A 461,373-nucleotide genomic window follows, 5' to 3' on the forward strand; every position below is an offset into this window, starting at 1 on the left:
GAATATTCTCTTAGTGAATACGGCAGAACCTTGATTCCTGTAGCGGAAGTGATGTGTGCCTGGGGAGAAAATCATAATAAACGGAAATATGAAGAGTCAGCATCATAAAGCTGGTTCAATGAACTTGTACACAAATTCAATCCATCAAAAGCTGCCAAAGCATTCCGGGCAGTTTTTTTATTTCTCTCTTTCTTCCCATCATCCTTTATCCTCTGTAATGCTTACTTATAAGTAAGTACCCTACTTTAAAGTGGGTTCTTAACATCATTTGGAAGCGATGCTAAGCTTGTATTAACCAAATATTAGGGGCTATTAAAGAGGAGGAAAAACAATGAAAATTATTGTTTTCGGAGCTACGGGGAATACAGGGAGAAGAGTGCTGGTGCAGGGAATAAATAGAGGACATGAAATGACCGCTTTCGTGCGAAATGCCGAGAAGCTTTATGATCAACTTGGCAAGCACTCCTCAAAACAAGTGAGAGTAATTGAGGACGATATTATGGACCCGATCAGCGTCAGTGAGGCACTCGCGCATCAAGACGCCGCTATTATTGCAGCCGGTCATGCGGGCCAGGGAGAAGAGTTTGTTCGTATCGTCGATAACATTATAAGCCAGTGTGAATCACAGCTTAATTTCTCAGGGCGGGTATGGATGATGGGGGGCGCCGGTCTCTTGAATATTCCGCATACGGAGCTGATCGGCAACAATTTACCCGGCTTCCCTCCCGAGTACAAAAATCATAACCGGAACTTCGAAAGGCTGCAAAGATCTGAACTCGATTGGTCCGTGATGTGTCCGGGAACCATGATCGATTCAATAGAGCATCCTGGTCCAGTTAATCTACATGTAACAACGGAAATCCTTCCCGTTCCGGTTCCTGAGGTAATCAAGGAATATTCCGAGGCAGAAATAGCCGGCTACCTGTTCAGCCGATTTCAGGAGTTAAATGTTGTTTATGATGATGTCGCAAAGTGTATGTTGGACCACATTGATCTCGGAGGACCATTTAAAAGAAAAAGGGTCGGTCTAGCCTATCAAAATAATATTCCGGTGCGCTAAGGAGAATGGGGATCATGGGTTTGTTTAGTGTACTGCTCGTTTTGCATATATCGGCTTCGATCGCTATCATTGGACCCGCATTTCTGATGCCTTTTATTCGAAGATCCGCTAGAACTGTCGGCCAGATGCAATTTACATTAGGTATAACGACCAAACTTGCGATCCTGCCTAAAATTGGCGGAGTTGTCCTTGGTATAACCGGGGTTGGGCTTATGATCATCACCAAGATGGGGTTATCCCAAATGTGGTTAAATGTATCAATTCTTTTATCGCTGCTTATGGTCGTCATCATCGACGGCTGGATCGCGCCGCGTATGAAAAAGATCGTTAAGATTATATCTGAAACTCAAGATAAGGGCCGTGAAATACCCACCGAGTTCGGACTGGTGCTAAAAAAGATTATACCTGTCGAGACAGCAGCACAGCTGCTGATGATTGCCATATTATTGCTTATGGTCATCAAGCCATTTTAATGATGCCGAAGTTATTCAAGATCATTCCGCCTATAGAGCCCGTGCCCAGCACGGGCTATTGGTTTTGGTTTTGTCATGTTCATAAGATGGGCAAGCTGATGAGAACGGCTTGGAATAAAATTGACGTGCCACTGAATTGAAGTTAAAGCCGCTAATGTATTTTAAGGAGGTAATGTTGCTATGGCAGATGTAAGTTCTATGATTGCTATCACTGGAATCGGCACCGCGTTGCCGCCTTATCGGATGGACCAGGCTGATACGGCACGACGGATCGTTGACGCGCTGAGTAATAACCCGGATTCAGGCCGTTGGGCCAGAAGAATATTCAAGCAGTGCGGTGTTGAAAGCCGATATACATGCGAGCCTGATCTTTTTCTGGAAGCATCGGTATGCCGTTATTTGCCCCAAGAAGATTCTTCGATGGTACCGTCGACAGCAGAACGGATGGCAGTTTATAAACGGGAATCTGTCCCTCTCGCTACAACTGCCGCGAGAGCGGCCTTAGCGGATGCAAAGATGGATCCAGTGCAGATCACACATCTGATCACGGTTAGCTGTACCGGGCAATTTCTTCCGGGTATCGATGCGGCCTTGATTCGAGAGCTAGGGCTGGTGCCTTCGGTCTTGCGAATTCCACTAACTTTCATCGGATGCGCAGCCGGGATGAAGGCGATATGTTTGTCAAAGCAACTGGTGTCCGGAGATCCGAAGGCGAACGTACTGATTGTGTGCGTGGAACTATGCACCTTACATATTCAGCCTTCCGGGGATCGGGAAGCTTTGTTCGGCGCTTCTTTCTTCGGCGATGGAGCTTCGGCTTGCGTAATCGGCGCGTCCTCTTCGCAGCATCAGCATGTTTACCAACTGGGTGATGAGCGTTCAGTGCTGCTTCCTGAAAGCGCCGATGAAATGATTTGGGAGATCGGGAATGATGGGTTCGACCTATATCTGTCCCCGAATATTCCGAGATTGATTGGCAATCATGTTCCAGCCGAAGTAGCTCATCTCGGTGGGGACGAGCCACCCGAATTATGGGCGATTCATCCGGGAGGCAAAGGCATTATTGAAGCGTTGCAATCGAATTATGGTCTAAGGGATGAACAGGTTGCGCCTAGTCTCGGTGTCCTGCGAGAGATTGGAAATGTGTCGTCCGCAACGATTTTATTTGTATTGAAGAAGATGAGGGAACAGCTGCAGGAACAAGGTACCGAGCGTGCATCCGGTCTTGCGTTAGCCTTCGGACCAGGTTTGACGGCGGAGATGATCAAAATTACTTACGTTGCTTCCAGCGTGGCATCCAAGCACAGTACGGAGAATACGGAATATGTTTCCTAAGCTGCATCAGCGGGCATCGGCGGCTGAACTCATGGACGATTTCACAAGCGGAGGGGAGGAGCTTCGTGAGGCATTACGCGAACTTCGCCGTTTAAATAGGCTGTTCGCGGCCAGCGCGCCAACACTATATGGAGTAAAACAACTGTGGCGGGATGCGGGCAAACCGAAGCAGCTGTCCATTACAGACGTCGGTGCCGGCTCCGGTGATGTGAATCGGCGCGTTCTACAATGGGCATCGAAGCAAGGCGTTACGGTGATGGTTACACTGGTCGATATGACGGAAGAAGCCTGCGCAGAAGCGCGTCAATTGTATATGGATGAGCCTCGCGTTCAGGTCGTTCGCGGCAATTTGTTTACACTCCCCGAGGCGAGAACGGATATCGTGACTGGCACACAGCTTTTGCATCATTTTTCGGAGGAAGAACTGCCTCGTGCTGTTGCAAGCATGCTGCGGGCGGCTCGGCTTGGTGTTGTCGTAAATGATATCCATCGGCACTGGATCGCCTGGACGGCGGTATGGCTTGCGACCCGGGTTATCTCATCGAACAAGTATATTTTAAACGACGGACCTTTGTCCGTGGCGAAAGGCTTCCGCTCTCAGGATTGGAAACGTCTTAAGCAAACGATGGGAATCAACCAGATGTTGTATTCCTGGCGGCCGTTGTTTCGTTATGCCGTCGTAATCGGTAAGCCTGATTCATTCTTAAGCGGACGGGACTGATCGAAATGAAGCATTCTGTAGATGTCGTCGTTCTCGGGGGAGGTATCTCGGGAAGCTGTATCGCTAAGGCGCTCGCGGATAAACAGTGGGAGACGGCCTTGATTGACCGGCGAAATTTTCCGCGTCATAAGGTGTGCGGGGAATTCCTCTCGCCAGAAGCACAGAGCACGCTGAACGCTCTAGGATTAACCGAGCCGCTCGAATCTTTATATCCGACGCGGATTGAACGGGCACAGCTCACCTTCGAGCAGGGCCGTGAAATTGAGCTTCCGATCCCTGGCGCTGCCTGGGGGCTTAGCCGATACAGAATGGATGAGGCGTTGCATTCAGCCGCGTTGCAGGCTGGAGCACAGCTGCACCTATCAACCACGGTTACTGGAGTTGAACAGCATGGAGAAGGTTATATCGTCCGAACGAAACGGGGATCGGATACGAACCTGTTCCATGCCAGAGCTGTCATTACAGCTTGGGGAACGAATTCTCGGGTTGCGAATCCAGGACATCGTCCCGATGCAGCCGCTTCGAGCCAGCAAGCTTACATTGGCGTTAAAACTCATTATACCGGTATAAGGATGGGGCCGGTGATTGAAATGTACTTCTTCCAAGGTGGTTATTTAGGGTTATGTCCGGTTGAGGATGGCCGTGTGAATGCTGCGGCGCTGTTGAACCGAAGTGAATTTGTGAAGACGGGCAAATCGGTGATGTCAATTCTGGAAACAGCGATTCAGCGCAACCGGAGACTCGCCGAGCGGCTTGCGCCAGCAGTTCCTGTCCCTGATTCGCAAGCTGCCATTGCTCCCGTCTATCTCCAGCATAAACCATCGCCATGGAACGGGCTTCCCCGAATAGGCGATGCTGCCGCGACGATCGCTCCGCTGTGCGGTGACGGCATGTCGATGGCGCTGCACTCGGCTGCATTATGCGCTCCGCTCGCCGACAGTTATTTGCGGGGAAGCATTTCACTTCTGGAATGGGAACAACGATATACGGAAGTGATCCAGCAGGAGTTCGCCAGTCCATTAAGATGGGGCAGCCTGCTGCAATGGCTTGTGAGCAAGCCTGTCGTTCATCAGCTTGTGCCAAGCGCGGCCCGATTGGCGCCACTGCTGGAGAATGGTTTATTCCGAGCGACAAGATTGAAGCCGATGGAACCGCTGGAATGAAGAAAAATATAACATCAAGTTTTCGGAGTTGTCAGGCTGTCGAGATTTTCTCGACAGCTTTCCTTTCTTATATCACGGGCTCACGAAAAAGGTATTAAACGATTTAAACCATTGTCGGCCTTTCATCATGGTCTGCATGTCAGCTATGATTTATATAATCAGATCATGTTCATGCTAACGGCACATGCAGGTTTCACATTGATAAATGGATCGGGGGAATTCTTTATTAACGATATAAAAGCCGAAACTCTAACACAGGTATTAAGCAAAATGCTTAATACAGAAATAGCTCACGCTGATTTCCAGACTAAACAGTTACATGGTGGAACAGTGGGTGATGTACAACTTGTATCAGGCAATGCAAAAACCGCTGACGGCGGGACATTGCCCTATAAAATCGTAGTAAAAACGCAAAAGAAGTGGGAACGTTACGGCGATCCCCAATCTTGGCGCAGGGAATATGATTTTTATAAATCCAATTTCGGTGCTCTGTTCTCCGAATCGTTCCGTTGGCCTGAATGTTATCATGCTGAAATGAGCGAAGAAGAAAACGAAACCCAGATTTGGATGGAATATATCGAGGGCATATCGGGCTTAGACTTGACTGGCGATATGTATGAACATGCAGCCGAGGGATTAGGACGGTTCCAAGGTCAGTTATATGCCGAACAGCCTGCTTTTTTGCAGAACATGACCAACCTGAGCAAAGTGGATTATATGAAGAACTTCTATTTTCATTATCGGTCATGGAATAGAGTGTACGATTATATACGCTCCGACGATTGTGAAATTCCGAAACACATATGTAATATGCTCATCGAGATTGATGCAAGCGCAGACGAAATAATCAATCGTATAGAAAAACTGCCCATCGTACTGTGCCATAGAGATTTTTGGGTAACGAACCTAATCTATTCGGACGGTAAAATTGCGCTCATCGATTGGGATACTACAGGGTGGGGCTATCTAGGCGAAGATATGGCAAGTCTTATCGCGGACGAAGCGGATATTGAACACATGGTTGAATACTACCATAGATGTATCCCGGCGTATTACAAGGGCTTTTCGGAATATGCGGATATTTCACACATAGCGGATAACTGCATTTATGAGATGATTTTACTTATGTTCGGATACAGGCTTGTAGAGTGGTATATGGACGCAGCATCGGGAAACAAACTGCAAGAAACAAATGATGAAAGAACACTTCACCTTCTTACCTTGCAGAAAATCTTTGAGATGCGGAATGAACAATGATTGATACTTAATAAGAACATGTAGCAGCGGCAGCCTGGTGGCTGTCGTTGTTTTTGTATGATTTTATTGACTGTAATATTACACCGGTGTAATATATCGATATAGGATAATTATGGAAGGATACTTTTATGGACATTACTAATGTTGAATTTATGCTTTTACAGATTATCTGTGAGCGGAAGGAGGCTTCCGGTTATGAAATCAATCAGTTAATCAAAGAACGGGGTTACAGGGAATGGGTAGATATGGGTACTACTTCTATCTATGTCGGTCTAAAAAAATTAAGCAACAAGCAACTTGTTAATTCCTATTTAGATACAACCAAACAAGGAAAAGGGCCCATGCCAAAGAAATTTGAAGTAACAAATCATGGTGTGGCATTACTTAAACAAATTACCTTGGAGTACTTATCTACTTCACGTGAAAGAGATAATAAATTCGATTTAGCTCTTGCAGCCATTCCGTTCTTGACCACTAATGAACTTGTGACAGCACTTCAAAAGAGAAATGATTTCCTTACTCATGTTGCTAGCAACATTAATGAAAAGTTTGAATCACAAGGCGGATTAAGACTACCTTTGCACGTTCAAGCATTATTCAGACATCCTCTTTTACTAATAAAACATGAAATTGAGTTTATGGAAGTCTTAATCAAGGATTTATTAGAAAAAAATGATGATAGGAGAATGGATGAATGATCATAAACAATTTTTCTCCTTTTTCTGGTGAACACTGTGAAACCACAGCTACCGGAACCTTGCTAAAAAGATTAGGAATTGAACTGTCTGAGGCGATGTTATTTGGAATTGGCGGTGGGTTGGGCTTTATCTATTGGGACATGAAGAATATGGACTTTCCGTTTATCGGGGGAAGGATTAAGCCTGATCTGCTGACCCGTAATATTGTCAACCGCTTAAATCTTCGGATGGAAGTAAAAGAGACTTCATCCCCTAAAAAGGCATGGGAAAATGTTAAGGAGAACGTAGACCAAGGAAATATAGTTGGATTAAAGCTTGACTGCTACCACTTGGATTATTTCACGAACAAGGTACATTTTGCCGGGCATTATGTGGCCATGTATGGATATGACGATCATTATGCTTATTTAGTTGACACAAGACAACAGGGCGGAATGGAAGGTTTGGTAAAAACAAGTCTTGAGAATTTGGCATTAGCTAGAAATGAAAAAGGCCAAATGTCGTCAAAAAATCTATCTTATACTATCCGGAAAATAGAGGAAGTACCTGATTTAAGAAATGTGATTATAAAAGCGATCAATGAGAACGCTAATGATTATATTAACCCGCCTATCAAAAATTTGGGCTATAAAGGTATTAAGAAAACAAGTGTTGAGATTAATAAGTGGTTTGAGAGAAGTAAAAACATCGAAGATGATTTAGTACTAACAGCTACTTTAATGGAACGCGGAGGAACCGGGGGTTCTCTCTTTAGAAATATGTACAGAGACTTCTTAAAGGAGTGTTTGATTATAATTGATTATGCTCCACTACAAAATGCATATGATCTCTTTTCCGAGATTGCACCGATGTGGGGGGAGGTATCAGAACTAATCAGGAAAGCTGGGGAAAGACAAGAAATACGATGCTTAAATCAGGCATCAGATCTTCTTATGGAATTATCAAGTATGGAATATGAGGCGATGAAACAACTATCAAGAATCAGTTGAAGTAGCTATTCCACTGCGTGTATTTTGCAAAAAAATAATAACTGGGATATTACTGAAATAGCAGCCGGTAACGGTTGCTTTTTCTTTTTTGCGAGCATGATTAAGCTTGTAACTTCGCATGTTAGTCATGTCACATAACATTCACAATAAATTTAATATCTATGAAAAATATCACTCGAATGAGCTATATCATACCGTATTGGTTTGATTTATTCTTTTTGTGGAGAGAATTATTAAAAATACTCTACTGGAAAGGAGGATAACTATCCATTTCACTAACCTAAAATATACATTTATAAGAAAGAGCCCATTCATTTGCATTGCTTTTGCAGCTATATTAATTAATCTATCTTGGGATTTAACAGAAGTAGATGCTGATGAAGGATCTATTCCTTCACTTCAGGAAATTGTCGACAGGGCGAAGCCTGGGGAACGCATTGTGTTATCGGATGCGGAATTTTCCGGACCAATCTTGATTAATAAGAAATTAACTATTCAGGCCTTGGAGGGTGTTTCGCTAATCAACGAATCTCTTGAACCTGCAATAACCATACAAGCTGAAGGGGTAACCGTTCAGGGAATCCGAGTCTTACAAAAGCAATCAGGCGAAGAATCCAAAGCCGTTTCTGTTCAAGCAAATGGAGTCGTTTTAAGAAATTTAAAGATCACAACACGCGGATATGGAATTCTTTTACGCGATTCCGTCGATGGCGTATTGGAAGATAACTTGATCTCTTGGGATAGTAGTCAAGGACCTTCCACCTTAGGAGAGAAGGGAAATGGAATTGACCTTTTCAACTCAAGTGATACCCGAATCGAAAACAATAGGATCGTGAATATGCGGGACGGAATTTATCTGGATAACAGCAAGGATTTGAACATCTTTAAAAACAAAATATTGGGATCACGTTATGGCATTCATTGCATGTATAATGATGGAACAAAAATTATCGGAAATATCGGCGAATACAATGTCACCGGAGCAATGATTATGGGTGTACGCGATGTAGTAGTTTCGGACAACTCCTTCGTCAAGCAAAGGAACAATGTAAATTCGCAAGGCATTCTGCTTTATGACGTTCAAAGATCTATCGTTGAAAAGAATGATATTGAAGGGAACCGTGTCGGAATCTATCTTGAACGTTCCAGTCAAAACGAACTGAGAAACAACTCCATTTACAGAAATTTTGTAGGTATCCAATTTGTAAACGCAGAGAACAACTTCATTCATGACAATGATTTTGTTGCCAATGTTATTGAGGCGGAAGCAATGGATAGCGAATCAAATCAAATTGAGCAAAACTTTTGGGATACTGCCCAGGTTCTCGATATGAACAATGATGGGAATAGCGATATCCAATATTCAATCAACCCGTTCTACCGCAAGTTAATTTCTGAAACTCCGGCCTTTCAACTTTTTTTTCAATCGCCTGGAATCAGTTTCTTAAGCGGAATGTATGAGCAAGATAATCAGCATAGCTGGACCACGGACAGTTCGCCGAGACTGAAACTGAATCAACCCGGACTGACATCGAACTCTACCGTTGAGGACAAACCGCTTCCAGATAAAGTTTTCTTGATGATAGTTTCTTCAATGCTGTTGTTGATATCCATATTAACCATACTCTATTCAAGGGGGCAAAAAAAATGAAAAAGGGAATCTTTGCTTTGAGTTTAGTTTTAGTCTTAATTGCCATCACCGGCTGTGGAAAGAAAACGTATCAACCTCAAGCTATCAATGAGGATGTCGATGTATGCGTAATATGTAACATGCAGGTCAAGGATGATGCTTTTGCAACCCAAATCGTAACGAAGGAAGGCAAGAGCCTCAAGTTTGACGATATCGGATGCATGAATGAATGGAAATCGAAAAATGGCACCAGTGAAATCGGAATGGCGTATGTCCGTGACTACAATGATAAAGAATGGATCGAATACGGCAAAGCAGCTTATGTCTATGACGCCTCCATTCGTACGCCTATGGCATATGGGCTTATAAGTTTTAAAGACCAAAAATCCGCGGAACAATTTATTCAGGAGCAGGGTGTGGGCCAATTGCTGAGCTCGGAGGAACTCGCTAACCATACATGGGAACAAAGTAATAACATGATGGACATGCATAGCGACGGAGAAGGCCATGATCATTCCCACACCCATGATGAAAATATGAGTGAAGACAAATCGGGACATTGATCATTATGTCGGATATGCTGCAAGTTGCAAAGAAAGAAATAAAAATTGGATTTAGAAATCCTTGGGCATATTCATTTTTAATATTGTTCTCCGTGTTCAGCCTGAGTTTATTATTAGTCAATTCTCAAAATGAGATCAGCGGATATTCCGGTGTTACAGGTTCGATGTTAAGTTTAACCTTATATTTACTTCCCTTAATGTCACTATTTCTGGGATCCTTCTCATTAACCGCCGAAAAAGAAGAGGGAAGCTGGCAGTTGCTATCTACCTATCCACTGGGGACAATCTCCTTTATGTTGGGCAAGTACATCGGTTTGTCCGCCGTATTGTTGACTATCATTTCCTTTGGTTATGGATTAATGGGATTAATTACCGCACTGATTGGTAAAATGTTCGATATTAATACATATTTGCTCTTTTTATCATTTTCATGCGGACTGGTTCTACTATTCTTAACGATCGCGCTATGGATCGGCTCTTTGGCAAAAAATCGTTGGCAAGCATTGACGATATCCGTCATGATCTGGTTCTTTACGGTCATTGCTTGGCCGACGATATTAATCGCTGTCCTGGGGCTGCTTCCATACTTATGGATCAAACCGCTTCTCATTATATTCACGTTCTTGAATCCGGCGGAATTCGTAAGACTGTTTGTTGTGATCAAGCTTGGGGGCGGCGCTGTTCTTGGACCTGAATATTACAAATGGGTAAGCTGGATTCACAGTTCTAACGGCAGTTTTTCATTTTTCGTTCTCTTCTTAATCTGGTTGCTTTTTAGCTTAACATGTGTTTGCTGGATCTGGGAAAGGAGGAGGCCCCGTGCCTGAACCCTTTGTTATCGCATCAAATATTAATAAAACAATTAAAAGTCAAAAGATTGTTCAGGATATTTCCTTTGAGCTTGAAAAAGGTAGTATTGTTGGATTATGCGGCGGTAATGGGGCGGGAAAAAGCACCGTTCTGCGCATGGTTGCTGGGATTCTTCAGCCCACCTCCGGAAATATCGTCGTTAGCGGGTTACAATGGAAGAACGACAGAAAGAAGTTCGCTGAACAAATTGGATATATGCCCGATGATTTTCAGTTTCCGCAAGGAATGACGGCCCAAGAGATTTTGTCCTTCTGGGCCTCATTACGTGAAATGCCTGAACAAAGAGTGCATGAAGTATTAAGCCTTGTTGGTTTGGCTGATAAAAAGAACAAACTCGTCAGCACTTTTTCCAAAGGGATGCGGCAGCGCGTCCTCTTTGCACAAGCCATTCTGTCCAAGCCCGCATTGCTGATCATGGACGAGCCGACCAATGGTCTTGACCCTTATTGGATGAAGGAATTTGTGAACCTTGTGAAAGTCGTTAAAACGGAAGGGCAGACGGTTTTCTTTTCCACCCACCAACTGGATATTGCCGAAGAACTGGCGGACTATGTCATCTTTTTGAATGAAGGACAAAACTGCGGTGAGGGTTCAGTAGAGGAGTACAGTCAGTTGTTTGGTGAATTTCCTTTACATAAAGCATTTCAGTATAGTATGGAGCTCACCACAAAGAAAGAGAAAGTAAAAGATGAAAATGAAGATTAATTTTCGATTTGGATTGACCTTTTTCATCGGCCTATTTGCATTATTAGCAGTTATTTGGGTTGTTGTATCCACAAGTCAAAAGAATGAGGACAAAGCATCAACCGAACGTCTGAGTATCGGAGCGACCGCACCTGATTTTCAAGCTACAAATACACTTGGAGAAAAGGTCACACTCTCAGATTTTCGCGGAAAGTCCGTTGTGATCAATTTTTGGGCGTCCTGGTGTGGACCCTGCGTGAACGAAATGCCGCTCATTAATCGTGTATTCCAAGATAGCGATTCCGATGTCGTAACCTTGTTTGTAAATGTTGGGGAATCCAAAGGAACCGTGAATGAGTTTTTGACCCAGCATCAATTCGATTTCCCTGTCATTATTGACGTTACCGGTAAAATATCAGGAATGTACGCAGTTACAGGCTTGCCGGTTACTTATATCCTTGAAAAGGAAGGTAACATCGCGCACTCGATTATTGGTGAAATAAGCAGCGAAAATCAACTGTATAATTATCTTGAAACCGCAAAAGAGGATTAAATTTAATTTAATCCTCTTTTCCTTGAGATTACGATATGCTTTGATATAAATATAAATATAGATTAGATGTTTGAGGAGTGTTCGGGCGTGACTTATAAACAAATCAAGTGGATGATTTTATTCGTACCGACTTTGATAGTAGGATTATGGGAATATGTCCGACACCAATTTCTAATGCCGTACATTTCCATGGATTTGGGGAACTGGCTTACGCCAATTTTAGTATACCTTGTTAGTGTGACTCTTCTCAACCAATTGTTCTCTCAACTGGAAAAGATTCAACAAGAACTTCAGGCTGAGCGGGCACAAAAGGCAGCGCTCCAGGCGCGTGAACAGCTGGCCAAAGAGCTTCACGACGGAATAGCCCAGTCGCTTTTTTTACTATCCGTTAAGGTTGATCAACTTGAATTTACAACAGATCGAAATAAGCATGAAGACGCAGTCTATGCAGTTCGAAAGACTGTTCATGAAGTGAACAGATATGTAAGACAAGCCATAGCGAACCTTAAATATTCGACCAATACCAATAGTGAAGTTGTTCTGAAGGAAACTTTAGAAGATAAAGTCAAGCAAATTGCTGATGAAGTACTTATTCCAATCGAATTAGATTGGAACATTAAAGAGAATGTTATGACTCCGAAGGAAAAAATTGAAATATTAGCCTGTATTCGTGAAGCTGTTGTAAATATCCAGAAGCACGCTCGTGCATCGAAGGGCTGGATTGTTGCACAAGGAGATGAAGCGGGGTGGGTAGTAACCATTAAAGATAATGGAGATGGATTTCGAGAAGAAATTATAGATTCAAAAGAAAGTTACGGTTTGAACATTATGAAGGATCGTGCAGAAGATATGAAATGGCAGCTTCGAATTTTTAATCATCATGCGTTGACAACACTTGAGATACAAAAAGGAGGAGGGGAGGATTGAAGACACGAGTATTAGTCGTTGATGACCATGCCCATGCAAGGGAAGCGATATGTGAAATCATTGCTACGGACGACAGGTATGAAATTGTAGGCGTTGTCGCAAGCGGCCAAGAAGCTATAGATTTCACGGAACAATGGATGCCTGATTTGATATTAATGGATATTCAAATGCCTGACATGGATGGGTTGGAAACAACGCAGCGCATCAAGCTGCGTTTTCCTTACGTGAAAATTGTCATGATCACCGTTTCGGATGACATGTTTCATCTTTTGGAAGCTTTAAAACGAGGAGCGCAAGGTTATCTGCTCAAAAATCTGGCACCCTCAACCTGGATCAAGTACTTAAACTCCATCGTGAATGAAGAAACTCCTTTAAGCCGGGAGCTTGCTTTTGAAATTTTAAAGGATGTATCACTTGCTAATAATAAAGAAGTTGATGAATCTTTGACGTTTAGAGAACAAGAAATATTAAGTAATGTTGCGGATGGCCTGACCAATAAAGAAATTGCAGAAAAACTGGTGATTTCGGAGCATACCGTCAAAAATCACTTGAAGAACATACTTCAAAAGCTGCAACTTCAAAATAGAGTCCAGTTAACACGCTATGCGTTTGAACAGGGGCTCCTCTCCCGTAGAGATAAAAAGGAATAGTTAGACTTCTTATCAGGAAGCCGCAGGAAAATGCGGCTTCCTATTTCCTAATCCGGATAGCTTTCGCTATTTATAACGTCCATATTGCTTCCCGTAAGACAGAATTTTTTTATAAATGCTCTTATCTTTTAATGCTTTAAGCGGGTATATTTGCGGCCGAGTGTTCACTTCCAGAATCCAGGCTTTACCTTTGGAGTCAATTGCCACATCCAGACCGAGTTCTTTGAATCCTTTATAATTTCGATCAAAATTTTTGCCAACGGCAACGCCAAGTCTTTTGAGATCCGACTCGAGCTGTGGAGTGAAGGCGGAACTGAATTTGGCACCATTCATTGTATTGTGGAATGTTCCGATAGTACCGCCTTGATTATAATTGGTGGCTACCTTTTTCGGATTGCCGATTTTGGTGAAGAGGGCGGTGCTAGCCCAAGTTCCTTGTTTGGTTTTCTGAACCATAACCCGGACATCGAATGGCTTTCCGTTACTTTTGGCTAAGCGAATTCCTTTTTGCAAAAGATAAGGTCTGGTCCCCGCAAAGCGGTTCAGATCACGATACAACTGCGTTGTAGTTGAGTACGATCTTTTAGTTGTGTTCAACTGGGTTTGGTAGCCACCGGCGGTTTTACTGATACGAATAATGTTATTTCCGCCCGATCCATTTGTAGGTTTAAAGAAGACGGTGGTGTAGTCGGCAAGCATGCTGGAAAGATTTTTTTTGTTAAAGGGTAAGGTGATGGGGATATACTTATTAATATAGCTATCTTTAAGCAACCATTGGGTTTTCGTCCACTTACTCTTGATCGTGCTGCTTTTGTATTTCATTATGAAGAGTATCACCTCTTGTTTTTGATTAGCATATGCCGAAAAATCGAACGAGTCACCCTGATGGCATTGAACCAGTATATAAGCCTACGACCATTTTTATATAAAAAGTAGAAATTATTATTAGGAACTTTTCCGGAAAAGTTCTTGATTTTCTGAAAAGAATGATTTATCATTGACCCATCAACCATTGACGGGTCAATGAGTCGAAGGAGGTTAATATCATCTCTACGTGTCATACGGATGATCTGCTTTACTTGCTTATGCATTTAAACAAGCATATTGCGACCCGGTTTGAAAGATGTGCTGGAGTTAGTCCCAACCGGCTCGAACTCCTTTGCAAGCTGACGGGTGGCCAAATTAGCCAGTCGGACCTGCAGAAAGCCGTGTCTATCGATCCAGCTGCAGTGACCCGCCATGTTCAGCAATTGGAAGCGGAAGGGATTCTTCTGCGGACTAGGTCGGAGAGCGACAATCGGATTACGTTAGTTCAGCTGACCGAGGAAGGCAGGAGTAAGGTAGTGAAGTTTAAAGAGGAGAAAGAGCGGTTTCTGGAGGAATTACAGGCAGACCTCACGGAATCGGAACGACTTGGATTAATTCAAGGTCTGCAGAAGCTGAACAGCCAGATTCAACAAATGAAATAAACCTTAAAACCAATTAACTATAGAGATTAGGAGAGAATAACATGACTGCAACTACTCTAAGCAATGATTTTAAAGAAATTATTTCTACCCGGCACTCTGTGCGCGTATACGATCCATCGGTTAAAATTAGCCGCGAGGAAATGACCGAAATGTTGGAAGAAGCGACTTTGGCCCCGTCGTCCGTTAATCTTCAACCATGGAGATTCCTTGTCATTGATAGCCCGGAAGGTAAATCAACGCTTGAAGAGCTTGCGCCAGGCAACAAAAACCAAGTTACAACCTCATCTGCAGTCATTGCTGTGTTCGGCGATATGAACGCATTTGACAATGCTGACTATATTATGAGTACTGATGTGGAAAAGGGCTTTATGCCACAAGAGATTAAAGAACAAATCATGGCTAACTATACTGATCTTTTCGGCCGTATCCCGGCCCAGGCTTTTCGCGAAATGATTCTTATTGACGGCGGCCTGGTTTCCATGCAGCTTATGCTTTCCGCTCGTGCCCACGGATATGATACAAACCCGATTGGCGGATATGACAAATCCCGTATTGCTGAAGCCTTTGGTATGGAAAAGGACCGCTATGTACCGGTTATGCTCATCTCCGTAGGTAAAGCGGTTAAAGAGCCGCGCAAAACCAGTCGTCTTCCTATTGACCGAATTGCACAGTGGAAGTGAGGCTTTGACTAACATGATTATTATTCATGCGGAAATGAAAGTTAATCGCGAAGTAGAGGCGGAATTTCTGAAGTCCGTACAAGAACTTATTGAAGCATCCCGCGCGGAAGCAGGGAATGTATCGTATAAGCTTCTGAAGGATACGGATCAGGATGATACCTATCTCATGATCGAACAGTGGAAAGACCAAGAAGCAGTAGCGGCTCACAATGCAAGCAGCCATTTTCAGGCGTTCGTTGCTCAAGCAGCAAAATTCCTGACAGCTCCGTTACAGGCTCAAGCTTTTGCAGGTCAGCCCATCAGTAAATAATACAAGGTCAAAAGGGATAGCTGAATAAAATAAGGGAGGCAGCCGGCAACGGTTGCCTTTTTTTATGCCAGTGTTGCGCGAGATCAATGACAATGATATGCTGGAATTTTGAAAATTCGAAAGACTATGTATTAGAAACTAATTGAACCTTAGGAGCAAGAAAGCAGAGGTAGTTAAACACGTGGAATCTTACCCATTTACTTATGATCCCGGAACACCATTTATTCAGCAAGCTGCGGACTGGGTTGCGGACGTATTTTACGAGCTGTTGCCGGAAGCGGGCTTTGAAGTTCGGGATGAGCAGATCTATATGGCGTTTCAATTGGAAAAAGCATTCGCCGACAAAAAGACGATTTTCGCCGAAGCGGGGGTAGGCACAGGGAAAACGCTGGCGTATCTTCTGTATGCGGTATGTTACGCACGATACACGCGAAAGCCCGCGATCATTGCCTGTGCGGACGAGTCTTTGATTGAGCAGTTGGTCAAACCGGAGGGCGATATCGCGAAGCTGGCCAGACACCTGGATTTGAACATCGATGCACGTCTGGGTAAATCGCCGGATCAATATCTGTGTCTTAAGAAACTGGATCAGGCGAGAATTCATGCCAAGGCGGATGTAAATTGGGAAGAAATCGCGGCAAGCCTGCCCGGTTTTGTCTATTCCTCTGCACCAATGCAGGCATTTCATGCTTACGGAGACCGGAGAAATTATCCGCAGTTAAACGACGAACAGTGGAATACGATCAATTGGGATTCCTTCCAGGACTGCTTCACCTGCGACCGCCGTCACCGCTGCGGACAGACATTGTCTCGGGATCATTACCGGCGGGCTGCCGATGTCATCATCTGCTCGCATGATTATTATTTGGAGCATGTGTGGACCTATGATGGCCGCAAACGGGAGGGACAGCTGCCGCTCTTGCCGGAGCATTCCACCGTTGTGTTCGATGAGGGGCATCTGTTGGAATCGGCGGCCATGAAGGCGTTCGGCTATAAAATGAAGCATGCGACCTTTGAAGAATTAATTACGCGCCTCCTGCAAAATGAAATCCGCGAATCCCTGGCCGTGCTAATTGATGATTCAATCGTGCAGAGCGAAGTTATGTTTCATGCGTTCGAGCGATACAATCAATCCGTTGCGGGATCGGACCGCAGAGAAATCGTCTTGAACGAAACGCTGCTCAGCGAAGTGCGACGGTTCCGTGACTTGCTTTCGGCGATAGAAGAGGAGCTTGTCTTTGAAGGTGAGCTGTATACGCTGGACCATTATCAGCTTCGTATCGTCGAGGAACATATGGAAATGATGCAAAAAGCGCTCCTTCTGTTTGAGCAATCGGAATCAACGGTGATCTGTTGGGTGGAGGACAGCCCGGAAGGGCTTATGCTCTCTGTCATGCCGGGTACGGTTAAAGAGCTGTTGAAAACGCAGGTTTTTCATCTTAAAATGCCGGTCATTTTTTCCTCGGCGACTATGTCGGTGGACAGCTCTTTCCGATATATGGCGGACAGTCTTGGCGTTGAGAGCTTCCTGTCCTTTTCAGTGGATTCACCTTATGCCTATCAGGAGCAAATGGAGGTTCTAGCACCGACATGGCCTCTTTCAGAAGGCTTCGATGGGAAGATGAAGGAGGCGGTACGGCTTCTTCAGCAAACTGGTGGCAGAGCACTCATTCTTTTCCGGACCCGAGAAGAGCTTCGTTTGTTCAAGGAACACGTGAAGGCCGAACCGATGCTGGGCGGGATATCGTTCTATTATGAAGGCGACGGAGAAATCAGCCATCTGATCTCGGCATTCCAGCAGGAGGAAGAAAGCGTCTTGTGCGCGGTCAGCCTATGGGAGGGTCTTGATGTTCCGGGGCCGTCGCTCATGAATGTGATTATCTGGTCGCTGCCATTCCCGCCGCATGACCCAGTATTTAACGCCCGGCGAAAAGCTGTTGCCGACCCCTTTAATGAGGTGGACATGCCATACATGCTGTTGCGGCTTCGCCAAGGCATCGGCCGTCTGATTCGTTCGCGGGACGACTCCGGTATCGTCGTACTACTGGGCGAAGAATTGCGGACCCATTCTGAGGTAACGGACAAAGTGAAATCCGTTCTTCCCAAGGGCGCTGAGCTGAAGTCATGATCCATGCAACACGGATGGGCGGTAATTGAGCGTACAACGATAGATGTGATTAGCAGAATACAAAATCATTGGTTCCATAAAGGTTCATGGCATTAAACGTCATGAGCCTTTTTCTTTTAGTGCAATCCGTCTGCGGTCAAAAACGAGTATTCAATCTGGAACTGCATCGTTTCCGTTTACCCATTTCGGCTCACGCGAAAGCCCTGATCGGGACCAAAGCCGTTTGCTTCAAACTTGCCCCGAAATGATATCTCGCTGCTTCCGATGTCGCCGATCCAACCACCGCCTTTAACACTTCGGAAGGAACCGGTGTCATTATCCAAATTCTCTCCGTACCAGCTCCAACACCACTCCCTGACATTGCCTGACATATCGTAAAGTCCTAATTCATTGGGTTTCTTGAGCCCGACGGATTTTGTCTGGTTATGGTTGTTTTCTATGACGGGCCAATTCCAATCTCCCTTCAGGTATTTATCACCGGTATTTCTCCAGAACCATGTCACATCATCCGCCTTATTGCTTCCGCTGTAAGTGTAACTTTTGCTTCTTTGGCCTCCGGCTGCGGCATATTCCCATTCCGCTTCCGTCGGCAAGCGGTATCCATCAGCTTCCGCATTGATCGTTACGGTCCATTTTATATTATCGTTCTCACTCATATTATTCGGGTCTTTAGTACTCTTATCTATATTGTAATAAGGTTTTAAACCTTCTTTTATGCTCCTCGCATTACAGTACTCCACAACGTCATACCAACTTACCATTTCTACCGGCAAATCATCGCCGATGAATTGGGATGGATTGCTTCCCATGACCTCAACCCATTCTTTTTGGGTCACCTCGTATTTTCCGATATAAAAATTCGATAAACTGATGCTTTTTCCATAGAAGTTAGACTTAGTGTTTTTGAAGGTTCCGCCCTCGACGAATACTAGGGAATTGTTCTTATCCTGTTTTTCCTGGGAACAAGCGGTGGCAACAAGCGTTATAGCGATCAGCAGTAAAAAGAGTAGCTTTCTCATCGACAGATCTCCTTTAAAATGATGGGAACAGCAATATTCCGGTAGTAAGAAGGGGAGGGGCTTTTGAAATGAATGGAGGCCGTTGGCCGTGAGACCGAACGGCCCCAGCAAAATCAAAGATTAACCCGTTACCACACCGTTACGTTTGAACTCCCGCTGCTCTGATATCCCTCAGTCGCCAACACTTGGTAAGACCAACTGCTTCCCAAATTCATTCCTTTACTCTTCCAGGCGTTCACATGGTTGCTGAAAGTGATGGCGACGTTACTTCCGGTCGCTCTTTTCGATTGTCTTACACTCCAGAACTGTTGGAAGGTTTGCGTGCCGTCAATAGAAGGAGCGTTGTACCGCATCGTGGTATATATGTCATAGGTGCCTCCATCGCTAGTCACGGTGCCTTTATACGTTCCGGTAGGTCTATAGGTGCCCCAGCTATCGACAACGTAGTATTCGATGAGCGAGTTTCTCGTCCACCCATAGAGTGTTAAATACGCATTGCCTGACGGTGCCCAGACACCGGCATTGTAGTTAATGGTTCTGGTTGGAGATCCAGTAGCCCAACCTTTGCCGACAACAAAATTCCCGGTATTTTGCCATGAAACACTGTAATTGCCGCCGGACCCGTTGACCGCATTTACCGTCCCGCCGCCGTCGGTCCAATTTTGCCAATAGGTGTTCGCACTTGCGGTTATTGCAAACATACTGAAACTCATTGCAACCGTTAATACTAGCGTCAAGACTTTCCTATTAAACTTGATCATGTCATTACCTCCTGAATTTTTTTGTCCCTACTTTTTACCTACCTTTTACCTACCTGATCCTTCTTGGCATGTGTTTTCATGAGGCCCAAACTAATTCTGTGAAACTATGATTCTATCTTTCCTTTTACCTCCTTTCATAGAAAATTATAGAATGAAAACGCATACATTTTAACTTCTCAAATTAAAGGTTTTACCTTCTAAATTTTACATAAATACACATTTATGAACTTGAAATTCGCTTTCAAGTCTGGAAGCGATATGGGAAGAGGAGAGGCTTGTTACAGCCTTGAAATAGTCGTTTGAGGAACCGACCTGGGCTTATGTGCATATACTTCCAACAAATAAATGTTGGGAGGTATTAAACTTGTATCCATTTCCTTATGGTTGGGGAAGATACTATTATATGAGGTCCGAATTCGTTCCAATCTGGAACACCGGATTTCCGCAAGCATTACAAATGATCAAGGAAGCGGTACAGGGGGAGCGTAACGATGAATTGTTTTATGATGAATTGATCAATTTGGCTCCTACCAAAGAACAAGTGGCTATTATCGAAAGCATTCGTAACGATGAGCGCGGCCATAATAAAATGTTCAGGGAGATGTACCGGGCTCTCACAGGACAAGAAATTACAGGCATTAGCAATGAGCAATATGTGAAAGTCCAATCTTATGAGGAAGGGTTACAGCGCGCTTTGATGGGTGAGTTGGGCGCAGTGGAGAGATACCGGAACATTTGGTTTGGTTTACCAGTTGGCATTTATAAGGACACGGTATACGGAATCATATTGGATGAGCTTAAGCACGCTGCCAAATACAATTGTTTGATTACATTGAATCTCAAGTAGCTGATGAAGTTTCCTTCAATAACAAGCTCATTTTTTAAATTGTAACAAAAGACCTGCAATCAAATGCAGGTCTTTTTCAACGCCACCTGTTTTTAAATTTCTCTTTAGTGAAATTAAAGTTGGTATTTTTTGCTATGGGGTCTTAGATTGACAATAGTTTTTTATCTTTGTATTATACCCATAGGGGTATACGTATTATATAATTTAAATTCTTTACGAAAGACATCATCATTTAAAAGGAGGTTCTTTATATTGCCGGAAATTACAGCCGATATGACACTTGATTGTAAAGGACTTGCCTGTCCCATGCCGATTGTAAAAACCAAAAAAGCAATCGATCAGCTTGATGCCGGTCAAGTCATAGAAGTACAAGCTACCGATCAAGGTTCAATTGCAGATATTCAAGGTTGGGCCAAAAATACAGGCCATCATTATCTCGGTACTATTGAAGAATGTGAGGTGCTAAAGCATTACATTCGCAAAGCCAACCCCAATGAAGTGAATGAAGAAAAGAAATACCCCTTAATCATTTCAAGTGATGAGCTGCAAAAAAAGTTGAGCGAAAACGAAAAGGTTACCGTAATTGATGTACGGGAAACGGCTGAATTTGCATTCAACCGAATTGCAGGTGCCGTATCTATTCCTTTAGGTGAGCTAGAGCACCGGATAAGCGAGCTTAACCCGGACGATGAAATTGTTGTTGTCTGCCGCACAGGAAACCGCAGCGATATGGCATGCCAATTGCTTGCCGGAAAAGGCTTTAAGCATGTGAAGAATTTGGAATCAGGCATGTCGGGTTGGAATGGGTCCACGATAAAATACGATTCACAAAATTAAATTTCAATAATATGGAGGTCATTTATATGAATACAAAGGTAGCAATTATAGCAAGTAACGGTGGTTTGTTTGATGCTTATAAAGTTTTTAATATCGCGACAGCTTCGGCGGCAACGGATGCTGAAGTAGCCATTTTCTTCACATTTGAAGGTTTGAATTTGATCCATAAGGAGGCGCACCATCAATTACCATTGCCGGCAGGTGCCGAACATTTGGCGGAAGGCTTTCAGAAAGCGAATATACCGACAATACCCCAGCTAGTAGAAATGGCTCAGGAGATGGGAGTAAAGATCATTGCTTGTCAAATGACGATGGATGTCATGAATCTGAAGAAAGAGGATTTTATTGAAGGAATCGAGGTCGGCGGAGCCGTCACTTTCCTGGATTTTGCAAAGGATGCAAACGTCAGCCTGACATTTTAACTAAAGGAGGAACCATCTTGAATACAGATGCCAATCGTATGAATATGATGACGGCCAAGGAACTGACGCGGATCATTTTGGCGAAAGAAGAGATTTTTATTCTGGATGTTCGCAACGAAAATGACTATAACGACTGGAAAATCGAAGGTGAGAGTGTCGAGATAATCAACATTCCATATTTTGATCTCCTGGACGGCGTGGACGAAGCTCTTGATAAACTACCTGATGGGAAAAAGCTGCTCGTTGTCTGTGCAAAAGAAGGCTCTTCCAAATTTGTTGCTGAACAAATTGTTGATGCCGGCCGAACCGATGTGCATTATCTGGAAGGCGGAATGAAGGCATGGAGCGAATATTTGGAACCTGTCAAGATTGGCGACTTAAAAGACGGGGGCTCCTTGTATCAGTTCGTCCGAATCGGTAAAGGTTGCTTGTCATACATGGTCCTATCCAAAGGGGAAGCCGCGGTTATTGATACGCTTCGGATGACGGATGTTTTCGAGCAGTTTGCCAAGGAGCAGGGGGTACAAATAAAACATACCCTGGATACTCATTTGCATGCCGACCACATCTCCGGCGGAAGGAAACTGGCGGAACAATCCGGCGCAACTTATTGGCTTCCGCCAAAAGATGCGACTGAAGTGACATTCGATTATGAAAAGCTCGAAGAAGGCCAAGGCATCACGATAGGGTCTACGACACTCCGAATCCAACCGATTTACTCGCCTGGGCATACGATCGGAAGCACCTCTTTTATTATAGATGATCAATATCTGCTAACCGGGGATATCCTTTTCATTGAGTCGATCGGACGTCCTGATTTGGCCGGTAAGGCGGAGGATTGGGTGGGAGATTTGCGAAATACGCTCTATAACCGGTATAAAGAGCTTTCACAGGATTTGATTGTCTTGCCGGCCCACTTCGGTAAAGTGACTGAGTTAGGTAAAGGAGGCCGGGTCATGGCCAAGCTATCCGATTTGTTCCTTCATAATCCCGGATTGAATATTCAGCAAGAGAAGGACTTTCGGAGCGCTGTCACCGAGAACTTGCCGCCCCAGCCGAATGCTTATCAAGAAATACGTCAAACGAATATGGGAAAAATAACGCCTAGCGAAGAGGAGCAGCGGGAGATGGAGATCGGTCCTAATCGCTGCGCCGTGCACGACAAATGACAGGAGGAACCGAATTACTATGAAAACAGACATTTTAGTAGATACAAAAGGAATGGCCTGCCCGATGCCTATTGTGAAAGCAAAAAAAGCGCTGGACGGACTCCTTCCAGGTCAAGTGATGGAAGTTCATTCGACAGATAAAGGCTCCGTTAATGATTTTCAAGCATGGGTGAAGCAAACGAAGCATGAACTCTTAAAACATGAGGAAGAAAATAATGTATTTAAGTTCTTTGTAAAAAAAGTTTAGAAATCCAATAAAGCGAGCTGAGCTGAACTGAAAGGAGGAGGAGGATGGAAACCCTGCTAATGATCACGATGATCGCGCTTGGTTTTGTCGGTTCATTCTTTTCCGGATTGCTTGGAATTGGAGGAGCCATCATTAATTTTCCTCTGCTTCTTTATGTACCACCTATGCTGGGCGCCGCTCAATTTAGCGCACACGAAGTTTCGTCAATCAGCATGATTCAGGTTTTTTTCGCATCGCTTGCAGGAGTACTGGCATTCCGAAAAAAGAGCAAAACAGAGACGTCTTTGTCTTTAGTTAATAAAAGACTCGTACTTTATATGGGAGCCGGTATCCTGACAGGCAGCCTGATTGGTGGGTTTGTGTCGGGTATGCTGGATGGGGACCTTATTAACTTGATATATGGGGTTTTGGCGATAATTGCAGTAATCCTGATGCTCATACCGGGTAAAGGAACAGATGAAATAAGGGAAAACCTTCAGTTCAACACTTTTATTGCGGTCATATCAGCATTTCTCGTAGGAATTGTATCCGGGATCGTCGGCGCAGGGGGAGCTTTTATTCTAATACCGATTATGCTGACAGTCCTCCATATTCCAACACGTACAACAATTGCTTCATCGCTTGCTATTGTATTTATTTCTGCTGCCGGCGGTGTAATAGGCAAAATTTCCGGGGGAGCCATCCCCATTTGGCCGACGATTTTTACCGTCATCGGGAGTTTGATCGGGGCTCCATTAGGATCTAAAGTCAGCACGAAAATGAATGTGGATTTCCTAAGATACGGTCTGGTTGTCCTTATTGCCCTGACAGCTATCAAGGTCTGGTCATCTATCCTGTTTATCTGACTAAGTGTAAAATTCATCTATTTACTCTATACTATCCCTAGACAGGTATTGCGAAAATGGGGAGATGGTATCAATGGAATATAATTATCCGGATGAAATCAAAACACGTTTACGGAGAATAGAGGGACAAGTTCGAGGGGCACTTAGATTGATGGATGAAGGTAAGCCCTGCAAGGAGGTAGTTGCCCAGCTCTCTGCCATCAGGAACGCCTCCGACAGAGCGCTTGCTCAAATCGTGGCGGATAATCTCCAGCAATGTATTTTGGCTGATCAGGCAAACGGAAATCCTGATCCAGCTAAACTAGTCAAAGAAGCCGTGGAACTGCTTGTTAAAAGCAGATAATTTATAGCATTAATATATAAGATGAGCAGGAGGATGGATATAGCATGACTATCAAGGAAACAACACCAGAAGAAGTGGCAGGTCGCCTCAACAAGGGTGAGGCATTGAACCTTCTCGATGTTCGTGAACAGGACGAATGGAATGAAGGTCATGTTGCCGGAGCCAAACATATCCCCTTAGGACAACTGGATATGAGACTGGACGAGCTGGATCCTGATCATGAATTTATCGTGATTTGCCGAAGCGGAAATCGCAGCGGAATGGCATGCGAGCTATTAAGTAAAAAAGGACTTAAAGTCGTCAATATGACTGGAGGACTCCTTGCCTGGACTGACAAATTGGTTCGGGATTAGAGGTGAAGGAAGAATGAATTATCTACTTTATTCAGTACTATTGATATTTGTAATTTGGATGCTCTATAAACAGTTTGCTCCAGTGAAAGGTTTGCGAACCCTGACTGCGGAACAGTTTCAAAGTGAATCAAAGGGGAGTAAGGTGATCGACGTTCGGGAGTCTCATGAATATAAGCGGGGTCATATCAAAGGCGCGGTCAATATCCCACTTAGTCAGCTACAGCACCGTATGAGCGAAATTCCCAAAGATCGGGCGGTTTTGGTCTACTGTCAGAGCGGCATGCGAAGCAAACAGGCCGCAAAGGTTCTTGGACGCCATGGTTATTCCAATGTCGCGGATTTACGAGGCGGAATTATGTCATGGAAGGGTTCGATTCAAAGATAAGCACTTATAAGCATTATTCTATCCAAATTAAAACCAATGAGTTCAAGCTCATTGGTTTTTTTATTGTATAAAGCTGAGGTTGGCTCAAATTAAAATAATCTTAGAGGCAAACCATTTTTTAAGTTGTATGTGGTACTCTGTCTATTAGAGAACCCGATTTAGAGAGAGGGATGTTACTTGAAAAGAAGCGTGTTATATATTGAAGATAATGAGAAGATAGGCAGCCTGCTAAAAGAAGAATTGGAGCAGCGAGGGTTTTCAGTACAATGGCTGCTTTCCGGTGAAGGTGCCGAAAAAGAAGTAAATCGTCATGAAGTCGTTATTTTGGATATCATGTTACCTGGATTAGACGGTTTTACGGTGGGAAAACGTTTAAAAAAGGCGGCTCCCGCTGTTCCTATCTTGCTGTTATCTGCTCGAACATCGATCGATGATAAGGTAGACGGATTACAATTTGCTGATGACTATGTAACGAAGCCCTTCCATACGGATGAATTGGTTGCAAGATTAGAAGTATTAATCCGTAGAAAAGGTGGTACACATTCCGAACGAATTTCATTAGGAAATCAGATTGAAGTAGATCCGGAAGGTCAAATGATATTTGACAAAGAGACAGGAGAAGAAATTATATTGACGGGGAAACAGCATCAAATACTAATGTATTTCCTGCGCCACCCGAATCAAGTTTTAACAAAAGAACAAATCTATGAAGCCATTTGGGAAGAAGTATACATAACCGGTGATAAGACATTAATGGTGCACATCCACCGGCTGCGTCAAAAGCTGGAACGTCATCCCGATTCCCCAGAGATCATTGAAACGTTGAAGGGAATAGGCTATCGGGTGAAAATATGAAGCAAAACAGATCCTTATTTCGCCGTTTCCTAAAAGTACATTTTCTATTTATCTTTCTTCCTCCTATTCTGCTTATTTTCATCAGTGCATTTTTTGGGGTTTCTGATATCCATGAAAATAATGTAAATACGTTACATTTGTTTTACGTTACTGTTCTATTGTTTGTTTTTATTATTGTTGCATTTGTGGCCTTATCTTGGCTGTTTTTCTTGAAACTTCAAAAGCGTCTCGCCAGTTTGCAGGAAGTCATGTCATCTTCAGCAATAACTAACTCCTTTCCTAAACCCATATCTGTTCAAGCGGATCGCATGGATGAGTTAGACCAGTTAGGGAGCTCCTTTAATTGGATGATTCAGCAGTTGGAGGGAAGCCGCAAGCAAGCATATGAAGAGGAATTACTGAGACATCGACTCATTGCAAATTTATCTCACGACCTGCGAACGCCGCTTACTATTATGAGAGGGCATGTCACCAGACTAAACAAAGAACCCATAAGTTTAGAAGGTCAACACTCATTAACAGAGATCAACCATACGATCACAAGGGTCGGAGACCTAATGGATGATCTACTTTCCTATACCTTGCTTACATCAGGGAAACATCCTTTTGAGCCCGTTTCAACAGACATTGGACGTTTAGTAAGGGCAGCTGTTGCTGCGTGGTATCCCGTATTTGAAGAACATGGAATTCAGCTTGATGTGGATTTACCGGCTGACGAAACTTTTTATTGGGAAGCAGATCCGAAATGGATGACAAGGGTTCTGGATAATTTGTTTCAGAATATTGTTCGCCATGCAGCAGAGGGGAAATACGCACACATTGCGGTGGATGTAAAAAGAGAACTGATTATTGTTGCGGACAGAGGTCCCGGTTTGGATAAATCTTCACATGGGAGTGGAGCGGGGATTGGTTTATCAACTTGTGATTATATGTTAAATAAAATGAATCTGAAGGCTGACTTTACATCCAATGAAGATGGCACAAACGTAGCTATCGGCAGAGCTTAACCTAAAGGTAAACCAGAAGTAAACGACAGGATAGCTGTAATGTAACTTTGCATCTCTATAATTGGAACCATAACAGAAAGGAAGTGTTATGGTTGCTTGAAATTAATAACTTGGTCAAACATCGCGGAACTCAAGAAATCTTATCGGGCATCAGCTTTAAGGCTAGAGCTGGTAGAGTAACTGGTTTTTTAGGTCCGAATGGGGCAGGTAAAAGCTCTACACTTCGCATCCTGCTTGGATTGGATCGCGCCACCTCAGGGAGTGCACTCATTAATGGCAAGCCATTCGCAGAATTACATAATCCTCTAGCTACCGTAGGCGCCGCACTTGATGGATCAGGAGCACATCGTAAGCGGACAGGACGAGCTCATTTACGATGGATTGCTCGTGCCGCAGGTTTGCCTAACTCACGTGTCGAGGAAGTTTTGGAAATCGTAGGTCTTACTGATGCAGCGGGTCAAAGAGTAGGGAAGTATTCCCTGGGTATGGGGAAGAGACTTGGAATGGCGGCTGCGCTTCTGGGTGATCCCCAAATACTGGTTTTAGATGAACCCGTAAATGGACTCGACCCGGAAGGAATTCGATTTATTCGGACATTTTTACGTGAACGTGCCGAATCCGGGAATACGGTGTTACTATCCAGTCATCTAATGGGAGAGCTTGCGGAGACGGTTGATGACGTGGTGATTATTAAGCATGGGAAAATCGTTGCCGACGGAACCCTGGAACAAGTAATAGGTAACCATTCTTCGCTGGAGGAAGCCTTTTTTGCCCTGACATCTGAGAAAGCGGGTGACACGGTATGAGGGCGTTCAACGCGGAACTATCTAAATTGTTCTCTCTGCCGGGCATTTGGCTTGCCTATCTTATTGGAGCAATTGCCCCGGCGGCTATATCTGCCTTGGAAAGTATGGCACAAAAAGAAGAGATCCTTGCTGGAGTCAGCACACGGCTATCGGAAGTTGGATATATCGGATTAGCTCTTGGTGTGCAAGGTGTCATTATTCTCGGAGTGCTTGCCGTCAGCAGTGAGTATTTGACAGAGAGCAGTGAATCAGGTGGAGGACAACAGATTACAACAAGCTTAACGGTTGTTTCATCAAGGTTTCATTTATTGCTGGCCAAAGCTTGCGCTGTGACCGTGACCAGCATACTGCTTAGTGTTGTTGCTATTATGACCACTATTTCAGCCACTCATTTCGTTCTTGGTGAGTACACCCCTGCATTTGAAGTGTCCAAACTGATCGGTGCAGTTTGTTACTGGACATTTACCGCACTTTTGGCATTTGGGATTACTGTTCTGACTAGGAACGGCATTATTCCACTTGCTGTGCTGATCATAAATACCTCCGTTGTATCATTCAGTTTCCTGCTTTCTAAGGTTACGAAGTTGGCGTTATACTTACCGGATCGGGTTGGTATTGAAATGTTTATGTTTACTAGCGACAGGTTTCTCACCCCCTTCACAGGCGGTTTAGTCATGTTTGCCTGGGTATTTGTCCTTTTCATTGTTGCAGCTATTGTATTTCATAGGAGGGACGTTGCGGCATGAGGGTTCCTTCAAGTAAAAAGATAACTCTAATTCTTGGTGCTGAACTAGGCAAATTAATTACACTACCTTTGACGTGGCTCACGCTTATAGGCACTTTCATTCTCAATTTATTTTTAGCCGCAGCATTTACTTCGGTTGGTCTGCAAGAGACAGCAGGGACGCAAAGTATATTGAATATAGGTCTTGCTTCTATGGGATATCTTCAAGCAGGATTTATTATTCTGGGAATCTTAGCTGCTTGTTCGGAGTATACCGGCGGACAGATTCGAACAACTTTAACTACCGTACCTTGGCGTGGGCTGCAATTATCCTTGAAGCATTTAGCCTTGGCAATCGTAACCATTCCCGCTGCGTTTATAATCGCTGCATCCGGTGTGTTTTATACTTTTATAAGAATGAGAGACACAGCAACAGGGCTTGAAATAGACACCATGTTAGCAGCAATAGCAGGTGCGACAGGCTATCTAACCTTAACCACACTTCTCAGTGCAGCTATGGGAGCTTTAATCAGACGAACTACACCTGCTTTAGTGATATTGCTTGGTTATTATTTTGTGGTCAGTCCTTTGACGAGAGACCTTCTGCCTGGGTTGAAAAGGTATCTTCCGGATACGGCAGGATCTTATATGTATATGCCGCTTTCACCTGATGAAATAAATGCCTTTTCGGCGTTGCAAGGTACAGGTATTTTAATGTTATGGACCCTGCTCTTTATTATAGTAGCTATTATATTTTACCGGAGGCGAGATGCCTGAAGAGCCGCGAACAACGCGGTTCTTTTTGTTTTATTTGCTGATTTGAGAAATGATGCCTGCTTAGGATATGATTAGAAATGACTCATCACTCTGCCGATCAGCGAAAGAGGAGAGGTACATATGGATAAACAGTCTTATGCAAGATTCTTGTTTCAATCGATGGATGAAGAGATAGATTCAGACGAATCGGATATTGAAGAGGCTCAATTTTACGGGTATTTCCAAATGTATATGCCGGACGGAAAAGGGGTGGAAAAGACCTTCGTTCCTCTTCAAGTAGATGGAGATGAGTATTTTCAGAGAATTATACGTATTTATGAAATGTTGGACCCTGAGGATTTTAGCGGGGACGCAGTTCCTGGTTATTTTCACGGTAAAGCCGGTGATGTGCCGAGCGATATTCTAATGAATTATGGCAGGCAGTTTATTCAAGGCTTGAAGGATTTATTGGCTGAAACTTCTGAAAAGAATGACACGGCAGATGCAGCGGCTTACCTGACAGGAATCGAAGAGGTTAGAATTCTGCCTCATGGATCCATCGAAGATATCCGGCAACAATACGATCCGGAAATCTATGAAACGATATCTGATATCATCAGCGAGCATAGGGATTATAATGAACCGATCGAAATATTGGACGAGGCGTATTACTCGATTGCCTGCGATTACTGGATTTCCTATTATCTCCAATGGCATCGCTATGGGCTCAAAGCAGATCCGTTCGCACCGTATTTTGAGTTGTATCGATTAGGATACTCAGCGGTCTTTGCGGAAAACAAACTATATATTGGTTCTTAAAAGGAGAGTGTAAGAATTGTTAAGTGAAAATCATCTGAATAAACTCGAGCGGGTCGTTCAGGAATACCAGTTCGAACATGCCATGGAATATTTTAAAGAATCTATACGCCAAGGTATTCGCTTATCCAAGAAAGAGATCGAAAGTTATAACGAAACTTGCCTTTCCCGTATAGGAGGCGATCCGGATTTGCCTGCTGACGTAGAATGGCCGGTGAATTCTGAAGGTACTCATATGACGTTCTTGGCTCAGCTTCGTTTAAATGAATTGGTACCTCATGTTGTATCAACACTATTGCCAGCAAAAGGCATGCTGTACTTTTTCGTAGGGGTGGATGAACCCGCCTATGGAATCGAGCACAAGGTAATCTATTTGCCGGAAGAGAAGCTTCAGGAAGCTAAACGTTACCATTCACCAGAAGAGACAGCTCTTGAGGGTGAGTTTACCGGTTATCGGGTAAGTGCCAGGTCCACAATGGAACCACCCAATTATGGTTATGTAGATTATGACATTATAGAAGACGATGAGCATGACTATGAACTATATGAGGAGCTATGCTTCGAATTGAATGATGAGAATTCAAGCGATCTGGCCATGATGTTCGGTTATCCCTCAACCCAGCACGGAGATTGCGAATACGAAGCGGCACTTCATCTGTTGACCGGCCAAAAGTATAACTATTCCATGGAATCTGCGTTAAAGACGATCACGGATCATTTCAAAGGAGATTCCGATCGAGCGAAGCAGGAAGTGCAGGATACGTTGTTATTGCTAGCGCTAGATTCCGATCAGGACGTGGGATTCTGCTGGTGGGACGCTGGAGAATTGCAGTTTTTTATTCGAAAAGAGGATCTCCTCGCAGGCAACTTTGCAAACACGTATTGCTCCCTATATTCGAGTTAAGGGGTCACCAGGAATTCATCAATGAGAAAGGAGTAATAAATGTCAATCTTACTAAAAGCATCATTTGTATATTGTGGTATTGAGGATGAGACTATACTAATTGGATTTGCAGATGATGAATTTGAAACCAAAGAATATGTTTTATTTCAAAAATCTTTATATATAGAGGACAACCCCCTCCTAAATAAAATTCATATTACGCTTAATAGTGAAAATAGATCCCAGTACGGGGGGATATTAAGGATCGTACTTCGTCGAAAATTAATTTCTATCTTTTTATCGGAAGAGACCGCAAGATCACTTGGTGTAAATGATTCAATAGACATTGAATATGATATCGATGAAAAAGGGTATAACTCCTTAATAAGTCATTTTAATAGGTTAAATGCCGATCAAGAGATTGAAATTGAGGTAAATTATGATCTACAAATTTAACGAAGTGCTGAATGACCTTATCAATTATTTCATTGTCGGGGATATTTTGCGGCTGGAAAGCTGGAAACAAGCCCATAGTCTTTCAGATGATTTAGCAATGGAGTTTACAACAAACGAGAGCGGCGATCAGGTTGTGCTTGATGGTATTATCCTTCCCATGGTAGGGATTGAGAACTATCCATATACCATTATATTTAATCTTTCCGGGGATACCCCGGAATTGTTGAAAACAGACAGTCGTTTGCAATTCAGACGTGACGGCTATTCGCTTCAAGTTGAAAACAACATCCTCATGCTGTTTACTTGGCGAATATTAGAACAATTCACGAACGAACGAGTCCAAGCTTTACTTCACCATTACCGCCAAAACAATAAGCCAATGATTGAAATTGAAAACGGCTGGTACAGCATAGAGATATTAGGCGGGGAAACTTTGCAGGATTCCTATTATGAACCCACATTTGAGTTTGTTTTGCGAAAGACAGAAAGTAAGGGGTCAGCTGAATTTGATATCCATTCAGATTTTAGGATTGAAAGTTCCACCTACTAAAGCAGAATTTTCTCATCGGATTGGAGTGACTGTTTTGAAATATTTAAAAGATATCCAGGAGCCTGGAATGGGAACCTGGTATTTTGAAATTGATGACAACGGTGTAGCATACAGACAGATGGTTTATCAGGATGACGATAGCTGTATCACATCGAATCGAAGACATGATCACTATCATTTCATGCTGGCAGAACATCCACTAGATGCGCAGGAACCCTTTTACAAGGAAATAAGCCAGGCGGAATTCGAGGAACTATGGCACGAGCAGCTTCAGCTCGGTATGGAAGACTGGCATCGAACCCAAAGTCTGTTTCCGGTTGGAACTCGGGTGGAAGGGTGTATAGAAGCCTTTTTTCCACAAGGTACCTTGATTAACTTACTGGAACCTAGGGCTGTCGGTATAACGGACACATCCGCTCTGAAATCTGTAACCCCTGCTGAGTTGATGTATCCACGCTCTCGTGTGATCGCCGAAGTTTCCGGATACGATGAAGTAAATCAGTGGGTACTTCTTACCCGTGCTGAAGTTATGGGAAGTTGAAGGAGGGATTGGAATGGACAATAAGTTACTGGACCGCATCAAGGGCGGGATGTATGGTGTCGCTGTAGGAGACGCTCTTGGCGGAACAACCGAGTTTATGAACGAACGGGAGATTAAGGCCCAGTATGGCTATTTGACGGAAATCATCGGCGGCGGGGTATGGAACCTGGAACCGGGAGAAGTAACCGATGATACGATGATGACGCTTTGCGTAGCCGACGGGATCCTCGAAAATCCGGAGGACCTTCGGGAAGCGATCGGGCATTATTTTATGGAATGGTACCAATCCCGGCCTAAAGATATCGGAAACATCATTCGCCATGTTTTTGAAAAATATCAAGGAGACTGGTTTGAAGCCGCTTTTATTGCTCACATGGACATGGGACAAAGCGGCGGGAATGGTTCGCTCATGCGATGCCTGCCGGTGGCGCTGGCTTATGAGGAGCTGGCTGACGTTGAACGAGTGACGACCATGCAGTCCAGAATGACGCATTATGATCCCAGATGTGTCGGAGTCTGCGTCATGTACAACCGAATCGCTCACCGTCTACTGCAAGGGGAGGATTTAAGAACGTCAATAAAGGCAGAGGTTGCAAGAAGTGAATACGAAGAACATTTAGAAGCGCTGCCGGATTGTCCGCCAAGCGGTTTCATCGTACATACTTTTCGATGGGTGCTGCATATTTTGCTTCATACAACCAGTTTCGAAGAAGTCGTACAGAAAGCGGCTAATTTAGGGGGAGACTCTGATACGATCGGTGCCATTGCCGGCGGGTTGGCAGGTATTTATTATGGCTACGAAGGAATTCCAGATCGATATGCTAATGCGATTCTCATTAAAGACAGACTTGACCAAACGATTTCGCAATTATATGAAATGAGAACTTCATTTGGGGGAGTATCATGAATATATCCACAATTCAAAAAAAGTTAGAAGATTTGAGTGAAATTCAATACGAAGTTCATATTGGTAGCTCCAATGTAGTCAATTATCTCAAAATTATGGTACTTAAGTTTATTGGGGAGTATGGATTTGGTTCAGCAGGTAATTCAGACGCAATCTATATGAGAGCCATGGGTGAAGCAGTTTTAGAAGCTTGGAATCCAGGCGGACTAATCATAGATTTAAGTGAATTGTCCTACGAGTGGGGAGATCGACTGGAAGATGTATTTTATATTGGCAGCTACAAGTACAGGGATAAACCATTTCCTATTGCATTAATTGTTGGGGATAAATCTGAGGAAGCGGTTAGAACCCTAATTGTAGGGATTAATAGCAATAAAGCTTTAAATGAAATTGGTTGGGTATTTAGGGACCTTTCGAGTGCTTGGGAATACGTAGAATCAAAATTAAAAGAGTATGATTTACAGAAACTGTTATAAAAAAAGTGGTGGGGGATTTATGATCCAAGATCCAATCTCAGAGCTGATCCATTTACTTCAATTACAACTAGATGAACCAGAAACCTCCTCTACAAGGGTTCAAATCAAATCTTTAACTGGAATGAGTGGTTTTTTGGATGCAGTCGGTCTTGTTTGCGATCACTGTGGAGATGTATTGTTTAGATCGTATTATGATGAAATCGAAATCCTCAGATGTAGTTGTTCAGGAGGGTACAGATCGGACTGCAAAAATTGTAATGATAAACCTTCGAAACTTATTAAAGAAATCTCCCCGTATGAATACTTTCTGAATCATAACGATATCCGAGGATTGACGGTTTAAACCTAATGGTTCAATAAGATAAAGAGAAGTTTAAGTCGTCAAGATAAAGGAAGTGGCATCAGCACAATGACAAATCGAAACCTGTTGATTAAATTCAATAGATTCTCCATTAATGAAGTTTTGGCGGAATGGGAAAAAGCCGATAAATCAAAAGAGGTAATAGTATTGGAATCCGCAACTTCGGATTGGTCTATAGAAGTGGACGGGATCCAAAATATTTCACACCAAGCATTTGAAACTTTTTTTTCTAAACTGGTCGAATTTGATAATGAGGTGCAGCTTTTTTGTAAAGAAGCTTATGAAAAAAGTAATTACGGAATAGAAAATTATATGGTGACCCTCGAATGGATTTCAATTCATGAAAACTCTATCACAATGGGGTATTGGGGAGAACATGTAAACGTGGAATTAAGAGCCGTTATAAAATACGAAAATGGTATGTGGAAGCAGAAAGAGATCTATTATCAGTAGCGCACTATGAAGTTCTGTTCGGATTTTGGCCAAGAGGTTTACGAGTCCCGCCATGCCTGACTACAAATAAATACTCTTTGCTTCCTCGTTGAAATAATCAGTTATCTTTTTATACTTGGTTATGTCGATACGACGTTGCCGTAGAATCTTCTGAATAAAGATGGCATCGGTAAAAATGGTATTGATGATTTTTTCGCAAAAGGACGGAGTATGGTTGAAGTAATCCACCAGCTCATTAAGTTCATCAAAGTTAAAGAAAAGGATATAGGTGACATAATTCTGTAACAGCATTCTAAAGCAATGATCTTGATAAGGGCTAGGTCGCTTAACAGATAAACAATCCTCCATTATGTTAAAAACCTCTGATTTATTTTCCAGATTCTTATATATCAGTTGATCAACGTTGTTGATGAGCTGTAATACATCCTCCAAACCTTCTTCCGGCGGCATGGCCAGCTTGGATTTTCCCTCGATAGTTCTTAGCAGCTCCATCGTTAAACTTTTGCACAAAACGATTTCCCGAGGTGAAATGCCGATCTGATCCTTATACTTGTCGAAATGGTCTCGGTAGTAATCATGAAATTCAGATAAATAGTGTTCCACCCTGATCCCAGTGCTCGTATGAATTAAGCCCTGCTCACGAAATGAAAAGGAGTAGAGGGTTTCCTCATTAACCGGATGCGTATCTTTTATAGATGGCTTTCATGCAGGGAAATTTGTTGAGCATATACAGAAACAGCTATATAATTGCTAAATTTACGGATGTAGTAACTCGTGGATAAACTGAAGATTGCAATATAAGAAACGGTGGAGAGACGTATGGGGAACTTCATCGTTAGTTATGAAGTATATTCATGCCGGCAATGGACAAAGCTTTAGGTTAAGTTTCCTATATGGGAGGTCAGCGCTTCATGAAATTCGAACTTGGACGTGCTTACTGAATGAACGATTAATGGAATCCGGAAAGTCAGCGGAATGTCTGGCAAAAGACTTACTAATAAAACCGGAACGAGTTTACGACTTTATTGAAAACAAAAGAGTGATGCCGCTCAAAATGGCCATATCGATTGCCGATTCCATTGGTTGTGAAATTCGTGACCTTTATGAGCTAATTCCGAACGATAACGATGACTCAATTGAAATAGGCGCGAATTGTATAAAATAATGAGGTTATATTATAATACAATTATATAAGCATATAATTACTTAATTGGAGGTGACCAGATGGATACATTGGACACTATGGCAGAGACATTTAAACTTCTTAGCGATAAAACAAGACTTACCATTCTTTCGTTACTAAAAGAGAGAGAATTATGCGTCTGTAATATTGTAGATATGCTGCAAATGTCTCAACCAAGTATAAGTCAGCACCTTCGTAAAATGAAAGCTGGGGGACTGGTGAGTGAAAGTCGAAGAGGTAAGTGGACTTACTATGCCTTAACAATCGATGATAAGCCATTTGTAAATGAAATTCTTAGTCACATACCATCCCAATCTTCTAAAATTGAATGGCTTGATAATCAGGAATCAGTTTGCGATTAATGTTGCTTTATACGCATTAAATTGGTCCAAAATTTAATTACTCGTCTAAGATCCCCGTCGTTTTTCGAACGGGGCTTATATGTCGTTAAGGATGCAATGATGAATCGTTGATGAAAATTACATAAACATATAATTATTTAATTATATAATAATGTATGTATAATTTAATTATAATGCAACAATGATACTGAATGATGGGGAGCGTAGCGAAATGAGTCAAGGATCAACAAAAAGGTTATCCTTTCTGGATCGTTATTTGACTTTTTGGATTTTTGGAGCCATGGGTGTTGGCCTGATACTGGGTACTTTAATTCCTAATTTCTCCGAAGTTTTATCTAAAATGCAGGTCGGAACAACCTCAATCCCAATAGCCATCGGACTAATCGTAATGATGTATCCACCTCTAGCTAAAGTAAAGTACGAAAAACTAGGGCGAGTTTTCAAGGATTGGAAAGTTCTTTTGCTGTCCCTAGTCCAAAACTGGATTATTGGACCGATTTTAATGTTTTTGTTAGCCATTCTTTTTTTGAGTGATATGCCTGAATATATGATCGGATTGATCATGATCGGTCTTGCGAGATGTATTGCAATGGTACTGGTATGGAGTGACTTAGCAAAAGGGGATCCTGAATATACTGCAGGTCTTGTCGCTTTTAATTCCATCTTTCAAATTTTGTTTTACTCTGTATTTACTTATGTTTTTATTACCGTCCTACCTGGGTGGTTCGGTGTTCAAGGCGCTGAAGTGGATATATCCATGGGGCAAATAGCCGAAAGTGTTTTGATTTATCTGGGTATTCCTTTTCTTGCCGGATTGTTGTCGCGAATTATAGGTATCAAAGTCAAGGGAAAAGAGTGGTATGAGAAGGTGTTCATTCCAAAAATCAGCCCATTAGCCTTAATTGCATTGTTATTTACTATCGTCTTAATGTTTTCACTTAAAGCTGATCTGATTATTACCTTGCCACTTGATGTCGTTAGAATAGCAATTCCCATGGTCATATATTTTGTCGTGATGTTTTTGTTGTCATTCTTGATATCAAAAAAATCAGGTACATCTTATCCGGTAGCTTCGTCTCTGTCATTTACCGCAGCTAGTAATAACTTTGAACTAGCAATTGCAGTTGCGATTGGCGTGTTTGGATTGGAATCAGGTGTAGCATTTGCCGCGGTTATTGGGCCCTTAGTTGAAGTTCCAGTCTTAATCGCACTGGTTAATGTTTCGCTACGTATCAAAAGAAAATATTTTGATTCTTCATTATCAGGAGAATAAAGGAGACTAGATGACAATGGAAAAAAAGACGATTTATTTCTTATGCACAGGAAACTCATGCCGCAGCCAAATGGCCGAAGGATGGGCAAAAAAACACTTAGGAGACAACTGGAATATCTATAGCGCTGGCATTGAAGCCCATGGGCTGAATCCGAATGCCGTCAAAGCTATGAATGAAGTAGGGATAGATATTTCCCAACAAACATCCGATATAATCGACCACCAAATACTAAACAGTGCAGATTTAGTAGTTACCTTGTGTGGGGATGCGGCAGATAAATGTCCAATTTCTCCTCCAACCGTGCGTCGTGAACATTGGGGATTTGATGATCCGGCAAAAGCACAAGGAACGGATACTGAAAAATGGGCTGTATTTCAAAATGTCCGGGATCAAATTGGAGAACGCATCAAAAAGTTTGCCGAAACTGGTGAGTAAGCATTTGCTAAGCCGAGAATCATTCTTCTCGGCTTAGTTATCAGCCAGAGAAAGTACAGTGGCAAAAAAATGGAGTGAGTAACAACCAAAAGGTTTATTTTCATTGTTCCGGAGGACGCAACCGTACCAGAACTTCGCTCTTAAATTGCAATAAAACCTGAAATGCGAGGGGCACTAAGAACAATTTATCCAAAAAGTCCTTAGATTCATTATCTTTTAACTAATAGAGCTCCCTACTTCGGGAGGCTCTTTCTGATCCATCAAAAAAAATTGATGATTGACGTTGTTTTTCAAATCCGTTACAATTTACCCATCAAATAAAATTGATTTGTATAAGAAGGTGAAATCATTGAACCAATCAACAATTGATGATGCAATACTTAGTAAATATGAGCAAAAATTTAAGGCTCTTTCCGATAAGAATCGGTTAAAAATAATCCATGAATTAAATAATAAGGGGAAGGTTTGCGTTTGTGAATTGACTGACCTTCTTGATTTGCCTCAATCCAAGCTTTCGTATCATTTGAAAATGCTATTAGATGCAGAGTTGATTCTAATGGAACGAATCGGTAAGTGGAATTACTATGAATTAAACAATAATGAAATTCGAGATTTAATTTCTGGAAAGCTCTGTTGTGTATTTATCCAACAATAAATATTCTGTTTTTTTAACTTATACATCAAAATATTTTGATGTGATGAGATGTTTTTATGAATAAGGAGATGCAAATTAAAGGAATGCTAAATTTAACGGAAGGCCCCATTACGCCTGTACTGATGAAATTATCCCTTCCCATCATTGCTACCAATTTTATATCAACAACTTATGGACTTGTAGATATGATCTGGGTCGGAAAATTGGGAAGTGGCCCGGTAGCAGCGGTAGGAACCGCTAATTTTTATGTGAACTTAGCTGTAGCAATATCTACGATGATAACGATCGGAACAGGGGTAAAAGTCGCGCATAGTATTGGCGAGAAGCAGTCTGATCGGGCCAAAACATATATTAAAAACGGATTTCTAATATCAGCATTAGTCGGGATCGTTTATATGTTGTTTATTATCATGACTAAAGCTAAGCTTATTGGCTATTTTGAGTTGGCGGATGCTGAAATAGAGAGGATGGCCACTAAGTTTTTAGTAATTTCGATGATTGGGAATCTATTCAATTTGTTTAATCTGCTATTTAGTACAGTCATGAACTCACTCGGAGACAGTAAAAGACCATTTCGAATTTTTACTGTCGGGTTTCTAATAAACATGATACTTGATCCATTATTCATCTTTGGTTTTGGATCGTTCGATGGACTAGGTGTTAGTGGAGCTGCACTGGCCACGGTATTAGCAAATATGACTGTAACTTTGCTTTTTATTTATAAAACAAAAAACAATGAATTTTTCTCAAGATATACAAAGGTTGATAAGGCAAGTATGAAAGAGGTATTGAAGTTGGGATTACCTGTTTCAATACAGAGAGTTACTTTTACCGTTATTTCCATTATCATAGCTAAAATAATTGTAAACTGGGGCCCTGATGCCATAGCAGTTCAAAGGGTGGGAATTCAAATCGAATCTATATCTTATATGACGATCGGAGGACTCCAAGGGGCTGTAGCAGCCTTCTTTGGCCAAAATTTTGGAGCGCGACAGATAACACGAATAAAAGATGGTTATCACATCTCTTTTTTACTAACAACTGTCTTTGGCATGTTAATTTCACTCATGTTTATCATATTCCCGAAAGAATTTTTCTCAATATTCTTAGATGATCCATCCAGTCTTAAGTTGGGTGCTGATTACATGAAGATCATTGGATACTCCCAAGTCTTTATGTGTATGGAATTAATGACTGTAGGAGCGTTTAACGGAGTAGGAAAAACCTATGTACCTCCAATTTTTAGTATTATATTGACCGGGCTTCGCATCCCTCTAGCCATCGTTTTGTCAGGACCCTTCGGGTTGAATGGGGTTTGGCTATCTATTGCAATAACAAGCATCCTTAAAGGAATTATCCTCGTGGGGTGGTTTAAAGGATATCTAAGTAAAATGTCTTCAAAATTACTTAATCAAGCTGTTTAAAATGAGTGAAAGAAGGGTCCGGAGATGGCTTCATTAAATCAGGAATTTATGAACTTGATCATCGAGCAACATTTGAATAGTGATATTCTTAAAGGTCAATTTGGGTTAGAAAAGGAGAACGTAAGAGTTGACCAAGACGGCAACCTTGCCTTAACCCCTCACCCTGCGGTGTTTGGCGACAAAAACGAAAATCCTTACATCAAAACCGACTTTTCTGAAAGCCAAGTTGAACTGATTACTCCGCCATTTAATACTATAGAAGAAGCGTTCTCTTTCCTTGAAGCGCTACAAGATATTGTTACTCAGGAATTGACGGATGAATATTTATGGCCCAGCAGCAATCCGCCGGCATTGCCTTGCGAAGAAGAAATTCCTATCGCTCATATGAACGATCCGTTCGAAGACCAATACCGAATCGAGTTAGCTAAAAAATATGGCCGAAAAAGACAATTGCTCAGCGGGATTCATTTCAATTTTTCGTTTGATGATGGATTTCTACGAAAGTTATATGAAGTATCCAAAAGCCATGATGAATTCAAGACGTTCAAAGATCAATTATATCTAAAAGTAGCGAGAAATACGTTGAAATACCGCTGGCTGCTCATTTTTCTAACAGGCGCTAGCCCGGTATTCAGTAAGTCTTACATTGAACAATGCGTATCCTTAAGCGATCATTTAGATACCGAGAGCCGTTTTTTTCCTAATATGAATTCACTTCGAAACAGTGTGTGCGGATATCGGAACGAAAAACCGTACTATGTTTCATTTAACTCCATTCATGAATATATTCAGGATCTGCAATATTTGGTTCAATCCAAGGATCTGCTGAGTGCGAAAGAGTATTATAGTCCCGTTCGAATCAAGTCGGCAAAAGGGGATAATCAACTGCAAAGCCTTCTTGAAAACGGAATTGATTATCTTGAACTTCGCATGTTCGATCTAAATCCACTTTATAAAAATGGGATAAGTCTTCAATCCATGAAATTCATTCACTTATTCCTGATATATATGTTGCTTAAAGAAGATGAGCCGTTTAACAAGGAAGAACAACTCCAGGCGAATCTCAATGTGGATACCCTTATGATCCAGGGGATTTACGGTAAATGGTGCGGGAGCGATTCTTCAGCAACAATGCAGGAAAAGGCGCTGGAACTCCTTAATAACATGCAAGAAATGATGAAGACGATATTTCCGGAAAGTCAGCAACAAATCGATTTGATCGAGGATCAAAGAAAAGTTATATTCAATCCTGATCTTGGTTTTGCGTCTATCTTGAAATCTGAAATCAATGGGTCAAATTTCTTGCAATATCATCTAACTAAAGCTAAGGAATATGCAAAACAAAGCATAGAAACAGGATATAAGTTTGCCGGATTTGAAGACTTGGAACTGTCAACACAGTTATTATTAAAAGCAGCGGTCAAACGTGGAATCCGTTTTGAGATCATGGATCGCGATGAAAACTTCATCCTTCTGCAAAAAGAAGACCATAAGGAGTACGTTAAGCAAGCAACCAAGACTTCGTTAGACTCGTACAGTACAGTACTGATTATGGAAAATAAAATTGTTACTAAACAAGTTTTGAGGGGGCAAGGGATTCAAGTACCTGAAGGTACTTCATACCGAAATATTGACGATGCAATTCATGATTATGAAATGTACCGAGAGAAACAAATTGTAATAAAACCAAAGTCGACAAACTTCGGACTTGGCATCACGATTTTCACTAACCAGTTCACTAAGGAAGATTTCGAGCAAGCATTTAAAATAGCGTTTGAACATGATCGAACCGTACTGCTTGAAGAATTCGTGACGGGGAAGGAGTATCGATTCCTGGTCATGGGTAATGAAGTCGTCGGTATTCTACATCGGGTACCTGCTAACATCATTGGTGACGGAATCCATACAATCGAGCAGTTAATCCATGATAAGAACAAAGATCCGTTAAGAGGGAAGGGATATAAAACTCCACTTGAAAAGATTCAGTTAGGCGAAGCCGAGAAGATGTTTTTAAAAAATCAATCCAAGAGTCTTATCGATGTTCCTGACAAAGGAGAGACCGTGTATTTAAGAGAAAACTCCAATATTAGTACCGGTGGGGACAGCATTGATTTTACGGACGAAATCGATGCAAGTTATAAGCGGATCGCAGTTCTCGCCGCCAAGGCTTCCGGTGCTACATTTTGTGGCGTAGACATGATGATAAAAGATATTAACGTTGAAGCAACGGATCAGAATTACAGCATCATCGAGATTAATTTTAATCCGGCCATTCACATTCATTGTTACCCACATCAAGGTGTTAATCGAAAAGCGGATGATAAAATACTCGATTTGCTTTTCGGAAATAGATCGTAAGTTATGCCACCGACATTAAATCGGTGGCTATTTTATTTATATTGTTAAATTTTAAGATAATAGATTTAGGTGGATTTAATACAAGACGAGATTGAGGGATAATCATGAGCGAAGAAAACACGACAGGATGGGATGCAATTGAAGAAGCGGTAACAAAACTATACGGGGAACAGAAACCGAAGCATTATATTAACTCACTTCCTTATTTTCTTGGAGGTCAAGATCCCTTAGCTGGTCTAAGTGCTTATAAAGCGGAAAAGCCTCTACCGCACTGGCATATTGTAACCTTTGGTTTCTCCGAGCTCTATGAGAAGGAATCGAAAGATCTTAACTTTAGCGGTTATGGATTTGAACTTACTTTTCGCGTTGTCCGCGGTAAGGACGAGGAGGAGCCTCCGGCATGGGCGATAAACCTGCTTCAAAATATGGCGCGATATGTATTTAACAGCGGTAATATATTTTCTGCAGGTGATTTTTTTGATGCAAATGGACCTATATGTTTGGGAGCCTTGAAGCCGCAGAAGAAGAACTTCCGGGTTATATTACGGATTTATCCCGTAATTCTGTTCTCCAAGTTCCAGCTGTTTAGGAAAGTGTTCAAGTAGGAATAGATCGTGATGGATCGGGCACCGGATTTTTATTTGTGGATCAATTGGCATGGGAATCGGGGAAGAGTGGTATCTTCAGTAAGAAGCCGTCTGTACTCACATTAGGAGCGAAGCAAGCCGGTACGATTGGAAAGCTGCTGCACGGCCGTTTGCTTAAAGGTAAAGATTTGATTCTTATGAGCAGAGAGTTATGCATAACCTTAGTGACCGCTTCATCGACCGGTTTTGAAATAGACGAGAACAAGATCACTGTGAAACTTGATGAAACGGTTGTCAACGAGCTGATACACAAACTTCAGTCGAAAGAAGGAGAACTTACTTTGTCTTCTAATAAAAGTATAATTCTACGAGTCCTCAAAACATACATCAAGGATCAAGATGGAAATGTGGTATCTACAATCGGATAAAAAAACGATCGATATGATTAACAATTCTAAAAATAACAAGGAAAAAAAGCCCACTTTGAAAGTGAGCCTTTTTCCTTGTTAGTCTTGGACTTGATTCGCAATACTATATTGTCACTGACGAATCTGTTAGTTCGAAATACCATTCTAGAAAAGAGTTAAAGCTTTTCCATTGCGAATTCAATTTTCCGGCAAAAAAATCTTCTAACTGCTGACCCAATCCTAAGCCTAACACTTCGTCTGTGTACTTATTATAGAAAAAGCCGAACTCCCCTTCAAAATTATCCAAAGGAATATATTCTTCAGGTAATTTTAAAACCGCGTGAGTTCGCTCCATGCCTAACCTATAATCTGAAGAGTTGACCATAAACCAACAAATCTGATAGATTTCACGTCGTCTATGAATGAAAGTCGGCCCGTCCTCTGCATGCAAATAGAATGCAGCAAAATCTGATTCCAAATCGATGCCTAACTTTATTAAAGCATTTTTATACTCTTCTAATATGTCTTCAAACCACCAGTTTTTGCTTTTACAGTAATTGACTACTTTTTCTGATAGCATCTCGACGGCTCCTCCGATATAAAAATAATATGACACCTAGGGGAAGGATTTTATTACAGAGAATAATAGACAACTTGTCTTCATTTATCTTAATTGGAAAAGAGGTTTAAAATCAATGAACAATAGCTTTGTTATTTGGGGGACAGTGTTATTAATCCTGAGTTTGTTTCTCCATCCACTATTGGCGATTGTGGGGCTGGATGAAAGTTTGTTCGGATTGCATTTGCAAGGTGAAACTTTGTTTTCACTGAGTCCATTCTTAGTGCGGATTATTCTGGCAGTAATTGGGATTATCATGCTGATCATCGGCGGTATGCAAGTTGCAAAGCAGAAGAATAAATAGTTGAAAAATATTAGCCGTCGAATGGGATATGGACAGTTAAGTGAATTCGCATCGGACGTCGAAGCTTATCGAATTATTACTACGGATGATCGTAAAATATTTCATCCCGAACGTACTGATGAAGTCTACCTGAGCAAATTAACCTTTGATCAGGTATTTAACCATCCAACTGTTATTGGAGACAGATAAGAAACGTGCAATAAAAAGCAGTGCACACGATATCGAGCATATGAGCTATACCAGCGGGGACGGATCTTTTTGTCACCATGGATAAAAAGTTAATGGACCGTTGAATGTTAATTTATCAAATACTCGGTATTAGCACTGACGTTATGGACTGGGACCAATATAAGAATTACTTAGATTCCTTGGTTCGTAATAAAAGTCCTGAACATTATTAATAGATGTTATTCCAATAAAAAATCTGTAGGATTTGTCCGGTAAAAATATGAATCTCTTTACTTAGACAATGATCGAGGCGTATAATCCGTTAAGACATCGAAGTGAGAAGAGGGAATGTGATTATGAATAACGGATTGATCAATGCTATTATCGCGTATATCATGTGGGGGATTCTCCCGCTTTATTGGAAGTTGTTTAACGATGTGCCAGCAGGCGAGATTCTGTCGCATCGGGTTGTCTGGTCGTTCGTCTTTATGGGGATTCTCGTCGCAATCCAGCGACGCTGGGGTGACATGAAGCGGATTGCGTCTAGCCGCTCGCTCCTGCTGTCGCTCACCGCCAGCGGACTGCTGATCGCTGCCAATTGGCTCATCTTCATTTGGGCTGTCAACAACGACCATGTCGTCGAGACAAGTCTCGGCTATTATTTGAACCCGTTACTGAACGTGCTGCTTGCGGTTGTCTTCCTTCGTGAGAAGCCAAACCGTGGCCAATGGCTCGCGATTGCCATCGCCGGCGCCGCGGTGCTCATCATCGCCATCGACTACGGAAGATTCCCGTGGATCTCGATCTCACTAGCCGCAACGTTTGGCTTGTACGGCCTCGCGAAGAAGAAAATCGGACAAGACGCTTCTGTAGGCTTGCTGTCGGAGACGGCTGTAGTCCTGCCAATTGCACTCGGCTACTGGATCTACTTGGCCGCCGCGGGAAGGACGACGGCATGGACGCTACCTGCGTCCACATTCATTGAACTGCTTCTATCAGGCGTAGTAACAGCGCTGCCGCTGCTTTTCTTCGCGCGAGCGGCAGCCCGGATGTCTCTGTCCACGCTCGGCTTCGTACAATACATCGGGCCGACGATCATGCTGTTACTGAGCGTTTTCGTGTTCAAGGAATCGGTCTCGCCGGTTCTTCTCATCGGCTTTGCACTTATCTGGACAGCGCTTGTCGTATACGCCGCGGCATCGGTTCGCGCCACGAAACTCGCGAAGGCGAGCTGAGGGTAAGCAAGAGGTAAGCAAGTTCGTCAGTATCGACATATCAGCCATTTCCGCCCACTGGGGAGGAGGTGGCTGTTTTCTTTTTGAGGTCAAACTAACTAAATGGCTAACTTGAAAATACGTTCTGATGGAATATGGGTTGCATTATTGGAAAAGATAACATACAATATCAACATGTTAGTGATTGATCAATCACTAACTGATTGTAGAGACTACCTCACCTTGAATAAGGTCAAACGATTCCCTTTGATCCTTGTTGTGGACCATTCATTTTTTTCACTGACTCAGGTTTACTGATGTTATCCGTTAAGAACGCATCAATGGAGAAAAGTGTTTTAACCATAAATTAAGGTTGAGGCTCACTACAGATTATCATTATCAATAATTGTGATTGATCAATCAATAACCAATTTACTAAGCTTGCAAATTGAAAGGAGACATCCCTATGAACCATTTGATTGTGTATGCCCATCCGAGAAAAGAAAGCTTTAACCATGCCATTCTAGAGACCACAGTCCGTAGCCTTCAGGAAAAAGGGCATGAAGTGGTCGTGCGCGATTTGTACGCGATGGAGTTTCAAGCCGTCATCAGTAGCAGTGAAATTTTGGGTGGAATCGGCGAGGACATTGAACAGGAGCAAGAATATTTGAAGTGGGCGGACGTCATCACTTTCATCTATCCAATATGGTGGACCGGATTACCTGCTATCGTCAAAGGCTATATTGAGCGTGTCTTTACTTACGGATTTGCCTACCGTTACGTGAATGGGGAGCAGAAGGGATTGCTGAAGGGCAAAAAAGTCGCCATTATTAACACGCAAGGGAAATCGCATGACCAGTATGCAGCCATTGGCATGGATAAGGCGCTACTATTAACTTCCGATAAAGGCATCTTTGAATATTGCGGCTTAGAAGTTTTGCACCATATATTTTTCGAGTCTGTACCGAGCTCGGACGAGATGACACGAACGGCTTGGTTGAAGCAGCTCGAGGAGTTAATAGGTAAAGCGTAAGTAATAGTATTATTGACTGACGCTAGTTTCACCAATTGTGCACGTTGAATTGATTCTTCGTCCTTAGTATAATAGTCTTTTATTGACCAATTCACCTTCGACAGGGAGGAACATAAAATGGGAAAATCCGAAACTACAGCGGTCAATCGAAAAGCGGATATTGTTTCCGCAGCGATCGAAGTATTCTCGGAATTAGGCTATTACCGGGCGACGACAGCACAGGTGGCGAAAAGGGCGAACATCTCCCAGCCTTATGTGTTCCGATTCTTCGCGACAAAGGAGCAGCTACTGTTGACAGCGATTGAGGTGTCCTGGACTCGGGTCATTGAATCGTTCCGTAAAATAGTGGAGACGGCGCCTTCCGAAACGCTTGAGCAGCTATTAATCCAAGAGTACGAGGGCATTCAGATGAAACACCAAAATGAGATGTTTTTGCAGTTACAAGCGCAGTGCATTCGGGAGGAAGCCATTCAAGAGGCGATGCGTGAAGGGTTTAAACAAGTACGAGAGATGGTCCTTAAGGCTTTTTACAACGCCGGCATAGCAAACCCCGAAGAGCGCACCATGCTGTTCCTTGCCCGTGGAATGCTGTGCAATGTCGCAGTGGCTATCGAAATGCCGGAATTGATGAAACGTTGAGGCAGAAATTAGTTTTAGATGATTAATAATTCCTAGTTAGTGATTGATCGATTAATTCTAGGTATACGGATTATGGTAAAGAACTGGTTCAATTATATTCGGCAGCAATATACCCTAGGAGCTGTTGTTATTTGAGTTATTGATAGAATATTGCGCATATCTATATATTTAACTTAATTATTAATTACCAAATGCGATGAAGAGGACAAGTAGATCCGGAAACGCCGTTCAGAGAACTGCCGGTTGGTGCGAGGCAGCGGATATCCGAATCAAAAAATCACCTCAGAGCTGGCCCCCGAATTATAGTAGATGGGCCCGGGATTCTACCGTTACAAAGAAGCATCGTTGTTGGACGATGGCTAAGAGGGCGTTTATTATAAACGTCAATCAGGGTGGTAACGCGGAGCAGCTCCGTCCCTTAATGGGATGGGGCTTTTTTGCGTCTTCATAAATGTAATATTTAATTGGGGGGTTATCGAATGAGAAAATTGATCTTTGGGTAGGAATTAGTGCAGTTCAACAGGCTTGGTTAAATTTCAGAAGTAAACTCTAGAGAATGAAAGGGTGATATTGCAATGCAATTCAAGTTGTATTCGAATGTGCATGAATTTTACAATGATACCTACGATGTGCTGATGCGTCATGAAGCACAAAATTTGATTCCTCTTGGCAATATCATAATTGGGCATGAAGGAAAAGACAAAACAGACTGGCGTGACCCTGTAAATTGGCTTATGGCAACTATTTCGGATGCAAACGGCATACAACTTACCGCCATAATGACACCGCCACACAACATTACGCTTTATGCAACAGACAACATAATTAACCCGGAAGCTATAAACTGTCTGATAGATCGGATGAAGGACCGTGAAATTCCAGGTGTGATAACGGAAAAAACCTTGGCAGAGTATTTTGCCAAAGATTATACCTTGCGTAAGGGAATAACCTTTAAAACAACCATGAGCCAACGTATATATGAACTTACGGCAGTAAACCCGCACATTCCAAAGGTTGGTATCGTTCGATTGCTGGATGAAAAGGATATTCACTTTTTCCCATACTGGGCTGAAGCATTTTATGCAGCGGGGAGTTATGGCAAAACAGAAATGTCCATCCCGCAACATGCAGACCCATACCTCTACCGAATAGCATCGAAAAAACTCTATATTTTAGAGGACAACGGGATACCCGTTTCTATGGCAGGATATACAAGGGAAATGCAGACGGCTATTGGCGTTGCGTTTGTATATACTCCTCCATATGAGCGCAGGAAGGGTTACGCTACTTCAATTGTGGCGCAAATAAGCCAACTTGCATTGGATAGAGGATTTACTAAGTGCGTCTTATATACGGACTTAGCAAATCCCACATCAAATAGCATCTATCAAAAGATAGGCTATATGCCGATTTGCGATTCGCTCCAGCTAAAATTTGAATAGTAGAATGATGCGGACAGAATGCACATTGACTCATTTCGGTACAATTTGACATGCTGTCATAACCGTACGTAGCCATGCATATATATCCCCGTGAATGTAGGTATGGGAGGCGGATCAATGGACGGTAACAAAGCTAACAATCAGGCAAACGGTCGAAGCTGGCAGGGAGGCAATGCTCAATCACAATGGAATGCAAAGCAGTCGCCGGAACACCATTCGCAGACGGTAGGGGAACGGGGACCGATTCTGGAACAGGACAGCATGCTGCATGAAACGCTTGAAACCTTTGTCCACGAAAAGATTTTAGAGCGTCCGGTCCACGTGAAGGGGTTTGGTGCCTTGGGTTATTTTGAAACCCTTCACTCGATGGCCAATTATACGAACCTGTGCTTTTTGCAGCAGCCGGGACAAAGGGTACCTGTTACAGTTCGTTTCTCATTTGCGGTCAGTAACAAAGGGACACCAGATACATCCCGTAATGTGCGTGGTTTCTCGACGAAATTTTATACCGAGCATGGCGTCTTTGATCTGCTCTGTAATCATATCCCTGTGTTCCTCGTACGAGACCCGATCCGGTTCCCTGAGTCAATTCATGCTTTTCTACCATCACCGGTCAACAATCTCATCGATCCGAATCGATTTTGGGGTTTCATTGCTACAGCACCAGAGGCAACCCATTTCGTTGTACGTCTATATTCGGACGAAGGGACGCTCAAAAGTTTCCGCCATATGCCAGGACACAGTGTTAACACCTATGTTTGGAAAAATGCACAGAACGCCCGTTTCTACGTCAAATATCACTGGATTCCGTTGGCTGGGGAGCAATATATCGATGCGCAAGAAGCGGCTCGCTTGGCCTGCGAGAACCCGGATTATTCGGGTAAAGATCTGTATGACACGATTGCTAAAGGCACACCCGTCCAATACGGGCTATATGTGCAGTTGATGAACCCACAGGATGAGGCAACGCTGTCGTTCGATCCGCTGGATGACACGAAAGTGTGGGATGTGCGTCAATACCCGCTGCTGCCAGTTGGTCGACTCGTATTGGATAAGAACCCCACTAATTATCAGGAGCAGGTCGAGAAGCTGGCATTCTCCCCGTCAAATCTTCTGGATGGTGCCGAGCTGTCCGATGATAAAATGCTGCAAGGCCGCAGTAATATTTATTGGGATTCACAGCGGCATCGCCTTGGATCGGATTTCCGCAAAATTCCGATTAACCATCAAGCAAACTGGTCACCGACTGATCAGGTAACGAGCGGGGCAGGGCGCTATGTTGCCGGCCGGCTCGTTCGATCCGAAATACCGAAGGCCGATAATTTCACGCAAGCGGGACAATTCTACCAATCACTCACACAGGTTCAGCAGGATCATCTTGTTCAGAACCTCGCCGGTGATTTATCGGCGGCTTCTCCAGAGATACAGAGGGTTGTGTTAGGCTATTTATACCAGGCTGATGCAACATTAGCCGAAAGGGTAGCACTTCAGATCGCCGCATCGAACAAGGGATGATTCACGAAATCACATGAAGTAGAAGGAGAAGGAGGTCAACCAATCAAAATAGATGATAACTGTTACGCCTCCGCAATTCATTGTGGGACAAGAACATTATCCCCATCATAGTCGCTAATTTAGCGGCTTTTTTGTTACGGCTTTAGCCAGTTGAGCTCGCGAAGCGTGCGAAACAAAAAACCACCCGCTATGCGGGTGGAGGGATCGAAGGTTTGACCACCAAGACCATTCCGATAAAATTGAGATGTTCAGGCTCAACAATGAAAGGAATGGTCTTAAATGGCAAACAAGAGCTATAGTCTAGCTCACACGAAGTGGATGTGCAAATACCACATTGTGTTCACCCCGAAGTATAGACGGAAAGAGATCTATAATCAAGTAAGGAAAGACTTAATCGAAATTTTCAAACGTTTATGTAAATACAAGGGGGTAGAAATAATAGAAGGCCACATGATGCCAGATCATGTACATATGTTAGTAGCGATACCCCCAAAAATCTCAGTATCTTCATTTATGGGATATCTGAAGGGAAAAAGCTCGCTGATGATATTTGAGAAGCATGCCAGCTTGAAGTATAAATATGGAAACCGGAAATTTTGGGCAGAGGGATACTACGTCAGCACAGTAGGCTTGAATGAGGCCACTGTCGCTAAATATATACGTGAGCAAGAAGCACATGACCAAGCAATGGATAAACTGAGTGTGAAAGAGTATGAGGATCCATTCAGCAGAAACAGTAACAAGAAGAAGTAAACCAGTTTAACTGGTAAGTGAAAGTGACAAAAACACTGAGCCTGAACAATTTTATTGTCAGGCTAGCGTCTTTAGGCGCAGTTTGGCAACAGGGGGTTATACCCCAAGAGCAAACCACCCGTTGGACGGGTGGTTATGATTTTTTTCTGGCAGGAATTTTACGAGCGATGATGAAATAGAGAAGCGTATAGGAGTGATTTCAGATGTTGAAAATATTGCAGCAACAATACGATTTGATCAGATCCGCTAGACAAAACTTGTTTGCGTTCTTGGAAGAACTGCCCCCCCACATATTAAATCAGGAGGCTCCCGTTTTCGGGCGTGGAACGATTATTCGAACCTATGCTCATGTTGTTGACAGTTATACGTTCTGGTTAGGATCTTTTGCGTTTCACAAGATAAACGAACATAGGGATACTCCTGTACATGAGGTTGAACGCGCCGATGTTAAATTCATCCGTGAACGATTTACGGAAGTGGATGAAATCGTGGAACGGTTCTTAAACGAATATAGCGATCGTTGGTCTGAACCGGTCGAGCAAGACGAGAGCTGGCAAGGTTACCCGAAGGCACCGACTCCATTGCTACTTTTAACTCATGTGGAGACTCACGAATTTCATCACAAAGGTCAAATCGTCTCGATGGCGAGAAGTCTGGGTTTCCCGCCTCCTGCCGATGATCGATTAGGCGGGATCTTTACCTGAATTTCCAAAAATCATGAGGAAGTGAAGCGATGATTACTCTAGGGTCCATGAGTATTAACGTCATAACATTGTTTGTAGAGAATTTACACGCCGCGAAGTCTTTTTACCATGAGATCTTCGGTCTTTCCGCCGCTTATGAGGATGAGAACTCTGCTGTGTTTGACTTCGCAAACATGAGTATTAACTTGCTTGAAGTTACTGCTGCGCGGGGTCTTATAGCTCCTGAAGAGGTCGCAAATCAAAAGGATGGGTCGCGGTTTCAATTCACCATTCGGATAGACGACGTGGATGCTGTCTGCGCCGAGCTTAATTCGCGCGGTATTACTCTACTCAACGGTCCAATGAACCGGCCATGGGGAGTGCGGACTGCAAGCTTCGTCGATCCGGGCGGGCATATTTGGGAGATTGCGCAACAATTAACATAAGATAAGATGAGCAGCCGGTCAGATTGATCATATGCCCTTCATATGATAACGGGCCGGATAGGAGGAAGGTAAGAACCTTGTCGGGGGACAAGAACATAGTTTCATTGAAAGTCGCTATTTTAGCGGCTTTTTTATTACGGCTTTAGCCAGTTGAGCTCGCGAAGCGTGCGAAACAAAAAACCACCCGCTATGCGGGTGGAGGGATCGAAGGTTTGACCACCAAGACCATTCCGATAAAATTGAGATGTTCAGGCTCAACAATGAAAGGAATGGTCTTAAATGGCAAACAAGAGCTATAGTCTAGCTCACACGAAGTGGATGTGCAAATACCACATTGTGTTCACCCCGAAGTATAGACGGAAAGAGATCTATAATCAAGTAAGGAAAGACTTAATCGAAATTTTCAAACGTTTATGTAAATACAAGGGGGTAGAAATAATAGAAGGCCACATGATGCCAGATCATGTACATATGTTAGTAGCGATACCCCCAAAAATCTCAGTATCTTCATTTATGGGATATCTGAAGGGAAAAAGCTCGCTGATGATATTTGAGAAGCATGCCAGCTTGAAGTATAAATATGGAAACCGGAAATTTTGGGCAGAGGGATACTACGTCAGCACAGTAGGCTTGAATGAGGCCACTGTCGCTAAATATATACGTGAGCAAGAAGCACATGACCAAGCAATGGATAAACTGAGTGTGAAAGAGTATGAGGATCCATTCAGCAGAAACAGTAACAAGAAGAAGTAAACCAGTTTAACTGGTAAGTGAAAGTGACAAAAACACTGAGCCTGAACAATTTTATTGTCAGGCTAGCGTCTTTAGGCGCAGTTTGGCAACAGGGGGTTATACCCCAAGAGCAAACCACCCGTTGGACGGGTGGTTATGATTTTAACGTCAATCGGTTCTTGTCCCGAGTGAAGGACAAGAACCGATTGACGTAGTGGACAAGAACATGAACCGATTACCTTGTATCAGCAGAAAATGCTAAACAGAAAAGGTAACGAATCTATTTTCTGCCGGGGTATGATGAATATTTGCTCGGTTACAAAGACAGGAGTGCGGAATTAGAGAAAAAGTTTGCTCCATTCATCGTACTACCTAGAAATAATGGCGTTTTTAAGCCTATGCTCATCGGTCAACGGTCAGATCGAAGGGAAGTCGAGTAGGCCATTCTAAGAGAGGAACGAATTGAAAAATAAGAGGTTCAAGGCTTAAACCGTCTTGGTAGGGTGGAGGAGTAGGCTTTTTTTGTGGAAATATGAACCATTTTATCTGGTGAATCGTAATACATCATAGTTTCTAAAATAGGGAGGTTTTTGCATGAAAAAAAGGTTGGTCTGGATTCTTAGTGCTGCTGTTGCACTAACACCGGTTGTCCCGACAGCGGCACTGGCATCTAATGAGACTGTTGCAACCTCAACTTCTGGTCAGACACAGGCGGCAAGTGCCTCTGAGAAAGCGGCATTGCTGACCGAGCAGTATGGTACGACCAGCGTACAGTATGCCCTGATCGACAACGGCAAGATTACAGTGTCAGGACAGACGGGATTAAACGACCAAGAAGGGAAAATCCCTTTGACCTCGGAAACCATGTATGGGATAGGATCAACGAGTAAAATGTTTACGACGGTTGCGGTCATGAAATTGGTGGATGAAGGGAAAATCAATCTGGATACCCCGGTTGCAAAGTACTTAACTGATTTCACAATGGCAGATGAACGCTATAAGCAAATTACGCCGCGTATGCTGCTGAATCATTCTTCCGGACTTCAAGGGTCAAGCCTGGGTAATGCATTTCTGTTCAATGACAATGACACCTACGCTCATGATAATCTGCTGGAGCAATTGTCTACACAAAGTTTGAAAGCCGATCCGGGGGCATACTCGGTTTACTGTAACGATGGATTTACTTTGGCCGAGATTCTTGTAGAGAGAGTCAGTGGGATGAAATTTACCGCATTCCTTCAAAAACATATCATTGGACCGCTGGATATGGAACATACGAAGACTACTCAAGACGAATTGGAAGCAAGCGATTTTCCTGGACTTTATTATCCAACCTATCAAAAGCAGCTTCCAAATGAAACCGTTAATGTGATTGGAACAGGCGGGATCTACTCCACAGCAGAGGATTTGGTACAATTTGCGCAAATCTTTATGAGACAAGGAGAAGATATTCTCTCGGACAGCGCGGTACTGGCGATGGAGCAAGAGGAATTCAAGAAGGGAATCTGGCCAGAAGAAGCGGATAATATAATTGACTACGGACTCGGTTGGGATAGTGTTAGATTATTTCCTTTCAGTGATTATAAAATAAAGGGCCTCAGCAAGGGCGGAGACACAATTCTTTATCATGCTTCACTCGTGGTGCTCCCTGAGCAGAACATGGCTGCTGCTGTTTTGTCATCAGGCGGAAGCAGTTCGACAAACGAACTTCTGGCACACGAGCTTCTTCTTCAGGCCTTGAAAGAGAAGGGCGCAATCAAAGACATTAAACCGGAGAAATCATTCGTTACTCCAGTTAAGGCTGACATGCCGGACGATATTACAAAGTACTCAGGCTATTATGGCTCAACCGGCCAACAGATTAAAATTGCTATACAGGATGGAGAGCTAACATTATCGGTGCCGCTTGTCCCAGGGTATCCAGAGCAGAAATTTGTATATACTTCGGAGGGGTCCTTTGTTAACCAAGAGGGAACTTCAAAGGTTAGTATCGTAAGCGATCATGGACGCACCTACCTGTGGAGTAGAGAATATGCAACCGTTCCGGGGTTAGGGCAACTGGCAATATCACAGTACGTAGTCGAGAAGCTGGAGAGTCAGCCTCTATCTAAAGAGACGGAAGATATATGGGCAAAGAGAGAAGGCAAAGCCTATTACGCTGTGAACGAGAAGTATAGCTCACTAGTTTACATGATAAATCCAACCCTCAAGATTTCCCGTAACAAAGAATTGCCGGATTATTTGGGGGATAAGAAAATTACTGGACCGAATACTGCAGTGAGTCAACATCAAGTCCCTGGAACGGGAAGCCGGGATAGTGCTGAGTATCGTTTTTATACTCAAGAAGGTATCGAATACTTTGAATCGGCTGGAAGTTTGTATATAAGTGAAGATAATGTAGTGCCTCTCTATAAAGGAAAACAATCTAAGGTTACTGTGCAAACAGATGGATACTCGAAATGGTATAGTATACCTCAAGAAATAGCTGGTAAGAAGATGATCGTATCGATGCCAGAACAAGGATCCTATGCGGTGTATGACAAAAATGGAACATGCGTGAATTACACCGTAATCAGCGGAAATAATGAAGTTGTTCTCCCAGAAAACGGAACACTCGTATTTGCAGGCAATGTCGGATCAACATTTAACATTTCGTTGGAATAATAGTTAGAATTCATCGCATTGAACGTTACAAAGTTTTTTAACAAGCACACCGTTAATTTGAGCTTACTCAAAGCTAACCGGTGTGCTTGTTATTTTCACGCGCTTAATACGATTTATGAAGTTGAGTAAGCTATTTATTAATCAAAAAGTATTTTGTCGATGTCGGGGTACAAGAACATAGTCCCAAGAGAACCCGCACTAGCGCGGTCTTTTTGTTTTAAGAACCAAGTTCTTTTTCTTTTTTGATGTACTTCTCTAATGAAATAAATAATAAGAAAGAGGATTCCATATGATGAATCATTTAGTTAAAAATTAAAATAAACAGTTCCCTTCACACCCATTTTTTCTTATGATGGAAACAGAGAAAATCTGCTAAAACTGGTTCGCTTCTACGTATGATGTTTAGAAGGTTACAAGTTCACTTTTGCATGGATAGGACTATATATTTAGGAGGTTTCAGCATGGTGGAAGCACAAGAACGTCGGCATCTAGTCTTGATTGGTAACGGGATGGCCGGGATCAACACGGTGGAACAGATATTAAAACTGGCACCCGGCGCTTACAGGATCACCGTTTTTGGGAGCGAGCCTTATCCCAACTACAATCGTATTCAATTATCGTATGTGCTAGAGAAGAGTAAAGCGGTAGAAGACATCATTTTAAACGACAGGGAATGGTACCTTGAGAACGGAATAGAGCTGTATACGGGAACGACTGTAACGCATATTGATACGGAGCAAAAAACCGTGAAGGCAGACAACGGTATGGAAGTTCCGTATGACACACTGATCATTGCAACCGGCTCCAACCCGTTTATCCTTCCGGTTCCGGGAGCAGATAAAGAAGGAATTGTAGGTTTCAGGGACATTGCGGACTGCGAGAATATGCTGCGTGCGGCTGATCAGTACAAGAAGGCTGCCGTAATTGGCGGAGGCTTACTTGGACTAGAGGCAGCTAAGGGGCTGCTTAAACTGGGAATGGATGTGACAGTGGTCCATCTGTTTGAGGAGATCATGGAGCGTCAGCTGGACCATACCGCCTCGCTGATGCTTCAGGCAGAGCTGGAAAGCCAAGGCTTGAAATTCGCAACAGGCAAGCAGACCGAGGAGTTTCTGGGGGACAAGCGAGTCAGCGGCATTCGTTTCTCCGACGGAACGACATTGGATGCGGAATTCGTAGTCATGGCGGTAGGAATTCGCCCGAATATTGCGTTAGCTAAGGAAAGCGGTATAGCTGTTAATAAGGGTATTCTCGTGAATGATTATATGCGTACTTCGGTACCGGATGTATATGCAGTCGGGGAATGTAACGAGCATCGGGGCATTACATATGGGCTCGTAGCTCCGCTGTTTGAGCAGGGGGCTGTGCTTGCGAAGCATCTGTGCGGAGTGGATACGAAGCCGTATGAAGGATCTGTGGTATCTACTCAGCTCAAAATATCTGGTGTAGACGTGTTCTCCGCTGGTGAGTTTATGGATGCAGAAGGGCTGTCCATTGTGCGGATGCATGATGACTGGCGACGTATTTACAAAAAAGTGCTGCTCCGCGGCGGACGGATCGTCGGCGGTGTTCTGGTCGGTGACGGGAAGGAATCATCCAGACTGCAGCAGTGGATTCGAACGGGCACGGTTATGACGGAAGCCATCCATGATGCGATTGTGGGACAAGCCTCGGTGGAGACCGGGAACACGGCCGCTGAGCTGGCGGACGAAGAAATCGTCTGCGGATGTAATGGTGTGACGAAGAAACACATTGTCGATGCCATTAACGAAAAAGGATTAACCACAGTGGAAGAGATCAAGGTAGCGACAAGCGCATCGCGTTCTTGTGGAGGCTGCCGGCCTGTTGTAGAGCAGATTCTGCAATATGTGCTCGGAGACAAATATGATTCAGCAGCAGCGAAACAGGAAGCAATCTGTTCCTGTACCACATTGAGCAAAGATGAAGTCGTGACGGCGATTAAAGAAAAGGGGCTGATCACCTCTAAAGAAGTAAGGTATGCGCTGGAATGGGATAACCCGGAGGGCTGCTCCAAATGTCGTCCGGCGCTGAATTACTATTTGGGTATGATCTGGCCGACTGAGCATGTGGACGAGAAGGATTCACGTTTTGTAAATGAACGTATGCATGCGAACATCCAGAAGGACGGAACATTTGGCGTTGTGCCGCGGATGTACGGCGGGGTAACCACTCCGGAGGATCTCAGACTGATTGCTGATATAGCGGTAAAATACAATGTCAAGCTGGTTAAGGTAACCGGTGGTCAGCGGCTTGACTTGCTTGGGGTCAAAAAGGAGGACCTGCCGAAGATCTGGAAGGACCTTGGCATGCCGTCCGGTTATGCGTATGCGAAGGCGCTGCGCACGGTCAAGACCTGCGTGGGATCACAATTCTGCCGTTTTGGCACGAAAGATTCGATGGGAATGGGAATATTACTCGAGAAGAAGTTCGAGCGGTTAGATATGCCAGCCAAGTTCAAGCTTGCCGTAAACGGCTGTCCGCGTAACTGCGCGGAGTCATCAACCAAGGATATTGGGATCGTCGGCAATGAGGGGGCTTGGGAAATTTACGTTGGCGGTAATGGCGGGATTAAAGCCCGACTTGCTGAACTGCTGTGCAAGGTGCGAACAGATGAAGAACTGCTGGAGATTGTCTCCGCGTTCATGCAGTACTATCGGGAAACAGGCAAATATCTGGAGCGGACCTCGGATTGGATCGAACGGGTGGGACTAGAGTCCGTCACAGAAGCTGTAGTCCATGATCTGGATAACCGCCGGGCTTTGGCTGAGCGAATGGAGGTCGCCCTGGCTCAGGTGAAGGAACCTTGGAGTGAAATCCTGAACAATTCAAATTTGCGAGAACGGATGTTTGATGAAATCACTGTCTCCACGAACCAGGACTGAAATAGGAAGGGGCTGCAAGATGAAACCAATATTGAACAGCAATGAATATACGTATTACCTAGTTGGCCATGTGGATGATTTCCCGGAGAGACTGGGAAGAGTTGTTCGCTTGGGTAAGGAAGTGATTGCGGTATTCAAAACAACGGACGGACAAATCTATGCGCTTGAGAATAAAAGCCCTGGGCCGCGCGGAGGCACAATTGCGGAAGGAATGATATCCGGAGAGGTCCTGTTCGACCCGATCTGTGACTGGAAAATTTCGTTGACGGATGGTCAAGTGCTTGATCCCGATACGGGACAGGTTCGGGCCTATCCGGTTCAAGTTCTTGGGAACGAGGTACGGATTGGATTACTTACGAAAGAGGGAGGGCTGTTCCATGAGTAAAGACCTTCAGAACAAAAAAATTGTCATTGCCGGGTCGCAAAAAACAGAAGAAATGGCTGAAATTATTGAACGAAGAGGTGGAATCCCCCTTATCCGTTCACTTCAGGGGCTAACGGATTGTGATCCGATTGAAGTGGAAGAGGATGTAAAGCGTTTTATCCGGCAGGGGGCAGACTGGTTTATTTTCACGACAGGCATTGGATTTGAAGCCATGATTCAGGCTGCGGAGAGGCTTAACGCCGTAACTGAATTCGAAGAGAGATTGAAAGAAACTAAGATAGCCTGCCGCGGTTATAAAACAAACGCCTTTTTAAAGAAATCCGGTATTCATCCGGTTGTCTGTGATGATGATGGAACGGTTGCCAGTATGATCGAAAAGCTTGAGGTGTTTGATTTTACCGATCAAAAGGTGTGGATTCAGCTTCATGGCGAGTTGTCGTCGCAGTTATATCAGTTTATCCAAAGCAAAGGCAGCATGGATGTTCAAGCCGTACTGCCTTATCGATATCATGCTCCTGAGCAGGAGACGCTTGCATCGCTTATGAATGAACTGATTCAGCGAGAAGTGGATGCCGTTTGTTTTACGACAAGAGTTCAAGTCGGATATTTATTTGATTATGCGAGAGAACATGGACGTGAGGAAGAGGTGAAATCCGTCTTTGAACAGGATGTGCTGGCTGCCGCTGTCGGCAAAGTAACGGCTGAGGCGCTTCGAGATAGAGGGATCAGCCGGATTATCGTGCCGGAGATAGAACGAATGGGTGCTTTAATTGTGGAGATCTCGCATTATTATGAAGCTCAGCAAAGTGGAGTAAAGGCAGATTAAAAGCGGAGAACATAATATCTGGAGTTAAGGTTGTAATATAAGGGCTGTCACACTCGGGGTGTTAGCGAGTGGTGACAGTCTTTGCTTTTTTTCTATAAGCTTGCTGAAGCAAAAGCCCCCTCCGTTATTTGATGAAAGGGGCCAGTTCAATTAACATTCAACAAATTTGTTTCAAAAAGCGCGGTCACTGCTTCGAGGGATTACTAGACGCTGAAGGCCCTTTTTTTGTTCTTTCCGACAGCCTCATAATCGATTCAATGTCTAAGTCGGTTAACTGATCTAGGAAATGTTTGCGTATGGCCATAGAGACAATGGGCCGGGCATCATCTAATGCTGACTTTCCTATTGGGGTGATAATGACTTGAACACCTCGATCTGCGTCTAATGGCTTCCTCATTACAAGGCTTCGTTTTTCCATACGCGTCAGATGATGTGACAATCGGCTCTTATCCCAGTCCATAGATTCGGCCAGCTCTTGTTGGCGAAGGCAGCCGTTCCCCAAAAGGTCTAACCGATCCAATACCCCATAATCACCCTCGGATAGTCCGGTGCGCTCGGACATCTCTTTAATTACTCGGCCGAAGATGCTATGAAAGGATCCTTTCCACTTATACCATAATTGAATTTCTTCATCGTTCAGTTTGCTCTTATCCATGGGAATATAATAACACGGTTGACGTGACAACTTCAACATGTTATCATCACTAAAGGTTGACACGTCAACCTGTGTTTAAATTGAGAAGACCAAGAAAGGAATATCTATTATGAAAATGCACGTAAGTACGTCTACTCCAGTCCTCTCAGTAAAGCCGATAGTGCTGTCAGCCCCGGGCCGCGGAGAGGATTTGCAAGTGCGGGTATCAGTGCCAGCGACGGGTAGTCAATTGCCTATTATTATTTTCTCGCATGGATTTGGTTGGTCGATGGACAGCTACGGTCCGTTAGTCGATTACTGGGCTGCTCATGGCTTCGTGGTCATTCAACCCACCCATCTCGACTCGAGGACACTGAACCTTCCTCCTGACGATCCCCGTACACCACTGATCTGGCGTTTTCGCGTCCAAGACCTGAAGCACATCCTTGACCAACTTGATCTTATTGAAGCATCCGTTCCAGGCCTCAGCGGACGTCTCGACCGCAGCCGCATCGCCGCAGCCGGACACTCCTGGGGAGGCCAAACGGTGAGCATGCTGCTTGGCGCTCGAGTCCTCGATGCTAATGGCGAACCGGGTGAGGACATGTCCGATTCGCGGATCAAGGCGGGCATATTGCTTTCCACGACTGGCCTTGGTGGAGCTGACTTGAGTCCGTTCGCGGCAGAGCACTTCCCATTTATGAACCCGAGCTTTTCCGATATGAGGACGCCGACTCTCGTGGTCGCGGGAGATCATGATCAATCTCACCTGTCCACTCGGGGGCCGGACTGGTTCACAGATCCCTACTTCCTGAGCCCGGGCAGAAAGAGCCTGCTCATCCTCTTCGGGGCAGAGCATATACTTGGCGGAATCTCCGGATACAACGTCGCTGAGACGACGGACGAGAACCCCGAACGAGTTGCTTTGCTCCAGCAGCTCACGTGGTCTTACCTTCGCGATGCGCTCAATCTCGACGATTCAAGCTGGTTAGCAGCCCGGAAGGATCTGGAGGAGAGGGCCAATACATTAGGTCGCATCGAATCTAAGTAAGAACCTAAAAGGCGTGATCAAAGCGAATCAAAAAGAAAGGGCCATTCCTCAAAAGAATGGCCCTAAAGGTGTGTCGGTGGATAAGAACATAGTCCCAAAAGAACCCGCACCTAGTGCGTTCACATTGTTATGTGAAAATTGATAAGATGAGAGGTTAATCACGGTTGCTAGGTATTAAAAAGGCGAAATATTGGACTTAAAACAGCTGCTGAGGACAAGAACATTACCTTGGTTAATGTCAGCCAGGATTATGTGTCGAACGGAATGACATATGTACCAGAGAATTTTTTGGAAGACATACTGAACGAAATGGAAAAAGCGAGTTTGGAACAGTTGCACCAAGCCAAGTCTAAATTAAAGTCTGCGGGGATTAACCCGGAAACTGTTCACCTTAAGGGAGATCCTGGATATGAAATATTGAATTATGCAAGGGAAACCGAGCAGCAGCAACTTATTATTATCGGAAGCCGTGGGCTAAGGGGCGTAAAAGGAATGATGCTTGGAAGTGTCAGCCACAAGGTTATTTCTTTCGCTACTACATATGTACAAAATACGGGTTTTGTGAATAAGTATAATAAAAACAAGACAGGAACAAGGTTTCCGCAGATTTTCGGTCTTGTTCCCAGTCCATTATTTATCCATATTGTTTACGGCTTTCTGCATCTCTTCATCTGTTAAATGCGTGTAGATCATTGTCGTTTGGATTGATGAATGCCCTAACTGATTTTTAAGTCGCGGGACATCGTTGTTTTCCTGGTGGTAACGTGTAGCGAAAGAATGCCTCAATGAGTGAACCGTTAGTGCTGGTTTACCGTATGCTTTAGCGTATTTTTCGATCAGCTTTTGAATCGATCTCGGTGTTAATCGCCGGTTTTTGCCTTTGCGTCCGATCGGTGCTGCCATAAATAAGTAAGTTTCTGATTTTTCCGGTTTATATCGGTCACTGCGGATCTGAACGTAATTCTCCAGGTCCGTTTTTGCTTGTTCGCTAAAATATACATATTGTTCCTTATTACCTTTACGGATGACCCGTACTAAACCTTTGTTCATATCCAAATCCTCGATATTGATGCCGGCAACTTCCGATAAACGCAATCCGGAGCCCAGGATCAACGATACGATTGCTGTATCGCGTTCGCGGTTAAACTCATGGAATTGATACAAACGCTTGTTTTCCTGATTTTGAACACCGAAATCATACGCTATAAACTGCCGGAACAGTTCAAAATCATCGGCCCGAAGGATTTTACCTTCAATTCGATTGGCGATCGTTTCCTGGCTTTCTTTTATTGCGTTAAATTCGATTTTGGCCATCACATTTCGTTCGAGATATGGTTTCAGATCTGAGGTTTCGGCTTTGTTTTGCAAATAATCGAATAACGACTTCAAAGCGGACAATTTCCGGTTGATTGTCAATTTCGTGTTGCCTAATTGATACTCCAGGAACGTCAAGAAACTTTCGATTTCCCGCACAGTCAGTTTCTCCAGAATCGACAATTCGATTTCTTTACGTGTAGGAGCTGCAAACTTCTCGGACACCAGCCAATCAAAAAATATAATGTAGTCGTGGCAATAATTCAACAATGTAGTATGTGATAATCTGCGTTTGCGCGTATCTATGTATTCGGTGACGTACCACGGCAGTTCCATTAATTTCTCATCGATTCGGCTCATATAATGCGATCTCGTGATTTTATCCATTTCAGCATTCACCTCATGTTTCTAGATTAATCCATTGTTATTATTTCGTCAAATTATTATTTTACGTAATTATAAGAATCAACTCCAAAACTGACCAGCCGCTTCCCCTGTTTACAATTGTACAAAAAAGAAGCCGCTAATCAGCGGCCTCTTAAATGTGAATCACGAATTCATGTATACGGCTTTGCCCGTCTTCGACGATTCGTAAATGGCCTCCAGAATTTCGGAGACGACGCAGGCTTGCTCAGGTGTGACTACTGGTTCCAGATCATTATCCACGGCTTCAATCCAGCTTTTCATTTCTAAATCCGCATCGTTCTCGGCTTTCCCTTCATAAAAGGCAACACCGCCGGCTCCAAGCTCTGCCTCTTTGGTGTATAGAAGTCCAAACTCCTCGCCGTTGATGCGCAGCCCGTTCTTCATGTCGGCTCCGGCTTTAGAGCCGCTCAAAGTGCATTTTGCCTCATGCACATCCAGTGTGTTCAGAGCCCAGCTCGATTCAAGCATGACGGTAGCCCCATTTTCCATGATGATCATGCCGAAAGCGGAATCCTCAACCGTAAACTTCGCCGGGTCCCAAGGCCCCCAGGCATTAGCTGCATTCTCCGTTTGTGAAAGCTCGTGATATTTCGTTCCCAGAACTACTTTCGGCTTGTAGTTGTTCATCATCCACAGCGTTAAATCGAGGGCATGTGTACCGATGTCGATGAGCGGACCTCCACCTTGCTTCTCCTCATCCAGGAACACGCCCCAGGTCGGTACGGCTCTTCTGCGTATGGCATGGGCCTTTGCAAAATAAATATGGCCGAGATCCCCGGATTCGCAAATCTTTTTCAAATGCAGGCTGTCCGGACGGAACCGGTTGTTATAGCCGATCGTCAGCTTTTTGCCCGTACGTTTGGCGGCTTCAACCATTCTGCGCGCATCGGCGGCCGTCTTGGCCATCGGCTTCTCGCACATGACATGCTTATCGGCCTCCAGGGCGGCAATTGTAATTTCCGCATGCATATCATTCGGGGTCAACACATGGACGATATCGAGTGATTCGTCCTTCAGCAGTTCACGATAATCGGAGTAGACCTGTGCACCTTCACAGCCGTACTCGGCTGCAGCTATCTCCGCGCGCTCCGGGACGATGTCGCAGAATGCGACAAGCTCCACGTTACCGAGTTTCTTTAAGCTTGGTAAGTGCTTCCCATTAGCGATTCCGCCGCAGCCGATAATTCCGATTCGATACATCTTGCTCATAGATGATTCCTCCTAAATTATGATTCATCGCTCCAGCGATTTGGTCTTTCTATACTCTGTCGGGGTCATGCCGATTCGTCGGCGAAACACAGCGTGCAGATAAGTGGCGTTCGCAAAGCCTTCCGACAGGGCGATTTGCTCGATGGACAGATCACTCTCTTCCAGCCGGCTGCAGACCGCATTCAACCGGATCTCCTCCAACAATTTGCTGAAGGGCTTGTTCGCATCCATCTGCTGGAACGTTCGCTGCAGCTGTCTGGCGCTGATATTCAGCTTTTCCGCCACATTTTCCAAGGTCAAGTTTGCCGAAGAATTGGCTTCCATGTACTGAACCGCATATTGGTAACGGTATGTCATCATGTTCCGGATGGGCGCTTCGGCGGTGATAACGCCGGCATCGTAAGCCCTTACCGCCTTCATCAGAATACTGAGCACCAGTTGCTTTATCGAAGTGTAATATCCTGAGTACTTGTCATCGCACACCTGATAAGCTTCCAAGAAGCACGCCATCGCGCCATGCAAGTCTTCCTTCGGCTGAAGCGGCAATCGGCATAGCTTCCCGATGCATTCCTCCGCTTCCGCCGCTTCCCACGGATCGCATTCCGTCCGCTCCCAAGGGATGATGTCGACATGCAGGCACAACTCATCCATGGCTTCTTCCGAAGATGCAGCCTGATAGTGCATCACGCCAGGGCCGGTCAGATAGAACATCCCCTCCGACAGTGCATAGGTCTGATCTTCAAGGATGACAAGCCCCTTCCCCCTCGGGATGAAATGGAACTCAAATTCGGAATGATTGTGAAAATCGATGATTCGTCCCGGCTCAAACGAAGTTAAATGAAACCGCAGCACTTTAATCTTGTAGTGGCCCCAGACGATCTGGATATCTAGCCGCTCCAACAAATCCTGCTTCTCAAACATCACTTCATACGGAAACGGCGGCTTCACCCTAGGACCGGTCATGGATGTAGAGCGCTTCCTTCCAAGGAAATCACGCGTCCTTCGCGGGCCGAAATATTAGCGGCTTCCATCAGACGGGTCAATTCCACCGCGATTTGCAAATTCGTACGGGCTGTCGTGCCGTTCTGGATATGGCCCACCCATTGATCGAAAGCGCTTTCCCGATGGCTTCGCAGCGGCCATTCACCCCAGCCTATTCCTCCACTCTCATCCTTGTTGGACTTCAGTAGAAGCTTCTCCTCCGGAGTTCCGAACAGCAGCGTGCCTTCCGTGCCGTGAATCTCGATCGTAAAAGGTGAATGACTGTTCACGAAGCCGGCTTCTACGACGCCAATTGCTCCTGAACCGGTAAACAACGTCACGACAGCGTTATCCTCCACTTCCTTGCCGGTCACATAGCCAAAGTTGGCACTGACACCGGTAACCTTCTCGCCGAGGAACAAGCTTGTTAAATACATCGGATGGCAGCCAAGATCAATCATCGCTCCGCCGCCGCACTGTTCTTTATTGTAAAAATGCTCAGGCAGCCATCCCGCCAGCGCCCCGTTATGGGACAAACGCACTCTTGCGTATGTCACTTGGCCGAGCAGCCCTTTTTCCAAAATATCCTCAATCGCAAGCGTAGATCCCGCATTCAGCCTTGGGAGCGACACAGTAAGAGTAACCCCGTTCTCCTCCACGGCAGTCATGATTTCTTGAACCTCATCCGCCGTCGGCGCGATTACCTTTTCCGTGAAAATATGCTTACCCGCTTGCGCAGCTTTTAATATCACTTCTTTATGCCGGTTTGTTGGCGCATCCACGATCACAGCGTCCAGATTGGCCTGAGACAGCATGTCGTCGAGCGATTCGTAAAAAGGAACGCCCAGCTTCCCCGCCGCCGCTTCTCCCCGCACACGATCTTCATCCCACACAGCCGCCATTTCGGTATCCGGGTGCTCCAGTGCCTGTTCGGTATATTCCCAAGCATGAACATGCCAGAAGCTGATTTTGCCGATTCTTATACTCATTTCATTGCCTCCTTCATCTGTATAAAATTCTGACATCTGTTGATTAAAGTAACACATTCATAGCGATTAATATAGTGAATTTATGCGACAACTATCTATATAAAATTACGACATTCAAAGAACACATGAGTCATAACTTTTTCCACCACAATTCATCGGGCATCACTCATTTTAGAGTCAATTTTACCCACATAAAAGCCTCCTTTCCGGCTAACGGATAGGAGGCACATACAAACAAAAAGATGTACTACTATACTAAAAGCATTCGCACTAATGATTCTTAAACTAAACCTTTCTTACCGTACTCGGTTAAAAACTCAACAGTTACATATTCCATCAGCGTATCCTCCTTATTTATCATGTTGATCTTCTACTGTGCCCCCACTACAGGATGTGGGACATAAGGCTCTTCCAGAAATGCGATTTCGTCAGGGCTTAATTTCACCGTTAGAGCTCCAATAGCATCTTCAAGCTGTTCGACTTTAGTAGCCCCGATAATCGGAGCTGCAACCGTTTCCTTCTGTAACAGCCATGCGAGTGCGATATGAATACGCGGAACATTACGTTCTTTTGCTATGGATGCCACTCGTTCAACGATTACTCTATCCACATCTGCAGTCGCCTCATATTTGGATTTCTGTATTTGGTCGGTTTCTGATCTAAGCGTGGCTTCAGACCAATCACGGATCAGCCTTCCTGAGGCAAGAGGACTATAAGGAGTCACTGCAATTTTCTGATCTTTGCAAAGCGGCATCATTTCTCTTTCCTCTTCACGGTAGATGAGATTAAGATGATTTTGCATGGAAACAAATCGTGTCCAGCCATTTTTCTCAGCTACATGCAATGCCTTTTGAAATTGCCAAGCATACATGGCGGATGCACCGATATATCTGGCTTTTCCGGCCTTCACAACATCGTGCAAGGCTTCCATTGTTTCTTCAATAGGTGTGCTATAATCCCATCTGTGGATGATGTAAAGGTCCACATAATCGGTCCCCAGTCTTTTTAAGCTCTTATCGATTTCGCTCATAATGGATTTTCTGGATAGACCGGCACCATTAGGGCCATCATGCATGCGCCCCCAGACTTTCGTAGCCAGAACAATTTCATCCCTGTTCGCATATTCCTTTAAAGCTCTTCCGGTAATCTCTTCACTGGTACCGCCTGCGTAGACATTCGCTGTATCAAAAAAGTTGATGCCGAGCTCAAGAGCCCTTTTAATAATCGTGCGGCTTCGAGCCTCATCAAGTACCCATTGATGACCTCCCGGCAACACCTCTCCAAAGCTCATGCAGCCAAGGCAAATTCTGGAGACATCCATCCCCGTGTTTCCAAATTTGATATACTCCATTCATCAAACCTCCATTTTCACGAAAATATGAAGCATAGGATTAACGAACATTATAAATTCTTTATGACTTTTGCCGGAACGCCGGCAACAACACTATTATCAGGAACATTCTTATTGACGACAGCCCCTGCCGCAACGACGGAATTGTCTCCGATCGTTACTCCAGGGAAATTGTAGCGTTCGACCCAATCCAGACATTTTGCCCGATGGTAACTGGAGACGGGAAAGTTGTACTCCTAGTTTCTAAATCTAAACCGTGATTAAGCGTAGCAATCGTGACATTCATACCGATCAGCGAACCGTCTCCTATGACAATTCCGCCGCGATCCTAGAAGGAACACCCGGTATTCAGAAACACGTTTTTTCCAATTGTGATATTTTTGCCGAAATCGGTATAGAACGGCGGGAAACACATAAAAGACGGATCGACTTGACGACCTGTCAACTCACCAAAAATCGTTACTATTTCTTCGTGTGAATGGAAAGATGTGTTCAGAGCCATCGTGATCTTTTGAGCTTCAAAACTACACTGAACCAATAGTCGATGCAATTCTTTTTCTTCGCCCGAAATAGGATTTCCTTCTCTACAGTAATTAATAAAATCTATCATCTCCAAGAAAGATCATCCTTTCAAAATCACATCGTGCTGATATCAATCACGAATCTATATTTAACATCGGATGCTAAAACGCGTTTATAGGCTTCGTCAATCCGGTCGGCGGATATCACTTCAATCATAGGGACAATATCGTATTCTGCACAAAAATCAAGCATTTCTTGGGTCTCGCGAATGCCGCCGATCATGGAACCAGCAAATGAACGACGATGTCCGATCAGATTGATCGCATACAGTGACAATGGTTCAGCAGGAGCCCCTACGTTTACAAGTGTACCGTCAAGCGCTAGCAGCCCTAAGTAAGCATCCATATTAATCTTTGCACTTACCGTATTTATTATTAGATCAAAGTTTCCGGCCAATTTCTCGAAAGTTTCCTGTTCGCTAGTGGCATAGTAGTGGTCTGCTCCTAGTTTTAGACCGTCTTCCTTTTTCTTCAAGGTCTGAGACAGAACGGTGACCTCTGCCCCCATTGCATATGCAATTTGGACTGCCATATGGCCAAGTCCGCCCATGCCGACAACAGCTACTTTTTTGCCCGGACCGGCTCCCCAGTGATGAAGCGGAGAATAAGTCGTAATCCCTGCGCAAAGTAACGGAGCCGCCGCGTCGAGACCCATAGAATCCGGAATTCTGACTACAAAATCCTCTGTTACGACAATATGGGTAGAGTATCCGCCTTGTGTAGGTTCGCCATATTTATCAACACCCGCGTAAGTTGGAATATTTCCTTTGAGGCAGTACTGTTCTTCCCCTTTTAGGCAATTCGCACACTCGCCGCATGAATCGACCATACAGCCAACCCCTACTCGATCACCGATCTTGTATTTTGTAACCTGAGGTCCGACTGCTGTAACAATTCCCGCAATCTCATGTCCAGGAACAAGAGGATAATTCACTGGCCCCCATTCGCCATGGGCGGTGTGGATATCTGAATGGCAAATACCCGCATATTTAATTTCGATCAGAACATCCTGCGAATCCAGATCCCGCCGTTTAATCTCAGCTGCTCGGAACGATTGATCCGGACCGTCAACAGCACGTGCTTTAGCAATTATCATAATAGAAACCTCCTAGAATAAATGTTGTATCAAAAATGTACTAGAACTCTCTTGCAGAACTATGTTAATCCTTATAGTTAACTCTAAGTCAAGTGCTTGATTTAAATTTAGATTTGACGCTGTACATCCTACAGTGATAAATTTTCATAGTATAGAGTTTGCTCTAAGACTAATACCAGGAGATACCACGATGAAAACATATTCGATCAGCGAAGTTGCAAAAGAATTGGATCTAACGACATTTACCTTACGTTACTATGATAAGGAAGGACTAATCCCCTTTGTAGAACGGACCTCCAGTGGAATACGGTTGTTTAAACAATCCGATATCGAAGCTTTGAAAATTATTGAATGTTTAAAATCCACAGGGATGCCGATCAAGGAAATAAAAAACTTTATTGATTGGTGTTCGGAGGGAGACGCCAGCTTACAACAAAGATATGAAATGTTCCTGGAAAGGAAAGCAGTCGTAGAAGCACAGATAGCTGATCTAAGAAAAACAATGGAAATAATCGATCATAAATGCTTTTACTACAAGACGGCCCTGGAAGCCGGCACGGAGAATATCCATAAAGACATTAACATTGGAAACACCCTTACTCACGAATAGAAAACCACCTGTAGTTCATATTGTTCGATATGAATTACAGGTGGTTTTGTTTTTTGTTTTATTTGTACTCGTTCTGCAACATCTATTTTAAATAATGCCCCAGAAGAGCTGTAACTGGTATTCCATTAATCCGCATTCCATCAAGTTGACAGTTTTGGATATCAACATCACTCAAATTGCAGTTTTCAAACTTAGCTGTACTAAGATCACTGTTGCGGAAAATGACCGGCTCTACATTTACCCAACCTTCGGTACCCGGCTCCCCGTCAAGATGGCTTTTTACAGCATCAGGCCGGCGGATATGTTCGAAGATCGTACCGCCCAACTGAGTTTCGTTGATGTGTACGTTAGAGAAGTAAATATGCTCCCAATTCGAGCCCACAAAATTCACATGCCTTAACCGGGCATTTCTCATATCGATCCCGTGGAGAACGGCATCCTGGAAGCTTACCATTCTGACATTCTCTCCCCGCAGATCCTGGAGTACATGTCCGCCTTTTTCATCGACGACCGTTTTATCGGTCAGGCGTTTATCCGCCACCCGCTTACGAACCGGGAAATGCATCTCGAACACCGAGTTTCCATTATCCGCTCCAAGGTAGCGTTGATCATAACACTCAAATTCAAAATCATGAACAGCATCATATTCCGTCTGCTGCGGAAACCAGTGGCCATGGAAGTAATCCCATACCTGGCCAAGCCCATCGCTTGTTCCACGATAAGTGATCACCACACAGTCATGATCGGGGATAGAAAGTTCCGTCATGCCATCCGGGATAGGGATATTAGAATCATCCCCCACTTCCACTGCTGCAACGTAGCTGAAATCTTGACGTGGTCCAAAAGGAGGTTCATATAGGTATAATCCAACAGTGCCAAGCGGCCGTATGGTATTACCATCCGTAATCTCCCCGATCCGCGGCATGAATTCCCCCCACATTTTCGGAATCGCCTGCTCCGGAATCGTCTGTTTACGATCAACGAACATTTCTACTCCGATAATTTTGCGGGTTCTCCCCTGTCGAATCTCCACATTGATGACTCCGGGATAGCGATCCGAAGCAAGAAACTTTGAATCCTCCTTAATCGGCGCGTAAATATCGTAATCAAAGTAGTTGATCTCGTCCGCCGGAATTTCGAAGGGATTTATCGGCTGAAGCCGGTTCATCTCATACCCGAAGGAACCTTCCTGCAAATCCCTCTCGTAAGGCCCTTGCTCAAACCATTTGAACAGATACCCGTAAGCTTGTTCCATGCGGGTCCGGTCTCCATCAACCCTCAGACGGGCAAAGCGTTTGGCGGGAATGGTGATCTGCTCAAGCTCATCCGGCAACCCGTCAAAATGCTCTAAGGCCATGCCAACCCATAACGTGGTTACTTCCGAGGACCATTGCCATTCCGGAATAAAGACGTATCCATGCTCCCGGTCGGTTACTGCGGGGTGATGCTCCAGCAATGAATCTACCTTCTTCCAGGCTTCGCGAACTTGATGGCCGTCCCTCGGAATACGCAGCACGGCCGCTTTCATTTCCGGCCTCTCTATGATTTCAACGTTCATTTCTCCATCTTCGAGCGCTTCCGGGAAATCATCGGCATGCTCACGAGATCCGTCGATCCCGCCGAAAGCCAAATGATACCCGTCCGGATCTTCGATTACGAATTCTTTCCATGGTCCTCCGTCTGCATAGACGACAGGCTCCATAGCGATAATGGCCCCTTTGGATTTGAATTCTTGGTAAAGGCTGTCCAAACCTGCCCAGTTTTCAACATAGGCGGAGACATCGATGCCTATAGACGAACCCGGCTCCGGCGGGTTTGGAAATATCCGAGAAGGATCCGGAGCTTGATGAAGCTTGAGCGCAAGGCCGGTCAAGCCGTCTCGCTGTGCCCACCAGTCTGTCACTTCAAAGCCGAGTACATCCCGGTAATAGGCTCTTGAGCGTTCCAAATCCGATACGGATAACACGCTCAATGAACTGCTGATTTGCTTAGGCATCTTGTCCGATTCTCCTCTTTAATTCATTTGAGCAACCACAATTCGATTACCATCGGGATCGATCAGGGAAAATTCACGCAGATCGGGGAAGTAGTTAGGCTCCCCTGCGAGTTGAAACCCATGATTTCGCACAAACTCAAGCGCGCCTTCGAAATCTTCCGTTTCAAAAAAGAATAGCTCCGTGAACGAGTCCTGGTTTAAATGGCGGTGTTGGTCCAGTAAAAGAGCGGCTCCGGAAGTAACCGGCACCGAGTAAATATTCTGTGATGCAGCCGCTTCATCCAACGGCACCCCGAGCAGGTCGGTATACCACTTCGCTGCTTCCGGCATATTTTTTACATCGACAAAAACTCCGCCGATCCTCGGAATGATTGGACTTTGTGCCGCAAACTCCGGACTGTCTTCTTGAACCGCAGTCCAGCAGGCCATATGACAATTGCCTTCAGGATCCCGGAAATTGAAGTACGCCATCGTTCCATGTCTTTCCGGTTCGAAACAGGTCTCCCCACTGTCCTGGATATAACGGTACGCTTGATCAATATCCCGAGCCGGGAACATCATCCGTGGCTTCATTCCCTCATTCCAGTCCGGGTTTTGGTGGTTGGCTGCATTAGAATCAAGAATTAAGTGCGTGCCTTGAAAATCGAACCAATATACAGGTCCTCCGTTCAAACGCTCTTCCTTGATTGGCAGTCCAAGTAAACTGCTGTACCACTCCGCTGATTTACGCAAATCCGTGACATGAACAAATACGCTGGCAACCCGGTTTTCAAGCGGAATCGACGAGGTCGTCGGGAATACGCTTTCATGATTAGACAAAGGAATTTCCTCCATTCGAATAAATGATGTGTTCCAATTCATAAATGAAATGATTTTAATATATTGAATTTGACACTTTCCATGAAATTCCTTCAACGGGTAGGAGTTCTACTATAAAAAAACAACGCGACCCCTTAAACGGCCGCGTTGTATCTATATCTACAATTAGAACACTTTTGTCGTCCAGGACTCACAGTTCCAAGTCTCCGTCACGACATCACGATAGAATTCCGGTTCGTGGGAGATGAGCAGAATGCTTCCCTTGTATGCTTTGAGCGCACGCTTCAGTTCGTCCTTGGCGTCAACATCTAAGTGGTTGGTGGGCTCGTCGAGTACGAGTAAATTGGATTCACGGTTGATGAGCTTGCAAAGACGTACCTTTGCCTTCTCGCCCCCGCTTAATACCGCAACTTTACTCTCGATATGCTTCGTAGTCAATCCGCATTTGGCAAGCGCCGCCCGTACCTCGAATTGCGTAAAGGATGGGAACTCGGTCCAAATTTCTTCGATGCAAGTATTGTAATTCGCTTCTTTCATTTCCTGCTCGAAATACCCAATCTCCAGGTTCTCACCCAGACGAACAGAGCCTTCCAAAGGCTGGATTTGACCCAAAATGCTGCGCAAGAGCGTTGTCTTACCGATTCCGTTTGCGCCGACGAGCGCGATCTTCTGACCGCGTTCCATACGGAGGCTCAGCGGGCGGGACAACGGCGAATCGTAACCGATGACCAAATCCGTCGTTTCGAAGATCATCTTCCCGGATGTTCTGCCGTCCTTGAAATTGAACTGCGGCTTCGGCTTTTCCTTGGCCAGTTCAATGACATCCATCTTATCGAGCTTCTTCTGTCTGGACATCGCCATGTTACGGGTAGCCACACTCGCCTTATTCCGGGCCACGAAGTCCTTCAGATCCGCGATTTCCTGCTGTTGACGTTTATAAGCGGATTCCAATTGCTGCTTCTTCGCTTCGTAAACCTGCTGGAAATAGTCGTAGTCGCCTACATAACGGTTCAGTTCCTGATTTTCCATGTGATAGATCAGGTTGATTACACTATTGAGGAACGGAATATCATGCGAGATCAGAATGAAGGCATTCTCGTATTCCTGCAAATACCGTTTTAACCATTCGATATGCTGCTCGTCCAAATAGTTGGTGGGCTCATCGAGGAGCAGAATATCCGGCTTCTCAAGCAGCAGCTTCGCTAGCAGTACCTTCGTCCGCTGCCCGCCGCTCAAATCGTTTACGTCCTTGTCGAGTCCGATATCCGTCAAACCCAAACCGCGTGCAGTTTCATCCACCTTGGAATCGATCAAATAGAAGTCTTGGTTCGTCAGCGTATCCTGGATCGTTCCAACATCCTCAAGCAGCTGCTCCAGTTCTTCCGGTGTTACATCGCCCATTTTGCCGTACATGTCGTTCATTTCCTGTTCCATATCGAACAAGTATTGGAAGGCGCCGCGCAGGACATCCCGAATCGTCATTCCTTTGCTAAGCACCGCATGCTGATCCAAGTAACCGACACGGGTACGTCTGGCCCATTCGACTTTTCCTTCATCCGGCTGAAGCTTGCCGGTAATGATGTTCATGAAGGTGGATTTCCCTTCCCCATTGGCACCGATCAGACCGATATGCTCCCCCTTAAGGAGACGGAAAGATACATCGTTAAAAATCGCACGGTCCCCAAAACCGTGGCTAAGTTTTTCTACATTTAATATACTCATGAATTTAACACCTTTTCTGTTTAGATATACTCGTCATATTATATATGTAATCCGCGGCATACAACAAGTCCTCAGCGACAGGAAATGTATAAAGGTTCAACAAAAATAGAAGCTCCCGTCCCTATGACCGGAGCTTTTACCTCTATCCCAAAGCCACATCGAGAATCATCATTAAAATAAAACCGAACATCAAGCTCATGGATGCCAGATCTTTATTGCCCTTTTCCTGTGAGCTTGGAATTACTTCTTCAACTACGACGAAGATCATGGCCCCAGCTGCAAAGCTTAACGCGTAAGGCAATAAAGGTTCGACAAAAGCAACGGCAAATGCCCCAATGACCGCGGCGATCGGTTCAACCATACCTGAGAATTGTCCGTAGAAAAAGCTCTTTCTGCGCGACATTCCTTCGCCTCTCAGAGGCATGGACACGGCAACTCCCTCAGGAAAGTTCTGGATACCGATTCCCAGCGCCAAAGTCACGGCTCCGATGAGCGCCCCTTCGGTCCCGCCGTTAGCAAGGGCGCCAAAGGCAATCCCTACAGCCAAGCCCTCCGGAATATTATGAAGCGTGATGGCAAGCACCAGCAAGGTGCTTCGCTTTCTTTTATTCGGAAGTAAACCTTCCGCTTTGCCGATCGACGTATTCGGATGAAGGTGAGGTAATATTTTATCGATTCCCCAGATAAACACGCCGCCTAACAAAAATCCAAATGCTGCCGGAAACCAGGTACCGATGGCATTGTTCCCCGACATCTCAATGGCGGGAGCCAATAAGGACCAGTAACTGGCGGCAATCATGACCCCGCCGGCGAAACCCAACATGCTATCCAACAGTCGCTGGTTTAAGGTTTTTGTGGCAAACACGAGAGCGGCACCTAGCGCTGTCATTCCCCATGTAAACAAAGTTGCCAGTAAAGCTTGTAAGATCGGATTAAGATTCTGAAAAAAATCTAGCAATTGAACAACTCCTTTTGCCGAAAAGATGACGTAAGAAAAAATTGTTTCCCCCAGTAAACATCTTAGCTTATTCTGCAGAACCGTCAATTACTTAATTTACTTTTTTATGCGCCCACTTTACCATATTCGCTTTAGTATTGAGCTGTGCCTAGTAATTTTAAACTCCACAAATTGCCACAGTGCCAAATGTTGTGGGTTGCTCTCTCTCCTTTTCCAACATAAAATCAGTCAGGAAAGGAAGTGATTCGCAAATGAAAATTTTCCGTACGTTCATCATACTTATTATTGCAACATTTACAATAGGATTGTTCGGCGGCTCCACGCAAGCGGCAGCTCCGGGTAAATTAAATGTGGGCAGTAACGGCGGCGATGTATGGGATCTGCAATACAGGCTTAAAGCGCTTGGTTTATTTAACCTGGAGCTTACCGGTTATTACGGAACCTCCACCAAAAGCTCCGTACAAAATTTTCAGAAGACTTATGGACTGCAAGTTGACGGGGTAAGCGGTCCCCAAACCTGGCAGGCCTTAAAAAAATACTCACTGAATCAGAGTGAAATGGATATTCTGGCAAAAGTGATCTATAGCGAGGCGCGTGGAGAGTCTTACAAAGGACAGGTAGCTGTCGGTGCCGTCGTCTTGAATCGGCTCCAATCCGATCAATTCCCGGACACGATTAAGGATGTTGTTTTTCAGCCTCGTGCGTTCACGGCCGTGGATGACGGACAATACTATTTGACACCCGACAGAACGGCCTATCTGGCAGCACAGGATGCTGTACGAGGATGGGACCCGACGTATGGATCGCTATATTATTTTAATCCGGAAACCGCAACGAGCGAATGGATTTGGTCTCGTCCACAGAAGATCAAGATAGGCAATCATATATTTGCAGGCTAACATACAAAGACAGGACCGCTCACATGGCGATCCTGTCTTTATCTATATCTTTATCTTTGGTTTTATAACGATTCTTTAATGACCCGTTTATAGAACAGGACCGACAATAGTGCGAAGATCGAATACAAAGCCGTATACAGCAGCATTACCAAAATCATGGGCATCCATAATTCCGTACCGAAGAAGAACCATCCCGATTTTACTGCAAAATAACTGTGACTTAGCCCGACGATCAACGGAATACCGAAATTGAACAATTGCTTGAACTGAATTCCGCGTAGTAAATTCCCTTGTGTAAACCCGAGCTTCCGCAAGATCGTATAATTCGGCCGTTCCTCTTCCCCTTCATCCATTTGTTTGAAATACAGGATACAGCCCGAGGTGATCAGGAAGGTCAAGCCCAGAAAGGCAACGATAAACATGATCAAGCCCATATTGCTCTTCTGATTCATAACGAGCTGCGGCTGCGACAAATAGCCGGGTTTGTCCGCGAATCCCATCTCCGTGTAAAGCTCGTTGGCCTGTTGAAGCTTCGAGGAATCAACGATATCGATCCCAAGATACATCCGGCTTTCTCTCTGCAACTCCGGATTGAAATCTTTGGCGAGCCGCTCATAGACCGTCTGGTCCACGATGGCCGCCGACAAGCTGCCCGAATAATACCAGGACACTACACCTTCTTTATCCGTACCGATCAGATTTAGCTTCACCGAGTCGGTCTGTCCCAGGAGCTCGATTTCGCCTTTATCGCGTAGACCCATAAATTGAGTAAGGGCATCATTGGTGCCGGCAAACAGTGCCTCTCCCGGACTGACGTCCACTCCCTCAACGGTAGCATCGCTGACGATGGCCAGGGTCATGATGTTGTTGTCTTTTTTGCCTATATCGGAACTGATAATTTTAGAGGCGTCCATATCCACCATCGTGACTTCCCGCCGGGTTTCCTTGAACTCGATATTGTTCTTCTGAAGCGCCTCGGTAAATTTCGCGGCATCGTCTTCATACAGGACGGAAAAGTGGTTCGGCACACTTTGCTCGGCTGACTTTTCCGCCGAATAGTAAGAAATATAGCTTAAGGACAACAATCCGATTGCCAGCGCCGAAACGGTTGTGATAATCGTTAGCAGCAAGGCGTTCGATTTCATGCGAAACATAATCGATGAGAGCGACAGCACCTCGCCCAGGGATAGATAACCGCCCTTGCTTTTGCGGATCACATTGAAAATAAAGCTGACAGAGCCTTTGTAGAACAAGTATGTCCCGATAATGACGGAACCCAGAATCAGGATCATCGCCATAAACAGCTCGGTCATTTCCAAGAAATCCCCACTGAACAGCTTCGTTGATACGTAATACCCGTACAGAATAAGACCGATTCCGAGTATACCCAAAATGATTTCGATCAGGGGCTTTCTCCGGACGTTATTCTCGGTAGTTGATACGACGCGGAATAAGGACAGAATACTCTGTCTCTTAATGAACGTGAAGTTCATAATCATAATAAGCAAGTAAATGGCCGCAAACACAATCACGGTTTGAATCAAAGCTTGAGTTGAAAAATTCAGGGAAGCTTGGGCTTCCACATCGATCACCTTGAACAGAACCATCAACAGCAGTCGCGAACAGGAGAATCCGATGAAGATCCCGATCAGCATCGAGCCGAAGTATAAGATCAGGTTTTCACTGCTCAGAATTCTGAATATTTTCCCTTTTGTTAATCCAATTAATTGAAACAGACCGATTTCTTTACTGCGTCGCTTAATAAAAATTGTGTTGGCATATAGAAGAAAAATAGCTACGATCGCTACGAGCAGGACGGATGCGGTACCAATGCCCGCGGCCCCCTTCACGGTATCTTTCATCTCATCCAATGCCGGATCATATTGCAGGGTCACGAAGGCGAAATACAGAGCCACGCTAAAAATAAGCGCAAATACATACAGATAATAGTTTTTGATATTCTTCTTCAAATTACGGTAAATCAGGTAGTTGATATTCATCCCTGAACACCGCCCAATACGCCTTGAGTCTTGATAATGTCGTTAAAGAACGATTGTCTGGATTCTTCGCCCTTATTTAACTGGGTATAGATTTGACCGTCTTTAATAAAAACGACTCTGCTGCAATAACTCGCAGCACCCGGATCGTGCGTAACCATAACGATGGTCGATGAAATTTTCTGATTCAGATCGCTTAACTTGTTGAGCAGGTCTGAAGCGGATTTGGAGTCCAGTGCCCCTGTCGGCTCATCCGCAAAAATAATGCTCGGATCATGAATAAACGCACGGGCCGCCGAGGTCCGCTGTTTCTGTCCGCCGGATATTTCGTTCGGATATTTATCTTTTAGGTCAAAGATGCCGAGCTCGGCGGCCACCATTTGAAACTTTTGATCGGCTTCTTTTTTGGACACTTTCTTGATCGATAGCGGCAGCAGTACGTTTTCTTTAACCGTCAGCGTATCGAGCAGATTGTATTCTTGGAAAATAAAGCCCAAATGGTGCTTCCGGAATTCGGCCAATTCTCTTTCCTTTAGCCCCGTAAATTCCTTGCCTTCAATTTTGATGCTGCCGTTACTGACCTTGTCGATGGAAGACAACACGTTCAGAAGCGTCGTTTTCCCGGAGCCCGAAGCGCCCATGATGCTGACGAACTCCCCTTTTTCCACCTGAAGATCGATTCCCTTAAGTACTTCCTGTTTATTGAACTTGTTGCCATAGCTTTTATGAATTTTGCTAGCTTCCAAAATCGCCACTTTAATCACTCCTAAACTTATCTTTACCTCATGCATTTATCATAATGCCTAAGGCGGAACCTTTTCCCTCGATTCCCCGAACAAAGCACAAAAGCATGTGACATTGTTGTCACATGCCTGTCAGGCTCAGAAATTCATTCTTTTTCGGAAAATACAACGTGAAGACCGTGCCCTCACCCGGCTTGGATACAACATCGATGCGGATCAGCAAGGAATCGGCGGCCTTTTGTGCCAGATACAGCCCCATTCCGGTAGCTGCGCTGTCCTTGTGTAAGGTCGTCGAAGTAAAGCCTTTATCAAAAATACGGGGTAAATCCTTCGGGTCAATCCCTCGCCCGAAATCTTGAATCCGAAGATGCACTTGTCCGTCCTTAACCCTGCTTTCGATTACAATATCCGAAGCATCACTGTATTTAACAGCATTCGTCAGCAGCTGCCGGATAATAAAACCCAACCATTTCACATCCGTGAGCACCTCCGCAGCGGGTAGGGAGACGTCGAAGCCGATGTTTTTTTGCAGACACCATGATTTCAGAGATTTGATCTCGGTATAAATGATCGGTTCGAGAGCCGTCTGCTCAATAAACAAATCATTCTTGATAAAAGATATCCGTTTCTGGTGCAGTTGCTGGTCCAGCAGCAAATGAATCCGCAGCCACTCGTACATCATCTGCGATTTCAGAGTCTCGTTATCCAGCCGTTCGATCATTAACCTCAGCGTGGTCAGCGGGGTTTTAACTTCATGAATCCAGGACAGAAGGTCATCCTTCTCTTGTTCCAATTCGATCATATAGAGCGAGGCTTCCTTCTTATACCGTTCCGTCTGCCGGGTGAGCACCTCCGTAGTTATTGTCTCGAACGGACTCTCCGGATCTGCGACGGAGGCTAGATCATACATGTCGTCCCAGGATTCCAGGCTGGCGTAAAACCGGGTTTCCCGTGGATACCTGATCACCAGGAATGCTATGAAAATTAGGAATGACAAAAAGACAATGTATAGAATCGGCATAAAAGGTATGGTGGCATCGATAGCGGCGACAAACAGAATGAGCAGCTGCAGGCACAGAAACAGCAGGATCCAGCTCAGTCGTTCCCTCAAATACTTCCCAATCACAGAGGAGCCGCCTCCTCCGTTGCCATATACCCCTGGCCAACCTTCGTTTCGATATAGGGATCCAATCCAAGGTTCTCCAGCTTTTTGCGGAGACGGTTGACGTTCACGGTCAGGGTGTTATCGCTGACAAAATGCTCGTTGTCCCATAAACTCTTGATCAGGTCTTCCCGGCTTACGATCTGGTTTTTCCGCTCGATGAGCAGTTTGAGGATGAACATCTCATTTTTGGTCAGTTCCACGGATCCCGCGCTACTCGTAATCGTATTCTTCACATATTCCACAGTCGCCCCGCGCCAGGTTCGCAGCTCGACGCGCTCCGTGTTGTAGTTATAAACCCGGCGGAGAGTCGCCTGAATTTTCGCGATCAGCACTTCAAAGTGAAACGGCTTCTGGATAAAATCATCCGCACCCAGCTGCATGGACATCACCATATCTGTCGGATGATCCCGGGACGACAGGAAAATAATCGGTACATTGGAATGCGAACGGATCATTCGGCACCAGTGAAAGCCGTCAAATTTGGGCAGTTGAATATCGATAATGACCAGATCCGGCCGCAATTCCGTAAATTCCTCGGTAACTTTACTGAAGTCCTGGACTCCATGCACGTCGTAGGACCACTGCGAGAGCCGTTCTTTTACCTCATGAAACAAGGTGATATCGTCTTCAATGAGCATGATTTTAAACAAGGCGGTCACCACACTTTATGAATTCATATGTACAATCTAAGATTATAGCATAATTAGGGGATATGCCATTAAAGCCAAAGGATGAGTTTCAAGAACTCGGGTAACAATATCGGATGAATCGAAACTTAGGAGAGATGATATGGGAATTTTAAGTGGCAATCCAAAAAATGAACCCATGCATTATGGAGAGATCTTTAGTGTATGGGAAGCTTCCATGATGGCCAAGGGAATGGTTTCCTGTTACCAGGCCCCGTTGTTGAAGCGGGGGCGTTTATTTATACTTCATTTCGCAATCCGAAATTTAGCCTCGATTATTCCCCACCTTAACGGTCTCCGTCCTTAATTTTTTTCCGTATCCCTTTCACGCTAGACAATGTAGTTCCTCCTGGCAACGAAATAAAGTGGCTTTTGGAAATACCGATCCGCTGCGATGTATATATGCCCGTGTGCCCGGAAAACAGGTAGCTTACGATACTGGCTATAAATAAGTAAATAGCTGCTTCAGAGCCAAAAAGTTCAATCCCCATCAAAAAGCAGGCAATAGGCGTGTTGGTCGCACCGCTAAATACCGCGATAAAACCCAGTCCCGCCAGAAAGGGAGCATATAAATGAAGGAACCCGGAGAGCGCGTTCCCGAGCGTAGCTCCGATCGCAAATAAAGGCGTAACCTCGCCTCCTTGGAATCCGGCGCCCAGCGTCAGAGACGTAAAGATCAGCTTAAATAAAAATGCGAACGGGGACACGTTTTCCGTAAAGGAGCTTTGGATTAACGGAATTCCCAACCCAAGGTAGTCACGACTCCCGATCATATATACAAGTCCAATGATGATAAATCCCCCGACAGCACTTTTTAGCATGGGATTCTTAAATAGCCGGGTGTACCATTTCTTCAAAAAATGAGTTAATTCACTAAACAAAATACTCGTTAGTCCGAACAGGATAGATGCAAACACAACCTTGAGCACTACGAGCCAATCCAAGGCGGGAACCTCTCCGATGGAATAGTGAAGATGCGAGACGCCCCAGAAGGAGGAGGTAACGAGATTGCCGACAAAGCTCGCTACGAATGCGGGGATGAGCGCCTCGTGGCTGATCAGGCCGATAGCCAGCACTTCCAGACCAAACACCGTGCCGGCCAAAGGCGTCCCGAATATCGATCCGAATCCGCCGCTGATTCCGCAGATCAACAGGATTTTACGGTCGACAGGTCCGACGCGCAGGAGTTTCCCGAACCATTCGGCCAAACTTCCGCCCATTTGCACCGCCGTTCCTTCCCGCCCGGCGGAGCCGCCGAACAAATGGGTGACCAACGTGCCAAACAGGACCAGCGGCGCCATCCGAAGCGGTATCGTCTCCTGTCCGTCGTTAATCTGCTCCAGAATGAGATTGTTCCCCTTGGAACTGTTTTTACCGAACTTCCAATACAGATAACTGACCAATGCTCCGCCTGCAGGCAAGAGAAATAAGAGCCATGAATGTTCTAAACGAAGATTAGTTACGGCATCCAGGCTTTTTAAGAATAACGCGGAAGCCGTACCGGTAAGAATCCCTACCCCGCTCCCTAGAATAATCCACTTGAGCAGCGTACCGGCCAGTGCCAGCAGAGTCCACTTTTCGGACCATTTGGCCCAGGCTTGTCTAAATTCGTTCATCTCTTTCTCTCTTCCTCTCCGATCGTAATGGAACAAAAAAACAGACTCCTACCAGGGAAGTGTTGCAAATTCTCTGGTAGGAGTCATCAGCTTCTCAGCGGTTATGGCGAACTCCATCGCCTATAAAGGATATATGCATTTTAATATAACGGGAAATATCAGTCAACTTCATTTCGTACTATTCCCGGTTAATTAAGTATTGACTCTTTAGCAGGGAAAATATTACGGCATCCACGAATTGATCCTTTTCATAGAAGCATTGTTTTAAATAGCCCTCTTCATGAAAGCCTGTTTTTTCAAGCAGATACCGGGACCGGATATTGTCCGGGTCGATGAAGGCTTCAATCCGGTTAAGACCGAGATCTTCGAACCCGAAGCGCAAAATTTCTTGAAGCACCTCGGTCATGACACCTTGGCGCCAATAAGAAGGATTCAGCTCGTAACCGATCTCTGCTTTATAATGCTCCTTGGCCCAATTGTGATATCCGCAAGTCCCGATTACCTTGTTGTCGGGCTTGACCGTGATGGCCCAACGGAATCCCTTGTTTTCCAAGTATCGGCTGTTCCAGGATTGGATCAGGTCCTCCGCCTGACGTAACTCCACAAAACTGTTCAAATCATAGTACTTGGTTACTTCATCATTAGAGAAATAATGAAACAAATCGCCGGCATCCGCGGAGGTCAGCTTACGTAATATGAATCTTTCCGTCTCCAATTGAGGGAACAGTTGCATGGCGTTCGGTCCTTTCGTACTGAAATAGTACTCTATATTATAGGCGAAAGGCCGAAGCAGTGAAAGGGTTTTCTAGTAACTTACGATTCGGACACGACGGTAAAGCGCTGATTGAGATGACGGGGATGCTCGATTTCGTCTACAACAGCTACTGCAAAGTCCTCGTAACTGACATAGCTCTCCCCTTTGGAATTGATCAGCAATTGGTCTGTTCCGGTCTGATAGGATCCCGTACGTTTACCAAGCGCGAAGTTTGCCGAAGGGCTCAGGAACGTCCAGTTTACTCCTTCGGTTCCAAGCAGTATGTCCAGATTCTTGCCTTGATTTGAAGCCGTCGGCAGAAATAGGGCGGGGAAATCCGGCGTATCCATGACCCGAACCGTCTTTGCCTCGTCCACATACAAACTTCCCGCACCGCCAACTACGATCAATCGGGTAGCCTTCGCCCCCTTCAAGGCTTCAATGAGGACATTGCCGGCATCGACATGCAGCTGCTCCTGGCCGAAAGGAGCGGCAAACGCGTTCACTACTACATCAAACTGCTGCAAGTCCTCTGCCTTCAAATCGAAAATATCCTTTTCCACGACGGAAACATGCTTGTTATCCAGTTTGGAGGCATTCCGCACAATGGCGGTCACTTCATGACCCCGTTGTAATGCTTCCTCCACTATTCTGCTTCCTGCTTTACCTGTTGCTCCAATGACTGCGATATTTGCCATGATTTATTCTCCCTTCTCATTCTTAGTTACTGTAATTTTCATCCCGATTCCGAAGGGATCACTCAATGAGATGTCATTCCCGTCGGCTTGACGCTCAAATGCCGTCCCTTCAGCGGTGAGCCGCTGCTCAATCTCAAGCAAGGCGTCCCGGTCAGGTACATTTATCGTAAAATAACGCAGACCGACGGCATCTTCAGGGGTAGGAGGAGCACCGGCGCCGGCCCACAGGTTCAAGCCGATATGATGGTGATAGCCTCCTGCGGATATGAACAGCGCGGCGCTGCCGTATCGGGCGATCACGTCGAAACCGAGCACATCGCAATAAAAATGCTTGGCGGCTTGCAAATCCCCGACATGAAAATGCACATGTCCGATTTTGGTTTCCGGCGGCAATCCGTTCCACTCCGCACCTTCAGAAACGGCCAACAGCCCGTCGATATCTACCGGATCGGTGGTCATCAAAATTTCGCCTTGCTCATTTTTTTGCCAAGTATCCCGTGGACGGTCCGCATACACCTCGATGCCGTTGCCGTCGGGATCGTTCAAGTAGAGAGCTTCGCTGACCAAATGATCGCCTTGACCCAGCGGGATCTTGTGGTAGGCCATATTGCGCAGTGCAGCTCCAAGACTAATACGATCGGGAACCAGAATGGCAAAATGGTATAGGCCCGACACGGAGCGCTCCGGCATCCGGCGGAATTGATTGTTTTCCTCCAGGATAAGTAACGGAGTATGTCCATCAGCGGTAAGCTCGGCGACAGCGCCGTCCTTCTTCAATAGACGGAAGCCGATGACTTCCTCATAGAAGCGGAGCGAAATCTCCATATTCGTAATTTTCAAGCGCACGGCGCCAATTACAGTTTCCGGATGAATAGATGTGGGCACGACCTCATCCTCCTTAGTTTCATAAAATTATAATCAAACAGAATATTTTATTTTGAATCGCGTTTGTGTAACTTAAGTGGTTACAGCACGTCGATGTAACTAGTATAGTTACAGTTAAGAATCCTGTCAACCATGAGCAGCTTCCGCCTATATAAAAAAATGCCCCTAAAAGGGGCATTTTAAATCAATCATTTTGATTATTCACATTTGGTTTCCGTCTCCTGAATCGAATTTACGATATCCTGAAGCGTTACCCGCTCTAAAGTTAATTCCAATGCCGCCTGGGCCGAAGAGAAAATCGGTTCGATCGAGGATTGAATATTACGGCCGACCGGACATTTCGGATTTGGCTTATCATGAATAGAAAATAACGCGTCCTCTTCCACAACTTGAACTGCGCGATATATATCCAGCAGAGTAATTTCCGATACCGGCCGGAGCAGCTTCGTTCCGGCAACACCGGAGCGGACCTTCACCATCCCCGCCTTATTCAGCATGCCCATAATCCGGCGGATGACCACCGGGTTTGTATTTACGCTGTCAGCGATATACTCTGAGGTATTGACGCCATCCTTGTTCAGTTCAAGCAGGGACAAGACATGAATGGCAACGGAAAAACGCGAACTGATCGTCATGGCTATCCCTCCCTTATCTCACTGTAACAATAATAGTTACACAAAGGGGGAAATGTCAACGTCAATTGCCACAGCATCGCTGCCGAACGTCTCTTAACGTTCGAACAAATTACCGAGGCCTCCAAGCAGGCTGCCTTCGTCTTTGCCTCCGACACGCGCTGCGGAAAGAACACGGTCAGCCAAACGGCTGAACGGAAGCGATTGTACCCATACCTTGCCGGGTCCGCGCAGCGTTGCGAAGAACAGGCCTTCTCCTCCGAACAATGCGGATTTCACGCCTTTGACCATTTCGATGTTGTAATCGACCGAAGCGGTCATAGCCACTAGACAGCCGGTATCCAGGCGAAGCACTTCGCCCGGCGCAAGATCGCGTTCGATGACCAGACCGCCGGAATGCACGAATGCAAGACCGTCGCCCTCAATTTTTTGCATAATGAATCCTTCCCCGCCAAAAAATCCGGTTCCAAGCCGGCGCTGGAACTCGATACCGACCGACACGCCTTTGGCTGCGCAAAGGAAGGAGTCCTTCTGGCAAATAATTTTACCGCCGAGCATTTGCAGGTCCAGCGGAATGATTTTCCCGGGATAAGGAGAAGCGAACGTCACGCTTTGCCGCCCATATCCGGCATTCGTGAATACCGTCATAAACAGCCCTTCACCTGTAATCAGGCGTTTGCCGGCCCCCATCAATTTGCCCATTAAGCCGCCGCCTTGATTGCTTCCGTCGCCAAAGATCGTCTCCATCCGGATATCCGGATCCATCATCATGAAGCTCCCGGCTTCCGCTACGACGCTCTCCCCTTGATCAAGCGCGACCTCCACGCACTGCATTTCCTCGCCGATAATCCGATAATCGATTTCATGAGCATTCATTCAGTTCCGCCTCCAATAATAATTAATCATATTAATTTATGTAAAATAATTGTGCTTATAACCGCTCCAGCATGTAAAGCATATGTTCTAACATTTGAGGCAGATCGGGAATGACCTCTTCCCCGAATCTTCTATGAAATTGTACCGTTATTTCGTTCAGCGGGGGTGCGTTGCTGTCGCCGTAAACGGAAGTGATCTTTTGGATCTGGTGAACATGGCTTCCCCATATCTCGGTGGTGAGTCTTTCGATGGCGGGACACTCGCTGTCCGGATCCTTCAGGTGCTTGTAAAAGACAGGTTGCATCTGGCAGCCGAGCGTCACTGAATCCAGCTCCATAATTTCTCCGGCCAAATCTTCCGTGTCCGCCCATAGCCGGAGTTCCGCCCAAGTCTCCGGTTTCCCCGGCAAACAGAACTGAATGGCGTAATAACGGGACATGGCCGACAACTCGACCCGGTCGCTTCGTCCAATGATCTGAAGCTGCCCATGCAGGTCCGAATCATAGACAGCGCCTTCAAGAACGACTTTTAAATTATCAAATACCGTTGGATCGAACAAGCCGATACTCCCTCCTTACCGTTTTCAGCATGGAATGACTGATTGCCTGAGTTCACTTCACTTTATTATACACGGTTCGGGAGCAGGAGAAAAATGGGATTGACCCTCACACTAGTGTCAGGGTTTATAATGGCATTACAATACCGAATCAGCAACTGAAGGCAGGTGAAGCCCATTTATGAAAATCGGCGAATTATCCAAGGCAACCGGAGCAAGCATCCGCTCGCTGCGATACTACGAGCAGCAAGGTTTGATTGCTTCACGGCGAATGGATAACGGATACCGGGACTATAGCGGATTATCGGTCGATACGGTCAAGACCATACAGTTTTATCTGCAGCTCGGGTTGACGACCGAACAGATTTCAGGCTTCCTGAACTGTGTCATGGCCAGCAAGGAAGCGTTTTGCGAACAAATCATGCCCGTCTACCGCACCAAACTCAAAGAAATTGAAGAACAAATTGCTCTGTTGTCGTCGATAAAGTCAAACCTGGAAGAACGGATTACCTATCTTTTGGAGGAAAATCCGAAATTGAAGGAGGAAATGAATCATGAGCGTTAAAAGAGTGTCCACACCTGCCGAGTTCAGTCAAGAGCTGCTGCCTCAAGGTATTACTTTGGTAGATTTCGATGCCCCTTGGTGCCCGCCTTGCAAAGTGCTCGGCCCGCTTTTGGATCAACTGCATGAAGATTATAAGGGAGCCCTCAACCTGGTCAAAGTAAACTGCGATGAATCGCCGGAACTGGCTTCGACTTATGGGATCATGTCACTGCCGACCGTCATTATGTTCCATAACGGTGAGCCCGTAGAGAAGCTGGTAGGATTAAGACCTAGAGAAGCATATGACAGAATGATCGAAAAATATCACATTAATGCCTAAATGATTAAAGCAAACAACGGGCTGTCCCTAATGGGCCGCCCGTTGTTCTATATTCGAAGGTTAAGCTAAGGCTTTAAAACAACCTTGATACAGTTTTCTTCCTTGTCATTGAATATTTTATAACCATGTTCCCCCTGATCCAGCGGCAAACGGTGCGTTATGATATCGGTCGGATCAAACCGGCCGGACCGGATTTGTTCATACAGCTCGGGAATCAAATGAATCACCGGCGCTTGTCCGGTTCTAATGTTGATATTCCGTTCGAACAGATCGCCGAAAGGAAACAGGTTGTATTTCAAGCCGTATACGCCCGTCACCTGAATGGTCCCCCCTTTGCGGACCACCTTGGTTGCCAGATTGAATGCGCTGAGCGAACCGCCTTGAAGTCGCCGTTGATTACGCTCCAATAAGCCGTTGGAACGATGTCGGACAGGAATAGCAGCTTCTCGTCATCCATTTCGGCATTCTCGGGAATGACGAAAGGAACAAAGTTTCCAAAAGGTACGCGCATTAATTCCGCCTGGCCGCCGGCATAATCCCCATAACGGGACGAATACCCGAAATATCCGCCGGTATCCCGGTTCTCATTCGCATTGTCGCATTGACTCTCAAGTTGATTTTTGCAGAAAAATCATTCCCCGCAAGCTACGTTGAAAGGAATAATGACCCGATCTCCTTTCTTCACGCGTGTCACTTCAGGACCTACGTCCTCTACAATTCCCATCGGCTCATGGCCGATTACGTAATCATCGTACATGCCGAGAATTTCCCCGTTATAAATATGCAGGTCAGAACCGCAAATGGCGGTCGAGGAGACTCGAACAACAATATCGTCTTTCTTTTGAAGCCTGGCATCCTCCACTTCTTTCACGCGAATGCTCTTCTTGCCTTGATAGGTTACCGCTTTCATGAACTCGCTCCCTTCTTGATTCGCGTTCATTGTAAGCACCTAAACCATATTGAAACGACCTAAGTACAAGAAAGAAATAAAAAAGGCCCCCGCGATCATATCGCAGGCAGCCTTTAAGTTATTTCAATGGGTTTAGCCTCATCCAATCTATCACTTACTCGTAGGTCGGCATTCCTTTTACTTGCTTTGCCAGTTCAATGTAGGGCCCGTCAGCCAGATTGTTAAAAGCCAAATGTGTGGCTCTTAAGCTTAGAAGCTGTTCCCCGGGACGTACCCCGAATTCCTCCCATGTCTGCAAAGGCAAACGGATGTAATGATCACTGGCCAGATAGGTCCAGCAGAACACCCGCTCTTTGAAGGTAAGCGTTTCCCCTGCTGGGATCGAAAAGCTTTGCAGCTGAGGCAAGCTTGCGAACACCTTCGCCAAAGGAGAATTGTCGATCAGTTCCTTGCAAACGACGCTGAATCCCTTCGCGGTATTGCGCCCTGACATGAGAATGACGTTCGAATTCGTTTGGATGTGATACTCCTGCAGGGCTTGATCCGGCAGGTAAAAGGATCCATCAGGAAGTATTTTGCTCCATGCGTAAAAATACTTCCCGTTTTTGGCGGTTACTGCCATTTCTTATCATCCCCCGAGAATTTTTACTAACCAATTTATTAGGTTAATCATCACTCAAGGAGTGGAATTGGTGATATGATATTCGTCACCATTCCATCAGAAATGGAAATATTTTGGATTATGTGTTTAAATCCTATGTGTTTAAATCCTCGGTCTTTTGGGACAAATAAATCTGATATATCTTTACGACTATAATTTTAAGCATCATATATACGGGAATCGCTAAGATCATGCCTAAAATTCCGCCGAAATCACCGGCGATCAAGAGCAGAACAATCGTCGTCAACGGGTGGATGTTGATCGTCTTTCCGTAAATATAAGGAGAAATCAGGTTTCCTTCAATCTGTTGTGCGATAAACACGATAATGATGACCCACAGGACCATGGACGGAGATACCGTAAACGCGACGATTACGCAAGGAATGGCTCCGAGCAGAGATCCGAAATACGGGATAAAGTTGAACAATGCTCCGACAATCGCCAATAGCAAAGGATACGGCAGACCGATCAGCCAAAAACCGAGGAAACTCATGACGGCCAGCACCACGGCGCTGATCATTCTTCCGGCGATGAAGCCCTTCAGCATCGTGTCGATATCATGGATCGTAATTTCCCCTTCACGGCGGAAGTTCTTCGGTACCATGCGTACCAGAGACGGAGTTACCCGATGATCTTCCTTCAACATATAGTACAACATGATCGGAACCGTACCGACGACGATGAAGAAATCATTCAGGAAGTTGAACACATGCGAGATGTAACCGGTAGCACTTTCAATTCCCGCGTTCACGTATTCCGTAATTTTATCCATCAGCTGCGTATCTTTATTGTCAAACATTGAAAAATAACGATTGTTGCGAATTTCGTTCATCTGACTTTGCAAACCGTCGATAAGCTGCGGCACGTTGTTGATGAATTCCGTGATCTGCTTCTGCAGCGGAGGCCACACGACCATCAGAAATATAGTGACAACTCCGGCAAACAGCAAATAAATAAACAGGATGGATAGGATCCGGTTCATTTTTTTACTTTCAAGAAACTGGACGATCGGCCTCAGCAAATAATATAAGAAGCCCGAAATCGTCAAAGGCACAATCAAAATCTGGACGAGCGTGGAGATCGGGTTAAAAATAAAATGAACCTTGTGAACCAAATAGATGATGGTCAGGACCATAATGGCTCCAAGGCATCTTCTGTAGAATGGTTTTTCCATCAATAGCGATCCCCCCTTTATTTAAATATAGGTCTGCCTTACTCTGCGAGCGTGTTCCGGGCAGCGTCCAACAGTTCGTCAAATCCGTCATCGTCCTGCTCGATCCATTCGTCGACAGCCATAAATTCCGCCTCAATCCCGGATTCCCGGGCATAATTCAGGCTGTAGTCCCATTCCTTGCCTTTTTTGCTGAAAAACGTGATTTCATAGGCGGCTTTATGTCCCTCCACTTCAAATATTGTTTTACCCAAAAAAGCTCCCTCATCATCTTTATGCATGTCCGCTTGCAAAATGTTCAACTTCATATCAGCCATAACTCCTTTTCCTGTAATTTCTCTTTAAATGTCGATCTAATTTAAGGTTTCTACTATAATGGTTGTTATTGAGGAAAGATGTAGCCAACCTTTATTGAAATATCGTACCATGTTTTACGTCAATAGCAAGATCATGTATGAGGTGAATAATCATTGTCAAAGCATCGCAGTAAAACCAGCAAGAAGAGGAAATCCAATCCGCTTACTCCGGCAAAAACACTATCATTTGGCTTCGGCATCATCATTATTCTGGGTACATTTCTGTTGTCCCTTGGCCCGGCGTCAGCCGACGGGCGCCCGATGAAATTGATCGACGCCTTCTTCATGGCAACATCGGCTACCTGTGTGACCGGGCTTGCCGTCGTTGATACGGGCACCCATTTTTCCCTCTTCGGTGAAATCGTAATTCTGACATTGACCCAGCTCGGAGGGCTCGGCTTCATGACCTTCGGCACACTGATCGCGCTGGCGTTCAACCGCCGAATTTCACTGCGGGAGAAGCTGGTGCTCCAGGAGGCGATGAACTATAACTCCATGGAAGGGCTAGTTACCCTGATCCGCCGGGTCATTACATACGCCGTTGTGATCGAAGGAACGGGCGCACTCCTGCTGGCCGCCAGATGGATGCTGGACATGCCTTGGCACAAGGCGTTGTATTACGGCATTTTCCACAGTATATCGATCTTTAATAACGCGGGCTTTGATTTATTCGGACCCCTTCACGGGGAATTCAGCGGTCTCTCCGAGTACTCCAACGACCCTTTCGTCAACGTCGTCTTAATGATTCTGATCGTTCTGGGCGGCATCGGGTTTATCGTGATATCAGATCTGCTTCACTATTCCCGTACCCGGAAGCTGTCCCTGCATTCTAAAGTCGTCCTTAGCATGTCCGCGTTCCTGATTATTGGCGGAGCTCTGATGATGTTCATCCTGGAGATGGGAAATCCAGCTACGCTGAAGCCGTTAGGCTGGGGGAATCAAATCATGACCTCCTTCTTCCATTCGATCAGTTCCAGATCAGGCGGCGTGAGTACGCTTAGTATGGCGGATATGCAGCATTCCACCCAGTTTATGTTCATCCTGCTCATGTTCATTGGAGCGGCTCCCGGCTCTACTGGCGGGGGAATCAAAGTTACGGTGTTCGCCGTTCTTCTCGGTGCGATGTATTCCATGCTCCGCGGCCGGGAAGATATCGTCTTGTTCCGCAGACGTCTTTCCAAGGGAGCGATTATGCGTGCGATCACCCAAACCTGGCTCGCCTTGTTTCTTGTCATCTTCGTGGCCATGGTGCTGTCTGCCATTGAGGACAGGGAATTCCTCCCTCTGCTGTTCGAAACCACCTCGGCGTTTGCAACGGCAGGGTTCAGTCTTGACCTGACTCCGCGGCTGACGGACACGAGCAAAGGCGTGCTTTGTCTGGTCATGTTCCTGGGCCGGGTCGGCCCGGTTACATTGGCGTATGCCCTGGCACCGAAATCGGAGAAAGAGCTATTCAAGTATCCGGAAGGAAAAATAACCATCGGTTAATTGGATAGTCTAAAAAAATCGTAGTATGATATATCAATAACCATTTTTTAGATTACGGAGGTAGGACAATGTCTGATTTTCAAGAAAAGCTACAGAAATATGCTGAGTTGGCTGTTAAAGTAGGTGCCAATGTTCAGCCCGGTCAAAACCTGATCGTAGTCGCCACAGTAGATTCGGTGGAACTTGTACGTTTGATCGTTAAGCAAGCCTATGAAGCCGGAGCAAGATTTGTAAAAGTCAACTGGAGCGACGACACCGTCACCCGGTTGCGTTATGAGCATGCGGCGGATGAATCCTTCCTGGATGATCCAAAATGGTACGCCGGAGAGATGCTCGAATATGTAGAAGGCGGCGCGGCTGTTCTTCACGTCATTTCCTCGGACCCCGACTTGCTGACCGGTATTGATCCGCAGCGGATCACCAATCATCAGAAAACTTACGGCAAAGCCATGAGCAAATATCGCGAGCTCCAAATGTCGGATAAGTTCAGCTGGTCTATCGTTGCCGTTCCGTCGAAAACTTGGGCGGCCAAAGTGTTCCCGGATCTTCCGGAAGCCGAACAGGTGAATGCTCTGTGGGAGGCGATTTTCCGTACCGTACGCATCGATCAGCCTGATCCGATCGGCGCATGGCGCGATCATATTGCAAATCTGAATGAGAAATCCGAATACCTGAATTCCAAAAAGTATAAGAAGCTTCACTATCTTGCACCAGGAACCGATTTGACGATCGAACTGCCCGAAGGGCATATCTGGGTCGCTGCAGAGAGTATCAATGCCCAAGGCAACACATTCCTGGCGAACCTCCCGACCGAAGAAGTGTTTACGGCACCGCTGAAAACCGGTGTCAACGGTACCGTATCTAGCACGAAGCCGCTTAGCTATAATGGAAACATCATCGATAAGTTCAAACTTACGTTTGAAAACGGCCGTATCATTGACTTCTCTGCAGAGGTGGGAGAATCCACGCTCAAACAGCTCGTTGAGCTGGACGAAGGCTCGCATTATTTGGGCGAGGTCGCCCTCGTGCCGCACGGTTCGCCGATTTCGCAATCCGGCATCTTGTTCTATAACACTTTGTTCGACGAGAATGCATCCAACCATCTGGCGATCGGCAATGCTTACGCCTTTAACCTGGAAGGCGGAAAGTCTATGACTCGCGAAGAATTGAACAAGCATGGATTGAATGCCAGCTTTGCGCATGAGGACTTTATGGTCGGTTCCGCGGAAATGGACATTTTCGGGGTAACGGGCGACGGCAAAGAAGAGCAAATTTTCAAAAAAGGAAACTGGGCGTTTTAATAAGCTCTCACTTTATTTATTCACGAATAAGAGCACCCCGCCGAAGATCGGCGAGGTGCTCTTTTGTTCTGATGCAGCATTTAGTTGTGCTTATGAAGATAAATCCAATAAGCCAACCAGGAGCAGAGCTATAATTAAAATAGAACCGCCATAAATGAGCGTCAGTTTAATCAGATTCTTTTTCGTCCGCTTGTCATAGTCGGGATTGCCTGTTCGATTCTCCTTGGAATTTCCGATAATTAGCGTACCTGCCGCGGCAATAGCCACAAGCGCTACAATAACGATATACAGCCACATTCCTGCTTCTCCCCCTTCATTTCATTTCTTCCCTGCTGTTATTCCTTTTCCGGCAATCCCAGCGGATTTGAATTTACCCGCTTGATCAATACGGCAGCCGTGCTGAATATCACCAGCGCCCCAATAAACCCTGCGAGAAGCCAAGACGAAGCGCCTGCTCCTCCCAGGTCCATGCTCTTCCCCATCAACAGCGGGAGTACCGCGCCCCCGATGCCGCCGGATGCGATCAGCAGACTCGGTGTCGTTTCCTCCGAACCCGGCAGCATCTTGTTAGCGAACACCAAAGCGATGGAGAACAATCCGGACATAAACAATCCAAGCAGCAGAATCAAAGCGATCAGACCGGTTAATCCCCCGACGAGCGCAAAGCACGAAATCAGAAAGAAACTGATCAAACTCCCGCTAATGACATATCTGCTGTAGGATATTTTTTCCGCAATGATTCCCGCGAACAGTCTGCCTACCGTCATGGCGATCCAGAACAAAGTGACGCTGAGCGCGGCCGTCGCTTTATCCGTCCCTACCTTCTCAATCAGCATCGATGGAAGGAAATTGACGAAGCTCATCTCTGTCCCCACATAGAGGAAGAAGAACAGGATGAAGACAAGGAGCATCAACCCTCGGCTGCCTTGATATTGGCGAAGCAGGCTTCCTTTTTCTTTGCGTCTCTCTTCCCTGGCATTTAATACGGCGTTCAATTCTTTGAAATTCCCTTTCCCCCACGCCAGCAGCATCACGAAAGCAAGTGTGCTGACCAACAGAAAGGAATACCGCCACATTTCCGCCCGGATGAGCCACCCGGCTACAAGCGGCATCAGAAGCGCTCCAACCCCGAAAAAGACTTCAAGCCGGCTCATCGCCACTGCCGTCCCCTCCGTAACGGCTACCAGAATAAGTGTTCCGATGACGGCCTCAATCATTCCGAAGCCGAAGCCGGCAACCGCGCCGACCGCGTACATCCATTCCCACGGCGGGAGCAGAGTGTATACCAGTTCGGCAACGAATAACATGCCTGTGGCAATCAGCAGCCCGTTTCGCTTTCCGAATTTTCCAATGAGCAAGGGAGAAAGAAGCACTCCGATCAAAAAGCCGGTAAACTGTGCAAAAATCAGGGTCCCCCCTGCGCTGTAATCCTTGCCGTAATGCTCAAGCAGATTAGGCATAATCGATCCTACGACCACATGAGCCAGTCCGATCAATAAATAGGCCCAGCAACCGAACCACATCAACCTCTTCATTAAAACTCCTCTCATGATGCCAAGACCGCGTCTTTCATTCAAGCATCCTTACTTGAAGTAATTACAGTTTTAAGTATTAACTCCATTGTAAGATAAAGTCGACATTGCGTCACCCTACTTCATTCCGGGGTAAAGCATACATAGGCGATTGAAAGAACTTGGCCTATTTTCAGAAGGAGGGAAAGTTCATGAGCCATCTGACAAACGAACAGCTGACGAAATTAAAGGAATCTCTTCAACAGGAGAAGAGCGATCTCGAGAGACATTTTAGTGCGGACGGCAATGCCCAAGGTCAGGAAGAGTCGCTGCGGGTTTCGACGGGAGAATTGTCTGCTTACGACAACCATCCTGCCGATGTCGGGACGGAAACATTTGAACGAAGCCGCGACATGGCGGTTGATGATAACTTGGAAAGACGACTTGAGGAAATAAATTCGGCATTGGACCGGATCGAGGATTCCAGCTATGGACAATGCGCCGTATGCGGCCGGGACATCCCTTACGAGCGTCTGGAGGCGGTTCCCTATACGGCTTATTGCGTGGAACATACGCCGGAACGGAACGTATCCGACTACCGGCCTGTAGAAGAAGATGTCATCACTCCGCCCCCTAAGGGAGCCGGGGAAAACAGGCAGCGGGATGCCGGGAATTTTGATGACGCGGAGGCCTGGCATACTTTGGAAAAGTACGGAAATTCCGATTCCCCCGCTATGGCCGCTAAACGTAACCCAACCGATTACGATTCCTTAACGGTTGAAGACGACTGATCATTTATATAAGCCTTTCCTGCACTAATAATAGAACGTTAAATATCAAGGGTGTTCTCCTTCGGGGGGACTCCCTTATTTCACGTTATCATGGAAAATCATTCCTTTCGCGTCCGGCTTATAGTAAAATCGAGATATTGGCTTTTTAGATTCATGCGCCTTAACGGCAAGAGAGGGGAGAACCATGCCGGAACGGTTAGAATGGCTGCTCGGAGCCGACTATCATCACCTGTCTGAGACCATTCAGGAAGATGTCTACTATGCATTTTACGATCTTGTTTATGGGGCGATTTTTTACCTGGTAAAGGATCATCAGGCTGCCGAGGATATAATTCAAGAGGCATTTATTAAAGTTGTCACGAAAAAACCTGAATTTGAAAGTGTCAGCGGAATGAAATCATGGATGAAAACCGTAGCACGCAACACGACGATTAATTATTTTAGAAAAAATAAAAAATTTCGTAACCACTTGGACGTGGAACGTGTTTATATGGATATAGAGCCTATTGGTCCTATGGTCCCATCCGTAGAGCAGACGGTTGAAATCAAGATGATGGAGGAAGCCATCCTCTCTCATCTGAGTAAGTTGAAGCCGGAATACCGCCAATTGATGGAATTGCGTTGGAAGCAAGGCTTAAGTTATAAGGAGATTGCAGAGCGGCTGGATCTTTGCGAGAATATCGTCAGACAGCGTCTATTCCGAACCCGGGAAGGGATCAAGAAAATGCTATACAGAGAGTGGGGTGGCGACTATCAAAAACGAGAAAATGGAACATCAAAAGTATCCCGATGAGTTTGAAGCCCTATTTAATGATGCATTTGATAACGCCATTGAGTCACTTCCCTCTTATTCCGAATCCGATCGCCGCAAATCCTGGGAACAAGTTCAGAAGAAGCTTAACCGGAAACGGACCCGTTTAAATAGACGCCGTAAAGCTCAGTTGTTCGGTATTGTAGCTGCATCCATGCTTTTGGGGGCCGCTTTGTTTAGTCCTCCGTTAGTAACGAAGGCCATCTCCCCTATTTTTCAGGAGCTCAAAAATCTGGGCAGCGGGATGTCGCAAATGGTGTTCGGCAATGGACAGCCGCAAGCGGATCCATCAATGGCCAAGACACCTCCTCCGCCTGAAGATTTCACTGAGGATGAACTCAGAGAAATGAGCAAAGAGGTACACCTTGTCGATGCGGGGACTTATGAAACGGTAAAAATGGACATGGAGGACGCCCGCGATACACTCGCCTTCTCTCTTCCCCGGATTACCAACATTCCGGAAAGATTTACTTTGGAATCACTCGAGGTGGTCATTCCGTCCGGAACGCCGGAAGACCCGAATACCTTCGGAAAGAGCGCTCACCTGCTCTACCGAACCGAAGACGGCCAAATACTCAGATTGACGTTCGATCTGTTGATGAATAACGAAATCCTGTCAACGATGAGTAAGGAAAATACCGAAGAGGTTGAACTGAATAATGGAAATATAGCGTTTATCAGCAGCGGAGACATGAGCGAAATCAATATGATGCTCGGGAATGTATATTTTAATGTGATCGGCAATGTGGACAGGGATGAAATTCTTGCGATCGCTAACGGGTTGAACCAATAAGTAATCATTGGATGTAAAAAAGGCGGGTAGTCCTTCAAAGGGCTGCCCGCCTTGCATGTTTCTTTTATGTTTATGCGCCGGCTTCCTCGATCGGAATAAACTGCTGTTTCAGCAGCTTGACGCGTGAAATTCTCTTGTTGTCGGTCTCCTCCACCACATATAAATAGCCATCGTATTCCACGGTTTGCCCGACTTGCGGCGGAAGAATTTCAATTCGGGAATACAGCCACCCGCCGATCGTGTCGTAATCGTCGGAATCCAGTTCAAAACCGAACCGGTCGTTGATGGATTCGATCAGCATCAGCCCGTCGATGGAATAGGCATTCTCATCCAGCTGCTCGATGCCCGGTCGCTCCTCATCGAATTCATCCTGGATTTCGCCAACGATCTCTTCGACGATGTCTTCCAGAGTGACCATGCCGGAAGTGCCTCCGTATTCATCGATCAAGATGGCGATCTGGGTTTTCCCCCGCTGCATCCGCTTCATCAAATCGCTGATCTGGATCGATTCGGGCACAGCCATGATGGGCCGTAATAGATCTAGGTAATCCGAGGTATTCGAACGGATTAAATCTTTAATATGAATGAATCCAATAATATGATCCTTATCGTTACTGCATACAGGATACCTCGTCCTGGTGCCTTCCAAAGCGATCGTCAGATTTTCGTCCAATGAATTCTGAGTATAAAGGCAGATCATTTCCGTCCTTGGGATCATAATCTCCCTCGCCGTTGTGTCGGCGAACTCAAAAATATTGTCAACGAGCGACATTTCCGTACTATCGATAAGGCCGCTTTCTGTGCTCTCCTTCATCATCACACGGATTTCTTCCTCGGTATGCAGGGAATCCTGCTCGGACACCGGAGCAATGCCGAACAATCTCAGCAGTCCGGACGACAGTCGATTTAGCGTCCATATGAAGGGGAACATCAGCTTATAGAACATTCTCATCGGCCTTGCCGACAAGAGAGTAATTTGCTCCGCTTTGCGTACGGCAATCGTTTTGGGCGCGAGTTCGCCGAGTACGATATGCAATACGGCAATCAGCAAGAAGGAAACAAACAATGATACAATATGCACCGGTTTATCGCCAAACCCCGCAAACACGAATAACGGATTCAGGAGCCGGGCTACGACCGGTTCGCCAAGCCATCCCAGGCCAAGAGAACAAAGTGTGATTCCAACCTGACAAGCGGATAAGTAACCGTCAAGGTGATTCAGCAAGCTCCTCACGATAACAGCATTTTTTCGTCCTTCTTCGACTAAGGCATCGATTCGGCCGCTTCTGATTTTTACGATTGCAAATTCAGCAGATACGAAAAATCCGTTCAGCAGGACCAGTAACAGCATCAGTCCTATAGAAAAAAGACTCGGTAAAGGGTCAGTCAATACGTTTCCTATTCGCCGCAATCAGTGCGGTGAATAGGTGCACCTCCTTCGCGGTTTGAAATGATATTGATGTCTGATTTCGAAATATATCGTCAACTTCCCAATGGATTCATCTCCTTGTCAGATCATTAATTTAGCCTCTAAACAACCTCAACAAATGAAACAACTTTGGTGAGTGTATTACTATTAATTATATAATTATACACTACACAGTCAAACCCCGGCGTATGCCAAGGAAACAGGCTGGGTTACGCACTTTTTTTGATTTGACGCGAAATAGGGCCTCCAGTATGAAGGCCCCATCATATTACAAATTATCTCCGGTTTGTCGGCGGGTTCCCGATCGTGCCCGGGTATTGATACACCAGCGGCTGATCGAACGTAGCAAAGTCCAGATTGACCATCAGCAGAATGGTGCGCACGCCTGTATTAGGATCACTGATGATGATATGGTCACGGCCGGCCGCCTCAAGTACGCCCTTGAAGATTTTGGCGTTCCACTCGGAATTGTTCTCGTATGTCATGTAGAAAGTGCCTACTTTGCCCAGGTTCAAACGAAGTATGTTCTCGATAAACGACTGTTCACTCGACGGGAACTGTACCGGCACCACGGTTCCGGATGGTGTCATCGGACTGCCACTCGGAACTTGAGGCGGTTGGCCGCCCATAGTTCCTGTTCCCGATGGATAAGTCCCGGATGGAGTTCCTCCTCCGATATGGTATGTGACCGGCCGATAAGGTTGATTAAACATGGAAATAATTCCTCCTCAAAATGATCTTACTTATGTTCTTTGAATATCCTAAAGGGCGGAGCGTCGCTGTTTCCTCAATACACGGCCGGGCAATCTTCCCCGCTCGGGGCAAAGAAGCAGTGCGCCTTGAATCGTCCGGTGTTAGTCTGATCATACCAGGTGTCCGGGCAATCCCCAGCAGGTCTGAAGAACCAAAGAGCATTGGATGCAGGCCATATCTTCTCGCCGTTGATTACGCGCTGGGCGAGTCGAATATCGCGTTCCCGGGCCTTTTGATAAAAGTAACCCTTCTGCGTTGCTTCAAAGCCGCCCGGCGATTGGAACACCATGTCGTTCATGTTTCTTATGTTCTTGAAATCCAGACAACCTCCGAGAATCCGGTTGACCCCGACGTTGCCGACCATCAGCATGCCTTGCTCGCCTTCTCCCTCGGCTTCCGCCCGCATAAGCCGTGCAAGAAGTTTGACATCCTCGGAATTAGTTCTAATAACTGCCAAATTCCGTTCCCCCCTTTCCTCTCTTCTCAACGCTATATCCTATGTGCTAATGCCTATCTTGGTGCAAACACCCAACAAATTGACCAGGCTGTCAAGGAAGAAATCGCATTACAGCTATGAAGGCGGTTGCAATTTTGAATATTTAGTGACCGTTTCTATGGACGCGCTTACATGAATAGCATATACTGATAAGGAATAAGGATTTTCCTTTTAGGAGGTTCTCCCATGAAAATCGCAATCATTGGCGGCGGTTTGGCCGGCTTGACGGCTGCCGCATATCTTTCCGACAGCCCGGACACCGAAGGCACGGTGTTTGAACGCAGTCCGCAGTTGGGCGGGCGCGCATTTACTTATGAGAAATCCGGTTTTACGCTCAATTATGGAGCACATGCGGTTTACGGCATCGACAGACATACCTTGCAGCATATGGAGGAAGAGCTTGAGCTTAAATTCCAGAGCAAGCAAGTGGATAAACGGAAGGTCGTATATGCCAAGCATGGTAATTTGACACCCGCTCCGCTAGATTTCGTGAATATTATGAAGACCGATGTGCTGACCACGATGGAAAAAGTAAGATTCGTAGCGGAAATTGCCGCAGTAATCGGAAACATTCACCAACTGAAGCACTACCGGACACTCGGAGAATATTTGGATAAATCCAATGCCTCCTCCGATGTCAAGGAATTATGGGAGCATCTGGTGAGCTCGAACTTCTTTATTACGCCGGATGACGCTCGCAAGGTGTCAGGGGAAGTGATTGCCGATTACTATCACAATCTGTTTCTCTCCAGTAAACCGGTCAACTATATTCTCGGCAGTTGGGCGACGATTACGGAACAGCTGGTTCAAAAGATCAATGACAATGAGAAATGGGATATTGCGGTTAAAGAACCGGTTGAATCGATTGTAATGGAGAATGGGAAGTTTATTTTGAAGACCAAAACCCGGGAAGCCCTGGAGTATGATCAGGTTATATTTGCAATGCCTGTCCAACAGGTATACAAATTGCTGGAATCCTCCCCTTGGGCCGGGGCTCTGGAACCGTTTAAGGACAATTCATGCACGGAGGTCCTCGTCTATGACGTAGGCTTCTCCAAAGTAGTTGCCCGTCCATTCCACTATATCAGCGATATGGACAACAAAGTATTTATAAGCGACGTGTCGGCTACCGACTATACGGTCGTTCCAGTAGGCGGACAGCTTCTGCAAGGGATCGCCTATTTGAATGACGATTTCCAGGATGAGGATCAGAAGAAAGAATATCTGGAAAGTAAAACTCAGCAAATGGAAGCGTTATTCGATACTTATTATCCGGATTGGCGGGAACATACGGCTGTAAAACGCGTTTCTAAGAAAGCCATGGTGTCGAGTGTCAAGAACATCCACACCAACAAGCTGCTCCCAAGCAAACTGCCGGGCGTTCCGTTCCTCTTCTGCGGGGACGGCTGCGAAGGCAAAGGCGAGCTCGCTGAACGGGCTTTCTCCAGCGGGCGTGCCGCTGCTCAAATGATGCTGTCCGATAAAGTTAAGACTAAGGCACTGACGCATTGATCTAGCATTCATCATCTTTCAAACAAAAAGAGCTGTCCGATGGACAGCTCTTTATTATTTTATGGGAAGCCCGTTAATAATGGCGATACTCCTGAAGCGAGGCCCGATATGTTTTGCTTAGGCGTTCAAAGCCCAGGTAACGGCTGCCTTGAAACGTAAGCTTCCCCTCATCCCCTTCCGAGCATTGGCCATACTCTTGCCCGCTCACACCAAATTCCATCCGGTCCCCGCTCTCGACTTCAAAGGTAATGTAATACTTGCTGTCCGAACGGTTTACGGAGATATCCGTATCATGCCTGTGGGAGACCTCGGTCCGTTTACCGACGATGACAGACGAAACACTAAGCACCGGTTGCCGGTTATTGGTCCAATGCCGTTTGATGCCGCCTGCTGCCGTTAAAGCAATGATCCCGAGAATAACAGCAACAAAAACCGGGAAAGCCGTATTCATCACCCCGAACATTTCCATCCAAGATTGCACGCTTCTCCCTCCTTAACAAGCATCGGTCTATTACGATAGCCTGACTGCCTCCCCTTCTCTCCTATGTATATGCCGTCCAAATCAAAACTTGTTATTCCGGCCCCTGTGAAAATATGCCACCCTTGTCCCTATATTTTGGACATTCCTCTATATGCATGAAAAAACAAATAACCTTCGGTTCCTGGGCAGAACCGAAGGTTATTTAGATGATGAGGAAGCTATTGTATCAGGCATAATAGAATTGAAGCAATTCGCGGGTTTCATGAACACCCTCTGTTTCCATCTCGTTAAGTCCTTGCTCCGCCCAGCAAGCTTGGCAAGCTTCCTCGGTCATGCACAGATGAGCGTCGTCGCAAGTGTAGCAAAGTTGGAGGAAATTGCGGGTTAAATTCTCAGCGTTCATAGTTTTCATTTTGGCTCACTCCTAATGGTTTGTTTTTGATTTGTTTGGCTTGAATGTGTTTCCTTCTTACAAGTTAAATATATCACAAAGTTTAATTAGTGCACGTGATAAATTTCACAAATTAATGAACATCGTATTTTCCCCTCTTTGTCGTCGGGCACCAAAATAAAAAAAAGCCCGTCAGCACGCCTCTTAGAGTACGTGCCAACTGGCTCCGCCGTCTTGGGTTTGCAAGAGCAGCGATCGTTTTTTGTCGCTTTTTTCTACGAGTAACCAGCCCACCTTAGGAGAGAAGAACTGAATCTTTACCACTTCGGGATAATCGGCTAGCACTTCCTTCAATTTTACGTTCTCGGGAAACAATGTCCAGCTCTTTCCTTGATCCACGGTATGATACAAGGTTGCGTTTTGAATCGCCCACCCTTCCATAGGATTGAGGAAAGTCATCGATAGGTGAGCGTCGTTCCCGTCTCTCCAAGGCAAGCCAAATGGCGAAAGCAACCAACTCTTACCGGAATCCGAGGAAAAGTAACCGTTATATTTGACCGCCTCTTCCCGTTCGCAACCAATGGAGATCCAACCGGCAGAGCCGCTTCCGTTAAAAAAACTCGGAGCCCCTACTGAGAAACGACTGCAGGTACTAAATTTATCTTTTTCAAAAAAACCGTTATCTTTTGTCCACTGACTTCCGCCGTTTGTTGTTACATATAAAGCGGGCAGCCCGGCTTCGATCATCGTGATATATCCGTTAGTTTTATTTGTAAAAATCATTCCGACCGGATTTCCAAGCTTAGGCAGTGTATGATCGATGGATGACGTATCCGTCGGAAGAATTGGCGTGCTCATTATTTTGGTCCAAGTGGCCCCGCCGTTAGTGGTTGAATACAGCGCTTTGGCTTCACTGCTGTCCGGACCGTTACCGACCGTCAGAATCCAGCCGCGGTCCTGATCCAGGAAGTAGATGGAAGCCACATCATCCGCTTCGGGCAGTGAGGCCATCTTCCAGGTTAAGCCACCGTCACCTGTCCGCAGAATGATCGCTTCCCCGGAACCGAGCGAATCCCGGACGATCCAACCATGCTCCGCATCGACAAAAAACAAGTCGGTGCCGTATTCCGGATTATTCGGAAACTGGACCGATGCGGACGGCGATATATTAGTCCACGTTTTGCCGCTATCCTGAGTAACATATAACCGAAGCTCACTGCGGGTTGAACCCCAGGCCAGCCCTTTTGAGGCGCCTAGCAGCCGGAAATCGGTGAGCCGGGTTTGAATCTGATATTTCTTTCCTTCTTCAGCCGCTGGAAGAGAAGCGGATGAGTTGTTCACCGATGACTCCGGATTGATAACGGTCAGTGTCTGTCCTTCTTCAATCATCTCTTCCTCTTGCTGAGCAGGCTTATTGTTCGCCGGCAGGTGCCCCGAAGAGCAAGCAGTCAGCAGCAAACCCGCCATGACGGCGCATCCTGCCGCTTTGTACCACCATCTCACCAAGGAACCACCTCTCTTTCAAGAATCTCGCAGATTATTTTAATTATACCATAGGAAGAATCGTAGATTACAAACGCTGGTCCTTCGCAAAGTTCACAGAGAAGTGCTGGTCCGGCTTGTAGACCGCGAAGGAATACCCCTTCTTCTGCAAATAACTTATGATTTCTGGCAGAGCCTGTACCGTTTGCGATTTCTCATGCATCAGAATAACTTCGGTATCCCGGTGAACCTGTCTCTTAACCTCTTTGATGATACGATCGGGCTTTCCTGTATAGCTCCAATCTTTGGAATCGACAGTCCAGTCCCACATTTTAAATTTGGCAGCCGCAATGTCGTCTCGGAATTTCTCTCCGATTTCCGGCTTGCTTCCGTAAGGCGCCCGGATCAGCCACGGTGTGGTCCCTGTGATCTTTTTGATGAGAGCCTGTTCCTGCTTGAACTCCTTGATAAATTTCGCCGAGTTACCGCTTTGATATAACTTCTTCTTATCATGGGTCATACTGTGCAAGCCGACATAATTGCCATTTTCGGCCGCGTTTTTAACAGCTTTCTCATTCCCGTCCAATTGTCTTCCGATCATAAAAAAGGTGGCATGGATTCCATTTTGATTCAATATATCAACGATTTGATTCGTATATTTGCTTGGCCCATCGTCAAAGGTGAGATAAATGACTTTTTGGGCTGTAGCTTTATCGGTTTTTACTGCCGGTTTGTCTGGTTTCTCTTCCCCTTTTGACTCGGTCGTTTTGCTTGGGGGCAAGCTCTGGTCGTTCTTCTCTATAGTGGCAGGAGGTTCCTTATCGTTCGGAATGGAGTTTTCTGATGCTTCGGGAACGCTTGAGCTTTCCCCTTCAGAAGCTGGGTCTTGTATAGTATCAACACCTTCGCCGCTTACTTGTCCCTCTTTAATAGTCGGACTCTCGGCAGAGCCTGCATATTTAGGCGTCACTACGGCCGCTGAGCCATAGCCGGCACTTTTACCCTGAATAACTGTCGTCGCCGCAAAAGCCGATAAGACTAATGAGGCGGAGGACAGTACCAATGCAGCGATAACCATGGATTTCATTTTACGGGTTGACTTCTTCTCCTGGTTGCGTCTGGATTGCTGCAATTTTTGTTCCTCTTCAATTCGGCTTATGTAAGACATTAAATTTCACTTATCCTCTCTCTATTAATACTACTAGAATAATATAAAAGAGAGTCCGGCGTCCTTACAGAATGGTTACATCTGAGGTTACAAAGTACTCATAATCCACTTTAGTTTACATAATAACTATTATGGATCATATTTTCTTGATAGTCTCTCACAAGTTTTATGAAAAAAATGATTATTTCATGTTTTACTTTAAATTTTGAGTGTTTCATGTACAATGTAGGGAGTAATAAGTACATATCTGCTAACACTACTAGCGGAGCTTTGATCTTTATGCCTAGGGATCCCCTAAAATTGGTTATGGGATCTACACTATACATCGCTTAGGCAGGAAAAACTAACTTTTAAGGAGATGAACTAATGAAAACTCAATTGCGTTCCAGTAGAGTCGTTATTATCGGGACCGGGGCCGTAGGCGCAACAACTGCCTATACATTATTGCTTCGGGAACGCGTATCCGAGCTCGTATTGATTGACGCCAACAAAGACAAGGCGCTTGGTGAAGCCCTGGATATGAACCACGGCCTTCCGTTTACAGGCGGTGTGAAGCTCTGGGCGGGTGACTATAGCGATTGCGCCGACGCCGATGTGATCGTCATTGCTGCCGGTGCCTCCCAACGTCCGGGTGAAACCAGAATTGATCTGCTTAAAAGAAATGCAGGCATTTTCGAAACCATCATCCAGAACATCGTAAAATATAATGATCACGCCATCATTTTGGTAGCGACGAATCCGGTCGATATTTTATCTTATGTAACTTTGAAAAAGAGCGGCTTCCCTTCGAACCGAGTCATCGGATCCGGCACACTGCTCGACAGCGCTCGTTTCCGGTATCTGATCGGGCAAAACAAAAAAATCAACCCGCGCAGTATCCATGCGCATATTATCGGCGAGCATGGCGACTCGGAACTTCCGCTTTGGAGTCTTGCGAATGTCGCTGGTATCGATCTTGAATTCTCCGATCAGGACCGTGAGAATATTTTCAACAGCACAAAAAATGCCGCTTACGAAATCATCAACGCCAAAGGAGCTACTTTCTATGCGATTGCTCTGGCGTTGGACCGGATTATCACATCCATCCTGCAGGATGAAGGATCGGTTCTTAACGTTTCCACCCTGCTGGAGAACTACAACGGCGTTTCCGATGTGTATCTCGGAGTACCAAGCATCGTTGACCGTAGCGGTGTTCGTGAAGTGCTTGATCTCAAACTTAGCGATCAGGAACTGGTCCAGTTCCAAAATTCGGCGAACAAGCTGAAATCGGAAATTGCCAAACTGGAGCTTTAAGCAAATTGGAGACGCCCCTAATGCTAGGGGCGTCTTTTTTTAAAGTAACTAGCTTAGACAAACGACATGATTAATAGATTACGATATTCCCGTCCCTTTCACGTTCTTGACGGCCTACCAGACGGTTAATTGCTTCAATGTAAGCTTTGGCGCTGGCCTCGATAATATCGGTGCTCACGCCTCTTCCCGATACCGTAACCTCACCCTGTCTCAGCACAACATGCACTTCTCCCTGGGCGTCTGTTCCCTGCGTAACGGAATGAATCGAGTACTCTTCCAGTTCCGCCTGGATACCAATAACTTTGGATAACGCTTGGTACACTGCGTCAACCGATCCGTTGCCTACAGACGCTTCATCGGCAATAGTACCGTCCTGCCTAATGATGCGTACCGAAGCGGTAGGTATCGATCTGTTCCCGTAGGAAACCTGTATGCTGTCCAGGACAAAGAATTTCGGTCCCTCCGTCATATTATCATCCAGCAGTGCACGGATATCTTCGGAGAGAACGTTTTTCTTCCGGTCAGCCAGCTCTTTAAACTTGGCAAAAGCGATGTTAAGCTGCTCTTCATCCAACGAATAGCCGAGATCGATGAGCTTTTCCTTGAAGGCATGGCGGCCCGAATGCTTGCCCAGCACAAGCTTGCTGGAGCTGGCGCCAATCGTCTCCGGGGTAATGATCTCGTACGTACTGCGGTTCTTGAGCATTCCGTCCTGGTGAATTCCCGATTCATGCGCAAATGCGTTAGCGCCGACTATGGCCTTGTTCCCCGGCACGCTCATGCCGGTCATTTTGCTGACCATCCGGCTGGTTTGATAGATCTCTCCGAGATTTAAGGTCGTTTTCGCTCCGTAATAGTCGCTTCTTGTTTCTAGTGCCAGAGCCACCTCCTCGAGACAGGTATTACCTGCACGCTCACCTATGCCGTTGATCGTTCCCTCGAACTGGTCCACTCCATTCGCGATGGCTGCCAACGTATTAGCCGTAGCCATGCCGAGATCATCGTGACAGTGAGTGCTGAGCTGAATTTTCTCGATGCCCGGTACATTCGCTTTAATCGTTTTGAACATTTCCCCGAATTGCTCCGGTGTCGCAAATCCGACCGTATCCGGTAAATTTACTACCGTCGCCCCGGCTCGGATCGCCATCGCCGTCATTTCGCACAAAAAGTCGACTTCAGTCCGGCTGGCATCCTCAGCGGAAAATTCGACCTTGTCAAAAAACTTCCGGCCGTACCGGATCGCGGCTTCTGCAGTTTCCATCACTTTTGCTTTGTCCATGCGCAGCTTGTATTCGCGATGAATCGGCGAGGTAGCCAGCACCAGATGCAGGCAAGGATCTTGAGCATCCTTCAGCGCCTCGACCGCCGCATCGATATCTTTCGTATGACAGCGGGCCAAGCTGAGCAAGGTTGCATTCTTAACTTGCTTCGCCACCTCCCGGATGCTTTGCAAATCTCCGGGCGAAGTTGCGGCAAAGCCGGCTTCGATCCGGTCGACGCCAAGCCGCTCCAGTTGAAGGGCGATCGCCACCTTTTCCTCGATGGTCAAACTGACGCCTGGTGATTGTTCTCCATCCCGCAAAGTCGTGTCAAACACATAAATTTTCCGCATACTTAATCCCACCTTCTCTGAAATATTGAAAAAACCTCTTCCGCCCTGCTGCAGCCAATTCAACTGCAACAGGGGCGAAAGAGGTTACTTTCACGGTACCACCCTGATTTTACCGCCAACATATCGGCGGCCTTAACGAAAATCGCGCGAAAAAAGCACGGTTTCCAGTACGATAACGGGTACGACCCGGCGTTCCTTAGTCATGCAACTGTAGCACGATTCGGGAATGCAGCTCCAAGGCGAGTCGGCAACGGGATTAAGACGGCGATTTCAGCTGGTACGCCGCTCTCTGGACATAAGGGCCCGTTTGGCCTGCTCCTTTTCATTGCTTGCAATATAAAAAATAAAATCATAAGAAAACTAAAAACCCCTTTCATCCCGCACGCCAAACGGCGTACTTTAGGGACGAAAGGGGTTATCTTCCGTGGTACCACCCATGTTCACCATATCATTTGAATCTGAATATGGCCTCATTGTCAAAAGGACTTGGTCCATTTGACGCGCACGATAACGGATGCGATTCCGGCGGTCCTTATTCCTACGTTCAGAAATCGGGACAACGGCTCCAAGGCGAGTCGGCACTCGGGATTAAGACGGCGATTTCAGCTGATACGCCGCTCTCTGGACATAAGGGCCCGGTATGGCCTGCTCCTCTTCACTGCCTGTAACGTTAATAAAAACTTGGTGTTATTATATGCCGGTTTTTTTACAATAGTCAACACCGAGTAGAGAAATGCTGCTGAAAATTTATATAAAGACCGTAGAATAGGAGTTTATTTTAATAATTCATGTGATTAATGGATAATAGTTAATAGTATTAATTATAGATGATTAATGTGATTAAAGAAATGCCGTTTCGTCTAATCCCTCTTAACTCGTTCACGCTTCTAACGAGCATACCCCGGGTGTTACAAGGAGCTACTGATTTTATTGATCGCATTTCGAGTGCTCGAGTAGCTCTCCGATTCTAACGAGCGCACCATAACAATCACAAGCAGCTTTCTGCTAATAACAAACTCCCACAAAGTACTCCGAACTGTTCCCTGCTTTTATTAAATCCATTTCATGTGCATAAAAATAGCTCCTATTTCTATCGAGCCTTCTCCAGTTGCTGCGAGTTGGTTCCTGCTTAAGTTACTAATCAAAAGTACAACGACGAGTGTCTCCTGCTTATAACGAGTTATAACGAGCCTTCTGGTGAACAAACGAGCACCCCTTCAAGTGCTAACGGACATATCGGCCCTTATTCGACCAATATTTCGCTATTTTTTATTTTAACGGACACCGAGGACCTTAAATGGCGGATTTGCTGAGTGATAGGTCTGTTTTTAGAGAAATAACGTCCTGTATGTCCGTTAGATTGTTACCAAGGCTGTTTTGCTCTAAATAACGGCTGTAGTGTCCGTTAGAATTCTCGAACCACTCTCGACCCTTACACTACATTCTTCACGCTCCTCCATCCCATCACACTATTCATCCGCAAAAGTACCACACGAGCACCTCTAAAGTTCTAACGGACACAGCGACCCTTAATCAACCAACATTCCGCTTTTTTTAAAACTTAACGGACACCATGGACCTTAATCGGCCGATTTGTCGAGTGATAGGCCTGTTTTGGGAGAAATAACGGCCTGTATGTCCGTTAGATTGTTAAATATGCTGTTTTGATCCCAATAACGGCTGTAGTGTCCGTTAAAACTCTCGCCCAACACACAACACACTACGCGCTACTCTCTCCTATCACACCATAAGCCGCCACCTAGCCTGCCACAGCATAAGTTTCGCATGGATTAACATATAACATGTCGGTCACCTAAGCGCCTTAACTCTATTGCCGTTCAACTCTGTTTACTAAGAACTTTGCAAAGATACACATCGTTTCCTTCAGCTGTAAATTACGTTAACAAGGAAAAGAACCCAAAGCGCTGGCTGAGGGTTCTCCCTAATTAAGTTCACATAACATTTATTACGGTACAGGACTATTATTATTTCCTTCTACCTTACATCTATCTTAATGCCCACTCCCTGCCTGATCGACATGCTTCACATGATGCTGGTTGGCCATAATGAGGACCACAGACAATAGTACAAAACCCGCGCCGACTACAAAAGGAATATGCGGGTTAAACCATTCCGCCAGCTTCCCTGCCAGAAAAGGAGCGATCGCACCGCCAAGGAAACGCAAGAAGCTATAAGCAGCCGAAGCCGTGGAGCGTTCTACAGGTGAAGCGTTCATTACCGCCGCGGTGATCAGGGTATTGTTATTTCCAAGCAACGCGCCGGCAAATACTACCGCTGCAATGACAACCCATTGTTCATTTGTCCAAATGCCCATAACCAACAGCGTCAACGCAAACAGAAAGAGCATTACGCTCATAGACTTAACGGTTCCGAAACGCTGCTGCAGTCTTGGAGCCATAAACACGGAGGTAAACGCCAGAAGGACGCCCCAACCCAGGAATACAAAGCCAAGACCGTGTTCATCTAGTCCCATAACGAAAGGTGCGTAAGCCATTAGAGTAAAGAATCCAAAGTTATAGAGACAGGCAGTTAATCCGAAGATAACGAGCGAACGGTGTTTAAGTGCACGGAACGGATCCAGTACGGAGGTTTTCGGCCGGTCTTTACGGGATACGTTAGACTTAGGCATCAAGGTAAACAGCCCGATAAAGGCAATGACCATGAGTGAAGCCACTCCGAGGAACGGTCCTCTCCATGTGATCGCGCCCAGCCATCCGCCGAGCAGCGGACCGACAGAAATACCAAGGCCAACCGCAGCTTCATACAATATCACGGCTTGTGTGGTACCGCTATTGGACAAGGACACGATGGCAGACAATGCGGTAGCTACGAATAAAGCATTCCCGAATCCCCAGCCGCCTCGTAGTCCGATGATTGTCCAAATATTATCCGATAGTCCGCCTAGAGCCGAGAAAATCGCGATAACGATAATGCCGAGCAACAGCGTCCATTTCATCCCTAATCTTGATGATATTGTACCAGTAACCAACATGGCTACCGCCATAACTGCATTGTAGCTTGTAAACAATAAAGAGACTTGGCTCTGGGTTGCATTCAGGTTTTCAGCGATGGCCGGCAAAATCGGATCCACAAGTCCAAGCCCCATGAATGCGATAATTCCGGCAAAAAAAACGGCCCAAACGGCCCGTGGCTGCTTAAAAAAGCCGCCTTCCTCCAGTTTGGCCGATCCATCGGTTGAATCGGTGTTTACGACATGATTAGACATTCATGATCTCTCCCCTTAATCTGTATATAGAATAGATTCACATTTTACTTTCAATATAACTAGTTGTATGATGAAAGTACATTATTGTATTATACAACTATAAGTAAATATGTCAACATACTAACCATTTAAATAAAGTGAGGTTAAAACCATGGACGAACAAGCCTTGGATGTTATTGAAGTTGAATTGGCGATCCTTTATCGCCGTATTTCAAACCGTAAACACGGTAATTTGGACCGCTCAGCCTATTTGCTGCTTCATCAAATAAGTGTTTATGGTGCCGCCGGGGTGAAGGCTTTAGCGGATGAATTTCATCTGGACGTCTCTACGGTCAGCCGGCAGGCTGCCGCTTTGGAGCAAAAAGGTTATGTCTTCCGCACTCCAGATCCAACTGACCGGAGAGCTTATTCTTTGCAAATTACGGAGCTTGGAAAACGGGAATTAATCGAATCCAAAAAGGCTCGTACCGAAAGAATCGGCCGCCTGATCCGCGATTGGACGGAAGAAGAGCAGCAAATCTTCGGGGAATTGTTGACCCGATTAAACCGGACCTTTGACTAACCTTCTTTTTTCGAGATTAGATTGTTTATAGATATGTGAAAAGTAGGAAATTTGTCGAAAGTAGCTAAGTATATTTTGGTATTTCTATTGTGAATTTTTCATATGTTGTTGTTTTCGAATTAATTAATCTCAATTTGACAACGTGGTTCCGGTCCTCTATTATTCGAGTTGCTGGGCATCAGAATTCTTCGAATTTATCCTTTTTTCGCTGGAAACATAAGATTTGAATGCGGAGTTGCCCGTCGTTTATTTTGCGGAGGTATGCAAATGAATATTCAAAAAACGATCGATCGAAAAAAGTTAGACGAGCGCGTCGTATTTATGCCCTGGTTCGTACAGCAATTCATCGATTATAAGCTGCCGGACCTTTCCCCCTCCACCCTGTTGGAATATATCCGGGATTATGAGCAGTTCTTTAATTGGTTGCGTGCTGAAGGGCTTTCTGAAGCCGAGAGTAACTCGCAAATCACCCTTAAAGACCTGGAAGTACTACATATGGAGAGCATTGTCGGTTACCGTCTGCATTTAACGACCCGTACGGAGGGGACGAATGCCAGGATTACGGTTTCCCGAAAAATGTCCTCGCTTCGCTCTCTGTTTCATTATTTAAGCCAAATTGCCGAGGATGAGGATTTTTATCCGCTGCTTAAACGCAATATTATGGCCAAGGTAGAAATCAAGCGGGTTCATAAGCCGAAGGATACGGCAGCCAAGCTCAAAGGAAAAATATTAGAAGAGGATGAAATTCTGGAGTTTGTATCTTACATTGCCGAAGGCTACGGACAGGACATTCAAGATAATAAGCAAGCGTTGTTTTCTTATGAACAGAATCGCGAACGGGATGCCTGCATTGCCAGCCTGATCCTCAATTCGGGGTTGCGGGTATCGGAAGTCGTCAATCTTAATGTGGATGACCTCGATCTGGCGAATAAGCTCCTCTATGTGTTCCGAAAAGGGAATAACGACGAAACATTCAAGACTCCCGTTTATTTTCGGGAACAATCGAAGGACGATTTGAGCCATTATCTGGCCTTGCGGCAAAGCCGCTACCGGACGCCCAAGCGGGAAAAGGGCTTATTCGTTACGATCCCAAACGGGCAAAAAGAAGGTAAACGAATGACGAAACGGGCGATTCAGGCGATGATTATCAAATACGCCAAACGATTCGGCAAGCCTTACCTGACAGTGCATAAACTGCGCCATTCATTTGCTACGGACTACTATTTGCAAAATGATATTTACAAAACGAAAGAGCAGCTCGGTCATGCTTCTACCGAGACGACCGAAGTTTATGCCCATCTTACCGACAAGACGATGTCCCAGGCGATTGAGCGCCGGAGTGAAGCGGCGGACACCGGATCATAAACAAAGATCCATTATATTAACACAAATAAAGGTGATTTAGCGGAGTCCGACTCCAGCTAACCACCTTTTTTACGTTTATTGCGCTTTGACATGCTTTAGGATGAAATCCGCAATTTGCTCCACCTCATCAGCAGAAAAACGAGGTACCTCTACTCCCTCCGGCAATAGCGGATCCGATCCCAAGTTGGACTCGCTCTCTCTCAACGCCTCAATCCCTGCGTCCCGGCGGCAAATCAAGGCGACAATTCCGCTCAATTGTGTAATTAGTTCCACATCTTCCGGTTGATGAAGCATAACAAGCTTTGGATAATCTTCTTGTTTGAAGCCCTCCACGAGGATTAAGTCATAGGTGCGAAACCGTTCGACCAATTCTGCAAGCGGAGTCTCGCGCTCCTCTACGACAGCCGTTCTCCAAGGCGAGGTGATGGCCGTCGCCGTCGCACCTGCTTTGCGGAGCTTATAGGTGTCTGTCGCCTCCACGTCGCCTTCAAAGCCATGGACATCATGCTTGATGACAACCGTTTGCAGACCCATTCCCTTGAATATATTCACTAATCCGGCAATCAGCGTCGTTTTCCCGCTGTTTTTGTAGCCGCAAATCTGTATTACTTGCTTCATCGCGCCCCCGGAAGCTGCAACACGGACACCATTTCCCCGGCCGCAACCCCACGGCTTGACGGAGGGATGACTATCAGGACATCACTATCCTTGATCGTAATCATGACGCTGGACTCATCGAGAGCAGCCGGAAAAGCCACAAACCGCCCCTCCTTCAGCTCCAGTCGTCCCCGAACGAAACGGGTGAAATTGTTGACTTTAACGTATTCCCGGCCCAATTCGGCCTGAATTTCCTTCAAAAACGGATCCCTTATTCCGAGCATGGTTCCGATCGCCGGCCGCACAAATAATTCAAATCCAACGAAGCAGGCACCCGGATTTCCGGAGAGCGCGAACAGCAGTTTACCGTTCTTCACCGCAGCGGTCGTAACGCTGCCCGGTCTCATCGTGATCTTATTAAACAGCATCTCCACGTCGTCTCCTGCGACCAGATCGGCCATAATATCGAAATCGCCGACAGAAACGCCTCCGGTAGTCACCACTAAATCATAAAGCTCAAATGCATCCTGCACTTTTTGCCGGGCTGTCCCCAAATCATCCGCAATCGCTTCGAGAATGAACGGCTCTCCTCCGGCATCGCGAATTTGACTGGCCAGCATGTACGTATTGCTGTTGCGGATTCGGCCGTCCTGTAGCGGCTCCTCCACACCAAGGAGCTCCGAGCCGGTTGAGAAAATAGCGACGGATGGCCGTTTAAAGACCGGAACGTTATAAATACCGAACGTCGCAAGCACTGATATTTCCCCGGCGGAAAGGCGACGCCCCTGTTCCAAAATGAGCTCGCCTTCTTGCAGCTCCAAGCCGACCGGTGTAACGTTGCTGCCCGGTTTAATTTCTCTTTTGAGCTGAATATACGCTCTGCCCTGGCTCTCGCTGGATTCGGTCATTTCGAACATAACTACCGCATCGGCTTCATCAGGCACCTTCGCGCCCGTCATAATCCGGGAGACCGTTCCCGGAACAAGAGCTACCGAAGGCAAGCTTCCGCAAGGTATCTCGTCCACGACTTCCAGAAAAACCGGCGTTTCGGCGGAGCAGCCGAGCGTATCGCTGCTGATTACAGCAAAACCGTCCATTCCGGACCGGCGAAAATGCGGGTATGGATGCGGGGCCAGGACGTCCTCGGCAAGAATGCGCCCTTGCGCTTCAGGCAGGGGTACTCGCTCCGTCTCTGAGCGGCGTACATAAGATAAAATTCTCGTTTGCCCTTCCTTGACCGAGATCGCTTTTCTTTTGAATTTTTCTTCTTTTCCGTCCGAAAAGGATGTATTCACCTGGATTCCTCCGTTCTAGCTTGCTCTAACCATTGTTCCAAGAGAGCCCCCGTGATTTCCGAAATCCGGTTTATTTCCTCTCTGTTTAAATCATCGTAATGAATGCCCATCACCACGGTAACCGTACGATTAAGCACCTCTGCAGCCCGTTTGGCCATACCCGCTGTCAAAACATGCTCCTTGTGCCCCGGAACAGCGGTTGTCTGAACCTGGATTCCCTCGCCCTCGGCATAAGCGGTGGAAGCCGCGCCGATATGAGCTTCTCCCCCTGTTATCATCAATAATAAATCCCGCCCGGCGGGAATTGCCTGCAGATTGATATCGTCAAAGCTGTGCATTCGCGAGACCTCCTTAGCATTACCTTCTATCTATTCTAAAGGATGCCGCGAATTTCGTCCAAGCTGTTTACCTTTTGCTCCGTCATAAATTGCTCAAGGCCTTCGATAAGCTCCTTGCCTGCTCTCAAATTTATAAAGTTAAACGTGCCCACTTGAATCACGGCGGCTCCGGCCATAATAAATTCAACGATGTCTTCCGCACTCGATATTCCGCCCATGCCCATGATAGGAATGCTGACCGCGCGGCTGACTTGATGTACCATCCGGAGAGCGATCGGTTTGATCGCCGGGCCCGATAAGCCTGCATACAGGTTGTCAAATACGCTTCGGCGGTTGCGGATATCGATTTTCATGGCCGAGAACGTATTGACCAGCGATATACCATCCGCTCCCTCCGTTTCGCACATCACTGCCATTCCGACGATATCCTCGGCATTCGGGGAAAGTTTGACGACAAGCGGCAGCGAAGTAACCGCACGGATTTCCCGTACAACCTCCCTGGCCGTCTCTGTCTTGATTCCGTAAGCCATTCCTCCGGCCTTGACATTCGGACAGGAAATATTCAGTTCGATCATATCGATGGCCGAACGTCCTTCTCTTCGTCTTGCAGCTTCATCCTGCTCGATCATCAGTGCGCCATCAACATAATCCTGAAGCGTATTACCGCCCAAATTGACAATTCGCGCGGTATCCAAGTCTTCCCATCGTGGGCACTCCTCGCGCAAAAACATGGGGATTCCCGGGTTTTCAAGTCCCACACTGTTCAACAGCCCTGACGCAGTTTCATAAACGCGTATGCCTGAGTTTCCTTCCTTGGGATGAAGGGTCAACCCTTTTCCGGAAATGCCTCCTAAGAGGTTCAAATCATAATAATTGCCATACTCCTTACCGAATCCGAACGTTCCCGAGGCCATTACGACCGGGTTTTTAAAGTGAACTCCAGCAATATTGCAGGACATGTCCATCATGCAAACACCACCTCTTCCGCACGAAACACAGGTCCGTCCGCGCAGGCCTTTTTTCGTCCATCGCGGCACTGGACACTGCATACGAGACAGGCCCCGATCCCGCACGCCATCCGATTCTCAAGCGACACATAAACCTCCGCCTTTGTTCCGGAATCAGCCTGCTTCCGTTGCACGGCTTCCAGCATCTTGTGCGGGCCGCAGGCAATGATCGTGTCATAAGCATTAAAATCTATCTCATCCAAAATAATTCCGCCCACGTTCACTACCACTTGCCCCGTGGTTCCGGCCCGGAATTCATCTACCATGTAAGCCTCTCTGCTGAAGCCTAAATATACGTCTGCATCAGGAATTTGCCCTAAGGCATAATAAAATGGAGCAATACCGATACCTCCACCAACAAACGCCGTCTTCCCTGAAGGTCTCGAAAAACCGTTACCCAGCGGGCCCTCCAAGGAGATAGAATCCCCTTTTCTCAACTTTGAGAACATTTCCGTTCCTTCTCCGGCCACTAAATATAGAAATTCCACGTATTCCGCGGTTACGTTAAAAATGCTTAGCGGTCTGGAAAGCAGAGGATAGTGATCCCATGCCCGCAGCATGTAAAATTGACCCATTGTTCCGGCGAATTGTCCCGCCACGGCGAGTCGATAAACGCCTTCTGCTACCTGCTCATTAGCCAATACTTCCGACAAAATTCTCTCTCCTTCCCGAATAACGCCACTTTGTTTGCTGCTCCTTGCTTCATATTAAGATGCAATTTTTCAGCTATCCGAGTCTGTGATAAACCTCACATTTGCATAATACACATAATTAGCCAGTTTCCTGGGCATACCAATTTATAATACGGTTTCCGGGTAAAAGGAGAGGATTTGCTATGTCTAGATCGACCAAACGGCGGATGATCTCCGCTGGAATCTGCGCCGTCATGACGGCTTTGTTTTGCTGTATCCTCTGCTTATTCCCCGACTCCTCCAATGCGTTTACTACGAAAGGCCCCTTAACAGAGGATACTGATTCATTGGATACCGCACCTGCTTCCGCAAAGCCCTTAAATCTGGGAGAGCTTCGGCGAAAATATTCCGAAACCTTTAAATTCCGCGGTCCAGAAGTGAAACAGATCGCCCTGACTTTTGACGATGTGCCCGATCCGCGGTTTACGCCCCAGGTATTGGCTGCACTTCGCAAAGAAGGAGTCAAAGCGACTTTTTTCGTCGTCGGGCACCGGGCGAAGAAGCATCCGGAGCTGCTGAGGGCCATTCACCGGGACGGCCACATCATCGGCAACCATTCCTTTAGCCATGCTTTGTTCAAAAACCGCTCGCGAAGTCAGTTTCAAAACGAAATTTTGCGAACCGAGAATATTATCGCTAATCTCGTTGGTTATCGGCCCAAGTTGATACGCCCGCCATATGGAGAAATTAACGAGGAACAAGTTAAGTGGGCCAAGAAAAGCGGTTATATTATCGTGAACTGGAATGTCGATTCGCTGGATTGGAAAGGACTCGATTCGGAGAAGGTGAAACAGAACGTCCTCAAGGCCGCAGGCCCGGGTTCTATTGTATTGCAGCATGCCGGAGGGGGAACGGGGTCGGATTTATCCGGAACGATTCAGGCGCTGCCTGAGATCATTCAGACGTTGAAAGCAAAAGGCTATCACTTTGTGACTCTTCCCGAGCTTCTGCAAACGAAGAAGTACAAATAACGGAGAGTAGGAATTAAAAAAGCAGCTCCCTTGGGAGCTGCCGCATTCAATTATTTATCTAAAATATACAATTTAACGTCCTGAAATCCGAACTCATTAACGGTTTGCGGGCTGCCCGGAATGAATATATCAATGCGGTTCCCTTTGATCGCGCTGCCCTGATCGGTTGCGGTCGCAACGAAGGCGTTTTTCGGCAGATTGGAATGGCTATGTCCCGTAACAAGCACTTTAGTGCCCATAGGAATTACTTTCGGGTCAACGGCGATCGTCCCCAACTGCAACGGTTTGCCGAAGTAATCAACGGCTCCCCACTTTCCGTTCTCGCTCGCTGCGGAAGAATATGCCGTAGCCTTAACCTCCACGGTTTTGGAGTAAGAGAAATTCTTGCCCCAAGCCTCTACGGTCTTATCCGCACTTGAGACTTTTACGGCTGATAACGGCTGAGGAATTATGTTTTCCTTTGCGCTTGCAGAAGCTGTTGACATAAGGGCTTTGGATCCTTCTCCAGGGATAACGATATCCAGGCCGCCGTAAATATTCGATGCTTTGATGGATGGATTCGCTGTAATCAGCTTGTTCATATCCACGCCGTATTGTTTAGCCAGAAGGTAAAAGGTGTCTCCTTCCTTCGCTTTATGTATCGAATCCGCATGGACAGGTACCGACTGCAAAGCTCCTGCCAATCCGACTGCAATAATTGTCGCCTTAACGGCGCGTGCTAATTTAGTATGCTTATTCATGATGTCCTCCTTCTACTATCGCCTGCGGAGTTAGTTGTCGGGTTAGGGAAAAAAGGATAGGCCCCTGCGCATTTACTTCGCTTCACCCCAAGATAGCCATGTTCTCGTCATTGGACGGGTACAGCTAATCGGAAAATCGTCCCCCGCACCTGCGCTGGCAGGTTTTGGCCTAATCAATATATCACAATTTTGTAACCAATAGGGCAAGCAAATGTTTCCATGATGCGTTAAGCAGCAGCCAATCAGACTATTTTCACCGATGATGTGATTACAATTCTGTAAAAGCGATCGAACTCAAAAAAAACCGCCGGAGCGTTCTCCGGCGGTTCATTCATGTTATAGAGTTAAGTTACAGCACTTTACTGAGAAAATCCTTGGTCCGCTGATTCTTCGGCGAACCGAAGACCTCCTGCGGAGTCCCTTGCTCCATAATGACACCCTGATCCATAAACAGAATCCGGTCCCCAACTTCGCGGGCAAAGCCCATTTCATGCGTGACGATGACCATCGTCATCCCCTTGTCGGCTAGGTTCTTCATCACGTCCAGCACCTCTCCGACCATCTCCGGATCAAGCGCGGAGGTCGGCTCATCGAACAGCATCACATGCGGCTCCATAGCGAGCGCGCGAGCAATCGCGATCCGCTGCTTCTGTCCGCCCGACAGCTGGGAAGGATAAGCGTCCCGCTTGTCTTCCAGTCCGACCGTGCGCAGCAGGTCCATGGCCAAAGCTTCCGCTTTGTTCTTTTCGATTTTTTTTACACGGATGGGAGCCATAGTGATATTATCGATCACATTTTTATGCGGAAACAAATTAAACTGTTGGAATACCATTCCCATTTTTTCGCGGGTTTTGTTGATATTGTGGCGTTTTCCGGTAATGGATTCCCCTTCGAAAGTGATCTCGCCCTCGGTTGGTTCCTCCAGCAGATTCAAACAGCGGAGAAAGGTACTCTTCCCCGAGCCGCTGGGGCCGATCACAACGACGACCTCTCCTTTGGCGATTTCCAGGTCGATCCCCTTCAAAATGTGAAGCTGGCCGAACTTTTTATGCAAATTTTTAACGGTGATCACTGGCTTTCAACTTCCTTTCGAACAGACCCAAAATACGGGACAGTGTGAATGTCAGAATAAAGTACATAACCGCTACAATCAGATACGGCGTCATGCCGTCGTAAGTGATCGTGACCACAGCACCGGACTGGAACATCAGCTCCGTAATACCGATAAAGGATACGATCGAAGATTCCTTAATAATCGTAATAAACTCATTCCCGATTGCGGGCAGCACCGACTTGATCGCCTGCGGAATAATGATAAAACGCAAGGACATCCAGCGATTCATGCCTAGGGACCGAGCTGCTTCTCCTTGCCCCCGGTCTACGCCCTGGATCCCGGCACGGAATATTTCCGCAAGGTAGGCCGAGCTGTTGATCGAAAGCGTGATCGCTCCGGATTCAATCGGGGAGAAGTTGACATTGAACGCCGTCGAAAAACCGTAATGAATTATTAAGAGCTGGACCAACATCGGCGTTCCCCGTAAAAATTCAACCCAAGCATGGCCGATAAACCGGACAATTCTCCACGGGGCCATCCGCAAGAGCGTAACAAGCAGGCCCAAAATAAAACCGCAAAGAACCCCCAGAGCCGCCAGTAGCAGCGTATACTGCAGACCGGTCAAAAAATAGCTGCGGTACTCCCAAAACATTGTAAAAAGCTCCATGTCCCAATCATTCCTCCTATTTTACCTCAAAAGCCTTGACAAAAAAACAGAAAATAGCGAATAGGCTCCGCTATTTTCTGCAAATCGGTCACCGGTTATTTTTCAGCAAGTGCGCTTGCTTCGGTAACGAACTTATCGATCGAACCGTCTCCGATCAGACGATCCAATGTGGCGTTGACCTGGTCAAGCATTTCCTTGTTGCCTTTCTTCACGCCGACGACATAGCCTTCGTCCTCGGTTACCGGTTTGGCGTCCGTAATGCTGATGCCTTCTACGTTCTTGACGAAAGATTCGGCCACAGGGCCTTCGATAATCGCCACATCAACGCGTCCCGATTTCAGTTGCATGATGATATCGTTTATTTTTCCAAGAGAAGTCAGCTTGGCGCCTGTGATCGTCTTGGCAATGTCTTCTTGAATGGAGCCCTTCTGTACGCCGATCTTCAGACCTTCCAATGATTCCATTGTGTTGTATTTATCTTTGTCCTTGGTCGCGGATACGACCGACTGCTCCGCTTTATAATAAATTTGGGACAAGTCGACTTGCTTCGCGCGTTCCGGTTTCGGGCTGAGACCCGAAATGACGAGGTCCACACGGCCGCTGTCCAATTCATTCAGCAGGGAGTCGAAAAGCATATCCTTGAATTCCACTTCGGCTCCAAGATCCTTCGAGATTTCCTTGGCGATCTCAACATCGAAACCGACGATTTCATTGTCACCATTCTCATTTTTGATTTTAAATTCGTAAGGCGGGAAATCCGCGCTCAATCCTACGATCAGCTTTTTGGAAGCCGTACCGGTATTGGCCGATCCTTGACTTTCATTAGCCGGAGTGTTTCCGCCCGCATTGTTTTTATTTTGTCCGCAAGCGGCAAGCACGCTTGTTACCATAATTAACGCTACAATTAAGATACCCCATTTTCTCATCTGTCTCTCTCCCGTCGGTATTTTTTTATTAACCACCATTCGATTTACTGGGCTAATTATAAATCAACCTGTATATATATGCAAAGCTATTTTTATCATTTTCATCATTTTTTCATACTTCACGGATAATAATCATAAAAATGTTAAATTTTATAAAACCATGGTCAATTCAATATGTAGACCAACCGTATTCAATCAAAAGATTTTAATATAAAATTTTACATTTAATTTGAATTTTATTCATACTCTTTTATGAATGCCCTCCTATCAAATATGCAGCACAGTGAATGACGAAATGTATTTTTATTAAATTTTGTAATAAATATTAATTAACGCACTCTTCTTCAAAAAGAAACATACATGGGTTAAGTGGGGGAATAATGGTTCATAAAGGGTCTCATTTGGTTATTAATTAGCTGAAAAACCTGCTCGGTTTTTAAGTTGATTTTCATGCTACGTAAGGAGGTGGCCCCTGTGCTGCTAGAAGCGCTATATCATGTACCCAGGGATAAATGGGCCTATGCTTACGACACAAGTACGATACATTTGCGCGTTCGAACCAAACGGGACGACGTGGAAAATGTATTTGCGATGACCGGCGATAAGTATGATTGGGATGGAACGTACCAGGAAATCCCGATGGAAAAAGCTGCCCATGACCGGATGTTCGATTATTGGGAAGTGGCCGTGAAGCCCCGGTTCAAACGTTTGTCTTATGCCTTTAAACTGACTGCGGGAACAGAAACCGTGTATATGCTGGATACGGGCATTCAGCATGAAGGCCCGACTCCGCCCGGCGAATTGTATGAATTCCCGTATATCCATGAAATCGATGTATTTAAGGTTCCGGAATGGGCGAAAAAGGCCGTGTTTTATCAAATTATGCCCGAACGGTTTGCAAACGGCGATCCCGGCAACGACCCGGAGAATACCCAGCCTTGGGGCGGACAGCCCGGTACGGACAACTTTTTCGGCGGGGATCTAAAAGGCGTGCTGGATCATCTGGACGACCTGACCGATCTCGGCATCAATGCGATCTATTTCACGCCGCTCTTTGTATCCCCCTCCAACCATAAGTACGATACCGTAGATTACAAAAAGGTCGATCCCCATTTCGGTGACAACGAGACGCTTAAACAGGTCGTGGAAGCATGCCATAACCGTGGCATTCGCGTTGTGCTCGACGCCGTGTTCAATCACTGCGGCGAACAATTTCCTCCCTTCCAGGATGTGCTTAAGAACGGCGCGGATTCCAAGTATGCCGACTGGTTCCACATCAACGAGTTTCCGGCTCAGATCCATAATGGAATTCCTACGTACGATACCTTCGGTTTTTTCGGAAACATGCCCAAATTCAACACCGCAAATCCGGAAGTTAAGGAATACTTGCTTGGCGTAGCTGAGTATTGGATTCGCGAAATCAAGCTCGATGGCTGGCGGCTGGACGTGGCCAACGAAGTCGACCACCATTTCTGGCGCGACTTCCGCAAGGTGGTCAAGGAGGCCAATCCGGATGCCTATATTATCGGCGAGGTATGGAGTGATTCCCTGAACTGGCTGCTTGGAGACCAGTTTGACTCCGTCATGAACTACCCCTTTGCTGACAAAGTGCTGGAGTTCTTCAACGGCGGGATGGACGGCTACAATTTCTCCAATGAGATGGGCTCCTTAATTATGCGGTATCCGCAGCAGACGAATGAAGTGGTATTCAATATGCTGTGCAGCCATGATACCCCCCGCCTGTTGACTCGGGTCGGTACGGATAAGCGGAAACTCAAGCTGTGTGTTGTTTTCCTGTTTACCTATATCGGCACACCGTGCATTTTTTACGGGGATGAGGTGGGGATTACCGGGAACGGCGATCCGGACTGCCGGAAGTGTATGGAATGGGATCCAAAGAAGCAGGACCGCGAGCTGTACGATTTTTACAAAATGATGATCGAGCTCCGCAGAAAGCATGGTGCGCTCCGGCATGGGCGATTCCGCTTCCTGCAGGCGAATCCGAATGATCCCTGCATCGTCTATGAACGTATGGATGATCACATGCATTTTACGATCTGGATGAACAATACGGAGGAATACCGGACCTTGACCCATCCTATGGAAACGGAAGACTGGCGCGACGCACTTACAGAGGACCGTGTTAAGCCAAAAGACGGCATGATGAATGTCGGTCTCGATCCGTTTGGTTTCCGGATTCTCTACCGCAAGTTAAAATAAACATCTCGTAATTAAGAATAAATACAACATAAATCCCCCCGATGTGATATTACCTTCGCATCGGGGGGATTTGTATATGCTATAAGTTTCCTGGCTAACCGCCTAATCGAAATATCTACTCCGATTCCGTAAGGCTCCTGTAAATGTCGATATATTGCTCCGCCGAATTGTTCCAGCTATAGTCTCCAGCGAATGCATTAGCCACGATCTTTTTCCATTCTTCGGGCTGATGATAAAACGAAACGCCTCTGCGCAGCGTATACAGCAAATCATGGGCATTGTAGTCCTTGAAGGTGAATCCATTGCCCTCTCCGGTATACTCATTGTAAGCATGAACCGTATCGTTCAGCCCCCCGGTTTCCCGGACAACGGGAATGCTTCCGTAACGAAGCGCCAATAATTGACTGATTCCGCAAGGCTCGAAACGCGACGGCATCAGGAACAGATCACTTCCCGCATAGATACGGCGGGACAGGCCGTCGCTGAACTTGATTTGAACCGACAGCTTCTCCGGATGACGGTGTGCCGCTTCCCTGAACCAATCCTCATAGGCCCGGTCTCCGGTCCCCAGCACAACGAACTGAACGTCGTCAAAATGCAGCCATTCGTCCATAATCCGGGTGACCAAATCAAGTCCCTTTGGCTCAACCAGCCGGGTAATCATGGCGACCAGAGGTACATCCGGAGCCACAGGCAGCCCCACTTCCCGTTGAAGAGCGGCTTTATTCTCCCTCTTTTTATTCAGGCTAGTGCGGTATCGTGCAGCCAGTTCCGGATCTGTCGACGGGTTGTATAGCTTCACGTCGATCCCGTTTACAATTCCGGACATCCGGTCTCCAAGCGAACGAAGCAGGCCGTCCAAGCCATATCCGTAATGCTCCGTCCGGATCTCCGAGGCATAGGTCGGGCTCACGGTCGTCACATGATCAGCGAACACGAGCCCAGCTTTCATGAAGCTCACATTCCCGTTATACTCTACCCCATCCGGTGTAAAGTAGCCATGCGGCAAGCTCAGCAAATCGCCAAGAATTTCGTACGGGAATATCCCTTGGTACAGCAAATTGTGAATCGTAAATACGGTACGAATGTCAGCATACGCCGGGTTCCATCGATAATGTTCCCGCAGCAAAAGTGGAATCATAGCGGTATGCCAGTCATGGCAGTGAAGCACGTCAGGGAAAAAGTCGATGGCCGGAAGAATTTCCAGGACGGCACGGTTTAAATAAGCAAACCGTTCCCCGTCATCCCAATAACCGTATACCCCGTCTCTGCCAAAGTAATATTCGTTATCGATAAAATACACCGGAATTCCGTCCCACACCAAGTATTCTATGCCTCCGTACTGTTGACGCCAGCCCACGGGGACAACCACTTCGCCCAAATGGCGCAAAGTCTCGGTATAAGCTGCCGGTATGTCCTTATATTTCGGCAGGACCACGCGCACGTCATGTCCCGCCTGCTTCAACGCCTTAGGTAAAGCACCTATCACGTCGGCGAGTCCTCCGGTTTTAATAAACGGTTCCGCTTCGGCGGCCGCGAACAAAATTTTCATTTTTTCTTCCTCCCTTGCGGCGTTGATTTGGTCTTTGCCGTCTTTGATCCGGCGGCAGCGGTTGCGGTTTTTTTCCAGATCGACATACTAAGCGGCGGCAAATTCAATACCAAGCTCTGCTTCTGATTATGCCATGGCGTTTTCTCGCTCTTTGCGCCTTTCTTATTCACCTTTCCGCTTCCGCCGTAATTTAGATTTTCTGTACTAAATATCTCTTCATACGTGCCTGCTCTGGGAATGCCAAGGCGGTAATTGTTCCGCTCCACCGGCTGAAAATTGATGACAACCAGCAGTGTATCCTTCACTTTTTTGCCAATGCGGAGATAGCAAATCACGCTCTGATCAGCGTCGTCCGCATTAATCCACTGATAGCCCTCAAACGTATGATCCAATTCCCACAGCGCCGGCTCTTGAAGGTACAAGTGATTCAAAGCGGCAGTATATTCCTGCATTTTTCTGTGCGATTCGTACTCCAGAAGAAACCAGTCGAGCTCCCCTTGATCCCGCCATTCGATAAATTGGCCGAACTCACCGCCCATAAACAGCAGCTTCTTGCCCGGAGAGGTCATCTGATAACCGAGCAGCAAACGCAGCCCCGCAAATTTTTCTTCATAACCGCCCGGCATTTTGTCAACCAGCGACTTCTTGCCATGAACGACCTCGTCATGCGACAGCGGCAATGCAAAATTCTCCGAATAAGCGTAGCAAATCGGAAAAGTCAGCAGATGATGGCGAGCCGGCCGTTCCCAAAACGGTGTCTCCACGTAAGCGAGCGTATCGTTCATCCAGCCCATATTCCACTTGTAGTTAAAGCCTAGCCCTCCTTCGTGTACGGGAGACGTAACCATAGGCCATGCGCTGGACTCCTCCGCCATCATCAAAGTATGAGGATAATACAGGAATACCGTCTCGTTCAATTGCTGCAAAAAGGAAACTGCCTCCAGATTCTCGATGCCGCCCTGCTCATTTCGTTTATACTGGCCCTCGGATTTCTCGAAATCCAACCGCAGCATGCTGGTCACCGCGTCGACTCTTAATCCGTCAAAATGATACATATCCAGCCAATACAACGCATTTGAAATCAAGAAGGCGCGCACCTCCGGCTTCCCGAAATCGAAGCTGAGTGTGCCCCAACCCGGTTTCTCCGCTTTGGACGGGTCGGCATATTCATACAGCGGCGTACCGTCAAACATCCGCAAACCGTGGGCATCCTTCGTAAAATGACCCGGAACCCAGTCCAGAATCACACCGATCCCCGCTTCATGGCAACGGTCGACAAAGTACATCAGATCTTGTGGCTCACCAAATCGGCTCGTCGGGGCGAAATAGCCCGTCGTTTGATAACCCCAGGATAAATCATATGGATGTTCAGTCAGGGGCATAATTTCAATATGGGTATATCCCATCTTTTCGACGTAAGGAATTAACAGATCGGCCATCTCCCGATAAGTGTAGAAACTCCCGTCTTCCCGCTGTCTCCATGTACCGAAATGCAATTCATAAATGTTCAACGGCCTCTGGTACGGTGCCCGCTTTTTACGTCTCCATGCCGCATCCCCCCAACTGTACTCATCCAGGGATTTCACCACGGAGGCGGTTGCCGGTCTTACTTCTGCGTAAAAAGCATAAGGATCGGCTTTAAGAAATTTGTTGCCGTCCGGACCCGTAATTTCATACTTGTAAAAAATCCCTTCTTCAAGTCCCGGAAAAAAGCGAGTCCAAATCCCCGAATCGGGTATCTTATATAATAAATCGTTCTCCCCGTTCCAGCCGTTTTGATCGGTGGCCAGGGAGACCTGGCGCGCGGCTGGCGCCCAAACCGTGAAACGGATTCCAGTCTCGCCGTTTTCCTGGGCGACATGGGCACCGAACGTCCGGTAGCTGCGGTAAAGTGTTCCTTCATGGAATAAATACACGTCCGTGTCCGAAACGGCGCTCGTTTTGAATGGCTCTAACAATTTATCACCTGCTTTTATGTATAGTCCCACTTAAATATTTACCCAAAACTCCCCGAAACTGAACAGGAAAATTAAAAATGAAAAAATAAATGTAATATTTTCTTGGGATTTCCATAATTTTAGTTTCAACTACATTATATCTCGTTTATGTATGTACTACACAGACGAAACCTTACGGGAGGGAAACGAAATGAAAAAGAAAGACTGTATTGCTATGCTTCTGGCCGGTGGTGAGGGCCGACGATTGTCGCCGCTTACGTCCAAGCTTGCCAAACCCGCCGTTCCTTTTGGCGGCCATTATCGGATTATCGATTTTCCTCTCAGCAACTGCGTGAATTCCGGAATTGACACCATTGGTGTTCTTACCCAATATGAAGCGGAATCCTTGCATGAACACATCGGCGAAGGAGATGCCTGGAACCTTCCGCGGACGGCCAATAACGGAATTTCCTGTTTGCCATCCTATAACGCCGGGGTAGAGGAATATGCAGGTACTGCTGATGCCATATTTAAAAATATCGATTTCGTGGACGGTCACGAACCCGAAAATGTATTAATCCTTTCGGGCGACCACATTTACCACATGGATTACCGGGAAATGCTTGATTTCCATATGGCATCGGACGCTTCTGCGACGATCTCGGTAATGCCTGTACCGTGGGAAGAAGCGCACCGGTTTGGAGTCATGTCTACGGATGAGCATTCCAGAATTACCGAATTTGCTGAGAAACCAGCGCAACCGGCCAGCAATCTGGCCTCGATGGGAATATATTTGTTTAAATGGGACTTCCTCAAGCAGCATCTGATTGAAGATGCAATGGACGAAAACTCCAGCCATGATTTCGGCAAAGATGTGATTCCGAAAATGCTGGCCGGGGACAGAGCGCTGCATGCTTATGAATTCAAGGGCTACTGGCGCGATGTCGGTACGGTTCAAAGCCTGTGGGAAGCTCACATGGACATTTTGGCCAAAGACTCGGACTGGAAGCTGATGAACGAAGCATGGCCGATGTATACCCGGGAGCATGCCCGTTTGAAAGCAAAACCGTTTAAAACACGCAGCGTTCAGACGAAATCGTCCATGATCCATGATTGCTGTGCGCTCGAAGGTTATTCCGAGCGATCCGTTATTTTTGGCGGCACCGAGGTGGGTCGTTATACGAAAATCAAGGACAGCGTCATTATGCCTAATGCCCGGATCGGTCGCGGGGCTTTGATTGAGCGGGCCATCATCGGTGAAGGAGCCATTATTCACGACGGCGCCGTAGTCAGAGGAACCGAAGGCGAAATCGTCGTTGTAGGCCCTTATGAGACCGTTCAGGCCAAACCGGCCGCACGCCCTCAGCCTGCCCGCCTGCTCAAGGAAGTATACGACAAGACGGCCCGTCTTCGTGCCGAAGGACTGTCTTCCTAATACGACATAGCTGCATATTTTATATAAAAAAAGGGTGTCGGCCCAGGCCGACACCCTTTGTGCGTTATTCATTACAACTTTCGGTAGAGCTCGCTGTTCATCTCGTACAGTATATACTCCCTGCCGTTCAGTACTCCTCTTCCCCGCGTTTCCATGCCCAGTTCCCTGTAATAGGGATTCAGCTTGCGGTTCTCGCTCCAGCAGTCAAATCTCAGGCCTTTACGCCCGAGTTCGCGGCTCCGTCTGGCCGCCCAGTAAATGAAATCGCGGCCCAAAGCATGCCCCCGAAAGGAAGGCGTGACCGTTAAACGGTGCAGATAACTGTAGCCTTCCTCGTTCAGGGAGCCCCAATAATCCGGATCGCTCTGTTGAAGCGTAAACATACCGACCGGCTCATCGGGTCCCACAACCAAATAAATTTCCCGTTTAGCAAAATAAGTCGCGATTTCTTGCTCGGTAAATTGTTCCGGCTTCCATTGCCTGATCCCGACGGACGCCATCCAATTTGCAGCTTCAACCAACAGAGATCGAACGAGCTCCGCATCATCTTTGTCCGCCAGGCATATCTCCAATTCTCCTGCTGAGGTCATAATCGTTCCTAATGGCGTTCTCATACAGGTTCACCGCTTTCTTCGGTTCCCTCTTCCGGTTCAGCAAGCGGCAGCTTGACGGATACTGTAGTACCGGTGCCCAGCTCACTGTGAATATCCATTTCTCCATGGTGCAGTTCAACCAGTTGCTGGCTGATGGCCAGCCCCAGCCCGGTTCCGCCGCCTTGGTGGTTGACCTGGAAAAACCTGTCTTTAACCTTGTTCAAATGCTCATCGCTGATCCCGATTCCGTTATCGACCACTTCAATCAGCACCCAATCGGGTTCAGTTCGGGTAATCACCAGATGGATCCAGCTGTTCTCATTGGAAAATTTGATCGCATTATCAACGAGGTTCAGAAATACCTGCTTCAACCGGTTCCCGTCTCCAACGACGATAATCGTTTGTACCGTCCGGTCCTCCAGCTTAATCTGAATGCCTTTTTGTTCCGCCTTGGCCCAAACGTTCAGCATCGTTTCCTGAAGCAGTTCTTTCAGATTAACACGTCCAATGACCAGCTTCATTTCATTTTGCTGGAGCTTGGAGAAATCGAGCATTTCCTCTACCAAGCCGATGAGGCGGTCGGTTTCTTTGGCGATAATGCCCATGCCTATCTTTGTTTCTTCCGGGTCGAAGCCGCCCAGGGTCAAGGTTTCGCTCCAGCCCTTAATCCCTGTCAGAGGCGTACGCAGCTCATGCGAGATCGATGAAATGAAGTCGTCTTTGATCTGGTTGCTGCGCACGATCTCTTGAGCCATATAGTTTAACGTGGCGGCCAGTTCGCCGAGCTCATAGCGGTAATTCCCTTTGATCCGCACGTCAAACTTCCCCTTGGCCATATGGGCCGAGACCGCCCTGATGTTGTTGATCGGCTTAACGATCGAATTGGCCAATCCGATACTAAAAAGTGTGACGAGAGCCAGTACCGCAAGGCATACCGCCCCCGATAACAGCGTAAGCTTCATTAAATTTGAATTTACGGCTTCCAGCGAAGTGACGAACCTGACGATATACCGGTTCTCCCCGCGCACCTGGAGCGGCGTGGAAACCGCCATCACCATTTCGCCTGTAGACGGCTGCCGGCCGATCCATTTGCCCACGCTTCCGGCTGCCGCCTGCGAGACATCGCTCGTCTGGATCGCTTTATCCGCCTGAAACGCGTTGCTGCTGGCCTCGACTTCGCCCTTTTTGTTTAATATCATCAGCTCCGTATTATCCAACTCAAACGTGCGCAGCATTTCCGTGAAATAATCGGGATCACGTTCCGCATTCAACCGCACGAACTTTTGAAAAAAGTCGGAAGCCCAAGTGGAGTGTGTATACATATGATTGTAAATCGTGTCGTAATAATAAACCCGGATCGCCAATGAAAAGATCAATTCCACCATGAACAAGGTTACGAATACGACGATGAAATATTGTAATACGATTTGCCGGCCTATGCCTTTTTTGATCATTGTCCCTCGCCTTTCCACTTATAGCCGTGTCCCCACACGGTTTGCAGAAAAGCCGGTTCCGACGGATTGTTCTCGATCTTCTGCCGCAGCCTGCGGATGTTCACATCGACAATCTTGGGGTCTCCCATATATTCCTTGCCCCATACATGATCCAGCAGCAGATCCCGGCTAAGCGGTGTGTTCTCCTGCTCCAGGAAATACTGGATCAGCGAAAATTCTGTCGGCGTAAGCTCTATAAGCTGGCCATTCTTTTTAAATTGCTTGGATATCAAATCCAGGGTAAACGGCCCTGAAGTAAAAGATACTTTGGCGCTGCTCTCCCGGTATACGTTCACTCTCCGGAGCAACGACTGAATTCTGGCGATCAATTCGGTCGGACTGAACGGCTTGCTCACATGATCGTCCGCCCCGACAGACAAAGCATAAACTTTGTCCTGTTCCTGTACTTTTGCGGTCAGAAAAATAATCCCGATCCGCTCATTCGTCTCCCGGATTCTCCGGCAAACTTCAAACCCGTCGATTCCCGGCACCATGACGTCCAGCAGCGCGATATCTATATCCGGAATGCTCTGCAGCTTCGCCAGGGCTTCGTTGCCTTCCGCCGCCTCAATCACCTCAAACCCGTTGCGCTTGAGATTGATCACAATAAAACTGCGGATGGATTCTTCGTCTTCCAAAATCAATACTTTGCTCAACTTGGTCTCCTCCCTCTTATTCGCCAGCGTTTAACGCTTGATCTCTTTTTCGCCTTTATTAATTTTCAAATCGGTATGGCTCAGGAATCCGATAACCTTGTCATTATCCCGGGCCATCAGTTCCCAGTCTCCTTTATTTCGTTCCCATTCCGAAAGGGAGAAGAACCGGATTTCCGCCACCGTTTCACCCGAGTCAATCTTGGTAAACCAGAGGTGCTCGTTTTGATCCGACTTCGGATCGATCGTTACCTTCCCCCACCATTCTTTCGGGAAGTTGAAATAAAAACGGCCCGCTAAATCCATATATTGCTGCATAACGAATTTAAGACCTGCATCTTCTTCCCACTGGTAATAAGAAAACAGAGGTATATCATCATACGGCCGGGATTCCCAGCCTTTCGGCTTCTCGGAGCGGCCGACCTCCAGAATGCCGTCTCCATCCACATCGCCGCTCAGAACGGGATAGTTCTTAAATGTGGAGTCCTGAGAAGGCAGCAGGTCGATCAGCTTGCCGTCCTTCATGACGACCAGATGCGAATAAGCGTAATGCGTTCCGAAGGCGGCATCGAGGATGATTCCTTTGAGCTTAGGCGTAATGTTGCCGCTGACCGTATTGTAGTACTGCTTAATCGGATCATCCAATTGGATGTGAGCCAGTTCTTGAAAACCTTCATTATATTGGTATACCGTAACCGTAGCGTTTTGATCCCGCTTCAAGGTTACAACGGTCAAGTCGAGCAGACCGTCCTGGTTGAGATCATCGATAAGAAAATTGTTGTACGGCAGGGACAGTACATTTTCCACTTCTGATCCGTTATAGGTATAGACGGTAAGTCCTTTCTGGGGATCTTCTTCTCCGCTGGTAAATCCGGCGATAATGTCCAGGTGGCCGTCTCCGGTAATATCGCGGACCTCAAATGTCTCCAGTACTTGTCCTTCTCCGTCGAATTTAACCTTAGGAACCCAGGTGTCTCCCGTATGTTCCAGAATCATCCCGTGAATCCGGACCGCTTCGTCCGGAGTTTCGTAGAATACTACGGCTTCCTTGACTCCGTCGTTGTTCAGATCGGGTGTCCGGATCGAGCTGATGTCGCTGACGTCCCGGGGCCGGATGATCTGTGCCCCTTTGATCTCGGCGTTAATAACGCTGATGAGCGACTCTTTGTCCGAGGACAGCTGCGGCGTCTCCATCAGCGATTTCGGATCTTTAATGATATTGCATCCGCTCAGCGCAAAGAGCAGAAAACCTCCGGCTGCTGCGGTAATCCAGCTTTTGTGGAACAATTTCATCACTCTCTTCATACCAGATCGATCGAACGCTTCTCTTCAGCGGTCAACCGTCTGCCCGATACATCGAGCTTAAGTTCTCCTTCATAGAGTCCCCAAATTCTCGTGCAATAGCGCTCAGCCAGTTCAATCGGCAATGCGGCAACGACTGTTTTGCCCTGTTCGCTGCACAGCGAGCGAAGCGTATTCAGTACGCGTTCCGCCGATTGGGGATCGAGACCCACTACCGGCTCGTCCGCTGCGATAAATCCGGCTCCATGGACCAGTGCTCTGCAGATGGCAACGCGCTGTCGCTCTCCCCCGCTAAGCTTTCCGGCCTTTACATGAGCTTTATCGAGCAATCCGAACTTCTCCAGCTCGTCCATCGCACCCATGTAATCGTCGGATCGAACCATCCCGGTGATTCGTCTCAGAAAAGAAGTCTGGCCGACTTGTCCGATCAGCACATTTTTCAGCGCTGTCTTGTCGGGATATAATGATGGATTTTGCTCCAGGTAGGCGCATTTGGAACGGTATTTCTGTGAGCCTTTGCCCCCGCCCTTAATGATCTGGTTACCGTCCCAGGAGTAATCCCCACCATTCCAGCTCTCCCGCAATGCGAGGCAACGGAGCAACGTGCTCTTGCCGCTGCCGCTCGGTCCGACGACGCCGATGATTTCTCCCTGCTCAAACTGGGTGGTGATTCCCCGCAAAACCTGTTTTTTATTGCCATCCACCGATTTTTTCAAGTGGCTTACTTTGATCATCTGTCCGATTCTCCTTTAACTGCGCTCTCATCTTTAGTTTATTGGAAATAGGCTTCAAAATCCATTACAGCATCTTCATAATTGGCAACAATAAAGAAAGAAAATCGCTGGATAACCCGGCGACTTCCGTAATGTGGCATTCATGTTAGCTTTTAGATGAAATAAAGTCACGCTTTTTAAACCCTATACAAACATTATAGTAGACAACCTCCACGCCAACAAGCCATAATGAAAATGTATGCATTGACCCGTGGGAGGTTTAGTCATGTACTATGACGTGAAAATCGATGTTTCACCGGTGTATGAACTTCTAAGCAGCTTTATTATATACACGACCCGTAAATGGGTGAACAATTTAGATGTCGGTACCGAATGGATCGAGTCCCTCGATTCCCGGTTTAGCGAAGAGGATCGGCAACGTTTTACCGATACCGCAGCGCTGCCCTTTACGGACTATGATTTGCTATATGCCCTGGTATTGGAACGAAGCACAGATTCAGATATCGATTCCTTTTTGAACGAGCTTGCCGAAGACGAAGAGGATACGCTGCTTCACAAACTCAAATCCTATGTTCCCGCTGTGAATAGTGAGGATATTTCCCGCCTGAGATCCTACGTACCTCTATTGCGGCTGTGGAACGATGAATATTTCCGCGAAATTGAGGAGCAGTATGCTTCCTTGCTGGAAGAGGATGCGGCCGAGAAACAGGCTTTAATGCACAAGATGGATCCCGATGCCCTGCTGGAGTATGCCTCCGGCGGATTGGTGCTGGAACCTCAGCTGCCGATCAAAAAAGTAGTTCTGCTCCCCTCCATCCATTTTCGTCCGATAAATACATATTGCTTCTATGAAAGTACGCTGCTGATCCAGTATCCGCTGGATTTGCCGGAACTGGACGAAGACGAGCCGCCAATCTGCCTGCTGCGACTGACGCGTGCCCTCGCCAACCCGGAACGATTGCGCCTGTTGCGCTACGTGGCTGATGAGCCGAAATCCCTGCAGGAACTTCTTCAGAATTTGAACGAGACCGAGGAACAACTGATGCATCATATGATGCGGCTTAGGGTAGCCGGTCTTCTTCGCGTCCACCTGATGGACCGGGACAACGAGAAATTCAGCATCCGGCCGGACGGAGCGTCCGAACTGCAGATGTTCCTTGAATCTTATATTCGACTTTAGGTATTTGCTTTTGCGCCGGCCCTTCTGCTAAGGTAGGATACATACAAAAATTTACCCGCTTCCCTTCAGAAGGAGTGACTTAACTTGAATAGGCCGCTGCGGCAGCAAATTATTTTTGATCTGGACGATACCCTTGTCCACTGCAATATTTATTTCGACCAAATTCTTGACGAATTCAGTGAACTGTTGGCCGATTGGTTTCAGGAATTCCGCATCACGACCGAGGAAATCCGCAACAAGCAAATTGAAATCGATGTCGCCGGCGTGGAGCTGATCGGCTTCGTCAGCAGCCATTTTCCACAATCCCTTGTAGACACCTATCGTTATTTCTGCCGACTTTTGGGCCGGGATCTTAATATTGCGGAAGAAGACAAACTGATGAAGCTTGGAATGAGCGTGTATGACCGCGAGGTTGAGCCGTATCCAGGCATGGTGGAAACACTGAATCTCTTAAGATCGCAAGGTCATGAGCTATACCTGTATACCGGAGGAGAAACGACCATCCAGCAGCGTAAAATCGAACAGATGAAACTGGCCGATTATTTCCAGGACCGTATCTACATCCGGCAGCATAAAAATGTTGAAGCGCTGGAAGAAATCCTGACCTCCCGTACATTTGAACGGCGTTCTACCTGGATGATCGGGAACAGCCTGCGCACGGACATCGAGCCGGCCCTTTCCGCCGGAATCAACGCCATCTATATCAAACATCCGAAGGAATGGACCTATAATCTGATTGACCTAAAAAAAGAGACGGACACTTCCATGTATACCGTATCCTCTCTGGAGGCCGTTCCGGGTGTGATCGCCGGAAGCCTGACGCTTACCCAAGCTAGTCAGAGTGCATCCTCCGGTCGCATCGGCCGCTAATATGGACATGCTTGTTTTTCGTAGATAAACCGCTTTTCTGATATATTCTTGCCATAAAAAAAAGGCAGCCGCTCATTGTTAGAGCAGCTGCCTTGTTCTTTTATATCAAGACTCTTCCCGTTGAATCTCCAGCTTGCCGCTTATACGGTCAACTAACCGGATTCTCGCTTTGTAATCGCCCTCCGGCTGCTTGAACGTCAGCAATTGGGTCTGTCCCTTTTCAAGCAAAGCGTTCAGCATATTTTGCGATATGTTCTTCCCCGCAAATTCCTTCCAGATCACGAAGCCGCAGCCTTGTTTAAAATGCGTACAACCAAACCCTTTGCGGCCTTCGATCAATTGGCCGCCGCAGCCCTCGCGCGGGCAAGGAGCCAGCGGCTGCAGCCCGCCGCCGGTACCGTTGGAAGCTGTGCGGCGGGAAGCGGTCTGGCCTCCACTTTCGCCGCCGTTACCGCCCTGTTTACGGGCCGATTGGCCTGCTTCTTTACCGGCTCCCCGTTTCCGTTTGCCTTTCTCGTCCTCACCGGCTTCGAACAGCGAGGCATCCGCCTTGGGCTGCGTCCTTACCTTATCGATGATGGAAACGGCAAACCGCTTGACGTTCTCCATGAACTTTTCGCTGGCCGCTTCTCCCTTCGAAATCTGATGCAACCGCCGCTCCCATTGCCCGGTCATTTCCGGGGAAGTCAACAGCTCAACGCCCGCATGCCGGATCAATTCCACCGCCGTCCGGCCTTTCTGGGTCACTGTAATCCGCTTGCCTTGCATCGTGATGTAGCCGACCTTTTTGAGCCGTTCGATCGTTGCCGCCCGGGTAGCCGGCGTTCCGAGACCCGCTTCCTTCATCGCCTCGCGAAGCTCCTCGTTCTCCAGCTGTTTCCCGGCGCTCTCCATCGCCTTCAGCAGTGTTCCTTCCGTATATGCCTTCGGCGGCTGGGTCGCCTTCTCCTTGGCCTGCGCATCGGTACACTGAACCGGACCATCCCGGTCGATTGAAAACGGCTCGCTGACCAATTCCTCCGCTTCGTCCTCATCCTCCTGCTTTTTACCGCGTCCGGAGCCCGAAGATTTGCCCGTGCTCTCTTCTCCCGGCAGACAGACCTTCCAGCCGAGCGATAGCAGCTCCTTCACGTTCGTCTTGAACATTTCGGACTCGACCTCCGTAAGCAGCGTATGCTGCTTATATTCTGCCGGAGGATAGAAATGGGATAAGAAGCGGCGTACGACAAGGTCATAAATATGCTGCTCTTCTTTGCTGAGCGTTCCCGCGCGTCTCAGAGTCGGCAGAATGGCATGGTGATCTTCGACGCGCGACGGATTGCAGACGGACTTGTTGTTGACATGCACAATCCGCGGGTCTCCCCCTTCGGCCAAGTCCCGATACGGCGATGATTTCAGCATATGAAGAGTTTTGTGCATCCCGTCGATATTTTGCTCGGTTACATAGTTGGAGCTAGTCCGGGGATAGGTAATGACTTTATGCTTCTCATACAGCGCTTGGGCCAAATCCAACGTCTTCTTGGCCGAATAGCCGTATTTCGCGTTTGCTTCCCGTTGAAGCAAAGTCAGATCATAAAGCTTGAAGGGATACTCCCGGGTTTCTTTCACTTCGTATTCCGCGATACGTCCCTGCTTGCCACGGACCTTGTCGGCGATCGAGGCGGCTTTCTCTCCGTCCGTCAATCGTTCGCCCTGCCAGGAGCCGACATATTTACGTTCGTTTTGGGCAAAATCGGCTTTTATCTCGTAATACGTGAGCGAATCGAAATTTTCGATTTCTTTTTGCCGATCATAAATCAGCGCAAGCACCGGCGTCTGAACCCGTCCGACCGACAGCAATGTCCGGTGCTTGGTCGTAAACGCCCGCGAAGCGTTCATCCCTACCAGCCAATCGGCCTCACTGCGCGCCCTTGCGGCAAGCTCCAGATTTTGAAATTCGGAGCTGTCGTGGAGACCTTCAAAGCCTTTCGCGATACTCTCCGCGGTAAGGTCGGAAATCCACAATCTTTTTACCGGCTGGGTTAATTTAAGCTGCTGCTGGATGAGGGCGAATATGTATTGTCCTTCCCGCCCGGCGTCACAGGCATTCACGATCGCATTACACCGTTTGGCCAGTTCCCCGATCGTCTTTAGCTGGTCCTTCGTTCTCGGATTCGGTACAATCTTGAATTGCTCCGGAAGGATCGGCAAATCGCCGAAATTCCAGCGTTTGTACTTCGCATCGTAAGCGTCGGGCTCGGCCAAGCCGAGCAGATGGCCGATCGCCCAGGTAATGATATAACGATCCCCCTCCAAATAAGACCGGTTGTTCTTCGCCCTCGGCTCGATGACCGCGGCAATCGTTCGCCCCATATCCGGTTTTTCGGCGATAACGAGCGTTTTCATATTTTTTGGGCCCCACTTTCTTGCTTCTTGCGCAGATCCTAAAATACCAATATCCATAATTCCAATAAAAAGGGCCGCGCTCTGCGCAGCCCTGTAGCTGGAATCTATTATATCATATTTTCGGATTGTACTGTATCACCCTTATTTCCTAGGATAGTACAGTTGCGCCCATTAAGTATTTATCCACTTCCCGAGCCGCTTCACGGCCTTCATGGATCGCCCATACGACGAGGCTTTGTCCCCGGCGCATATCCCCGGCGGCAAATACTTTATCGACGTTCGTATTATATTTTCCGTAACGTGCCTTAACATTGGTACGGCGGTCGGTTTCAAGGCCGAGCTCACCCGCAATCCCCTGCTCCGGTCCGTCGAAGCCGATCGCGATCAGAGCCAGCTGCGCCGGGAACACTCTCTCGGTCCCAGGAATCGGCTGATAGATTTTGCGTCCCGTCTCGTCCACGATTCGTTGGATCTGTATCGTATGCAGCTCCTTCAAGTTCCCTTCTCCATCGCCGACGAACTTCGTCGTCATGATCGAGAATTCGCGCGGATCGCTGCCGAACAACGCCTTGGCTTCCTGTTGGGCATAGTCCAATGTATAAACATTCGGAAATTGCGGCCACGGGTTGCTGATCGGGTCACGCTCCTGAGGTGCCATGGCATGCGTTCCGAATTGAGTGATGCTGCGGCAGCCGTGGCGCAGCGAGGTAGCCACGCAGTCGGAGCCCGTATCACCGCCGCCGATAACGATCACATCTTTGTCTTCGGCGGACAAATAATTCCCGTCCTCCAGCTCGGAGTCAAGGTAGCTCTTGATCGTTCCGTTCAAGAACGGCATGGCGTACTGCACGCCCTTCAGATCGCTGCCCTCAATGTTGAATTCACGCGGCTTCGTCGCACCTCCGCACAATACGACTGCATCGTATTCCTCTACGAGCTGCCGCGCCGGAATATCCTTGCCGATTTCCGTATTCGTTACAAATCTCACGCCCTCGGCGGAAAGCAGATCCACCCGGCGTTGAACGACCGCCTTGTCCAGCTTCATCGTCGGAATGCCGTACATCAACAAGCCGCCGATCCGGTCTGACCGTTCGAATACGGTCACTTCATGCCCGGCCTTGTTCAACTGCGCGGCGCAAGCCAGGCCCGCAGGGCCGGAGCCTACGACAGCAACCCTGCGTCCTGTCCGCCGAGCCGGCGGTTCGGGAACGACCCAGCCTTCTTCAAAGCCCTTATCGATGATCGCCTGCTCGATCGTCTTGATCGTGACAGGCTGCCCGATCAAACCGACGGTGCAGGAGCCTTCACAAGGCGCGGGGCAAACCCGGCCGGTGAATTCAGGAAAATTGTTCGTTTTATGAAGACGTTCCAACGCTTCCTTCCAAAGTCCGCGGTAGACCAGATTATTCCATTCCGGAATCAGATTGTGTACCGGACAGCCCGAGGTACCTCCCGCCATATCCATTCCCGTATGACAATATGGCGTGCCGCAATCCATACAGCGTGCGCCTTGCGTCCGGAGTTCTTCAGCTGACATATGCTTATGAAACTCCTGCCAGTCCTTGACCCTTTCGGAAGGGCTCCGGTCTCCCGGTATCTGCCGGTTATATTCCATAAACCCCGTTGGTGTAGACATCTATAACTTCCCCCATCCGTATGATGCAAAAGCTTCCAAGAGGCATTGAAACTTTCACATTTCAGTGTATCTTGATGTTAGCATCCGGGGGGAACGTTATTAATGGATTAATTCTATTTTAATTTGCACTAAAGTGCAGCGGGCTTACGTCGTTCATAGGTCAGAAAGCGGTAAGAATAAGGATTCTTCTCATCACGAATTCCCTCTTCTTCCTTGACAACCTCAAACTCCGACCAGTCGAAGTGGGGGAAAAATACGTCGCCTTCAATCTCCTCGTCAATCCGCGTAACATGCAATCGATCGGCTAAGGGAAAGAAATGCTGGAATAAGCCTGCCCCTCCAATGACCATAAGCTCACCCTGTTTTGCATATTCCAGAGCATCTTCTACGGAATGAACGATATCTGCTCCTTCTGCCCGGTAAGCGTGATCGGCCGTGAGAACGACACTCTTCCGGTTCGGTAACGGACGGCTCCCCATCGATTCCCATGTATTCCGGCCCATCAACATGGTTTTGCCGGTCGTTTGCTCCTTAAAAAATTTCAAATCCGCCGGCAGCCGCCAAGGCAGCTGATTGTTCCGGCCGATCGCCCCGTTTCGAGACATTGCCCAAATGAGAGTAATTCCCATGAAATACTGCCCCTTTCAACCTGTTTGTCCCCTAATGGATAACGACCTGTTATTAAACAGCGACCGTAGCCTTGATCGTTGGATGATATTGATAACCTTCAAATTCGAAATCCTCATACACATAATCAAATATCGAATCCGGCTTCCGCTTGATGATGAGCTTCGGCAGCGGATAAGGCTCGCGCTCCAACTGCGTCTTCACTTGTTCAAGATGGTTGCTGTAAATATGCACGTCGCCGCCCGACCAGATAAATTCGCCGACCTCAAGGCCGCATTGCTGCGCCATCATATGAGTCAGCAATGCGTAACTCGCAATATTGAACGGAAGTCCAAGGAACGTATCGACCGATCGCATCGTCAGCATACAGGACAGCTTTCCGTTCGCCACATAAAATTGGAATACGAAATGGCATGGCGGCAGCTTCATGTTATCGACTTCCGCCACATTCCAGGCGCTGACCAGGTGGCGGCGCGAATCGGGATTGTTCTTGATCGCCTCGACAACGTTTGCGATCTGATCGATATGACGGCCGTCTGGAGCTTCCCAAGCTCTCCATTGCGATCCGTAAACCGGCCCCAAGTCTCCGTTTTCATCCGCCCACTCGTCCCAAATCCGGACGCCATGCTCTTTCAAATAGGCGATATTGGTTTCTCCTTTAAGAAACCATAGCAGCTCATGAACAACCGATTTCAAATGAATCCTTTTTGTGGTCACCAAAGGAAACCCCTGGCTGAGATCAAAGCGAAGCTGTCTCCCGAACACGGAAATCGTTCCTGTTCCGGTCCGATCCCCTTTCGGAGTCCCGTTATCCAAGACGTCTTGAAGCAAATCCAAATAATTTCTCATCTATCGCACACCCCGCACTTGTTTGTATGACATCTTGTCTATTATAGCAGAGGAATCAAGCGGATTGAACCAAACCAGCCTATCCTTTTCCTTCGTCAAAATAAGGAATCTCCCGCTCTCCGCGCACAAGGCCGCTTATCCCTTCTTCATAATACGGCATCAATCCATCCGCCCGATCTAAGTCCACCCAGTCCACCTCGGCAATCTCATCCGGCATCATCGTCTCTTCCCGGCCGCCCGTAATTTCCGCACGGAAGGTAAAAAGAACGAAATGTTCCTCTTTTTCCGGAAAAATGACCTCGTTTACGGCCATGACACCGAACACTTCAATATCAACGCCGGCTTCCTCCTTCACCTCGCGGATCAGTGCCCGAACCAGTGTTTCACTGGTCTCGACCGTGCCGCCCGGCAGCGTCCACGTATCCCGGTTATCCCGGTTTCGAACCATCAGCACCTTATTCTTATCAGGGCTTACGATCAACGCGTATACGATATCGATTCGCTTCATAGTGCGCCACCTTCTATAAGTTCAAATAGTAATGATAGTACTCATCATCCCGGGTATATCCCAGCTGTTCATACAGCTTTTGAGCTCCCTTGTTGCCGACTCCGGTTTCCAATGCGATTCCCTTAGCCTTCGATTCGACTGCATACTCCGAAACCGCATCAAGCAGCTGTTTGCCTATACCGGAGTTTCGATATTCCTTCAACACATACAAATCGTTCAATATCCAGGATCTCTGCATCGATAACGAAGAGAATACCGGATACAGCTGAGCAAAACCGGCCGCTTTGCCGTTTTCCTCGTCTTTGGCCACAAATATTACGGACTCCCTATGCTCCATTAACCGAAACAGAAAAGCTTGTGCCCCTTCCGGATCGGAGGGTTGTCCATAGAACTGCCGATATTGATCAAACAAATGCGTAACGGACGCAAGATCCTTATAGGTTGCCTGCGAAATATGTACGGATACACTCATGGTTGTTATCCTCCTCAAAGTATATAAGATGAACTATTAATGTCCATCTTATCTTGAAGCCCTAAATAATTTAAGTCATTCACAAAAAAAGAATAAGGTACTGTAAATATTTTAATATAATAATGCATTAATCCTAATATTTTACGGTTATAATTAAAAAGGGCCAAATTATTTTAACTATAGTTTATAATTAATTAAAGAATTTAAAGCGGGAGTTGTGAAAAATGGATAGCGTCGATCTTCAAATTATAGAACTTCTGAAACGCAACAGCCGCATTACCAGCTCGGAAATCAGCAAAGCGATTCATCTGTCTGTCCCCTCGGTCTCGGAAAGAATTCGTAAGCTTGAGGAAAAAGGGATGATTGAGCAATTTACAATCAGATTGAACCGCGAAATCACCGGACGGCATTTGCTGGCTTACATATCCGTCATTTTAGAGCATCCGAAGTACATCGAGTCATTCAAAGAGCAGATTTCTAATGAATCCTGCATTATAGAATGCCATCATCTGGCCGGTGATTACGATTATTTATTGAAAGTCGGCGTTCCGGACATCTCCTCGCTTGAAGTCTTCATTTCCGAAACCTTAAAAGGCTTGGCCGGGGTTCAAAAAACGAAAACGACGATCGTACTATCCACTTTAAAGGAAGCATAAAACTTTGTGCAAGGAGTCAAGTGGGCATGGCCATGATCACTCTTCTAAATAGCATTCTAATCGGAGCCGCCATCGCGGCCCCGATCGGTCCAATAGGCATGTTGTGTATTCGGTCTACCTTGGTTGGGGGCTGGAAAAAGGGGTTGGCTGCCGGGCTAGGCGTGGCAAGTGCAGATGCGATTTATGCAGCTGTTGCCGGTTTCGGCATGCATGTGATCTCCTCGCAGTTGATCCGGTTCGAGGACGGTTTCAGAATGATCGGCGGTCTTCTCATTCTTGTTCTCGGCCTTGTGGGTTTCCGCCGCAAACCGCCTTTTACCGATCGCGATATCCCCGGGCAAACTCGACAGTTGTTCACCTTTGGCTCCACCTTTCTGCTTACCCTGGCAAATCCGATGACGGTAATCTCTTTTGCTGCGCTATCCGCAGGTTTGGGTATCGATTCATTACCAGGTTCTTCGGAGGGGGCTTCAGCGTTCACCGCCGGGATCTTCCTCGGTTCCGCCTTATGGTGGATTCTGCTGTGTACGGCGGTTAATCAGCTGCGCCTTCGTTTATTGACACCCGCAGCCCTACGCGCCGTTAATTTAATCTCAGCCACGCTTATTACCGGATTTGGTGTCTGGTTCCTGATATCCGTATTTTTTGGCCCGTAAATATCCCGCTTAAATTGAATCTTATTGGGATTTGTTTGGATGCCGATCCGGAGGAACCCTTCTCATATTTACTTTATTACATGACGAAGCCCGGGCAGGAATGGTTGCTTATTCCTAACCCGGGCTTATTATAACTACTTGAAGAATCCGGCAATCCCGGCCACCAATACGATGATCGCGAACACCATTCTATAATACACAAACACTTTCATCGGCTTCTTCTGCAAGTAAGCGATAAACTTCTTGATGACGGCAAGTGCAACCAGGAAGGACACCAGGAAGCCTACTCCGAGCGAGATGAGCTCCGTTGACGTCATACTGGAAAAACCGCCGATTTTCACAATTTTCAAAAAGCTCATACCTACCATGACGGGAATCGCCAGGAAGAACGAGAACTCAGCCGCCGCCACCGTCGTCAGGCCGGCTACCCAGCCGCCGATAATCGTGGAAGCGGAACGGGACATGCCGGGAATGATCGCCAAAACTTGAAACGCCCCGATAATGAGCGCTTGTTTCACAGTGACATTGAGCTCGTCACCGCCGCCGCCAAGCCCGTTGTTACGGAACTTCTTCTCCGCGTACAGCATCCATAAACCGCCGAAGAACAACGTGAACGCCACAACTACCGGCGTAAACAGGTGCTCGTCCGACCAATCATTAAGCAGTACGCCGAAAATGCCTCCAGGAATACATGCGATCGCCAGCATGAGCCAAAAGCGGAATCCGGACTTCGCAAAGCCGACCTTTTGCGGAAAAAAGTTGACCAGCGTGTCCTTGATTTTCCCCCAGTACAGCACGATTACGGCCAAAATCGCCCCAAGCTGAATCACGTACGTGTACATCTCGACGTAAGATGGCGTTGTTCCGGTAAAGCCCAGGAAATTCTCGAAAATGACGAGATGACCGGTGGATGATACCGGCAAAAATTCAGTAATCCCTTCTACAATCCCTAAAATAATTGATTTCAGTATCGAAAAAATCGTCTCCATGCCACCAAGCTCTCCTTTTCAAACAAACTTACTAGTAACTACATTGTGTTACCGATTTTCAATCGCAGGTTTTATCCTACCATAAAAATAAGCAGCCAGGCTACTCCCTTTATTTTATTGGAGCTTGCCACATTATATAACGTTAAATGAGAGGTTGGATGGCCTTTTTCAACATATCGGCATTCATCGCGCCCTGGGAGACCTGACGGATTATGCCTTTTTCATCAATAAAATAGGTAGTCGGATAGGCAACGATCCGGTAGTTGTCCATGACTTCGCCCTTCGAATCAAGCAATACGGGGAAGGTTAGTCCCTGTTCATCTACAAAGCTTTGCGCATTGTCGGAACTTTTCTCCGTGGATGTCAAATTAATACCGAGCACGACGACATTTTTAGCGTCATACTTCTCATACAATCGCTGCATATGCGGCATCTCCACCCGGCATGGCGGGCACCAGGACGCCCAAAAATTCAAGACCACCACTTTCCCGCGGAAATCCGACAGGGACACCGGAGTACCGTCCAGCCCGTTTAACGTAAAGTCAGGGGCTTGCTCCCCCTCCTTAATCCCAACAGTTGCGCCTCCATCTTGCACCGTTTGTTGTTTGTTTCCATCCGAGTTCGTTCTATTATTTATGTAATCATAAGCGCTATAAGCGACTAGTCCCAATAAGATGACAAAGATAATTACATTCTTTCTCATAACTGTTTCCTCCCCTTCCTAAAAAAGATTTTGGACTCACTAATCCCTCTTTGGTCCTTTCCAGAAAACAAGAACGCTGGCCAGCAGCAAAAATAAGACCTGCAGCTTGCTGAAAGACAATATCCAGATGACGCGTTCATGATTGAAAAATTGGAACACAATGTTACCGATCAAAAACCAAAGTGCGGCAAAATGAATTCTTGCCTCCGGCGTTTCGCGCTTTGCAATTAACATTTGGAGCAGGAGGATGCCGGTCCAGCAGATGCTGGCGATCCATGAGATGGAGGGTCCTTCCTGAAACATCAGCTCCGGCAGCCGAGACACAAACCATCCCCCAAGAAAATATACGGCAAAACCGTGCACCACAATAGCAAAGTGCAGCTCTTTCTTCCGAGAACGCAGCCATATATAAAGCCCCCCAACCAAACTGGCGATCCAGCCGCCCGCTTCACCACCATCAAAATAAAGCAAGGACATGGGCTCGGATACCGCCTCTACTGGATGAATGAGCAAATAACTAAATTTCCAAATCAGAAGCCATAACAAAAATCCATTGGACAGCAATTCCGCTATCGTCTTAGTTTCCGAGCGGTCAGTAACTATCCGCCCCCAAAGCTTCAGCATTATCCACCCTCCTGCCCCAAACAGAAGATTCAGAACAAGAGAGCCATTTAATAAAAAGGGGCCTAATTGAATATTTTGCAATCCATTTCCTCCTTTTCCAAAGCGATTTTCATCCGAAATATACCCTAAGGGGTATGATATGATGGGTAATATCTTTTGTCAAATTAGTGTCACCCTTCCGTTCAACGCTGGCCAAATTTCAACTTGGCATTTGACTTTAAAATCTAAATATCGTAATATTGCGATATAGTGATATATTAGAGAACAGAGGTGATCCAGTTTGGACAGCAATTTTAAGTCCTACCAAGAAGCTGCCGAAATCCTGAAGGCATTGGCCCATCCGGTTCGGTTATGTATCGTTAAGGGCCTGATCGAAAAACCGGAGTGCAATGTTTCTTATATGCAAGAGTGTTTGAATTTACCGCAATCGACGGTATCCCAGCATTTGCAGAAGCTGCGCAGCATGGGCATCTTGGAAACCGAACGGAGCGGACTTGAAGTCAAATATCACGTTGCTGATGAACGAATCAAACAATTAATACGCATCTTATTGGAGGAAACTAATCATGAGTAAAAAAGTTATTATTGTCGGAGGCGTCGCAGGCGGCGCATCGGCTGCGGCTCGTTTACGCCGTCTCGATGAGGAAGCGCATATCATCATGTTCGAACGGGATTCCTATATTTCTTTCGCCAACTGCGGTCTTCCTTATTATATCGGTGATTCGATTACGGATCGTTCAAAGCTGCTTGTACAGACTCCGGAAGCCATGTATAAACGTTTTAACATCGATATCCGGATCGATAGTGAAGTCATTGGCATTAACCCGGAGAACAAAACGGTAACCGTACGCAGCAAAACGAGCGGCGATTACGAGGAAACCTATGATGCGGTTATATTATCCCCAGGTGCCAAACCGATCCGCCCTCAATTGCCTGGGATTGAAAGTAATAAAATTCACACCTTGCGAAACATTCCTGATACGGACCGGATCAAAAAAAGGGTTAGCGAGGACAAAATTTCATCGGCCATCGTCATCGGCGGCGGATTTATCGGCGCCGAAATGGCGGAAAATCTGAAGGAAATCGGTCTGGACGTTACCTTGATTGAGGGCGGTCCGCAAATTTTGGCTCCCTTCGATGCGGAGATGGCAAACGCGCTGGCTAAGGAAATGGAGGATCATGGCGTAAAGCTGCTTCTATCCCAAACCGTTCAAGGCTTTGAGGAAAAAGGTGAGCTCATCGAAGTTCGTACCGCTAGCGGCATAAACTTGACCGCTGAAATGGTGATCCTTGCGATCGGGGTATCCCCGGATACCGGATTTCTGCGAGGAACAGGTATCGAGTTGGGGCCCAAAGGCCATATTATCGTCAATGATCGGCTGGAGACCAGCGTAAGCGGAATTTATGCCGCAGGCGACGCCATCGAAGTTACGGATTATGTCAACGGCACGACCACGGCCATTCCGCTTGCGGGTCCGGCCAATAAACAGGGCCGAATCGCCGCGGATAACGTAAGCGGGCTGAGCAGCACGTTTAAGGGTAGCCAGGGAACGTCCATTATCAAAGTGTTTGGTTTAACCGGTGCGGCAACAGGAAATAACGAAAAGACGCTGCAGCGTCTCGGTCTGCCATACCATGTAACCTACGTCCATCCGAATTCCCATGCTGCTTATTATCCGGGAGCAACGCCATTAACACTTAAGCTGCTGTTCAACGACGAGGGAACCGTTCTCGGCGCCCAGGCGGTTGGGCACGACGGTGTGGATAAACGGATCGACGATATCGCCACAACGATCCGTTTCCGCGGCACGGTAAGTGATCTTACCGAACTTGAGCTGGCCTATGCTCCTCCGTACTCTTCCGCCAAAGATCCGGTTAATATGGCCGGGTACACAGCCGAGAACGTGTTGACCGGTAGAACCGCAGTCTTTGTTCCGAAAGATTTGGACAGCCGTGACAGCGCCTCTACCCTGCTTGTCGATGTCCGTTCGGAAATCGAGCATGCCAACGGCCATATTCCGGATTCCTTGAACATTCCGGTCGATGATCTGCGTAGCCGACTCTCCGAGTTGGACCCTTCAAAAGAAATTTGGGTTTATTGTCAGGTTGGACTTCGCGGGTACACCGCTGCCCGGATTTTGCAGCAAAAAGGTTTCCGTGTCCGCAATTTGACCGGCGGATATAAGACATATCAGTTAGTGCGATATCAGGCCGGCCAAAGACACGGCGGAGATCAACCGGAGAAAACAGCGGCTATTTCCGCCCCTGCTCCTGTTATTGAAGCGGCTCGGGAAACCGCAGCTACAGCGCAGCCCCTGCGAGTGCGCGACCAAGAATTGCGGGCCGATGCTGAGCTGGACGCCTGTGGCTTATGCTGCCCCGGCCCATTGATTCAGGTGAAACAAAAAATGGATCAGATTCAGGAAGGGCAAATTCTACGGGTGACCGCTTCGGACCCTGGATTTTATGAAGATGTGCAAGCCTGGGCGACTATGTCTAAGAATCGGATACTACAGGTCAGTAAAAAGGCGGACGGCATGATCGAGGCCTACCTTTGCAAAGGGGGACTGCCTGAGATTGAAGCCTCCAATCCTGCTCCGAGTAATGTCTCTTCACAGGAAGGTACTTCGATGGTCGTATTCAGCGGCGATCTGGACAAAGCCATCGCTTCATTCATTATTGCCAACGGAGCGGCGGCAAGCGGCAAAAAGGTAACGATGTTCTTCACCTTCTGGGGCCTGAACGTCATCCGCAAACCGGAAAAGGTGAATGTCCCGAAAAACATGATCGGCAAAATGTTCGGCGCCATGATGCCGCGCGGCAGCCGCAAGCTGTCCCTGTCCAAAATGAACATGATGGGCATGGGTGCGAAAATGATCCGCGGCGTCATGAAGAACGGCAATATCGCTTCGCTTGAAGAGTTGATGCAATCCGCAATCGACCAAGGCGTCGAAATCGTGGCTTGTCAAATGTCGATGGACGTCATGGGCATCAAGCGGGAAGAATTGATCGACGGCGTGAAAATCGGCGGTGTCGGTTACTATTTAGGGAAAGCGGATCAATCCGGCATTAATCTATTCATCTAAAGCTAAAAGCTCACTCCATCGCTGACGGAGTGAGCTTTTTTATTATTCTTATTTGTTCGGGTCCACCTTCATGCGAAGTTCAATATATTTCAGCGCTCCCTCATCGGTTTGCTCCGTCTTGACTAAATCACCTGATAATTTCTCTCCAAGCTTGCCATAGGCCGCTAGCGCCGATTTAGATAAATTCTCGTCAGGCTTGAATTGCAGCACAAGATAAAAACTGCCTACGTCTTTTTTCGGCTGCTTTACCCGGACCTGGAACGAGCCGTCAGGAAGTACCTGCGTCTTCTCACCGTATCCGAAATGGACGTGATCCGGAATGTCGATATCGCCGGAAACGACCGTACCTTCAAGCAGATTGCTCTTCACCTTAATCAAATAAAATCCTTCTTCGGCGTTTACCTCCGGCTTCATCCATATGGCGGGATTTCCATAGTCATCCGGCTTTTCACCGACCGGATTCTCCGCCTTCCATTCAGAGCCGATTTCAGCAGCGGCATCCATGTAAATATAGGTTACCGCTTTGTGTAGCGTCTGATTCTCTTCCTCAACTTGATGGATAAACGTGCCGGTCATTTTTTCTCCATTCGCGCCATAAGGCTCCAGATCTGCGGACTGCTGATCCGGTTTAAAGCTGATCGTTATTTCCAAGGTTCCTTCTTTAATGTCCGGCCGTTTGATATCCATCTCAAAAGTACCGTCGTTGTTGATCTCCGCCTGTTTCCGATAACCGAACATCGTATAACCGGCAGCATCGATTTCCGCCTCTATTTTGGCACCAGGAACCAGATTGGATTTTCCCGAGATTACGATTTGGTCCTGTTCTATTTTAGCGCTTCCTTGAAGCCAGACATCCGACGCTCCCTGATCTTTGGGTGCATGCTCGGATGAGGTTCCGGACACGATTTCAACATCGACCTTATTCTCTGCTGAAGCGGAATTATCGCTTACATTCCCGTCTGCTGCTGCCTTCCCTTTTGTTTCATCCTGAGCCATAACTTCCGGCCCGGCGTTTTTTTCCGGATCTCCGGTGTTCTCTTTTCCGTTTCCGCAGCCGCTAAGTATCATTACCACGGTCAGACCGACAATCAGCCCTTTCCACGTTCTAGCCGGAATCCATTTGCCTAAATTCCTCACTGCCCTCTTCCCATCCCTTCGTTTTTATCAATTTTACTTATCAAACTATGTATAAAGCAAAATGATACTTACCCATTGGACGGCGGATTGAAACAAGTTAAAAAAAGGGCAAGACCGATGAAATTCGGTCTTGCCCTGTCAATTAGCTTAGGAGAACTCCTGGTCGTCAATAAATAGCCGCGCCGGAGTGATAAATCAAAAATTAACGGGAGATCACGTGGATCGGATGGCCTTCAACCAGTTCAGCGGTTTCCATCACGATTTCACCCAGTGTCGGGTGAGCGTGGATCGTAAGCGAGATATCTTCAAGCGTAGCGCCCATTTCGATCGCGAGGCCGAGCTCGGCAATCAAGTTGGAAGCTTCGATACCGACGATTTGCGCGCCGATTACCAGATTGTTTTCAGCGTTAGCTACAATCTTGATGAAGCCGTCAGGCTGATTCAGCGAAGTTGCACGGCCATTGCCCGCGAACGGGAACTTGCCGGCTTTGACTTTGTAGCCTTTTTCCTTCGCTTCTTTCTCCGTGTAGCCCACGCTGGAGCATTCAGGATCCGTGAAGACTACAGCTGGAATAGCTTTGTAATCCACTACAGACGGAAGTCCGGAAATGACTTCTGCTGCCACTTTACCTTCATAAGAAGCTTTGTGAGCCAATGCAGGACCGGCTACGATATCGCCGATAGCGAAGATGTTCGGGTTGCTCGTACGTCCTTGGTGGTCAACTTCTACCAAACCGCGGTCAGTCAGCTTAACGCCGGCAAGATCAAGGCCGAGATCGCCATCCGTGTTTGGACGACGGCCAACCGTTACGAGGAGGTAATCCGCTGTAACTTCTTTGTTTTCGCCGTTTACGGTGTATTTCACAGTAACGTTCTTGTCGGTTTGCTCAGCACTTTCAGCTTTTGCGTTGGTGATGATTTCGATACCCGTTTTTTCCATGCTCTTGGTTACAAGACGGGTCATATCTTTATCAAAGCCGGCAAGTACGGAATCCATACCCTCGATAATCGTAACTTTCGTACCGAATTTCGAGAACATTTGGCCCAATTCAGCGCCGATGTAGCCGCCGCCGATAACGATCAGGCTGCTAGGAATTTCAGGAAGTTCCAAAGCTTCCGTCGAGGACAGGATACGTCCGCCAAACGGGAAAGGCTTCAGTTCGATCGGACGGGATCCGGTCGCAAGAATGCAATGCTTAAAGCGGTAACGCGGCGATTCGTGATCGTTGAAAGCACGTGCTTCGTTTTCGTTGATGAACATCACTTCACCGCTGAAAACTTCGATTTTGTTGCCTTTAAGCAAACCGGATACGCCTTGGGTCATTTTCTTAACTACGCCGTTCTTGAATTCTTGCGTTTTCGTGAAGTCAACCTTCACGTTTTCAGCAGTTACGCCGAAAGCGTCGGCATGCTGTGCGTTTTCGTATGCATGCGCTGCGGAGATCAAAGCTTTGGACGGAATGCAGCCACGGTTCAAGCACACGCCGCCGAGTTCCGATTTGTCCACGATAATTACTTTTTGGCCCAGTTGGGCGGCACGAATGGCCGCCACATATCCGCCGGGACCGGCACCTACAACCAATGTATCAATATCTAGAGAAGCGTCTCCTACTACCATATTGTTACACCTCCATAACGAGCAACTCAGGGTTAGCGAGCAGCTGTTTGATATAGTTCATGAAGTTTTGAGCTGTTGCTCCGTCGATGAGACGGTGGTCAAAGCTGAGGGACAGAGCCATAACCGGAGCGACAACGATCTCGCCGTTCTTAACAACCGGTTTTTCGCTGATGCGGCCTGTACCCAGGATCGCTACCTCAGGGTAGTTGATGATCGGAGTAAAGAACATACCGCCGGCGGAACCGATGTTCGAAATCGAAATCGTGCTGCCCTTCATTTCGTTTGCGGACAGCTTGCCGTCACGGCCGCGGGCTGCCAGATCACGGATAGCGTCGGCGATCATCCAGATGCTCTTGCGGTCGGCATCTTTGATAACCGGTACGATCAAACCGTTATCCGTATCGGTAGCAATCCCGATATCGTAATGTTTCTTGTAAACAATTTCGTTATTTTCTTCGTCGATCGAAGCGTTCAGCGCCGGGAATTGGCGGGAAGCCGCTACGAGTGCCTTAACGATGAATGGCAGGTAAGTTACTTTGATGCCCTTCTTCTCGGCGATTGGTTTCATGCGAGTACGGAAAGCTACCAATTCCGTAACGTCCACTTCGTCCATGATCGTTACATGCGGAGCTGTGTATGCCGATTTCACCATAGCGTTCGAAATCGCCTTACGGATACCCTTGAACGGTACGCGTTCTTCTTCTGCGCTTACGCTGGCCGCGGAAGCTGCAGATGCCGCAGGAGCCTTCGCTGCTTCGTCTTTGCTGCTTGCAGCTGCAGGTGCTGCTGCCGCGCCGCCGTTTTTGAATGCTTCCACGTCTTCGCGAGTGATTTTACCAGCGTTGCCTGTGCCGCTTACTTGTGCAATATCAACGCCTTGCTCGCGGGCGAATTTGCGTACGCTAGGCGTAGCAAGCACTTCGCGGTTTGGTGCAGCAGGTGCTGCCGCGCCGTTAGCGCCGCCTTCTTTAGCTTCAGCCGGGCTGGAAGCTGCAGGCGAATCCTTCGTATCCGCTCCGCCTTTCGCTGCATCAGCTTCTTGAGCGTTAGCTTCTTCATGAGCCGGTTCCTGTTCAGGAACATCGCCTTCCGCGTCGATAACAGCCACTACTTGGCCAACGCGGAACACGGCACCGTCGGTCCCGAACACTTCGAGCACCGTACCGTTTACCGGACAAGGTACTTCTACGACCGCCTTGTCGTTCTGTACCTCCATCACGATATCTTCGTCTGTAACTTTGTCGCCTGCTTTGATATGCATTTTAATAATTTCGCCTTCATGCAAACCTTCGCCCAGCTCTGGGAAGCGATATTCAAATTTTGCCACCTGGAAGACCTCCTGTTATTTAATTAGTTTAAGAATCGATTTCATTAAAATTCGAGAACTTTGTTTACGCCCTCAATGATGCGAGCCGGAGTCGGCAGCCATTGATCTTCGATTTGCGCGAACGGATAAACGGTATCCGGAGGCGTAATGCGAAGCACTGGAGCTTCCAAATGAAGAATAGCCTTTTCATTGATTTGAGCGATGATTTCTGCAGCCATACCGGCGGATTTTTGCGCTTCCTGCACAACGATCGCACGGTTCGTTTTCTTAACGGAGGCAAGAATCGTATCGATATCCAGCGGCACCAATGTGCGCAAGTCGATAACTTCAGCTTTGATGCCTTTAGTTTTTTCGAGTTCTTCCGCAGCTTTTACAGCCGTGTGAACCATCATGCCGTAAGCGATGATCGTCACGTCGGAACCTTCGCGAACCACGTTGGCTTTGCCAAGTTCAACTGTATATTCACCTTCCGGCACTTCAGCGCGGAATGCATGGTACAAGTTAAGGTGCTCCATGAAGAATACCGGATCATTGTCGCGGATCGCGGAAATCATGAGACCTTTTGCGTCGTAAGGGTTAGAAGGGATTACCAGTTTAATACCCGGAGTTTGCGCAATCAAACCTTCCAGGGCGTCCGTATGCAACTCAGCCGCTTTAACGCCGCCGCCGTATGGAGTACGGAACACGATCGGCGCGTTGTAACGGCCGCCGGAACGGTAACGCATCCGTGCAGCTTGCACCAAAATTTGGTCCAGAGCTTCGAAAATAAAGCCGACGAACTGGATTTCGGCAACCGGACGGAATCCTTGAATCCCGAGGCCTACTGCCATACCGCCGATTGCGGATTCAGCCAGCGGCGTATCGAATACACGATCTTCGCCGAATTCTTTTTGCAAACCTTCTGTTACGCGGAATACACCGCCGACATTACCTACGTCTTCCCCGAAAAGCAGGACGTTTGGATCCCGATTCAACTCTACGCGCATCGCATCGCGGATTGCTTCTTTCATATTCATTTGTGCCATTGCTCATATCCTCCTCATTAGAACTTCTTCAAGGCTTATTTATTAAATTCGGCTTTTTGTTCTTCCAAATGTTTAGGCGTTTGTTCGAACATGCTGTCAATCAGGCCAGGAATGGTCATTTTCTCGGTTTGCTCAGCCTTCTTGATTTGTTCGTTGACTTTCGCCTTGGCTTCTTCTTTCACGCGAGCCGTATCTTCGTCGGTCCAAAGACCTTTCTTCTCCAGATACTTGGCAAGACGGGCAATCGGATCTTTTTCGCTCCATTGTCCTTCTTCTTCTTTAGTACGGTATTTGCTTGTGTCATCGGACAGGGAATGCGGACGGAAACGGTAAGTGACCGCTTCGATCAAAGTCGCGCCTTCGCCGTTACGTGCACGTTCTGCAGCTTCTTGAACCGCGCTGATAACTGCGAACACGTCCATCCCGTCGATTTTCACGCCGCGGATACCGGCAGCTACCGCTTTATGAGCGATCGAAAGAGCAGCCGTTTGTTTGGAGAAAGGAGTCGTAATGGCATAGCCGTTATTTTGCACAAAGAAAATAACCGGAAGCTTAAATACTCCAGCATAGTTCAACGCTTCGTAGAAATCGCCTTCGGACGAACCGCCGTCTCCGGTGTAAGTAATGGCGACTTGTTTTTGTTTCTTCAATTTATAACCCATGGCGATGCCCATAGCATGAAGAACTTGCGCGCCGATAATAATTTGTGGCATAAGTACGTTGACGCCTTCAGGAATTTGACCGCCGTGTTGATGACCGCGGGAATACAAGAAAGCTTGATAAAGCGGAAGACCATGCCATACGAGCTGCGGCATATCGCGGTAACCCGGGCAAACGAAGTCATTCTTGTCCAAAGCGAATTCACTGCCTACCATCGTGGCTTCTTGTCCGGATACCGGAGCATAGAAACCGAGACGTCCTTGACGTCCCAAGTTGATAGCACGCTCATCCCAAGTACGGGTAAATACCATACGGTACATTAGTTCTTTCAATTGATCATCTGTCAAGTTCGGGACTTTATCTTTGTTTACAATTTCACCATCCGGCGAAAGGACGGCCAAAGCCTCGACTTCCTCCGTATATACTTCATAAGGAATCTTGCTCATTTTCTTCACCTCGACAAAATATTTGATTATCATGTTCCGCTGTTATAGAATTATTATACATCTGTTGTAGTCATTAAGTCAAAGGAATTGCGCTGAAATGACTTAATTATTTATTTTTGTTTGTATAACAGACGAAACATAATTATGTAACACAAATGACTTTCTGGAAGTGTATGCGTTTATTGCTTCCAGGGTTATCTTAACTTAATGAGAGGTCAAAAGCAAAAAACAGACGACAAGGGGCGTGTCATAATATGACGGATTCTCGGTATTTAAAACGGACGATTGTTAAAGAGGAGGTCGACTGCAACAGCTTGGGAGAAAAAAGGAAACTTCGCATCTATCTCCCCCCTGGCTACAATGAAATTTTAAGTTATCCTGTCGTTTATTGTCAGGATGGCGAAGAGTTTTTCAATTTCGGACGGATCGCTACCCTCGCGAACCAACTTATTCTTGATGAAGGAATCGAGCCTTTCATTATAGTAGGAATCGAGGTCGATGTCTCGGTCCGGACGGAAGAATACGCTCCTTTCGGCAATCGGTTCGAGGCTTACAGCACCTGTATTACTGAAGAAATTATACCCTTTGTGGAGCGCAATTATCCGGTTCGCCGCGAACCGGACCAGCGAGTATTGGCCGGCGATTCCCTGGGCGGATCATTTTCGCTGCATCTCGCTATGAAAAACCGGCAGCTGTTTTCCAAAATCATCAGTTTATCGGGCGCGTTTTACGATGCCTCCCTGGAACTTATCGCTGCCGAAAAGGACTTGTCCACTCTTTCTCTCTATATGATAGTTGGATTACAGGAGCAGCAGTACACAACCGATACGGGAACTTACAATTTTGTGGACTTAAATCGCCGGGCTAAGGAATTGCTGGAAGAGCGCGGAGCCAAAGTAAGATATTACGAGAAGGACGGACAGCATCTGTGGGGCTTCTGGCAGAAAGAACTTCCTGAAGCGCTGGTTTATTTTCTCGAATAACAGTATCCAAAAAAATAGGCTCGACATAATAAAGAAGAGGACCTATGGCCTTGAAACGGGCACGGATCCTCTTCTTTATATAGTAGGAGATGATTTGCGGAAATGGTCTACAATGTCTCCGATTTGGCCTCAACCTCAATATTGCCCGTCTTAAGCGACCTTCTCGGGAGCTTCCATTTATAATGGACGGACAGCATCCGAAAACAGACAACCAGTACGAACAGCAGCAGCAGTCCGATGGTCGAAGTGAAAAAGCCAAGACCGATGACAAGTCCGGCGATCATCGCCCATACCGCGTAAATTTCGTCCCTCAGGACAAGCGGCTTTCGTCCGGCCAGCAAATCCCGGATGATCCCTCCTCCGATCCCTGTCAAAACCGCGGCTACCAGGATCGCGCTGATCGGATGCTTCATTCCGCTCGCATAAAGTGCACCTTGAATCGCAAAAGCGGACAACCCGATCGCATCAAACAGCGCCTCCGTCTTCTTCCAATGCTGAATCCAAGGGAGCGGCAGCACAAAAGCGACCAAAACGGACAAAACAGCCAGTAATATCAAATCGCCCTGCGCCCACAAGGTAGTAACCGGCACGCCGATCAACACATTGCGGATAATTCCCCCTCCAAAAGCGGTAACTAGTCCCAGCACCAGTACCCCGAGTATGTCGTACTCTTCTTCCATCGCCACAAATGCTCCCGACATGGCGAAGGCGATCGTTCCGATAATACTGAATATATCGAATAAATGCATTTCCCTGCTCCCCTGCCCTCTCTCTCGCTAAATTGCTGTGTCCATTGTATTCCCGACGCCTTCAATTGTGCAAGCCTAAAAACTGAACTATACTGGTAATATTCGGGCTTATGAACAGAAAGGGAGTTTTTACATGGAAGCGAATCGTGTGCTTATTTTTGCCGGAGGTACCATCGATCCAGTATTTCTGAAGAACATCTCTCAGAACGACATCATTATCGGGGCGGATCGAGGAGCCTTATTTTTAGTTGAGCATGGGATATCTCCTGACATTTCGGTTGGGGATTTCGATTCAGTCAGCCCTGAAGAACTGGAGAAAATTAAAAAAAGCAGCAAAGAGCTTATTCAGTGTGATGCTGTAAACAAGGATTTAACCGACACCGAACTGGCTTTCGAAGTCGCTATCCAAAGACATGCTTCCGAAATCGTCATGGTTGGCGTTCTCGGTTCCAGGTTGGACCACACTCTATCGAACATTCAAATGATGTTGCGGGGGATGCAGCATCAAATTACCAGCGTCATTTGGGATACCAACAACTATGTCACGCTTACAGGCACGACCTGCGAAATCGAAGACCGCGGTTATACTTACGTATCCCTGCTTCCTCTCACCCCGGAGGTCACAGGTATCCATTTGGAAGGGTTCATGTACCCGCTGGACAACGCCACCCTGAAAATGGGCCAATCTCTAGGCGTAAGCAACCGTCTCAAAGGGGAACGGGGAACGATTCGGATCGAGAGCGGCTTGCTGCTTATTATCCAGAGCAAAGACTAACGAAAGAAAGAAACACTAGCATTTCGCCAAAAGAATAAAACATTTTTGTAACCTTTTCTTCGGATTATGTTACAGATCAAAACGTGAAAGAACCCTTGAAATATCAAGGGTTCTTTCATTTTTCTTTACATTGGAAACAACGAACTTCTTACGTTTTTGTAAACTTTAATCATATTTTAATAATCGGGGTCAAACCCTTACCTACCAAGCGATTGACCGGTCCTTGCCATAATTTCGGAAGTTTAAAAGCTGTTATACTTCATTTCGAACCGGTCAACAAAAACAAGAACTTTGGAGGTATATACATCATGAGAATGCAACATCTATTCCAAAAAGTATTGACGGTAGGTCTCGTCTCAACTATCGGATTCAGCTCCCTGCTTGCCAGCGGCGCTGGAGCAGCACCGGCCCAAGCAGCAGAAAGCGTAGCAACATCTAAAGGAACCCAAGTTGTAAACTACGGCAAAAAATATATGGGAGTTCCATACAAATTCGGTGCATCAACTTCAACTACAAGAAACTTCGATTGCTCGTCCTTTATGAAACACATCTTCAAAAAATATGGAGTAAATCTTCCACGGACTTCAGTAGCTCAATCTAAAGTCGGACGTGCCGTATCCAAATCGAATTTGAAAGCCGGCGATCTGGTATTCTTCTCGAGCGGCAGCCGCGCAAACGGCAAAAACGTAACGCATGTAGCTGTTTATATGGGCAACGGTAAAATTTTGCACACTTATGGTAAACCAGGGGTTACGATTTCTAATCTGAACTCCGGTAACTGGAAAAGAACTTACTTGAAAGCTCGTCGCGTCCTTTAGTCCTCATATATGAAATCAAACCCGATAGCCTCTCTATCGGGTTATTTTTTGTGCGAATCACTGTATTACGTATCCGGTTCCGCGGACGGTATGGATCAGCTTCCTGGATCTTCCCTTATCGATTTTTTTGCGTAAATGTCGGATATACACATCCACTACGTTCGTTCCCGTAGAAAAATCATATCCCCATACCTCCTGCAGAATCGCCTCTCTCTGGCATACCTGCTCCGCTCTCTTCACTAAATATCTAAGCAAATCGAATTCCTTCGGTGTAAGTTTGATCAGATCACCATCCCGATAAGCTTTGCGCCCTTTCAATTCAATAACAAGATCCTCATACCTCAACTCCGTCAAATAACCGTCGGCAAAACGACGGAAAAGCCTGATCAGACTGCGGATTCTTGCTTCAAATTCTATATTGGGTACCGCTATGTCCACAACTTCGTTTACTCCTGCTTCAAGTAAGGAGACCATCTCATCCGTATCCCATTCCTTCAAAATAACCATGACGGGGAATGGAGGATTCTCCCCAACTCTGTCCATCAGTTCATAAACAACACGGCTGCCGGTCTCCGGACTCAGCAGCAGTACGCCAGGCATTTCCTCATCCAGTTCTGTTGCCGTATCCTCCAGGCCGTGGCAACGGCGAACTTCAAATCCGGCCTGTTCCAGAAATAATTGCCTTTGGGTGGCTGCAAAATCATTTTTTTGCATCAGCAGCACGATGTCTTTCATATGAGTTCCCGCCTCTGCCCTTTAATCTCCGAACTTCCTTTATAGAGGGTTCTATGCACTTATCGTTAAGATGGTCAAAATAAAAACAAACCATTCCGCAAGGTGCGTGAATGGTTTGCCAAATTAATCCGTTCATTAACAATATAGAAATATTCAACCCAAAAACCGATCGTATATCGCTTTGGCTTCCGCCGTATTTTTCGTTCCGTGAATAAGCGCTCTTCCGTCTTCGAACAGGACGATTCGCCGATCCCCGATCGTGTAGGAGACCAGAAAAGGATTGAGTTCCACCTTCCCTTCCCCCAGACGTTCAAATCTCGCGGCAATTTCGGGTAAAGGAAGCTTCCGTTTGAAGGCAGGCCGGATCTGAACCGTGTCCCTACCGCACAGCACCTCCGATTTACGGGTACCTGCTGCGGACAGAAACGGATAAGTCGGATGCGTACCGCAGGATAAACAGTCCTCCCGTTTGGCGGACCCTACTTTGATTGAGGATTGCTCGTTCCGCCACACATCGAAGGTCAGCAATGTGCCTCGAAGTGACTCGGGATGACCTGTCAGCAGCTTCAACGCTTCCGTAACCTGATGCGCAACGACGATCTGCACGGCAGGCGGAATGACACCTACGGTATCACATGTATCGCCTCCAAGCGGAATCGTCCCCAATAAACAATTCAAACATGGCGTTTGGCCCGGTAAAATCGTAAACGTCATCCCGTAGCTACCCACACAGCCACCGTAAACCCATGGAATTCCGTATTTTTGTGCGATGTCATTGATCAGAAGCCGGGTATCGAAATTATCCGTGGCGTCCATAACCACATTTACATCCTTAATCAGCTCTTCGATCTCCTCATAAGTTACATCCACGACATGCGTTTCGATTATAATTTCGCTGTTGACAGCGCGAAGTCGTTGTTCCGCCGCCACGGCTTTCGGCAGCCTGGCCAACGCATCGGCCTCGGTGTACAGCTGCTGCCTCTGTAAATTGCTCCACTCCACATAATCACGGTCCGCGATGACCAGTCGCCCCACACCTGCGCGGGCAAGAGTTTCGGCGATCCCCGTTCCGAGGGCGCCTGCCCCGATAATAAGCACCGAAGACTCCGCAAGCTTCTGCTGCCCTTCAGGACCTATCGGTTGAAACAACTGCTGACGTGAATAACGGTCCTCATTAGCTTTCATTCTTGCTTCACGTTCCTTTCAGCTACATTCTATTACGAATTTTAGCATATGAAGAAGAACGCCGTAACCACTCTGTCGGTAATGAATGTGAACTTACGTGGACGAATCCTGCACTTATAATCAGTGGACTCCTTGTCCACATTCCGCTTCAAAATATCCGGAAGCTGCCGCATCTCTGGCATTCGTGAAAACTTCAACCGGTTGGAAAGGGAACGGACACTTATCATTAAATGCATATTTGATCCCGGTTTCCAGATGTATGCCGCCGTACACGGGCCGACGCTTGACCAGTCTCCCGCCGCCGAGCGCATAATTGTTAAAGTATTGGTTTCCGACAGGAATCCCTTGCAGGAAAACAAGCACACCTACGTCATCGACTGTATTGTTCCATTCCTCTTGGGGAATTACCGGAAGCGTAAACGTATAACTCACGCCGAGCTTACGGGAAATTTCATTATGACGATGAATGATACCCGCTAGATCATCTTCTATACTCCGGACGATTACCGATCTTCTCACTTGCTCGAAGGCTTCCTCATTTTGAAGAACCGGAATACTCCACTCGGAGCCAACAGTCTCCCGCAACCCGGTTACCGACTCACCCGTAACGGGATTTACAACAGTAACCCGCTGATCCAGTGTAAAGGAAAGACTTTTCCCCTCCTGATCCCGGTATACATATGGCTTCTTTGGACGCCAGCGATGTTCGGCGACGGAATAGCCGTCTGTCCCTGTCAGCTCTTCCATCGCATAGATATAATAACCGTCATAATCAATAACCACTACAGCAGGAATATACGTCATAAAAGCTTGCATCGCCAGCGGATCGTCAGCGATACCGAAATTCAGTGCCAAGGTCTCCTTTAAAGCCGCCAACCCCGCTTCTTTGTCGGCCCGCATGAATTTTGCGGATCCGTACCCCGATTCATAATGCTGCGACTCGTTACGATTAAGCAGGTTTCCTGCATCCTGAGCAGCCGTCTTTAAAACCGAGTTGTACCGGATTTCAAGCCGATTAGCTTCTCTAAGCTGTTCCGTATTCCAACTTGAAATCCAAAGCAACGGACCTGCAATCAGTACAAAAATGATGGCCCAGTCAGTAATCTTCATTCAACACCATGCCTCCGTAGGACAAATGCTTCGTTTGGCCGCCTTCTGGTGCCGTGCCGTAGATAAAACCTGACAGAACCTCCAACGGGGACCGTGACACTTTCGTTAAAGTTACACTCAAATAATCTCCGGCCTCCAACCTATATTTTCTTAAAACCGGCCCACCCGCAGGGAGAGCTGAAGGAAACAACATTTTAAGGATGTCTGATGTGTAATTTGAATCGTAGACCACGCTGAATTCGTCCATAAATGTAGTTGGATCGGCAGGATCCTTATATTCGGGATGATATTTCTTATGGCGGTGTTCTAGTTCGATGTCATAAGCCGCGCCTGTGGTCTCCAGCTCACGCGCAAAATCCTCGTACATTTCCGCAGAGACATACCCTTTGCTTCTTACGGCATCCGTAAACTGGACAAGTGTGTTATAAGCCGACAGTACCCTGATATCTTCCTGACGCTGAGCGGATTGGAACGCGGGAAAAAGAAAGATCAGTACCACCGCCAGGATAGCCGCCGCGATCTTCGATAAAGCATTGCCCATACTTCGGCCCCTTCACTTTAATTTAAAAGATATCTTAGCCAAGCGCCCCTGCTTATCGAGCTGGGAGTATGCCTCGTAGTCTTCCTCCAAGTCCAGCAAAGCTACGGCCAATCCTAGATCTTGATCATAGAGACCGGAAGGCAATGCTCCATCATCTTTGGCATCCGGAATGACAGTGCCGTTAATCGAGACTTCCGCCCCATCCAACTTCCAGCTTCTCAGGCCATATAATATATCCAATCCTGTATATGTATCGAAATTCGATGCTTCGTTGCTTAAGCCGGCCCCCGATAGGGTCACACTTCGCTTGTGCGTTTGAATGAAAGAGGACAGATTTTGTAAAAGGCCATCATAACTTCGTGTAAAATCAAGGGTAAACAATACAGCTCCAAGAGTTAAGGAAACCGCCGTACCTAACCACAGAAAATCTTTCAGGCTCTTCAGCATGTGTGATTCGGCTTCTCGGCTAAGGAGTGACCGTAGTCTGGGTAAAAATCAGTCCCCTAACTACATTGGAATTATCCTTGATCACTTTTGCCTTGAATTTACCGCTTGGATTGACGTATTCGTTAAGCTTTTCGTTCCAGGTGTTGCCTATATCCGCCAAGCTGGAGCCACTCACTGAACCGTATTCTTCGTTCGTCAGAGTGCCGTTGATTTTGAGAATGTCTCCATACCATTGGCCTGTACTGTTTTTCCCCGTCTTAATCTGAATACCGAACTCTTCCCGGTCCTTGAATTTTCTCAAAGCATTCGTGACCTGGGACCCGCTGACTGTCGTATCGTCATAAACCGTAAATGAGGCCTGTGACAGTTCTGTTTGAATATCGGAAAAATTGTTTTGAGCAGTTTTCGTAGCTTCCTGGGCGGATACAAACAAGATTACAACAATAGTGATCAGAGCGATCGTCAAAAAAATACCGGCCGCTACCTTTAAAGCGGATGATGCGTTGTTCATATTAAAATACCTCCTTGTTAAATATGTTGAATTTGCTCAAAATAAATGCCCATCTGTTGAAAGCTCATCCAGATCAACGGGATGACCAGGTAGACAAACACGAGACAATACATCGGCGCAAAACCGATGATACGGCCGATCCCCGCTTTCGTATCCAGCGATTTTTCATAATCGAGCCGTCTCCGTTCAAAATGATACGCCATCTCACTCTCCAGCTCATCAAAGGCATCCGAGATCGTTATTTTCTCCGTAGCGAGAAGCAGCTTGTCCGCCAATTGCCTAAACTCGTCCAGCCCGGCCTCCTCCTTCATCTGCTTCAATGCTTCTTCGCCGCCATGCCCGAAATGGAGCAGACATTTCTGCAGCGGAATTTTGAAAATCACGGCATACGAATGCAGCCAGTCCAAAATCTCTTCGACTGAAATTCGTTCCAGTTCCTTCAGAATAGAAATCATCGTATGAAACTGGTACACTTCTTGCCTCATATCCATAAGCCGCATCCTCCGCTGGAACATCAGCGTCCAGACCGGTACACAGTATCCGATCCATCCGGCAATCAGCGACAAGAGAAGCTCCCACCATTTCAGATACTCCGCGTTCCAGCGTTTCAATTTATCTATCACACGCTCCGCCGTTGCCTCAAGCTGTTTATCGTTCGGCTGTAATCCCCTTTCCGCCATTACTTGTGTGATGGAGGCAGCTATTTGATCATACTCTCTATTAGAATCCATTCCTGTCTCCACCATAACCTGCTTGTCCATGTCGACGATTTCCGCCGCAGCCTCAGCATCGTCCTGTGACATAGTTCCAAAAAACACATAGCTTGCCGGAGGCTCATTCAAAATCCACGACCGGCTCTTCAAATGTAAATAAGAAAAAGTACCCGTCGTAACAACCACACATAACAGAAATATGACAAGCCGTCTGATTTGCAACGTTTCTACACTTAAGTGATGATTACTGTCTTTCAGCAGTTTATGAATTCGCTCATAGGCTGCAGATTTGAACCTTGGGGTGAACCATGCCGAGCATTTCCGGACAAGGTGCCATTTTCTCAAGGCTGATTCCCATGGATTCCGGTTTCTACCTGCCCTATAATCCGTCTCCTCTTCACTCTTCAGCTTCTGAAGCAGCAAATAGCAAATAAGAATGATCAGAAAAATCCCGAGCTTGGCCAGAATCCCTGCCTTACTCAAATAAAACTGATCCATGAGCGGAAAATTTCTCCTTGCCCAAATCTCAATCGGCTTGGTAAAAAAAATCGGCACTAAAGCAATTAAATTTAGCCCCTTCAGCAAATAATCGAGCTTACTTCGACGAATCAAGTCAAGCTGAATTTCCCCTGTAAGGCTGGCCAGACCTCTTAAATACAACGAACCCTTATCCTTTTTGCGGTCCCCGAATTCCATAATCATCCTTGATATCCCCGCAAACGCTCGAAGAAAACGGTTTGGCGCGACTTCATAATATTTCTCCAGCGCCTCATCCGGTTTAACATCACTTAAAGCGTCATAAATCCTATGAGCATGCAGAGCGATTTCCTCTCCAACCGATTCGATGGATTCATCTATAGCGTCTTCAACCATACCGTGCCTGTGATAGGCCAGCCTGACGGCGCCGAACAAATCTAGCATTTGTTCCAGCAGCTTCTTTTCCAACCGATTGATATACCCGTCCAGGATCAGACCTTGAATGACAACGGCGGCTATCAACAAGGAAAGAAAGAAGATCAAGTTAGGATTCATTGCCGTCAGTACGCCGATCACGAATGTGAGGGTACCCAGGATCAGATAAACAATCTTGATCGTTTGCCTTCGTAAACTAAACTCGTCATAAACTTGGAGAACGGACAAGCGGAATCGAACCTTCAACACATAAAATCTAAGCGGCGGCAGCTTCATGAATAACGCATAGGACCTCAGAAAAAGAACATTCAATCCGCCGCGGATCAAGCGGGACGATGGGTGTCCGCGATCAGCTAACGATAACCCCTGCTCCTCTTCTCGTTTGGCAATTAATTTTCCCAAACCGAGCAGCAGCAAAAAACAGCATAATGACATTCCGACAAGAATCATGAGAAATGACTTAAGCTCCAATGGCCTCCCTCCAATACATACCCGCAAACCTTTCAAAGGCCGCTGCATCTTCCGGTGTCATCTCTTTGGACATTTCCTTAAGGCTATGCGCAGAGATCGGCTTTACAGGTACATATGCTCCGTTACGATACTCGACAATTACCCTTTCCTGGTAACTCTCGTTCAGACGGCAGCACTCCGTAATTCGTTCTATGTATCTGTTCCCCTGATAGTCTTTGCAGAGATGAATATCAAAATCCAGCACACCCGCTACCTGATATTCGGCAATCTTTTCATCCCTAAACATGCCGGTCTTTAATAAGGAATTTCGCAGGGATTCAATCAGGTCGCGGAAGGTTTTGGCGTGATGGGTAAACAGGGTAAATAAACTTGCCACTTGCGCCATCTGTATCATCCAAGCCGCAACCTCGTCCGTCGCTACCTCCCCGAGGATATTGACCGTGCCATCCGTTTTTTTCTGCAAATCCAATCCCGCTTGCCCGGATATGTATTCCGTTTCACGAAAGGTTAAAATGTTTCTCGTACTATAAATCCTCCGGAGATGAAGCTCGAATGACATCTCCTGAACGCGTAAAGTGTAAGAAGGATAAATATGCTTGATCATGGCCATTAACAGCGTTGTTTTGCCTGAACCCTGGGAACCGGTGATCGAGGTAATCCGGCTTCCTTTCATCAGATATTTCAACAGTTCGATCGGCAGGTTGGAGTTATTCCCTTGAATAAGCCCTTCAAGGACTGCGTTCTTCACGTCGAACTTACGTACAAAAAATGCCCATGATTCCGCAAAAGGCGGTCTCACCACAACGACCCGGGAGCCGTCCTTCAACTCGTTTACTTTAAATCCGTTAGCCTCGGATAACTGACCCGGCAAATTGAATTTGTAAATGTTCTGACACACCCGTTTCAATTCGGCTTCACTTCCGAAAGATAAGAAGGATAAACGTATGCTTTTACCTTTATAAAAAATCCAAACACTGTCCCAGGAGCGAGTTATTTGCCTTCCGTCCTGATCTAGCGGAATTTCCGGCCCTCCCGGTTCGATTTCATCCTCTATCCGTTGCCAAAGGGAATGATTCCCGGGAATCCCGCTGACTCCTCCGCTCACCCCGTCAATGTTCTGTTCCCGAATCGCGTCGATCACGGAAAATCCTTTGTACATTTGATAGACCCGCTGAACGACCAGGTCCAGCTTCTCGGGAAATGAAAGCAGGCGATACTCCCTGTAAAAAACCGAGTCCACATCCTCAGCATTAATTTCAAATATCCCTGTACCATCTTCGTCGGACCGGCACTTCGGCTGGTCCAAGTCATAGTCTTCGATCAGCGTGGATAAGGCCATTTCCCCATGCCGTCTTCCGTATAAGTACAGCACAATTTCAAATCTGTCTTGCGCATTTAATCGTTCCCGGTCGCGGAATGGAATAATAAGGTCTATATTTTCTTCCGAGATACCGTACCCTCTTACTAGCAAATCGCGAATAAAGGATTTGACGTAACGTTTATCCTGCTGGTCGCCATACGTACAGCCGCGTAATGCTTGCCGAAGCTCGGCCCGAACCTTTACTTTTCGGTTCCAGGCTTCCTCGTTCATCCCCCATTCGTTAGAGGGATTGCGGCTAAGCTCATGGATCTGATGCTTGACGTAAGCGATGAGTTCCGTAAAAGAATATCGATCCCTTCCAGGCGCACGATGTAAGAAAGATTCTCCTGAAGACTTGGCCTTCAGCCAGAGACAAGCCAAACAGACGGCAACTAAAATGATGATTCCTATCAAATTTACTCCGGCTGCATTCAAGGTCATGCCCCCTTTTCTCCTCCTCGGGAATACACATCTCGATCAGCAGCGAGCCGGTATAGGCCGTCGCAAAGGTTGGCAAGCCCCGACATAAATTCTTCTTTCGCGGGTCTCCTGCGCGGTAACAGCCGGTGCAATCGGATAAATCGGAGGATATTCATGTTATTCCAAGCATCCATAAACTCTGTGCTATGCGGAATGACGTACAGCGGCGGCTTGCAGCCAAACCGCCTTCGAATGTTGCCAGCCGACCATTGCGAACGGTGATCATAATGCTGAATCACGATAGCATCCGTCACATTTGCTCCGTTAGTCTCCCTGACCACATCACCAAAAAAACGTTCCAACTCCAAACGATTTTGCCGAAGTACTGCGACACTCAGCAGCCTTCCTATCGGCAAATTATGCGGGCCTGCTGCAGCAACAGCTCCAGAGGAAAATCGACTTGCAGTAAAAATAAAGTTATAAGCCTGCTCCGCAGCGGCAAAAACACGGCCCAGCTTCTCACCTGACTCAAGTGGATTTTCAAGACATTCTTCTCGGCTTCCGGAAACAAGATCCAGTTTCCCCTTGATGACCGGTTGAGTATAATCCGAGAAGTTCGCTGCACCTAAACGTTGATTGGCGGCTAAACGCAGCAAGGCGTCAATCCCGTATTCCGTAAGCGGAAGAGCGCCCCTGTCCTGATATTGGTCAGACAGAGAGAAGCCAGCTTCAACACTAGTCCCGGCTTTAACCTCATTCAGCAACAGAATCCTTCCCGGATGTGTCAAAGACATCCCTATCGCTGCCGCCGCAGCAACCTCGGCCGATCCTTCATGTCCGTAATCCCAAAAGATGATCCTGCTCATGCCCTCCTCCTGTCCGCCGACCGCAGCGCTTTTTTCGTACTCGGCATAGACAGACCTGCGAGATTCACGATCAAGGATAGAATCGCTTTCTTATATGATCTGGAGATTCGCCCCATCCGCAAAGTTTGCGCATGTTCATTCTCCATCTGCACGATTTCATTAGTTTCGCACCAGGGAATGCACACCATCTCTTTACTCCATTCAATAGGCAAGTGCTCCACGTAGCCCATAATGTAATCGGGGGTCAAAAAGCTGTCGACCGTTCGTATAAAGACCGGCTGAATCCGCAGCGATTTAAGTTGAGGCCATCGGAGTAACAAATGACTGAACCACTCGGCGCTATTCTCCACCTCATAACGGTCATATGAAGTGACCCACATAACGGCATCAACCCGCTTCCAAATTTCAATTGAACCAAAATGCATCGTCTCCAGATCATACAGACAGTAGTCGTAATGTTCAGGATCAGCGGCGGTGATTCCATCACAAATATCAAACCCGTTATACTCGGTAAGAGGTATACAATTTTTCACGCTACTGGCCAAATAACGGTACTTTCTGCCATCGGTCATGTCCACCAGTAACACCCTTTTGCCTGTTCCGGACAGCACCTTGCAAATGTACAGCAGCAGATCCCTTTTATCGCTCTTACCTGTAAAAATCCAGCTTTTCACCCTTGGTACCTCCTTTTATTCCGCCGGCCCCATGACAAACTGTTCTTGACCGCCTGTTGGCGAGTCGGCCCGGGAAGAGGGTGGCGGTGACGATTGAGTTGCTTGATATCCCGCATATTCTGCGGCCGATTGTGCCGATACCCCTCCAAGATCCGCTTCAAGACCAGTACGGGCGGAGTTGCTCAAGGCATGTTCGGCACGACCGACGATATTCGGGTCCTGCTTGATCAATTTCAGCACGGCCTCGTTGGCCGGGTACGTCGGAATAGCTTTTGCTTGAAGGCTTGGCTCCACATAGAGCAAGGCATAGATCGAGGCTTTATGCAAATAAGCGTCGACGATTGCGCTGGACAGCGACAGGATTTCCGATTCATTCAGGGTCATCGTAACCGTACCTGATGCTAACGAGTTCACCTTTTTTTTGGCCAACAATATGTAATCTTGTCCCGTCGGAAACTGGATACGCACATCAATGACGTCCTGCTCGCTAAGCGCTCCTGGAAGCTGGATAAAACCCATTTCACGGAAACGGAGATCGGAAGGCGTTGGCTCTTCCTCATATAAAAGCGTGCCTGTCAGCAGCGTATTCGGCTTAAGTGACAGCTTGACCGTTTTACCGGCGATTTGTTCTCTGGTCTTGAGCCAATCACTCGGTACGCTGCCTTCCGGCAATTCAACGGATACGAGGTCCTCCATAGAAATCACATGACCTGCCGGGAGTTCCCGGGCAGGCGTCCAGCCCTGAACCTTGGATCGGCCCGCCTCTTCCTGAAGAATGCGAATTTCAGCTTCCAATCTACCCTGCATTTCTATTCGGGCTTCTGTCATCTTCGAAGTTTTAACGAACATGAACCCGCCAAATATAATTCCGGTTGCGATCACGCCAGCTAAGCCGGCATAAATTAGGTGCTTCGTTTTCCGTCTCATCCTGAACATTTATTCACTTCCTTTCCTGCGTTTTCGCCTCCAGCGTAGTCCGCTTCTCCCCTGCAGTACGCTTTGCGGAAACAATCCCCCGCATATTTCGGCCAGAGCCGACTCCATTTCCTTCCCCGGGGAAAAAGGATCATGTTCGGCTGGCAAGACGTATACTTTTCCCGTACTAAAAGTTTTGCGGATACGCCGGACGGCATTCCTGGAACCAAACGGTATGCAGCATACCCAATTTTTTCTGACGGGACCCGAACTCGCTTTGAAAGCCGCCAGATCCTCATGACGCCATTCCGCCGCCGGACAAACAAGAATGGACAGATCGGCACGGGCAAACTCCTCTAAATGTTCCTTGCGCCTGCCTGATCCGAGATCGCAGATCACATACTCGCTGCTTCCCGCAATCAAATCCAGCAATTCCTGTCGCGATGGAGCCCGGATGTAATCGACGCTCCGAAACCGGAAACGCTGCGGTCCCGCTTCGCGGGTAAATGCATCAGTCCCTTCCACAAGAACGGACAGCGTCCGGAAAGCGTTGGATTTGACCTCCATCTCCACAACCGAGATCCTCGGCGTAAACTTGGATAACAGATGGGCCAATGTGATGCAGGTATGCGTTGTGCCGATACCGGGTGCCGCCCCCATTACGGCAATTACAATAGAGCGCGGCGTCCGACGGAAATCGCTCCGCCGTGCATCTTCCAGGTTTGCATTCTTTGCAGTTGCATTAGATAGCGTGCTTGCCACAGCTCTCAGTGCTTCCGCCGTCTCTTCCGCCGAAGAGTATCTGTTTTCCGGTTCATGTTGCAGAAGTCGTAAAATAATCGGTTCCAGCAAAGCTAAACCTTTACGCCGGAGTATGGCCGCTGTCTCTTCCGACCAATAAGAATATTTGCACCCGGTTCCCAAATAGAGCAGCACGGCGCCAAGCGAATATAAATCCGTTCTGCCGTCCGTCTGTCGCCCTCCATATTGTTCCGGTGCCGCAAATCCGATCGTTCCGAGTTTAACCGTATCCTCAAGAGTTTCCTGTTTATATTTGCGGGCAATCCCGAAATCAACAAACATGATTTCTTCCTGCTCATCGATCAGCAGATTGGACGGCTTCAGATCCCGATGAATGATCGGCGGATGAAGACTATGAAGATAATGTAGACCCTCACAAATTTGCAATCCTAGCCTGGCTAATTTGTCAGGGGTTAAAGCTTCCTTATTGCCCAATACATACTTATCCAGATGAACACCTGCCACATAATCCATCACCAAGTATGAATATCCGCCCTCCATTTGAAAAAAATCTGAAATTCTCGGCAACCGAGGATGATTTAACGAAATAAGCAGTTCAGCTTCATCCTCCAACCGGAGACCATGCTCCGGTGTAAACGGACTCTCCTTCACAGCCCAACGCTTCCCGGGCAGCTTCAAATCGGAGGCGAGATAAACCCGGCTCATGCCCCCTTCTCCAATAATTTTCTCCATCCTGTAGCGGCCTGCCAAAATTCCGCCGCGTTCATATTTCGGAATAAACGGCAACCGGCTCCCTCCTTTTTCGAAACGCAAAAAGGGAAAGTACCCATTGTCCTCCTCAGCTGATTAGAGCTGTAGACAGACAGGGATACTTTCCCTTAATCGAATTGCATAATTTTGGAATCAGTATAGAACAAACTCACAGGGTTTGTAAAGCGATTTTCAAAAAAATATAATTCATGTGATTAATATTTAATCATGTATAATGTGATTTCGTCACGGTTGTGGAACAGTTGTTTAGCCCGTTGTACTTGAAGCTGAGCCTCTTGGAACGTTCCGATCACTTCATTGATAAGAGCCATCGGCTTTTTGCTGAGCAGCTTCACAGTAACGACTGCAGTTCCGCCCGGTACGAGTGCGTAGAGCAGCTCGGTCACCATTTTGGCCGTCAGCTTCGGGCTCCAGCTCATATCGCAGACGAGCAGATCGAATTGATGATCACGAAATTTCACGGCGTTCGCATTTTTACGAACATGGGTCAACCTTGGTGAAGCCATTACGTCGGGATGCAGTTTTGCAGGATCCACCGCAGTCACTTTGAGACCTCGTTCCAGCAAAAATGATGTCCATCCGCCTGGCGCAGCTCCAATATCCAGCGCTTCACGGAACGCCGCGAAATCGATACCGAATACAGCCTCAGCTTCCAGAAGCTTAAATTTGGCACGGGAGATCTGACCTTCCTCGCGTTGAAAACGCACGGCTCCACCGTTCCAATCGGACAAATTTTCTTCCGGCCGGGCAATTCCCACGAAAATGCTGTCCTTAGCGGCGAATACGGAGACGATGTAATCGGCATCCTTAACCACATAATCCGCATCAAGCTCGCCAAGGCCGGCTTGCAATGCGTCCTTCAGTTCGGCGGCACTGCCTTCCCAAAGCGATTGCGTGGCTTTTCGGGTTTGGATAGCCACCTTGGCCCCCGACAGCCGGGATTCACCCAACAAATAATGCTGCAGTTCACTCAACCAGCCATCGTTTTGTTGTTCTCCCAAATCAAGACGTCCTTCCGAGTTCCATTCCCATCCTACAAGAAATAAATGGCGGAGGAACATCGGCTCCGGATGACTTAACTGCGAAGTCACCTCTGAAGCTGTGGCTTTAAGCGTGGCGACGAATACTTCTCCAGGCACAAGCAACGTACTTTTAACGGCTCCGAACCTTCTTCTAAGTTCTTCCTGGGCGTAAGGAGCAAATCCGTGATTGGCCGTGCATAAGTATTTAGTAGTCGTTCCGTTTTGTTCCGGGACTTCCTGTTCGTTCTCGTTGTTCAAACTAGCAACCTCCCGCTTTACGTTCAATCTCATCCAGCAAATCAAACGGAATGGGTCCGTTATGCAGGATGACATGTTCCGGCTTGTTCTGGTAAAGGATTTCGTACATGCTCTTTTTACCGTACATGCTAGAGGTATGCAGGTAAATCTCACGGGCATACAGGCCTTCCCGAGCCATGGCTGCCGCCACGTCGGAGCCGGTCTTCTCCCCTGGTCCCATATCGTAATCGAGCGACAGAATGTCGACTTCCATTAATCTCAGCAGTTCCAGACACTCATCCACGGACCTGGCCAATGTAAAGCCCTCCGGACATCGTCGAAAGTCGTCCATATATACATGAATCACAGTTGTTCTTCCTTTCCGCGGTATTTCCAGCACTAGGCTTCCACCCATCGCTTTACCCGTTCTATATCTTCTCTATAAGTTCCGTCTTCACCAGTTTCGCTCTCCAGAATCAGCGGTTGCCGCCGAATGTCCTTCATTTCAAGCAATTTCAAAAATCCTTGTTCGCCGATGTAACCTTGCCCGACCCTGGCATGACGATCCTTGCGGGAATGGACCGGATATTTCGAGTCGTTTAAATGCACGGCGGCCAAGCCGTCCCAATATCCCAATTTTTCGGCCTTTGAAGCAAAATCTTTATCCGCTTCTCCCGTCCACATCCCGGCCGCAAAAGCATGGCAGGTATCAAGGCAAAATCCGATCTGTTCAGGCGAAGTGCATAACTTGCGGATTTGCACAAGCTCTTCCAAGGTCATGCCCATATCCCCGTGATCGCCGGCCTGGTTCTCAATCAGCAGCTTAGCGGAGCCCTGCCAACCGTTTAACACTTCATTTATACATTGTATAATATTTTGGTAACCTTGTAAGGGGTTTCTTTCCTTATATGTGCCAAAATGAACAACAATCCCCACCGAACCGCACGCCTCGGCAATCTCCAGATCATTGCGCAACGATGCTACCGTTCGTTCAAATTGTCCGCCCGCGTCCCCTGGAGTTGCCGCCAGATTGCTCGGATATGGAGTATGGGCCACGGATAGCAGGTCATACTTGCAGCTCAGTTCCCGGCAGCGCTCGGCATCCCTTTTATCGAAACTTTTTACCGTTAAACTGCGCGGGTTTTTGGGAAAATACTGAAAAGCTCCGGCACCGAGTCGATATGCGACCTCGGCGGCCTTGGCATATCCGCCTCTAATGCTAAGATGTCCTCCGACGCTTACTTTAACGGTCATACTGGCATCCCGGACTATAAAACACTTTACGTCCGTTCATTTCTGTCTTGACGATTTGATCGCCGCAGCGCGGACAAGCTTCTCCTTCCCGGTCATAAACGCGGCAAAGATCATTTGCTCCACCGGTCAGCGTATCTTCACTGGTCAACGGCATTTCCATATAGCCGCCGCCTTCGGTCATTTCTACGAGTACTTCTCTCATCGCCCGATATAGCCCCAAAAGATCTTCCTCGCTCATGTTTTGCAGCTTAGCAGTGGGTCTTAGCCCTGCGGCGAAAGCAATTTCGTCTGCATAGCAATTGCCGATTCCGGCAATAACGTCCTGATTCACCAGAACCGTCTTGATGCTCCCCCGACGCTTTCTCATTAGCTTCACGAAGATCTCTTCGTTCATCTTGCGGCCAAGCGGTTCAGGGCCCAAGTGCGCTAAAGAATCCTCCGCCTCTTTCGCACTAAGCAAATGCAAATATCCAAGTCTCAGGCCTATGAAATAAAGCACCAGATTGTCGCCGAAGACAATTTCAATTTGCGTACTTCTGGAGGGACGGTCTTCCTTTGATCCCAAATAAAGCAGCCCCCCCAGCATCAGGTGCAGAATCAGGCGCCGGCCATTGTCCAAATGGAACAGCAAATGCTTCGCACGCCGCTCGACAAAGATCACTTGTCTTCCGGTCAGTTCATTTACGAATACTTCCTGGTCCAAATTCAGCGACTTTTCCCGGTTTACGACCACCTCAGTAATAGGCAGATCCAAAATATGCTTTGAAAGCTGGATTCGATAGTTTTCCATTTCCGGCAATTCCGGCATGGTTCATCTTCCCTTTCGTTTTACAATGTAAATTAGCGTGTATTAGTGTGAGTTATTACAAATCAGCTTGCGGACTTCATCCAGGTTGCTGCAGATTAAATCCGGATTAACACCTGAGGAAGCTACAAAGCTAGGCAAGTTCTCTGCTGTTGTTACCCCGGTCAGTGTCAAGATCGTGCCGCAGCCGGCATTTACGCCCGCCGAGATATCGGTCAGCATATTGTCTCCGATAACGGCGACCTCTTCATTCCGAAGCCCCAAACGTGCGATGGCGTGCTTCATCAAAATATCCGACGGCTTGCCGATCACGATCGGCTCTACGCCGGACGCAGCCCGAATGGCCGCTGAAATCGTACCCGCACCCGGCATGAGACCGTCCTGGGACGGCAGCAGAAGATCCGGGTTAGTTAATACATAGCGGGCACCGCCCAGGATCCAGCGGGCAGCTTTCGTCAAGGTTTCATATGTAAAATTCCGGTCAATCCCCTGAACGACAAAATCGGGATGCTCCTTATCCAGTGTCAATCCAGCATTCTTTAACGCTGTAATCAACCCGGTTTCCCCGATCGGCGCCACCTTGCAGCCCGGCATTTGTCCGGCGATATATTCCGCTGCGGCGACGGCTGAGGTGCATACCTGCTCCTCTTTGGCCGGGATCCCCATCGCTTTAAGATGTTCGGCGACATCTTCGGGAGTTCGTGACGAGTTGTTCGTCACAAACAAAAAGGGAATGCCGTTATCCTGCAGTTCGGTGATTAAACGATCAGCCTCAGGTATCATACGGCTGCCGTGGTATAAAGTTCCATCCAGGTCGATTAAATATGCCTTCCAGGATAGGTTGGTTGTATTCATGTTTCCACCCTCTTGCTTCTCATTGTACATATATTAATAAAGGGCAAGCAAATTTCCCGCCCTTAATTCGCCATTCTTGTGTCAAAATATAGAAATCATGACTATCATTCGTCGAAAGAGATCGAAGCAGGCCAAATTTGGGACCGGCCCATATGGAAAAGATTGATACTGCCTGTCATTTCCTGCGCTTTCCCGGAAAATAATCATTCAGATTCTGCGGATCAGCCTCTTTATTCCCCGCTTCGCAGCACAGGATACACTACATGTTCCCGCGCCAGCTTCGTATTCGGAAATATCATCTCCGCTTCATGCAGCAGTCCTTGCAGTTGATCCTCATATTTATAACGAGAGCTGAAATGCGTAAGATAAAGATTTTTTGCACCAGCCTCTTTAGCAGCCTCCGCAGCCTGCCTTGCCGTACTATGATGATACGTGTGAGCGGTATCCGCCAGCTCATGCAAAAAAGTCGCCTCATGCACAAGAGCATCCGCATCCTTCGCCAATGGGATCACGGACGGGCAGGGCCGGGTATCCCCAAGGATTGTCACGACTCGCCCTTTCTTAGGACCGCCAAGCACTTCGGAAGGAGTTAGGGTCGTTCCATCGGGAGCAACAATACTCTCTCCTCTTTTCAACTTACCGTATAGGGGTCCCGGGGTAATGCCATGGCTTTTAAGCAATTCAATATCCAGCTTGCCCGGAAGATCCTTCTCGATAACCCGGTACCCGTAACTCGAGATCCGATGATCCAGCTTCGCCGATTCCACCCGGAACGTAGCATCTTCAAACAAACAGCCGCCTTCGTGCTCAACAATGTCTATTTTATAGCTGATCCGTGATTCGCTGAGATCCATGGCGGTATTTACAAACTTCTTAAGCCCCGGCGGGCCGTAAAGGGACAATGGGGTATCCCCTCCCTGATAAGCCCGGCTCGAGAGCAGACCGGGGAGGCCAAAGAGGTGGTCGCCATGTAAATGGGTAATAAAAATACTCTCCAGCTTGCTCAATTTGAGCGGGGAGCGGAGAATTTGATGCTGGGTTCCTTCCCCGCAATCAAACAGCCAAAAGGAACGACGTTCATCCAGCAAACGGAGCGCGAGTGACGTTACATTCCTCTCCAGGGAAGGTACCCCGGCGTTGGTTCCCATAAAATACAATTCCATCACGATGCCTCCCATCCTGCTTTTCATCTATATGAAACACATATCATTTGTACCAATATTATTGCCAAAACCCTCCGAAGATTCGGAGGGTTTCCTGGCCAATATCTTTAAGCTTTGTCCACGTTAAAATATTGGGCCTGCGGATGAGCAAACACCATAGCCGATACGGAAGCTTCCGGCTCCATCATGAATCCTTCCGTCAAATGAATCCCGATATCTTCGGGTTGCATCAGCTCAAACAGCGGCTGCTGGTATTCCAGATCCGGACAAGCCGGATAGCCGTAGGATACGCGAATCCCTTGGTATCTTGCGCCATGACGCTGCTTCATCGTCATCTCCTGCGGATCCGGGAAGCCCCAAATATCGCGCATAATGTGATGAACCCGCTCGGCCAACGCCTCAGCCGTTTCTAGCGCCACGGATTGCAGCGCATGGGAACGCAGATAATCCCCGCTCTCTTTCCATTGATCGGACAATTCCCGTATACCTTGTCCCGCCGTAACTACCAGGAATCCGACGTAGTCCATGACGCCGCTGTCGACCGACTTCAGAAAATCAGCAAGACACAGGAACGGCTCCACACGCTGTCTCGGGAACGTAAATGTTTTCAATATCTTTGTAGTATCGTTAGGATCGTAGATCAAGATGTCATCGCCCGATGACTGGGCCGGGAAAAACCGGTACATGGCCTGGGCGCGAATAATGCCCTTGTTAATGGCCTCTTGAAGGATCGTGTCGACCGTTTCTTTTAACTGTACGGCCTTATCATCTCCTTGGGCCAGCAATTGATCCACTGATCCCCGCAGTCCAAGATGATGTCCCAATAACATCTGCATATTGATATAAGGAATGATATGGTTAATTGGATAATCGCGAAGCACATGGCGATCCAAATCCGGCGGAATGAACACCGGCGCATCCGTCGAGATGTTCGATCTTACCGCACGGCTTAATTCCGGCAACGGTGCCGCCGGCGCGGCATTCGCATCCGCCGTCTTCTCGGCTTCTATATTTTGACGGATTAACTCCCTGTGTTCAGGGTCCATCAGCTTATTCGCCAAATCCAGGCCATCCATGGCATCCTTCGCATAAAGAACGAGACCGTTATACTCCGGACGGATCCGCGTTCTGGTGAACTTTCTCGTTAAAGCTGCGCCGCCTACCATAATCGGCACTTCAATGCCGGCATTTCGCAAATCTTGAGCCGTCGTTACCATTTGCTGGGCGGATTTCACCAAAAGACCCGATAAGCCAACCGCGTCTGGCAGCTCTTCCCGGCAGGCTTCGATAATGCGATCCGGTGGTACTTTTATACCCAAATTTATGATCCGGTAACCGTTATTGGAAAGAATGATCTCTACCAGGTTTTTTCCGATGTCATGGACATCTCCCTTTACGGTCGCAAGCAGAATTTTGCCTTTGACGGACGTCTCATTCTTTTCCATAAATTGTTCAAGATAAGCTACTGACGCCTTCATAACTTCGGCGCTTTGCAGAACCTCCGCAACGATCAGCTCGTTATTGTTGAAGAGCCTTCCGACTTCCTCCATCCCCGCCATCAACGGTCCGTTAATGACCTCAAGAGCGCTGTACCGCTTCAAGGCTTCTTCCAGATCCGGCAGGAGTCCTTCCTTTGTCCCTTCCACTACATAGGAAGCAAGACGCTCTTCCATGGTTAAGTTGACGGCCTTGACCTGTTTCTCTACCTTTTTATTGCGGAATGCAGCCACAAATGCGGCAAGTGTTTCATCATTCGTATTGTATATCAGTTCCTCCGCCAATCGGCGTTCCTCTTCAGGAATGGAAGCATAGCGTTCCACTTTTTCCGTATTGACGATCGCATAATCCAGGCCCGCTTTGGTGCACTCATACAAAAAGACGGAGTTCAACACTTCCCGACCCGCTTCAGGCAAGCCAAAGGACACGTTACTTACACCGAGAACCGTATGACAGGCAGGTAAAGCCTCCTTGATAAGACGGATGCCCTCGATCGTCTCCTTCGCAGAGCCGATGTACTGCTCATCCCCCGTACCGACCGGAAAAACAAGAGGATCAAAAATAAGATCCTCGGCATTCAGGCCATACTTGTTGACCAGCAAGTCATGCGAACGCTTGGCGACCTCCAGCTTGTCCTCCCGCGTAATCGCCTGACCACTTTCATCAATCGTACCGACTACAACGGCCGCGCCGTATTTATGAATAAGCGGGGTTACCTTCTCGAATTTTTCTTCTCCATCTTCAAGGTTAATGGAGTTAATTATCGATTTGCCTTGGCAATAGCTGAGCGCCAAATCCAGTACCTGCGGATCGGTCGTATCGATCATCAAAGGAACTTTAACCTTTTTAACGACCAGTTCAAGGAATAACTTAATATCTTCGGCTTCATCCCGGTCCGGGTCCTGGACGCAAACGTCGATAACCTGGGCGCCGTTCTTCACTTGAGCACGTGCGATTTCCGAAGCCTCTTCATATTTGCCTTCCACGATAAGCCGTTTGAATTTGCGCGAGCCAAGCACGTTGGTTCTTTCGCCTACCATGTATGGACGGTTTGCAGATTCGACGTATACCGGATCGATTCCGGAAATTGCAGGCGGATGAGTCCCGGCGATAGCCCGGGGTTTAAACTGACTCATCTTGTCGGCAAGCGCCTTGATGTGAGCCGGCGTCGTTCCGCAGCAGCCGCCCGCAATGTTCAGCCAGCCTTGCTCCGCGAAGCCCGCCATCTTCTGGGCCAGTGAGTCCGGGGATTCGTGATAGTTCCCGTTCTCGTCCGGCAAGCCAGCGTTAGGATGACAGCTTACGCCTGCCTTCGCCATCTCGGACAGCGTACGCACATGGTCCCGCATAAATTCAGGGCCGGTTGCGCAGTTCAAACCGACGGAGATCGGCTTTAAATGCTCCAGCGAAATATAGAAAGATTCAATATTTTGACCCGCTAGCGTCGTTCCCATAGGCTCGATTGTTCCGGAAATCATAAGAGGAAGCTTTTTACCGGTTGAATCATAAGCGCGTGTAATCCCGATACTGCCGGCTTTAACATTCAGCGTATCCTGCGACGTCTCCAGCATCAGGGCATCCACCCCGGCCTCGATCAGGACGGCAGCCTGCTCCTCATAGCTGTTAATCAATTCATCAAACGTTACTCCGCCGGTTACGGACAAAGTCTTGGTCGTCGGACCCAGTGCACCGACTACATATCTCGGCTTGTCGGGTGTACTATACTTCTCGGCAGCCTCAACCGCAAGACGTGCAGCGGCGAGGTTGATTTCCCGCGTCCGATCCTGCAAATCATATTCGGCAAGCACTACGGAGGTCCCGCCAAACGTATTTGTCTCAATTAGGTCGGCCCCTGCCTCTAAATATCTCTCGTGGATAGACTGTATAATGTCAGGACGCGTGAGTACAAGAATCTCGTTACAGCCGTCCAGCTCATCGCCTCCGAAATCTTCCGCTGTCAGATTCTCTTGTTGGATCATGGTACCCATCGCTCCATCAAGGATCAATATTCGTTCTTTCATTAAGGATTCCAAGCTAGGTTTACTCATGATCAATACCCTCCCGTAAAACGTTAAGTTTTAGTTTATCAGAATGCAGCGTTTAAGGAAAGACACAATATGTATTCTGTACTCCGCGCCAGTCCTTAACTGATGGGTTTTTTACCGCAAAATAATATAAGCCGTCTGCACGCGATTCATTGAACGAAGCGGAGTGCAGCTCATAAAAAAGCTTATTAATCCCATAAATAAAATCAGGATATAAAACACGAACAAACTCGCTTTTATGCTAAATAAAGTTCGTGAATTCATTCGTCAGCTATAGGTCGGTTCCTTTATAAACAAAGACTGCCTCCTCCCATTGGAATAAAGGCAGTCTTTATTGAGTTTACTGTAAGGAATAACTTGTTCCTATTTCACCGTAAAGTCGGCGGAAGGCATGGAATGCTGGTCACGAGCGGTAACATGGGAAATGACGTGATATTGGCCCGCTTCATCAAAAGAAGTCTCGAACACATATTTCCCGTTTCCGGATCCGGTTACGATCTCCTTGCTATGGTCCTCGTCCTTGTCGCCGTCCTTCCAAAATTCGAACATCACTTCATTGGCATCATCCACATTGTTTCCTTGATGTGTCACAGTTGCCTCGAAAGTTACCTTTGCTCCGATTTGACCCTCGGTCGGATCGACTTTAAGCTCCACTTTGATCGGTTCCAAATTATTGTCGGCAGAGGCATGATGAGCTTCATTCTCTTTTTTACCGCAACCGCCCAGCACTAGAAGCAGCACTGCAAGGCTGACCGGCAGCCAGAACATCCTTTTCAAGTTATTCCCTCCTAATTACTCATCGATTTTTGATCACTATACAAATTGGACTTTTGAAAAATTAATTAAATTTAGCAATAATATCGTGCAATTGAGATAAATGCTGAATCTCATAGTCAGGGACGATTTCATCCGTACGGGATTTCCCGTCACGATTGACCCATACTGTCGTCATTCCGACGCTCATCCCGCCGCAAATATCGGTAGTCAGCTTATCCCCTACCATAAGGCTATCCTCAGGCTCAACGCCAAGACGTTCCACAGCGTGGCGGAAAATCGTGGAGTCGGGTTTACCTTTGCCGAATGCTCCGGAAATTACGATCTCATCAAAATAACCGGCGAGCTCAGGCACTCCATCCAGTTTCTCCTGTTGAAGGGCCGGGCAACCGTTCGTTAGGAGCAACAGCTTCACATTTCCCTTCAATTCGTTCAAAATGGTAAAGGTTTCTTCATATACATGCGGACGCGAGCGCCGTTCCCGGCCGAACTGCTCCGCCAGTTCTCCAGCCAAGACATCGTCGTCTACTCCCAGAGCTAATAAACCGCGTCTCCAGGATTCTTTACGGTATACCGGAGCGAGCTGTTCAAGCTGGCGAAATTCCGGCTGTTCTCCGGCGGTAAAATTCGCCCATAATCCCTCAAAAGGATTGATACCGATCATTTTCGTAAACGGGAAGGTTTCATAAGATTCATAAAGCTCACGCGCTTCTTTACGCACCGCCTGCTGCAGTTTAGCCGGATCGGTTCCGGCAGCATCCTTAGCACGGAGGCAAGTCGCTTCAAACGCTTCTCTCACACTTCGCTCATCCCACAATAAAGTATCGTCCAGGTCAAAACATACCGCTTTAATCGCCATTTCTCTTTACACTCTCCCCCGAATATATTCACCTCATAAAAAACCTGCTATCTGTCTCTATTCCCGTTCAAACGTTACATGATGGACTTTTGCATATTGTTCCAAGCGATCACCCATAGCTGCCGTATCAAAACGGTTGCGAACGCGCAAAAATACCCAGTTATTTTCTTTCCCTTTCGGTACGATCATCACTTTGCTGCGATCAATTTTGATTTTGCTGATGTTGCTCGCTTGCAAGATCTTATCCCGATTGAACTTGGAGGTATAGAGCCATTCCTTGTTAATCCGCAAATACGGCTTTCTAAGGAAAATAGCCAGAGCCAAAATGAGATACAGCACGATCGTCAACCAAAACAATCCCGAATTTACTTCCGAAGCGCTTCCAACCAGGCCAACCGCAGCATACAGCAGAGCTAACAGTACCAAGACAGCAGGCAAGATCAGATTCCGTCCCTTGAAAATATCACCTTCACCCTTCGACCCCAATGCATTGCGGGAGTTTTGTCCTCCGCGGTTATTATTCAGGTTGGGACCCTTCCCCTTTTTGTTCATTCGAATCTGATTTCTTTCTACCTTTCTGTCAAACGAAGCCATGATCTTTCCTCCTAAAATGTATGGTTATGTATGCAAGGCCTGGCGGCCATGCTTTACTTATCCACGATTTCGATTGATTCGAGCTGTTGGCGGAAATTTCTCCGTATGTTCTGCAAGTAAGTTTCGCGCAGTTGGGCTCTTTCCAGCATCTCGTCTTCGGTCAAACCCTCTGCTTTATCTTTACGTGCCAGTTCATTAATACGGTTCACCAATGTATCTATATCCATGGTTTCCCTCCTGTTTCTTTAAATATTTCATAAGGCAACAATTCTTACTTTGACATGATAAAAAGAGCTTGTCAAGGCGAGTTGCCCTTGTACCAAGCTCTTAGTAAAACATTCATATATATAAAGGAAAGTTCACGCAATTATATGCTTAATCTGGGAGAATTAGAGTGTCGCCCGCCTGTATGCCGCTGCTGTTTAACCCGTTAATCCGTTTAATGGCTTCAACATAAACTCTGGTGTCTTTGCCGCGAGGTTTATGATCAACGGCAATTTCCCACAAGGTATCTCCGGGTCTCACCACGAACGTAGATGATTCAGTCCGGTCATGTCCATCGGAAGCCGCCGCAAAAGCCGAGACAACCCCTGTCCCTGTCAACATTAATACGATCAGCAACAAAGCAATCTTAACCATACTTCTGCCCAGCCTCGAACTTCTTATTCCATCAACCCAATTGGAACGGGTCGCTTGAGGTTTATCATAGATACTTTGATATGTACTGTATTTCAGCATATTCATCACTCCAAACAAATGTTCTTATATTTGTTTTCAATATAACACGAACACTTGTTTGATTCAATAGTTTTTCGAACAATTGTTCCCTTCTTATTTAGAACTTATGTTTGTACGAACGGAAGTTCTATGTTATAATTTTTCCAAACGTTACTAATGGGGTTGATGATCGTTATGTCCAAGGTGTCCAGCCGTCAACAGGCAATACTAGAATTTATCCGCAACGAGGTCCGAATGAAAGGCTATCCTCCTTCCGTACGTGAAATCGGCGAAGCAGTTGGACTAGCTTCCAGCTCAACGGTACACGGCCATCTAGACCGGCTTGAGAAGAAAGGCTTCATCCGCCGCGACCCGACCAAGCCTCGGGCCATCGAGCTTCTGGGTCAGGATGACTCCGATACGATCGGAATGTTCGCTCATAGCGTGACTCGCGTTCCGGTCGTTGGCAAAGTTACTGCAGGTGTACCGATTACGGCCACCGAGAACATAGAGGATTATTTCCCGCTGCCGGATCATTATTCAGCAGATGGCGAAGTTTTCATGTTATCCGTAATTGGAAACAGCATGATCGAAGCCGGGATTCATAATGGAGACTATGTGATCGTAAGGCAGCAACAGACAGCCAATAACGGCGATATCGTGGTTGCCATGACCGAAGACGATGAAGCAACCGTTAAGACCTTCTACAAAGAGAAGGATCACATCCGCTTACAGCCGGAGAATCCTACGATGGAACCGATTCGTCTGAAGCATGTGAGCATTCTTGGTAAGGTTGTCGGACTATTCCGTGATTTGCACTAATTATTGCTATTAAGCAGAGAGGCTTCCCTATAATGGGCAGCCTCTTTTGTTTGCACTAAGTTCTGAAATTTCTAACTCCTTTACACAGGCCACATATCATCATTTTGCAACTGCCGGTTCATTCCGGAACGTTCGCCCCGCCACAGCTTCCTCAGCCACAGTCTGCGACGGTGGTATTTTTTCAGGGTAAGTACCATGTCCATCAGCTCCTTGCCCTTAGAATGCCCGAAAAATCAAAAATCATGGATGAAATTTCGGGTCTTTGAGAATCCTTGTTTTGCAGACCTAACTGAAAATCGAAAAACCCACCATGATCTATGCATGATGGGTTGTTTATTGCATTATGTATTTCCAAGAAGCTTAGAAAAATTGAATTCTAACCAGCCTGACTCTTCTTATTGAATCGGCACTTAGGAAAGCTACTGCAACCGTAGAACTGACCTTTTGAGCTATTTCTCAAGAGCAATTTATTGCCGCACCTAGGACAAGTCATTTCATCAACTGGAATTGCAGAAATAATCGCTTTTGGTGTCGGTGAAGCCCCGGGATTCAACGAGAGAATCATTTCAACTAATGCATCCCGGTTTATTAAACGAACCTTATTGGACTTTGCTAACTCATAGGCTGCACTTGTATAATCGCTGTTAGTTACGACCCAGGCTTCAGAAGCACCATAATGCGCAATAGATGCTTGAGCCTCCTGCACAGCCTTAATGCCGACATTCTTGTTGTATCTTTTCGCTTGGACAACGATCTTCTTGCCATCTCTTTGAAGGAGAAGATCTGCACCAAAATCACCGACTGCCTTAGTAACTAGACATTTATATCCTTGTGCTTGGAATAAATAGCCCAGATATCTTTCGAACTGAACGCCCTCCATTTTATCTATATCTGCAATACCAGAACTCTTTAGCCGCTCTTTTCTTTGTATGCCAATCATTATAAGCACTGCAACGAAAATAGAAAAAGCCAACATCGTGATAATCACTGTCGCTTGTAACGACTTAGTCAGCCCATAAGTTCCGAAAATTGAAATGAATAATACCAGAACTAATAGTGCCTGTATGAATTCTTCTTGCTGTTTTGCCTTACTCTTTCTCCTTGCCATTAGTATTCCCTCCATCGAATGTTATAATTTACAACATTCGATAACTAGGACTTTTTTCCTCTATAGAATTTTTGAACAACATTTACAGTTCCCTACCCATTCTCTCATTGATCTCATGCTTATTCAAAACTAAAACAGAAAATAGTAGTCCAAAAATAAAACCAGTTACATGCCCACTAACACTAACATGTTTCATGAAAAATGTATTTCCCCAACCCATTAGAGACCAAATTGCTATGATTATGATGGTTTGTTTACTAAACAAATCTCTTCTTATAACAAACAAGTAATAGTATATAGCCATTATCCCGAAAACAATTCCAGATGATCCAACCAGATTTTCAGTTAAAAAAAACAAAAAGTCCCCAATCGGAGTGATTAAAATAGTTATCATCATAAAAATCATGAACATTTTTCTACCTAGAATGATCTCTATGGGAGGAGCCATTAAATAAAAAAATAAGTTGTTACCTAAAAAATGTTGAACATCATTATGAATAAAGGCATAGGTAACAAACCTCCAAGGTTCATACTTCTCATTTGTTATTCCGAATATTGACTGTACAAATGCATCTCCATATTTCAAGTTCGTAGCTAGGGTAGCTATAAACAGCAATGAGTTTACTGAAATAATAATGAAGGTGATTGGATATAGCGATCTAAATTCTTTAAATGTTTTTCCATAAGTTAATTCCATTATTAACCCCTCACTCTTTCACTGAACTCTCAGCGAGGTTTATGAGTAAGAATATTTACAAGTTTATTAAACGGATCTCTAACAAAAAACCTGCGGACACCCCAAGGCTCATCAGCCGGTCCATACTCGATTGAGTAACCCGCCTCTTTCATTCGGTTCAATGCCTCTTCGACATCATCTACTTCGATCGAGATATCGGGCACTTCCGTTGAATTCCCTCCTTCAGACATAAAGCTGATTTGCACGTCCATCTTTTCTTGGGAACCATAGGTAGTTATCCACCCAAAATCCATTAAGCTATCTAATCCCAGAATGTCCTGATAAAACTGTTTAGCTGCTGCAGTTTGCTCTGTATAAAAGTTAGCGACTATTCGTTTTACTTTCATATGATCCCTCCTCAAGTTCTAGAAAACTCTTGCTTTTATCGACTATTAATTTATAGAATTCTTCATCATGATGGACGAACTGTGCTTTTCCTACCACTTTATTTACTTTGATTCTATTTCCCTGTTCATCCATAATAAATCCTTGCAAATCTATTTGATCCCGTTGGCCCATCCACAATTCATAAAAATCAGAAAAGCGCGTCTTAAACATCCCGGCAACCTCTTCACTTTGAACCGTAAATTCATCAAGCGACCTGTTGTAATTATGTATATATACATGGGCAATTTCTTTATCAATAAAATCATTTTTTACTACAACATAATCCAATATACCCATTGAAATTAAATCATCGAAAGCAACGTCAATGCCGGTCTCCTCTTTAATTTCTCTTATTCCATCCGCTACAGATTCATTAAATAATAAATGCCCTGCGGCCGTAATATCAAATAAATTAGGGTAATCCCGTTTATTTTTACTTCTAAGCTGCAAATAGATATAGTCACCTATCTCATCCCTACTAATAAACCAGCAATGGAAAGCTTCATGCCAATAACCATGTTTATGGACTTCTTTTCGAGTTGCGACACCTATCGGCTCTCTTTGATCATTAAAAATATTGATAAGCTCAGAATCCATAACAGCACCCTCCTGTTTTCATTAATGCGAACTCTTTAACGTTAGAGTAGTTAGGACCCCAGCCTATGGATCGCACAATTTATAGACCGGGGCGACCATTACAGTTTTAACTTAATTAATTTGATTTCGAAGTATGCTCCACAATAGAATTCAGTATTAAATCCCAGTCATCATAATGAAGTTCATGCCCGGCACCCTCCAATGAAAGTAACACTGCGCCCGGGATTTCTTTGGCTAGATTTTGTCCGTGTTCAAAAGGAATGATAGGGTCCTCCGTACCGTGTATAATCAGAGCGGGCACATTAATTTCACTTGTCCTAGCTAGATAGGATTCCCCGCCTGCCAGTAAGGCATGATTATTCATGCTGGCCATATTGCTGCCTCTTGCGAATTCATTTGCAGCCAAAGCTTCAATTTTCTTCTCATTAAAAAGATGCTTTGAACCCACAAGAATCCTTGATTTATCAATCGTAAATTGGATTACCGATGATTCATCCCTCCAGTCTATATCCCCTATGTTCGAGAAAAAGTCCATAATCTTATCTTCCATCGGAGGGAGATGCGAAGCAAAGTTCGACGTGGCAAGGAGGGTAATGGTTATAACCCTTTCCGGATGCCGAAGAGCTATCATTTGAGTCAGCATTCCGCCCATGGACATGCCCAGGATATGTGCTTGTTTTATTACATAAGCATCCAATACTCTTACGGCATCATCGGCCATGTCCTCGAAACTATACTTTGGCTGACCAGGTTCGTAAGTGGTTGAACGCCCAACATCGCGGTTATCGAAACGAATAACAAAACGACCTGCATCTGCTAATCGTTGGCAGAATTCTTCCTCCCACCAAATCATCGAGGATTGGGCACCCATAATGAGCAAAATAGCCGGGTCGTCCGGTTTTCCGAAAGTATCCGAGCACAGTTTAATTCCATCTATTTCAATAATTCGTTCGTTCACGTAAATTCCTCCAATTATATATATTCAAAACAAAAAACACAGGCTATTGGCCTGTGCAGTCAGTAATCGAATAGGAAATGGAGAATGTACGAAATAAATAGATTATTCTAATGACAGACTCTATTAAGTCAGTAAAAGAATATATCCTCATAAATTTCGTTACATTTTCTTCAAATCCAGTCTATGCAATATGAGAATTCAGTTACCGCTGTTCCCACTCGCATATAACTAAAATAGGTTACCGCGCAGGCAAACCATTCTTCGATTACTATGCACACAAATAGCCTTAAAGCATTGAAATATTCATTGTGCAAAGAAGATCGAAGAATTAGTTTAACACACGTAACCCCTCCGTTCGTATCAGTTAAAGAGATGGTAACATACAATTATTTTCCATGTCAACCCTTGGCAATTCCTTTGAATTCTCGTGATTTTTACACAGATTTATTAGGATCATCATTTGTTTTACTTTTACTAAGGACTCCCTCAGGATCTCGATAGCTCTTGAAGTCTTAATAAAATATTGGTGACATGCCCCTTTAAAATCACATTAATAAACAAACCTTCGTTGAATCTGTCACCGCGAATATAGCTAGTCATTAACTTTCTAAGCGTTTCGAGATCTGCATTCATAATTTCACTGTACAAATCGTTGTTTATATCTTTAAATTCTTTATTGTCACTAATCCATTGAACCCAATCAAAAACTATTAAGAAATTAGTATCGCTTAGCTGTTTTCTAAACTCACTGACTTCTGAGCTCTCTACCCAATAACCTTTTTCCACAGTAAAAAAAATACTATCCGTATTCTGAAAGAATTCAAGATAGTCTATTAATATCTTAATCTCTTCTTTCGTTATACTCCTGTTGGATGGCATGTCTTTTCCCCACTCTTCTTTTATTGGTTCTTATTTGAATGCCATTGAAGTGCTCTATTCTCCATTTCCTTAACAAATGGTTTTTTGGCTTGACTATAAAAACTTGTATCATCAAATCGTTCCGCTAATTCTACCTTCAGGTTTGTATAAAGTTCAACCTCATCCGGATGTGATCTCAAATAGTCTCGAAAGATCAAATGCCTATGTATTTGCGGGTTATCAAATTGGTAAAAATGAATATGATGACTTCGGTTCTCCCCGCCTTTTCGAAACAACCTTCTTCCCGGTAACCCCCACTCCCCGGCTACATCATACCCCAGCGAATTCATTTTCTCGTTAAAGCTGTCGATTTTATTAATGTCCTTAACTATACACATCATGTCAATGACAGGTTTAGCTTTCATTCCTGGAACTGACGTACTTCCGAAATGTTCAAAAGTAATAATCTCTTCGCCAAAGATCAGCTTTACTAAATTGACTTCTTCTTCGAACATTTGAATCCATTTATCATCATATTCCGTAAGGCGAACCTTCATTAAACGTCCCCCTTATTGCTTTATCGTCCCATATTTGTACTTCTACATACCTTTCCGGCCCCTTCTTCCCTTCCGGGTTCCATTGTTGGGGTAGTCCGTACCGCTTTATAAGATCCATAATTTCTGTCTTCGTATATACCTGTCCCCTATACTCTTTACCGTCTTTATATCTCATTGTCGGAAACAAGTCCCCGTACGTAAAACTTAGAATCTCAGGACTAAATTCCTCTAGATCTATGCGAAGTTCGCACCCATCTTTATACCATCCTCGGATCCATTCACATTTACCAAGCGTCATATAATGAGGATATTCTTTTTTCGGTTTTCCTCCCTTAGTGATAAAACGTTCTCGGGCCGTATTTTCCAATTCTCTGCGAATTATTAAATAATCGTCTGACCGATTGCTTGCAAATACATCAGGCTCCTGTTTTAACTTACGAAGTACTTCTTCTCCAGCTTCTAGAGACAAACTTGATAAATTTCTGAATGGTCCATGCTCTCGTTCATAGTAGTGATACAAATAATACTTCATTGATAATCTCCCTTAGGTGTTCAAAGATTTCGACGGATGTTCAATGCTCATTATTAGGGTTGGTTTTCTTTAAAATTCCACTCTTGATAAAACTGATTTAAATACTCTTCCATAAATTTATGTCTTTTCTCCGCTAACTCTTTCGCATAATTTGTATTCATCAAATCTTTTAATTTCAATAGTTTTTCATAGAAATGGTATATTGCCGTTTTTCCATTCGATCTGTAATCCTTATCCGTGAAATCTTGTTCGGGATTATGGATTAGCTGCCCTTTCCAACCGGAATATACAAAGGTCCTGGCGATCCCTATGGCCCCTAGTGCATCCAATCGGTCAGCATCTTGAACAATTTGACCTTCAATGGTCTCCATTGGTTTATTTTGTCCGCCATTATATGAGATGGATGATATGATGGTTACGACTTTATCTATGCATTCTTTATCATCTATCCTCTGTTGCATCCAGTTCCGTACTTTATCTATACCTGCCTGTTTTGATTCATTTAATTTAACATCAGCTATGTCATGAAGAAGCGCTGCCAATTCACAAATAAAAATATCCGCGCCCGCCTGCTCGTTCTTTGCAATTTCTAAAGCTAAATTTCTAACCCGGTCACAGTGCCACCAATCATGACCTGACGGGTCAGGGCCCAGTTCTTCCTTCACAAAATCTTCTGCCAGCTTGATAAGTTCTTCATTGCTGTACATCTTTTGATCTCCTTTCCGGTTCACGAAAAGTCTCGACTTCAGATAACTATCTATCTTAAGCTGGTTATTTGATTCATATGATGTTGATCATGCCAGATGAAATCCTTTAAATACTGAGTCACATTAAAATCGTTTCCATCCCCGTCTTTAAAATTCTGATTGATTATTTCCTCAGGTATAACTCGAATGGAAGAACTAATTTTTTCACGATATGAAACGGTTTCCCCTACCAATTCGCTTATAGTGATAGTCTTTGCGTAAACTACAGCTTTATTATTGAATTCATCATAATCGGTATGTTTAAGTGTAATAGATTTGCCCGAAGCAATCTTATGTATGGCTTCCTCGTAAAAAAACTTATCCCAGAGCATGATATGACAGACAATATCTTTGATCGTCCACTTCCCGGCTTCAATACTTGAATGCCAAAACTCTTCAGATTGATCCTGGAGGGACTGAACAAATTGGATCCATTCCTCAAAAGTAATAAGCAGTTCTTTTACCTCATTTGACATAGAAACTAACCCCTTTACGTTTTTTTAGCCGGCAAAGCGAAAACGCATTCAATTAGGCTTATTCCATTATAATACATCTGACTGACAAAGGGTGATTGCCCTTCACAGTGAATACGGTTTTAAACGATGAAATACATACAAGAACAGCAAGCTTCATATCTTTAAATGAATTTTATCGTTCGTAAGTAGAGAAATTTGATTAGCTTGAACAGTGCATTATGCATCAAAAAGTTTGGGAAGGAGTTGTGCAGGATGTCTTCTCTTAAAGAAGAGGGTACACTCGCTATCGGTTCCGGCCGCATCTTGCTCTCGCTTGCTGAATCATGGTATGAATCCGGTTTGTCTGATCTCGTCGTTTATGTAACAAATAAAGAATCAACAGACACCGAAGAAAAAGAGGAGCCGGATTGGAGGGTAATCGTTCAGCCTTTTCAATTTATATTGTACGTTTCAGAGCATGGCGATTTGGACGAACTGCGGAGTATTCAGCTTGCTTGTATAGCGGAAAGGAAACAAATGCTCCCTGCCATCGTAATAAGAGGAATTGGAATGGCAGGTCCGTTGCTGCACCCTGACGGAGACGGCCAATGGGAGTCAGCATGGATGAGAATCCATTACTCCACTTTTCCCGAAAAGCAAACACCGGTGGTCTTCTCCACGGCGGCTATTGGAATCTTAACAAGTCTACTAGTTCATGTAAGGCTTAAAGACATTACGAATGAACATGAAATGGACTATAAGAATCATTGCTTCTTACTCGACCCCTTAACACTAACTGGAGACTGGCATTCTGTACTCTCACATCCTTTAGTATCCGGGTTTACCTTGGCCCATCCGGTGACGGATATAGCGCGTAGGCTGCTAATTAATCATGAAAAGATAAGTCCGGAGGTATGGTTTACGGCGTTCAACCAACTGACTTCCAGGGTAACCGGAATCTTTCATGCATGGGAAGAGTCGGACTTAATTCAGCTTCCGCTGGCACAGTGTCTTGTTCAACCTGTAGACCCCTTGCCCCAAGAATCTGAGCAGCTCTTACCTACCATTATCAGGAGTGGCCTGACGCATGTTGAGGCTCGGCGAGAATCGGGATTGGCTGGGTTAGAAGCTTATGTGACCCGCCTGATTCCGCGGATATTTACCAACTTACCTGATGATAAGCAAGAAAGAATCAGCATTGGAGCTGGATGCGATATTAATGAAGCCGTAGGCCGTGGGCTTAGGGCTTGTTTAACGAAAGAGTTAAGTAAGCGGATTGTGTCTGATGGACCGATTGTTGTTCAGCGTATTGCATGCCCGCAAATGGAAGACATCCGTAGTCAGTATTACTCAAAAGCATTAACCACCTTGGAAAGGGAACCTCTTATTGCAGTAGGTGAGCCGGTGTTCGGTTTTCCGACCGTCTGGGTCTGCGCAGATTCGTCATGGTATGGCAGCGTGGATCTTAGTTTCACGCATGCACTTCGCCAATCACTGCTGAAGGCACTGAGTATAACCGAGCCCACAGCGGTCCCTCCCCTTCTACAAAAAGGTCATGATGATTACAACTTTCCTATTTCTGAAGTCGGTGATCCTCCATGCTATAGTTCATTGATAGTCTCAGCCATGGAGACTCTTAAGCATTCGCATAAGTGCCTTGAGGTATTTGAAGTGCATAATGAATCGTTGTGGGGAAAAGGGCCGTTCGTAGCCTACGGTGTAGTTCTTGGAGAGGAGGAAACTTCATGAATTCTGTCGCTATTATTGGGGAGGGAACGCTTGCCGCAGCCGTATCTAAACTTTTATCTGAATACTCGCCTATTCAAAGAAAGGATTTTAGTGAAGAGATTCCCGCAGTAGACTTGGTCTTGGTGCTGAATGATGAGGATAACTCCTCCACGATTTATGAAGCTGAACAAAAGCTGACTTCACGGGGCATTCCATGGTTAAACGCCTATATATCTCTAGGGGAAGGAATCATAGGGCCGTTACGGGTTCCTGGAACGACCGGATGTTTCCAATGTGCAGAAACGCGATTATCCTTAGCGGGGAGCAATCGGAAAGAGGTCGAGGATTTACTTTTGAAGCTCGTGTCTGAAGATTATGTTTCCTCTAATACTGTTGAGATATCTCCGGCGGTTGCTTGTTATATGGCGCATATTATCTCCTCGGAAACGGATAAGGTCTTGCGAGGCGATAGAGCAAATACGGAAGAACATCTCTATTTGGTCAACTTGGATCATCTGAGCTGCTCGATCCATTATGTCATGCCGCTCGGGACTTGTTCCGTTTGCGGGCAATTGTCGGATGACTCCGCTGAATTAGCGGAAATATCACTACAGAAGTGCCTAAAGGTGGGCAACAGTTACCGATGCCGCTCAATAAGTGATTTAAAGAATGTTTTGCTTAGAGATTACTGGGACCGTCGTACCGGAATTTTTAACGATAAAAAGTGGGGGCTCGACTCTGTCTTTGCAATGGCCGGTGTAAACCTTCCGTTAGGTTTTTACGATGAGGTTACCGGGGGACGCTCACATTCTTATGTAGACAGCGAGCTTGCGGGGATCTTAGAAGGGCTGGAGCGTTATTGCGGCGTGACTCCTCGCGGCAAGCGAACCATCGTGCAGGGCAGCTATTCCCAACTTAAGGATACCGCCCTGGATCCAACTGTGGTAGGTCTTCATGCAGAGGAGCAGTACAATCAGCCTGACTTCCCTTTTAGCCCATATGATCCGGATGCTTCAATGGATTGGGTCTGGGGATATTCGTTTCTACATTCACGTCCCATTCTGGTTCCTGAACTGCTGGCCTATTATAGCATGGGGGAAGGAGAAGGATTTGTGTATGAGAACTCGAATGGGTGTGCTGTAGGAGGAAGCCTGGAAGAAGCTATTTTGTATGGGATTTTCGAAGTGGTTGAGAGAGATTCCTTTCTGCTGACCTGGTTTGCGAAACTCCATGCTCCCCGGCTTGACTATGATTCTTCTGGAGACCCGGAACTGATCCTGATGATTCAACGTTTACAAGCGGTTACTGGTTATGAAGTGAGCTTATACAACACCACGATGGAAAACGGAATTCCCAGCATATGGGCAATCGCAAAAGGAAACGCAGCACAAAACGTAAACCTCCTCTGCTCTGCTGGAGCTCATCTCGATCCAATTCGGGCAGCCAAGAGCGCCATACACGAGCTGGCGGGCATGATCCCGGCGGCGGAGAAGAGATTGAAGGAACGAAGACCAGAAGCCGAAGCTATGCTTGATGACTCGTTCCTTGTGCAGCAAATGGAAGACCACTCCCTGCTCTATAGCTTGCCACAGGCAGAAGAACGGCTTCATTTTTTAATCGATGAACAGAACCCCCTCCGAACTTTTGCAGAAGAGTTTCCTTCGATTCCTTGGCAGGAAGATTTAACAGAGGACTTAAAACAAATACTTCAAGTTTTCCTCAGTCTTCAGATGGATGTCATTGTTGTTGACCAGTCATCGAGCGAGACGCTACGCAATGGACTCCATTGTGTGAAGGTGCTTATACCGGGAATGTTACCCATGACATTTGGTCACCATCTTACCCGGCTTCATGGGCTAAATAGGGTATTGGACATACCGATGAAGTTAGGTTATACAGACCACAGGCTGACTCTGCAGGAGCTCAATCCATATCCGCATCCATTTCCTTAGGCAAGGGCAAAATTCTTAAGGCATTCGCCGTATTTCTAGACAGGAGTCCAATCCACCTGCCGTTTACATTCATACAATTTAGATATATACGGCGAAGGGGGGAAAATCGCAATGGGAGAACTGGGTGGAGTTGGCAGCTGTAGCTGCGCTGGCTTGTTTACAAGTACAGGTGTAATCCTCGTACTGTTCATTCTGCTGGTGATCGTTTCTCGTACATTCATCTAATTTTACAGTGGTACGATTATCGTTCCTTTGTTGATTAAATGAAAAGACAAGATCAGCAATCCATATGATTTCGTCAATAATCATTTTCGGGGATTGTTTATCTAGTTTATAAGGCTTAAGCGGTATCGATACCGCTTAAGCTTTTTCATTTGTCAGAAACCTTTCGTCACTAATTCGATTCTTTACCTTCAACAAATAAAGATTCATAATGCTCGTTATCTAAATAAATATTGAGTTTCCAAAGACCCGTCGAGGTCAGTTTAATTCCTGATGGCAACGATGTTGTTGCCCCTAAATTGGGAGCTAGCACAAGGGGATCCCATTCAAACAAAGTAACCTGCTCTCCGGTTTTGGCACTTATACCTTCGACTTTAAATGACTTTCCGATAAGGTTGTCTTCCTGATCCCAAAAATGCCAAACAACCTTCTGGGAGACCCCTACAGTAAGGGGTGCATCCGTTATTCCAAGCTTGTTTTCAATCCCTCTTAGGGTAAAACTTCTCTCTACACCTTGATCATCTGTATAAGGCACACCAAAAGTTGAACTTAGTTTCCAATCAGATTCATTATGTTCATTGCAGCCAGTGATAAGTCCGATAGCAAGTAATATAAACAGAAAAAGAATCTTCTTCATATTAGGTTCAACTCCTTAATAATCGGTATCTTTCAAAAGATTTTCCCATTCTTCTATTGATAATTTATTGGTTACATTTTTAAACTTTTCAGGGACACTTATAAAACACATCAATTCTAAACTGTTTCCATCCGGATCATCGAAATAAACGGAAGCATTCCCCTGATTTGGACGGATAAAAGGATGTACTGAATTTCTTTTGCCAAACGGTACAGGATCTATCTCGATAGCTTTTAGCCATTTTACGCTTTCTTTAAGATCTTCATAACTAACACGAAATGCTAAATGTCTTAGTGAGGGGTGATACGAAGTTTTATGTTCCTCTCCTTGCCATAAACCAATCCAACTCTTCCCCTTCTCAATCCAGAAGAAAGCTGTATCTTCATCTCTCCAGGCAAGTTCTAATCCTAATTTAGAGTAAAATTCGATGGATCTGTGTAAATTGCTAACAGGTAGATGTGCTTCGTACAATCCAAGTATCATGGTTTTCCCGCCCTTCTCCATATGAATTTCAAATTAAAGTTCAAATTAAAGTTCAAAAAAACTGCCAGTATAGCGATGCACCAGAGTGAACCCTAATCTTTCCGCAAGATTTTTAGAAGGTTCATTATCTAGTGAACAATCCCAATACAATGTAATAATCTTCTTGAGCTAACTCATGCATTAAGGGACCTCCTCTTCTTAAACTCCGTAGAGTCCTATTATTAACTTGAAACTTTTTCTGCTTTTGGTCTGAAGCTTTATTCCTTCTTTAAGATCAATAATCAAGACTCTTCTTCCTATCCATAATCTTAAATATACTGATTTCAATTTAAACGGTTTCACGATTCCTTTAATTTCGGTCTCTGTTCCATCTTCATGCTCCAGTTCCGTTCTGACGATCCACCTGTTGCCAAATCCAATCTCGATATACTTTTTCAACGATCTTCTCCTGAAATCATTCATTATTTTTGTATTCAACCAGCCAACAATCTCTATATTGTCCTTCGTGGTATTCATGTTTCTTAAGATATTTCTTCTTAATAAAACCGCATTTCTCATAAACCTTTAATGCCCTAGTGTTCCAGGCTTGAGGATCCATGACTACGATCTTTGCCTCTTTAACATTTATAAGATATTTGACGGTTTCTTTAATGAGTTGTGTTCCGATTCCCTGGTTCCAAAAAGAAGGTTCGCCAATGAACTGATCCATCCCATAAATCTTTCCGCTGAAATCTGTGTACCCGTACTTCTTAATCTCTTCCTCATCTATCACATAAAACTGCAGGTACCCTATGTCAATCGATCGATATTGGATGATACATTGGGTAATTCCATCCCTATCTTCGTAAAAATGCTCTTGAACTAACTCCTCATCATGAGCCCGATCGCGGCCTTCATAATATTGGAGTACTGTGGGATTAGAGAGCCACTTTACAAGTAAATCAGCATCTTCGAATTCAAGACTTCTTAGACATAATTCCTGATTTTGAAAAATGATCATGATTACCTCTCCTATTTGTTAATCCCGATGACTTGCTTCAGCTTCTAATAGTTTATACTGAACATCGAATTGTTCACCCTCATTCAATTCATCGATTAATTTGATAAGACCGGAACTTCCCACAATTGTGTACCAGCGTGAAACTTCGTAACATGCCAAATGATAATTAGTCCAAGCCTCGGCGTTTCCATAATGAAATGCTTGATGTGAGTCAAGCAGGCTATAATCAACAGGTATCTCGCCATTATTCGAATACTGCATCCATACCTTTTCGTAGTTGGAATATCTGCCGTCAACCATGGTTGCCAGACCTTCATCAAACCACACGGGGACTTTATTCTTATTATGTAATCTTTCTCTTAACTCTGCATGAGTGAATTCATGTGATATTACGCTAACATTTAACCCCTTTGGTCCAACAACGATATAATTCTTCCATGGATAGTAATAAGTTTGCCCCGTCGGATTTTCCGCATATTTCTTCAATGCTTGTTGACTAAGAGTGACTATTAAATAGGGAGAAGAAACTCTTTCACCAAAAACATCTGCCACTTTATCTTGTGAGGACATTACATATTCCAACAACTCCGTTCTTTCATCGCTCTTCAAATCAGGTTCCACATAAACATCTTTATCGATTTGCTCCATATTTGAATAATTAACGAACATGGCGTTAACTGGCTTTGCGTAAACCGTTAGAGAGAAAACAACAATTGAAAAAATGAACAGTCCTAAAATCAATCCGATAATTTTGCTTTTACTCTTTAAAAGCTTCACGCTTTTTCCCCCTTTATGAGATTTTATTGTAATGAATACTTATTTTCTCCAGTCATCAAAATGCTTCTCAAGAAATATGATTTCCTTCTCATAGTGAGCTAAATGGCCATCCTCCACCAGCTTAATAAATGCAGAATCTCCAGCCTCAGCTCGATCTGATAGAGTCGTACACATGAACTTAATACGAGTAATAACCCAATCTTTAAGATCAGCAGGAACTTCCATCCCGTACGAACTGAAAAATAATCCTATACGTCTCTTTCGCTCTGATGCATGACTTTCCCTGTCATAGCTGACAATTGCTCTATTATGATGATCCGGTGAAAACTCAGCAAGCGGAACAAATGTATACAATGTATAGGCAATATCCCACAAACGCGGACCTGGGCCAGCCATGTCAAAATCAATAATTCCTGCAGGCAGCTTATTATTAAATACAATATTATACAATGCAGCGTCGTTATGGCAAATGACTTCATGTAGGCTTTCATCAGGATAGTTGTTTATAGAGGGTTGTGAGGGTTTAACCCTACCGTTGCATCATGGTAAATTCTTAGCAACTTCCCCAAGCTTATTAAGACTTCATCAGACCACATGTATTCCTCAATTTCAGGATACTTATTACCTGGCGCATCGCCTTCAAGATAAGAAAGAATCTCCCTTCCTTGATCATCTTGCCCCAAATATCTTGGTGAATAAGTGAATTGCATCTTTTCAAGATGTTCAAGTAACTCATGTACGAAAGGATTAGGTTTCGCTTCTCGTCGTACGGTTTCTCCTGCCCTTACAACCTTATTTATATTTCCACCATTCATTGCTTCCTCATGTTCTGACAAATGGATCTCCTCCTCGAGCACTGATTGCTATAACGTTCTTGTATTCAAGAAACGACCCCAGCCATTAGATAGCTTTTATCTCAGGCTGGGGCGTTCAAAGCTCTTCATATAGTCGGTTACATCCTTTGGCTTTCTGAAAATAACAATATTCTTGCTCTGCTTGTACTTATCCAATATATTAATGATTTGCATTCTTTGTCTTTTCCTGAAATTCCATACGGACTTGATAAACTCATAATCGATTCTTTCCCGGCAATCTTTCCCCATGTATTCTCCGGTTTTACCATGATTCAAAATTCTCCTTTTGATTACCCGATAAATACATAGGAATCGTGAAAAATCAAAAAAGAAAACCGTATCCGCGAAAGATATCCTATAATCTATAGTCCTTGAATAGTTCCCATCCATAATATAAGTTTCTTGATGTAATAAATTCCTAAGAATTTCATCAAACTCTTGAGTACTACAACTGATCCATCCTGGCTTCCAGTAAAATAAGTCTAAATGAATTACGGGAATGTCAGATTTTTTGCCCAGTGTTGAAGAAAAAGTTGACTTGCCAGATCCAGGACATCCAATGACCAACGCTTTTTTCATTTCTTCCTCCAAAATAGCTTAAATCATCATCTTTTCTAATTATTCTTTGAATGTTAATCCTATCTCCTGCAAAGAAGTCCTTAGTTTAGGTAAAGATGCTGGTCCCATACCGTGGAATTTCAAAATCTCCTTTTCGCTATATGTGGAGAGAATTTGCAATGAGTTTATCCCATGGTGTTCCAACGCCCGTCTTGCCGGTCCGGAGAGCATTGAAAGAAATCCGTCAGCCGGTTTGCTGTTTTTCTCACAGATCGGGCAAGTGGGACAATCGCTGCTTTTATTATATTTATGACCTTGGCTGCACGTTCTTAAATCTTTATTTGAAGTATCCATTCTAACCATCACCTTTCCTCAAATCTCACAAATTCATTTTCACTTTTAGTTCTTTAAGAGCGTTAGGTTGATTTGTAATTATAAAATCCTTAATCATATTTGCGCATTCAGTTATCAAGTTATCACTTGTGTTCACTTCGAAATCATATCTGCTATGCTTATGAACCATTTCAAATTGGGCTTTGGCCAACCCTATTGGTCTGTCTCCTCTTTCCCGTTCTCTTCGTTCGAGTTCTTCAAGCGGACAATGGACACCAATATAAAATGTTTGTGTATTATGTAGCAGCTTAATGCATTCCTCTAACCACAATTGATCGATTAACACATGATCAACTATTACATTCTTTCCGATCCTGGAAAAAGCCATAATATAATGATGGAATAGAGATATCACTGGATTTTCTATCATCTCTTCATGTTCGATAGTTCTAATTTCATCCCTAGTTATCTGTTTACCAAACATACTCATCAACATATCATTTACACCTGCAATGGCATTATCGACAGAGAGGTATATGAAATCTTCATTCAGTATTTGCATTAACTCATTAGAAATACTGGTTTTGCCTGCACTCGAAGTGCCATTCAGGAAAATCACTGTCCCCGTATTCATCATATTAATCTCCCTTTTGGTTTCCCATTTAACCATCACTTAGTATTTCTTTTATTAACTTTATTTGTTCAGCCGGCAATCCCACTGGCCAATGATCTACTTCACAATAACAAATTTCGGATATTTCCGAACTCGGTTTAAAGGTTCCCTCGAGGATCTTCCCTTTAAATATCAGATCGACTCGATTCGGTCTTGTCCCATATATCGCTTTTGCTAGTCCAGCAATTTGCACTTTAAGTCCTGTTTCCTCACTGATTTCTCTCTCCAAGCCATCTTCAGGACTTTCTAATTCCATCCAGCCACCAGGGATTCCCCATGGTTTTTCTCTATATTCATGTTTAAGCAGTAGAATTTGTCCTTTATCATTTGTAATTATCCCCAATACTGCAACTAAAAACTTATGCTGCGCACGATAAACAATCCAATTCTTTAAACCGGTAAACGGCATGTGTTTATACATAGTAACAAGCCAATCTCTAGGGATCAGGTTAATTAATTTTGAAAACATAGTATACCTCTTTCGAATTTTTGGCGCCTAGTACTTATAACGATTCGATTAATCTGATGGTTGCTGCCCCTGCTTATCATTAAAAAACTCCTAGCAGACTATAGTTGCGCTGTCTCTCGCACCCTGATTTTTCAATTGCCGATCGTTTTTTTATCGACTTCTTTACTTCTCTGCGATCCATATAGTCCATCTATCTCTTTCATTTATATGTTGCAAGTGACCTATTTTAGTTTCTATGAATTTAACCAGATCCATTAATTCATCATCTGTCAATTCATGCAATATGGACCGTCCAGTTCTGTTTAATAAATCATCTCTTAGTTGGTCAAAATCATTGTAAGTTTTTCTTGTTTCCCAGTATTGGAATTCTTTTATCCTATGGAACCCTGTTTGTTCTAATACTGTTTTAACTTTATGACTGGAGTAGCGCCTAATGCTCTCTTTTTCAATTAATTTAGGATGCTTTTCAAAAAAGTAACCTCTGATATGCGTCTCACTTCCTGGAAGGGCACAATCTTCCGGTGTGCGATCTTGAATAATAAATATTCCATTTGGTTTAAGCACTCTGTTGGCTTCTTGGAAACATGCCGTAAGATCAGCAATGTGATGAATTAATGCTCGTTCTAACAAAATGTCAAATTGCTGCTCATTTAAATTTGTATCTAGGGCACTCCCTTGTATAAAACTGATATTATTTACATCTTTACAATTTTCTTTCGCACCTTTTAACATTTCCACGGAAAAGTCCATTGCTGTAACATGCGCTGCGCCTGACAAAGCAAATGCTTTGGAGTAAATACCTCCGCCACAACCAACGTCAAGTACATGTTTTCCTTTGAAATCAACATATTCTTCAATGGTCCGCAGCCATTGTTCTTCGGCTACACGAGTTGTATACGTTGATTGATTTCTACTGTCATGAAAATCGATCGGCATCTATTAACCACCCTTCATGCAACAAAACACACCTACCCTTGATAGCTATTATCTTAGGCAGGTGCGCTTGTTGTCTGAGCCTCTTCCATGATTATACAACTGATAATCACGGTGTTACAGCCTTGAAGCATGAATTAAATTTTTATTAAACCATTAAAGCTCCTTAGACAGTATCACTTCCTAGGGATCATTCTTTTGTAACAAACAGCCTATATCTTTGTACCCCAGTTTCCTATAAAAATGTTGAGAACCCTCGTATGCTGAGTAACGTGCCTATCTCTATTAATGATAAATTCATAATCAGAATCCAATGCCACATCTATCCTCATTCATTATTCTTCCAATAAAAAAATCAAACTATCACCCTGCTCTATTTGTCTACACCGATTCTTAGAAACTGCAATATGCTATATCAACCTTTGAAAAGGAGTGATATATTTGGCAAACAGTGATGTGCGTCTTGCTTTATGGTCAGGTACCAATTTTACGGGTCGTCGGATTCTCTTTAGACGCGGTGGGGTCGCAGTTCGTGATCTTGGAGCGTTCCGGTTTAACAACGCGCTGTCAAGCTTCAGGCTCAGAAACAATGTGCAAAGTTCCCAAGTAACACTGGTACTGTTTTCGGGTACTAACTTTCAAGGGTCCTTCCGCGTGTTCCGGGGCAGTCAAAATGTAGCTAACTTAGGCAATTTCAACTTCAATAACGTCACATCTTCGTTCATATTAGTTGGCCGCAATCTTACTAACTCGGAGATCGCTGAAATCCAAAGCACAGGTAGACCACCTAGAGACATTCTTGTTATAAGACAATAATTTCAAACGATTGGTACCCCAGCCTTGATAGCTCCTATCATAGGCTGGGGTATTTGTTTATCGCTTATATTCAGGCTGTTCCATAGCAATAGGATTCGGATTGCTGAGTACCCAACTTACCGCCAGTTCGCACAGTCTCGCAGGTTCATCATTACCATTTCCGTTATGTAGCTCTTGAGCTAATGTTGCTGCCTCCTGAAGTAAAGCAGGTTTTAATGGTGTACCCAAGCTAAAGTAATGTATCAAACTATTGAGCATTTTACGAAATTGGTTATCCCAATTAATACCGCCATTATCCAAAATTTCATATGACACTTTACCGGTGATCCGGATAACTTCACCCTGGACGGTTTTTGCATGTCCTTTTGAAGGAATAAGTAAATTCCAGAGTTCATTATGTTGTGCCTCCCATCCCTTTGTTGACACAGTTATTGGGGAGGCCCAGTCGTGCGTCTTCCGCTTCTCGACTGGTGGAACATCAAATAGCTCATATAGCCGTAAAAGTGCCTCATCGGTTTGTTTTAAATATTCCTTATTAAAGCCTTCTCTGTGAAACTCAAAGTCGTTTCCGATTCGTTTTACAGAGTCTTTCATTTCCTGTGTAATGGTTGTTCCAGCTTTAAGCAAAATATCGGCAACTTCCGCCACATTGACAATATCAGCGTTCCTGCACATTGCCAAAGCTTTTTCTAATGGAGTTTTGCCCATCTTATTTTTTGCGCCAATATTTGCTCCTTTAGTAACCAAGGTGAGAACCGCTTTTGGTTTAAAAGAACCTGCTGCGGCAAATAGGGGGGTCTCGTTTTGATAATCAACGGCTTCTATATCCGCACCCAAATCAAGCAGCAGCTCCGTATTACCACACCAACTCATTGCATGTTTGTGCAAAGGCGTTGCTCCGTAATTGTCTCTCGCATTTATATCTGCACCCTGTTCCACGAGCCAGCTAACCAATTCATTCGGTACTTGGTAAAAGCTCAAGGCTGTTGATTTACTATAACCGCCACGGGCATCCAGTTCGCATTTGGTAAACACCTCTTTTAATGCTGATATATCGCCTGCATCAATAAGCTCATCAAAATTTTTCGGTAAGTTTTTTTTCTTTTTACCCATATATGCTCTCTCTCCTCTAGTTGAGTGTTGTTTCCCTGCTTTCTTAAACGCAGTAGCGCCTTTCTAAGAAATCGCCCTCAATCTATCCTTTATTAAGGTTACTAATCCGTCTTGTTCATCTTTAGGGATCCACTCTACTAATCTTGCTGCAGCTATTGGTAAAACCCATTTATCAATTTCAGAGAAATCTTTTCCCGTAATAGAGAGGTATTTCTTTATGTATTCAGACTTCATCCTATTCCTTAGAAAATTAACGAAAGTTTTAATTATACCGGGAGTACCATCTGGCATCGAACCAAGGCTGAAAAGAAGAACAGTCCTAGCAACATCACCAGCGGGATTACCTGACATTCCAGTCATCCAATCAACAATCCAATAATCACCGTCAAATAGCACATTATCCGGATGAAAATCACCATGACAAAGCTTATTATCGTCAGGTAGACTTTCTAAATAATTGATTATCTTCACTTTCTCTTCTTCTGTAAGGAGTGGGGTAGCTTTTATGTTTCCACTAAGTACTAACTTCTGTTTTTTTAGTGCTCCAGCCGCATCATGAGTATGCAATTCAGAATGTAATGTCGCTAATGTTCTGGAATGTTTATTGATGGACCAAGGCTTCATAGTCATCATTTTTAGTAAAGTTAAACCAGATATACGTTGAAAAATAATACCCTGCGAGTCTGTAAAATAATTTGTGTAAACTCCCAATTCTACTAAAATGGAAAGTAATAGAAAGGTTGGGGGAACACATGGGACTTTGGACAAAAGAGCAATTACGAGCTTTCATTAAGGAGAACAAACTGGTAACGGCTCAAGATGCACAGAACGCTTTGAAAGAGTTGTTTGCAGAGACCATTCAAGAGATGTTGGAGGCAGAACTCGATACACATCTTGGATATGAGAAGCATGAAGTTAAAGCCAAAGTAACACCCAATAGCCGGAATGGCAAGAGTAAAAAGACAGTGGTTAGCGAGTACGGTGAGCAAGAAATCATGGTCCCTCGGGATCGTTTGGGTGAGTTTGAGCCCTTGGTTATACAGAAACATCAGAAGAATGTGACCGGAATCGAAGATCAGATTATAGCTCTTTACGCTAAAGGTGTCAGCACTCGGGAGATTCAGGATCATCTCCAAAATCTGTACGGAATCGAAGTCTCGCCTACACTCATATCCAATGTTACGAACAAAATCGTACCTCTCATCAAGGAATGGCAAAATCGGCCACTTCAAGGTGTCTACGCGGTCATATACATGGACGCGATTCATTTTAAAGTGAAACAGGACGGAGCTATTGTAAATAAAGCTGCATACATGGTGATCGGAATTGATCTGGATGGGAATAAGGATGTGCTGGGTATGTGGATTGGCGAGAACGAATCCAGCAAGTTCTGGCTCAGCGTACTCAATGACCTTCGAAATCGAGGGGTCCAAGATATCCTTATTATCTGTGTGGACAACCTAAGTGGCTTCTCTGAAGCGATTGCAGCTTGCTATCCAAAGACCGAAATCCAAAAGTGTATCATTCACCAGATCCGTAATTCCACTCGCTACGTATCGTACAAAGATCTTAAGAAAGTCACCGCTGACTTGAAGCCGATTTACAAAGCAGCCACGGAAGAAGGCGCCCTGCTTGAACTGGATCGGTTCGAGGAAGTTTGGGGCACCAAGTATCCGCTCATTGTTCGCTCTTGGAGAAACAACTGGGGAGAGCTCTCAACGTTTTTCAAATACCCGCCGGAGATCCGCAAACTCATCTATACTACCAACATGATTGAAAGCTACCACCGGCAGCTTCGTAAAGTGACCAAAGGAAAAAGCATTTTCCCTACCGATGAAGCCTTGCTTAAAATGCTCTACCTAGCCACAATGGATGTTACTCGTAAATGGACAGGTCGTGTCCAAAATTGGGGGCAAATGCTACTCCAGCTATCCGTCTTCTTTCCGGATCGCATCAGTAACTATTTACGTTAGAAACGCCAAATCCCCCTCGGGGGATTTGCTTGACAATGAGTTTACACAAAAATCTTGACAGACCCTACCCTGCCTACCGTTGATGTCCTTTAATTCGAACGGTTGGGGAGTATGAATACCAAGAGAATAAGCGAAGTTACTGATAAGAAATTCTTGATTTATGGCATCCTCTGGAAAATCCTTCTTATAAAGCTTTATGATTTTATCATCTTTATATTCGAAAATATCAGCCGTCCTACCCTGTCCAATATGGTTCAAGTTGATCCTCCTCGAGCAATCTGTTATTTACTATCATCACTTCTTCTCATATAAATTAATTTTCCACCCGTTACTCCAATTTAAGAGCTTTATATGTTTATATCCGAGAGCAAGATAATATTGGTTCAATCTAGCATTCTCAGCCATACAATCAAGTCTAATGCCCTTACCTGAACCCCTAATATAATCTTCAGCCCAAGTAATTAATTGTCTTCCTATTCCCCTCGAGATATGGTTTCTATTTACCGCAAATCTATGTATATATCCTGATTCGTTATTATCAAGCTCTCCCCATAAAACAGGATTCGACCAACAAATATATATTGTTCCTACGACTTCTTCATTCAATCGAGCTAAATAAAACTCATACCCTTTGCTGAAGCATTCATGAACTTGATTAATATTAAAATCATCCGGATTCCATTGATTAATTCCTTTTAATTGTAACCATTCAGCAGATCCTCTCCAAAGATCAAGGATGACCTGACTATCCTCTTCTGTTGCCCGGTGAACTTCGATCTGAATATTTGAATTTTTAATTTCCATCGAATCCCTCCCTTACGGCCCAACACTAAAACCTTCGATTTCTTTTTTCATCCAGATATATATCTAATGCTTCGATCGCACTTATTCCCGATGCGTGAACATGCTGTTAGATGATGCCTTCGGCTTAAGTGAAATACTATCAAATATTCATCTCGTCATTAAACTCAATACAAAATGGCTGAATTTCAGGGTTTAAACAAAACTCTATTCTTTGTCTAAAGTTCTTCCAACTAACCATTACTAGTGCCTCTTCTATTGGGAAAAATCCGGAATCCAAGCTCTCCACTGTTGTTATTAGTTCCCCACCAATCGGCTTCGCTAAAAATAAAGTATTACAAATGGAATTTCCAGTGTTCTGAAAAATCCCACAGAATTTTATGATTTCTATGTCTATTCCTGACTCTTCTTTTGTTTCTCTGATTGCTGCCTGTGTAAGGGACTCCCCAACTTCAACTTGTCCTCCAGGCATTTCCCAACCTCTTCTTGGTCCTTTAATAAGCAGCAATTCATTCTTATCATTAATTACAACGGCAGCTGCAGAAACGATATGTTTTGGAGGATTCATCATTTACTCCTTTAAAAGTTTTTTATTTTTAATTTTTATATGCTATCCTCAGGTTTCATCTTACGCCTTTGTATGCACGAAAAGACCCAGCCGTTAGATAGCTCTTATCGTAGGCTGGGTCATTTGTTGTCTGAGCTGCTTCCATGATTATATAACGTAAATACGCTTAATACTCACCATTGTATTCAACAAAACTTGTTTTTTTAAATCTTTCTATATGATAGGGCATATATTTATTCTTTGAATCAGGAGATAAATTGTCAATGAAACTGATTGCAGCATCAACTATTTCATCGGTACTAAATACATCCTCATCTAAAAAGCCACTTAACAGAGCTGAGTGTTCGCCCTTATTTTTAATAAGCAGATATCCATAACCAGGATCTACAAAAACCAAATTAATAATATCACTCTCTTCTTGCTCCCTGGTTCTATCATAAAATCTAATAATAATATCTTGATTATGATAAAAAGTATCAACATCACACGTAAAACCTTCGTGGATAAACTCCATTTTTCAAATCTCTTCTTTTTGTTTTTCTCTTATTCTTGCTAATGCTCTTTTGGCTGCTAATTTCCCATTATGCATCCCATTTTTGGAAACCTCTAATAACTTTTCTCTGGCTGGAATGTATCTATGATAACCAATCATCTCACATGCTCTCTCTTGAACATACATATCTTCATCATCTAAATATTTTATTAATGATTCAAGATGTTTTATTGGTGTCAAAGCCATGATTGAAAATATATACTGACAACGAATATCATCATTTTCGAGTTGGTTAGAACTTATCAAATTGTTTAACTCATCAATACAACTGAGGTCTTCATCCATATCAGTACTACTAATTTCAATTTCTGAAGGATAGTCTTTCTCCACTTCTTCCCAATCAAAGTTAGGATGCAGTTCTAGTTTAGTTATAAATGAACTTATACTTCTAAAACCTGGCGATAAATCCGTTTCTTCATGATTGATATAACATATCCTGTATTTGCATGCACCCTGAATATATAAGCCTATATAGTTCGAATTATCATCTGTCCATAAAGGAATTATATCTTGATAAACCTCAATTTCAGACATAAACTCTGCTACTTCAATTATTTCGTCATTTTCCATTAATCTTAAAAAGAAAATTTGATCCTTCTGTTTCTTTTTGTGAGTTTCTAATTCCTCAACTAATTCAACAGGTAATGTGATGTTGAGTTTTTTTAAAAGATCTATAAACATAAATCCGCTCCTTAAAAAATGACTTCTCCCCATTACACGTTATGGCCGGCCGATTAACTATTATAGATACAGCCTATCGGTTTAATCGGTTACAAATATTGGTTATTGATTTAGTTTTACTATACCATGAAGTTAAAATAAGTAAGGGGCTGATTATATGATGAATGACAAGTTCGACATAAAACAGCAATTTAATAATATATCCTCTAAGTACGACGAGCAAAGAAAAAAACTGATCCCTTGCTTTGAAGATCTCTATGGAACTGCTACTGCTTTAGCTGTTACAAAGAATGATTCTCCAACCGTCCTGGATTTAGGTGCAGGAACTGGACTCTTATCCAGTTTTATTCTTCAAAAATACCCCAAGTCAAAACTGACACTGATTGATCTATCTGAGGGTATGCTTGAAATTGCTAAAACAAGATTCAGTGTTCACTCGAACATTAAGTATTTCGCAAGTGACTACACGCAATTCGAATACAGTTAAAATTTGATTTGGTAATATCGTCACTCTCTATACACCACTTGACCGATAATGAAAAACAAGAATTATTTCAGAAGTTGTATTCCATTATGAACCCAGGCAGCATATTCATAAATGTTGATCAAGTGCTCGGAACCACCGAGTACTTAGATAACCTATACAAAGCGGATTGGCTAAATTACATTCATAATTCTGGACTTGACCAAACCGAGATCTCATCTGCCATTGAGAGAACAAAACTTGATAGAATGTCTACACTTGATCAACAGTTACAATGGCTAACTGACGCTGGGTTCTCAGAAGCGGATTGTATTTACAAATACAATAATTTTGTTGTAATGTTCGCTAGAAAAATGGATTAAGTAAAAAGGTAGCTATATATCGTTTTCGAAAAATGACCCAGCCTTAGATAATTCCGATCTTAGGCAGGGTCATTTGTTGCCTGAGCTTCTTCATGATTTATACATCTACAAACTATGTTTCTCTTCCTTGAGGTATCCTTCTCATAAAACGTTCTGAATCTCTCTCAAAACCATATTGCTCATATAATCCATGGGCATCTAGGGTCCCCAGTATTCCTGTCATCCATTCATATTCTTCTGACTTAGTAATAATTTCAATCAGTTTCTTTCCGATGCCTTGCCCCTGATACTCTTTTATTACAAATACATCACATAAGTAATAAACTGTTGCCTCGTCGGTGACCACCCGTGCAAATCCTATTTGCTTTTCATTATGGTACACTCCATAGCAATGTGAGTTGTCAATAGATTTTAATATACGCTCTGGTGTTCTTCTGTTAGCCCAGTAACTTTGGGCCAAGTAGTCCAGAACTACTTGCCTATTTATTTTCTCCTTTTCATCCGTTATTAGATATTCTTTGAAAAAGACCTCCACAAGAATCCCCCTATACAATTGTATTAAAATTCTTACACAGAATCCGTTAATCGTTGTTAACCTTCGACATCCAGTTTAATTATTGAATACAAATAGGAGTCGTACCATCTATTTCTGGTATAGAAATGTTCTCGGATATGTCCTTCCTTCTTCATTCCGATTTTCTCCATAACCCTTGCAGATCTCAAATTTTCTGGTCTGCATGTAGCATAAATACGTTGTATCCCTAATTCTTTAAATCCATATGATAAAAGCGCTTTGGAAACCTCTGTCGCATACCTACAACCCCAATAATTTTTAGAAATACAATATCCAATCTCTGCATTAGATCCGTCCACGTTAATACAGCAGTTTCCAATTAGTTCGTCATTAGATTTATCTATTACTGCCAATTCATAATTCGTTCTCGGGACAATATGTTGGCTTCCAATATTCTTATTTATAAATTCCCTTGTTTGATCTTCAGAATTGGGTCCCCAATAAGTATATTTAGTGACTTCTTCATCCGAACAATATTGATGAACTTTTATCCAATCCTCTTTATAGAAATCCCTTAAAATAAGTCTCTTAGTTTCAAGGATCAATGGGACACCTAGTTTCCATCATTTTTTAGTCATTGTTATAGAATGTCTCAGTCTTTGAACTTATCCTTAATACTATTTGCTCACATGGGCATCAGGAGCTTTATCCATGACTAGGTTAAGTATGATTTTATGCTCTAAGAAAGCTTTTAGTCCACACAGTACTATCGTATATCCTCCCATTGAGTCAATACATTGGTTTAAGACCTCCTCAGTATTTCCTGTGAATCCGTAGTTTTCAATCGAAACAAAAGTCTCATGATTACTTCTTGGGGTAAAATGCCATTCGATCTTAGTTCCATCCGACGATTCAACAAGAATCCGTTTGTTTTTCTCGATATCGATCACGTAGATTTCATCCGAGACGCCATACATTTCCCATTCCCAAAGAATACGCTTTCCAATTTCTAACCGATCACTACTTTTAGTGAACCAAAATTTCGTTGTAATCTCTGGGTTTATAAAGGCTTCAAATACTACTTCGACTGGTTTTCTAATAAGCATTTCAGATTTTACAACCGGTTCTTGGTTAAAGGATTCCATGTAATCTTCCTTTCGCGATGTTTGTTTAGGTTTTTCACTTTGTGTTGCTGAGGTGAATACAGTGTTATGCAATGCCCATATTTACGTTTGTAAATATGTTTACTATATTTCCATCCAAATCTTGAATCCAAAACGATCTCCTTCCCCAAGGATAAGTACTGGGGAGTTTAATAAATTTGATGTTTTGACTTTTAAGTCTTTCATATTCTTCATCAACATTATCAACTTCAAATTCAAGAGTACATCCACCATGACCAATTTCACTTGTACTGCCTGGTACCAAATTCTCCATCCCTTGTTTGGAACAAATATCAATATGATAGCTCCCCTCGACACCTAAGCGTGCTGTAACTTCATCCCCTACGGCCTCAACTTGTAATAAATTCTTATAAAAATCCATTAGGCTGATTACATCATCCGTAATTAAACACACTCCAGTAAATTTCAAAATTTCCAACGTCCTTTCTTTTATGATTTTTCCGGGGTTTCATATCGTCCTTGTATTCACAAAACGCCCAAGCCTTAGATAGCTCTCTTATCTTAGGCTTGGGCGTTTGTTGTCTGAGCTTCTTCCATGATTATACATCCGGCAACCAAGGGGCGGTAGCCATGACATCGTGAATATTTGTTGTTAGGTGATGTTATTGCCTTCTTCGTCTTACTTTAAAATCTTATATGTTTTATCTTTGTTATTAATTGATCCATTTTCTTTTCTATGAAGCTTCTATTATCGGGATGCAAATCAATGTTAGATTCCTTAGCAATCTGATTGATTATTTCGTCTATTTTTAGATTATCCGTATAAATATGTTTTTTAAAAACATCCTGAGATAAGTTAGAGATGCATCTGTCAATTTGTTTTGCAGGCCATGAATTCTTCTTATCTCCACGACTTCTCAATCGCTTCAATAATGTTTCGCGGCTTGCAAGTAATGTATAATGGTAAACTTCAATTCCATTCGTTCTTAACTTAACAATAATCTCATCAAAATATTGAGGATTTACAATAGTCATTGGAACAATGATTATTCCAGGAAATTCATTACTTATAGTTTTAAGAAGTGAGTAGTTAATCTCCCTCCATATAACATGATCCTGAAAGTCTTCTTTCAGGATTTGTTTTGGTGCATTTTTTCTTATAAAATAACCCGCGTTTTCGGGATCATAAACAAACGAATTCGGTATTCTTCTATGCAATTCGAAAGAAATTGTAGTCTTACCCGATCCAAATGCGCCGTTAATCCATAAGATCAATTGCTTCACCTCTCGTTTGATGTACGCGGTGCCTCTATATAGGGCGTATCTCTATCTTCTACACAACCCTATTCCGATACACCTACCTATTACTCCAACTAATTTATTGGTTCCTTTTCCTGATTGTACCACACGCCAATTCGACTAGGCACAATATTACTTTCTTATTGCTTCTTCGCTTGCTCATTTTACTTAGCCCATATCGTCTACATAATTTCCTGAATGTTCTAATAAAGCATTCAACTAAAAGGACACTGACTTCAGTTCAGTGTCCTTTCTCGTCCTCTATAACTCAATTCATAAATTACTTAATCCTTAGTTCTATCAATACGCCAAATAACGTTCCTTTATAATATTCAAATGGTGCAGTTCATGCCCCGCAATTATAAATGCTATCGAACGAGCTGTAACCAGCTTATCATTAGTGACTCCAACTCTCTCCGACGCTACCTCAGCTAATCCGTTTATTAACGACAGGGTCGCTCTTCTCACCGACACGAATTCTTCGAGCAGATTAGCCAGATTGCGCTGATCATAATAGGCGTTCTCTACATAGGCATTCACTTCGAATCCGGCAAGTGGTGTTTTGTCGCCTCTGGCGATTCGGAGAAGCTTGTAGCTCATAATCCGTTACGTGTCGATGATATGCCCAAATACTTCCTTCAAGCTCCATTTTCCTGGAGCATAACGGAAATCCACCTTGGAATCCGGTATCGTTGGAATGAAATCTTCTACAGCCTTCTGTTGTTCTGCGAGAATATTTTGAATATTCCCTTCAGGCACCAATTTTATATAAGCATCATAAAAATCCGGATACTTTCCCTGTACAGGTCTTTTCATCAACAATTACCTCCTCCTAGTCGATATTCTCTGATCTCTCACTTTCATAGTATATTGCTTTATTTTCATGAAATAAATAGTAGTCTCTAATCTGCCTATGCATCTCCGAATCCTCATCTAATTCCTGCCGGATTGAGGGCCAATGTCTAAATCGTGAATATGGTGTTAGCTGAAGTCATGTTCTTCACTGAACAACTCACTCGCTTATCATTATCTTTAGTTTCTTTCCACCTGTAATTGAAAATCCATTCTTCTTGTAGAACCTTAATGTTCTTTCAAACTCTGGTATAGGTGGCGTGCATACCTCAAGTCGTTTCCATTCTTTCTCCTGGCCATAATCTACTGCAAACTTTAATAATTCTCCACCGACATTCATTGAACGATAATCTTCAAGTACGTATAGTTCTTGTATAATTCCAAATCTACCGTCAGTGTATAGAGAAAAACTTTCGCACATTGAAATAAAACCTACTGTTTGACCACCAGTTATCGCCATAAACACCGAGTAAATTCCTTGTTCCATGCCTTGATTAAATGCCTCTCTTGTATCAGACAAACTAAACAGACTCGGATCTCCTGTTGTCTTAATAATAATTTCATTAATCAGTCTCTTAAATAAATTTTCAACGATATCATAATCATCAAGTGTGCATTTCTTTATTTGAATCATCCATGACCACCACTTTCTAAAGTGAATTTATCGATTTAACAATATTTCAGATAACGTTCTTGTATTCACGAAACGACCCGGCCTTAGATAGCTCCTATCTTTTGCTGGGTCGTTTGTTGTCTGAACTTGTTCCATGATGATGCATCTGACAACCAAGGGGCGATAGTCCCACAGCGAGAATTCGGTGTTATATGATGTCACAAGCTACAATGATTAGACTCTCACCAATTCCTTACATATCCTAATTGTTTTAGAATCATATAACTGTTTGAATTTAGGTTTTCTATTGATTCATCAAGTGAAAAATATCTTAATTCAAGTCCTTCATCATCATTTATTGTTGGTATTCCTTGTACCTTAATCGCCTCAAATACAGCTATTGCATTATAAACTTCATCACCATGAGGGTATTTATAATAAAAGTCTTGTCCAGATAGATTAGTAATAAATTTTAATTCTTCAGCTCTCAATCCTGCTTCTTCAAAAAGTTCACGTCTTGCAGCTTCTTCAAATGATTCTCCGAGTTCCAGGGAGCCACCGATTGTTCCCCAGTCATAACTATCCGTTCTCTTCTGTAGTAATAAGTGTCCTTCTGAGTTCTTAACTATAACTGTCACGCCAACCAGAATTATGGGTCTTGTTCCAACCAACTTTCGAAGCTCCATGATATATCCCACAAAAGATCCTCCTAAAATCGGCTTTTTATTCTTATTACTTGTGATTTCATATAACGTCCCCTTATTCATGAACCCTCACAGGCTTAAGAGGCGCAGCACCGGGGTCTGTCGGACTTAGCCAGTGCAGGGTTGTCCGGCGCCTGCTTCCTTTAGATACATACTAAAAGATCTGGACAATATTATTGGATACTTTATTATGTGTTTGAAAGATTGTTATGTCATGGTAAGGTAATGAAATATACCCCTTCTCAAAAGCTTCATTAATAAATGATTTATTATTCTCTGAACTCGAATATACTCCAATTGGTCTTGTTTTTATTAGATTATCGCAAGTGTAACATTCGTCCCCAGTAATTACATAATCTTTATTATTATGTTCAAAATAGACTACAGATGAACCGGTTGTATGCCCTCCTATGACCTTAAACTTAAATTTATCCTCAGACAAATATTCATCTTTTATTTTCACTACATTTTCTTTAAGAAGTCTATTTTTAACATTGGGGTTTACACTTTTCAAAGCATGAAGATATTCCTCGTAACTAATGATTATTTGTGCATCAGGGAACAAGTCAATATTATCAATATGATCAAAATGACTATGAGTAATAAAAATAACATCAACGCGATTTAGGTTTATTATTTTCTTTACTTCTTCGTTGACATTACACAGTTCTATTCCCCATTCATTAGCTGTAATTGGGTCTCGAAATCCAACATCAAATAATATCGTTTTATTATTATGCTTAGCTATGTAGTATGACCATGAAATCCTAATTAACTTTTCTGAAGATTCATCTCGAAAAATATATTTAGAGCTTAATAACGATTCTCCGAACTTTACGGCATACAATTGCATTTCGCTATTTCTCCTTTGATCTTGGCAATTGTTTCATCTAGCGTTCTTGTATTCACGAAACGCCCCAGCCTTAGATAGCTCTTATCATAGGCTGGGGCGTTTGTTGTCTGAGCTTATTCATGATTATACATCTGACAACCGAGGGGCGAAAGCCCCGAAGCGTGAATACTATGTTAGGTGATGTTCCCGCTCCCTGGATTAACTTTCAACAGTTCTTTATCTGTTCCGTTATATACGATCCTTCTTGAAAAATTAAACAATTCAACTGCATTCCATATGCACATCCGCCATCAATTCCTATCTTGTCTTTACTAAACCAAATATCTGATGTGCCATGTATATCAATAGTTCTTGTATGTCCAAAAACAACTCTTTTGTTTAGATCCTCAAAAGTATGTCGAATGAATTCATCCTTAATATACATAAAATCATGTTCTGGCTGGTTCTTTCAATCTATAAAATGGGGATTCAATCCCGCATGAACATAAATGTGATTATGATCTTCGTGATATAAAGGTAGTTCACTTAAAAAGTCTATGTGGTGACCAAAAAAACTCTTAATTGTATCCTTCGCCTGGTTAAATATCTCATTAGAGATTTCGTTATTAAATATATTGAATTCACAATAACTTTGGAGGGTTTGTACTCCCCCATGTTCAATAAATTTAGATCGAATCAATGCGCTATCATTATTTATTAAATCAACCAATCGTTGATCATGATTGCCTCGTAAAGCAATGGCATTATGCATACTTACTAATTCGATTACTTTATCAACTACCGCTTTACTATTAGGCCCTCTATCTACATAATCACCAAGCAAAATCAACTGATCATCAATCGAATTAAATTGGGTAATATGCAACATCTGATTTAATTGATCGATACAGCCATGAATATCGCTAATCATAATTGTTCGTTTCATAGAATCTCCTAACTATAAACGTTTTAAGCTCTCAGGGGATTTCAGCTAACGTGACTGTATCCACGACGTCCCACCACCTTAAGCGAACGTAGTGAGCGGACGCAAAGCGGTTAGGTGGTGCGGATGTGTCCCGGCTTCACTTCCTCGACTTATCTTCCGGGACCGAGGCGGCTTGTCCGCCGATGCGCGAACACATTGTTATCAGATGCAAATGCCTTCTTTGGGGTGCCCATATATTCATTAGTCTTTCTTTGGTTTTATAAGATTCTTAATCAGATTACTCATCATCCACATAAAAATGGATAGACTCACAAACAGAAAATAAATATTCAAATTGAAAAATTGGTTGTTTATGTGTATTGAAAATCCTGAAGTTATACTATTTATGTACACCCAATCTATACTTCCGTACTGATCCTGATATACTTTAGCAAGGAATTCCCGATATTTACCGTGACTCACGCTTTGATAATATATTCCTACAATAAAATGGATAAAAATTAAAACAAGCACTGTTATCTTTTTAGTTTGACTTACTCTCCATTTTCTAAAGAGAGTTTTCCATTGAACTATCAATAAAATAAACAGTATGAGAAGAGGAAATAATAACAGAATAGCTGGGTTTCCATTCCCAGAAATGTGTCCTGGAGTAGTAGTCATCGAATTTCCAAATAGAAATATAAATAAAATTACTATCAAATTAAGTAACAGAAATATCTTGTTTTTCATTCTACCTCCTCGAGATTACCTACATTACCATATTGCAGTTGTTTCAGATAACGTTATTGTGTTCACGACGTCCATTGGATGTGTCCACAGCTTATATTTGTCTGAATCCACTTCCGGGATCGAGGGCGAATGCCCGATGCGTGAACAACGGTGTTAAACGAAGATGTTGCCTTCATTGAGAAACTATAACGTTTTTTGTTAATATTACGAGACATCGAATTAATTACGTCCTGCTTTACTGTCCAACTGCCGTTTAATTGCTTGGATCGCACTCAAATGCAGTCCTTCATGGTAAATTGTTCTGATTAGTACTTGCTCAATTGTATGGATCCCCATTTCTGTAGGGGCAAACTCCTCCTCCAAACGGTCCTGATACTTCTCCTGGATGGTAACCGGTTGCTGTTGTAACATCGGAATGAGCTAAGAAAATGTCGGTGTTTCCTCATTAAACCGGGAAGGACTTGAACCATATCCAAACCGTTCAATGAATTTCATAGGAATAGGTATTTCGTCTTTCGTAAGCACTCGTATCCATAAGTATTGATCCACAAAGATATGACCAAGATTCCACCGAATATTATTATTAAATCCTCTTGGTATAATCTCTGCCTCCTCCTCAGATACCCCCGCTACCATTTCCAGTAATTCTTCCCGGTATGTATTCAATTGCTCGAACAAGACCTCATGCCTTCTTTCCATACTAGAACCCCCTTGAGTTTGTAATATTTTGAGTAAATGATAGCTTATACGATAACTTTCAGGTATTCACGAACCCGAGAGGCTTAAGGCGCGCAAGCGTCGGGTGGCTCCGCCATTTAGCCTCGCAGGGTTGTCTGCTGAATTCGCTTCCTCGAAATGCCCCTTGCAAACCAAGGGCCTTCAGGCCCGCCGCGTGAATACGGTGTTATCGGATGGATACGCCTTCTTCGAATATGATTTATGAATCATTCAATAATCTGTTTAATATGTTCAAAATTATCTATTTGAGGTGCTTTTAGAGAATTTTCCTCATAATTGCAATATTATCTTGCTCAGCCACTTTTACGAACCCGACTTTTTCATATAAACGGGCCGGACCAACGAAATCAAAATTTTCACGTTGGGTTCGAAGTTGAGGATACCCCTCAACCAAATTAAAGCCAGTAGCCTTTGCATCCTCGCATACATGAGTAAGCAAAGCGGAAGCAACACCTTTATTACGATAATTGGGTGCAATCTCAAAGCATAATACGGACTTTATTCTTTCATTAGGACTACCCTTATACGCATGTCTGATTTCCTCATCTATACCTAGTGTCGAGTAATTATCCTTCTTGTTAGAATTACACCACCCGATCGATACTTCACCTTCAAATGCCAAGTATCCCTGTAAGACACCGGATAAAATTTGCTGTTCAGCAATATAGCGAAGCGTAGACTTAAAACTGGGTATGTCCCGAGGCATTACCCCAGGGCTAGCCTTAATAAGTTCAATTAGTTCTACTTCTTCCTGTTCCTTAGTCATTTGAGGACGGCAACAGAAACATGGTTGCATAGGAGAATTGTCAGTAAATGCCCGGTTTTCGAAAAAGTCAAAGAATTCCTCAGCAAGATCCGGTGTTAAAGGTTTGATTTCAAAATCCATAATGGTTATCCTCCAGTTTTTGATAATATTTTTCAATGATTTTTAGGCCTTTGTTCTTGTGAGGTTTAGATAATTACTGCGTATCTTTCCGATAAAGTTCTTGTATTCACGAAATGACCCAGCCTTAGATAGCTCTTATCTTAGGCTGGGTCGTTTGTTGTCTGAGCTTCTTCCATGATTATACATCTGGCAACCAAGGGGCGATAGCCCCACAGCGTGAATATGGTGTTATGTGAAGTTCCTGACCTCTTGTATCTGCTTTCAAAATCAGTCCTTTGTTAAAATGCATTTAAATCTTTCTATTCCGGGATACTTTTCCCCTAACCTTATTATTTGAAAACCGATTTTTCTATAAAAATCTACTGCATCCATATCGGTTTCGGCATCAATTCTCCTTATTGAATTTTCTTGATTTATCATTTCTATACTGTTCATATTCTTGTAGTACTCGTTCTTCATTTGGATATATACATTCGGATAGTAAACTTATTAGTTCCTTTTGATTTATATAATCTTTTAAGTTAATCATCTTCGATTTCACCTGATTTCTAATATTAATTTCTTTCAGGAATTTCACATAACGTCCCTTCCCCGAATTCACTAATTCCCCTCACTCGCTCTAATTTACGATTTCATAATAATCTACAAATATGTATATTAGACGAACAGCTGCTAAATCCTCCAATTCAAGTGATCCTGATAATTTGGTCCTGTTTGACCGTCAATTCACAGCCTCCTGCATCTGATCCTTTCACTCCTTAACCTGTTTCCCCTTCATGCTTGCTACTTAAGTCCATAAACCTTATTTAGTCCCAACAGATCATTCGTCTGACTGCATTTTTATGATAATGTGGTCTTTGTGTATAGGAGGAAAATAATTTTATATAAGAAATGGAGTAGAACAACTGATGAGAAACAAGGCACCCATCCTTTTTTTAGCGTTCTGTCTTACGGTAATGAACCTGTTCCCTTCGCTGGCTAGAGCGGACAATAGCCATTCTAAAGCTTTATGGGCCTGGGACTTTTATGAAGCGGCATCCGATTCGGATAAGATCAGCCAATTGCTCAATTTTTTGAATGAACATGAGATTAACTTGTTGTTTATTGGGACGAGAAAAACGCTGCCGGATCAACCGGCAACGTATGATGAACTAATCCAAAGGGCGCATGCAGAAGGAATTAGGGTGTTTGCTGTAGTAGGAAGAGCGAATTGGGCGCTGGAAGGCAAACATCGCGAAGCATTGGAAGAAGTTCGTCAAGTTCTTTCCTTCAATGCATCTCATCCTAATAACACATTTGACGGAATCCAATATGATGTTGAGCCGCACACCCTGCCTGAATTCAAGACCAAGAGAGGCTCGGTAAGCTATCAATATCTGCAGCTATTGAAACGGATCGCGAAGGAAATTGCCGAAAGCAAGGATCCACTGGAGTTTAATGCAGCCATTCCGAGCTGGTATGCAAATGGGGAAAACCCGGTTATTGTGGAGACCGGCGGACAACGAAAGCCGCTGAGTTATTTCGTATTAGACATCGTAGATACCGCAACTGTCATGGCATATCGTGACACGGGCGAAAGACAGATTCGTGCTGCCCAGGCGGAAGCCGATTACGCCGCAAGCATAGGCAAGAGCATCTATATCGGTGCAGAGACCAGCCCACCCAACGGCGGCAGTATCCCTAATGAAATTACGTACTATGATAAAGGTATACATTATATGAACCAGCAATTAAATACGATCATCGATTATTATCTGGAACACAGCGGCTTCAACGGAATTGCAATTCACAATTATCCAATTTTCAAAAAAATGACGGAAAACCAATAGCAAGATAAACAATATCAGTCGTCATGTAATGATATGGCATAAAAAAACCCTTGAAGCCCAAAGGGGGTCAGTCCCACTTTAGTCCAGGTAACTATTTTCACTTTCAAAATTTAATTATATATTTCATCCAGAAATAAAAGATTAGCAAACATTCTGCCGAAGCAACAAAGCCGGCCGATTTTTTGCTAAGAGAAAGTTGTTTAGCTACACCAGCACATAACAATGCCCAGATTAATAAAACACCAAACAAACCAAGAATTTTGTCTCCTTGCAATGTATTCCACAAATCTACTTGCGTAAGTCTCTTATATTCATCCTCCCGACATCACTATTCGACATCAAGTGGTATTTCCCTGCAAAATATCCGCCTATTAGCGACCAAGTATAGATTTCGAATAATTCCACACTTCAATTACACAGTAAACAATGACAACATCAACAGGAATAAAACAGAGTTTATGATACCAAGGCATTTGATTAAGCAACTCGTGTTCCAACCCCATAAGCACCAGCTCCTATCGAGACAGTTTTAGTGACTCAATGTAACATTTTCTGTACGACACTGCCGACCATACTAAACACGCGCCAGTTACCACCAATATAGCCGCTGGAAGATAGTAATTACATAGCGCCAGGATTAGCGCTGATGCCGAATGAATGCAGCCAAATACGAAGAATCCTTTGTAAATCCTCCTCAAATCCATCCAATCAACTCCTTATTTTATGTACACCCATTTACTAAGGCAGCGGCAGCCTTCCCGATCCACACCTTGAGCCGCTGGGATCACGGTTGCCCAGGGGGAGGGTATGAGCGGTACGCTTGAATGTCAACTTCGCGTACAACTAGATGTGGAGTATTCGGTTAAATGAAAGTAATATATGTTATGACTTTCGGCTATACATCATTAAAAATGCCTTCCCATAAGGGACGGCTATGGAGGAAGGTTGTGAATTACCTCTTTAAATTTGATATGGGCAAGGGAATATTGCACATTTTTCGGCCTTCTCGGCTCCCTTGGCCTTAGTGACCGCCACCACATCATTTTCAAAAGTTACATAATACCTATGGTTGGCTTGATTAAATTGTAAAATATTTATACAACGGTTAAACTACGGATTTAAGCCCACGAAACTATAGGTTCCGTGGGCTTTTTTAATTTATACTTTTCTCCTTAGCCAGCAGCGATTATCTCTAATCACGTTTATTTATAATGAAACAGATACCATATGATATTATCGATACTCCTAACAATAAAAATAAGCATTTTATAATAAAATACGTTATATAAAAAGCGCCTTCATAAGGAGAATCATACATGGTTTCGGCGACATAATTAGGAATGAACAGAACAAAAAAACCTGTTAAAATTCCTACGATACATGTTAGTAATTTATTTTTCACGACTACCATCCTATAGTTGATTATTTCATTTTATCTATTTCTTAAATTACCAGTTTTATATACATATCCAGAATGGTTGTTTTGACTTTCAATAGAGAAACTCAACGTGGCATAATCACTTGCTGAAACTCCTCCACTAAATGATTGTTTTGTAGTGCCATTATTATAAAAATCACCATTTATGACCCAATAAATACTTTTGACATCTTCGACCTTTGCCTGCAACTTTCCGGTAAATTGTTTGGATATATAATTATATGATCTAATGAGATTAAGATCTTCAACTTTGATGAAGTCCCTATATATTCCTTCACATTTAATATAAAAGTCTATTTGCGGGAACCAACCAGTATCACCAACCTCAAACTGTTGATAGAAGTGTGTATAATAGTAATTTGGCTCAGAAGATCTTTCGCTTAATAAGCTCCTAACATATTTTTCAGATACGTTTCTATTTTTAGCTATTTGTTGAGCCATTTCCTCATATGTTAATTCTTCAGCCCATAACCCATCCCCTAAATATACAGGTCCATCACTTTCAAATATCTTGTCAAAGTCGCTTCTTTCTAGTTCAATTATTCCAGAATGAGTGATGTTATTCTCATTATTACCAATTACTTTTGCTGAGGTATCAATACTTTCAGCTGACGCCCCCATTACTGTGCTCATCATAAAAATAAGCGCCAAACTTAGTGAAATAAATAACTTGTGCTTCCTCATAAAAACATCTACTCCATATTTTAGTATAATTTCTATTATAAAATAACACTACAACCATATTATTGTAAAGATAAAAGCTGTGAAAGTCTTGTGAATAATTAATAGGAAAAGAGCGGTAGACTTGGATGGTCCCAAAGCGGAGAGAAACGTAAAGTTCTAACTTTACGTTTCTGACTTTTTCTCTTACATATTAGGATTGCAGATGCGTTGTGGTATCCCAAAAGAACTACACCATCTTTACTAACTTTTACTTGCGCTTTCACCGCCGCAAGGCGTTTTCACATACCCAAGTAACAGAACGTATGTTCTTACTAAGGAGGGAATTATGGCTAATTACAAAAAACACTCTACCGGATGGAAATACCGTCTTAAGTACAAAGACCATTTTACAAAAAAGCCTAGAGAGAAGTCTGAACGTGGTTTTCGGACAAAGCCAGAGGCGGAGATGGCTGCTGCGGAATTTTTGCGAAAGCTTAGCAAGGTATGGTCTAAGCGAAGATCAGCGCCTGGCTGACTATCTGGACGTTGGCTGAATGAGTATAAGCGCGGCACCGTTCAAAAAACACAATTATACTGCACGAAAACAACGTCAACAACCACATTAAGTCATATTTTATGAATCTAATGCTCAGCGAGTTAAACCCGGAGATGTACCAGAAGTTTCTGAACCACCTATCAGGCGCGTTGAGTAAGCGAACCATTGAGATCATCCATACCACGATGACGAACGCCATGAAAAAAGCTGTCACACTTTTGAAGATACAGAATAATCCTTGTATTGGTGTAGAAATCAAAGGCGAGGATAGCCGGAACGAAATCAAATTTATTGCGTATAGTGCCATTCCTGCTTTCTTGCAAGCTTCACACAAGTATGGCTATATCTATTGGATGTTTTTTATAGTTATGATCGAAACTGGAATTAGAAAAGGCGAAGCAGCAGCGCTAAAATGGACCGACATTGACTTAAAAAAGCGGACGATCCGAATTGGCGAGACTCTCGACTTCACAGCCAAAGACAATTCCGAGCTATTCGGAAATACGAAGACATACCGGTCTACCCGTACAATTCGAATTAGCCAGTCGCTGATAAATGATTTGAAGTTTCATGCAAATTGGCAGAACAAAACAAGCTCAACCTTCCCGATCTTTATCGGCACGACCTGAACTTGGTCCTTTGCCGCGAAGACGGAAACTTCATGCCAAAGTCCAGCCTGTTTAATGCCTTTGAACGTATTTGTAAACGAGCAAGTCTGCCAAAGCTTCCTATCCACTCTCTCCGCCATACCTGCGCTGTCCTGTTACTCGAAGCTGGAGCTGACATGAGATATGTTCAGGAGCAGCTAGGTCATGGTAGCATCCAAATCACCTCGGACGTTTACTCTCACATCTCTATAAAAATTGAGGAACGGAACATCGAGAGATTTGAGGAGTATACAAAAAACATTTTAAGTCCTTCTTCTGAAATAGAGGGGCATTATGGGGGCAATCACTAATCATCACCCCATCCTTTTAAAACGCCCCCAAACAAAGAAACCCCCCACGCCTTACGGCGCAAGGGATTCCTCTATTAATACAGCGTCATATATTGGTCGCGTTCCCATTGGTGAACTTGCGTGCGGAACATGTCCCACTCGATTTCTTTCAATTCGAAGAAGTGAGTCAAAGCATGATCACCTAGAGCTTCGCAAATGACTTCATTGCGGATCAGCTCATCGAGGGCTTCCTTCAGGTTGGCAGGCAAACTTGGGATGCCTTCTTCCACGCGTTCCTCATCAGACATCACGTAGATATTGCGGTCAATCGGTTTTGCGAGCGGCAATTCGTTCTTAATGCCGTCGAGGCCTGCTTTAAGCATAACAGCCAAGGCAAGATAAGGATTGGCTGCAGGGTCCGGATTCCGGGCTTCGATACGTGTGCTGAGGCCGCGGGAAGCAGGAATACGGATCATCGGACTGCGGTTACTGGAAGACCAAGCGACGTAACAAGGAGCTTCGTAACCTGGAACCAGACGTTTGTAGGAATTCACGGTCGGGTTTGTTACCGCAGTGAAAGCTCTTGCGTGCTTCAGAATCCCTGCCATGTAATGGCGAGCTTCTTTGCTCAAACCAAGCGGATCACTCTCATCCACGAAGGCGTTAGTCTTGTCTCTGAACAGAGATTGGTTACAGTGCATCCCCGATCCGCTGACACCATACAGCGGTTTAGGCATGAATGTCGCATGCAAACCATGCTGACGGGCAATCGTTTTAACGACAAGTTTAAAAGTTTGAATTTGGTCGGCTGCTTTAATTGCATTTGCATACTTAAAATCAATTTCATGCTGACCAGGAGCTACTTCATGGTGGGAGGCTTCAATGGCAAATCCCATCTCTTCCAGCGTCAAAACGATTTCGCGGCGGCAGTTTTCTCCGAGATCCGTAGGCGCAAGGTCGAAATAACCGCCCTGGTCATTCAACTCCATGGTCGGGTTGCCTTTTTCATCGGTTTTGAAAAGGAAGAATTCCGGTTCGGGACCTACATTCATGGATGTGAATCCAAGCTCTTCCGCTTCTTTCAAAGCTCTCTTCAAAATATAACGCGGATCGCCTTCGAACGGTGTGCCGTCAGGCATATAAATATCGCAAATCAAGCGGGCAACGCGGTCTTCCGTAACCCAAGGGAAGATTACCCAGGTATCCAGGTCAGGGAAAAGATACATGTCGGATTCTTCGATACGAACGTATCCTTCGATCGAGGAACCGTCGAACATCATTTTGTTATCAAGCGCTTTTTCCAATTGACTGACGGGAATTTCCACGTTCTTGATCGTCCCGAGCAAGTCTGTAAACTGCAATCGGATAAAGCGAACATTTTCTTCTTTGGCAATGCGTAAAATGTCTTCTTTTGAATAACTCAATATAACCTCTCCCAACGTTTATATTTTGAAAAAGCGGGACAATTCTCCCTGAATCAGAGAAACATGACCCGGCTTTTGCCCGGTAACCAGCTGCTGCTTAAGCATGCGGTAAAGCTGTGAATCCGTCATTTCTTTGCGTTTCTCTTCGGTGTCTTTCGTCATGACCGTGGCTTCCTGCGAATCCTTTGCCATCGGGTCCATGACCTGCTTGATCCCGGCAATATTAACGCCCTTGTCGATCAAACCCTTGATCTCAAGCAAGCGCTCGACATCATTAAAGGAAAATAACCGCTGGTTGCCCGAAGTGCGAGCCGGCACGATCAGTTGATGCTGTTCATAATAACGAATTTGCCTAGCCGTTAAATCCGTAAGCTTCATTACGATACCAATCGGAAACAAGGCCATATTTCTGCGAATATCGTCACTCATCGCTCTCAACCTTCCAGTTAAATAATCATGTTTCTATTCTATGTCAACTAACCTGACATGTCAACAAGAATGTCAGGATAACTTACAAGGAAGAGAAGATAAATCCGTTAAATTAAAGAAGATTACGATCTTTCATCGTCTGCAAGGCTGTCAGAACGCCGAATTTAACGTGGGAGTAGGTTAAACCGCCCTGCATGTAAGCGATAAATGGCTCCCGGACCGGTGCATCCGCCGACAGTTCCAGGCTTCCGCCTTGGATGAAAGTGCCCGCTGCCATAATAACGGGGTGCTCATACCCAGGCATGTCCCAAGCTTCAGGCACCACATGGCCGTCCACGGCGGCCGCTCGCTGAATACCTTGCACGAAGGCGATGAGCTGTTCAGGCCCGCTGAACGCAATCGCTTGGATCAAGTCCGTCCGCTTGGCGTCCCAACGCGGGCGGCTCTCAAACCCGGCGCGCTCAAACACAGCCGCCGCCAGGACGCTTCCTTTGACCGCTTGTCCCACCGTCGTTGGAGCCAGGAACAGCCCTTGATAAATCCCGCGCGTCGTCCCCAGCATCGCGCCGACCTCTCCCCCGATTCCAGGAGCCGTCAAACGATACGACGCCAGTTCGACCAGTTCCGCCCGGCCGCAAATATATCCTCCCGTTTCGGCCAGTCCGCCGCCGGGATTTTTGATGAGTGAACCTGCAAGGAGATCAACTCCTACTTGAGTAGGTTCTTGTTCTTCGGTGAATTCTCCGTAGCAGTTGTCGACGAACACGATGCAATCCGGATTCAACGCCTTCACCCTGGCGACCATCTCACCGATTTGTTCTACCGTAAAGGAATCTCTCCAGTCATAACCGCGAGAACGCTGGATTCCGATCACCTTGGTCTTTTCCGTTATTTTAGAAGCTACCGTATCCCAATCTACCGAGCCGTCTCCCAATAAAGCCGCTTCATCATAGTGTATTCCGAAATCCTGCAACGAGCCGGTACCATCTCCCGGCTTGCCGATCACTTTATGTAACGTATCGTAAGGCCGTCCTGTAATATACAGCAATCCGTCACCCGGGCGTAGCACTCCGAACAGCGCCGTTGCAATCGTATGCGTACCCGACGCAAAATGCGGACGCACCAGCGCCGCCTCGGCGCCGAATACTTCGGCGTACACAAGGTCGAGCACTTCGCGTCCGCGATCATTGTATGCATAACCCGTAGATCCTGCAAAATGAAAGTCGCTTACCTGATACTTCTGAAACGCTTCGATTACTTTCCATTGGTTACGATCGACAATCCGGTCGATTGCACGAAACTGATCTCCAACCTGCTGCTCTGCTTGCTCCATCCACTCAACAATTTCTTCTGAAAAAACCGCCATTTTGTCCTTACCTCTCCCCTGCAGCAACTCAATTCTGCGTTTATCTAGTGACTCTTATAGTTCATCTTTTAGAGTGTCTATCCAGCTTATAAATCGCTTCGTCCCTTATGGATTCAACGGGTTCTCGTGACCCGGAATCGAGAAGGGAGCCAGCATGTATCCATACTTTTCAAAATCCCCCTGATTCACGTCCACCGAATAAATAATATTGTCCTCATCGTACTGCTGCCCTACAACGTCGCCGATCCGGTATAGGAAAGGCGTCAAATCGCCGCGATCGGCCGGAATCCGGAACGTTCGCATCCCGCCTGACAACTCCTGCTGAACCGCCTGCCGGATGCGCTCCAAATCGTCTTCATCGAACGCGCTGATCTTCATCGAGCCTTTTGTGGAAGGCAGCATCTCGAGCTGTTCTGGATCACATAAATCGATTTTGTTGTACAACACGAGCTGTGGCTTTCCCCCGGCTCCCAGGTCATCCAGAATTCGTTCTACAACCTCCATCTGCTCCTTGCGCATAGGTGAAGAAGCATCCACCACATGAAGAATCAGATCCGCTTCATTCGCCTCTTCAAGCGTTGCACGGAAGGAGGCGACCAGATCATGGGGCAGGTTTTGGATAAAACCGACCGTATCGGTCAATACAACCTCTTTGCCGCCAGGCAGCTCCATGATCCGGGTAGTCGGGTCCAGCGTAGCAAATAGCCGGTTCTCCACCAGCACGTCGGCCGCGGTGAGGGCCTTCAACAGCGTGGATTTCCCGGCGTTCGTGTAGCCCACGAGCGCGAGCTGCACCACGCCGGTTTCCTGGCGGCGCGAACGGTGCAGCTTGCGGTGCCGGGTTACCTCTTCAAGCTGGCGCTTCAATTCGCCGATCCGGCGGCGGATATGGCGGCGATCGGTTTCCAGCTTGCTCTCGCCCGGCCCCCGCGTCCCGATACCGCCTCCGAGCCGGGACAGGTTTTTGCCATGTCCGGCTAAACGCGGCAGCAAGTAGGTGAGCTGTGCCAGCTCCACCTGAATAATCCCTTCCCGCGTTTTGGCCCGCTGGGCAAAAATATCGAGGATGAGCTGGGTGCGGTCAATGATTTTCGCATCCAGCATCTCTTCGAGATTTCGTACCTGCGCCCCCGACAATTCCTGATCAAAAATAGCCGTATTGGCTCCATGCTGCTCCATGAGTTCCTTTAGCTCAAACACTTTTCCTTTACCGATCAAATAACGCGGATCCCGGTTTTCCCGATTCTGCGTCATCCGGTCCGCTACCTCCACGCCAGCGGTTTCCGCAAGCTGCACCAATTCGTCCAACGAGTATTCGGGATGAAGCCCGCTTTGCTTGACTTCCGTAGTTATCAGACTAACCAGCACTGCCTTGTCGGGTAATATCGTCTTGGTTTCGTACGGCGATTTTGACAATGGTTCACGACTCCTTATTTCTTATCCAGCTTCAAATCCTCGGTTCGGATGGTCATCAGTTCCAGCTTCCCCGGCGATCCTCCGCTATATTGATTCAACAGGCGGACCGCCTGCTGGCGGACGGAACGTTCAATAATATTGCGTACATGCCTCGCGTTGCTGAACAGATGCTCGCTTTCGCATTTTTCCCGCAGCAAATGCTGCTTTAATTTGAGTATCGCCTGTGGCATCAGAATATAATCGCGTTCCTTCACCATTCCTTCAGCAATCTGAATGAGCTGGTCGATGCTATAGTCCGGAAAATCCATCTGAATCGGAAACCGTGAAGGCAATCCAGGATTGGTAGCAAGAAAATATTCCATCTCATCGGAATAGCCCGCTAAAATTAGAATGAACTGATTCTTCTGATCTTCCATCGCCTTCACCAGCGTATCGATCGCTTCCTTGCCGAAGTCCTTTTCTCCGCCCCGCGCCAGACTGTATGCCTCATCTATGAAAAGAATGCCGCCGAGCGCCTTCTTAACCAGGTCACGTGTCTTCTGCGCGGTATGACCGATGTACTCTCCGACCAAGTCGGCCCGTTCCACTTCAATCAAATGTCCTTTGCTTAATACACCCATTCTCTGAAACATCTTGGCGACAATTCGGGCAACGGTAGTCTTGCCGGTTCCCGGATTTCCTTTGAACACCATATGATAGACTTGGGTTCCGGACAACAGTCCAGCCTCGGAACGCATCGCCGCTATTTGCAGCAGGGCAAAAATCTCAAACATCAGCTCTTTGATATGATCGAGCCCGACCAGACCGTCCATTTCCTTTTGCAAATCCGCGAACAAGCCTTGCTGAGGGATGCTCTTGGCTCCTGCCGTAGATTCGACATCCGGAACGCTTTGCGAAACGACCGGTGGCTCGGTGTTGCGGAGAATGACATTGATCTGTCTGGAAGGTCTCTCCTCGGAAGATCCGCTTCTAGCCATGACAGGCCCTGACATCTATGAATCACCTCTTTATGGAGTTGTTCAAAAGTGCTATGAAGTTTCAAAGAAACGACTTTTGAACCTGTATGTTGCCGGGAGGGCTTAAACTTCTTTTAAAATGTATTCTCTCTCCCGCTCCGTTATTAGAAGTTTTCTCATTTCCAGCCAAAAGCGATGGCGATATGGTCGAGTTTCCATTTGGTATAGGCCAGAACTTCGCGAACCGTGGCTTGCATCGGCTTTATGACCCGAGTCTTCGTCACTGACAGTCCCGGGTTGTCGTAGCCCAAAGCTTTGGCGATTTCATATGCCCGATTGCCATGATAAGTATGGGTAATGATAATGACCGATTTCAGTCCCTTTTCTTTCATGATCTCCTGACTGAATTTTAAATTCTCATAGGTACTTGTAGCGTTGTTCTCCAGCAGCATGGCCGAACGCGGCACACCCTTGGATTCCAGATAATTGGCCATGCCCTCTGCTTCGGTAAACCGGTAATCGGCCCGGTCCAATCCACCTGACAAAATAAAGAGGCAGAACTTCCCCTCCTTATAATCCTGCAGAGCAAGCTCCAGTCTTTCCTGGAGCCCGGGGCTGGGCTGGTCTCCCCACATTGAAGCGCCAAGTACGATCCCGACATCTGCCGGCTGTGCATATTCCCTAGACGCAGCCGGATTGCTATCGATGCTGCCAATTTGGGCCAGCACATAAAGCAGCCAACCTATTCCCGCAGCCAGAATACAGGCCAATATCCAAATCCACAGGCGACGTGGCTTTCGTTGCCGGGTTCCAACCGCATAAAATCCGTTTCTTCTACTCCGTACCATGCTCCCCTCCCTGACGCTGAGCATCCTTAAGCACAAACCCGTTGCGATAATGGTCTAGAGACATCGTAAAATAAGGAAAATGCTGCTCCCGGATACTTCGCATAACATCCCTCGCCGTTTCCGTGGCCATGTCATAATCCCGGACGGTGATATGACCGCGTGAGAGCGCGTCATCCAATTCGTCCTCGTCCAACAGGAACACTTCACCGTTCTTCAGCACAACAATGTCCAGGTACAAATCATCAAACCAAGGGACACCTTGGTCCGTCACTCCCTGGGTTTTGCACACATCGATATACCACTCGACAATGTCTCCCTTGTCGTCAAACATGGCGGTTACCACGTAGTGCTCTCCTTTTGGATAGTACTGCAACCAGGTAAATCCTTTGTCGGCAATACGGAATGTATTCCCTCCATAAGTTTTCCAGAGCGGATCTCGTAAAGCTTGAATACTATACGATGTCACATAACCTCTGAATATGTCGCTATCCACGTACTTGGATTTGAACTGACGCTGCGTCACGCGGCGCCAATTCGCACGGTCTCCGAATTTTCGTTTCATAAGACTGATCCCTTTCAACACAATGTACTTTCAGCTTATCACATTTAAAAGTCAGTCTCAAAAACGAAATTTTAATATTATATAAACTTGTCAGCAAATGTCATCGAAATGGAACGTTGTGCTCCAAGCCGGATACGTCAAAAAAACAAAAAAAGTGCCCCCAAGCAATCAATTGCTTGAGGACACCACTTGATTTTATACGTTATTGTTTAGCCTCCGGAATTCAGGCCGCCGGTTCCCGTCGGGTCGACAATCGTGCCGTCGGTCGGTGTTCCGCTTCCGTCATCCACCGGTAACCCGGTCTCTGAATCGCCTCCGGATTCACCTCCGGAAGGCGGGGTTCCCCCCGTATCTCCTCCGGTACCCGAATCGGTTCCGGTGCCCCCGCTGTTGCCGGAGCCATTACCATTTCCATTGCCTTGGCCATTACCGTTGCCTTGACCGTGGCCGTTTCCTTGGCCGTTGCCATTCCCCTGCCCGCCGTTTCCGTTATTGCCCGGCGGATTTGTGCCCTGGCCGCCTTCCTGACCGGAATTACCGCTGCCGTTGCCCGGATCGCCGATCCAGTCGCCATTGCCGTTCTCATCCGGATCAACCTCATCCATCGGAGGATCATCCGCCACAAGCATCACCTGAGCAACGTTCGAAGGTTCGCTCTCGACATCATTCACCGCATCGTATGCCGTAACATAGTACTCATAACCAGTTCCGACAGCTACGCTGATATCCTCAGCCGTTGTTGCAGGCGAATCCATATAGTGAGAGAAGTCCGCCTCGGAGGCTTCCTTCCGGTAAACCTTGTAAATTGCCCCTTCGGTAGTTACACCCGTCCAGTTCAGAGTAACGACTCCCGAGTCCTGATTATAAGAAGCAGAGAGCCCGGTTGGAGTTTCCTCCACTTCTTGTTCCGGAGGTTCCGGAGCCTGTAAATTACCCGGTACCGGGAAGTCCTTCACCGGTACGCCTTGAAGCGCTTCGGTCATGACGGCTGAGAACAAGGCCGCGGCCTGACCGCTGCTGCCGTTCAGCAGATGGTTCTTATCCGGTTTATCGTAGCCCATCCAGATGGATGCCGTCCATTCCGGGGTGTAACCTACAAACCAGACATCCCGGTTCTTGCTGCTGTTCAACCCTTTAATACCATGCTGTGTAGTTCCCGTCTTACCCGCAACCGGGCGATTCAGCTTCGCGCGTTTCCCCGTCCCGTCATTGACGACATTTTGCATCATTTGAGTCATGTAGTACGCGGTTTGCTCGCTGAGCACCCGTTTTGGCTTCGGCGCATTGTACTTGTATTTCTCTACGCCGTCATGATCCTTAATCATTTTAATAGTGTATGGCTGGTTGTATTCACCGCCATTGGCGAAGACGCTAAACGCGCCAGCCATTTCCAGCGTATTCGTGCCATGGGTTAAGCCCCCAAGCGCGATAGCCAGGTTCCGGTCGTCTTTGTCCATCTTTATGCCCATGTTCTGTGCATATTTCACACCGGTACCAACGCCAACCTCATTTAGCAACCAAACGGCAGGAATATTCTCCGATTTTGTTAGCGCCGTGGTCATGTCAATGGTTTTAGAGTAGCCGTGCAAGTTACGCGGACAGTAATCCCCGAAGCACTGCTTCTCATTGCTTAACGGTGAATTAATATCAAACTTGTCGGTATCTAGTGCCGGTGCATAGGATACGATCGGCTTGAAAGCCGAACCCGGCTGCCGGCGGCTGTTCAATCGGCTGAAGCCTTTGCGTTCGTAATCGCGACCGCCAAGCAAAGCTACCAGACTGCCATTTTCATGGTTCTGGATGACGATCGAAGCCTGAACCTGCTGGTCATCCTTGCTCTTCTCGAAAAAGTCGTCGTTGGCGAACGCCTTTTCTACCGCTTTTTGTGCCTGAGCATCCATCGTCGTATAAATTTTGTAGCCGCCGCGGTTCAGTTGGTCTTCCGAAAGCCCAAACTTCTCCTCGGCTTCTTTGATTACATAATCCTTGAACGCCTGATAGCTGTCATTCTTAGTCGGTGGCACATAATCGTAATTCACCGCCTTCGCTTCATCCCGTTCCTCAGCGGTAATGTACCCCTCTTGGAACATCAGGTCTAACACGACGGAACGCCGCTGCTTCGACAGATCCGGATTCGCGACCGGATTGTACTTGGACGGTCCCTTAGGAATTGCCGCCAAGGTTGCGACTTCCCACAGATCCAACTCGTTCAGATCGCTCTTTCCGAAATAACGCTGGGATGCCGCTTTAATGCCGTACGCCTTTTGACCGAAGAAGATCCGGTTCAGGTATAGCGTAATAATCTCATCCTTCGTGTTGTGGCGCTCCAGCGCCATCGCGATCGACATTTCGGTCGCTTTACGGAAGAACGTCTTGTCAAAATCAAGGAACATGTTCTTGGCCAGCTGCTGGGTGATCGTACTGCCGCCCTCCACCAGGGAACGCGCCATGATATCCTTCACCGCCGCCCGGCCGATCGACCACAGGTCGACCCCGTTATGCTCGTTGAATCTCCGGTCCTCGGTCGCGATAAAAGCTTCCTTGACCAGTTTCGGAATCTGGTCCTCTTCCACCGGTTCGCTCCGGTCCACGGACAATTCGCCCATCAGCTTGCCGGTCCGGTCATAGACCTTGGACGTTTCATAAATGAACAGCTTGTCCCTGTTCTCGTTCAATATTTTTTCGCCGCTTACGGTGATGTACATGTATCCCGCAATCCCGCAAAATATAGCAAATGCAATTGTGAAAAATGAAGTCCACAGTACCCGTTTTGCCGTCAGCCTTTTCTTTTTAGGTCCTTTCGGCGCATTCGGTTTGCGAGTCGGCTTACTGTTCCTTTCCAGTCTGGATGGTCTTTTGGTAGGCATAGATTCTTCTGACTCCCTTCATACCAGTTTCATCATGTTTGTGTGTGGATTCTACTGGTCCAATACCCAATTTAGCCCGGAAAGAAAAGAACAACCTCTTATCAGGTTGCTCCGCTCCTTTTCCTATACCATTAAACGTACTGATTTTAAAAAAGTTTCAATATTCGGATTAACCTTCGTTCTGGGACTCCTGCATCAGCGAAACATTGCGCTGCGGCTGGAATGTGGAGATGGCGTGCTTGTACACCATTTGCTGGCGTCCGTCGCTGTCGATTACGATAATGTAGTTGTCAAAAGCTTTAATCGTTCCTCTGATCTGAAAACCGTTCGTCAAAAATACGGTAACAGGGATGCTCTCTTTGCGCATTTGATTCAGGAATGTATCTTGGATGTTAATGGACTTGTTCATTTGCCGTACCCCCAATAGGAATCAATTAGTGTTTAGAATTATATTCAAGATCAGTTGGAAACTTTCCTGCTATTATAGCACGTACGGCTTCGAAATTCGCGGAGAAATTTCTGCCGTCGCCCACATCGACCCAGGAAATGTCGTTCATGTGGCGGAACCAGGAAAGCTGCCGTTTGGCGAATCTTCGGGTATCTCGCTTCAGCTTCTCCACCGCGAGCTCCAGCGGTAAGCCATCTACCAGATGCTCCGCGATCTCTTTGTACCCGAGTCCCTGCATGGACACGAGATCCCTGGAGAAGCCGCGGTCCAGCAATCGCTGAACCTCACCGATCAGACCGGCGGCAATCATTCCGTCGATACGCTGTTCAATACGGTTATAAAGCATTTGACGGTCCATTGTCAAACCGATGAAGCAAAGATCGTACGGCGACTGCTTGTTTTGCCGCTCCAGACTGGAAGATAATGTTTCCCCGGTCAAGTGAAATACTTCCAGCGCACGGATCACTCTGCGGACATCGTTGGGATGCAGCCGATCCGCTGACTTAGGGTCAATTTCGGCCAGTTTGGCATGCAGTACCTCCGCTCCCTCTTGATCGGCAATCCGCTGCTGCTCGGCCCGAAATTCTTCATCCGCGCCCGCTTCAGTAAATTGGAATTCATAACACACGGATTCAATATAAAGCCCCGTTCCGCCCACAATAAAAGGCAGTTTGCCTTTCCCGTGAATTTCGGGGATAAGCTCACGGCACCATTCCTGAAAACGGGCCACGGAAAACGGCTCATCCGGCTCCAAAACATCTATCAAATGATGCGGAACCCCGTCCATCTCCTCCGGCGTGATTTTGGCGGTTCCGATATCCATCCCCCGGTATACCTGCATGGAATCTCCGGAAATGATTTCGCAGGAAAACTTCTTGGCGATCTCGATGCTCAGACTGGTTTTGCCGACGGCGGTTGGGCCGAGGAGCACCAGCAGTTTCGGTTTTGCATTATTGGTCAAGCGAAATCACTCCGTACACAATTTTGGTATGGGAACGGGACTGCGTCGTAAATCCGAGCCGTTCGAATTCTCCGCTCCCTTTTTTTTCTTTCAGCACCACCGTCTTTCGCGCTACCCGGCAAGCTTCCGCAATCGCTTCGGGGTCAAGCTGATTGTTGTTCGCATAGGAACGAAGCGGAGAGATGGCGGACGACTCCTGAATCGGATCGCGGAACATCGGGTCGAAATAAACGACATCCGCACTCTTGTCAGGCAGTCCGCGCAGCAACTCCAGATGCTCCGCACGCTTCACGGTGATCCGGCGCAAAGCCTCGTCAAACTCTTTTACCCCAGATACATAGTAAGCAAAACCTTCCCGCATCAAACTCCATAGTGAAAGCGAATCTTCAAGGGCCAGAACGCGGCCCTCCGGGCCTGCGCCTAAAGCGAATACCGCGGCATCCGACCCGAGACCCGCCGTGCAGTCGATGATGGAATCGCCCGGCTGAACCCGGGCGGCTTCAAGCATCGGATCGCTCTCGCCTTTTTTAATCAGCCGCTTGGCCCGGACAAACGCCATGCTGGGATGAAACAGCATCGCTTCTCCATCCGGTCGGTAGAGCCTTGCTCCGCCTTCCAGAATGACCAGAATGTCCGTGTCTCCATGTTGCGCCGACAGCTTGGGAAGCGATGTGCGGTTCCTTGGGACGTATTGTATCCCCGACTCTTTAGAGAGGGCCGACGCTCTTCGTACAGCTTCCTGAACGGCGTGGTCCCCCGTTGTAATAATCACTAGCAATTTCCTCCGTTCACATAACCCGTTTAAACAGTTTCTCCAAATCGTAATTGGAAAAAGAAATGACGATCGGCCGGCCGTGCGGACAGGTATAGGGCTGCTTGCATGCCCCTAGCCGCTGAAGCAGGGTATCCGCTTCTTCCTTGGTCAGCTTCTGGTTGGCCTTAATCGAAGCTTTACAGGAGACGAGGATCGAAGATTTCTCGCGCAGCTTCGCCAAATCGATCGCCCGTTCGCTAAGCACCCATTCGGCCATCTCCTGGATCACGGCCGCTTCGTCTCCTTGCGGAAACCAATAAGGGCAGGACACGACGCGAAAGGTTCCGCCTCCGAAATGCTCCAGAATGACCCCCGCCCGTTCAAACCAGGACAGCCGTTCCTTAAGCTTCTCGCTCTCTCCCGGCGTAAATTCCAGCGTGATCGGCAGCAGCAGTTCCTGGGAAGCATCCGCCGGATTGCCGAATTTCTCGTAATAATATTCATAATTCACCCGCTCATGAGCGGCGTGTTGATCAATCAGATACAGCCCGTTCTCATTTTGGGCGATCAGGTAAGTGCCGTGATGCTGTCCGATCAAGGACAGCTCAGGAAAAGCCGGCAGCTCCGGCGCCGTACCGGGCGCGCCATAGAGCGCCTCCTGCGCAGCCGGAGGCACGGGCTGCGGCGCAGCGGCGTAGCCGCCTTGCGGCGCCCGGCCCGGCTGGCCCGGCGCCTGCGATTGGCGCGGCGGCTGAGCCGAAGGCGCATAGGCGCCCGCGGCCGGGCCGGCGCCGTAGGCTGCGCCTGGCGCGGCCTGCTCGCGCAGCGCGAAGCCGCTGCCGTCGGTGCGCGCCGCCGAAGCGCCGCCGTAGGCGCTGGCGCTGCCGGGGGCTGCGCCGGAAGGCGCGCTAGCAGCGCTGCCTGGGGCAGCCGCCGGAGCGGCTCCCGGGCGCCCGCCGCTCGCGCTAGCCGGCGCAGCCGGACCGGACGCGCTCATGCCAGGCGCCGCGCTCGCAGGCGCTGCCTCAAGCCGGGCAGCCGGGAAGTGAAACTGTTCCTGGATCAAGGATCCGGAACCCGACTTCCCAAGCTGCTGCTTGACGACCTGCGGAATGAGCACCTGCTCGGACAGTACCGACCTTAAACTGGCCTCCACGAAGGCGTTCAACTCGGTTTCCTTGCTGAACCGCACCTCCAGCTTCGCCGGATGCACATTGACATCTACCAGGGATGGATGCATGTCCAGCGACAACACGACCAAAGGATAGCGATTGATCGGCAAAAGCGTATGATAGGCCCGAAGAATCGCCTGCTGCAAGCCCTGATTGCGGATAAATCTGCCATTTACCATCGTGGACATACCTCCGCGATTGGAACGCGTCATCTCAGGTAGCCCGATGTAACCGGAAATTTTGTAATCAAGGTTTTCGGCCGAGATGGGAATCATCCCTTTGGAGGTATTGATCCCGTAAATCGAAGCGATAACCTGCAGCAGATCGCCGCCGCCCTGGCTTTGCAGCAGCGAATTGCCGTTATGCTTCAGGCTGAAGGCGATCTCCGGATGCGCCAGCGCCTGACGATACATCACATCGGAGATATGTCCGAGCTCGGTCTGAATCGTTTTCATATACTTCAGCCTTGCCGGCGTATTGTAAAATAATTCTTTTACCGTAATGTCCGTCCCCTGAGGTGCGGCTGTTTCCTCATTCTCTTTCAGAGTGCCGCCTTCAATCGCAACAACCCGGCCAAGTCCGGTATCATCGCTGGACGACACCAGCCGGACCTTGGCGACGGCCGAAATACTCGGCAAGGCCTCCCCGCGGAATCCGAGGCTGCGGATCTGAAACAGATCGCGTCCGGATACGATTTTACTCGTAGCATGGCGGTAAAAAGCAGTTTCGCAGTCTTCGGGTTCGATCCCCGAACCGTTGTCGGTTACCCGGATCAGTTCCAGACCGCCTTCCTCCACCAGTACCTCGATTTTCGTCGCCCCGGCATCAACCGCGTTTTCCACAAGCTCCTTGACCACGGAAGCGGGCCGCTCCACCACTTCACCCGCCGCTATCTGGTTGGCAATATGCTCGTCCAGTATCGTTATTTTTGCCACGATGATTCCCTCCTTGCTCACCTGCTCGGTGATTTGAAAGCAATTGTCATAAATTGCAAACGATAATCCGAGATGATTAACGACTCGTACCGAAATCAATTAGTTGAGTTACTAACCCGGTATAATAATGGACTATTTGGGCCTTATTTCTCCAAATTCAGATCCGAGTTCAAAATTAAAATCCTTTTGGGGCCTTATTTGTCTTCATAACGCTTTAAAATCGACTATTAGCGCCCGATCAGAAAAATAAGCCCCTTAAAATCCTCTTTTTTTACTATTTTGTTGAAAATCACGCAAATAGCGCCCATAAAGTCCCTTATATCTCGTTCAGCGAATCGGCAACAATACCTTACAAATTATAAGCTCTTCGCCTTTTGCTTCAGATCATTAATTAGCTGCATAGCCTCCAGCGGCGTCATATTCATCAAATCCGCTTCTTTCACCATATTGACGATTAGCCGGAGTCCCGGATCCTCCTGAGAGGATTTCGCCTTCTTTACTGGTAGCTCGTCCGCAAAGATCGACAGCTGAACTACTTCCTGTTTATCCCCTTCAGCCAATTTCTGGTCTTGCTCAAACAACGACTCCGATTCATTCTCTTTAACTGTAAAGCCCGAGGTGTCTCCACTGCCTGTTACTTTATTCATTTCGCCTGCTATTGCTCCAACCTTACCGGCAACCTGCTTGTCCGATAGTTCGGTGTCATTCACATTGGCGGTCGGTGCTGCTTCCGCATCCCCATGAACCCCGGCGGTTACCGCGGCAGCCGCCTGCTCAAAGCCTTGCAGCAATCCGTAGGCTCTTTCGATAATTCCTCCGGGAAGTCCGGCAAGCCGCGCGCAATAAATACCATAGCTCGTATCGGCTGCTCCAGGGACCAGCTTGCGGAGAAAATGCACCTTGTCCCCGCTTTCCTGGACAGCCATCCGGTAGTTTCTCAACCCGGACAAACTGCTCTCCAAATGGGCCAGTTCATGAAAATGCGTCGAAACGAGCGCCTTGCAGCCGATATGATCATGCACATATTCAATCACCGCCTGGGCGATCGCCATGCCTTCGCTGGTCGATGTGCCCCGGCCCAGCTCGTCGATGATGATCAAGCTCCGGGCGGTTGCCTTTTCCGTCATGACCTGAATATCGGCCATCTCCACCATAAAGGTGCTCTGGCCTCCGATCAGGTCATCCGCTGCCCCTATTCGGGTAAAAATGCGGTCAACCAGCGGGATTTCCGCCTTGGCGGCCGGAACGAAGCTGCCGATCTGAGCCAGGATGGAGATCAGAGCCACCTGCCTCATATAAGTGCTTTTTCCCGCCATATTGGGACCGGTGATGAGCAGGATACCCGCCTCATCCTTTTGCAGCTTGGTGCCGTTGGAAATAAAGGCGGTATCCTTCATCACGGATTCAACCACCGGATGACGTCCCTGTTCGACGACTAAATCATACCCGTCCGTCAGGACCGGCTTCACAAACCCGCCCTCGGAAGCAACGGCCGCCAAAGACCGGAGCACGTCGATTTCCGCGATCCGCTCGGCAAGGCGCTGCAACCGCTCAATATCACTTGCAATACGTTCACGGAGCTCGTTAAACAGCCTGTATTCGAGATCGGCCATTTGCTCCTCCGCTTCAAGGATGAGCGTCTCCTTCTCTTTTAGCTCAGGAGTCACGAAACGCTCGGCATTGGCCAGCGTCTGCTTCCGCTCGTAACGGCCTTCCGGCAGTGATGATAAATTGGATTTCGTAACTTCGATGTAATAGCCGAACACTTTGTTGTAACCGATCTTCAGTGACTTAATGCCTGTCGCCTGGCGCTCCGAAGCCTCCAGCTCCGCGATCCAGCGTTTGCCGTTGCTTCCTGCTTCACGCAGCTCATCGAGTCGGGAATGGAACCCGGTCTTGATCACATTGCCATCCCGGACCGAGACCGGAGGCTCGTCCGCAATCGCCGTTTCGATCATATCAGCTATATCGGTGCAAGCATCCATGCCTTCCGCGATTCCCCGTAACGTAGTCGATGAGGACGCGGCGCACAGTTCCTTAATCGCCGGCACCTGGCGTAAAGATGACTTCAAAGCGATCAAATCCCGGCCGTTCGCGCTGCCGTAAGCAATTCTTCCAGTAAGCCGCTCCAAATCATAAATTTCAAGCAGCGCCTGACGAAGGTCTTCCCGCAAAATAAACCCGCCATGCAGCGCCTCCACCGCTTCCAACCGTTCCTCGATCCGGCTTCGCTGCAGGAGAGGCTTATCGATCCAGCGCCGCAGCAAGCGCGCGCCCATCGACGTTTCGGTGCGATCCAGGAGCCACAATAACGTGCCCTTCTTGGACCGTTCCCGAACGGTCTCCACAAGCTCCAGATTCCGCCGGGTAAACGGATCGAGAATCATGTATTGCTCGGGCTCGTAGGATGAAATTTTAGTGAGCTGTCCAAGCGAACGTTTTTGAGTTTCGCCAAGATATCCGACAAGTAGAGCGATGCAGTCCCTGCGTTCGCTCTCCAGCCTGATCCACTGCGCCTCTCCGAATTGCGCCCGGCTGTCTTCTTCCTTCGTCTTGACCCAAGGGGTATATACGACCGTCTTGCCGAGCGGGGCGGCTTGTTCTGCGATCCAATTCAGCAGAGCCTCATCCCCGATCACTTCCGATGGATCGTACAAACCGACTTCGTCGCGCAGCCACTCTTTACTGGCCGGAGCCGAAGTGACGTACAGTTCACCGGTCGACAAATCGCAGGTCGCCAGCGCCATCAAGCCGTTCCGCTCCGTCACGCACAATATGTAATTATTCGCACGCTCGCCGAGGGTTTTGCCTTCCATCACCGTACCGGGCGTTACCACGCGCACGATTTCGCGGCGGACGACGCCTTTGGCCGAGGCCGGGTCTTCTACCTGCTCGCAAATGGCGACTTTGTAGCCTTTCTCGATCAACCGGTGAATATAGTTATCCGCCGAATGATAGGGCACGCCGCACATCGGAATTTTATCCGCAGCGCCGCCTTCCCGGCCGGTTAGCGTAATTTCCAATTCTTTTGACGCCAACAAGGCGTCATCAAAAAACATCTCATAAAAGTCGCCCAGCCGGAAAAAGAGAAACGCATCCTGAGCCTGGGCCTTTACACTCAAATATTGCTGTATCATCGGCGTATAAGTAGCCATGTGCAACCTCCAAATAACCATTCATAGATCTCTATTATAACAGAAAGGCAAGGAGGCTTACGAGTAAATATCCCTTATGACAACGTCGATATGGAATCGGAATGCAACTTCCACGACCGCCGGATGTCGGCGGATTCGTCCCAACTTCGGCCGGACCGCACAGCCGCCAAGAATGGAGCGATATATTCTTCATATCTGGAAAAGGATGGCGCGCCGGTAATATCCGCGGCCAGCCGCTCCCATTTCTGTTTCAATATCTCCTTGTTACCGGAGTAAAAAGCGTGGAACACCCGATTCTCTTGCAACGGACGCTCCTTGAAGGAAGCCATGTCCTCGATTATTAATCGGGCCAAGGCAACGACTCCCTTGGTCACCATCGGGGAAACCAGAAAGCTGGGAAGGGTTCGGTATTCGAACCCGCTCACGTCCTCGTCATAGCTTTGGAGCCGAAAGTCACCCAGAAAGCCATACAAAGGACGGCGCCGGGGGCTTCCACTATCCTCCATCAGGGCTACCGGCAGCGCGAGATAGTTATCTAGCGTACGCAGCAACTCAGCGGTGAGCGGTACGCCGCTGAAATGAAGATGCCCGCCAAGCGGAAAGCCGCGCTGCGGCATGCCCCCGGCTTGCCACAGCAGCTCGCTGTCGGGAATCGCCGCCTGTGCCGAGCGAAACGCCCGCATCAAATGGCTCAGGCATTCCCGTGGCTCACTTCCCGGCTCGGGACGCAGCTCGGCCAACGGAAACAAGCGGCGGCCCCGGTAGCGCAGCACATCGCAGCCGGCGATCCCCTGCCGGCCCAAATACCGCGAGGCGGGGATGACCTTCCGGGTTCTGCTGTCAAAGAGCAGGAATTCAGGGTCCATGCCGATCAACCGCTCCCGGTCGGAGCCGGCGTCTTGCCCAATACCTTCTCCTTGGTCATATCGTTGCGCATAGTTTTTCCACTGTCCTTGAACCTGTCGCCCCTGTCGTTGCCCCCCTCCTCGCCCTTGACCTTGCTCAATCCCTTGTCCCTGAAGCGAGTACTTTTCCAACTCCCCGAGCATGCGTGTCATCGCCTCCGCTACCAGCCAGGCTGTGCGGTTCCCTCCATAAATCACGGAAGGATGAATTTCTTCCACCGTAAACCTTCCCTCTTCTCCCGCATGGATGACGACTTCACCCAGGTCAAGACCGAACGCGTATAACGCTCTGACGGCCGTTCTCGCCAACCTTTTCCATAGAGTGGATTCCCGGTCCAGGTCAGACCCCGCCCCGTTTCCGGGGAGTGGCATTACGGTCCCTCCGGGCTGAATAGGAGTTGCGTTTAATGCTTGCAAATGGAAGACACTGACCGCGAACCGTCTTTGAAATCCTCCCCCGACAGTCTCTTTCCGGCCGGACAATGAGGCGGGGATTCCTGCCGCACCGAGTCGTTTTTGCCTTTTCGGTACTTGTAAAGCCAGAAAATCCGTCAAATTGCCGTTGATGATCCATTCTCTTACTTCTTGCCCAAAGTAGGCTTCCGGTGTCCCGAAGCAAATTTCATCTCCTCGGGAACCGGATTTAATGCCGTTTGAAGAAACAGGATCACGAAGTATTCCATAAGGCCCGCCCTGGCCCTCGATCGCCCGAAGCAGCCTGCTCCGGAACACGCCACGCTCAAGATAGACCTTCAACACATGATTCACTGTCATGAACAATAATGCCTCCCCCGGTTGGCCGATCTGGTCCCATTGCCGCTCCAACAATTTTGTATAACGAAAAATAAACAAAAAGAGGGCAGCCGCCCTCGACGACGACGCCCCTGCCGCATATAGTAGACCATAACTACGTATTCAATATTGCCGGGAAGGTAAAAACAGCTACAGTCCCTTAGAGTTCGTCGTCGAGGAGGTCCGGATCCAGATCTTCGTAATCGCCGAGCTCGGATCCAAAATCAAAATCTTTATCCCCGTCCTCGCCGCCAGGTACGACAAGAACATTCAACTTGGTTTCGGCCACCAGTTCAACAGCGAATTCCCGCTCCACGCGAATCGCCACACGGCCGTCTCCTGATACGCTCGCTTCAACGGTACTTGGTTCCTGCGTTGCATCCGCAGTAACCTCGACCGTTGAGGCACGATGTCTGGAATCCAGATAACTCAGCGGCACATTCTCAACATAGGATACCGTCTCTTTGGCTACTTCTGTCTGCGAGTTTTTGTCGTAGGAATACCAGATGTTGATATCGTAAGTACCAATAACTTCAATTCCGTCTCCGGCTGCAACCGCTTCGTACTGGTGGTTGATAATCCACGCTCCCAGTATGCTCGACGGTCTGTGTGGCGGAGTCACGGTATGTGTTACGGTAGAGAACTTACGACCTTTTCCGCAGATCGCTTTCGTGATGATCTCTCTACTTTGATATTTCGATGACATGATTTAAACCTCCTCCATACATCATTCATTACATATGTATGCAAGAACTGGGCGAATGTTGAATAGCCCATGATAAATAAATATGTACGAGTGGAAAAAACGTAAAGAAATAACGATTCCTGCTCAAAAAAAGAATAAGCCCGGAGCGTTCTCCGGGCTTATTTCTACGCTATCTAATTCAACTTCACTTCCACATTCTTCTGAGAATCATAATAGTTATAAAATCCGGGATTCCACAAAATATTTTCGAATCCGGAGCCGCCTTTATAACGCTCCACCTTTTTACCGGTATAATTAGGGCCATTGGATACCATCTCCGGATAAACTTCATTTCCGTTGACGCTCAACATGCTCTGGCTGATGCCGCCGAATCCCGGACTATCCGACCAGGATTCCACCACCAAATCCTTGCCGTCCAGATAATAGGTGAAATGAATCAAGAATCTGTCAACCGACACTTCGAGAGACTGCTTCAATTCGGCCGGTTGTTTTAACGGGGTCCAATTTTGAGTCGTATCCCGTTTTGTCACCCTTGCATCCCCTAAAATCAGTTTCATGGGAACGGTTGACCAATCCTCATACCAGACCGAAGATTCAAACTGATAAGCATGTTGGTAACGCTTCGGATCGCTGCCGATCAGATCGAAACCTCCCTGGATTTCTTTGTCTCCGACGGCGAGCGTAACCGAGTTGTACCAGACCACCCCATGCTTATACTGCTCCATGCTATTATCTTCCTCGATGTTCAACGTTATTTTTTGCGGCGAAACGATAAGCTTCTCAAGCCGGATGCCGGCCATTTCCTGCAATTGTTCCCCGTTGTTCAGATTTTTCGTATAAACCGCTTTACTTGCTTTTTTGCCATCGCCTTTAAAAGTAAACGACCACTTTCCGTCCTTGGTTTCCGCCTGGTCCAGATAACTCAAACGGAAGCTTTCCGTTTCGTTTTGATTTACTTCCGCAGTTTGGAAAATTTGCTGAATTAGCAAACCCTCTCCATCATAAGGAAGTACGGTCAGTTCACCGCGGCTACCGTTACCGCTCCCATAAATCAAATGAGGATCCAGACGCAAGGGATCGGGAGAAGTTGCGGATACAATATACCGGACAATTAGCCGGTCATCTTCCTTAGTCAAAGATTCGATGTGCATTTTCGGGTAGTCCGGGGACCCTGTTGTAATGGTATCTCCCGTCTGAAAGGCCGTTTTTAGCGGAGTTTCTTTATAGTTATACAATATCAGCTGCTGTGCGGTGATCGTCAGTTTCTTTTCCGATTTCTGCAATATATCATTCGATTCAATCATGCCGAGCAGCTTGCCGCTTCTTTGATCGAAATATAGATTACTACTGGCGGGCACCGTGTTTCCCGACTCGTCAGCTATACCGACGCTTCCGATTTGATAGGCGTCATACCGGTCCAAGCCCTCGTCCGGATCAAAAGAGACCAATGCTTTCAATTTCTCCCCGTCCGTAACGACCCCGTTCAAATTCATAGCGATTCCGGCGCTGGTTGCGCTCTGTTGGAATCGTTGCCCGTATCCGTTGTTCAATGCATTGTCTATGCCTACGAAACCCATGATATTGTTCCAATTCATGGCCACACCCGCAAAGGCTGGTACCGCCATAAACATAAAGCATGATAATACTAGCGCTGGAACCAGCTTTCTTTTGCTGATGGCGGGTTTCAGCGTCCCTTGAGGAACCGATTTCCGATAGGAAACTTCACGTTCAATGGTGAGCCACATGGCATCGAAATCCGTGTTAGCGGAGGGAGCCTGAAGGCCTTCTCTTACTTTACTTTCAAAAACCCTTTCCATTTCCACTCATCTCCTTTGTTTGACATCCTGTTTTTTAATTCATGTTCATTCCGATCCCTCAGTAGCCGCATCCCTTTGTTCAACCTGGACTTCACGGTTCCTTCCGGCACCTCGATTACACCGGCTATTTCCGGCACCGTCATTTCATGAACGAAACGCAATGTGACCACAATCCTTATTTTTTCGGGCAACCGGCTAATCATTTCGTTGAACTCATTTGCTATTTCCTTCCGGTCATAATCTTCCTCTACCGGATTGACGACCTGCGGACGGTTCATCAAATAGGCGAACATCTCCTTGGTCCATCCACTATTTCTTCTCTTTAGAACCTTACTGCACTCGTTCGAAGCTATTCTTAGCAGCCACGGTCTCAGGTCCCTGATTTGCGTTCTGTCCGCAAGTATGGCTTTCACGAACACTTCCTGACAAATATCTTCCGCATCGGATCGGTTTTGCATCATGTAATAACATAATTGGAACACTTGCTCCTTGTAGGTTTCGAACATTTCCCGGTCGTTCACTCCGTTCACCTCCTCTTTGTGGGCTTTCACCTATAAGACCATCAAGAACGGAAAATCGTTCATTTTAAAAAAAGCATCCCGAAGGATGCTTAAATTGTTTCAGTGTTTTGCTGCCTCACCTTTACCGGAGGATTTGAGCGATGCCGGTGCCTTATCCTTTTTCGCAATATTCAGGTAATTGGCCAGCTCGCGGCAGAGCTGAAGAATCGCGGAGCGCATTTCAAACTCCTCCCGGGTTGAAGGAAGCTCCATCCGTTTAAACTCCTGCTCCAGTTCGTTCAGCATGACCTCTGTCTGCCCCGTGTACTCTTCGCTGCTTACGTCCCGGCTGAGCCGGTCGAACAGGTTGGCCGTAATTTCACCCTGAGGCATTCGTTGGTACACCCGGGATATCAGCTCCAGCATGCTTTCAATGCGGCCGAGCTGCTCTTTTCGCATATAAAAATAAACGGACCATGTATCGCTCGGGGAGATAAGCTGGTTCTCCAGAGCACGTTTGGCCGAGGTCAGACCGTTGTCCACCAATTTTCCAGCTTCTATCAGTTCTTTGCCGTCCCAGAGATGGTACGGGTCCCGGAGTGTCTCGGCGATATGGCTGAAAATAATCGAAAACAGCCCGTCCACCTTCCTGCGGATCTCCAGCAACTTGTCCTCCGCTTTAGGCATATACGCCAGATTCACCAGCATGGCGGCCCCCAGCCCGATCACCAGCAACTCGATTTGTGTCAGCATGACGGCAAAGCTGAGCTCCTCCCCGCCGAACACGCGGAATACCACGACGGAGCTGGTCACAATCCCCTCTTTGAAATGCGCTCTTGTGATCAGAGGGAAGGCGATCAGAATATATACGACGAGCACCCACAGATGGAAACCGAACAGATAAAAAAGTACAAAAGCAAGAATCAAACCCAGCACCGAAGCGAAAAACCGCGAAGATACCGTGGCAATACTCCGTTTTCGGGTGACGTCTACGCCAAGGATCGCCAGCAATCCCGCGGACAGCGCGCCCTGAATGCCAACCGCATCCGCTATAATAATCGCCAGTAAGGTAGCGATCGCTGTTTTGATGACCCTGAACCCCATAAAACCACCCTGTCCTTTACGTCCTAAGTTAAATAGTCTTAATGTTAATCGTACTTGATTTCACGTTCACGTACAATGAGATGTCTTTAATTTGAGGCCACAGCCGGAGTAACTGACCTGTTTGTTGGATAAGGTGAATTTCTCTTAGACGCTCATTGGAAAATCTCTTAGGCCCCCTAATAAAACTGGAGTCCTCCTACCCAAAAAATTTATACTAGAAGTAAGGGAGAGGATCCAGTATGGGGAAAAAGCGGAAAGAAGAAATCAAAATTCAAATCGTTAAAGAAGCATTGTCTGGAATTAAGGTGGGGGTGTTGGCCCGCATGTATGATTTGCATCCTGAAACCATTCGTTTGTGGGTTAAAGAGTATCGTGATTCAATTCCAACAGAAGAAATCCCTGCAACAGATGAGCATTTGCAAGAACTACGGCGACTGCAAGATGTTGAGCAACGCTATGAAAAGGCGGTTAAAGTGCTCGGGGAGAAGGAACTCGAAATAGAGATACTTCGTGAATTATTAAAAAAGCAGAACCCCGCTTATCCGAAAAATTCGAAATAGCAGAGCAATTTATTAAGCGGGGAGAAGCAGCAGCAGTCGTTCTGCGGATCATGGGACTCTCGGAATCCACCTATTACGATCGTAAAAAGCGGATGAGTGACCCGGAAAGACGTTCCAGAGCAAGACATAGTGGACGTCCAGCGCCCGGATACTCATATACTTTTAACGGAGAACAAGTAAGTGACGACCAAATTAACAGTTGGCTTCTTGAGCTTATTGAGGGTGAAGAGCATGTTTATGGCTACAAATTTCTTGGACATTGCATCCGTGACCGATATAACGTAAGGCTGAATAAAAAGAAATCCCATCGCTTATGCAAGGAACTAGGGATCCTACAAAAAGCACGCCAACGTAAGCCGGCCCATCCACGGAGATTACCGAAAAATCGGGTGGTCACAGGATCGAATCAATTGTGGCAAATGGATATTAAGTATGGTTATGTAATCGGACGCGAACGGTTCTTTTTTGTACTTAGCATTATTGATGTATTTGATCGTGTCGTGGTTGGTCAATATAGAGGTCCTGTGTGTGAGGCAAAACATGCCGTGCAGACGCTTTGTCATGCATTGCAGAAGCGCATACAGCCAGGAGAACCCATGCCTGTAATTCGCACAGATAACGGGCCGCAATTTGTAAGTAAATTATTTGGGGATATGTGCGAGAGTCTGGAACTCATTCATGAAAGAATACCGCCACGCACACCAAACATGAATGCTTACATTGAATCCTTCCACAGTGTACTTGAGCGACATTTATTCAGTCTAAGAGACTTCATGACTTTTGAGGAAGCTTACGAGGCTTTAGATGGTTACATGGACTTTTACAACAACAGAAAAATGCATGGCAGTTTAAAAAGAATGCCTCCTGCGGTATTTTCTGTTTGGGTTAAAACGCAGGAGGATACGTCTGAATTTCATAAAGCGATGTAATTGTTTGAAATAGTGAGCTATTATGCGAACGAGCCATTTTTGGTGGGTAAGACTCCGGATTTAAGGGGCCTAGCCGAAATTCCAATGAAAATGCCGGTAAATTGCTCTAATGAGTTGTTCCATTGGATATTTCCAATGAATCTGACTAAAAAACGCCGAAAATCAAGAATTTGCATATATGTGATTGGATATTTCCAATCAACAGCACGGATTATCCCAAACTAACAGTTCTCCATTGGATATATCCAATAGAGCCTTCAGGATAGAATAGGATGGACCTCTTAGCTACTCAACACCCTACCCTACACTAATTTCACCTTTACTTTTCTCATCCATCACACCACATTTTTTTCTATACCGCCTAATCCATCACTCCTCCTATCACCGAAACCCACTCATCCAATCACCACACCACAACTCTTCCCACCTCATCCTGTTCACCTCAATCTATCCCCTCTATCCCCGAACAACACCAAACCGCCGAGACTCGAAGCCCCGGCGGTTTTTTATTGAAAAAGGAACGTTTATCGTTCCTTGAGTAACTTGCGTTCCACATACACGACCAATTGATACATCCCGGTAGCGACAATGGCGATAATGACCAGGCTGGATAGCACGAGTGTGAAGTTAAATACCTGAAATCCGTAAACGATCAAGTACCCGAGCCCGATTTTGGCGACGAGGAATTCCCCGACGATTACGCCGACCCAGGCCATGCCGACATTAACTTTCAAGGTGGACACAATGGCAGGGAAGGAGGCCGGAAGAATCGCTTTGACAAAAATATCACGGCGGTTGCCTCCGAACGTGCGGATCACCTTGATCAGATTGCTGTCAACCTCATTAAAGCTGTTGAAGACAACTAGCGTCGTGACGATGACGGTGATCGATAGCGTCGTCACTACGATGGCTGTAAAGCCCGCACCGAACAGGACGATAAAGATCGGGCCGAGTGCGACCTTCGGCATACTGTTGAAGACCACCATATAAGGATCAAGCACTCTCGATAAAAACGGGGACCACCATATCACTACCGCCAGCAGAGTGCCGATCAAGGTCCCGAGCAGGAAACCGACCGCGGTTTCCCCGACGGTCATAGCCAGATGGGGCCATAACTCCCCGTTAAAGGCATCCTTCAAAATCTGTCTTCCGACCTTGGAGGGATAACTGAAGATCAGCGTATCCACCCATTTTAAACGACCTGCCAGCTCCCATAAGCCAATAAACGCTACGAGCAGCAGAAGCTGCGTCATCAGAACAAGGCGGCTCATCCGCCGCTTTTTTCTCCGATGCTGTTGCCACTTAGCGTGCGTCCATGTCTCCCGGCTATTGCCGTTCTCCCGGTTTGCTGTTGGATGATCCAACCCTACTCCCCCTTTCCTTCCAGCGTTTCGAGGTCCCGCCAGATTTCATGGAATAGGTCGTTAAATCCGGCTTCCTCCCGGGCGTAAAACGGCTGCGCCTTGGCGATATTATCGGGGATTACGTAGGTTTTACGTATTCTTCCCGGCCTGGCCGCCAGCACAATCACCCGATCGCTGACCGCGATCGCCTCCGACAGATCATGTGTCACCAGTATTCCCGTTTTACCGCGCTGCCGAAGCGTATCCACAACCAGATCCTCCAGCTGGAGCTTGGTCTGATAATCCAAAGCGGAGAAAGGCTCATCCAGCAGCAGCAAATCCGGGTTGGTCGCCAGCGTGCGGACTAAGGCCACCCGCTGCCGCATACCGCCGGACAGCTGATGGGGATACTGATTCGCCGTATTCCCAAGCCCCATTCCATCCAGCAGCTCCAACACCGTGGTTCGACTCTCTTCATTCAAGCGCCCCGTCAGCTCCAAACCAAGCAAGGCATTTTCCAAAATACTCCGCCACGGAAACAAATAATCCTGCTGCAGCATATACCCTACCTCCGGCGAAGGACCCCGGACCGGCTTCCCGTGGACCAGAATCTCCCCCCTCGACGGGGGGAGCAGTCCGGCGATAACGGATAGAAGCGTGGTTTTTCCGCAACCGCTGGGGCCGACCAAGCTGATGAATTCGCCGGAACTTACCGTCAAATTCATCGCTTCCAGCGCTAGTACGGCTTCCCGGTCCGTTACATACGCCAGATCCAGGTCTTTCAGTTCAACGACAGGAACTTGGGTCAAATGGTTCACGCTCCTTTCTTCCGGTTTAACTAAGGGTTGGCTTTCACCGCCGCCTCGGCGAAACTGTTATCAACGACCTTGGCGGGTTCAACCCGTTCTTTCAATTCACCTGCGCTTTCCATAATATCTAGCAGATTGTTCCAAGCATCCTCCTCCAGAACGGGAGACTCTGCATAGCTGCCCTGCTCCAGGTAGCGCTTGACGGAACTGATCAGGATATCCTCATCCGTATCCTTGAAGTAAGGCGCAATCGTTTTGGCCGTTTCCTCCGGAGTGTGCTCTTGCACCCAGATCTGGGCTTTATGAATCGCATTCGTAAATTTCTGCACGTTCTCTTTATTTTTGCTGATATAGCTTCCTTTTGTCATAAACACGGTATAAGGAAGCTGGCCGCTTTCCGTTCCGAAGGAGGCTACCACAAGCCCTTTTCCTTCCCGCTCGAAGATGGAAGCCTGCGGCTCGAAGAGCTGTACATATTGGCCCGTACCGGATGCAAACGCCGCCGCGATATTGGCAAATTCAATATTCTGAATCAGCTCGAGATCGGCATGCGGATCGATGCCATGTTTTTTCAGCGTGAATTCCCCGGCCATTTGCGGCATTCCGCCTTTTCTTTGACCGAGGAAGACGCTGCCCTTCAAACCTTCCCAGTCAAAGTCACCGCTTAACTCTTCCCGTGAGACTAGGAACGTACCGTCTGTCTGGGTCAACTGAGCAAAATTCATGACCGGGTCCTCGGCTCCCTGCTGGTATACATAAATGGACGTTTCAGCTCCTACCAGGGCCACATCAATCGCTCCCGACAGCAAGGCAGTCATCGTTTTATCTCCCCCCGCCGTGGTCTGCAGTTCCACATCCAGCCCCTCATCTTTAAAGAAACCTTTTTCCAAAGCCACATATTGCGGAGCGTAAAATACGGAACGGGTCACCTCCCCGACCCTTACCTTCGTGGTCTCTTTGCTTCCGCCGCATCCGCTGAGCGACCCCGCAATCAATAAAATCAGCGCCAATACCAGCACTGAGTATCGCTTAATGAACATGCCTCCACCTCTTTCTTGCTAAAGAATAGACTCTGGTTCAGTGTATGCGGCTGCCCATCAAATGGTTAAGCGGGCTAATGGACTGCAGCACAAAGAACCTCTCTTCACGAATGAAGAGAGGTTCTCCCGGATTTCGGCATTGACCGGATTATAAGCCGTAAATGCCTTTGTATTTCTGCTCCAGATAATCAGCCAGATAATCGGGGTTCAGTTCCTCCCCGGTCACCTTCATGATGATTTCGGCCGGTTTCAAGCTCTTACCGTATTTATAGATTTTGTCGGTCAGCCATTCTTTGATCGGCGCAAAATTGCCTTCGGCAATGAAGCCTTCAAATTGCGGCAGTTCTTTCTTGAGGGTTTGGGTGATTTGCGCCGCATACATGTTGCCTAGTGCATAGGATGGGAAATAACCGAAGCTTCCACCGGACCAGTGCACATCCTGAAGCACTCCGAGCCCGTCGTTCGGCGGGGTCAATCCGAGGTAAGCCTTATATTTCTCATTCCACACTTTAGGCAGCTCACTGACCGGCAGCCCTTCGTTAAAGATCATTTTTTCGATTTCATAGCGGATGATAATATGCAAATTGTACGTCAATTCGTCCGCCTCGATCCGGATCAACGAGTTCTCCACCCGATTGACGGCGCGGTAGAATTCTTCTGCCGTAACGTCTTTGAGCTGTTCCGGGAAGTGCTGCTGAAGATCACCATAGTAGCGATCCCAGAATTCCTTGCTGCGTCCGACGAAGTTTTCCCAGAAACGGGACTGGGATTCATGGATACCCATGGAGGTCCCTTCGCTCAGCGGCGTTCCTGCAAGCTCCTTGGCGACATTCTGTTCGTACAAGGCGTGACCGCCTTCATGCAGGGAACTGAAGATCGAGCTGGTCACGTCGTCTTGCAAATAATGCGTCGTAATGCGCACGTCGCCTTGATTCAGCGTAATCTCGAACGGATGCACGGTCTCGTCGACGCGTCCCGCTTCGAAATCGTAACCGATCTGCTCCAACAAATACAGACCGATTTTCTCCTGCTGATCCTTGTCGTACAATTGGTTCAAGAACGGAGCCTGCGGCTTGTGCGGCGAGGCGGTAATGGCATCCACAACCGGAACCAGACGGTCGCGGAGCTGACCGAACACCTCGTCCAGCTTTTTGACGGTCAAGTCCGGTTCATACATGTCGAGCAGCGTATCGTAGCGGGTTTCCTTCGGTCCCCAGTAGTCGATAAACTCCTGCGTAAGCGCAACGATTCGGGTCAAATAAGGCTCAAAGCCCGCGAAATCGCCGCTTTCCTTATAATCCGCCCACAACGTTTCCGCATGGGCCGTCAATTCAACATATTCTTGATATTTCGCCGGCGGAATCTTAACGCTGCGGTCGTATTCCTCTTGTACCAGCTGCACCATGCGGCGTCCGGTTTCATCCAGTTCACCGAGAACCGTCTGATGGTTGAGATAGCTTAAATATTCTCCCATTTCCGCGGAAGTCTGCAGTTTAAAAGCTTCCGTCGAGAGCAAGCCGATCGTTTCGGAACGGGCTTCCGCTCCTTTTTTCGGCGCGCCTGTGCGAAGGTCCCAATGCATCAGCGCGACCGCTTCCTGATAGCTCTTGATTTTACGGAGAAGCTCTAGAAATGATTTCCATTGGTCTGCCGTTTCCTGCTTCATGACAAGTCCCACCTCTACAGATGAATTTATCCATTCCTCTTGATGATACTTTTTACAAAACGTATAATCAAATTTTAAGACGACCTTTTTCACAAATTTGTTGAAATGCCGTCATTTTTTTTAAAGGAGCTGTCGAGGTTGAAAATAGAACTGGATCCCCGCGCCGAAGAGATGATTCGCACAGCTATGGGCCAGGAGCCCGGCTTGATGCGTCTTGTCTATGATACGGAAGATTGCGGTTGCGGCATGAGCGGCGTTCCCGGACTACAAATTGCCGGAGAACCCGGTGCTTACGACATTCCGTTAGAAAATGAGACCTTTCCATTTTGGATCGACCGGATGCAAGCCATTTTTTTTGAAGAACAATTGGTTCTTACCGGTGAGGAAAGCGGCGGAACGTTTCGCCTGGATGGCGTGTCACAGTTTTATAAGTCGAATATCCGACTAATCGATCGGCGCTAAGCGAACATTATTCATTAAGGAGGAAGATCATTATGAGCCGTCTTCAAACAATTTTGGAATTCAACCGTAGTTTTGTTGCCAACAAGGAATACGAAGAATTTATTACCGATAAGTTTCCGCAGAAAAAAATGGTTATTGTCACCTGTATGGATACGAGACTGGTCGAGCTTCTTCCCAGAGCTTTAAATTTACGGAACGGGGATGCCAAAATCATCAAAAATGCCGGTGCCGTCATCTCCCAACCGTTCGGGAGTGTAATGCGGAGTTTGCTGGTTGCCATTTACGAGCTGCAAGCGGAGGAAGTGTTTATTGTAGGACATACCGGCTGCGGCATGGCCTCGCTGAATGCGGAGCATATGATCGGCACCATCAAAGACAGCGGGATTTCCGACGATGTGCTTAACACCCTCGAGAATTCCGGCATAAAGCTAAGAAAATGGCTTCGCGGGTTTGACAGTGAAAAAGACGGGGTAATTCAAACTGTGGAGATTGTAAAAAATCATCCATTGCTTCCCCCCCATGTACCCGTTCACGGCATGCTCATCGACTCCACTACCGGAGGATTGGAGCTCGTCGTTGACGGATACAATTCGTAACAGACATCTCTTTCTGTTTGACGCGGACCTTATGCGGTTCGCGTCCTTTTTTAAGGGCATCCTGCAGAAGATGGAACCATTCAACGACTTGCCGAAAGGAAGACAAGAAGACGATGACATATGAATTCAATGAACGCACCATGCGCCGGGGGACGCTCTCCTACAAATGGGATCAGGGACAAACCCTGTTCGGAGATGAGGAGGTGCTCCCGCTCTGGGTGGCTGATATGGATTTCAAATGCTCCCCTGCCATCATTCAGGCTGTAACCGAACGCGCAGCCCAGGGAATCTACGGCTACACCATCCGCAGCAAAGATTATTTGAACGCCATTACCGGCTGGTTTCAAAGACGCCATGGCTGGAACGTGGACGAGAGCTGGCTGACCGATTCGCCCGGCGTGGTCCCTTCGCTGAGTCTTGCGGTACAATCCCTGACAGAGCCGGGTGATGAGATCATTTTACAATCACCGGTATACAACCCGTTTTATGACGTGATTCAACGAAATGGCCGAAAACTGGCCGAAAGTCCGCTCCTTTTGAAGAACGGCCGTTACGAGATGGATTATGAGAAGCTGGAAACGCTGATGAGCGGCGGTGCCAAGCTGCTCCTGCTCTGCAGCCCTCAAAATCCGGGAGGCCGGGTGTGGACCAAAGAAGAGCTTGTACGTCTCGGTGACCTATGCGTCAAATACGACGTCAAAGTCATCGCCGACGAGATTCATTGCGATCTCGTTTTTCCCGGACATCAACATTTCCCTTTTGCTTCGCTATCCGAGCAATTCGCGGAACGGACGATTACTTGTCTTGCTCCTTCCAAAACCTTTAATATGCCGGGACTTTCTACTTCGTTCACCGTGATTTCGAATCCCCGGCTCAAACGGCGGTTCGATGAGCGGATCCATGCGTTGTCCATCGGCTCCGTCAACTTCTTCGGTCCTCCGGCAACCATTGCGGCTTACAATGATAGCGAGCCTTGGCTGGATGCGCTATTGACGTACGTTGCCGCCAATCAGGAGTTTGCGATCTCCTATTTATCCAATCATCTTCCGGCGCTTGTTCCCGTACGCTCCGAAGGAACCTACCTGCTATGGCTGGATTGCCGCGCATTGGGACTGGACTCGAAAGAATTGAAGCAGCTTATGTATAAAGAAGCAAAAATCGCGTTTAACGAGGGGTCTATCTACGGCCGTGAAGGCGAGGGCTTTCTGCGCATCAATCTGGCCTGTCCTCGGGACCTGCTTGCCGAAGCGCTGGATCGGTTTACGTCCGCAGTGAACGCTAGAAACAAATAACCTCATATGCTTATAAAGATCAATCCGTTTAAAGGGTTGATCTTTTTTTTCGCCGCATGTACATCTGTCCCATGACAATCACCCCCTGGACACATAGAATATCCAGAATCATCGACAGAAAGGGACTGTGGCTCGACCATGATGAAAAAAAATCAGCGGATCACCAAAAGAGCGGCTCCGCCGGTCGGGTGGTACCGCATCTCTGAGGAGCAGCTTGCGAGAATGATGTCCGACTTGCTGGAACAGGCCAAAACTAAGGAAATTCCGGTATCTCCGATAGTAAGCGCCGAGAAGCCCCATTTACCTGTGGACTATAAAAAAATTAGAGTGCTTCTGTGCTCCGGAATGCCGGATGAAGATTGGCGATCCGAACAAATCGCTGCCGATGAACTCAGACGTCTCGTTAAAGAAGTAATTACGATCAAGGCAAGACCGAGCTTTGGAATGTCCTTATCGCTGCTTAACCCCGATCTCATCGTTTATATGGGCAGACCGGACGGAATAAGTCAAGAAGACTTAGGGGCATTGCAAGGCTCACCCGCTGTCAAAGCCGTGTGGCTGGCGGATAACGAGGGCACATCGGAAGCGTTGGGCCGGGCGGCGGCCTTTTTCGAACACGTATTTACGCAGCATACCGTCCATATTCCATTCTATCAAAGCGTGGGCTGCAGACGGGTGAGTCATCTCCCCTTTTCCTCTGACCCCGAGCTCTATTATCCTAAGCCGTTTGATGAGGACTATCGGTCAGACCTGCTCATTATCGGAGACAGCTCCAAGCACTTGTATTGTTTTAAGAGCATTTCAAAAATGGCAGAAGGCTTGAAAATCAAAGTGATCTGCAGTGATGCACCGAGCCTCGAGCTTGCGGCACTGGAGACGTTTGAATGGATCCGGGAGCCATCCCCGGTTCAAACCGCAAACTATTATAATGGAGCCGGAGCCATCATTCATCTGGAGCCACAGGTACGCCAAGTGATTGAGGCAGCCGCATGCGGAGCCTTTCAGCTCGCTTCCGTTCATCCTGATTTGTATGAATATATGTGCCCCGGCGAAGATGTAGTGATCTATCATTCACTGAATGAACTTGAAGCAAAGCTCATCTATTATCTGGACCATCCGGATCAAAGACGAGTTTATTCAAGCCGGGCACTTGGGAAAAGCCGGTACGATTACTCCTACCTTCAAATGGTCTCCAGACTACTCTACGCCGTTTTCCTCCCCTAAGAATAAATACAACATCAGGAGGTGGCAGCCGTTTGAAGCTTATCGCTTTTCATTTACCCCAATTTCATCAAATTGCCGAAAATGACGCCTGGTGGGGAGAGGGCTTTACCGAGTGGACTAATACAAAAAAAGCAGTTCCATTATACCCGGGACATCTGCAGCCAAGAATTCCGCTGGAAAATTACTATTATAATCTTATGGACTCCTCAGCCCGGCAATGGCAGGCTATGGCGGCCAAATCCTACGGTATCTACGGATTCTGTTATTATCATTATTGGTTTCACGGCAAACAGCTGCTGGAGCAGCCTGTGAAGCAAATACTCAGGAGTGGAGAGCCCGATTTCCCTTTTTGCCTGTCCTGGGCCAACGAGACCTGGACCCGGAAATGGGACGGCGGTGACCGGCACATTTTGATTGAGCAAACCTATGGAGAGGAGGAGGAATGGAGCCAGCATTTTTACGAACTGCTGGATGCCTTCCGCGATCCAAGGTATATCAAACTCAATGGGAGACCCCTATTCCTGATATACAGGCCGAGCAATATCCCCCGATGTCAGGATATGCTGTCATTTTGGAATAAGCTTGCATGTGAGAACGGACTTGAAGGAATGTATTTCGTCCAAACGCTTGGCGGTTTCCCCATCTCCAATCTGGACGGATTTGACGCGAGTGTCGAATTCGAGCCGCACTATACGTTTGCCCATGGCGGATCTAACGCGTTCTGGCGCCGAATAAAAACCGGAGACAAGGAACACCTGGTCATCGACTACGATAATACATGGGAGTTGATTATCAACCGATCCCACCGGAGGGATAGAGGGCAGCCCATTTTCCCTGGAGCCTTTGTATCCTGGGACAACACCCCGCGCCTGGGAGACCGGGGTCAAAGCACGATCGGGGCCTCCCCGCAAAAGTTTGAATGGTACCTGTCCCGACAAATCAAACGAGCCAAAACCTTATACAACAGTGAATTCCTATTCATCAACGCCTGGAACGAATGGGCGGAAGGCGCCTTTTTGGAGCCGGATCAACACTACGGTTTTCAATACTTAGAGGCCGTGAAAAATGCGTTGAACGAAAAATAAGGGCCTGCCTGAGAAGGAGGCCCTTTTCACTTGATCATCTTTAAGTAAAACGTTAAGCTCTCTGAATCCCTAGACTAGGAACTCCCCCGATTACGACGACGAACAGCACATAATCGAGCCCATCCGTTCCTTTGAGCTGCACTCCCGGCTGGTTTGCAGCCCCGGTGGGATAGAAAAGAACGGATTGCGTGCTGCTCCCCCCTCCCGGAACAGTCGGCTGGTTACTGGAAGATATTCTTTGCGCGGCACCCGCTGTCCCGCCGACGAACACATTCCCACCTACACTTGCAGTTCCGCTCACTTGCAAATGACCCAATATGGTTTCACTGCCAGTCACATTTAAATCCTGGACCGTCGCATCCAGGTTGACTTGTAAATTCTGTTGAATTGTCTGATTTCCGGTAACGAGCACATTATCAAAAGTAGGCAACTCTATCATCCCTTTCAACTTGGATGATCTATTGTATGTCCCCGGGACAGGTTTGGTCTGGGATGTCGGTAAATTTGGGTGAAACAAGCTATTCTATTTTTTGTGAAAATCCATGTAATATTCTCAGTTGCTTTCTATCATTTCCATGTAATAAAATGATCTAAAATCATATAGAAAAGGATGCGCAACGGCAATGTCGGTGAACGTACCACGCACACTCAGCAAAAAATCGATTCTATTTTTTTCTTTGATCATGCTCGCGAAAAGTTATTTTGCCTGGTATTACTTGTTCGAGGATGGGCCGACGTGGACCACGTGGCTGAAGGAAATTCCTTGCGTCCTGCTCGTATTTTGCCTGATTGAATGGTTTGCTACGAAACGGAAAATTGCGATTTATATGCTGGTCAATCTATTGATATCCGTTTTGTTCTTCTCACTAATTGTTTATCATAATCATTTTGGAATTATAGCGACCTCCCAAGTACTGGATCAAGTCAAACAAGTCGGAGCCGTCAAAAAGAGTATCTTCTCCGTCCTTCGTCCGGAATATATGCTCATCTTTCTGGACATCGTCATTATCAGCCTGATCATGTTCAGCCGTAAAAAGGCGCAGGATTGGAAGGCTTCCATGTCCCGTCCGAGCAACCGCAAACTCGTCGCGGCCTTATTCTGTGTGTCCGTCGTGATTTGTACGGTGAATATTTTTCCAAACCGGGCCAGCATGAATGAAACGATCAAGGCCGAACAAATGGGGATTCTTAATTACGAAGCCTATTCCTTGCTAACGGATCAGGAGGAAGAACCTATTGAACGATCCGAAATAACTCAATCGGCTATTGATGATTTAAAAGGAATCCACGCTCCGGATCAGCCTAACATGTTTGGGGCGGCCAAAGGAAAAAACCTGATCATCCTGCAAATGGAGTCTTTTCAGAACTTTCTGATTCATCTGTCGATTGACGGTCAGGAGATTACGCCGAATATGAACCGGCTGGCCGACAGCAGCTTCTATTTCCCCCGCTTCTATCAACAGGTCGGACAAGGAAATACTTCGGACGCCGAATTTATGGTAAATACCTCATTCTACGTTCCGCAGGATGGCGCGGCTACACAGATGTACGCTCCTAAAGAGCTTCCCAGCTTGCCCAAACTACTGCAAGCGCAAGGTTATGATACGGCAACCTTCCATACGAATAACGTAGAATTTTGGAACCGCGGCGAACTTTACGACGCATTAGGTTTTGACCGGTATTATGACAAAGCCAACTTTTTTGGCGAAGAGGATACCTTCTTCTATGGGCCGTCAGATGAAGTGCTTTATGAAAAAACCGCGTCAGAGCTGGCTAGACTGGACCAGAGTGAACAGCCGTTCTACTCGCATGTGATCTCTATGTCGGCGCATAATCCGTTCTCCATTCCGGAGGACAAATACAAGATGACGCTCCCCGAAAGATATGAAGGAACGCTGGTCGGCGACTACATTCGGGCACAAAATTATGCGGATTACGCGCTTGGACTCTTTATCGATGAGCTTAAAGCGAACGGGGTCTGGGATAACAGTGTGATCGTGTTGTACGGCGATCACCGGGGGCTGCCGATTTTCTCTCTCGAAGAGGACGACAAAGCCTTACTGGAAGAAATTTTCGGACATGAATATTCGGAACGGGAGCTGATAAACATCCCGCTGCTGATTTCTTCGACGGGCGTGACAACGTCCAGCGTAAAGGAACAAATCGGCGGGCAGGTGGATATCCTGCCAACCGTCTGCAACCTGTTAGGCGTACCTTTAGACAATCATCTCCATTTCGGTCAGGATTTGTTGAATCATACAGCTTATAACTTGCTTCCTGAGCGCTACTATTTGCCGACGGGATCTTTCGTCAACAACGAAGAGCTCTTCCTGTCGGGCAGCGGCTTTGAGGATGGTCAACATCTCCCCTTGAATGGTGTTGATGTCAATGAAGCCAATCCCGTGAAGTCAACGGAGAATGAGTTTAATCGGGCTTTGGAGCTCCTTCAGTTATCCGACAGCTATGTGACGCAGTTGCCTGATCGGGTTGTTGAGGACACGGAATAATTCAATTTATTATTAACATAAAAAGACGCCGAGGTGCTTCGATGCAGCCTTCGGCGTCTTTTCATTCGTTTGACATCCACGATTATAAATACTTGCCCAGTTCGGAAACATATTTCCTGCGGCTGACAAAATAGAATACCACCTGCAGAACAAGGAACAGCGACGCGACCAAGGCCGCTTTTTCCACTAATTGACCTACCAGATTCTGATTGCTAAACAATACATAGAAATAATAAAGACCCAAGCCCACTCCAAAAATACTCGGCAAGAAAAAAGTCACGGCCAATTCTTTGGAGACGATGACGATGATTTCCAACCTTGTTACGCCAATTCTCTTTAAGGAAAGTAAACTTTCTTTATGATCGTCAATATCGGACAGCACTTTGTGATACAATACCACGCCTGAAGCAATCGCGAACAGCGAGCCCAGAAAGATGATAATAAAAAAGATCGTCCCGTTGGTTTCCAGCTGACTCTTTAATTGTTCATCCTTGTAGATCGGTCTTAATGCTTCAAAAGTTGTTCTTTTTCCATCAGTTTGGTACTCATGCTGTTGAGAAGGGCTATTCCAGTAAGATGAATCAAATCCGTTCCGTTCCCTGAGCGCTTGAACCAGCGCCTGAAATCCGGCTTCCCGTATATCCCCTTTAACCAAATGGGCCTTGATTACCTGAGACTCTGCCGCAGCCGCTTTGATTTGTTCGTATACTATATCGTCTACGACGAGCGCATGACCAAAATAAGCATTGGCCGTCTGCACACTATTGATGTACGGTTCCGAAACTACTTTGATGCTTCCGCTCTTATATTCCGTGACAGGATAGCCCTCCAACGCCTTCAGTAAGTCGTCTTTGCTTCCTTTCTCCCGGAGCTCTTCACTGATAAGTTCCGGATCCATGACCGCCAGAACGTTATCCGGAACGGCATATTCCCTGTTCTCCTGATGAACCCTTGCGAATAGGGCTTGGCTTGGCGACAAGCTATAGCTTGTTCCCATATGCCGGTTGTAATTTCCCTCGCTGATGATCGCCGCATGTGTATCCCAAAGTACCCATGACCCGCCATAATCCCGAAACTCGGGAAGCTGTAAAATTTCCAGCGTTTCATTTTGTTCCACCGTGCTTCCTTGTTTCGTAAGGATCGACTTGATCTCCCCGTCATCCATTTGGTTGAAGCGGTTGCTTTCCACGAACATCACATCGAACGGATGGTCCCGATCATTATTTTCGTCGGTCGTGGCATACATCGCATAAGTCATGCCAATAAAAAAAAGAGCACCGGCCATTAGCAAAGATACAATGTACATCGTCGTTTTATAGGACAGGAACCGATGACTCAAATTCGACATCACGATCAGGTTGTTGTTATATGTTTTCTTGAAATGCTTCATAACCGACTTGACCACCGAAATCAGCGTCCCGAAGATCACGTAAGGGGTAACCATGGTCAGGACGATAAGGATGATGATGATTAAAGTAGCCTCGTCGAACAGTTTTCCGAGCATCAATTGCGGCAGAAGAAAAACGGACGCGGCAAACACGAGGATCGCAAGGCTTCCCATGACTACGCTGCTTTTCATTATCTCTCTTTTCTTTGCGGCTTGAAGTACGTCGACTATCGAAATTTTACGGAGATACAGCATGTTGAAGATAAAATTTCCCGAAAATACGATCAGGAAAATGCCGCTGCTTAACAACAGGCTTGACCCGTTCAATTCAAATGAAATCGGCTTGGAAATCAGGATCTGATTCAAACCCATGAAAAAGAGCTTTCCGAATACGCCGCCGGTAACAAGCCCGCTTGCCAACGAGACTGCGAAGATACCTACGTTTTCCAGAAACAGCATCTTGATTAGATTTTTCGTCGTCATCCCCAGCGTAATATACATGCCAAATTCCTTGCTTCGGTATTTCAAAAAAGAAAGATTGCTGTACGTAATGAAGACGAAGGAGAATAACACGACGCCGACCAAGGCAAAGCGGACGATGCCGTAAAGGGTCGTATCTCCCACCTGCCTTAAGACGTCCGGATTGTAGAGCAAACTGCCGAACATGAACAAGATCGCTACGGTAAGGCTGTTTACGAAGTAGAGAGACAGGTACTTTTTGGCATTGTAAAGAAAATTTTTGCGGACGATGGTTGAGAAATTCATGCTCTCCCCCCTCCGATCACGCTCTGCGCCTCCAGGATTTGATCGAAAAATTGTTTCCGGTCTCCGGCCGGCCTGATTTCCATTTCGACGTTACCGTCTTTAATAAAAATGATCCGTTTGCAGAACGACGCGGCGAATGGGTCGTGAGAAACCATCAGGATCGTGCTGCCCCATTGTTCATTCAGTGAGTCTATCGTACTCATCAGCTGATTGGCGGATTTGGAATCCAGATTGCCTGTCGGCTCGTCCGCCAAAACAACCGCAGGTTCATTTACGATCGCACGGGCAGCGGCCACCCTTTGCTTTTGACCGCCGGAAATATGGTAGGGGTATTTGTCCTTCAGATCAAAGATGCCCAAAAACTGCATCAGCGGGGCAAGCTTGTCTTCAATCTCATTCGGGGCCTGTTTGTCCAGAATCAGCGGCAATGCGATGTTCTCCCGCAGCGTCAAACTGTCCAGCAAGTTAAAATCCTGGAAAATGTACCCGATCCGCTCCCTTCTGAACAGCGCCATCCGGTCCTTGGTCAGTTTCGTAATGTCTAGCCCGTCGATAATGACTTCACCGGACGTAGCTTTATCGACACCCGACAAAATGTTCAGCAGCGTAGTTTTTCCGCTTCCGCTTGGCCCCATGATTCCGACAAATTCGCCCTTTTCCACGTTCAGGTTCATTCCGTCGATCGCCGTAACGCCATTGGCCCCTTTATGCCCGTTATAGACTTTGACTAAATGATTTATCGTAATGATGTCCACTTTTGCTCCCCCTCATGGTCTGATATGAGAAGTATAAAAGGAAAGCTCGTCTTCATGAATGCAATTCCCTTTCATAACCTTACATTTTTGCAAGGAAAGAAATAGTGAACATACTCCCCGCTCCCTTATGCGACTCCATGCTAACGCCATGGCCAAGTCTCTGCGCGATATACTTCACCATGTACAGGCCAATCCCGGTAGCGGAGCGATCCTCTCTTCCGTTCCTCCCCGTAAAAAAAGGGTCGAATACCCGCGGCAGCTCCTCCGGGCATATCCCGATCCCGTTATCTTGTACGGTAAGGAGGACGCGATCCCCTTTCACCTCGCTCCTGACGGTCACCAGGCCTTCCCGACGGCTATACTTGACCGCGTTGGACAACACTTGCTCCAGCATATACCCGCACCATTTTTCATCGGTATATACATGCAACGCTTCATCGATTTCCACTTTGGGATAAACCCCTTGATATATAAAATCTTTCTTTCGGGCATTGATGGCCCTCGTGGCGACACGATGCAAGTTTACCCTCTCCGGCAAGTAATCCCGCGAAAAATCATCCAGCCTTAGCACGTTCAAACATTCTTCCAAATTCGCCATCAGTTTGCCGTTCTCTTCCTGAATATCTTCCATGGCTTGTTTCGAACCTTGTTCCGAAGCCAGACCAATAATCGAGACGGAACCTTTCATATTGTGAATCCACTGCGAGAACAATGTGTTTCTTTCTTTAACGGAGCTCTTCAGTTCATAAATCCTGGCATTGTACTGCTCATGGATCTCGTTGATCTTCCCGAATAGAAGCTTGTCCAGCACCTTCGACTCATCAAGCTCCATCTGCGGACTACTCTTGCAGTCCTGAAGTTTGACGCACAATTTGAAATAACCGGTGCCCGAAATCACGAGATAAATGAACAAAATAAAGCAGCTGACAAGAAGCGGATACATGATGTCGTTCACGTCATAGAAAACGTAAGACAAAAATAGGAGGAGCACCGTATTCAAAACGTAAACGAAGATCATTCCTTTTTTTAGGCTCAGAAAATCAGCAAGCATTCGGATCAAAGACATAGCCCACTCCCCGCTTGGTCGATATGACGTTATGAAGTCCGTACTGGCTCAGCTTCTTTTTAATCCGGGTAATATTTACGGTCAACGTATTGTCATCGACAAACACATGTTCATCCCATAACGCTTCCAGCAATTCTTCGCGGGTGACAATCCCTCCCGCTTTTTTCATAAACAGGAGCATTAGACGAAATTCATTCTTGCTCAATTCCATGATCTGTTCTTTATATTGCAGCTTCATGCTGTCTTGCAGCAGTTTGAGCTCTCCGGCCGACTGGCTCTCTTCCGCCCGATGATGGGCGCGCCGGAGCACGGCATGGATCTTCGCCAAGAGGATTCCGATCACAAACGGCTTTGTCACATAATCGTCCGCACCGTACTCCATGCCGCGGATTTGTTCCCCTTCGTCGCTGCGCGCAGAAAGAATGATGATTGGGACGGAAGACTTTTTTCGGATGACCCGCAAATAATAAAAACCGTCAAAGATCGGCAGATTGATATCGAGAAGAATCAGATCCGGTTTACTCTCTTCAACCTGCTCAACAACCTTCCCGAAATCCGAAACCGACTCCACCTCGAAATCATAAGCTTCCAAATAGTCCTTGATATATTTCTGTAGTTTGTGATCATCTTCTATTAACAGTATTTTGTCCATCGTATATGACCAGACTCCAGTCGAATAAGATGATAATATTATAACTTGAAGAATCCGGAAGAACAGTGATCAAAAAAAGTTAAGTCCCATCATTCCCAAAGGGGGAAGTCCGTTGAATCATGCGGCAAATCTCATTTCCATAAGCAGAATGATTCTAGTGATAACCTTGATATTCTTGTTTGAACGTCCCGGATTATTTGCGGTCATTTTTCTCTTATCCGGGTTAAGCGACGTACTTGACGGTGCGGTTGCACGAAAAACGAATACCCAAAGTGAACTGGGCGCCAGACTGGACACCGTAGCGGATCTCATGCTGGTTGCTGTCATTTTGGTATATTTGATCCTTCGGCATGGAACCGAAATTCTGCCATTCGTCCCCTGGGTCATCCTTATAACGCTCGTACGTTGCGTCAACTTGATCATAGCCGCCTGCAAATATCGATCGTTCGCCATTCTACATACTTGGGGGAATAAGCTGGCCGGATTGCTTCTTTTTCTAGGCCCGCCCTTGTTCCTAATATCCCACAACCCGGCTGTGTTTTGGCCTGCGTGCTTTGTCGGAATACTTTCCGCGGTGGAAGAAACCGCGGTTCATATAACATCCTCCCAGCTTAACGTAAATAGACGAAGTATTTTTATGAAGGATTAGAATCGTACTCCCGCCTTCTACAAGCGATCCTGCAATATCATTCAAGAACGTTCTTTGTCCCTATATTATAATTAGCACTATCCATCAGCAGAAAAGAAGGTGCAGAAAATTGACTCATGAAGTTCGAACGGTCGTCTTCGATGAAGATTTGAAGATAGAAGCCTACCAATTTGAAGGGATCATGCAGAAATTCCCGAATCATTTTCATGAATATTACGTCATTGGTTTTATTGAACAAGGCAAAAGATTTTTGACCTGCAACAACGAAGAGTATACTTTGAACAGCGGGGATATCGTTATTTTTAATCCTCAGGATCCCCATGCCTGCGAACAAATTGACGGGAGAACCCTGGATTACCGCTGCATCAATATTCAGCCCGAAGTGATGAGCCAGTATGTTCAGGAAATTACCGGACAGTCCTATATGCCCCGTTTTAAACAAACCGTTCTCTACCAGAGCGATCTTGCTGTTTCCCTGCACGAACTCCATCAGATGATTTTGGAAGGACAAACCGATTTTCAAAAAGAAGAATTGCTGCTCTTTCTCATGGAACAGCTTCTTAGGGATTATTCGGCTACCGCTTCACCAAGTCATGCCGAGGAACTGTCTGCCGAGATCAAAATAATCTGCGAATATATGGAATCGCATTATGCGGAGAATATTACCTTAAATCACCTTATAGAACTCACCGGGCTAAGCAAATTTCGTTTGCTGCGTTTATTTACGAAGGAGAAGGGCATCTCCCCATATCGCTACCTGGAAACGATTCGGATCAATCAGGCGAAACGGCTGTTGGAGCATGGTATCCTGCCTGTTGAGGTAGCCTTCCAAACCGGGTTTAGCGACCAAAGCCATTTTACGAATTTCTTCAAAAAATTGATCGGCTTAACCCCCAAGCAATATATGGGCATATTCAAGCAAACGCGACAGATCAGGACCGAGGAGATATTGCGATGACGGAGCAACCGAAATTCACGACGGGACATTTGCTGGCGCTAGTTACGATTGTCATCTGGGGAACTACCTTTATTTCCACCAAAATCCTGCTCATTGACTTTGCCCCTATCGAAATATTGTTTTACCGCTTTCTCATTGGATATGTCGTCTTGCTTCTGATCTATTCGCGGCCTATCCGGACGGCATCGTTTAAAGAAGAACTGTTGTTTATCGGGGCGGGGCTATGCGGGGTCACTCTGTATTTTTTGTTCGAAAATATCGCGCTTGTGTATACGCTAGCTTCCAACGTGGGCGTGATTGTTTCGATTGCCCCCTTCGTAACAGCGGTAATAGCGCATTTCCTTCTGGAAGAAGAGAAGTTAAACGCTACCTTTATTGCAGGTTTCTTGATGGCTCTGACAGGCATTGTCTTAATCGGATTGAACGGCAGCTTGCTATTAAAGCTTAATCCGGTCGGAGACCTGCTTGCGCTGCTGGCCACCGTCGTTTGGGGATTTTATTCCGTATTGATGAAAAAAATCAGTGCGCTGAAAGTTCACACCATCGGGGCTACCCGCAAAGTTTTTTTCTATGGACTGATCGGGATGATGCCCGTCGTACTGATGACTGAATTCCATTTCGAATTGGACCGCTTCGGCAATATTACAAATTTGACTAACCTGCTTTTCCTGGGTCTCGGCGCTTCCGCCATGTGCTTTGTCTCTTGGAATCGGGCCGTAGCCATTTTAGGAGCGGTAAAAACAAGCATATACATCTACATCGTGCCTGTAATTACTGTAGCCGCCTCCGCCTTGATCCTGAATGAAAAATTAACCTTGGCTACCTTGGCAGGAACCTGCTTGACGCTAGCCGGCTCCTACCTTTCCGAACGCAAGCCAAAAAGCGATTTTCAAAGACAGGAATAAAACTATGCTTACAACGTCTTCACCATATAAGCATAAGTATGATGGTGAATAACGATGTCTTTCTTGTGCCGAAAACCGAGCCGCTCGTAAAGCTTGCGCGCTTTAACGTTATCTTCTTCAACATTCAGGGATACGGTTCGGTAGCCCTGCTCCTTTGCGAGCTGAATCGACGCCTCCAGCAGCTCGGTCCCAAAACCACGGCCGCCGAATTCCGGACTGACGCTAACCGTATCAATATAATAATCGTCGGGGTCCGCTTCGTTATCCAAGGTTGCGGGTGCTCCTCCATTACTGTTCTCCAGGTGTTTCAGAATCGGCGCGTCAAGTGCCGGAGCGTCTTTGCCGTGATAAGCAACTACAATGCCTACCGGCTGCTCCCCGACTGTCTTGATCAGACAGTTTCGGTAGCTTAACCGGTTGATTTCCTCGCAGAAATACTTCTCCATTTGCTCCAAAACCTTGGACTTGTCGGATTCTGCCGTCAATGCATTTGCGATATCATGGATCGCGTCAACCATAAGCACCGCAGCTTGACTGCGGTCCTCCTTTTTTGCCGGTCTAATCATGTTGAATTGCACTTCCTTTGCCTTATTCGTTATCTGTTTCTTTAATCAGCGGCACAAAGCGCGCATTTACCTGCCGGGCGAGCTCTCCAGGATCCAGCTCCATCTGGGTGCCGATTCTTCCCGCGCTTACCGCCATTTTGTCCAAGCCTTCCGCGCTCGCGTCCAGGAAAGTGGGATAGAGCTTTTTCATCCCGACCGGCGAACAGCCGCCGCGAACGTAACCGGTCCATTTCAACAGCTCTTTTACAGGCAGCATCTCCACTTTTTTCTCGCCGGCGGCTTTGGCCGCTTTTTTCAAATCCAGCTCCTCCGCTACCGGGATGACGAACACATAGATCTGGTTTCCCTGATGCGCAACGAGCGTCTTGAATACGGAACCGGGGGGGCGGCCGATTTTCTCCGCCACAGCCGTGCCGTGGATTTCCCCGTCCCCGGGATCATATCCAAGAATACCGTAAAGAACGCCGGACTTGTCCAATATTCGCATGGCATTCGTTTTGCTCTCCGCCAATGTAACTCCTCCCTTTTAAACCGACCATCCCGTCTTGGCAAATTCATAAAAAGCTAACGCCTCATCCCAAGAGCCGAAACCCGCCTGCGCCAGTTTGTCGCTGCCGCCGCCTTTACCGTTATAGCCGCTGAGATGCTCTTTGAAAAATGCTCCGCAAGAAAATCCTCCATCGCCGCCGTAGGCCATTAAGACTTTATTGTCACCACCGGCTGCGAATAACACGGAAACTTTGCTTTCAGCGGCTAGCCTGGTCGCCAGGTTTTGCAAATCCTTCAGGCTGCGATCTTCAAACACTTGCGCAATAAGGCCGCCTTTCGACTGGGATAGAAGCTCTTTCACTACAAACTCGTCATTCTTCTCCCTTTGGGCGTTCAGTTCCCATTGAAGCTGCTTGTGCTCCTGCTCCCATTTGTCCAAACGATCCAAAATTCCATCTTTCCCGGTATTGAATTTCTGCGCCAACGCCGTTAAAATCCGCTGACTCTCGTTAAATTCCTGAAAGGCCCGGTATCCGCACAAGAAATAGATCCGTGTATTCCCCTTTTGGCGTTCCGCCTTCAACAGCTTGATCATGCCGATCTCTCCTGTAGAAGATACATGGGTTCCGCCGCAGGCGTTATACTCCACACCTTTTATTTCAACGATTCGTATATCGCCGGTTACTTTCGGTTGTTTTACTAACGGCAGCCTTGCCGCTACCTCATCCGTTACAAAGTAGCTTGTGATTTCATGATTGAGATAAATATGACGATTTACTTCCTTTTCGAGAAGAACAAGCCGCTCCGATGACAGCTCCGGGAGCTCTACATCGATGGTGGCATAATCCACTCCAAGATGAAAGCTCAACGTTTGGGCCCCCAGCGTATCAAGGCAAGTCGCCGAAAGCACATGCTGGCCGCTGTGCTGCTGCATATGGTCAAATCTCCGGTCCCAATTCAACCGGCATACGACCGATGTTTCCTCAGGCAGGCTCTCGATCTTATGCCAGATGGTCTCGTCTTCCTTAGACACGTCCAGCACGGGAATGCCCCCGATAGTCCCTTCATCGCAGGGTTGTCCTCCCCCATGCGGATAAAAAGCCGTCTCTTCCAGAGTTAAGTATATCCCGTCTTCTTTTTCTGAAACCGTCTGGATGACGGTTTGCCATTCGGTTAAATAGGCTGAGTCGTAATACAGTAGATTTGTCATTGAGCCTTTCTCCTTTATTATGATACTTTCATTGTATAACGATTAAGCGAGGTGCGCTGTAGATGTTTTTTAAAGAAACCCTGAACGGGATTACTTCCTGGGGAAATATATTTACTTCCACTGAAGCTTTTGCCCCATTGGCAAAGGCCATATTCCAAAAAGAAGGCCTGACGGTAAAGGAAGAGATTCAAAACCTGACTCCGGGGACCAACGCGGTATTCAAAGCGGACCGGCTGGTCATCAAAATTTATGCGCCTAGGGAGAGCGGGTTCCATACGGAACAAGATTATTATACCGAACTTTCCGTAATGAAGTTCGCCATGGAACAAGGGATCTCTGTTCCCCGTATTATTGCGTACGGCGAGTTGGAGGATAAATATTTGTTCCGCTATATTGTTATGGATTACGTAGTCGCCAATGTGCCTTTGGAAACCGTACTGTCTTTTCCTGAGGCGGACAAGAAGCAATTTCTGATGCGGTTATCCGAGATCACGTCGCGCTTAAATCAACCTTTTGATCATTTGCCGCCCCAACCCGATTTAAGGAACCATCCCTATCGCACCGAACGTATGAATGGATTACATCCCTCGTTGATTCAAGAGTTGGAGATTCGTGCTTCTGAACGTAATTATTCCGGTAAAGTGCTGGTTCACGGGGATATTACAAGGGATAACGTATTGCTGGATTCTCAAGGAACACTTACCTTGATTGACTTTGCGGACTGTATGATCGCTCCTGAAGATTATGAACTGCCTGCGATAATTTTTGAGCTCTTTTTAGGGGACGCGGAACTGGTCTCAGCATTTCTTGAAATTAAGGGTGCCGATAAAGAGGAATTTCTGGAGGAATTGCTTAACGGTTTATCCATCCACTTATTTTGCGGGAATATATTGAAAGATAATCTAAATAGGCTAGGTATTCCGTTCACTTCCGTAAAAAATATGGACGAGTTGAAGCTGCTTCTTCAAATGCAATTATTTAATAGTAAATAAATAATCAAAACCCCCTGAATCTCTTCAGGGGTTTTTGCATTAGCCTTTAATTGCGCCATCGATCATCCCGGCAATCAATTGCTTTTGGAAGATCAGAACGATGATCAGCAGCGGAAGTACGCTGATTACGGAACCGGCCATAATGAGATGGTATGGCGTATTATTGCTGTCCTCAAGCGCTTTAAGTGCTACGGACAAGGTCATATTTTCCTGGGATCTCAAAATGACGGATGGCCACAGGAAGTTATTCCATTGCTTTACGAACAGGATAATACCCAGACCGGCGAAACCGGATCTCAGATTCGGCAGCACGATCTTGCGGAAAATTTTGAATTCGTTGCAACCGTCGATCCGGGCGGCCTCCATCATCTCATCGGGAAGCGACATGCAGTACTGGCGCATGAAGAAAATCCCGAAAGCGTTGGCCAAATCCGGCAGAATCACGCCCCAAATGTTATCGATAAGATGCATGTTCTTATAGATCGAGAACAAAGGCACCATGGTTGCTTCATGCGGGATCATGAGCGATGCCAGCACGAGTACGAACAAGAATTGTTTACCTTTAAACTTGTATTTGGCAAAAGCAAATCCGGCCAAGCTGCAGAAGATTAACGCGATTAATGTAGAAGTCGTGGATAACAAGAAGCTGTTCCAGGTAATGATTCCGAATTTCCGTTCCACGAACAGTTCCCTGAAATTTTCCCAATGCAGCGTCGACGGAATCCAGATCGGCGGATTCACGAAGATCTCGCTGATGTCTTTCAACGATGAACTGAACAGCCAGAACAACGGGAACAAGGTTAGCAGGGAGACAATCGCCATTAATACAAAAGCCAATGACGAGGACCAGATGTGTTTGCTGCCGGAAGTGCCGGCAGCTTTTAATTTTAGTGTTTTTTCCATAGTATCCTCCCGCCTACTCTTTATCGTCGAAGATACGCATTTGCAACAAAGAGATAACCATCATGAGAATAAAGAAGCAGACGGCGATGGAAGATGCGTAACCGAAATTGAAGTTTTGGAAGCTTTCTCTATACAGCATGAGTACCGGAGTCAAGGTCGAGTTCAACGGCCCGCCCTGGGTCAGAATGAACGGCTCGGTAAAGAGCGAGAACGTTCCGATCGTGGAGAGCACCGTACAGAACAACAGCATCTTTTTGACTAACGGAATCGTAATGAAGAAGAAGCTTTTGATTTTCGTAGCTCCGTCAACGTAAGCGGCTTCATATAAATCCTTCGAAATGTTCTGCAGTCCGGTAAGAAGCAGCAGCATGTTATAACCAAGCCAGCGGTACAGCACCATCATGGCAACGGAGAACCGCGCCCACCAAGGCGATTCCAGCCAAGGAATCGGATTGTCGATCAGGCCGATGCTTCTAAGCACGCTATTGACCAGGCCGTCCTGGGTGTTCAACAACAGGATGAAGACGAAGGAAACGGCAACGACGGAGACGAAATTGGGAACAAACAGCGCCATCCGGAAAAAGCCCTTGCCTACCATCCAGTTGGAATTCAACATAGACGCCAGAATCAGTCCCACAAACAACATGATCGGAACATACATCAAAAAGATCAGCGTACTGTTCCACAGGGATAACCAGAAGTCATTGTCGCTAAACAACTGAATATAATTTTCGAACCCGATAAATAGCTTCTCACCGGAGCCGTTCCAATCCGTAAAGCTGATATAGATCGAATACAGAATCGGATATAACGAGAAGACGAAGAACAAGATGAAATAGGGTGATATGTAGATGTAAGGAGCAACCAACATCTGCTTGTTTAACTTGGATGCTTTCATATCATTCCCTCCAATCCTATCAAGATGAGTTTAATTTCTCTTTGTTTTGCTGCGGAGCTCATCCGCCATGTCTTTCAGGGCTTTCTCCGAGCTGACTTTGTTCAGGAAGACCTTTGCCCACACATCGGTCATCAGCTTGTTGGCCATTGGGAAGTCCGATGTATACGCAAGCGGATAGGTGTTGGCAAGCGACTCGGCATATACTTTGCGGATCGGCTCTTTGTTGAAATATTCGGACGGATCCTCAAGAGACGCGTTATCGCTCAACAGCATCGCCGGGAACAATCCGGCTTCAGTCATCATTTTAACTTGGGACTCTTCGCTTCCCAGCATGAATTCAATGAACTGCCATGCCTCTTCCGGATGCTTGGAGTTCTTGTTGATCGCAAGGTTCGCTCCGCCCTGGTTCGCACCCGTATACTTATCATCCTTGGACCATTTCGGCATCAAAGTTACAGACCATTTGCCTTTATCCGCCGGGGAATATTGGTTTTCAATGATCGCATCGTGCCAGGAACCGCCTACAACGGTAGCGATTTTTCCGTCACGGATCGCATTTCCCCATGGATCGGTGTTTGCGCGGGCATCGAAAACGAGTCCTTCATTTTGCATTTTGATCAGGAAATCAGCACTTTCCTTGATTTCCGGCGAATCGACGGCGACATTGCCTTCATCGTCGAAGTACCACAGTCCGCGCTGCCACATCATCGACTCGAACATCCGGTTGCTGGAGTTCGTCTTGGAATCCCCGTACATCATCGCTCCCGTTTTTTCCTTGATCAATTTAGCAGCCTCGTAATAGTCGTCCCAAGTTTGAATCTCTTGGGCTACATCCGCAGGATCGGTTGGCAAGCCAGCCTGAGCGAACAAATCGTTGCGGTAGAACATTACGACCGGACCGCTATCCCACGGCATGGCGTACACTTTGTCGTCCTTCGTCGCATCTTCCCATTTATAGGCACTCATTTTGTCCTTGTAGGGAGCCACGCGATCGGTAATATCAAGCAAAGAATCGATTTGAACGATCTGGGACATATTGGTCGATTCCACGGTTATAATGTCCGGAACCGCATCTCCGGTACTCGAAGTAATCAAGTATTTGGAATACAAATCCGTTGATTTCATCGTCTGGAATTCGACTTCGATGTTCGGATACTTGGCCTTGAAGGCGTCCATATTCAAATCCAGTCCGTCCTTCGCAGTCTCCCAAATCCAGACCACCAATTTCACCTTTTCGTTGCCTGTAGCCGGATCTTTGGAATCAGCCTTTTTGTTGTCCGAGGAGCAGGCTGCCGTCAGCAAAGAAACCAGCAGACAAGTGATGAGTACGTACAATATCCGTTTTCTTTTCACGAATGATAACCCCCTGTGTCAATAAGATCGTTTGTTTACATGGTTTATAATAAATCTCTTGAAAAGGCTTTCACACCGACAGATGTTTGATTTAAGTGTCATCTTTTCCGATAAATAAAAAAATGCCCGGCCAAGCCAGGCGGCAGTGTCTATTTGTTTGATAAATCCGTCATTTTGTTTGCAGACGGTATTGCCCTGGCGTTATCTCCGCCTGTTTTTTGAACCATTTGGAAAAATACTTCACGTCTTGAATACCGATTTTTTCAGCAACCTCTTCGGTACGGATCGAAGCCACACTGAGTAACTCCTTCGCCCGTCTCAGCTTGCGCTCCGAAATAAAAGAAATGATGCTGCAGCCGGTCGCTTCCTTAAAAATCGTGCTGAAATAACTGCGGCTGACGCCGATCACCGCAGCGACATCCGCCGCCCGGATATCCTGATCCAGATGTTCGTCGATGAAATCGATGGCCTGAATGATATCTTCCTTGTGCGCCGTGCTAAACAATCGGGTGCTTTGTTCCACCTGACGGATCCGATGCAGCCGACTTAAGGCGTCCAGCCAACCTTCTGCGCTTGTAATGGGTTTGCTTTGACGCCATTCCAAATCGCGTTCGTTGATTTTCAATTCAACCAGCTTGGATAAGACCTTGTCCGCAAGGTCCCTGCTGCAAGCAAGAAACGCGGAACCGTCGCCGAACTCAAGCAATTTCAGTTGACCAGGATAAGCGAGCGATAAATCCTCCCATCGTTTCAGTTGCGCTTCCGGCGAACTGTCACTCCCGGAGGACTGATAAATATGAATGAGAAACGAAGAAGACAGCATCCACTTCCAATCACTCCGAACTTGCTTCAGCAAAAGATCCCTGGCTGAATAACTTTGCTTGTCCAGCCATTCATTTAAGATCTCCTTCGTTCGATCCGGCGATTTCGCTTCCGGTTTCGGAGCGTCCTGATGGTTCAACATGGTTTCCTTATACTTCTGATAAATGAGATCCAGGGATTCATGGATATGATCGTCGTCCATATCGGTCTTGACGATATAATCGTGAATGTTTAATTGAATGCCGAGCCTCGCGTAGTTAAAATCCCGATGGCAGCTCAGGAACAGGATCGAGGTGTCAGGAGATTCTTTTCTGATGTTTTGCGCCAGTTCGATCCCGCTCATTTCCGGCATGACGATATCCGTAATCACCAGGTGAGGACGATGCTCCAGAAATTTTTGCCAGCCGATCCTTCCGTTCGGAGCGTCATCGCATACGGTCATTTGATGCCGTTCCCAATCGATGGTCATTCGAAGTCCTTTTCTCACCAGCTGTTCATCATCCACAATCAATACTTTGATAGGGAATTGGTTTCCGTTGTCTTTGGCCATATCAATGTCACCTTCGTTCCTTGATTTCTGATTGATTCTATGGATAATCCGTAAGCATCTCCGTAGTGGAGCTTAAACCGTTCATCGACATTACGCAGGCCTAATCCGCCCCGTTTCCCGGGCACTTTCTGCCCGGAACCGATGTATTCCATATGTTCAGGCGTAACGCCTACGCCATCGTCTTCCAGGATCATGTACAAAATATTCTTTTCCTCAAAAATCCTCATTTCGATATGGCCCTGCCCGTCCTGAAAACCGTGGAAAAATATATTTTCCAGCAAAGGCTGCAATACCATGCGCGGAATCAGGCAGTCTTCAAGCTCGGGCTGAACCTCCAACCGGAAGGTAAAAGTATCCTCATAGCGGTACCGCTGAATCTCGATGAAATGCTTGGCGATGTCGAGCTCCTTCTGTAAAGGAAGAAGAGTTTGCTTGAAATTCAAACTTCCGTCCAGCACCACGATCAGATGCTGCAGCATTTTTTGGATGTCCGGCTGCCTGGCCAGTTTGGCTTTCCATTGAATCGAATTTAACGTATTGAACAGAAGATGCGGGTTGATTTGATAGTGCAAACTTTTCAATTCGGCGTCGCTCTTCAATTTTTCGGTCCTGCTGATCTCATGAACCAGTTCTACGAGCTGTTCCGTCATTTTGTTAAACGATTCGCTTAGAAAACCAAGCTCGTCCGAAGACATGACCGGCGTGCGGATCAACAGATCGCCTTCGCCGAAACGGCGCATGGAATGGGCCAATTTTTTGATAGGCATCGTAAAGCGGATCGAATAGAAGCTGGCCATAATGACTCCGAGCAGGATGGCTAACGCGGCAATAAAAGCCGAATACCGCAAAATTACAGACGAGGACTCGTAAAAAGTGTCATAAGGAACTCTTGCTTCCACCACCCAGCCTTCCGTAACAAGTACCCTCGACCAAACTTTATCGTCCTCCCGACTCACAAAGTCCGACGTCGTATGCAACAGAACTTCACCGGATGCATCGGTAATCTGAAGATGAGACTTGGTGTCCTTTTCGAACCATTTTATCAGCCCCAGAACTGTATCCGCTTTCATGTCGATCAATAATCGGCTTCCTTCCGGTAGCCCGAAGGACCTGTTTAACGGAACCACCATGCTGATCATATACTCGTTCCCGGGAGTCGAGTAATAGTCCGGGATATGAATCAATACATGCTTATTGTTATATTTCGAAATATCGGACCAGAATGAGGATGATTCCAGACTTTCCGCGTTAATGAGGTTGTTTCCGATCACTCTGCCCGAAGGCGTAATTACCGCCACTTTGAAAATATTCGTGCTCTCCAGGGACGTGATGTAATTCTGAAAATCCCTTTCCTCCACGTATTGCTCGTAAGTGGTCGGGACTTCATCTCCTACGATGATTGAAGAAGCGATTAAATAGGACAAAATGTTGCCGGTCATGTCATCCATTTGCTTGAGATTGCCGTCAACATGCAATTTTAGTTGATCCACTGCATAAATTACGTAGCTGCCGAATTGGGAATTGACGACCTTGGACGACTGATGAAAAGAAAAATAACCTAACGCCCCTACCGGCAGCGTGGCCACGATGAAGAAAGCCAGCATTAGCTTTGTTCTGACGGTGCCGGCTTTTCTGATGCGCGAAACCATCCTCTCAATAATATGCTTCATGTTATACCTCTTCTGACTTCGATTAAGAGAGTTAGTTACTAGGAACTGAATTCTTCACAGTATATCAAAACAGTAATGAAATTTGAAGAAATGGTGCCCCTAAAATCTCGCAATGAGGGAGCACCATTATATGGTAATATCTAGTCTTCTTTAAATATAGGCATGATGTTCAGCTCGAAGGTGAACTGCTTCTCATCCAGCCGGTAAGCATCCAGTAATTCCGGTCCGCAAGAATTGGAACCTACGCCGCTCATCTTGTAATCCAGATGGAGTATCGTTTCATCCCGGCGGACAAGCTCGTAATCATGCTGTGCCAAGGTTAAATCCTCCGGCGTATAATGACTGGCATTGAACGAGAACGGCCGATTGCTCGTGAATTTCAAACCCATGCCCTGCTCGTTCGTTGCGATAACCCAATCGGTGTTATCATGCGAGCCGTTTTCCTGTGGCATGATGTAAGGCGTAAACAACTCGTCCACCGTTGTCAGGTATTTGCCCTTGAGCGTGCTTTGGCTTTTATCTATATAACTCTCATGAGGGCCGTTTCCGAAATACTCCACTTCCTCGGTACCCGCCGGCATCGCAACCTGCAGCCCGAACCGGGGCAGGAACAACAGATCTTCGCGCACGGTAACTTCCGTCTTCAGCGTGATTTCCCCGTTGCCGGTTACCCGCCAGTAGGCTACGCCGTGCAATAACGGCGGTTTGATATATCCACCAAGGGAATAAGCTACCCTAATTTGTATGGAGTTCTCTTCCCGCTCGGTCACAACCGCTTCATAAATATGAGGCAGCGCGCGGTCATAACCCTCTTCCATCCACTGCCGTTTCACTTTACGGTCATTGTCCGTCGGAGCTCTCCAAATATTGAAGCCCAAAGGTTTGCCGATCATTTCAACCCCGTGCCTCGTAATGGAGGTAAAGCTTCCCTTATAGAGATCAAATACATGGAGGAAATCGAACCCATCGATCGTGAGCAAATCATTCTCTTCCGTAATCCGTAGTGGTTGACCATCAATTGCGGATTTGGCTTCAGCGGCTTTCCGGATTTTCACCGGCAGTCTGAATTGTTCGGAAATCACTTCGTGTCCGACCTCGGACCAGAGCGTTTTTTCCCGCAAGCGGAAAGTCACGGTGAGGTAAAAGGCTTGCTCCGAAAATTCCGGTAAATCATAATCTAGCTTCACTAGCTGCAACGTGTGCGGCTCAACTCCGCTTACCAACGTTTGACCCTGACTGTACAGCTCCCCTTCTTTTTCAATCGTCCAATGTAACGTAAGATGACCGAGGTCCACAAAGTCATACAGATTGGTTATCCGGAGGGACCCGGCAGCCAGATCGTCTGCTTCTACCCTGATTGGAGCGATCACTTTCTTGAGTTCCAGCAATCCCGGATGAGGAACCCGGTCGGGAGATACAAGTCCGTCGATACAGAAATTGCCGTCATTCGGCTGATCTCCGAAATCTCCCCCATACGCATAATACGGTTTTCCTTGAGCGTTCTTCGTCAGGATGCCATGATCGCTCCATTCCCAGACGCAGCCGCCCATCAGCTTGGGATACTTATAAATGACGTCCCAGTAATCCTTTAAATCCCCTGGTCCGTTACCCATCGCATGACTGTACTCGCACATAAACATAGGTTTGGTGCTGTTCTCATCCTTCGCGTAAGCTTCTATGTAAGCCGGCGAGGAGTACATCCGGCTTTCCATGTCCAGCACTTCCGTATCCGGGCTTCCCAGGTGACGGGGATCGGAGCCTTCGTAATGAACCGGCCGGGAAGCGTCCCTGGACTTGGTCCATCTCGCCATTGCCATATGATTCACGTCGTAGCCGGATTCGTTCCCCATCGACCAGATAATGACCGAAGGATGGTTTTTGTCACGCTCCACCATGCGTACGGCGCGTTCGACGAAGACATGCTCCCATTCCGGAAGGCGGGTCAGCATATTGAAATTCCCTATCGCATGAAACACCCCGTGGCATTCGAGGTCCGCTTCATCAATGACGTAAAAACCGAACTGATTGCACAGCTCCAGAAAACGCGGATCATTCGGGTAGTGGGACGCCCGGATCGTATTGATATTGTGCAGCTTCATGAGCTTCAGGTCCTTGATCATATGATTGATCGGAACCGTCTGACCAAGTACGGGGTGGGAATCATGCCGGTTGACCCCTTTTAGCTTGACGGCCGTTCCATTAATCATGAAGACCCCGTCAACGATTTCAACCTTCCTGAATCCGACCTCAAAGTGCAAAACCTCATCTGCGGCCGTAATGTAAAGATGATATAAATATGGCGTCTCGGCACTCCACAGGTTGGGTTGATCTATTTGAAGGGCTACGCTTCCTTCTCCGACAACGGTTACGGATTCCGCATGCAGCAGCACACCGTCCGCATCGGTAAGCTCGATCCTGGCATCCGCTTGACCGGTGGCCGTAAGTTCGCAAGTAACCGTTCCGGTCCCGAAGTCCGGATCCAGCTCCACACGGTTGAACACATCTACGATATGCTCGGGGCTGCGGGCCAGCAAATACACATCCCGGAATATGCCCGAGAATCTCCACAGATCCTGATCTTCAATATAGGAGCCGTCGCACCATTTCAACACCATAACTGCAATTTTATTGCTACCTGTATGAACGTAAGGGGAAATATCGAATTCGGCCGGCACGCGGCTGCCTTGGCTATAGCCGACCCAAATGCCGTTTACCCATAAATAAAAGCAAGAGTTTACGCCTTCAAAAACGATATATTTGCTTTTGTCTTCCCATGCGCCGGAGATATTGAACTCACGAACATACAAACCGGCGGGATTGTCGTTCGGCACAAACGGCGGATCGCAAGGAAACGGGTAATTGACATTCGTATAATGGAGCTGGTCGTATCCATTGACCTGCCAACAGGAAGGAACGATCAAGTCGTCCCAATCACTGACATCGGCATCGATCCGGTAGAAGGCATCGTCGACTTGCCGGACGGACTCCTTGTATTTGAACTTCCAGTTCCCGTTCAATGTCCGATAATAAGGGGAAGCCCCCCGCTTTTGTTTGCGGGAAGATTTCGCATCTTCATAAGGAATATAGTAAGCCCTGGGAGCTTCACGGTTTTTCTCTAGTACGCTCAGATCTTCCCAGTATTTTGGAATCTGGATCATTTTGGTTCTCCCCTCCAAGAAAGTACTTTGAATGGTTTAATTGTATATGAAATGAAAGGGCTCTCAAACCGACTCTTGTTCGATTACGGAGTCATTTTGTTCGATTCCGTGCAGGGTGCCTCTTACCATTCCGCTACCGATCCGTCCTGGTGTCTCCAAACCGGGTTTCTCCACCGGTGTGGCGCTTCTTTCGCCATTTTGATCACATACTCTTCATTGACGGTAATGCCCAGTCCGGGCCCTTGAGGAATTTTTACGAACCCGTCGTCATAGGAGAACACGCCGGGATCCACGATATAATCCAGCAAGTCGTTACCCGCATTGTAATGTATCCCCAGACTCTGTTCCTGAATGACCGCATTGTGCGCCGTCGCATCTACCTGCAGGCAGGCAGCAAGGGCAATAGGTCCCAACGGGCAATGCGGTGCGACGGCAACGTCGTAAGCTTCCGCCATGGCAAAGATTTTCTTGCACTCCGTAATCCCGCCAGCATGCGACAAATCCGGCTGAATGATATCGACATATCCGTCTTGCAACAGCGTTTTAAAATCCCAGCGGGAGAACATTCTCTCCCCGGTAGCGATCGGAGTGCTGGTGTGATTGGCGATTTCGCGAAGCGCTTCGTTGTTCTCCGGAAGCACTGGTTCTTCGATGAACATGAGCCGGTAAGGCTCCAGCGCTTTTGCCAATACTTTGGCCATTGGCTTATGGACGCGTCCGTGAAAATCGACGCCGATCCCGAAATCCGGCCCAGTCGCCGTCCGAATGGCAGCAACCCTCTCCACGACCTGATCCACTTTGGAATAGCTGTCGATATACTGCAATTCTTCGGTAGCATTCATTTTGATCGCCGTAAAACCTGCGTTCTGTTTGTCCAAGGCTGCTAGACCCACATCAGTCGGACGATCCCCGCCGATCCACGAGTAAACGCGCATGGAATCCCGGCAAGCGCCACCTAACAATTGATGGATGGGCGCATTAAACGCCTTTCCTTTGATATCCCATAAAGCCTGGTCGATCCCGGCGATCGCGCTCATCAGGATGGGTCCCCCCCGGTAAAATCCGCTCCGGTACATGACCTGCCAATGATCTTCGATACGCAGCGGATCTTTGCCGATCAGATAATCCATTAATTCGTCGACCGCAGCCTGCACCGTATGTGCTTTTCCTTCAATTACAGGCTCTCCCCAGCCCACAATGCCCTCATCGGTTTCGATCTTCAAAAACAGCCAACGCGGCGGTACGATATAAGTGCTAAACTTTGTAATTTTCACGGTTGATTTCTCCTATTCTCTTGCTTGATGAATCGCTTGAATGAACTGCTCTGCACGCTTGGTGATATCGTCATACTGTTCTTCTTCCATAGATTTCTTGTCGAGCAGCGAGCTGCCCAACCCTACCGCAACTGCGCCCGCCTGAATGAACTGTGCCACATTGTCCAATGTGACCCCGCCCGTCGGCATCATCGGAATATGGCCAAGCGGCGCCGAAAGTTCCTTGATATAATTGACGCCAAGCGAAGACCCCGGGAAAATCTTGAGCAGGTCCGCACCCAACCGGTACCCCTTCACGACCTCGGTCGGTGTCATCACGCCCGGAATGGAAATCACATCATGGCGGATCGTGGCTTTTATCGTTTCTTCATCCAAAATAGGTGAAAAAATAAATTGCGCGCCGGCTTCAATCGCCTTCTCGGCGGTTTCGGCGTCCAGAACGGTGCCTGCACCTACCAAGACCTCTTCCCCGTATCTTTCATTTAACAAAGAGATCAGTTCAAATGCCCTGTCGCTATCCACCGTGATCTCCAGCGCTTTGACTCCGCCCGCAACAAGCGCGTCCGTAATGCGGACTGCCCTTTCATAAGGAGGTCTGCGCACAACGGCAACAACGCCGGATTCCTTAAGCAGCCTTAACTTCTCTTGTTTATTCATTTCGTCACCCCTTAACGTTGAACGTTTTGATAACCGGTTTGCCCGGACAACATCGCTTGAAGCTCTTCTTCATTGGGAAGACCTTCGGTGTCGCCATGAACCCCAACAACGATAGCTCCCACGGCGTTCGCTCTTGTAACGGAATTTGCCAAAGTGTCATTACGCAGCAGTCCGCTAATAAATCCGGCAGCGAACCCGTCGCCGGCTCCCACGGGATCGATCTCCTGAACGGGAATGGCCGGCACATGTCCTCTCTCCGTCAGTGACTGATAATACGCTCCATCCTTGCCCAGCTTTACGACAACCGCCTTAGATCCAAGCTTAAGAAAAAACTCGGCAATTTCCTTCGCTCGAGGCCGTCCTGTCAGGAACTCGCCTTCGTCCAATCCGGGAAGGATGTAGTCGGCCCTAGCCGCCAGTTCTAGCAGTCTGGATTTCGCCGTATCGCGATCCCACAGCTTCCACCTGATATTGGGATCGAACACAATGCTCACCTGATTGCGCTTGGCAACATCCATCGCATGCTTCGTCAGCTCAAAACAGCTTTTGCTCAGAGCCGGAGTGATCCCGGTAACATGCAAAATTTTTGCCTGGGTAAGGTAGGATTCATCCAAATCCTCTTTAGTCATCAAACTGGCGGCAGACCCTTGGCGATAATAGTAAACCTTCGTTTTTCCGCCGCGTCCGCGCTCTTTGAAGAACACGGCCGTCGGGGCGGCGTCGGTATATGTACAACGCGACGTATCCACGCCTTGGCCGCGAACGCTCTGCAAGATATATCGTCCAAAGGCGTCCTGACCGAGCTTGCTGAACCAGCCAGTGGAATGGCCCAATCTTGCCAGCCCGATCGCCACATTCGATTCGGCTCCAGCCATCTGTTTATGAAACTGTTGAACATACTCCAGCGGCAGTTCCTGGTCTCCGCTAAACAGGACCATCGATTCTCCGAAAGTTACAACCTCCATCCAACGTCCTCCTTTGTACAAGCAACTGATGGTATGCTTAACTACCTCGAAAAATTGATCGCATCTATATAGATATACAAATTAATAATCTCATATAGAACCTATCTATTTCTAGAGTTTAAGCATATTTAATATCAATATGACTATAAAACGCAAAATAGATACTATGTTTATGGTGGTATCATAGTATCTATAATCTTGGTTGTCAATATCGTTTTTATTAGCAAGTTCAAGTATGGCTATGATAGAATGAGGATGATATCAGAACTTACAGGGGACGCCGATGATGAAAAAAAGTACATTCACAACGACGATAGATTTGCTAAAAAAGAAAATCGTAGACGGAGAATGGCCACCCGGTTCAAGAATTCCCACGCTTCAGCAGATCTCCAAAGAATTGGAGGTCAGCGTGACAACCGTCAGAGAGGCTTTGAGGGCGCTTGAAAGCCAGGGAAATGTGAGCATTGAACATGGCCGGGGTATGTATGTCAGAAATGATCCGTTATTGTTAGAGGACCCAACTGCAAATCTGAAAGAACTCGGGGATATTTCACTCGTCAAGCTACTGGAGGCAAGGCTGTTGATCGAGCCGGAACTGGCCGCGTTGTGCGCTGAACGGGCCACGCATGCTGAAGCCAGTCAGCTTCGGGAATTGGCCGAGTCCATGGTCCTTCAGATGAAAGACGGAGGTCCGTTTTTGGATACGGATCTGTCTTTTCACCGGTTAATTGCCGAGTCGGCTCAGCATCCCGTTCTGCTGCGGATGATGGAATCGATTTATCCCTTATTGGCGGAAGGACGCAAGCAAACCAATACCTTGCCGCATATGAGGACCAAAGCTTCCAATTACCACATCCTGATCGCTATCGCGATTGAAGAGCGGCAACCGGAGCAAGCTAAACAACTGATGTATTATCATATTAATGACATGCTTCAGGCTTTAAAAAAATAATTGCAGCTTAAACGCGTAAATCCCTGCTAGCCTTCGCTACCAGGGATTTACGTATTGAAATTGCTATTCAATTTAATCCATTCCTCCACCAACAATCCATATCCACGACATGGCAATTGTTAAATTTTCGATTTCCCTTGATACTCCACCTTTGGAGTAATGATCCATGTCCTGCATATAGGGGTAATTTCCCGCGTACACGATCTTCACGAGCAACGTTTTCACGGACGTTACTCCTAGAGTGAACCATCGTATCCGTACGCTTCGCTAACCGTTTGCATCGGAATCGCGCTCCTTCTTGGCAAGCTTGTTCCTTGCTTTGAATGGCATTTCCTATTTCTTGGCAGCTGGTTTGCTTGGGTTCCCACATACCTACGATCTGCTAAAAGACGTTGTCACTTCCGTCTTCCGTTCAATTGCAGCCGATTCCGGTATGCTTCGCTTACCTAGGTCAACGGAATTCTCTCCTCTCTGAAATCTATCTCTTCATTCAAGGTAGAGCTTATCACCTGTGGCTCCGCCAACCTGCGGTTCCTTTTGGTGATGTCTATATCATAACGCAATCTCTTAAAAAGTTAAACTTTCATAACTTGGGCTATATTGGAATAATAGCCGCTATTTCTTTTTTTCCTTCACCCATCCTCCTCTTTCGAACAATTTCTCCGCTTTATTTCATCTTCTAAAGATTTACGAAAAAAATGCTTGCTGTCCTTCATCAAACCGGTCGCCTTGCCGCAAGAAAACGCCCGGTTCAACACATAAATACATCGACAAGCTATCTGAAGTGTGCAATTATATGATCGAGTATGGCATTCATACCCTTCGGTAATTCATGTCTTATTTCATATCACAAAGGAGTATATGCGCATGAGTCAGAAGACAAAATTTAATAATGACTGGTTTTTTGCCAAACAACCGCTACATACGGAATTTGCAGATGCCACTAAAGACAGTGTGGTTTGGGAGCCGGTAACTCTGCCCCATGACTGGCTGATTTACGACGCTAACAATTTATACGAAGACGGCGAAGGCTGGTACCGAAAACTACTGCATCTGGACAAAATTGAACCGGGTACCCGCTTGTCTCTTCGTTTTGAAGGCGTTTACATGAATTCCTCGCTCTATGTTAACGGCCGCCTTGCAGGCACATGGAAATATGGGTACTCTACCTTCGAACTGGACATTACACCTTATCTATCGGCAGGTCCTAACGAAATCCATGTCCAAGTTATCCATGAGGCTCCCAACTCCCGCTGGTATTCTGGGGCGGGAATTTACCGGAACGTCTGGTTGAAAACTTACCCGGATACCCACCTTGTTGCGGATGGAATCTATATTGCGGCGAGAGAAGTAGAGAGAGCGTGGCATGTTGAAGTGGAAACTGAAATCCATGCGGGTACGATGTTGAAATCCGCATCTCAATATAAGCTGCGCCATAGCATTCTGGATGATTCGGGATGTATGATCGCCCAAACGGAAAACGATTTCCTACCTCTTCAGGACGGGATCATCAACATCCCTTCACTTCTCCAAGTCGAAGACCCGGTGCTTTGGGATATCGACCGGCCTTATAGTTACGTCATCAAAACGGAGCTATTCGCGGACGGATGCCTCACCGATGAAGAGATGCAAAGCTTCGGTTTCCGGAGCATGAAGTTTGACAGCCAGCAAGGTTTCTTCCTGAACGGCCGCAAGGTCAAAATTCACGGTGTTTGCCAGCACCATGATTTGGGCTGTCTTGGTGCCGCAGTGAATAAAGCGGCTTTACGAAGACAGATCGTCCTCCTTCAGGAGATGGGTGTAAACGCGATACGTACCGCCCACAATATGCCTGCCGTGGAACTGATGGAGCTGGCCGACGAAATTGGCATCCTCATCGTTTCGGAAGCGTTCGATATGTGGGAGCGGAAGAAAACCACTTATGACTATGCGAGATTTTTCCCGGAATGGTGGAAAAAAGACGTGGCAAGTTGGGTGCGGCGGGACAGGAACCGCCCCAGCCTCTTGATGTGGAGCATCGGAAATGAGATTTACGATACCCATGCCGATGAACGCGGTCAGGAGCTGACTCGGCAGCTAAGAGACGAAGTCATGCTCCACGATCCTAAAGCCAATGCTGTCGTAACGATCGGTTCCAATTTTATGCCTTGGGAAAACGCCCAAAAATGCGCCGATCTCGTCAAGTTTGCGGGGTATAACTATGCTGAGAAATACTATGAGCAGCATCATGCGGAGCACCCTGACTGGATTATCTATGGAAGCGAGACCTCCTCAACGGTTCAAAGCAGAGGGATCTATCACTTTCCGTTTGCGCAATCCATGTTGTCGGATGACGACGAGCAATGCTCTTCCTTGGGAAACAGCTCCACCAGTTGGGGAGCAAAAAGCACGGAAGCCTGCATCATTGCAGATCGGGATGCTGCCTTCTCTCCCGGACAATTTTTGTGGACCGGCTTTGACTATATCGGTGAACCGACCCCCTATCACACCAAGAACTCGTATTTCGGGCAACTGGACACGGCGGGCTTCAAAAAGGATTCCTTTTACATCTACCAAGCGGAATGGAGAGATTATAAAGCAAACCCGATGATTCATGTCTTCCCTTATTGGGACTTCTCCGAGGGGCAGATTATTGATGTAAGAGTCTGCTCCAATGCTCCTAAAATAGAATTATTTTTAAACGGAGAATCACTAGGAACCAGAGATATTGATCACATTCATGGACAACAGCTGTTGGGAGAATGGCAAATTCCATACACCAAGGGTGACCTCAGGGCGGTAGCCTATGATGAGAATGGCGCTCAGATTGCCGAGGATGTGAAATCATCTTTCGGGGATGCCGTTGCGATTGCCATGGAATCAGACAAAGCGACGATCACGGCGGACGGTTCAGATCTCGTATTTGTTGAAATCTCGGTTAAAGATGAAGCCGGTCATCCCGTAGAAAACGCAAATAACCGGGTTCACCTTACGGTGGAAGGACCTGCCCGGCTGGTGGGTTTGGATAACGGAGACAGTACCGACTACGACTCCTATAAAGGAACAAACCGCCGGTTGTTTAGCGGTAAACTCCTTGCCGTCATTGCGGCCAACATGGAGACTGGCACGGTTAAAGTACGGGCAGAATCCAAAGGATTGCTGCCGTGCGAGATTAAGCTGGAATCGATTTCTGCACAACCGACCGACAATTGTACAGCGGAAGAGCTCACGCTCTATGGCCACGCCCCTCTGGCCACCCAACTCCAGGAAAAAGAACCGGTCTCCGTGGAACGGAATACAGATGAAGTTCCAGTCCGCAAGCTGGAGATTATCTGCCCTGAAGGGAACACTCTGCACAAAGACAAAACAACACTGCCGGTCCGGGTACAGCTCCATCCCGCCGATACGACTTATCGGGAGGTGGAATGGCGCGTCACGAACGCGGCGGGCGTCGATACCAACATCGCATTCCTGCAAGTGAATGAACATGAAGCGGTATTAACAGCTTTGGGGGACGGAGATATTTACCTCCGCTGCGGAACCAGAAACGGTGCTGACGCCATCCGGTTATATTCGGTGATGGAATTCCATATCGACGGGTTAGGCCAAGCGCACACGAATCCTTATGAGTTCGTTTCTGCCGGGTTACACAGCGATGCCAGCCGGAATTTGACGAACGGCAATGATCGGGGCGTCGCTACATCCCGCGACGGTGAAAGCTGGATCTGTTTTGACAACATTAATTTTGGCAGCTTTGGTTCGGATGAAATCACGCTGCCTATCTTCTCCCTGGATAGCGAGGAGTTTCCAATTGAAATCTGGGAAGGCCATCCGGATGAAGCGGATGCTTCATTACTAACGGAGGTTACCTATCAACGGCCATCCATTTGGAACGTTTATCAGGACGAGACTTACCGGTTACCGAAACGATTGAAGGGGATCACTTCCCTCTGTTTCGTGTTACGCCGGAAGATCCATCTGAAAGGCTTTCAGTTCAAACAGCCGGACAAAGCATTTCAAAGGCTTAGCGCGCTGGACCATGATGACATCTATGGCGATTCTTATACGATTACGGCGGATGCCATCACGGATATAGGCAACAACGTTTCACTGGTCTTTGATGATATGGACTTTGGTGAGACCAGTGCCACGAAACTCGTAATCAGCGGACAATCTCCGCTCGACAAGAATACGCTGCATGTTTTGTTCAAGGGTGCGGATGGGGAATCCCGGCAGATCGTGGAGTTTGCGTACTCCGAGGATTATTGCGAGAGGGAATTCACGCTTGAGCCGATCACTGGCGTTCAAACGGTGACCTTTGTCTTCTTGCCCGGCAGCCAGTTTGACTTTAAATGGTTCCAATTTGTCTAGAGATCTAAAAACGGGCTGTCTCTCATACAGAGAACAGCCCGTTTTTCTATATGTAACTAGTTGCTTATCCTCATCAGCCCGGACATCCAGCTCCGCATCAAGTAAAGTATTCCAGTTTAGCCTTAGGAAAGAACTTCTCCATGTCGGTATAAAGATGACTTTTCAAGTCCTCTTCTTCCTCTTTCTGATAAATGTATTTGCCGATGCCATATTTCCCCCATTTATATCTTCTCTTCTCTTCGTCCAGCTCCAGCTTGGTCATTGGATAGTTCTTCTCAATTACCCGCTTGGCGGGTTTGGTAAAGCGGTGCTGAATGAATTCAAACGTAATATCGTCCCGCGCATCGGCAGGCAATTCGGCATCAAGGCGTTCAAACATATGGCGATAACCTTGCTCCCATCCTTCGTGAATATAAATCGGAGCAACGATGAATCCTAGCGGGTAACCGGCCCGGGCAACCTTCCCGGCGGCCTCAATCCTTTTTTCCAGGGGCGAGGTTCCGGGTTCAAAGTTCTTAATCACATAGTCCGCATTGACGCTAAAACGGAATCTCGTTTTTCCCTGGTGCTTAGCATCCAGCAAATGATCCACATGGTGGAACTTTGTCACAAACTTCAATTTCCCGTAGGAGGAATTGCCAAAATGCTCGATAGCTCGTTTTAAGGTGTGGGTTAGGTGATCGATTCCTACAATATCGGAAGTACAGGCTGCCTCAAAGCGTGTGAATTCGGGTGCACGTTCCTCCATGTATTTGTCGGCTGCCTCCAAAATTTCTTCCACGTTGACATAGGTGCGGATGTACGGCTTGCTCCCCATGGTCGTCTGCAAATAGCAGTAATGGCAATGACCCATGCAGCCTGTGGCAAACGGGATGGCGTATTCGGCCGACGGCTTGGAGGTGTCGAACTTCAGCGTCTTCCGGATTCCGACCACCAGCGTCGATTTGGCCACCCGGTATCTTTGAAAATCGTTGTCCCCCGGAAGATTCCTCACTTGGTTATGCGAGGTCGTATAGCGAATTTCGACGTCCATATTAGAGAATTTCTCAAGCAATTGTTTGCCCAACGGATATTCCAAGGCGTCCGGTTCAAAATAAACCAGCTTAGGCATAAACGGGTTGATCATTCCAGCGTCTCCTCCGGTGCGTTACCAAAGTAATGGTCGTATGCTTGCTCCGCTTCACCCGCCGTAGCGTAGACGGCCATCTCCTGAGTCAGTGGATAATATGTTTCATAAAGAAACACTGCGAGCTCACCGGGTTGCTCCGGATGATTCACTACTGCGGCCTCCTGTATATTAGCAACATCCTGGGTATGAGGATTGCGATAAAAGACATAAACGATGTCCCCGGCTTGGTAGGTTCCGTGATCGCGATACAATTCCATTTGTTGTTCACTCTCTTTCCTTATAGCAGCATAAATTAAATATTCCCCCAAGCCTCTAAACTTATGTTTCTTAATAAAGTAAAAAAGAAAAGCCATGAACCTTAACCGTTGTGGTCAAAGTTCATGGCTAAATGATATTTAAAGCGATGCTTGCGCCCTGAATATCGGGGCATGGCTTAAACCTGTCCTTGCTCGTTCGCGATCGGCTTTCCGGCCTCAAGTAATATTTTGTTCCGGCCTAAGAACACCGCCAGAATCAAGATAAGCAGTCCGGTCCCGATCAGCAGCCATTCGATTTGGATCACATCGGCAATCGGGCCGAAAATGAGCATTCCTAACGGCATCATTGAGGTAGAAATCATCCCGAACACCCCGAAGATTCTTCCCAAGTAGCTCTCTTCTACCCTCTCCTGTACTAGAACCATGGTCGGGGTATTGAACAGGGGCATCGCCACACCAAATACGGCCATGAAGACCAAGTAGATCCAGAAGACAGGAACAAGGCCAAGCGCCAGCGTACATGCTCCCATAAGAAGGCTTGCGAGGGTCATCGTATGAATTTTATTTCGGAAACCGCCCCAACTAGCAATAAACCCGCCTCCTGCCATCATACCGACCGAGAACGCGATCTCAATAGCGGTCAAGCGCCAGACATCGTCCCCGAAGCTTCGGGTAACCTGAAGCGGCGTCAAAAATGCGGCTGGAGCCATCAATATAAAGAAAACGGCAAAGAACAGAAAGAAGCTTTTCAAAAAATCATGTTGTTTAATGTAGGATATGCCGTGCATAAAATCGCTGAAATAACTCGTGGTCTGTTTTTCAGCCGCCTTTTCATGTACTGGAATTTTAAAGAAGAAAAGCAGGGTCAAAATAGCAATCGTCGCGGTGATGACATCGATAAAGAAGATAATTTCAAGAGAAGCCATCGTCATTAAAGCCGCGCTGGCCATAGGGGCTACAAACGTCATAATCGCTTGCAATGTTCCGTTAATACCGTTGACTCGAGTCAGTTTGTCGGTAGGCACAATTTGCGGCAAGATCGCGCCGACCGCCGGTGTTTGCACTCCTGTTCCGAGGGCCCGGACAACAGCCATTGCAAAGAGCAGCCAAATCGAATCATGTCCCATTAAAAATAAAACAGCTAAAATCAAGGTAGCTGCCGCAATCAGGCCGTCGGCCAACATAATGAGGAGCTTCCGGTTAAACCGGTCCGCCCAGACACCGGCAAAAGGAGACAAAATAAAGGTCGGGATAAACCCGCAAACGATATACAGCGTCATCATGACACCCGACTCGGTAGAAAGCGTGATATGCCACATGATCGCATACTGAACCAAGGCTGAACCAAAAAGGGAAATCGTTTGGCTGCTTAGGAAGAGAATAATATTTCTCTTCCAGTTACTAGTCGACATCTGCTATCTTCCACCTTCTTTCTTCTACTTCATTCCATTATTTTGAAGGTCGTTTGAAAGAAGGTCAAGCAAATAATATTTCAAATCCACCACGCGCAAAGATTGAGGTCTTTGAGCCGTCCCGCCGATGATCAAGGGAACAAGCGACTCCGCTTTTCGGATAGAACCGTGGCCGCCGCCTCCTTCATGCTTTGGTGAGCTTTTGTCCGTCAGTTCATATCCGGGTTTGGCCGTAACGACCAAATAGTCACCCTCGTGCGAATGGAGTGCGCTCGACAGTCTCATAAGTGCATCGGGGTAGTCAACGTAATCCAAAGTTTGATCTTCCTGATTCACCCGTAAATCCAATAATTCGGCATCTCCCTCTAGTGTCCAGGATTGCTTGTAAGGATCCTTCAACGTTCCGCCAGCCTTATAACTGAGCTGCTTTGTGGTTCCCCCTTGGCTGACGTGAATCCGGTCCCGATCCCTCCAGGCCACGAAGTCGATCCGGGAATCGGCTTGCAGCAGAGCCGCGGCATTATTTAATGAGGCTTTCCCCTTTAGCGAATAAACATAAGCCATTGTTTCATTAACGGCGAATAAAATATCCTTTTCCTTGGACCCGGTTTCACCCGGGCTAAGCACCCGGGCATCGCCGATCAGGTCAGGCAAGTCGATTTCCGGGTTCTGATCGGACGGGCGAATGGCAGTCATTCCGCTGTCCCCGGCAACAATAATTACAGCCTCTTTCAACGCTTGCTCTCTCGAACCAAAGGATTGGAGTAAGGAATCAAGCTGCCGGTCCAAGGCTTTTAGCCCCTTTGATGCCGAGGGGCCGTTCTTATGCAGTTCTTGATCCAGGTCTGGAAGGTACACGAACAGAAAATCAGGCAATTTTCGGGACTGGACTAAATATTTGACGACTTCGATGGCATAATCGTTATTGAAGCCAAGCTTATCGGTCAAGCTTTCGGGCAAGGAAATTAGACCTTTCAACGGATTGGACAACGATCCCAAGGTTAAGAAGTCCGGCCCGTTCACATGGATTTCCTTCGGTAATGTCGAGGGAATATGAATCCAGCCGGGGAGCGACAGCGTATGATCCCTTGCTCCCCGGTAAACCAAGCCATTAACCGAGCCGGATTTCAACCCGCGCTTAGTCAAATCCTCATGAATCGTCGTAACGCCGTTGTTCAAATGGTCTTGATTTAAATGAATGATCGCATCGTTCAACACGCGATTAACGCCTTGCTGAACAATTTCGACGGGCCCAGTCCCGTAATTGATCACTTTCTTGTCTTTTGCTGAATACCAGGTCAGTCCAGGCACCCGGTGGTCGATCGGATATTTTCCGGTCAACAAGGTGCTGTCAATCGAAACGGACATCGTCGGAAAGGAGCTGACTAAATTTTTGTAATATTGCCCGTGTTCGGTGAGAAATTGAAGGGTCGGAAGCTCTTTGGCGCGGATGCCACGATCAATGGCTTGAGGCATCAAGGAGTCAACCAACACATATATAACCTTTTTGGGCTGCGCACCGCTGGCTGATTTTAACCGCAGCAAATCCTGTTCCTTCGGCTTTGAATTATGGCATCCGGACATTATGATCGAAATTAAAACCAATATTGTGATTGTTCCTAGAATCTGTCGATCTATTTTCCACATAGCGGCTACTCTCCCGTTTTTAATACATTTTGTCACGGGAAGCGGATCGCCATTCATCTTTATTGCCATATTTTATTTCCGGTGAGTTTACGTCAATCCTGTTCCTCATGGTCCGGTTTCTTCCACAAACATCAAAGACCGCCCTTATAATAGAGGGCGGTCCTGTTTGTTTCATTTACATAGGCGATCAATTCCGCCTTTCATTACTTCTGGGCTTCCAAAGCCTCCAAATATTCGTTCACTTGAGTTGGCGTCTTCGCAAACTTGCTGTGCAAATGCCCTACTTTTTCCCCGTTCTTGTATACCAGCAAACTAGGAATCCCGCGAACCTCATTGGCTTCCGCAAGCGGTTGGAACTCCTCCGCATCCATTGCGTAAAAGTCCTTGTCGTCATGTTTCTCGATAATGCCCCCGATAAACCGGTCCAGATTTTTGCAATCCGGGCACCATGTCGTATCAAATTTCACTACCGTAAATTGGTCTCTCTGAGTCAGTTCATTGAACTGTTCTTGCGATTGGATTCTCTCCATCTGTATCCCCTCCTTTACAATACTTATTGTAGCTCACTCTACATTGATCATTCAATCATTCATCACTCCGGATTTGCACGTCGGGTTTGTTGCTCTACGAAAAGTAAAGTAAACTGATCATAATTGAACTGGACAACCTATCGGCAGATTTGAATTAAAGAGGTTGTTCAAAAAGTCATCTTTTGATCACGAAGTACATTAGGTTGCATATCCGACATCGAATCTTGAATTCAGGCGGGCCTTCCGGTGCTCACGTAGGTTTTGCCTATGCTCCGCTCCTCAGTCCCTCCTTCATCCAACCTTCTCGGTGCTGAAAAGCCGACTTTTTGAACACTCATATAAAGGAAGGATCATATGAACTTACAAACACTGACTTCGGGTATTTCCCCTTTGGATCTTAGAAGCTGTTTAATAAGCAAACAAGGCGAAATTATTTATGAGCATTATAGGGATCAGGACACGGCATCGAAAATTGCGAAAACCAATTCATGCACCAAAAGCATATTATCCGCTCTCATCTGTATCGCCATAGATCAGGGGTTGCTTCCGCAAGCCGACACAACGATCAGCACATTTTTTCCGCAGCTTGACGCGAAAGAGGATCCCCGTTACCGGAAAATGACGCTACATCACCTCTTAACGATGACAGCCGGCTTCGAGTGGACCGAATTTGGCGGCGCTAACTCTTTTCCGCGGATGACCCGTACGCCCGATTGGGTACAATTTGTGCTGGATCAACCGCTGCGCGATACCCCTGGGAGCAGAATGGAATACAACTCCGGAGTCTCGCAGCTATTGTCCGCCATTTTCGTACAAGCCTCGGACATGACATTAGCCCGGTTTGCCGAGATGAATTTATTCGGTCCGCTCGGCATTGAGTCTTATAAATGGGAACAAGATCCTCAAGGTATTCATACCGGAGGCTTCGGATTATGGCTGCGTCCATCGGATATGTTGAAATTCGGGCAGCTCTATTTGAAGCAAGGGTCATGGGAAAATCAACAACTCATCTCTAAAGACCTGGCCTTACGGTCGGTTCAACCTGCCATTTCCGTGGAAGCTCCACGTCGCGGGGCTTATGGTTGGCACTGGTGGGCGGATTCGTATACCTTGGAAGCGGAGAATACTTCGGAGCTTTCTTTCGATTACTTCTATGCACGGGGGTTCGGAGGGCAATTTATTCATGTCATTCCCTCGCTTGAGATCGTAGTTGTTCTGACCGATGATAAACGAAAAAAAGCGCAATTCCCCGGAGATGTGTTCCGGCAGTTCATCGCGCCTTTGCTCCTCCGGCGGGAGCATTAATTCCGCCCCGCCGGATTGTAAACTGGTAGATCGGGCTTCCTTCCTTGCCCTTGTCTACTCGATTTGACCGGTCAATCTCTCCCGGTTACTGTCTTCATGACCTTTGAGCCGTTTCAGAAAAGTAGCTTTCCAGCTCTCCGAGAGTTCCGCTACCTCCAAAATTTTCTTCATGTCCTCGAACCGGTCCTTCCCCTGATGCATGATCCGGTTGGCAAAGGAAAGGGTTATTCCCTGAGGATGGCGCGTTACCAAAGTCAGGCCATCCGTTTGAGATACCATTCCTTCCTTCAGAACCCGGAAATAAAACCCGGTGAAGCCGGTCTCCTGAATTTGTAGAGGCATATCAGGCGCGCCGTATCTGGCGGATAGTTTGTAGCATGGCTGCCGGGGTTGACTGACCTGAACGGTCGCTTCACCTAACTGAAATATATCGCCGATGCAGACCTCGTCTTCCAGCAATCCGCGCGTAGTCAGATTTTCACCGAAAGCACCGAATTCCAAAGCGGTATTCAATACATTCTCCCAGTGAGAGTAGTGCTCGTGCGGATACACGCATACGGCTTTGTCTCGTCCGCCATGATGCACCAAATCCGCCTGCCCGTCCCCATCGAAATTTACCTCCGACAGAAACAACGGTTCAGTGACCGGAGTCTTGAAAATCCCGCTCGACACTTCTTTGTTTTGATAAGGCAGCGGTTTAGGCTTGCCCGTATTGATGGACACAATTTCATATCTGAAGTCTTTCATCGTTGATCACCTCAAATTTGCAGATTCATGGAACCCGTCTTTTTTCTGTTTATGAAACCATAAACCAGATAAACTCCGTAACAAAAGTACAGGATATTCAAAATCGAAACTACAAGCACCTCTTGATCCAAAAGAGCGTTGCTCGTCATTTGAGCGAGAGCATCAAACAAGAAATGGAAAACGATCAAAGGGACAATATTACCGGAGGTTTCGATCAGCAGCGCAAGAATGAAGCCGATCAGCAGGGCATTAATGACTTGCAGAAGGATATATATGATATTGGTACCGTTCAGCGCATTGGCCATATGTAAAATTCCGAAAACCAGAGCTGAGAAAACTATGTAGAACACCCTGCCTTTATGCTGCAGCTTTTCCCGCATAATGCCTCTGAAGACCGACTCTTCCGTGTAACCGACAATCAGCGAAAAGACCAAAATGATGAGAATATCCAAGAACGTTAGTTTCAGATTAAAGCCGCCCATGATCGGCTGAACAACCGCAATAATCAGCAGCGGGATATAATAGAGCGTCGCTTTTCCTTTTCGAAGATCATGTTTGATAAATCCAAAGCTTGCCCAAGTTCTACTTTTCTTGTTCATATACAAGGTCACGATGATCGCCATAATCAAGAAAGCACCGCCCTGGGCAATCATGATCCCTCTGTCCCCGAGCTCCATGATCGTTGCCACCGCAGATGCAGCTGCGACGAGGAAGGTTAATAAAATGCCCAGCATAAGTGAAAATAGAATCGGATGACCTTTTGTCTTCGTTTGTTTCATCTTTTCTCCCCCAGTTATCATTCTTATTTAATAGGAATCTCATATAACGTAATCGCCAATTCAAGGGATTGGGTCAGCTTACGAAGGATTTCATATGCCGGTTCCAGTGACTCTTCGATCCCGCCGACAAACAGATCCAAGTGATATTTCAGAGACGTTCCGAGTTGTCTTCCATGCGGAGAATCCGGCGGCAGGGCAAAAGGTCTTAATTGAATAGCCGTTCCTCCTCTTGCGGAATCCCGAACGAACCAGGCCAGAAATTCAATGGAATGCAAGCTATCCAATGAATAATCGGTCTCCAGCTCAAACTGGATCAATACTTCATTCTCCAATCCGCCGTTGGTCCGCAGAAGGGCTCCATGGGGCAGATGGGCAAACGGAGGAAATCCCAGCATGACCGAATCGATTGGCTCTAAATTGTCTACCCCGCTTTCAATGCCTGTAATTCCTCTTAATTTTAATACCGTGTCATGAAAATCCTGAATTTCGTTCGGATAATGATTCATGTTACCCTCCTTACTAAATTTACCTGTTCTCATTATACATTCAGCAGTCAAGGAAATGATTTACAAGTTAATCAGTGCCTCTTCGATTCCGGCAGTGTCCTGCGAATCTATCCATTCCTGGGGGAGATGGAAGTAATTGCAGGAACTGCCTTGCAGGTAGCTATATATGATTTGAGCTTCATCGATTTCGTCGCGGGTAATGTCACCGGCACAAGCAGCGGCTGTCTCGGGGTCTTCCCTAAAACAGGATAGGATTAGCTCTGTTTGTTCCTTAATCAGTACTTCAGGAGACGGATGAACTTGCAAGTTAAACTTCTTACTAATAAGCACCCGATTTCGTTTAACCAAAAAGAGCTTGACGGTATTATCATCCAATTTTTCAGTAATGACGATGTTTCTATTTTCTTCGGTAAAGCCGATGACCTTTTCCTTATTCAACAGGTAATTTACTGTATCGAGCTGATCCCTGTACTTCGCCGCAGCCTCAAAATCGAATCTCTCGGCAGCGTCCTGCATGCGCTTCACCATTTCCGTATACAGCCCTCTGTCAGTACCATCTAACAGGGAAATGAAACGATCCAGGATCTCGTTATATTCCTTGACCTCCGCTTCCCCGCCTGCGCACATTCCCAAACACAAGCCCAGCGAATGGTTCAGACAAGGTGAACCGCTGAAGCCGGATTGATTGCACGCAATTTTAAAGCAATCCCGAATGCCTTGCACCGCCTTTTCGACCGTGTTCCTGTTGGCCGTATAAGGTCCAAAACTGACAGGAGTCTCGTTTGCCGGCAAAACGTTCGTCACTTCAATGCTCCTAAGTCCCTTCCCGGCATGGATCAGGATATAAGTATAACCGAGCGGGTTTTTCATCTTCTTATTATATACGGGCTTGATTTCATGGATTAATTTGCATTCCAGCATAAAGGCTTCAAACTCCGTGTCCGTCACCCTGTACTCCAGATCCTTGATTTGGCTGACCATCCGTTTAACCTTATTGGAATGGGACTTTGATTTATAAAAATACGACTGCACTCTTTGCTTCAGGTTCTTGGATTTGCCGACATAAATAACGCCCCCATGGTAATCTTTCATCAGGTATACCCCCGGTGATGAAGGAAGGCTATTTAATTTGTCTTTCATCGCAGGTTTCCTACTCTCCCAATCAAATCTTTCAGGAACATTATAGCCCCAACCCTATTCCATGAAAAGCAAAAAGGGCCTTTCCATTACCATATTACCGGAAGCTGGTCACCGAACAACTGGGTGATATATTTATGCGGATGCAGGGTTTGCCCCTCTCCTCATCGTCTATCAGTAGTGATAGAGTTTTACATATAACGGACAGGAGTTGTTTCCTACTTATGAAACTACTTAAAAAAATAGGTCTTATGAATGCCGCCATGTTTACCGTTCTTATTTTGACATGGATCTTCGTTTACGCCGGGGCTGGGTTACCGCGCGCCTATGCATGGTTCTCACTCAAAATGGTCATCCCCATTTTAGGTATAGCCTATTTGCTTTTGAATGTTACTCTGTGGGTCATAAATGTCATCAAAAAGAAAAGCACGAAAAAAAGAAGGATCGGCTTCATTGCCGCAATCCTCCTAAGCCTCCATTTGTTATTGCTTATGAACATCATACAATTACCGTACCCGTCACGTATTCAAAATGCTCAGCCCTCGGTTACCGTAAACTGGCCGTTTGCCGGAAAAACAGTTGTCGGTTGGGGTGGTGATTCCCTCAATACGAACTTGCCTCACATCACTTGGGCATCCGAACGCTGGGCCTATGACCTCGTCATGGAGCCTTTCAACACAGGAAGCCACAACCCGGAGGATTACGGAATATGGAATCAAGAAATCCTTTCTCCGGCGTCGGGGATTGTCATTGCCGCCTATGATGAAGAACACGATATAGAGCCGGGGAGCGAGTCATTTCTCTCCATGGAAGGAAATCACGTCTATCTAAAGCTCGATGAAACCGGCACCTACTTGCTCCTTAATCATTTGAAACAGAATAGTCTGACAGTCAAAATAGGAGATCATGTACAAACCGGTGATCTTTTAGGACGAGTCGGCAACAGCGGCTCCACCTCGGAACCGCATTTGCATATTCATCATCAGCGCCAAAATCCGGTCTTGACGCCGCATCCCGTATTGGCTGAGGGGCTTCCGCTTTATTTTGAGGGGACGGACACCGTTCCAATGCCGCAAAAAGGAACCGTAGTGAGCCCCTCCTTTTAAACAATTAATCCAATCCTAACCGGTCCAACAAATGCTCCCTTAAGATTTCGCGGATCCAGATTTCATCCCGTTTCAGCTCTTCCAACTCGGCTGCCAGCGATTCAGCTTGAGATTTAAGCACAGCGGGACCGTCCGTTCCCTTCAGATACCGGCTCAGGAAATGAAGAAATACATCCACCTTTCTTAAACGAATAAGGCTCGGAATATTGGCGATTTCTTCGGTTTTCAGACGAAGCCGTTTGCCGAAGCCTTCGCAAAATTGCCGAATATTCTCGCGCTTATCTCCGTAACCAAGCAGATCCGAGATCACGACGGCCGGTTCCATGGCTCTTACGTCTTTTGTACAGAATTCGAAATCCAGCAGCGCAGCGATTTCTTCCGGATGATCCTCATATACCAGCAGATTCGACGGATTCAGATCACCGTGCACCAGCTGGTGGGGCAGGTTTCTTAAATCCTCGAGACGGTCGCAGATTTTGTCATAGGCTTCACCCAATACAAGAATAGCGTCATGCTGTTCCCGGAAAGCCTCCGGAGGATGCTCGCAAAATTTACGGACCGTTTCGTAATCGCAAATCGGATAAGATTGATGCAGTTCATAGTATGGTCGGTATGAGGGAGCCAAATCGGTATTGACCGTCTTTAAAGCTTCGACCAACTCCGCAGCCGCTTGTCCAAATGAATGGGCAGCGACAAATCCCTCATGCTGCGGTCGTACTCCCTCGATATATTCGAACAGGCAAGCAAACCGGCCGCTGCCGTCTTCCATCCGGATAATGCTGTCCCCTTCCGGCGTTCTAACGGGAAAAGGGACCTGGAAGCTGAGCGGGATATCCTGCAGGCGAGCCAGTATTTCGTGCTCAAACTCTATTTTCTCGCGGTCCCGATGAGTCTCGTAAATCCGCAGCACACAGTTGCGTCCTTTATTTTCAATATAACGGGTTGTATTGTTCCAGCCGCTATCGCCTTCCTTGATGGGTCCTTTCCATCCCGGCCAAAACTGCCTTACCATCGATTCAGACATCCTTTAATCCTCTCCCGGCATAATCAAAGTAATGTTTATACTTCTCTATTATCGCAAATTACGGCGCAACCTCCAAATGTAATCATCCGTTCATATTCCGTTCTTATTTGCTTGCTATGCTTGGATCAAGAAGAAATTCAAGAAGGGGATAGAAGCGACATGAAAAAACTATATTACGCCTCATTTTTTTACGCCATTCTCGGTTTGCTCGCAGGAATATCCTACCGCGAGATTACGAAGCACAGTGATTTTACCGGCGATACGATCCTGGTTGCGCTTCATACGCATATTCTAGTGCTGGGATTTTTGTTTTTCCTCATAACCTTGATCTTAGGCAAACTTTTTCAAGTCCATGAGGCCAAATCTTTTAACGCCTGGTATATCGTATATAATTTAGGCCTGTTGATTACGATCGGGGCCATGGCGACCCGCGGGATGCTGCAAATTAACGGAACCGATATCAGCTTCCTGCCGCATATCGCCGGACTCGGTCATACGATTCTGGGCGCCGGGTTCGTGTGGCTCCTGATTCTGCTTGGCAAACGGGTAAAATAATCTAACAGATCAAAAAGGGTCTTCCGGTTCATTTCATTCCGGAAGACCCTTTTCTGTTCACAAAAACTCAAGTTGCTCCACCTGCTCCGTTCCCGGCTTATCACTCCGGATTTTCAAATGCTGCTTATTGGCAGGCTTCGGATTTTGTCGGACCAGGCTCTCCAGCTCCTTCAATTCCTCGGCATCCATCTTATGTCCATACTTCTCCTTGACCGAATCGACGAAGGTATCCAGCGAACCCCGATGATGCTCCAAAAACCATTCGATATGATTGCGGATATACTCCCGGCGGATTTCTCGTTCATTCAGGTCGTTGGGAACCCGCTCGAACCGGTCGTCGATACTGTCGAACCCGTTAAACTCCAGATTCAGCCGCTCACTCGCCATTTCGATATATTCCCGGTTGATGTCGATACCGATACCGTTTCTGCCGGTTTGCTGACAAACCCGAAGCGCGGTCCCGCTTCCCACGAACGGATCGAGCACCGTATCCCCTTCTTTCGAACTGGCCAGGATCATCCTTTCAAATAAGCCCTCCGGCTTCTGGGTCGGATGGGGCTGACGGCTCGTCTGACAATAATGCACATGACTGAATTCCCATACATTCCCCGGATTCGCCCCCCGCATGTTGTTGATGCTTCGATAATATTTTTGCGGCACACGAACCTGGTCCAGATAAAAGTTAAACTTCTTACTCTTCGTAAACATGAGAATATCGTCATGGCGCGGACTGAAGCCCTTCGTCTTTCCGATCCCCTGGGTATAATACCAGGTAATCCACGAGTTGAACTCGAAGCCGAGCTCCCTTTCAAGAATGGCATAGATATAAGAAATGTATCTTACACCCATGAACACGTAGATCGTCCCGTCTTTTTTCAGAATCCGTTTAGCTTCGGTTAGCCATGCTCTGGAGAAATCCAGATATTCGTCAAATTCCAGATTGTCCTTCGTATTTCCATAGTCTTTGGAAAGGTTATAGGGCGGGTCCGTCACGATGAGATCTACGGATTCGGGCTCCATCTCTCTCATAACCTGCAAGCTGTCTCCGCAAATGGCATCCAGTCTCAGTTCTTTATCCATTTGAATTTCGTGGCCTCCCTGTACCAGTCGTCCATCGTTCTGCGGGAACTGCGCAAATATTTGGCGTCCAGCAGTTGGCAAAATTCCCAGGTCGTTCTGTGCTGGTAAGTGATGTAGTGGATATCCTTAATCTGAATTTGTCCGGAGCCGAGCGCAGGATTATAGCTAATATCCCCATCGCTGATAAATTTGAGATCATAGGCGTTATAATCGGTGATTTCCATAATGCCATCCATCAGGAACGTCTCTTCATTTCTGACCGAGTACACTTTGTGCTTCAGACTTAGAATGATGAACATAAAATCCGGGTCATCCACATAAGCGGTTCTAATTCGTGAAAAAGACGTAATATTCGGCCCTCGGCCCGATTTTGGTATGTCCCCGGCGGTTGCCTTCACGTCAACGTTTCCTGTATAAACCGTTTCGTCCTGTTTGAATTGCAGCACGATATCCGCCATCCCGAGCCGGGGCTGCGCATCGACATTAATAAGATGATACGGATTGTTCAGGTCGTCACGGACATCCGTAAAAATTTCCGCTGCCCACGCTTCGATCATCGGACCGGCGATTTTATTAATATTTTCAAGAGGCAAGCCCAGCTTCAGACTCGTATTCAGAACGATTTTGTTCGTGTTCTTCTCGATGCTGTCCGCTATAACCGCCTCGATATTTTTGACGACGAAGTTCGATTGCTCTTCATAGTCGGGACTTTCCTGGGGGATTTTAAATGTCATGTCCTCGTATTCCATCTTGTCAGTCTCCTTCTCCATGGTCACTCTTTAGTGTAACATGAAGGCGGAAAAGAACAAGATTATGAACCTTGGCCGTTCAAGGAACAAAGCCATTCCTTAAGCTCGGCATCGAATAGCTCCGGCTCTTCCATCATCGAATTATGTCCGCTGCGGTCAAACAACACTTTGCGGATATTGGGGTATTTATCCTCCATCCCATCCCACAAAGTATACGGACCCACGAGATAATCATGCCGGCCGAGAGCTAAAAAGACTGGAGTATGTAATTCGCCTAGACGTTTCCGAAGATCCAGCTGCGCGAAAGCTTCGCCCCATAGAGTATCAAGGATCGGCATATTCGTATATACTCCATCCCACATAGAAGTAGCGTCAAAGTCGTAATCAAAAAAGCTGTGTGCTCCAAACCGGATACACATATGGGCAAATCGCCTTTCAGGCTCGCGTTCGATATCAGCAGGTAAGAGAGCGAATTCTTGTTCAAACCGGTGCTTGCGTTCAGAGGATGCGGTCTGCTCAAAAAAATTAATGCTTTGTTGCTGCCTCTCAGCACTATTGCTGGTGGCGGTATTCAGCAGCACGACTTGCCGGACCTCAGCCGGATATTTGAGCGCATACTCCACGGCAAGGAACGCATTGCCCGAATGCCCGGCTATGACGAAATCCTTCAGCCCTAAATCATTGCGGATCGTTTCGATATCGTCCAGCACTTTATCCAGCAGAGCTTCTGGTGCCATAAGCTCCGTGTCCGCTGGAGACGGGGCATGACCCCGGTGATCGATAAATATCAGCTTCAAGCTATTTCTGAGCTCTCTAGAAAACAAACGGGAATAGTAGGCCGCGCTTCCGATGACCATCACCGGGACGCCTTCTCCCTCTATGAGATACGTCAACGGATAACCGTCAATTGTAATCGTTCCTTGATTCTCCATATTCCATTTCCCCTTCGTCAATTCAATTACACCGCATAAAATTATAGCCACATCATCTGCTCAAATTTTCATGCCGCTCATCATTTCTTTCCCGGCTTTGGCCAAATGAAGCTTCATAATTTTAGCGGCATCACTTTTGTTTTGGTCCGCTATGGCCTGGAACATTTGCTGATGCTCCTGGAACAAACGGCGGGCGGATTCCTGCTCACTGAACATCCATAAGCTGCGGGTATCCCGCATCGTGCGGAACATCATGTCGGAGACGCTTTCCATCATCCCTTCCAGCATTTTATTTTGCGCTGCTCTCGCAATGGCAAGATGAAAATTCACGTCATAGACCTGGCTCATTTCTTCATTTCCTATAGCGTCTTCCATATGGCGGACAATCGCACCCAGCTCCTCCAAATCCTTATCGGTCCGAAACTCAGCCGCCAGTTCGATACTTCCCACCTCCACGATTTTACGCACCTGAAGCAACTGAATCAGCTCTTGCCGATCATTGATCTTCCGCGATTGGATCGATTCCAGCGCCTGTGCCTTCACGAAGGTGCCGCCGCCTTGTTTCGTTTCGATCAGGCCCCGGGCTTTCAAATGACTGATTGCTTCTCGTACCGTAGAACGTCCTACGCGATACCGGACCGCCATATTCTCGATCGTGTCGAGCTTTTCCCCCGGCTTAACCAGACCGGATTCAATAATTCTCTGCAATTCCTCGGTTACGATATCTACATTTTTTTTACTTAAATCCATCTCTATAGTTCCTTTCCGGCTGTTCCCTATAAGTAATAAAAATTTTAAATAACTATCTATACATTCCCTTTAAATAATGGTAAAGTGAGTTCAAATTCATCAGATGACCTGTTTAATCTACACTTATTCTATCATTATCCGGGAGGGAATGTACAGATGATCACACCGGAAATCAGAAGCAAGCTTGTCTCCATCTCAGGAGAATCGTGGGTTCGGGATACTCCGAACGAGCTATATGCCTATTCCTATGACGCCACCCCTATGTTTCAGTCCATGCCCGAGGCGGTCGTTCATCCAGCCAATACCCGTGAGGTTTCCGAAATTCTCCGGCTGGCCGACGAACATCGCATACCCGTCATTCCGCGGGGTTCCGGCACCAATCTTGCCGCAAGCACCATTCCGGTTGAAGGCGGAATCGTCCTCAATTTGAACCGTCTTAATCAAATCCATGAAATCGACGTTAAAAATTTGACCGCGACCGTCGGACCTGGCGTGATCACCGCCGATTTCCATCAAGCCGTGGAAAGTCTTGGCCTGTTCTATCCGCCGGATCCCGGAAGTATGCGAATATCCACGCTTGGCGGAAATGTAGCGCAATGCGCTGGGGGCATGCGCGGCTTGAAATACGGAGTGACCAAGGACTATGTCATGGGTCTCGAATATGTGCTGCCGTCCGGGGAAATTATGCGTTGCGGCGGGAAAAACGTCAAGGACGTTGCCGGCTATGATTTAACCCGGCTGCTGGTCGGCTCCGAAGGAACGCTTGCCGTCATTACGGAGATTACATTGAAGCTCATTCCTTTGCCGGAAAGCAAACGCACTCTTGTCACTTATTTTACGAATCTGGTAGACGCAGCCAGAACGGTTGAAAATGTAATCGCTTCCAGAATTATTCCGGCTACCATGGAATTCATGGACCAAGGAACAATGCAGGTCGTCGATGACTTTGCCAAGCTGGGCCTTCCGCTCCATATGAAATCCATGTTATTGATTGAACAGGACGGACCGGAGGAGCTTGTCGGGCGCGATATTGCCAGAATCGCCGAAATTGCAGCCTTAAACGGAGCCGCAAGCGTTGAGATCGCCGCTACCCCGGAGGAGGGAGCAAAGCTGCTGACGGCAAGGCGTGCGGCTTTGTCCGCTCTGTCTCGTCTGAAACCGACGACGATTATGGAGGATGCCACCGTCCCCCGCTCCCGCCTTGCCGATATCGTCGCCGAGGTGGAGCGGGTTGCGGTGAAGTACGGATTGCAAATTTGCACCTTCGGCCATGCCGGAGACGGAAATCTGCATCCAACCTGCATGACCGATGAGCGAAACCCCGAGGAAATTGCCCGGGTGGAATTGGCGTTTGAAGAGATTTTCCGCGCTTCCATTTCATTCGGGGGAACGATAACCGGCGAACACGGCGTCGGACTCGCCAAAATGAAGTACCTTCATCTGAAGACCGGCGAAGCCGGAATCGAATTGATGCAACGGATCAAAGAAGCTTTTGATCCCCATCAGATTATGAACCCCGGCAAAATCTTCGCGCGCAGCGAACGCCGCAGACTGGTGGTGAAGAGATGAAGTCAGGTCATAAAGACATCGCCGGAACCGGACCTGTCCTTGCAAAGTTCAATATGGACGAAATCTTGAACTGCATGCACTGCGGTTTCTGTCTTCCCGCTTGTCCGACATATGCTCAAACCGGACTGGAAACGTATAGCCCCCGGGGGCGCATTGCCCTGATGAAGGGGGTAGCAAGCGGGCAACTGCCCGTTGACGCGGAGTTTGAGCACAACATGAACGCCTGTCTGGGCTGCCGGGCCTGCGAGACGGCATGTCCCGCTGGCGTCCCATATGGCGGACTGCTCGAAACAGCCCGCGAAGTCGTGCAGGACTATCATCATACTGCCGGGAAACCGTCGGCGGTTAGAAGCCTGGTGTTCCGGCATCTGTTCCCTTATCCCAAACGGGTCAAACGGCTCGGGACTTTACTTTGGAGCGCACAGGCCTTGGGTCTGCAAAAGCTTGCGAGCCGCACGGGGCTGATCCGGATGTTGCCCGGGCCGATGGCGGAAATGCAGCAGGCTGTTTCCCGCGTTGCTTCGCCATGGAAACGGTCCAAACGCCAAACCGTGATGCCGGCGGAAACGCCAAAGACGATGACCGTCGGTCTGTTCACGGGTTGTCTCATGGATATGTTATTTTATGAGACAAATGAAGCCACGGCGCGTCTCCTGACGAAGGCCGGCTGCGATGTCGTGTTCATAAAGGATCAAGGCTGCTGCGGTGCCATGCATGCCCATTCCGGCGAAATGGCCGGCGCCAAGGAGCTTGCTAAAGCAAATATCGAGGCTTTCGAGCGCTCCGGCGTCGATTACCTCGTCAACAATGCCGGGGGCTGCGGAGCGGCCTTGAAAGAATACGTCCATTGGTTCCGGGGCGATCCGGCCTGGGAAGAACGGGCGAATCGATTTGCGCTCGCGAACCGCGACGCTTCGGAAATTTTGGCGGAGCTGCCGCCGCTGTCCTTCACCAAACCGGTCCCGGCGCGGGTTACTTACCAGGACTCCTGTCATCTTGCTCATGGCCAAGGCATACGCACCCAGCCCCGGGAGCTGTTGCGCAGCATTCCCGGTCTCGACCTGATAGAAATGAGGCAGGCCGACAGCTGCTGCGGCTCGGCCGGCACATATAATCTGACCCAATATGAGATGTCCATGCAAATATTGGACGGTAAAATGGTTCATGCCGAAGCAACGCAAGCACGCATCATCGTCACTTCCAATCCTGGCTGCCTGCTGCAAATGAAGCAAGGCATTATCCGCGCAGGCTTGGAGGATCGAATGGAAGCCGTGCATATCATGGATTTGTTGAATCGAGCCTTGTAAGACACAATCCTTGATAAGCGGCCACACCTTCAGCCCCTTAATAACGAACTAAAGCCGCCTTTCCGGTACGTCCGTAAAAGGCGGCTTTTTATTGAAGTTTATAATATTTATTTCAAGCTCAAGGCCATCATCGCTGCACCCCATGCCGCATCATGCCGCGGCAAATCCATGTCCAGGCGCGGATAACGCCGGGCCAGTCTTTCACGCAATGCGGACTGCACATACGTATTGTGCAGCAGCACGCTGCCGGCGAATGCGAGCCGGCCCTCCTGCAAGGATAGCCGTTCGGCCACCGGTACGACCAGGTCGGACAAAGACTCTGCGCTGGAGTGAGCGATGCCGATCGCCGCCTCATCGCCAAGGGCGCACGCTTCGTTCAGAAGCGGGGCTAACGCGGCGATGTCTCGCTTGTTTCGGTTCTTGTCATAAACGAAACCCACCAACCCCCGCAAAGGATCGGAATCCTCCGGAATCCGAAGCTGTCTTGTGACCATTCCTTCAAGCAAAGTCGGAGGAATCCGTCTATCATGCGCCTTGACGACGGCACTAAGGATCTCCCGGCCAATGCTGTAGCCGCTCCCCTCATCGTCGATGAGGTGGCCGAAGCCGCCGGTACGGTGAGAAATCCCCCGCTCGTTCACTCCGTAGCAGATCGAGCCGGTACCCGCGATCAGAATCATGCCGTGCGGATTCTCCAACGCGCCATAGAGAGCCGCCTCATGATCGCCGACCAAGGTCAGTCCGGCGTGGTAGCCGCTCTCTCTGATCGCATTCGTCAATCGCGCTCTCGCTTCCGGATGGCTGATGCCCGCCGCACCGATGCAAATATGCACGCAATGATCCATGCCGCCGCAAAGCTTCGATATTGATGACAGAATCTCGCGCAAATTTTGGCGCACCCGTTCGTGATCCTCTCCGTTGAGGTTCAAAGCGCCCGAAGTAAAAGCGTTGAGTACCTTTCCCTGCTCGTCTGCGACCACGACGTTCGTTTTCGTGCCGCCTCCATCCAAACCCGCTACATATTTCACGGCATGGTCAGGTTGGGGATTTATCTTTATATCACCGTTCGATTCCATCTTCCCTTCTCCAGGGGTAGAACCGCTGGAATCTATCCCGTCTCTCATCGCCGCTCCCCCTTTCCAGAGGTTCTTCAAAAAGTCAACTTTTTGAACACACAGTTAATATAGATGATACTTCTTCTTCTCCAGGGAAAAGGCCCTGCTCTCCTCACGGAATGATTCCAACAACTCCGGCAAATCCAGCGTCCCTTCCCTGTACAGCTTATCTCCGCACAACAGATCGATAAACGGTCGGGAATTGGCCCGGATAGGAGGCAAATAGCTAAATTCCTGATAGTTCCGCTTGATCGTGTACATCAGAGTTACTCCGGTTTCTACGGCATGAAACGCCCGGAGATCCGTCACATAAAGCTGAACGCCTCCGCATAGCTCCCCTTGGAACTTGGACGTCGTCGGCGTAAAATAAACCGGGCGAAACTTTACTCCAGGCAGATCCAAGCCATTCATTTCGTCCGCCAGCCGCTCCGGTTCGATGAACGGAGCCCCGATCATTTCAAACGGGAACGTCGTCCCTCGTCCCTCCGACAAATTAGTCCCCTCAAACAGGCAGGTGCCTCCGTACAGCAGGGCGGTCTCAAATCGTGGAATGTTTAGCGATGGATGTATCCAGATCCGTCCGGTCTCCGGAAAGAGCTGGCTTCGCTCCCACCCCTTGCAAGGAACGACATGTAAATCGGCATTCCAGCCCATCCTGTCATTCGCCATCCCGGCGACTTCGCCGGGCGTTAAACCGTATCGCACGCAAAGCGGGAAGTTCCCTATAAAAGATTCATAGCCCGGTTTGAGCACATTGCCCTCCACCGTGACACCGTCCAACGGATTGATGCGGTCAAGAACAACGAACGGTTTGCCGGCTTTGGCACAATCCTCTATCGCATACAGCATCGAATATATAAAAGTATAATAACGCACGCCCACATCCTGAATATCGTAGACTACCAGGTCAACCTCGTCCAGCATTTCCGGCGTCATCCGTTTGGAATCCTTACGGTACATGCTGTAGACCGGTACCCCGGTGAGCGGATCCCGATAGGTCTCCACCTCCGCCCCGGCGGCCAGATTCCCCCGGACTCCATGCTCCGGCGAAAACAATGCCGCCAAATGAAAGTTATCCTTGAAAATTTGAATCGTGGATACAAGGTCGGCGGTGAGTCCGGTGGGAGCGGTGATCAGACCGATCTTTTTGCCTTTGAACAACCGGGAATAGTCTACGATACGGTCAGCCCCGTTTTCAACTCTCATAATTCGGTCTTTAGGACGCGCATCGTTTCCGCCGGAATCATAAATGTTTCAGCATACGTTTTCCGCGCCTCGATCCCGCGGACTCTAGCCAGATGCTTGTAATACTCCAGATAAGGGAACGACTTGCTCCCGGTCACGAACCAGTGCCGGGACACCGCCTTCACCCACAGATCATAAGCCTCCTGGTCGAAATCGATATATACGTACGGTTTGTAATCCACCGCATCCTCCCAATTTTCCGCATAATACAGCCTGGAAGCGAAATGTGCAGGGTTTTCCCGTTCAATAGAAGCAAGGCCGGCAAAAAAACGCGCGTCATTCACAATAAGATGCGTCGTCATATGGTCTTTGTGCATGCTGTTTTTGAAGTGAGTTATGATGACATTTGGCCGCACTTTACGGATAACATCGCAGACCCGGTATCGCATGTCCTCGTTGTTGGACAACTCTCCGTCGGGAATGTCGAACACGATCGATTCGCCGCCGAGCATTTCCGCGAATTCCGCGGCCTCGGACACTTTCTGTTTGCGGTATTCCTTCATATCCTGCCCGGCCGGAACGCCTCTTTCCCCCGCCGTAAGCGCAAGTGTCACGATCTTGTCGCCTTTAAGCGAGTGGGAAGCCAGCACCCCGCCAGCCGTCAATTCCATATCCCCTACATGTCCTCCGATTGCTAATATCGTCAATGGTTGTTCACTCATCGTTACAACTCCCTTCTCATGACTGCAAATGATTTGACCGTCCGGAACCCGGCTTTTTCATAGATGGATTTAGCCGGATTTTCGCTGCCCGTAAACAGGGAAATGTACTCCGCACTTACCATCCGGAACGCTTCGCACATATTAAAGAACAGTAAGGTGCCCAGACCGTGCCCTTCGTGATGCGGATGAACGCCGATACCTGCGAAGAAAGCCCGCCCGTTAGCCTGCCTGATTACCGGCCCGGCAAATCCGGCCAACATTCCGCTATTCTCCACAATAATCAGCGGAGCGCCGTCCGCGGCAAACTCAGGAATTTGCTTCCGCCAAAGCGGATTGCTTAAACTCTCCAGCATCTCTTCCATTCCTCTGTGAATCGAAGGATCGTAGACACTCACCCGATATCCTTCCGCTTCCGCCTTCTGCGCTTTTGACATGATCGTCTCGGGAATGGCGAAATCATCCAGACGCAAATACATCCCGCATTCTATGGCCCGTTCCGCATAGCCGCTGCGCAGCAGAAATTCATGCATCCGGCTGCCGACCGGCACGCCGGGGGCATTATTATGCTCATGACCCGGCGTGTCCGGAATATACCAAGGCAGCATCATCGGATTGAAAAACAATACATCTGCCTGCGTCTTGCCTAGCAGGCGGAATCGCGTCTCCAAAGCTTCCAGCAGAAGAGTGAAGATTTCCTCAATGGAATCTCCCTCAGCTGCTTTTCCCTCGCTAACCATGCAGGTAATATAACCCGCTTCGGCGCCCAAAGGCAGATCCGCACCCGTACATCCTATAGCGAATCCCTTCAATCGTTCATCCTCATCAAACAGCAAAAAAACACTTTCAGGATCAAAATATTTGTTTTCCAGAATAAGCTCCGAGAAGGTCTCCTCCGAAAACTCTTTATATCCGTCCTTCACGGCTTCCCTGTTCCATAACTCCAGCGTCTCCGGGATGTATCGGTGTTCCCAGATTCTTATCAAGATTTTGCACCTCTTTCCCTGTCCCCTCCAGAATTAAACAAGCTGATCTTTCCCATGACTACCGGCTTTTCCGCTCCCGTCACGCCGGGCAGATTGTTCGGCCGGTTCGCTAGCGTATAATCGGCAAGCAGGGCAAATGCCATCGCTTCCTTCGCATCACTGTTGAAACCGAGATCTTCCTGGCTCAGCACCTGGACGCCCAGCGACGCCATCTCTTGCTTCAAGCCCTCCATTAACACGGGATTATAGCTCCCTCCTCCGCCGACGATCAGCAAGTCCGCGGAATATCGGTCCCGGACAAAGCGGCGATACGCATCACCGATGGACCGGACAGTAAGCCGGGTAACCGTCGCCACCAGATCCGCATCCGACAACCCGAACTCCTGTTGATAATTCAGCAGCCTGTCGACATAAGCCGTTCCGAAGAGCTCCCTGCCCGTCGATTTAGGCAGACCCCGGCTGTAATAAGGCTCCTGCATAAGCAGACTCAACAATCCGGAATCCGGCCTACCCCCGCGGGCGATAACACCGCCGGCGTCCATCGTTTTCGCTCCATGAGTCAAACAGGTGACCACTCCGTCAATCAGCATGTTCCCCGGCCCGGTATCAAAAGCAAAGACATCCTCCGCCGCACAGCCGGCCGGAATTACCGTCATATTCCCGATACCGCCGATATTTTGCAGCAGCAGGGTTCGCTTCTCCTCCCCGTATAGCAAGTATTCGGTAAAGGGAACCAGCGGAGCGCCTTGTCCTCCGGCCGCCATATCGGCCACCCGGAAGTCGGATATGCATGTAATGCCTGTCCTTGCCGCAATGACCGCCCCTTCTCCGATTTGCACGGTGTAGCGCAGGTCATAGCCGTCGATGTTCTCCGCTTCGGGCGAATGGTACAGCGTCTGTCCATGGGAGCCGATGAAGGCGATGTCTTCTGGCGATAGTCCTGACATAGCGATGACCGAGAGCGCCGCTTCCGCAAACAGCTCCCCAAGCCAGACGTTTAACCGGCCCACGCGGTCAATCGTCGCCTTTTCCGGATCGAACAGGGCAAAGATTTCGTCCCTGACCCGCACGGGATACGGCGAATTATTAAACGCAACGAGCTCAATCTCTACCTTAGTACCGGGCTTTCCCGTGATTTTGACCAAAGCGGCGTCAATACCGTCCACGGACGTGCCGGACATTAGCCCGACCGCATAGTGAGACTGGGCTGCATGCAGGATATCTGTATCACTCACCCCTTCACCGCCCCTACGGTAACACCTTCGAGGAAGTATTTTTGCAGGCTAAAGAACAGGATGAACATCGGAAGTGCAGAAATAGTAGCCCCGGCCAACATCGGAGCAAAATATGTCGTGTTTGCAAAACGGAAGTTCTTCAACCCGACCTGGATCGTCTGCATATCCATCGTATTTGTGACCAGGAACGGCCAAAAGAACGTATTCCAGCTTTCCATAAAGGTAAGAATCGCCATGACCGCCATGACCGTTTTGGATAAAGGCACGATGACTTTGAGGAAAATCTGCAGTTGGTTACAGCCTTCGACTTTCGCGCACTCCAGGATTTCCGTAGGGATAGAGGTCATGAACTGTTTGGCCAGAAAGATGTTAAAGACGGTGACAAGGCCCGGCATAATCAGGGCGGAATACGTATTTTCTATCTGAAAAACGTTGACGATCAATATATAAAGCGGTACCTGGGTGACCTGATACGGAATCATCATCGCGCAGAGCAGAATGAAGAACAGAATCTCCCGGCCCTTGAAGCGGATTTTCGAAAAGGCATAGCCGGCCAGCGTCGCAAAGATCACATTGGATACGGTGACGCAGCTTGCGACGATCAGCGAATTCAGCAGCCAGCGGTAAGAATGTTCACTGTAATCAAAGAAAAACTTGTAGGAATCGAATGATATTTTACTCGGCCAAAGCGAATAGCTTAAAGCTCCCGCTTCCACCGGATCGCCGAAGGAGGAAATAATCATGAAGTAAATCGGAAACAGCGTCGCCAGCGCAAAGAGCAGAAGAACGACAGTTATCGTTGTATTACGGATGTATTTGACCGGTTTGTTGCCCGTGTGTGTGCTATACAACGCCATGGATCATTCTCCTCTCCTCTAATATTCCACGTCATTGCCCAGGAATTTGAACTGAATCAGGGATATCCCGGCGATAATGACTGTCAGAATCAGGGATTGTGCCGCCGCTTCGCCAAACTCGAAGTACTTGAACGCATTGTTGAAAATAAGCAGACCGACCATCGTCGTGGCATTATCCGGTCCGCCGCCCGTCATCAGGTAAGCGTTCTGGAACACCTGAAACGAACCGATGACCCCGGTGACGAGAAGAAACAGCGTAGTCGGCTTGAGACAAGGGATTACGATGTACCATAATTTTTGAAAAAAAGAGGCACCATCCAGCTCGGCCGCTTCATAATAACTTCCATCAATACCTAGCAATGCTGCCAGATAGATGATGATGCTGGTTCCATGACTCGACAGCCAAGCCATTAGCACGAGGGAGAACATCGCCGACGCACTGGACCCGAGCCAATTCTGATTGGAAATACCGAACAGCGCGAGGAACTGGTTCAGGATTCCGGATGTCATCGGATCGAAAATCCACAGCCATACGACCGACAAGGCTACGCCGGAAGCAACCGCAGGTAAATAGTAGACTGCCTTAAACGTCGTTTGCAGTCCCTTTTTGAGCGGAAGAATCATAATGGCGACAGCAAACGAGAGAAGTAGCGATACCGGTACGGTCAACACGGTATACACGATCGTATTCTTAATCGATTTCCAAAACAGGGAATCCCGGAAGGTGCTGGTGTAATTGTCGAAGCCGATAAAAACGGAGCCGAGCGGCCGGTATTCCTGAAAGCTGATAATAAAGGCGCTGATTACCGGATAGGCCGTAAACATCGCATAGACGATCAACGCAACCGCGATAAAAGCATATGCCCAGCCTCCGTCTCCCTTCCATCTCCGCCGCTTAACGGGTTTAGCTATCGGTGCTTTTGCCAACTGAGCCATATGTCTGAACCCCTTTTTCATCACATTTGCAAAAAATGGACCGGATAGCCGCAGAATGACCCGCGACTATCCGAGCAGAATAGACTAATCGTTTACGATGCCGTCTTCGCCAAAGTTCTTGATCGCTGCGGCTTTAACGGCTTCATACATTTCTTCCGGAGTAATTTCGTCCGCAAGCAAGGCCTGCAATTTTGGAATGATGACTTCGTCTTCCATTTTAATCGCCTTGGCGCCAAGCTCGACCGGAATGTCCGGACGGGCAGGATTGGCATGCGACAGCAGGGTTTCGACCGCGGCTACGTTGTCCGGATTCCGGTCAATGGTCATGCTTTCGGCGGCTTCCCTGCCCGACTTCGAAATATGAGCCGCAAACAGGTCATTGTTCGTCGTGGCCGCTACCTGACCGCTGGCCAAGAAGTATGCCGCTTTTACCACATTAGCTTTGTGCTCCGCCGTAGGCTCTTTTTTGCCGCGGAAAGTAACATACCCGTCAACTACAGTACTCGAGACCGGCTCCTGACCGAGGAAGGTCGGGACAGGCAGGACGATGTACTCTACCGGAATGCTGCCCTGCACGGCGCTGCCGTCATTCGCCTTCAGTTTTTCATTGTTCTTATTGGCCGAGTTTTCGAAAGTCGCCAGCCCTTTCCCGGTAATCATCGTTTGACCGGTGAGGAACATGTTCCAGCGCTTGCCCGCGTCCACCGAGCTAAGCTCCTTCGGCATCGAGCCATCGTCGATCATGAGCCGGACCGCTTTTAACACTTCCAGGTAGTTTTTGCTGGTGTAGGCATACTTCAAATCCTTGTTGAAAGGAGCAGGCATGCCCGCGTTTTTGATCAAAATGTTCAAATAATCCTTAGCTGTAACGCCCGATGTTGCGAAGACAAAGCCGTACCGTTTCGTAGTGTCGCCTTCTTCGACAACGCCTTTTTTGATCGCTTCGCGGAATTCTTCGAACGTCCAGCCGTTCTTCTGCACGTTTTTCCAATCGATGCCTGCAGCTTCAAGATACTCCTTGTTGCCGCCGATGGCGTGCACTTCCATGTAGGCCGGGAAGCCGTAGAGGCCGTCGCCGTTCTTCATATATTCGAGCGGAGCGGGATCGTAATCCGATACCATCTCCGGGGTCGCCGTATCTTTAATGTCCATCAGCATGCCCTGTTGCACGTACTTGGATATGCCGTCAGAGCCGATAAAGGCGATGTCGGGAGGGCTGCCGGCGTTGACTTGCGTATCGAGCTTCTGGGTCATGTCTTCCCAACTTGCCGGCTCGATTTTCAAAGTCAGATTCGGATATTGCGCATTAAAATCCTTTTCCATTTGCGCAAAATTGTTTTGATAATTGCCCGAAACCGGCGGAAGCAGCGCAGTAATCGTATCTTTAGCTTCCGATTTCCCTGCGTTTCCGTTGGCTTCGCTGCCTGCCGATCCCCCATTGCCATTTCCTGAATTGCCGTTCCCTGAATTGCTGTTTTTTGAACTGCATGCCGATAATGTCGTCAAGAGCATAAAGAGAGCCAATACGGAAGCCAATACTTGCATTTTTCTTGTCATCAGAAAAATCCTCCCCCCGGGATATCTTGCTAAACTACTTTATTGGTAGTACGAATAGCCATTTTCAAATTCCCATCGTTCTCTTGGAGCGCTCGCTCCGCTTTCTTTGCATCCAGTCCCGTTTTGATCATGAGTATCGCCAGCTTGCAGTTCATCGAGGCCAGCTCCAAATATTTGGCTGCCGTCTCGTTGTCCGCGCCCGTAGCGACTTTAATGATCCGTAAAGAACGGTCGTACAGCTTCTTGTTGCTAGCCTTTAGGTCCACCATCAGATTGTTGTACGTCTTTCCGAGCTTGATCATCGTGCATGTCGTCAGCATGTTGAGCACCAGCTTCTGCGCCGTACCCGCCTTCAGTCTCGTCGAACCCGTAATGAACTCCGGCCCGACGACGGGTGCGATGCATATGTCGCAAACGGACTCCAGTCGGGAGCCTTTGTTGTTAGCGACACCGATCGTTACCGCACCGAGTTCCGCGGCTCTTTGCAGCCCGGCGATAACGAAGCTCGCGGAGCCGCTTGCCGAAATGCCGATTACGGCATCCTTTGCCGTGACGCCGACGCGATCGATTAGGGCCATCCCCTCCTCCGCACTGTCTTCGAATCCTTCCACGGCTACCCTTAAGGCCATATCCCCTCCGGCAATATGTCCTTGTACCAATGAGGGATCCACGCCGAAGGTTGGCGGACATTCGGATGCATCCAGTACGCCAAGTCTCCCTGAAGTACCCGCTCCTATATAAAACATTCTTCCACCGTTCTTTAACAATTGGTGTAGAACATCCACCGCCTTCCCGATTTGTGGAATTTCCGCAGCTACTGCAGCCGGAACCTTGGCATCCTCCTGATTGAGCAGTTGCAGCATTTGCTCGGTCGTGCACTCATCAATCATTTGCGTGTTTGGATTAATTTTTTCCGTAGTCAGTCCTGCAAAATATTGTTCCATAGCAGCAGATCCTTTCTCCTCACTGATGATGAACTCAAGGCCTCGTTTCTTGGTTTTTATATTAAATGGAAACCGCTTACATAGTCAATAGTTTTTGAAATAAAATTTTATCGTGAAATTTTATTTTGTTTTTTTAATTCTTTTTTCCTACAAAAAAAGACATCAGCCCTCGTGGGTCGATGCCTTTTTTAACGATAGGATTCAAGTCAGGATTTCCGGCTGCGGTGCTTCCCCGCTAGAATATTGTGCGTCTTGGTCAAATACTTCTTTACATTCTGGTAATCCGCGCTGGCCACCCCGGCGAATAATATGTCGATAACGGTCAACATAGCGATTCTGGAGCCCATGGCCCCGCTTCGCATCGTGACTTCCGGCGTTGAGATGCCGAGCAGTATATCCGCCTTGTCCGCCAGCTCGCTCTTGTTATACCGGGTGATGGCTATCGTGGACACATTATTTTTCTTCGCGATTTCCAGAGTCTCCAGAATTTCCACGGTATCGCCCGAATTGGAAACGAATATAGCCACATCGCCTTTGCCCAGCAAGGTTGCCGCGGTAAGCTGGCTGTGTCCGTCCGTATAGGCGTGACAGTGCTTGTTGATGCGGGAAAACTTCTGTTCGCCGTCCATACAAATTAATCCGGAAGCGCCGATACCGAAGAAAACAATCCTGCTGCTGGCGCGAAGCGCCTTGACGGCACGAGCCACCTCATTGCGGTCGATGACGCTCAGCGTATCCTCGATCGACTTGATATTGTTTCGTGAAATGTTGGAGGTAATGGTGAACAGATCATCCCCCGGCTGAATGTCGGTATATACGTCTTTCCGCTCCTCATCCATGGAACCCACTGCTGCGGAAATGCTCACGATAAAATTACGGTACCCGCTATAACCCATCGTCTTGCAAAACCTCAGCACGGAAGCGTCGCTGGTCTTACTCTGTTTAGCAAGGCTCTTGATCGATAGATGGGGGATTTCCTCCGTATTGGCCAAAATATATTCGGCTACGAGTCTCTCTACGGGGGTCAAATTCTCTTTCATTTCCCGGATTTTGATCAAAATATTATCGTTAATCGCCATTGGCTTCCCTACTCACCCTATTAATCTATACTGAACTTGCACTCATATCTTAAGCGGTTTTCATTTAAAAGACAAGCGAAAAAGATATAAAATCTGGAAATTGTCATTGTTTTGTTGAAATTAAATTTCAGTATTTAACTATCATAATAAATTTTATTTCTGTATTTTATTGTTAGTTTTATGAATCGTATGCTATATTGGCATCGATGCGAATTCTGTTCTTGGCAGAAGATCAGGGATACCTGGAATGAAAATAATTGTCATGGGTATCCTATCCTCAAATAATCATTTCGAGGACTGCCATGATCTCAACAATCGTTTGTCTTATGCGACGGGTTACTTTGGCGGCTTCCGTTCTGTTTGTGCTGTTGAACGGATATGCCGTTAATTTCGTAAACCCTCAACCGGTCGCTGCCGACCCTTCGTTGCCGATTCAGAAGGAGGACGGCATTTTTGCGATCGAAATCTATCCGCTTCAGCACAAGCTGGTCGTGCTCGTCCAAGGGGAGCCTTTCAAAACTTACAGGATTGCCGTAGGCAATCCCTCCACCCCAACCCCTGTAGGCGAATATCAGGTTGTTTACAAGGGTAAGAACTGGGGGCCCGCTTTTGGCCCGCGCTGGCTTGGTCTCAATGTCCCTTGGGGCATTTACGGCATACACGGAACGAACCGGCCATATTCGATCGGCCAGCATCTCAGCCATGGCTGCATTCGAATGCAAAATAGAGATGTGCTTGATTTGTATGAGTTGATTCCGGTCGGGACCAAGGTTACCATCTACGGACATGTTCTCGGCTATGCCAGCCAGGAGCCGCGAAATCTGGCTGAAGGCGATGTGGGCGGAGACGTCCAGCTCATTCAATCCCGCTTGAAAAGCGCAGGTTACTTCCAGGGAGTATGCAACGGCAAGTTCCGTTCGGACACCGCCTCCGCCCTGAGAAAATTTCAGGATGACCGCCAATTGCCCGTCAACGGGGTTGTCGACTTTCGGGTTTACGAAGAGCTTGGCTTGCTGGAATAACGACAGGAGTACGACAATGCAAAAGCCGGGTTCCGCTTAAATGCGGAACCCGGCTTTTTAATGCCTTAACTACATAAAAATATCCTCTACAACAATGTCGCGTTCCACCGCCAAATCCCGAAAACGGTCTTTAACCTGGACCAGCGGTCTGAAAAAATCGCTCGGATTGTTCCAAACGATCGTTGCGGTTTCGCCATTGCTCAAGCGAGCCTGTTTCCCGATGAATTGCGGAATCAAATGGCGGGCAAGCGCCTGCACCGCCCGTTCGTTGAGTTCACCGAACCCAAGCTCGTACACTTTGCGGAGCACCGTTAGCAAACCTAAGCGGCCCTTCGCATTGTCCGGTGAGGTCATTTCCACATAAGTATTGGCCACAGCGACAATTTGAGCGTACGGGTGAATCTCGTCCTTCTTCAATCCCTGAGGATAACCCGAGCCATCCTCGCGTTCATGATGCTGCAGCGCAACCAGAGCCGGAACTTCATCCGTCATGGAATCACGTATAATTTCGTAGCCGTACCTCGTATGCCGCTTCAATTCGTCAATCTGCGCCTCATTGAATGGACCGGCATGATTGCGCAGTTCTTGGCGGAGTTTGCTTTTACCGATATCGTGCAAATACCCTGCCTTACTGATCTCGTAACATTCCGCCGGCGTGTATCCGAGCCAGGAAGCAATGTAATAGGACAAAAGACCCACTTGCAAAGAGTGCGTGTAAAGATTGGTGTCGTTTTCTCCAAAAGTGATCAACAGGGATACGACGTCTTTTTTACTGTCAATGATTTCGAGCATCGGCTGGAGCTTTTCTTCCACCATGGACTGGTTGAATTTCCCCGTCGTCAGCGCTTCGAGAAATATGGACTGGTAGCCCAGCACTGTGCGCTCGAAATTTTCCTTCAGCCGGTTCGTAAAATCCTGTCGGTTCAGGCCTGAGAGAGACAGCTCGTCTTCTCTGGGCTCAATGTCCACATAGTTAATGTTTTGACGGATGAGAAGTGCAATTTCTTCTTTATGTATGCTTGTTCCTTTGGGAAGAACGTGGAGACCTGCCTGGTTAAATATGTCCGTCCGCAGCCGATCCCCTTCTTGAATTTCCATTACATGAGTTTTCAATTTAGCCCCCCTCTTATCTCGTTACTTCATTATATGATAGCGGATTCTCGCTGTTTGCCGGAATAAGGCGGATTTATGCTAGCTGCTATATCTTAAATATCGATCAAACGACATCACAAATAAATAGTTCCAAAGTCTGTATTTCCTTTCACAGAATAATTTTCCTGATTTTCGAGAATTTTATATGCATCATATGATTCACATGGGAGGTCATCATTTTGCCAATTTGGAGACGTCCGAAGCATTCCGGGACCACCGGCGGAGACAAATCGAAGAAAACGAACGGGCAGCCGCCAAATACACTCCCTCCTTCCCGGCCATCGACAGGTAAAAGTCTCGAGGATAAGCTCGACTGGTTTCAACAACAATTTGAGAATTGCTCGGATGTGATCGTACGTCAATTTGATCTCAGCTCGGGACAATCCAGCGCCCTGATATACATTCGCGGATTGATCAACCAGACTACCGCCCAAGACTTCATCATTCGGAGCCTGCAAGAAGAAGCGGATAGCTTGGAAAAACATGAAGAAATATATAAGTTTCTGTTTGAAGACAAGGGACTGTCCGTATCCCAAAACAAAATTATTGAGGACATGAACGAAGGCTTGGCCGCGATTTTGGACGCAGGCGCTCTGCTGCTGATCGACGGGGACAACCGGATGATGACTTTTTCTATTTCGTCTTATCCGACCCGCTCGATTGAGGAACCTCCGAATGAGTCTGTCATCCGCGGACCAAGGGAAGCATTCATTGAAGATTTGGAAATTAATCTCACCCTCATGCGCAGACGGCTAAAGAACAAGGACTTCAAAACGGAATCCCTGATCTTGGGAACAAAAACAAAGACCGACATCGTACTCACCTACATCGATGGGATATGCAAGCCCGAACTGGTAGATGAGATGAAGCGGCGCCTTTCCTATATCGAAATCGACAGCGTTCTTGGCTCGTCTTATGTGGAGGAATCCATCGAAGACAATCCCTATTCCCCCTTCCCTCAGGTGCAATATACGGAGAGGCCGGACGTCGTGTCAGCTGCATTGTTAGAAGGACGATTAGGGCTCTTTGTAGACGGAACGCCGATGGCACTTATTGTTCCGGTCACGCTTACTATGTTGCTGCAATCTTCGGAGGATTATTTCCAACGCTTTATCGCTGCGACATGGATACGTTGGATCCGTTTCTTTTTTTCTTTCATTTCATTGCTGTTGCCTTCTCTGTATATCGCCATTACAACGTTCCATCCGGAGATGATTCCTCCGCAATTTTTAAGAACCATCGCAGCCGCTAGGGAGATCGTTCCGTTTCCTGCCTTTTTGGAAGCGTTCATGATGGAGCTGGCGTTTGAAGCACTCCGGGAAGCTTCGGTCCGGATTCCGAAATCAATCGGCCAAGCCGTCTCCATTATCGGAGCCTTAATCATAGGCACCGCCGCCGTGGAAGCGGGTATCGTCTCCGCCGCCATGGTCATTATCGTTTCGCTGACCGGGATCGCCTCTTTTATCATCCCGCATTTTGACCTTGGATTATCGTTCAGGCTCCTGCGGTTTCCGATCATGTTTCTTGCTGCGATGTTTGGCCTTTACGGTATCGCGTGCGGATTGATCCTGATCTATATCCATCTGAACAATCTGGCGTCGTTCGGAGTTCCTTATTTGTCCCCGGTAGCTCCGCTAGTGGTTTCGGACTTGAAAGATACCGTTGTCCGGGCACCTTGGTACAAAATGCATAAACGCCCGCTTCAAACAGCTGCTGTAAACCCCACTAGGCAGAAAAAAGACTCTCGAGGTTGGGCCAAAGATAAAGGATGATGAGATATGAAGCTTCTGACAAGACCGGCCTTTCGCGGAGCTTTGGCTATTCTGTTGCTGACCGCCATTTGCGGCTGCTGGTCGGCCGAGGAAATCAATAACCGAGCCTTCGCCATGATGATGATCGTAGATGAATCGGAGGACGGTCAAACGGAAATAACGCTTGGCTTTCCCCTGCCCAATCGGATGATACCAGGCTCGGCAGGAGGGGGAGGCGGAGCCACCACCGGTGATCCTTATACGTTTACGACCAGAAAGGCGAAAACGATTAGCGAAGCCGTGGAGTTGATCCAGCTTGATAACTCCAGAACGATCTCATTCGGTCAAACCCGGGTAATCGTAGTCGGCCGCAAGTTTGCCGAGAAGGGGATTGATCCAGTGCTGGAATTCGTTTCCCGGCAACCCGCCTTTCATCTTAGTTCCAATCTGTTCATAACTCCGAATAAGGCGACGGAGGTCTCACAAGTGCCAACCATATTCGAACGCTTCATTGCGGATATTTTACTGAAATTTATAACACAGAAGCAGACCCTCGACACGACGGTCAAGGATTTCTTAATGGCGAGGTACAAGGGCGGAGACATTCTTCTTCCGTTGCTAAGTTTTTCATATAAACCCGAAGTGGGCGCAGCGGATTCCTCTAAGATGAAACATTGGATGGGTACCGACGGAGCTGCCATTATGCGTGAAGGAAAAATGAGCAAAATCGTCCTGACTGATGAGGAATTAAGAGGCGCGCTCTGGATTAGTTCCCAGCTCGACACCTCCATCGTCACCTCTTCTTCTCCAACCGATGGAAAAGAGGTTACCGCCGTTGCGCAAGGCATTGGAACAAAAATCTTACCCGTCATAAAGAACGGCGAAATCTCCTTCAAAATCGAGAGCAGCGCGAGCGCATATATCCTCTCTTCCAGTTCCGATATCGATTTGAAAAGCCAGGAGGCGCTCAATCAGATGCAAGAAGCATTTCAAAAAAACATTGAGAAGAGACTGCGACAGGTCATCGATAAAACACGAAAAGCCAAATCCGATTCATTTTTAATGAATCAATACTTGTTCTGGAGATATCCAAAGGCTTGGAACCGGATAAAAGACGAGTGGAGAACCTATTATTCCGAGAAAATGCCGATCGATATATCCGTAAAGATCACCATTAAACGTACCGGCGGTGAAATTCGTTCGGTCAATTTACAAGAATATGAAGAAAAATAACGGAAGGCAGTGAAACAATGATCTGGATAGGTGCCATGTTTCTCGTGATCATCGTGTTCGAGTGGCTGAGTCAACGGAAGGCGAAGGTTAAACGCCGCGATAAGTGGATTGTGCTTGGGATTTCGGTCGGTCTGTTACTGCTTTCGGAAGTTTTATTTAAGCTCAAAGACAAGTGGAATGTAACCATGTTATTTGAGTTTGTCGGCAAATCCATTGATGTCTGGATATCTGGCTGAGGATCTTGAATAAGGAGGGAGTGAATCATCATGCAAAAGAGCGTTTCCAGCACCCAAATCTTTTCACTCTATAACTTGCATATTTTTACCACGGTCATTGCCTTTCTGCTCGGCATGCTGATCTCAAGCAGTCATTTTTCAGCTCCCGTTGCGACGGTGATCGGCGCATTTCTTGCCGTTGCGCTCGTCTACCCTTCTTATATAGTGGCTTCTTCCCGCCCGAATGAGTTTCTTACGGAATTCGGCGGGGAACTGGTCGGCAGAGGTCCGCACACGATATTTATTCTGATCATTGTGCTGATTAAATTGTTGCTTTCAGCCTTAAATCTGAGAGAGATGTCCGATTTCCTTTTGTCCATCTATTTGATCGATACACCTTCCTGGTCCGTCGTACTGATCTTCGGAATCTGCATCGCTTACGCCGTCAGATCCGGCCTGAGTACAATTTTCCGTGCGGCACAGGGCATATTTCTGATCAGTGCCATAGCGTTTCTGATGATCCCGTTTCTGGCCATGCAGGAAATAGAAAAGGATGCTCTCATTGCGTTGGCAAGTCATTTACATTTCACAGACATAACCCATGGAGTAATTTACAACTTAGGAATGTTCGGCGAGCTTGCTTTTCTCTTTCTTCTGTACCCTTACTTAAAAGAACCCAAGAAAGTGATGAAAACCTATTTCTTTACGACGCTTAGTTCTCTCATTATTATCTTGTCCCATCTCATTCCCGTTCTGCTTACGTTCGGGGTGGACTTGGGTTCGAACCTCGTATATCCCGACTTGGAGTTAATTCGGTTTATTCGGGCAGGTTCATTTATAGAAACGCTTGACCCGATTCTGATTCTACTCTGGTTGACCAGCATTTTCGTCAAAATCTCATTCTTGTGCTTCACGGCCGTCATCTGTATAGCACAATTGACCGGGGTGAAGGATTATAAATCATTATCCCTGCCTATCGTTGCCTTCGTAGGCGTACTGTCCATCGCGATGGCCAGATCGCAGCAGGAACTGTCTAATTTCACGGCCAAAAATCTTTCTCCATTCGTGCTTACCGCTGAATATGTCATCCCAGCTATTTACATGATCATGTACTTCATACGGCGAAAAAAGAACAAATCAAAACCCGCCGAGACCAAGTCGGCGGGTTCCTGAGGGATATCGCTTACGGTTGTCCGCCGGTAAGCGACTGAATATCGATAAACGGAGTGGCTCCGCCTGTCACGGACGGCAAACGTCCGTCCCATTTCTCGAGTGCCTTCTCCTGCACCTCGATCTGTTTCAACTGAACCAGCTCAGGCGTTACTTCCTGTTTCTTCAATTTCAACGATTCCGCCTCGGCCTGAGCCTGCGCTATCTTCTGTTTCGCTTCGATCTCAATCCGCTTGAGGTCATTGCTCGCTTTAAGAGCTTGCTGCTGTGCCACTTGCTTGGCTTCGATCGATTGATTGAACGCATCGGAAAATTTAAAGTTGACGATGTTGATTTCATTGACGATCAAGTCGTATTTAGCCAGCCGATTCGTCAAATGCTCGCTGATTTCCCCGGCGACAACATCGCGCTTCGCAATCAGATCCTCGGCCTGATAACGGGCCGTTACTTCCTTGACGATCTCCTGTACGGCCGGGTTAATGATGATGGCGTCGAAGTTACCGCCGATATTATTCATCAGGTTATAGGCGGATTCCTTATTGACCGAGTAGTTGACCGCAACATGAGTCGAAACCGGCTGAAGATCCTTGGACGAGGCGCTCGTATCCGTCTCCGCCTTCGTAACTTGCGTGTTTACCTGAATCACCGACTGCACGAATGGAACCTTTAAATGGATTCCCGGTGATAATATGTTGCTGTTCAGCTTGCCGAACGTTTTATACAATCCGACATGTCCATATTCTACCTGTGCAAAGCTGCTTGCCCCTACAATGATCACTAGTAATCCGATGAGGACTGTTGCAGCCGCCCCCCGCAATTTGATTTCCTTTTTTGGCCCCTTGTTGGTTCCCGTTCCTGTCTCCATTTGCATCCCTCCGCTTTATCTATTGCTGCCGTTTCTCGGCTGTAACAGAAGATAACTTCCATTAACGGTTAATACGTACTAAGCGGAAAAAGGTGGCAAAAACAGAACGCGAAAAACATCTTTTATTTCCGGGACAACCAGGCGCGGTTTCCGTTCCAGTCAACCTGGACCGGCATTTCGAAAAACTCGGAAAGCGATTCGGTACTGAGCACCTCCGAGGTCTTCCCTTGCGTGAATTCCCGTCCCCGCCGGAGCAGGAGGGTGTGCGCGAAGATCGGCAAAATCTCCTCCGTATGATGCGTCACATAAAGCATGTTGGGAGCGTCAGGCTGACGAGCCAGTTCGTTGATGCTGTCCAGCAGCCCTTCTTTGGATATAAAATCAAGACCGTTGGTGGCTTCATCAAGAATGAGCAGCTTCGGCGAAGCCATCAACGCCCGCGCGATCAGAAGCTTCTGTTGTTCACCCTGGGAGCAGGTTTGATAAGTCCGGTCCTTTAAGTGTCCGCACCGAAGCTGTTCCATCAAGGCCGCCGCCCGGTCAAAGTCCTCGTCCTCCGGTTTGTCATACAAGCCGAAAGAAGCGAATTTGCCGCTGACCACCAGATGCTGGGCTTTTTCCCCGCTATGGATTCGTTCCTGGAGCGAGGAGCTTACCCAGCCGATCGATTTACGGAGCTCCCGCAAATCGATCTCTCCGAACTTATGGCCAAGAACGTGAATCTCCCCTGTGGTCGGCCAAATATATCCGCAAAGCAAATTAAGCAGCGTCGTCTTCCCGGAACCGTTCAAGCCGAACAGAGCCCAATGCTCTCCTTCGCCAACCTTCCAGTCAATCCCGTCGAGGACGGTTTTTCCCTCCCGCATCCAGCTGACATTCTTCATTTCAATGCATTCGTTCATGTGCCCTATCCCCCCGAAAAAAATAACAGTAACCTCAAGCTACTCCCGCATCTCCGGTTTGTCAACCCAGGGCTGCTTCGAAAACATTGATCTACGCATATGGTTCCAATCTGCAATTCAGATTAATTCGCCCCGAACTGAGCCTGATGCAAGCGGCTGTAATGGCCGCCGGCGCCGACCAGTTCCTGATGGCGTCCCTGCTCCGATATGCCTTCTTCCGTCACGACGACGATCCGGTCGGCATTTTTGATCGTGGCAAGCCGGTGGGCGATCACCAGCGTCGTTCTTCCTTCCGACAGTTCGGCCAAGGACTTTTGGATCGCCATTTCGGTTTCGGTATCCAGCGCCGATGTCGCTTCATCGAGGATGAGGATCGGCGGGTTTTTCAGGAACATCCGCGCAATCGCCAGCCGCTGCTTCTGCCCGCCGGACAGCTTGACCCCCCGCTCGCCGATTACCGTATCCATGCCTTCGGGCTGCGCCTGAATAAAGTCCTCCAATTGGGCGCGCCGCGCCGCCGCCCAGATTTCCTCCTCGTCGGCTCCAAGCTTGCCGTAGGCGATGTTCTCGCGGATCGTGCCCGAGAATAGGTAGACGTCCTGCTGGACGATCCCGATATTGCGCCGTAATGATGACAGCGTCATGCTGCGGATGTCTTTTCCGTCAATCGTAATATTGCCGCCGGCCAGTTCGTAGAACCTCGGCAGTAGACTGCACAGCGTCGTTTTCCCGGCTCCGGAAGGGCCGACGAAAGCGATCGTTTCTCCGGCAGCAATATTGAGGCTGATGTTGCTCAGCACATGCGCGCCGTCTTCATATCCGAAGCTCACTTCGTTGAACCGGATATCCCCTCGGAGCCAGCCGGCGTCGACCGCATCCGGCGCGTCGGCCACATCGGGCTCCGTATCCATGATTTCCAGGTATCGCTTGAACCCAGCGATCCCTTTCGGATAGCTCTCGATGATTGCATTAATTTTCTCGATCGGCCGGATAAAGACGTTGGCCAACAGCAGGAATCCGATAAACTCGCCATAGGACAGCTCGCTGCGAATGACGAACCACGTCCCGCAGATCATGACAAACAACGAAACTAGCCGCATCAGCATATAGTTGACCGACAGGCTGCCGGCCATGATTTTGTAAGCCCGGAGCTTGGTGCTCCGGTAACTGCTGTTGTTCTCGTTAAATAGTTCCTTCTCATGTTCCTCGTTGGCAAATGCTTGTACGACACGAATTCCGCCGATGTTCTCTTCGACCCGGGAATTGAAGTCCGCCAGGGCCGAGAATAGCCCTCGGTACGTGCTCGTCATTTTCCCGTTAAAATAAAGCGCGGTCCACACCAGCACCGGTACGACAAGAAACGTCAGAACGGCCAGTTTCCAGTTGATCGCCAGCATCAGCAGGAACGAACCGATCAGGGTCATCCCGGCGATGAACACGTCTTCGGGACCGTGATGCGCCACTTCGCCGATGTTGTCCAGATCGTTCGAAATGCGCGACATCAAGTGGCCCGTCTTATTGTTGTCATAGAAGCGGAACGACAGCTTTTGCAAATGATCGAACATGCTTTTACGCATTTTCGTCTCGATATTAACGCCCAGCATATGGCCCCAGTAGGTGACGATATAATTCAATACCGTATTCAGAACATAAACGCCCAGCAACGCGGCGCAAGCCCATACGATCATGGACCAGTTTTTGCCCGGCAGCAGTTTGTCCACAAACTGGTTTACAGCGATCGGAAAGCCGAGCTCCAGCAGCCCCGCTACCACTGCACAGGTAAAGTCCAGAATAAACAGTTTTTTGTACGGAATGTAATATGAAAAAAATCGGCGAAGCATCGTTACTCTCTCCCATCTATATGCATCTACTGCTGTTCAGACTATCACAGAACACCGTCTATTCAAAGACCCAGGTTGGCTTTAGTTGTTTCCTGCCCTTGACGCTTGGAGAATTTCGCCGAAGGCTGGCATGGCAATAGAAAAATAAGGTACAATAACTAGCGAACCCGAGAACTCTGGAATCGTTCAATTAGAGCGGCGCAGACCGTTCTTTAGACGGAAGGAAGGATTATGAAATGTACGTAGCAAACGACTGGCAAGATTATGAAGTCATTGATACCGGAGATGGCGAAAAGCTGGAACGTTGGGGCGATGTTGTCCTCCGGCGCCCGGATCCGCAAATTATATGGCCGATCCGCGAGGAGAGCCGGCAGTGGCGCGAAGTTCATGGCCACTACCATCGCAGTTCATCCGGCGGTGGACAATGGGAAATGAAGAAGCAGCTTCCCGAGCGCTGGACGGTTTCCTATGACCGGCTTAAATTTTATATCCGGCCAACCAATTTCAAACATACCGGTTTATTCCCGGAACAAGCGGCCAACTGGCGCTGGATGATGGACAAGATTTCCGCGGCCGGCCGCCCGATCCAAGTACTTAATCTGTTTGCCTATACAGGCGGTGCCACCGTGGCAGCCGCTTCCGCCGGCGCTTCGGTCGTTCATGTCGACGCGGCCAAAGGCATGGTGCAGTGGGCGAAGGAGAATCTAGCGTTATCCGGGCTTGGCGACAGACCTGTCCGCTTCATCACGGACGATGTTTTCAAATTCGTGCAGCGGGAACAACGCCGCGGCAACAAATACGACGCGATCATTATGGACCCGCCGTCTTACGGCCGCGGACCGAACGGCGAGATGTGGAAACTCGAGACGAGCCTGTATCCGTTTGTGGAATCCTGTATGTCGATCCTATCGGATACGCCTTTGTTCTTCCTCATCAATTCCTATACCACAGGAATTTCTCCAACGGTTCTTCACAACATTCTGTCGATGACCGTGAAGCGCCAGCATGGCGGAGTCATTTCCTCAGGCGAATTAGGCCTGCCGATTACGAAGTCCGGCCTAAATCTTCCTTGCGGGATTCTGGGCCGCTGGGAGGAATAAGCATGCCAGCCGAACCGTTGCACACGTCAGGGCACCCTCGGATGGCAATCCTCTACGAGGATAACCATTTACTCGGGATCGAGAAGCCGGTGAACGTGCCGACCCAGGAGGATGCCAGCGGTGACCCGGACCTGCTCAGCTTGCTGAAGGAAGATATCAAAGAGCGGTACGACAAACCCGGCAATGTGTATCTCGGACTAGTCCACCGTTTGGACCGTCCGGTGGGAGGAGCGATGATCTTCGCCAAGACATCCAAAGCGGCCTCAAGATTGTCCGAAGCGGTGCGCAGCCGTAAATTCGACAAGTCTTATATGGCGGTGGTCCGGGGGATTCCAGGTAAACAGAGCGGTAGGTTGACCGATTTCCTTTTGAAGGATGAACGTACCAACACCGTCCGGGTCGTTCCCAAAGGTACGCCGGACAGCAAAGAAGCGATTCTGGATTACCGCGTGCTGGGCAGCTCGCCTCAGGACAACTTGTCCCTGGTGCAGATCACGCTTCTTACGGGCCGGTCGCATCAGATCCGGGTCCAGTTCAGTCACATCGGCTGCCCGCTATACGGAGATCAGAAATACGGTAGCGCGGTCAACAAACCCGGTGAGCAAATTGCATTGTGGTCACTGTATGTCGGCGTCCCTCACCCAATCACGAAGGAGCCGGTCGATCTCATTTCGATGCCGCCGCGCCAGTATCCTTGGAATCTTTGGGAAGAGACGATTTACAAGCAGACTGCGGAGAATTGTACGGCGGGTTACAACGGTAACTTTTAATAACTAAAAAGAGAGGCTGCCCCGTAGTCATTGGAATTCAATGAACTGCGGACAGCCTCTCTTTTACATCTCTTATGTATTCGTTCGCTCCGCCTTCTTACTCTTAGCTGCCAAGGATTATTTCGTCCCGGAGATTTTACCCATTAAATACACAAGAAGCTGCTGATTATGCGTCGAAATCCGATCCAGCACTTGGCTCAAATACTTATTGCGGACCTGAACGCCCCGCTCCGCTTCCCGTTTACCCTTATCGGTTATCGAGACCCAAACTATCCGGCGGTCACCCTCATCCCTGTCCCGGCGAATCAATTCGCCGCGTTCCATTCGGTCAAGCAGCATCGTGACCGCAGCCGGCGTGGTCGAGAGGAATGGGATCAATTCGGACGGTTTCAAATTCCCTTCCCGCTCCAGCACTTCAAGTACAGCCAGTTGTGAAGTTGTCAATGCAGGCGCAAGCTCTTCCTCCATATGCGTCTGATAATCCTTGACGATAATCCCCAAAAGTCTGGCAAACTCGGTAGTATGCATGATGTCCCCCCTAATCTTCTTGAAATGAATGCCGGCTTCTCTCTTGATTTACGTCATGAATAATTCGACAAGCAGACCGGAAATTCCTTCCTCTGATCGATGAAACCTAAATTCGTGCCATGTTAATGCGAAAAACCAAGGAGATTAACATACAAAAAAACAAGCCGTCCGACCTCAGGCCGAATGACTTGTTTTGGTATAGACAGATTAAACAATAATGTTCCGCCAGCCGAATGGATCTTCAAGAACGCCCTTTTGAATGCCGGTAATGGAATCATACAGCTTTTTGGAGATCTCGCCCGTTTGCCCTCCGGCAACCGCAATTTGCTCTTCTCCCCATTTCATCGTGCCGATAGGTGAGATTACAGCGGCTGTTCCGGTACCGAAAGCCTCCTCCAATTTCCCCTCTCGTGCGGCTTCAAACAGCTCGGCTACAGAGATCTTCCGCTCGATCACTTGAATTCCCCACGAACGCAGCAGCGTCATTACCGAATCTCTCGTCACCCCGGCTAGAATGCTCCCCGACAGCTCGGGAGTAATCACTTCTCCGCTGATCTTGAAAAATACGTTCATGCTGCCAACTTCCTCGATGTATTTCTTCTCAACGCCGTCCAGCCACAGCACTTGCGAGAACCCTTCCAGCTTCGCAATTTCCTGCGCTCTGATGCCCGACGCGTAATTGCCGGACGTTTTGGCCATCCCGGTCCCGCCGCGAACCGCACGGACGTACTCGTCTTCCACGAAAATGGAGACCGGATGAATCCCTTCCGGATAGTACGATCCGACCGGTGACAAAATGACGAGCAGCTTGTACTGCTTTGCAGCCCGCACGCCCAGGCACGGCTCGGTTGCGATAATAAATGGGCGGATATACAGGGACGTATCCTCGCCTTCAGGAATCCAGTCCTTATCAAGGCTAACCAGTTGAGTAATTCCGTCCAACAGCAGTTCAGGGTCCACTTGAGGAATGCTCATCCGTTCGCAAGAAATATTGAGGCGTTTCAAATTCATGTCAGGCCGGAATAGTGAAAATTGACCTTCAGACGTTTTATAGGCTTTCATGCCTTCAAACACTTCCTGGCCGTAATGGAACACCATAGCCGAAGGATCCAGGGCAATCGGCCCGTATGGCACGATGCTTGGATCATGCCAGCCTTTGCCTTCCGTGTAATCCATAACCAGCATGTGGTCGGTAAAATATTGACCGAATCCGAGATGATCGCTATCCGGCTTAGCTTTCAAGTTCTCTGCTTTTACAATAGTTAATTTATTCACTGAGATACGCTTCCTCTCTTAACCGTTTCGTTTGAATTAACTATACCCTTATCCGTTGCATTGATCAATATTATGATATCAATTATTATCATAGATTACTTCTATAGGACAAAACATTTCAAACAGAAATGGACAGCCTTCTATCACGCTGTCCATTTTAACATATTGCATCTATAGTCGAATAACATTTTTATTGTCTGATGAGGATATAGATTTGGCTATTTTGCTTAAATTAACGGTTCCAGTTACATTTTTAGCACCTCCATTTACCATATATAATAATTCAATATTCACTGTATCATGTTCCCGAGCTTTTACATTTTGTATTAAATTTCTGGTGTTATCATTCATCTTTCCTTGGAAGGAATCCGGTAATGTAAAAGGATCGTCCGCTTGGCTTAATGACAAAATCATTGTTCCGCCAACAGATATACCGTAGGTAACACCTGAAAACTGTTTATCGTCTCCGATTTTCTCCAAATTATGTCCTGCTATATAAACAGAGTTTGCGTTTGAATAAACAACAAATTCAACATCCTTTATTCGTAAATCCTCAGTTTCAACAGTGAAGCTATATACTTTTGGAACTTCACGTAATTTAAATTGATAGTAAAGAAGAATGACAATAGTCGTGATCAGGATAAGCCCCAATAATGCTGCCGCTCTGTGTTTTCCAACCATATTGTCTCTCCTATTAGTTAGTTTTAAAGGATTATAAGCATTAAATGATTATGTAACCATTAAACAAATCACATATTATCACTAATTCTAGTATTATCTGCTATAATCATAGAAATTATCTATAATGGAGATGTTTTCATGGAGCACCGGCTTCTCGATTATTTTCTGGCTGTGGCCGAGGAACTTCATTTTACGAAAGCAGCGGACAAACTCGGCATTACCCAGCCGACCTTGAGCCATCAGATTCGTTTGTTGGAGCACGAAGTCGGCACTCCGCTGTTTCACCGTTCAGGCAAAAGAATTCACCTGACCCAACCCGGCATGATTCTGATGGAACATGCGCGCCGGGTCATTCATGAATTGGAGCAGGCAAGGTTTGAGATCGGGGAGCTGGCTGGTTTGAAGCGCGGCAGGCTGCGCATCGGGTGTTCCGGCAATCATCTGATTACGGAAGCGCTCATCTCCTTTCATCGCCAGCATCCCGGCATCGATCTTAACGTAATCGAGCTGGCGACCGACGAGACCCACGACGGCCTGCTTGGAAACAGGCTCGATCTCGGCGTCGTATTCTTGCCGCTGGAAGACGAGCAGCTGGTAAGCCTCCCTCTTTATGATGAAGAATTGGCTCTTATTGTCTCCAAACATCATCCTTTGGCCGGGAACGTCTCCGTCCAGTTGACAAAGCTCGCCGATCTGCCGCTTGTACTGTTTCAGTCCAAGTTTTTGGTGCGGCAAATCATCGATGCAGCCTGCGCAGCCCAAGGCCTCATCCTGAAGCCGGTTATGGAGCTGTCCACGATGGAATCCCAGGTTCAAATGGTCGGGCATAATGTCGGAGGAACGGTTCTGCCCTTGTCTTACGCCAGAACACTGCGAAATTCGGACATTGCGGTCATTCCATTCGCCGAACCGGTGCCGCGAAAAAAAGTCGGCTTAGTCTATCGAAAAAATATGTACTTGGATCATACGATCCAGGCGTTCATCACTCATCTACTGGCTGAAAACTGACATTACATCTGGAAAAAAAGAAAAAAAGCTTCACGGAATCAATCTATTTCCGTGAAGCTTATTATTATTGACTTCGAAGCAGCAAATCCGTGATCTCGTCTTTTTTGTCGACTGGAGCCAACACCTTGCCGATCGATTTGCGATCGGATAAAGGCGCATCCTCGGAACTGAATGAAAGCATGGCGCCTTCCTTGGTCACGGCGAGCAGCGCAAGCGGTTCTTTGCAATGGAACCCGCCGGATAAGCGGCTGCCGTTCGGCTTAACCCGTTTGCCTTCCTTGAATTCAAATGACTGAACGCCTTTGCCTCCGCGGCTTTGCAATGGATAATCGAGCAGAAGACTCCGTTTGCCGTAGCCCAGATCGGATACAACGAGCACTTCACCTTCTTCGCCTTCAACCCACAATGCGCTTACGACCTCGTCTTCTTCCTTCAAAGCGATGCCGCGAACGCCGGCCGAGACACGTCCCATGGAGTTGACTTCATTCTCCGCAAAACGGATGGCCATCCCCTGTTTCGTCAATAACAGAATGTCTTGGCGATTCTGGCTAAGCGTCACGTTAATAATCTCGTCCCCGTCGGCCACCTTGCAGGCAGCGATGGCTCCCGACCGTTTCGTTTCGTACTCTTTGAGCTCAGTACGCTTCACCTGACCGCGCTTCGTGACAAAGACAAAGCTCGTATCAGCCGAGTCAAAGTCCTTCAGCGGAACCACGCTGACGATCCGGTCTTCCTTAGCCATCGGAATGACATTGACGATCGCGGTACCGTTATCTTTCCATTTGAACTCCGGAATCTGATGCACCGGCAACAGGAAGTATTGGCCGCGTTGGGTGAAGATTAGAAGATTCTGCAGCGTATTCACATCAAGCACATGCTTGATATAATCGCCTTCCTTCACTCCGGACCCTTCCCGCTCCCCGCCGGAACGCGTAAACGAAAGCATGCTCGTCCGTTTGATATATCCTTCGTGAGACAGCGTGATCAGCACATCTTCCTGGGCCACCATAACCTCAAGATTAACCTTGAGCTCTTCCACTTCGCTCTGGATATCCGAACGCCGATCAATACCGTACTTGTCACGGATCTCGATCAGTTCTTTCTTGATGACGGCAATGAGCTTCTTATCGCTCTCAAGAATTCCGCGAAGCGTTGTGATCTTCTTTTGAATATCGTCCAGTTCTTTCTGCAACGATGTAATTTCCAGGTTGGTCAACCGGTACAATTGCAACGTCAGGATGGAATCCGCTTGGCGTTCGGTAAATCCGAACATCCACTGCAGATTGTTCTGAGCGTCCTGGCGGTTTTTCGACGCCTTGATGGCGGCGATGACCTCGTCCAAAATATTCAGGGCCTTAACCAGACCTTCCAGCACATGGGCCCGGTCTTCCAGCTTCTCAAGCTCGTATTGGGTCCGGAAAGTGACCACTTCGCGCTGGTGAGCGATATAAGCGTCCAGCATCGCCCGGAGTCCAAGCTGACGCGGCGCTTTGTTTACAATCGCCACCATGTTGAAATTATAAGTGACCTGTAAATCGGTCTTCTTAAGCAAGTACGCAAGGATGCCTTGAGCGTCTGCGTCTTTCTTCAGCTCAACGACGATGCGCAGGCCGTTCCGTCCGCTCTCATCACGTACCTCGGCGATCCCGTCGACCTTTTTCTCCAGCCGAATGTTTTCCATAGCTGTAACGAGTCTGGATTTTACGACCTGATAAGGGATCTCCGTGATGACGATCTGCTGCTTGCCGCCGCGCATCGTTTCGATCTCCGTTTTGGAGCGGAGGTAAATCCGCCCTTTCCCGTTCTCATAGGCGCTCTGGATTCCATCCTCGCCCATAATAATGCCGCCGGTCGGAAAATCCGGTCCCTTCACATACGAACGGATCTCTTCCATAGAAATCCCCGGCTTTTCCATAATCGCTACGCAGGCATCGATCACCTCGCGCAAATTATGGGGCGGAATCTCGGTCGCAAAACCGGCGGAGATCCCGCTTACCCCGTTGACCAGCAGGTTCGGAAAACGGGCAGGCAACACGACCGGCTCCATAGCCGTATTATCAAAGTTGTCCTTAAAAGGGACCGTTCTTTTCTCGATATCACGGAGCAGCTCCATCGCAATCGGCGAAAGGCGTGCCTCCGTATACCGCATAGCAGCGGCCGGGTCATCATCCTGGGAACCCCAGTTGCCATGACCGTCTACTAATACATGTCCCATCTTCCATGGCTGTGCCATCCGGACCATGCCTTCGTAAATCGAAGAGTCGCCGTGCGGGTGATAGTTACCCATAACGTCCCCGACCGTTTTGGCCGACTTACGATAAGGCTTGTCCGGAGTATTGCCCGAGTCGTACATCGCATACAGAATGCGTCGTTGCACCGGCTTTAGGCCGTCTCTGACGTCAGGAATAGCTCTATCTTGAATAATATATTTGGAATACCGGCCGAAACGGTCTCCGACGACTTCTTCGAGAAAAGCCGGTAAAAAATTCTCCAATGAACTCAAATCATGTCACCTTCTATTCCTCATACTCCGTGAAATCTACGTTCTCCACAATCCAACGCTTCCGGGGATCGACTTTGTCGCCCATCAGCGTAGATACGCGGCGCTCTGCCTTGGCAGCGTCCTCGATCTGCACCTGAAGCATCGTGCGGGTTTCCGGATTCATCGTCGTTTCCCACAGCTGTTCCGGGTTCATTTCCCCAAGCCCCTTATACCGTTGCAGCTCGAAGTTTTTGCCGAATTCCTTCAGATAGTTCTGAAGCTGCTCGTCGCTCCATGCATAACGGATCGTCTCCAGTTTACCCGACCGGCGGGTAATCTTATAGAGCGGAGGCTGAGCGATATAGACACGTCCGGCGTCGATCAGCGGCTTCATGTAACGATAAAAGAAAGTGAGCAGCAGCACCTGGATGTGCGCTCCGTCCGTATCGGCGTCGGTCATGATGATGATTTTCGAATAATTGCTGTCTTCCACGGCAAATTCCGGCCCGATGCCCGCGCCGATCGCCGAAATGATCGCCCGGTATTCATCGTTCTTCAGAATATCGGCCAGTTTGGCTTTTTCCGGATTCATCGGTTTTCCTTTAAGCGGCAGAATCGCCTGGATCTTCGAATCCCGTCCCTGTTTGGCCGAGCCGCCGGCAGAATCGCCTTCGACGATAAACAGCTCATTGCGCGTAAAATCTTTGGACTGCGCAGGAGTCAGCTTGCCGCCGAGATTGGAGCTTTCGCTCCGCTTCTTGCCCGTGCGCATTTCGTCCCGCGCTTTACGAGCCGCTTCTCTGGCACGTGAAGCCTGAATCGCTTTCTTGATCAGCGTCTGAGCAACCTGCGGGTTTTCCTCCAGGAACAACGCCATTTTCTCGGCCACAACTGCGTCCACAGCACTACGCGCGGAAGCGCTACCGAGTTGGTCCTTCGTTTGACCGACAAACTCAACTTCGGACATTTTAACGCTGATGACCGCCATCATGCCTTCGCGCAAATCGTTGCCATCAAGATTTTTATCCTTTTCCTTAAGCATGGCATTCTTCCGCGCATAGTCGTTCATAACCCGGGTATAGGCTGTCTTGAAGCCCGTCTCATGAGTACCTCCGCCGCGAGTTGGAATCGAATTGACGAAAGAAACCAGCGTTTCCGTATAGCCCGCATTATATTGCAATGCGACTTCGACTTCGATATCCTCGCGCTCGGCGTAGAAATGAATTACATCATGCAGCACGTCTTTCCCGTCATTCAAAAATTGAACGAACTGGCTGGCTCCGCCCTCGTAAAAAAACTCGTCGGAACGATCCGACCGCTCATCCTTCAAGGTCACTTTGAGGCCCGAATTCAGAAATGCGATCTCCTGTAAACGTTCCGCGAGCGTATCGTAACTCAGTCCGATTCCATTGACAAACACGCGTTTGTCCGGCTTGAACGTAACCTTGGTGCCTGTCCGGTTCGTATTTCCCAATACCTCCAGGCCCGTCACCGGCTCACCGACATGCTCTATCCCCTTTTTGTCCACCCAATACTCGAACCGCATGCGATGGATTTTACCTTCCCGGTAAATTTCGACTTCCAGCCACTCGGAGAGCGCGTTCGTCACCGATGCGCCAACCCCGTGCAAGCCGCCGGATTTCTTATATCCCGACCCGCCGAATTTCCCCCCGGCATGCAAAATCGTATATACCACCTGCGGTGTTGGAATGCCTGTCTTGTGCATTCCGGTCGGAATGCCGCGGCCATTATCAAATATCGTAACGGAACCGTCTTTGTTCAGCGTAATGTCGATTTTGGTACAAAATTTCGCCAAATGCTCGTCGACAGCATTATCCACAATCTCCCATACCAGATGATGAAGTCCCGACGAGCTCGTACTGCCGATATACATACCTGGTCGTTTACGTACCGCGACAAGCCCTTCGAGCACCTGAATGTCGTCCGCGTCGTATCCCGAAGCCGCATGGCCAGGCTTTGCACCGGAGGCGTCTTCGAACAAATCGATTTGTTCGGCCATTCATGCTCCCCCTTTTAGCTATTATGTAGTCCATGATTTGTACTACAATGCAAACAAATGTTTTGTTATCCTTGTCCATTTTAATTCAATATATCCTGTTTCGTAAAGACAAGGAATGAAACAACCAATGAAACGGCCGCCCAAGCCGCCAGCACTACGAGTGAAAATCCAAGGTTCATTCCTTCGATCGGAGCCGGGGTTCCTGCCAAATAATTGGTTAGTCCAAGATTCACCATAAACAAATATTTGGCGCTTGTCCAGGAAGAAGCCATATTGCTGAGAATATTCCCCGCGATTAGCGCCGCCATCATGATGACAATGCTAGCCGCAGTGCTCCTTACCAGCACCGACACCATAAATGCGAGGATCGCGACAACGATGCCGACGAACCAGATCAGGCCCGCCTGCATAAAGAGATATTTCCACTGGGGCACCGAGTGCACCGCCGACATGTCCACGTCCGCGCCTTGCAGCTGAAAGCCCGTAAATACAGGGAAATTGAATCCTTTATATCCGAAAAAGAGACCCGATATCAGATAGCAGATGATAAAGGAAGAAACCACGATCAGCGATACAAAGAGCAACAGCGTAATCAGCTTGCTGAGCAGCACCTTCCAACGGCGGACCGGCCGGGTCAGCAGCATCTTCACCGTTCCGCCCGTCCGTTCCGAGGACACGATGTCTGAGCCTATTCCCATGATCAGCAATGGAATGAACAGGGTTGACGCATTGTCCAGAAACTCCCGCGTGAACGAGACGCCTCCCGGTTGGGCCGGGTTTACATCATGCTCCAAATAATATTTCATCTGCTGAATATAGATTTGGCGGTATTTCTTCCATTCCTCCGGCACCCGGTCGCTGCCGAGAGAATTCTGATTGTCGGTAATCGCCTGCTGCACTTCCCGGCGCCAGTCCGCCCCGTAGGTTTCTCGTTTGTCCTCGGCTTGCTTCATTTGGGCATATGCAAAAATAGGAACCAAAATCAACAATACCAACACGACAACATAGAATCGTTTCTTCTTGATCATTTTGATCGTTTCGTTTTGAACAAGCGATAACATATGATTATTCAATAGTTTCACCATCCGTCATCTCCAGGAACAGTTGCTCAAGTGTAGGATTGATTTTATGCACGGCGCCTACATGAATCCCTGCGCCGACCAGACTGGCCAACAAACGTGGAATGTCCTCGGGCTGCATTTGGGCCACGACGGCGTTGTCGCCGATTCCGGCCATAATCGCATCGTCGAGCACATCGCCCGCTTTTGAGACCACAGTCACGCCCGCCGCCTTTAACAACGCTTCCCCTTTGTGGCGGGGCTCCAGCTCCCAGACCACGTAATTCGAGCTTCCCTGGATAAGTTCGTTGACCGTTCCTACAGCAAGAACGCTGCCGCGGCTAATGATCGCCACACGATCACAAAGCAATTGGATTTCGCTGAGCAAGTGGCTCGACACGAATACGGCCATCCCTTCATCCGCCAAGCCCTTGATAAATTGGCGGAGTTCCTTAATCCCCTTGGGATCCAAACCGTTGGTCGGCTCATCCAGTATCATCAGTTTAGGCCTGCCGAGCAGAGCCTGCGCGATCCCTAGGCGTTGGCGCATGCCTAGGGAATAAGTTTTCACCTTGTCATGAATTCGCTCGTCCAGTCCGACCATTTCCGCTACCTCAGCAATCCGCGCCGCATCCACACCGTTCATCATTCTAGCGAACTGCTCCAGGTTCTCCCAGCCGGTCAAGTAATTATATACTTCCGGATTCTCCACGATCGAACCGACATAGGCTAATGCGCGTTCCGGCTCCCGGTTCACTTCGTGTCCGCATACCTTTACGCTTCCTTCCGTAGGGCGAATCAGGTCAACCAGCATCCGGATCGTCGTAGTTTTACCGGCTCCGTTTGGGCCTAAAAACCCGAAGATTTCCCCTTCCCGCACCTCAAACGACACATCCCTGACAATCCAGGTACGACCGATCTTTTTCTTTAAGTGTTCTACCTTCAAAACGATCTGCCGCGGCTGTTGCCCGGCTTTATTCTGCGCTGCCAAAGTTCTTCACTCCTTGTGTCACTCTTGTACGCCGATCCCCTGTACGATGCGCTCCGCGATGGCCTGATACCCCGTCCCGTTCGGATGGAAATGGTCGCCGGAGAGATACCGGCCGGCCTGTAAAGTAAACAAATCAAACGTAGGCACGACCAGGCCGCCGTCTATGGAAGACATCGTTTCCGCCGCAATACTGTTCCATTGCGCTACTGCTTTATCCCCGGCATTTTTCAACTCTTTCATATCCGAGAAAGGGTTATACAGGCTGATGTAGACGATCCGGGCTTGTGGATTAATATCATGAAGCTTGGCCAAAATTTCGCTCAAATTTTCCGTTGCGCTCTTCACCTTTGCATTCAGTTCCGCTTCCGAGGGCAGCTCCGTCCGGGTCTGCAGCGGCTCCCCTCCTTCGAACAAATCGTTGGCTCCTATGGAGAGCATGATCATGCCGGCCTGTTTAAGCGCATATTGAACCCCCGGTTCGTCCAGCATGGGCAGCAGCTTTTTAGTAGTTAGCCCGTTAATTCCCAAGTTGTTTACGAGTTTACTTTCCGTACCCTGCTTCTTCAATATCTCGACGGTTCTTTTGGCAAAACCTTTCCCCGTATCATCTCCGGTGCCTTTAGCCAAAGAATCTCCGATTGCCGTTACATCCATTGCGGACACTTGTAGCGGGACATTTAATGAATGATCCCCGGGGGATCCGGCCCCGTTCGGTTCGCTTGTTACAGGATAAATAACGTCACGCACCGCATATATAAATCCGCATAATAACAGCAGTGTCGACACGGCCGAAATCAGACCCGCCGCCCGCCATATCCGGGACGTAGTGTTCATCTGCAACTCTCCTCCTGTAGAAATAGCCCCTTCTTATTCTCTCCAATTTATGTAATTACCATAAAACTTCTTGAACCAAGAATCAAATTTATCGCAGTCCATGGGATGCTGTTTGCTAATCATAAACTATATAAGATGGACTGGCGAAATTGATATGGGGCAAGTACGTAAAATGTTCCTACGATCGCTGTTGGTTCCAGATTTCTTGATTTTATAAAATCCAATTCGGTTGAAATCCGCAACCAAAGGCGAACGCTCCGCTTCTTCGGAATCATTTTACTACCTTGCCTTTATCATTTTCTTCTTTAGTCCTATATAGTATCGCAAAAAGAGCAGTGCCCATGGGCACTGCTCTACCAGCTTTTAACTCGCTCTGATTACCTTAACGTCGGCAGTAATTACCTTCTCACCCTCATAGAGCATGAAACGTCCGTTTTGCCATTCGATGCGCATCAGCGCAAAATCATCGGACTGGAACTGCCATACATACTGCTCGCCTCCCTGCATAAAGGGAGTACGGCCGGTAACGGTTACCGAGCCAACATACTCTTCATCCAGGTAATAAGTTCTTCCGTCCAGTTCCATTTCAGACGGAACCTCGTCAGGCGTATCCAGCCGGCCGTCGATCGGGCGGTAGAGCTGATATTGCAGCGTCTCCCGTTCTTCAATCAGCAAATAGCTGATCTTGGCGCCGTCCTGCAGTGTCAGTACGACCGCATTCCGTCCACGGTTATGAACCCGTCCCGTCACTTCATAAGTAACCAAGGACACTTCGCACATATCTCCGGGGGAGAGCGTCAACATGCTCTTTTCCACCTGTGGCGGCTCCGGTTTCGCGAACAGGTTTCCGATTCTTTTCCACATACTCATGAGCTACATTGCCTCGCTTTACGTTCAATTCAAAGCGTTCTTATTTTTGATTGTTGTCGTACTGTTTCAACAAAGCAGCCAGTTCATCTTCAACCGCCTGGTCCTTGCCGAGCTTTTCGAATTCGTCGTCCAGATCGGATCCTTTGGAGTTCAATTCGTTGCTTGCTTCGGCCTGCGCTTCCATCTGCATCATTTTTTCTTCCATGCGTTTTAGACCGCTGGCAGCGGAGTCCGAGCTAAAGCCGGTCATCGCCTTGTTGATCTCGTTTTGAGCCTTAGCCGCGTTATAACGGGCTACCAGCGTCTCCCGCTTGTTCTTCATCTCGGTAAGCTGTTTACGCATCTCTTCCAGCTTAGCGCGAAGGTTATCGGCGGAAGTCTTGTTTTGGTCGTAGTTCGTTTTATACTCGTTCATCTTCGTTTCAGCGGCTTTCTTCTCTTCCAGCGCACGGCGGGCCAATTCTACGTTTTGGGCTTGAGCGGCCGTATGAGCCTGCTGCGTACGCTTGGCTACCAAAGCTTCCTGCTCTTCATAAAGCGCCTTGAATTTCTTCTCAATCGCGATTTGAGCGGCGACCGCCTTCTCGGCGTCCTCCAGGTCCTCCTGCATATCACGAATATATTGATCCGTCATCTTGATCGGATCCTCCGCTTTATCAATCATCGCGTTAATATTAGACATGGTCAAATCACGTAATCTTTTAAAAATCGACATGGTTTAGTTGCCTCCCTAAAAATTTTAACTTCTTGATAAATGTTTACGTAGCGATTGTTTCAAGGTTTCATCCTTATTAAAAATATTTTTATTCAAGCAAAAAACACGCCTCATTGGCGTGTCTATTGCTTTCGCGTTTCAATCATCTCAATCTTTTGTACCGATGAATTCCTGAACCCAGTACCCGTTGTAATAACCGACGCCGATGAGATTGTAATTGGCATTTAAAATATTGGCTTTATGGCCCGGGCTGTTCATCCAGTCCTCCACTACCTCTTTGGCGGTTCTTTGCCCCATGGCGATATTCTCGCCTGCATAACGGTATGTGATGTTAAATGAATCCATCATGTCAAAGGGGGACCCGTAAGTAGGTGATGTGTGATTGAAATACTTGTTTTTAAACATGTCGATCGCTTTGGTTTTTGCCATTTTCGATAAATTAGTGTGCACGGTAAGCGGTTTTAATCCCGCTGCAGCCCGCTCCTTGTTGACCAGGGCAACTACTTCAGCAGCCCGTTCGGTCTGAATTTTCGCATAAACTGCCGCTATTTGTTTAGATGAAGCCGCATCAGCCGTACCGCTTCCTGCCGGTACCAGCATCAAAGATCCTGCCAAGACGGAGAAGACAAGGCCCGCAGAAATTCTTCTTAAGTGAGACTTCTTGTTCATCGAAGTTTCTCCTCCTTAGTCAGATGATTCCACAAAAAATGAGTTCCTTGTCACATTTTAACATGTTCCCCGTTAATACGCATGAGAAATAACTGGAAAATTGGAAATAAAAAATGAAAATTCGTTTATTTTTTGGATGCATATTTCCGCATGTCGAATGCAACAGCGGCAACGATAATCGCACCTTTAATGATTTGCTGCCAGTACGGGCCAACCCCGACAAAGGTCAGTCCATAGTTAATTACCGTGAAGATCAGCACGCCGGCCATGACGCCCGGAACCGTACCTATCCCGCCTGTCGTAGATACCCCGCCAACTACGCAGGCCGCGATCGCATCAAGCTCATACATATTCCCGTAGTTGTTGGTGGCTCCGCCCGTTCTGGCGGCCTCAAGGACGCCGGCCAACCCGTACAGCGCTCCTGCGATGGAGTAAATCAGAATCAGGTATTTGTTTACGTTGATGCCGGATACCTTCGCTGCCTGTACGTTGCCCCCGATGGCGTACATGTTTTTACCGAGCCGGGTTTTGTTGAACATGACCCAGACGATGAAACAAACGGCGATCGCAATAATGACAATATAATGCAGCGAAAATTGTCCGATGTGGATGCTTCCTGAACCAAGGTCCGTGAAATCCTTGCGCAGTCCGCCGATCGGCTGTGACTGGTTGGGATCCATATCGAAATACAAAGAGTTGATACCGTAAATCGCGACCATGGTACCGAGGGTGGCGATAAAGGGAGGAACTTTGAATTTGGACACTATGATTCCGTTAATCATGCCGAAGATTAGACCTACGACGATGGCGATGATGATCGGCAGGATCATCCATAATTGCGGGAGATCCGGGAAGAACCGCCGCCCGTATTCTTCCGTTTGAAGCATGGACGCTGATATAACCGCAGTTAAACCCACCATCCGTCCGGCCGACAAGTCGGTCCCTCCGGTAATCAGGATAAAGGCTACGCCTAGCGCAATAATCACCCGGGTTGATGATTGAGCCAGTATATCCTGAAGCGTATTCAGTCCGATAAAGCTTGGTTCGTACACGGCAATCCCGATGACGAGCACCGCTAGCACGATATATATCGCATTTTGGGTTACGAAATTTTGTACTTTTCTAATTTCCATGATGTTCTCCTCCTTCTCTTTCTCGCTAATGCTGGGCAGCCAGCCGCATAATTTCCTCTTCCGAGGCCTGGTCTCCATCCAATATGCCCGTCAGTCGACCTTCGGACATAACCATCACCCGGTCGGACATGCCAAGTAGCTCGGGCATCTCAGATGAAATCATGATGATGCTTTTACCTTGCTGGGCCAGCTCCGCGATAAGAGAGTAAATCTCGTATTTCGCCCCGACATCGATTCCCCGGGTCGGCTCGTCGAGCAGCAGAATCTCCGGTTCCGTAAGGAGCCAGCGCGCGAGCAGAACCTTCTGTTGATTTCCCCCGGACAAATCCATAATCAGAGTCTTTGGAGAAGGTGTTTTGGTCCGCAGCTTCTCTACCATTTTGTTGGTTTCTATCTTTTTTCTGCGGTCGTCGATCAGTAAGTAAGGCTTTACGTACCGGTCCATATTGGCGATGGCCGCATTCTCGTGTACGGATAATACCGGGAAAATCCCCGTTGTACGTCGTTCCTCAGTCAGCAGCGCCAACCCGTGACGTTTCGCATCGCCGGCGCTTTTGATTCTGACCTCTTTGCCATTGATCGAAATGCTGCCGGACTGAATGTCTCGAAGCCCGAACAAGGCTTCAACCAATTCGGTCCGCTGGGCTCCCACAAGACCGCCCACGCCGAGTATTTCTCCCTTTCGAAGCTCGAAAGACACATTCTTGAACGACTTCGGATCAGGGGAAGTCAGATGATCCACCTTCATAATTACGCCGTTTGGAACGTTATGGCGGTCAGGGAATCGCTGTGTCAAATCCCGCCCGACCATTTTGGAAATAATCAAATCGGTCGTCATTTGGGCCGCCGGCCAAGTTCCGATTTTCTTACCGTCCCGCATGATCGTCACGTCGTCGGAAATACGTAATATTTCTTCCATTTTGTGCGAAATATAAATGATAGACACGCCGCGTTTCTTCAAATCATTAATAATGCGGAACAGATGCTCCACTTCCACACTGGTCAATGACGAGGTAGGTTCGTCCATGACAATGATTTGCGAATGAAATGAAACCGCTTTCGCAATTTCAATGGATTGAATTTTGGAAACCGATAGCTTTCCTACCAGCGTATCCGGACTTATATCAATATCTAACTGTTTAAACAGCTCTTCCGTGTCCCTGAACATTTTGCTATGGTTCACAAATTTGAAGGGAAACCAGCCCCTCAGCGGGAAGCGGCCGAGCCATATGTTTTCCATGACATTGCGGAACGGCACCGGGTGCAGCTCCTGGTGAATCATCGAAACTCCAAGTCTCAGTGCGTCGCTGGAGTTGTTAATTTCGACTTTTTGTCCATTCAAATAAATTTCTCCGCCGTCGGGTTTATAGATTCCGAACAGGCATTTCATTAATGTTGATTTGCCCGCGCCGTTTTCGCCCATTAGCGCATGCACGGTCCCTGGTCTAACCTGCAGAGTTACCTGATCCAGCGCTTTGACGCCGGGAAATTCCTTGGAGATATCCTTCATCTCCAACGCATATTTCTGTTCCATCATGGTTCCGCCCCCTAAATTGTTCTATTCCTAAAGAGGCACAGCAAGCGTTCCCTCCAAGACTCTATCCTTCAAGCCATCCATATAAATTGGGAGGTCCGTCCCTTTAGGTTCGAACCTCCCATGCTTAAATTGCTTATGAGAAGTCCTGCTGCGTACGCTGCGTTTTATTTGAAATTAGCTGCGTTATCTTTCGTTACTTTTTGATAAGGAATCCATACATATTGATTGTCCGTAATCTCGAAGCCTACGCTGTCTTTGTTAATCTCGCTGCCTTTTGCCAGCAGGGAAGCCAACATCACAGCCGCTTTGCCTTGGTTTTCGGCATCGTTGAGCACCGTGCCTAGCATCGTTCCTTGTTCCAGTGCTTGAAGAGCTGGCGCAGTAGCATCCACGCCGACTACCGGCATGAATTTATCGCCTGTAAAATATCCGGCAGCTTTCAACGCTTCGATGGCACCCAATGCCATGTCGTCATTGTTCGCAAATACGGCTTCAATCTTATCTCCATTGGCAGCCAGGAACGCGGCCATCTTCTCTTGCCCTTTTACTCGGTCCCACATCGCAGTATCTTCGGCTACTTTTTCTACCTTAATGCCTGCATCTTCCACCGCTTGAATGGAATATTGCGTGCGCAGCTCGGCATCCTGGTGACCCGGCTCGCCTTTCAGCATGACGTATTGGAGAACGCCGTCACCGTTTCTATCAGCCGATGAATTGGCTTTCCAGTAGTCGACGATAATTTGACCGGACAAGGTACCGGATTCTTCCGCTTTCGCACCGACATAGTACACTTTATCCCACTTCTTCATATCTTCCGGAAGCGGTTCGCGGTTCAGGAATACAACCGGAGTATCCTTAGCTTTGGCCTTATCGATAATGACTCCAGCTGCAGTACGGTCAACCGGGTTAATGACCAACGCATTTGTTTTCTTCGTCAGGAATAAGTCGATTTTATCGTTCTGGGTTGGCTGGGAATTTTGGCTGTCGACAATGTCCACTTTAGCGATGCCGCTTGCGTTCTTCTCAATGGAATTCCGCACGCCGGTCATGAAAGTATCGTCAAACTTGTAAATGGCCACGCCTACCTTCGGCTCGCCCGCCCCGCCGCTATCTTTGTTTCCGCCGCTGGAGCAGCCTGCCATCGTGGCCCCTAGCACTGCTGCAACTAATAATGCTGTACCGACTTTTTTCATTCTTTTGACCTCCTGAACTGATATCGTTTTCTTTTTATCCTGTTGGTTACGTTTTCATTATGCATGGAATCCTCAAGATTGCGAATCAAATATTCTGAGATGTTCTATGAAAATTCTGAGGATGTTATATTGATCATTTCATACTAAAAAAGCCCCGGGGTTATCCCGGAGCTGGCGCCATCACGCTTTAATGCCGATCATCATCCACATATTTACCTTGTTCCGGGACGGCGAGTTCATCGAAATTCTCGCTTAGCATCTTGAGCCCGATGCGCAGTTCCTCGCCCGACATCGGCAAACCGTGGCCGGTAACCGCCGTTTCCAGGGGTAATGCAGCCAGCTTGCGCAGAGATTCTTTCGCGGACCCCCAATCCGGGGTAAAATACCTCGGCGGCCCATGTATCTCTTTATTCTGCTGCATCACCGCAAGCGCCGATTCTTGTTTGACCGTAATAAAAGCATCCCCGGCGATCAAAGTGCGGTCTTGTTCCCGGTACAAAGAAACCTGCCCCGGACTGTGTCCCGGCGTGGCGATCCATTTCCAGCCTGGCGCTCCAGGGACGGTGCCATCCTCCGGAAGTGGTTGCAATCTGTCTCCTATATCTATGGGGCCGTTCGGATACAACGGGGCCACTCCGGCCATCAGCCCGCCGCCCACGGAAGGATCACCTTCCGGATAATCCCGAAGCCCTGTTAAATAAGGGAATTCCTCAACATGGGCATAGACGGGAACCTTCCAGTAATCCGATAACTCGATCACGCACCCGACATGGTCAAAATGCCCGTGCGTCAAAATGATCACCTTGGGAGGCCTTCCGTAAATATGATCGGCTTCCTGTATTAGTGCATGCTTAAAGGGGCCCAGCCCGGTATCGACAAGCACCCAGTCTCCCCGTTCCGGATGTCCCACAAATACCGTATTTACGATCAGGGTCCGGACGCACCATAAGTCATCAAGCACCTTGGTCGTATCGACAGTTCCCGTGTGCAGCATATCCTTATCGCTCATCATGATCTCCTTCCCGATTATATAATTGCGGAAATTTCTGGTTCTCCAGTAATTTACCCCGAATATACAAAAATACTCCCCTGCCGGGCAGGGGAGTATATGATGCTGCCGCTTATTTAACAAAAGGAAACAGCAGCTTCTGATTTTCGGGCCACAGCATGTTTTCCAGATCAATCAGCTTCGTATCGGTCGGAATTCGATCCTCCAGCTTTTCTCCACGGGCAGCTTTAACCGCGGCCGCGACCGCCATATATCCATTATTGAACGGATTTTGCACGACCATCGCCTGAACCGTTTCTTCCTGAAGCAACTCCAGCATTTCAGGCGGATTATCAAATGCGATCATATTGATTTTGCCTCCGTACCCCATTTCCTCCACGGCTCTGCCCGCTCCGATCGAGGATTCCGCGCTCAGAGATACCAGCCCGTCCAGACCTGGATAAGCTGTAAGCATATTCCGCGTTAAACTGTAGGCCAGCTCCTCGTCAGATCCGCAATACTGGATATCCACCACCCGGATACCCGAGAATCGCGCCACGTAATCCAAAAAGCCTTCTTCCCTCTGGTCGGCATTGCGGGCCCCCTTTACGAAGTTCACGATTCCGATATCGCTTTGTTTGCCGGTGAGTTTCACCAAGCGTTCGGCAGCTTTCTGCCCCGCTTCATAATTGTTCGTTCCGACATAAGTTTTCACTTTTGTGGAAGCGACCTCGGAATCCATGGAAATCACCGGGATCTCGTAATAGGAGCTGCGGTCGGTCACTTGTCCCAGGGCCTCATAATCGCTCGCGGCCAGAATGATGGCGTCCGGCCGGCGAGCGATCGACTGTTCCATCAGCTGGATTTGTTCCTTGTAGTCGTTCTCATTTTCGGGGGCGAGAAAATTCAGTTTTACGTTATATTCCTTCGCCGCCACTTCGGCTCCCATTTTGATCGTGCTCCAATAATCCCCACGGTCCATTTTGACGATCATATCGATCACGGTCGTCTTCTCGCCTTTTTGCAGGTTGCCTGCCGGCGCACAGGAAGCCGTCAACGGCAACATGAATAACAGCAGCAGCAGACCATTCTTCAGCCAGTAACCGAGCTTCATGATTCATCCCCCTCTTTCTTCGGGGTTTCCGGTCTGACGATCGGCAGTTTAATGGTAACGGTAGTCCCTTCTTCCGGCTCGCTTTCATAGTGCAGTCCGTAATCCTTACCGTAGTAAAGGGCGATCCGCTCCTGGACATTGGTGACACCGACTCCCGAGCCGCTTTCGCTGCGCAGTCTTCCGGACAACAGCTTGTCTACGGTATCCTGCGTCATTCCGATGCCGTTATCCCTGATGACCAATTCCAGGTTGTTTCCGTTTATCCGGGCGTAAACGCCGATGAAACCATCCTCGGCCGATTTCTCAATGCCATGGTGAATCGCATTTTCCACTAAAGGCTGAAGAATAAGCTTCAGGATCAAACAATCGAGCGTATCCGGCTCCGCCTGGATTTCGTAACGGAATTTATTTTTGAACCGGATGGTCTGGATAATCAGATAGTGACGCACATGCTCCAGCTCGTCCGCTACCGGGATAATATGATTTCCTTTGCTCAAACTGATGCGGAAAAACCGCGACAGGGACGTGATCGTCGTCACCACTTCCTCATTACGGCCGAGCTCCGCCATGCGTGTAACCGAGTTCAGCGTATTGTATAGAAAATGCGGATTGATCTGGGATTGCAACACATCGAGCTCGCTTTTGCGCTTGGCCTCCTGCTCCTGAATGATCTGATCCATCAGTTCCCGTATCCGGCGCAGCATCAGGTTAAACCGCTTCGACAGCTGCTCGACCTCATAGGCCCCGCTGACATACACGTTCGTACCGAAATCGCCCTTTTCCACCATCTGCACGGAACGTTCCAAACGGCGGATCGGCTGAGATATTCTGGCCGAGACGTACAAATTAATAATAAGGATGACGGCAATAGCGGCAAGTAAAAAACCGTACAGGAATCCGCCAAGCTCCTTTTTTGTGGTCAAAAATTCATCCGCATAAGCGACGCCGACGATTTTCCACCCCGCCGGCTTCACCGTCTGGATCGTGATGAGCCGTTGTTCTCCCTCGGAATCGTCAAGATAACTCCCGTATGCGTAATTCAGCACCGGTTCGAGATTCTCATATTTGAGACCGGCATAAATCAGCTGCTGCTGAGGATGATAAACGATATTTCCAACGCTATCGATGATGTAGACGTATCCTTTTTTGCCAAGTCCAACCCTTTGACTGAGTTCATCGATGGTACGAAAGTTAATATCCATGACAAGCACACCTTGCCTTATACGCGAATCGTCGCGGTAGGTAATGCTTTTGCTCATCGATACCACCCAGCGGTAATCCGATTTAAACAAGTTCTGGATATGTGGAGGAGTAAACTGCAGGGTCCCCGGGTTCTGAATCGCCGATTCGAACCAGAGCTGCTCGGTAAGCTTCGTATTTTGCCGCATCGGAAGCTCCGGAACTCCCCGCACCAGGTTCCCGCCTTTGGTGAACAGCGCCATGGATACCAGGTCCTTGCGCGTATTCAAAATCGTCCCGAGCTGTTCTCCAAGCTGCCGGTCGTCAGGAATATCGGTAGCGGCATTGATCTGCTCTTGGGCTAAATCGAAAATATCCTGCATCCCGCTGACATAGAGTTCCAGATTGGCGTTCACCTGCTCGATAATCTGTCCCAGATTGAGATATGCGTTCGCTTCCGCCGCTTTGGAGAAGCGGTTGAAGAGCAGGGCACTGACCAGCACGACGGCGAGAATGGTAATGGTAATTGAAGATAAAGAGATTAACACTTGAATTTTTCTGACATGAAAATTTCTTAGAAAGCGGGAAATGGTCTGCGGTCCTTTCATGCCTTACCGGCTCCTCCCCGGTATTCTTTCGGCGAAATACCGAATTTTTTACGGAAGCAAAAGCTGAAATAGTTCGGATCGGTAAATCCGACCTTCTCCGCAATTTCAAATGCCTTTAAATCCGTAGTCCGCAGCAGTTGCTGAGCCGACTCCATACGCACACCCATCAGGTAATTTACGAATGTCATTCCGGTCTCTTTTTTAAAAATATTGCTAAAATAACCGGTGCTGATATGGAGCTGTTTGCACACCTTGTTAATCGACATATCGCTCTCACCAAAATGCAGCTGTATGTATTCCTTGGCTTCCTCCACCAGCTTGTTATAGCTCGTCTGTCTCTCGCTTGCAATGGAGTGCTTCAGCTTCATACATATTCCGGCGAACCAGGCCTTCGCTTCCGCCGCATGCGACAATTTGGATAACATGCCGAGAAACACCGCCCCGTCTCCGAACAGCTTGTCCATATCCACATGGACATCCTGAGACGCTTTAATGACGGCAGTGAGCATCATCAGCAAATAAACCTGGAAATCCTGATACGAAATCCGGCTGTCGAGCAGCCCGCCGAACAGGGAATCAAGAAGATCTCCAAGCTCCTTATCGCTGCCCACCTTCAAAGATCGGATCAGTTCTTTCTCTTTCACTTCATCGAACACAAAGGGAATGATTTGACGGGATTCCACATCATTGATCCAGATCACCTTGTTGCTGCCCAGGATCAATCGATAATCCAGCGCTCGCAGCGCTTCTTGATAGGATAAGGACACATCCCCGATATCCGAAATGGCCATGCCCGCTCCGATCGTAACAGTCAGCTTCAAATAACGCTCCACGCTGATCCGAATTTCCTCCAGCAAATCCAGACTCCGGCCCACCATTTGCTCCATGTCAGCGCTGTCAAAAATGCTGAGCAGCACGACTTCGTCATGATGAATAAATACCTGGTGGTCACCCGGTATCGAGCGGACGATTTCTTTAGCTATATTCAATACGGCAAACAGCTGGAGCTGAGTATCGTTCGTTTCTCTCAGTGAAAGTGATGAACCTCGTACACTAGACCTTGTTTCGCGGCTTTCGTCCGAAAAAGCGTCATCGATTCTCAAAACAGAGATCATATAACCGGTACCCTCGAGATCAAGATCATAGTGCCAGCTTTTTTCACGAATCTCCCGTTTCGGAAGACGCCGTGATACCAGGGAAGAGAGAAACAAGCTTTGGAGTACAGGCAGATTCTTTCGATAGTGCTCGGTCAGAAGCTGAACATTTTCCCTGGCCGCCCTCTCCTCATCCATCTGCTCCTTGACTTTTTGCAGCACAGCAGCCAATTCACCGGCCGAGAAAGGCTTGAGCAAATATTCGTCAATGCCGAGGCGGATTGCTTTTTGGGCATATTCAAACTCTTCATAACCGGTCAAAATAATGATTTTGGTATCCGGGTAAGTTGCTCGTATCCATTCGGAGAGCTCCAGGCCGTTCATAAACGGCATTTGGATATCCGTGACCACGATATCTGGCAGGTGCTTGTCCACCAGCTCCACCGCTTCTTTTCCGTTCTCCGCGGTATCGGATACTTGGCAGCCCAGGCTGTCCCAATCGATTAACTGCAGCAGCCCTTCTCTTACATCTTCCTCATCATCAGCCAAAATTAACTTGTACATCGACAACCATCCTCTTCCTTCTCGCATTGCCCGCCTAAGTGCCTTAATTTCCCCCCGATTTTATCCTATCAACCAGCTTTTGTAAATGATTCGGAACGGAGCTTCCCAAATTAAACCACGACCTTAGTCCAGTTTTATTTCCGTCTTCGGTCCGTTTCGCTATTCCCCGAATCGCCGTACCATGATAATATCAAATGGAACATAGAAATATCTGGAATACATAACCAATAATATAATGGCGGTTGAATACTAATGACAAAGAACAAACAAATTTATATTTTACTAAGCAATCCGAATACGGTTGTAGCTAAAATGATCGGCTTATATACACGGGCGCCTTATAATCATGCATCTATCGCGTTCGATCCCGAGCTCCGGGAAGTATACAGCTTTGGCAGAAAACACCCGCTCCTTCCGATGCTCGGCGGCTTCGTCCAAGAGAATATTCATGCCCGCGTGTTCGAAAGAGCCACCTGTGCAGTCTACAGTTATACTGTCAGCGAGGAAACCTATAATGATATGCGAAATTACGTCCGGCAATTCGAAGAGAATCGCGATCTTTACAGCTATAACTTCCTGGGAATTCTAGGAATCGTCCTCAATATGGAGCTGGGCGGAGAAAATTCTTATTTTTGTTCCCAGTTCGTAAGCAGCGTTTTTCAAAATGCGGGCGTCAAGCTCCTCGACAAATCCGCCGGGCTTACAACACCCCATGATTTTTCCAGCTGCTGTCATCTTAAACTGATGTTTCGGGGGGAAATGGAAATCTATCGCCGGAATTATTGCCACCGTAGAAGTGCTGCGGCTTTGGAGCCGGTTTCCGTTTATGCGGCAAATTAACAGGATGATGTCACAAAGGACCGTTAGGCAATTTCCGATTGCCGGACGGTCTTTTTTAGATATCAGAAAGTTTAAACTTCGGAGCACTAGCTGCCTGATATCGCAAGAAAAATTTCGCTAAACGCAGCTTATCCTGCATAACTTGCACTGGATTTGTCGGGAACACGTTAAAACCCTCTGTTAATCTTACGTTGAAAGGGAGGAAAAACCATGGATTCGTTACTAAGCATGAACCGTGCAATGGAATATATCGAACGGCACCTGGATGGGGAAATCGATATGCGGGAGGTAGCCCGGACGGCCTGTTGCTCGGAATACCATTTCAAAAGAATGTTCTCTTTTCTCGCCGGGGTTCCACTATCGGAGTACATCCGCCGCAGACGCCTTACGCTTGCTGCATTTGATCTGAAGAATAAAGACCTGAAAATTATAGATGTGGCACTGAAATACGGCTACAATTCCCCCGATTCTTTTGCCAGAGCCTTTCAACTCATGCATGGAATCACCCCTTCCGATGCCCGCAATCATGGTTCAATGCTCAAAGCGTATCCGCAAATGACCTTTCAGTTGACCATTCAAGGAGGGAACGAGATGAATTACAGAATCGTAGAGAAAGATGATTTTCGTATCGTGGGAATCATGAAAAGGGTCCCGATAGTATTCCATGGAGTCAATCCGGAGATCGCTTCGATGTGGGCCAGTTTAAATGAGGAGAAAATTGTCACGCTGAAACAATTATCGGATGTCGAGCCTCATGGCCTGATCAGCGCATCGGTAAATTTCTCGGAGGAACGTATGGAGGAAAAAGGGGAATTGGATCATTATATCGGAGCTGTGACTACGAAGGCGTGTCCGGAGGGAATGGCGTGCCTCGAAGTTCCGGCTTCTACATGGGCCGTTTTCGAAGCAGTGGGTCCTTTTCCCGATACACTGCAAAATGTTTGGGGACGCATTTATGCCGAATGGCTCCCCTCCTCGGCTTATGAACTGATTGAAGGACCGGAAATACTGTGGAACGAGAGTAAGGAGATATCCTCTCCTCATTTCAGAAGTGAGATATGGATCCCTGTCTCAAAGGTGAAATAACATGAAAAAAGCTATGGAAAATGGGCGGAATCCCTTTTCCATAGCTTTTATTTCGGTTATGCCAATGGCTTGCTTAAACGGTAGCCTGTGCAGGTAAATCCCGAATACTCATAGAATGATTTGGACGTAATATTGTTGTCTCCGGCTACGGATACGAACATCTGCGAGCTGCCGCGCTCTTTGCCCCAGGTCTCCGCCTCAAGAAGAAGACGTTTCCCGATCCCGGTTCCCCGATGCTTCTCGTCAACTACCAATGCCGTAATGCTAGTAACAGGTTTCATCATATCATGCGTCTGATGCTGCTTTAGAAATATGGTTCCAACCACAACTCCATCCACTTCAGCGACCAAACTGCAAAGTTGTTCGTGACCTTCCAACATCGTAAGGCGTTCTTTCAGCACGCTTGGCGTAGTTGGATAGCGAAGCTGACGCATCAAAGGAAGCATATGATGTACATCATCGCTGCAACATCTGCGGATTGCCAAGGCCGGGGCACAAACCTGATTACTCAATTTGACCATACCACCTTTAATATATTTGCCGCTTGCTTGGCGCGGCTTCGGGCTGTTTCTACATCATCGGCGCTGCTAAGGGCGACAGCCATTCGTCTGCCTGGTTTGCAAAGCGGTTTGCCAAAGACGCGAATTTGCGTTCTTGGCAAGCGGAGCGCTTCCTCCATTCCGCCGATTACAAAGTCCTCCCCTTCGCGGTCGGCTTTTAATGTAGCCGATGCTCCGGGGGTCAACAGTTCCACCGACGGAATCGAAAATCCTAGAATAGCCCTAACATGCAAGGCAAATTCCGATAAATCCTGGGTCACCATCGTTACCATACCTGTATCATGCGGTCGTGGAGACACCTCGCTGAAGACAATACCCTCCCGGGTCACGAACAGTTCAACGCCGAAAATACCATAACCGCCAAGTGCCTCGGTTATCTTTCCCGCGATGGACTGGGCCTCGAGCAGCTGCTCTTCCGTTAATGGATGCGGCTGCCAAGATTCCACGTAATCCCCGTCTTGTTGAATATGACCGATCGGCGGGCAAAACACCGTGCCTGAAACGGATCGTACGGTAAGAAGTGTGATCTCGCTCGTAAACGGAACAAATGCTTCCACGATTACTCGCATCTTCTTGGCGCGGGCGCCTTCCAAAGCCAGGGTCCAGCAAGTGGATACCTCTTCCGGCTTGCGGCAAACGCTCTGGCCTTTGCCCGACGAACTCATCAGCGGTTTAATCACACAAGGAACGCCGATTTCCGCCACGGCGGCTTCCAGCTCTTCGAGACTGTCCGCAAAGCGGTAGGCGGCGGTCGGCAAACCAAGCTCTTCTGCCGCAAGCCGGCGAATCCCTTCTCGATCCATGGTCAACAGTGCGGCTCTAGCTGTAGGAATAACCGTAAAACCTTCCTGTTCCAATTCCACGAGTGTCGGAGTAGCGATCGCCTCGATTTCCGGCACGATAAGGTCCGGTTTAATCCGGACAATCAGCGATTTCAAAGCCTCTCCATCCAGCATATCGATGCAGTAGGCTTCATGGGCTACCCCCATCGCCGGCGCATGCTCATACCGGTCGACAACGATAGTCCGGAGTCCAAGGCGCTGTGACTCTATGATGACTTCCTTGCCCAGTTCCCCGCCGCCAAGCAGCATAATGCTCTTGGCGCGTTCTGTTACAGGAGCACCCCACATGAGTTTTCGGTCCCCCCTTGTTTAGACATCTATCTACATCTATTGTCATGGTTTACGCCGAATAATGCAATAGTCCAAATTTAAGGAAAGCGCTTTTTCGACAAAAAGTTACAAAATTCGAAACTATGCCAAAAATACTTGCTTACTGTTGACGACAAGATAAGACAACTTTGTCTTCTAGCCGTTTAATTAACAAAAGTCTTAGCCAGTTGATTTAACCGTTCCATTACGGCTGTCCAGTCGCTCTCTTTGCCGGTATCCGACTCAAGATTCGTAAGGCCTGTTTCCCATTCCGCCCATTCCGCTTCATATCGTGAGGCCAGCGCGGCAAAACGCCGCGTGGTTTCCAGAGTATAATACTCTCCAAGTCCGTGACCGGCTTCCTCCACCGCTTCTTTCAGGATATCACCGATCGGCTTGTCGAGCGCTTCACGAAGTTTCTGCTTGCCGCCGCCTTCGAAGAAAAATTTAGGACTTTTAAAATAACCTGCATAGTCCCGTGCGCTCATCCGCTGTTCCAGCATTCCTTCTTTTAATTCCGGCGTAACCCATGAATAAGATGAGGTATCCAAGCTTCCGAAAGCAGGAACATTTCTTAACGCGGACTTCACCTGGTCAAGCCATTCCTTATTACGGAGTGTCAGGATCGCGTCACCCTTCTTCTCCAGTCTTAAGGAAGTCGCTTGGAGCTCGCGCTCCAGTTCTACCGACAATTGGCCGAGCCAACCGCGAAAAGAAGATGCGAATTTTACTTTGAGATCGCCTCCCTCTTCCTGAAGCAGGGTCGGATGAAAAAATTCGTGGAACAGGTCTCCAGCAAGAAGCTGGAGCCGATTGCGAACGTGGAACAACAGCTCTCCGGCCTCCTGCCGGAGCAGCGGGCCCGGGTCACTCTCCGCAAGGTTTTTCAGCAGCCCCGCGAACTCCAGTTTGTCCGCGCGGATCAAACTCAGCTTCTCCTCACGCTCCTCCTTACTCTGAGCCATCGCATCGTTCCACTCCTGCGCCCGTTCCATCACGTTATGCAGTTCACGTCCGGCAGCGTCGAAGGCAAGACCGGTAAGCTCTTTGCCGATGAAATCAAAGAACACTTCTTCGAACCCGGCAAATCCGGAAGCTGTAAACAAACCGGCGTCGCCTGAGTTTTTGGCTGTCAATGCGGTAAGACTGGAAACAGCATGAATTTGCGGCTGTTCGATCCCGGCACCGCGTAGACCACCCTCCACATGTTCCATGACCGAAGCCAATTCCTCTCGGGTCGATGCCAAATCCGAGGCATTCACAATAAAGAACATCTTGTCGAGTGCGAAGCTTCCCTTCACTCTTCCCAGGTGGGCCAGAAACTGGCGATCTGCCCGGGAAAAAGCGTGATTATAGTAAGTCACGTACAATAAAGCGTCACTGTTTCTAATATATTGAAATGTCACGCCGGTATGACGGGCATGAATCGAATCGGCCCCCGGCGTATCAACGATCACTATCCCTTGTTCCGTCAACGGGCATGAATAGTAGAGATCCATCTGCTCCACAAAGCAAGCCTTGCTCTCCTCCGCCACATAAGCGGCAAAGCCTTCAAGTCCGGCGGTTTCTCTAGTGCCCAGACGGGAAGCGTTGTCGTCCCAGCCGATAGCCGCAGCCTTTAAGAAGCTGTAATGGGCGCGCCCCGACGGCGGGACGTCCACGGCCCGGAGCTTCTGAACTTCGGTCTTCCAGCTTCGTTCCTTCCAAGCCCCCAGTTGCAGCGCTTCAAAGGAGTAAGCAAGGTCTCCCTTCATCGCTTCCGGCGACTTGAAGATGACCGCCGCCTGCCCGTGCTCCATGCCGTCCGCCGGAGCCAGAATCCGGTTGATCGCCGCGGTTGTCGGATGCGGCGATACCGGCAGTACCTGCGCGCCAAGCAGCGCGTTGGCGAAGGAGGATTTGCCCGCGCTGAATGCTCCGAACAGCGCAACGGTAAAGCGGCCGCCCGACAGATGGGCCGCGCGGGCGCGAAGCTCCCTTACCCCCGACCCGAAGGCCTGGTAAGGGGCCAGCGCCTCCGCCGCGGCTTCCAGGGCCGCGGCCGCATTCGTGAGCCGCTGCCGGCCTGCGGCGGCGGCCTGCGGCGCCAAGGCGGCGCGTGGTGTCAAGCCCGCCGCGGTGGCATCAGCCGGCGCGGGCGCGTTCACGCGCGCCGCCTGCGCCGGCTGCGGCTGTGGCGGTTGCGGCGGTTGCGGTGCAACCGGCCGCCGCGCCGTGACGTCCCTCACCTCCGGCAGGAGGCCGGGAGGGAGGGACGGCGGAGGGCCGAGCAGCGCCTGAAGGCGCTCGGCCCGCTCGTTTGCGGCAGCGCGCTGCGCTTGCAGGCGCGCCGCGGCCGCGGACCGCGCGAGCAGCGTCTCGCGCTGCGCGGCATGGTCCGCCTGCGCCGCCGCAAGGCGCGGCGCGAAGGCGTCAAGCAGCCCGTCCGCGAGGACGAGGGCTGCGCGGCGGTATCGGCCGGTAATGCCGGCCGCGACATCGGCGGTATAGTGAAGCGTATACTCGCCGGACACGACCGCGCCTTCCCTAGCCGGATCGCTGATCCAAGCTTCCTCCGCCACGGGAAGAGCTTCCTCCATCCGGCTTTCCCAAGCCGGGTCCCAAAGCTCGAGGCTCCGGCCAAACTTGCGCAGCAAATCCCGTACATGCCAGTCAACCTGCGCGTCTACTTGTTCCTTCAGCTTCGCCAGGAACTCATCTCTTCGACGCTCCTGTTCCCGCTGCGTTTTGCCGCGTTGGAACAACAGCCCCGTCTTGAATCCGGGCTGTCTGCTTTCCAAATATTCTCCCGCTGCTTCGCGAAGCGCCGGAGTCATCAAATACGCGCTTCCCAAAAGTGTATCAAGTTCCCCGATCCACTCACGGCGAAGCTTATCTATCTTGTCATCGCTATCACCCAGCTCCTGATCAAGAGCAGTAAGCTCTTGTTGCCAAATCTCAACGCGTCCTTCGCCTCCTGCTTCCGAAAGCAGCCGTTCTTCCGTTTCTTCTTCTGCTGCCGTGCAGCGTTTAAGAAACTCCTCGCCACCGTGACGCAGTGAGCAGGCAACGCTATACTCCAGAAGCCTTTGAGGATCCTTCAGGAGATCATGTATTGTTTGTTTCAGTAATGGAAGCATATTGAGCGGGTGTTCAGGCTCTTTGAGCGAAATGTAAAAGATCCCTGCGGAAACAATCCCCCACAGTTCAAACGCCTGTTCCACCGAAGCCCTGTATGCCTCAAACTTCAATTCCTGTTCCCGGTGCTTGTCGATCTGATTCACCACAAGATAAAGCGGCTTGCCCCAGTCAGCGAGCCTCCGGGCGAAGGACAAATTGCTTTCGGACAGGACATGGTTATAATCCATCACATAAAAGACGACATCAGCCAGGTGCAGCGCCGAATTTGTCGCTAACGCATGGGCGGCATCCCCGGAATCCACGCCCGGCGTATCCAGCAGCACACCGTAGCTTCCCAGAAGCGGAATGTCATCCCAAACAGACACCATTTCATAGGAAGCCCCGTCCCGGCAGAATTCGTCCAACTGATCCCGCCTTACTTCAAGCGGTTGTTTTCGTTTTCCTTCCGGATTTAACGGATCAATAGCCGGGGTTAGCATCGCTTTGGGCGGTCCGTTATATAGTGCCGCTATATTTGCCGTTGTCGGAAGCGGACCGGATGGCAGCATGGGCTTGCCGCACAATGTATTGATCAGGCTGGATTTTCCCGCTGAGAAATGCCCGCAGAATGACAGCGTTAAATTTCCTTCCGACAATTTTTGGCGGAGATCCGAATTCTCTCGTTGTACCAAAGCGTCGCCGTGAGAGGCGTACCATTTTTCCAACCGTTCAAGTTGTTCTTGCAATGTGATGTCAGAGCGGACTGTAATCGTTTCCATCATTAGCACTCCTTCTTTCCGTCTTGATCCTAAGACAAGGCCGGAAAGTCCAATTGTCTTAATTTTTCTCTAACACTTTTTTAAACACATTCATTTTAACCTACCTTAATTCGACTTGGAAGTCTTCTGCCTTTAATCCGTCAAATTAATTCATAAATCACTTTAAAATTCTCCGACTAAATAAAAATCGGCCGCCGGAACAAAGTCCCGACGACCGAATCAACAACATCTTAATTTTTTACAAGGAAGCCGCTTCAATTTCATCCGCATCGGACGGAATCAAAATTTCGAACACTTTACCGTGCTGCAAAATCGTGATACCTTTGTTGCGGTCTTTCATAACTACCACTTCCGGTTTAACGGACATACGCTCAAGATAGTGCTTAGGCACTTCACCAGAATCGCTGACTGTCACACCTTCCAGTTCGCGCTCGTCATTTTCCTGCAAATCGATCTCAATGACTTTCTCAAATACATCGGAAAACAATTCAAAATTGTCAGTATAAACAGAAATACATTTCATGGGTTCCCATCCTCTACTATCGTTGTCTTTTTTGTCACTCTTCTATATTTTTACTGACTTGTGACCTTTTCATACGTTTCTTGCCTTCCCTGCACACGTCAAGCAACGGGCAAACCTGGCAGTTGGGGTTCTGGGCTTTGCAGTGATATCGTCCGAAAAAGATCAGCCGATGATGCGTCAAAGTCCATTCTTCCCTAGGAACCCGCTTCATCAACTTCTTTTCGACTTCCAACACTGAATCTTTCCAATTCGCCAGTCCAAGCCGCTTGCTGACCCGCTCGACATGCGTATCGACCGCGATCGCAGGCACTCCGAAGGCATTTGAAACGACTACGTTTGCCGTCTTTCTTCCGACTCCCGGCAATTCAACGAGCTTATCATGTTCGCTCGGCACATCTCCGCCATACTGTTCTATCAGAATACGGCACAGATTATGGATGTGCTTGGCCTTGCTCCGGAACAGGCCGATTCTGCGGATATCCTGTTCCAGCTCTTCCAGCGGGACAGAGACATAGTCTTCGGGTGTCTTGTATTTTTGGAACAAATCCGCGGTCACTTTATTAACGGTCGCATCCGTACATTGCGCCGACAACAGCACAGCGATCGTCAATTCAAAAGCGTTGCTGTGATCGAGCTCGCAATGCGCGTCCGGAAACATAGCGGCTATGGTGTCCAATATATGGCGCACCCCTGCAGCATTCATTCCCCCACCCCCTAGAGGTAATTTACTAATTCGTCTTTTGATCGCGATGAATTGCTTCGAAGTAAACTCGGCATTGAATCTTGCATTCAGCCGGGCCTTCCGGTGCTCATGTAGGCTTCTCCTACACTCCGCTCCTCTGTCCCTAGCTTCTTGCAACCTTCTCGGCGCTGAAAAGCCAAATTATTAATTCTTCATTTTACTGAGGTAATTTACTAATTCGTCTTTTGATCGCGATGAATTGCTTCGAAGTAAACTCGGCATCGAATCTTGCATTCAGCCGGGCCTTCCGGTGCTCATGTAGGCTTCTCCTACACTCCGCTCCTCTGTCCCTAGCTTCTTGCAACCTTCTCGGCGCTGAAAAGCCAAATTATTAAATCTTCATCCTTCTAACAACCTTCTACCGCCCAAAAGAAGCCTTTCTGGCGATTATAGAATGGATTAGCTCTGAGTAGAACTTATACTTTCTATAATCCCCAAAAAACCGCCTTGAGCGGGAAATATCCCGCATCAAGACGGTTATTCTCACAAAAATGATTATTGTTTTTCCACTTCAACCAGCTTGTCGCCGTTGAAATATAGAACAATTTTATCATTTTCTTGGAGGGATTGCACGGATAATGTCGTGTCACCTTGGTGAATATATGTTTCCGGTGTCACAACAAAGCGATAATTGTTGTCGGTCAGAGAAGGTCTGTAGACGATAATTTCTTTGCTTACCCCGTCATAACGCTGAAATTTCCGTTCCAGCGGAGACAGAACCTGAATAATTACCGATCCGTCCGTATCCTTGCTGACTTCGACATGATCCGACGTAGTCAGGCTGGTCACGCCGGTGCTTACCGAAGTACCGCGTACAACCTTCACTCCGCTATTTAAGGAGAATGTCTCCTGAGCCCCGGCGAAAGGCTTCAGAACCAAGGAAGTTCCATTCACGCTCAGAACCTTGCCAAGCGTCAGCTTGACGATTTGCACCGAGCTGGCGGTCCGGCCGTTAAAGACCACGTTGATCGTTTGACCGGCCTGGATGTCGGCAACTTTGATAGCTCCTCCGTTGTCCGCAAACAGTGCAGCCTGGTCTACGTAGAAGTCATCCGTAATTCCATTCGCCGTTGCGCGAATCCGGCTGTTTGCCGTGTTCACCGATACGACCTTAAATTGAACGGCTTTCTTCACGGCCAAGGTTTGCAAAGCGTCCTGGTTCGCGGACAAAATAGCGGTGACCGGGTCTCCTACTTTAATATCCGCAAGCGTAGCGCTGCCTTTGCCATACAATTCGATGGAAGGAGCGGTTCCTTGATAAGGCACGACTACCGTCTTGCCGGATGAAGTCAACAAAGAGATTTTCTTTGCGGTCGTATCCGCCGACAAGAATGTTCCATCATATTTATAGACAACCTGCAGGGACAATACGCGATCCCCGATATGCGTCACATTGATCTTTCTGCCTTCGGACAATAAGGATTCAGCACCGGAAAGCGTAGGCGTCGTAGAGTTATATTCTACTTTAGTTTTGTCATCCAGTGTAAAGGCATGAACCTTTTTGGAGGCATCGACAACCATCAGCGCTTTATATTTGGCTTCGTACTTCACAACGGAAAGATCGCTCAACTGCTCCGATTGACGACCTGTCACCACGATTTTCGTGATTTGGTCGTTAGGATTGATCGTCAATTCAACCTTGTCTCCGCCATTCTCGTCATCGATCAAATCATCCAGCGTCGCTTCTGCGATTCCGTTAATCACAATGGCCGGCTTGTCGGCAAGCGATTTGATTTCGGCTTTACCGGAAGCGTTAGAGAAGCTAATAAACTTGTCATTGACGTCCAGCAAGGTGCCGGTGACGGTACGCTCCATGCCTTGTGTAATTTCCAGGCGGGTAATCAAGCTATTCTCAACCGTGTATTTGACGGAAGCTCCGGTCTGGATCTCACCTGCATTGTTCAAAAGCTGATTTTGGTAGATCATTACAAAATTGTCGCTATACTTAAAAGTTTCAACGTTTCCGGAAGCATCCTTGAAGCGTATGGTTTTGTCCGTTAGGTTGACCGAATCCACAGTTCCACTGCCGGATTTATTGACAATAGCCGATTTCACCTGAACAATTACCGGCTTCTTTTCAGCACTGAATGTTTCGCGTTGAACAACAACCGTGCTATTTTCCGTCAAGCTATCAATGTTAATCGAATTCCCATTTTGATCGATAAAGCTTGTGTTAGCGTCATATGTGTAAGTGACGGTGTCATTATTAATGAGCATGACTAAGCGGTTACCCGAAAGTTTTTTAAGCAAAGTCCCTTCCGTTTGTTCCAGCTGCTGCTTCGGATCGCGAACCTCTACATAAGCCGCAGACCCTACCTTATCAACTGCAAGCACTTTGGTATAGAGCTGAAGCTCGTTTTTGGTGCTCTTGACTTCGGAATCCTTTGTAAAATACACGGTACGGCTATCCAGCGTAAAGCTCTTCAATTTGCCGTTTGCAAACAAAGTCAGCTTATTGTCCGTCAGTTCGGTAACGATGCCCTCGTAGACTGTGGAATAACCCGGAGTTACATACTCACTTCCCCGGCTAAAGAAGGTAGCTAGCTGAGCACGCGTAACTTTACCAAGCGGGTCAAATTTGTTGCCTTCTACCCCTTTGGTCAGATCAAGCTGTACCGCTACATTGACGTAACCACGAGCGGACGACGTGATGCTGGATTGGTCGGCAAAACCGGTTGAAGCTCCGGCAGCAGCCTTCGCTTCCGTATCTCTGCCCAGTGCGCGCACCAGAATTTTGGCGATCCATTCGCGGGACGCTTTTTTCTCGCCCCAGGATTCCTTCGCTCCGGTTGCTTGAACTTCCTCGGTTTTATCGATCAGCTTCTGCTGTACGGCAAGCTCCAGATAAGGTTTGAAATAATTGCCCACTTTCATATCCGCAGGCGCGCCTGCTCCGTCCCCAAGCTTGGATTCCAGATTCATGAAACGGATTGCCATCGTAATGGCTTCTTGCTGAGTCACACTGTCGGCAGGACGAAATTTCCCTGCATCTCCAAGAATGATCCCTTCTGCAGCAAGCTTGTAAATATGTTTTTCCGCCCAAAAGCCGTCCTTCACATCACTAAAAATCAAAGAGGACACAGAGCTTTGCGTTGTCGCTGCCGATGTTCCGGCCTGATCCGCAAATGCCGCCGCTCCTCCGCCAAGGCACATTGCCGTCACAAGCATGGTGGATACTGCCTTCTTGGTGCTGCGTCTAAAAGTGCGTTTATAAGATGACATTACATTCTCCCCTTTTAAAAAAAGTTCACTTTACCATGTTCGACGGCCGGCCCCCCGGTTCCTTTAAAAATCGACTAATTTCTTGTCATCGGATGTTCCAGCTCTTCATGGCCCATCAAAGTATCTCTTTGTTTGCCGTCAACGAGCAGTTCGATCGATTTCACCTCATCGAACTGAAACATGGTTTGCTTCAGGGCGTCCAGGGCCAACACCTCGCCGCCGGCTCCCAAGCGAGCTTCATCGGGCAGCGTAATATCGATCGTCAGTTGACCGTTCTCCAGCTTGGCCGAATGAAACTCAACATTTTTCCACAAAGCGAACAAATCGGTGTCGGCGCTGCCTTTCAAAGTTTGAAGCGCTGCCAGGTACTTCTCTTGCTCTTCCGTGTACTTGATTTCTACGGAAGATTTGGTCAATTCCAGCATTTCATCATCCGTATAATAGGTTTCGATCGTTTTCGTTACCGTTTGCTCGGTTGAAACCTGCTCCCCGGTTCCGGCATCCGTCCCGTTTCCGCCTTCCGCTAATCCGGCGGCAGTTGTGGTGTCGGTGGTTGTAGTAGTTCCCTGAACGTTCCCCTCTGCGGAATTGTCTACCGGAGAAGAAGTACCGGGCTTTTGCCCGCATCCGGTGCTCAAAGCGAGCAGGAGAACGATCACCCCGGTGATATATAGTTTTCTGTTCATTGTCGCTTCCTCCTTTACCGAATGCTATCAGTTCAAGCCTAGGTATTCTTTGATTCCTTTAACAACACCTTCAGCAACCCGATCCTGGAAATCTTCCGTATAAAGCACGGCATTGTCGTTTTTGTTGCTGAGATAACCGCATTCCAGCAGTACGGCCGGCATTTTTGTTTCCCGCGTGACATGCAAACTCTTCGAGCGCACACCGCGATCGCTAAGTCCGGAGGACTGCACCAAATATTTATGCATGACCTTAGCCAAAGAGAGACTTTCCGATCTCGTATAATAGGTCTCAACCCCGCTTGCAGTGGCACTGCCGGCGTTAGCATGGACCGAAATGAAAATATCCGCCTTCAGGTCGTTCGCAATCTTCACCCGGTCCTGCAAAGTCGGATAGGTGTCGCTACTGCGAGTCAGCACAAAATCAATATCGGATTCTTGCTTCAACAATTCCTGGACTTTCAATACGACAGCGAGATTAAAATCCTTTTCCTTCTTCTTGGTGACGCTAATCGCACCAGGATCGCTGCCGCCATGTCCGGCGTCAATGACGACCAGCTTTTTCCCGTTTCCGCCAGGAGCGGTTCCAGGAGTGGAAGACTCCGTATTCAAGTTTACGATAATGAGTCCATCATTGTTGTTGATCAATTCATATTTTTTGGAGTTGTTCATATCCAAAACTACACGAATGGTCGACGGCTGATCATCGAACAGGGCGTAGCGGACCTTGGAAACATCCGGGTATTCCGTTACGTCAAAATATCCGTTCTGGGTTTGATCCAGCATTAGATTGTTTGAGAACGTATCCGCAAATTTGGTATTCGGCAGATCAATGACGATCCGGTCCGGTCCGGCCATTGTAAAAATGCTTGGCTTAACGTTCTTATCGACTGCTATCATCAAGCGATTGTCGCTAAAGCTGATACCGCCGACATTGGCCAGATTAGCCGTAGGATCGGGAACCGGATCAGGCGTTTGTTCTTCGTTTCCGCCTCCCGCATTTTCTCCGGAACCTGTACCGTTTCCGCTGCCGGAATTCGGGGTAATGAGATGTGCAGACTTCTTAACATTATCCCATGTAACGGTAAGACCCATTTGCTCCCCTACAAACCGAAGCGGGACAATCGTAGTGTCACTAACCAGTTTCGGTGCGGCGGCAAGCTTAACTTTAGTGCCGTTCACCAATGCCGTGCTCTGACCCACGACCAGTTTCAATTGTGTATCGGACTGCTGTATGGTTATCGTGCGCGTCTTTTTATCCCAGTCGACGTCAAAACCCAGCTCCTCTACGACGACACGAATCGGAATCATCACATTTCCATTCACATTTTGGACTTGTCCGTTCTTAGGCAGTTCCAGCGCCTTACCGTCCAGATAAATGCTGGTGCTCCCTGCCGCGGCTTGTCCCCATTGCGGAAAAACAAACAAAAACATGGCAAAAAACATTAACGCGGTAAACCCAATTTTTTTCATCCGTCACCCCTACCATCCTTAGATTTTGCCTCATGATGACCGGGTGAACAGCCTAGTTCCCCAGGCACCACCAGACGACATATTAGACGCCCAAAATCCTCAAAAGTTGCGATAATATGCTATTTTTCTTACCAAAAAAAGAGAACCCCGGAAGAACGCTCCGGGGTTGCCACGTATTATTTTTGTATCGGATGTTCCAGGTCCACATGCCCCATCAGGGAATCAAGCTTCTCTCCATCCACGGTCAATTCTAATTTCTCCACCTCTTCAAACTGGAAAAACGTCTGTTTAATTGATTCAATGGCTAACGCTTCTCCACCTGACCCCAAACGAGCCTCATCCGGAAGTGAAATGTCAATCGCGAGCTCTCCCCCGGCAAACTGCACCGAGTTCAGAATAACCTTCTCCCAGAGGGAGATCATACCCGGCTCCGCCGTTTGAAGTGCCTTGAAGGCCTCCTTATATTTCAAAAGATCCTCCGTAAAACTAATACTCCGCTCTGTTGCATGAAGCTCCATGATATCATCGTCCGTAAAGAACACTTCGATTTGTTTCGTAATTTTCTCAGGTTCTTGCGGTTCCTGCTTGGACCCTTCGCCATTTCCGGCTCCCTGTACGGTTTGACCTCCGTTCGCGGCTTCAACCGTTTCAGCAGGATCGGTAATATTCGTTGCTGCAGACGACTGCTCGCCTACTGGAGCCGCTTGCGGCTTCTGGCCGCATCCGGCTGCAACGATTAGCATGATTAGGAGCATTCCCGAAATTCCTATTTTTTTCATACCCTAACCCCCTTTTACAGAACTTATGGTTGCGCTTTGGAGGATTAAACCCCCAAATATTCCTTCATGCCCGCAACAATTCCTTCAGCAACACGCTGTTGAAAATCTTCCGAGTACATCAGAGCCTCGTCTGTTTTGTTTTTCAGATAACCCACTTCCAGCAAAACGGCCGGCATCACCGTTTCCCGTGTCACATGCAAACTTTTTTTACGAACTTTACGGTCCGGAAGTTTCGTGGACTCGACAAGATGACGATGCATTACATCGGCAAGAGGGATGCTCTCATCTCTTGAATAGTAAGTCTCCGAGCCGCTTGGACTAGTCTTGGCATCCACACTGTTACCATGAATCGATACAAAGATTGTCGCATTGAGGTCGTTAGCCAGCTTTGCGCGGTCCTGCAAGGATACCGTTGCGTCTGTAGAACGGGTAAGAACATAATCAAGTCCCGTTTCTTTCTTTAGCAGCTTCTCTACCTTCAACGCAACTGCAAGAGCAAAGTCCTTTTCCTTTTTGTTCGTTATGCTGATCGCTCCAGGGGCACTTCCCCCATGGCCCGCGTCGATAACAACAAGCGGCTTGCCGCCGTTACCTGGCTGCGTAATCGGTGTTGATGAAGTGGCGGACAGGTCGATGATGACCAAGCCGTCCCCGACGTTTGTAACCTGAAATTGAGTCGCATAATTCAAATCCACCACGATGCGAATCGTGGAAGTTTTAGTGTCGAACATGGAATAACGGATTTGTGACACATCCGGGTAATCTGTAACTGCAAACTGACCTCTTAAGGTCTGATCCAATGGGTGAGCGTTTTGAAAAGTATCCGCAAATGTGGCATTAGGAATATCGACTACCAGGCGATCCGGCCCATTCATAGTAAACACGCTCGGTTTGATCCCGCCCGTTTCGGCGATAATCAGCTTGTTCTCGCTGAAGCTGATTCCTTGAATCATGCTTAAGTCCGCTACACCAACGCTTCCGTTCCCGATCGGAGCTTCCGGTATGTAAGCTTCTTCCTGCTCGGAACCGCTTTCTTCTGTCGCTTCGGACTGTCCGTTGCTCGAGTCGGGAGAAGAACTGCCCATTCCGGGAATGACCGCACCGGCCGCCCCGCCATCCGGGCTATACAGGTATGCGGATTTGGAATCATTGTCCCAGCTGACCTTAAGGCCCGTCTGTTCGCCGACAAACCGCAGCGGAACCATCGTGGAGCCTCCTTGAAGCATCGGAGCAGCCGACAATTTAACACTTTCGCCGTCAACCGTCGCTTTGTTGCTGCCTACGGTCAGTTGAAGGTTCTTGTCTCCTTGTCGAATCGTAACGATACCGCTCTTCTGCTCCCAATTCACGTCATAACCAAGGCTTTCGATAATAACGCGTAGTGGAACCATGACGCTTCCGTTTACATTGCCCGCCTGGGCTTTGACAGGCTGTTCCAGTTCGACCCCGTCCAGGTAAATATGAGTACCCGCCGAAGCGGCCTGGCTCATACCCGGAAATGCAAGCAGAAAAAATGTCAATACCATCAAAAATCCGATTTTCTTCATCATGGAATCCTCCGCAAGATTACTAATTGCTTCCATAATATCAGAAAATAGACCAGGCTGATAGACTTATATTTTCATAGAGAGACAATTTCGGACACGGTATCCGCCTGACTGCCGCAAACACTGCAATTAAAATAAAAAGCCGCCCCGGATTCTCTCGAATCCTGCGGACGGCTTGCGTTTTAGCAGATAATGATTTTCTTTAGGCAAACTTCTTTGCCTCGTAAGCGGAGATCAAATCTTCATGCTGAAGTGTCAGACCGATATCGTCCAATCCTTGCAGCAGGAATTGGCGGCGATGCTCGTCGAGATCGAATTGGATTTCCAGACCGAATTGATCCGAAATCTTCTTGTTCTCGAGATCGATCGTCAATTGGTAACCTTCATTCGCTGCCGTACGCTGGAACAAATCTTCTACCTGTTCTTCAGACAGCTTGATCGGCAAAATTCCGTTCTTAAAGCAGTTATTGTAGAAAATATCGGCAAAGGACGGCGCGATCACGCAGCGGAAGCCGTAATCCAGGATCGCCCAGGGAGCATGCTCTCTGGATGAGCCGCAACCGAAGTTGACGCGCGAAATCAGGACGGATGCTCCCTCGTAACGCGGTTTGTTGAGCTCAAATTCAGGGTTTACGTTGCCCTCTGTATCAAAACGCCATTCATAGAACAGAAACTGTCCGAATCCCGTACGTTCGATGCGTTTCAAAAATTGTTTCGGTATGATTGCGTCAGTGTCGACGTTTACGCGGTCCACAGGACCTACGACACCGGTCATTTTTTTAAATGCTTCCATGGTAGGTTTCTCCCCTCTTCGGCTTGGTTAGCTTACGACTTCACTCTTCACATTCCACTCGCGCACATCGACGAAACGGCCTTTGATCGCCGCTGCCGCTGCCATTGCCGGCGACACAAGATGCGTTCTGCCGCCGCGGCCTTGACGGCCTTCGAAGTTACGGTTGGAAGTGGAAGCGCAGCGCTGACCCGGCTGAAGAACGTCAGGGTTCATTGCCAGACACATACTGCAGCCGGCTTCACGCCATTCAAATCCGGCTTCGATAAACACCTTGTCGAGCCCTTCCTTCTCCGCTTGGATCTTAACGCGGCCGGAGCCCGGCACTACGATGGCCGTCACTTTGTCGGACACTTTGTAGCCCTTGGCAACCTCTGCTGCCGCGCGCAAATCCTCGATCCGGCCGTTGGTGCAGGATCCGATAAATACGTAGTCGATTTCGATATCGGTCATCGGCGTACCTGGAGTGAGACCCATATATTCAAGCGCCTTCTCGGCCGCTTTCCGTTCGTTATCGGAAGCAAAGTCCGCAGGGTTAGGCACACGATCGCTAATGCTGGTACCCATGCCCGGGCTGGTTCCCCAGGTTACTTGAGGAATCAAGGAGTCCACATCGAAGTCTACGACGCGATCATACTCGGCTCCCTCATCGGTAGTCAGTTCTTTCCACACGGAGACGGCAGCTTCGAAAGCCTCTCCTTGAGGCACATGTTCCCGGCCGCGCAGATAGTTGAAGGTCGTATCGTCCGGCGCGATCAGCCCGGCTCTCGCTCCGGCTTCGATCGACATGTTGCAGACGGTCATACGCTCTTCCATCGACAGCTCGCGGATTGCTTCCCCGGTATATTCGATAACGTAGCCGGTCGCAAAATCCGTTCCGTACTGCGCGATAACACCGAGGATCAAGTCTTTGGCCGTTACGCCCGGTTTACGTTTACCGACGAAACGAACTTCCAGCGTTTTTGCCTTGGCTTGTTGCAGACATTGAGTTGCGAGAACATGCTCAACTTCGCTCGTACCGATCCCGAAGGCAAGTGCGCCGAACGCCCCGTGCGTAGAAGTATGGCTGTCGCCGCAAACGATCGTTTTGCCGGGATGCGTCAGTCCGAGCTCAGGACCCATGACGTGAACAACCCCTTGGTCAATCGTGTCCAAATCGTACAAAGTAACGCCGAAATCGCGGCAGTTTTGAGACAGCGTGTCGATTTGCTGCTTGGAAATCGGATCCGTAATATTAAAGCGGTCTTTCGTAGGCACGTTATGGTCCATCGTTGCAAACGTAAGTTCCGGACGGCGAACCTTACGCCCGCTAAGACGCAAGCCTTCAAAAGCCTGAGGCGAAGTTACTTCGTGGACAAGATGCAGATCGATATACAAAATGCTTGGCTTGCCCTCTTCCTGATAGATTACGTGATTATCCCAAATTTTCTCATACATTGTCTTTTTGCTGGTCATAGAATTCACCCCACACAAGAATTCGAACATGCGACATAACAGGAAACTGAAACATAGTGGAAAAGCTATTTAATATCCTATTTGTCTGTTGAAATTAATATAACATTTCCTGTCTCATTGTTCCAAGATATAAAAACTATAATTGTAATAGGTTTAACCTATCAAAAAAATATACTTTATCCTGGCCGATAGACTATGTGCTGCTTTGTTCTATATATAAATGAAAAGGCGATGCCAACCCTGGGGGTTTGCACCGCCTCTTTAAATTAAGAGTTCATCTATATACTATTCAACGTCACTGGCCGCCTAAGGCTTCCATTTATGACGGCAAGAAGTGCAGCGATTGACCCTCGGCATCATAAAGCTGAAGATCGACACAATTATAAATACGAATCCCAGAATCATGGACGGCCAATAAACGAGCAAACCGACCCACATCAAAATGCCGCCTAAAGCGAACCATAGCAGAAAGTAATACAACTTGCCCCGGGTTACCACCTTATCGGATTTGCATCTAGGACATGTTTCCCATACATCTGACATTTCTTTCTCTCCTCTGTCGTAACCTCTGCGGAACTCCGCAATTAGAACGAATCTATACCCATGACATGATCCGTAGGCACCGGTCCGATGCTCCGGCTGTCATTGCTGTTATTGCGGTTGTCGCCCATTACAAAGATATGGTCTGCAGGCACTTCCCAAACCTGATTCGTTCCGCTGTCCATCCGCTCCTTGATGTAAGGCTCATGCAATGCTTCGCCGTTCCGGTAAACCTCGCCGTCCTTGATTTCAATCGTATCTCCCGGCAAGCCAATGACTCTTTTGACATAAAAAATTTCTTCCTCTTTCGTACCTGAAAGCAGTTTGATTAACGGGTGTTCCTTAAAATCATCCATAAAAGAGCGGTCCCGGTCGACCCGGCTGTCGATAATCACGATATCCCCGTATTCCGGCAACTTATCCAGCGCATGCCTTACCTTCCAGGCGTAGATCCGCTGGTTATCGTTGAGCGTCGGCTCCATGGAATGTCCGTCTACCTTATAAGGCTGAATGATAAAGATGCCGATGAACAAGCTGAGCACAAAACCGATGACGACGGCAATGCCCCATCCTTGGATCTCTTTCCATACCTTCTTCAATTCTCCTACCTCCACAGCAATTCATTTGATTCTATTATACATAGAAAACAACGTTCATCTCAAATAGTTGGCAATAGGTTATAATAGCAAAGATCGACGTCGAATCAACTTCTTGATCTGCTTCGTCGTGGAAAGATGACTTTTTGAATAACCTAATAATAAAATAAGAAACTTCATGAGGTGAAAGTTAATGGAACTCCGCCAGCTTCAATATACTTTGCAGATTGCCGAGGAGCGTAATTTTTCCCGGGCTGCGGACAAACTTCATATCGCTCAGCCTTCGCTTAGCCAGCAGTTGTCCAAGCTGGAGCACGAGCTTGGCGTAAAGCTGTTTCAGCGGAATACAAGCACCGTAGAACTGACTCACGCCGGAGCCAGTTTTATTGAACATGCACGGAAGATCATGGACGCGGTACAGCAGCTGCGCCAGGAGATGGACGACATTTCACAGCTTCGCGCCGGCCGGGTTGTCATCGGCAGCATGCCGATTACGGGATCGCATCTGCTTCCCTATGTCCTGCCCGCCTTCAACGCTGCATATCCGGACATCCAGGTAACTTTGCTTGAAGATACATCCTTAAACCTGGAAAAGCTGACCGCGGGGGGCGGAACCGATCTTAGCCTCCTATCCCTCCCGCTGCAGGAGCCCAGCCTTACGTACGAGCCGATTGGCGAAGAAATTATCGATCTGGCCGTTCCTCCCCAGCATCCATTGGCAGCTCTGGAAAGCAGCTCCGACGGAGTCTCCCTGGAACAGTTGAAAGATGAGCCCTTCATCGTGCTGAAAAAGGGTCAAGGCTTTCGAAAATTGACCATGGACCTGTGCCGGGGTGCGGGCTTTGAGCCGAACGTTGTCTTCGAGAGCAACAATATCGAAACCGTGCAATCCCTGGTAGCCGCCGGGATGGGTATTACCCTCGTACCGAGGTTTATCGCCCGCGCCAAGCGGAGCGAACTGATTCCGGTGTACATCCCGCTGGCCTCTTCGCCAAGCCGTACGCTCGTAATTGCGTACCGTCGTGGTCGCTATTTATCCAAAGCGGCGGAGGCGTTCATCGAAACCTTTAAGACCACGTTAGCACAACGTTACAATTCGTAGAGATGCGGCCGTCTGTCGGCAAAGACAGGGATGCATTCCCGAACCTGGTCCACCAGGGACAGATTTATCTTACCGGTGACGATCTCTTCGCCCTCACCGCCCTCGGCCACAATCTCGCCCCAAGGGTCAATAATGAGCGAATGCCCGAAAAATGAATCGTCTCCGCTCTTTCCGGTGCTGTTGCAGGCAATGACATACATCTGATTCTCGATGGCGCGGGCCATCAGCAGCGTCCGCCAATGATGAAGCCGGGGATGCGGCCACTGTGCAGGCACGAATAAAGCCCGGGCCCCGTTTAGCGACAACGTGCGGGCCAATTCCGGGAACCGGATGTCATAGCAGATCGATGCGCCGGCCTTGATACCGTCAAGCTCAAACAACACCGGCGCTTCGCCGGGAGCCAGATGCTTCTCTTCCTGCATGAGCCGGAACAGATGAATTTTGGAATAGGTGCCGATTTCACGGCCTTCCCTGTCAAAAATCAGCATCGTGTTATAGACACGGCCCTCCCGCTTCTCCGCGATCGATCCAGCGATGATATAAACCCCGTGGCGCCGGGCCAAATCGGACATCCAGCCTCGGGTATCACTTCCCTCCGGGTCCGCCAGCTGCTGTATTTGCGATAGGGCGTATCCTGTATTCCACATTTCCGGCAGCATCATTAAGTCAGGTTTAACTTTAGCGGCAACGGCCTGTTCCATTTTTATTTCCAGACGTTCACGGTTAAGCTTGGGATCTCCCGGAACAATTTCGCATTGAATCAGTGCAATCTCCCAACAGCTTGTATTCTCCACCATTTAGCTATCATCCTTTCACCGAAATCACGTTTCGCTCACGGTTACATTAATTTCCCTCATCATACTGGCCTTCCTCCCACCGCGCAAGCGTGCAAGCCGAAAGCGGTAAACAGGCATGCCCGGGTACAGTACCGAAGTGAAGTGTAAAACGGATCGGCGAACTGGGATTGTTTTGTTCCTCCTCGTCTTTTTCTTTTGCAAAGCCTGGAATGGCATGGTATCCTAACAATAAAACGTGATGACGGGACCAGTAGGAGATGAAAGCGGCCCCCAGAGAGCAGATTCCTTGGCTGTAAGAATTTGCAACCCGCGCTTCTTCGAACCCTATCCCCGAACGGCCGGCGCCAAAGCCGGACAGCGCCCCTGTTACCGGGCATCGAGTCGGATGATGAATCATCAATAAAGGTGGTACCGCGGAAGTTAAACTTTCGTCCTTTGCATGCAAAGGCGGGAGTTTTTTTGTTTTATCTATAAGTGCGTGTTCAAAAAAGATGACTTTTTGAACAACCTCTATAAGATTTATTTCATAAGGAGTGATCTCCATGCTACGCCGCATTGTTGTCAAGATCGGGAGCAGTTCGCTGACTACCCCGGAAGGAGGACTGAACCGGGATTCCCTCATTTACTTCGCCTCGGAGCTCGCCGCCCTGAAGTCGGCGGATGTCCAAGTGGTGCTTGTGACCTCCGGCGCCGTCGCTGCGGGCTTCCGCGAAATCGGTTATACCGAACGGCCAAAGCTGCTGCACGAAAAGCAAGCCGCGGCCGCTGTCGGCCAAGCGCTGCTGATGCAGACCTACCGGGAGGCGCTGGCGGTCCACGGAGTGTCCGCAGCCCAAGTCCTGCTTACGCGTTCGGATTTTCAGAACCGGAAGCGGATGGGAAATGCCAGCATGGCGCTGGAAGAGCTGCTCAGCCGCGGCATTCTGCCGATCATCAACGAGAACGACACCGTCTCGGTCGATGAGCTGAAATTCGGGGACAACGATACTTTGTCGGCATTGGTCGCCAACCTGATCAAAGCCGAGCAACTGCTCATTATTACGGATACCGACGGGCTGTACACCAAGGATCCGAGAATCGATCCTGCTGCCGTTCGCATCGGACGCGTTCAGGAAATTACCGAAGAAATTTACGCCATAGCCGGAGGCGCGGGTTCTTCCGTCGGCACCGGCGGTATGCGTTCCAAAATCGATGCGGCTAAAATCGCTTCCCGGGGCGGTGTTCCGGTCTTTGTCGGCAAAGTGGATCTCCCGGGCGAACTGCAGCGATCCTTTGAAGGAATCGGGCGAGGCACCTACTTTGAAACCCATAGCTCCGCTCTTCCACGAAAAAAACAGTGGCTGGGCTTTTTGTCCACTCCGATCGGGACGCTGACAGTCGATGCCGGGGCCGAGGAAGCGATGCTCCGTAACGGACGCAGCCTGCTGCCGGTCGGTGTACGCAGCGCTAAAGGCCATTTTCAGACCGGCGATGTGGTAGAAGTGCAAAATTCAGACGGCGAAGTACTGGGCCGGGGAATCGTGAACTACGATGCGGACCAGCTGGGGCAAATTCTTGGCTTGCCTAGCGGCGAAGTCATGAAGCGGCTGAACGATGTTCATCGGCTGGAAGTGATTCACCGGGACGAGTGGATTTCTTTAAAATCTTAAATCATTTTAAATTATAGAGGAGGTATTTCAATGAGTGAAGTAAGACAAAAAGCGGAGTTAGCCGGTAAAGCGGCTGCAGCATTAGGCAGTTTGACCACGGATAAAAAGAACGAAGCCCTGCTCTCGGCAGCAAAAGCGCTGGTCGAGAACAGCGAGGCTATCATCGCGGCCAACCGTGAAGATTTGCAGCGCGGCCGGGAGAACGGCACGTCGGAATCCCTGCTGGACCGGCTCGCATTAAATCAGGACCGTATTGCCGGCATCGCCGAGGGTCTGCGGCAAATCGCCGAGCTCCCCGATCCTGTTGGAGACGTGCTCGAGACGATTGACCGCCCTAACGGCCTGCATATCGTCAAACAGCGTGTACCGCTTGGCGTTATCGGCATCATCTATGAAGCCCGGCCTAACGTGACGGTCGATGCCGTCGGCCTTTGCCTGAAAACCGGTAACGCAGTTGTGCTGCGCGGCGGCTCCTCCGCCCTCTCCTCCAACCGCAAAATCGTGGAGATCATTCATGAGGCGCTTGCCACGACGGCCATTCCGCAGGATGCCGTACAGCTCATTGAGGACCCTAACCGTTCCTCCGTTGACGAAATGCTGAAATTGAACGGCCTGCTGGATGTGGTCATTCCGCGCGGCGGCAGCTCCCTGATTCAAAATGTCGTCCAGAACGCCACCGTTCCGGTTATCGAAACCGGGGCCGGCATCTGCCATACGTACCTGGATGCGACAGCGGACCCGGAAATGGCTGCTGCCATTTCCCTAAATGCCAAAGTACAGCGCCCTTCCGTATGCAACGCTATGGAAACTTTGCTCGTTCATCAAGACTTTGCGGGCCAACACCTGGCGGATTTGGCGGAACGCTTTAAGGACGCCAAGGTTGAGCTCAGAGGATGCGACGCTACGAGAAATATTCTCCCTTGGGCAAAACAAGCAACCGACGAGGATTATGCAACGGAATACAATGATTACATTTTGAACATTAAGGTTGTCTCCAATCTTGATGAAGCGCTGGCACATATCGCCTCCTTCGGCACGAAGCATTCCGAATGCATTGTGACGGCGGACGGGCAAAACGCCGCTCGCTTCCAGCAGGAAGTGGACGCCGCAGCCGTTTACCATAATGCTTCAACCCGTTTTACGGACGGATTTGAATTCGGCTTTGGCGCGGAAATCGGCATCAGCACCCAGAAGCTCCACGCTAGAGGACCAATGGGTCTGCCGGCTTTGACTTCCACCAAATACATCATTCATGGAAACGGACAAATTCGCCAATAAAAAAGTATCCTTACAAACCATAGGAGGGGCTAACGATGAATTCCAATACTTCGACATCACAGCAATTGATCTGTTTTTACGGGGCCGGCTCCATGGCCGAGGCGATCGTGCGCGGGCTTATTCACAAACAGGTAGCCGCTCCTGAAAGGATCTCCATGCTGAACCGCAGCAGCGTGGAACGGCTGGACTACTTAAAGAAGCAATACGGCGTGATGACAGGCAACAGCGAGGAGCAAAAAAGCAAGCACCTCGGCGACGCTTCCGTCATCGTACTGGCCATGAAACCGAAGGACGCTGGCGAAGCGCTTAAAGCGCTCGGTCCGCAACTCCGAGAAGGCCAGCTCATCGTCTCTCTCATTGCCGGCCTGTCGATCTCTACGATTCAGGCGCTGCTTGGCGTCCAAGCACCCGTGGCGAGAACAATGCCTAATACGTCGAGCTCTATAGGGCTTGGTGCAACCGGAATCTCCTTTTCGTCCGAGACTACGCAGGATCAAAAGGATCAGGTGTTATCCATGTTTGAGGCCGTGGGCACCGTAAGCGTCATTCCCGAGGAAAAAATGGAGATATTAACCGGCGTGTCCGGCAGCGGACCTGCATACATTTATTACATGATGGAGGCTATGATCGCAGCAGGAACGGAAGGCGGATTATCGCCGGAACAAGCTCGTGAGCTGACCGTGCAAACCGTACTCGGCGCCGCTTCCATGATGATCGAAACCGGCGAAGACCCTGCCAAACTGCGCAAGGATATTACTTCGCCGAACGGATCGACCCAGGCGGCGCTTGAAGTGCTCAGCGCGAAGGGCTTTAGCGAAGCCGTCAAAGCCGCCGTTCACCGCTGCGCGGAGCGTTCCCGCGAGATGGGCGAAGCGGTAAAAGAATCACTGCTATAATAGCTGAGCCTGCCGAGACTTGCCGGATCTAGTCAGCGACCGATTTTATCCGGCCGGGAAGGAGAACGATAGATGGAGTTTTCAGAGATTCCTTTGGAGGAAAAGCAAGCTGCCCTAGGCAAGCTTCACAGCATTAAGACAGAGCTCGCGGTTCGGAACTGGTTCCCGGGGAATAGCGGGAATTTGTCGCTGCGGGTCGGCGGCTACTCGCCGGATCAGTTTCATTTCGCTATCAACGCGTCCGGTACAGATAAGCCAGTCAACACCTCCGAAGAATTCCTGTTTGCCGATACCGCCGGAAATCCGTGCGAGACGACCCGGCTCAAGCCATGCAAAGAAACGCCGATTCACGCCAAAATATATCGGATGACCGGCTGCGGGGCCATATTCCACGTACATACCGTGTATAACAGCCTGCTCAGCGAATTTTTCGGGGATCAGGGCTATGTACCCGCGCAAGGCATCGGAATGATCAAGGAACTCGGCATCTGGGAAGCGAATACGGAAATTCAAATTCCGGTGCTTCCGAATTATGCCGATATTCCATCGATTGCGAAGCTGATTCCCGGCACCTTCAAGCCGGAAATCCCCGGTATTCTGCTTCGTAATCACGGTATCTTCGCATGGGGCAGAGACGCCTTCGAAGCCAAACGCCATCTGGAGGCGTTCGAGTTCATATTCGAGGTCGTATACCGAGGGCTGCTTCTCCCGCCGCGTCGTTAAGCATAAACAAAACCTCCCTTTAATTTGCCGATTGTCTGCCATCCAGGCGTTCAATCCTTCAAATTAGAGGGAGGTTTTTTCGTTAATTCTATACCGTAACCTAATAGACTATTAATCATTCAATCAATCCATAATCACAAAAAGTAAATCAATCCAATCACAGCCGCGAGCAGCAGGCGATACACCGCGAACGGAACCAGCTTGATCCGGTTGATCAGCTTAAGGAAGAAGCGAATCGACAAGAGCGCGAACACAAAAGCGCTAATGAAACCGGCTATGAAAAAAGGCAGTGCGTCCATCGTGAAGTATTCCCAGTTTTTCAGTAGAGACAGCCCGCTGGCCCCGGCCATAATCGGCACAGCCATGATGAAGGTGAAATCCGCCGCTGCCCTATGGCTTAAACCGAGCAAGACGCCGCCGGAAATCGTCGACCCGGATCGGGAGAAGCCCGGCCAAATCGAGACACATTGAAACAGACCTACTGCAAACGCCTGTTTGTAAGTGATCTGATCAACCGACTCGGTCTTCGGCTTCGTAGGACCAAAGCGGTCTGCCGCAATCATCAACAGCGCTCCCACAACAAGTCCGATCAGGACGGTTGCGGTGGAGAACAGATACTCGTCGATAACATCCTCCAGCAGGAAACCCAGAATCCCGGCCGGAATGAGACCGACGATGACCTGGCCCAGCTTGAGGCGGGGGCCTGCAAGCCTATCTCCTGCCTCTGCTCGCCCCTTGCGATTTAACCGCGACAAGCCCAGCAAATCTATGAAACGGTCTTTAAATACGACCAATACGGCCAGGATGGAGCCCAATTGAACGACAACCTTGAATGTGTTGGCCACATATTTCGAAGCAAACAGCTGCTCCGTCTTCAACCACATATCATCCACAATAATCATATGTCCCGTTGAGGAGACTGGAGCAAACTCGGTCAGCCCCTCCACCAGGCCGAGAATAATCGCTTTAATTATAGCTATAATATCCATGAATTGACCTCTCCATCTTTCACATTGAATCTTTTAAGCCCCTTCTGTATCTCTGATCTAGGCTCTTTTTCTCTTCCGCAAAAACAGATAGATTCCCCCAAGCCCGCAGACGGCGATGGCCGCATAGGCGATGTTCGAATACACATCCATAAACCCGACGATTTTCTCCCACGATCCGCCTACCGCCGCGCCTACCGAGACGAGCACGATATTCCAGATCAAGGTACCGATCGTCGTATACAGCAGGAACAAACCGAACTTCATTTTCGAGATGCCCGCCGGGATTGAAATTAAGCTGCGAATGAGCGGAATCATCCGGCAAAATAGCACCGTCCAGTATCCGTACTTATCAAACCAGGCGTCAGCACGGCGAATATCCTCTTTTTTCAGGCGCAAAAACCGTCCGTACCGGTCAATCCAGCCCTCCAGCCGATCCACGTTGATCAAATAACCGGCTCCATACAAGATTACCGCACCGAGAACGGATCCGACCGTTGCCGCGATGACGACACCCGTTATCGTTAAGCTGGAATAAGTGGTCATAAACCCGCCAAAGGTCAAGATCACTTCCGAAGGGATCGGAGGAAATACATTCTCAAGCGCGATCAGAAGCAAAATTCCGGCATAACCGAACTGTTCCATAATATTCGTAATCCAATTTTCCACGGGTTACCTCCAACATGTTCATGATTCCGTTTATTGATGTACTTTTTGTAAATTGCGCAAATAGCGGGCGCGGATAAACCAGAAATAGATGACCTGCACGAAACAAAAGCTGGCCAGGATCGCCCCTGCTTCCCAAGCGATTGATAAGTATACGTAACGTTGCAACGCAATAAAGGCAAACAAGCTGTGCACCATAGCTACGCCAACAGGGAGGAAAAACAGCAAGCCCAACTGGCGGGACACCATCTTTTCCATTTCCTTGCGCGTCATTCCTATCTTGGTTAGGGCGAGATACTGCCTGCGATCATAATCCAGGTCACTATATAACCGGAAATAGAGAAAGCTTCCTGCAGCGATAAAAAAAACGGTGCCGACTAACAGCGCAAAAAACAACAGCGCTCCAAACGTGGTCCGCTGGACCTCGAACAAGGTTCCGCTTACCGACATGGCATAAGGTTCGTTCTTCTCGTAGTCCATTTTTCCGTTCTCTGTCAAACGGGATGCAATTCCCTCGGTCGATTCCATGGAATCCGTGTAATAAGCCGTGTACCGTTCGACTCTGGAGGAATCGTCCTCCATCCATAGCCGTTCTTTTACGGCATCGTTCACTACAAGCCCCGAAAAGAAACCTTCCCGCCCATTCCCGAGTTCCTGCGTCAGATGGTCGGCAATGGACACCCGCTCGGTTATCCCGATTTCATGCAACAGGAGTCCCGCCTCACCCAATCGGTAACTTGCCGGTTTTCTTTCCTGAAGAAGCAATTTTTCCCGGTGCGAGTTCAGCAGCACGTAAGCCTCATCCTCTGACGGCGGCTTCTCGCCGACGGAGTACCCCGCAGCCGATAACGCACGGCCATAGTCGGAATAAGATATCACCGGGAGCCACTCCGGTCCGGAAGCAAGTGAAGACGACAGCACGCGGACATAGACCAAGTCTATCTTTTCCGTATGGTAAGAAACTCCCCGGGCCGTCAGCTCTGCCGAGATTTCCTCCAAATGTTCCTTCTCCAGGCTCCCGTCTTCCTTGGATACATAACCGATTTGAGCGGGATGGTCCAAGGCAAAATCGCCGGACAACCGGTTAATGGATGCAAATACGCCTACAGCACAAAACGTAATCGTCGTAATTATCGTTACGAGAAAGAACATTCTCGCGTTATCCTTCATCCGGTAAGACAAATTGGATACAAGTACCAGATTGCTTTTCTTCCAGTACCGGGTCAGATTTCGCTTCATCAAACCGAGCAGAGCTACACTGGCCTGGGTGAAAAACAGATACGTCCCCACGATCGTCATCGCGGTCACCGGGAGCATGCGAACCTTAACGGTGGATGCCGTCGTTGTCACCGCCAGCGTATAACTGGCAAGCAGCAATATGCCCGCAAGCAGGGCCAGTAGCTTCGAAAACTTCGGTTTAACATCCCGCTTGACCCCCGATTGGAGCAGATCGATCAGCCGGGTGGAGCCTAGCAGAACCGTCGTACAGAGCGAGATGACTAGGAAGAGCAGCAAGAAGGACAGGATCGTCAACATCAGGCTGGATAGGGAAACGTGAAAAGACAGCGTCTCGATGCCGAGCAAATTGGATCCGGCGAGCAGGAACAGCTTGGCGGTCAATAGTCCGGCAAGGATGCCGGTTCCGAGCGAGCCTGCAGCGACCAGCATATTTTCCATAAACACCATCTTGCGCAGCTGCTTCACAGTCATCCCGTTCATCAGCAGAATTCCGAATTCCCGCTTACGGGATCGCAGAAACGACCCGACGGAATAGAGCACAAACAGAAAGCAGAACAAAAACATGATGACTTCCGCTTGTGCAAGCACCAATAATGCGGAGTTCCAGGCCACCTGGGCCTTCAAGTCCGGGTGAAACAGGAACAGGGAGCACACGAAGAAGACCATAACCGAGAAGGCGCTGCTCAAAAAATAAGCGGCATAGGTACGCTTGTTGCGCAACACATGGCTAAAGGCGAATTGACGAAAGGTGATCGGTCTCTCCCCCCAGCAGCGACATCATATCGATGATTTTTTGGAAGAAAGCCTGCCGGTTCTCCCCGCGGTAAATCTCGTTATACAGCCTGCCGTCCTTAATAAAAAGCACCCGATGGCAAAAGCTCGCGGCGAAAGCATCATGCGTAACCATCAAGATCGTCGTCCGTTCTTCCCGGTTCATCATGCCAAAGGCCTCCATCACATCCTTGGACGCTTTGGAATCCAGATTCCCGGTGGGTTCGTCCGCTAACACCAGCGAAGGATGATGAATCATAGCCCGGGCGATCGCTGCCCGCTGCATTTGTCCTCCGGAGATTTCCTGGGGAAACTTATGTAAGACGGATTCGATGTCCAATCTGCGGGCCAGTTCGAGACTACTCTTCTTCATTTCCGCTACAGGTGCGCCATCCAGGGTTAAAGGAAGAACGATATTTTCTTCTACCGTCAACGTATCAAGCAGGTTGAAATGCTGGAAAATGAAGCCCAGTTCACGTCTCCGAAACAGAGCCATCTCTTCTAGATCCAGTTTGTGAGGATGGTGCCCTTCAACGATTACATCACCTGATGTCGGCTCGTCGATCGTCGCGATGACGTTAAGCAAAGTCGTCTTTCCGCTCCCCGAGGGGCCCATAATCCCGACGAACTCCCCCCGTTCCAAAGCAAAACTCACATTGTCCAGCGCCCTTGTCGATATCGTACCTTCATAAATTTTGGAACATTCTCTGACCTCCAAAACAGCCATGGATGCAACTCCTTGTCGGTGATGTTTTCATTATACTTTTGGCCTAAATCAGCAACCATGGATCAATCTTACAATCACCTTACTCCTTTGTAAGGTTGCTATATTCGGATCGGAAGATCAAACGGACCAATGTACCTTGACCGACGGCGGATTCCAGTTCCACCCGGTGTCCGAGCTGTCCGCAAATCTGTTTCACGAGATACAGACCCATCCCTGTGGACTCTCTGAAATTCCGCCCGTTCTCTCCCGTAAAATAAGCGTCAAACACACGCGGCAAATCGCTGTCCGGTATGCCCACGCCTTCGTCCCTGATTTCGAGAAACGCCTCATCTTCCTTACGGTAGCCCCGGATCGCAATGGTTCCCGGCTCATTGGTAGTATATTTGACCGCATTTGTCAGAATTTGCGTTAGCACAAACGTAAGCCATTTCTCATCCGTGGCAATGAATAACGGCTCCTTCGAAGTAAACTCCAGCTGCGGGAATACTTTGCTGCGGATAAAAAGTCGCTTTTGCGCCGACACGGCCGCGCGCACAAGACTCTCCAGGTCCAGCTTCTCCACCACGAAATCATGGGAAAAGGAATCCAGTCTGGCTGTATACAGAACAAGATCCAGACCTTTACGCAGCCGGTCCACCTCATCTCCGATTGCCGTCGATTTTGAATCGTCGCTATCCTGGACCATGAGATGAATGACAGACACTGGCGTCTTCATCTGGTGGACCCATTGTGTAATGAATTGTAAATGGTGATTGATTTTATGCTGCTGGCGGTTCAGTTCGGAGACATAATGCCGGTATTGCTTCTTTAATAACCGGTGCAAGTATTCGGATAGCGGTGTCTGAGGCGACACTTCCTTAAAGGCATCCAGCCCTTCCCCCTGCTCCAGACAGCGGTAAAACGAACGGTTGCTCATGTAGCGGAACACCAAATACACGGCCAGCAAGCATCCGCTAAGCAGGGCGGCATAAAGCACCATAGCGATGTTGCGGTAGCCGTCCAGCCAGTATACTCCGGACACGGTCAAAAGCTGGAGAATATAAAACGAAAATAAAGGCCGCTGATCCTTCAAAAATAGCTTCACTGTTTCTCCTCCCAGCGGGGAACGAGGCGGTAGCCCTGACCGCGCACGGTCTGAAGCGCATCCTCGATGCCAAGCGCAGACAGCTTTTTACGTACCCGCGTAACATACACATTCAGCGTATTGTCGTCGACAAAGGTCTGATCGTCCCATATCTTTTCGAGCAATCGGTCGCGGCTGACGATTTCTTCTCCCCGCTGCATCAGTTCCTCCAGCATTTTCACTTCCGTCAGACTGAGCTCCACTCTTTCATCGTTCAGACTTAAATAAAGGCGGTCTTTATCCAACCTTAAACCGTCAAAATTCACGCTCCGCTCCCCGCCTCCTCCGGCATAAGTCCCGTACGCTCTTCGCAAATGGCTCATGATCTTCGCGATGACGATATCATAATCGAACGGCTTCGTAATATAATCGTCCCCGCCGTTTTCCAGGGCCATGACCTGATCCATCTTCCCCTCGCGTGCCGAAATAAACAAAATGGGACAAGTGGAGAGGTTACGGATCTGACGGCACCAATAATACCCGTCGTATTTCGGCAAGTTCACATCAAGCAAAACCAGATGCGGGGCTGCCGCTTCGAACTCCTGCTTCACCCGGTCAAAATCTTGAACGATATGCGTACTATAGCCGAACCTTTGCAAATATTCCTGCAACAGTACGGCCAGTCGTTGATCATCTTCGACGATAAATATTTTGAACATATGATAATCTCCTTTAGAAACTACCTCTACTTAAACCTTCACCCTGACTGCATTGTAACAAAATTAGGCCCTTGAAAGGAAATAGAGAGGCCCTGCAGCCAGCGCAGTCCTCTCTACCTATCCTTTTGTTCAAGTTCAAAACTGCCTATTCCACCCATTCAACCACTTCTTGCGCGCATCGGCGGGTCTTATCGGACGGAGCATGCAATCGATAGCCAAACGCCGCCATAACCGATATCCCGAAATGTTCAGAGTCCATAATTCCTTCCGCAGCTAACAGTTCATTGATCTTTGCTCTGTTGAATCCTTCAATGGGGCAGGAATCAATGCCGATCAAGGCGGCAGCGGTCAACATATTACCCAATGCAATATAAGTTTGTCGGCAAGCCCATTCGAACATCACTCTGGGATCGTCCTCGATGGCTATGCTTGTTTTTAAAAAATGATCATAGTTTTCCCGCTTGGCCTGTGCAATTTCGTGAGGGAGCTTTTGGACATCGTCCAACATGCGCTTAATATAATCAGAGCCGGCAACCATATCCTTCGGCAATCTCGTCAATATAATCATAAAATGACTGGCAGACTGTAGCTGCCTTCTCGCTCCAGTTGCATACTCCGCAAGCTTGGAACGAAGTTCCTTATTTTGCACAACAACAAACTTCCAGGGTTCAAAGCCATAGGAGCTAGGCGACAATCTCCCGGTCTCCAATATGTAATCAAAGTTTGCGGCACTTATTTTCTTGTCGGGATCAAAATCTTTCGTTGCGTGTCTGAATTGAAAGGCTGATAGGACTTCGGTTTTCTTGGTTTCTTGATCTATCATTATTTAAACTCCTTAATTGTAATATTGGTTTTTGTATTCATCAGTCGCCCAGTTTGGTTTCATATTCCTCAAGCTTCTCCATGACACCATTCACCCATTCCTGGTCATCCCACAATTCAGGATTATCAAGTTTTCTTTCCGCAGGGTGGCCTGTTGCCATCGTATCTACGCCATCCTTGTTTCCAAAATACAAATCTACGATTTTTAATGACTTGTTTACAGATTGAACTAATAGCTTGCAGCTCATTCCAGACCCCTGGTTTGAAAAGGTTAAGTCCAGATGATAAAGATTGTTGTCCAGCCTCTTGAACTCTACTTCTTGAAACTCATTACTGAGGCCGAAGGTCACACTAAATCCACCTTTTAATACCTGCCGCTGTTCTAGCTCCAGCATTTTATTAGTAAAGTGAAGGAGTTTTTCTTTAGAGATATAGTTATTAAACGATACTCTTTCCTGATTGGCAACAGCCCCGGTATAAAGATTTACGAAGGATTTTCCAAAGTCCTCCATTGTATCGTAATCATCTTCACCAAGCTGATCTGCTTTCAGCGTAAACTCTTGATTAGCCAATTCACTTAGTAGTTCTGCTTCCGATTTCTCCGGCGATTCAACTGGAGCTTCTATATTGGATATAGATTCTTTTGTTGAATGATTCTCCTTTTGAGAACAACCTGCAAGGACTACAAAGATCAATACCGCAATAACTAACGTAGATTTCTTCATAGTACCACCCTCCATCGGTTAAGCGAGCTTCAAGACAAATCATCCAGTCTCTTTGCGCATTCTCTTCTAGTCTTCCTATTATCAGCATACACTAGATTTCTCAACCACAGGGTAAAAATAAAAATAGGCTTGTTATCGCATTTGGCAATAACAAGTCTATTTTCTGACTATACTCTCTAGTTGACTACCTAGTTAAGTTTCTACGTCTAACAATTTTGACTTTAAATCTCCTCGTCATCCCACTTCAAACTTTGTACCCGATTGCGGCTCGAGAGCAGTTTGATACCCCCGCCGATCAAAATTACAGCCACAAGAACCGGGCGCAAGTATTCGCGAATCATATATCTAAGCTCAAGATAAGGGAACCAGCGGTCCAGCGCCGGGACGATAAACTCCATGCCCACATAGTAGACACCGAGCAGGAGCAAGGCAACCCCCAGCCAATGCTGTCCGTTTCCTCTACCCTTAATCAAAGGAATATCTTCCATGGGAAGAATGCCATACCTGCTAGTCTGCTGCAACCCGTCAAAGAAGCTGTAAAACCAGATCACAGGCACTAAGAATAAAAAGAGGGACAGCCTCAATACATCGATGATATAAAAGCTTCCGAGAAACAGCACCATCATCTGCAGGCCGCGTTTTTGCATGCCCAGGTACATTTGTCCGGCCCCGGGAAAAGCCGAGAGCAGTGTGGCGAGCACTTTGCTGCGCCGACCCTCGATGCGTCCGGATTCCCATTCATCCAGCAGGGAGCGATCCTCCACAATTTCCCCGGCTTGTTTGCGATGAATGAGCTGAACGGCATCGAACATGCAATACAGCCAAATGATCGGCAGCAGTGCCAGGAAGAGCAGGAACACGGTTTCGTGCGTAATGCCGGTGACGAAGAACATCATGGTGATCAGGCCAAAGAACATGATCAGGAATGATAATCCGCGCTGCATGAGACCCATTTGAAAATGGCCCAGACCCGGAATAAAGGACAGCAATATCGTAAAGAAACGTTCGGTTTCAGCATCCCCCCGTCTGCCGCCCCCTCGTGGGTCATAAGGCGATCTTTCCTGAGCCGCAGGCTCGCGAAGCATGAGGATAAGCAGGTCAAGCATGGATATGACCCAAAGAATCAATTCCATGATAAGGACGGCCAGAAAAAACTCTCCTTCATTGGTAGCCATGGCGATAAGAAATCCACCGAGCAGTCCGCCAAAAAAGAAAATCGGATAGAGTATCCCCCTTGCTTTGCGCCCCCAATAGAAATGGCCCAGACCCGGGATAAAATTCAAAAGAAATGCCAGCATTCGGCTTCGATAATAAGTCAATTTCGTTCATCCTTTCTTTCAATCACTTTTAAGGAGTGTCGGACGGCTTAATCTTTTCCATCCATTTCGTTGCCCGTTGCATAAGCTGATCGCTCAGCGGAGTATCTCCCTCCTGCCGCTGGACAGCCGCATTAGCACCGGCCGACAGCAGATCGAACACGCCTCCTCCAAGCAATAACAGTGTTATGGAAGCGGCGATCACATAGTGGACCAAAGGATTTTGCCAACGTTTGCGGTGTTCCTTGTTGGCACGACTCCGGGCTTGAGCGGGAAGCGCGGAAAGCACGTCATTAGCGAAACGCTCTTCATCAAAGAGACTTGGAAGTTCGTCTTGGTTGGCCATGAGTTCCGTCATATAAGCCTGAAACATGGCATCATCGTCCTGCAGCAACTGATCCAGCTTCTCTGCCCTTTCAGGGTTCAGTTCGCCGCGGATATAAGCCTTCCACATTTCTTCAGATGTGTTGCCCGTATCTTTCATCGCCATTCCTCCTCCTTCCAATGCTCGCGAATCCAGGCTCTGGCCCGGTAAAGCTTCGATTCTACAGTTTTTACGGTCTGTTCCAGATCACTCGCAATCTGTTCATAGCTTTTGCCATCCAAATAAAAGGCCGTTACCACTTGCCGGTGACCCGGCGGAAGCTGTGATATTTTCGTATGGAGCTCGCTTCTTCGTTCGTCAATCATCATTTCCTTAAGCAGATCGTCCTCCACCGCGGGTAGCTTTTCAGCCACATCGGCGGAATCCCACTGTTCTTCGCGCCGCCGGTCTCTGCGCCGTTTGAAATCAATCGCTTTGTTGATTGCAATTCGTGTTACCCACGATTTAATTCCTTGAGAACGGTAAGCGGGGAGAGATTTATAAACTTGAAGGAACGTTTCCTGCGCGGCATCTTCCGCCTCTTTCTCGTCATGCAAAACGGAATACGCAGCACGGAAAACGAAATTTCCGTATTGTTTAACGAATTCGCGAAAAGCGGCTCGGTCGCCCTGCCTCATTTTTTCTATCAAAGACTCCTCGCCAATAACTCTCCCCTCCTTCCAATAGAATAGACGACGCCAATTGGGCTTACCCCTGCAAAATTTCATAAAAATATTTCAACTCAATCGCAGATCACTAACTCGCGTTATATTTCCTAACACATAATTCCACAATTTCTATTCATGTTTATTTAATAAATCGAGAAATACCTCGATTTTATTAGCATTAATAAGATTTAAACGCTTTCTTTCCCACATGTTAGATTTGTTAATAAACTTAACATCAATATACAATTCAAACAAAGTTAGCTTAATAAATGTTAGTTAATATTACATAAAGCTGACTAAAAAAACATAGTGGAGGTTGAACCAATGAACAAATGGAAATCGCAAAGCTTCAAAATGCTTCTTGCCGCAGGACTGGCATTTTCTGCGGTACTACCGAGTATCCCGTTGTCCAAGGCTTTCGCAGCCGAAGTTTCTATCAGCGGCGAAATAACAAAAGCCGAAAAAAAGATGCCCAAGGTCCAAGTCATCGCCACAGGCGGGACGCTGGCCGGCAAATCAACGGACGAAACCAGCTTTACTACTTATAAGGCCGGCACGTTGTTGATTGAAGATATGGTTAAGTCATTGCCTAATAAAGATAAAATAGCGGAAGTAAGTACGTATCAGTTCGGAAATTCCGGTTCCAGCGCTTATACCATTCAACAGTTATACGAGTTGTCACTAAAAGTCGATGAAGCATTGAAAACGCAAGATGGCGTCGTAGTTACCAGCGGCACCGATACCATGGAGGAGATCGCTTATTTTCTGGATCTGACGGTAAGAAGTCCTAAACCTGTTGTGGTCACCGGCTCCATGCGCCCATGGACCGTCATCGGGACCGATGCCCCGGCAAACCTGTACAACGCCATTAAACTCGCAGCTAGCGGTAAAACCAAATACTTCGGCACCGTCTTGATGTTAAACGATGAATTTCATGCAGCTCGCGAAGTCACCAAGAATAATTCTTACCGCACCGACACCTTCGTTACCCCGGAAGTCGGAGCACTCGGTTATATCGACGAAAACAATATACGGGTTTACCGCGCTCCGTTCAGGGCTTTAAAACCTGCCAGCGAATGGTCCACCCCATTTGATCTCAGCAAAATCACCAAAAATGATCTTGCCAAGGTGGAGATCGCTTATTCCTATCAGGATGCCGGTCCAGGTGCCATCAGCGGTTTTGTAGCCAATGGCGCCAAAGGCGTCGTAACCGCTGGAACCGGAGCGGGCGGGATTTCGAAAGCCATGAGTGAAGAACGTGCCAAAGCGATAGAGCAAGGTGTTATTTTTGTAATGACCACGCGCACGGGTTCGGGCAGCAACTATTCCAGCGGGAAAGGCATCATCGCCGGAGATAATCTGAATGCCGCCCACGCGAGAATCATGCTGCTCCTCAGCTTGTCCTTCTCCAAAGACTTCGCCACGATTCAGGATTGGTTTGCGACTTACGGGTATGGACAAATTGAAATTCCCGCGAAATAAGCCCCTCCGTACAGACTCGACTAGCAGGAGAAGCCCCTCTCCAAGATAGAACGAAGCAAAAGCATATAAAGACTGCAATTCCCGCACACAACAAAACCATTCCCAAAAGAAACTATTCTTTCCCGGGAATGGTTTTTCTTTTTCATACTAGAAACGATTCAGTCTCACTCTTAGAAAATTGTAAATTTCCTCGGAGATATTCACATTGCAGCAGGACTCGATTCCTTCGAATCCCGGCGAAGAGTTAGCCTCGCATATTTTATAATGGTCTCCGTCAAACAGTAAGTCGATCCCTGCAATGTCCAAGTTCAGTAGACGGGAAGTCTCAAGGGCCAGCCATTCCATTTCCGGATTGATTTCATAAGGCTCCACCGTGCCTCCGCGGGAATAGTTTGCTTTGAAGCTATCGCTGCCGGAATTTCGCTTCATGGCGGCGACCGCACGTCCACCGATCGTAATAACGCGTAAATCCGTTCCCCGGCTGGACTCTACGAATTCCTGCAAGATCATCGTGGCATTTTCCTTATAAGCGTTGATCATCTCCAGAAGATCGATAAAGTTCGATTTGTTCTCCGCCAGAAACACTCCGCTGCCTTGGGAACCGGAAATGGTCTTTACCACCACCGGAAATCCGAGGTGCTTTTCTACCAGATTGACATCCACCTTGGAGCGGATCAGCATCGTTTTGGGAACCGGCAGATTATGCTCGGCCAAAATTTGCTGGGTATACAGCTTGTCCTTAACCGTATCGATACTTTGGGAAGAGTTGAAGGTTCGTACACCAAGTCGTTCCAGATGCCGGATCAGGGCTAGTCCAAAATAATTCGTGCCCGCTCCCATTCTCGGCAGTACGAAGTCGGGAAGCTGCAACACCTCTCCGTCGACCATCACGCTTTTGCGGTCATCCCGTGTAACGATCAGTTCAAATTGCTCAGGCGCAAGTACGCGGATATCGATCTCCTGCCGCACCGCCTCTTCAACCAGACGTTTGATTTCAAACGTCTCGGGTTTTACATCCTGGGGTAAATGCTTGTAAATAATCCAACCTTTCAACGGTCAAGCCCCCTTAATAGAATGCTAACTTTGCACATTTTTAACATATCATATCCGTGATTGATTTATATGATATTATTGTAACTTTCATGTAAAAAGTATATTTCATTCCTTAGGGACTTCGGTCCCCTCCCGCTTGCCCCCATACCTTCGATGGATAATTTCCAACAAGCTCTCCCTTATGACAGGGGATTCGGATGCTATATTGGATAATTTCCAATGAAATCGGTGTTGCGCATCAAATTCCCTCTATAATCTCAGCATTGGTTGGATTAAATCCAATCAAGCTTGGGCTTCTCTGTCTTTTGGCGGTTGTTCATTGGATTTTGTCCAATGAAACATGGATAAATGTTTAAAAAACACAACAAAGACCTCCGAATCCTGCTTCGGAGGTCTTTGCATATAAACTATTTACTGATTCAACATCATTGCGGAATTTTCACGCTGCCGCTAACGACAGACTTACCGACCGCCGTTACGGAACTTTTGAGTGTAGGCCTTAGCATCTTCAGCGGTTTTGACGCGGTTGCGGCTCCATTCCAGCAAAATGCGGTCGATGTAGCGAAAATGAACTTTGCCGGCAAAGACCGCTTCCTTTAGCGCCAGCAAAATCAATTCCTCCAGGTAACCGTCCTGGTCCACCCAGCCGGAAATCGTTTCGCACTCCATCGGAGATAACGGACGGGCGAACTCTTTCTCGAAAATAACGAACAGGTTACGTTCCTGCTCGCCGCGTTGTGACCCTGATAATTCCTTCTCCAATTTCTGCTCATTAATCGCAGCGGAACGCTCCTCAGCCAGATGCTGCCCAAGCTTGACGTACATGCCCGACAAATTGTAAAACTCCGAATGAACTCCGGACGACTCTTCTCTGGCTTCGTCGATACTGAGCCAGCCCTCCTTCATCAACCGGCGGATGACCGGGGCAAGCTCGCCTGGACTCGTGCCCATCCGCCGTTCCAGTTGATCCATGGTCGGAAAGTCATTGCGTTCAACCTGCTGGAACGCAAGCAATTGCAGGAGCAGCATGGCCTCCATATCGGTTAATCGGAGATTCCGGTAATGAGCCAGCAGCGCAAAGGGAACATTCACTATGCCCGATTCCAGGCCGAACGAGATCCCTTTGCCCCATACTTTCCAGCTATCGGTCATACCTATGCATTCTCACCTTTCTTATGGATACAGGCGGTACAATGTACGAGGGAACGGTATAGTTTCCCGTACATGGTCGAGTCCGCAAATCCACGCTACCGTACGTTCCAATCCCAGTCCGAAGCCGGAGTGCGGTACGGAACCGTATTTTCTCAGGTCCATATACCATTGATAGGTTTCCATGGACAGGTTATGTTCCTTGAAACGGGTCTCCATCAGCTCAGGATCATCAATCCGCTGCGAGCCGCCGATAATTTCGCCGTAGCCTTCCGGTGCGATCATATCCGCACACAGCACGACTTCAGGACGATTCGGGTCCGGTTTCATATAAAATGCCTTGATGCCGGCAGGATAATGGGTGATGAACACCGGCTTGTCATAACGCTCGGCAATCGCCGTTTCGTGCGGCGCCCCGAAGTCTTCGCCCCAAGGGATGTCAAAGCCCTGCGTATGCAAATATTCAATCGCTTCGTCATACGTAATGCGCGGGAACGGCGCTTTGATGTTTTCCAGCTTGGATACATCGCGGCCAACCGCTTCCAGCTCCGTCCGGCAATTGGCCAGGACCGATTGCACGACATGAGAAATAAATTGCTCCTGTACCTTCAGGCTTTCTTCATGATCCGTAAACGCCATTTCCGGTTCGATCATCCAGAACTCGATCAAATGACGACGCGTTTTCGACTTTTCCGCGCGGAATGTCGGGCCAAAAGAGTACACCTTCCCGAGTGCCATCGCCGCGGCTTCCATATATAACTGACCGCTTTGGGTCAAATAGGCGTCTTCTTCAAAATATTTAGTATGGAACAGGTTCGTTGTACCCTCTGCGGAAGTCGGGGTCAGAATCGGCGGATCCACCAGGGTAAAGCCGTTCTTGTCAAAGAAATCCTGAACCGCACGGATAATTTCCGAACGGATCACCATGATCGCCCGTTGCTTGGACGAGCGAAGCCATAAATGACGATGGTCCATCAGGAAATCGACGCCATGCTCCTTCGGAGTAATCGGATAATTTTCAGTCAAGTGGATGATTTCCAAATCGGTTACGGTCATTTCATATCCCGATTGGCTGCGCGGTTCTTCACGAATCACGCCCGTTACGTACATCGATGATTCCTGGGTCAGGCTCTTGGCATTATTCCAAGTGTCCTCGGACACCTCGCTCTTAACGACAACCGCCTGAATATACCCGGTTCCGTCCCGCAGCTGAAGAAACTGAATTTTGCCGCTGGAACGCTTGTTATTCAACCAACTTCCGATCACGACGGTTTGCCCGACGTGCTCGTTCACCTGACGGATCACAGTTTTGATCGCCATGCTTCTATCTCTCCTCTAAGGTCCCTAATATTAAATCTGCTTGCCTGCTTACAGATTACTTCATTTCCTGAACGATGCGCAACGTATCGCGGGCGATCACGAGCTCTTCGTTCGTCGGAACAACCAGCACTTCCACCTTGGAATTCGATGTGGAAATTCTGCGCGGGTCTCCCGAGCGGATTTTGTTCAATTCTTTATCGATCTCAACGCCGAGATAAGTCAGGTTTTCGCAAACCTTTTCCCGTACGATCGCCGAGTTTTCGCCTACGCCGGCCGTAAATACAATGACGTCGACGCCGTTCATTGCCGCTGCATAAGAGCCGATGTATTTGCGAAGACGGTATTCATACATTTCAAATGCCAGCGTCGCATTCGGTTCGCCCTCAGCCATACCGTCGGTAATATCCCGCATATCACTGCTGGATCCCGAAATCGCCAAGAGTCCGCTGTGCTTGTTCAGCATGGAGTTTACTTCGTTAATTGTAAGCTCTTCCTTATTCATGACAAAAGGAACAATCGCCGGATCCAGATCACCGCTTCTCGTACCCATGATCAACCCTTCCAGCGGGGTCATCCCCATGGAAGTGTCCACAGATACGCCGTCCATGACGGCGGTCAAGCTGGCACCATTACCGATATGACAAGTAATGATTTTCAAATCCTCAATCTTACGCTCTAAAAATTCCGCGGCTGTCTTGCTTACGTATTCATGCGAAGTGCCATGAAAACCATAACGGCGGACTTTATGTTTTTTGTACAGCACTTTCGGGATAGCATACAAATAAGCCTTCTCAGGCATCGTTTGATGAAACGCTGTATCGAATACTACGGTTTGCGGTACGTTCGGCAGGTTCGCTTCAGCCGCTTGAATCCCCATCATACAAGCCGGGTTATGAAGCGGAGCCAGGTCGAACAAACGGCGGATTTCGGATTTCGCTTCGCCGGTAATCAGGGCGGAACCTTTAAACGCTTCGCCGCCGTGAACAACGCGGTGTCCGACAGCATCGATTTCATCGATCGAGGCAAGCACGCCGTGCTCTTTGTCGACCAGTTTCTCCAGCACCTTACGGATCGCCGTCGTATGCTCAAGAATGTCGCTAACTTCCGTAACCTCTTCCTTCCCTGTCGGCTTATGCGTCAGGATGGAGGAGTCCATGCCGATCCGCTCCACCAGACCTTTGGCCAATACGGATTCGTCGGTCATATCATAAAGCTGATATTTAAGGGAAGAGCTTCCCGCGTTAATTACTAGAACTTTCATATCCGGTCACCATCCTTGTCGTATTTGAAAAATCCTTCGCCCGTCTTAACCCCGAGGGAGCCCGCGCGAACCATTTTCTTCAACACATAAGAAGGACGGTACTTCAGTTCCCCGAATTCGCGGAACATGCGTTCCAGAGCTGCCAGAACGGAGTCCAGACCGAAACGGTCGGCCATCTCAAGAGGTCCGTATTGGAACTGGTACCCGATCCGCATAGCGTCGTCAATATCCTCGGCAGTAGCAACGCCCTCGCCCAGAACATGCAACGCTTCGTTGATCATCAGACAAATAATCCGGGACGTTACGAAGCCCGGCGATTCATATACCATGATTCCGTGTTTATCGACAACTTCATCCACAAATCGTTTCGTTTCTTCAAATGTGGATTCGGATGTTTTCAGCCCGCGGATAATTTCAACCAGATTAATTTTAGCAACGGGATAAATAAAGTGCATACCGATCACGCGCTCCGGATACATTGTCGAACCGGCGATTTCGGTCAAACTAAGCGTCGATGTATTACTTGCCAGAATAATGTTGCTTGGGCAAACCTGATCCAGCTGTTTGAATACCTCTTTCTTGGCATTCAAATCCTCCGAAATGGTCTCGATCACCATATCGCAGGTTCCGAGTTCGGCAAAATGAGTAACTTTATAAATTTTGTTCAAGATCAGCTTTTTCTCGGCCTTGGTAATCGCCCATTTCTCAAGCTGCTTGTCCAGACTCGTTTCTATCATGCTATACGCATGGTTTAATTTTTCGGTCGTTTCTTCAACGAGTAGCACATCGAGTCCTTTGGCTGCCAGCATTTCGCTGATCCCTTGGCCCATCGTGCCGCCACCAATGACACCTATTTTTTTGAAGTTCATGGTCCTCTCGCTCCATCCTTTCATGGTCTCTCCATAATATTGTACCCCTGATGTCGAATAATACATCATTTTATACCCAACATATAATAATATCTTAGCACGGCCGAAAAGTAAAAAAAAATAACCGGCATAAAGAATTATGCCGGTAAAGTTAAGCTGTCACGAAATTGACAACGGAATTGGTCTCCGGAGAGCCGTTCTTCTCTTAGAAGGATTTCCAACGACTGATCGAACACAGCTGAATTGTCGACCAAAAGCTGTTTTGTCCTTGCTCCGAGGTCGTCCAGAATTTTGGAATTCTCGTTCATCAGCACTTCCTTGGTGACCATATCCATATGGATGATCCCGAGTGAAGTAAGGCCGGAAGTCATCATCGTCTGCACCAGGTTCAGCGCCTGCTCGAAATCATTGCTCGAGCCGGTGCTCCGTCCGCCGTAATAGATTTCTTCCGCCGCCGCTCCAGCGAGGGCGATCATGATCTGCCCTTCAAGATACTGCTTCGTATACAGGTATTTCTCTTCCTGCGGATTATGTCTTACATAACCGAGTGCTCTGCCGCGAGGGCTAAGCGCTACCTGGTTCACACTGCCCGGTGCCACGACTTCGGCCGCTACGGCATGTCCCAGTTCGTGAACGGCAACCCGGCGTTTTTCTTCTTCCGTCGATTGACGGTCCGTCTTCTCACCCATCATGACCTTATCGATCGCCATCGACAGATGACGCTGATCAATCACGCTGCTCTCATCGCGCATGGCGTAAATCGCCGCTTCATTCATGACGCTCTCGAGCTGGGCACCGGAGAATCCGTACGATTCCTCGGCAACCTTTTCCAGATTGACGTCGGACGAAATCGGTTTGTTCTTAGCGTGCAGCTCGAGGATATGACGGCGTCCCTTCTTGTCTGGCAGATCGACCTGAATATGGCGGTCGAACCGGCCTGGACGCAGCAGAGCGCTGTCCAGCATCTCTTTACGGTTGGTTGCCGCAATCAGTAGAATACGCGGTGTTTCGGACGTATAAATACCGTCCATCTCGGTCAACAGCTGATTCAGCGTTTGATCATACTCGCGCTGCTGGCCGCCTTCCCGCTTGCCGCCGATCACATCGATTTCGTCGATAAAAATGACGGCGTTCTCTTTATTTTCCTTAGCCGCGCGAGTGCGCGCATCTTTGAACAAGTCACGGATCCGGCTGGCGCCGACCCCTACGTACATCTCTACGAATTCACTACCCGATGCCGCAACGAACACGGCGTTTGTATACTGAGCCGCAGCCTTGGCCATCAAGGTTTTACCGGTTCCCGGAGGCCCCGTCAGCAAAATCCCTTTAATCGGCCGAATGCCGAATTTTTTGATTTCTTCATGCCGAACCATAAAATCAAGCGCTTCGCGCAATTCCTGCTTGGCGCTGTCTTGCCCGCCGATTTCGTCGAAAGTCAAATTGGACGAGCCGATTTTTTTGCGTTTACGTTCCTGGGAAGCCGTGGCAACGATGCCGCCGCGCATCTTGACCGCCGCGAACAATGCCCCCAGCATAACTATGCCGACAAGCAGCGGAATGGCATTATATCCGATAAAAGCGAGGAAAATGAACAGGACGGGTACAAACCCGGCCGCCAGCTCCAGCATCCACTTACGCATTCGGCCACACCCCCATATTCTGCGGTACGCGAGGTAAAATAATAAATTTGCTCGCTTGTCCATCACTCAACGTAATATAGACGTTCCGATCGTCCATTTCAGCCTTGGCTGACAAATTGCTGTCTTTTTCCCGCAATTTATCCAGAGTGTCGGTAATACCGGTATACTCTTTATTTTCCATCGCCTGCGCGATCGGGAACAACGCCTCTTCCCACAAATCGTTAAGCTCCTGAGATGCGTTATCTTGCACTTCCAGCTTCAACTCCCGATTTCCGATCCACTTGCGGCCGTCATTCTGAATTTGCTTCACCAGACTGCCAAAATCGGTTCCCGGTTCTAAATTAAGTTTCACCAGGGCCTGTTTCTGGGTAATATCTGTTTGGACGCTCTTCACACCCTCGTATTGATTCAATTTATTTTCAAACGGGCTCTCGACAGCCCATTGTTTATAGGCAAACCATCCTCCGAATAATAGAGTCGCGGAAACAGCCACGCTCGCGATAATTGGTCCAACGCGCAATTTCACGGCATAATCCCCCTTGATGTAATATTAAATTCATATATCAAATAATACATTAAAACCACATTAGTATATATATCAAACTTACAAATATGAGTATATCACATCGTATATACATTATCGAATAAAGTTGTGAATATATTTAAAATTTTTATAAAAGTGCTCTAAAAACAGCCTTGCACTGAAGCACGGACCGCTTGACAGGTCCATGAATTCAGCGCAAGGCTGTTATCATTTCTTATGCAACATTTACCGGTTCGGCAATGTGAATACCTCTTCCAACGCCTGGCCGTCGCTAAACCGGAAAAAACGGTAATAATGATGCGCCTTTTCCTTATAAAAAAGCTGCCAAACCAATTCATTGTTGTAGATACCCGGCAAAAGCCGCACGACTTCAATACCGGGATATTGATCATGTATGATTGTACGGACTTGGCTTTCCGATACGCCCTCGGACAGCAGCTTTACTTCAGCCTGCCCGCCCTCCGGCAGCCAGACCATGATCTCTTGTCCGTCTGCATCCTTGCCTTCCACTACCCAGCATACTTTGTCCCAGACCGATTTCCACACTTTTTCGGCTTCCGTCAGTCCGGCTTCCTGTCTGGCCCGTTGAACGGCTTCATTCTCTCCTTGCCATATATCCTCGTGGACATACAGATAAAAGCGGTGAAGGCCAATGAGCACCAGCACCAAAATCACAATGGAGAGCAGGATCCATTTGGTTCTGTTCTTCAACCTACTCTTCCTTTCCCCGATGCCGGCTTATTCCGGTTTCTCTTTCATACCCTGCGGCATGTTATCGGCCTAACAGGCCCTCAAAGGCAGCCTGGGCTTCAAACCGGACCTTCTCCTCGTCAAGTGTCAGACAAGCTCCGTGCTTAACTACCTGCTTACCGTTCACCCAAACATGCTCGACATCCTTCGAACCCGCCGAGTAAACGGCATGGGAAATATAATCCGTCCGCGGCAAGAAATGGGCTTGCTCCGTATTCAGCGCGATGAAGTCCGCCTTCATGCCCGCGGCCAGTCTGCCCGTATCTTGAAGGAAGAGCGATTTCGCTCCGTATTCCGTACCCATTCTGAGCGCTTCCGCAGCCGGAACTGCGGTCGGGTCGCCCGAGACTCCTTTGTGAATAAGAGCTGCCAGGCGGATTTCCTCGAACATATCTAGGTTATTATTGCTAGCTGGTCCGTCTGTGCCCAGGGATACGGTTACGCCCGCTTTAAGCAGGTCCGGTACGCGGGCAACTCCGCTTGCCAGTTTGAGATTGCTGCCCGGGTTATGGGAAACGGCCACATTGTGCGCCGCCAAAATTTCGATCTCCTCATCCGTCAAATGCACAGCATGTGCCAAAAGTGCCGGACGGCTGAACAATCCCAGGTTCAACAAATGCTGAACCGGACGCAATCCGTAATCCGCTACGTTCTGCTCGACCTCGGCCCGTGTTTCCGACATATGCGTATGCAGCGGCAGATTCAGGTCATGTGCCGCCTGAACGATCTTCTCGATATAATCCGGCGGACAGGTATATGGCGAGTGCGGCGACATCATCGTCGTAATCCGCCCGTCCGCTTTACCATGCCAATTACGGGCAAAAGCCACCGCCTCATCCAGCTTGTGCTGCTGAACGTCAGGCGGGCATAGCCCGATGACTCCGCGCGTCAGTACCGCCCGGATCCCCGATTGCTCGACAACGGAAGCCACTTGGTCCATGTGATCGTACATATCCAGGAAGGTCGTTGTTCCGCCTTTCAGCATTTCCAGAACGGACAATGCTGTGCCGCGGTAGACATCCTCCCCGGTAAATTTAGCTTCCATCGGCCACATTTTTTCCTGCAGCCAGGTTTGAAGCACCATGTCATCCCCATAACCGCGAAGCAAAGACATGGCGGCATGACCATGGGTATTGACGAGTCCCGGCAAGAAGAGCAGGCCTTTACCGTCGAAGGTTTCGGCGCCCTCCACGCCTTCTTCCGGACGCTGTTCGCCTATATAAGTAATCGTGCTGCCTTCTACCAGCATATATCCGCGAATGACCGGCTTCTCCCGGTCCGGCACGGCGAAGGTTCCGTCTTTAATCAACCATTTCCGATTCATGTTCCGAATGTTCCTTTCCTCCGTTCAAATAATAAGCAAGACTCATCAAGTCGGTTGTGAAATCGGCCGCATGCACCCGCACCTCAGAAGGTACCTTAAGGATCGTGGGCGCAAAATTCAAGATAGCCCCAATTCCAGCGGCCACAAGCTGGTCAGCTACTCGCTGGGCTTCCGGTGCGGGAACCGTAATAATTCCGATCCGGATCTGATTGCCTCTTACCGTATCCACCAGATCTTCGATCGGTTGAATCGTGATATTGTTGATCTGGGTACCGATTTTACCAGGGGATGCGTCGAATACGGCGACGATTTTCATATTGTCCTTCAAATAAGCGTTGTAATTCGACAATGCTTGTCCGAGATTACCGGCTCCGATCAAAGCCACGTTGATCTGCTGGTCCAGGTTCAGAATCTGGCGGATTTTCTCGATCAGATAGGAAACGTCATATCCGATCCCCTTTCGGCCAAAGTCGCCGAAATAAGCCAGGTCTTTACGGATTTGCGCCGGATTGAGATCCAGCTTTTGTCCAAGCTCCTGGGAAGAAACCGTCGGGACCTCCCGGCGGCTCAGTTCATTAAGAAAACGTAAATACACCGGCAATCTGCGTACTACGGCGTCAGAAATTTTTTCCGATTTCATTTGGTTATCCCCCTAATAGGCGCGATTTGAAGAACGTTTATTGTTCCTCTGCGTTCAGCCATTCCGAAATTCGCGGAATCATCTGCCCGAGCGGCATATGCTCCATTTTCGGTCCGGGCAAAGAATATAAAAAGTATTTCCCGTAGTAAGATTCCAAGATGCGTGTATCGTAAACAACCACGATCCCGCGGTCCTGCGAAGACCGGACCAGACGTCCGAAGCCCTGCTTGAACCGAATGACGGCTTGCGGAACGGACAGCTTCATGAACGGGTTCTTCTTCTGCTGCTGCAGCCGTTCGCTCTTTGCCTCCACAAGCGGGTGGTTGGGTGGCTGAAAAGGCAGACGGACAATAGCGAGACTCGTCAGAGCTTCCCCCGGAATGTCCACGCCTTCCCAGAAGCTGCTCGTTCCGAGCAGCACCGAAGCATGTTGTCCCTGGAAGCGACGGGTCAGCTTGGTCCGGCTTCCGCTATCCATTCCCTGCCCGATCACGGTAATTCCTTGTCCGGCCAGCAGCTCCTTCAAAGGATCATATACCTGCCTCAGCATCCGGTACGAAGTAAACAGGACCATCATACGGCCCTTCGTTACCACCGCTGTGTCGGCGAGGGACTGAACCAGAGTAGCCACGAAATGATCGTCCCCTACACTTCCCTTTACGCTCGGAAAGTCCCGCGGAATGACCAGCAGCGCCTGTTCCCGGTAATTGAACGGAGAAGGCAGCATCGAAGTAATCAGTCTGTCCTCCGCCGCGGCTTCGGTTAATCCAAGCTGATCTATCATATACTGGAACGATTTGTCGACCGACAACGTAGCCGAGGTCATGACTACACTTTTCTTTTTGTCGAAGAAATAACCCTTCAATTGCGCGCTCACGTCGATCGGAACCGCGAAAATTTGCAGGGACCGGCTACGGTAATTACCGTTTCCTTCTATCCAGTATACCGTATTCTCGTCCTCCAGCTTAATAAAAAATCGCAGCGCATCGCGTTCGGTTCCGAGATCCTTCAAGAGTCCGCTAATATCGGTGATCAGGCTCTCATAGCCGTAATCATGGTCGTCTTCCTTAAGCTCGTTGATCATCCGCTCGCCTTTGCGGAGAACGTCGCCCATAGCCACAAAAATTTGATTCTCCAGCGCGGCAAGCGTATCCCACGCCTTCGGTTTCTTTTGCGGCAGCAAGCGCAGCACAAACTGTCCAGGATCCCCTGGCGCTGCATCGCTGCGTTCAGGCATCAGCGTAAACATCAGCTCGGCCAGCCGATCCCAGTTCTCCTTCACATCCACAAGGGTCGGATACAATCCGTCAATAACCGAACACCATTCCGCAGATTTCTCACTTCCCGATTGCTGCAGCATACTGCGCAGATTCGGGAATTGCCCGGTATTACTATCCTTAAACAGCCGGGTGAGCGTATGGACAACGGTAAAATACTTCATTTGAAGTCCCAAATGCTTGCCTGCCACTTCTTCCAAATGATGCGCTTCGTCAATTACCAGACGTTCGTATCCAGGCAGCAGCTGGTGGCCGGCTTGAATATCGGTGAACAGCTTGGAATGGTTCGTAATGACCACATCGGCAACACCCGCTTCATGCTTGGCCTTGTGATAGTAACATTTGCGGAACCACGGGCAAGAGCGGCCAAGGCACGAGTCCGATTCACTCGCCACCGTTTCCCAAAAATCTCCACCACGGTTTCCAAGGTTCAGCTCCTCGTCGTCGCCCGTCTCCGTATGGGCCAGCCATACGATCATCTGGGCGGCCGTCATCACCTCTTCTTTAGGTGTCGCAAAGTCTCTTCTATTAATTTTATGTTCAAATTTGCGCAAACACAAATAATGCTGTCTTCCCTTGAATACGGCTGCGCTGAACGGAAAAGGCACGACCTCCGTCAACAGGGGCACATCCCTTTCCCTCAGCTGCTCCTGGAGGTTGATCGTATGCGTGCTGACCATTACCTTCTCATCATTCTTCACGCTGTGGTAAATAGCCGGCAGCAAATATCCGAGCGATTTACCCGTTCCGGTCCCCGCCTCGATCAGCAAGTGCTTATCTTCGTCAAAAGCCCGGGTCACCTCGTTCAGCATCAGGTTCTGTGCTTCGCGCTCCTCATAATCGGGCAGCTTGGCGCGCAGCTTCTCCCGGACCTGCTCCATGAATTGCTCAAAGGACACATCGCGAAGCGGATTGCCAAGCATGGAGTTTCTGGCAGGCTCGATGTCCATCCAGTCCTCCACCTGCAGCGCAAACTGCCGGTAATACGTATAACCGTCAGGGCTTTGATCGGCCTCCCGTTCTTTTTCTTGAAGCATGGCATCAAAAAACCAGCCCAGATCGCTGTCTTCTCCGGCAAAAAGGTCTGACAACCTTTGCAAGACAATCAGCGGCAAATCGGCCAGTTCCTCGAGACATTTCAAGAAAATGAGCGCGGTCGCCAAAGCATCGCTATCCGCCTGGTGGGGCCGGTCATGCTCTACCCCAAACTCGGATGCGACCATTCCCAACTGATAAGTGGTCAACGAAGGGAAAAATATTTTCAAAAAATCCATCGTATCGAGAATGCGTCCCGTAAAAGGCAGATACCCGGTTTTATCGAGTGCACTCTGTAAATAATTAAAATCAAAAGCGACGTTATGTCCCACAAGAACGGCGTCGTCAAGTAACGGCACCATTTCCATCATGACTTCGTCCAGATCCGGCGCATCCTTGACATCGTCTTCCGAAATTCCCGTAAGTCCCGTAATAAAGGGAGGTATGGGTATTCCCGGCTTCACATAGGAACTATAGACCCGGGATACTTTCAAATCTTCATCTATAATGGCAAGCCCTGCTTGAATAATTTCATCAGAGGACTGGTTCCCCGTCGTTTCAAAATCGAGTACGGCATATTTCATGAGTTCCAAAGTCCCTTTCGTTCCAGTCTCTTTTACAGCATAACAGAAGTAAGCCGTTTTGAAAATTCCGGTGTAGACGGTATCCCCGGCAATGCGGACACAATAAAGAGCGATGCTCCCCCATTGAAAGGGGACATGCACCGCTCTTCTGAATCATGGCTTTTGTAACTCAGGTGACCGGATTACATTACAGCAGCGACGTCAATTCGTTTCCGTACTGGAGCTTCCCGGAGCTCTTCATACAGGCTTCCAGATTGGCCAAAGGCTCGGGCAGCGAAGGATCATGATAATGGGCCAAAGTAAAATATTCCTTCGCTTTCGTGCGCACGCCTTGCCGGGCTTCAATGCAGCCGAGCGCGTTATAAATAATCGAACGAAGTCGTTTACTACCGGAACCCTCCAGCACTTTCCAGAAATGAGCAACCGCTTCTCCAAACTGTTCCAGATGCATATGGCACATCGCCAAATAGGTTCGAACCACCGTGCTTTCTGGATAGGTTTCCAAAGAAATCTCAAACTGAGGCAATGCCTGGGAAAACATTAAAAGTTTATAATACCCTTGTCCTTTAATAAAAGCAGCGCAATTCATTTCGGGAAGCTGGGCGCTTTTTCCGCTGTCCGGACTTGCCCAGCTCTGGCGGAAATCGCCCATTTTCTCTTCAAAATTAAGCCATTCCTCAATAATGCCGTCACTCATATGCTTGAGCAAATGCCATTTCTTAGCCAGTTCTTGCTTCTGGTCGCCTTGGGCAACAGGGTATAAGGTCACGATTTCATCCAACATGTCATTCATTTCCGCAAATACATGCTGAAACATCATTCGCATCCCACCTTTAACGAAAATGAAAGCAGCTTGAGCCTTACGTTCATTTTTTGTCTTTGGCGGGCTTTTCATTCCCGGAGGCATTAATTGCATACGAAGGGGTTAGCGTACCGTCGCGTGCAGCTCCTGGCTCGCGGTTTCGACCGGAAAGTTATTCTCGTCCACGAACACGACCGTAGGCTTGTGGCTTCTCAGCTCTTCCGGCGACATTTGTGCATAGGAGATAATAATGACCTGATCGCCGGGTTGCACCAGCCGTGCAGCGGCTCCGTTCAAGCAAATGACCCCGCTTCCGCGCGGTCCCGGAATAACATAGGTTTCCAGCCGGGCACCATTGTTGTTGTTGACGATTTGCACCTTTTCGTTTTCAAGCAGATCGGCCGATTCCATCAAGCTCTCGTCGATCGTAATGCTGCCGATATAATTTAAATTCGCCTCCGTTACGGTAGCGCGGTGAATTTTCGATTTCATCATCGTTCTATACATGCAGCGCCTCTCCCTTCTTCATCAAAATTACGTTATCGATTAAGCGCGTCGTTCCGAATTTTACGGCCAGCGCAACGAGGACCGGTTCTTTCGCATCCTTGAGAATTGTCGACTCCTCAACAGGATTCAAGCGCGGATAATGGACAATCTCCACATAATCGATTACCGCCTGTGGCTCGGCCTGAATCGCCTCCGTCAATGCCTTGAGTGCTTCCCCCGCAGTAATGCTCTCACCGGCTTCCACGCCGGACTGCAGCTTCTGCAGGCTTCTGGATAACACCTTGGCTGCTTCCCGCTGCTCAGCGCTCAAATACACGTTACGCGAGCTTAACGCGACGCCGTCGCTCTCGCGGATAATTGGACAAGGTATGATCTCGACATCGAAATTGAGATCCTGAACCATTTGCGCGATCACCGCCGCCTGTTGTGCGTCCTTTTGTCCGAAATATGCGTTAGTAGGCTGAACAATATGAAGCAGTTTGCCCACGACAGTCGTCACTCCGTCAAAATGTCCCGGGCGTGAAGCTCCACACAACCGCTCCGTCAATCCCTCCACCTTGATCTTTGTCGCCGTAGGATGGGGATACATTTCTTCCACGCTTGGCAGGAACACGGCGTCCACGCCTTCGCGTTCAGCCAGCGCCAGATCCTTGTCTTCATCGCGGGGATAGCGGTCGAAATCCTCATTCGGTCCGAACTGGATCGGATTCACAAAAATGCTAAGAACGACGATTTCGTTATCCTGACGTGCCCGCTGCAGCAAGCTCGCATGGCCCTCATGCAGAAATCCCATCGTAGGAACAAGTCCCGTTTTGGGAAATTTTCTATCTTTAGCGGCTTTAATCCGCTCGATCTTTAAGTATTCCTTTAGTTCCCTGATCTCTCTAAACACTTTCATGACCGGGACTCCACCTTCCCTTTGCCGTATAATTGCTCGATCACACCGTCTTCGGCGGCAAACCCGTGTTTTTCTTCCGGAAACGCTTTGCCCTTCACTTCACTTACATATTGTGATATGCCAGTGCGAATCTCGGCACCGATATCGGCGTAAGTTTTGACGAACCGCTTCTCCCGGTAATCCGAGCCGTATTTCAGTACATCATGGAATACCAGCACTTGACCGTCAACCTTCCGGCCGGCACCGATGCCGATCGTCGGAACGGAAATCTGCTCCGTAATTGCTGCGGCTACTTCTTCTGTCACCAGTTCCAGAACGATGCCGAACACTCCGGCGCTCTCCAACGCCTTCGCTTCCTCCAGCAATCGCCGGGCATCGCGCTCATCCTTACCCTGTATGCGATAACCCCCGATCTGGTTGACGGACTGAGGCGTCAACCCGATATGGCCTAGTACAGGGACACCGGCCTCAACAATTCTTCGAACCGCAGGGGCAATTTCGGGGCCGCCCTCCATCTTCACGGCATGGGCGCCGCCCTCCTGCATGATCCGCCGCACGGTCTTCAGAGTTTCATCAATACTTCCGTGATATGTCATAAAAGGCAGGTCGGCTACGATAAAGGTATGCTGCGCTCCGCGGGCAACCGCCCGGGTATGGTATACGATATCGTCGGTCGTTACCGGTATGGTGGAATCATATCCGAGAACCACATTCCCGAGCGAATCGCCGACCAGCAACACATCGATGCCCGCCTCTTCCGCCAGCTTGGCGGAAGGATAGTCATAGGCGGTAATCATCGTAATCGGATTGCCTTCCTGCTTCATTTTTTTCATCTTTACAATGTTCAGTGGATGTTTAACAGCCATTGTTTCTCCATCTCCTCCGGCTTTCCGGTCGTGAGCGTTTCGTTCGCGGACACGCCAAAAAAACCTTTTAGTTTAGGCACTAAAAAGGTCCGAAATCCAAAGAAGAGTCACTGTCGCTCGTTCTTTCTGTCTCGGTCCTCTTCGGCTCAGAGCAGAATCCAACGTCACCGTGGAAATCTCATCAACTCAAAATAAGCTATATTGTGCCCTCAAGAGTGCAATTCGAATACCGATATCGCCTCTTGAGGACAGTATAACAAAATGTTTTGCATTTTTCATCATGCAAGTTGTACATCTCCTGAGAAAATCGTGATGTGATTGCCTGTATCGTCCAGCAGAACCAGCGCGCCGGACTCGTCTAAAGCCTCGGCCGTCCCCTCCGTCTCGCCGCGTGGGGTCTTTACGGTCACGCGCTTGCCTAACGTCACCGATAAGGCTTCCCATAAATGGCCAATGGGTGCGAAGCCTTCCTCTTCATAGAGATTGTAGAGCTGCTCCAACTCATTCATTACGGCCGAAATCAAGGTTGCGCGGCTTTGAGTTTGGCCGCTCTCAATTTTTAAAGAAGTAGCGACCTTATGGAGCTCCGAGGGCAGTTCTTCCAACTCTACATTCACATCGATTCCGATACCGGCTATACAATATTTGATCCGCTCATCTTCGCCGACGGATTCGATCAAGATCCCGCATATTTTTTTGCCTTGAACCAGCAAATCGTTCGGCCATTTGATTCCCGCATCCACCCCGGTAACTTTTCTAATCGCCCGGCACACCGCCACAGCGGTCAACAGAGTGAGCTGCGGCGCAAATGACAAGGGGCGCTGCGGTCGCAGGAGCAAGCTCATCCATATCCCTTTACGGGCGGGAGAATACCATCTCTTCCCTTGGCGGCCGCGGCCCCCGGTTTGTTCCTCCGCGATGACCAAAGTTCCTTCGGGTGCGCCCTCTTCCGCAAGCAGCCTTGCTGCCTCCTGCGTCGACGACGTTACTTCCATCAGGTTCAAATGCCTGCCGAAAGATTTTGTTTGGAGTCCTTCCAGCACATCGCCTTCCTCCAGCTTGTCCGGTGCAAAAACAAGTCGGTACCCTTTACGGGACACCGCTTCGAATTCATAACCTTCTTCACGAAGTTTATTGATCTGCTTCCATACTGCCGTTCGGCTGATCGACAAGCGCCGGCTGATCTCCTCGCCCGATATATACGCTCCGCGGTGTTCGCGCAGAATGTCCAGCAATCTAAGATGTTCCATTATCATTCACCACAACTTTCGCATGTTCCAGCAAAGTTTCCCGTTCGTTTGCCAAGTCCCCGGCAGCGGCCCCGAGCAGCAACCGGTTCATTAATTCCCCTAGCCACGGACCGCCCCGCTTACCGAGTTGCTGAATCACATCCCCGCCGGTTACGGCCAGCTCCTGCAGCGTATGGATAACGACTTCCTCATGCCACTTCGCTTCCTCTTGCTCCAGTAGGTGGAGTCTCTCATGAGTGGTAGTGTCCGTACTAAGGGCTCCCAGCAGAGTCTCCTGACGAAGCAGCCAATTGGCGGCAACCGCTTTTCCGAAGGCCAACTGCAGTTCTATCCAGTTTTGCCGCTTGAGCCGCTCTTCCATCCCGGACAATTTCACGGTACTCCAGAGCTCGTCAAACCGGACGAGTGCGGCAGCCATTTGCGCCGCTGCATTGGAGAATGTCCATTCTTTCATCAAGCTTGCAGACTCATCCCCAGTTACATCAAGTGCTTGCAGCAGTAGAGACCATCGTATTTCAGGCTGGTCCGACGAACATCGTTCCAAGGCAGCAATCCATGGCGAGCGCTCCTCCGTCTTCGAAAAAGGAACCAGGGCAGCTTGGGGCACCGGTGCCTTCACATATTCGAGCAATCCGCTGCGCTGAAGCATGGCCAGTCCCCGCACCGGATATGGGCCCAGCACGATCTTTTCCAGCTCGGTTCGAATTCGTTCCATGGCGATGAAGGCGATTTTCGATCTGCCGGCGCGCATCGCCGACCATAGGCTTTTCACCGGACGGAACGCGAATACGGATGCGAAGCGGACAGCTCGTATCATCCGCAGGGCGTCTTCGTCAAACCTCTCCGAAGCATCGCCCACGCAGCGAATCAGGCCGGCTTCAATATCTTCGCGACCGCCGAAAGGATCGGTAAGCCTGCCTTCCCCGTCTCCGGCGATTGCATTCATCGTAAAGTCGCGCCGCTGCAAATCCTCGGTGAGCCTCTCTACGAATTCCACGCTAGAGGGATGACGATGATCTTCATACTCCGCCTCTTTACGAAACGTGGTTACCTCAAAGACATGATCGCCAGATACCACGGTAACCGTCCCATGCTGGAGTCCCGTCGGAATGGTGCGATCGAACAGCCTTATCACATCTTCAGGCTTGGCCGAAGTTGCTATATCCATATCATGGACGGGCCGACCCATAATTTCATCGCGGACACAGCCGCCGACGAAATAGGCCTGGTATCCGTTTTCCAGCAGGCGCGCAAGCACCTTTTCCCCCTGATGTCGCATCAGGGGGTCTGCCATTTTCCAAAGGCTCATGTTCCATAAACCTCCAACTTGCCGTTTAACCGCAGGCCGGCTTAATTTGCGGCAGCTTACGGTCCAACACGCGGTAATAAATCGATTCATAGGCGGCTGTAATAATATCGCTGCTGAACTCGGACTTCGCCCGCTTCAAACACGCTTCACGAACTCTTGCTGCCAGCTCCGGCTGACTTAACAAGGAAATGCAATAGTCGGCCATTTGGCGAACATCCCCGATCGGCGCCAAAAATCCGGTCTCCCCGTGAGCCACAAGCTCCGGAATCCCGCCTGCTATCGATCCGACGGTCGGCACGCCGCAGGCCATCGCCTCCAAAGCCACGAGACCAAAGCTTTCCTTTTCCGAAGGAAGCAGAAGCACATCGGCCATCGAGATCACTTGGGCGATGTCGTCCTGCTTGCCAAGGAAATGGACTTTGTCGCTGAGTCCCATCTCTTTGATTTTCCACTGTACTTTAGGCAAATCCGGGCCTTCTCCGACAAACAGCAATCGGGATGGAATTTGTTGATTGACCAAATTAAAGACGTCAACGACGTCGCTTACGCGTTTCACCGGTCTGAAGTTGGAAATATGCATCAGCACTTTCTCTTCCGGATCGGCAAAATCACGGCGGCATTCGCAAGCGCTCCGCGGATAGTATTCTCTTCCGTCCACAAAGTTGTAAGTCAAATCGATATCCCGCGTAATATCCAGTACTTCACGAGTTTCCCGCATCAAATCCAGGGAGACCGAAGTCACGGCATCACTTTCGTTAATCGCAAGACGTATCAGATCCTTAAGCGACTCGTCTTGAGCCAAGACCGTGATATCCGTCCCGTGCAGCGTCGTGACAACCTTCAGTTTGTCCCCGACCATCTGTTTCGCCAAGAAGGCGCACACCGCATGAGGAACGGCATAATGGACATGCAGCACATCCAGCTCCTGCTCTTTCGCCACCTGCGCCATTTTGGTCGCCAGGGATAAATCGTAAGGAGGATACCGGAACACGTAATAATCGCTGACCTCGACCTCATGATATTTAATGTTTTTGTGAAAGCTGCCGAGCCGGAAAGGAACGCTGTGGGAAATAAAATGGACCTCATGTCCCTTTTCCGCCAGCTGTTTACCCAGTTCGGTCGCTACTACCCCCGAGCCGCCAAGCGACGGATAGCAGGTAATTCCTATTTTCAAAAATGGGTCCATATGGTGGGGGCCTCCTTATTTGTTCTGATCCTGTATAGTTTATGAGCGGCCGGACCCGAATAGATTAACCAGATACGGTGTTTTAACAGCAAAACCTTCCGCATACGGAATCAGCTTGCGCTGTCCTAGCAGGGAGTCTCTGGCTTGAACCCGCTCCACGTAACCTTGATTCAGCGGAGTAAGAGCCACATCCTCTCCTGCGGAAGCCTGTCCGAATTGCGAACGGTAGCAGCCGAGTGCCTCTATCTTGCTGGGGTAACAATCCGTTACATCCACCAGTAAATCCGGGGTTTTCCAGTCGTTGATGAAATAATAATACAGCTCCGGAGCCGGTACCGCCGGCTTGTCCGGCATATAGCGGCGGAGCTTGGCGTTGAACGCGGCTTCTTCCACGAGTTTGCTGCAAGCCACATGATCGGGATGACGATCCTCCCAATACGGGGCAAAAATTACCGAAGGTTCATACTTGCGAATTACTTCGGTCACCTTCGCGATTTGTTCGGGTGTTCCCGACAATCCACGGTCCGGCAATCCCAGGTTTATGCGGAGCGAAGCTCCGAGCACCTCGGCCGCCGCCAACGCTTCCTGCTTACGAAGCTCCACGGTACCGTTGGATGACATCTCCGCCTGGGTCAAATCGCATAAGCCCACCTTATATCCTGCGGCTACCTGCTTGGCGATCGTACCTGCCATTCCGATCTCCGCATCGTCGGCATGAGCGCCGAAAATAAGAATATCCAGTTTCTCGCTCATTGTCCCAGCCCCGGCTTATTATTCTCGACCAGCTCTCGCCATGCGAAATCCCCGCGATCGAGCGCTCTTACGAGAATCTCCGCCGTCGCAAGGTTCGTTGCTACCGGGATACCATGAACATCGCAAAGACGCAGTAATGCCGTAATATCCGGCTCATGCGGCTGCGCCATCAACGGATCACGGAAGAAAATCACGAGATCCATTTCGTTCTGCGCGATCAAAGATCCGATTTGCTGATCGCCGCCGAGCGGACCGGACAGAAATCGATGAATTTTCAACTCCGTCGCTTCCATGATCCGCAGACCCGTTGTCCCGGTGGAGTACAGCTTCTTATCCTTAAAGACATGCTCGTACGCAATTACAAAATTAACGATATCTTCTTTTTTACGGTCATGGGCAATAAAAGCAATATTCAACATGTTTAACTCTCCCTCTGTCAATCCACAAAATGGTCGAATCCGTAGATCATGCCTTGATATTCCAGCACCTTTTTAACCGCCAGATTCACGCCGGGCATATAACCCGCGCGATCATAGGAATCATGCCGGATCTTCAGCGTCTGTCCGAAGCCGCCGAAGATCACCTCCTGCTGCGCGAATACGCCGGGCAGGCGGACGCTGTGAATACGGAATCCGTTGTAGTAACCGCCCCGCGAGCCTTCGATCGTTTCTTCTTCCTTCGGATTTCCTTGACGAAGCTCCTCACGGTTCATTGCGATCAACTCCGCGGTTTTGACCGCGGTACCGGAAGGGGCATCCAGCTTCTGATCCCCATGATACTCGATGATCTCCAGATGAGGGAAGTATTTCGCGGCCTGCGCCGCAAACTTCATCATAAGAATGGCGCCGATCGAGAAATTCGGAGCTATCAATCCGCCGATGCCTTTATCTTTGCACTGCTTGTCCAGAAGCTCGATTTGCTCCGGAGTAAATCCGGTCGTTCCGACCACCGGAGCTACCCCGTGCTTGACCGCTAATGCAGTGTTGTCATAAGCGGACGCCGGGGTAGTAAAATCGACCAATACCTGAGGTTTACTCTCAACTAAAGCAAGCTCCAGATCCGTAGTCATCCGGACGCCGCATGCCGGAAGCCCGACGATAGAGGCTGCGTCAACTCCTTCATCACTTTGGCCGATAGCAGCGACCAATAGAAGTTCCGGATCTTCCAGAACCATCTTTATTACTTCTTTACCCATTCTGCCTGCCGCTCCTGCAACAGCTACTCTAATCTGTTCACCCACCCGAGATCCCCCGCATTCTCTAGAAATTATTTTACTCCATATATTCCCTGATTCTTTGTTCCAATTCTTGCAGTTGTTTGGCAATCCCGTCATCCTGCGGCAAAGAGGCCGCTTCTTGGGCGGCGTTTAAAGCCGATTCGTATTGCTCTAATTCCGTATACGCGATCGCCAGCCAGATTTGGGCGTCCACGGACAACGGATCCAACTCCACCGCCCGTTCCAGCAGTCTTGATGCAGGCTCTGCGGCTCCCGCTTTATTCACCGAGCTTCCTCCGGATTCTCCCTCCAGCAATCTCTTAGCCATAAGGGTCAGTTCCTTGGACTGCAAACGGTCAAAGTGCAGCATATATTCCTCCTGCAAAGGAGCCAAAGCCGCCGCCAATCGGGCATGGACCAGCGCTTTCTCCAAGCGGTTGCTTCTAGCGCAGGTTATCGAACATCTATAGTGGATATCCCCATTGTCCGGCTCGAGGGCAAGCGCCTGCTCAAACCATTGGATCGCCTGTTCAAAGTCGTTCTCGTAGATGCTCCGGTAAGCTTTTTTCAAGTATTCCTCTGACTTCATCTGCCGTCCCCCTGTCGATGGGCTGATATTACTACAGCATATGAAGATTGGTCCTAATCGGTGTTCTTTTTGGTCCAACGTGTAGCATCGCGGGTATTAAATTTATGCATCACTTTATCGTGTGCAGACGTTAAATCAATACCGAGCGAATTGGCGAAACACATCGTGATGAACAAGATATCGCCTAATTCCAGCTCGATCGAATTATCGGCTTCGTCCGCCTTTTTCGGCTTCTCACCATAAGTATGGTTCACTTCGCGGGCCAATTCGCCGACTTCTTCGCTCATCCGGGCCAGCATCGCGAGCGGACTGAAATAACCTTCTTTAAATTGGGATATGTATTGGTCCACTTCACGCTGCAGCTCGGCGAGAGACTTCTCTTTCAAGGGCCATCCCTCCGTTTAAGGTCTGATATCATAACTATGTTATCGTAAAGAAGATTTGAAAACAAATCATTTTTTAATCGTACCGTAAAAAGGTATACTAAGGTGTACTGCTTAAAAATCATCATACAAACGATAGGTGAGGGATTAATTGAATGAACACTGGTAAACTCTCAGGTTACATGAAGACGATACTTCCAATTCTTTTGGGGACGGCCGTCTATGCCTTCGGGCTTCTTTATTTCATTATACCCAATCAATTGATGGAGGGCGGCGTAACGGGCATAACCATCCTGCTCAAATACGCTTTCGGGATTTCCCCCTCGCTTTCCAACCTGGTTATAAACATCCCGTTGTTCTTTCTGGGTTGGAAAATCCTCGGCGGCCGCCAAATTATCTATACGGGAATCGGAATCGGGTCGCTTTCGTTCTTTCTATGGATTTTTGAAAAAATGATTGATTCCGGATGGATCGAGACGTTTGAAACGGATTATATCCTGGCATCTTTGTATGCCGGGGTCACTCTCGGAGCCGGGCTCGGCATTGTTTTCCGCTTTGGCGGGACAACCGGGGGATCGGACATTATTGCCCGGATTTTGGGGCGGAAATACGGATTCAGCATGGGACAGGTCATCCTGACGATCGATATCATCATTATCGGCTTGTCTCTATTCTATGTAGCCAAAGAAAATATACTGTACACCCTCGTCGCGGTATTTATCGCCTCCAAAGTAATCGACTTCATTCAGGAGGGGGCTTACGCAGCCAAAGCGCTTACGATCATCAGCGACCATGCTCCGCAAATCGCGGACATTGTTACACGAGACATGGACCGCGGGGTTACGCTGATTCCAGCGATCGGCGCTTATTCCAAGCAAGCCAAGCACATGGCTTACTGCGTCGTATCCCGGCAGGAGATTAGACGCCTCACTGCGATCGCCAAATCGGTCGATCCGCGGGCGTTTATCATCATCAGCGATGTGCATGACGTGCATGGAGAAGGCTTCAAGGAGGATTAGAATATTCTACAAGGGTTCTGTCTATTGCTATATGAAAACCGTGTCCAGAGCAAAGAAAAGACGCCTTAAACGGCGTCTTTTTTATATGGAGGACTTTGAACTTTCACTTTAAAACCGGTAGCTGTCCGCCCTGTCTTTTTTGGCATGGACCGAAATTACGGTCTGGTCGGCTCGGTATTTCCGGAGTCCGGTATAAGCCAGCGCCAGCACAATCCACCCGCCGATCAGCACGCTCCAGTACCAGGGGCTTCCGAATCCGGTAATCGGCAAAAATACGGGTTCCCCCGTTTTTCGTCCAAACAGCTCCTTGAGCAGTCTTTCGCCTTGGCTCACCGCCTTGCCTGCGGATGGCTCATCCCAAGCTTTATCATTGCTGAGCCGCTCGACATAGGACATCCAGGAATCGAAGCGGTTGATTTCGGAAGCGTCCTTGCGAATCACCGCAGCGGGCCGGATCATAGCATAATGCGACTGCAAAGCCAGAAAAGCCTCACGGAACAAAGCGGGACTTCCCTTGGTTCTGCCTCTTTGCATCTTCTCCATATCATCAGCCATCACTTTGTAGTATTGAAGCCAAAGCGCATTATCCTGATGTGCTAGGCTGTTTACCGCCAATCTGAGCCTAGCGGACGATGCAGCCCATTCTTCGGGAGAAACCTCTACCCTGGCTAGCGTCTCACGGACATCTATGATGCTCTCCGCCAGGGCATGTATTCCCTCAACCGAGGTCAGCCCTTTAAAAGAGAGTCCCTCCAGAGAGTCGGTCAAACGCTCCATTTGCAGATGAGCCCCTTGCGTATTCCCCTCTTGCATATCCCGATACAGTTCTTCGGCCGCTTGCTCAAATAGGGCCAGCTTCTCCTTATCCCCCTGTACCAAGCCTTTGGTAGTTTCCTTTGGCGAATCAGAGGCGGCTGCGACCGATCCGGCACCATATGGCAGCAATCCGCCGAGCATAAACGAAATACCCAGTAACGAATACAATATAAATTTCCTAATTGCATTTTTCACGGACAATCCCCTCCCTACCACCATGGTATGGCGGGCTGTCCAACCTTAGAACTTGGGTCCAGTTAAGATGAACTATTGAACTCGGCTGATCCTATTTCTTTTAGCGCCTCTGAGGGCGAGCCAGCCGGCTCCCACACTGGCCAAGGTCAGGCAAATGGTAAAGACCATGACGGCCGGAACGTCATCCCACAGCGGCTGCGGCAGCCAGGGATATACTTCAAAAATATAGTCTACCGCATCGTTAAGCAGCGTCCAGGCACCCGCGCACAGCAGCATGCTTGTCCCAAATTTGAACAATCGGACATACAATAGGGCTTCGACGGCCATAGCCAAATGGGAAGCGACCAGCATCCAGTCCTGCCAGACCAACTCCCCGCCTTGAGCATATCCGCCAAAAATCATACTGACTGCCCATACTCCATATTTCACGCTGGTCACTACAGCCAATCCTTCAATGAGAGTGCGGAGGAAATGATATTTTCCCAGTTGGGCCGGAAACAGTAGGAACAACAGGGCCAATGTAAAGAAAAGACTTGCCGTCGGACTGTCCGGAACGAAAACAAGCTGCCATTTCGGATGATTTACCCAGGTGTCCCGCAATTGACTTTCATACCATATGTATCCGTAGATCGTACCAAGTAGATTACAAATAAACAAAGGCCACAACAGCAGCCGCGAAGATAAGAATGAACGGCTCCAGAAGAGTGATAATTTCAAACCTCTACCCCTTTTCCCTATGTAAAATCTAAAAAAAACCTGACCGCCAAAACGATCAGGTTTTCGTTTACTACTATTTTACTGTTCCGTTTTTTGTTTCGCAAGCCACTCGGCCAAATGGTCGATGTCCTGATCGGTCAGACCGTTGCTGATCGCCGTGTCGTACATCGGTGGCATCTTGCCGTTGTAGCCTTCCTTAATTATAGCAAGGATAGCATCCTTATCATGCTTGTCGCCAACTCCGCGAAGCGAAGGACCGCCCGCGCCTTTTAGGTCGGCTGCGTGACAAGAAATACACGTTGCAGTCTTATAGGCTTCCATCGCCGGATCGTCCTTATCCACGATCGCGACTTCTTCCTGCTTCGTTCCGCTTGAGGTCGGCAGACCTTTCTCCCGGTTCTCCCTCGCTTTTTCTTCACGCTGGATATGTTCCGGCTCAGTTCCCGAAGCTTCAAGTTCATGCTTGTAATGCGTCCATGCAAAGTTCGTCAAGTACACCAGGGAAATCAGCGACAGAAACATGAGTGCCGATGCAATCGGACGTTTGTAAAAGCGCCGTTCTTTGCCGCGGTCCAGGAACGGAGCCAGCAGCAGTCCCCCGAAAGCGACGGTAGGAATACCAAGGGTACCCAATACGACAAAATCACCGGAAGCATAAGGGTATTTCAGATATTGATACAGGAACAGGAAGTACCAGTCCGGCATCGGAATAACCGAAGCGCTGGGATTGGCCGGAAAACCGAGCGGTGCCGGTTCCGAAATCGTCAGTACTAGAAACCCGACAAGAACGACAACCCCAACCATCCATTCTTTGAGCAGAAAGTTTGGAATGAAGGCCTCCGATTTACCCGGATAGGCCGTATAGTCGGGAGGAGTAATGAACCCTTTTCCTCTGCGGACCCGTGAATCGCCGACAAATACGACTTTTTCCTGTTTCGATTTGTCTCCATGAGCCATGTAAATGCCTCCCTTCTCAATTTGTTGAAATGATCACAGTTTACCTTCTTGCGCTCTATTACATCTTACAGAGGACCGGAAATCCCCTGTCTGCGGATCATAATAAAGTGTCCAACCAGAAGGATCAACAGCACGGCAGGAAGGAAGAACACATGGATGGCGAAGAAACGGGTAAGCGTTTCGGCGCCGACAATTGTACCGCCCTGCAGCAGTTCCTTAAGTATCGGTCCCAATACGGGAATCGAATTCGCAATTTCCAGTGTAACCTTGGTCGCAAAGTAAGCCTTATTGTCCCAAGGAAGCAAGTATCCCGTCAAACCGAGTCCGATCATAACGAAAAAGATGAGCATGCCCACTACCCAGTTCATTTCGCGCGGCGCTTTGTAAGAGCCGGTGAAGAACACGCGCAGCGTATGCAGGAACATCATCACGATGACCAAGCTCGCTCCCCAGTGGTGCATCCCGCGGACGATTTGTCCGAACGCGACCTGAGTCTGCAGATACTCGACACTGTTGTAAGCATTAATGATATCGGGAACATAGTACATCGTCAGGAACATCCCCGAAAGAATCTGGATTACCGTAATAAAAAACGTCAAGCCGCCAAAGCAATATACGAACGCCGAGAAATGATGCGCCGGATTGACATGTTCCGGTACTTCATGATCGGCAACATCTCTCCAGATCGGCGTGATATCAAGACGTTCGTCAATCCAGTTGTACACATTTTTAAACATCTGAATCTACGCCTCCTTATTTCACAATGGTATTCGGGATAATCTCGCCCAAATAGACCCAGTCGTCCTTCAGCATTACCTTGTACTCGTCGAGCGGTTTCGACGCAACGGCAAGCTGTTTGCCTTCCTTCGTATAATGCGCTCCATGGCACGGACAGTGGTATTCGTCCGGAAAATTCTTGTCGTTGTTCCAGCCGATTGTGCAGCCCAAATGCTTACAGATCGGTGAAAGCGCATAAATTTTCCCGCTCTCGTCCTTCCGGATCCAGGCCGTGAGATTCGCCGTACTTAAGTACCATCCGTCCTGCTGTTTCAGTTCGAATGTAAATTCCTGTGGTTCGCTCGTAATTTTGCTGATTTCGACCACTTTTACAAAAGCGCCTTCGCCTTTCTTCTGCAAAATAGGGTCCACGGCAAAACGAACCATCGGAAGCGTCACACCGGCTGCCATAAAAGCGGTAGCGCCTCCCAGAGTATATGTAAGAAACTGCCGACGGGACATTTCCTTACGTACGGGCGGTTTATGCGATGATTCATGCTCTTCGTGCTGATTGCTCATACTGTCTTCAACCCCCTTTGCCAGCCAATTCTTTCTCCATTTCAATGACATTAATCACACTTATGTGTAAGACATATTAATAATATATTAGCCTTCTAAGAGCGTCAAGAATTTGACACATCTTTTCCACCTTCCGGGAGCTAACCCTTCTGAAAATGTCGATAATTTGTCACAATCATTACTTGCGGCCAGTTTGCCACATTTGTTGAATTTGACCTTTGACCTCCAGAGTCGCCGCACGGTTGTCATTAGGGGAATAACGGCCCGGAGTAATGATCAGATCGGCGTCCGGCAGCACATCCGATGTAAATTCCACATTTTCAGAGATCACGATAGCGAAAGCAAAACCGGAACTCTTGACTTGACGGCAAACCGAATTGATCTGTTCGGCAATCTCTTCCCGTCCGTATTGAAAAGAAGGATATGTGACAACTCTCCCCTGGAAAGGGAGCTCCACCCAATCCATGATATCTCTTAGCCTTTCCAAAGCCCCCGTCACTTCATACGGTTTTTCTTCTCCGGTAAGGCCGGTAACAGGAATCAAGCATGTATCCAGGTATGGGCTCAGTTCTTCCCATGTCTCGGGTTCCACTTCGCTGAATTTCATAAAAAAATCCCCCTCCTATTATCTTTACTTTATAATATATAGAAAAAAGCGCTTATGGAGGAGTCCCTTTTATGGAAATTGAAACACAAAGCCAGCCCCGGGCAACCGGAAGGATAAAATTTATAGACCAGTTTGCCGCGCCTTTCCGGCAATCCCGACCATTCCCCTTCCTTTGGCTTGGGCAGCTGATTTCTTTCCTGGGCAGCTCCGTTACGATGATTATTCTTCCGGTAGTCGTTTATACCATTACCGGATCGACGACCATTATGGGCTTTATTATGGCCACGTACATGCTCCCCAACATTTTGATGCTCCCCGTGTCCGGATGGATCGTGGACCGTTATAACCGGACCGGCATCATGCTCTTCACCGATGCGGCGCGCTTCGTCTTGATGATGGCTATCGCCATTCTTTTGTTTACCGACAGCTTGTCCATCGGCATTCTGTTTGTGCTCGTTGCCTTATACGGGATGATGGACGGCCTTTTTCAGCCTGCATATGCCGCTGTGCGGGCCAGTGTGTTTACACCCGATATTCGCAATTCCGCCAATGCATTGACCCAGATCAGCAACCAGGCCGTCCGGCTGATCGGCCCTTCCCTTGGCGGACTGCTGGTGACCTTTCTGTCCGCGGGCTGGGGAATCGGGCTCGACGCTTTGACCTACGCCGCTTCTTTCGGATGTCTCTTATTCCTGCGCAGGCTGATTCCAGCCCATAAAAAGGAGATCAAGCAGAGCTCCGATATTAAGGGAGATTTTGCGGAAGGCATAAACGTCCTGAAAAGCAATCCATGGCTTTGGGTTACGATTCTGGCATTTTCCTTCATTAATATTTGTTACGGCGGATTGGTGATCGTCCTCATTCCGTGGTTATTTAAAGTCCACCTTGAAATGACCCCTTACATATATGGCATCGCCGTAACTTGTTCGGGTGCCGGTGCGATCCTCGCCGGGCTACTGTTCGGTACGCGCAGCCAATGGCGCCGTCGTGGCCTCTTAGCCTACGGCGGAGCCTTCCTAAGCGGTTTGGCCCTGTTTCTGATGGCCTTTACCACGTCGGCGATCGGTCTTTGCGCCCTCTTTGCTCTGGAGGGATTCGGTATTATGATGTTCGGACTGATCTGGGAGACGAGCCTCCAGGAACTCGTACCGGAGCAGGCCTTCGGCCGCGTAGCCAGCCTCGATATGCTGGGATCGTTCGCCCTGCTCCCGCTAGGCTATATCGCCATCGGGTGGTTGGCCGATCATATCGGCGGAACGGAGACCATGACTCTTTTCTCCGGGATGGGTATCCTGACTGTTCTGTTGGTCCTGTCGCTGCCATCCATTCGCAGATTCGATTAAACCTTAAAAAAATAGCTGCCGAGACTTTCCCGGCAGCCCAAGAAATGCCTTCGGGCATTTCTTTTTATTTTTCCAATGTCTTCAGTTCATCCGTAAGAAGCCGGAAGGCCAGCTCATCGCCTTTTGCCAGAGCGTTGTCGATCTCGCTGTAAATTTGCTCCGACCGATGTTTGCGTAACGCCTCGTCCCATACCATCTCCGCCGCCAAACTGAGCATTGCTTCATAAGTAACCTTCATCTGATCCATAGGATGCACCTCCAACCTATTGTTAAGAGATCCTATATTCTTTTCCTTTCACCACATAGCTCTCCGCCGTTAATTTCATTCGCAGCAGATCCTCCTCGGTCAGCTCGCGAACGACTCTGGCCGGTGAACCCAAGGAAAGAGTATAGGGTGGAATAATCTTGTTTTCCGTAACTAGAGAACCTGCTCCTACTAAAGCATATTCACCGATCTCGGCGCCGTTTAAGACGATCGCCCCCATACCGATTAATGTGCCTTGGCCTATCGTGCAGCCATGGATGATTGCCCCGTGGCCTACCGAGACATCATCCATAACGATCAACGGTTGATTGGTATTAACATGACCGATTGCCCCGTCTTGAATATTGCTGCGCTTCCCGATGGAAATACCGGCCAAGTCGCCTCGGAGCACGGCATTGTACCAAATCGTAGATTCTGCGCCTATTTTGACGTCGCCAATTATCTTAGCTCCGTCCGCTACAAATACCGAATTATCGAGCAAAGGCTTTTTCCCTTGATATCCCAGCAACATGCCGACCACTCTCCCCTGGTTATGAACTGCTACCTTAATTGGGAGTGATTTTAACAATACCCACGACAGTTGTCAACGGCGTTAAGGTAAACGTGTTAGCCTTTGAGCAGCTTATGTACTGCGGACTTTCCGAATGGAGTCGTCTGCACGTACCTTACCCCCTGGCCGTCTTCTCCGAGCCTTACCATCCCCAAATGAAGCATCATTCTCAAAATGCGTTCCTCGAAAATGGATTCCGGCGAATCATAGAAGAAAGGCTTGATCAGGGACGACATCCTGTCATACAGCGAGGATGCGGTTACCCACTCTCTGGAGCAGCGTTCAATCCAATATGCCAAAGAGAGCAAGTTAGGGATAGGCCCTTTATAAAGTCTTAACCAAAAGTAGACGAACTGCATCATCGGCTCGCGTCTTTCCTCCGCCAAAAATGTCTCTCCCGCCGTCGTCAGGATTAAACGGTCCGTATTTTCCCGGATCCATCCGCAATGACTGGCGTAGTCGTACAATAAGGAAAGCCGGTTCGGGTAATCCTTAAAACGGCGGCCGTATCCGAAACGCCATCCTTTACCGACAAGTGCTTCTGAAATATGGAGATTTTCCAGAATCTGCAGTTGATTCCGGCGATACATCACCCCTTCGTTGTTAAGAGGAATCTCATGCTCCTGCACATAGCGCAGAAACAGGATCAAATCCTCGGAGAGCAGTTCGGGCTCTTCCCGGTACATCGCCGGCTCTCCGTTTGCGGTCATGAGTTCGGATCTGAACCGGTTCTCCAGGGCTTCACGGAAACGCCGCTTCAAATCTTCGGGTACCTCGAACAAATAACGTGTGTTGTGGGTCATCCCCTGGAATAACCATCCCCGCTGCCTGAATCTGGCGATGACATCTCTCGGGCTTTCCCGTTCTCTGGCATCTTCCGTAAAACGTGACTGCTGGGCACAGGCGATCAATTCTTCCAAACTGAATTGGCGGCGTCCGTCAAAGATCAACCCATTCAGGAACCGCAAATCTTCCAAACTCATTCCCTCTACATGGTGTTCTATAAATTCCCTTCGCCCGATCGTCTGTAGAATGGATTGAATCAATTCGTGCTTGGAATTCCCGTTGCATTCGCATTGGTAATGGTTTGCTATTCTGCTGAGCTGTCCGATGTCGGCAAATGTAAGCATATCCGCCAGATTCATATCCTAACCGCCTCGCCGTTTTACTACCATTATGGGAATTTTTTCGGCATTTATTCGGCAGCATAAAAAAAAGCAACCCGGACGATTGCCGGATTGCTTGAATATTTTACTTCGATTCTTCTATGATCTCTTCCAAATGACGGGTGCAGTTATATAATCGCAGCGCCCATTCCATCTCTGATTTCTCCAGGACGGTAAGCGATAGATTGCCAATCCGCTGGGTACACTGATCTTGATATAATGCCGTAAACAACTGGGCAAGTAGTCCTCCATGGGTCACGACCAATACATTACTGTCCCCGTATTTCCCTTCCAGATCCTGAAGGAAAGCAAGCGCCCGGGCCCGGATTCCTTCTTCTTTTTCCTGTCCGAGCTCAAGCAGGTTCCAATCCTTACCCCACTTCGCCTCTCTCTCCAGAGCCGTCAAGCCTTCAACCTGACCAAAAGCTCTTTCTTTAATCCGTGAATCGGGTTCAAGGAGAGGGATGTCCAGTTTATCGGCAATAATTTTTCCTGTCTCTTCCGCGCGCATCAAACCGCTCGTAATGACATAATTCCAATGATACTCCTTTTCATCAAGCAGACGTGAAGCCAAAAGCCGTGCTTGTCTCCGGCCTTCTTCATTTAGCGGAATGTCGCTTTGGCCCTGAATTCTTCCGGCCGCATTCCAATCGGTCAACCCATGACGTACCAATCCCACCAACATGATTTCCCCTCCTAATCCTGATGAAGAATTCTCGTGAAGTTCATTATAACATGTAATAAAACAAAAAACGCTTCTCACCGCGGCGTTGCGGAGGAAGCGTTCACTGCTAGTTACGGAAGCCATTATCTTCTCGAACGGCGAATCCCATTCCAGGAAACGAAAGCCAAGGCCATCCCTGCCGCCGATAAAAGCATCCAGTATTGCGGATATGCAGGCCCCAATTGAACGACGAACGGCTCCACGATTCCACGCGATACACTCGGTAACGCAAACAAGAAATCATTCGAAATCTCGGTATCGGCAGCAGCCACCGCGGCGGGTACGATTCCGGTCGTCGGCTTGCTGGCTTCATTACTGCCCTTTAGAGAACCCCCAATAGCGAACAACAGCGTACTGCAAAGGAAAACGGCCAGGAAAACACCCGCCCATATCGAGACACGCCGGCGCAGACGTTTGGAATGACCCTTGTCCCGAATATCCGGGGCAAGCCACGGGGATTCCGCATAAATGCGATCCATTACTTTGCGATTCACGGCTTCGGCCTGCTCTTCGCTGATTTCAATCGGCAAAGCTTGAACAGCTTCCAGGCTTTCCATCCAGATGTGATATTCAGCCGCGCAGGATTCGCAGCCCAAAAGATGCCATTCCAGCATTTTGCGCTGTGGATGACGATCCGGAAGATCCGGCATCAATCCGAACAGTTCTTGGGCCTCTCTACAATTCATCTGCTTTTCATCCCCTCGTAATGCTCGTAAATCGGTTCATAAAAGTAGGGTTCAAGCTGACTTTTAACGCTACTCCGCGCACGGAACAACAGAGATTTCACTGCGCTGACGCTTTGTCCTAAAATGCTGGCGATTTCCTGATAATCCAACTGGTCGTATTCGCGTAAAATAAGAGCCGACCTTTGTTTTTCAGGCAGATTGTTAATCGCTTCCCGTACTTTGCCAACCTTTTCGCTCCGCAAAACGGCTTGCTCAGGAATGGCCTCGCCGGGTGCTACCGGCACGAAACCGCTCTCTTCCAACGGTACATTGGCACTGCGCTGCTTACGCAGCTCACTGAGTACGGTATTTCTTGCGATGGTGTACAGCCAGGTGGAGAAAGAAGCGTCTACTTCGCGAAATGAATCCAAACTGCGGAATGCTTTATAGAACGTTTCCGAGCATATATCTTCTGCGAGCAACTCCAGATGAGCGCTCTTCAACATGTGATATACAAAGGCCAATATCTTGCGCTGGTACCTTCGCATCAGCTCCGAGTACAGCTCCGTATTGCCTTCCTTGATCTCACGAATCATTTGGGAATCCGTCATCTGAGTGCGATCCTCCTCGCCCATCCATGCGCTTCTTCCCGTTCGATTCTTCTTTCATTATTACCGAACAGGATTCAAAAAGTTGCGGTTGATATGTAACAAAATTTAATTATTAGTTTAAAAAGGTTAAAATATGACTATAACAGCAGGTTTCCAACAATCAATCCATATTATAGCATGAAACTAGGGATTAAAAAAATAAAAGGGCTCTCTTTTTTAAAATTAAGGAAAAAAACTAAAGGGAATGATGAATGATGGAAATCAGAATAGTTAGGGAAAATGAACTAAACGAGGCTGCGGCTTTAGCGAATAAAGTATTCCGCAGCGGGATGCAAGGGGATATGGGGGCTTTCTTCCCCACCCTGTTTCGGACGGGGGTAAGCCATTCGTACGGAGCTTTTGACCCGGCTGGAAACCTGGTATCCTTTATGGGCTTGGTTCCTGTTCAAATTAAGTCGGGGACGGGCCGGATCCTTGCATTCTCGGTGGGGGCCGTTTGTACGGACCCTCAATCCCGAGGCTTGGGACTTGCCAGTGAACTGCTGAATCATTGCCGGGAGCACGCTGAGCGCTCAGGCGCTTCGCTGCTGTTCATTTCGGGAGAGCGCTCGCTTTATACCCGAGCAGGCAGCTTGGCCTTCGGTAAAGCCAGCAAGTTTGTGATCAAATCAAATTCAGACAAGCCGCTCGAGGTTGCGGGAGAAACAGGATCAGGATCAGCAACAGCGACCGTCCGCGACATGATACCGGAAGATATATTTAATGTACATAATCTGCTACAGCAGCGGCCTGCAACGATTGAATGGAGTCTCCAGGAATTACAGCAATTTATAGGCTCAGCCCCGTACGCAGGTGTTAGCGGACTCCGGCAGCACATCCGGGTCGTAGAGTCCCTGACCGGTCAGATCATAGCTATGGGGGTATTTGCGGTTCCGATGGATCCGGAAGTTCCGGAGGTTGAAATTCCTGTTACCGGGGCACCTCCGACAGCCGATGCGGACGTCCTTCGCAACGGCCATCTGCTGGAGTGGGGCGGTAACCCGGAGGCCATGCCATTGCTGATCTCCGATGCGGTTTCCCGTTTCCGGTTGGATGAGCTTACGGCCATTTTACCCTGGCATGATGCCGTTTTGTCGGAAGTGCTTCAACAAGCATTCCAGATTCGTCCCGACAATCAGAACAACGCTGGAACCGTGATGATCGTCGATGCAGCCGCTTTGATCACCCAGGCTGGATTCTCGGAAGACGGCCAGCCGAACAAGCCGGTCATTTCCGTCCTGACGGACAGCCAATTCGAACTCCGTATAGGGGATCACACTATCCCGATCAACGGGAACTCCGAGTTATGCTCGGTGCTGTTCGACCCGGAAAGTCCGGTTCTTAAGCCAACAGGTCTGAGCGAAAATCCAACTACCGTTCAGCTCCCTTATATGTATGGACTATATTTTATATAGTCCAGGTGTCACATTTCAGTGATGACCTGCCGATTAGGTGCGCTTCAATGCCTGGAGTCCCAGAACAAGCGCACCTTTCAGGCCGGCTTCATTTCCCAGCCCCGGCGGAACAATGTACCGGTCAATGTCGGCGCCCAGCTCAGCAGCGCTGACATAACCTTGCAGGTTCTTTTGCACCTCCGAGCGAATCAGCGGGAAAAGGTGACTCTGTCCCATCACTCCTCCTCCCAAAATCACCTTTTTAGGAGATAAGGTTAGAATGGTGGTCGTAACGGCCTGGCCAATATAATAGGCTTCAAGCGACCACGCAGGGTGTGAATCCGGAAGCTCACTGCCGGGTATTCCCCATCTCAGCTCCAGCGTTGGTCCTGCGGCCATACCTTCCAGACAATCACCGTGATAAGGGCAGCCGCCTTGAAACGTATCCTCGGGATGACGTTTTACCGGAATATGTCCGCCTTCCGGGTGTACCAATCCGTGAATTCCTCGGCCTTCCGCCACGATGCCCAAACCGATCCCGGTTCCGATCGTGTAATATACACAGCTGTCCAAACCTTTTGCCGCGCCCCATGTCGCTTCACCCAGCGCTGCCGCGTTTACGTCCGTATCCCAGCCATAAGGCACCGGGAATTTGTCTTTCATGGTCCCCAAGAAATCGAAATTTCCCCACCCTGGCTTCGGCGTCGTCGTAATATGTCCGTAATGAGGGCTGTTAGGATCTATATTGATGGGACCAAAACTGCCGATCCCGATCGCGCTAACCGGTTTATCCGAAAAATAGCCGATGATATGCGCCAAAGTTTCTTCGGGCTGAGTGGTCGGAAAGCTGACCCGGTCCAGAATCTCCCCCTGTTCGTTCCCGATACCACATACCATTTTTGTACCGCCTGCTTCAATGGCGCCAATATTCATAACTGTTCCTCCAGCCTTATAGATGTACTGTTCCGTTAAGATGTTCCGCTCGATTTACTTATATTGCTTATAATACTGTGGATTTCCCGCCATCAATATTGACCGAAGTCCCTGTAATATAAGATGCCGCTCCCGAAGACAGGAAAACGATGACATTCGCAGCCTCCTGCGCTTCACCGATCCGGCCTAACGGGATATCATGGCGCGGATCCCGGGCAAACTCTTCCCATTCCAGTTCTGGTGCGGCCGATTTCCATTTTCGTTCGATTTGATCGCTGCGAATTAAGCCGATGCACACCGCGTTGACCCGTATGCCGTCCCCTGCAAGATCCTTGCTCATCGCCTTGGTCAAAGCCAGGCCGGCCGCCCGGCTTACTGATGTAGGCATGGACGAGGCCCCAGGAGTTTTGCCTCCGATCGCTGTGACATTCACGATCGCTCCTCCATTTTCCGCCTTTCGCAAAAACGGTAAAGCCGCACGCGAGAAATGAATCGCGCCGAACAGCTTTAAATCCAGATCCGCTGTCCAGGCATCATGCTCCACCTCCGGAAATGGGCGTGCTGCCGACGTACCGGCATTGTTTATGAGAATATCCAGGCCGCCAAGCCGCTCCGCCGCCTCTTGAACAGCCCGCTCGGCTTCTTCACGGACGGACACGTCTGCGGAAATCCATATTGGGGCGTTGCCCGTCTTTTCCTGAATCAACTTCGCGGCTTCCCTCAGATTGTCTTCATTACGTGCCACAATAGCCACTTGCGCCCCCTCGGATGCCAGCGTAGTCGCCGTCGCTAGTCCGATTCCCTTGCTGCCTCCGGTAATAATCGCCTTTTTATGCTGCAGTCCCAAATCCATAGTATCAACCTCCAGCTCAAAAATTCGTCTTCCGTCTATTGTAAATCATTCTACACTGACATTCTAATTTCACAGCAATAGATTCGCCTTCTGATTAGATTTTTCCGATAGAAATGATCCGTAACGCCTCGCTCCATCGGTTTGTTTGGATTTGTTCCAATAAAAGTGACCCTATACGCTTCGATCTGGCGTTTTGATTGGATATTTCCAATGAATATGATCCTATTCGCTCCGGTCTTGCGGTTTCATTGGATATTTCCAATGAACCATCAAGCAACAGCTCCTATACAGCCCTTTTGATCTATTCATATTGGAAATTTCCAATTAAACTCCAAACATCCATACAAAACCTCTTATCTCATTGGATATATCCAATAAGTTGTTCAACAGTCGCATTACAAATAGCTTCAGAAGACAAAAAAAAACCGCTTCGTAAGAAGCGGTCTTTGCTCAGTACCGAGCAAAAGATATTGGATAGGAGTGGAGAGAAACCATACTGTACTTTTATTATATGTATACGTTTTCATTCTGTCAACACTTTTTTATAAGCGTTTACATTTTGCGGAATACAGGGCTTTTACAGCCCTGCACAACTATACATATACGGAATATCCTAAGGAATCCAAATGCTCTTTAGCCCGCTCCATATCAGCTTCCTGACGGAACGAAAGACGCATTACACCGGGAACGTCCTCCCGGCTTTCAATGATTTGCATATTGCTCAAGTTGATGTGGCGAACACCGAGCTCTGTGGCGATCTGTCCGATGATCCCCGGCGTATCCGGTACATCGATATACAGATCGAACAAGGAAGTGATCGCACCTTTTCTCCGTTCAGGCAGCTCGCCGCGGAACAGGTTGGCTTTTTCAAATGCTTGCCTGATTCCCTCGCCGTCTTGTCCCTCCAGAAGTCCGATAAAACTGCCGATCTCATCATTCCAATCCCTAAGCAGAGACAATAGCACGTCTCTATTGCTGAGCAGGATATCCCTCCAGATCAGCGGGTCGCTTGATGCGATACGCGTGATGTCGCGGAATCCGCCTGCAGCCAGCGTACGATACAAACCGTTGGTACCGTTGTAATCGCACACCTGGTTGACCAGCGCCACCGCAATGATATGCGGCAAATGGCTGATTGCACCGACGATTTGGTCGTGCATCACCGGATCGACCCGGACGATTTGGGCTCTCGTGTATGCGAGCAGTTGCTCCAAACGCGAATAAGCCTCTTCCGGTACGTCGGGTGACGGTGTCAGCACATAATAGGCGTTCTCAAACAGCAATGTGGATGCCGCATCCACGCCCGAACGCTCCGACCCCGCCATCGGGTGGCCCCCGATGAAATGAATATCCGGTTTGGATAGTCTGCGGGCGCATTCCGCGACCGAAGCTTTCGTGCTGCCAACATCCGTGATTATGCAGCCCGGTTTTAGCGGAAGCGAGTAAAGCTTCTCCAGATATTCTTCCAGATTCCCGACCGGCACGCACAAAAAAATAAAGTCGGCGTCCGCCGCTGCCTCTTCCATGGAAAGAGTGGCGGCATCCACGACCCCGCGCTCAATCATCCGGTTCAAGGAGCCCGGACGGTGGCTGTGCCCGATCACCGTGATCCCCGGCTTGCCTTTAAGGCAAAGCGCCAGGGATCCGCCGATCAGTCCTACTCCGAAAACAGCTACTTTAATTGTCATATTGTTCACTCGATTTCTGTTTAGTAAAATGGCAAATTAGACGCGTGCCCCTTGCCCGGACAGCACTTGCTCCAGAGCAGCGATAAACTTGGCGTTTTGTTCCGCAGAACCCACCGTAACACGGATATGATTCGGATACTTTCCGAATCCCGACCGAACGATGATGCCCAGCTTGAGCAGGGACTGGAACATCTCTACGGCCGGAGATTTGACATCGACCATAATGAAATTGCCGTGTGCCGGAAAATAGGACAGCTGCATCCGGTCAAATTGTTTATACAAATATTCGATGCCCTCACGGTTTTTCTCCCGGCATTCGGATACAAATGCATGATCGGTTACCGACGCCTTGGCGGCAGCCTGGCCGATCCGCGACGTATTGAACGGCTCGCGCACCTGATTGATCAGCTTGATAACGTTCGGTTGACCAACCCCGTATCCGATCCGTAAGGAAGCCAAACCGTAAATTTTCGAAAAAGTCCGCAGAACAATCAGATTAGGGTATTGGGACAGCAGCTTGATGCCGTTCGAATAATCCGGATCCGTAACATACTCCGCGTAAGCTTCATCCAGAACGACCAGCACATTGGCCGGCACCTGATCCAGAAAAGAAATCAATTCGGCATTCGAAACAATCGTTCCCGTAGGGTTGTTCGGATTGCAGATCCAGACCGCCTTTGTCTTCTCCCCGATCTCTCCCAGCATCGCCTGGAGATCATGCGTTCCATTCTGAAGCGGCACCTCGATGCTGACAGCACCTTCGATATCGGCATTGCTTTTGTATACCGAGAATGTCGAATCCGCCATGATGGTTTCATCCCCCGGCAAAAAGAACGCACGAGTAATCAACGCGATAATTTCATCGGAGCCGCAGCCGAAAATAATCTGATCCCGGTTCACGCCATGATGACCCGCCAATACTTCGGTCAATTCAGCGGCGCTGCCGTCCGGATAAAGGCTGAGATTGCTGAGTTCAGTTTCTATCGCCGCACGGGCTTTAGGAGAGCAGCCGTAAGGGTTCTCGTTGGAGGCTAACTTAATAACTTCTTCGAGTCCAAGCTCGCGCTTGACCTCTTCGATCGGTTTCCCCGGCTGGTAGACCGGCAAATTGACGATTTGGGGTTTGGGCAACATGTGTATTTCCTCCCTCATTCCAAGTAACCGGGCAAATAGCCCGGTTTGGTTAATTTTTTATCTTTAATTGTGCCACAAAGTCACGAATTTGCAACAACCCTTGTTCCTTCGTTGCTTCGTTTTCCAGCAATGGCAGGCTTTCTTCGATCTTGCGTACAATCGCGCTGCCGACGACAACACCGTCGCAAATTTTCGCGAACCGTTCCGCCTGTTCTCTATTCGAGATTCCGAAACCGACGGCCACAGGCAATTCAGTCTGCGCTCTCACCGATTGAATAAACTCATCCACATTCTGGTGAAAAGCGCTCCGCTCCCCGGTTACCCCCAAGGAGGAGACGCAATAGACGAATCCTCTGGCACGGGAAAGGATCATCGAAATTCTGCTGCTTGACGTAGGCGCTACCAGCGGAACGAGCAGGATATTAGCCTGGTCGGCCAGTCTCAAAACCTCTTCCGACTCTTCGAACGGAAGATCCGGGATAATGAGACCGCTGATGCCCGCTTCCTGCAGCAGACCGAAGAACCGGTCCAATCCGGTTTGCAATACCGGATTGTAGTAAGTGAACAATACGAACGGCATGTTCACGCCGCGTTCTCTGGCTTTTCGAGCCGTATCGATGCACGACTCAATGGTAATCTGGCGTACCAGCGCCCGCTCCGAGGCCCGCTGGATGACCGGGCCATCAGCTAAAGGATCAGAGTAAGGAACGCCGAGTTCCAGAACATCCGCTCCGGCGCGCTCCAGCTCTACGATAATATCGACGGTTGTTTCCGGATCAGGATCTCCGACAGAAATAAACGGGATCAGGGCGGTTTCACCCTTGGCCTTCAGGTCGGAAAATGTCTTCTCCATCAAGTTCACAGCAGCTCCGTTCATAGCTCAGCGCCCCCTTCGGTATAAGCCATAATCGACTCCACGTCTTTATCGCCGCGTCCGGACAAGCAAATGACGATCAGCTCATCCCTTCCCATCTCCGGTGCGAGCTTGACGGCCTGAGCAACGGCATGCGCAGATTCCAGCGCAGGTATAATGCCTTCCTGACGGCTGAGCAGCTGCAAAGCATCCAGCGCCTCCCGGTCTGTAATCGGATAATACCGGGCCCGCTCTATGTCTTTCAAATAAGAGTGCTCCGGTCCGATTCCGGGGTAGTCCAGACCCGCCGAAATCGAATGAGCCGGCTGAACCTGCCCGTGGGCATCCTGAAGCAAATAGCTCATGGAGCCTTGGAATACGCCTTTGGTTCCCTTGGTCATCGTCGCGGCGTGATATTCCGTTTCCACGCCTCTACCGGCGGCTTCCACACCGACCAAACGAACGTCGGTATCCTCCACGAACGGATAAAACATGCCGATCGCGTTGCTGCCTCCCCCGACCGCGGCAATCAGCATATCCGGCAGACGACCTTCCGCCTCCAGGATTTGCCGGCGAGTCTCGTCGCCGATAATCCGCTGGAAATTGCGGACCATCATCGGATAAGGATGAGGTCCGGTCGCCGAGCCAAGAATGTAGAACGTGTCGTGCACATTGCTCACCCAGTAGCGAAGCGCCTCGTTACAAGCATCCTTTAACGTACGGGTTCCCGATAGCACAGGAACGACCTCGGCGCCCAGCAGCTTCATACGGAATACATTGAGTTGCTGGCGTTTCGTATCCTCTTCGCCCATGAACACTTTGCATTCCAGTCCGAGCAAAGCCGCCACAGTCGCCGTAGCCACGCCATGCTGGCCAGCTCCCGTCTCGGCAATCACCTTGCGTTTGCCCATCCGCTTGGCCAGAATCCCTTGACCGATCGCATTATTGATTTTATGAGCCCCGGTGTGATTCAAATCTTCGCGTTTGAGATATATTTTCGCGCCGCCCAGATGTTCAGTCAGACGCTCCGCGTAATACAACGGGGTCTCACGTCCGGAATATTGCTTCAGCAAATAATCGATTTCCGCCTGAAATTCGGGATCATCTTGAAATTTACGGTACGATTCCTCAAGCTCGATCAAAGCGTTCATTAGCGTTTCCGGCACATAACGTCCTCCGAAAGGTCCAAAACGGCCATGTTCGTCGGGTACCTGTTTATTCAGCGTCATGTTCCCCTTCACCCTCTCCACAAATGCTGTTATCTTAGTCAGATCTTTGATTCCGTCAGTTTCTACGCCGCTGGACACGTCTACGCCGTCAGGAGACATGACATCAAGCAGTTCACCCACATTGCCCGGATGCAGTCCGCCTGCGGCCAAAAAAGGGATTCCCCGCTCTTTGGCCCACAATCGGTAAGGCTCGGCCTGTTCCCAGGCAAAAGCTACTCCCGAACCTCCTCCGTAATGAGGATCATATGTGTCGAGCAGCAGCCCGTCGATGACACCTTCATAGTCTTCAACGGGCTGTCCCCCATGCAGCGTTCCGTCCGGCTTCACCGAGAGAACCTTGAATGCTTTAACTCCGAGTTGTTCCCTGACTTCCCGGCAAAACTCCGGACTTTCCGTGCCGTGCAGCTGTACGATGTCCAGTGGTGTCAAAGACAGAATCGCCTCAAGCTCTTCCATGGAAGGATTCACGAACACGCCGACGCTTTCCGGGATTTTGCCGCTTTGCCAAGTCCCCAGCACGGCAGCCAGTTCGGCAGCCTGATTCCCGCTGACCTGGCGCTTGCTTCTGGCAAAAACGAATCCGATGTAATCAATCGGCAAGTTTATCATAGATTTTAGCACTTCAACGCTTTGAAGTCCACAAATTTTTACGCTTGGTTTACCCATTCCGAGACAAACTCCCTTCGGGACCCCGAGTCCCTGAACCGTTCGTTATCGGCCCCAGCAACTCGTAAATCCCCTCTTCCACCCGCTCTTTACGCATAAACGTTTCTCCGATAAGTACGCCTTTCGCTTTTGCTTGTATCAGATATTCAATATCTTCCCTGGATTGTATCCCGCTCTCACTGATCAGAGTTACGTCAGACGGAACCAGTTCCGCAAGAGAAGATGTTGTCTCGAGCGAAGTCTCGAACGTCCGCAGATTCCGATTGTTAATCCCGATCAACTTGGCGGTGCCAAGACCGAGCGCACGCTCCAACTCCTCGCGGTCATGGACTTCCAAGAGAACATCCAGCCCGATCGCCATTGCGGTCTGTATATAACTTTGCAACTGGGCATCGGATAAAATTGCCGCAATAAGCAGTACCGCATCCGCACCCATCATCCGCGCCTCATATACTTGTCGCTCGTCAATGATGAAGTCTTTGCGGAGCAATGGGACATCGACGGCTTCGCGAATCGAGGACAAATACGCCGGACTTCCCTGGAAGTAGAGTTCATCCGTCAGCACCGAGATGCAATCCGTGCCGGCCTCGGCATAGCTTTCGGCAATCCGAACCGGATGAAAATCCGGTCGGATCAGACCTTTGGAAGGCGAGGCTTTCTTCACCTCGGCAATCAAGCCTAACTCGCGCTTGCGTCCTTCCGTCAACGCGCGGTAAAATCCGCGCGTCGGCTCCATGGCTGAAATTCTCCGCTCCACCTCGGCGAGATTGAAGCTCGAAGCCAAGCGTGCGACCTCTTGTTTTTTCGTCTCTACAATCCGATCAAGATACATAGCTCAGTTCCCCCGTTGTTTGAATAAGCTGTTCCAATTTACTGTACGCCTTGCCGGAATCAATCGATTCCGCAGCGATAACGACCCCTTCGCGAATACTGTCCGCAAGCCCCGATACATAGATGCAGGCACCTGCATTAGCAAGCACTACATCGCGGTATGCCCCCTGCTCTCCTTGAAGCACCCGCCGGATAATGTTGGCATTCGTCCCCGGGTCTCCGCCCATCATCTCCGTTAGGTGATACGTTCTGAGTCCCAGCTGTTCCGGCGTCAGCTCATAGGTCACAACTTCCCCGTTCTTCAGCTCCGACACCCGGGTGGACGACGAGATGCTGATCTCATCAAGTCCTTCCGCGCTTGTGACGACTAACGCCCGTTTGGAGCCTAACTCGCGCAACACTCTAGCGATCGTTTCCGTCTTGTTCCTGTCATAAATACCCAGTACTTGACGATCCGCTCCGGCCGGGTTCGTAAGCGGCCCCAGCATGTTGAACACCGTTCTTACTCCGAGTTCTTTGCGGGGGGCAGCCGCATGACGCATCGAGGGATGATAAAGCTGAGCAAACAGGAAACAGATACCGATGTCATCCAGACAACGTTTAGCCTGCTCGGCACTCAACTGGATGTTCACGCCCAGCGATTCAAGCACATCGGCGCTACCCGCGCGTCCGGATGCCGATCGGTTCCCGTGCTTTGCCACCCGAACGGAAACCGAGGCGGCCACGATGGCCGATGTCGTCGATATATTGAACTTGTGAATGCCAGAGCCTCCCGTTCCGCAAGTATCCAGAAGCTGCCGGGTTTCCGTGTTCAAGCGGCTGGCATGCATCCGCATGGCCTCCGCGAAACCTGTAATTTCCTCCACGGTTTCCCCCTTGATCCGCAGCGCGGTCAGTAATCCGCCGATCTGCGCGGGCGTCGATTCCCCGTTCATGATCGCTTCCATAATACCGCGCGCCTCCTGCCGGTTCAAACTTTGCCCTTCAATCAGCCGACCCAACCCGTTTTGTACCGTTTCCTGTCCGTTCATCGTCCTTCTCCTCTCTTTTATCCTCTCGGGGTATATTCGTAAAGATAGTCTTGATTAATTATGGCGTCGGCTTTCGGCTGCGGCGGAAACATCATCTCCGCCGTACGGATTGCGGTAAGCAGCGCCTTCGCCTTGTTGACCGATTCCTGGTACTCGTTCTCGGGTACAGAGTCCCACACAATGCCGCCCCCCGCCTGGACATAGGCTTTACCATTCTTAAAGACGATGGTACGGATCGTAATGCAGGAGTCCATGTTGCCGGAAAATCCGAGATAACCGATGGCCCCGGCGTAAGTACCGCGGGCTTCGTTTTCGAGCTCGGCGATGATTTCCATCGCCCGCAGCTTCGGAGCTCCCGACACGGTTCCCGCCGGTAGACAGGACAGGAAAGCGTCGAAGAAATCCTTGTCGTCCGCAAGTTTGCCGGATACTTTTGAAACCATATGCATGACATGCGAGTAACGCTCGATTTCCATGTAAGACTCGCATTTTACCGATCCGAATTCCGAAACCCGCCCTAGGTCGTTCCGGCCCAGGTCCACGAGCATGAGGTGCTCGGCACGCTCTTTTTCATCCTTCAGCAGCTCGGCTTCCAGTGCCGCGTCCTCCAGCTCCGTCGCTCCCCGCGGCCGCGTTCCCGCGATCGGACGGGTCTCCACCCGATCTCCTTCCACCTTGACAAGCGCTTCGGGCGACGTGCCGACTATGATTTCATCGTCCATTTTGAGGTAGTACATATACGGTGATGGGTTCATCGTCCGCAGTACCCGATAGACGTGCAGCGGGTCAACCTCGGTCTCGATATGAAAGCGCTGGGATAGTACAACTTGAAAAATATCTCCGGCGCGAATGTATTCTTTGCCTTTTTCCACGTTGGCGATAAACTGTTCTTTCGTCAGGTTCGACCGGACATCCCCGAGCCCAACCTCCGTCGGCAGCGGCCGCCGGTTAAAGCTCTCACCCGGCCCTTCCTGCTGCAGCAGATTTGCCGCTTCATCCAGCTTCAGCTCTGCTTCCGCATAAGCTCTGCGGATATCTTCATCCCGGTCGCCATCCTTGATATGAACATTTGAAACCAACAGGATCCGCTGCTTGACGTGGTCGAATACGATGACTTGATCGCAGAACATAAATTGCATATCCTGCATCCCCAGATCGTCGACCCGATGGGCTGGCAGCTTCTCGTAATACTGCAGCAAATCATATCCGAAAAAGCCGATTGCACCTCCCGTAAACGGCGGCATTTCCGGAAGCTCAGGACTGCGGTAGCCTCTCAGGATCGCCTTTAAATCGTCTACAGGCCGGGCAGAGACGAATGCCTCTTTCACGCCCTTGCGCTCCATGACAACCTCGCCCTTCTTCGCCGTCATCATCAGGAACGGATCCGTGCCGATAAAGGAGTAACGTGCCCATTGCACGCCACCTTCCACGCTCTCCAGCAAAAATGCCCGGTCCCGCTGGGCAATTCTGCGGAAGATGCGGATCGGAGTTTCCATATCGGCGAGCAGCGTCCGGACGATCGGAATCAGGTTATAGTCCTTGGCCATCGCAATGACCTGTTCTACTTGCGGGGTTGTCATAATAGCTCACTTCCTTTTCGTTGGTTATATATAACAAAAAAACCTCTACCGAAGTAGAGGTTGGCTTAATTTGCAGTAAGTTATGTTAGTGATATCCCCATGCAGTGAAATGCAGCAGCATAGCATTACGATCCAGGAACGGATAAACCTGCTCCCCCATCGTAATTCATGCAGACTCCAAAAAAACTGCCGGAACATCTCTCGTCTCAACTCTGCTCAACTCAGCTATACTCTACTCAGCTCTATACTCGCTTAGCGATAAATTCCGACCGGCACTCCTGCAGGTCCAAAATCAATCGCTACAAAATCTTAAAATTACTATACATGATGACCGCCGCTTTGGCAACTCCCGATTTGGAAAAGTTGCCAATGACCCCGATCGGATCAAGAAACGGTCAAATCGGGACGTAAGCTTTGCGCCTCATTCAAATAAACATGCTTCATTTCTCTTTGCCCTTTGTTCGTGTTCACTTGGATTAGCAGGCGAATACATTTAGGAAGCCCGCCTTTCACCGGAATTTCCGTGGAGCACATCAGAGGAACCATGTCCCATCCGCTCAAGACTCGGATTGCTCTGGCCGGAAATGTCGCATCCAGGTCAGGTGTCACCGTAATCCAGACACTGCAGATATCCTCAGGTTCAATCTGATTCCGCTCGACGACTTCCTTGAGCAATGAGGCGGTAGCCTCCAAAATCTCAGCTTCTTCGTTGCGGGTTACCGTTGTGGCACCGCGAATTCCCCGGTTATACATGATGCCCCTCCTCTTTCAATTCCGAAATGACCCGGCGGACTTCCTCCACCTTCACATCCGAGACAATTTCAACCTTCCCTATTTCGGTCGGCAGCACAAAAACGAGCTGTTGCTCTTTAAACTTCTTGTCGTGCATCATAGCTCCGATGATCTGGTCTTCTTCCAGATGACCCGGCATGACTGTCGGAAGCCCAAAACCACGGAGTATGGACGTAGTCGTATCGTATAAGGACCGATCTCTTCCCCGGTTTACGGAGATACGGGTCGCTGCCGCCATCCCGATCGAGATCGCTTCGCCGTGCAGAAACTCTCCGTAGCCGCCGATCGCTTCCAATGCATGGCCCAGTGTATGACCCAGGTTGAGGATCGCCCGTAAACCCATTTCCTTCTCATCTTCGGAAACAACTTGCGCTTTGATCGAGCATCCCTTAGTGAGACCATATCCCAAAGCATCAGGGTCCAATGACAACAGATCTGCGGTATGCTCCCTGCACCACTCGGCAAACTCGGCATCCCAGATCAGCCCGTGCTTGATCATTTCGGACAAGCCGGCCCGCACTTCCCGTTCTGGAAGACTCTGCAAAGTGTCTACATCATACAGAACCATTTCCGGCTGGTGAAAAGCACCGATCATGTTCTTCGCCAGCCGGTGGTTGACGGCAACCTTGCCGCCGACGCTGCTGTCATGAGCCAGTATTGTTGTCGGCATCTGCACGAAGGCAACGCCGCGCATATAGGATGCCGCAACAAATCCGGCCAGATCGCCGACCACGCCTCCGCCAAGAGCCACCACCACGGACCGGCGGTCAAGACCGCCCTCGATCGCCGCCGTCATGACTTCTTCGAATACTTCGAGCGATTTCGATTTCTCCCCCGACTTAACGACCTTGCTTACCGTAGTAAACCCGCTATTCCCGAGAGATTCTTCCACTCGTTTAAGGTAAAGCGGAGCGACATGATCATCCGTAACGATAAGCACCGGACTCTTCTTGCTCAGTTGGTGCCGTTCAAAATAATCTCCGGCTTCGTTCAACAGTCCGCCGCCGATGTATATCGGATAGGACCGTTCACCCAAATCCACCTGCAGCGTCCGCATTAGTAGTTCTCCAGTTGAGCGAGGTAGCTTTTCACATTGCGCTCGACTTCTTCCATAGAGTCACCGCCGAATTTCTCGAGAAACGCCTTGGCGACTTCCCAAGCCACAACATGCTCAAGCACGACGCTGGCCGCAGGTACTGCGCAGGCATCGGAACGTTCCACTTGGGCCGTAAACGGTTCTTTCGTATCGATATCCACGCTTTGCAGCGGCTTATATAACGTAGGAATCGGCTTCATCACGCCGCGGACCACGATCGGCATCCCGTTCGTCATCCCGCCTTCAAATCCGCCCAGGCGATTGCTTGCCCGGTGGTATCCACGTTCTTCGCTGTACAGAATCTCGTCATGCACTTTGGAGCCCGGCAATTTCCCGGCTTCAAAACCGATTCCGATTTCCACGCCCTTGAACGCGTTGATCGACATCACGGCCTGGGCGATGCGGCCATCCAGTTTGCGGTCGTATTGAACATGACTGCCGAGTCCGACAGGCACGCCTTCTACGATGCATTCCACGATTCCACCGATGGAATCGCCTTCTTCCTTAATCCGGTCTATGTAAGCTTCCATCTTCTTCTCGGTTTCAGGATCGACTACCCGGACGGAGGACTGTTCAGTCACCTTGGCCATTTCATCCAGCGGCAAATTATGCGGCGGAGCTTCGATTTCACCGATTCGAATGACTTGTCCCGCTATTTTGATTCCGAATTTCTCCAAAAACTGTTTGGCCACGGCGCCTACCGCTACCCGGATCGCCGTTTCACGTGCGCTGGAACGCTCCAGCACATTGCGGAGATCCTTTAAGTTGTACTTAAGTCCGCCGTTCAAATCGGCGTGGCCTGGGCGCGGACGGTGTACACGACGCTTCTCTTCGTCCGTTCCTTCGATCGGTTCAATATTCATGATATTGCGCCAGTGCGTCCAGTCGTTGTTGGCTACAATCAGAGCCACCGGAGCGCCGGTCGTATATCCGTGCCGCACACCGCCGGCAATCTGCGCCGTATCCTTCTCGATCTGCATCCGCCGGCCTCTCCCATAACCCTTCTGGCGACGGGCCAGTTCAAAATTAAGCGCCTCAAAATCCAGATTCAAATTGCTTGGCAAACCTTCAATAATAGCTGTAAGCTGGGGTCCATGTGTTTCCCCCGCGGTCAAATAACGTAATGTCATGATGCGTTCCCCCTTTAAACTGTTAAACTGTAAAGAGCTAAAATCCGATAATTCTTTTGCTCATTATAGTATAGGACCAATCTTTTGACAAGAAAGGCATTCTACACAGAACAGTCCTAACGTTTCTTCCAACAGTCTGCCCTAAGCAAAAAAAACGCGCCGCCCCTCCTGTCATTCCACAGAAGAAACCGCGCGTCAAATTTCGGATATAAAATTTACAGAATAAGCCCCGCATTAGTTGCCGGTAGCTTGCTGATTGTCCAGCAGCGGGCCCCGCTGATTCTCGTTCGGAGTATGGTCCAGCAAATCTATAATATGCGTCTTTTCCACGCCGAGAACCTGAGCGCATTCCTGCAGCGTAAGGAATCCCCGACGGTAAGCGTCGATGACCTTTCTCTTGTCCATGGGCTGAGCTGACCTCCCTAACTCTCTTGTCAGTCATTATTGGAAAACAAAGGGAGGAATATACAGCGGCTACGCTTTTTTGCGATAAAAGAACGTTTCGGCCGGCTCCAGCTCATATTGGGACGGGGAGAAGATTTGTTCAGTACTGCCGACGAAAAGAATACCTCCGGGACGCAAAGCCTTCGCAAATTTGTGATAGAGCGCGTGTTTGGCCTCTTCCGTAAAATAAATCATCACGTTTCGGCAGACGATCAGATCAAAGCCGTCTTCAAAAGGATCCAGAAGCAGGTTTTGTTTCTTGAAGGTGACCGCCTTTTTCAATTTCGCGTCAAACCGGAATTGAACGCCTTCCGGGGTAAAATAACGCTTAACCACGTCAGCCGGGACGTCCTTCAGCGAACGATCCAGGTACAATCCTTCGGCAGCCTTGGCCAAAGCGCCTTCATCGATATCGCTGGCAAGCAAATATGTATGCTGCAGCAATCCTTGATCTGCGAGGATCATGGACAGCGTATACGGCTCTTCACCGGTAGAGCAAGCCGCGCTCCATACCCGAAGGCGTGACCTGCCTGCGGACAGGCCCGGAAGCACCGTATCTCTGAGCACTTCCCAGCGGTTCGGGTTACGCCAGAATTCGGATACGTTAATCGTCATTTTATCCAGAAATTCATAGAACAGCGGTTTATTAACCATCATTGCATTATAAAAAGCATCGAAAGTTGGGTATCCGTTTTTGTTGCGGAGCGTCGTCAACCGGCGCTTCATTTGAGCTTCCTTGTACTGAGCCAAATCAATTCCCGTGCTTTTCTTGATGCTTTGGATAAATCCCGCATAATCCGGATCCGCAGCCTCGTTTCCCCTGCTCCGGGAAGACTCGTCTAATTTGATCATATCCATGGCGCTATGCTCTTCGAATAAGCAACCAGTTCATGGTCTTCAAAGAAGTTTGCAATTTCCCGTTCCGCACTTTCAGGTCCGTCCGAGCCGTGAATCAGATTGAACGGCGTGTGGGCGGCAAAGTCGCCGCGGATGGTACCTGGCAACGCTTCCGTCACTTTGGTCTTGCCGATGACGATCCGCGATAATGTAACGATATCGTCTCCTTCCCAGACCATGGCAAACACGGGTCCAGAGGTAATAAAGCTGACCAAACTGTCAAAGAAGGGTTTACCTTCGTGCTCCGCATAATGTCTCATGGCCTGTTCCTTCGACACCTGTACGAGCTTTCCGGCCACAAGATTAAATCCTTTGTCTTCAAAACGGCTGATAATTCTGCCGATTAATCCCCGTTGGACTCCGTCCGGTTTAACCATTAAAAAGGTACGTTCCATGGTTCTCCTCCTGATTTAGACAACATTGATAATAGATAATATGGAAAGGCTGCAATAACCGTATTCTACCAAAAAAACCGTCGTCTGATAAGCTTCATTTAGAGACTTGATCCGTAATCAATAGGAACGTTTGTTGACAAATAGTGCAATTTCTTTCAAATGAGTTCTAGTTTTGCTCTCAGGCAGCTCATCAAGCGCATCCATCGCCTTGCCGATAAACCGGTCGGCGAGCTGCTCCGCTCGTGAAATGCCCTGACTCGACAAGATCATTTGTATTGCCTTGGAGGCATCGGCATCAGCACCCTGTTCCCGGATTGCCGATATTTCCCGCAGTAGCGGCACTTTAAGCCCCTCCTCCTGCAGCGCATAAATGACAGGCAGCGTAATATTCCCCTGCCGCATATCACTGCCGGGCGGCTTGCCGATACTCTTCTCCGTTCCGCACAAGTCCAGCAGATCGTCACGGATCTGGAATGCCATCCCCACATTATATCCATAGCGGTACAGTAAAGAATGCACCTTGGCTGTCGCATCCGATGCCAAAGCTCCGAGCTGACAGCTGATCGCGATCAACAGCGCCGTCTTGCGGCGGATACGCAGCAGATAGTGGCGGACCGATTGATCCGTATTAAAGAAATCGCGGATCTGCTCCATCTCACCCACCGACATCTGCACCATCGCTTTAGCCAATATCCGGTGAAGCTGGGGATTTTCAAGCTGGGTCGCCAGCATCAGCGCCTTGGCATAAATATAATCGCCGGTGTACATGGCGATTTTGTTGTCCCACTTTGCTTTAACCGTAGGTTTCCCGCGACGCGTGCCGGCATCGTCGATCACATCGTCATGAACGAGCGAAGCGGAGTGGATGAGCTCGAGCGGAACCGCCACGTGCTGCAATTTTTCCAGATCGTAATTACCGAACTTCCCGCCTAGCAGCACAAAAATCGGGCGCAGCCGTTTCCCCCCGGCTTTCAGAAGATGCAGAGACGTCTCGCTCAGCAGCTCGTCATCGCCTTCAATGCTCCGGTACAGCTGCCGTTCAATAAAGTCCATATCCCTTTTCAGCGTGCCGAAAATATCCATTAATTTCATTCTTTCACCCGTGTCAGCGTATTGTCACTCCAAATGTTCATATCTACCTTGTTCGGCAGAAGCCCCATCTCATAAGCGTACGAGAAGTATAAGGCCAAACCGCTCTGCCGCTGTTCACTAAAATCATAACATAAGTTATTAAAATAATGATGCCAATAATCCGTCGTCCCGCCGATCTCGCGGCAGGCTTTATCCACAAGCGGGTTCAAATCCGCCAAGCTGCGGCGTTTGCTCTCCTCGAATGCCTCGCTAACCTTGGAGAGAAAACGGGGATGACTCTCGGCAAACGACTGCTGAACCGCCCAAACGGCAAAGGTCATGCCGTAACCGGTCCATTGTTTCCAGACTTCCCCCAAATCAGTGACGATATAACCGTGATCTCTCCAGGAAGCCTGAATGGCATGATCGCCGATCAATAGCGCTGCATCGCTTTGTTCCATCATCGTGTCAAGCACCGGCTCGCTGTCCCAGTAGGTCGGTTGTCCGCCATAAGCTTTTTCCATAATGATTTTCAGCAGGTTTACCGACGTTGCCGAAGTGTTCGTCAGCGCGATGACGCCGTTCTTGATTTCCTCCGGAGGCTTGCGCGAGAACAGAAGAATCGAGTTTACAGGTCCGTCGGAGCTGACCGATAAATCGGGCAAAAGGATGAAGCGATCCGAGCCGTAACCGAAAGCGAAGGAGGAGACGGGCGATAAATCCAGTTCCCCTTTCAGCATTTTCCGGTTAAGCAATGAAGGAACCTCCGTTACCAGGCTCGCCGGCTGCGGCAAATCGATAGTTTTGAAATGATGAAATACAGGCCATACGTTAGTGTACTTAATTTTTCCGATGAGGATGTCGTCATTCTCCCGGTTGTTCACTGTGATCCCCCCATCTAGTAAAGAGAGCGTGTTCTATTTTTAAGTTGTCCAGTACTTTACCCACCAAGAATGCAACCAAATCATCAATACTTTGCGGGCCGAAGTAAAACGCAGGCATGGCCGGGATCATACGGACTCCAAGCCTGGCCAGTTTGGTCATATTTTCCAAATGAATCGCGTGAAGCGGCGTCTCGCGAGGAACAAGCACAAGCGGTCGGCCTTCCTTAAGCATCACGTCCGCCGCGCGGGTCATCAGGTTGTCCGAGGAACCGTTGGCGATCGAGGAGAGGGTTCCCATAGAGCAAGGCATAATGACCATACCCTCTACCAAAAAGGAACCGCTGGCGATCGATGCCCCGATATCCCCTACGGGATGGTAAGTATAGCTGCCAGAAAATCCGTCAAAATGAGATCGCAGCACAGCTTCCCGGTCCGTCGTTTCCCAGCCCAGTTCTTCCTTCATCACCCGCCAGCCGGCATTCGAAATCACCAGGTGAACGTTGATGCCGAGACCCAAGAGCGTTTTGACCAGCTTCACGCCGTATACCGCCCCGCTCGCTCCCGTAATTCCGACCACCATCGCCCTGTTCTTGTTTTCGCTCATCAGGATTGCCGCACCACCAAATCGATTAGCGTGAACGAAAACACGACGATGCTGAGCACGCCATTCATTGTAAAGAAGGCTGTCTGCAGCCGGCTGAGGTCGCTGGGAGAGACGATATAATGTTCATAAAACAAGATCAGGCACGCGATCAGCATGCCGGCGATATACCACCAGCCGAGATCCGCCATGAGCAGCAGCGCAATGTATCCGAGTGCGGAAATGATATGAAATACCTGGGCGATGCGGAGTGAGTTCGCGACACCGAACCGGACCGGTATGGAGTATAGTCCCTCTTTTGTGTCAAACTCGACATCCTGACAGGAATAGATCACATCAAAGCCAGCCACCCATAAAGCGATGGTGATGTACAGCACCATGGCCGTTGCGTCCACTTTGCCGGTTACGGCTGCCCAGCCGCCCAGTGGGGCCAAGGCGATCGTCAAGCCGAGTACAACGTGACAAAGCCATGTGAAGCGTTTCGTATAAGAGTAAACCACAAGCATAACCACCGCGATCGGAAGCAGCTTCATCGCCAACGGATTAAGCTCGGCAGCCGCCCAGAACAACAGTGCAAATGAAATAAGGATAAAGAGGACAACTTCGCCGATCTTCAGAAGTCCGGCAGGAATGGCCCGTCCGGCCGTGCGGGGGTTCTTAGCGTCGCTAACCCGGTCGATCAGCCGGTTTAGTCCCATCGCCGCGCTTCGGGCTCCGAACATCGCCAGCAACACCCAACCGATTTGGGCCCAGGAAGGAAGTTCATGGTTAATCGCCACGGATCCAAGCAGCGCGCCCATGAAGGCGAACGGCAATGCAAACACCGTATGTTCAAATTTAATCATCTGTAAAAAAACTGCTGCTTTCCTAAACATTTTGCGTCTCCTTCGTTCCGATATGTAAAGCGGCTACTCCGCCGGTTAAAGGATACGCTTCGACTTCGGTAAGTCCGGTTTCCCGAAAAATCTGAGCAAGCTCCTCACGGCCGGGAAATTGTATGAGGGATTCCGGTAGCCATTTGTATTGCTCGTATCGCTTGGCAATCAGCTTTCCAAGCAAAGGCAACAAATGTTTGAAATAAAAGTAGTATAGCCCCTTGAACGGCTGCCACGTCGGCTTGGACACTTCCAGGCAGACCACCATGCCCCCAGGTTTGACGACCCTCTGCATTTCTTTGAGGACCTGGCGAAGATCCGGCACGTTTCTCAGACCGAATCCGATCGTCGCGTATTGAAACGTATTATCCTCAAAAGGCAAAGCCATCGCATTCCCCTGAACGAGAACAATCGAAGAGTCCAGACCTTGCTCGGCGATTTTACGGCGACCGACCTCGAGCATATTTTCACTGAAATCCAGCCCGGTAATGCTGCCTCCGCTTGTCTGTGCCATGCTGATCGTCCAATCACAAGTCCCGCAGCAGAGATCAATCGCCGTATCGCCCGGCGACATATTCATTTTCTTCATCGTAAATTTTCGCCAGGCTTTATGGCGGCCAAAGCTAATAATATCGTTCATTTTATCGTAATTGGGAGCAATACTCTCAAATACGGAGTGTACGAACTTCTCCTTTGGTTTAGAGGACAGACTACTCATTTCAACTCTTCACCTTACCCTTCTTGAATTGCACGTCGCTGCGATGACAATACGGACAGCATCGGTTCCACAATCCCGCCAATCTCGGAGCGGATCTTGTCGCTCTGGCATTCCGGAACCAGACCTTGCACCCGTTCCACCGATTGCCGCAGCATCGACGCAAGCTGCTCTCTGATTTTGTATTTCGTGAGCAACAAGCTCCAATCCCGTTCCCCGATCTTCCGGGCGGATATCATTTCTTTGTCCTCAGCGGTTCCCGTCTCCCAAATATGCAGGAACGCGAAGCCTTTGTGTTCCTCCGGCGAAAGAGAATAATGCTTCATTTCATCCAGCATGACTTCGCAGCGGCTGATCTCGGTCAGCAGCAATTTCCAAATATTTTGTACGGACCTGTCCAACTGCTGCGTAAATGAATGGAACAGCACCGTTTTGAGCTGAACGCGCTCCTTCAAGTATTCTTCTGCAGGGAGCAGCATTTTTCTGAGCCCGGTATAGAGTCTCACCTTGAGCCGGTTCACTTCGCAAATCGCTGCACTCATTTTTGATACCGTTCCGATTTCCGCTTTCTGCGCCAGCAGTTCATAGAACACGCTGCTGAAATAGTCGCCCGCCAATACCTTCAATTGCCGGGATCGCATCTCCTGCTCTTCTTTGCAGCTGTCGTCCACGTCGATCTTGTCGTGGGTATCCAAGCCAAGCTGCACAAGAAAAGCGGCAAGCGCGCATGTTTCCGCCGAACGGGCCGTTTCACGCCCGCCGTCGTTTAAAAACGTATAAAGCAAACGAACACGGGGAACCGGGAATTCCGGTAGCTCCGTGTGAGTTGAAATCATGTCGTATTCGACATACTTTTGTGCCAATTCTGTTATGCGATCAGGTCTCATCCTCTGCCTCCGAGCCGCTATTCCTGACATCTGCAATTCTTCAAAAATGCTTAAAGATGTCACAATCTTGTCTATTATAGCATATGTTTTTGGGGAGCGCACGAAGCGTAAGCTAATTGATACCACGCTTCCAGAGATGGGTTTCCGTCATTCTGAAAAGCGTACGAAGCTCCTTCGGAAGCTCATGGTCACCGGCATTCCGCAGTTCATTCATCGCCGAATCCGACCATTCCCCCCGGCGCACATCGGCGGCCAGCAGCAGATATCTCGTTCCGAGCCACCGGTCCTCCGCAACGAGACGCAGCAGTAACTGATCGATATTGGACGTCCGCTCGAAGGAAAAAGAAATCAGTTCGGCAATACCGCGATATAATTCACCTTTATCGAAACGCTCCTCAGTCACTTTTAGATCCACGGACAGCACCGAACCGTTCAAATCCACCTTAGCGATCGGGACGGGCAACTCAATCGCGGACAAGCCGTCGACCAGATTGCCGTCGTTCAACTCCGCCGGTTTACCCGGCTCGAACACAGCCGCTGATACCGGCCGGCTATGTTCAAATACCGGACCTCCGGCTCTAGTAACTACCGAGAGCAGCAGTACGATTCCAAGTGTAACCAACAGGCTTTGAAGAATCCATTTCACTTTCACGGGACTCCCCCTCTTCCATCGTCTTCCGTTATTACCGGACAGACATTAGAGTCTATATCCCATTGTACAAAAGAAAAAAGCAGGCTATGCCTGCAATTTCAAAATCATTCTTCCGTATCTATGACACCGAGCTTCGTATAGACAACGGCTTTGCCTCTTACTTTTACAGCCGATGTATGATCGGTAAACTGTGCGATCAGTACTTCGCCTTTGTCCAGCTTTTCCGTGTGGTGAAACCGAGTGTCTTTGCCCCGGGTAAGCCCGATTACCGTGACGCCCTGCTCCTTCGCCTTGACGACAAAGTAGTCTCCGTTGCTGACGCCCCGCTCGGCTCCTCCCGCTTGATCAGCATGCTGTTGATCCATGAAGGCATTCCTCCCCAACATAATATAGCGCAAACCTTCCCGGTGCTGAAAAGTCGACTTATTGAACACGTATTAAAAGAAAAAGCCGTGAACAAAATGCCCACGGACTTTATTAACACGGAAGATATGTAGAAATCTTTATTTAATTCCGTCTTTGAGCGCTTTGCCAGGTTTGAATGCCGGGATTTTGCTCGCAGGGATTTCGATTTCCTCTCCGGTTTGCGGGTTGCGGCCTTTACGGGCGGAACGCTCGCGGACTTCGAAATTGCCGAAACCTACCAGTTGTACTTTATCTCCGCTTTGAAGAGCTTCGGAAATAGCTTCGAAAACGGCATCAACCGCTTTAGTTGCGTCTTTCTTGGACAATTCCGCGCTTTCAGCTACTTGAGAAATCAAGTCGGATTTATTCATCAGGGTTCACCTCCCTACCAAATGGATTATATCATTCTGATATTCTGTGTTTCCGTTTTGCCGTAGAATATACGTTGAACCGCGCATATTACGTGCAAATCCCCAGTAAAACCGCAGTTTTGACCACGATTCGGGGGCGCGGAACAAACTTATAGTAATACAGCCCATCGATATTTTCAAGTTTTTTAGATGGAATAGGCCAAAAGTATATAACATCTATTGTGGCCGGACGGCAAAAAACAGGGCAGGCTGAATGAACCAGCCTGCCCTGTTTTTTATTTAAAGGATGATGGCGATGAGTCCGCCGGAACCTTCGTTGATGATCCTGCCGAGAGTTTCCTGCAGCTTGTAACGGGCATTGTCAGGCATCATGGCGATTTTGCCCTGGATTCCCTCTCTCACGATGGAATGCAGCGAACGGCCAAAAATATCGGACTCCCAAATTTTGATCGGATCGTTCTCGAAATCTTGCATCAGGTACCGGACGAGCTCTTCGCTTTGCTTTTCCGTCCCGATAATCGGAGCGAACTCGGACTCTACGTCGACGCGAATCATATGAATTGAAGGCGCCGTCGCTTTCAGTCTTACCCCGAACCGGGAGCCTTGCCGTATCAGTTCCGGCTCGTCGAGCGCCATTTCGGCAAGCGACGGCGCGGCGATGCCGTAGCCGGTAGTCTTGACCATTTCAAGCGCTTCCGCAAACCGGTCGTATTCCTTCTTGGCATGCGTGAAATCCTGCATCAGTTGAAGCAGATGATCTTTGCCGCGGATCTCTACTCCGACCACTTCCATAAGGATATGGTCATAGAGATCATCCGGAGCATATAGATCGATCTCCGCCACGCCCTGACCCATGTTCAGTCCGCTAAGCCCGGCGCGATCGATGAAATCGTATTCCATGAAATTGCTGACGACACGATCGACATCCCGGAGTCTGCGAATATCTTTTACGGTGTCGCGAACGGAATTCTCATAATTACTCCGAAGCCAGTGGTTCTCATTCAGCACCATGACCCAGCTCGGAAGGTTGACGTTGACTTCATGAACCGGGAATTCGTAAAGAACCTCTCTCAGTACACCGGTCACGTCTTCTTCGGTCATTGTAGCGGCGCTTAAAGTAATGACCGGAATATCGTATTTGGCGGCCAGTTCGCCGCGCAGTTGTTGGGCTTCGTCGCTGCTCGGACGCGTCGAGTTAATGACAAGCACAAACGGTTTGCCGACTTCCTTCAGCTCGGCAATTACCCGCTCCTCCGATTCCACATAGGAATAGCGCGGAATGTCGGCGATCGTGCCGTCCGTCGTTACGACGACGCCCAAAGTGGAATGCTCCTGAATGACTTTACGGGTTCCGATTTCGGCCGCTTCCTGAAACGGAATCGGTTCCTCGAACCAAGGCGTGGATATCATCCGCGGACCGTTTTCATCCTCGTATCCTTTGGCGCCTTCTACCGCGTATCCGACGCAATCCACGAGCCTAACGTTGACCTCAAGCCCTTCGGCGACCTTGATTTGCACCGCATTGTTCGGAACGAACTTCGGCTCGGTCGTCATGATCGTCTTGCCGGCTGCGCTTTGCGGAAGTTCATCCACCGCCCTTACCCGGTCCGCCTCGCTGGAAATGTTCGGGAGCACCACCGTTTCCATGAATCGTTTGATAAACGTTGATTTGCCGGTGCGGACAGCTCCGACGACACCCAGATAAATATCCCCTCCGGTACGTTCGGCAATGTCCTTAAAAATGTCCACTTTCTCCAATACCAATGATATCCCCTCCTCAAAATTCGCCGAAGGAAAAATGCTTTGAGAGCATCCGCTTCGTTATTCACCAACATTTTGAAATCTTAGCTACAGCAGGAGCGGCAGCTCCCCGTACCCGTGTCCGCCGCCGCAAATCCCGGTGGAGAGAACAAAAACGAAGCGGCGTAACTCGTACATGCATTTGGACTAGTATCATCATATGTACCAGATGCGGATTTATGACGGAATACACCGTCCGAGTCTACTTTTTTTTAACCGGCGCTTCGTCACGAGCAAGGCGGCTCAATTTCCACCATATTAAATGAGTATGAGTCTATCGATTCCAATATGACAACGGAGCCGCTTTATCTCCCTTTTGCCTCAAGCCGCTTGGCCAGCTCCGTCAAATCCTGCCCTTTCAGCGCGCCTTCCACGAGTTCCGGGAGCAAAGCCGGCGTGCAGGCAAAGCTGGGGGTGCCGTTCTTCGAAAAAGTGTTGGCCAATCGTTCGTCATAGAACGGTTTTCCTTCATCGGACAGCGCAAGCAGGCATAGCGTCTTGACCCCCGACTCATTCATTTCACGCATTCGGCGAATCAACCTGGACTGATTCCCTCCCTCGTAGAGATCGGAAATTAATATAAATAGCGTCTTACCGGGCTCTTGAATAAACTGCTCGCAATAGGCCACCGACTTATCGATATTCGTCCCTCCTCCAAGCTGAATCCCGAACAGCATATCTACCGGGTCATTGGCGCATTGCTCCGTAAGATCGACCACTTCGGTATCAAAGACGACGACCCGGGTGTCGAGCGCGGGGATACTGGCAAATATCGAACCGATCACGGATGCCCAGATAACGGATTCCGCCATAGAGCCGCTCTGGTCGATATCGACGATCACCGTCCATTCCTTGTTGCTTTTCACCCTGTCAAAATAATAGAATCGTGCCGGTATAATCACCCGCCGGTCGGTATCGTAATTTTTCAAGTTCCGCTGGATCGTACGCTTCCAATCGATACCGCTTAACGAAGAGATCGGCGTGTGCTGCCTGCGGTTCAAGGCACCGGTCACAGCCCTTCTAAGCTCATTCTCCATACGCTTGATCAATTCGTCCACCACGGCCTGTACGAGCATGCGAGCCGTATCCTTCGTCCGCTCCGGAATTTTGCCCTTCAGCGACAGCAAGGTGCCGACCAGTTGAATATCCGGCTTCACGCTGGCCAGAACCTCCGGCTCAAACAGCAGTTGTTTCCAACCCTTGCGTTCCATTGCATCATGCTGAATTACCGAGACGACATCTTCCGGAAAAAAAGTCCTGACATCCCCGAGCCACTCGGCAAGCCGGGGAACGGATTTGCCTCTCCCCGCCCCGCGTCCATGAGAGCCGGTGCCTGAATTCGCTCCGTTTCCCGATCCATCGGTTTGATCATAGATGGCAGCCAGCGCACGGTCCATGATCTGCTCCTCCGCGGTCAAACTCAACGGATCGGCTCCCGAGTGCCTGTTCAGCTCTTCTTCAGCGGCTGCGCCTAATATCAGCCTCCAACGCGATAAGGTTTGACGTTCCACTGCATGTTCCATCTTTAATAATCCTCAAAATCAAAATCATTCAATTCATCCAGCATTCGGGCTTCATCCTCCTTTAAATCGTCCGTCAACATCTCCGCCACTTGTTCAATGTCTCTGCCCCAAAGCTCTCCAAGCAGCTCTGCGACCATCGTCTTTTCCTTCGAACTGAACGCACTGAAGGCCCGCCGCAAAAAGACCAGCGCCCGCATAAATTCTTCATCTTCAAGCTTGCCAATGTATTCGTTCAGCTGTTCCCACAAACTCATTCGGGATATAAGAGCGTAGCGGTTGCGCATCGCCAAGCCCTCGAACCAGCCGGCTCCAAGGTCCGCCGGAATTCCCGGGGATAAACGACGGGAAACTTCGGCCGAGCATTGCGCCGCGGTCATTTGACCCCGCTCCAGCAAGATCGCGCAAGCGAAGCCCGAGAGCCGGGCATGTGCATCATCGCGGTCGGACAATTCCGTAAGCACCTGAATCCACAGTTCTTCATCCACTTCATCGCCATGCTCGGCCGCAACAAAATTCAATTCATTCATCGAGGCCGCCATGGCTTGCGCCACCTCGTCATTGCACCGGCTTGCTTCGTTCAAAAACAGACAGGCCTTCATGAACATTTGCCGAAGCAGAGGGGTTAGCGGCGCAGTGTCTATTTTCCGTATCCCGCCGAATCGAATCAACCTGGACAGCCTTCCGGCCGCTGCGGCAATTTGGACGACGTCTTGACTTTCTACCGCCAGTTTTTGCAGCGTCTGACGCCCCGCCTCCATCTGATGAATCATGCCGCACTCATAAGCGACCGTAATGAGGCTGGAAGCCTCCTCTATAGTTTCGCAACTTTCCAGACGCTGCTGAAATACAAACCCGGCTGCAACGTCAACCGTTTCGCCGAGCAGCGTGGATTCAACAACCTCAATCTCCACTTCCGGGGACCACTGCAGAATCCAATGCTCCGCCCACTCAGCCTGGCCTTGGGCCCTGCTTCGTTCCTGGACGAAATGAATGCCGAGCAGCTTCAGACGATGAAACCATAACGAGCGGTTCAGATCCAAAAAAGCGGCTTCCTCCGAGGAAACCCTGCGATTTTCCCGCAGATCGAGCACCAAGTCGTTCGCCATTGCGGTTTTGTACTTATCCAGCTTGAGCCGTTTCAACTGGCGGTTCATATCTTCCTGAATGGGTGTCTGACTAACTCCTTCCGCCAATTCTCCTATGGCTGTGCCAACTTCGACACGTGCCAGGGACTCTGCTATCACCGAAAGTTCCCCCCGCCCGAGTAGCGTCTTTGCCGCATCCCGCAAATCTCGCAGGGACGGCTGGCATCCGTCATGCAGAGCGGCCAGGGATTCAGCAAGTCTCACCCCTTCGATCACTTCCGCTGTTGAACGATTCGTACCCACATTTCTTAAATCCCCCGCAATGGAGGTCAAATAATGATAAGGCAAATCCCCAAGTCTTCCGCGAATCATCTGCTTCCACATCATTTCAAAATAGAACGGCGCAATATTGCCGGCTCCGTAACCGGTAAGCGAGGAGAGCTTCAAATACGAATAAGGCATCAGCGTCAGTTTAGTCCACCGGGAAGGCAACCGCTTCAGTTCCTCATCGCTCATGGCGCCCTCTAAATTGGACAGCGCCGAAGCGTGATAAGCCCCGCAAATGACAACAATCTCGTCGGGCTTATGTCCCTCCGCGATCGTCTCGGCAATCCGCCTGCACATATAAGCTTCACGGACAGCATTGTAGGCGTATGCCAGCGTTTCGTTAGTTCGCTCTTGCTCCTCCGTCAACTCCCTCATTTGCCTTGAATAAGCCAATATCGCCTGGCGATAGGCATCCGGGCTCAAATTATGCTCAAAGTTCCGTTCCCAAAAGGCGTCATAATCGACTTCTCCGGAAATTTCCGCAATCCGCTGATATAGATCAAGGGGTTCGTCTCCGGACCCTTGACTTTCTTGAGTTTCTCGATGAGATCCCTCGTCATCCGATCGGTCAGGACGCACTCTCTCCCACCGTGCCTCCTGCAGGCAGATGGCTGAAGCTGATGGCAAATCGATGAATGCGCAGGCTGCGCCCTTCTTCCGAGCCCAACGCATCGCCTGGAATTCTGGTGAATAATCGGCAAACGGCCATAGAACGGTACGCACGGGCAATTGCTCGGTAAAAGCCAGGATCGCCACCGGAGGCTTGGTAGAAGAACTCGTCAAATGAACGATTTCCGAGGTGGCGTCCGACGGACCTTCAATCAAAACCGCCGTAGGCTGTACACGCTCCAAATAGTCAAGAACATGAAACGCACCGGCTGGCGACAGGTGCCGGACGCCAAAAATATGAACTCCGGCGCCGCGTCCCCCTTTCATGGATTGATCTCCTTGCATGCGTTATAAAGCCCTCGCCAGCCCGCCCCGCGTTTTTTCATCACATGGTCCAGGTACTCCTTCCAGACGAGCCGGTCTTTATCGTCATCCTTGACGATGGCCCCCTGGAGGCCGGCCGCCAAATCCTCGTCCGTCATCTCTCCATCGCCGAAGCTGGCGGCAAGCGCCATACTGTTCGTGAGCAGCGAAATCGCTTCAGCGGTCGAGATGACGCCGGCAGGGGATTTGACCTTTTCCTTTTTATCCAGCGTCATTCCGCTTCTCAGTTCCCTGAATATCGTGACCACCTTGTGCAGCGCTTCGTCTGCCGGAACCGCTGCCTGCAGATCATAAGAAGACGCAATTTCGGCAACACGTTTCTTGACGATCTCGACTTCGGTCTCCAAATCCGCCGGCGCAGACAGTACGATCATATTGAACCGGCGCTTCAAAGCCGTCGACATTTCATTGACTCCGCGGTCACGGGTGTTGGCGGTAGCGATGATGCTGAAACCTTTCCGTGCATGCGCTTCCTTGCCGAGCTCCGGAACGGAAATCGTCTTTTCCGATAAGATTGAAATTAACGCATCCTGAACTTCCGAGGCACAACGTGAAATTTCCTCAAACCGGGCAATTCCCCCTGCCTCCATCGCTCTCATGATCGGACTTTGCACAAGCGCCTCCGGTGTAGGGCCTTGGGCCAGAAGCATGGCGTAATTCCAGGAATAACGCACCTGTTCTTCGGTAGTCCCTGCGGTTCCTTGAACGACCAAGCCCGAATTTCCGTATATAGCCGCAGCTAAATTTTCGGACAGCCAGGATTTGGCCGTTCCGGGCTCGCCGATCAGCAGCAGGGCCCGGTCCGTCACCAACGTAGCGATCGCCATTTCGACAATCCGCGTGTTCCCGATATATTTGGGAGTGATCTTTTGCTTGCCGGCCACGCCCCCGACGATAAACTTCAATACGGCTTGAGGAGACATCTGCCATCCAGTCGGGATTGTCCCTCGATCTTCCGCTATCAGCGCCTTAAGCTCATCCTGAAACAGCAATTCAGCCGGCAGGCGCATCACATCTTGCATACTATCCACGTTGCTCATATCCGACACTCCTTGTGAATTAGTTTTGTGAGTTCAAAATAGAAGTCAATTGTTCTTCGGCACGGCCTTTAAATTTCGGAAGCACCGCGCGAATTCGTTCCGCATAACGCGCCGGCAAACAGCAAAGCTGCCCGAACAGAAACAACTCGATTTCGTGACATTCCGTATTCCGCTCATCCTCCATAGCTGAAACCAGAGCTTCATGAAGGTCGTGTTCCGGGATGCCCGCCCTTACAAGCCCGATCACCACCAAATTGGCAAAACGGTTGCGGAATTCCGGTGAATTCTTCAACCGGTCCAGCAAAAATGATATCGCACCCTCATGACCGGGCCGGGCAAATGCACTTACCAGTGCCAAATGATCTAGTAGGATAAAATGATCCAGCCATCTTGAATCCCAGCTTGCCGCAATGGATTCTGGCGATGGCATTTCCACATCATAGACATAGACTTCTTCGCCACGGGCCCAATCCTGAGCTAAGCGCTTATAGGTTCGTGAAACTACGAGCCCCTCTATGGTCCCCAGCAGTCGCTTGCAATTTTTCTTGCTCCCGCTTAATGCGGACGCCCCGGTTCCCTGTTCCAGTACATTTGCATATACCTCGTACAGCCTTTGCGGAGAAAGGATCGGCTGTGCTTTAACAAAGATTTCGCATGTAAAATGAACGGTATTGGCAGATCGGGCAAAATCCAACTCCAAAGCTTCCTCCACTAATCGGCGCCCCTCCGCGGTGCCCGTCCTGCTCACGTATCGAATGGCTTCATTGGCCAAATATGACCAATCCAGTTTAAACATGTACCATTCATACCGGCGCAGCACTTCCAGATAGAGCGCTTCGAGCTCGGGGCTTTCTTTGAGATGGAGCGACCAGAGATAACGCTTGATTTGGGCCGCATTGTCCGTTGTTTTTTGCTTATCTGAAAGGGGAGGTATCTCTTGCTGTGACTTCAACAGCTTTGCGAAATCCTGAGCGAGCATTCGTGTTAGTAATGGAGATTGGCAGCGGGACAAGGAAGGATTTACGAGTTCGCTGTCTTTTCTTTGGGATGCTTCATAGAGCCTTTCTACCGCACTCTCCCACCCGCTCTCCGCCAAAGCCGCATAGGCTGCCTCGCGAATGCCCTTCTTCTTGTCGCGGCTCCAGTCCAGCAGGGCTTCCTCGTATTCCTTATGCCCGGCGAGCAAATGGATCGCTGTAGTTCTTACCTCGTCCGAACCAGAGACGGCAGCTTCATATACTGCAGTTAGTACTTCTTTTCCGCCGCACTTCGCCACGACGGTCAGCTTGCGAGCTTCAAGCCTCCCTCCTTCAGCGTGAAAGCTATCCAGCAAATGCGGTACGATGGCGGGTCCGTAAGCGGGCAGGATCCGGTCCATGGCCAGATCGGCAATTTCCGTATAAGGATCACTTAGCGCTTGTATCGCCAAGGGAACCAGTCTGAGGTCCTGAAAATAACCGGACTGATAAGCCTCGTAAATGATCTCGTAACGACCTCCTCCCCGGGTCGTCAAGGCGGTCCGGACTGCAGAAAGTTTGCGATAGGATAAAAAAGTACGCAACGGCATCGGGTTGGTGACAAGCGGTGCCGTCTTTCCTTCCGCCGCTCCCTTCCCCTGGGTACGTAATATCGACTGCAACAGCAGGTTGACATCCTGCAGGCGTTTGGCCGAGTCGGTCTCCGGATTATTGGCCGCCGGCTCGATCAGCTCCGCGACCCCTTCCGACAGTTTCATAAAAACCGGTGCCCGCTGGCCCATCTGCTGCAAAACGGGCAGAAGCCGTTTAAGTCTGTAGTCTCGGGCAGCCAAATCGCTTCCGGCTATATACAAGCGCCTGAATTCTTCGTTTAACTCCATCAACGGCGTGTTGCTCATTTGCCCCGGTCCCTCCATATGCTTTTATTTAGTAAATGAAACGAATGATTTCCTTCCCGTTAAGCAGGCTTAACGGCTGAACACGCAATCTGCCGCTCAGCGTATGATGATCGAATAAAACAAGTGTTACAGTATCCTGCAGTTGGTCTTGGGGTATAAGCTTTAGCAAAGGCACGGTGGAAATCTCAAGCAAATCAAAAAGTTCCAGACTTTCTCCTCGGGAATTGGAGATGAATAACCTGCCTGCTTCATCTGCCGTCACCTCTTCAAAATGAAGCAACATTACAGGGTTGGGATCAGCCAAGGGATTTTTGAGCTGATTTTTAACCTTTTTCACAGCTTCAGCGTATGAGTTCACGGCAAACTTCAGGACTCCGGACAGATCCGTATCCTCGATTTTTCTTGTTGTAAAGCTTTCATAACGCACTCGTCGGTTCATATCTCCGGGATACCTGTAAAGCTGGGGAATACGGGCTACATCAAAAAAACTGTCTTCTTCCCTCATCAGCTTGGCTGCTTTATAAGGACGATATTGAACCGTGCTGTGGATCTCCCCGCTGTCCAGCTGAATCCAGTAACCAAGGTCGACAAACTCTTGCCGGCTCGGGTCATCATAGCTAATAAACGATAGCTGAATCATTTCAACTTCATGTGTGGTCAAATTAGCTGCTCTTAATTCCGCAATCTGCCAGGCATGGCCTAGCCATTCTTCTATCGTCGATTCATGATCCAGGGCAAGCTCCGGATCTTCCAGCTTCTGAAGTAAATGCGCCCGTCCTTTTTTAATAAAAGCATGGATCACCGCAAGCTGCTCCGCAGCATGGGCATATGCTTTTTCTTTATCCTCTGAGGATAAAATCAATTGCAATTTTCGAAGCTGGATTTGCGCCCCGTTTAAATAGTGGCTTCCCATTTGCTTCACATGCTCTTGAATCATCTTGAGTTCCTTACTGTCCAAGGAGCCAAAGCCTCTGCGGACCATGGTATGCGTCAGCCTCTCCAGTACGTCCAAGCCTTCCAGCTGTGCAGCAATCTTTTTCTTGAGCGCCGATTTATTTACTTTCTTTGGTTTCGATTCTGCCTCTCCGGCCAGTTCTTTGGCTTTCTTTTCTTCCCGTTTCCCCGCCTTTTCGCGCTTCGCGGCAAGCTCCTCCGGCACCCCGGCTTGAGTAAAGGACTTGCCCTCCACATAGGCATATAACAGCCCAAGTCCATGCTTGCACGGAAATTGCCTGCTTGGACAAGTGCAGCGCATTACCGGATTGCCGGGTGTCATAAAATCGGCCGAAGGGATATAAGGGGTCTTTCCGCTGCCTGTACAGATCCCAAACAAAACTTGCCGGTCCTCGGTTTGATGAAATGCAGTAAACTTTCCTTTTTTTACGAGCTCATGTCCGTTTTTAATGGCCGCACTATTGGGAGCCAGTGAATCTACCCAGCTCTCTGTGATTTCTAGCAAAGGAATTCCCTCCTAAACTGGCTATGTATGTAATAAATCAATAATATTACTCTATCTATAAATGTATTCTTATGCGCCAGGGCGAATGTGAACAGGAAACGCAAAAAAGGCCTGCAACAAAGTTGCTAGGCCCGAGGGATGCTTGTAAACCGTTAAAACTGTCTACAGCTTCCGTTTCTTTATGTTTGTCATTCCGGCTGAGGTACCGGTACTCCATCGATCATACGGTACGGAAGCGATTTGACCGGCACAAAAAAAGATTGTTCGGTCAGATATTCCCGCAAATCCTTATCCGCCTGCGGAGAGGATTCCGACTTGTCCACCGCTTGCATAATGTCAAAAGCATAGTCCGCGTAAACCCGTCCGTCTTTGTCTACCAGATAGTCCTGGGACTGACCGGAATACACGCTCTTCAGACTGTAATCCTGTGCCCCGGCCAGCTTCAGATCGACCGTGAATAGCCCGGGGTAGGTTTCTTCCTCTGATGTTACCGGGAGTTTGCCATTTTGCGAGTTACGGTATTTGTCCACCAACCGCTGGACGTCGTTAATCTTCTGGGTCGTCAGCAAGTCCAGTACTTTTACTGCCGGATCGGATTCTTCATTGATAATCAAAAAATAAGCGCTGCCGCCTTTTTCAAAAGCGGTCGTCGGAATCTCATCGATATACCCCTGTTTGTTCAGCAGATCCAGGTCGATCCGGAACTTCTCATAACGCGGGGTTTCCTGCCCTGCGGTGATAATCGGCAAAATACCCTGATCGGCTTGGAACTGGTCCACAGCCCGTTGAATTCTGTCAACGCTTTCAAGGTAGGAGACCCTTCTCTCCTGCCGCTCTTCGCCGGGGTAGAGACAGCCGGCAAGCATTCCAACAAAAACGGCAAGCATGACTGCTGTGCATAGGGGACGAGCCCATACGAGGTACCTTCGTTTTCTTCCACGCCATTCCAAAATGCCTTCATCCTTTGCTATATGTTATTGTTATTGTTCACCATAGATCATCATCGTTTTGCCGCTCCAGCTGTTTTCGGATCGCCGCCTTAAGCGGATCTTCGGGCAGCTCGACTACGGCGGAGCCGATGATGTTAGCCTGGCAAGCCAGACGGATCCCCTGGTTCAGCAGCGGACCCAGCTTCCGTCGTTCAGCTTCCGTCGGCGGCGTCAGTGCGTCCGCTTGATCCGGAGCCACCTTCACCTTGCACATCAGGCAGCCGGCATTGCCGCCGCACCGGGTCGCAATATGAACCCGAGCCTCGCGCGAGGCCCGGAGAACAGTTGAGCCGGGTCGGACTTTCAACGTCTTTTTCTGCGGTAAAAATGTGATTTGCGTTTCCACCGGACCCTCCTTATGCTTCATGGCTACCCAGTTCGCCCCACCGGCTCGAAAGCAGCGGCTGATCCAGCAATTCCGCCATTCTGGCAATCGTTTCGAATGTCCAGTAATTCCGTTCTAACAGGAGGAACAACAGCGGTAAATGCTGTTTCGGGTTCTTTCGGATCTCCCCGGCTATTGGCAAATAACGGTCAGGCCGCGCCCTTAGCACGTTAAAAATAAACTCATGCGCTAATGGCATCAGCATTACGACCTCAGATTCCAATGAAACCGTTCCGGCCGCAGGTGCAAGAATATCGGCAACTTCCGTCCGATACAGAGCACCCTCTGTCTTCACCTGAAATCCGCCGACCAATTCGAGCGTCAAATTGCCAAGCTTGTAATGACTTAAACGGGATTTATACAATCCGCTCTCATCCAGCTCAGGCTCGTCCAACGCGAAAGCTTCCAATAAACTGTGCAGTGTGCCGGCATGCTGTGTATCGGCGTAAATATCAATATCTCTGGGTGCGGCAGAGAGCGGCACGCCTTGCAGCCATAGGGCGCAACTTCCTCCCAGCAGCCAGCTTCCCTCGGCATCCTTACAGACCTGAGACAGCTTTTGAATCGCCTGATTGACCTTCGGGTACATTTCCCCCGGGCTTTCGATCTCCATCATCATATTCCTATCCTCTTCTCTTTCTGTCCGGGCCTTAAGTTATGGAAACGATACCTGCCAAAAAGCCGGTCAGCATAATTACAAATGCGATCAGCGACAGTACTCCCCGAAGAACCCCTTTCGTTTTTGTCCGCGCAAACGTAATCAAAAAGACAGACAAGCCCATTACAAGAATCGCTGCCAAGGATAACCACATTTTTGTCATTGCGTCCATGAACATTACACTCCCAATCTTTTTTTCACGGCATTCATATGATGAATATTATAGCATCTACATCTTAAACAGGCTACGCGTTCAAATTGACAGAATGCTTGCATGCATTCTTTACTATAATATGAGTTCAAAAAGTCGGCTTTTCAGCACCGAGAAGGTTGGATGAAGGGGGGACTGAGGAGCGGAGCGTAGGCAAAACCTACGTGAGCACCGGAAGGCCCGCCTGAATTCAAGATTCGATGTCGGGTATGCTACCTGATGCACTTCGTGATCAAAAGATGACTTATTGAACAACCAACTCTGAAAAAGCAGAAGGACTGCCTTGGGCCTGTGACGGCTTTCGGGAAGTCCTTTAAAAGCAATCTTATTTTTTTATCATCATTTTCATCAGTGCTTCCATATTGGAAGGGTTCATGCCGCTCTTTTTAACGGCCCCGACGATTTCATTAATCGTATCTTCCGAAACAGGCACTTTGGCCATGGCGGAAACTTGCTTGATCAGCTTTCTCAGCTCAGCCTCACTTTGCATCGTTGAGGGCTTCACCGTGCTGGCCAGCTTTTTGACCGCGCCTTCTGATATGTTTTTCCCGGTTTTTTTATTGATCGCATTCAAAGCGTCCTTGGATACTTTGCCCATATATTCGCCTCCTCCATTGTCCTCTCCATCAGTTTATGAGGCGGAGACGAAAAAGGTCCTAGGCCCTTGCGGATTACGATTCCCGCGGAGCCTAGGACTTCGATCAGTCAAACTAAGTATGCCACTGCTCCCAGGTTTCCAGAGACATTACTTCCATCTCGGTCTTGCGGTCCCGACCCATAAGTGCCTCCACGGCGGTTCTTGGATCCAGTCCCTCGAAAAGCACGTGATAGAGCTGTTTGGCAATCGGCATCTGAACCTGGTACTTCTCTGAAATCGTATGGGCTGCCTTCGTAGTCCGAATACCTTCGACCACCATGCCCATGGAGCCGAGCACTTCTTCCACCGATTTGCCTTCCCCGAGCATAAACCCTGCGCGCCAGTTCCGGCTGTGTCGGCTTGTCGCCGTCACTACAAGGTCACCGATACCGGCAAGTCCTGCAAAAGTAAGAGGATTAGCTCCCATTTCAACGCCGATTCTGGTGATTTCCGCCAATCCGCGGGTGAGCAGTGCAGCCTTGGCATTGTCGCCGTAACCGAGCCCGTCGGACATACCGGCACCAAGAGCGATGATATTCTTCAAAGCTCCGGCCAACTCCACGCCGACCATATCCCTGTTCGTGTATACGCGGAAATAGGAATTCATGAACAAGTCCTGTGCGGCCTTGGCATGAGTTTCGTCCATAGAAGCAACCACGACCGTGGTCGGACAACGTTTGACGACTTCCTCCGCATGGCTTGGTCCGGACAATACGACAATCCGGTCCTCGCTGCATTCAAGCTCTTCCGCAATCACGTTGGAAATCCGTTTCAGGCTCTCCGTTTCAAACCCCTTCGTCGCATGAACCACCAGCATATCTTCATGCCAGAATGGTTTTAACGAGCGGGTTACCTCCCGTACAGCGGATGACGGGGCCACGATCACTACCGCTTTAGCTCCGGCAACCGCTTCCTCCATCTCTGTAGTCGCATGCAAATTGGGCGGCAACTCTACCCCCGGCAAAAAGCGCTCGTTCCGGTGCAGACCGTTAATTTCATCTCTCTGCGCTTCATTCCGGGTCCATACGGCCACATCCATGTTCTTGTCAGCAAGAACGCTGGCAAGCGCCGTCCCCCAACTGCCTGCCACTAGCACAGCAGCTTTTTCAGACAACGCGTTTTCCTCCTTTGGAGCCCAGTTTGTTCTCTTTACCTTGGGCGATTTTCACGATATTGGTGCGGTGTCTCCAAAAGGCGAATATGCAAATGATCAGACTAGTCCAAAAATAGGGTCCGAATTCACCTGTCACCGCAAGAAAGACCGGCGTCAAAAACACGAAAATCAATGAACCCAGCGAAACATATCTGGTAAACACAATGGATAGGATCGCAATAATTCCCGCAAATAATGCGGGTAAAAAGACCAGGGTCGCCATGACCCCGATAGTCG

At 47.9% G+C, this 461,373-nt stretch carries 463 protein-coding genes, 8 pseudogenes, 2 riboswitches and 1 other annotated feature (2 of these 474 cut by a window edge); of the genes and pseudogenes, 140 read left to right on the forward strand and 331 right to left on the reverse strand.

Annotated features, from left to right (window positions below; translation table 11 throughout):
* The 16 genes from NYE70_RS04840 to NYE70_RS04915 all read left to right on the forward strand — a co-directional run.
* Positions 1-108 carry the end of a winged helix-turn-helix transcriptional regulator gene (locus tag NYE70_RS04840; RefSeq protein WP_341045198.1) on the forward strand. 225 nt of this gene lie to the left of the window's left edge, so 108 of the gene's 333 nt are visible here — the last part of the coding sequence; the start codon falls outside the window, past its left edge; its stop codon occupies positions 106-108.
* A gap of 223 nt (positions 109-331) precedes the next feature.
* Positions 332-1,060: an NAD(P)-dependent oxidoreductase gene (locus NYE70_RS04845; RefSeq protein ID WP_341045199.1), complete on the forward strand. Its 729-nt coding sequence runs from the start codon at positions 332-334 to the stop codon at positions 1,058-1,060.
* Positions 1,061-1,074: 14 nt separating this feature from the next.
* Positions 1,075-1,533: a DUF2269 family protein gene (locus tag NYE70_RS04850; RefSeq protein WP_213655246.1), complete on the forward strand. Its 459-nt coding sequence runs from the start codon at positions 1,075-1,077 to the stop codon at positions 1,531-1,533.
* 180 nt (positions 1,534-1,713) lie between these two features.
* Positions 1,714-2,868 carry a type III polyketide synthase gene (locus NYE70_RS04855; protein WP_341045202.1) on the forward strand — a complete coding sequence of 385 codons (1,155 nt, stop codon included), beginning with the start codon at positions 1,714-1,716 and terminating at the stop codon, positions 2,866-2,868.
* Complete coding sequence (locus tag NYE70_RS04860; RefSeq protein WP_341045204.1) at positions 2,858-3,589, forward strand: methyltransferase domain-containing protein; 732 nt, start codon at positions 2,858-2,860, stop codon at positions 3,587-3,589. The genes NYE70_RS04855 and NYE70_RS04860 overlap by 11 nt, the downstream gene beginning before the upstream one ends.
* Before the next feature lie 5 nt (positions 3,590-3,594).
* Positions 3,595-4,752 (forward strand): NAD(P)/FAD-dependent oxidoreductase, encoded by a 1,158-nt coding sequence (locus NYE70_RS04865; RefSeq protein WP_341045205.1) that lies wholly within the window; start codon positions 3,595-3,597, stop codon positions 4,750-4,752.
* 171 nt (positions 4,753-4,923) lie between these two features.
* Positions 4,924-6,009, forward strand: coding sequence for an aminoglycoside phosphotransferase family protein (locus NYE70_RS04870; RefSeq protein WP_341047514.1), 1,086 nt, complete (start codon positions 4,924-4,926; stop codon positions 6,007-6,009).
* 128 nt (positions 6,010-6,137) lie between these two features.
* Positions 6,138-6,707, forward strand: a complete 570-nt coding sequence (locus tag NYE70_RS04875; protein ID WP_341045206.1) for a PadR family transcriptional regulator — start codon at positions 6,138-6,140, stop codon at positions 6,705-6,707.
* Complete coding sequence (locus tag NYE70_RS04880; protein WP_341045208.1) at positions 6,704-7,696, forward strand: BtrH N-terminal domain-containing protein; 993 nt, start codon at positions 6,704-6,706, stop codon at positions 7,694-7,696. Before NYE70_RS04875 ends, NYE70_RS04880 begins: the two co-directional genes overlap by 4 nt.
* Before the next feature lie 220 nt (positions 7,697-7,916).
* Positions 7,917-9,347: a right-handed parallel beta-helix repeat-containing protein gene (locus NYE70_RS04885; protein WP_341045209.1), complete on the forward strand. Its 1,431-nt coding sequence runs from the start codon at positions 7,917-7,919 to the stop codon at positions 9,345-9,347.
* The gene (locus NYE70_RS04890) at positions 9,344-9,889 is read left to right on the forward strand and encodes a nitrous oxide reductase accessory protein NosL (RefSeq protein WP_341045210.1); all 546 of its coding nucleotides are present in this window, start codon (positions 9,344-9,346) and stop codon (positions 9,887-9,889) included. Before NYE70_RS04885 ends, NYE70_RS04890 begins: the two co-directional genes overlap by 4 nt.
* A 5-nt stretch (positions 9,890-9,894) precedes the next feature.
* Positions 9,895-10,716 (forward strand): ABC transporter permease, encoded by an 822-nt coding sequence (locus NYE70_RS04895; protein ID WP_341045211.1) that lies wholly within the window; start codon positions 9,895-9,897, stop codon positions 10,714-10,716.
* A complete protein-coding gene (locus NYE70_RS04900) occupies positions 10,709-11,464 on the forward strand; it encodes an ABC transporter ATP-binding protein (RefSeq protein WP_341045212.1) in 756 nt (251 codons plus the stop codon). Before NYE70_RS04895 ends, NYE70_RS04900 begins: the two co-directional genes overlap by 8 nt.
* Positions 11,448-11,996 (forward strand): TlpA family protein disulfide reductase, encoded by a 549-nt coding sequence (locus NYE70_RS04905; RefSeq protein WP_341045213.1) that lies wholly within the window; start codon positions 11,448-11,450, stop codon positions 11,994-11,996. The genes NYE70_RS04900 and NYE70_RS04905 overlap by 17 nt, the downstream gene beginning before the upstream one ends.
* Before the next feature lie 87 nt (positions 11,997-12,083).
* Entirely contained in the window at positions 12,084-12,923 is an 840-nt protein-coding gene (locus NYE70_RS04910; protein ID WP_211020482.1) for a sensor histidine kinase, read from the forward strand.
* Positions 12,920-13,573 carry a response regulator gene (locus tag NYE70_RS04915; protein WP_211020483.1) on the forward strand — a complete coding sequence of 218 codons (654 nt, stop codon included), beginning with the start codon at positions 12,920-12,922 and terminating at the stop codon, positions 13,571-13,573. The genes NYE70_RS04910 and NYE70_RS04915 overlap by 4 nt, the downstream gene beginning before the upstream one ends.
* 66 nt (positions 13,574-13,639) lie before the next feature.
* On the opposite strand, the gene NYE70_RS04920 is transcribed toward NYE70_RS04915, so the two are convergent.
* Positions 13,640-14,395, reverse strand: a complete 756-nt coding sequence (locus NYE70_RS04920) for a YheC/YheD family protein (protein WP_341045214.1) — start codon at positions 14,393-14,395, stop codon at positions 13,640-13,642.
* 263 nt (positions 14,396-14,658) lie between these two features.
* Here NYE70_RS04920 and NYE70_RS04925 point away from each other — a divergent pair, with 263 nt between their 5' ends.
* The 4 genes from NYE70_RS04925 to NYE70_RS04940 all read left to right on the forward strand — a co-directional run bounded on the left by NYE70_RS04925 (position 14,659) and on the right by NYE70_RS04940 (position 18,160).
* Positions 14,659-15,042 (forward strand): MarR family winged helix-turn-helix transcriptional regulator, encoded by a 384-nt coding sequence (locus tag NYE70_RS04925; RefSeq protein ID WP_341045216.1) that lies wholly within the window; start codon positions 14,659-14,661, stop codon positions 15,040-15,042.
* A gap of 41 nt (positions 15,043-15,083) precedes the next feature.
* The gene (locus tag NYE70_RS04930; RefSeq protein WP_341045218.1) at positions 15,084-15,722 is read left to right on the forward strand and encodes a nitroreductase family protein; all 639 of its coding nucleotides are present in this window, start codon (positions 15,084-15,086) and stop codon (positions 15,720-15,722) included.
* A gap of 13 nt (positions 15,723-15,735) precedes the next feature.
* Positions 15,736-16,032, forward strand: coding sequence for a putative quinol monooxygenase (locus NYE70_RS04935; protein ID WP_341047516.1), 297 nt, complete (start codon positions 15,736-15,738; stop codon positions 16,030-16,032).
* A gap of 181 nt (positions 16,033-16,213) precedes the next feature.
* Complete coding sequence (locus NYE70_RS04940) at positions 16,214-18,160, forward strand: ATP-dependent DNA helicase (RefSeq protein ID WP_341045219.1); 1,947 nt, start codon at positions 16,214-16,216, stop codon at positions 18,158-18,160.
* Positions 18,161-18,336: 176 nt separating this feature from the next.
* On the opposite strand, the gene NYE70_RS04945 is transcribed toward NYE70_RS04940, so the two are convergent.
* Together NYE70_RS04945 and NYE70_RS04950 are read right to left on the reverse strand one after the other, a co-directional pair.
* A complete protein-coding gene (locus NYE70_RS04945; RefSeq protein ID WP_213655233.1) occupies positions 18,337-19,179 on the reverse strand; it encodes a formylglycine-generating enzyme family protein in 843 nt (280 codons plus the stop codon).
* A 128-nt stretch (positions 19,180-19,307) separates the two neighbouring features.
* A complete protein-coding gene (locus tag NYE70_RS04950) occupies positions 19,308-19,940 on the reverse strand; it encodes a glycoside hydrolase family 11 protein (RefSeq protein ID WP_211020489.1) in 633 nt (210 codons plus the stop codon).
* Positions 19,941-20,343: 403 nt separating this feature from the next.
* Between NYE70_RS04950 and NYE70_RS04955 the strand changes: the two genes are divergently transcribed.
* The 22 genes from NYE70_RS04955 (at position 20,344) to NYE70_RS05060 (ending at position 34,979) form a co-directional block, all read left to right on the forward strand.
* A complete protein-coding gene (locus NYE70_RS04955; protein WP_445323830.1) occupies positions 20,344-20,787 on the forward strand; it encodes a ferritin-like domain-containing protein in 444 nt (147 codons plus the stop codon).
* A 273-nt stretch (positions 20,788-21,060) separates the two neighbouring features.
* Complete coding sequence (locus tag NYE70_RS04960) at positions 21,061-21,624, forward strand: sulfurtransferase TusA family protein (RefSeq protein WP_341047517.1); 564 nt, start codon at positions 21,061-21,063, stop codon at positions 21,622-21,624.
* Positions 21,625-21,650: 26 nt separating this feature from the next.
* Positions 21,651-22,046 (forward strand): DsrE/DsrF/DrsH-like family protein, encoded by a 396-nt coding sequence (locus NYE70_RS04965; RefSeq protein ID WP_213655232.1) that lies wholly within the window; start codon positions 21,651-21,653, stop codon positions 22,044-22,046.
* Between the two features lie 38 nt (positions 22,047-22,084).
* Positions 22,085-23,215, forward strand: a complete 1,131-nt coding sequence (locus tag NYE70_RS04970; protein WP_341047518.1) for an MBL fold metallo-hydrolase — start codon at positions 22,085-22,087, stop codon at positions 23,213-23,215.
* A gap of 19 nt (positions 23,216-23,234) precedes the next feature.
* Positions 23,235-23,462, forward strand: coding sequence for a sulfurtransferase TusA family protein (locus NYE70_RS04975; protein ID WP_211020492.1), 228 nt, complete (start codon positions 23,235-23,237; stop codon positions 23,460-23,462).
* A gap of 44 nt (positions 23,463-23,506) precedes the next feature.
* Complete coding sequence (locus tag NYE70_RS04980; protein ID WP_211020493.1) at positions 23,507-24,307, forward strand: sulfite exporter TauE/SafE family protein; 801 nt, start codon at positions 23,507-23,509, stop codon at positions 24,305-24,307.
* Positions 24,308-24,380: 73 nt separating this feature from the next.
* Positions 24,381-24,650: a metal-sensitive transcriptional regulator gene (locus NYE70_RS04985; protein ID WP_211020494.1), complete on the forward strand. Its 270-nt coding sequence runs from the start codon at positions 24,381-24,383 to the stop codon at positions 24,648-24,650.
* A gap of 44 nt (positions 24,651-24,694) precedes the next feature.
* Positions 24,695-25,003, forward strand: a complete 309-nt coding sequence (locus tag NYE70_RS04990) for a rhodanese-like domain-containing protein (RefSeq protein WP_341045224.1) — start codon at positions 24,695-24,697, stop codon at positions 25,001-25,003.
* Between the two features lie 40 nt (positions 25,004-25,043).
* Positions 25,044-25,388: a rhodanese-like domain-containing protein gene (locus NYE70_RS04995; protein ID WP_341045225.1), complete on the forward strand. Its 345-nt coding sequence runs from the start codon at positions 25,044-25,046 to the stop codon at positions 25,386-25,388.
* A gap of 177 nt (positions 25,389-25,565) precedes the next feature.
* Entirely contained in the window at positions 25,566-26,243 is a 678-nt protein-coding gene (locus NYE70_RS05000; RefSeq protein ID WP_211020497.1) for a response regulator transcription factor, read from the forward strand.
* Complete coding sequence (locus tag NYE70_RS05005) at positions 26,240-27,250, forward strand: HAMP domain-containing sensor histidine kinase (RefSeq protein ID WP_341045226.1); 1,011 nt, start codon at positions 26,240-26,242, stop codon at positions 27,248-27,250. Before NYE70_RS05000 ends, NYE70_RS05005 begins: the two co-directional genes overlap by 4 nt.
* A gap of 83 nt (positions 27,251-27,333) precedes the next feature.
* On the forward strand, positions 27,334-28,056 hold the full coding sequence (locus NYE70_RS05010) for an ABC transporter ATP-binding protein (RefSeq protein WP_445323831.1): 723 nt from the start codon (positions 27,334-27,336) through the stop codon (positions 28,054-28,056).
* Positions 28,053-28,802 (forward strand): ABC transporter permease, encoded by a 750-nt coding sequence (locus tag NYE70_RS05015; protein WP_213655224.1) that lies wholly within the window; start codon positions 28,053-28,055, stop codon positions 28,800-28,802. The genes NYE70_RS05010 and NYE70_RS05015 overlap by 4 nt, the downstream gene beginning before the upstream one ends.
* Positions 28,799-29,557, forward strand: coding sequence for an ABC transporter permease (locus NYE70_RS05020; protein ID WP_341045229.1), 759 nt, complete (start codon positions 28,799-28,801; stop codon positions 29,555-29,557). The genes NYE70_RS05015 and NYE70_RS05020 overlap by 4 nt, the downstream gene beginning before the upstream one ends.
* 120 nt (positions 29,558-29,677) lie before the next feature.
* Positions 29,678-30,355 carry a hypothetical protein gene (locus tag NYE70_RS05025; RefSeq protein ID WP_341045230.1) on the forward strand — a complete coding sequence of 226 codons (678 nt, stop codon included), beginning with the start codon at positions 29,678-29,680 and terminating at the stop codon, positions 30,353-30,355.
* A 16-nt stretch (positions 30,356-30,371) separates the two neighbouring features.
* Complete coding sequence (locus tag NYE70_RS05030; protein WP_341045232.1) at positions 30,372-31,256, forward strand: YwqG family protein; 885 nt, start codon at positions 30,372-30,374, stop codon at positions 31,254-31,256.
* 39 nt (positions 31,257-31,295) lie between these two features.
* Complete coding sequence (locus tag NYE70_RS05035) at positions 31,296-31,691, forward strand: Imm10 family immunity protein (RefSeq protein WP_211020502.1); 396 nt, start codon at positions 31,296-31,298, stop codon at positions 31,689-31,691.
* Positions 31,675-32,241, forward strand: coding sequence for a hypothetical protein (locus NYE70_RS05040; RefSeq protein WP_341045234.1), 567 nt, complete (start codon positions 31,675-31,677; stop codon positions 32,239-32,241). Before NYE70_RS05035 ends, NYE70_RS05040 begins: the two co-directional genes overlap by 17 nt.
* Complete coding sequence (locus tag NYE70_RS05045) at positions 32,198-32,782, forward strand: hypothetical protein (RefSeq protein ID WP_341045235.1); 585 nt, start codon at positions 32,198-32,200, stop codon at positions 32,780-32,782. Before NYE70_RS05040 ends, NYE70_RS05045 begins: the two co-directional genes overlap by 44 nt.
* Before the next feature lie 13 nt (positions 32,783-32,795).
* On the forward strand, positions 32,796-33,689 hold the full coding sequence (locus NYE70_RS05050; RefSeq protein ID WP_341045236.1) for an ADP-ribosylglycohydrolase family protein: 894 nt from the start codon (positions 32,796-32,798) through the stop codon (positions 33,687-33,689).
* Complete coding sequence (locus NYE70_RS05055; protein WP_341045238.1) at positions 33,686-34,165, forward strand: hypothetical protein; 480 nt, start codon at positions 33,686-33,688, stop codon at positions 34,163-34,165. The genes NYE70_RS05050 and NYE70_RS05055 overlap by 4 nt, the downstream gene beginning before the upstream one ends.
* A gap of 409 nt (positions 34,166-34,574) precedes the next feature.
* Positions 34,575-34,979 carry a hypothetical protein gene (locus NYE70_RS05060; protein WP_341045240.1) on the forward strand — a complete coding sequence of 135 codons (405 nt, stop codon included), beginning with the start codon at positions 34,575-34,577 and terminating at the stop codon, positions 34,977-34,979.
* 60 nt (positions 34,980-35,039) lie between these two features.
* Here the strand turns inward: NYE70_RS05060 and NYE70_RS05065 are convergent, their stop codons facing one another.
* Positions 35,040-35,471: a hypothetical protein gene (locus NYE70_RS05065; protein ID WP_341045242.1), complete on the reverse strand. Its 432-nt coding sequence runs from the start codon at positions 35,469-35,471 to the stop codon at positions 35,040-35,042.
* A 460-nt stretch (positions 35,472-35,931) separates the two neighbouring features.
* Here NYE70_RS05065 and NYE70_RS05070 point away from each other — a divergent pair, with 460 nt between their 5' ends.
* From NYE70_RS05070 to NYE70_RS05105, 8 genes and pseudogenes are all read left to right on the forward strand, one after another.
* A complete protein-coding gene (locus NYE70_RS05070) occupies positions 35,932-36,144 on the forward strand; it encodes an XRE family transcriptional regulator (protein ID WP_341045244.1) in 213 nt (70 codons plus the stop codon).
* 59 nt (positions 36,145-36,203) lie between these two features.
* Positions 36,204-36,524: an ArsR/SmtB family transcription factor gene (locus NYE70_RS05075; protein ID WP_211020508.1), complete on the forward strand. Its 321-nt coding sequence runs from the start codon at positions 36,204-36,206 to the stop codon at positions 36,522-36,524.
* Between the two features lie 211 nt (positions 36,525-36,735).
* Positions 36,736-37,797 carry an ACR3 family arsenite efflux transporter gene (gene arsB / locus NYE70_RS05080; protein ID WP_341045245.1) on the forward strand — a complete coding sequence of 354 codons (1,062 nt, stop codon included), beginning with the start codon at positions 36,736-36,738 and terminating at the stop codon, positions 37,795-37,797.
* A gap of 16 nt (positions 37,798-37,813) precedes the next feature.
* Positions 37,814-38,233, forward strand: coding sequence for an arsenate reductase (thioredoxin) (gene arsC / locus NYE70_RS05085; RefSeq protein ID WP_341045246.1), 420 nt, complete (start codon positions 37,814-37,816; stop codon positions 38,231-38,233).
* 349 nt (positions 38,234-38,582) lie between these two features.
* Positions 38,583-38,888: an ArsR/SmtB family transcription factor gene (locus NYE70_RS05090; protein ID WP_341045247.1), complete on the forward strand. Its 306-nt coding sequence runs from the start codon at positions 38,583-38,585 to the stop codon at positions 38,886-38,888.
* 56 nt (positions 38,889-38,944) lie between these two features.
* Positions 38,945-40,312 (forward strand): MATE family efflux transporter, encoded by a 1,368-nt coding sequence (locus NYE70_RS05095; protein ID WP_341045248.1) that lies wholly within the window; start codon positions 38,945-38,947, stop codon positions 40,310-40,312.
* A gap of 24 nt (positions 40,313-40,336) precedes the next feature.
* On the forward strand, positions 40,337-42,670 hold the full coding sequence (gene gshAB / locus NYE70_RS05100) for a bifunctional glutamate--cysteine ligase GshA/glutathione synthetase GshB (protein WP_341045249.1): 2,334 nt from the start codon (positions 40,337-40,339) through the stop codon (positions 42,668-42,670).
* Positions 42,671-42,774: 104 nt separating this feature from the next.
* A pseudogene (locus tag NYE70_RS05105) lies at positions 42,775-43,685 on the forward strand (suppressor of fused domain protein).
* Positions 43,686-43,788: 103 nt separating this feature from the next.
* Here the strand turns inward: NYE70_RS05105 and NYE70_RS05110 are convergent.
* Positions 43,789-44,244, reverse strand: coding sequence for a hypothetical protein (locus NYE70_RS05110; protein WP_213655212.1), 456 nt, complete (start codon positions 44,242-44,244; stop codon positions 43,789-43,791).
* A 115-nt stretch (positions 44,245-44,359) separates the two neighbouring features.
* On the opposite strand from NYE70_RS05110, the gene NYE70_RS05115 reads away from it, so the two are divergent.
* The 14 genes from NYE70_RS05115 to NYE70_RS05180 all read left to right on the forward strand — a co-directional run bounded on the left by NYE70_RS05115 (position 44,360) and on the right by NYE70_RS05180 (position 59,990).
* Complete coding sequence (locus NYE70_RS05115; protein WP_213655211.1) at positions 44,360-44,587, forward strand: hypothetical protein; 228 nt, start codon at positions 44,360-44,362, stop codon at positions 44,585-44,587.
* 524 nt (positions 44,588-45,111) lie between these two features.
* Positions 45,112-45,990: an EamA family transporter RarD gene (rarD, locus tag NYE70_RS05120; protein ID WP_213655210.1), complete on the forward strand. Its 879-nt coding sequence runs from the start codon at positions 45,112-45,114 to the stop codon at positions 45,988-45,990.
* 445 nt (positions 45,991-46,435) lie between these two features.
* The gene (locus NYE70_RS05125; protein ID WP_213655209.1) at positions 46,436-47,002 is read left to right on the forward strand and encodes an NAD(P)H-dependent oxidoreductase; all 567 of its coding nucleotides are present in this window, start codon (positions 46,436-46,438) and stop codon (positions 47,000-47,002) included.
* A 117-nt stretch (positions 47,003-47,119) separates the two neighbouring features.
* Positions 47,120-47,641, forward strand: a complete 522-nt coding sequence (locus NYE70_RS05130) for a TetR/AcrR family transcriptional regulator (protein ID WP_213655208.1) — start codon at positions 47,120-47,122, stop codon at positions 47,639-47,641.
* A 187-nt stretch (positions 47,642-47,828) separates the two neighbouring features.
* Positions 47,829-48,063 (forward strand) — a binding site (T-box leader).
* 153 nt (positions 48,064-48,216) lie between these two features.
* Complete coding sequence (locus NYE70_RS05135; RefSeq protein WP_341045250.1) at positions 48,217-49,083, forward strand: GNAT family N-acetyltransferase; 867 nt, start codon at positions 48,217-48,219, stop codon at positions 49,081-49,083.
* Between the two features lie 117 nt (positions 49,084-49,200).
* Entirely contained in the window at positions 49,201-50,598 is a 1,398-nt protein-coding gene (locus NYE70_RS05140; RefSeq protein WP_213655206.1) for a catalase, read from the forward strand.
* Positions 50,599-50,877: 279 nt separating this feature from the next.
* Complete coding sequence (tnpA, locus tag NYE70_RS05145) at positions 50,878-51,351, forward strand: IS200/IS605 family transposase (protein WP_213656720.1); 474 nt, start codon at positions 50,878-50,880, stop codon at positions 51,349-51,351.
* A 203-nt stretch (positions 51,352-51,554) separates the two neighbouring features.
* The gene (locus tag NYE70_RS05150) at positions 51,555-52,055 is read left to right on the forward strand and encodes a DinB family protein (protein ID WP_213655205.1); all 501 of its coding nucleotides are present in this window, start codon (positions 51,555-51,557) and stop codon (positions 52,053-52,055) included.
* Between the two features lie 47 nt (positions 52,056-52,102).
* Positions 52,103-52,480, forward strand: coding sequence for a VOC family protein (locus NYE70_RS05155; RefSeq protein ID WP_341045253.1), 378 nt, complete (start codon positions 52,103-52,105; stop codon positions 52,478-52,480).
* Positions 52,481-52,759: 279 nt separating this feature from the next.
* Positions 52,760-53,233 (forward strand): IS200/IS605 family transposase, encoded by a 474-nt coding sequence (gene tnpA / locus NYE70_RS05160; protein WP_213656720.1) that lies wholly within the window; start codon positions 52,760-52,762, stop codon positions 53,231-53,233.
* 573 nt (positions 53,234-53,806) lie between these two features.
* Positions 53,807-55,876 carry a serine hydrolase domain-containing protein gene (locus NYE70_RS05165; protein WP_341045254.1) on the forward strand — a complete coding sequence of 690 codons (2,070 nt, stop codon included), beginning with the start codon at positions 53,807-53,809 and terminating at the stop codon, positions 55,874-55,876.
* Positions 55,877-56,337: 461 nt separating this feature from the next.
* Positions 56,338-58,779 (forward strand): nitrite reductase large subunit NirB, encoded by a 2,442-nt coding sequence (nirB, locus tag NYE70_RS05170; protein WP_211020530.1) that lies wholly within the window; start codon positions 56,338-56,340, stop codon positions 58,777-58,779.
* Between the two features lie 19 nt (positions 58,780-58,798).
* Positions 58,799-59,164, forward strand: a complete 366-nt coding sequence (locus NYE70_RS05175; protein WP_341045256.1) for a nitrite reductase (NAD(P)H) small subunit — start codon at positions 58,799-58,801, stop codon at positions 59,162-59,164.
* Complete coding sequence (locus NYE70_RS05180; protein WP_341045257.1) at positions 59,157-59,990, forward strand: uroporphyrinogen-III synthase; 834 nt, start codon at positions 59,157-59,159, stop codon at positions 59,988-59,990. Before NYE70_RS05175 ends, NYE70_RS05180 begins: the two co-directional genes overlap by 8 nt.
* Before the next feature lie 184 nt (positions 59,991-60,174).
* Here NYE70_RS05180 and NYE70_RS05185 read toward each other — a convergent pair whose 3' ends face one another.
* Positions 60,175-60,645, reverse strand: a complete 471-nt coding sequence (locus NYE70_RS05185) for a MarR family winged helix-turn-helix transcriptional regulator (RefSeq protein WP_341045258.1) — start codon at positions 60,643-60,645, stop codon at positions 60,175-60,177.
* Positions 60,646-60,754: 109 nt separating this feature from the next.
* On the opposite strand from NYE70_RS05185, the gene NYE70_RS05190 reads away from it, so the two are divergent.
* Entirely contained in the window at positions 60,755-61,675 is a 921-nt protein-coding gene (locus NYE70_RS05190; protein ID WP_341045259.1) for an alpha/beta hydrolase family protein, read from the forward strand.
* A 222-nt stretch (positions 61,676-61,897) separates the two neighbouring features.
* On the forward strand, positions 61,898-62,353 hold the full coding sequence (locus tag NYE70_RS05195; protein ID WP_341047520.1) for a universal stress protein: 456 nt from the start codon (positions 61,898-61,900) through the stop codon (positions 62,351-62,353).
* Here the strand turns inward: NYE70_RS05195 and xerS (NYE70_RS05200) are convergent.
* From xerS (NYE70_RS05200) to NYE70_RS05235, 8 genes are all read right to left on the reverse strand, one after another.
* Positions 62,306-63,376: a tyrosine recombinase XerS gene (gene xerS / locus NYE70_RS05200; protein WP_341045260.1), complete on the reverse strand. Its 1,071-nt coding sequence runs from the start codon at positions 63,374-63,376 to the stop codon at positions 62,306-62,308. The two genes, NYE70_RS05195 and xerS (NYE70_RS05200), sit on opposite strands and share 48 nt — an antisense overlap.
* A 162-nt stretch (positions 63,377-63,538) precedes the next feature.
* Positions 63,539-64,624: a Gfo/Idh/MocA family protein gene (locus NYE70_RS05205; protein ID WP_211020538.1), complete on the reverse strand. Its 1,086-nt coding sequence runs from the start codon at positions 64,622-64,624 to the stop codon at positions 63,539-63,541.
* Between the two features lie 24 nt (positions 64,625-64,648).
* Complete coding sequence (locus NYE70_RS05210) at positions 64,649-65,572, reverse strand: AraC family transcriptional regulator (protein WP_341045262.1); 924 nt, start codon at positions 65,570-65,572, stop codon at positions 64,649-64,651.
* An 11-nt stretch (positions 65,573-65,583) separates the two neighbouring features.
* Positions 65,584-66,594: a Gfo/Idh/MocA family protein gene (locus tag NYE70_RS05215; RefSeq protein WP_341045264.1), complete on the reverse strand. Its 1,011-nt coding sequence runs from the start codon at positions 66,592-66,594 to the stop codon at positions 65,584-65,586.
* A gap of 370 nt (positions 66,595-66,964) precedes the next feature.
* Positions 66,965-67,945, reverse strand: a complete 981-nt coding sequence (locus tag NYE70_RS05220; RefSeq protein ID WP_290408490.1) for an aldo/keto reductase — start codon at positions 67,943-67,945, stop codon at positions 66,965-66,967.
* Positions 67,946-68,102: 157 nt separating this feature from the next.
* Positions 68,103-68,261 carry an acyltransferase gene (locus NYE70_RS05225; RefSeq protein WP_341047522.1) on the reverse strand — a complete coding sequence of 53 codons (159 nt, stop codon included), beginning with the start codon at positions 68,259-68,261 and terminating at the stop codon, positions 68,103-68,105.
* A gap of 12 nt (positions 68,262-68,273) precedes the next feature.
* On the reverse strand, positions 68,274-68,561 hold the full coding sequence (locus tag NYE70_RS05230) for a hypothetical protein (RefSeq protein ID WP_341045265.1): 288 nt from the start codon (positions 68,559-68,561) through the stop codon (positions 68,274-68,276).
* A 20-nt stretch (positions 68,562-68,581) separates the two neighbouring features.
* A complete protein-coding gene (locus tag NYE70_RS05235) occupies positions 68,582-69,622 on the reverse strand; it encodes an NAD(P)-dependent alcohol dehydrogenase (RefSeq protein WP_341045266.1) in 1,041 nt (346 codons plus the stop codon).
* A gap of 190 nt (positions 69,623-69,812) precedes the next feature.
* Between NYE70_RS05235 and NYE70_RS05240 the strand changes: the two genes are divergently transcribed.
* A complete protein-coding gene (locus NYE70_RS05240) occupies positions 69,813-70,232 on the forward strand; it encodes a MerR family transcriptional regulator (protein ID WP_211020545.1) in 420 nt (139 codons plus the stop codon).
* Between the two features lie 82 nt (positions 70,233-70,314).
* Here the strand turns inward: NYE70_RS05240 and NYE70_RS05245 are convergent, their stop codons facing one another.
* The 4 genes from NYE70_RS05245 to NYE70_RS05260 form a co-directional block, all read right to left on the reverse strand.
* The gene (locus NYE70_RS05245; protein ID WP_341045268.1) at positions 70,315-72,228 is read right to left on the reverse strand and encodes an effector binding domain-containing protein; all 1,914 of its coding nucleotides are present in this window, start codon (positions 72,226-72,228) and stop codon (positions 70,315-70,317) included.
* Between the two features lie 18 nt (positions 72,229-72,246).
* Positions 72,247-73,047 (reverse strand): VOC family protein, encoded by an 801-nt coding sequence (locus NYE70_RS05250; RefSeq protein ID WP_341045269.1) that lies wholly within the window; start codon positions 73,045-73,047, stop codon positions 72,247-72,249.
* 165 nt (positions 73,048-73,212) lie between these two features.
* Positions 73,213-74,769 carry an ABC-F family ATP-binding cassette domain-containing protein gene (locus NYE70_RS05255; RefSeq protein WP_213655195.1) on the reverse strand — a complete coding sequence of 519 codons (1,557 nt, stop codon included), beginning with the start codon at positions 74,767-74,769 and terminating at the stop codon, positions 73,213-73,215.
* Between the two features lie 142 nt (positions 74,770-74,911).
* The gene (locus NYE70_RS05260; protein WP_211020549.1) at positions 74,912-75,727 is read right to left on the reverse strand and encodes a ZIP family metal transporter; all 816 of its coding nucleotides are present in this window, start codon (positions 75,725-75,727) and stop codon (positions 74,912-74,914) included.
* Between the two features lie 251 nt (positions 75,728-75,978).
* Here NYE70_RS05260 and sleB point away from each other — a divergent pair, with 251 nt between their 5' ends.
* Positions 75,979-76,626: a spore cortex-lytic enzyme gene (sleB, locus tag NYE70_RS05265; RefSeq protein WP_213655194.1), complete on the forward strand. Its 648-nt coding sequence runs from the start codon at positions 75,979-75,981 to the stop codon at positions 76,624-76,626.
* 62 nt (positions 76,627-76,688) lie between these two features.
* On the opposite strand, the gene NYE70_RS05270 is transcribed toward sleB, so the two are convergent.
* From NYE70_RS05270 to NYE70_RS05285, 4 genes are all read right to left on the reverse strand, one after another.
* Positions 76,689-78,626 (reverse strand): FtsX-like permease family protein, encoded by a 1,938-nt coding sequence (locus NYE70_RS05270; protein WP_341045271.1) that lies wholly within the window; start codon positions 78,624-78,626, stop codon positions 76,689-76,691.
* On the reverse strand, positions 78,623-79,378 hold the full coding sequence (locus tag NYE70_RS05275) for an ABC transporter ATP-binding protein (RefSeq protein ID WP_213655192.1): 756 nt from the start codon (positions 79,376-79,378) through the stop codon (positions 78,623-78,625). The genes NYE70_RS05270 and NYE70_RS05275 overlap by 4 nt, the downstream gene beginning before the upstream one ends.
* A 109-nt stretch (positions 79,379-79,487) precedes the next feature.
* Positions 79,488-80,492, reverse strand: a complete 1,005-nt coding sequence (locus NYE70_RS05280; protein ID WP_213655191.1) for a sensor histidine kinase — start codon at positions 80,490-80,492, stop codon at positions 79,488-79,490.
* Positions 80,489-81,181, reverse strand: coding sequence for a response regulator transcription factor (locus NYE70_RS05285; protein ID WP_211020554.1), 693 nt, complete (start codon positions 81,179-81,181; stop codon positions 80,489-80,491). The genes NYE70_RS05280 and NYE70_RS05285 overlap by 4 nt, the downstream gene beginning before the upstream one ends.
* 139 nt (positions 81,182-81,320) lie before the next feature.
* Between NYE70_RS05285 and NYE70_RS26005 the strand changes: the two are divergent.
* A pseudogene (locus NYE70_RS26005) lies at positions 81,321-81,449 on the forward strand (DUF3231 family protein); the annotation flags it as partial.
* 55 nt (positions 81,450-81,504) lie between these two features.
* Here the strand turns inward: NYE70_RS26005 and NYE70_RS05290 are convergent.
* The 7 genes from NYE70_RS05290 to NYE70_RS05320 all read right to left on the reverse strand — a co-directional run bounded on the left by NYE70_RS05290 (position 81,505) and on the right by NYE70_RS05320 (position 87,237).
* On the reverse strand, positions 81,505-82,833 hold the full coding sequence (locus NYE70_RS05290) for a voltage-gated chloride channel family protein (RefSeq protein ID WP_213655190.1): 1,329 nt from the start codon (positions 82,831-82,833) through the stop codon (positions 81,505-81,507).
* 70 nt (positions 82,834-82,903) lie between these two features.
* Positions 82,904-82,963: riboswitch (Fluoride riboswitch) on the reverse strand.
* A 48-nt stretch (positions 82,964-83,011) separates the two neighbouring features.
* On the reverse strand, positions 83,012-83,566 hold the full coding sequence (locus NYE70_RS05295) for a GNAT family N-acetyltransferase (protein WP_341045273.1): 555 nt from the start codon (positions 83,564-83,566) through the stop codon (positions 83,012-83,014).
* Positions 83,567-83,646: 80 nt separating this feature from the next.
* Complete coding sequence (locus tag NYE70_RS05300; RefSeq protein WP_213655188.1) at positions 83,647-84,285, reverse strand: NAD(P)-dependent oxidoreductase; 639 nt, start codon at positions 84,283-84,285, stop codon at positions 83,647-83,649.
* A 3-nt stretch (positions 84,286-84,288) separates the two neighbouring features.
* Positions 84,289-85,170, reverse strand: coding sequence for a VOC family protein (locus tag NYE70_RS05305; protein WP_213655187.1), 882 nt, complete (start codon positions 85,168-85,170; stop codon positions 84,289-84,291).
* Between the two features lie 197 nt (positions 85,171-85,367).
* Positions 85,368-85,805 carry an Rrf2 family transcriptional regulator gene (locus NYE70_RS05310; RefSeq protein WP_213655186.1) on the reverse strand — a complete coding sequence of 146 codons (438 nt, stop codon included), beginning with the start codon at positions 85,803-85,805 and terminating at the stop codon, positions 85,368-85,370.
* A 93-nt stretch (positions 85,806-85,898) separates the two neighbouring features.
* Positions 85,899-86,678: a TIGR00266 family protein gene (locus tag NYE70_RS05315; protein ID WP_290408502.1), complete on the reverse strand. Its 780-nt coding sequence runs from the start codon at positions 86,676-86,678 to the stop codon at positions 85,899-85,901.
* Between the two features lie 55 nt (positions 86,679-86,733).
* The gene (locus tag NYE70_RS05320) at positions 86,734-87,237 is read right to left on the reverse strand and encodes a hypothetical protein (protein ID WP_211020561.1); all 504 of its coding nucleotides are present in this window, start codon (positions 87,235-87,237) and stop codon (positions 86,734-86,736) included.
* 178 nt (positions 87,238-87,415) lie between these two features.
* Between NYE70_RS05320 and NYE70_RS05325 the strand changes: the two genes are divergently transcribed.
* Positions 87,416-87,799 (forward strand): MerR family transcriptional regulator, encoded by a 384-nt coding sequence (locus NYE70_RS05325; protein WP_211020562.1) that lies wholly within the window; start codon positions 87,416-87,418, stop codon positions 87,797-87,799.
* Positions 87,789-88,118, forward strand: a complete 330-nt coding sequence (locus NYE70_RS05330) for a thioredoxin family protein (RefSeq protein WP_341045275.1) — start codon at positions 87,789-87,791, stop codon at positions 88,116-88,118. Before NYE70_RS05325 ends, NYE70_RS05330 begins: the two co-directional genes overlap by 11 nt.
* Positions 88,119-88,183: 65 nt before the next feature.
* Here the strand turns inward: NYE70_RS05330 and NYE70_RS05335 are convergent.
* The 4 genes and pseudogenes from NYE70_RS05335 to NYE70_RS05350 form a co-directional block, all read right to left on the reverse strand.
* A pseudogene (locus NYE70_RS05335) lies at positions 88,184-89,028 on the reverse strand (alcohol dehydrogenase catalytic domain-containing protein).
* 154 nt (positions 89,029-89,182) lie between these two features.
* Positions 89,183-89,650, reverse strand: a complete 468-nt coding sequence (locus tag NYE70_RS05340; RefSeq protein ID WP_341045276.1) for a hypothetical protein — start codon at positions 89,648-89,650, stop codon at positions 89,183-89,185.
* Positions 89,651-89,783: 133 nt separating this feature from the next.
* Entirely contained in the window at positions 89,784-90,863 is a 1,080-nt protein-coding gene (locus NYE70_RS05345; protein WP_247681579.1) for an AI-2E family transporter, read from the reverse strand.
* Between the two features lie 38 nt (positions 90,864-90,901).
* Positions 90,902-91,168: a hypothetical protein gene (locus NYE70_RS05350; protein WP_211020566.1), complete on the reverse strand. Its 267-nt coding sequence runs from the start codon at positions 91,166-91,168 to the stop codon at positions 90,902-90,904.
* Positions 91,169-91,330: 162 nt separating this feature from the next.
* Between NYE70_RS05350 and NYE70_RS05355 the strand changes: the two genes are divergently transcribed.
* Both NYE70_RS05355 and NYE70_RS05360 read left to right on the forward strand, forming a co-directional pair.
* Positions 91,331-92,704 carry a TrkH family potassium uptake protein gene (locus tag NYE70_RS05355; protein ID WP_341045278.1) on the forward strand — a complete coding sequence of 458 codons (1,374 nt, stop codon included), beginning with the start codon at positions 91,331-91,333 and terminating at the stop codon, positions 92,702-92,704.
* Between the two features lie 68 nt (positions 92,705-92,772).
* Positions 92,773-94,005 (forward strand): aminopeptidase, encoded by a 1,233-nt coding sequence (locus NYE70_RS05360; RefSeq protein ID WP_213655181.1) that lies wholly within the window; start codon positions 92,773-92,775, stop codon positions 94,003-94,005.
* A gap of 90 nt (positions 94,006-94,095) precedes the next feature.
* Here the strand turns inward: NYE70_RS05360 and NYE70_RS05365 are convergent, their stop codons facing one another.
* Positions 94,096-94,302 (reverse strand): hypothetical protein, encoded by a 207-nt coding sequence (locus NYE70_RS05365; RefSeq protein WP_211020569.1) that lies wholly within the window; start codon positions 94,300-94,302, stop codon positions 94,096-94,098.
* Positions 94,303-94,340: 38 nt separating this feature from the next.
* Entirely contained in the window at positions 94,341-95,540 is a 1,200-nt protein-coding gene (locus NYE70_RS05370) for an MFS transporter (protein ID WP_211020570.1), read from the reverse strand.
* A gap of 188 nt (positions 95,541-95,728) precedes the next feature.
* Here NYE70_RS05370 and NYE70_RS05375 point away from each other — a divergent pair, with 188 nt between their 5' ends.
* The 3 genes from NYE70_RS05375 to NYE70_RS05385 all read left to right on the forward strand — a co-directional run bounded on the left by NYE70_RS05375 (position 95,729) and on the right by NYE70_RS05385 (position 97,911).
* A complete protein-coding gene (locus NYE70_RS05375; RefSeq protein WP_211020571.1) occupies positions 95,729-96,307 on the forward strand; it encodes a TraR/DksA C4-type zinc finger protein in 579 nt (192 codons plus the stop codon).
* Between the two features lie 184 nt (positions 96,308-96,491).
* Positions 96,492-97,100, forward strand: a complete 609-nt coding sequence (locus NYE70_RS05380) for an RNA polymerase sigma factor (protein ID WP_341045280.1) — start codon at positions 96,492-96,494, stop codon at positions 97,098-97,100.
* Positions 97,075-97,911, forward strand: a complete 837-nt coding sequence (locus NYE70_RS05385) for a hypothetical protein (protein WP_341045281.1) — start codon at positions 97,075-97,077, stop codon at positions 97,909-97,911. Before NYE70_RS05380 ends, NYE70_RS05385 begins: the two co-directional genes overlap by 26 nt.
* A gap of 70 nt (positions 97,912-97,981) precedes the next feature.
* On the opposite strand, the gene NYE70_RS05390 is transcribed toward NYE70_RS05385, so the two are convergent.
* The 3 genes from NYE70_RS05390 to NYE70_RS05400 all read right to left on the reverse strand — a co-directional run bounded on the left by NYE70_RS05390 (position 97,982) and on the right by NYE70_RS05400 (position 100,550).
* Complete coding sequence (locus tag NYE70_RS05390; protein ID WP_341045282.1) at positions 97,982-99,262, reverse strand: hemolysin family protein; 1,281 nt, start codon at positions 99,260-99,262, stop codon at positions 97,982-97,984.
* A gap of 353 nt (positions 99,263-99,615) precedes the next feature.
* Complete coding sequence (gene gerQ / locus NYE70_RS05395; protein WP_341045283.1) at positions 99,616-100,053, reverse strand: spore coat protein GerQ; 438 nt, start codon at positions 100,051-100,053, stop codon at positions 99,616-99,618.
* Positions 100,054-100,127: 74 nt separating this feature from the next.
* Complete coding sequence (locus tag NYE70_RS05400) at positions 100,128-100,550, reverse strand: cell wall hydrolase (RefSeq protein ID WP_341045284.1); 423 nt, start codon at positions 100,548-100,550, stop codon at positions 100,128-100,130.
* Positions 100,551-100,775: 225 nt separating this feature from the next.
* Here NYE70_RS05400 and NYE70_RS05405 point away from each other — a divergent pair, with 225 nt between their 5' ends.
* Positions 100,776-102,101 (forward strand): phytoene desaturase family protein, encoded by a 1,326-nt coding sequence (locus NYE70_RS05405; RefSeq protein WP_341045285.1) that lies wholly within the window; start codon positions 100,776-100,778, stop codon positions 102,099-102,101.
* Positions 102,102-102,174: 73 nt separating this feature from the next.
* Here NYE70_RS05405 and NYE70_RS05410 read toward each other — a convergent pair whose 3' ends face one another.
* The 4 genes from NYE70_RS05410 to NYE70_RS05425 all read right to left on the reverse strand — a co-directional run bounded on the left by NYE70_RS05410 (position 102,175) and on the right by NYE70_RS05425 (position 105,587).
* Positions 102,175-102,582, reverse strand: coding sequence for a DUF2500 domain-containing protein (locus tag NYE70_RS05410; protein WP_341045286.1), 408 nt, complete (start codon positions 102,580-102,582; stop codon positions 102,175-102,177).
* A gap of 226 nt (positions 102,583-102,808) precedes the next feature.
* Complete coding sequence (locus tag NYE70_RS05415) at positions 102,809-102,994, reverse strand: hypothetical protein (protein WP_211020578.1); 186 nt, start codon at positions 102,992-102,994, stop codon at positions 102,809-102,811.
* 183 nt (positions 102,995-103,177) lie between these two features.
* Entirely contained in the window at positions 103,178-104,476 is a 1,299-nt protein-coding gene (locus NYE70_RS05420) for a WD40/YVTN/BNR-like repeat-containing protein (RefSeq protein WP_341045287.1), read from the reverse strand.
* A 67-nt stretch (positions 104,477-104,543) separates the two neighbouring features.
* Positions 104,544-105,587, reverse strand: a complete 1,044-nt coding sequence (locus NYE70_RS05425) for a polysaccharide deacetylase family protein (protein ID WP_341045288.1) — start codon at positions 105,585-105,587, stop codon at positions 104,544-104,546.
* Positions 105,588-105,989: 402 nt separating this feature from the next.
* Between NYE70_RS05425 and NYE70_RS05430 the strand changes: the two genes are divergently transcribed.
* On the forward strand, positions 105,990-106,916 hold the full coding sequence (locus NYE70_RS05430; RefSeq protein WP_211020580.1) for an L-lactate dehydrogenase: 927 nt from the start codon (positions 105,990-105,992) through the stop codon (positions 106,914-106,916).
* Between the two features lie 70 nt (positions 106,917-106,986).
* On the opposite strand, the gene NYE70_RS05435 is transcribed toward NYE70_RS05430, so the two are convergent.
* On the reverse strand, positions 106,987-108,528 hold the full coding sequence (locus NYE70_RS05435) for a 2-isopropylmalate synthase (protein ID WP_341045289.1): 1,542 nt from the start codon (positions 108,526-108,528) through the stop codon (positions 106,987-106,989).
* Between the two features lie 473 nt (positions 108,529-109,001).
* Between NYE70_RS05435 and NYE70_RS05440 the strand changes: the two genes are divergently transcribed.
* Complete coding sequence (locus tag NYE70_RS05440; protein ID WP_341045291.1) at positions 109,002-109,196, forward strand: hypothetical protein; 195 nt, start codon at positions 109,002-109,004, stop codon at positions 109,194-109,196.
* 1,343 nt (positions 109,197-110,539) lie between these two features.
* On the opposite strand, the gene NYE70_RS05445 is transcribed toward NYE70_RS05440, so the two are convergent.
* Positions 110,540-111,775, reverse strand: coding sequence for an MFS transporter (locus tag NYE70_RS05445; RefSeq protein ID WP_341045292.1), 1,236 nt, complete (start codon positions 111,773-111,775; stop codon positions 110,540-110,542).
* A 151-nt stretch (positions 111,776-111,926) separates the two neighbouring features.
* Here NYE70_RS05445 and NYE70_RS05450 point away from each other — a divergent pair, with 151 nt between their 5' ends.
* Together NYE70_RS05450 and xerS (NYE70_RS05455) are read left to right on the forward strand one after the other, a co-directional pair.
* A complete protein-coding gene (locus NYE70_RS05450; RefSeq protein WP_211020583.1) occupies positions 111,927-112,337 on the forward strand; it encodes a MarR family winged helix-turn-helix transcriptional regulator in 411 nt (136 codons plus the stop codon).
* A 267-nt stretch (positions 112,338-112,604) separates the two neighbouring features.
* A complete protein-coding gene (gene xerS, locus NYE70_RS05455; RefSeq protein WP_341045293.1) occupies positions 112,605-113,702 on the forward strand; it encodes a tyrosine recombinase XerS in 1,098 nt (365 codons plus the stop codon).
* A 75-nt stretch (positions 113,703-113,777) separates the two neighbouring features.
* Here xerS (NYE70_RS05455) and mobB read toward each other — a convergent pair whose 3' ends face one another.
* Genes mobB through NYE70_RS05480 form a run of 5 tightly spaced genes read right to left on the reverse strand, consistent with a single transcriptional unit; the run spans position 113,778 to position 117,592 of the window.
* Complete coding sequence (mobB, locus tag NYE70_RS05460; protein ID WP_341045294.1) at positions 113,778-114,320, reverse strand: molybdopterin-guanine dinucleotide biosynthesis protein B; 543 nt, start codon at positions 114,318-114,320, stop codon at positions 113,778-113,780.
* Positions 114,317-115,594 carry a molybdopterin molybdotransferase MoeA gene (locus NYE70_RS05465; RefSeq protein ID WP_341045295.1) on the reverse strand — a complete coding sequence of 426 codons (1,278 nt, stop codon included), beginning with the start codon at positions 115,592-115,594 and terminating at the stop codon, positions 114,317-114,319. The genes mobB and NYE70_RS05465 overlap by 4 nt, the downstream gene beginning before the upstream one ends.
* Positions 115,591-115,932, reverse strand: a complete 342-nt coding sequence (gene lpdD / locus NYE70_RS05470) for a prenylated flavin chaperone LpdD (RefSeq protein ID WP_341045296.1) — start codon at positions 115,930-115,932, stop codon at positions 115,591-115,593. Before lpdD ends, NYE70_RS05465 begins: the two co-directional genes overlap by 4 nt.
* 35 nt (positions 115,933-115,967) lie before the next feature.
* Positions 115,968-116,900 (reverse strand): dihydroorotate dehydrogenase, encoded by a 933-nt coding sequence (locus tag NYE70_RS05475; RefSeq protein ID WP_341045298.1) that lies wholly within the window; start codon positions 116,898-116,900, stop codon positions 115,968-115,970.
* A complete protein-coding gene (locus NYE70_RS05480; protein WP_341045299.1) occupies positions 116,897-117,592 on the reverse strand; it encodes a dihydroorotate dehydrogenase electron transfer subunit in 696 nt (231 codons plus the stop codon). The genes NYE70_RS05475 and NYE70_RS05480 overlap by 4 nt, the downstream gene beginning before the upstream one ends.
* A 182-nt stretch (positions 117,593-117,774) precedes the next feature.
* On the opposite strand from NYE70_RS05480, the gene NYE70_RS05485 reads away from it, so the two are divergent.
* Complete coding sequence (locus NYE70_RS05485) at positions 117,775-118,602, forward strand: polysaccharide deacetylase family protein (RefSeq protein WP_247681580.1); 828 nt, start codon at positions 117,775-117,777, stop codon at positions 118,600-118,602.
* Positions 118,603-118,652: 50 nt separating this feature from the next.
* Here NYE70_RS05485 and NYE70_RS05490 read toward each other — a convergent pair whose 3' ends face one another.
* The 4 genes from NYE70_RS05490 to NYE70_RS05505 form a co-directional block, all read right to left on the reverse strand.
* Positions 118,653-119,342 (reverse strand): 3D domain-containing protein, encoded by a 690-nt coding sequence (locus NYE70_RS05490; RefSeq protein ID WP_211020590.1) that lies wholly within the window; start codon positions 119,340-119,342, stop codon positions 118,653-118,655.
* 4 nt (positions 119,343-119,346) lie between these two features.
* Positions 119,347-119,522: riboswitch (cyclic di-AMP (ydaO/yuaA leader) on the reverse strand.
* A 169-nt stretch (positions 119,523-119,691) separates the two neighbouring features.
* Positions 119,692-120,414 carry an amino acid ABC transporter ATP-binding protein gene (locus NYE70_RS05495; RefSeq protein WP_211020591.1) on the reverse strand — a complete coding sequence of 241 codons (723 nt, stop codon included), beginning with the start codon at positions 120,412-120,414 and terminating at the stop codon, positions 119,692-119,694.
* On the reverse strand, positions 120,401-121,063 hold the full coding sequence (locus NYE70_RS05500) for an amino acid ABC transporter permease (protein ID WP_211020592.1): 663 nt from the start codon (positions 121,061-121,063) through the stop codon (positions 120,401-120,403). The genes NYE70_RS05495 and NYE70_RS05500 overlap by 14 nt, the downstream gene beginning before the upstream one ends.
* A gap of 95 nt (positions 121,064-121,158) precedes the next feature.
* On the reverse strand, positions 121,159-121,989 hold the full coding sequence (locus NYE70_RS05505) for a transporter substrate-binding domain-containing protein (RefSeq protein WP_341045301.1): 831 nt from the start codon (positions 121,987-121,989) through the stop codon (positions 121,159-121,161).
* Positions 121,990-122,463: 474 nt separating this feature from the next.
* On the opposite strand from NYE70_RS05505, the gene NYE70_RS05510 reads away from it, so the two are divergent.
* Positions 122,464-124,209 carry an alpha-glycosidase gene (locus tag NYE70_RS05510; protein ID WP_341045302.1) on the forward strand — a complete coding sequence of 582 codons (1,746 nt, stop codon included), beginning with the start codon at positions 122,464-122,466 and terminating at the stop codon, positions 124,207-124,209.
* Between the two features lie 115 nt (positions 124,210-124,324).
* Here the strand turns inward: NYE70_RS05510 and glgA are convergent, their stop codons facing one another.
* Together glgA and glgB are read right to left on the reverse strand one after the other, a co-directional pair.
* Positions 124,325-125,761, reverse strand: coding sequence for a glycogen synthase GlgA (gene glgA / locus NYE70_RS05515; RefSeq protein WP_341045303.1), 1,437 nt, complete (start codon positions 125,759-125,761; stop codon positions 124,325-124,327).
* On the reverse strand, positions 125,758-127,719 hold the full coding sequence (gene glgB / locus NYE70_RS05520; RefSeq protein WP_341045304.1) for a 1,4-alpha-glucan branching protein GlgB: 1,962 nt from the start codon (positions 127,717-127,719) through the stop codon (positions 125,758-125,760). The genes glgA and glgB overlap by 4 nt, the downstream gene beginning before the upstream one ends.
* Before the next feature lie 190 nt (positions 127,720-127,909).
* On the opposite strand from glgB, the gene NYE70_RS05525 reads away from it, so the two are divergent.
* Complete coding sequence (locus NYE70_RS05525) at positions 127,910-129,133, forward strand: glucose-1-phosphate adenylyltransferase (protein ID WP_211020597.1); 1,224 nt, start codon at positions 127,910-127,912, stop codon at positions 129,131-129,133.
* A gap of 71 nt (positions 129,134-129,204) precedes the next feature.
* Here the strand turns inward: NYE70_RS05525 and NYE70_RS05530 are convergent, their stop codons facing one another.
* Genes NYE70_RS05530 through NYE70_RS05550 form a run of 5 tightly spaced genes read right to left on the reverse strand, consistent with a single transcriptional unit; the run spans position 129,205 to position 133,908 of the window.
* Positions 129,205-129,747, reverse strand: a complete 543-nt coding sequence (locus NYE70_RS05530; RefSeq protein WP_341045305.1) for a GNAT family N-acetyltransferase — start codon at positions 129,745-129,747, stop codon at positions 129,205-129,207.
* Entirely contained in the window at positions 129,744-131,180 is a 1,437-nt protein-coding gene (locus NYE70_RS05535; RefSeq protein WP_211020599.1) for a sensor histidine kinase, read from the reverse strand. Before NYE70_RS05535 ends, NYE70_RS05530 begins: the two co-directional genes overlap by 4 nt.
* A complete protein-coding gene (locus NYE70_RS05540; RefSeq protein ID WP_211020600.1) occupies positions 131,177-131,875 on the reverse strand; it encodes a response regulator transcription factor in 699 nt (232 codons plus the stop codon). Before NYE70_RS05540 ends, NYE70_RS05535 begins: the two co-directional genes overlap by 4 nt.
* A gap of 30 nt (positions 131,876-131,905) precedes the next feature.
* A complete protein-coding gene (locus tag NYE70_RS05545) occupies positions 131,906-133,177 on the reverse strand; it encodes a hypothetical protein (protein WP_341045306.1) in 1,272 nt (423 codons plus the stop codon).
* Positions 133,174-133,908: a phosphonate ABC transporter ATP-binding protein gene (locus NYE70_RS05550; protein ID WP_341045307.1), complete on the reverse strand. Its 735-nt coding sequence runs from the start codon at positions 133,906-133,908 to the stop codon at positions 133,174-133,176. The genes NYE70_RS05545 and NYE70_RS05550 overlap by 4 nt, the downstream gene beginning before the upstream one ends.
* A gap of 265 nt (positions 133,909-134,173) precedes the next feature.
* On the opposite strand from NYE70_RS05550, the gene NYE70_RS05555 reads away from it, so the two are divergent.
* Together NYE70_RS05555 and NYE70_RS05560 are read left to right on the forward strand one after the other, a co-directional pair.
* Positions 134,174-135,088, forward strand: coding sequence for a winged helix-turn-helix domain-containing protein (locus NYE70_RS05555; protein ID WP_290408108.1), 915 nt, complete (start codon positions 134,174-134,176; stop codon positions 135,086-135,088).
* Positions 135,089-135,172: 84 nt separating this feature from the next.
* Positions 135,173-135,958: an HAD family hydrolase gene (locus tag NYE70_RS05560; RefSeq protein WP_211020604.1), complete on the forward strand. Its 786-nt coding sequence runs from the start codon at positions 135,173-135,175 to the stop codon at positions 135,956-135,958.
* Between the two features lie 105 nt (positions 135,959-136,063).
* Here NYE70_RS05560 and NYE70_RS05565 read toward each other — a convergent pair whose 3' ends face one another.
* The 6 genes from NYE70_RS05565 to NYE70_RS05590 all read right to left on the reverse strand — a co-directional run bounded on the left by NYE70_RS05565 (position 136,064) and on the right by NYE70_RS05590 (position 142,435).
* Positions 136,064-138,343, reverse strand: coding sequence for a type IA DNA topoisomerase (locus NYE70_RS05565; protein ID WP_341045308.1), 2,280 nt, complete (start codon positions 138,341-138,343; stop codon positions 136,064-136,066).
* A gap of 148 nt (positions 138,344-138,491) precedes the next feature.
* Positions 138,492-139,979, reverse strand: coding sequence for a glutamate synthase subunit beta (locus NYE70_RS05570; protein ID WP_341045309.1), 1,488 nt, complete (start codon positions 139,977-139,979; stop codon positions 138,492-138,494).
* A gap of 128 nt (positions 139,980-140,107) precedes the next feature.
* Positions 140,108-140,608 carry a dihydrofolate reductase gene (locus NYE70_RS05575; protein ID WP_341045310.1) on the reverse strand — a complete coding sequence of 167 codons (501 nt, stop codon included), beginning with the start codon at positions 140,606-140,608 and terminating at the stop codon, positions 140,108-140,110.
* 52 nt (positions 140,609-140,660) lie between these two features.
* The gene (gene thyA, locus NYE70_RS05580; protein ID WP_211020608.1) at positions 140,661-141,455 is read right to left on the reverse strand and encodes a thymidylate synthase; all 795 of its coding nucleotides are present in this window, start codon (positions 141,453-141,455) and stop codon (positions 140,661-140,663) included.
* 79 nt (positions 141,456-141,534) lie between these two features.
* Positions 141,535-141,963 (reverse strand): NUDIX hydrolase, encoded by a 429-nt coding sequence (locus NYE70_RS05585; protein WP_213656789.1) that lies wholly within the window; start codon positions 141,961-141,963, stop codon positions 141,535-141,537.
* A 13-nt stretch (positions 141,964-141,976) separates the two neighbouring features.
* Complete coding sequence (locus NYE70_RS05590; protein WP_341045312.1) at positions 141,977-142,435, reverse strand: GNAT family N-acetyltransferase; 459 nt, start codon at positions 142,433-142,435, stop codon at positions 141,977-141,979.
* Between the two features lie 224 nt (positions 142,436-142,659).
* On the opposite strand from NYE70_RS05590, the gene NYE70_RS05595 reads away from it, so the two are divergent.
* Entirely contained in the window at positions 142,660-143,091 is a 432-nt protein-coding gene (locus NYE70_RS05595; protein WP_341045313.1) for an Lrp/AsnC family transcriptional regulator, read from the forward strand.
* A gap of 32 nt (positions 143,092-143,123) precedes the next feature.
* Positions 143,124-143,747 carry a LysE family translocator gene (locus NYE70_RS05600; RefSeq protein ID WP_341045314.1) on the forward strand — a complete coding sequence of 208 codons (624 nt, stop codon included), beginning with the start codon at positions 143,124-143,126 and terminating at the stop codon, positions 143,745-143,747.
* Between the two features lie 134 nt (positions 143,748-143,881).
* Here the strand turns inward: NYE70_RS05600 and NYE70_RS05605 are convergent, their stop codons facing one another.
* The 3 genes from NYE70_RS05605 to NYE70_RS05615 all read right to left on the reverse strand — a co-directional run bounded on the left by NYE70_RS05605 (position 143,882) and on the right by NYE70_RS05615 (position 146,063).
* Complete coding sequence (locus NYE70_RS05605) at positions 143,882-144,736, reverse strand: undecaprenyl-diphosphate phosphatase (RefSeq protein ID WP_213656793.1); 855 nt, start codon at positions 144,734-144,736, stop codon at positions 143,882-143,884.
* Positions 144,737-144,878: 142 nt separating this feature from the next.
* Positions 144,879-145,439 (reverse strand): peroxiredoxin family protein, encoded by a 561-nt coding sequence (locus NYE70_RS05610; RefSeq protein ID WP_341045315.1) that lies wholly within the window; start codon positions 145,437-145,439, stop codon positions 144,879-144,881.
* 39 nt (positions 145,440-145,478) lie between these two features.
* Positions 145,479-146,063 carry a hypothetical protein gene (locus tag NYE70_RS05615; protein ID WP_341045316.1) on the reverse strand — a complete coding sequence of 195 codons (585 nt, stop codon included), beginning with the start codon at positions 146,061-146,063 and terminating at the stop codon, positions 145,479-145,481.
* A 280-nt stretch (positions 146,064-146,343) separates the two neighbouring features.
* Here NYE70_RS05615 and NYE70_RS05620 point away from each other — a divergent pair, with 280 nt between their 5' ends.
* Positions 146,344-146,637, forward strand: coding sequence for an ArsR/SmtB family transcription factor (locus tag NYE70_RS05620; RefSeq protein ID WP_211020616.1), 294 nt, complete (start codon positions 146,344-146,346; stop codon positions 146,635-146,637).
* Complete coding sequence (locus NYE70_RS05625) at positions 146,630-149,149, forward strand: DsrE/DsrF/DrsH-like family protein (RefSeq protein WP_341045317.1); 2,520 nt, start codon at positions 146,630-146,632, stop codon at positions 149,147-149,149. Before NYE70_RS05620 ends, NYE70_RS05625 begins: the two co-directional genes overlap by 8 nt.
* A gap of 48 nt (positions 149,150-149,197) precedes the next feature.
* On the opposite strand, the gene NYE70_RS05630 is transcribed toward NYE70_RS05625, so the two are convergent.
* From NYE70_RS05630 to pdhA, 5 genes are all read right to left on the reverse strand, one after another.
* Complete coding sequence (locus NYE70_RS05630) at positions 149,198-150,286, reverse strand: hypothetical protein (protein WP_341045319.1); 1,089 nt, start codon at positions 150,284-150,286, stop codon at positions 149,198-149,200.
* Positions 150,287-150,488: 202 nt separating this feature from the next.
* Positions 150,489-151,904 carry a dihydrolipoyl dehydrogenase gene (gene lpdA, locus NYE70_RS05635; RefSeq protein ID WP_341045320.1) on the reverse strand — a complete coding sequence of 472 codons (1,416 nt, stop codon included), beginning with the start codon at positions 151,902-151,904 and terminating at the stop codon, positions 150,489-150,491.
* 4 nt (positions 151,905-151,908) lie between these two features.
* The gene (locus NYE70_RS05640; RefSeq protein ID WP_211020624.1) at positions 151,909-153,231 is read right to left on the reverse strand and encodes a dihydrolipoamide acetyltransferase family protein; all 1,323 of its coding nucleotides are present in this window, start codon (positions 153,229-153,231) and stop codon (positions 151,909-151,911) included.
* 44 nt (positions 153,232-153,275) lie between these two features.
* Positions 153,276-154,256 carry an alpha-ketoacid dehydrogenase subunit beta gene (locus NYE70_RS05645; protein ID WP_211020625.1) on the reverse strand — a complete coding sequence of 327 codons (981 nt, stop codon included), beginning with the start codon at positions 154,254-154,256 and terminating at the stop codon, positions 153,276-153,278.
* Positions 154,257-154,291: 35 nt separating this feature from the next.
* Positions 154,292-155,362 carry a pyruvate dehydrogenase (acetyl-transferring) E1 component subunit alpha gene (gene pdhA / locus NYE70_RS05650; RefSeq protein WP_211020626.1) on the reverse strand — a complete coding sequence of 357 codons (1,071 nt, stop codon included), beginning with the start codon at positions 155,360-155,362 and terminating at the stop codon, positions 154,292-154,294.
* Between the two features lie 254 nt (positions 155,363-155,616).
* On the opposite strand from pdhA, the gene NYE70_RS05655 reads away from it, so the two are divergent.
* On the forward strand, positions 155,617-156,345 hold the full coding sequence (locus NYE70_RS05655) for an alpha/beta hydrolase (RefSeq protein ID WP_341045322.1): 729 nt from the start codon (positions 155,617-155,619) through the stop codon (positions 156,343-156,345).
* Positions 156,346-156,452: 107 nt separating this feature from the next.
* Here NYE70_RS05655 and NYE70_RS05660 read toward each other — a convergent pair whose 3' ends face one another.
* Positions 156,453-157,094: a trimeric intracellular cation channel family protein gene (locus NYE70_RS05660; RefSeq protein WP_211020628.1), complete on the reverse strand. Its 642-nt coding sequence runs from the start codon at positions 157,092-157,094 to the stop codon at positions 156,453-156,455.
* Between the two features lie 133 nt (positions 157,095-157,227).
* Between NYE70_RS05660 and NYE70_RS05665 the strand changes: the two genes are divergently transcribed.
* Together NYE70_RS05665 and NYE70_RS05670 are read left to right on the forward strand one after the other, a co-directional pair.
* Positions 157,228-157,869: a thiamine diphosphokinase gene (locus NYE70_RS05665; protein ID WP_341045324.1), complete on the forward strand. Its 642-nt coding sequence runs from the start codon at positions 157,228-157,230 to the stop codon at positions 157,867-157,869.
* 308 nt (positions 157,870-158,177) lie between these two features.
* On the forward strand, positions 158,178-158,687 hold the full coding sequence (locus tag NYE70_RS05670; RefSeq protein WP_211020630.1) for a C40 family peptidase: 510 nt from the start codon (positions 158,178-158,180) through the stop codon (positions 158,685-158,687).
* A 57-nt stretch (positions 158,688-158,744) separates the two neighbouring features.
* On the opposite strand, the gene NYE70_RS05675 is transcribed toward NYE70_RS05670, so the two are convergent.
* The 24 genes from NYE70_RS05675 to NYE70_RS05790 form a co-directional block, all read right to left on the reverse strand.
* Positions 158,745-159,422, reverse strand: a complete 678-nt coding sequence (locus NYE70_RS05675; protein ID WP_213655161.1) for a winged helix-turn-helix transcriptional regulator — start codon at positions 159,420-159,422, stop codon at positions 158,745-158,747.
* 153 nt (positions 159,423-159,575) lie between these two features.
* Complete coding sequence (locus tag NYE70_RS05680) at positions 159,576-160,607, reverse strand: thiazole biosynthesis adenylyltransferase ThiF (RefSeq protein WP_341045325.1); 1,032 nt, start codon at positions 160,605-160,607, stop codon at positions 159,576-159,578.
* Between the two features lie 120 nt (positions 160,608-160,727).
* Complete coding sequence (locus NYE70_RS05685) at positions 160,728-161,717, reverse strand: hypothetical protein (protein ID WP_341045326.1); 990 nt, start codon at positions 161,715-161,717, stop codon at positions 160,728-160,730.
* On the reverse strand, positions 161,704-162,258 hold the full coding sequence (locus NYE70_RS05690) for a hypothetical protein (protein ID WP_341045327.1): 555 nt from the start codon (positions 162,256-162,258) through the stop codon (positions 161,704-161,706). Before NYE70_RS05690 ends, NYE70_RS05685 begins: the two co-directional genes overlap by 14 nt.
* A 12-nt stretch (positions 162,259-162,270) precedes the next feature.
* Positions 162,271-162,705 (reverse strand): hypothetical protein, encoded by a 435-nt coding sequence (locus NYE70_RS05695; protein WP_341045328.1) that lies wholly within the window; start codon positions 162,703-162,705, stop codon positions 162,271-162,273.
* A gap of 19 nt (positions 162,706-162,724) precedes the next feature.
* Positions 162,725-163,216 (reverse strand): ABC transporter permease, encoded by a 492-nt coding sequence (locus NYE70_RS05700; protein WP_211020636.1) that lies wholly within the window; start codon positions 163,214-163,216, stop codon positions 162,725-162,727.
* Between the two features lie 17 nt (positions 163,217-163,233).
* Positions 163,234-165,312: a hypothetical protein gene (locus NYE70_RS05705; RefSeq protein WP_341045329.1), complete on the reverse strand. Its 2,079-nt coding sequence runs from the start codon at positions 165,310-165,312 to the stop codon at positions 163,234-163,236.
* Complete coding sequence (locus NYE70_RS05710; RefSeq protein ID WP_290408131.1) at positions 165,302-167,113, reverse strand: ATPase, T2SS/T4P/T4SS family; 1,812 nt, start codon at positions 167,111-167,113, stop codon at positions 165,302-165,304. The genes NYE70_RS05705 and NYE70_RS05710 overlap by 11 nt, the downstream gene beginning before the upstream one ends.
* On the reverse strand, positions 167,110-167,958 hold the full coding sequence (locus tag NYE70_RS05715) for a hypothetical protein (protein ID WP_341045330.1): 849 nt from the start codon (positions 167,956-167,958) through the stop codon (positions 167,110-167,112). The genes NYE70_RS05710 and NYE70_RS05715 overlap by 4 nt, the downstream gene beginning before the upstream one ends.
* A complete protein-coding gene (locus tag NYE70_RS05720; RefSeq protein WP_290408133.1) occupies positions 167,955-168,632 on the reverse strand; it encodes a hypothetical protein in 678 nt (225 codons plus the stop codon). Before NYE70_RS05720 ends, NYE70_RS05715 begins: the two co-directional genes overlap by 4 nt.
* A gap of 15 nt (positions 168,633-168,647) precedes the next feature.
* The gene (locus NYE70_RS05725) at positions 168,648-169,559 is read right to left on the reverse strand and encodes an SAF domain-containing protein (RefSeq protein WP_341045331.1); all 912 of its coding nucleotides are present in this window, start codon (positions 169,557-169,559) and stop codon (positions 168,648-168,650) included.
* 9 nt (positions 169,560-169,568) lie between these two features.
* Positions 169,569-171,095, reverse strand: a complete 1,527-nt coding sequence (locus tag NYE70_RS05730) for a serine/threonine-protein kinase (RefSeq protein WP_290408135.1) — start codon at positions 171,093-171,095, stop codon at positions 169,569-169,571.
* 179 nt (positions 171,096-171,274) lie between these two features.
* Positions 171,275-172,393, reverse strand: coding sequence for an SAM-dependent methyltransferase (locus NYE70_RS05735; protein WP_445323744.1), 1,119 nt, complete (start codon positions 172,391-172,393; stop codon positions 171,275-171,277).
* Complete coding sequence (locus NYE70_RS05740) at positions 172,362-172,703, reverse strand: cyclic-phosphate processing receiver domain-containing protein (RefSeq protein ID WP_211020961.1); 342 nt, start codon at positions 172,701-172,703, stop codon at positions 172,362-172,364. Before NYE70_RS05740 ends, NYE70_RS05735 begins: the two co-directional genes overlap by 32 nt.
* Positions 172,704-172,738: 35 nt before the next feature.
* Positions 172,739-173,593: a deoxyribonuclease IV gene (locus NYE70_RS05745; protein ID WP_341045334.1), complete on the reverse strand. Its 855-nt coding sequence runs from the start codon at positions 173,591-173,593 to the stop codon at positions 172,739-172,741.
* Positions 173,583-174,401, reverse strand: a complete 819-nt coding sequence (locus NYE70_RS05750) for an Fpg/Nei family DNA glycosylase (protein ID WP_211020645.1) — start codon at positions 174,399-174,401, stop codon at positions 173,583-173,585. The genes NYE70_RS05745 and NYE70_RS05750 overlap by 11 nt, the downstream gene beginning before the upstream one ends.
* A gap of 42 nt (positions 174,402-174,443) precedes the next feature.
* Entirely contained in the window at positions 174,444-175,253 is an 810-nt protein-coding gene (locus tag NYE70_RS05755; protein WP_341045336.1) for a TIGR01457 family HAD-type hydrolase, read from the reverse strand.
* 230 nt (positions 175,254-175,483) lie between these two features.
* The gene (rnz, locus tag NYE70_RS05760) at positions 175,484-176,416 is read right to left on the reverse strand and encodes a ribonuclease Z (protein WP_211020962.1); all 933 of its coding nucleotides are present in this window, start codon (positions 176,414-176,416) and stop codon (positions 175,484-175,486) included.
* A 107-nt stretch (positions 176,417-176,523) separates the two neighbouring features.
* Positions 176,524-179,961, reverse strand: a complete 3,438-nt coding sequence (metH, locus tag NYE70_RS05765; RefSeq protein WP_341045337.1) for a methionine synthase — start codon at positions 179,959-179,961, stop codon at positions 176,524-176,526.
* A 360-nt stretch (positions 179,962-180,321) separates the two neighbouring features.
* Positions 180,322-180,726 (reverse strand): FixH family protein, encoded by a 405-nt coding sequence (locus tag NYE70_RS05770; RefSeq protein WP_341047525.1) that lies wholly within the window; start codon positions 180,724-180,726, stop codon positions 180,322-180,324.
* A gap of 70 nt (positions 180,727-180,796) precedes the next feature.
* The gene (locus NYE70_RS05775) at positions 180,797-181,591 is read right to left on the reverse strand and encodes an HAD family hydrolase (RefSeq protein ID WP_341045338.1); all 795 of its coding nucleotides are present in this window, start codon (positions 181,589-181,591) and stop codon (positions 180,797-180,799) included.
* Between the two features lie 57 nt (positions 181,592-181,648).
* Entirely contained in the window at positions 181,649-182,185 is a 537-nt protein-coding gene (locus NYE70_RS05780; protein WP_211020649.1) for a hypothetical protein, read from the reverse strand.
* A 53-nt stretch (positions 182,186-182,238) separates the two neighbouring features.
* The gene (locus NYE70_RS05785; protein WP_211020650.1) at positions 182,239-182,412 is read right to left on the reverse strand and encodes a DUF896 domain-containing protein; all 174 of its coding nucleotides are present in this window, start codon (positions 182,410-182,412) and stop codon (positions 182,239-182,241) included.
* Positions 182,413-182,560: 148 nt separating this feature from the next.
* The gene (locus NYE70_RS05790; RefSeq protein ID WP_213655143.1) at positions 182,561-182,923 is read right to left on the reverse strand and encodes a LysM peptidoglycan-binding domain-containing protein; all 363 of its coding nucleotides are present in this window, start codon (positions 182,921-182,923) and stop codon (positions 182,561-182,563) included.
* A gap of 174 nt (positions 182,924-183,097) precedes the next feature.
* Here NYE70_RS05790 and lexA point away from each other — a divergent pair, with 174 nt between their 5' ends.
* Positions 183,098-183,724 (forward strand): transcriptional repressor LexA, encoded by a 627-nt coding sequence (gene lexA / locus NYE70_RS05795; RefSeq protein ID WP_211020964.1) that lies wholly within the window; start codon positions 183,098-183,100, stop codon positions 183,722-183,724.
* Positions 183,725-184,100: 376 nt separating this feature from the next.
* On the opposite strand, the gene NYE70_RS05800 is transcribed toward lexA, so the two are convergent.
* From NYE70_RS05800 to NYE70_RS05845, 10 genes are all read right to left on the reverse strand, one after another.
* Positions 184,101-184,832: a restriction endonuclease gene (locus tag NYE70_RS05800; RefSeq protein ID WP_341045339.1), complete on the reverse strand. Its 732-nt coding sequence runs from the start codon at positions 184,830-184,832 to the stop codon at positions 184,101-184,103.
* Positions 184,833-184,914: 82 nt separating this feature from the next.
* Entirely contained in the window at positions 184,915-185,529 is a 615-nt protein-coding gene (locus NYE70_RS05805; RefSeq protein ID WP_290408143.1) for a rhomboid family intramembrane serine protease, read from the reverse strand.
* Positions 185,530-185,558: 29 nt separating this feature from the next.
* Positions 185,559-185,915: a VOC family protein gene (locus NYE70_RS05810; protein WP_290408144.1), complete on the reverse strand. Its 357-nt coding sequence runs from the start codon at positions 185,913-185,915 to the stop codon at positions 185,559-185,561.
* Entirely contained in the window at positions 185,890-186,552 is a 663-nt protein-coding gene (locus NYE70_RS05815) for an NUDIX hydrolase (RefSeq protein WP_341045340.1), read from the reverse strand. The genes NYE70_RS05810 and NYE70_RS05815 overlap by 26 nt, the downstream gene beginning before the upstream one ends.
* A gap of 115 nt (positions 186,553-186,667) precedes the next feature.
* The gene (locus NYE70_RS05820) at positions 186,668-187,510 is read right to left on the reverse strand and encodes an alpha/beta fold hydrolase (RefSeq protein WP_290408146.1); all 843 of its coding nucleotides are present in this window, start codon (positions 187,508-187,510) and stop codon (positions 186,668-186,670) included.
* A 486-nt stretch (positions 187,511-187,996) separates the two neighbouring features.
* Positions 187,997-188,389, reverse strand: a complete 393-nt coding sequence (locus NYE70_RS05825; protein ID WP_341045341.1) for a DUF6508 domain-containing protein — start codon at positions 188,387-188,389, stop codon at positions 187,997-187,999.
* 20 nt (positions 188,390-188,409) lie between these two features.
* Positions 188,410-188,925, reverse strand: coding sequence for a GrpB family protein (locus tag NYE70_RS05830; RefSeq protein WP_341045342.1), 516 nt, complete (start codon positions 188,923-188,925; stop codon positions 188,410-188,412).
* On the reverse strand, positions 188,900-189,457 hold the full coding sequence (locus NYE70_RS05835; protein ID WP_341045343.1) for a hypothetical protein: 558 nt from the start codon (positions 189,455-189,457) through the stop codon (positions 188,900-188,902). The genes NYE70_RS05830 and NYE70_RS05835 overlap by 26 nt, the downstream gene beginning before the upstream one ends.
* 53 nt (positions 189,458-189,510) lie before the next feature.
* Positions 189,511-190,188 (reverse strand): HD domain-containing protein, encoded by a 678-nt coding sequence (locus NYE70_RS05840; RefSeq protein WP_373316822.1) that lies wholly within the window; start codon positions 190,186-190,188, stop codon positions 189,511-189,513.
* A gap of 26 nt (positions 190,189-190,214) precedes the next feature.
* Positions 190,215-190,679 (reverse strand): DinB family protein, encoded by a 465-nt coding sequence (locus tag NYE70_RS05845; protein ID WP_341045344.1) that lies wholly within the window; start codon positions 190,677-190,679, stop codon positions 190,215-190,217.
* Between the two features lie 252 nt (positions 190,680-190,931).
* Here NYE70_RS05845 and NYE70_RS05850 point away from each other — a divergent pair, with 252 nt between their 5' ends.
* The 3 genes from NYE70_RS05850 to NYE70_RS05860 all read left to right on the forward strand — a co-directional run bounded on the left by NYE70_RS05850 (position 190,932) and on the right by NYE70_RS05860 (position 194,563).
* Positions 190,932-192,407 (forward strand): hypothetical protein, encoded by a 1,476-nt coding sequence (locus NYE70_RS05850; RefSeq protein ID WP_341045345.1) that lies wholly within the window; start codon positions 190,932-190,934, stop codon positions 192,405-192,407.
* Complete coding sequence (locus NYE70_RS05855; protein WP_341045346.1) at positions 192,404-194,338, forward strand: TOMM precursor leader peptide-binding protein; 1,935 nt, start codon at positions 192,404-192,406, stop codon at positions 194,336-194,338. The genes NYE70_RS05850 and NYE70_RS05855 overlap by 4 nt, the downstream gene beginning before the upstream one ends.
* Positions 194,339-194,449: 111 nt before the next feature.
* Positions 194,450-194,563: a YjcZ family sporulation protein gene (locus tag NYE70_RS05860; protein WP_244861524.1), complete on the forward strand. Its 114-nt coding sequence runs from the start codon at positions 194,450-194,452 to the stop codon at positions 194,561-194,563.
* Between the two features lie 169 nt (positions 194,564-194,732).
* Here NYE70_RS05860 and NYE70_RS05865 read toward each other — a convergent pair whose 3' ends face one another.
* From NYE70_RS05865 to NYE70_RS05930, 14 genes and pseudogenes are all read right to left on the reverse strand, one after another.
* Entirely contained in the window at positions 194,733-195,197 is a 465-nt protein-coding gene (locus tag NYE70_RS05865) for a DUF4871 domain-containing protein (RefSeq protein ID WP_290408689.1), read from the reverse strand.
* Positions 195,198-195,212: 15 nt separating this feature from the next.
* On the reverse strand, positions 195,213-195,680 hold the full coding sequence (locus NYE70_RS05870) for a VOC family protein (RefSeq protein WP_290408688.1): 468 nt from the start codon (positions 195,678-195,680) through the stop codon (positions 195,213-195,215).
* Positions 195,681-195,725: 45 nt separating this feature from the next.
* Complete coding sequence (locus NYE70_RS05875; RefSeq protein ID WP_341047526.1) at positions 195,726-195,839, reverse strand: GNAT family N-acetyltransferase; 114 nt, start codon at positions 195,837-195,839, stop codon at positions 195,726-195,728.
* Positions 195,840-195,878: 39 nt separating this feature from the next.
* Positions 195,879-196,118: a DUF3977 family protein gene (locus NYE70_RS05880; RefSeq protein WP_244861523.1), complete on the reverse strand. Its 240-nt coding sequence runs from the start codon at positions 196,116-196,118 to the stop codon at positions 195,879-195,881.
* Between the two features lie 16 nt (positions 196,119-196,134).
* On the reverse strand, positions 196,135-196,680 hold the full coding sequence (locus NYE70_RS05885; RefSeq protein ID WP_290408687.1) for a GNAT family N-acetyltransferase: 546 nt from the start codon (positions 196,678-196,680) through the stop codon (positions 196,135-196,137).
* Between the two features lie 18 nt (positions 196,681-196,698).
* Entirely contained in the window at positions 196,699-197,457 is a 759-nt protein-coding gene (locus NYE70_RS05890) for a hypothetical protein (protein WP_290408686.1), read from the reverse strand.
* Positions 197,458-197,496: 39 nt separating this feature from the next.
* A complete protein-coding gene (locus NYE70_RS05895; RefSeq protein WP_290408685.1) occupies positions 197,497-197,907 on the reverse strand; it encodes a phosphotransferase in 411 nt (136 codons plus the stop codon).
* Between the two features lie 53 nt (positions 197,908-197,960).
* A complete protein-coding gene (locus NYE70_RS05900; RefSeq protein WP_341045350.1) occupies positions 197,961-198,293 on the reverse strand; it encodes a hypothetical protein in 333 nt (110 codons plus the stop codon).
* Between the two features lie 75 nt (positions 198,294-198,368).
* Positions 198,369-198,890, reverse strand: a complete 522-nt coding sequence (locus NYE70_RS05905) for an AAA family ATPase (RefSeq protein ID WP_290408683.1) — start codon at positions 198,888-198,890, stop codon at positions 198,369-198,371.
* Between the two features lie 39 nt (positions 198,891-198,929).
* On the reverse strand, positions 198,930-199,223 hold the full coding sequence (locus NYE70_RS05910; protein WP_290408682.1) for an RNA polymerase alpha subunit C-terminal domain-containing protein: 294 nt from the start codon (positions 199,221-199,223) through the stop codon (positions 198,930-198,932).
* Between the two features lie 25 nt (positions 199,224-199,248).
* On the reverse strand, positions 199,249-199,872 hold the full coding sequence (locus NYE70_RS05915; RefSeq protein WP_341047528.1) for a chloramphenicol phosphotransferase CPT family protein: 624 nt from the start codon (positions 199,870-199,872) through the stop codon (positions 199,249-199,251).
* Positions 199,865-200,344, reverse strand: a complete 480-nt coding sequence (locus tag NYE70_RS05920) for an NUDIX hydrolase (protein ID WP_290408680.1) — start codon at positions 200,342-200,344, stop codon at positions 199,865-199,867. Before NYE70_RS05920 ends, NYE70_RS05915 begins: the two co-directional genes overlap by 8 nt.
* Positions 200,345-200,506: 162 nt before the next feature.
* Positions 200,507-201,280, reverse strand: coding sequence for a class I SAM-dependent methyltransferase (locus tag NYE70_RS05925; RefSeq protein WP_341045351.1), 774 nt, complete (start codon positions 201,278-201,280; stop codon positions 200,507-200,509).
* Between the two features lie 180 nt (positions 201,281-201,460).
* Positions 201,461-201,535 (reverse strand): annotated as a pseudogene (locus NYE70_RS05930) (GNAT family N-acetyltransferase); the annotation flags it as partial.
* 183 nt (positions 201,536-201,718) lie between these two features.
* Between NYE70_RS05930 and NYE70_RS05935 the strand changes: the two are divergent.
* Positions 201,719-202,093 (forward strand): hypothetical protein, encoded by a 375-nt coding sequence (locus tag NYE70_RS05935; RefSeq protein WP_306434221.1) that lies wholly within the window; start codon positions 201,719-201,721, stop codon positions 202,091-202,093.
* 57 nt (positions 202,094-202,150) lie between these two features.
* Here the strand turns inward: NYE70_RS05935 and NYE70_RS05940 are convergent, their stop codons facing one another.
* Both NYE70_RS05940 and NYE70_RS05945 read right to left on the reverse strand, forming a co-directional pair.
* Positions 202,151-203,206, reverse strand: coding sequence for an ankyrin repeat domain-containing protein (locus NYE70_RS05940; RefSeq protein WP_341045352.1), 1,056 nt, complete (start codon positions 203,204-203,206; stop codon positions 202,151-202,153).
* 63 nt (positions 203,207-203,269) lie between these two features.
* On the reverse strand, positions 203,270-203,830 hold the full coding sequence (locus NYE70_RS05945; protein WP_341045353.1) for a phosphotransferase: 561 nt from the start codon (positions 203,828-203,830) through the stop codon (positions 203,270-203,272).
* 128 nt (positions 203,831-203,958) lie between these two features.
* Between NYE70_RS05945 and NYE70_RS05950 the strand changes: the two genes are divergently transcribed.
* Positions 203,959-205,179, forward strand: a complete 1,221-nt coding sequence (locus NYE70_RS05950; RefSeq protein WP_211020084.1) for an IS256 family transposase — start codon at positions 203,959-203,961, stop codon at positions 205,177-205,179.
* On the opposite strand, the gene NYE70_RS05955 is transcribed toward NYE70_RS05950, so the two are convergent.
* The 5 genes from NYE70_RS05955 to NYE70_RS05975 form a co-directional block, all read right to left on the reverse strand.
* The gene (locus tag NYE70_RS05955; RefSeq protein ID WP_341045354.1) at positions 205,171-205,437 is read right to left on the reverse strand and encodes a hypothetical protein; all 267 of its coding nucleotides are present in this window, start codon (positions 205,435-205,437) and stop codon (positions 205,171-205,173) included. The genes NYE70_RS05950 and NYE70_RS05955 overlap by 9 nt on opposite strands.
* A 36-nt stretch (positions 205,438-205,473) precedes the next feature.
* Entirely contained in the window at positions 205,474-205,983 is a 510-nt protein-coding gene (locus NYE70_RS05960; RefSeq protein WP_341045355.1) for a GNAT family N-acetyltransferase, read from the reverse strand.
* A gap of 139 nt (positions 205,984-206,122) precedes the next feature.
* Positions 206,123-206,548, reverse strand: a complete 426-nt coding sequence (locus NYE70_RS05965; RefSeq protein ID WP_341047529.1) for an NUDIX hydrolase — start codon at positions 206,546-206,548, stop codon at positions 206,123-206,125.
* 166 nt (positions 206,549-206,714) lie between these two features.
* On the reverse strand, positions 206,715-207,062 hold the full coding sequence (locus tag NYE70_RS05970; protein ID WP_341045356.1) for a hypothetical protein: 348 nt from the start codon (positions 207,060-207,062) through the stop codon (positions 206,715-206,717).
* Positions 207,063-207,065: 3 nt separating this feature from the next.
* On the reverse strand, positions 207,066-207,782 hold the full coding sequence (locus NYE70_RS05975) for a HEAT repeat domain-containing protein (RefSeq protein ID WP_341045357.1): 717 nt from the start codon (positions 207,780-207,782) through the stop codon (positions 207,066-207,068).
* A 157-nt stretch (positions 207,783-207,939) separates the two neighbouring features.
* Between NYE70_RS05975 and NYE70_RS05980 the strand changes: the two genes are divergently transcribed.
* Positions 207,940-208,269 carry a class I SAM-dependent methyltransferase gene (locus NYE70_RS05980; protein WP_341045358.1) on the forward strand — a complete coding sequence of 110 codons (330 nt, stop codon included), beginning with the start codon at positions 207,940-207,942 and terminating at the stop codon, positions 208,267-208,269.
* Positions 208,270-208,740: 471 nt separating this feature from the next.
* On the opposite strand, the gene NYE70_RS05985 is transcribed toward NYE70_RS05980, so the two are convergent.
* From NYE70_RS05985 to NYE70_RS06050, 14 genes and pseudogenes are all read right to left on the reverse strand, one after another.
* Entirely contained in the window at positions 208,741-209,163 is a 423-nt protein-coding gene (locus tag NYE70_RS05985) for a GNAT family N-acetyltransferase (protein ID WP_341045360.1), read from the reverse strand.
* Between the two features lie 56 nt (positions 209,164-209,219).
* Positions 209,220-209,747, reverse strand: a complete 528-nt coding sequence (locus NYE70_RS05990; RefSeq protein WP_341045361.1) for a GNAT family N-acetyltransferase — start codon at positions 209,745-209,747, stop codon at positions 209,220-209,222.
* A 72-nt stretch (positions 209,748-209,819) separates the two neighbouring features.
* The gene (locus NYE70_RS05995; protein WP_341045362.1) at positions 209,820-210,287 is read right to left on the reverse strand and encodes an SRPBCC family protein; all 468 of its coding nucleotides are present in this window, start codon (positions 210,285-210,287) and stop codon (positions 209,820-209,822) included.
* Positions 210,288-210,351: 64 nt separating this feature from the next.
* Complete coding sequence (locus NYE70_RS06000) at positions 210,352-210,744, reverse strand: VOC family protein (protein WP_341045363.1); 393 nt, start codon at positions 210,742-210,744, stop codon at positions 210,352-210,354.
* A gap of 206 nt (positions 210,745-210,950) precedes the next feature.
* A complete protein-coding gene (locus tag NYE70_RS06005; protein WP_290408668.1) occupies positions 210,951-211,541 on the reverse strand; it encodes an AAA family ATPase in 591 nt (196 codons plus the stop codon).
* A 324-nt stretch (positions 211,542-211,865) separates the two neighbouring features.
* Positions 211,866-212,381, reverse strand: a pseudogene (locus NYE70_RS06010) (DinB family protein).
* A 196-nt stretch (positions 212,382-212,577) separates the two neighbouring features.
* The gene (locus tag NYE70_RS06015; RefSeq protein WP_290408665.1) at positions 212,578-213,051 is read right to left on the reverse strand and encodes a GNAT family N-acetyltransferase; all 474 of its coding nucleotides are present in this window, start codon (positions 213,049-213,051) and stop codon (positions 212,578-212,580) included.
* A 221-nt stretch (positions 213,052-213,272) separates the two neighbouring features.
* Positions 213,273-213,728, reverse strand: coding sequence for an NUDIX hydrolase (locus NYE70_RS06020; protein ID WP_341045364.1), 456 nt, complete (start codon positions 213,726-213,728; stop codon positions 213,273-213,275).
* Between the two features lie 160 nt (positions 213,729-213,888).
* A complete protein-coding gene (locus tag NYE70_RS06025; RefSeq protein ID WP_341045365.1) occupies positions 213,889-214,587 on the reverse strand; it encodes an MBL fold metallo-hydrolase in 699 nt (232 codons plus the stop codon).
* Positions 214,588-215,035: 448 nt separating this feature from the next.
* Positions 215,036-215,512, reverse strand: coding sequence for a metallophosphoesterase (locus NYE70_RS06030; protein WP_290408646.1), 477 nt, complete (start codon positions 215,510-215,512; stop codon positions 215,036-215,038).
* Between the two features lie 948 nt (positions 215,513-216,460).
* Complete coding sequence (locus NYE70_RS06035; RefSeq protein ID WP_341045366.1) at positions 216,461-216,652, reverse strand: hypothetical protein; 192 nt, start codon at positions 216,650-216,652, stop codon at positions 216,461-216,463.
* 9 nt (positions 216,653-216,661) lie between these two features.
* A complete protein-coding gene (locus NYE70_RS06040) occupies positions 216,662-216,940 on the reverse strand; it encodes a DinB family protein (protein WP_341045367.1) in 279 nt (92 codons plus the stop codon).
* A 295-nt stretch (positions 216,941-217,235) separates the two neighbouring features.
* The gene (locus NYE70_RS06045) at positions 217,236-217,865 is read right to left on the reverse strand and encodes a GNAT family N-acetyltransferase (RefSeq protein ID WP_341045368.1); all 630 of its coding nucleotides are present in this window, start codon (positions 217,863-217,865) and stop codon (positions 217,236-217,238) included.
* A gap of 267 nt (positions 217,866-218,132) precedes the next feature.
* Positions 218,133-218,252: pseudogene (locus NYE70_RS06050) on the reverse strand (GNAT family N-acetyltransferase); the annotation flags it as partial.
* A gap of 521 nt (positions 218,253-218,773) precedes the next feature.
* On the opposite strand from NYE70_RS06050, the gene NYE70_RS06055 reads away from it, so the two are divergent.
* Positions 218,774-219,694 carry a hypothetical protein gene (locus NYE70_RS06055; RefSeq protein ID WP_290408643.1) on the forward strand — a complete coding sequence of 307 codons (921 nt, stop codon included), beginning with the start codon at positions 218,774-218,776 and terminating at the stop codon, positions 219,692-219,694.
* A gap of 1,432 nt (positions 219,695-221,126) precedes the next feature.
* Here NYE70_RS06055 and NYE70_RS06060 read toward each other — a convergent pair.
* Positions 221,127-221,816: a hypothetical protein gene (locus NYE70_RS06060; protein WP_341045369.1), complete on the reverse strand. Its 690-nt coding sequence runs from the start codon at positions 221,814-221,816 to the stop codon at positions 221,127-221,129.
* 325 nt (positions 221,817-222,141) lie between these two features.
* On the opposite strand from NYE70_RS06060, the pseudogene NYE70_RS06065 reads away from it, so the two are divergent.
* Positions 222,142-223,309 (forward strand): annotated as a pseudogene (locus tag NYE70_RS06065) (tyrosine-type recombinase/integrase).
* Positions 223,310-223,383: 74 nt separating this feature from the next.
* Here the strand turns inward: NYE70_RS06065 and glnA are convergent.
* The 18 genes from glnA to NYE70_RS06155 all read right to left on the reverse strand — a co-directional run bounded on the left by glnA (position 223,384) and on the right by NYE70_RS06155 (position 246,405).
* Positions 223,384-224,712 carry a type I glutamate--ammonia ligase gene (gene glnA / locus NYE70_RS06070; protein WP_211020692.1) on the reverse strand — a complete coding sequence of 443 codons (1,329 nt, stop codon included), beginning with the start codon at positions 224,710-224,712 and terminating at the stop codon, positions 223,384-223,386.
* A gap of 18 nt (positions 224,713-224,730) precedes the next feature.
* Complete coding sequence (locus NYE70_RS06075; protein WP_211020693.1) at positions 224,731-225,141, reverse strand: MerR family transcriptional regulator; 411 nt, start codon at positions 225,139-225,141, stop codon at positions 224,731-224,733.
* Positions 225,142-225,253: 112 nt separating this feature from the next.
* Positions 225,254-226,507 (reverse strand): methionine gamma-lyase family protein, encoded by a 1,254-nt coding sequence (locus NYE70_RS06080; protein ID WP_211020694.1) that lies wholly within the window; start codon positions 226,505-226,507, stop codon positions 225,254-225,256.
* A 105-nt stretch (positions 226,508-226,612) separates the two neighbouring features.
* Positions 226,613-227,923: a GTPase HflX gene (gene hflX, locus NYE70_RS06085; RefSeq protein ID WP_341045370.1), complete on the reverse strand. Its 1,311-nt coding sequence runs from the start codon at positions 227,921-227,923 to the stop codon at positions 226,613-226,615.
* 14 nt (positions 227,924-227,937) lie between these two features.
* Positions 227,938-228,915: an AAA family ATPase gene (locus NYE70_RS06090; RefSeq protein WP_211020696.1), complete on the reverse strand. Its 978-nt coding sequence runs from the start codon at positions 228,913-228,915 to the stop codon at positions 227,938-227,940.
* Between the two features lie 140 nt (positions 228,916-229,055).
* Positions 229,056-229,727: a YdcF family protein gene (locus NYE70_RS06095; RefSeq protein ID WP_341045372.1), complete on the reverse strand. Its 672-nt coding sequence runs from the start codon at positions 229,725-229,727 to the stop codon at positions 229,056-229,058.
* On the reverse strand, positions 229,714-230,289 hold the full coding sequence (locus NYE70_RS06100; protein WP_211020698.1) for a DUF402 domain-containing protein: 576 nt from the start codon (positions 230,287-230,289) through the stop codon (positions 229,714-229,716). Before NYE70_RS06100 ends, NYE70_RS06095 begins: the two co-directional genes overlap by 14 nt.
* Before the next feature lie 209 nt (positions 230,290-230,498).
* On the reverse strand, positions 230,499-233,156 hold the full coding sequence (locus tag NYE70_RS06105; RefSeq protein ID WP_341045373.1) for a PBP1A family penicillin-binding protein: 2,658 nt from the start codon (positions 233,154-233,156) through the stop codon (positions 230,499-230,501).
* Between the two features lie 169 nt (positions 233,157-233,325).
* Positions 233,326-233,565, reverse strand: coding sequence for an RNA chaperone Hfq (hfq, locus tag NYE70_RS06110; RefSeq protein ID WP_211020700.1), 240 nt, complete (start codon positions 233,563-233,565; stop codon positions 233,326-233,328).
* Between the two features lie 25 nt (positions 233,566-233,590).
* Positions 233,591-234,565 (reverse strand): tRNA (adenosine(37)-N6)-dimethylallyltransferase MiaA, encoded by a 975-nt coding sequence (gene miaA / locus NYE70_RS06115; protein ID WP_341045375.1) that lies wholly within the window; start codon positions 234,563-234,565, stop codon positions 233,591-233,593.
* Complete coding sequence (locus NYE70_RS06120; protein ID WP_211020702.1) at positions 234,555-235,337, reverse strand: class I SAM-dependent methyltransferase; 783 nt, start codon at positions 235,335-235,337, stop codon at positions 234,555-234,557. The genes miaA and NYE70_RS06120 overlap by 11 nt, the downstream gene beginning before the upstream one ends.
* A 16-nt stretch (positions 235,338-235,353) precedes the next feature.
* Entirely contained in the window at positions 235,354-237,426 is a 2,073-nt protein-coding gene (gene mutL, locus NYE70_RS06125; RefSeq protein WP_341045378.1) for a DNA mismatch repair endonuclease MutL, read from the reverse strand.
* Between the two features lie 356 nt (positions 237,427-237,782).
* Positions 237,783-240,581: a DNA mismatch repair protein MutS gene (gene mutS / locus NYE70_RS06130; protein ID WP_341045379.1), complete on the reverse strand. Its 2,799-nt coding sequence runs from the start codon at positions 240,579-240,581 to the stop codon at positions 237,783-237,785.
* A gap of 74 nt (positions 240,582-240,655) precedes the next feature.
* Positions 240,656-242,260: a putative amidoligase domain-containing protein gene (locus tag NYE70_RS06135; protein WP_341045380.1), complete on the reverse strand. Its 1,605-nt coding sequence runs from the start codon at positions 242,258-242,260 to the stop codon at positions 240,656-240,658.
* Positions 242,261-242,438: 178 nt separating this feature from the next.
* Positions 242,439-242,984, reverse strand: a complete 546-nt coding sequence (gene cotE / locus NYE70_RS06140; RefSeq protein ID WP_211020705.1) for an outer spore coat protein CotE — start codon at positions 242,982-242,984, stop codon at positions 242,439-242,441.
* A gap of 173 nt (positions 242,985-243,157) precedes the next feature.
* Positions 243,158-244,801, reverse strand: a complete 1,644-nt coding sequence (locus tag NYE70_RS06145; RefSeq protein WP_341045381.1) for a DUF4179 domain-containing protein — start codon at positions 244,799-244,801, stop codon at positions 243,158-243,160.
* On the reverse strand, positions 244,774-245,322 hold the full coding sequence (locus tag NYE70_RS06150; protein WP_211020707.1) for an RNA polymerase sigma factor: 549 nt from the start codon (positions 245,320-245,322) through the stop codon (positions 244,774-244,776). The genes NYE70_RS06145 and NYE70_RS06150 overlap by 28 nt, the downstream gene beginning before the upstream one ends.
* A 99-nt stretch (positions 245,323-245,421) precedes the next feature.
* Positions 245,422-246,405, reverse strand: a complete 984-nt coding sequence (locus NYE70_RS06155) for an aromatic acid exporter family protein (RefSeq protein ID WP_211020708.1) — start codon at positions 246,403-246,405, stop codon at positions 245,422-245,424.
* Between the two features lie 239 nt (positions 246,406-246,644).
* Between NYE70_RS06155 and NYE70_RS06160 the strand changes: the two genes are divergently transcribed.
* Positions 246,645-246,965: a transposase gene (locus tag NYE70_RS06160; protein ID WP_211020868.1), complete on the forward strand. Its 321-nt coding sequence runs from the start codon at positions 246,645-246,647 to the stop codon at positions 246,963-246,965.
* A gap of 11 nt (positions 246,966-246,976) precedes the next feature.
* Positions 246,977-247,894: an IS3 family transposase gene (locus NYE70_RS06165; RefSeq protein ID WP_280520412.1), complete on the forward strand. Its 918-nt coding sequence runs from the start codon at positions 246,977-246,979 to the stop codon at positions 247,892-247,894.
* A gap of 524 nt (positions 247,895-248,418) precedes the next feature.
* Here NYE70_RS06165 and NYE70_RS06170 read toward each other — a convergent pair.
* The 4 genes from NYE70_RS06170 to NYE70_RS06185 form a co-directional block, all read right to left on the reverse strand.
* Entirely contained in the window at positions 248,419-249,165 is a 747-nt protein-coding gene (locus NYE70_RS06170) for an ABC transporter permease (RefSeq protein ID WP_211020968.1), read from the reverse strand.
* A 95-nt stretch (positions 249,166-249,260) separates the two neighbouring features.
* Positions 249,261-250,046, reverse strand: a complete 786-nt coding sequence (locus tag NYE70_RS06175) for an ABC transporter ATP-binding protein (RefSeq protein WP_211020969.1) — start codon at positions 250,044-250,046, stop codon at positions 249,261-249,263.
* A gap of 29 nt (positions 250,047-250,075) precedes the next feature.
* Entirely contained in the window at positions 250,076-251,086 is a 1,011-nt protein-coding gene (locus NYE70_RS06180) for an ABC transporter substrate-binding protein (RefSeq protein ID WP_341045382.1), read from the reverse strand.
* A 148-nt stretch (positions 251,087-251,234) separates the two neighbouring features.
* Positions 251,235-252,752: a carboxypeptidase M32 gene (locus NYE70_RS06185; RefSeq protein WP_341045383.1), complete on the reverse strand. Its 1,518-nt coding sequence runs from the start codon at positions 252,750-252,752 to the stop codon at positions 251,235-251,237.
* A gap of 138 nt (positions 252,753-252,890) precedes the next feature.
* Here NYE70_RS06185 and NYE70_RS06190 point away from each other — a divergent pair, with 138 nt between their 5' ends.
* From NYE70_RS06190 to NYE70_RS06210, 5 genes are all read left to right on the forward strand, one after another.
* Positions 252,891-253,214, forward strand: a complete 324-nt coding sequence (locus NYE70_RS06190) for an iron-sulfur cluster biosynthesis family protein (RefSeq protein ID WP_211020711.1) — start codon at positions 252,891-252,893, stop codon at positions 253,212-253,214.
* Between the two features lie 32 nt (positions 253,215-253,246).
* The gene (locus NYE70_RS06195) at positions 253,247-253,810 is read left to right on the forward strand and encodes a beta-class carbonic anhydrase (RefSeq protein ID WP_211020712.1); all 564 of its coding nucleotides are present in this window, start codon (positions 253,247-253,249) and stop codon (positions 253,808-253,810) included.
* Between the two features lie 113 nt (positions 253,811-253,923).
* The gene (locus tag NYE70_RS06200) at positions 253,924-255,102 is read left to right on the forward strand and encodes a MalY/PatB family protein (protein ID WP_341045384.1); all 1,179 of its coding nucleotides are present in this window, start codon (positions 253,924-253,926) and stop codon (positions 255,100-255,102) included.
* A 138-nt stretch (positions 255,103-255,240) separates the two neighbouring features.
* Positions 255,241-256,326, forward strand: a complete 1,086-nt coding sequence (locus NYE70_RS06205; protein ID WP_341045385.1) for a glycosyltransferase family protein — start codon at positions 255,241-255,243, stop codon at positions 256,324-256,326.
* A 32-nt stretch (positions 256,327-256,358) separates the two neighbouring features.
* Positions 256,359-257,411 (forward strand): glycosyltransferase WbsX family protein, encoded by a 1,053-nt coding sequence (locus tag NYE70_RS06210; protein ID WP_211020715.1) that lies wholly within the window; start codon positions 256,359-256,361, stop codon positions 257,409-257,411.
* Positions 257,412-257,463: 52 nt separating this feature from the next.
* Here the strand turns inward: NYE70_RS06210 and NYE70_RS06215 are convergent, their stop codons facing one another.
* A complete protein-coding gene (locus NYE70_RS06215) occupies positions 257,464-257,850 on the reverse strand; it encodes a hypothetical protein (protein ID WP_244861518.1) in 387 nt (128 codons plus the stop codon).
* Between the two features lie 184 nt (positions 257,851-258,034).
* Between NYE70_RS06215 and NYE70_RS06220 the strand changes: the two genes are divergently transcribed.
* Positions 258,035-259,918 (forward strand): LTA synthase family protein, encoded by a 1,884-nt coding sequence (locus NYE70_RS06220; protein WP_211020717.1) that lies wholly within the window; start codon positions 258,035-258,037, stop codon positions 259,916-259,918.
* Between the two features lie 82 nt (positions 259,919-260,000).
* Here the strand turns inward: NYE70_RS06220 and NYE70_RS06225 are convergent, their stop codons facing one another.
* The 4 genes from NYE70_RS06225 to NYE70_RS06240 all read right to left on the reverse strand — a co-directional run bounded on the left by NYE70_RS06225 (position 260,001) and on the right by NYE70_RS06240 (position 264,543).
* Complete coding sequence (locus NYE70_RS06225) at positions 260,001-262,070, reverse strand: ABC transporter permease (protein WP_341045387.1); 2,070 nt, start codon at positions 262,068-262,070, stop codon at positions 260,001-260,003.
* The gene (locus NYE70_RS06230; RefSeq protein ID WP_211020719.1) at positions 262,067-262,825 is read right to left on the reverse strand and encodes an ABC transporter ATP-binding protein; all 759 of its coding nucleotides are present in this window, start codon (positions 262,823-262,825) and stop codon (positions 262,067-262,069) included. Before NYE70_RS06230 ends, NYE70_RS06225 begins: the two co-directional genes overlap by 4 nt.
* A 79-nt stretch (positions 262,826-262,904) precedes the next feature.
* Positions 262,905-263,843, reverse strand: a complete 939-nt coding sequence (locus NYE70_RS06235; RefSeq protein WP_341045388.1) for a sensor histidine kinase — start codon at positions 263,841-263,843, stop codon at positions 262,905-262,907.
* Between the two features lie 22 nt (positions 263,844-263,865).
* Positions 263,866-264,543, reverse strand: a complete 678-nt coding sequence (locus NYE70_RS06240; RefSeq protein ID WP_341045390.1) for a response regulator transcription factor — start codon at positions 264,541-264,543, stop codon at positions 263,866-263,868.
* 112 nt (positions 264,544-264,655) lie between these two features.
* On the opposite strand from NYE70_RS06240, the gene NYE70_RS06245 reads away from it, so the two are divergent.
* The 3 genes from NYE70_RS06245 (at position 264,656) to NYE70_RS06255 (ending at position 267,055) form a co-directional block, all read left to right on the forward strand.
* Positions 264,656-265,192 (forward strand): CDP-alcohol phosphatidyltransferase family protein, encoded by a 537-nt coding sequence (locus NYE70_RS06245; RefSeq protein WP_341045391.1) that lies wholly within the window; start codon positions 264,656-264,658, stop codon positions 265,190-265,192.
* A gap of 109 nt (positions 265,193-265,301) precedes the next feature.
* On the forward strand, positions 265,302-266,150 hold the full coding sequence (locus NYE70_RS06250; protein ID WP_290407291.1) for an AraC family transcriptional regulator: 849 nt from the start codon (positions 265,302-265,304) through the stop codon (positions 266,148-266,150).
* On the forward strand, positions 266,147-267,055 hold the full coding sequence (locus tag NYE70_RS06255) for a DMT family transporter (protein ID WP_341045393.1): 909 nt from the start codon (positions 266,147-266,149) through the stop codon (positions 267,053-267,055). Before NYE70_RS06250 ends, NYE70_RS06255 begins: the two co-directional genes overlap by 4 nt.
* Before the next feature lie 8 nt (positions 267,056-267,063).
* Here the strand turns inward: NYE70_RS06255 and NYE70_RS06260 are convergent, their stop codons facing one another.
* The 3 genes from NYE70_RS06260 to NYE70_RS06270 are packed head-to-tail and all read right to left on the reverse strand — an operon-like array spanning position 267,064 to position 269,320.
* A complete protein-coding gene (locus tag NYE70_RS06260) occupies positions 267,064-267,621 on the reverse strand; it encodes a GNAT family N-acetyltransferase (RefSeq protein WP_341045394.1) in 558 nt (185 codons plus the stop codon).
* A gap of 22 nt (positions 267,622-267,643) precedes the next feature.
* On the reverse strand, positions 267,644-268,132 hold the full coding sequence (gene ybaK, locus NYE70_RS06265; RefSeq protein ID WP_341045395.1) for a Cys-tRNA(Pro) deacylase: 489 nt from the start codon (positions 268,130-268,132) through the stop codon (positions 267,644-267,646).
* 15 nt (positions 268,133-268,147) lie between these two features.
* On the reverse strand, positions 268,148-269,320 hold the full coding sequence (locus NYE70_RS06270; RefSeq protein WP_341045397.1) for an alanyl-tRNA editing protein: 1,173 nt from the start codon (positions 269,318-269,320) through the stop codon (positions 268,148-268,150).
* A gap of 62 nt (positions 269,321-269,382) precedes the next feature.
* Between NYE70_RS06270 and NYE70_RS06275 the strand changes: the two genes are divergently transcribed.
* On the forward strand, positions 269,383-270,312 hold the full coding sequence (locus NYE70_RS06275) for an aminoglycoside phosphotransferase family protein (RefSeq protein WP_341045398.1): 930 nt from the start codon (positions 269,383-269,385) through the stop codon (positions 270,310-270,312).
* Between the two features lie 39 nt (positions 270,313-270,351).
* Here NYE70_RS06275 and NYE70_RS06280 read toward each other — a convergent pair whose 3' ends face one another.
* The 9 genes from NYE70_RS06280 to NYE70_RS06320 all read right to left on the reverse strand — a co-directional run bounded on the left by NYE70_RS06280 (position 270,352) and on the right by NYE70_RS06320 (position 282,562).
* Complete coding sequence (locus tag NYE70_RS06280; RefSeq protein WP_341045399.1) at positions 270,352-271,215, reverse strand: carbohydrate ABC transporter permease; 864 nt, start codon at positions 271,213-271,215, stop codon at positions 270,352-270,354.
* A 13-nt stretch (positions 271,216-271,228) separates the two neighbouring features.
* A complete protein-coding gene (locus tag NYE70_RS06285; protein ID WP_211020728.1) occupies positions 271,229-272,113 on the reverse strand; it encodes a carbohydrate ABC transporter permease in 885 nt (294 codons plus the stop codon).
* A gap of 30 nt (positions 272,114-272,143) precedes the next feature.
* Positions 272,144-273,466 carry an ABC transporter substrate-binding protein gene (locus tag NYE70_RS06290; protein WP_341045400.1) on the reverse strand — a complete coding sequence of 441 codons (1,323 nt, stop codon included), beginning with the start codon at positions 273,464-273,466 and terminating at the stop codon, positions 272,144-272,146.
* A 169-nt stretch (positions 273,467-273,635) separates the two neighbouring features.
* Entirely contained in the window at positions 273,636-274,838 is a 1,203-nt protein-coding gene (locus NYE70_RS06295; RefSeq protein WP_341045401.1) for a response regulator transcription factor, read from the reverse strand.
* A complete protein-coding gene (locus NYE70_RS06300) occupies positions 274,796-276,508 on the reverse strand; it encodes a cache domain-containing sensor histidine kinase (RefSeq protein WP_341045402.1) in 1,713 nt (570 codons plus the stop codon). The genes NYE70_RS06295 and NYE70_RS06300 overlap by 43 nt, the downstream gene beginning before the upstream one ends.
* A 140-nt stretch (positions 276,509-276,648) precedes the next feature.
* The gene (locus tag NYE70_RS06305; protein ID WP_341045404.1) at positions 276,649-279,666 is read right to left on the reverse strand and encodes a glycoside hydrolase family 2 TIM barrel-domain containing protein; all 3,018 of its coding nucleotides are present in this window, start codon (positions 279,664-279,666) and stop codon (positions 276,649-276,651) included.
* Positions 279,667-279,788: 122 nt separating this feature from the next.
* Entirely contained in the window at positions 279,789-280,940 is a 1,152-nt protein-coding gene (gene dgoD, locus NYE70_RS06310; RefSeq protein WP_341045405.1) for a galactonate dehydratase, read from the reverse strand.
* Between the two features lie 12 nt (positions 280,941-280,952).
* Complete coding sequence (locus NYE70_RS06315) at positions 280,953-281,597, reverse strand: bifunctional 4-hydroxy-2-oxoglutarate aldolase/2-dehydro-3-deoxy-phosphogluconate aldolase (RefSeq protein ID WP_341045406.1); 645 nt, start codon at positions 281,595-281,597, stop codon at positions 280,953-280,955.
* An 11-nt stretch (positions 281,598-281,608) separates the two neighbouring features.
* Positions 281,609-282,562, reverse strand: a complete 954-nt coding sequence (locus tag NYE70_RS06320; RefSeq protein WP_341045407.1) for a sugar kinase — start codon at positions 282,560-282,562, stop codon at positions 281,609-281,611.
* A 286-nt stretch (positions 282,563-282,848) separates the two neighbouring features.
* Between NYE70_RS06320 and NYE70_RS06325 the strand changes: the two genes are divergently transcribed.
* Positions 282,849-283,514, forward strand: a complete 666-nt coding sequence (locus NYE70_RS06325) for a FadR/GntR family transcriptional regulator (protein WP_341045408.1) — start codon at positions 282,849-282,851, stop codon at positions 283,512-283,514.
* 72 nt (positions 283,515-283,586) lie between these two features.
* Here the strand turns inward: NYE70_RS06325 and NYE70_RS06330 are convergent, their stop codons facing one another.
* On the reverse strand, positions 283,587-283,739 hold the full coding sequence (locus NYE70_RS06330) for a hypothetical protein (protein ID WP_290407305.1): 153 nt from the start codon (positions 283,737-283,739) through the stop codon (positions 283,587-283,589).
* Between the two features lie 642 nt (positions 283,740-284,381).
* Here NYE70_RS06330 and NYE70_RS06335 point away from each other — a divergent pair.
* Positions 284,382-287,864, forward strand: coding sequence for a DUF4982 domain-containing protein (locus tag NYE70_RS06335; RefSeq protein WP_341045410.1), 3,483 nt, complete (start codon positions 284,382-284,384; stop codon positions 287,862-287,864).
* Positions 287,865-287,961: 97 nt separating this feature from the next.
* Here the strand turns inward: NYE70_RS06335 and splB are convergent, their stop codons facing one another.
* From splB to NYE70_RS06360, 5 genes are all read right to left on the reverse strand, one after another.
* The gene (splB, locus tag NYE70_RS06340) at positions 287,962-288,990 is read right to left on the reverse strand and encodes a spore photoproduct lyase (protein WP_341045411.1); all 1,029 of its coding nucleotides are present in this window, start codon (positions 288,988-288,990) and stop codon (positions 287,962-287,964) included.
* Complete coding sequence (locus NYE70_RS06345) at positions 288,987-289,250, reverse strand: transcriptional regulator SplA domain-containing protein (RefSeq protein WP_211020740.1); 264 nt, start codon at positions 289,248-289,250, stop codon at positions 288,987-288,989. Before NYE70_RS06345 ends, splB begins: the two co-directional genes overlap by 4 nt.
* A gap of 176 nt (positions 289,251-289,426) precedes the next feature.
* The gene (locus tag NYE70_RS06350) at positions 289,427-290,662 is read right to left on the reverse strand and encodes an MFS transporter (protein ID WP_341045412.1); all 1,236 of its coding nucleotides are present in this window, start codon (positions 290,660-290,662) and stop codon (positions 289,427-289,429) included.
* A gap of 24 nt (positions 290,663-290,686) precedes the next feature.
* A complete protein-coding gene (locus NYE70_RS06355; protein WP_341045413.1) occupies positions 290,687-292,309 on the reverse strand; it encodes an alkaline phosphatase family protein in 1,623 nt (540 codons plus the stop codon).
* 203 nt (positions 292,310-292,512) lie between these two features.
* Positions 292,513-292,839: a thioredoxin family protein gene (locus NYE70_RS06360; RefSeq protein ID WP_341045414.1), complete on the reverse strand. Its 327-nt coding sequence runs from the start codon at positions 292,837-292,839 to the stop codon at positions 292,513-292,515.
* Positions 292,840-293,193: 354 nt separating this feature from the next.
* Here NYE70_RS06360 and NYE70_RS06365 point away from each other — a divergent pair, with 354 nt between their 5' ends.
* Positions 293,194-294,144 (forward strand): serine hydrolase domain-containing protein, encoded by a 951-nt coding sequence (locus NYE70_RS06365; RefSeq protein ID WP_341045415.1) that lies wholly within the window; start codon positions 293,194-293,196, stop codon positions 294,142-294,144.
* Between the two features lie 54 nt (positions 294,145-294,198).
* Here NYE70_RS06365 and NYE70_RS06370 read toward each other — a convergent pair whose 3' ends face one another.
* From NYE70_RS06370 to NYE70_RS06385, 4 genes are read right to left on the reverse strand one after another with little or no spacing between them, the layout of a single operon-like run.
* Positions 294,199-294,891, reverse strand: coding sequence for an MOSC domain-containing protein (locus NYE70_RS06370; protein ID WP_341045416.1), 693 nt, complete (start codon positions 294,889-294,891; stop codon positions 294,199-294,201).
* An 11-nt stretch (positions 294,892-294,902) separates the two neighbouring features.
* The gene (locus NYE70_RS06375) at positions 294,903-295,670 is read right to left on the reverse strand and encodes a CPBP family intramembrane glutamic endopeptidase (protein WP_341045417.1); all 768 of its coding nucleotides are present in this window, start codon (positions 295,668-295,670) and stop codon (positions 294,903-294,905) included.
* 23 nt (positions 295,671-295,693) lie between these two features.
* Positions 295,694-296,176 (reverse strand): hypothetical protein, encoded by a 483-nt coding sequence (locus NYE70_RS06380; protein ID WP_211020752.1) that lies wholly within the window; start codon positions 296,174-296,176, stop codon positions 295,694-295,696.
* A 60-nt stretch (positions 296,177-296,236) separates the two neighbouring features.
* Positions 296,237-297,316, reverse strand: a complete 1,080-nt coding sequence (locus NYE70_RS06385) for a GIY-YIG nuclease family protein (RefSeq protein ID WP_211020753.1) — start codon at positions 297,314-297,316, stop codon at positions 296,237-296,239.
* A 134-nt stretch (positions 297,317-297,450) separates the two neighbouring features.
* Here NYE70_RS06385 and NYE70_RS06390 point away from each other — a divergent pair, with 134 nt between their 5' ends.
* Complete coding sequence (locus tag NYE70_RS06390; protein ID WP_244861513.1) at positions 297,451-298,419, forward strand: M23 family metallopeptidase; 969 nt, start codon at positions 297,451-297,453, stop codon at positions 298,417-298,419.
* Between the two features lie 4 nt (positions 298,420-298,423).
* On the opposite strand, the gene NYE70_RS06395 is transcribed toward NYE70_RS06390, so the two are convergent.
* A complete protein-coding gene (locus NYE70_RS06395) occupies positions 298,424-299,443 on the reverse strand; it encodes a phosphotransferase (RefSeq protein ID WP_341045419.1) in 1,020 nt (339 codons plus the stop codon).
* Between the two features lie 159 nt (positions 299,444-299,602).
* Between NYE70_RS06395 and NYE70_RS06400 the strand changes: the two genes are divergently transcribed.
* Positions 299,603-299,998 carry a DUF2871 domain-containing protein gene (locus NYE70_RS06400; RefSeq protein WP_211020755.1) on the forward strand — a complete coding sequence of 132 codons (396 nt, stop codon included), beginning with the start codon at positions 299,603-299,605 and terminating at the stop codon, positions 299,996-299,998.
* Between the two features lie 57 nt (positions 299,999-300,055).
* On the opposite strand, the gene NYE70_RS06405 is transcribed toward NYE70_RS06400, so the two are convergent.
* From NYE70_RS06405 to NYE70_RS06420, 4 genes are all read right to left on the reverse strand, one after another.
* Positions 300,056-301,078, reverse strand: coding sequence for a DNA-methyltransferase (locus NYE70_RS06405; protein ID WP_290407320.1), 1,023 nt, complete (start codon positions 301,076-301,078; stop codon positions 300,056-300,058).
* Positions 301,063-301,827 carry a hypothetical protein gene (locus tag NYE70_RS06410; protein ID WP_211020757.1) on the reverse strand — a complete coding sequence of 255 codons (765 nt, stop codon included), beginning with the start codon at positions 301,825-301,827 and terminating at the stop codon, positions 301,063-301,065. Before NYE70_RS06410 ends, NYE70_RS06405 begins: the two co-directional genes overlap by 16 nt.
* Before the next feature lie 62 nt (positions 301,828-301,889).
* A complete protein-coding gene (locus NYE70_RS06415; protein ID WP_341047532.1) occupies positions 301,890-302,759 on the reverse strand; it encodes an alpha/beta fold hydrolase in 870 nt (289 codons plus the stop codon).
* 60 nt (positions 302,760-302,819) lie between these two features.
* Entirely contained in the window at positions 302,820-303,509 is a 690-nt protein-coding gene (locus NYE70_RS06420) for a FadR/GntR family transcriptional regulator (RefSeq protein ID WP_213655056.1), read from the reverse strand.
* A gap of 156 nt (positions 303,510-303,665) precedes the next feature.
* On the opposite strand from NYE70_RS06420, the gene NYE70_RS06425 reads away from it, so the two are divergent.
* Both NYE70_RS06425 and NYE70_RS06430 read left to right on the forward strand, forming a co-directional pair.
* Positions 303,666-305,078, forward strand: a complete 1,413-nt coding sequence (locus NYE70_RS06425; RefSeq protein ID WP_341045420.1) for an FAD-binding oxidoreductase — start codon at positions 303,666-303,668, stop codon at positions 305,076-305,078.
* Complete coding sequence (locus NYE70_RS06430; RefSeq protein WP_341045421.1) at positions 305,075-306,385, forward strand: (Fe-S)-binding protein; 1,311 nt, start codon at positions 305,075-305,077, stop codon at positions 306,383-306,385. The genes NYE70_RS06425 and NYE70_RS06430 overlap by 4 nt, the downstream gene beginning before the upstream one ends.
* A gap of 107 nt (positions 306,386-306,492) precedes the next feature.
* Here the strand turns inward: NYE70_RS06430 and NYE70_RS06435 are convergent, their stop codons facing one another.
* From NYE70_RS06435 to NYE70_RS06480, 10 genes are all read right to left on the reverse strand, one after another.
* Positions 306,493-307,509 carry a BadF/BadG/BcrA/BcrD ATPase family protein gene (locus NYE70_RS06435; protein WP_341045422.1) on the reverse strand — a complete coding sequence of 339 codons (1,017 nt, stop codon included), beginning with the start codon at positions 307,507-307,509 and terminating at the stop codon, positions 306,493-306,495.
* 54 nt (positions 307,510-307,563) lie between these two features.
* A complete protein-coding gene (locus tag NYE70_RS06440; protein ID WP_341045423.1) occupies positions 307,564-308,706 on the reverse strand; it encodes an exo-beta-N-acetylmuramidase NamZ family protein in 1,143 nt (380 codons plus the stop codon).
* Complete coding sequence (locus tag NYE70_RS06445) at positions 308,703-309,407, reverse strand: PIG-L deacetylase family protein (protein ID WP_341045424.1); 705 nt, start codon at positions 309,405-309,407, stop codon at positions 308,703-308,705. The genes NYE70_RS06440 and NYE70_RS06445 overlap by 4 nt, the downstream gene beginning before the upstream one ends.
* Positions 309,408-309,409: 2 nt before the next feature.
* Positions 309,410-310,390 (reverse strand): GNAT family N-acetyltransferase, encoded by a 981-nt coding sequence (locus NYE70_RS06450; protein ID WP_341045425.1) that lies wholly within the window; start codon positions 310,388-310,390, stop codon positions 309,410-309,412.
* Positions 310,387-311,625: an anhydro-N-acetylmuramic acid kinase gene (locus tag NYE70_RS06455; RefSeq protein WP_341045426.1), complete on the reverse strand. Its 1,239-nt coding sequence runs from the start codon at positions 311,623-311,625 to the stop codon at positions 310,387-310,389. The genes NYE70_RS06450 and NYE70_RS06455 overlap by 4 nt, the downstream gene beginning before the upstream one ends.
* Complete coding sequence (locus NYE70_RS06460; protein ID WP_341045427.1) at positions 311,622-312,482, reverse strand: carbohydrate ABC transporter permease; 861 nt, start codon at positions 312,480-312,482, stop codon at positions 311,622-311,624. The genes NYE70_RS06455 and NYE70_RS06460 overlap by 4 nt, the downstream gene beginning before the upstream one ends.
* An 18-nt stretch (positions 312,483-312,500) precedes the next feature.
* The gene (locus NYE70_RS06465; protein ID WP_211020766.1) at positions 312,501-313,418 is read right to left on the reverse strand and encodes a carbohydrate ABC transporter permease; all 918 of its coding nucleotides are present in this window, start codon (positions 313,416-313,418) and stop codon (positions 312,501-312,503) included.
* A gap of 84 nt (positions 313,419-313,502) precedes the next feature.
* Positions 313,503-314,975: an ABC transporter substrate-binding protein gene (locus tag NYE70_RS06470; protein ID WP_341045429.1), complete on the reverse strand. Its 1,473-nt coding sequence runs from the start codon at positions 314,973-314,975 to the stop codon at positions 313,503-313,505.
* Positions 314,976-315,004: 29 nt separating this feature from the next.
* On the reverse strand, positions 315,005-315,919 hold the full coding sequence (murQ, locus tag NYE70_RS06475; RefSeq protein ID WP_213655049.1) for an N-acetylmuramic acid 6-phosphate etherase: 915 nt from the start codon (positions 315,917-315,919) through the stop codon (positions 315,005-315,007).
* 206 nt (positions 315,920-316,125) lie between these two features.
* On the reverse strand, positions 316,126-316,998 hold the full coding sequence (locus NYE70_RS06480; protein ID WP_213655048.1) for a MurR/RpiR family transcriptional regulator: 873 nt from the start codon (positions 316,996-316,998) through the stop codon (positions 316,126-316,128).
* A gap of 326 nt (positions 316,999-317,324) precedes the next feature.
* Here NYE70_RS06480 and NYE70_RS06485 point away from each other — a divergent pair, with 326 nt between their 5' ends.
* Positions 317,325-318,020 (forward strand): L,D-transpeptidase family protein, encoded by a 696-nt coding sequence (locus NYE70_RS06485; protein ID WP_445323745.1) that lies wholly within the window; start codon positions 317,325-317,327, stop codon positions 318,018-318,020.
* Between the two features lie 69 nt (positions 318,021-318,089).
* Here NYE70_RS06485 and NYE70_RS06490 read toward each other — a convergent pair whose 3' ends face one another.
* Complete coding sequence (locus NYE70_RS06490) at positions 318,090-319,133, reverse strand: HD-GYP domain-containing protein (RefSeq protein WP_341045433.1); 1,044 nt, start codon at positions 319,131-319,133, stop codon at positions 318,090-318,092.
* A 218-nt stretch (positions 319,134-319,351) separates the two neighbouring features.
* Between NYE70_RS06490 and NYE70_RS06495 the strand changes: the two genes are divergently transcribed.
* The 4 genes from NYE70_RS06495 to NYE70_RS06510 are packed head-to-tail and all read left to right on the forward strand — an operon-like array spanning position 319,352 to position 323,544.
* Positions 319,352-320,944 (forward strand): spore germination protein, encoded by a 1,593-nt coding sequence (locus tag NYE70_RS06495; RefSeq protein ID WP_341045434.1) that lies wholly within the window; start codon positions 319,352-319,354, stop codon positions 320,942-320,944.
* 6 nt (positions 320,945-320,950) lie between these two features.
* Complete coding sequence (locus NYE70_RS06500) at positions 320,951-322,156, forward strand: Ger(x)C family spore germination protein (protein WP_213655046.1); 1,206 nt, start codon at positions 320,951-320,953, stop codon at positions 322,154-322,156.
* A gap of 17 nt (positions 322,157-322,173) precedes the next feature.
* Positions 322,174-322,392 carry a hypothetical protein gene (locus tag NYE70_RS06505; protein WP_211020774.1) on the forward strand — a complete coding sequence of 73 codons (219 nt, stop codon included), beginning with the start codon at positions 322,174-322,176 and terminating at the stop codon, positions 322,390-322,392.
* A gap of 30 nt (positions 322,393-322,422) precedes the next feature.
* The gene (locus NYE70_RS06510) at positions 322,423-323,544 is read left to right on the forward strand and encodes a GerAB/ArcD/ProY family transporter (protein WP_341045436.1); all 1,122 of its coding nucleotides are present in this window, start codon (positions 322,423-322,425) and stop codon (positions 323,542-323,544) included.
* 10 nt (positions 323,545-323,554) lie between these two features.
* Here the strand turns inward: NYE70_RS06510 and NYE70_RS06515 are convergent, their stop codons facing one another.
* The 3 genes from NYE70_RS06515 to NYE70_RS06525 all read right to left on the reverse strand — a co-directional run bounded on the left by NYE70_RS06515 (position 323,555) and on the right by NYE70_RS06525 (position 327,149).
* Entirely contained in the window at positions 323,555-324,406 is an 852-nt protein-coding gene (locus tag NYE70_RS06515; RefSeq protein ID WP_213655044.1) for a prohibitin family protein, read from the reverse strand.
* A gap of 122 nt (positions 324,407-324,528) precedes the next feature.
* Positions 324,529-325,308 (reverse strand): ABC transporter ATP-binding protein, encoded by a 780-nt coding sequence (locus tag NYE70_RS06520; RefSeq protein ID WP_211020777.1) that lies wholly within the window; start codon positions 325,306-325,308, stop codon positions 324,529-324,531.
* Between the two features lie 122 nt (positions 325,309-325,430).
* Positions 325,431-327,149, reverse strand: coding sequence for an ABC transporter ATP-binding protein (locus NYE70_RS06525; protein ID WP_341045437.1), 1,719 nt, complete (start codon positions 327,147-327,149; stop codon positions 325,431-325,433).
* 236 nt (positions 327,150-327,385) lie between these two features.
* On the opposite strand from NYE70_RS06525, the gene NYE70_RS06530 reads away from it, so the two are divergent.
* On the forward strand, positions 327,386-328,249 hold the full coding sequence (locus NYE70_RS06530; RefSeq protein WP_211020779.1) for a class I SAM-dependent methyltransferase: 864 nt from the start codon (positions 327,386-327,388) through the stop codon (positions 328,247-328,249).
* Between the two features lie 2 nt (positions 328,250-328,251).
* Positions 328,252-329,019: an RluA family pseudouridine synthase gene (locus NYE70_RS06535; RefSeq protein ID WP_211020780.1), complete on the forward strand. Its 768-nt coding sequence runs from the start codon at positions 328,252-328,254 to the stop codon at positions 329,017-329,019.
* Between the two features lie 117 nt (positions 329,020-329,136).
* Here NYE70_RS06535 and NYE70_RS06540 read toward each other — a convergent pair whose 3' ends face one another.
* The 3 genes from NYE70_RS06540 to NYE70_RS06550 all read right to left on the reverse strand — a co-directional run bounded on the left by NYE70_RS06540 (position 329,137) and on the right by NYE70_RS06550 (position 331,503).
* The gene (locus tag NYE70_RS06540) at positions 329,137-329,547 is read right to left on the reverse strand and encodes a MarR family winged helix-turn-helix transcriptional regulator (protein ID WP_211020781.1); all 411 of its coding nucleotides are present in this window, start codon (positions 329,545-329,547) and stop codon (positions 329,137-329,139) included.
* A gap of 207 nt (positions 329,548-329,754) precedes the next feature.
* On the reverse strand, positions 329,755-330,822 hold the full coding sequence (locus NYE70_RS06545; RefSeq protein WP_341045439.1) for a branched-chain amino acid aminotransferase: 1,068 nt from the start codon (positions 330,820-330,822) through the stop codon (positions 329,755-329,757).
* Positions 330,823-330,993: 171 nt separating this feature from the next.
* A complete protein-coding gene (locus tag NYE70_RS06550) occupies positions 330,994-331,503 on the reverse strand; it encodes a hypothetical protein (RefSeq protein WP_341045440.1) in 510 nt (169 codons plus the stop codon).
* Positions 331,504-331,641: 138 nt separating this feature from the next.
* Between NYE70_RS06550 and NYE70_RS06555 the strand changes: the two genes are divergently transcribed.
* Positions 331,642-332,511, forward strand: a complete 870-nt coding sequence (locus NYE70_RS06555; RefSeq protein WP_341045441.1) for a LysR family transcriptional regulator — start codon at positions 331,642-331,644, stop codon at positions 332,509-332,511.
* Positions 332,512-332,575: 64 nt separating this feature from the next.
* On the opposite strand, the gene gyrA is transcribed toward NYE70_RS06555, so the two are convergent.
* The 15 genes from gyrA to NYE70_RS06630 form a co-directional block, all read right to left on the reverse strand.
* Entirely contained in the window at positions 332,576-335,014 is a 2,439-nt protein-coding gene (gene gyrA / locus NYE70_RS06560; protein ID WP_341045442.1) for a DNA gyrase subunit A, read from the reverse strand.
* 13 nt (positions 335,015-335,027) lie between these two features.
* Entirely contained in the window at positions 335,028-337,013 is a 1,986-nt protein-coding gene (gene parE, locus NYE70_RS06565; RefSeq protein ID WP_211020786.1) for a DNA topoisomerase IV subunit B, read from the reverse strand.
* Positions 337,014-337,093: 80 nt separating this feature from the next.
* Entirely contained in the window at positions 337,094-338,074 is a 981-nt protein-coding gene (locus NYE70_RS06570; RefSeq protein ID WP_213655165.1) for an ABC transporter permease, read from the reverse strand.
* A gap of 4 nt (positions 338,075-338,078) precedes the next feature.
* On the reverse strand, positions 338,079-339,062 hold the full coding sequence (locus NYE70_RS06575) for an ABC transporter ATP-binding protein (RefSeq protein ID WP_213655038.1): 984 nt from the start codon (positions 339,060-339,062) through the stop codon (positions 338,079-338,081).
* A gap of 18 nt (positions 339,063-339,080) precedes the next feature.
* Entirely contained in the window at positions 339,081-339,896 is an 816-nt protein-coding gene (locus NYE70_RS06580) for a GDSL-type esterase/lipase family protein (protein WP_213655037.1), read from the reverse strand.
* A 363-nt stretch (positions 339,897-340,259) separates the two neighbouring features.
* Positions 340,260-340,766, reverse strand: coding sequence for a DUF4178 domain-containing protein (locus NYE70_RS06585; RefSeq protein ID WP_211020789.1), 507 nt, complete (start codon positions 340,764-340,766; stop codon positions 340,260-340,262).
* A 40-nt stretch (positions 340,767-340,806) separates the two neighbouring features.
* Positions 340,807-341,481: a PspA/IM30 family protein gene (locus NYE70_RS06590; protein WP_211020790.1), complete on the reverse strand. Its 675-nt coding sequence runs from the start codon at positions 341,479-341,481 to the stop codon at positions 340,807-340,809.
* A 147-nt stretch (positions 341,482-341,628) separates the two neighbouring features.
* Positions 341,629-342,150, reverse strand: coding sequence for a CAP domain-containing protein (locus tag NYE70_RS06595; protein WP_341045445.1), 522 nt, complete (start codon positions 342,148-342,150; stop codon positions 341,629-341,631).
* Positions 342,151-342,275: 125 nt separating this feature from the next.
* Positions 342,276-343,283: a galactose/methyl galactoside ABC transporter permease MglC gene (gene mglC / locus NYE70_RS06600; protein ID WP_211020792.1), complete on the reverse strand. Its 1,008-nt coding sequence runs from the start codon at positions 343,281-343,283 to the stop codon at positions 342,276-342,278.
* Positions 343,284-343,308: 25 nt separating this feature from the next.
* The gene (locus NYE70_RS06605) at positions 343,309-344,820 is read right to left on the reverse strand and encodes a sugar ABC transporter ATP-binding protein (protein ID WP_341045446.1); all 1,512 of its coding nucleotides are present in this window, start codon (positions 344,818-344,820) and stop codon (positions 343,309-343,311) included.
* A gap of 164 nt (positions 344,821-344,984) precedes the next feature.
* A complete protein-coding gene (locus NYE70_RS06610) occupies positions 344,985-346,013 on the reverse strand; it encodes a galactose ABC transporter substrate-binding protein (protein WP_211020794.1) in 1,029 nt (342 codons plus the stop codon).
* Positions 346,014-346,200: 187 nt separating this feature from the next.
* The gene (locus tag NYE70_RS06615) at positions 346,201-347,022 is read right to left on the reverse strand and encodes an MBL fold metallo-hydrolase (protein WP_341047534.1); all 822 of its coding nucleotides are present in this window, start codon (positions 347,020-347,022) and stop codon (positions 346,201-346,203) included.
* Between the two features lie 112 nt (positions 347,023-347,134).
* Positions 347,135-348,115, reverse strand: a complete 981-nt coding sequence (locus tag NYE70_RS06620) for a substrate-binding domain-containing protein (protein WP_341045447.1) — start codon at positions 348,113-348,115, stop codon at positions 347,135-347,137.
* Positions 348,112-349,902: a sensor histidine kinase gene (locus NYE70_RS06625; protein WP_341045448.1), complete on the reverse strand. Its 1,791-nt coding sequence runs from the start codon at positions 349,900-349,902 to the stop codon at positions 348,112-348,114. The genes NYE70_RS06620 and NYE70_RS06625 overlap by 4 nt, the downstream gene beginning before the upstream one ends.
* Complete coding sequence (locus tag NYE70_RS06630) at positions 349,899-351,560, reverse strand: response regulator (RefSeq protein ID WP_341045449.1); 1,662 nt, start codon at positions 351,558-351,560, stop codon at positions 349,899-349,901. Before NYE70_RS06630 ends, NYE70_RS06625 begins: the two co-directional genes overlap by 4 nt.
* A gap of 252 nt (positions 351,561-351,812) precedes the next feature.
* Here NYE70_RS06630 and NYE70_RS06635 point away from each other — a divergent pair, with 252 nt between their 5' ends.
* Together NYE70_RS06635 and NYE70_RS06640 are read left to right on the forward strand one after the other, a co-directional pair.
* Positions 351,813-352,400 (forward strand): hypothetical protein, encoded by a 588-nt coding sequence (locus NYE70_RS06635; RefSeq protein WP_341045450.1) that lies wholly within the window; start codon positions 351,813-351,815, stop codon positions 352,398-352,400.
* A gap of 210 nt (positions 352,401-352,610) precedes the next feature.
* Positions 352,611-353,486: an AraC family transcriptional regulator gene (locus tag NYE70_RS06640; RefSeq protein ID WP_290407343.1), complete on the forward strand. Its 876-nt coding sequence runs from the start codon at positions 352,611-352,613 to the stop codon at positions 353,484-353,486.
* A 56-nt stretch (positions 353,487-353,542) separates the two neighbouring features.
* Here NYE70_RS06640 and NYE70_RS06645 read toward each other — a convergent pair whose 3' ends face one another.
* The 14 genes from NYE70_RS06645 to lepB all read right to left on the reverse strand — a co-directional run bounded on the left by NYE70_RS06645 (position 353,543) and on the right by lepB (position 371,428).
* Complete coding sequence (locus NYE70_RS06645; RefSeq protein ID WP_247681597.1) at positions 353,543-354,007, reverse strand: GNAT family N-acetyltransferase; 465 nt, start codon at positions 354,005-354,007, stop codon at positions 353,543-353,545.
* Positions 353,995-355,176, reverse strand: coding sequence for a formate-dependent phosphoribosylglycinamide formyltransferase (gene purT / locus NYE70_RS06650; protein ID WP_290407344.1), 1,182 nt, complete (start codon positions 355,174-355,176; stop codon positions 353,995-353,997). The genes NYE70_RS06645 and purT overlap by 13 nt, the downstream gene beginning before the upstream one ends.
* 185 nt (positions 355,177-355,361) lie before the next feature.
* Positions 355,362-359,075 carry a dynamin family protein gene (locus NYE70_RS06655; RefSeq protein ID WP_341045451.1) on the reverse strand — a complete coding sequence of 1,238 codons (3,714 nt, stop codon included), beginning with the start codon at positions 359,073-359,075 and terminating at the stop codon, positions 355,362-355,364.
* 238 nt (positions 359,076-359,313) lie between these two features.
* On the reverse strand, positions 359,314-359,598 hold the full coding sequence (locus NYE70_RS06660) for an NAD/NADP transhydrogenase alpha subunit (protein ID WP_211020803.1): 285 nt from the start codon (positions 359,596-359,598) through the stop codon (positions 359,314-359,316).
* A gap of 34 nt (positions 359,599-359,632) precedes the next feature.
* The gene (gene nth / locus NYE70_RS06665) at positions 359,633-360,301 is read right to left on the reverse strand and encodes an endonuclease III (protein ID WP_213655026.1); all 669 of its coding nucleotides are present in this window, start codon (positions 360,299-360,301) and stop codon (positions 359,633-359,635) included.
* Between the two features lie 534 nt (positions 360,302-360,835).
* Complete coding sequence (locus NYE70_RS06670) at positions 360,836-363,562, reverse strand: S-layer homology domain-containing protein (RefSeq protein WP_341045452.1); 2,727 nt, start codon at positions 363,560-363,562, stop codon at positions 360,836-360,838.
* A 74-nt stretch (positions 363,563-363,636) separates the two neighbouring features.
* Positions 363,637-364,248, reverse strand: coding sequence for a GerMN domain-containing protein (locus NYE70_RS06675; protein ID WP_213655024.1), 612 nt, complete (start codon positions 364,246-364,248; stop codon positions 363,637-363,639).
* A 27-nt stretch (positions 364,249-364,275) separates the two neighbouring features.
* A complete protein-coding gene (locus NYE70_RS06680) occupies positions 364,276-365,718 on the reverse strand; it encodes an N-acetylmuramoyl-L-alanine amidase family protein (RefSeq protein WP_341045453.1) in 1,443 nt (480 codons plus the stop codon).
* Positions 365,719-365,894: 176 nt separating this feature from the next.
* Positions 365,895-366,497, reverse strand: a complete 603-nt coding sequence (locus NYE70_RS06685) for a GerMN domain-containing protein (RefSeq protein WP_341045454.1) — start codon at positions 366,495-366,497, stop codon at positions 365,895-365,897.
* Positions 366,498-366,541: 44 nt separating this feature from the next.
* Entirely contained in the window at positions 366,542-368,047 is a 1,506-nt protein-coding gene (locus tag NYE70_RS06690) for an N-acetylmuramoyl-L-alanine amidase family protein (RefSeq protein WP_341045455.1), read from the reverse strand.
* A gap of 199 nt (positions 368,048-368,246) precedes the next feature.
* Entirely contained in the window at positions 368,247-368,837 is a 591-nt protein-coding gene (leuD, locus tag NYE70_RS06695) for a 3-isopropylmalate dehydratase small subunit (protein ID WP_211020810.1), read from the reverse strand.
* 27 nt (positions 368,838-368,864) lie between these two features.
* Positions 368,865-370,289, reverse strand: coding sequence for a 3-isopropylmalate dehydratase large subunit (gene leuC, locus NYE70_RS06700; protein WP_341045456.1), 1,425 nt, complete (start codon positions 370,287-370,289; stop codon positions 368,865-368,867).
* A gap of 306 nt (positions 370,290-370,595) precedes the next feature.
* The gene (locus tag NYE70_RS06705; RefSeq protein WP_341045458.1) at positions 370,596-370,832 is read right to left on the reverse strand and encodes a hypothetical protein; all 237 of its coding nucleotides are present in this window, start codon (positions 370,830-370,832) and stop codon (positions 370,596-370,598) included.
* A 41-nt stretch (positions 370,833-370,873) separates the two neighbouring features.
* The gene (gene lepB, locus NYE70_RS06710) at positions 370,874-371,428 is read right to left on the reverse strand and encodes a signal peptidase I (RefSeq protein WP_341045460.1); all 555 of its coding nucleotides are present in this window, start codon (positions 371,426-371,428) and stop codon (positions 370,874-370,876) included.
* A gap of 190 nt (positions 371,429-371,618) precedes the next feature.
* On the opposite strand from lepB, the gene NYE70_RS06715 reads away from it, so the two are divergent.
* Positions 371,619-372,527: a LysR family transcriptional regulator gene (locus NYE70_RS06715; RefSeq protein ID WP_341045461.1), complete on the forward strand. Its 909-nt coding sequence runs from the start codon at positions 371,619-371,621 to the stop codon at positions 372,525-372,527.
* Here the strand turns inward: NYE70_RS06715 and NYE70_RS06720 are convergent.
* Positions 372,515-373,324, reverse strand: a complete 810-nt coding sequence (locus tag NYE70_RS06720; protein ID WP_341045462.1) for a carbon-nitrogen family hydrolase — start codon at positions 373,322-373,324, stop codon at positions 372,515-372,517. The two genes, NYE70_RS06715 and NYE70_RS06720, sit on opposite strands and share 13 nt — an antisense overlap.
* 46 nt (positions 373,325-373,370) lie before the next feature.
* Positions 373,371-373,868, reverse strand: a complete 498-nt coding sequence (locus NYE70_RS06725) for a hypothetical protein (RefSeq protein ID WP_341045463.1) — start codon at positions 373,866-373,868, stop codon at positions 373,371-373,373.
* Here NYE70_RS06725 and proB point away from each other — a divergent pair.
* The 4 genes from proB (at position 373,867) to mtnB (ending at position 377,870) form a co-directional block, all read left to right on the forward strand.
* Positions 373,867-374,973, forward strand: coding sequence for a glutamate 5-kinase (proB, locus tag NYE70_RS06730; protein WP_211020817.1), 1,107 nt, complete (start codon positions 373,867-373,869; stop codon positions 374,971-374,973). The genes NYE70_RS06725 and proB overlap by 2 nt on opposite strands.
* Before the next feature lie 30 nt (positions 374,974-375,003).
* A complete protein-coding gene (locus tag NYE70_RS06735) occupies positions 375,004-376,251 on the forward strand; it encodes a glutamate-5-semialdehyde dehydrogenase (protein WP_213655017.1) in 1,248 nt (415 codons plus the stop codon).
* A gap of 35 nt (positions 376,252-376,286) precedes the next feature.
* Positions 376,287-377,147, forward strand: coding sequence for a pyrroline-5-carboxylate reductase (proC, locus tag NYE70_RS06740; RefSeq protein WP_341045465.1), 861 nt, complete (start codon positions 376,287-376,289; stop codon positions 377,145-377,147).
* Between the two features lie 72 nt (positions 377,148-377,219).
* Entirely contained in the window at positions 377,220-377,870 is a 651-nt protein-coding gene (gene mtnB, locus NYE70_RS06745) for a methylthioribulose 1-phosphate dehydratase (RefSeq protein WP_341045466.1), read from the forward strand.
* Between the two features lie 134 nt (positions 377,871-378,004).
* Here mtnB and NYE70_RS06750 read toward each other — a convergent pair whose 3' ends face one another.
* From NYE70_RS06750 to NYE70_RS06800, 11 genes are all read right to left on the reverse strand, one after another.
* On the reverse strand, positions 378,005-378,859 hold the full coding sequence (locus NYE70_RS06750; RefSeq protein WP_341045467.1) for an undecaprenyl-diphosphate phosphatase: 855 nt from the start codon (positions 378,857-378,859) through the stop codon (positions 378,005-378,007).
* A gap of 57 nt (positions 378,860-378,916) precedes the next feature.
* On the reverse strand, positions 378,917-379,525 hold the full coding sequence (locus NYE70_RS06755; RefSeq protein WP_341045468.1) for a DedA family protein: 609 nt from the start codon (positions 379,523-379,525) through the stop codon (positions 378,917-378,919).
* Between the two features lie 30 nt (positions 379,526-379,555).
* Complete coding sequence (locus NYE70_RS06760) at positions 379,556-381,484, reverse strand: ABC transporter permease (protein WP_341045469.1); 1,929 nt, start codon at positions 381,482-381,484, stop codon at positions 379,556-379,558.
* 4 nt (positions 381,485-381,488) lie between these two features.
* Positions 381,489-382,259: an ABC transporter ATP-binding protein gene (locus tag NYE70_RS06765; protein ID WP_341045470.1), complete on the reverse strand. Its 771-nt coding sequence runs from the start codon at positions 382,257-382,259 to the stop codon at positions 381,489-381,491.
* A 79-nt stretch (positions 382,260-382,338) separates the two neighbouring features.
* A complete protein-coding gene (locus NYE70_RS06770; protein WP_341045471.1) occupies positions 382,339-383,343 on the reverse strand; it encodes a sensor histidine kinase in 1,005 nt (334 codons plus the stop codon).
* Positions 383,340-384,041, reverse strand: coding sequence for a response regulator transcription factor (locus tag NYE70_RS06775; protein ID WP_211020825.1), 702 nt, complete (start codon positions 384,039-384,041; stop codon positions 383,340-383,342). Before NYE70_RS06775 ends, NYE70_RS06770 begins: the two co-directional genes overlap by 4 nt.
* Positions 384,042-384,186: 145 nt before the next feature.
* On the reverse strand, positions 384,187-384,864 hold the full coding sequence (locus NYE70_RS06780) for an NAD(P)H-dependent oxidoreductase (RefSeq protein WP_341045472.1): 678 nt from the start codon (positions 384,862-384,864) through the stop codon (positions 384,187-384,189).
* 40 nt (positions 384,865-384,904) lie between these two features.
* Positions 384,905-385,588 carry a hypothetical protein gene (locus NYE70_RS06785; RefSeq protein ID WP_341045473.1) on the reverse strand — a complete coding sequence of 228 codons (684 nt, stop codon included), beginning with the start codon at positions 385,586-385,588 and terminating at the stop codon, positions 384,905-384,907.
* A gap of 221 nt (positions 385,589-385,809) precedes the next feature.
* Positions 385,810-386,886, reverse strand: coding sequence for a hypothetical protein (locus NYE70_RS06790; RefSeq protein ID WP_341045474.1), 1,077 nt, complete (start codon positions 386,884-386,886; stop codon positions 385,810-385,812).
* Between the two features lie 49 nt (positions 386,887-386,935).
* Positions 386,936-387,388, reverse strand: coding sequence for an anti-sigma factor family protein (locus NYE70_RS06795; RefSeq protein WP_341045475.1), 453 nt, complete (start codon positions 387,386-387,388; stop codon positions 386,936-386,938).
* On the reverse strand, positions 387,385-387,918 hold the full coding sequence (locus NYE70_RS06800) for an RNA polymerase sigma factor (RefSeq protein ID WP_341045477.1): 534 nt from the start codon (positions 387,916-387,918) through the stop codon (positions 387,385-387,387). The genes NYE70_RS06795 and NYE70_RS06800 overlap by 4 nt, the downstream gene beginning before the upstream one ends.
* A gap of 342 nt (positions 387,919-388,260) precedes the next feature.
* Here NYE70_RS06800 and NYE70_RS06805 point away from each other — a divergent pair, with 342 nt between their 5' ends.
* Entirely contained in the window at positions 388,261-389,418 is a 1,158-nt protein-coding gene (locus NYE70_RS06805; RefSeq protein ID WP_341045478.1) for an asparaginase, read from the forward strand.
* A 147-nt stretch (positions 389,419-389,565) separates the two neighbouring features.
* Here the strand turns inward: NYE70_RS06805 and NYE70_RS06810 are convergent, their stop codons facing one another.
* The 23 genes from NYE70_RS06810 to NYE70_RS06920 all read right to left on the reverse strand — a co-directional run bounded on the left by NYE70_RS06810 (position 389,566) and on the right by NYE70_RS06920 (position 412,626).
* Positions 389,566-390,471 (reverse strand): ATP-grasp domain-containing protein, encoded by a 906-nt coding sequence (locus NYE70_RS06810; RefSeq protein ID WP_211020831.1) that lies wholly within the window; start codon positions 390,469-390,471, stop codon positions 389,566-389,568.
* Positions 390,472-390,933: 462 nt separating this feature from the next.
* On the reverse strand, positions 390,934-391,623 hold the full coding sequence (locus NYE70_RS06815) for a DnaD domain-containing protein (protein ID WP_341045479.1): 690 nt from the start codon (positions 391,621-391,623) through the stop codon (positions 390,934-390,936).
* A gap of 21 nt (positions 391,624-391,644) precedes the next feature.
* Entirely contained in the window at positions 391,645-392,940 is a 1,296-nt protein-coding gene (gene asnS / locus NYE70_RS06820; protein WP_341045481.1) for an asparagine--tRNA ligase, read from the reverse strand.
* A 55-nt stretch (positions 392,941-392,995) separates the two neighbouring features.
* Positions 392,996-394,201 (reverse strand): acetate/propionate family kinase, encoded by a 1,206-nt coding sequence (locus NYE70_RS06825; protein WP_341045483.1) that lies wholly within the window; start codon positions 394,199-394,201, stop codon positions 392,996-392,998.
* A complete protein-coding gene (locus NYE70_RS06830) occupies positions 394,198-395,070 on the reverse strand; it encodes a 3-hydroxyacyl-CoA dehydrogenase family protein (protein WP_341045484.1) in 873 nt (290 codons plus the stop codon). The genes NYE70_RS06825 and NYE70_RS06830 overlap by 4 nt, the downstream gene beginning before the upstream one ends.
* A 137-nt stretch (positions 395,071-395,207) precedes the next feature.
* The gene (locus tag NYE70_RS06835) at positions 395,208-396,710 is read right to left on the reverse strand and encodes an AAA family ATPase (RefSeq protein WP_341045485.1); all 1,503 of its coding nucleotides are present in this window, start codon (positions 396,708-396,710) and stop codon (positions 395,208-395,210) included.
* Positions 396,703-397,236, reverse strand: coding sequence for a hypothetical protein (locus tag NYE70_RS06840; protein WP_341045487.1), 534 nt, complete (start codon positions 397,234-397,236; stop codon positions 396,703-396,705). The genes NYE70_RS06835 and NYE70_RS06840 overlap by 8 nt, the downstream gene beginning before the upstream one ends.
* A gap of 243 nt (positions 397,237-397,479) precedes the next feature.
* Positions 397,480-397,965 carry a cell wall elongation regulator TseB-like domain-containing protein gene (locus NYE70_RS06845; protein WP_341045488.1) on the reverse strand — a complete coding sequence of 162 codons (486 nt, stop codon included), beginning with the start codon at positions 397,963-397,965 and terminating at the stop codon, positions 397,480-397,482.
* A 61-nt stretch (positions 397,966-398,026) separates the two neighbouring features.
* Positions 398,027-399,328 carry an amidohydrolase gene (locus tag NYE70_RS06850; protein WP_211020839.1) on the reverse strand — a complete coding sequence of 434 codons (1,302 nt, stop codon included), beginning with the start codon at positions 399,326-399,328 and terminating at the stop codon, positions 398,027-398,029.
* Positions 399,306-399,968, reverse strand: a complete 663-nt coding sequence (locus NYE70_RS06855) for a redox-sensing transcriptional repressor Rex (RefSeq protein ID WP_211020840.1) — start codon at positions 399,966-399,968, stop codon at positions 399,306-399,308. The genes NYE70_RS06850 and NYE70_RS06855 overlap by 23 nt, the downstream gene beginning before the upstream one ends.
* 37 nt (positions 399,969-400,005) lie before the next feature.
* Entirely contained in the window at positions 400,006-402,864 is a 2,859-nt protein-coding gene (dinG, locus tag NYE70_RS06860; protein WP_341045490.1) for an ATP-dependent DNA helicase DinG, read from the reverse strand.
* A 187-nt stretch (positions 402,865-403,051) separates the two neighbouring features.
* Positions 403,052-403,681 carry a tetratricopeptide repeat protein gene (locus NYE70_RS06865; protein WP_290408569.1) on the reverse strand — a complete coding sequence of 210 codons (630 nt, stop codon included), beginning with the start codon at positions 403,679-403,681 and terminating at the stop codon, positions 403,052-403,054.
* 108 nt (positions 403,682-403,789) lie between these two features.
* Positions 403,790-404,173, reverse strand: coding sequence for an aspartate 1-decarboxylase (panD, locus tag NYE70_RS06870; protein ID WP_290408563.1), 384 nt, complete (start codon positions 404,171-404,173; stop codon positions 403,790-403,792).
* The gene (panC, locus tag NYE70_RS06875) at positions 404,166-405,071 is read right to left on the reverse strand and encodes a pantoate--beta-alanine ligase (RefSeq protein ID WP_290408564.1); all 906 of its coding nucleotides are present in this window, start codon (positions 405,069-405,071) and stop codon (positions 404,166-404,168) included. Before panC ends, panD begins: the two co-directional genes overlap by 8 nt.
* Positions 405,068-405,937: a 3-methyl-2-oxobutanoate hydroxymethyltransferase gene (gene panB, locus NYE70_RS06880; RefSeq protein ID WP_213654998.1), complete on the reverse strand. Its 870-nt coding sequence runs from the start codon at positions 405,935-405,937 to the stop codon at positions 405,068-405,070. Before panB ends, panC begins: the two co-directional genes overlap by 4 nt.
* A 278-nt stretch (positions 405,938-406,215) precedes the next feature.
* On the reverse strand, positions 406,216-407,190 hold the full coding sequence (locus tag NYE70_RS06885) for a biotin--[acetyl-CoA-carboxylase] ligase (protein ID WP_341047536.1): 975 nt from the start codon (positions 407,188-407,190) through the stop codon (positions 406,216-406,218).
* A complete protein-coding gene (locus tag NYE70_RS06890; RefSeq protein ID WP_341045491.1) occupies positions 407,174-408,496 on the reverse strand; it encodes a CCA tRNA nucleotidyltransferase in 1,323 nt (440 codons plus the stop codon). Before NYE70_RS06890 ends, NYE70_RS06885 begins: the two co-directional genes overlap by 17 nt.
* A gap of 25 nt (positions 408,497-408,521) precedes the next feature.
* Positions 408,522-409,682 carry an N-acetyl-alpha-D-glucosaminyl L-malate synthase BshA gene (bshA, locus tag NYE70_RS06895; RefSeq protein WP_211020845.1) on the reverse strand — a complete coding sequence of 387 codons (1,161 nt, stop codon included), beginning with the start codon at positions 409,680-409,682 and terminating at the stop codon, positions 408,522-408,524.
* A 39-nt stretch (positions 409,683-409,721) separates the two neighbouring features.
* On the reverse strand, positions 409,722-410,435 hold the full coding sequence (gene bshB1, locus NYE70_RS06900; RefSeq protein ID WP_211020846.1) for a bacillithiol biosynthesis deacetylase BshB1: 714 nt from the start codon (positions 410,433-410,435) through the stop codon (positions 409,722-409,724).
* A complete protein-coding gene (gene mgsA / locus NYE70_RS06905) occupies positions 410,432-410,854 on the reverse strand; it encodes a methylglyoxal synthase (RefSeq protein WP_211020847.1) in 423 nt (140 codons plus the stop codon). Before mgsA ends, bshB1 begins: the two co-directional genes overlap by 4 nt.
* 17 nt (positions 410,855-410,871) lie before the next feature.
* A complete protein-coding gene (gene dapB, locus NYE70_RS06910) occupies positions 410,872-411,675 on the reverse strand; it encodes a 4-hydroxy-tetrahydrodipicolinate reductase (protein WP_211020848.1) in 804 nt (267 codons plus the stop codon).
* A 31-nt stretch (positions 411,676-411,706) separates the two neighbouring features.
* The gene (locus tag NYE70_RS06915) at positions 411,707-412,240 is read right to left on the reverse strand and encodes a tetratricopeptide repeat protein (protein WP_211020849.1); all 534 of its coding nucleotides are present in this window, start codon (positions 412,238-412,240) and stop codon (positions 411,707-411,709) included.
* 53 nt (positions 412,241-412,293) lie between these two features.
* Positions 412,294-412,626: a nucleotide pyrophosphohydrolase gene (locus NYE70_RS06920; protein ID WP_211020850.1), complete on the reverse strand. Its 333-nt coding sequence runs from the start codon at positions 412,624-412,626 to the stop codon at positions 412,294-412,296.
* A gap of 152 nt (positions 412,627-412,778) precedes the next feature.
* Between NYE70_RS06920 and NYE70_RS06925 the strand changes: the two genes are divergently transcribed.
* The gene (locus NYE70_RS06925; RefSeq protein WP_213654993.1) at positions 412,779-413,642 is read left to right on the forward strand and encodes a YitT family protein; all 864 of its coding nucleotides are present in this window, start codon (positions 412,779-412,781) and stop codon (positions 413,640-413,642) included.
* Positions 413,643-413,750: 108 nt separating this feature from the next.
* Here NYE70_RS06925 and NYE70_RS06930 read toward each other — a convergent pair whose 3' ends face one another.
* The 6 genes from NYE70_RS06930 to NYE70_RS06955 form a co-directional block, all read right to left on the reverse strand.
* A complete protein-coding gene (locus tag NYE70_RS06930) occupies positions 413,751-414,653 on the reverse strand; it encodes a sporulation protein YpjB (RefSeq protein ID WP_341045499.1) in 903 nt (300 codons plus the stop codon).
* A gap of 72 nt (positions 414,654-414,725) precedes the next feature.
* A complete protein-coding gene (locus NYE70_RS06935) occupies positions 414,726-415,370 on the reverse strand; it encodes a DUF1405 domain-containing protein (protein WP_290408568.1) in 645 nt (214 codons plus the stop codon).
* Positions 415,371-415,448: 78 nt separating this feature from the next.
* Positions 415,449-416,327 carry a menaquinol-cytochrome c reductase cytochrome b/c subunit gene (locus NYE70_RS06940; protein ID WP_211020853.1) on the reverse strand — a complete coding sequence of 293 codons (879 nt, stop codon included), beginning with the start codon at positions 416,325-416,327 and terminating at the stop codon, positions 415,449-415,451.
* A gap of 65 nt (positions 416,328-416,392) precedes the next feature.
* A complete protein-coding gene (qcrB, locus tag NYE70_RS06945) occupies positions 416,393-417,064 on the reverse strand; it encodes a menaquinol-cytochrome c reductase cytochrome b subunit (protein ID WP_211020854.1) in 672 nt (223 codons plus the stop codon).
* A gap of 16 nt (positions 417,065-417,080) precedes the next feature.
* Positions 417,081-417,623, reverse strand: coding sequence for a QcrA and Rieske domain-containing protein (locus NYE70_RS06950; RefSeq protein ID WP_211020855.1), 543 nt, complete (start codon positions 417,621-417,623; stop codon positions 417,081-417,083).
* A gap of 178 nt (positions 417,624-417,801) precedes the next feature.
* Positions 417,802-418,230 (reverse strand): DUF2487 family protein, encoded by a 429-nt coding sequence (locus NYE70_RS06955; protein ID WP_341045501.1) that lies wholly within the window; start codon positions 418,228-418,230, stop codon positions 417,802-417,804.
* A 71-nt stretch (positions 418,231-418,301) separates the two neighbouring features.
* Here NYE70_RS06955 and NYE70_RS06960 point away from each other — a divergent pair, with 71 nt between their 5' ends.
* On the forward strand, positions 418,302-419,573 hold the full coding sequence (locus tag NYE70_RS06960) for an MFS transporter (protein ID WP_211020857.1): 1,272 nt from the start codon (positions 418,302-418,304) through the stop codon (positions 419,571-419,573).
* 64 nt (positions 419,574-419,637) lie between these two features.
* Here NYE70_RS06960 and NYE70_RS06965 read toward each other — a convergent pair whose 3' ends face one another.
* The 6 genes from NYE70_RS06965 to NYE70_RS06990 form a co-directional block, all read right to left on the reverse strand.
* The gene (locus tag NYE70_RS06965) at positions 419,638-419,820 is read right to left on the reverse strand and encodes an IDEAL domain-containing protein (RefSeq protein ID WP_211020858.1); all 183 of its coding nucleotides are present in this window, start codon (positions 419,818-419,820) and stop codon (positions 419,638-419,640) included.
* Between the two features lie 22 nt (positions 419,821-419,842).
* Positions 419,843-420,349: a gamma carbonic anhydrase family protein gene (locus tag NYE70_RS06970; RefSeq protein ID WP_211020859.1), complete on the reverse strand. Its 507-nt coding sequence runs from the start codon at positions 420,347-420,349 to the stop codon at positions 419,843-419,845.
* 95 nt (positions 420,350-420,444) lie between these two features.
* On the reverse strand, positions 420,445-421,533 hold the full coding sequence (locus tag NYE70_RS06975) for a hypothetical protein (protein WP_341045503.1): 1,089 nt from the start codon (positions 421,531-421,533) through the stop codon (positions 420,445-420,447).
* 106 nt (positions 421,534-421,639) lie between these two features.
* Positions 421,640-422,239, reverse strand: coding sequence for a histidine phosphatase family protein (locus tag NYE70_RS06980; protein ID WP_211020861.1), 600 nt, complete (start codon positions 422,237-422,239; stop codon positions 421,640-421,642).
* A gap of 122 nt (positions 422,240-422,361) precedes the next feature.
* Entirely contained in the window at positions 422,362-422,964 is a 603-nt protein-coding gene (locus NYE70_RS06985) for a zf-HC2 domain-containing protein (protein WP_211020862.1), read from the reverse strand.
* Entirely contained in the window at positions 422,961-423,554 is a 594-nt protein-coding gene (locus NYE70_RS06990; RefSeq protein ID WP_211020863.1) for an RNA polymerase sigma factor, read from the reverse strand. Before NYE70_RS06990 ends, NYE70_RS06985 begins: the two co-directional genes overlap by 4 nt.
* Before the next feature lie 251 nt (positions 423,555-423,805).
* Here NYE70_RS06990 and NYE70_RS06995 point away from each other — a divergent pair, with 251 nt between their 5' ends.
* Complete coding sequence (locus NYE70_RS06995; RefSeq protein ID WP_341045506.1) at positions 423,806-425,008, forward strand: GNAT family N-acetyltransferase; 1,203 nt, start codon at positions 423,806-423,808, stop codon at positions 425,006-425,008.
* Positions 425,009-425,041: 33 nt separating this feature from the next.
* Here the strand turns inward: NYE70_RS06995 and NYE70_RS07000 are convergent, their stop codons facing one another.
* From NYE70_RS07000 to plsY, 38 genes and pseudogenes are all read right to left on the reverse strand, one after another.
* The gene (locus NYE70_RS07000) at positions 425,042-425,920 is read right to left on the reverse strand and encodes an ROK family protein (protein WP_341045508.1); all 879 of its coding nucleotides are present in this window, start codon (positions 425,918-425,920) and stop codon (positions 425,042-425,044) included.
* Positions 425,921-425,987: 67 nt separating this feature from the next.
* Positions 425,988-426,773: an SDR family NAD(P)-dependent oxidoreductase gene (locus NYE70_RS07005; RefSeq protein WP_213654988.1), complete on the reverse strand. Its 786-nt coding sequence runs from the start codon at positions 426,771-426,773 to the stop codon at positions 425,988-425,990.
* 593 nt (positions 426,774-427,366) lie between these two features.
* Positions 427,367-428,461, reverse strand: coding sequence for a prephenate dehydrogenase (locus NYE70_RS07010; protein WP_211020869.1), 1,095 nt, complete (start codon positions 428,459-428,461; stop codon positions 427,367-427,369).
* A 36-nt stretch (positions 428,462-428,497) separates the two neighbouring features.
* Positions 428,498-429,595: a histidinol-phosphate transaminase gene (hisC, locus tag NYE70_RS07015; protein WP_213654053.1), complete on the reverse strand. Its 1,098-nt coding sequence runs from the start codon at positions 429,593-429,595 to the stop codon at positions 428,498-428,500.
* A gap of 49 nt (positions 429,596-429,644) precedes the next feature.
* A complete protein-coding gene (gene trpA / locus NYE70_RS07020) occupies positions 429,645-430,472 on the reverse strand; it encodes a tryptophan synthase subunit alpha (RefSeq protein WP_213654052.1) in 828 nt (275 codons plus the stop codon).
* Entirely contained in the window at positions 430,469-431,677 is a 1,209-nt protein-coding gene (gene trpB / locus NYE70_RS07025) for a tryptophan synthase subunit beta (protein WP_244861419.1), read from the reverse strand. The genes trpA and trpB overlap by 4 nt, the downstream gene beginning before the upstream one ends.
* A 27-nt stretch (positions 431,678-431,704) precedes the next feature.
* Positions 431,705-432,343 (reverse strand): annotated as a pseudogene (locus NYE70_RS07030) (phosphoribosylanthranilate isomerase); the annotation flags it as partial.
* Entirely contained in the window at positions 432,336-433,175 is an 840-nt protein-coding gene (gene trpC / locus NYE70_RS07035) for an indole-3-glycerol phosphate synthase TrpC (protein ID WP_213654050.1), read from the reverse strand. The pseudogene NYE70_RS07030 and the gene trpC, both read right to left, overlap by 8 nt.
* Entirely contained in the window at positions 433,165-434,205 is a 1,041-nt protein-coding gene (gene trpD / locus NYE70_RS07040) for an anthranilate phosphoribosyltransferase (RefSeq protein ID WP_213654049.1), read from the reverse strand. Before trpD ends, trpC begins: the two co-directional genes overlap by 11 nt.
* Before the next feature lie 17 nt (positions 434,206-434,222).
* On the reverse strand, positions 434,223-435,785 hold the full coding sequence (gene trpE / locus NYE70_RS07045; protein ID WP_211020875.1) for an anthranilate synthase component I: 1,563 nt from the start codon (positions 435,783-435,785) through the stop codon (positions 434,223-434,225).
* Between the two features lie 384 nt (positions 435,786-436,169).
* Positions 436,170-436,538 (reverse strand): chorismate mutase, encoded by a 369-nt coding sequence (gene aroH / locus NYE70_RS07050; RefSeq protein WP_211020876.1) that lies wholly within the window; start codon positions 436,536-436,538, stop codon positions 436,170-436,172.
* On the reverse strand, positions 436,531-437,634 hold the full coding sequence (aroB, locus tag NYE70_RS07055) for a 3-dehydroquinate synthase (RefSeq protein ID WP_341045514.1): 1,104 nt from the start codon (positions 437,632-437,634) through the stop codon (positions 436,531-436,533). Before aroB ends, aroH begins: the two co-directional genes overlap by 8 nt.
* Positions 437,634-438,803 carry a chorismate synthase gene (gene aroC / locus NYE70_RS07060; protein ID WP_211020878.1) on the reverse strand — a complete coding sequence of 390 codons (1,170 nt, stop codon included), beginning with the start codon at positions 438,801-438,803 and terminating at the stop codon, positions 437,634-437,636. Before aroC ends, aroB begins: the two co-directional genes overlap by 1 nt.
* 234 nt (positions 438,804-439,037) lie before the next feature.
* A complete protein-coding gene (locus NYE70_RS07065; RefSeq protein WP_211020879.1) occupies positions 439,038-439,208 on the reverse strand; it encodes a hypothetical protein in 171 nt (56 codons plus the stop codon).
* 69 nt (positions 439,209-439,277) lie between these two features.
* Complete coding sequence (locus tag NYE70_RS07070) at positions 439,278-440,105, reverse strand: CheR family methyltransferase (RefSeq protein WP_211020880.1); 828 nt, start codon at positions 440,103-440,105, stop codon at positions 439,278-439,280.
* Complete coding sequence (gene ndk / locus NYE70_RS07075; protein WP_211020881.1) at positions 440,096-440,539, reverse strand: nucleoside-diphosphate kinase; 444 nt, start codon at positions 440,537-440,539, stop codon at positions 440,096-440,098. The genes NYE70_RS07070 and ndk overlap by 10 nt, the downstream gene beginning before the upstream one ends.
* Before the next feature lie 117 nt (positions 440,540-440,656).
* The gene (locus tag NYE70_RS07080; protein ID WP_213654047.1) at positions 440,657-441,631 is read right to left on the reverse strand and encodes a polyprenyl synthetase family protein; all 975 of its coding nucleotides are present in this window, start codon (positions 441,629-441,631) and stop codon (positions 440,657-440,659) included.
* Entirely contained in the window at positions 441,628-442,494 is an 867-nt protein-coding gene (locus tag NYE70_RS07085; RefSeq protein WP_290406205.1) for a menaquinone biosynthetic enzyme MqnA/MqnD family protein, read from the reverse strand. The genes NYE70_RS07080 and NYE70_RS07085 overlap by 4 nt, the downstream gene beginning before the upstream one ends.
* The gene (locus tag NYE70_RS07090) at positions 442,475-443,098 is read right to left on the reverse strand and encodes a UbiX family flavin prenyltransferase (protein WP_211020884.1); all 624 of its coding nucleotides are present in this window, start codon (positions 443,096-443,098) and stop codon (positions 442,475-442,477) included. Before NYE70_RS07090 ends, NYE70_RS07085 begins: the two co-directional genes overlap by 20 nt.
* Positions 443,098-443,970, reverse strand: coding sequence for a UbiA-like polyprenyltransferase (locus NYE70_RS07095; protein ID WP_211020885.1), 873 nt, complete (start codon positions 443,968-443,970; stop codon positions 443,098-443,100). Before NYE70_RS07095 ends, NYE70_RS07090 begins: the two co-directional genes overlap by 1 nt.
* On the reverse strand, positions 443,963-444,688 hold the full coding sequence (locus NYE70_RS07100) for a demethylmenaquinone methyltransferase (RefSeq protein ID WP_213654045.1): 726 nt from the start codon (positions 444,686-444,688) through the stop codon (positions 443,963-443,965). Before NYE70_RS07100 ends, NYE70_RS07095 begins: the two co-directional genes overlap by 8 nt.
* A gap of 14 nt (positions 444,689-444,702) precedes the next feature.
* A complete protein-coding gene (locus NYE70_RS07105) occupies positions 444,703-445,548 on the reverse strand; it encodes a heptaprenyl diphosphate synthase component 1 (protein WP_341045523.1) in 846 nt (281 codons plus the stop codon).
* Between the two features lie 136 nt (positions 445,549-445,684).
* Positions 445,685-446,224: a hypothetical protein gene (locus NYE70_RS07110; RefSeq protein ID WP_341045525.1), complete on the reverse strand. Its 540-nt coding sequence runs from the start codon at positions 446,222-446,224 to the stop codon at positions 445,685-445,687.
* A 104-nt stretch (positions 446,225-446,328) separates the two neighbouring features.
* Entirely contained in the window at positions 446,329-446,589 is a 261-nt protein-coding gene (gene mtrB / locus NYE70_RS07115; protein ID WP_211020889.1) for a trp RNA-binding attenuation protein MtrB, read from the reverse strand.
* 138 nt (positions 446,590-446,727) lie between these two features.
* Positions 446,728-447,000: an HU family DNA-binding protein gene (locus NYE70_RS07120; RefSeq protein ID WP_213654043.1), complete on the reverse strand. Its 273-nt coding sequence runs from the start codon at positions 446,998-447,000 to the stop codon at positions 446,728-446,730.
* Between the two features lie 279 nt (positions 447,001-447,279).
* On the reverse strand, positions 447,280-448,758 hold the full coding sequence (gene spoIVA / locus NYE70_RS07125) for a stage IV sporulation protein A (RefSeq protein WP_211020981.1): 1,479 nt from the start codon (positions 448,756-448,758) through the stop codon (positions 447,280-447,282).
* A gap of 347 nt (positions 448,759-449,105) precedes the next feature.
* Positions 449,106-450,323 (reverse strand): VWA domain-containing protein, encoded by a 1,218-nt coding sequence (locus tag NYE70_RS07130; protein ID WP_341045526.1) that lies wholly within the window; start codon positions 450,321-450,323, stop codon positions 449,106-449,108.
* 2 nt (positions 450,324-450,325) lie between these two features.
* A complete protein-coding gene (locus tag NYE70_RS07135; RefSeq protein ID WP_341045527.1) occupies positions 450,326-452,671 on the reverse strand; it encodes a DUF5682 family protein in 2,346 nt (781 codons plus the stop codon).
* Positions 452,668-453,768 (reverse strand): ATP-binding protein, encoded by a 1,101-nt coding sequence (locus tag NYE70_RS07140; RefSeq protein WP_341045528.1) that lies wholly within the window; start codon positions 453,766-453,768, stop codon positions 452,668-452,670. The genes NYE70_RS07135 and NYE70_RS07140 overlap by 4 nt, the downstream gene beginning before the upstream one ends.
* 19 nt (positions 453,769-453,787) lie before the next feature.
* On the reverse strand, positions 453,788-455,644 hold the full coding sequence (locus NYE70_RS07145; protein ID WP_341045530.1) for a HEAT repeat domain-containing protein: 1,857 nt from the start codon (positions 455,642-455,644) through the stop codon (positions 453,788-453,790).
* A gap of 28 nt (positions 455,645-455,672) precedes the next feature.
* Complete coding sequence (locus NYE70_RS07150; RefSeq protein WP_341045532.1) at positions 455,673-457,103, reverse strand: SWIM zinc finger family protein; 1,431 nt, start codon at positions 457,101-457,103, stop codon at positions 455,673-455,675.
* Positions 457,104-457,291: 188 nt separating this feature from the next.
* A complete protein-coding gene (locus NYE70_RS07155; protein ID WP_247681599.1) occupies positions 457,292-458,053 on the reverse strand; it encodes a DUF3939 domain-containing protein in 762 nt (253 codons plus the stop codon).
* Positions 458,054-458,090: 37 nt separating this feature from the next.
* On the reverse strand, positions 458,091-458,459 hold the full coding sequence (locus tag NYE70_RS07160) for a 2Fe-2S iron-sulfur cluster-binding protein (RefSeq protein WP_247681600.1): 369 nt from the start codon (positions 458,457-458,459) through the stop codon (positions 458,091-458,093).
* Positions 458,449-459,096, reverse strand: a complete 648-nt coding sequence (locus NYE70_RS07165; protein WP_247681601.1) for a hypothetical protein — start codon at positions 459,094-459,096, stop codon at positions 458,449-458,451. The genes NYE70_RS07160 and NYE70_RS07165 overlap by 11 nt, the downstream gene beginning before the upstream one ends.
* A gap of 31 nt (positions 459,097-459,127) precedes the next feature.
* Positions 459,128-459,307 carry a DUF2768 family protein gene (locus NYE70_RS07170; RefSeq protein ID WP_211020897.1) on the reverse strand — a complete coding sequence of 60 codons (180 nt, stop codon included), beginning with the start codon at positions 459,305-459,307 and terminating at the stop codon, positions 459,128-459,130.
* Between the two features lie 364 nt (positions 459,308-459,671).
* Positions 459,672-459,944, reverse strand: coding sequence for a stage VI sporulation protein F (locus NYE70_RS07175; RefSeq protein WP_213654036.1), 273 nt, complete (start codon positions 459,942-459,944; stop codon positions 459,672-459,674).
* 112 nt (positions 459,945-460,056) lie between these two features.
* Entirely contained in the window at positions 460,057-461,097 is a 1,041-nt protein-coding gene (locus tag NYE70_RS07180) for an NAD(P)H-dependent glycerol-3-phosphate dehydrogenase (protein WP_211020899.1), read from the reverse strand.
* Positions 461,090-461,373, reverse strand: partial view of a glycerol-3-phosphate 1-O-acyltransferase PlsY gene (gene plsY / locus NYE70_RS07185; RefSeq protein WP_213654035.1) — the final stretch only. Its footprint extends 328 nt past the window's final position; the window shows 284 of its 612 coding nt (coding positions 329-612); its start codon lies off the right edge, out of view — the gene reads right to left on this strand; the stop codon is at positions 461,090-461,092. The genes NYE70_RS07180 and plsY overlap by 8 nt, the downstream gene beginning before the upstream one ends.

The sequence above is a fragment of the Paenibacillus sp. FSL R5-0407 genome (genome assembly GCF_038009185.1).
Lineage (GTDB): Bacteria > Bacillota > Bacilli > Paenibacillales > Paenibacillaceae > Fontibacillus > Fontibacillus vini.

Bases quoted from the DNA above. Each gene is read 5' to 3' on its own strand.
- NYE70_RS04845 (WP_341045199.1), top strand. From the start codon at position 332: ATGAAAATTATTGTTTTCGGAGCTACGGGGAATACAGGGAGAAGAGTG.
- NYE70_RS04850 (WP_213655246.1), top strand. From the start codon at position 1,075: ATGGGTTTGTTTAGTGTACTGCTCGTTTTGCATATATCGGCTTCGATC.
- NYE70_RS04855 (WP_341045202.1), top strand. From the start codon at position 1,714: ATGGCAGATGTAAGTTCTATGATTGCTATCACTGGAATCGGCACCGCG.
- NYE70_RS04860 (WP_341045204.1), top strand. From the start codon at position 2,858: ATGTTTCCTAAGCTGCATCAGCGGGCATCGGCGGCTGAACTCATGGAC.
- NYE70_RS04865 (WP_341045205.1), top strand. From the start codon at position 3,595: ATGAAGCATTCTGTAGATGTCGTCGTTCTCGGGGGAGGTATCTCGGGA.
- NYE70_RS04870 (WP_341047514.1), top strand. From the start codon at position 4,924: ATGCTAACGGCACATGCAGGTTTCACATTGATAAATGGATCGGGGGAA.
- NYE70_RS04875 (WP_341045206.1), top strand. From the start codon at position 6,138: ATGGACATTACTAATGTTGAATTTATGCTTTTACAGATTATCTGTGAG.
- NYE70_RS04880 (WP_341045208.1), top strand. From the start codon at position 6,704: ATGATCATAAACAATTTTTCTCCTTTTTCTGGTGAACACTGTGAAACC.
- NYE70_RS04890 (WP_341045210.1), top strand. From the start codon at position 9,344: ATGAAAAAGGGAATCTTTGCTTTGAGTTTAGTTTTAGTCTTAATTGCC.
- NYE70_RS04895 (WP_341045211.1), top strand. From the start codon at position 9,895: ATGTCGGATATGCTGCAAGTTGCAAAGAAAGAAATAAAAATTGGATTT.
- NYE70_RS04905 (WP_341045213.1), top strand. From the start codon at position 11,448: ATGAAAATGAAGATTAATTTTCGATTTGGATTGACCTTTTTCATCGGC.
- NYE70_RS04920 (WP_341045214.1), bottom strand. From the start codon at position 14,395: ATGAAATACAAAAGCAGCACGATCAAGAGTAAGTGGACGAAAACCCAA.
- NYE70_RS04925 (WP_341045216.1), top strand. From the start codon at position 14,659: ATGCATTTAAACAAGCATATTGCGACCCGGTTTGAAAGATGTGCTGGA.
- NYE70_RS04930 (WP_341045218.1), top strand. From the start codon at position 15,084: ATGACTGCAACTACTCTAAGCAATGATTTTAAAGAAATTATTTCTACC.
- NYE70_RS04935 (WP_341047516.1), top strand. From the start codon at position 15,736: ATGATTATTATTCATGCGGAAATGAAAGTTAATCGCGAAGTAGAGGCG.
- NYE70_RS04945 (WP_213655233.1), bottom strand. From the start codon at position 19,179: ATGAGAAAGCTACTCTTTTTACTGCTGATCGCTATAACGCTTGTTGCC.
- NYE70_RS04950 (WP_211020489.1), bottom strand. From the start codon at position 19,940: ATGATCAAGTTTAATAGGAAAGTCTTGACGCTAGTATTAACGGTTGCA.
- NYE70_RS04955 (WP_445323830.1), top strand. From the start codon at position 20,344: ATGAGGTCCGAATTCGTTCCAATCTGGAACACCGGATTTCCGCAAGCA.
- NYE70_RS04960 (WP_341047517.1), top strand. From the start codon at position 21,061: ATGACACTTGATTGTAAAGGACTTGCCTGTCCCATGCCGATTGTAAAA.
- NYE70_RS04965 (WP_213655232.1), top strand. From the start codon at position 21,651: ATGAATACAAAGGTAGCAATTATAGCAAGTAACGGTGGTTTGTTTGAT.
- NYE70_RS04970 (WP_341047518.1), top strand. From the start codon at position 22,085: ATGAATATGATGACGGCCAAGGAACTGACGCGGATCATTTTGGCGAAA.
- NYE70_RS04975 (WP_211020492.1), top strand. From the start codon at position 23,235: ATGAAAACAGACATTTTAGTAGATACAAAAGGAATGGCCTGCCCGATG.
- NYE70_RS04980 (WP_211020493.1), top strand. From the start codon at position 23,507: ATGGAAACCCTGCTAATGATCACGATGATCGCGCTTGGTTTTGTCGGT.
- NYE70_RS04985 (WP_211020494.1), top strand. From the start codon at position 24,381: ATGGAATATAATTATCCGGATGAAATCAAAACACGTTTACGGAGAATA.
- NYE70_RS04990 (WP_341045224.1), top strand. From the start codon at position 24,695: ATGACTATCAAGGAAACAACACCAGAAGAAGTGGCAGGTCGCCTCAAC.
- NYE70_RS05005 (WP_341045226.1), top strand. From the start codon at position 26,240: ATGAAGCAAAACAGATCCTTATTTCGCCGTTTCCTAAAAGTACATTTT.
- NYE70_RS05015 (WP_213655224.1), top strand. From the start codon at position 28,053: ATGAGGGCGTTCAACGCGGAACTATCTAAATTGTTCTCTCTGCCGGGC.
- NYE70_RS05020 (WP_341045229.1), top strand. From the start codon at position 28,799: ATGAGGGTTCCTTCAAGTAAAAAGATAACTCTAATTCTTGGTGCTGAA.
- NYE70_RS05025 (WP_341045230.1), top strand. From the start codon at position 29,678: ATGGATAAACAGTCTTATGCAAGATTCTTGTTTCAATCGATGGATGAA.
- NYE70_RS05035 (WP_211020502.1), top strand. From the start codon at position 31,296: ATGTCAATCTTACTAAAAGCATCATTTGTATATTGTGGTATTGAGGAT.
- NYE70_RS05040 (WP_341045234.1), top strand. From the start codon at position 31,675: ATGATCTACAAATTTAACGAAGTGCTGAATGACCTTATCAATTATTTC.
- NYE70_RS05050 (WP_341045236.1), top strand. From the start codon at position 32,796: ATGGACAATAAGTTACTGGACCGCATCAAGGGCGGGATGTATGGTGTC.
- NYE70_RS05055 (WP_341045238.1), top strand. From the start codon at position 33,686: ATGAATATATCCACAATTCAAAAAAAGTTAGAAGATTTGAGTGAAATT.
- NYE70_RS05060 (WP_341045240.1), top strand. From the start codon at position 34,575: ATGACAAATCGAAACCTGTTGATTAAATTCAATAGATTCTCCATTAAT.
- NYE70_RS05065 (WP_341045242.1), bottom strand. From the start codon at position 35,471: ATGGAGCTGCTAAGAACTATCGAGGGAAAATCCAAGCTGGCCATGCCG.
- NYE70_RS05070 (WP_341045244.1), top strand. From the start codon at position 35,932: ATGGAATCCGGAAAGTCAGCGGAATGTCTGGCAAAAGACTTACTAATA.
- NYE70_RS05075 (WP_211020508.1), top strand. From the start codon at position 36,204: ATGGATACATTGGACACTATGGCAGAGACATTTAAACTTCTTAGCGAT.
- arsB (WP_341045245.1), top strand. From the start codon at position 36,736: ATGAGTCAAGGATCAACAAAAAGGTTATCCTTTCTGGATCGTTATTTG.
- arsC (WP_341045246.1), top strand. From the start codon at position 37,814: ATGGAAAAAAAGACGATTTATTTCTTATGCACAGGAAACTCATGCCGC.
- NYE70_RS05095 (WP_341045248.1), top strand. From the start codon at position 38,945: ATGAATAAGGAGATGCAAATTAAAGGAATGCTAAATTTAACGGAAGGC.
- gshAB (WP_341045249.1), top strand. From the start codon at position 40,337: ATGGCTTCATTAAATCAGGAATTTATGAACTTGATCATCGAGCAACAT.
- NYE70_RS05110 (WP_213655212.1), bottom strand. From the start codon at position 44,244: ATGCTATCAGAAAAAGTAGTCAATTACTGTAAAAGCAAAAACTGGTGG.
- NYE70_RS05115 (WP_213655211.1), top strand. From the start codon at position 44,360: ATGAACAATAGCTTTGTTATTTGGGGGACAGTGTTATTAATCCTGAGT.
- rarD (WP_213655210.1), top strand. From the start codon at position 45,112: ATGAATAACGGATTGATCAATGCTATTATCGCGTATATCATGTGGGGG.
- NYE70_RS05125 (WP_213655209.1), top strand. From the start codon at position 46,436: ATGAACCATTTGATTGTGTATGCCCATCCGAGAAAAGAAAGCTTTAAC.
- NYE70_RS05130 (WP_213655208.1), top strand. From the start codon at position 47,120: ATGGGAAAATCCGAAACTACAGCGGTCAATCGAAAAGCGGATATTGTT.
- NYE70_RS05135 (WP_341045250.1), top strand. From the start codon at position 48,217: ATGCAATTCAAGTTGTATTCGAATGTGCATGAATTTTACAATGATACC.
- NYE70_RS05140 (WP_213655206.1), top strand. From the start codon at position 49,201: ATGGACGGTAACAAAGCTAACAATCAGGCAAACGGTCGAAGCTGGCAG.
- tnpA (WP_213656720.1), top strand. From the start codon at position 50,878: ATGGCAAACAAGAGCTATAGTCTAGCTCACACGAAGTGGATGTGCAAA.
- NYE70_RS05150 (WP_213655205.1), top strand. From the start codon at position 51,555: ATGTTGAAAATATTGCAGCAACAATACGATTTGATCAGATCCGCTAGA.
- NYE70_RS05155 (WP_341045253.1), top strand. From the start codon at position 52,103: ATGAGTATTAACGTCATAACATTGTTTGTAGAGAATTTACACGCCGCG.
- tnpA (WP_213656720.1), top strand. From the start codon at position 52,760: ATGGCAAACAAGAGCTATAGTCTAGCTCACACGAAGTGGATGTGCAAA.
- NYE70_RS05165 (WP_341045254.1), top strand. From the start codon at position 53,807: ATGAAAAAAAGGTTGGTCTGGATTCTTAGTGCTGCTGTTGCACTAACA.
- nirB (WP_211020530.1), top strand. From the start codon at position 56,338: ATGGTGGAAGCACAAGAACGTCGGCATCTAGTCTTGATTGGTAACGGG.
- NYE70_RS05175 (WP_341045256.1), top strand. From the start codon at position 58,799: ATGAAACCAATATTGAACAGCAATGAATATACGTATTACCTAGTTGGC.
- NYE70_RS05180 (WP_341045257.1), top strand. From the start codon at position 59,157: ATGAGTAAAGACCTTCAGAACAAAAAAATTGTCATTGCCGGGTCGCAA.
- NYE70_RS05185 (WP_341045258.1), bottom strand. From the start codon at position 60,645: ATGGATAAGAGCAAACTGAACGATGAAGAAATTCAATTATGGTATAAG.
- NYE70_RS05190 (WP_341045259.1), top strand. From the start codon at position 60,755: ATGAAAATGCACGTAAGTACGTCTACTCCAGTCCTCTCAGTAAAGCCG.
- xerS (WP_341045260.1), bottom strand. From the start codon at position 63,376: ATGGATAAAATCACGAGATCGCATTATATGAGCCGAATCGATGAGAAA.
- NYE70_RS05205 (WP_211020538.1), bottom strand. From the start codon at position 64,624: ATGAGCAAGATGTATCGAATCGGAATTATCGGCTGCGGCGGAATCGCT.
- NYE70_RS05215 (WP_341045264.1), bottom strand. From the start codon at position 66,594: ATGAGTATAAGAATCGGCAAAATCAGCTTCTGGCATGTTCATGCTTGG.
- NYE70_RS05220 (WP_290408490.1), bottom strand. From the start codon at position 67,945: ATGGAGTATATCAAATTTGGAAACACGGGGATGGATGTCTCCAGAATT.
- NYE70_RS05235 (WP_341045266.1), bottom strand. From the start codon at position 69,622: ATGATAATTGCTAAAGCACGTGCTGTTGACGGTCCGGATCAATCGTTC.
- NYE70_RS05240 (WP_211020545.1), top strand. From the start codon at position 69,813: ATGAAAACATATTCGATCAGCGAAGTTGCAAAAGAATTGGATCTAACG.
- NYE70_RS05245 (WP_341045268.1), bottom strand. From the start codon at position 72,228: ATGCCTAAGCAAATCAGCAGTTCATTGAGCGTGTTATCCGTATCGGAT.
- NYE70_RS05255 (WP_213655195.1), bottom strand. From the start codon at position 74,769: ATGAGTATATTAAATGTAGAAAAACTTAGCCACGGTTTTGGGGACCGT.
- sleB (WP_213655194.1), top strand. From the start codon at position 75,979: ATGAAAATTTTCCGTACGTTCATCATACTTATTATTGCAACATTTACA.
- NYE70_RS05270 (WP_341045271.1), bottom strand. From the start codon at position 78,626: ATGAATATCAACTACCTGATTTACCGTAATTTGAAGAAGAATATCAAA.
- NYE70_RS05290 (WP_213655190.1), bottom strand. From the start codon at position 82,833: ATGAACGAATTTAGACAAGCCTGGGCCAAATGGTCCGAAAAGTGGACT.
- NYE70_RS05295 (WP_341045273.1), bottom strand. From the start codon at position 83,566: ATGCAACTGTTCCCTCAATTGGAGACGGAAAGATTCATATTACGTAAG.
- NYE70_RS05300 (WP_213655188.1), bottom strand. From the start codon at position 84,285: ATGGCAAATATCGCAGTCATTGGAGCAACAGGTAAAGCAGGAAGCAGA.
- NYE70_RS05310 (WP_213655186.1), bottom strand. From the start codon at position 85,805: ATGACGATCAGTTCGCGTTTTTCCGTTGCCATTCATGTCTTGTCCCTG.
- NYE70_RS05315 (WP_290408502.1), bottom strand. From the start codon at position 86,678: ATGAATGCTCATGAAATCGATTATCGGATTATCGGCGAGGAAATGCAG.
- NYE70_RS05325 (WP_211020562.1), top strand. From the start codon at position 87,416: ATGAAAATCGGCGAATTATCCAAGGCAACCGGAGCAAGCATCCGCTCG.
- NYE70_RS05330 (WP_341045275.1), top strand. From the start codon at position 87,789: ATGAGCGTTAAAAGAGTGTCCACACCTGCCGAGTTCAGTCAAGAGCTG.
- NYE70_RS05340 (WP_341045276.1), bottom strand. From the start codon at position 89,650: ATGGCAGTAACCGCCAAAAACGGGAAGTATTTTTACGCATGGAGCAAA.
- NYE70_RS05345 (WP_247681579.1), bottom strand. From the start codon at position 90,863: ATGGAAAAACCATTCTACAGAAGATGCCTTGGAGCCATTATGGTCCTG.
- NYE70_RS05350 (WP_211020566.1), bottom strand. From the start codon at position 91,168: ATGAAGTTGAACATTTTGCAAGCGGACATGCATAAAGATGATGAGGGA.
- NYE70_RS05360 (WP_213655181.1), top strand. From the start codon at position 92,773: ATGTCTGATTTTCAAGAAAAGCTACAGAAATATGCTGAGTTGGCTGTT.
- NYE70_RS05365 (WP_211020569.1), bottom strand. From the start codon at position 94,302: ATGTGGCTGTATATCGTTATTGTAGCGCTTGTGGCTATTGCCGCGGCA.
- NYE70_RS05370 (WP_211020570.1), bottom strand. From the start codon at position 95,540: ATGAAGAGGTTGATGTGGTTCGGTTGCTGGGCCTATTTATTGATCGGA.
- NYE70_RS05375 (WP_211020571.1), top strand. From the start codon at position 95,729: ATGAGCCATCTGACAAACGAACAGCTGACGAAATTAAAGGAATCTCTT.
- NYE70_RS05380 (WP_341045280.1), top strand. From the start codon at position 96,492: ATGCCGGAACGGTTAGAATGGCTGCTCGGAGCCGACTATCATCACCTG.
- NYE70_RS05385 (WP_341045281.1), top strand. From the start codon at position 97,075: ATGGAACATCAAAAGTATCCCGATGAGTTTGAAGCCCTATTTAATGAT.
- NYE70_RS05390 (WP_341045282.1), bottom strand. From the start codon at position 99,262: ATGCTGTTACTGGTCCTGCTGAACGGATTTTTCGTATCTGCTGAATTT.
- gerQ (WP_341045283.1), bottom strand. From the start codon at position 100,053: ATGTTTAATCAACCTTATCGGCCGGTCACATACCATATCGGAGGAGGA.
- NYE70_RS05405 (WP_341045285.1), top strand. From the start codon at position 100,776: ATGAAAATCGCAATCATTGGCGGCGGTTTGGCCGGCTTGACGGCTGCC.
- NYE70_RS05415 (WP_211020578.1), bottom strand. From the start codon at position 102,994: ATGAAAACTATGAACGCTGAGAATTTAACCCGCAATTTCCTCCAACTT.
- NYE70_RS05430 (WP_211020580.1), top strand. From the start codon at position 105,990: ATGAAAACTCAATTGCGTTCCAGTAGAGTCGTTATTATCGGGACCGGG.
- NYE70_RS05435 (WP_341045289.1), bottom strand. From the start codon at position 108,528: ATGCGGAAAATTTATGTGTTTGACACGACTTTGCGGGATGGAGAACAA.
- NYE70_RS05445 (WP_341045292.1), bottom strand. From the start codon at position 111,775: ATGTCTAATCATGTCGTAAACACCGATTCAACCGATGGATCGGCCAAA.
- NYE70_RS05450 (WP_211020583.1), top strand. From the start codon at position 111,927: ATGGACGAACAAGCCTTGGATGTTATTGAAGTTGAATTGGCGATCCTT.
- xerS (WP_341045293.1), top strand. From the start codon at position 112,605: ATGAATATTCAAAAAACGATCGATCGAAAAAAGTTAGACGAGCGCGTC.
- mobB (WP_341045294.1), bottom strand. From the start codon at position 114,320: ATGAAGCAAGTAATACAGATTTGCGGCTACAAAAACAGCGGGAAAACG.
- lpdD (WP_341045296.1), bottom strand. From the start codon at position 115,932: ATGCACAGCTTTGACGATATCAATCTGCAGGCAATTCCCGCCGGGCGG.
- NYE70_RS05475 (WP_341045298.1), bottom strand. From the start codon at position 116,900: ATGATGGACATGTCCTGCAATATTGCTGGAGTTCACTTTAAAAACCCG.
- NYE70_RS05485 (WP_247681580.1), top strand. From the start codon at position 117,775: ATGTCTAGATCGACCAAACGGCGGATGATCTCCGCTGGAATCTGCGCC.
- NYE70_RS05490 (WP_211020590.1), bottom strand. From the start codon at position 119,342: ATGAATAAGCATACTAAATTAGCACGCGCCGTTAAGGCGACAATTATT.
- NYE70_RS05500 (WP_211020592.1), bottom strand. From the start codon at position 121,063: ATGGAGCTTTTTACAATGTTTTGGGAGTACCGCAGCTATTTTTTGACC.
- NYE70_RS05505 (WP_341045301.1), bottom strand. From the start codon at position 121,989: ATGAGAAAATGGGGTATCTTAATTGTAGCGTTAATTATGGTAACAAGC.
- glgA (WP_341045303.1), bottom strand. From the start codon at position 125,761: ATGAAAATTTTGTTCGCGGCCGCCGAAGCGGAACCGTTTATTAAAACC.
- NYE70_RS05525 (WP_211020597.1), top strand. From the start codon at position 127,910: ATGAAAAAGAAAGACTGTATTGCTATGCTTCTGGCCGGTGGTGAGGGC.
- NYE70_RS05530 (WP_341045305.1), bottom strand. From the start codon at position 129,747: ATGAGAACGCCATTAGGAACGATTATGACCTCAGCAGGAGAATTGGAG.
- NYE70_RS05535 (WP_211020599.1), bottom strand. From the start codon at position 131,180: ATGATCAAAAAAGGCATAGGCCGGCAAATCGTATTACAATATTTCATC.
- NYE70_RS05545 (WP_341045306.1), bottom strand. From the start codon at position 133,177: ATGAAGAGAGTGATGAAATTGTTCCACAAAAGCTGGATTACCGCAGCA.
- NYE70_RS05550 (WP_341045307.1), bottom strand. From the start codon at position 133,908: ATGATCAAAGTAAGCCACTTGAAAAAATCGGTGGATGGCAATAAAAAA.
- NYE70_RS05555 (WP_290408108.1), top strand. From the start codon at position 134,174: ATGTACTATGACGTGAAAATCGATGTTTCACCGGTGTATGAACTTCTA.
- NYE70_RS05565 (WP_341045308.1), bottom strand. From the start codon at position 138,343: ATGAAAACGCTCGTTATCGCCGAAAAACCGGATATGGGGCGAACGATT.
- NYE70_RS05570 (WP_341045309.1), bottom strand. From the start codon at position 139,979: ATGTCTACACCAACGGGGTTTATGGAATATAACCGGCAGATACCGGGA.
- NYE70_RS05575 (WP_341045310.1), bottom strand. From the start codon at position 140,608: ATGGGAATTACTCTCATTTGGGCAATGTCTCGAAACGGGGCGATCGGC.
- thyA (WP_211020608.1), bottom strand. From the start codon at position 141,455: ATGAGAAATTATTTGGATTTGCTTCAAGACGTCTTGGATAACGGGACT.
- NYE70_RS05585 (WP_213656789.1), bottom strand. From the start codon at position 141,963: ATGAAGCGAATCGATATCGTATACGCGTTGATCGTAAGCCCTGATAAG.
- NYE70_RS05590 (WP_341045312.1), bottom strand. From the start codon at position 142,435: ATGAGTGTATCCGTACATATTTCGCAGGCAACCTATAAGGATCTTGCG.
- NYE70_RS05595 (WP_341045313.1), top strand. From the start codon at position 142,660: ATGGATAGCGTCGATCTTCAAATTATAGAACTTCTGAAACGCAACAGC.
- NYE70_RS05600 (WP_341045314.1), top strand. From the start codon at position 143,124: ATGATCACTCTTCTAAATAGCATTCTAATCGGAGCCGCCATCGCGGCC.
- NYE70_RS05605 (WP_213656793.1), bottom strand. From the start codon at position 144,736: ATGGAGACGATTTTTTCGATACTGAAATCAATTATTTTAGGGATTGTA.
- NYE70_RS05610 (WP_341045315.1), bottom strand. From the start codon at position 145,439: ATGAGAAAGAATGTAATTATCTTTGTCATCTTATTGGGACTAGTCGCT.
- NYE70_RS05615 (WP_341045316.1), bottom strand. From the start codon at position 146,063: ATGCTGAAGCTTTGGGGGCGGATAGTTACTGACCGCTCGGAAACTAAG.
- NYE70_RS05625 (WP_341045317.1), top strand. From the start codon at position 146,630: ATGAGTAAAAAAGTTATTATTGTCGGAGGCGTCGCAGGCGGCGCATCG.
- lpdA (WP_341045320.1), bottom strand. From the start codon at position 151,904: ATGGTAGTAGGAGACGCTTCTCTAGATATTGATACATTGGTTGTAGGT.
- NYE70_RS05645 (WP_211020625.1), bottom strand. From the start codon at position 154,256: ATGGCACAAATGAATATGAAAGAAGCAATCCGCGATGCGATGCGCGTA.
- pdhA (WP_211020626.1), bottom strand. From the start codon at position 155,362: ATGAGCAAGATTCCTTATGAAGTATATACGGAGGAAGTCGAGGCTTTG.
- NYE70_RS05655 (WP_341045322.1), top strand. From the start codon at position 155,617: ATGACGGATTCTCGGTATTTAAAACGGACGATTGTTAAAGAGGAGGTC.
- NYE70_RS05660 (WP_211020628.1), bottom strand. From the start codon at position 157,094: ATGCATTTATTCGATATATTCAGTATTATCGGAACGATCGCCTTCGCC.
- NYE70_RS05665 (WP_341045324.1), top strand. From the start codon at position 157,228: ATGGAAGCGAATCGTGTGCTTATTTTTGCCGGAGGTACCATCGATCCA.
- NYE70_RS05670 (WP_211020630.1), top strand. From the start codon at position 158,178: ATGAGAATGCAACATCTATTCCAAAAAGTATTGACGGTAGGTCTCGTC.
- NYE70_RS05675 (WP_213655161.1), bottom strand. From the start codon at position 159,422: ATGAAAGACATCGTGCTGCTGATGCAAAAAAATGATTTTGCAGCCACC.
- NYE70_RS05680 (WP_341045325.1), bottom strand. From the start codon at position 160,607: ATGAAAGCTAATGAGGACCGTTATTCACGTCAGCAGTTGTTTCAACCG.
- NYE70_RS05685 (WP_341045326.1), bottom strand. From the start codon at position 161,717: ATGAAGATTACTGACTGGGCCATCATTTTTGTACTGATTGCAGGTCCG.
- NYE70_RS05690 (WP_341045327.1), bottom strand. From the start codon at position 162,258: ATGGGCAATGCTTTATCGAAGATCGCGGCGGCTATCCTGGCGGTGGTA.
- NYE70_RS05695 (WP_341045328.1), bottom strand. From the start codon at position 162,705: ATGCTGAAGAGCCTGAAAGATTTTCTGTGGTTAGGTACGGCGGTTTCC.
- NYE70_RS05700 (WP_211020636.1), bottom strand. From the start codon at position 163,216: ATGAACAACGCATCATCCGCTTTAAAGGTAGCGGCCGGTATTTTTTTG.
- NYE70_RS05710 (WP_290408131.1), bottom strand. From the start codon at position 167,113: ATGACCTTGAATGCAGCCGGAGTAAATTTGATAGGAATCATCATTTTA.
- NYE70_RS05715 (WP_341045330.1), bottom strand. From the start codon at position 167,958: ATGAGCAGGATCATCTTTTGGGATTACGGACATGAAGGATCGGCCGAG.
- NYE70_RS05725 (WP_341045331.1), bottom strand. From the start codon at position 169,559: ATGAGACGGAAAACGAAGCACCTAATTTATGCCGGCTTAGCTGGCGTG.
- NYE70_RS05735 (WP_445323744.1), bottom strand. From the start codon at position 172,393: ATGAGATTGAACGTAAAGCGGGAGGTTGCTAGTTTGAACAACGAGAAC.
- NYE70_RS05745 (WP_341045334.1), bottom strand. From the start codon at position 173,593: ATGACCGTTAAAGTAAGCGTCGGAGGACATCTTAGCATTAGAGGCGGA.
- NYE70_RS05750 (WP_211020645.1), bottom strand. From the start codon at position 174,401: ATGCCGGAATTGCCGGAAATGGAAAACTATCGAATCCAGCTTTCAAAG.
- NYE70_RS05755 (WP_341045336.1), bottom strand. From the start codon at position 175,253: ATGAATACAACCAACCTATCCTGGAAGGCATATTTAATCGACCTGGAT.
- rnz (WP_211020962.1), bottom strand. From the start codon at position 176,416: ATGGAATTGTATTTTATGGGAACCAACGCCGGGGTACCTTCCCTGGAG.
- metH (WP_341045337.1), bottom strand. From the start codon at position 179,961: ATGAGTAAACCTAGCTTGGAATCCTTAATGAAAGAACGAATATTGATC.
- NYE70_RS05770 (WP_341047525.1), bottom strand. From the start codon at position 180,726: ATGTTCTGGCTGCCGGTCAGCCTTGCAGTGCTGCTTCTAGTGCTGGGC.
- NYE70_RS05775 (WP_341045338.1), bottom strand. From the start codon at position 181,591: ATGGCGATTAAAGCGGTATGTTTTGACCTGGACGATACTTTATTGTGG.
- NYE70_RS05780 (WP_211020649.1), bottom strand. From the start codon at position 182,185: ATGGCTTCGTTTGACAGAAAGGTAGAAAGAAATCAGATTCGAATGAAC.
- NYE70_RS05785 (WP_211020650.1), bottom strand. From the start codon at position 182,412: ATGGATATAGATACATTGGTGAACCGTATTAATGAACTGGCACGTAAA.
- NYE70_RS05790 (WP_213655143.1), bottom strand. From the start codon at position 182,923: ATGCTGAAATACAGTACATATCAAAGTATCTATGATAAACCTCAAGCG.
- lexA (WP_211020964.1), top strand. From the start codon at position 183,098: ATGTCCAAGGTGTCCAGCCGTCAACAGGCAATACTAGAATTTATCCGC.
- NYE70_RS05800 (WP_341045339.1), bottom strand. From the start codon at position 184,832: ATGGCAAGGAGAAAGAGTAAGGCAAAACAGCAAGAAGAATTCATACAG.
- NYE70_RS05805 (WP_290408143.1), bottom strand. From the start codon at position 185,529: ATGGAATTAACTTATGGAAAAACATTTAAAGAATTTAGATCGCTATAT.
- NYE70_RS05810 (WP_290408144.1), bottom strand. From the start codon at position 185,915: ATGAAAGTAAAACGAATAGTCGCTAACTTTTATACAGAGCAAACTGCA.
- NYE70_RS05815 (WP_341045340.1), bottom strand. From the start codon at position 186,552: ATGGATTCTGAGCTTATCAATATTTTTAATGATCAAAGAGAGCCGATA.
- NYE70_RS05825 (WP_341045341.1), bottom strand. From the start codon at position 188,389: ATGCCATCCAACAGGAGTATAACGAAAGAAGAGATTAAGATATTAATA.
- NYE70_RS05830 (WP_341045342.1), bottom strand. From the start codon at position 188,925: ATGAAGGTTCGCCTTACGGAATATGATGATAAATGGATTCAAATGTTC.
- NYE70_RS05835 (WP_341045343.1), bottom strand. From the start codon at position 189,457: ATGAAGTATTATTTGTATCACTACTATGAACGAGAGCATGGACCATTC.
- NYE70_RS05845 (WP_341045344.1), bottom strand. From the start codon at position 190,679: ATGTCAAATGAGGTAAAAGAACTGCTTATTACTTTTGAGGAATGGATC.
- NYE70_RS05850 (WP_341045345.1), top strand. From the start codon at position 190,932: ATGTCTTCTCTTAAAGAAGAGGGTACACTCGCTATCGGTTCCGGCCGC.
- NYE70_RS05855 (WP_341045346.1), top strand. From the start codon at position 192,404: ATGAATTCTGTCGCTATTATTGGGGAGGGAACGCTTGCCGCAGCCGTA.
- NYE70_RS05860 (WP_244861524.1), top strand. From the start codon at position 194,450: ATGGGAGAACTGGGTGGAGTTGGCAGCTGTAGCTGCGCTGGCTTGTTT.
- NYE70_RS05865 (WP_290408689.1), bottom strand. From the start codon at position 195,197: ATGAAGAAGATTCTTTTTCTGTTTATATTACTTGCTATCGGACTTATC.
- NYE70_RS05870 (WP_290408688.1), bottom strand. From the start codon at position 195,680: ATGATACTTGGATTGTACGAAGCACATCTACCTGTTAGCAATTTACAC.
- NYE70_RS05885 (WP_290408687.1), bottom strand. From the start codon at position 196,680: ATGATCATTTTTCAAAATCAGGAATTATGTCTAAGAAGTCTTGAATTC.
- NYE70_RS05905 (WP_290408683.1), bottom strand. From the start codon at position 198,890: ATGAAAAAAGCGTTGGTCATTGGATGTCCTGGATCTGGCAAGTCAACT.
- NYE70_RS05910 (WP_290408682.1), bottom strand. From the start codon at position 199,223: ATGGATACTTCAAATAAAGATTTAAGAACGTGCAGCCAAGGTCATAAA.
- NYE70_RS05915 (WP_341047528.1), bottom strand. From the start codon at position 199,872: ATGGTTAAATGGGAAACCAAAAGGGAGATTAATATGATGAATACGGGG.
- NYE70_RS05920 (WP_290408680.1), bottom strand. From the start codon at position 200,344: ATGTTTTCAAAATTAATTAACCTGATCCCTAGAGATTGGCTTGTTACT.
- NYE70_RS05925 (WP_341045351.1), bottom strand. From the start codon at position 201,280: ATGCCGATCGATTTTCATGACAGTAGAAATCAATCAACGTATACAACT.
- NYE70_RS05940 (WP_341045352.1), bottom strand. From the start codon at position 203,206: ATGGGTAAAAAGAAAAAAAACTTACCGAAAAATTTTGATGAGCTTATT.
- NYE70_RS05945 (WP_341045353.1), bottom strand. From the start codon at position 203,830: ATGAAGCCTTGGTCCATCAATAAACATTCCAGAACATTAGCGACATTA.
- NYE70_RS05950 (WP_211020084.1), top strand. From the start codon at position 203,959: ATGGGACTTTGGACAAAAGAGCAATTACGAGCTTTCATTAAGGAGAAC.
- NYE70_RS05960 (WP_341045355.1), bottom strand. From the start codon at position 205,983: ATGGAAATTAAAAATTCAAATATTCAGATCGAAGTTCACCGGGCAACA.
- NYE70_RS05965 (WP_341047529.1), bottom strand. From the start codon at position 206,548: ATGAATCCTCCAAAACATATCGTTTCTGCAGCTGCCGTTGTAATTAAT.
- NYE70_RS05970 (WP_341045356.1), bottom strand. From the start codon at position 207,062: ATGGAGTTTATCCACGAAGGTTTTACGTGTGATGTTGATACTTTTTAT.
- NYE70_RS05975 (WP_341045357.1), bottom strand. From the start codon at position 207,782: ATGTTTATAGATCTTTTAAAAAAACTCAACATCACATTACCTGTTGAA.
- NYE70_RS05980 (WP_341045358.1), top strand. From the start codon at position 207,940: ATGATGAATGACAAGTTCGACATAAAACAGCAATTTAATAATATATCC.
- NYE70_RS05995 (WP_341045362.1), bottom strand. From the start codon at position 210,287: ATGGAATCCTTTAACCAAGAACCGGTTGTAAAATCTGAAATGCTTATT.
- NYE70_RS06015 (WP_290408665.1), bottom strand. From the start codon at position 213,051: ATGATTCAAATAAAGAAATGCACACTTGATGATTATGATATCGTTGAA.
- NYE70_RS06025 (WP_341045365.1), bottom strand. From the start codon at position 214,587: ATGCAATTGTATGCCGTAAAGTTCGGAGAATCGTTATTAAGCTCTAAA.
- NYE70_RS06030 (WP_290408646.1), bottom strand. From the start codon at position 215,512: ATGAAACGAACAATTATGATTAGCGATATTCATGGCTGTATCGATCAA.
- NYE70_RS06035 (WP_341045366.1), bottom strand. From the start codon at position 216,652: ATGTTACAACAGCAACCGGTTACCATCCAGGAGAAGTATCAGGACCGT.
- NYE70_RS06040 (WP_341045367.1), bottom strand. From the start codon at position 216,940: ATGGAAAGAAGGCATGAGGTCTTGTTCGAGCAATTGAATACATACCGG.
- NYE70_RS06045 (WP_341045368.1), bottom strand. From the start codon at position 217,865: ATGGATTTTGAAATCAAACCTTTAACACCGGATCTTGCTGAGGAATTC.
- NYE70_RS06055 (WP_290408643.1), top strand. From the start codon at position 218,774: ATGAGAAACAAGGCACCCATCCTTTTTTTAGCGTTCTGTCTTACGGTA.
- NYE70_RS06060 (WP_341045369.1), bottom strand. From the start codon at position 221,816: ATGAGGAAGCACAAGTTATTTATTTCACTAAGTTTGGCGCTTATTTTT.
- NYE70_RS06075 (WP_211020693.1), bottom strand. From the start codon at position 225,141: ATGAGTGACGATATTCGCAGAAATATGGCCTTGTTTCCGATTGGTATC.
- NYE70_RS06080 (WP_211020694.1), bottom strand. From the start codon at position 226,507: ATGGCGGTTTTTTCAGAAGAAATTGTTGAGTGGATGGAGCAAGCAGAG.
- NYE70_RS06090 (WP_211020696.1), bottom strand. From the start codon at position 228,915: ATGTCAGGGCCTGTCATGGCTAGAAGCGGATCTTCCGAGGAGAGACCT.
- NYE70_RS06095 (WP_341045372.1), bottom strand. From the start codon at position 229,727: ATGGTACGGAGTAGAAGAAACGGATTTTATGCGGTTGGAACCCGGCAA.
- NYE70_RS06100 (WP_211020698.1), bottom strand. From the start codon at position 230,289: ATGAAACGAAAATTCGGAGACCGTGCGAATTGGCGCCGCGTGACGCAG.
- NYE70_RS06105 (WP_341045373.1), bottom strand. From the start codon at position 233,156: ATGCCTACCAAAAGACCATCCAGACTGGAAAGGAACAGTAAGCCGACT.
- hfq (WP_211020700.1), bottom strand. From the start codon at position 233,565: ATGAACAAGTCCATTAACATCCAAGATACATTCCTGAATCAAATGCGC.
- mutS (WP_341045379.1), bottom strand. From the start codon at position 240,581: ATGGCTACTTATACGCCGATGATACAGCAATATTTGAGTGTAAAGGCC.
- NYE70_RS06135 (WP_341045380.1), bottom strand. From the start codon at position 242,260: ATGACAGTGAATCATGTGTTGAAGGTCTATCTTGAGCGTGGCGTGTTC.
- cotE (WP_211020705.1), bottom strand. From the start codon at position 242,984: ATGTCATCGAAATATCAAAGTAGAGAGATCATCACGAAAGCGATCTGC.
- NYE70_RS06145 (WP_341045381.1), bottom strand. From the start codon at position 244,801: ATGGAAAGGGTTTTTGAAAGTAAAGTAAGAGAAGGCCTTCAGGCTCCC.
- NYE70_RS06155 (WP_211020708.1), bottom strand. From the start codon at position 246,405: ATGGGGTTCAGGGTCATCAAAACAGCGATCGCTACCTTACTGGCGATT.
- NYE70_RS06160 (WP_211020868.1), top strand. From the start codon at position 246,645: ATGGGGAAAAAGCGGAAAGAAGAAATCAAAATTCAAATCGTTAAAGAA.
- NYE70_RS06170 (WP_211020968.1), bottom strand. From the start codon at position 249,165: ATGAGCCGCCTTGTTCTGATGACGCAGCTTCTGCTGCTCGTAGCGTTT.
- NYE70_RS06180 (WP_341045382.1), bottom strand. From the start codon at position 251,086: ATGTTCATTAAGCGATACTCAGTGCTGGTATTGGCGCTGATTTTATTG.
- NYE70_RS06185 (WP_341045383.1), bottom strand. From the start codon at position 252,752: ATGAAGCAGGAAACGGCAGACCAATGGAAATCATTTCTAGAGCTTCTC.
- NYE70_RS06195 (WP_211020712.1), top strand. From the start codon at position 253,247: ATGAGCCGTCTTCAAACAATTTTGGAATTCAACCGTAGTTTTGTTGCC.
- NYE70_RS06200 (WP_341045384.1), top strand. From the start codon at position 253,924: ATGACATATGAATTCAATGAACGCACCATGCGCCGGGGGACGCTCTCC.
- NYE70_RS06205 (WP_341045385.1), top strand. From the start codon at position 255,241: ATGATGAAAAAAAATCAGCGGATCACCAAAAGAGCGGCTCCGCCGGTC.
- NYE70_RS06215 (WP_244861518.1), bottom strand. From the start codon at position 257,850: ATGATAGAGTTGCCTACTTTTGATAATGTGCTCGTTACCGGAAATCAG.
- NYE70_RS06220 (WP_211020717.1), top strand. From the start codon at position 258,035: ATGTCGGTGAACGTACCACGCACACTCAGCAAAAAATCGATTCTATTT.
- NYE70_RS06225 (WP_341045387.1), bottom strand. From the start codon at position 262,070: ATGAATTTCTCAACCATCGTCCGCAAAAATTTTCTTTACAATGCCAAA.
- NYE70_RS06235 (WP_341045388.1), bottom strand. From the start codon at position 263,843: ATGATCTTCGTTTACGTTTTGAATACGGTGCTCCTCCTATTTTTGTCT.
- NYE70_RS06240 (WP_341045390.1), bottom strand. From the start codon at position 264,543: ATGGACAAAATACTGTTAATAGAAGATGATCACAAACTACAGAAATAT.
- NYE70_RS06255 (WP_341045393.1), top strand. From the start codon at position 266,147: ATGACGGAGCAACCGAAATTCACGACGGGACATTTGCTGGCGCTAGTT.
- NYE70_RS06260 (WP_341045394.1), bottom strand. From the start codon at position 267,621: ATGATTAGACCGGCAAAAAAGGAGGACCGCAGTCAAGCTGCGGTGCTT.
- NYE70_RS06270 (WP_341045397.1), bottom strand. From the start codon at position 269,320: ATGACAAATCTACTGTATTACGACTCAGCCTATTTAACCGAATGGCAA.
- NYE70_RS06275 (WP_341045398.1), top strand. From the start codon at position 269,383: ATGTTTTTTAAAGAAACCCTGAACGGGATTACTTCCTGGGGAAATATA.
- NYE70_RS06280 (WP_341045399.1), bottom strand. From the start codon at position 271,215: ATGGAAAAAACACTAAAATTAAAAGCTGCCGGCACTTCCGGCAGCAAA.
- NYE70_RS06285 (WP_211020728.1), bottom strand. From the start codon at position 272,113: ATGAAAGCATCCAAGTTAAACAAGCAGATGTTGGTTGCTCCTTACATC.
- NYE70_RS06295 (WP_341045401.1), bottom strand. From the start codon at position 274,838: ATGGCCAAAGACAACGGAAACCAATTCCCTATCAAAGTATTGATTGTG.
- NYE70_RS06300 (WP_341045402.1), bottom strand. From the start codon at position 276,508: ATGAAGCATATTATTGAGAGGATGGTTTCGCGCATCAGAAAAGCCGGC.
- NYE70_RS06305 (WP_341045404.1), bottom strand. From the start codon at position 279,666: ATGATCCAGATTCCAAAATACTGGGAAGATCTGAGCGTACTAGAGAAA.
- NYE70_RS06315 (WP_341045406.1), bottom strand. From the start codon at position 281,597: ATGAATAAACAAGAGAAGTTAAGGCTGCTTAAGGAATCCGGCGTTGTT.
- NYE70_RS06320 (WP_341045407.1), bottom strand. From the start codon at position 282,562: ATGGAGGTTGTAACTTTCGGAGAATCGATGGTCCTGTTTAGCGGAGAC.
- NYE70_RS06325 (WP_341045408.1), top strand. From the start codon at position 282,849: ATGAAAAAAAGTACATTCACAACGACGATAGATTTGCTAAAAAAGAAA.
- NYE70_RS06335 (WP_341045410.1), top strand. From the start codon at position 284,382: ATGAGTCAGAAGACAAAATTTAATAATGACTGGTTTTTTGCCAAACAA.
- splB (WP_341045411.1), bottom strand. From the start codon at position 288,990: ATGATCAACCCGTTTATGCCTAAGCTGGTTTATTTTGAACCGGACGCC.
- NYE70_RS06345 (WP_211020740.1), bottom strand. From the start codon at position 289,250: ATGGAATTGTATCGCGATCACGGAACCTACCAAGCCGGGGACATCGTT.
- NYE70_RS06350 (WP_341045412.1), bottom strand. From the start codon at position 290,662: ATGTCGACTAGTAACTGGAAGAGAAATATTATTCTCTTCCTAAGCAGC.
- NYE70_RS06355 (WP_341045413.1), bottom strand. From the start codon at position 292,309: ATGTGGAAAATAGATCGACAGATTCTAGGAACAATCACAATATTGGTT.
- NYE70_RS06360 (WP_341045414.1), bottom strand. From the start codon at position 292,839: ATGGAGAGAATCCAATCGCAAGAACAGTTCAATGAACTGACTCAGAGA.
- NYE70_RS06365 (WP_341045415.1), top strand. From the start codon at position 293,194: ATGAACTTACAAACACTGACTTCGGGTATTTCCCCTTTGGATCTTAGA.
- NYE70_RS06370 (WP_341045416.1), bottom strand. From the start codon at position 294,891: ATGAAAGACTTCAGATATGAAATTGTGTCCATCAATACGGGCAAGCCT.
- NYE70_RS06375 (WP_341045417.1), bottom strand. From the start codon at position 295,670: ATGAAACAAACGAAGACAAAAGGTCATCCGATTCTATTTTCACTTATG.
- NYE70_RS06380 (WP_211020752.1), bottom strand. From the start codon at position 296,176: ATGAATCATTATCCGAACGAAATTCAGGATTTTCATGACACGGTATTA.
- NYE70_RS06385 (WP_211020753.1), bottom strand. From the start codon at position 297,316: ATGAAAGACAAATTAAATAGCCTTCCTTCATCACCGGGGGTATACCTG.
- NYE70_RS06390 (WP_244861513.1), top strand. From the start codon at position 297,451: ATGCGGATGCAGGGTTTGCCCCTCTCCTCATCGTCTATCAGTAGTGAT.
- NYE70_RS06395 (WP_341045419.1), bottom strand. From the start codon at position 299,443: ATGTCTGAATCGATGGTAAGGCAGTTTTGGCCGGGATGGAAAGGACCC.
- NYE70_RS06400 (WP_211020755.1), top strand. From the start codon at position 299,603: ATGAAAAAACTATATTACGCCTCATTTTTTTACGCCATTCTCGGTTTG.
- NYE70_RS06405 (WP_290407320.1), bottom strand. From the start codon at position 301,078: ATGGATAAAGAACTGAGACTGGATGCCATTTGCGGAGACAGCTTGCAG.
- NYE70_RS06410 (WP_211020757.1), bottom strand. From the start codon at position 301,827: ATGGAATACGAGGACATGACATTTAAAATCCCCCAGGAAAGTCCCGAC.
- NYE70_RS06415 (WP_341047532.1), bottom strand. From the start codon at position 302,759: ATGGAGAATCAAGGAACGATTACAATTGACGGTTATCCGTTGACGTAT.
- NYE70_RS06420 (WP_213655056.1), bottom strand. From the start codon at position 303,509: ATGGATTTAAGTAAAAAAAATGTAGATATCGTAACCGAGGAATTGCAG.
- NYE70_RS06425 (WP_341045420.1), top strand. From the start codon at position 303,666: ATGATCACACCGGAAATCAGAAGCAAGCTTGTCTCCATCTCAGGAGAA.
- NYE70_RS06430 (WP_341045421.1), top strand. From the start codon at position 305,075: ATGAAGTCAGGTCATAAAGACATCGCCGGAACCGGACCTGTCCTTGCA.
- NYE70_RS06435 (WP_341045422.1), bottom strand. From the start codon at position 307,509: ATGAGAGACGGGATAGATTCCAGCGGTTCTACCCCTGGAGAAGGGAAG.
- NYE70_RS06440 (WP_341045423.1), bottom strand. From the start codon at position 308,706: ATGAGAGTTGAAAACGGGGCTGACCGTATCGTAGACTATTCCCGGTTG.
- NYE70_RS06445 (WP_341045424.1), bottom strand. From the start codon at position 309,407: ATGAGTGAACAACCATTGACGATATTAGCAATCGGAGGACATGTAGGG.
- NYE70_RS06460 (WP_341045427.1), bottom strand. From the start codon at position 312,482: ATGGCGTTGTATAGCACACACACGGGCAACAAACCGGTCAAATACATC.
- NYE70_RS06465 (WP_211020766.1), bottom strand. From the start codon at position 313,418: ATGGCTCAGTTGGCAAAAGCACCGATAGCTAAACCCGTTAAGCGGCGG.
- NYE70_RS06470 (WP_341045429.1), bottom strand. From the start codon at position 314,975: ATGACAAGAAAAATGCAAGTATTGGCTTCCGTATTGGCTCTCTTTATG.
- murQ (WP_213655049.1), bottom strand. From the start codon at position 315,919: ATGGAACAATATTTTGCAGGACTGACTACGGAAAAAATTAATCCAAAC.
- NYE70_RS06480 (WP_213655048.1), bottom strand. From the start codon at position 316,998: ATGGCGATTAACGATAATATTTTGATCAAAATCCGGGAAATGAAAGAG.
- NYE70_RS06485 (WP_445323745.1), top strand. From the start codon at position 317,325: ATGCGACGGGTTACTTTGGCGGCTTCCGTTCTGTTTGTGCTGTTGAAC.
- NYE70_RS06500 (WP_213655046.1), top strand. From the start codon at position 320,951: ATGAAGCTTCTGACAAGACCGGCCTTTCGCGGAGCTTTGGCTATTCTG.
- NYE70_RS06505 (WP_211020774.1), top strand. From the start codon at position 322,174: ATGATCTGGATAGGTGCCATGTTTCTCGTGATCATCGTGTTCGAGTGG.
- NYE70_RS06510 (WP_341045436.1), top strand. From the start codon at position 322,423: ATGCAAAAGAGCGTTTCCAGCACCCAAATCTTTTCACTCTATAACTTG.
- NYE70_RS06515 (WP_213655044.1), bottom strand. From the start codon at position 324,406: ATGGAGACAGGAACGGGAACCAACAAGGGGCCAAAAAAGGAAATCAAA.
- NYE70_RS06520 (WP_211020777.1), bottom strand. From the start codon at position 325,308: ATGAACGAATGCATTGAAATGAAGAATGTCAGCTGGATGCGGGAGGGA.
- NYE70_RS06525 (WP_341045437.1), bottom strand. From the start codon at position 327,149: ATGCTTCGCCGATTTTTTTCATATTACATTCCGTACAAAAAACTGTTT.
- NYE70_RS06530 (WP_211020779.1), top strand. From the start codon at position 327,386: ATGTACGTAGCAAACGACTGGCAAGATTATGAAGTCATTGATACCGGA.
- NYE70_RS06535 (WP_211020780.1), top strand. From the start codon at position 328,252: ATGCCAGCCGAACCGTTGCACACGTCAGGGCACCCTCGGATGGCAATC.
- NYE70_RS06540 (WP_211020781.1), bottom strand. From the start codon at position 329,547: ATGCATACTACCGAGTTTGCCAGACTTTTGGGGATTATCGTCAAGGAT.
- NYE70_RS06550 (WP_341045440.1), bottom strand. From the start codon at position 331,503: ATGGTTGGAAAACACAGAGCGGCAGCATTATTGGGGCTTATCCTGATC.
- NYE70_RS06555 (WP_341045441.1), top strand. From the start codon at position 331,642: ATGGAGCACCGGCTTCTCGATTATTTTCTGGCTGTGGCCGAGGAACTT.
- parE (WP_211020786.1), bottom strand. From the start codon at position 337,013: ATGGCCGAACAAATCGATTTGTTCGAAGACGCCTCCGGTGCAAAGCCT.
- NYE70_RS06570 (WP_213655165.1), bottom strand. From the start codon at position 338,074: ATGTTATCGCTTGTTCAAAACGAAACGATCAAAATGATCAAGAAGAAA.
- NYE70_RS06580 (WP_213655037.1), bottom strand. From the start codon at position 339,896: ATGAACACTACGTCCCGGATATGGCGGGCGGCGGGTCTGATTTCGGCC.
- NYE70_RS06585 (WP_211020789.1), bottom strand. From the start codon at position 340,766: ATGAGTATGTGGAAAAGAATCGGAAACCTGTTCGCGAAACCGGAGCCG.
- NYE70_RS06590 (WP_211020790.1), bottom strand. From the start codon at position 341,481: ATGTCGATTTTTAAAAGATTACGTGATTTGACCATGTCTAATATTAAC.
- NYE70_RS06595 (WP_341045445.1), bottom strand. From the start codon at position 342,150: ATGAACAAGAAGTCTCACTTAAGAAGAATTTCTGCGGGCCTTGTCTTC.
- mglC (WP_211020792.1), bottom strand. From the start codon at position 343,283: ATGGAAATTAGAAAAGTACAAAATTTCGTAACCCAAAATGCGATATAT.
- NYE70_RS06605 (WP_341045446.1), bottom strand. From the start codon at position 344,820: ATGATGGAACAGAAATATGCGTTGGAGATGAAGGATATCTCCAAGGAA.
- NYE70_RS06610 (WP_211020794.1), bottom strand. From the start codon at position 346,013: ATGAAAAAAGTCGGTACAGCATTATTAGTTGCAGCAGTGCTAGGGGCC.
- NYE70_RS06615 (WP_341047534.1), bottom strand. From the start codon at position 347,022: ATGAGCGATAAGGATATGCTGCACACGGGAACTGTCGATACGACCAAG.
- NYE70_RS06620 (WP_341045447.1), bottom strand. From the start codon at position 348,115: ATGAAGCTCGGTTACTGGCTGAAGAATGGTCTGCTGCTGCTGTTATTC.
- NYE70_RS06625 (WP_341045448.1), bottom strand. From the start codon at position 349,902: ATGAAAGGACCGCAGACCATTTCCCGCTTTCTAAGAAATTTTCATGTC.
- NYE70_RS06630 (WP_341045449.1), bottom strand. From the start codon at position 351,560: ATGTACAAGTTAATTTTGGCTGATGATGAGGAAGATGTAAGAGAAGGG.
- NYE70_RS06635 (WP_341045450.1), top strand. From the start codon at position 351,813: ATGACAAAGAACAAACAAATTTATATTTTACTAAGCAATCCGAATACG.
- NYE70_RS06640 (WP_290407343.1), top strand. From the start codon at position 352,611: ATGGATTCGTTACTAAGCATGAACCGTGCAATGGAATATATCGAACGG.
- NYE70_RS06645 (WP_247681597.1), bottom strand. From the start codon at position 354,007: ATGGTCAAATTGAGTAATCAGGTTTGTGCCCCGGCCTTGGCAATCCGC.
- purT (WP_290407344.1), bottom strand. From the start codon at position 355,176: ATGTGGGGTGCTCCTGTAACAGAACGCGCCAAGAGCATTATGCTGCTT.
- NYE70_RS06655 (WP_341045451.1), bottom strand. From the start codon at position 359,075: ATGGAAACGATTACAGTCCGCTCTGACATCACATTGCAAGAACAACTT.
- NYE70_RS06660 (WP_211020803.1), bottom strand. From the start codon at position 359,598: ATGAAATGTATTTCTGTTTATACTGACAATTTTGAATTGTTTTCCGAT.
- nth (WP_213655026.1), bottom strand. From the start codon at position 360,301: ATGAATGCTGCAGGGGTGCGCCATATATTGGACACCATAGCCGCTATG.
- NYE70_RS06670 (WP_341045452.1), bottom strand. From the start codon at position 363,562: ATGTCATCTTATAAACGCACTTTTAGACGCAGCACCAAGAAGGCAGTA.
- NYE70_RS06675 (WP_213655024.1), bottom strand. From the start codon at position 364,248: ATGAACAGAAAACTATATATCACCGGGGTGATCGTTCTCCTGCTCGCT.
- NYE70_RS06680 (WP_341045453.1), bottom strand. From the start codon at position 365,718: ATGAAAAAAATTGGGTTTACCGCGTTAATGTTTTTTGCCATGTTTTTG.
- NYE70_RS06685 (WP_341045454.1), bottom strand. From the start codon at position 366,497: ATGAAAAAAATAGGAATTTCGGGAATGCTCCTAATCATGCTAATCGTT.
- NYE70_RS06690 (WP_341045455.1), bottom strand. From the start codon at position 368,047: ATGATGAAGAAAATCGGATTTTTGATGGTATTGACATTTTTTCTGCTT.
- leuD (WP_211020810.1), bottom strand. From the start codon at position 368,837: ATGGAAGCATTTAAAAAAATGACCGGTGTCGTAGGTCCTGTGGACCGC.
- leuC (WP_341045456.1), bottom strand. From the start codon at position 370,289: ATGACCAGCAAAAAGACAATGTATGAGAAAATTTGGGATAATCACGTA.
- NYE70_RS06705 (WP_341045458.1), bottom strand. From the start codon at position 370,832: ATGTCAGATGTATGGGAAACATGTCCTAGATGCAAATCCGATAAGGTG.
- NYE70_RS06715 (WP_341045461.1), top strand. From the start codon at position 371,619: ATGGAACTCCGCCAGCTTCAATATACTTTGCAGATTGCCGAGGAGCGT.
- NYE70_RS06720 (WP_341045462.1), bottom strand. From the start codon at position 373,324: ATGGTGGAGAATACAAGCTGTTGGGAGATTGCACTGATTCAATGCGAA.
- proB (WP_211020817.1), top strand. From the start codon at position 373,867: ATGCTACGCCGCATTGTTGTCAAGATCGGGAGCAGTTCGCTGACTACC.
- NYE70_RS06725 (WP_341045463.1), bottom strand. From the start codon at position 373,868: ATGGAGATCACTCCTTATGAAATAAATCTTATAGAGGTTGTTCAAAAA.
- NYE70_RS06735 (WP_213655017.1), top strand. From the start codon at position 375,004: ATGAGTGAAGTAAGACAAAAAGCGGAGTTAGCCGGTAAAGCGGCTGCA.
- proC (WP_341045465.1), top strand. From the start codon at position 376,287: ATGAATTCCAATACTTCGACATCACAGCAATTGATCTGTTTTTACGGG.
- mtnB (WP_341045466.1), top strand. From the start codon at position 377,220: ATGGAGTTTTCAGAGATTCCTTTGGAGGAAAAGCAAGCTGCCCTAGGC.
- NYE70_RS06750 (WP_341045467.1), bottom strand. From the start codon at position 378,859: ATGGATATTATAGCTATAATTAAAGCGATTATTCTCGGCCTGGTGGAG.
- NYE70_RS06765 (WP_341045470.1), bottom strand. From the start codon at position 382,259: ATGGCTGTTTTGGAGGTCAGAGAATGTTCCAAAATTTATGAAGGTACG.
- NYE70_RS06775 (WP_211020825.1), bottom strand. From the start codon at position 384,041: ATGTTCAAAATATTTATCGTCGAAGATGATCAACGACTGGCCGTACTG.
- NYE70_RS06780 (WP_341045472.1), bottom strand. From the start codon at position 384,864: ATGATAGATCAAGAAACCAAGAAAACCGAAGTCCTATCAGCCTTTCAA.
- NYE70_RS06785 (WP_341045473.1), bottom strand. From the start codon at position 385,588: ATGAAGAAATCTACGTTAGTTATTGCGGTATTGATCTTTGTAGTCCTT.
- NYE70_RS06790 (WP_341045474.1), bottom strand. From the start codon at position 386,886: ATGCTGGCATTTCTTTTGAATTTTATCCCGGGTCTGGGCCATTTCTAT.
- NYE70_RS06795 (WP_341045475.1), bottom strand. From the start codon at position 387,388: ATGAAAGATACGGGCAACACATCTGAAGAAATGTGGAAGGCTTATATC.
- NYE70_RS06805 (WP_341045478.1), top strand. From the start codon at position 388,261: ATGAACAAATGGAAATCGCAAAGCTTCAAAATGCTTCTTGCCGCAGGA.
- NYE70_RS06815 (WP_341045479.1), bottom strand. From the start codon at position 391,623: ATGACCGATAGCTGGAAAGTATGGGGCAAAGGGATCTCGTTCGGCCTG.
- asnS (WP_341045481.1), bottom strand. From the start codon at position 392,940: ATGGCGATCAAAACTGTGATCCGTCAGGTGAACGAGCACGTCGGGCAA.
- NYE70_RS06825 (WP_341045483.1), bottom strand. From the start codon at position 394,201: ATGAAAGTTCTAGTAATTAACGCGGGAAGCTCTTCCCTTAAATATCAG.
- NYE70_RS06830 (WP_341045484.1), bottom strand. From the start codon at position 395,070: ATGAACTTCAAAAAAATAGGTGTCATTGGTGGCGGCACGATGGGCCAA.
- NYE70_RS06835 (WP_341045485.1), bottom strand. From the start codon at position 396,710: ATGCGTAAGTGGATGCTGGAGCTGGCGGCCGGGTTTGTACCCGTCCTG.
- NYE70_RS06850 (WP_211020839.1), bottom strand. From the start codon at position 399,328: ATGAATCGGAAATGGTTGATTAAAGACGGAACCTTCGCCGTGCCGGAC.
- NYE70_RS06855 (WP_211020840.1), bottom strand. From the start codon at position 399,968: ATGAAATCGGAAAAAATTTCTGACGCCGTAGTACGCAGATTGCCGGTG.
- dinG (WP_341045490.1), bottom strand. From the start codon at position 402,864: ATGAAATATGCCGTACTCGATTTTGAAACGACGGGGAACCAGTCCTCT.
- NYE70_RS06865 (WP_290408569.1), bottom strand. From the start codon at position 403,681: ATGTTTCAGCATGTATTTGCGGAAATGAATGACATGTTGGATGAAATC.
- panD (WP_290408563.1), bottom strand. From the start codon at position 404,173: ATGTATAGAACGATGATGAAATCGAAAATTCACCGCGCTACCGTAACG.
- panC (WP_290408564.1), bottom strand. From the start codon at position 405,071: ATGAAAGTGTTTAGAGAGATCAGGGAACTAAAGGAATACTTAAAGATC.
- panB (WP_213654998.1), bottom strand. From the start codon at position 405,937: ATGGCTGTTAAACATCCACTGAACATTGTAAAGATGAAAAAAATGAAG.
- NYE70_RS06890 (WP_341045491.1), bottom strand. From the start codon at position 408,496: ATGAGCCTTTGGAAAATGGCAGACCCCCTGATGCGACATCAGGGGGAA.
- bshA (WP_211020845.1), bottom strand. From the start codon at position 409,682: ATGGACCCATTTTTGAAAATAGGAATTACCTGCTATCCGTCGCTTGGC.
- bshB1 (WP_211020846.1), bottom strand. From the start codon at position 410,435: ATGAGCGAGAAACTGGATATTCTTATTTTCGGCGCTCATGCCGACGAT.
- mgsA (WP_211020847.1), bottom strand. From the start codon at position 410,854: ATGTTGAATATTGCTTTTATTGCCCATGACCGTAAAAAAGAAGATATC.
- NYE70_RS06915 (WP_211020849.1), bottom strand. From the start codon at position 412,240: ATGAAGTCAGAGGAATACTTGAAAAAAGCTTACCGGAGCATCTACGAG.
- NYE70_RS06925 (WP_213654993.1), top strand. From the start codon at position 412,779: ATGAACACTGGTAAACTCTCAGGTTACATGAAGACGATACTTCCAATT.
- NYE70_RS06940 (WP_211020853.1), bottom strand. From the start codon at position 416,327: ATGGCTCATGGAGACAAATCGAAACAGGAAAAAGTCGTATTTGTCGGC.
- qcrB (WP_211020854.1), bottom strand. From the start codon at position 417,064: ATGTTTAAAAATGTGTACAACTGGATTGACGAACGTCTTGATATCACG.
- NYE70_RS06950 (WP_211020855.1), bottom strand. From the start codon at position 417,623: ATGAGCAATCAGCACGAAGAGCATGAATCATCGCATAAACCGCCCGTA.
- NYE70_RS06955 (WP_341045501.1), bottom strand. From the start codon at position 418,230: ATGAAATTCAGCGAAGTGGAACCCGAGACATGGGAAGAACTGAGCCCA.
- NYE70_RS06960 (WP_211020857.1), top strand. From the start codon at position 418,302: ATGGAAATTGAAACACAAAGCCAGCCCCGGGCAACCGGAAGGATAAAA.
- NYE70_RS06965 (WP_211020858.1), bottom strand. From the start codon at position 419,820: ATGGATCAGATGAAGGTTACTTATGAAGCAATGCTCAGTTTGGCGGCG.
- NYE70_RS06970 (WP_211020859.1), bottom strand. From the start codon at position 420,349: ATGTTGCTGGGATATCAAGGGAAAAAGCCTTTGCTCGATAATTCGGTA.
- NYE70_RS06975 (WP_341045503.1), bottom strand. From the start codon at position 421,533: ATGAATCTGGCGGATATGCTTACATTTGCCGACATCGGACAGCTCAGC.
- NYE70_RS06980 (WP_211020861.1), bottom strand. From the start codon at position 422,239: ATGTTGGTGGGATTGGTACGTCATGGGTTGACCGATTGGAATGCGGCC.
- NYE70_RS06985 (WP_211020862.1), bottom strand. From the start codon at position 422,964: ATGAATTGTAGAGAGGCCCAAGAACTGTTCGGATTGATGCCGGATCTT.
- NYE70_RS06990 (WP_211020863.1), bottom strand. From the start codon at position 423,554: ATGACGGATTCCCAAATGATTCGTGAGATCAAGGAAGGCAATACGGAG.
- NYE70_RS06995 (WP_341045506.1), top strand. From the start codon at position 423,806: ATGATGGAAATCAGAATAGTTAGGGAAAATGAACTAAACGAGGCTGCG.
- NYE70_RS07000 (WP_341045508.1), bottom strand. From the start codon at position 425,920: ATGAATATTGGCGCCATTGAAGCAGGCGGTACAAAAATGGTATGTGGT.
- NYE70_RS07005 (WP_213654988.1), bottom strand. From the start codon at position 426,773: ATGGATTTGGGACTGCAGCATAAAAAGGCGATTATTACCGGAGGCAGC.
- NYE70_RS07010 (WP_211020869.1), bottom strand. From the start codon at position 428,461: ATGACAATTAAAGTAGCTGTTTTCGGAGTAGGACTGATCGGCGGATCC.
- hisC (WP_213654053.1), bottom strand. From the start codon at position 429,595: ATGTTGCCCAAACCCCAAATCGTCAATTTGCCGGTCTACCAGCCGGGG.
- trpA (WP_213654052.1), bottom strand. From the start codon at position 430,472: ATGAACGGAGCTGCTGTGAACTTGATGGAGAAGACATTTTCCGACCTG.
- trpB (WP_244861419.1), bottom strand. From the start codon at position 431,677: ATGACGCTGAATAAACAGGTACCCGACGAACATGGCCGTTTTGGACCT.
- trpC (WP_213654050.1), bottom strand. From the start codon at position 433,175: ATGTATCTTGATCGGATTGTAGAGACGAAAAAACAAGAGGTCGCACGC.
- trpD (WP_213654049.1), bottom strand. From the start codon at position 434,205: ATGAACGGACAGGAAACGGTACAAAACGGGTTGGGTCGGCTGATTGAA.
- trpE (WP_211020875.1), bottom strand. From the start codon at position 435,785: ATGACAACCCCGCAAGTAGAACAGGTCATTGCGATGGCCAAGGACTAT.
- aroH (WP_211020876.1), bottom strand. From the start codon at position 436,538: ATGTATAACCGGGGAATTCGCGGTGCCACAACGGTAACCCGCAACGAA.
- aroB (WP_341045514.1), bottom strand. From the start codon at position 437,634: ATGCGGACGCTGCAGGTGGATTTGGGTGAACGGTCCTATCCGATATAC.
- aroC (WP_211020878.1), bottom strand. From the start codon at position 438,803: ATGACATTACGTTATTTGACCGCGGGGGAAACACATGGACCCCAGCTT.
- NYE70_RS07065 (WP_211020879.1), bottom strand. From the start codon at position 439,208: ATGGACAAGAGAAAGGTCATCGACGCTTACCGTCGGGGATTCCTTACG.
- NYE70_RS07070 (WP_211020880.1), bottom strand. From the start codon at position 440,105: ATGGATATGATCAAATTAGACGAGTCTTCCCGGAGCAGGGGAAACGAG.
- ndk (WP_211020881.1), bottom strand. From the start codon at position 440,539: ATGGAACGTACCTTTTTAATGGTTAAACCGGACGGAGTCCAACGGGGA.
- NYE70_RS07080 (WP_213654047.1), bottom strand. From the start codon at position 441,631: ATGAAATTAATGGATATTTTCGGCACGCTGAAAAGGGATATGGACTTT.
- NYE70_RS07090 (WP_211020884.1), bottom strand. From the start codon at position 443,098: ATGAGCGAAAACAAGAACAGGGCGATGGTGGTCGGAATTACGGGAGCG.
- NYE70_RS07095 (WP_211020885.1), bottom strand. From the start codon at position 443,970: ATGTTTAGGAAAGCAGCAGTTTTTTTACAGATGATTAAATTTGAACAT.
- NYE70_RS07100 (WP_213654045.1), bottom strand. From the start codon at position 444,688: ATGAGTAGTCTGTCCTCTAAACCAAAGGAGAAGTTCGTACACTCCGTA.
- mtrB (WP_211020889.1), bottom strand. From the start codon at position 446,589: ATGGATCAACAGCATGCTGATCAAGCGGGAGGAGCCGAGCGGGGCGTC.
- NYE70_RS07120 (WP_213654043.1), bottom strand. From the start codon at position 447,000: ATGAATAAATCCGACTTGATTTCTCAAGTAGCTGAAAGCGCGGAATTG.
- NYE70_RS07130 (WP_341045526.1), bottom strand. From the start codon at position 450,323: ATGGAACATGCAGTGGAACGTCAAACCTTATCGCGTTGGAGGCTGATA.
- NYE70_RS07135 (WP_341045527.1), bottom strand. From the start codon at position 452,671: ATGAAAGGGGGACGCGGCGCCGGAGTTCATATTTTTGGCGTCCGGCAC.
- NYE70_RS07140 (WP_341045528.1), bottom strand. From the start codon at position 453,768: ATGAGCAACGTGGATAGTATGCAAGATGTGATGCGCCTGCCGGCTGAA.
- NYE70_RS07145 (WP_341045530.1), bottom strand. From the start codon at position 455,644: ATGAGCAACACGCCGTTGATGGAGTTAAACGAAGAATTCAGGCGCTTG.
- NYE70_RS07160 (WP_247681600.1), bottom strand. From the start codon at position 458,459: ATGAAGCATAAGGAGGGTCCGGTGGAAACGCAAATCACATTTTTACCG.
- NYE70_RS07165 (WP_247681601.1), bottom strand. From the start codon at position 459,096: ATGATGATGGAGATCGAAAGCCCGGGGGAAATGTACCCGAAGGTCAAT.
- NYE70_RS07170 (WP_211020897.1), bottom strand. From the start codon at position 459,307: ATGGACGCAATGACAAAAATGTGGTTATCCTTGGCAGCGATTCTTGTA.
- NYE70_RS07175 (WP_213654036.1), bottom strand. From the start codon at position 459,944: ATGGGCAAAGTATCCAAGGACGCTTTGAATGCGATCAATAAAAAAACC.